The 451,022-nt window shown below is 71.3% G+C and carries 439 protein-coding genes, 6 pseudogenes and 1 riboswitch (2 of these 446 running past the window's edge); of the genes and pseudogenes, 238 read left to right on the forward strand and 207 right to left on the reverse strand.

All coding sequences use genetic code 11. The annotated features are described in order from the left end of the window. On the forward strand, window positions 1-799 hold the 3' portion of the coding sequence (locus ADL03_RS11105) for a right-handed parallel beta-helix repeat-containing protein (RefSeq protein ID WP_157528470.1). The gene continues 179 nt to the left of window position 1, outside the view; 799 of the gene's 978 nt are visible here — the last part of the coding sequence; its start codon lies beyond the left edge, outside the window; the stop codon is at window positions 797-799. Window positions 800-840: 41 nt separating this feature from the next. Here ADL03_RS11105 and ADL03_RS11110 read toward each other — a convergent pair whose 3' ends face one another. Together ADL03_RS11110 and ADL03_RS11115 are read right to left on the reverse strand one after the other, a co-directional pair. Further along, window positions 841-2,217 carry an O-antigen ligase gene (locus ADL03_RS11110; RefSeq protein WP_063798535.1) on the reverse strand — a complete coding sequence of 459 codons (1,377 nt, stop codon included), beginning with the start codon at window positions 2,215-2,217 and terminating at the stop codon, window positions 841-843. Window positions 2,218-2,221: 4 nt separating this feature from the next. Continuing rightward, window positions 2,222-2,998, reverse strand: a complete 777-nt coding sequence (locus tag ADL03_RS11115; protein WP_053733297.1) for a hypothetical protein — start codon at window positions 2,996-2,998, stop codon at window positions 2,222-2,224. Between the two features lie 88 nt (window positions 2,999-3,086). Here ADL03_RS11115 and ADL03_RS11120 point away from each other — a divergent pair, with 88 nt between their 5' ends. From ADL03_RS11120 to ADL03_RS11130, 3 genes are read left to right on the forward strand one after another with little or no spacing between them, the layout of a single operon-like run. Next, a complete protein-coding gene (locus tag ADL03_RS11120) occupies window positions 3,087-4,220 on the forward strand; it encodes a glycosyltransferase family 4 protein (RefSeq protein ID WP_053733298.1) in 1,134 nt (377 codons plus the stop codon). 27 nt (window positions 4,221-4,247) lie between these two features. After that, window positions 4,248-5,510 carry an MFS transporter gene (locus ADL03_RS11125; RefSeq protein WP_053733299.1) on the forward strand — a complete coding sequence of 421 codons (1,263 nt, stop codon included), beginning with the start codon at window positions 4,248-4,250 and terminating at the stop codon, window positions 5,508-5,510. After that, a complete protein-coding gene (locus tag ADL03_RS11130; RefSeq protein ID WP_053733300.1) occupies window positions 5,507-6,487 on the forward strand; it encodes a hypothetical protein in 981 nt (326 codons plus the stop codon). Before ADL03_RS11125 ends, ADL03_RS11130 begins: the two co-directional genes overlap by 4 nt. A 4-nt stretch (window positions 6,488-6,491) precedes the next feature. Here the strand turns inward: ADL03_RS11130 and ADL03_RS11135 are convergent, their stop codons facing one another. Further along, window positions 6,492-7,208, reverse strand: coding sequence for a polysaccharide deacetylase family protein (locus ADL03_RS11135; RefSeq protein ID WP_063798536.1), 717 nt, complete (start codon window positions 7,206-7,208; stop codon window positions 6,492-6,494). A gap of 44 nt (window positions 7,209-7,252) precedes the next feature. On the opposite strand from ADL03_RS11135, the gene ADL03_RS11140 reads away from it, so the two are divergent. From ADL03_RS11140 to ADL03_RS11155, 4 genes are all read left to right on the forward strand, one after another. Further along, the gene (locus tag ADL03_RS11140; protein ID WP_053733302.1) at window positions 7,253-8,203 is read left to right on the forward strand and encodes a glycosyltransferase family 2 protein; all 951 of its coding nucleotides are present in this window, start codon (window positions 7,253-7,255) and stop codon (window positions 8,201-8,203) included. Next, on the forward strand, window positions 8,200-9,027 hold the full coding sequence (locus tag ADL03_RS11145) for a glycosyltransferase (protein WP_053733303.1): 828 nt from the start codon (window positions 8,200-8,202) through the stop codon (window positions 9,025-9,027). Before ADL03_RS11140 ends, ADL03_RS11145 begins: the two co-directional genes overlap by 4 nt. A gap of 65 nt (window positions 9,028-9,092) precedes the next feature. Then, window positions 9,093-10,421 carry a glycosyltransferase family 4 protein gene (locus ADL03_RS11150; protein ID WP_053733304.1) on the forward strand — a complete coding sequence of 443 codons (1,329 nt, stop codon included), beginning with the start codon at window positions 9,093-9,095 and terminating at the stop codon, window positions 10,419-10,421. Further along, a complete protein-coding gene (locus ADL03_RS11155) occupies window positions 10,421-11,716 on the forward strand; it encodes a UDP-glucose/GDP-mannose dehydrogenase family protein (protein WP_053733935.1) in 1,296 nt (431 codons plus the stop codon). The genes ADL03_RS11150 and ADL03_RS11155 overlap by 1 nt, the downstream gene beginning before the upstream one ends. A 322-nt stretch (window positions 11,717-12,038) precedes the next feature. Here ADL03_RS11155 and ADL03_RS11160 read toward each other — a convergent pair whose 3' ends face one another. Both ADL03_RS11160 and ADL03_RS11165 read right to left on the reverse strand, forming a co-directional pair. Next, window positions 12,039-12,806 carry an enoyl-CoA hydratase/isomerase family protein gene (locus ADL03_RS11160; RefSeq protein WP_053733305.1) on the reverse strand — a complete coding sequence of 256 codons (768 nt, stop codon included), beginning with the start codon at window positions 12,804-12,806 and terminating at the stop codon, window positions 12,039-12,041. Window positions 12,807-12,816: 10 nt separating this feature from the next. Continuing rightward, window positions 12,817-13,773 carry a magnesium transporter CorA family protein gene (locus ADL03_RS11165; RefSeq protein WP_197288259.1) on the reverse strand — a complete coding sequence of 319 codons (957 nt, stop codon included), beginning with the start codon at window positions 13,771-13,773 and terminating at the stop codon, window positions 12,817-12,819. Window positions 13,774-13,842: 69 nt separating this feature from the next. Between ADL03_RS11165 and ADL03_RS11170 the strand changes: the two genes are divergently transcribed. Then, on the forward strand, window positions 13,843-15,162 hold the full coding sequence (locus ADL03_RS11170; protein WP_053733306.1) for a serine/threonine-protein kinase: 1,320 nt from the start codon (window positions 13,843-13,845) through the stop codon (window positions 15,160-15,162). Here ADL03_RS11170 and ADL03_RS11175 read toward each other — a convergent pair. Further along, entirely contained in the window at window positions 15,147-16,034 is an 888-nt protein-coding gene (locus ADL03_RS11175) for a hypothetical protein (protein WP_053733307.1), read from the reverse strand. The two genes, ADL03_RS11170 and ADL03_RS11175, sit on opposite strands and share 16 nt — an antisense overlap. Then, window positions 16,027-16,524 (reverse strand): RNA polymerase sigma factor, encoded by a 498-nt coding sequence (locus ADL03_RS11180; RefSeq protein ID WP_082373046.1) that lies wholly within the window; start codon window positions 16,522-16,524, stop codon window positions 16,027-16,029. Before ADL03_RS11180 ends, ADL03_RS11175 begins: the two co-directional genes overlap by 8 nt. Before the next feature lie 91 nt (window positions 16,525-16,615). On the opposite strand from ADL03_RS11180, the gene ADL03_RS11185 reads away from it, so the two are divergent. Continuing rightward, on the forward strand, window positions 16,616-17,080 hold the full coding sequence (locus ADL03_RS11185) for a GNAT family N-acetyltransferase (protein WP_053733309.1): 465 nt from the start codon (window positions 16,616-16,618) through the stop codon (window positions 17,078-17,080). Between the two features lie 2 nt (window positions 17,081-17,082). On the opposite strand, the gene ADL03_RS11190 is transcribed toward ADL03_RS11185, so the two are convergent. Further along, a complete protein-coding gene (locus tag ADL03_RS11190; protein WP_053733310.1) occupies window positions 17,083-17,271 on the reverse strand; it encodes an MbtH family NRPS accessory protein in 189 nt (62 codons plus the stop codon). 132 nt (window positions 17,272-17,403) lie between these two features. On the opposite strand from ADL03_RS11190, the gene idi reads away from it, so the two are divergent. Beyond that, on the forward strand, window positions 17,404-17,979 hold the full coding sequence (idi, locus tag ADL03_RS11195; RefSeq protein WP_053733937.1) for an isopentenyl-diphosphate Delta-isomerase: 576 nt from the start codon (window positions 17,404-17,406) through the stop codon (window positions 17,977-17,979). Between the two features lie 48 nt (window positions 17,980-18,027). On the opposite strand, the gene ADL03_RS11200 is transcribed toward idi, so the two are convergent. Then, window positions 18,028-18,573: a LysE/ArgO family amino acid transporter gene (locus tag ADL03_RS11200; RefSeq protein WP_053733938.1), complete on the reverse strand. Its 546-nt coding sequence runs from the start codon at window positions 18,571-18,573 to the stop codon at window positions 18,028-18,030. Between the two features lie 102 nt (window positions 18,574-18,675). On the opposite strand from ADL03_RS11200, the gene ADL03_RS11205 reads away from it, so the two are divergent. The 7 genes from ADL03_RS11205 to ADL03_RS45250 all read left to right on the forward strand — a co-directional run bounded on the left by ADL03_RS11205 (window position 18,676) and on the right by ADL03_RS45250 (window position 22,158). Beyond that, window positions 18,676-19,533 (forward strand): LysR family transcriptional regulator ArgP, encoded by an 858-nt coding sequence (locus ADL03_RS11205; protein WP_053733939.1) that lies wholly within the window; start codon window positions 18,676-18,678, stop codon window positions 19,531-19,533. Window positions 19,534-19,597: 64 nt separating this feature from the next. Then, entirely contained in the window at window positions 19,598-20,305 is a 708-nt protein-coding gene (locus tag ADL03_RS11210) for a DUF998 domain-containing protein (protein WP_082373048.1), read from the forward strand. Next, window positions 20,230-20,640: a hypothetical protein gene (locus ADL03_RS11215; protein ID WP_053733311.1), complete on the forward strand. Its 411-nt coding sequence runs from the start codon at window positions 20,230-20,232 to the stop codon at window positions 20,638-20,640. Before ADL03_RS11210 ends, ADL03_RS11215 begins: the two co-directional genes overlap by 76 nt. Further along, window positions 20,640-21,206, forward strand: coding sequence for a TIGR03086 family metal-binding protein (locus tag ADL03_RS11220; RefSeq protein WP_053733312.1), 567 nt, complete (start codon window positions 20,640-20,642; stop codon window positions 21,204-21,206). Before ADL03_RS11215 ends, ADL03_RS11220 begins: the two co-directional genes overlap by 1 nt. Before the next feature lie 20 nt (window positions 21,207-21,226). Beyond that, window positions 21,227-21,556, forward strand: coding sequence for a hypothetical protein (locus tag ADL03_RS11225; RefSeq protein WP_053733313.1), 330 nt, complete (start codon window positions 21,227-21,229; stop codon window positions 21,554-21,556). Between the two features lie 222 nt (window positions 21,557-21,778). After that, window positions 21,779-21,973: a transposase gene (locus ADL03_RS50760; protein WP_369808969.1), complete on the forward strand. Its 195-nt coding sequence runs from the start codon at window positions 21,779-21,781 to the stop codon at window positions 21,971-21,973. Beyond that, a complete protein-coding gene (locus ADL03_RS45250) occupies window positions 21,970-22,158 on the forward strand; it encodes a transposase (RefSeq protein WP_082373050.1) in 189 nt (62 codons plus the stop codon). The genes ADL03_RS50760 and ADL03_RS45250 overlap by 4 nt, the downstream gene beginning before the upstream one ends. A 55-nt stretch (window positions 22,159-22,213) precedes the next feature. Here the strand turns inward: ADL03_RS45250 and ADL03_RS11235 are convergent, their stop codons facing one another. From ADL03_RS11235 to ADL03_RS11255, 5 genes are read right to left on the reverse strand one after another with little or no spacing between them, the layout of a single operon-like run. Continuing rightward, window positions 22,214-22,519: a putative quinol monooxygenase gene (locus ADL03_RS11235; RefSeq protein WP_053733314.1), complete on the reverse strand. Its 306-nt coding sequence runs from the start codon at window positions 22,517-22,519 to the stop codon at window positions 22,214-22,216. Between the two features lie 9 nt (window positions 22,520-22,528). Next, entirely contained in the window at window positions 22,529-23,224 is a 696-nt protein-coding gene (locus tag ADL03_RS11240; RefSeq protein WP_053733315.1) for a bifunctional 2-polyprenyl-6-hydroxyphenol methylase/3-demethylubiquinol 3-O-methyltransferase UbiG, read from the reverse strand. Continuing rightward, on the reverse strand, window positions 23,217-23,888 hold the full coding sequence (locus ADL03_RS11245; RefSeq protein ID WP_053733316.1) for a DUF3800 domain-containing protein: 672 nt from the start codon (window positions 23,886-23,888) through the stop codon (window positions 23,217-23,219). Before ADL03_RS11245 ends, ADL03_RS11240 begins: the two co-directional genes overlap by 8 nt. Window positions 23,889-23,892: 4 nt before the next feature. Continuing rightward, on the reverse strand, window positions 23,893-25,503 hold the full coding sequence (locus ADL03_RS11250; RefSeq protein ID WP_053733317.1) for a hypothetical protein: 1,611 nt from the start codon (window positions 25,501-25,503) through the stop codon (window positions 23,893-23,895). Window positions 25,504-25,516: 13 nt separating this feature from the next. Beyond that, window positions 25,517-26,578, reverse strand: a complete 1,062-nt coding sequence (locus ADL03_RS11255; RefSeq protein WP_053733318.1) for an ATP-binding protein — start codon at window positions 26,576-26,578, stop codon at window positions 25,517-25,519. A 156-nt stretch (window positions 26,579-26,734) separates the two neighbouring features. On the opposite strand from ADL03_RS11255, the gene ADL03_RS45255 reads away from it, so the two are divergent. Further along, window positions 26,735-28,423 carry a cellulase family glycosylhydrolase gene (locus tag ADL03_RS45255; protein WP_082373051.1) on the forward strand — a complete coding sequence of 563 codons (1,689 nt, stop codon included), beginning with the start codon at window positions 26,735-26,737 and terminating at the stop codon, window positions 28,421-28,423. 44 nt (window positions 28,424-28,467) lie between these two features. On the opposite strand, the gene ADL03_RS11265 is transcribed toward ADL03_RS45255, so the two are convergent. Both ADL03_RS11265 and ADL03_RS11270 read right to left on the reverse strand, forming a co-directional pair. Beyond that, window positions 28,468-29,949, reverse strand: coding sequence for a glutamate--cysteine ligase (locus ADL03_RS11265; protein WP_053733320.1), 1,482 nt, complete (start codon window positions 29,947-29,949; stop codon window positions 28,468-28,470). 188 nt (window positions 29,950-30,137) lie between these two features. Then, entirely contained in the window at window positions 30,138-30,632 is a 495-nt protein-coding gene (locus tag ADL03_RS11270; RefSeq protein WP_053733321.1) for a hypothetical protein, read from the reverse strand. Between the two features lie 258 nt (window positions 30,633-30,890). Between ADL03_RS11270 and ADL03_RS11275 the strand changes: the two genes are divergently transcribed. Beyond that, window positions 30,891-33,713: a BTAD domain-containing putative transcriptional regulator gene (locus tag ADL03_RS11275; protein WP_053733322.1), complete on the forward strand. Its 2,823-nt coding sequence runs from the start codon at window positions 30,891-30,893 to the stop codon at window positions 33,711-33,713. Here ADL03_RS11275 and ADL03_RS11280 read toward each other — a convergent pair. From ADL03_RS11280 to ADL03_RS11310, 7 genes are read right to left on the reverse strand one after another with little or no spacing between them, the layout of a single operon-like run. Then, the gene (locus ADL03_RS11280; protein WP_082373053.1) at window positions 33,694-34,488 is read right to left on the reverse strand and encodes a carbohydrate ABC transporter permease; all 795 of its coding nucleotides are present in this window, start codon (window positions 34,486-34,488) and stop codon (window positions 33,694-33,696) included. The two genes, ADL03_RS11275 and ADL03_RS11280, sit on opposite strands and share 20 nt — an antisense overlap. Beyond that, window positions 34,488-35,294, reverse strand: a complete 807-nt coding sequence (locus tag ADL03_RS11285) for a carbohydrate ABC transporter permease (RefSeq protein WP_082373054.1) — start codon at window positions 35,292-35,294, stop codon at window positions 34,488-34,490. The genes ADL03_RS11280 and ADL03_RS11285 overlap by 1 nt, the downstream gene beginning before the upstream one ends. Beyond that, the gene (locus ADL03_RS11290; protein WP_053733323.1) at window positions 35,294-36,508 is read right to left on the reverse strand and encodes an ABC transporter substrate-binding protein; all 1,215 of its coding nucleotides are present in this window, start codon (window positions 36,506-36,508) and stop codon (window positions 35,294-35,296) included. The genes ADL03_RS11285 and ADL03_RS11290 overlap by 1 nt, the downstream gene beginning before the upstream one ends. After that, window positions 36,505-37,233, reverse strand: a complete 729-nt coding sequence (locus ADL03_RS11295; protein ID WP_053733324.1) for an amidohydrolase family protein — start codon at window positions 37,231-37,233, stop codon at window positions 36,505-36,507. Before ADL03_RS11295 ends, ADL03_RS11290 begins: the two co-directional genes overlap by 4 nt. After that, the gene (locus ADL03_RS11300) at window positions 37,230-37,973 is read right to left on the reverse strand and encodes an amidohydrolase family protein (protein ID WP_053733325.1); all 744 of its coding nucleotides are present in this window, start codon (window positions 37,971-37,973) and stop codon (window positions 37,230-37,232) included. The genes ADL03_RS11295 and ADL03_RS11300 overlap by 4 nt, the downstream gene beginning before the upstream one ends. 34 nt (window positions 37,974-38,007) lie before the next feature. Continuing rightward, complete coding sequence (locus ADL03_RS11305) at window positions 38,008-38,649, reverse strand: 4'-phosphopantetheinyl transferase (protein WP_053733326.1); 642 nt, start codon at window positions 38,647-38,649, stop codon at window positions 38,008-38,010. Beyond that, window positions 38,650-39,468: a metallophosphoesterase gene (locus tag ADL03_RS11310; protein ID WP_157528477.1), complete on the reverse strand. Its 819-nt coding sequence runs from the start codon at window positions 39,466-39,468 to the stop codon at window positions 38,650-38,652. Window positions 39,469-39,725: 257 nt separating this feature from the next. Here ADL03_RS11310 and ADL03_RS11315 point away from each other — a divergent pair, with 257 nt between their 5' ends. Next, window positions 39,726-40,481: a transposase gene (locus ADL03_RS11315; protein WP_157528479.1), complete on the forward strand. Its 756-nt coding sequence runs from the start codon at window positions 39,726-39,728 to the stop codon at window positions 40,479-40,481. 269 nt (window positions 40,482-40,750) lie between these two features. Here ADL03_RS11315 and ADL03_RS11320 read toward each other — a convergent pair whose 3' ends face one another. The 11 genes from ADL03_RS11320 to ADL03_RS11370 form a co-directional block, all read right to left on the reverse strand. After that, window positions 40,751-41,926 (reverse strand): histidine kinase, encoded by a 1,176-nt coding sequence (locus ADL03_RS11320; protein WP_053733328.1) that lies wholly within the window; start codon window positions 41,924-41,926, stop codon window positions 40,751-40,753. A 14-nt stretch (window positions 41,927-41,940) separates the two neighbouring features. Continuing rightward, window positions 41,941-43,683 carry a cation acetate symporter gene (locus ADL03_RS11325; protein WP_053733329.1) on the reverse strand — a complete coding sequence of 581 codons (1,743 nt, stop codon included), beginning with the start codon at window positions 43,681-43,683 and terminating at the stop codon, window positions 41,941-41,943. Further along, the gene (locus ADL03_RS11330) at window positions 43,680-44,081 is read right to left on the reverse strand and encodes a hypothetical protein (protein WP_053733330.1); all 402 of its coding nucleotides are present in this window, start codon (window positions 44,079-44,081) and stop codon (window positions 43,680-43,682) included. Before ADL03_RS11330 ends, ADL03_RS11325 begins: the two co-directional genes overlap by 4 nt. Next, entirely contained in the window at window positions 44,078-44,995 is a 918-nt protein-coding gene (locus ADL03_RS11335) for a LytTR family DNA-binding domain-containing protein (RefSeq protein ID WP_082373055.1), read from the reverse strand. Before ADL03_RS11335 ends, ADL03_RS11330 begins: the two co-directional genes overlap by 4 nt. Before the next feature lie 313 nt (window positions 44,996-45,308). Next, window positions 45,309-45,596, reverse strand: a complete 288-nt coding sequence (locus ADL03_RS11340; protein ID WP_053733331.1) for a hypothetical protein — start codon at window positions 45,594-45,596, stop codon at window positions 45,309-45,311. Window positions 45,597-45,952: 356 nt separating this feature from the next. Next, on the reverse strand, window positions 45,953-47,164 hold the full coding sequence (locus ADL03_RS11345) for an MFS transporter (RefSeq protein WP_053733332.1): 1,212 nt from the start codon (window positions 47,162-47,164) through the stop codon (window positions 45,953-45,955). After that, on the reverse strand, window positions 47,157-47,834 hold the full coding sequence (locus ADL03_RS11350; RefSeq protein WP_157528481.1) for a hypothetical protein: 678 nt from the start codon (window positions 47,832-47,834) through the stop codon (window positions 47,157-47,159). The genes ADL03_RS11345 and ADL03_RS11350 overlap by 8 nt, the downstream gene beginning before the upstream one ends. After that, on the reverse strand, window positions 47,831-49,009 hold the full coding sequence (locus tag ADL03_RS11355) for a glycosyltransferase family 9 protein (RefSeq protein WP_157528483.1): 1,179 nt from the start codon (window positions 49,007-49,009) through the stop codon (window positions 47,831-47,833). The genes ADL03_RS11350 and ADL03_RS11355 overlap by 4 nt, the downstream gene beginning before the upstream one ends. Next, a complete protein-coding gene (locus ADL03_RS11360; RefSeq protein WP_053733335.1) occupies window positions 48,973-49,506 on the reverse strand; it encodes a DUF4254 domain-containing protein in 534 nt (177 codons plus the stop codon). Before ADL03_RS11360 ends, ADL03_RS11355 begins: the two co-directional genes overlap by 37 nt. A gap of 91 nt (window positions 49,507-49,597) precedes the next feature. Further along, entirely contained in the window at window positions 49,598-52,084 is a 2,487-nt protein-coding gene (locus ADL03_RS11365; RefSeq protein ID WP_053733336.1) for an RNA helicase, read from the reverse strand. Window positions 52,085-52,094: 10 nt separating this feature from the next. Next, on the reverse strand, window positions 52,095-53,444 hold the full coding sequence (locus ADL03_RS11370) for a glutamine synthetase family protein (RefSeq protein ID WP_053733337.1): 1,350 nt from the start codon (window positions 53,442-53,444) through the stop codon (window positions 52,095-52,097). Window positions 53,445-53,755: 311 nt separating this feature from the next. On the opposite strand from ADL03_RS11370, the gene ADL03_RS11375 reads away from it, so the two are divergent. Beyond that, the gene (locus ADL03_RS11375) at window positions 53,756-54,331 is read left to right on the forward strand and encodes a MarR family winged helix-turn-helix transcriptional regulator (protein WP_053733338.1); all 576 of its coding nucleotides are present in this window, start codon (window positions 53,756-53,758) and stop codon (window positions 54,329-54,331) included. A gap of 86 nt (window positions 54,332-54,417) precedes the next feature. Here the strand turns inward: ADL03_RS11375 and ADL03_RS11380 are convergent, their stop codons facing one another. The 4 genes from ADL03_RS11380 to ADL03_RS48325 all read right to left on the reverse strand — a co-directional run bounded on the left by ADL03_RS11380 (window position 54,418) and on the right by ADL03_RS48325 (window position 58,845). Further along, window positions 54,418-55,767, reverse strand: a complete 1,350-nt coding sequence (locus ADL03_RS11380) for an aminotransferase class V-fold PLP-dependent enzyme (protein WP_053733339.1) — start codon at window positions 55,765-55,767, stop codon at window positions 54,418-54,420. 42 nt (window positions 55,768-55,809) lie between these two features. After that, the gene (locus ADL03_RS11385) at window positions 55,810-58,059 is read right to left on the reverse strand and encodes a glycoside hydrolase family 95-like protein (protein ID WP_053733340.1); all 2,250 of its coding nucleotides are present in this window, start codon (window positions 58,057-58,059) and stop codon (window positions 55,810-55,812) included. Window positions 58,060-58,120: 61 nt separating this feature from the next. After that, entirely contained in the window at window positions 58,121-58,639 is a 519-nt protein-coding gene (locus ADL03_RS11390; protein WP_053733341.1) for an extracellular solute-binding protein, read from the reverse strand. After that, window positions 58,636-58,845: a hypothetical protein gene (locus tag ADL03_RS48325; RefSeq protein WP_053733342.1), complete on the reverse strand. Its 210-nt coding sequence runs from the start codon at window positions 58,843-58,845 to the stop codon at window positions 58,636-58,638. The genes ADL03_RS11390 and ADL03_RS48325 overlap by 4 nt, the downstream gene beginning before the upstream one ends. A 106-nt stretch (window positions 58,846-58,951) precedes the next feature. On the opposite strand from ADL03_RS48325, the gene ADL03_RS11400 reads away from it, so the two are divergent. The 4 genes and pseudogenes from ADL03_RS11400 (at window position 58,952) to ADL03_RS49520 (ending at window position 61,328) form a co-directional block, all read left to right on the forward strand. After that, the gene (locus tag ADL03_RS11400) at window positions 58,952-59,638 is read left to right on the forward strand and encodes an energy-coupling factor ABC transporter permease (RefSeq protein ID WP_197288261.1); all 687 of its coding nucleotides are present in this window, start codon (window positions 58,952-58,954) and stop codon (window positions 59,636-59,638) included. After that, complete coding sequence (locus ADL03_RS11405; RefSeq protein WP_053733344.1) at window positions 59,635-59,916, forward strand: PDGLE domain-containing protein; 282 nt, start codon at window positions 59,635-59,637, stop codon at window positions 59,914-59,916. The genes ADL03_RS11400 and ADL03_RS11405 overlap by 4 nt, the downstream gene beginning before the upstream one ends. A 41-nt stretch (window positions 59,917-59,957) precedes the next feature. Continuing rightward, window positions 59,958-60,551, forward strand: a pseudogene (gene cbiQ, locus ADL03_RS49515) (cobalt ECF transporter T component CbiQ); the annotation flags it as partial. Then, window positions 60,540-61,328 carry an energy-coupling factor ABC transporter ATP-binding protein gene (locus ADL03_RS49520; protein ID WP_053733944.1) on the forward strand — a complete coding sequence of 263 codons (789 nt, stop codon included), beginning with the start codon at window positions 60,540-60,542 and terminating at the stop codon, window positions 61,326-61,328. The pseudogene cbiQ and the gene ADL03_RS49520, both read left to right, overlap by 12 nt. Here ADL03_RS49520 and ADL03_RS11415 read toward each other — a convergent pair. Then, the gene (locus ADL03_RS11415) at window positions 61,307-61,822 is read right to left on the reverse strand and encodes a TetR/AcrR family transcriptional regulator (RefSeq protein WP_053733345.1); all 516 of its coding nucleotides are present in this window, start codon (window positions 61,820-61,822) and stop codon (window positions 61,307-61,309) included. The two genes, ADL03_RS49520 and ADL03_RS11415, sit on opposite strands and share 22 nt — an antisense overlap. Window positions 61,823-61,901: 79 nt before the next feature. Between ADL03_RS11415 and ADL03_RS11420 the strand changes: the two genes are divergently transcribed. Next, window positions 61,902-62,318, forward strand: coding sequence for a nuclear transport factor 2 family protein (locus ADL03_RS11420; protein ID WP_053733346.1), 417 nt, complete (start codon window positions 61,902-61,904; stop codon window positions 62,316-62,318). On the opposite strand, the gene ADL03_RS11425 is transcribed toward ADL03_RS11420, so the two are convergent. After that, window positions 62,292-63,041: an RDD family protein gene (locus tag ADL03_RS11425; protein ID WP_231641754.1), complete on the reverse strand. Its 750-nt coding sequence runs from the start codon at window positions 63,039-63,041 to the stop codon at window positions 62,292-62,294. The genes ADL03_RS11420 and ADL03_RS11425 overlap by 27 nt on opposite strands. A 19-nt stretch (window positions 63,042-63,060) precedes the next feature. Here ADL03_RS11425 and ADL03_RS11430 point away from each other — a divergent pair, with 19 nt between their 5' ends. After that, complete coding sequence (locus ADL03_RS11430; protein WP_053733348.1) at window positions 63,061-64,071, forward strand: stage II sporulation protein M; 1,011 nt, start codon at window positions 63,061-63,063, stop codon at window positions 64,069-64,071. Window positions 64,072-64,360: 289 nt separating this feature from the next. Here the strand turns inward: ADL03_RS11430 and ADL03_RS11435 are convergent, their stop codons facing one another. From ADL03_RS11435 to ADL03_RS49525, 6 genes are all read right to left on the reverse strand, one after another. After that, window positions 64,361-65,650: a DUF58 domain-containing protein gene (locus ADL03_RS11435; protein ID WP_053733349.1), complete on the reverse strand. Its 1,290-nt coding sequence runs from the start codon at window positions 65,648-65,650 to the stop codon at window positions 64,361-64,363. Window position 65,651: 1 nt separating this feature from the next. Further along, on the reverse strand, window positions 65,652-66,614 hold the full coding sequence (locus tag ADL03_RS11440; protein WP_053733350.1) for a MoxR family ATPase: 963 nt from the start codon (window positions 66,612-66,614) through the stop codon (window positions 65,652-65,654). Beyond that, complete coding sequence (locus ADL03_RS11445) at window positions 66,611-67,642, reverse strand: DUF4350 domain-containing protein (RefSeq protein WP_053733351.1); 1,032 nt, start codon at window positions 67,640-67,642, stop codon at window positions 66,611-66,613. Before ADL03_RS11445 ends, ADL03_RS11440 begins: the two co-directional genes overlap by 4 nt. Beyond that, a complete protein-coding gene (locus tag ADL03_RS11450) occupies window positions 67,639-68,238 on the reverse strand; it encodes a DUF4129 domain-containing protein (protein WP_053733352.1) in 600 nt (199 codons plus the stop codon). Before ADL03_RS11450 ends, ADL03_RS11445 begins: the two co-directional genes overlap by 4 nt. Continuing rightward, window positions 68,225-69,205 (reverse strand): hypothetical protein, encoded by a 981-nt coding sequence (locus ADL03_RS11455; RefSeq protein WP_063798538.1) that lies wholly within the window; start codon window positions 69,203-69,205, stop codon window positions 68,225-68,227. Before ADL03_RS11455 ends, ADL03_RS11450 begins: the two co-directional genes overlap by 14 nt. An 83-nt stretch (window positions 69,206-69,288) precedes the next feature. Further along, window positions 69,289-69,894 (reverse strand): uridine kinase, encoded by a 606-nt coding sequence (locus ADL03_RS49525; RefSeq protein ID WP_231641756.1) that lies wholly within the window; start codon window positions 69,892-69,894, stop codon window positions 69,289-69,291. Between the two features lie 38 nt (window positions 69,895-69,932). Here ADL03_RS49525 and ADL03_RS11465 point away from each other — a divergent pair, with 38 nt between their 5' ends. Together ADL03_RS11465 and ADL03_RS11470 are read left to right on the forward strand one after the other, a co-directional pair. Continuing rightward, window positions 69,933-71,282, forward strand: a complete 1,350-nt coding sequence (locus tag ADL03_RS11465; RefSeq protein ID WP_053733355.1) for a replication-associated recombination protein A — start codon at window positions 69,933-69,935, stop codon at window positions 71,280-71,282. A 54-nt stretch (window positions 71,283-71,336) separates the two neighbouring features. Then, window positions 71,337-71,972, forward strand: coding sequence for a maleylpyruvate isomerase N-terminal domain-containing protein (locus ADL03_RS11470; protein WP_053733356.1), 636 nt, complete (start codon window positions 71,337-71,339; stop codon window positions 71,970-71,972). A 14-nt stretch (window positions 71,973-71,986) separates the two neighbouring features. Here the strand turns inward: ADL03_RS11470 and ADL03_RS11475 are convergent, their stop codons facing one another. After that, window positions 71,987-72,565, reverse strand: a complete 579-nt coding sequence (locus ADL03_RS11475) for a GNAT family N-acetyltransferase (RefSeq protein ID WP_197288262.1) — start codon at window positions 72,563-72,565, stop codon at window positions 71,987-71,989. Window positions 72,566-72,900: 335 nt separating this feature from the next. Here ADL03_RS11475 and ADL03_RS11480 point away from each other — a divergent pair, with 335 nt between their 5' ends. The 7 genes and pseudogenes from ADL03_RS11480 to ADL03_RS46830 form a co-directional block, all read left to right on the forward strand. Then, a complete protein-coding gene (locus ADL03_RS11480; RefSeq protein ID WP_053733357.1) occupies window positions 72,901-73,305 on the forward strand; it encodes a DUF948 domain-containing protein in 405 nt (134 codons plus the stop codon). Continuing rightward, window positions 73,302-73,571 carry a hypothetical protein gene (locus ADL03_RS11485; protein WP_053733358.1) on the forward strand — a complete coding sequence of 90 codons (270 nt, stop codon included), beginning with the start codon at window positions 73,302-73,304 and terminating at the stop codon, window positions 73,569-73,571. The genes ADL03_RS11480 and ADL03_RS11485 overlap by 4 nt, the downstream gene beginning before the upstream one ends. 58 nt (window positions 73,572-73,629) lie before the next feature. Further along, a complete protein-coding gene (alaS, locus tag ADL03_RS11490; RefSeq protein WP_053733359.1) occupies window positions 73,630-76,299 on the forward strand; it encodes an alanine--tRNA ligase in 2,670 nt (889 codons plus the stop codon). Further along, on the forward strand, window positions 76,286-76,789 hold the full coding sequence (ruvX, locus tag ADL03_RS11495) for a Holliday junction resolvase RuvX (protein WP_053733360.1): 504 nt from the start codon (window positions 76,286-76,288) through the stop codon (window positions 76,787-76,789). The genes alaS and ruvX overlap by 14 nt, the downstream gene beginning before the upstream one ends. Beyond that, complete coding sequence (gene mltG / locus ADL03_RS11500; RefSeq protein ID WP_053733361.1) at window positions 76,786-77,991, forward strand: endolytic transglycosylase MltG; 1,206 nt, start codon at window positions 76,786-76,788, stop codon at window positions 77,989-77,991. The genes ruvX and mltG overlap by 4 nt, the downstream gene beginning before the upstream one ends. Then, window positions 77,991-78,809, forward strand: coding sequence for a shikimate dehydrogenase (locus tag ADL03_RS11505; RefSeq protein ID WP_197288263.1), 819 nt, complete (start codon window positions 77,991-77,993; stop codon window positions 78,807-78,809). The genes mltG and ADL03_RS11505 overlap by 1 nt, the downstream gene beginning before the upstream one ends. Window positions 78,810-78,971: 162 nt before the next feature. Beyond that, window positions 78,972-79,717: pseudogene (locus ADL03_RS46830) on the forward strand (IS5 family transposase); the annotation flags it as partial. Window positions 79,718-79,748: 31 nt separating this feature from the next. Here ADL03_RS46830 and ADL03_RS48335 read toward each other — a convergent pair. Genes ADL03_RS48335 through ADL03_RS11525 form a run of 3 tightly spaced genes read right to left on the reverse strand, consistent with a single transcriptional unit; the run spans window position 79,749 to window position 82,172 of the window. Further along, a complete protein-coding gene (locus ADL03_RS48335; RefSeq protein WP_053733362.1) occupies window positions 79,749-80,141 on the reverse strand; it encodes a hypothetical protein in 393 nt (130 codons plus the stop codon). Beyond that, window positions 80,135-81,478, reverse strand: coding sequence for a HAMP domain-containing sensor histidine kinase (locus ADL03_RS11520; protein ID WP_231641758.1), 1,344 nt, complete (start codon window positions 81,476-81,478; stop codon window positions 80,135-80,137). The genes ADL03_RS48335 and ADL03_RS11520 overlap by 7 nt, the downstream gene beginning before the upstream one ends. Window positions 81,479-81,488: 10 nt before the next feature. Beyond that, window positions 81,489-82,172 (reverse strand): response regulator transcription factor, encoded by a 684-nt coding sequence (locus ADL03_RS11525; protein WP_197288264.1) that lies wholly within the window; start codon window positions 82,170-82,172, stop codon window positions 81,489-81,491. A 93-nt stretch (window positions 82,173-82,265) separates the two neighbouring features. Here ADL03_RS11525 and ADL03_RS49530 point away from each other — a divergent pair. After that, a pseudogene (locus ADL03_RS49530) lies at window positions 82,266-82,757 on the forward strand (phosphatase PAP2 family protein); the annotation flags it as partial. A 222-nt stretch (window positions 82,758-82,979) separates the two neighbouring features. On the opposite strand, the gene ADL03_RS48340 reads toward ADL03_RS49530, so the two are convergent. From ADL03_RS48340 to ADL03_RS11540, 3 genes are read right to left on the reverse strand one after another with little or no spacing between them, the layout of a single operon-like run. Next, entirely contained in the window at window positions 82,980-83,246 is a 267-nt protein-coding gene (locus ADL03_RS48340; RefSeq protein WP_197288325.1) for an HPr family phosphocarrier protein, read from the reverse strand. Between the two features lie 33 nt (window positions 83,247-83,279). Then, on the reverse strand, window positions 83,280-84,626 hold the full coding sequence (locus ADL03_RS11535) for a PTS transporter subunit EIIC (RefSeq protein ID WP_053733364.1): 1,347 nt from the start codon (window positions 84,624-84,626) through the stop codon (window positions 83,280-83,282). Next, entirely contained in the window at window positions 84,623-85,378 is a 756-nt protein-coding gene (locus ADL03_RS11540; RefSeq protein ID WP_053733365.1) for a GntR family transcriptional regulator, read from the reverse strand. Before ADL03_RS11540 ends, ADL03_RS11535 begins: the two co-directional genes overlap by 4 nt. Window positions 85,379-85,489: 111 nt before the next feature. On the opposite strand from ADL03_RS11540, the gene ADL03_RS11545 reads away from it, so the two are divergent. The 7 genes from ADL03_RS11545 (at window position 85,490) to aroQ (ending at window position 90,060) form a co-directional block, all read left to right on the forward strand. Then, window positions 85,490-85,726 (forward strand): glucose PTS transporter subunit EIIB, encoded by a 237-nt coding sequence (locus ADL03_RS11545; protein WP_053733366.1) that lies wholly within the window; start codon window positions 85,490-85,492, stop codon window positions 85,724-85,726. Next, window positions 85,723-86,178 carry a PTS glucose transporter subunit IIA gene (locus ADL03_RS11550; RefSeq protein WP_053733367.1) on the forward strand — a complete coding sequence of 152 codons (456 nt, stop codon included), beginning with the start codon at window positions 85,723-85,725 and terminating at the stop codon, window positions 86,176-86,178. Before ADL03_RS11545 ends, ADL03_RS11550 begins: the two co-directional genes overlap by 4 nt. Window positions 86,179-86,351: 173 nt before the next feature. Then, the gene (locus tag ADL03_RS11555; protein ID WP_053733368.1) at window positions 86,352-86,804 is read left to right on the forward strand and encodes an A24 family peptidase; all 453 of its coding nucleotides are present in this window, start codon (window positions 86,352-86,354) and stop codon (window positions 86,802-86,804) included. Window positions 86,805-86,817: 13 nt separating this feature from the next. Beyond that, entirely contained in the window at window positions 86,818-88,017 is a 1,200-nt protein-coding gene (gene aroC / locus ADL03_RS11560) for a chorismate synthase (RefSeq protein ID WP_053733950.1), read from the forward strand. Next, window positions 88,014-88,520: a shikimate kinase gene (locus tag ADL03_RS11565; RefSeq protein ID WP_053733369.1), complete on the forward strand. Its 507-nt coding sequence runs from the start codon at window positions 88,014-88,016 to the stop codon at window positions 88,518-88,520. Before aroC ends, ADL03_RS11565 begins: the two co-directional genes overlap by 4 nt. Beyond that, window positions 88,517-89,629 (forward strand): 3-dehydroquinate synthase, encoded by a 1,113-nt coding sequence (gene aroB, locus ADL03_RS11570; protein ID WP_053733370.1) that lies wholly within the window; start codon window positions 88,517-88,519, stop codon window positions 89,627-89,629. Before ADL03_RS11565 ends, aroB begins: the two co-directional genes overlap by 4 nt. Continuing rightward, complete coding sequence (aroQ, locus tag ADL03_RS11575; protein ID WP_053733371.1) at window positions 89,626-90,060, forward strand: type II 3-dehydroquinate dehydratase; 435 nt, start codon at window positions 89,626-89,628, stop codon at window positions 90,058-90,060. The genes aroB and aroQ overlap by 4 nt, the downstream gene beginning before the upstream one ends. 3 nt (window positions 90,061-90,063) lie before the next feature. On the opposite strand, the gene ADL03_RS11580 is transcribed toward aroQ, so the two are convergent. Further along, on the reverse strand, window positions 90,064-91,050 hold the full coding sequence (locus ADL03_RS11580; protein WP_157528485.1) for a hypothetical protein: 987 nt from the start codon (window positions 91,048-91,050) through the stop codon (window positions 90,064-90,066). Window positions 91,051-91,127: 77 nt separating this feature from the next. Here ADL03_RS11580 and ADL03_RS11585 point away from each other — a divergent pair, with 77 nt between their 5' ends. Then, window positions 91,128-91,505: a VOC family protein gene (locus ADL03_RS11585; RefSeq protein ID WP_053733373.1), complete on the forward strand. Its 378-nt coding sequence runs from the start codon at window positions 91,128-91,130 to the stop codon at window positions 91,503-91,505. On the opposite strand, the gene ADL03_RS11590 is transcribed toward ADL03_RS11585, so the two are convergent. Further along, on the reverse strand, window positions 91,491-91,895 hold the full coding sequence (locus tag ADL03_RS11590; protein WP_157528487.1) for a B-4DMT family transporter: 405 nt from the start codon (window positions 91,893-91,895) through the stop codon (window positions 91,491-91,493). The genes ADL03_RS11585 and ADL03_RS11590 overlap by 15 nt on opposite strands. 35 nt (window positions 91,896-91,930) lie before the next feature. Between ADL03_RS11590 and ADL03_RS11595 the strand changes: the two genes are divergently transcribed. From ADL03_RS11595 to nusB, 3 genes are read left to right on the forward strand one after another with little or no spacing between them, the layout of a single operon-like run. Next, window positions 91,931-93,007, forward strand: a complete 1,077-nt coding sequence (locus tag ADL03_RS11595) for a Xaa-Pro peptidase family protein (protein WP_053733375.1) — start codon at window positions 91,931-91,933, stop codon at window positions 93,005-93,007. A gap of 30 nt (window positions 93,008-93,037) precedes the next feature. After that, window positions 93,038-93,604 carry an elongation factor P gene (gene efp, locus ADL03_RS11600; RefSeq protein WP_053733376.1) on the forward strand — a complete coding sequence of 189 codons (567 nt, stop codon included), beginning with the start codon at window positions 93,038-93,040 and terminating at the stop codon, window positions 93,602-93,604. Between the two features lie 5 nt (window positions 93,605-93,609). Then, complete coding sequence (gene nusB, locus ADL03_RS11605; protein ID WP_053733377.1) at window positions 93,610-94,029, forward strand: transcription antitermination factor NusB; 420 nt, start codon at window positions 93,610-93,612, stop codon at window positions 94,027-94,029. A gap of 104 nt (window positions 94,030-94,133) precedes the next feature. Here the strand turns inward: nusB and ADL03_RS11610 are convergent, their stop codons facing one another. Further along, complete coding sequence (locus ADL03_RS11610; RefSeq protein WP_053733378.1) at window positions 94,134-94,997, reverse strand: LysR family transcriptional regulator; 864 nt, start codon at window positions 94,995-94,997, stop codon at window positions 94,134-94,136. A 75-nt stretch (window positions 94,998-95,072) separates the two neighbouring features. Here ADL03_RS11610 and ADL03_RS11615 point away from each other — a divergent pair, with 75 nt between their 5' ends. Next, window positions 95,073-95,681: a dihydrofolate reductase family protein gene (locus ADL03_RS11615; protein WP_157528489.1), complete on the forward strand. Its 609-nt coding sequence runs from the start codon at window positions 95,073-95,075 to the stop codon at window positions 95,679-95,681. A 19-nt stretch (window positions 95,682-95,700) separates the two neighbouring features. Here the strand turns inward: ADL03_RS11615 and ADL03_RS11620 are convergent, their stop codons facing one another. Together ADL03_RS11620 and ADL03_RS11625 are read right to left on the reverse strand one after the other, a co-directional pair. Continuing rightward, on the reverse strand, window positions 95,701-96,342 hold the full coding sequence (locus ADL03_RS11620; RefSeq protein WP_053733380.1) for an HD family hydrolase: 642 nt from the start codon (window positions 96,340-96,342) through the stop codon (window positions 95,701-95,703). A gap of 12 nt (window positions 96,343-96,354) precedes the next feature. Beyond that, window positions 96,355-97,083, reverse strand: a complete 729-nt coding sequence (locus ADL03_RS11625; RefSeq protein ID WP_053733381.1) for an SDR family oxidoreductase — start codon at window positions 97,081-97,083, stop codon at window positions 96,355-96,357. A gap of 87 nt (window positions 97,084-97,170) precedes the next feature. Here ADL03_RS11625 and ADL03_RS11630 point away from each other — a divergent pair, with 87 nt between their 5' ends. The 3 genes from ADL03_RS11630 to ADL03_RS11640 all read left to right on the forward strand — a co-directional run bounded on the left by ADL03_RS11630 (window position 97,171) and on the right by ADL03_RS11640 (window position 99,610). Further along, entirely contained in the window at window positions 97,171-97,980 is an 810-nt protein-coding gene (locus tag ADL03_RS11630; RefSeq protein WP_053733382.1) for a sigma-70 family RNA polymerase sigma factor, read from the forward strand. 68 nt (window positions 97,981-98,048) lie between these two features. Continuing rightward, the gene (locus tag ADL03_RS11635) at window positions 98,049-98,882 is read left to right on the forward strand and encodes an alpha/beta hydrolase (RefSeq protein WP_053733383.1); all 834 of its coding nucleotides are present in this window, start codon (window positions 98,049-98,051) and stop codon (window positions 98,880-98,882) included. Continuing rightward, entirely contained in the window at window positions 98,879-99,610 is a 732-nt protein-coding gene (locus ADL03_RS11640; RefSeq protein WP_053733951.1) for a YafY family protein, read from the forward strand. Before ADL03_RS11635 ends, ADL03_RS11640 begins: the two co-directional genes overlap by 4 nt. A gap of 50 nt (window positions 99,611-99,660) precedes the next feature. Here ADL03_RS11640 and ADL03_RS11645 read toward each other — a convergent pair whose 3' ends face one another. Continuing rightward, window positions 99,661-100,149 carry a transcriptional regulator gene (locus tag ADL03_RS11645; RefSeq protein WP_030471611.1) on the reverse strand — a complete coding sequence of 163 codons (489 nt, stop codon included), beginning with the start codon at window positions 100,147-100,149 and terminating at the stop codon, window positions 99,661-99,663. A gap of 257 nt (window positions 100,150-100,406) precedes the next feature. On the opposite strand from ADL03_RS11645, the gene pyrR reads away from it, so the two are divergent. From pyrR to ADL03_RS49535, 14 genes are all read left to right on the forward strand, one after another. Next, window positions 100,407-100,979 (forward strand): bifunctional pyr operon transcriptional regulator/uracil phosphoribosyltransferase PyrR, encoded by a 573-nt coding sequence (gene pyrR, locus ADL03_RS11650; protein ID WP_053733384.1) that lies wholly within the window; start codon window positions 100,407-100,409, stop codon window positions 100,977-100,979. Further along, entirely contained in the window at window positions 100,976-101,908 is a 933-nt protein-coding gene (locus ADL03_RS11655) for an aspartate carbamoyltransferase catalytic subunit (RefSeq protein WP_053733385.1), read from the forward strand. The genes pyrR and ADL03_RS11655 overlap by 4 nt, the downstream gene beginning before the upstream one ends. Next, window positions 101,905-103,203, forward strand: a complete 1,299-nt coding sequence (locus ADL03_RS11660; RefSeq protein ID WP_053733386.1) for a dihydroorotase — start codon at window positions 101,905-101,907, stop codon at window positions 103,201-103,203. The genes ADL03_RS11655 and ADL03_RS11660 overlap by 4 nt, the downstream gene beginning before the upstream one ends. Then, window positions 103,200-103,706, forward strand: coding sequence for a hypothetical protein (locus tag ADL03_RS11665; RefSeq protein ID WP_053733952.1), 507 nt, complete (start codon window positions 103,200-103,202; stop codon window positions 103,704-103,706). The genes ADL03_RS11660 and ADL03_RS11665 overlap by 4 nt, the downstream gene beginning before the upstream one ends. Then, window positions 103,655-104,815 (forward strand): glutamine-hydrolyzing carbamoyl-phosphate synthase small subunit, encoded by a 1,161-nt coding sequence (gene carA / locus ADL03_RS11670; RefSeq protein WP_053733387.1) that lies wholly within the window; start codon window positions 103,655-103,657, stop codon window positions 104,813-104,815. Before ADL03_RS11665 ends, carA begins: the two co-directional genes overlap by 52 nt. Beyond that, window positions 104,815-108,117 carry a carbamoyl-phosphate synthase large subunit gene (carB, locus tag ADL03_RS11675; protein ID WP_053733388.1) on the forward strand — a complete coding sequence of 1,101 codons (3,303 nt, stop codon included), beginning with the start codon at window positions 104,815-104,817 and terminating at the stop codon, window positions 108,115-108,117. The genes carA and carB overlap by 1 nt, the downstream gene beginning before the upstream one ends. After that, window positions 108,114-108,926 carry an orotidine-5'-phosphate decarboxylase gene (gene pyrF / locus ADL03_RS11680; protein ID WP_053733389.1) on the forward strand — a complete coding sequence of 271 codons (813 nt, stop codon included), beginning with the start codon at window positions 108,114-108,116 and terminating at the stop codon, window positions 108,924-108,926. Before carB ends, pyrF begins: the two co-directional genes overlap by 4 nt. A 295-nt stretch (window positions 108,927-109,221) precedes the next feature. Then, the gene (gene mihF, locus ADL03_RS11685; protein ID WP_053733390.1) at window positions 109,222-109,539 is read left to right on the forward strand and encodes an integration host factor, actinobacterial type; all 318 of its coding nucleotides are present in this window, start codon (window positions 109,222-109,224) and stop codon (window positions 109,537-109,539) included. Beyond that, window positions 109,536-110,132 carry a guanylate kinase gene (gene gmk / locus ADL03_RS11690; RefSeq protein WP_053733391.1) on the forward strand — a complete coding sequence of 199 codons (597 nt, stop codon included), beginning with the start codon at window positions 109,536-109,538 and terminating at the stop codon, window positions 110,130-110,132. Before mihF ends, gmk begins: the two co-directional genes overlap by 4 nt. 3 nt (window positions 110,133-110,135) lie before the next feature. Next, window positions 110,136-110,417 carry a DNA-directed RNA polymerase subunit omega gene (rpoZ, locus tag ADL03_RS11695; protein ID WP_053733392.1) on the forward strand — a complete coding sequence of 94 codons (282 nt, stop codon included), beginning with the start codon at window positions 110,136-110,138 and terminating at the stop codon, window positions 110,415-110,417. A gap of 205 nt (window positions 110,418-110,622) precedes the next feature. After that, complete coding sequence (coaBC, locus tag ADL03_RS11700) at window positions 110,623-111,876, forward strand: bifunctional phosphopantothenoylcysteine decarboxylase/phosphopantothenate--cysteine ligase CoaBC (RefSeq protein WP_082373061.1); 1,254 nt, start codon at window positions 110,623-110,625, stop codon at window positions 111,874-111,876. A 40-nt stretch (window positions 111,877-111,916) separates the two neighbouring features. After that, entirely contained in the window at window positions 111,917-113,119 is a 1,203-nt protein-coding gene (metK, locus tag ADL03_RS11705; protein ID WP_053733393.1) for a methionine adenosyltransferase, read from the forward strand. Between the two features lie 275 nt (window positions 113,120-113,394). Then, entirely contained in the window at window positions 113,395-115,341 is a 1,947-nt protein-coding gene (locus tag ADL03_RS11710) for a phosphocholine-specific phospholipase C (RefSeq protein WP_053733394.1), read from the forward strand. A gap of 79 nt (window positions 115,342-115,420) precedes the next feature. Further along, complete coding sequence (locus tag ADL03_RS49535) at window positions 115,421-118,360, forward strand: hypothetical protein (RefSeq protein ID WP_231641779.1); 2,940 nt, start codon at window positions 115,421-115,423, stop codon at window positions 118,358-118,360. Between the two features lie 39 nt (window positions 118,361-118,399). Here ADL03_RS49535 and ADL03_RS11720 read toward each other — a convergent pair whose 3' ends face one another. Beyond that, on the reverse strand, window positions 118,400-118,864 hold the full coding sequence (locus ADL03_RS11720) for a hypothetical protein (protein WP_157528491.1): 465 nt from the start codon (window positions 118,862-118,864) through the stop codon (window positions 118,400-118,402). Between the two features lie 65 nt (window positions 118,865-118,929). On the opposite strand from ADL03_RS11720, the gene ggt reads away from it, so the two are divergent. Then, window positions 118,930-120,708 carry a gamma-glutamyltransferase gene (ggt, locus tag ADL03_RS11725; RefSeq protein WP_053733396.1) on the forward strand — a complete coding sequence of 593 codons (1,779 nt, stop codon included), beginning with the start codon at window positions 118,930-118,932 and terminating at the stop codon, window positions 120,706-120,708. A 43-nt stretch (window positions 120,709-120,751) separates the two neighbouring features. Here the strand turns inward: ggt and ADL03_RS11730 are convergent, their stop codons facing one another. Then, complete coding sequence (locus ADL03_RS11730; RefSeq protein WP_053733397.1) at window positions 120,752-121,270, reverse strand: DinB family protein; 519 nt, start codon at window positions 121,268-121,270, stop codon at window positions 120,752-120,754. Window positions 121,271-121,280: 10 nt separating this feature from the next. Beyond that, window positions 121,281-121,430, reverse strand: coding sequence for a hypothetical protein (locus ADL03_RS46835; RefSeq protein WP_157528493.1), 150 nt, complete (start codon window positions 121,428-121,430; stop codon window positions 121,281-121,283). A gap of 104 nt (window positions 121,431-121,534) precedes the next feature. On the opposite strand from ADL03_RS46835, the gene ADL03_RS11735 reads away from it, so the two are divergent. After that, entirely contained in the window at window positions 121,535-121,726 is a 192-nt protein-coding gene (locus tag ADL03_RS11735) for a hypothetical protein (RefSeq protein WP_053733398.1), read from the forward strand. Between the two features lie 133 nt (window positions 121,727-121,859). On the opposite strand, the gene ADL03_RS50175 is transcribed toward ADL03_RS11735, so the two are convergent. Further along, on the reverse strand, window positions 121,860-121,988 hold the full coding sequence (locus ADL03_RS50175; protein ID WP_255353352.1) for a hypothetical protein: 129 nt from the start codon (window positions 121,986-121,988) through the stop codon (window positions 121,860-121,862). 158 nt (window positions 121,989-122,146) lie between these two features. Here ADL03_RS50175 and ADL03_RS46840 point away from each other — a divergent pair, with 158 nt between their 5' ends. The 12 genes from ADL03_RS46840 (at window position 122,147) to ADL03_RS11790 (ending at window position 131,262) form a co-directional block, all read left to right on the forward strand. After that, window positions 122,147-122,305: a hypothetical protein gene (locus ADL03_RS46840; RefSeq protein ID WP_157528495.1), complete on the forward strand. Its 159-nt coding sequence runs from the start codon at window positions 122,147-122,149 to the stop codon at window positions 122,303-122,305. 47 nt (window positions 122,306-122,352) lie between these two features. Beyond that, on the forward strand, window positions 122,353-122,901 hold the full coding sequence (gene def / locus ADL03_RS11740) for a peptide deformylase (RefSeq protein ID WP_053733399.1): 549 nt from the start codon (window positions 122,353-122,355) through the stop codon (window positions 122,899-122,901). Between the two features lie 2 nt (window positions 122,902-122,903). After that, complete coding sequence (gene fmt, locus ADL03_RS11745; RefSeq protein WP_053733400.1) at window positions 122,904-123,830, forward strand: methionyl-tRNA formyltransferase; 927 nt, start codon at window positions 122,904-122,906, stop codon at window positions 123,828-123,830. A gap of 145 nt (window positions 123,831-123,975) precedes the next feature. Beyond that, on the forward strand, window positions 123,976-125,412 hold the full coding sequence (locus ADL03_RS11750) for an RsmB/NOP family class I SAM-dependent RNA methyltransferase (protein ID WP_082373062.1): 1,437 nt from the start codon (window positions 123,976-123,978) through the stop codon (window positions 125,410-125,412). A 127-nt stretch (window positions 125,413-125,539) separates the two neighbouring features. Continuing rightward, on the forward strand, window positions 125,540-126,037 hold the full coding sequence (locus tag ADL03_RS11755) for a flavoprotein (protein ID WP_053733402.1): 498 nt from the start codon (window positions 125,540-125,542) through the stop codon (window positions 126,035-126,037). Window positions 126,038-126,062: 25 nt separating this feature from the next. Further along, entirely contained in the window at window positions 126,063-126,728 is a 666-nt protein-coding gene (gene rpe, locus ADL03_RS11760; protein ID WP_197288328.1) for a ribulose-phosphate 3-epimerase, read from the forward strand. A gap of 14 nt (window positions 126,729-126,742) precedes the next feature. After that, the gene (gene ribD / locus ADL03_RS11765; RefSeq protein ID WP_053733954.1) at window positions 126,743-127,726 is read left to right on the forward strand and encodes a bifunctional diaminohydroxyphosphoribosylaminopyrimidine deaminase/5-amino-6-(5-phosphoribosylamino)uracil reductase RibD; all 984 of its coding nucleotides are present in this window, start codon (window positions 126,743-126,745) and stop codon (window positions 127,724-127,726) included. 8 nt (window positions 127,727-127,734) lie between these two features. Next, window positions 127,735-128,355 (forward strand): riboflavin synthase, encoded by a 621-nt coding sequence (locus ADL03_RS11770; protein WP_053733404.1) that lies wholly within the window; start codon window positions 127,735-127,737, stop codon window positions 128,353-128,355. Further along, window positions 128,352-129,614 carry a bifunctional 3,4-dihydroxy-2-butanone-4-phosphate synthase/GTP cyclohydrolase II gene (locus ADL03_RS11775; protein ID WP_053733405.1) on the forward strand — a complete coding sequence of 421 codons (1,263 nt, stop codon included), beginning with the start codon at window positions 128,352-128,354 and terminating at the stop codon, window positions 129,612-129,614. Before ADL03_RS11770 ends, ADL03_RS11775 begins: the two co-directional genes overlap by 4 nt. Continuing rightward, window positions 129,611-130,108 (forward strand): 6,7-dimethyl-8-ribityllumazine synthase, encoded by a 498-nt coding sequence (ribH, locus tag ADL03_RS11780; protein WP_053733406.1) that lies wholly within the window; start codon window positions 129,611-129,613, stop codon window positions 130,106-130,108. Before ADL03_RS11775 ends, ribH begins: the two co-directional genes overlap by 4 nt. After that, on the forward strand, window positions 130,105-130,542 hold the full coding sequence (locus ADL03_RS11785; protein ID WP_053733407.1) for a PH domain-containing protein: 438 nt from the start codon (window positions 130,105-130,107) through the stop codon (window positions 130,540-130,542). The genes ribH and ADL03_RS11785 overlap by 4 nt, the downstream gene beginning before the upstream one ends. 69 nt (window positions 130,543-130,611) lie before the next feature. Further along, window positions 130,612-131,262 (forward strand): dihydrofolate reductase family protein, encoded by a 651-nt coding sequence (locus ADL03_RS11790; protein ID WP_053733955.1) that lies wholly within the window; start codon window positions 130,612-130,614, stop codon window positions 131,260-131,262. Here ADL03_RS11790 and ADL03_RS11795 read toward each other — a convergent pair. Continuing rightward, on the reverse strand, window positions 131,259-131,684 hold the full coding sequence (locus ADL03_RS11795; protein WP_053733408.1) for a DUF1761 domain-containing protein: 426 nt from the start codon (window positions 131,682-131,684) through the stop codon (window positions 131,259-131,261). The two genes, ADL03_RS11790 and ADL03_RS11795, sit on opposite strands and share 4 nt — an antisense overlap. A gap of 97 nt (window positions 131,685-131,781) precedes the next feature. Between ADL03_RS11795 and ADL03_RS48345 the strand changes: the two genes are divergently transcribed. Continuing rightward, window positions 131,782-132,117, forward strand: coding sequence for a hypothetical protein (locus ADL03_RS48345; RefSeq protein WP_053733409.1), 336 nt, complete (start codon window positions 131,782-131,784; stop codon window positions 132,115-132,117). Then, the gene (locus ADL03_RS50465) at window positions 132,114-133,889 is read left to right on the forward strand and encodes a caspase family protein (RefSeq protein ID WP_053733410.1); all 1,776 of its coding nucleotides are present in this window, start codon (window positions 132,114-132,116) and stop codon (window positions 133,887-133,889) included. Before ADL03_RS48345 ends, ADL03_RS50465 begins: the two co-directional genes overlap by 4 nt. On the opposite strand, the gene ADL03_RS11810 is transcribed toward ADL03_RS50465, so the two are convergent. From ADL03_RS11810 to ADL03_RS11825, 4 genes are all read right to left on the reverse strand, one after another. Beyond that, window positions 133,886-134,491 (reverse strand): zinc ribbon domain-containing protein, encoded by a 606-nt coding sequence (locus ADL03_RS11810; protein WP_053733411.1) that lies wholly within the window; start codon window positions 134,489-134,491, stop codon window positions 133,886-133,888. The genes ADL03_RS50465 and ADL03_RS11810 overlap by 4 nt on opposite strands. After that, entirely contained in the window at window positions 134,491-135,441 is a 951-nt protein-coding gene (locus tag ADL03_RS11815; RefSeq protein WP_053733412.1) for a M48 family metallopeptidase, read from the reverse strand. Before ADL03_RS11815 ends, ADL03_RS11810 begins: the two co-directional genes overlap by 1 nt. A gap of 110 nt (window positions 135,442-135,551) precedes the next feature. Beyond that, the gene (locus tag ADL03_RS11820; protein WP_053733956.1) at window positions 135,552-138,362 is read right to left on the reverse strand and encodes an aconitate hydratase; all 2,811 of its coding nucleotides are present in this window, start codon (window positions 138,360-138,362) and stop codon (window positions 135,552-135,554) included. Window positions 138,363-138,523: 161 nt separating this feature from the next. Further along, window positions 138,524-138,940 (reverse strand): hypothetical protein, encoded by a 417-nt coding sequence (locus ADL03_RS11825; RefSeq protein WP_053733413.1) that lies wholly within the window; start codon window positions 138,938-138,940, stop codon window positions 138,524-138,526. 41 nt (window positions 138,941-138,981) lie between these two features. Here ADL03_RS11825 and ADL03_RS11830 point away from each other — a divergent pair, with 41 nt between their 5' ends. From ADL03_RS11830 to ADL03_RS50470, 3 genes are read left to right on the forward strand one after another with little or no spacing between them, the layout of a single operon-like run. Beyond that, window positions 138,982-139,692, forward strand: coding sequence for an ATP-binding cassette domain-containing protein (locus ADL03_RS11830; protein WP_063798557.1), 711 nt, complete (start codon window positions 138,982-138,984; stop codon window positions 139,690-139,692). Further along, window positions 139,689-140,321: a hypothetical protein gene (locus ADL03_RS11835; protein WP_053733415.1), complete on the forward strand. Its 633-nt coding sequence runs from the start codon at window positions 139,689-139,691 to the stop codon at window positions 140,319-140,321. The genes ADL03_RS11830 and ADL03_RS11835 overlap by 4 nt, the downstream gene beginning before the upstream one ends. Then, entirely contained in the window at window positions 140,309-143,749 is a 3,441-nt protein-coding gene (locus ADL03_RS50470) for a BTAD domain-containing putative transcriptional regulator (RefSeq protein WP_053733416.1), read from the forward strand. The genes ADL03_RS11835 and ADL03_RS50470 overlap by 13 nt, the downstream gene beginning before the upstream one ends. Here ADL03_RS50470 and ADL03_RS11845 read toward each other — a convergent pair. From ADL03_RS11845 to ADL03_RS11855, 3 genes are all read right to left on the reverse strand, one after another. After that, window positions 143,669-144,973, reverse strand: a complete 1,305-nt coding sequence (locus ADL03_RS11845) for an FAD-dependent monooxygenase (RefSeq protein WP_063798558.1) — start codon at window positions 144,971-144,973, stop codon at window positions 143,669-143,671. The two genes, ADL03_RS50470 and ADL03_RS11845, sit on opposite strands and share 81 nt — an antisense overlap. 83 nt (window positions 144,974-145,056) lie before the next feature. Further along, window positions 145,057-146,622 (reverse strand): hypothetical protein, encoded by a 1,566-nt coding sequence (locus ADL03_RS11850; RefSeq protein WP_053733418.1) that lies wholly within the window; start codon window positions 146,620-146,622, stop codon window positions 145,057-145,059. Beyond that, a complete protein-coding gene (locus tag ADL03_RS11855; RefSeq protein WP_157528499.1) occupies window positions 146,606-147,070 on the reverse strand; it encodes a hypothetical protein in 465 nt (154 codons plus the stop codon). The genes ADL03_RS11850 and ADL03_RS11855 overlap by 17 nt, the downstream gene beginning before the upstream one ends. A gap of 17 nt (window positions 147,071-147,087) precedes the next feature. Between ADL03_RS11855 and ADL03_RS11860 the strand changes: the two genes are divergently transcribed. From ADL03_RS11860 to ADL03_RS11870, 3 genes and pseudogenes are all read left to right on the forward strand, one after another. Next, complete coding sequence (locus ADL03_RS11860; RefSeq protein ID WP_053733420.1) at window positions 147,088-147,897, forward strand: Sir2 family NAD-dependent protein deacetylase; 810 nt, start codon at window positions 147,088-147,090, stop codon at window positions 147,895-147,897. Between the two features lie 9 nt (window positions 147,898-147,906). Continuing rightward, window positions 147,907-149,423: pseudogene (locus tag ADL03_RS11865) on the forward strand (class I adenylate-forming enzyme family protein). Between the two features lie 133 nt (window positions 149,424-149,556). Next, a complete protein-coding gene (locus tag ADL03_RS11870) occupies window positions 149,557-150,870 on the forward strand; it encodes an NlpC/P60 family protein (protein WP_197288266.1) in 1,314 nt (437 codons plus the stop codon). Window positions 150,871-150,882: 12 nt separating this feature from the next. On the opposite strand, the gene ADL03_RS11875 is transcribed toward ADL03_RS11870, so the two are convergent. Next, window positions 150,883-151,728: an alpha/beta fold hydrolase gene (locus ADL03_RS11875; protein ID WP_053733421.1), complete on the reverse strand. Its 846-nt coding sequence runs from the start codon at window positions 151,726-151,728 to the stop codon at window positions 150,883-150,885. Between the two features lie 83 nt (window positions 151,729-151,811). Here ADL03_RS11875 and ADL03_RS11880 point away from each other — a divergent pair, with 83 nt between their 5' ends. Beyond that, window positions 151,812-152,372 (forward strand): TetR/AcrR family transcriptional regulator, encoded by a 561-nt coding sequence (locus tag ADL03_RS11880; RefSeq protein WP_053733422.1) that lies wholly within the window; start codon window positions 151,812-151,814, stop codon window positions 152,370-152,372. On the opposite strand, the gene ADL03_RS49550 is transcribed toward ADL03_RS11880, so the two are convergent. Next, window positions 152,369-152,506: a hypothetical protein gene (locus ADL03_RS49550; protein WP_231641781.1), complete on the reverse strand. Its 138-nt coding sequence runs from the start codon at window positions 152,504-152,506 to the stop codon at window positions 152,369-152,371. The two genes, ADL03_RS11880 and ADL03_RS49550, sit on opposite strands and share 4 nt — an antisense overlap. Next, window positions 152,503-152,682: pseudogene (locus ADL03_RS49555) on the reverse strand (GNAT family N-acetyltransferase); the annotation flags it as partial. The pseudogene ADL03_RS49555 and the gene ADL03_RS49550, both read right to left, overlap by 4 nt. 79 nt (window positions 152,683-152,761) lie before the next feature. Here ADL03_RS49555 and ADL03_RS11885 point away from each other — a divergent pair. Both ADL03_RS11885 and ADL03_RS11890 read left to right on the forward strand, forming a co-directional pair. Next, the gene (locus tag ADL03_RS11885; protein ID WP_053733423.1) at window positions 152,762-153,406 is read left to right on the forward strand and encodes a hypothetical protein; all 645 of its coding nucleotides are present in this window, start codon (window positions 152,762-152,764) and stop codon (window positions 153,404-153,406) included. Next, on the forward strand, window positions 153,403-153,792 hold the full coding sequence (locus ADL03_RS11890) for a hypothetical protein (RefSeq protein ID WP_053733424.1): 390 nt from the start codon (window positions 153,403-153,405) through the stop codon (window positions 153,790-153,792). The genes ADL03_RS11885 and ADL03_RS11890 overlap by 4 nt, the downstream gene beginning before the upstream one ends. On the opposite strand, the gene ADL03_RS11895 is transcribed toward ADL03_RS11890, so the two are convergent. The 3 genes from ADL03_RS11895 to ADL03_RS11905 all read right to left on the reverse strand — a co-directional run bounded on the left by ADL03_RS11895 (window position 153,779) and on the right by ADL03_RS11905 (window position 155,847). After that, complete coding sequence (locus tag ADL03_RS11895; RefSeq protein WP_053733425.1) at window positions 153,779-154,336, reverse strand: cysteine hydrolase family protein; 558 nt, start codon at window positions 154,334-154,336, stop codon at window positions 153,779-153,781. The genes ADL03_RS11890 and ADL03_RS11895 overlap by 14 nt on opposite strands. A 63-nt stretch (window positions 154,337-154,399) precedes the next feature. Further along, window positions 154,400-155,302 carry a GlxA family transcriptional regulator gene (locus ADL03_RS11900; RefSeq protein WP_053733426.1) on the reverse strand — a complete coding sequence of 301 codons (903 nt, stop codon included), beginning with the start codon at window positions 155,300-155,302 and terminating at the stop codon, window positions 154,400-154,402. Continuing rightward, entirely contained in the window at window positions 155,299-155,847 is a 549-nt protein-coding gene (locus ADL03_RS11905) for a cysteine hydrolase family protein (protein ID WP_053733427.1), read from the reverse strand. Before ADL03_RS11905 ends, ADL03_RS11900 begins: the two co-directional genes overlap by 4 nt. Window positions 155,848-155,937: 90 nt before the next feature. Here ADL03_RS11905 and ADL03_RS11910 point away from each other — a divergent pair, with 90 nt between their 5' ends. Beyond that, the gene (locus ADL03_RS11910) at window positions 155,938-156,834 is read left to right on the forward strand and encodes a hypothetical protein (protein ID WP_197288267.1); all 897 of its coding nucleotides are present in this window, start codon (window positions 155,938-155,940) and stop codon (window positions 156,832-156,834) included. Here the strand turns inward: ADL03_RS11910 and ADL03_RS11915 are convergent. Then, window positions 156,831-157,172 (reverse strand): DUF2203 domain-containing protein, encoded by a 342-nt coding sequence (locus ADL03_RS11915; protein ID WP_053733428.1) that lies wholly within the window; start codon window positions 157,170-157,172, stop codon window positions 156,831-156,833. The genes ADL03_RS11910 and ADL03_RS11915 overlap by 4 nt on opposite strands. Window positions 157,173-157,273: 101 nt before the next feature. On the opposite strand from ADL03_RS11915, the gene ADL03_RS11920 reads away from it, so the two are divergent. From ADL03_RS11920 to ADL03_RS11935, 4 genes are read left to right on the forward strand one after another with little or no spacing between them, the layout of a single operon-like run. Continuing rightward, window positions 157,274-157,819 (forward strand): molybdenum cofactor guanylyltransferase, encoded by a 546-nt coding sequence (locus ADL03_RS11920; RefSeq protein ID WP_053733429.1) that lies wholly within the window; start codon window positions 157,274-157,276, stop codon window positions 157,817-157,819. Between the two features lie 47 nt (window positions 157,820-157,866). Further along, entirely contained in the window at window positions 157,867-158,931 is a 1,065-nt protein-coding gene (locus ADL03_RS11925; RefSeq protein ID WP_053733430.1) for a MoxR family ATPase, read from the forward strand. Continuing rightward, window positions 158,928-159,884 (forward strand): DUF58 domain-containing protein, encoded by a 957-nt coding sequence (locus tag ADL03_RS11930; protein ID WP_053733431.1) that lies wholly within the window; start codon window positions 158,928-158,930, stop codon window positions 159,882-159,884. Before ADL03_RS11925 ends, ADL03_RS11930 begins: the two co-directional genes overlap by 4 nt. Continuing rightward, window positions 159,881-160,846, forward strand: coding sequence for a VWA domain-containing protein (locus ADL03_RS11935; RefSeq protein WP_053733432.1), 966 nt, complete (start codon window positions 159,881-159,883; stop codon window positions 160,844-160,846). Before ADL03_RS11930 ends, ADL03_RS11935 begins: the two co-directional genes overlap by 4 nt. Here ADL03_RS11935 and ADL03_RS11940 read toward each other — a convergent pair. From ADL03_RS11940 to ADL03_RS11955, 4 genes are read right to left on the reverse strand one after another with little or no spacing between them, the layout of a single operon-like run. Next, entirely contained in the window at window positions 160,843-161,376 is a 534-nt protein-coding gene (locus tag ADL03_RS11940) for a dihydrofolate reductase family protein (RefSeq protein ID WP_053733433.1), read from the reverse strand. The genes ADL03_RS11935 and ADL03_RS11940 overlap by 4 nt on opposite strands. Continuing rightward, window positions 161,373-162,236, reverse strand: coding sequence for a TAXI family TRAP transporter solute-binding subunit (locus ADL03_RS11945; RefSeq protein ID WP_053733434.1), 864 nt, complete (start codon window positions 162,234-162,236; stop codon window positions 161,373-161,375). The genes ADL03_RS11940 and ADL03_RS11945 overlap by 4 nt, the downstream gene beginning before the upstream one ends. Next, window positions 162,233-163,537 (reverse strand): HAMP domain-containing sensor histidine kinase, encoded by a 1,305-nt coding sequence (locus ADL03_RS11950; RefSeq protein WP_053733435.1) that lies wholly within the window; start codon window positions 163,535-163,537, stop codon window positions 162,233-162,235. The genes ADL03_RS11945 and ADL03_RS11950 overlap by 4 nt, the downstream gene beginning before the upstream one ends. After that, window positions 163,538-164,197, reverse strand: a complete 660-nt coding sequence (locus ADL03_RS11955) for a response regulator transcription factor (protein WP_053733436.1) — start codon at window positions 164,195-164,197, stop codon at window positions 163,538-163,540. Between the two features lie 114 nt (window positions 164,198-164,311). Between ADL03_RS11955 and ADL03_RS11960 the strand changes: the two genes are divergently transcribed. Further along, window positions 164,312-165,601, forward strand: a complete 1,290-nt coding sequence (locus ADL03_RS11960) for an MFS transporter (RefSeq protein ID WP_053733437.1) — start codon at window positions 164,312-164,314, stop codon at window positions 165,599-165,601. 57 nt (window positions 165,602-165,658) lie between these two features. On the opposite strand, the gene ADL03_RS11965 is transcribed toward ADL03_RS11960, so the two are convergent. The 3 genes from ADL03_RS11965 to ADL03_RS11975 are packed head-to-tail and all read right to left on the reverse strand — an operon-like array spanning window position 165,659 to window position 169,136. After that, window positions 165,659-166,090, reverse strand: coding sequence for a hypothetical protein (locus tag ADL03_RS11965; protein WP_053733438.1), 432 nt, complete (start codon window positions 166,088-166,090; stop codon window positions 165,659-165,661). 1 nt (window position 166,091) lies between these two features. Continuing rightward, window positions 166,092-166,514 carry a hypothetical protein gene (locus tag ADL03_RS11970; RefSeq protein WP_053733439.1) on the reverse strand — a complete coding sequence of 141 codons (423 nt, stop codon included), beginning with the start codon at window positions 166,512-166,514 and terminating at the stop codon, window positions 166,092-166,094. A 39-nt stretch (window positions 166,515-166,553) separates the two neighbouring features. Next, window positions 166,554-169,136, reverse strand: coding sequence for an FAD-binding and (Fe-S)-binding domain-containing protein (locus tag ADL03_RS11975; RefSeq protein ID WP_053733440.1), 2,583 nt, complete (start codon window positions 169,134-169,136; stop codon window positions 166,554-166,556). 119 nt (window positions 169,137-169,255) lie between these two features. Here ADL03_RS11975 and fabG point away from each other — a divergent pair, with 119 nt between their 5' ends. Genes fabG through ADL03_RS11990 form a run of 3 tightly spaced genes read left to right on the forward strand, consistent with a single transcriptional unit; the run spans window position 169,256 to window position 171,846 of the window. Beyond that, window positions 169,256-169,960 carry a beta-ketoacyl-ACP reductase gene (fabG, locus tag ADL03_RS11980; RefSeq protein ID WP_053733441.1) on the forward strand — a complete coding sequence of 235 codons (705 nt, stop codon included), beginning with the start codon at window positions 169,256-169,258 and terminating at the stop codon, window positions 169,958-169,960. Between the two features lie 40 nt (window positions 169,961-170,000). Continuing rightward, entirely contained in the window at window positions 170,001-170,768 is a 768-nt protein-coding gene (gene fabI / locus ADL03_RS11985) for an enoyl-ACP reductase FabI (protein WP_053733442.1), read from the forward strand. Window positions 170,769-170,820: 52 nt separating this feature from the next. Then, on the forward strand, window positions 170,821-171,846 hold the full coding sequence (locus ADL03_RS11990; protein WP_053733443.1) for a ferrochelatase: 1,026 nt from the start codon (window positions 170,821-170,823) through the stop codon (window positions 171,844-171,846). Between the two features lie 44 nt (window positions 171,847-171,890). Here the strand turns inward: ADL03_RS11990 and ADL03_RS11995 are convergent, their stop codons facing one another. Then, complete coding sequence (locus ADL03_RS11995; protein WP_157528501.1) at window positions 171,891-173,213, reverse strand: extracellular solute-binding protein; 1,323 nt, start codon at window positions 173,211-173,213, stop codon at window positions 171,891-171,893. Window positions 173,214-173,419: 206 nt separating this feature from the next. On the opposite strand from ADL03_RS11995, the gene ADL03_RS46845 reads away from it, so the two are divergent. Both ADL03_RS46845 and ADL03_RS50185 read left to right on the forward strand, forming a co-directional pair. Next, window positions 173,420-173,569 (forward strand): hypothetical protein, encoded by a 150-nt coding sequence (locus ADL03_RS46845; protein WP_157528503.1) that lies wholly within the window; start codon window positions 173,420-173,422, stop codon window positions 173,567-173,569. A 110-nt stretch (window positions 173,570-173,679) separates the two neighbouring features. Next, window positions 173,680-173,814, forward strand: a complete 135-nt coding sequence (locus ADL03_RS50185) for a hypothetical protein (protein WP_255353353.1) — start codon at window positions 173,680-173,682, stop codon at window positions 173,812-173,814. A gap of 491 nt (window positions 173,815-174,305) precedes the next feature. Here ADL03_RS50185 and ADL03_RS12005 read toward each other — a convergent pair whose 3' ends face one another. The 3 genes from ADL03_RS12005 to ADL03_RS12015 form a co-directional block, all read right to left on the reverse strand. Continuing rightward, window positions 174,306-176,108, reverse strand: coding sequence for a VWA domain-containing protein (locus ADL03_RS12005; RefSeq protein WP_053733446.1), 1,803 nt, complete (start codon window positions 176,106-176,108; stop codon window positions 174,306-174,308). A 137-nt stretch (window positions 176,109-176,245) separates the two neighbouring features. Then, the gene (locus tag ADL03_RS12010) at window positions 176,246-177,043 is read right to left on the reverse strand and encodes a hypothetical protein (protein ID WP_053733447.1); all 798 of its coding nucleotides are present in this window, start codon (window positions 177,041-177,043) and stop codon (window positions 176,246-176,248) included. Window positions 177,044-177,104: 61 nt separating this feature from the next. Then, window positions 177,105-177,530, reverse strand: a complete 426-nt coding sequence (locus ADL03_RS12015; RefSeq protein ID WP_157528505.1) for a YcxB family protein — start codon at window positions 177,528-177,530, stop codon at window positions 177,105-177,107. A gap of 354 nt (window positions 177,531-177,884) precedes the next feature. Here ADL03_RS12015 and ADL03_RS12020 point away from each other — a divergent pair, with 354 nt between their 5' ends. From ADL03_RS12020 to ADL03_RS12035, 4 genes are all read left to right on the forward strand, one after another. Then, window positions 177,885-179,276: a sigma 54-interacting transcriptional regulator gene (locus tag ADL03_RS12020; RefSeq protein ID WP_053733959.1), complete on the forward strand. Its 1,392-nt coding sequence runs from the start codon at window positions 177,885-177,887 to the stop codon at window positions 179,274-179,276. Then, the gene (locus tag ADL03_RS12025; RefSeq protein WP_053733449.1) at window positions 179,273-181,201 is read left to right on the forward strand and encodes a VWA domain-containing protein; all 1,929 of its coding nucleotides are present in this window, start codon (window positions 179,273-179,275) and stop codon (window positions 181,199-181,201) included. The genes ADL03_RS12020 and ADL03_RS12025 overlap by 4 nt, the downstream gene beginning before the upstream one ends. Window positions 181,202-181,262: 61 nt before the next feature. After that, window positions 181,263-181,664, forward strand: a complete 402-nt coding sequence (locus ADL03_RS12030) for a hypothetical protein (RefSeq protein ID WP_053733960.1) — start codon at window positions 181,263-181,265, stop codon at window positions 181,662-181,664. 409 nt (window positions 181,665-182,073) lie between these two features. Continuing rightward, window positions 182,074-182,262 carry a hypothetical protein gene (locus tag ADL03_RS12035; RefSeq protein ID WP_053733450.1) on the forward strand — a complete coding sequence of 63 codons (189 nt, stop codon included), beginning with the start codon at window positions 182,074-182,076 and terminating at the stop codon, window positions 182,260-182,262. Window positions 182,263-182,532: 270 nt separating this feature from the next. Here ADL03_RS12035 and ADL03_RS12040 read toward each other — a convergent pair whose 3' ends face one another. Continuing rightward, a complete protein-coding gene (locus ADL03_RS12040; RefSeq protein ID WP_053733961.1) occupies window positions 182,533-183,069 on the reverse strand; it encodes a DUF4240 domain-containing protein in 537 nt (178 codons plus the stop codon). A 75-nt stretch (window positions 183,070-183,144) separates the two neighbouring features. Here ADL03_RS12040 and ADL03_RS12045 point away from each other — a divergent pair, with 75 nt between their 5' ends. Further along, window positions 183,145-183,957, forward strand: a complete 813-nt coding sequence (locus tag ADL03_RS12045; protein ID WP_053733451.1) for a hypothetical protein — start codon at window positions 183,145-183,147, stop codon at window positions 183,955-183,957. On the opposite strand, the gene ctaD is transcribed toward ADL03_RS12045, so the two are convergent. Genes ctaD through ADL03_RS12065 form a run of 4 tightly spaced genes read right to left on the reverse strand, consistent with a single transcriptional unit; the run spans window position 183,958 to window position 191,836 of the window. Beyond that, window positions 183,958-185,721, reverse strand: coding sequence for a cytochrome c oxidase subunit I (gene ctaD / locus ADL03_RS12050; RefSeq protein WP_053733452.1), 1,764 nt, complete (start codon window positions 185,719-185,721; stop codon window positions 183,958-183,960). A gap of 37 nt (window positions 185,722-185,758) precedes the next feature. After that, window positions 185,759-187,084 (reverse strand): triacylglycerol lipase, encoded by a 1,326-nt coding sequence (locus tag ADL03_RS12055; protein ID WP_053733453.1) that lies wholly within the window; start codon window positions 187,082-187,084, stop codon window positions 185,759-185,761. Continuing rightward, window positions 187,081-190,995, reverse strand: a complete 3,915-nt coding sequence (locus ADL03_RS12060) for a tetratricopeptide repeat protein (protein ID WP_053733454.1) — start codon at window positions 190,993-190,995, stop codon at window positions 187,081-187,083. The genes ADL03_RS12055 and ADL03_RS12060 overlap by 4 nt, the downstream gene beginning before the upstream one ends. Before the next feature lie 58 nt (window positions 190,996-191,053). Beyond that, window positions 191,054-191,836, reverse strand: coding sequence for a slipin family protein (locus ADL03_RS12065; protein ID WP_053733455.1), 783 nt, complete (start codon window positions 191,834-191,836; stop codon window positions 191,054-191,056). Between the two features lie 165 nt (window positions 191,837-192,001). Here ADL03_RS12065 and mshC point away from each other — a divergent pair, with 165 nt between their 5' ends. Continuing rightward, a complete protein-coding gene (gene mshC / locus ADL03_RS12070; RefSeq protein ID WP_053733456.1) occupies window positions 192,002-193,240 on the forward strand; it encodes a cysteine--1-D-myo-inosityl 2-amino-2-deoxy-alpha-D-glucopyranoside ligase in 1,239 nt (412 codons plus the stop codon). An 82-nt stretch (window positions 193,241-193,322) separates the two neighbouring features. Here mshC and ADL03_RS12075 read toward each other — a convergent pair whose 3' ends face one another. After that, the gene (locus tag ADL03_RS12075; RefSeq protein ID WP_053733457.1) at window positions 193,323-195,119 is read right to left on the reverse strand and encodes a S8 family serine peptidase; all 1,797 of its coding nucleotides are present in this window, start codon (window positions 195,117-195,119) and stop codon (window positions 193,323-193,325) included. A 408-nt stretch (window positions 195,120-195,527) separates the two neighbouring features. On the opposite strand from ADL03_RS12075, the gene ADL03_RS12080 reads away from it, so the two are divergent. Continuing rightward, window positions 195,528-196,634 carry a S1 family peptidase gene (locus tag ADL03_RS12080; RefSeq protein ID WP_053733458.1) on the forward strand — a complete coding sequence of 369 codons (1,107 nt, stop codon included), beginning with the start codon at window positions 195,528-195,530 and terminating at the stop codon, window positions 196,632-196,634. 63 nt (window positions 196,635-196,697) lie between these two features. Here ADL03_RS12080 and ADL03_RS12085 read toward each other — a convergent pair whose 3' ends face one another. Continuing rightward, entirely contained in the window at window positions 196,698-197,195 is a 498-nt protein-coding gene (locus ADL03_RS12085; protein ID WP_053733459.1) for a GbsR/MarR family transcriptional regulator, read from the reverse strand. 83 nt (window positions 197,196-197,278) lie between these two features. Between ADL03_RS12085 and ADL03_RS12090 the strand changes: the two genes are divergently transcribed. Both ADL03_RS12090 and ADL03_RS12095 read left to right on the forward strand, forming a co-directional pair. Next, on the forward strand, window positions 197,279-198,166 hold the full coding sequence (locus ADL03_RS12090) for an ABC transporter ATP-binding protein (RefSeq protein ID WP_053733460.1): 888 nt from the start codon (window positions 197,279-197,281) through the stop codon (window positions 198,164-198,166). Further along, window positions 198,163-199,761, forward strand: a complete 1,599-nt coding sequence (locus tag ADL03_RS12095) for an ABC transporter permease (protein WP_053733461.1) — start codon at window positions 198,163-198,165, stop codon at window positions 199,759-199,761. Before ADL03_RS12090 ends, ADL03_RS12095 begins: the two co-directional genes overlap by 4 nt. Here the strand turns inward: ADL03_RS12095 and ADL03_RS12100 are convergent. Together ADL03_RS12100 and ADL03_RS12105 are read right to left on the reverse strand one after the other, a co-directional pair. Continuing rightward, window positions 199,691-200,851 (reverse strand): MFS transporter, encoded by a 1,161-nt coding sequence (locus ADL03_RS12100; protein WP_231641785.1) that lies wholly within the window; start codon window positions 200,849-200,851, stop codon window positions 199,691-199,693. The genes ADL03_RS12095 and ADL03_RS12100 overlap by 71 nt on opposite strands. A gap of 97 nt (window positions 200,852-200,948) precedes the next feature. Next, a complete protein-coding gene (locus tag ADL03_RS12105; RefSeq protein WP_053733962.1) occupies window positions 200,949-201,782 on the reverse strand; it encodes a PAC2 family protein in 834 nt (277 codons plus the stop codon). 114 nt (window positions 201,783-201,896) lie between these two features. Here ADL03_RS12105 and metH (ADL03_RS12110) point away from each other — a divergent pair, with 114 nt between their 5' ends. The 4 genes from metH (ADL03_RS12110) (at window position 201,897) to ADL03_RS12125 (ending at window position 207,789) form a co-directional block, all read left to right on the forward strand. Next, a complete protein-coding gene (metH, locus tag ADL03_RS12110; protein ID WP_053733463.1) occupies window positions 201,897-205,436 on the forward strand; it encodes a methionine synthase in 3,540 nt (1,179 codons plus the stop codon). Continuing rightward, on the forward strand, window positions 205,429-206,094 hold the full coding sequence (locus tag ADL03_RS12115) for an HAD family phosphatase (protein ID WP_053733464.1): 666 nt from the start codon (window positions 205,429-205,431) through the stop codon (window positions 206,092-206,094). The genes metH (ADL03_RS12110) and ADL03_RS12115 overlap by 8 nt, the downstream gene beginning before the upstream one ends. A gap of 417 nt (window positions 206,095-206,511) precedes the next feature. Beyond that, complete coding sequence (locus tag ADL03_RS12120) at window positions 206,512-207,045, forward strand: GntR family transcriptional regulator (RefSeq protein ID WP_053733465.1); 534 nt, start codon at window positions 206,512-206,514, stop codon at window positions 207,043-207,045. Between the two features lie 21 nt (window positions 207,046-207,066). Next, on the forward strand, window positions 207,067-207,789 hold the full coding sequence (locus tag ADL03_RS12125; protein WP_053733466.1) for a GntR family transcriptional regulator: 723 nt from the start codon (window positions 207,067-207,069) through the stop codon (window positions 207,787-207,789). A gap of 75 nt (window positions 207,790-207,864) precedes the next feature. Here the strand turns inward: ADL03_RS12125 and ADL03_RS12130 are convergent, their stop codons facing one another. From ADL03_RS12130 to ADL03_RS12140, 3 genes are all read right to left on the reverse strand, one after another. Continuing rightward, on the reverse strand, window positions 207,865-208,608 hold the full coding sequence (locus ADL03_RS12130; RefSeq protein ID WP_053733467.1) for a CbtA family protein: 744 nt from the start codon (window positions 208,606-208,608) through the stop codon (window positions 207,865-207,867). 23 nt (window positions 208,609-208,631) lie between these two features. Then, a complete protein-coding gene (locus ADL03_RS12135) occupies window positions 208,632-208,820 on the reverse strand; it encodes a CbtB-domain containing protein (protein ID WP_030471496.1) in 189 nt (62 codons plus the stop codon). Between the two features lie 31 nt (window positions 208,821-208,851). Further along, window positions 208,852-209,039: riboswitch (cobalamin riboswitch) on the reverse strand. A gap of 34 nt (window positions 209,040-209,073) precedes the next feature. Then, a complete protein-coding gene (locus ADL03_RS12140; protein WP_053733468.1) occupies window positions 209,074-209,724 on the reverse strand; it encodes a (2Fe-2S)-binding protein in 651 nt (216 codons plus the stop codon). Window positions 209,725-209,812: 88 nt separating this feature from the next. On the opposite strand from ADL03_RS12140, the gene ADL03_RS12145 reads away from it, so the two are divergent. From ADL03_RS12145 to ADL03_RS12155, 3 genes are read left to right on the forward strand one after another with little or no spacing between them, the layout of a single operon-like run. Continuing rightward, window positions 209,813-210,094 carry a phosphoribosyl-ATP diphosphatase gene (locus tag ADL03_RS12145; RefSeq protein WP_197288269.1) on the forward strand — a complete coding sequence of 94 codons (282 nt, stop codon included), beginning with the start codon at window positions 209,813-209,815 and terminating at the stop codon, window positions 210,092-210,094. A 13-nt stretch (window positions 210,095-210,107) separates the two neighbouring features. Then, window positions 210,108-210,968 (forward strand): ATP phosphoribosyltransferase, encoded by an 861-nt coding sequence (gene hisG / locus ADL03_RS12150; protein WP_053733470.1) that lies wholly within the window; start codon window positions 210,108-210,110, stop codon window positions 210,966-210,968. Between the two features lie 2 nt (window positions 210,969-210,970). After that, window positions 210,971-211,258: an antibiotic biosynthesis monooxygenase gene (locus ADL03_RS12155; RefSeq protein ID WP_369808967.1), complete on the forward strand. Its 288-nt coding sequence runs from the start codon at window positions 210,971-210,973 to the stop codon at window positions 211,256-211,258. Here ADL03_RS12155 and ADL03_RS12160 read toward each other — a convergent pair. Continuing rightward, the gene (locus ADL03_RS12160) at window positions 211,214-211,843 is read right to left on the reverse strand and encodes a phosphoribosyltransferase (RefSeq protein ID WP_053733472.1); all 630 of its coding nucleotides are present in this window, start codon (window positions 211,841-211,843) and stop codon (window positions 211,214-211,216) included. The genes ADL03_RS12155 and ADL03_RS12160 overlap by 45 nt on opposite strands. Beyond that, a complete protein-coding gene (locus ADL03_RS12165; protein WP_053733473.1) occupies window positions 211,840-212,235 on the reverse strand; it encodes a DUF4345 domain-containing protein in 396 nt (131 codons plus the stop codon). The genes ADL03_RS12160 and ADL03_RS12165 overlap by 4 nt, the downstream gene beginning before the upstream one ends. Window positions 212,236-212,307: 72 nt before the next feature. On the opposite strand from ADL03_RS12165, the gene ADL03_RS12170 reads away from it, so the two are divergent. The 3 genes from ADL03_RS12170 (at window position 212,308) to ADL03_RS12180 (ending at window position 214,443) form a co-directional block, all read left to right on the forward strand. Continuing rightward, on the forward strand, window positions 212,308-212,853 hold the full coding sequence (locus ADL03_RS12170; RefSeq protein WP_053733474.1) for a TetR/AcrR family transcriptional regulator: 546 nt from the start codon (window positions 212,308-212,310) through the stop codon (window positions 212,851-212,853). A gap of 124 nt (window positions 212,854-212,977) precedes the next feature. Further along, the gene (locus ADL03_RS12175; RefSeq protein ID WP_157528507.1) at window positions 212,978-213,628 is read left to right on the forward strand and encodes a hypothetical protein; all 651 of its coding nucleotides are present in this window, start codon (window positions 212,978-212,980) and stop codon (window positions 213,626-213,628) included. Further along, complete coding sequence (locus ADL03_RS12180; protein ID WP_053733476.1) at window positions 213,625-214,443, forward strand: hypothetical protein; 819 nt, start codon at window positions 213,625-213,627, stop codon at window positions 214,441-214,443. Before ADL03_RS12175 ends, ADL03_RS12180 begins: the two co-directional genes overlap by 4 nt. 11 nt (window positions 214,444-214,454) lie before the next feature. Here the strand turns inward: ADL03_RS12180 and ADL03_RS12185 are convergent, their stop codons facing one another. Further along, window positions 214,455-215,216, reverse strand: a complete 762-nt coding sequence (locus ADL03_RS12185) for a thioesterase family protein (protein ID WP_053733477.1) — start codon at window positions 215,214-215,216, stop codon at window positions 214,455-214,457. After that, window positions 215,216-216,061: a PD-(D/E)XK nuclease family protein gene (locus tag ADL03_RS12190; protein WP_053733478.1), complete on the reverse strand. Its 846-nt coding sequence runs from the start codon at window positions 216,059-216,061 to the stop codon at window positions 215,216-215,218. The genes ADL03_RS12185 and ADL03_RS12190 overlap by 1 nt, the downstream gene beginning before the upstream one ends. Window positions 216,062-216,157: 96 nt before the next feature. On the opposite strand from ADL03_RS12190, the gene ADL03_RS12195 reads away from it, so the two are divergent. Together ADL03_RS12195 and ADL03_RS12200 are read left to right on the forward strand one after the other, a co-directional pair. After that, window positions 216,158-217,276, forward strand: a complete 1,119-nt coding sequence (locus ADL03_RS12195) for a site-2 protease family protein (protein WP_197288270.1) — start codon at window positions 216,158-216,160, stop codon at window positions 217,274-217,276. Window positions 217,277-217,291: 15 nt separating this feature from the next. Beyond that, window positions 217,292-218,116, forward strand: coding sequence for a tRNA (adenine-N1)-methyltransferase (locus tag ADL03_RS12200; protein ID WP_197288332.1), 825 nt, complete (start codon window positions 217,292-217,294; stop codon window positions 218,114-218,116). A 53-nt stretch (window positions 218,117-218,169) separates the two neighbouring features. Here the strand turns inward: ADL03_RS12200 and ADL03_RS48350 are convergent, their stop codons facing one another. Both ADL03_RS48350 and ADL03_RS12210 read right to left on the reverse strand, forming a co-directional pair. Further along, complete coding sequence (locus tag ADL03_RS48350; RefSeq protein ID WP_053733480.1) at window positions 218,170-219,021, reverse strand: hypothetical protein; 852 nt, start codon at window positions 219,019-219,021, stop codon at window positions 218,170-218,172. Between the two features lie 62 nt (window positions 219,022-219,083). Further along, on the reverse strand, window positions 219,084-219,902 hold the full coding sequence (locus ADL03_RS12210; RefSeq protein ID WP_053733481.1) for a hypothetical protein: 819 nt from the start codon (window positions 219,900-219,902) through the stop codon (window positions 219,084-219,086). A 716-nt stretch (window positions 219,903-220,618) separates the two neighbouring features. On the opposite strand from ADL03_RS12210, the gene arc reads away from it, so the two are divergent. Beyond that, the gene (gene arc, locus ADL03_RS12215; RefSeq protein WP_053733482.1) at window positions 220,619-222,415 is read left to right on the forward strand and encodes a proteasome ATPase; all 1,797 of its coding nucleotides are present in this window, start codon (window positions 220,619-220,621) and stop codon (window positions 222,413-222,415) included. Between the two features lie 56 nt (window positions 222,416-222,471). Here the strand turns inward: arc and ADL03_RS12220 are convergent, their stop codons facing one another. Further along, the gene (locus ADL03_RS12220; protein WP_053733483.1) at window positions 222,472-223,098 is read right to left on the reverse strand and encodes a response regulator transcription factor; all 627 of its coding nucleotides are present in this window, start codon (window positions 223,096-223,098) and stop codon (window positions 222,472-222,474) included. Next, window positions 223,095-224,162: a sensor histidine kinase gene (locus ADL03_RS12225; RefSeq protein WP_197288271.1), complete on the reverse strand. Its 1,068-nt coding sequence runs from the start codon at window positions 224,160-224,162 to the stop codon at window positions 223,095-223,097. Before ADL03_RS12225 ends, ADL03_RS12220 begins: the two co-directional genes overlap by 4 nt. Before the next feature lie 111 nt (window positions 224,163-224,273). On the opposite strand from ADL03_RS12225, the pseudogene ADL03_RS12230 reads away from it, so the two are divergent. From ADL03_RS12230 to ADL03_RS12245, 4 genes and pseudogenes are all read left to right on the forward strand, one after another. After that, a pseudogene (locus ADL03_RS12230) lies at window positions 224,274-224,930 on the forward strand (ABC transporter ATP-binding protein); the annotation flags it as partial. Window positions 224,931-224,971: 41 nt separating this feature from the next. Continuing rightward, the gene (locus ADL03_RS46850; protein WP_053733486.1) at window positions 224,972-225,727 is read left to right on the forward strand and encodes an ABC transporter permease; all 756 of its coding nucleotides are present in this window, start codon (window positions 224,972-224,974) and stop codon (window positions 225,725-225,727) included. A 98-nt stretch (window positions 225,728-225,825) separates the two neighbouring features. Then, complete coding sequence (locus ADL03_RS12240; protein ID WP_053733487.1) at window positions 225,826-226,881, forward strand: glycoside hydrolase family 5 protein; 1,056 nt, start codon at window positions 225,826-225,828, stop codon at window positions 226,879-226,881. An 85-nt stretch (window positions 226,882-226,966) separates the two neighbouring features. Then, complete coding sequence (locus ADL03_RS12245) at window positions 226,967-227,845, forward strand: aldo/keto reductase (protein ID WP_053733488.1); 879 nt, start codon at window positions 226,967-226,969, stop codon at window positions 227,843-227,845. On the opposite strand, the gene ADL03_RS12250 is transcribed toward ADL03_RS12245, so the two are convergent. Beyond that, window positions 227,832-228,329 carry an NUDIX hydrolase gene (locus tag ADL03_RS12250; protein WP_053733489.1) on the reverse strand — a complete coding sequence of 166 codons (498 nt, stop codon included), beginning with the start codon at window positions 228,327-228,329 and terminating at the stop codon, window positions 227,832-227,834. The two genes, ADL03_RS12245 and ADL03_RS12250, sit on opposite strands and share 14 nt — an antisense overlap. Window positions 228,330-228,436: 107 nt before the next feature. Here ADL03_RS12250 and ADL03_RS12255 point away from each other — a divergent pair, with 107 nt between their 5' ends. The 5 genes from ADL03_RS12255 (at window position 228,437) to prcA (ending at window position 234,376) form a co-directional block, all read left to right on the forward strand. Next, the gene (locus ADL03_RS12255) at window positions 228,437-230,839 is read left to right on the forward strand and encodes an FtsX-like permease family protein (protein WP_053733490.1); all 2,403 of its coding nucleotides are present in this window, start codon (window positions 228,437-228,439) and stop codon (window positions 230,837-230,839) included. Window positions 230,840-230,912: 73 nt separating this feature from the next. Beyond that, window positions 230,913-232,406 (forward strand): depupylase/deamidase Dop, encoded by a 1,494-nt coding sequence (gene dop / locus ADL03_RS12260; protein ID WP_053733491.1) that lies wholly within the window; start codon window positions 230,913-230,915, stop codon window positions 232,404-232,406. Window positions 232,407-232,485: 79 nt separating this feature from the next. Continuing rightward, window positions 232,486-232,680: a ubiquitin-like protein Pup gene (locus ADL03_RS12265; protein ID WP_053733492.1), complete on the forward strand. Its 195-nt coding sequence runs from the start codon at window positions 232,486-232,488 to the stop codon at window positions 232,678-232,680. Window positions 232,681-232,836: 156 nt separating this feature from the next. Continuing rightward, window positions 232,837-233,577: a proteasome subunit beta gene (gene prcB, locus ADL03_RS12270; RefSeq protein WP_369808970.1), complete on the forward strand. Its 741-nt coding sequence runs from the start codon at window positions 232,837-232,839 to the stop codon at window positions 233,575-233,577. 34 nt (window positions 233,578-233,611) lie between these two features. Further along, window positions 233,612-234,376 carry a proteasome subunit alpha gene (gene prcA / locus ADL03_RS12275; protein WP_053733494.1) on the forward strand — a complete coding sequence of 255 codons (765 nt, stop codon included), beginning with the start codon at window positions 233,612-233,614 and terminating at the stop codon, window positions 234,374-234,376. Window positions 234,377-234,459: 83 nt separating this feature from the next. On the opposite strand, the gene ADL03_RS12280 is transcribed toward prcA, so the two are convergent. The 4 genes from ADL03_RS12280 to ADL03_RS12295 are packed head-to-tail and all read right to left on the reverse strand — an operon-like array spanning window position 234,460 to window position 239,002. Continuing rightward, window positions 234,460-235,104, reverse strand: coding sequence for an alpha/beta fold hydrolase (locus tag ADL03_RS12280; protein WP_053733495.1), 645 nt, complete (start codon window positions 235,102-235,104; stop codon window positions 234,460-234,462). Window positions 235,105-235,113: 9 nt separating this feature from the next. Further along, window positions 235,114-237,759, reverse strand: coding sequence for an FtsX-like permease family protein (locus ADL03_RS12285; protein WP_053733496.1), 2,646 nt, complete (start codon window positions 237,757-237,759; stop codon window positions 235,114-235,116). After that, window positions 237,756-238,460, reverse strand: a complete 705-nt coding sequence (locus tag ADL03_RS12290; RefSeq protein ID WP_053733497.1) for an ABC transporter ATP-binding protein — start codon at window positions 238,458-238,460, stop codon at window positions 237,756-237,758. The genes ADL03_RS12285 and ADL03_RS12290 overlap by 4 nt, the downstream gene beginning before the upstream one ends. Then, on the reverse strand, window positions 238,457-239,002 hold the full coding sequence (locus ADL03_RS12295) for a PadR family transcriptional regulator (protein WP_053733498.1): 546 nt from the start codon (window positions 239,000-239,002) through the stop codon (window positions 238,457-238,459). The genes ADL03_RS12290 and ADL03_RS12295 overlap by 4 nt, the downstream gene beginning before the upstream one ends. Window positions 239,003-239,094: 92 nt before the next feature. On the opposite strand from ADL03_RS12295, the gene ADL03_RS12300 reads away from it, so the two are divergent. Further along, window positions 239,095-239,676, forward strand: a complete 582-nt coding sequence (locus tag ADL03_RS12300; protein ID WP_197288272.1) for a GNAT family N-acetyltransferase — start codon at window positions 239,095-239,097, stop codon at window positions 239,674-239,676. Between the two features lie 4 nt (window positions 239,677-239,680). Here ADL03_RS12300 and ADL03_RS12305 read toward each other — a convergent pair whose 3' ends face one another. Continuing rightward, the gene (locus ADL03_RS12305) at window positions 239,681-240,289 is read right to left on the reverse strand and encodes a maleylpyruvate isomerase family mycothiol-dependent enzyme (RefSeq protein ID WP_053733499.1); all 609 of its coding nucleotides are present in this window, start codon (window positions 240,287-240,289) and stop codon (window positions 239,681-239,683) included. Between the two features lie 130 nt (window positions 240,290-240,419). Between ADL03_RS12305 and ADL03_RS12310 the strand changes: the two genes are divergently transcribed. Beyond that, a complete protein-coding gene (locus tag ADL03_RS12310; protein ID WP_197288333.1) occupies window positions 240,420-240,785 on the forward strand; it encodes a MarR family winged helix-turn-helix transcriptional regulator in 366 nt (121 codons plus the stop codon). Between the two features lie 761 nt (window positions 240,786-241,546). Here the strand turns inward: ADL03_RS12310 and ADL03_RS12315 are convergent. The 4 genes from ADL03_RS12315 to ADL03_RS12330 all read right to left on the reverse strand — a co-directional run bounded on the left by ADL03_RS12315 (window position 241,547) and on the right by ADL03_RS12330 (window position 246,845). Further along, window positions 241,547-243,070, reverse strand: a complete 1,524-nt coding sequence (locus ADL03_RS12315) for a glycerol-3-phosphate dehydrogenase/oxidase (RefSeq protein WP_053733501.1) — start codon at window positions 243,068-243,070, stop codon at window positions 241,547-241,549. After that, window positions 243,063-244,541, reverse strand: coding sequence for a glycerol kinase GlpK (gene glpK, locus ADL03_RS12320; RefSeq protein WP_197288273.1), 1,479 nt, complete (start codon window positions 244,539-244,541; stop codon window positions 243,063-243,065). The genes ADL03_RS12315 and glpK overlap by 8 nt, the downstream gene beginning before the upstream one ends. A gap of 45 nt (window positions 244,542-244,586) precedes the next feature. After that, a complete protein-coding gene (locus tag ADL03_RS12325; protein WP_053733503.1) occupies window positions 244,587-245,342 on the reverse strand; it encodes an IclR family transcriptional regulator in 756 nt (251 codons plus the stop codon). A gap of 102 nt (window positions 245,343-245,444) precedes the next feature. Further along, window positions 245,445-246,845, reverse strand: coding sequence for a bifunctional phosphatase PAP2/diacylglycerol kinase family protein (locus tag ADL03_RS12330; protein WP_231641794.1), 1,401 nt, complete (start codon window positions 246,843-246,845; stop codon window positions 245,445-245,447). A 79-nt stretch (window positions 246,846-246,924) separates the two neighbouring features. On the opposite strand from ADL03_RS12330, the gene pafA reads away from it, so the two are divergent. From pafA to ADL03_RS12395, 13 genes are all read left to right on the forward strand, one after another. Then, on the forward strand, window positions 246,925-248,283 hold the full coding sequence (gene pafA / locus ADL03_RS12335) for a Pup--protein ligase (RefSeq protein WP_053733504.1): 1,359 nt from the start codon (window positions 246,925-246,927) through the stop codon (window positions 248,281-248,283). 20 nt (window positions 248,284-248,303) lie between these two features. Beyond that, window positions 248,304-249,323 (forward strand): oxidoreductase, encoded by a 1,020-nt coding sequence (locus tag ADL03_RS12340; protein ID WP_053733505.1) that lies wholly within the window; start codon window positions 248,304-248,306, stop codon window positions 249,321-249,323. A 35-nt stretch (window positions 249,324-249,358) separates the two neighbouring features. Then, window positions 249,359-250,204, forward strand: coding sequence for an alpha/beta fold hydrolase (locus tag ADL03_RS12345; RefSeq protein ID WP_053733506.1), 846 nt, complete (start codon window positions 249,359-249,361; stop codon window positions 250,202-250,204). Window positions 250,205-250,294: 90 nt separating this feature from the next. Continuing rightward, complete coding sequence (locus ADL03_RS12350; protein WP_053733507.1) at window positions 250,295-251,260, forward strand: YafY family protein; 966 nt, start codon at window positions 250,295-250,297, stop codon at window positions 251,258-251,260. Continuing rightward, window positions 251,257-252,228 (forward strand): YafY family protein, encoded by a 972-nt coding sequence (locus tag ADL03_RS12355; protein WP_053733508.1) that lies wholly within the window; start codon window positions 251,257-251,259, stop codon window positions 252,226-252,228. The genes ADL03_RS12350 and ADL03_RS12355 overlap by 4 nt, the downstream gene beginning before the upstream one ends. Window positions 252,229-252,246: 18 nt before the next feature. Next, on the forward strand, window positions 252,247-252,519 hold the full coding sequence (locus ADL03_RS50765; RefSeq protein WP_053733509.1) for a bacteriophage holin: 273 nt from the start codon (window positions 252,247-252,249) through the stop codon (window positions 252,517-252,519). Next, a complete protein-coding gene (gene tatA / locus ADL03_RS12365) occupies window positions 252,512-252,814 on the forward strand; it encodes a Sec-independent protein translocase subunit TatA (RefSeq protein WP_053733510.1) in 303 nt (100 codons plus the stop codon). Before ADL03_RS50765 ends, tatA begins: the two co-directional genes overlap by 8 nt. A 113-nt stretch (window positions 252,815-252,927) precedes the next feature. Next, window positions 252,928-253,839, forward strand: coding sequence for a twin-arginine translocase subunit TatC (gene tatC / locus ADL03_RS12370; protein ID WP_082373131.1), 912 nt, complete (start codon window positions 252,928-252,930; stop codon window positions 253,837-253,839). Continuing rightward, window positions 253,836-254,696, forward strand: coding sequence for a diacylglycerol kinase family protein (locus ADL03_RS12375; RefSeq protein WP_082373067.1), 861 nt, complete (start codon window positions 253,836-253,838; stop codon window positions 254,694-254,696). Before tatC ends, ADL03_RS12375 begins: the two co-directional genes overlap by 4 nt. Window positions 254,697-254,740: 44 nt before the next feature. Beyond that, window positions 254,741-256,585: a molecular chaperone HtpG gene (htpG, locus tag ADL03_RS12380; RefSeq protein ID WP_053733512.1), complete on the forward strand. Its 1,845-nt coding sequence runs from the start codon at window positions 254,741-254,743 to the stop codon at window positions 256,583-256,585. 144 nt (window positions 256,586-256,729) lie between these two features. Further along, window positions 256,730-259,471 carry a DEAD/DEAH box helicase gene (locus ADL03_RS12385; RefSeq protein WP_053733513.1) on the forward strand — a complete coding sequence of 914 codons (2,742 nt, stop codon included), beginning with the start codon at window positions 256,730-256,732 and terminating at the stop codon, window positions 259,469-259,471. A 96-nt stretch (window positions 259,472-259,567) separates the two neighbouring features. Next, window positions 259,568-260,251, forward strand: coding sequence for a DUF4333 domain-containing protein (locus ADL03_RS50475; protein WP_053733514.1), 684 nt, complete (start codon window positions 259,568-259,570; stop codon window positions 260,249-260,251). A gap of 132 nt (window positions 260,252-260,383) precedes the next feature. Further along, window positions 260,384-261,553: a GNAT family N-acetyltransferase gene (locus ADL03_RS12395; protein WP_082373132.1), complete on the forward strand. Its 1,170-nt coding sequence runs from the start codon at window positions 260,384-260,386 to the stop codon at window positions 261,551-261,553. Between the two features lie 114 nt (window positions 261,554-261,667). On the opposite strand, the gene ADL03_RS12400 is transcribed toward ADL03_RS12395, so the two are convergent. Then, entirely contained in the window at window positions 261,668-262,597 is a 930-nt protein-coding gene (locus tag ADL03_RS12400; RefSeq protein WP_231641855.1) for a 5'-3' exonuclease, read from the reverse strand. A gap of 43 nt (window positions 262,598-262,640) precedes the next feature. Between ADL03_RS12400 and ADL03_RS12405 the strand changes: the two genes are divergently transcribed. Continuing rightward, the gene (locus ADL03_RS12405) at window positions 262,641-263,762 is read left to right on the forward strand and encodes a Xaa-Pro peptidase family protein (protein WP_053733517.1); all 1,122 of its coding nucleotides are present in this window, start codon (window positions 262,641-262,643) and stop codon (window positions 263,760-263,762) included. Further along, a complete protein-coding gene (locus ADL03_RS12410) occupies window positions 263,759-264,205 on the forward strand; it encodes an Lrp/AsnC family transcriptional regulator (RefSeq protein ID WP_053733518.1) in 447 nt (148 codons plus the stop codon). Before ADL03_RS12405 ends, ADL03_RS12410 begins: the two co-directional genes overlap by 4 nt. 3 nt (window positions 264,206-264,208) lie before the next feature. Here ADL03_RS12410 and ADL03_RS12415 read toward each other — a convergent pair whose 3' ends face one another. After that, window positions 264,209-264,853, reverse strand: a complete 645-nt coding sequence (locus tag ADL03_RS12415) for a response regulator transcription factor (protein ID WP_053733519.1) — start codon at window positions 264,851-264,853, stop codon at window positions 264,209-264,211. Continuing rightward, window positions 264,850-265,914 carry a sensor histidine kinase gene (locus tag ADL03_RS12420; RefSeq protein WP_053733520.1) on the reverse strand — a complete coding sequence of 355 codons (1,065 nt, stop codon included), beginning with the start codon at window positions 265,912-265,914 and terminating at the stop codon, window positions 264,850-264,852. Before ADL03_RS12420 ends, ADL03_RS12415 begins: the two co-directional genes overlap by 4 nt. Window positions 265,915-266,012: 98 nt before the next feature. On the opposite strand from ADL03_RS12420, the gene ADL03_RS12425 reads away from it, so the two are divergent. Together ADL03_RS12425 and ADL03_RS12430 are read left to right on the forward strand one after the other, a co-directional pair. Further along, window positions 266,013-266,873 carry an ABC transporter ATP-binding protein gene (locus tag ADL03_RS12425; RefSeq protein ID WP_053733521.1) on the forward strand — a complete coding sequence of 287 codons (861 nt, stop codon included), beginning with the start codon at window positions 266,013-266,015 and terminating at the stop codon, window positions 266,871-266,873. Next, window positions 266,873-267,688 carry an ABC transporter permease gene (locus ADL03_RS12430; RefSeq protein WP_053733522.1) on the forward strand — a complete coding sequence of 272 codons (816 nt, stop codon included), beginning with the start codon at window positions 266,873-266,875 and terminating at the stop codon, window positions 267,686-267,688. The genes ADL03_RS12425 and ADL03_RS12430 overlap by 1 nt, the downstream gene beginning before the upstream one ends. A gap of 326 nt (window positions 267,689-268,014) precedes the next feature. Here the strand turns inward: ADL03_RS12430 and ADL03_RS12435 are convergent, their stop codons facing one another. From ADL03_RS12435 to ADL03_RS12450, 4 genes are all read right to left on the reverse strand, one after another. Then, window positions 268,015-269,061, reverse strand: a complete 1,047-nt coding sequence (locus ADL03_RS12435) for a molybdopterin-dependent oxidoreductase (RefSeq protein WP_053733523.1) — start codon at window positions 269,059-269,061, stop codon at window positions 268,015-268,017. Continuing rightward, complete coding sequence (locus ADL03_RS48360) at window positions 269,058-269,657, reverse strand: methyltransferase domain-containing protein (RefSeq protein ID WP_053733524.1); 600 nt, start codon at window positions 269,655-269,657, stop codon at window positions 269,058-269,060. Before ADL03_RS48360 ends, ADL03_RS12435 begins: the two co-directional genes overlap by 4 nt. Window positions 269,658-270,281: 624 nt before the next feature. Next, window positions 270,282-270,917 carry a DUF2064 domain-containing protein gene (locus ADL03_RS12445; RefSeq protein WP_231641796.1) on the reverse strand — a complete coding sequence of 212 codons (636 nt, stop codon included), beginning with the start codon at window positions 270,915-270,917 and terminating at the stop codon, window positions 270,282-270,284. Then, complete coding sequence (locus tag ADL03_RS12450; RefSeq protein ID WP_197288275.1) at window positions 270,914-271,561, reverse strand: glycosyltransferase family 2 protein; 648 nt, start codon at window positions 271,559-271,561, stop codon at window positions 270,914-270,916. The genes ADL03_RS12445 and ADL03_RS12450 overlap by 4 nt, the downstream gene beginning before the upstream one ends. 113 nt (window positions 271,562-271,674) lie before the next feature. Here ADL03_RS12450 and ADL03_RS12455 point away from each other — a divergent pair, with 113 nt between their 5' ends. Then, on the forward strand, window positions 271,675-272,886 hold the full coding sequence (locus ADL03_RS12455; RefSeq protein WP_157528511.1) for a hypothetical protein: 1,212 nt from the start codon (window positions 271,675-271,677) through the stop codon (window positions 272,884-272,886). Here ADL03_RS12455 and ADL03_RS12460 read toward each other — a convergent pair. The 4 genes from ADL03_RS12460 to ADL03_RS12475 form a co-directional block, all read right to left on the reverse strand. After that, entirely contained in the window at window positions 272,873-273,913 is a 1,041-nt protein-coding gene (locus tag ADL03_RS12460; protein ID WP_053733527.1) for an NAD(P)-dependent oxidoreductase, read from the reverse strand. The genes ADL03_RS12455 and ADL03_RS12460 overlap by 14 nt on opposite strands. A 76-nt stretch (window positions 273,914-273,989) precedes the next feature. Next, window positions 273,990-275,306, reverse strand: a complete 1,317-nt coding sequence (locus ADL03_RS12465) for a HAMP domain-containing sensor histidine kinase (protein WP_053733528.1) — start codon at window positions 275,304-275,306, stop codon at window positions 273,990-273,992. Further along, window positions 275,303-275,974: a response regulator transcription factor gene (locus ADL03_RS12470; RefSeq protein ID WP_053733529.1), complete on the reverse strand. Its 672-nt coding sequence runs from the start codon at window positions 275,972-275,974 to the stop codon at window positions 275,303-275,305. Before ADL03_RS12470 ends, ADL03_RS12465 begins: the two co-directional genes overlap by 4 nt. A gap of 82 nt (window positions 275,975-276,056) precedes the next feature. Then, window positions 276,057-277,223 carry a beta-1,3-glucanase family protein gene (locus tag ADL03_RS12475; RefSeq protein WP_053733530.1) on the reverse strand — a complete coding sequence of 389 codons (1,167 nt, stop codon included), beginning with the start codon at window positions 277,221-277,223 and terminating at the stop codon, window positions 276,057-276,059. Window positions 277,224-277,322: 99 nt separating this feature from the next. Here ADL03_RS12475 and ADL03_RS12480 point away from each other — a divergent pair, with 99 nt between their 5' ends. Beyond that, window positions 277,323-278,297, forward strand: coding sequence for an alcohol dehydrogenase catalytic domain-containing protein (locus ADL03_RS12480; protein WP_053733531.1), 975 nt, complete (start codon window positions 277,323-277,325; stop codon window positions 278,295-278,297). On the opposite strand, the gene ADL03_RS12485 is transcribed toward ADL03_RS12480, so the two are convergent. Next, complete coding sequence (locus ADL03_RS12485; RefSeq protein WP_053733532.1) at window positions 278,256-279,125, reverse strand: alpha/beta hydrolase; 870 nt, start codon at window positions 279,123-279,125, stop codon at window positions 278,256-278,258. The two genes, ADL03_RS12480 and ADL03_RS12485, sit on opposite strands and share 42 nt — an antisense overlap. 102 nt (window positions 279,126-279,227) lie before the next feature. On the opposite strand from ADL03_RS12485, the gene ADL03_RS12490 reads away from it, so the two are divergent. The 3 genes from ADL03_RS12490 (at window position 279,228) to ADL03_RS12500 (ending at window position 281,191) form a co-directional block, all read left to right on the forward strand. Then, the gene (locus tag ADL03_RS12490) at window positions 279,228-280,043 is read left to right on the forward strand and encodes a helix-turn-helix domain-containing protein (RefSeq protein WP_053733968.1); all 816 of its coding nucleotides are present in this window, start codon (window positions 279,228-279,230) and stop codon (window positions 280,041-280,043) included. 109 nt (window positions 280,044-280,152) lie between these two features. Then, entirely contained in the window at window positions 280,153-280,854 is a 702-nt protein-coding gene (locus ADL03_RS12495; protein ID WP_053733533.1) for an SDR family NAD(P)-dependent oxidoreductase, read from the forward strand. Between the two features lie 19 nt (window positions 280,855-280,873). Continuing rightward, entirely contained in the window at window positions 280,874-281,191 is a 318-nt protein-coding gene (locus ADL03_RS12500) for a nuclear transport factor 2 family protein (protein ID WP_255353354.1), read from the forward strand. Here the strand turns inward: ADL03_RS12500 and ADL03_RS12505 are convergent. The 4 genes from ADL03_RS12505 to ADL03_RS12520 are packed head-to-tail and all read right to left on the reverse strand — an operon-like array spanning window position 281,188 to window position 285,169. Then, window positions 281,188-283,536, reverse strand: a complete 2,349-nt coding sequence (locus ADL03_RS12505; RefSeq protein WP_053733535.1) for a glycoside hydrolase family 65 protein — start codon at window positions 283,534-283,536, stop codon at window positions 281,188-281,190. The genes ADL03_RS12500 and ADL03_RS12505 overlap by 4 nt on opposite strands. Next, window positions 283,533-284,210, reverse strand: coding sequence for an HAD family phosphatase (locus ADL03_RS12510; protein WP_053733536.1), 678 nt, complete (start codon window positions 284,208-284,210; stop codon window positions 283,533-283,535). Before ADL03_RS12510 ends, ADL03_RS12505 begins: the two co-directional genes overlap by 4 nt. Window positions 284,211-284,217: 7 nt before the next feature. After that, entirely contained in the window at window positions 284,218-284,442 is a 225-nt protein-coding gene (locus ADL03_RS12515) for a hypothetical protein (protein WP_053733537.1), read from the reverse strand. 25 nt (window positions 284,443-284,467) lie between these two features. Then, window positions 284,468-285,169, reverse strand: coding sequence for a VIT family protein (locus ADL03_RS12520; protein WP_053733538.1), 702 nt, complete (start codon window positions 285,167-285,169; stop codon window positions 284,468-284,470). 143 nt (window positions 285,170-285,312) lie between these two features. On the opposite strand from ADL03_RS12520, the gene ADL03_RS12525 reads away from it, so the two are divergent. Next, window positions 285,313-285,957, forward strand: coding sequence for a hypothetical protein (locus ADL03_RS12525; protein WP_053733539.1), 645 nt, complete (start codon window positions 285,313-285,315; stop codon window positions 285,955-285,957). 456 nt (window positions 285,958-286,413) lie between these two features. After that, entirely contained in the window at window positions 286,414-286,710 is a 297-nt protein-coding gene (locus ADL03_RS12530) for a hypothetical protein (RefSeq protein WP_231641800.1), read from the forward strand. 173 nt (window positions 286,711-286,883) lie between these two features. Here the strand turns inward: ADL03_RS12530 and ADL03_RS12535 are convergent, their stop codons facing one another. From ADL03_RS12535 to ADL03_RS12545, 3 genes are all read right to left on the reverse strand, one after another. Further along, complete coding sequence (locus ADL03_RS12535; protein ID WP_197288276.1) at window positions 286,884-287,825, reverse strand: C40 family peptidase; 942 nt, start codon at window positions 287,823-287,825, stop codon at window positions 286,884-286,886. A gap of 265 nt (window positions 287,826-288,090) precedes the next feature. Further along, window positions 288,091-289,062: a C40 family peptidase gene (locus tag ADL03_RS12540; RefSeq protein ID WP_053733542.1), complete on the reverse strand. Its 972-nt coding sequence runs from the start codon at window positions 289,060-289,062 to the stop codon at window positions 288,091-288,093. Window positions 289,063-289,125: 63 nt separating this feature from the next. Beyond that, on the reverse strand, window positions 289,126-289,392 hold the full coding sequence (locus ADL03_RS12545; RefSeq protein ID WP_157528513.1) for a hypothetical protein: 267 nt from the start codon (window positions 289,390-289,392) through the stop codon (window positions 289,126-289,128). A 141-nt stretch (window positions 289,393-289,533) separates the two neighbouring features. Here ADL03_RS12545 and ADL03_RS12550 point away from each other — a divergent pair, with 141 nt between their 5' ends. The 4 genes from ADL03_RS12550 (at window position 289,534) to ADL03_RS12565 (ending at window position 293,023) form a co-directional block, all read left to right on the forward strand. Next, window positions 289,534-290,523 (forward strand): ABC transporter substrate-binding protein, encoded by a 990-nt coding sequence (locus tag ADL03_RS12550; RefSeq protein WP_053733544.1) that lies wholly within the window; start codon window positions 289,534-289,536, stop codon window positions 290,521-290,523. A 134-nt stretch (window positions 290,524-290,657) separates the two neighbouring features. Next, window positions 290,658-291,665, forward strand: coding sequence for a hypothetical protein (locus tag ADL03_RS12555; protein WP_053733545.1), 1,008 nt, complete (start codon window positions 290,658-290,660; stop codon window positions 291,663-291,665). A gap of 36 nt (window positions 291,666-291,701) precedes the next feature. Continuing rightward, the gene (gene pip, locus ADL03_RS12560) at window positions 291,702-292,622 is read left to right on the forward strand and encodes a prolyl aminopeptidase (RefSeq protein ID WP_053733546.1); all 921 of its coding nucleotides are present in this window, start codon (window positions 291,702-291,704) and stop codon (window positions 292,620-292,622) included. Next, window positions 292,619-293,023: a DUF1992 domain-containing protein gene (locus ADL03_RS12565; protein WP_053733547.1), complete on the forward strand. Its 405-nt coding sequence runs from the start codon at window positions 292,619-292,621 to the stop codon at window positions 293,021-293,023. Before pip ends, ADL03_RS12565 begins: the two co-directional genes overlap by 4 nt. Window position 293,024: 1 nt before the next feature. Here the strand turns inward: ADL03_RS12565 and ADL03_RS12570 are convergent, their stop codons facing one another. Next, entirely contained in the window at window positions 293,025-293,540 is a 516-nt protein-coding gene (locus ADL03_RS12570; protein ID WP_053733548.1) for a lytic polysaccharide monooxygenase auxiliary activity family 9 protein, read from the reverse strand. A gap of 252 nt (window positions 293,541-293,792) precedes the next feature. On the opposite strand from ADL03_RS12570, the gene ADL03_RS12575 reads away from it, so the two are divergent. Beyond that, complete coding sequence (locus tag ADL03_RS12575; protein ID WP_053733549.1) at window positions 293,793-295,778, forward strand: NACHT domain-containing protein; 1,986 nt, start codon at window positions 293,793-293,795, stop codon at window positions 295,776-295,778. Window positions 295,779-295,800: 22 nt separating this feature from the next. Here ADL03_RS12575 and ADL03_RS12580 read toward each other — a convergent pair whose 3' ends face one another. Further along, window positions 295,801-296,544 (reverse strand): class I SAM-dependent methyltransferase, encoded by a 744-nt coding sequence (locus ADL03_RS12580; RefSeq protein ID WP_053733550.1) that lies wholly within the window; start codon window positions 296,542-296,544, stop codon window positions 295,801-295,803. Window positions 296,545-296,609: 65 nt separating this feature from the next. Between ADL03_RS12580 and ADL03_RS12585 the strand changes: the two genes are divergently transcribed. Then, window positions 296,610-297,197 carry a TnsA-like heteromeric transposase endonuclease subunit gene (locus ADL03_RS12585; protein ID WP_157528515.1) on the forward strand — a complete coding sequence of 196 codons (588 nt, stop codon included), beginning with the start codon at window positions 296,610-296,612 and terminating at the stop codon, window positions 297,195-297,197. Window positions 297,198-297,213: 16 nt separating this feature from the next. On the opposite strand, the gene ADL03_RS12590 is transcribed toward ADL03_RS12585, so the two are convergent. Continuing rightward, the gene (locus ADL03_RS12590; RefSeq protein WP_053733552.1) at window positions 297,214-297,975 is read right to left on the reverse strand and encodes a hypothetical protein; all 762 of its coding nucleotides are present in this window, start codon (window positions 297,973-297,975) and stop codon (window positions 297,214-297,216) included. A 202-nt stretch (window positions 297,976-298,177) separates the two neighbouring features. Then, window positions 298,178-298,567 carry a hypothetical protein gene (locus tag ADL03_RS12595; RefSeq protein WP_063798539.1) on the reverse strand — a complete coding sequence of 130 codons (390 nt, stop codon included), beginning with the start codon at window positions 298,565-298,567 and terminating at the stop codon, window positions 298,178-298,180. A 1,026-nt stretch (window positions 298,568-299,593) separates the two neighbouring features. Here ADL03_RS12595 and ADL03_RS46860 point away from each other — a divergent pair. After that, the gene (locus ADL03_RS46860; RefSeq protein WP_157528517.1) at window positions 299,594-299,869 is read left to right on the forward strand and encodes an RICIN domain-containing protein; all 276 of its coding nucleotides are present in this window, start codon (window positions 299,594-299,596) and stop codon (window positions 299,867-299,869) included. Window positions 299,870-300,044: 175 nt separating this feature from the next. After that, window positions 300,045-300,767, forward strand: a complete 723-nt coding sequence (locus ADL03_RS12610; RefSeq protein WP_053733556.1) for a dienelactone hydrolase family protein — start codon at window positions 300,045-300,047, stop codon at window positions 300,765-300,767. A 45-nt stretch (window positions 300,768-300,812) separates the two neighbouring features. Here ADL03_RS12610 and ADL03_RS12615 read toward each other — a convergent pair whose 3' ends face one another. Further along, window positions 300,813-301,466, reverse strand: coding sequence for a DedA family protein (locus tag ADL03_RS12615; protein ID WP_053733557.1), 654 nt, complete (start codon window positions 301,464-301,466; stop codon window positions 300,813-300,815). Window positions 301,467-301,489: 23 nt separating this feature from the next. Between ADL03_RS12615 and ADL03_RS12620 the strand changes: the two genes are divergently transcribed. From ADL03_RS12620 to ADL03_RS12630, 3 genes are all read left to right on the forward strand, one after another. After that, window positions 301,490-302,281 carry a cytochrome c biogenesis CcdA family protein gene (locus ADL03_RS12620; protein ID WP_053733558.1) on the forward strand — a complete coding sequence of 264 codons (792 nt, stop codon included), beginning with the start codon at window positions 301,490-301,492 and terminating at the stop codon, window positions 302,279-302,281. Between the two features lie 5 nt (window positions 302,282-302,286). Further along, on the forward strand, window positions 302,287-302,754 hold the full coding sequence (locus tag ADL03_RS12625; RefSeq protein ID WP_231641802.1) for a redoxin domain-containing protein: 468 nt from the start codon (window positions 302,287-302,289) through the stop codon (window positions 302,752-302,754). Window positions 302,755-302,890: 136 nt separating this feature from the next. Next, window positions 302,891-303,184 carry an HPF/RaiA family ribosome-associated protein gene (locus ADL03_RS12630; RefSeq protein WP_157528519.1) on the forward strand — a complete coding sequence of 98 codons (294 nt, stop codon included), beginning with the start codon at window positions 302,891-302,893 and terminating at the stop codon, window positions 303,182-303,184. 91 nt (window positions 303,185-303,275) lie between these two features. Here the strand turns inward: ADL03_RS12630 and ADL03_RS50480 are convergent, their stop codons facing one another. Continuing rightward, window positions 303,276-305,504 (reverse strand): PEP/pyruvate-binding domain-containing protein, encoded by a 2,229-nt coding sequence (locus ADL03_RS50480; protein WP_197288277.1) that lies wholly within the window; start codon window positions 305,502-305,504, stop codon window positions 303,276-303,278. A 61-nt stretch (window positions 305,505-305,565) separates the two neighbouring features. Here ADL03_RS50480 and ADL03_RS12640 point away from each other — a divergent pair, with 61 nt between their 5' ends. Both ADL03_RS12640 and ADL03_RS12645 read left to right on the forward strand, forming a co-directional pair. Further along, a complete protein-coding gene (locus ADL03_RS12640; protein WP_053733561.1) occupies window positions 305,566-305,916 on the forward strand; it encodes a YciI family protein in 351 nt (116 codons plus the stop codon). Further along, entirely contained in the window at window positions 305,916-307,160 is a 1,245-nt protein-coding gene (locus ADL03_RS12645) for an RNA polymerase sigma factor (RefSeq protein WP_082373070.1), read from the forward strand. Before ADL03_RS12640 ends, ADL03_RS12645 begins: the two co-directional genes overlap by 1 nt. Here the strand turns inward: ADL03_RS12645 and ADL03_RS12650 are convergent. Beyond that, window positions 307,077-307,643, reverse strand: a complete 567-nt coding sequence (locus ADL03_RS12650; RefSeq protein ID WP_053733562.1) for a copper resistance CopC family protein — start codon at window positions 307,641-307,643, stop codon at window positions 307,077-307,079. The two genes, ADL03_RS12645 and ADL03_RS12650, sit on opposite strands and share 84 nt — an antisense overlap. A gap of 108 nt (window positions 307,644-307,751) precedes the next feature. On the opposite strand from ADL03_RS12650, the gene ADL03_RS12655 reads away from it, so the two are divergent. Further along, window positions 307,752-308,150 carry an ATP-binding protein gene (locus tag ADL03_RS12655; protein ID WP_053733563.1) on the forward strand — a complete coding sequence of 133 codons (399 nt, stop codon included), beginning with the start codon at window positions 307,752-307,754 and terminating at the stop codon, window positions 308,148-308,150. 82 nt (window positions 308,151-308,232) lie between these two features. After that, window positions 308,233-308,634 (forward strand): ATP-binding protein, encoded by a 402-nt coding sequence (locus ADL03_RS12660; protein WP_053733564.1) that lies wholly within the window; start codon window positions 308,233-308,235, stop codon window positions 308,632-308,634. A gap of 27 nt (window positions 308,635-308,661) precedes the next feature. Here ADL03_RS12660 and ADL03_RS12665 read toward each other — a convergent pair whose 3' ends face one another. Beyond that, window positions 308,662-309,342, reverse strand: coding sequence for a GntR family transcriptional regulator (locus ADL03_RS12665; RefSeq protein ID WP_053733565.1), 681 nt, complete (start codon window positions 309,340-309,342; stop codon window positions 308,662-308,664). A 34-nt stretch (window positions 309,343-309,376) separates the two neighbouring features. Beyond that, window positions 309,377-312,889 (reverse strand): BTAD domain-containing putative transcriptional regulator, encoded by a 3,513-nt coding sequence (locus ADL03_RS12670; protein WP_053733566.1) that lies wholly within the window; start codon window positions 312,887-312,889, stop codon window positions 309,377-309,379. A 487-nt stretch (window positions 312,890-313,376) separates the two neighbouring features. Between ADL03_RS12670 and ADL03_RS12675 the strand changes: the two genes are divergently transcribed. From ADL03_RS12675 to ADL03_RS12690, 4 genes are read left to right on the forward strand one after another with little or no spacing between them, the layout of a single operon-like run. After that, entirely contained in the window at window positions 313,377-314,108 is a 732-nt protein-coding gene (locus tag ADL03_RS12675; RefSeq protein ID WP_157528523.1) for a phosphotransferase family protein, read from the forward strand. Between the two features lie 2 nt (window positions 314,109-314,110). Further along, window positions 314,111-314,650: a hypothetical protein gene (locus tag ADL03_RS12680; RefSeq protein ID WP_157528525.1), complete on the forward strand. Its 540-nt coding sequence runs from the start codon at window positions 314,111-314,113 to the stop codon at window positions 314,648-314,650. Next, entirely contained in the window at window positions 314,638-315,336 is a 699-nt protein-coding gene (locus tag ADL03_RS12685) for an NTP transferase domain-containing protein (RefSeq protein WP_053733569.1), read from the forward strand. Before ADL03_RS12680 ends, ADL03_RS12685 begins: the two co-directional genes overlap by 13 nt. Window positions 315,337-315,340: 4 nt before the next feature. Further along, window positions 315,341-315,877 carry a DUF4916 domain-containing protein gene (locus ADL03_RS12690; RefSeq protein WP_053733570.1) on the forward strand — a complete coding sequence of 179 codons (537 nt, stop codon included), beginning with the start codon at window positions 315,341-315,343 and terminating at the stop codon, window positions 315,875-315,877. A gap of 117 nt (window positions 315,878-315,994) precedes the next feature. Here ADL03_RS12690 and ADL03_RS12695 read toward each other — a convergent pair whose 3' ends face one another. After that, window positions 315,995-316,741 (reverse strand): mandelate racemase/muconate lactonizing enzyme family protein, encoded by a 747-nt coding sequence (locus ADL03_RS12695; RefSeq protein WP_197288278.1) that lies wholly within the window; start codon window positions 316,739-316,741, stop codon window positions 315,995-315,997. Then, on the reverse strand, window positions 316,686-316,886 hold the full coding sequence (locus tag ADL03_RS48365; protein ID WP_197288279.1) for a hypothetical protein: 201 nt from the start codon (window positions 316,884-316,886) through the stop codon (window positions 316,686-316,688). The genes ADL03_RS12695 and ADL03_RS48365 overlap by 56 nt, the downstream gene beginning before the upstream one ends. Before the next feature lie 74 nt (window positions 316,887-316,960). Between ADL03_RS48365 and ADL03_RS12700 the strand changes: the two genes are divergently transcribed. The 8 genes from ADL03_RS12700 to ADL03_RS12735 all read left to right on the forward strand — a co-directional run bounded on the left by ADL03_RS12700 (window position 316,961) and on the right by ADL03_RS12735 (window position 327,753). Then, window positions 316,961-317,782, forward strand: a complete 822-nt coding sequence (locus ADL03_RS12700) for an ABC transporter permease (RefSeq protein ID WP_053733571.1) — start codon at window positions 316,961-316,963, stop codon at window positions 317,780-317,782. Between the two features lie 3 nt (window positions 317,783-317,785). Beyond that, window positions 317,786-318,790 carry an ABC transporter substrate-binding protein gene (locus ADL03_RS12705; RefSeq protein ID WP_053733572.1) on the forward strand — a complete coding sequence of 335 codons (1,005 nt, stop codon included), beginning with the start codon at window positions 317,786-317,788 and terminating at the stop codon, window positions 318,788-318,790. Window positions 318,791-318,816: 26 nt separating this feature from the next. Beyond that, the gene (locus ADL03_RS12710; protein ID WP_053733971.1) at window positions 318,817-319,620 is read left to right on the forward strand and encodes an ABC transporter ATP-binding protein; all 804 of its coding nucleotides are present in this window, start codon (window positions 318,817-318,819) and stop codon (window positions 319,618-319,620) included. A 177-nt stretch (window positions 319,621-319,797) separates the two neighbouring features. Next, complete coding sequence (locus ADL03_RS48370; RefSeq protein ID WP_053733573.1) at window positions 319,798-322,278, forward strand: PQQ-dependent sugar dehydrogenase; 2,481 nt, start codon at window positions 319,798-319,800, stop codon at window positions 322,276-322,278. A 96-nt stretch (window positions 322,279-322,374) separates the two neighbouring features. Then, on the forward strand, window positions 322,375-324,417 hold the full coding sequence (locus ADL03_RS12720) for a sorbosone dehydrogenase family protein (RefSeq protein WP_197288280.1): 2,043 nt from the start codon (window positions 322,375-322,377) through the stop codon (window positions 324,415-324,417). Beyond that, on the forward strand, window positions 324,414-325,343 hold the full coding sequence (locus tag ADL03_RS12725) for a hypothetical protein (RefSeq protein ID WP_053733972.1): 930 nt from the start codon (window positions 324,414-324,416) through the stop codon (window positions 325,341-325,343). Before ADL03_RS12720 ends, ADL03_RS12725 begins: the two co-directional genes overlap by 4 nt. 223 nt (window positions 325,344-325,566) lie before the next feature. Continuing rightward, window positions 325,567-326,760 (forward strand): S1 family peptidase, encoded by a 1,194-nt coding sequence (locus ADL03_RS12730; RefSeq protein WP_197288281.1) that lies wholly within the window; start codon window positions 325,567-325,569, stop codon window positions 326,758-326,760. Window positions 326,761-326,829: 69 nt separating this feature from the next. Next, window positions 326,830-327,753 (forward strand): helix-turn-helix domain-containing protein, encoded by a 924-nt coding sequence (locus tag ADL03_RS12735; RefSeq protein WP_157528527.1) that lies wholly within the window; start codon window positions 326,830-326,832, stop codon window positions 327,751-327,753. A 12-nt stretch (window positions 327,754-327,765) separates the two neighbouring features. Here the strand turns inward: ADL03_RS12735 and ADL03_RS12740 are convergent, their stop codons facing one another. The 3 genes from ADL03_RS12740 to ADL03_RS12745 are packed head-to-tail and all read right to left on the reverse strand — an operon-like array spanning window position 327,766 to window position 331,203. Beyond that, window positions 327,766-329,835 carry a hypothetical protein gene (locus ADL03_RS12740; protein ID WP_053733577.1) on the reverse strand — a complete coding sequence of 690 codons (2,070 nt, stop codon included), beginning with the start codon at window positions 329,833-329,835 and terminating at the stop codon, window positions 327,766-327,768. A gap of 9 nt (window positions 329,836-329,844) precedes the next feature. Continuing rightward, entirely contained in the window at window positions 329,845-329,970 is a 126-nt protein-coding gene (locus ADL03_RS50190; protein ID WP_255353355.1) for a hypothetical protein, read from the reverse strand. A gap of 57 nt (window positions 329,971-330,027) precedes the next feature. Next, window positions 330,028-331,203 (reverse strand): SGNH/GDSL hydrolase family protein, encoded by a 1,176-nt coding sequence (locus tag ADL03_RS12745; protein ID WP_053733578.1) that lies wholly within the window; start codon window positions 331,201-331,203, stop codon window positions 330,028-330,030. An 89-nt stretch (window positions 331,204-331,292) separates the two neighbouring features. On the opposite strand from ADL03_RS12745, the gene ADL03_RS12750 reads away from it, so the two are divergent. The 7 genes from ADL03_RS12750 (at window position 331,293) to ADL03_RS12780 (ending at window position 337,464) form a co-directional block, all read left to right on the forward strand. Beyond that, complete coding sequence (locus tag ADL03_RS12750) at window positions 331,293-332,123, forward strand: hypothetical protein (RefSeq protein ID WP_053733579.1); 831 nt, start codon at window positions 331,293-331,295, stop codon at window positions 332,121-332,123. Window positions 332,124-332,152: 29 nt separating this feature from the next. Continuing rightward, window positions 332,153-332,698 carry a class I SAM-dependent methyltransferase gene (locus ADL03_RS12755; RefSeq protein ID WP_231641804.1) on the forward strand — a complete coding sequence of 182 codons (546 nt, stop codon included), beginning with the start codon at window positions 332,153-332,155 and terminating at the stop codon, window positions 332,696-332,698. A gap of 61 nt (window positions 332,699-332,759) precedes the next feature. Beyond that, window positions 332,760-333,233, forward strand: a complete 474-nt coding sequence (locus tag ADL03_RS12760; RefSeq protein ID WP_053733974.1) for a MarR family winged helix-turn-helix transcriptional regulator — start codon at window positions 332,760-332,762, stop codon at window positions 333,231-333,233. A 530-nt stretch (window positions 333,234-333,763) separates the two neighbouring features. Continuing rightward, complete coding sequence (locus ADL03_RS12765) at window positions 333,764-336,055, forward strand: nitrate- and nitrite sensing domain-containing protein (protein WP_231641858.1); 2,292 nt, start codon at window positions 333,764-333,766, stop codon at window positions 336,053-336,055. A 38-nt stretch (window positions 336,056-336,093) separates the two neighbouring features. Continuing rightward, the gene (locus tag ADL03_RS12770; RefSeq protein ID WP_053733581.1) at window positions 336,094-336,519 is read left to right on the forward strand and encodes a roadblock/LC7 domain-containing protein; all 426 of its coding nucleotides are present in this window, start codon (window positions 336,094-336,096) and stop codon (window positions 336,517-336,519) included. Beyond that, complete coding sequence (locus tag ADL03_RS12775) at window positions 336,516-336,890, forward strand: DUF742 domain-containing protein (RefSeq protein ID WP_053733582.1); 375 nt, start codon at window positions 336,516-336,518, stop codon at window positions 336,888-336,890. Before ADL03_RS12770 ends, ADL03_RS12775 begins: the two co-directional genes overlap by 4 nt. Next, window positions 336,871-337,464, forward strand: a complete 594-nt coding sequence (locus ADL03_RS12780; RefSeq protein WP_053733583.1) for an ATP/GTP-binding protein — start codon at window positions 336,871-336,873, stop codon at window positions 337,462-337,464. Before ADL03_RS12775 ends, ADL03_RS12780 begins: the two co-directional genes overlap by 20 nt. A 48-nt stretch (window positions 337,465-337,512) precedes the next feature. Here ADL03_RS12780 and ADL03_RS12785 read toward each other — a convergent pair whose 3' ends face one another. From ADL03_RS12785 to ADL03_RS12805, 5 genes are all read right to left on the reverse strand, one after another. Then, complete coding sequence (locus ADL03_RS12785) at window positions 337,513-338,895, reverse strand: tryptophanase (protein WP_197288283.1); 1,383 nt, start codon at window positions 338,893-338,895, stop codon at window positions 337,513-337,515. A 7-nt stretch (window positions 338,896-338,902) separates the two neighbouring features. Then, a complete protein-coding gene (locus ADL03_RS12790) occupies window positions 338,903-339,913 on the reverse strand; it encodes a tryptophan dimethylallyltransferase family protein (protein ID WP_053733975.1) in 1,011 nt (336 codons plus the stop codon). A 448-nt stretch (window positions 339,914-340,361) separates the two neighbouring features. Beyond that, window positions 340,362-341,318 (reverse strand): lysyl oxidase family protein, encoded by a 957-nt coding sequence (locus ADL03_RS12795; protein WP_053733585.1) that lies wholly within the window; start codon window positions 341,316-341,318, stop codon window positions 340,362-340,364. Beyond that, window positions 341,312-342,637: an NAD(P)/FAD-dependent oxidoreductase gene (locus ADL03_RS12800; RefSeq protein WP_053733586.1), complete on the reverse strand. Its 1,326-nt coding sequence runs from the start codon at window positions 342,635-342,637 to the stop codon at window positions 341,312-341,314. The genes ADL03_RS12795 and ADL03_RS12800 overlap by 7 nt, the downstream gene beginning before the upstream one ends. Further along, complete coding sequence (locus ADL03_RS12805; RefSeq protein WP_231641806.1) at window positions 342,637-343,488, reverse strand: glycosyltransferase; 852 nt, start codon at window positions 343,486-343,488, stop codon at window positions 342,637-342,639. The genes ADL03_RS12800 and ADL03_RS12805 overlap by 1 nt, the downstream gene beginning before the upstream one ends. 237 nt (window positions 343,489-343,725) lie before the next feature. Here ADL03_RS12805 and ADL03_RS12810 point away from each other — a divergent pair, with 237 nt between their 5' ends. Both ADL03_RS12810 and ADL03_RS12815 read left to right on the forward strand, forming a co-directional pair. Continuing rightward, window positions 343,726-345,180 carry a sugar transferase gene (locus tag ADL03_RS12810; protein WP_082373074.1) on the forward strand — a complete coding sequence of 485 codons (1,455 nt, stop codon included), beginning with the start codon at window positions 343,726-343,728 and terminating at the stop codon, window positions 345,178-345,180. Next, on the forward strand, window positions 345,180-346,385 hold the full coding sequence (locus tag ADL03_RS12815) for a putative glycoside hydrolase family 15 protein (protein ID WP_063798541.1): 1,206 nt from the start codon (window positions 345,180-345,182) through the stop codon (window positions 346,383-346,385). Before ADL03_RS12810 ends, ADL03_RS12815 begins: the two co-directional genes overlap by 1 nt. Here the strand turns inward: ADL03_RS12815 and ADL03_RS12820 are convergent. Genes ADL03_RS12820 through ADL03_RS12865 form a run of 11 tightly spaced genes read right to left on the reverse strand, consistent with a single transcriptional unit; the run spans window position 346,372 to window position 356,831 of the window. Then, window positions 346,372-347,463, reverse strand: coding sequence for a glycosyltransferase family 4 protein (locus ADL03_RS12820; RefSeq protein WP_053733588.1), 1,092 nt, complete (start codon window positions 347,461-347,463; stop codon window positions 346,372-346,374). The two genes, ADL03_RS12815 and ADL03_RS12820, sit on opposite strands and share 14 nt — an antisense overlap. Continuing rightward, window positions 347,460-348,530, reverse strand: a complete 1,071-nt coding sequence (locus ADL03_RS12825) for a glycosyltransferase family 4 protein (protein WP_053733589.1) — start codon at window positions 348,528-348,530, stop codon at window positions 347,460-347,462. Before ADL03_RS12825 ends, ADL03_RS12820 begins: the two co-directional genes overlap by 4 nt. Beyond that, window positions 348,527-349,933, reverse strand: coding sequence for an oligosaccharide flippase family protein (locus ADL03_RS12830; RefSeq protein ID WP_053733590.1), 1,407 nt, complete (start codon window positions 349,931-349,933; stop codon window positions 348,527-348,529). Before ADL03_RS12830 ends, ADL03_RS12825 begins: the two co-directional genes overlap by 4 nt. Then, window positions 349,930-351,177 (reverse strand): glycosyltransferase family 87 protein, encoded by a 1,248-nt coding sequence (locus ADL03_RS12835; RefSeq protein ID WP_197288284.1) that lies wholly within the window; start codon window positions 351,175-351,177, stop codon window positions 349,930-349,932. The genes ADL03_RS12830 and ADL03_RS12835 overlap by 4 nt, the downstream gene beginning before the upstream one ends. Further along, on the reverse strand, window positions 351,174-351,716 hold the full coding sequence (locus tag ADL03_RS48375) for a hypothetical protein (protein WP_053733591.1): 543 nt from the start codon (window positions 351,714-351,716) through the stop codon (window positions 351,174-351,176). Before ADL03_RS48375 ends, ADL03_RS12835 begins: the two co-directional genes overlap by 4 nt. Continuing rightward, window positions 351,674-352,027 carry a hypothetical protein gene (locus ADL03_RS46865; protein ID WP_157528529.1) on the reverse strand — a complete coding sequence of 118 codons (354 nt, stop codon included), beginning with the start codon at window positions 352,025-352,027 and terminating at the stop codon, window positions 351,674-351,676. The genes ADL03_RS48375 and ADL03_RS46865 overlap by 43 nt, the downstream gene beginning before the upstream one ends. Then, window positions 352,027-352,887 carry a hypothetical protein gene (locus ADL03_RS12845; protein ID WP_053733978.1) on the reverse strand — a complete coding sequence of 287 codons (861 nt, stop codon included), beginning with the start codon at window positions 352,885-352,887 and terminating at the stop codon, window positions 352,027-352,029. The genes ADL03_RS46865 and ADL03_RS12845 overlap by 1 nt, the downstream gene beginning before the upstream one ends. Continuing rightward, on the reverse strand, window positions 352,884-353,930 hold the full coding sequence (locus tag ADL03_RS12850) for a glycosyltransferase (protein WP_082373076.1): 1,047 nt from the start codon (window positions 353,928-353,930) through the stop codon (window positions 352,884-352,886). The genes ADL03_RS12845 and ADL03_RS12850 overlap by 4 nt, the downstream gene beginning before the upstream one ends. Beyond that, entirely contained in the window at window positions 353,912-355,081 is a 1,170-nt protein-coding gene (locus ADL03_RS12855; protein WP_063798542.1) for an O-antigen ligase, read from the reverse strand. Before ADL03_RS12855 ends, ADL03_RS12850 begins: the two co-directional genes overlap by 19 nt. Then, a complete protein-coding gene (locus ADL03_RS12860) occupies window positions 355,075-356,013 on the reverse strand; it encodes a polysaccharide deacetylase family protein (protein ID WP_053733592.1) in 939 nt (312 codons plus the stop codon). Before ADL03_RS12860 ends, ADL03_RS12855 begins: the two co-directional genes overlap by 7 nt. Continuing rightward, window positions 356,010-356,831 carry a hypothetical protein gene (locus ADL03_RS12865; RefSeq protein ID WP_053733980.1) on the reverse strand — a complete coding sequence of 274 codons (822 nt, stop codon included), beginning with the start codon at window positions 356,829-356,831 and terminating at the stop codon, window positions 356,010-356,012. The genes ADL03_RS12860 and ADL03_RS12865 overlap by 4 nt, the downstream gene beginning before the upstream one ends. 160 nt (window positions 356,832-356,991) lie before the next feature. Between ADL03_RS12865 and wecB the strand changes: the two genes are divergently transcribed. The 3 genes from wecB (at window position 356,992) to ADL03_RS12880 (ending at window position 360,226) form a co-directional block, all read left to right on the forward strand. Beyond that, window positions 356,992-358,122, forward strand: coding sequence for a non-hydrolyzing UDP-N-acetylglucosamine 2-epimerase (wecB, locus tag ADL03_RS12870; RefSeq protein ID WP_197288285.1), 1,131 nt, complete (start codon window positions 356,992-356,994; stop codon window positions 358,120-358,122). A gap of 161 nt (window positions 358,123-358,283) precedes the next feature. Next, complete coding sequence (locus ADL03_RS12875) at window positions 358,284-358,604, forward strand: hypothetical protein (protein ID WP_157528530.1); 321 nt, start codon at window positions 358,284-358,286, stop codon at window positions 358,602-358,604. Between the two features lie 146 nt (window positions 358,605-358,750). Next, window positions 358,751-360,226 carry a hypothetical protein gene (locus tag ADL03_RS12880; RefSeq protein WP_157528532.1) on the forward strand — a complete coding sequence of 492 codons (1,476 nt, stop codon included), beginning with the start codon at window positions 358,751-358,753 and terminating at the stop codon, window positions 360,224-360,226. A gap of 3 nt (window positions 360,227-360,229) precedes the next feature. Here ADL03_RS12880 and ADL03_RS48380 read toward each other — a convergent pair whose 3' ends face one another. The 6 genes from ADL03_RS48380 to ADL03_RS12910 form a co-directional block, all read right to left on the reverse strand. Continuing rightward, window positions 360,230-361,177 (reverse strand): zinc-binding alcohol dehydrogenase family protein, encoded by a 948-nt coding sequence (locus ADL03_RS48380; RefSeq protein WP_053733596.1) that lies wholly within the window; start codon window positions 361,175-361,177, stop codon window positions 360,230-360,232. After that, complete coding sequence (locus ADL03_RS12890; RefSeq protein WP_053733597.1) at window positions 361,162-362,028, reverse strand: dioxygenase; 867 nt, start codon at window positions 362,026-362,028, stop codon at window positions 361,162-361,164. Before ADL03_RS12890 ends, ADL03_RS48380 begins: the two co-directional genes overlap by 16 nt. A gap of 3 nt (window positions 362,029-362,031) precedes the next feature. Next, window positions 362,032-362,823, reverse strand: coding sequence for a citryl-CoA lyase (locus ADL03_RS12895; RefSeq protein WP_053733598.1), 792 nt, complete (start codon window positions 362,821-362,823; stop codon window positions 362,032-362,034). After that, complete coding sequence (locus ADL03_RS12900; protein WP_053733599.1) at window positions 362,820-363,947, reverse strand: CaiB/BaiF CoA-transferase family protein; 1,128 nt, start codon at window positions 363,945-363,947, stop codon at window positions 362,820-362,822. Before ADL03_RS12900 ends, ADL03_RS12895 begins: the two co-directional genes overlap by 4 nt. Then, on the reverse strand, window positions 363,947-365,377 hold the full coding sequence (locus ADL03_RS12905; protein WP_053733600.1) for an amidohydrolase family protein: 1,431 nt from the start codon (window positions 365,375-365,377) through the stop codon (window positions 363,947-363,949). Before ADL03_RS12905 ends, ADL03_RS12900 begins: the two co-directional genes overlap by 1 nt. A gap of 133 nt (window positions 365,378-365,510) precedes the next feature. Continuing rightward, window positions 365,511-366,314, reverse strand: a complete 804-nt coding sequence (locus ADL03_RS12910; RefSeq protein WP_053733601.1) for an IclR family transcriptional regulator C-terminal domain-containing protein — start codon at window positions 366,312-366,314, stop codon at window positions 365,511-365,513. A gap of 107 nt (window positions 366,315-366,421) precedes the next feature. On the opposite strand from ADL03_RS12910, the gene ADL03_RS12915 reads away from it, so the two are divergent. The 4 genes from ADL03_RS12915 to ADL03_RS12930 all read left to right on the forward strand — a co-directional run bounded on the left by ADL03_RS12915 (window position 366,422) and on the right by ADL03_RS12930 (window position 370,622). After that, the gene (locus ADL03_RS12915) at window positions 366,422-366,763 is read left to right on the forward strand and encodes an ADP-ribosylation/crystallin J1 (protein ID WP_197288286.1); all 342 of its coding nucleotides are present in this window, start codon (window positions 366,422-366,424) and stop codon (window positions 366,761-366,763) included. A gap of 441 nt (window positions 366,764-367,204) precedes the next feature. Next, window positions 367,205-367,939, forward strand: a complete 735-nt coding sequence (locus ADL03_RS12920; RefSeq protein WP_082373078.1) for a carbonic anhydrase family protein — start codon at window positions 367,205-367,207, stop codon at window positions 367,937-367,939. A gap of 141 nt (window positions 367,940-368,080) precedes the next feature. After that, window positions 368,081-369,280 (forward strand): MFS transporter, encoded by a 1,200-nt coding sequence (locus tag ADL03_RS12925; RefSeq protein ID WP_053733604.1) that lies wholly within the window; start codon window positions 368,081-368,083, stop codon window positions 369,278-369,280. Between the two features lie 115 nt (window positions 369,281-369,395). Then, the gene (locus ADL03_RS12930) at window positions 369,396-370,622 is read left to right on the forward strand and encodes an MFS transporter (protein ID WP_231641808.1); all 1,227 of its coding nucleotides are present in this window, start codon (window positions 369,396-369,398) and stop codon (window positions 370,620-370,622) included. Here ADL03_RS12930 and ADL03_RS12935 read toward each other — a convergent pair. Beyond that, a complete protein-coding gene (locus tag ADL03_RS12935; protein ID WP_053733605.1) occupies window positions 370,529-371,122 on the reverse strand; it encodes a DedA family protein in 594 nt (197 codons plus the stop codon). The genes ADL03_RS12930 and ADL03_RS12935 overlap by 94 nt on opposite strands. 127 nt (window positions 371,123-371,249) lie before the next feature. Between ADL03_RS12935 and ADL03_RS12940 the strand changes: the two genes are divergently transcribed. The 4 genes from ADL03_RS12940 to ADL03_RS12955 all read left to right on the forward strand — a co-directional run bounded on the left by ADL03_RS12940 (window position 371,250) and on the right by ADL03_RS12955 (window position 375,559). Continuing rightward, window positions 371,250-372,602 carry a gamma-glutamyltransferase family protein gene (locus ADL03_RS12940; protein ID WP_053733606.1) on the forward strand — a complete coding sequence of 451 codons (1,353 nt, stop codon included), beginning with the start codon at window positions 371,250-371,252 and terminating at the stop codon, window positions 372,600-372,602. Window positions 372,603-372,667: 65 nt separating this feature from the next. Continuing rightward, complete coding sequence (locus tag ADL03_RS12945) at window positions 372,668-373,855, forward strand: sugar efflux transporter (RefSeq protein WP_053733607.1); 1,188 nt, start codon at window positions 372,668-372,670, stop codon at window positions 373,853-373,855. Window positions 373,856-374,123: 268 nt separating this feature from the next. Further along, window positions 374,124-375,032: a hypothetical protein gene (locus ADL03_RS12950; protein ID WP_157528534.1), complete on the forward strand. Its 909-nt coding sequence runs from the start codon at window positions 374,124-374,126 to the stop codon at window positions 375,030-375,032. Beyond that, window positions 375,029-375,559, forward strand: a complete 531-nt coding sequence (locus ADL03_RS12955; protein WP_197288287.1) for a histidine phosphatase family protein — start codon at window positions 375,029-375,031, stop codon at window positions 375,557-375,559. Before ADL03_RS12950 ends, ADL03_RS12955 begins: the two co-directional genes overlap by 4 nt. Here the strand turns inward: ADL03_RS12955 and ADL03_RS12960 are convergent. Further along, window positions 375,546-376,700, reverse strand: coding sequence for a metallophosphoesterase (locus ADL03_RS12960; RefSeq protein ID WP_053733609.1), 1,155 nt, complete (start codon window positions 376,698-376,700; stop codon window positions 375,546-375,548). The genes ADL03_RS12955 and ADL03_RS12960 overlap by 14 nt on opposite strands. A gap of 206 nt (window positions 376,701-376,906) precedes the next feature. On the opposite strand from ADL03_RS12960, the gene ADL03_RS12965 reads away from it, so the two are divergent. Next, window positions 376,907-377,296, forward strand: a complete 390-nt coding sequence (locus ADL03_RS12965; RefSeq protein ID WP_053733982.1) for a hypothetical protein — start codon at window positions 376,907-376,909, stop codon at window positions 377,294-377,296. A gap of 227 nt (window positions 377,297-377,523) precedes the next feature. Here the strand turns inward: ADL03_RS12965 and ADL03_RS46870 are convergent, their stop codons facing one another. Beyond that, a complete protein-coding gene (locus tag ADL03_RS46870) occupies window positions 377,524-377,685 on the reverse strand; it encodes a hypothetical protein (RefSeq protein WP_157528536.1) in 162 nt (53 codons plus the stop codon). Window positions 377,686-377,889: 204 nt separating this feature from the next. Here ADL03_RS46870 and ADL03_RS12970 point away from each other — a divergent pair, with 204 nt between their 5' ends. The 7 genes from ADL03_RS12970 to ADL03_RS12995 all read left to right on the forward strand — a co-directional run bounded on the left by ADL03_RS12970 (window position 377,890) and on the right by ADL03_RS12995 (window position 384,771). Then, entirely contained in the window at window positions 377,890-378,822 is a 933-nt protein-coding gene (locus tag ADL03_RS12970) for a histidine kinase (protein WP_053733610.1), read from the forward strand. Continuing rightward, window positions 378,819-379,478, forward strand: coding sequence for a response regulator transcription factor (locus ADL03_RS12975; RefSeq protein ID WP_053733611.1), 660 nt, complete (start codon window positions 378,819-378,821; stop codon window positions 379,476-379,478). Before ADL03_RS12970 ends, ADL03_RS12975 begins: the two co-directional genes overlap by 4 nt. Before the next feature lie 20 nt (window positions 379,479-379,498). Further along, window positions 379,499-379,972 (forward strand): cation:proton antiporter regulatory subunit, encoded by a 474-nt coding sequence (locus ADL03_RS12980; RefSeq protein ID WP_053733612.1) that lies wholly within the window; start codon window positions 379,499-379,501, stop codon window positions 379,970-379,972. Window positions 379,973-379,977: 5 nt separating this feature from the next. Continuing rightward, entirely contained in the window at window positions 379,978-381,159 is a 1,182-nt protein-coding gene (locus ADL03_RS12985; RefSeq protein ID WP_053733613.1) for a cation:proton antiporter, read from the forward strand. Then, window positions 381,156-381,449 carry a hypothetical protein gene (locus ADL03_RS12990; RefSeq protein WP_053733614.1) on the forward strand — a complete coding sequence of 98 codons (294 nt, stop codon included), beginning with the start codon at window positions 381,156-381,158 and terminating at the stop codon, window positions 381,447-381,449. The genes ADL03_RS12985 and ADL03_RS12990 overlap by 4 nt, the downstream gene beginning before the upstream one ends. A 30-nt stretch (window positions 381,450-381,479) precedes the next feature. Then, window positions 381,480-381,644, forward strand: coding sequence for a hypothetical protein (locus ADL03_RS46875; RefSeq protein WP_157528538.1), 165 nt, complete (start codon window positions 381,480-381,482; stop codon window positions 381,642-381,644). 124 nt (window positions 381,645-381,768) lie between these two features. Next, window positions 381,769-384,771, forward strand: coding sequence for an amidohydrolase family protein (locus tag ADL03_RS12995; RefSeq protein ID WP_053733615.1), 3,003 nt, complete (start codon window positions 381,769-381,771; stop codon window positions 384,769-384,771). Here the strand turns inward: ADL03_RS12995 and ADL03_RS13000 are convergent. Continuing rightward, window positions 384,765-385,205 (reverse strand): NUDIX domain-containing protein, encoded by a 441-nt coding sequence (locus ADL03_RS13000; protein ID WP_053733616.1) that lies wholly within the window; start codon window positions 385,203-385,205, stop codon window positions 384,765-384,767. The two genes, ADL03_RS12995 and ADL03_RS13000, sit on opposite strands and share 7 nt — an antisense overlap. 63 nt (window positions 385,206-385,268) lie before the next feature. On the opposite strand from ADL03_RS13000, the gene ADL03_RS13005 reads away from it, so the two are divergent. After that, the gene (locus tag ADL03_RS13005) at window positions 385,269-386,204 is read left to right on the forward strand and encodes a phosphotransferase (protein WP_053733617.1); all 936 of its coding nucleotides are present in this window, start codon (window positions 385,269-385,271) and stop codon (window positions 386,202-386,204) included. 68 nt (window positions 386,205-386,272) lie between these two features. Here ADL03_RS13005 and ADL03_RS13010 read toward each other — a convergent pair whose 3' ends face one another. The 3 genes from ADL03_RS13010 to metH (ADL03_RS13020) form a co-directional block, all read right to left on the reverse strand. Beyond that, window positions 386,273-388,195, reverse strand: coding sequence for a bifunctional diguanylate cyclase/phosphodiesterase (locus ADL03_RS13010; protein ID WP_157528540.1), 1,923 nt, complete (start codon window positions 388,193-388,195; stop codon window positions 386,273-386,275). Further along, window positions 388,192-389,250 (reverse strand): sugar ABC transporter substrate-binding protein, encoded by a 1,059-nt coding sequence (locus ADL03_RS13015; RefSeq protein WP_082373079.1) that lies wholly within the window; start codon window positions 389,248-389,250, stop codon window positions 388,192-388,194. The genes ADL03_RS13010 and ADL03_RS13015 overlap by 4 nt, the downstream gene beginning before the upstream one ends. 142 nt (window positions 389,251-389,392) lie before the next feature. Beyond that, window positions 389,393-392,974, reverse strand: coding sequence for a methionine synthase (metH, locus tag ADL03_RS13020; protein ID WP_053733620.1), 3,582 nt, complete (start codon window positions 392,972-392,974; stop codon window positions 389,393-389,395). Between the two features lie 158 nt (window positions 392,975-393,132). On the opposite strand from metH (ADL03_RS13020), the gene ADL03_RS13025 reads away from it, so the two are divergent. Then, entirely contained in the window at window positions 393,133-393,963 is an 831-nt protein-coding gene (locus ADL03_RS13025) for a patatin-like phospholipase family protein (RefSeq protein ID WP_053733621.1), read from the forward strand. A gap of 115 nt (window positions 393,964-394,078) precedes the next feature. Continuing rightward, window positions 394,079-395,770, forward strand: a complete 1,692-nt coding sequence (locus ADL03_RS13030; protein WP_082373138.1) for a glycosyl hydrolase family 8 — start codon at window positions 394,079-394,081, stop codon at window positions 395,768-395,770. Window positions 395,771-395,874: 104 nt separating this feature from the next. Here the strand turns inward: ADL03_RS13030 and ADL03_RS13035 are convergent, their stop codons facing one another. Continuing rightward, a complete protein-coding gene (locus tag ADL03_RS13035) occupies window positions 395,875-396,939 on the reverse strand; it encodes a class I SAM-dependent methyltransferase (RefSeq protein ID WP_053733622.1) in 1,065 nt (354 codons plus the stop codon). A gap of 56 nt (window positions 396,940-396,995) precedes the next feature. Here ADL03_RS13035 and ADL03_RS13040 point away from each other — a divergent pair, with 56 nt between their 5' ends. Both ADL03_RS13040 and ADL03_RS13045 read left to right on the forward strand, forming a co-directional pair. After that, window positions 396,996-397,880 (forward strand): DUF5829 family protein, encoded by an 885-nt coding sequence (locus ADL03_RS13040; RefSeq protein ID WP_231641810.1) that lies wholly within the window; start codon window positions 396,996-396,998, stop codon window positions 397,878-397,880. 12 nt (window positions 397,881-397,892) lie between these two features. Continuing rightward, window positions 397,893-399,875 (forward strand): helix-turn-helix transcriptional regulator, encoded by a 1,983-nt coding sequence (locus ADL03_RS13045; RefSeq protein WP_053733623.1) that lies wholly within the window; start codon window positions 397,893-397,895, stop codon window positions 399,873-399,875. Between the two features lie 48 nt (window positions 399,876-399,923). Here ADL03_RS13045 and ADL03_RS13050 read toward each other — a convergent pair whose 3' ends face one another. The 4 genes from ADL03_RS13050 to ADL03_RS13065 form a co-directional block, all read right to left on the reverse strand. Next, the gene (locus ADL03_RS13050; RefSeq protein WP_197288288.1) at window positions 399,924-402,218 is read right to left on the reverse strand and encodes a hypothetical protein; all 2,295 of its coding nucleotides are present in this window, start codon (window positions 402,216-402,218) and stop codon (window positions 399,924-399,926) included. A 287-nt stretch (window positions 402,219-402,505) separates the two neighbouring features. Beyond that, window positions 402,506-403,684: a cytochrome P450 gene (locus ADL03_RS13055; protein ID WP_053733625.1), complete on the reverse strand. Its 1,179-nt coding sequence runs from the start codon at window positions 403,682-403,684 to the stop codon at window positions 402,506-402,508. Then, window positions 403,681-405,282, reverse strand: coding sequence for an FAD-dependent monooxygenase (locus ADL03_RS13060; protein ID WP_053733626.1), 1,602 nt, complete (start codon window positions 405,280-405,282; stop codon window positions 403,681-403,683). Before ADL03_RS13060 ends, ADL03_RS13055 begins: the two co-directional genes overlap by 4 nt. Next, window positions 405,279-406,784 carry an NAD(P)/FAD-dependent oxidoreductase gene (locus ADL03_RS13065; protein WP_082373080.1) on the reverse strand — a complete coding sequence of 502 codons (1,506 nt, stop codon included), beginning with the start codon at window positions 406,782-406,784 and terminating at the stop codon, window positions 405,279-405,281. Before ADL03_RS13065 ends, ADL03_RS13060 begins: the two co-directional genes overlap by 4 nt. A 192-nt stretch (window positions 406,785-406,976) precedes the next feature. Here ADL03_RS13065 and ADL03_RS13070 point away from each other — a divergent pair, with 192 nt between their 5' ends. Next, on the forward strand, window positions 406,977-407,771 hold the full coding sequence (locus ADL03_RS13070; RefSeq protein ID WP_082373081.1) for an alpha/beta hydrolase: 795 nt from the start codon (window positions 406,977-406,979) through the stop codon (window positions 407,769-407,771). A 65-nt stretch (window positions 407,772-407,836) separates the two neighbouring features. Here the strand turns inward: ADL03_RS13070 and ADL03_RS13075 are convergent, their stop codons facing one another. From ADL03_RS13075 to ADL03_RS13100, 6 genes are read right to left on the reverse strand one after another with little or no spacing between them, the layout of a single operon-like run. Continuing rightward, a complete protein-coding gene (locus tag ADL03_RS13075) occupies window positions 407,837-408,319 on the reverse strand; it encodes a flavin reductase family protein (RefSeq protein ID WP_197288289.1) in 483 nt (160 codons plus the stop codon). Beyond that, window positions 408,316-409,551 (reverse strand): cation:proton antiporter, encoded by a 1,236-nt coding sequence (locus ADL03_RS13080; RefSeq protein WP_063798564.1) that lies wholly within the window; start codon window positions 409,549-409,551, stop codon window positions 408,316-408,318. Before ADL03_RS13080 ends, ADL03_RS13075 begins: the two co-directional genes overlap by 4 nt. Window positions 409,552-409,556: 5 nt before the next feature. Continuing rightward, entirely contained in the window at window positions 409,557-411,104 is a 1,548-nt protein-coding gene (locus tag ADL03_RS13085) for a tryptophan halogenase family protein (protein WP_082373082.1), read from the reverse strand. A gap of 24 nt (window positions 411,105-411,128) precedes the next feature. After that, window positions 411,129-413,447, reverse strand: coding sequence for an FAD-dependent oxidoreductase (locus ADL03_RS44730; protein WP_082373083.1), 2,319 nt, complete (start codon window positions 413,445-413,447; stop codon window positions 411,129-411,131). After that, on the reverse strand, window positions 413,447-416,494 hold the full coding sequence (locus ADL03_RS13095; protein ID WP_053733630.1) for a ferritin-like domain-containing protein: 3,048 nt from the start codon (window positions 416,492-416,494) through the stop codon (window positions 413,447-413,449). Before ADL03_RS13095 ends, ADL03_RS44730 begins: the two co-directional genes overlap by 1 nt. Continuing rightward, complete coding sequence (locus tag ADL03_RS13100) at window positions 416,491-417,183, reverse strand: bifunctional 2-polyprenyl-6-hydroxyphenol methylase/3-demethylubiquinol 3-O-methyltransferase UbiG (protein ID WP_053733631.1); 693 nt, start codon at window positions 417,181-417,183, stop codon at window positions 416,491-416,493. The genes ADL03_RS13095 and ADL03_RS13100 overlap by 4 nt, the downstream gene beginning before the upstream one ends. Before the next feature lie 203 nt (window positions 417,184-417,386). On the opposite strand from ADL03_RS13100, the gene ADL03_RS13105 reads away from it, so the two are divergent. Beyond that, on the forward strand, window positions 417,387-418,991 hold the full coding sequence (locus ADL03_RS13105) for an FAD-dependent monooxygenase (protein WP_053733632.1): 1,605 nt from the start codon (window positions 417,387-417,389) through the stop codon (window positions 418,989-418,991). A gap of 93 nt (window positions 418,992-419,084) precedes the next feature. Beyond that, complete coding sequence (locus tag ADL03_RS13110; protein WP_053733633.1) at window positions 419,085-419,780, forward strand: cyclopropane-fatty-acyl-phospholipid synthase family protein; 696 nt, start codon at window positions 419,085-419,087, stop codon at window positions 419,778-419,780. Window positions 419,781-419,861: 81 nt separating this feature from the next. On the opposite strand, the gene ADL03_RS13115 is transcribed toward ADL03_RS13110, so the two are convergent. The 4 genes from ADL03_RS13115 to ADL03_RS13125 all read right to left on the reverse strand — a co-directional run bounded on the left by ADL03_RS13115 (window position 419,862) and on the right by ADL03_RS13125 (window position 422,832). Further along, a complete protein-coding gene (locus ADL03_RS13115; RefSeq protein ID WP_053733634.1) occupies window positions 419,862-420,791 on the reverse strand; it encodes a PDR/VanB family oxidoreductase in 930 nt (309 codons plus the stop codon). Further along, complete coding sequence (locus ADL03_RS46880; protein WP_157528548.1) at window positions 420,788-420,946, reverse strand: hypothetical protein; 159 nt, start codon at window positions 420,944-420,946, stop codon at window positions 420,788-420,790. The genes ADL03_RS13115 and ADL03_RS46880 overlap by 4 nt, the downstream gene beginning before the upstream one ends. Further along, window positions 420,943-421,977, reverse strand: coding sequence for an aromatic ring-hydroxylating dioxygenase subunit alpha (locus ADL03_RS13120; RefSeq protein WP_053733635.1), 1,035 nt, complete (start codon window positions 421,975-421,977; stop codon window positions 420,943-420,945). Before ADL03_RS13120 ends, ADL03_RS46880 begins: the two co-directional genes overlap by 4 nt. Window positions 421,978-422,064: 87 nt before the next feature. Next, window positions 422,065-422,832: an IclR family transcriptional regulator gene (locus ADL03_RS13125; RefSeq protein ID WP_157528550.1), complete on the reverse strand. Its 768-nt coding sequence runs from the start codon at window positions 422,830-422,832 to the stop codon at window positions 422,065-422,067. Between the two features lie 119 nt (window positions 422,833-422,951). Here ADL03_RS13125 and ADL03_RS13130 point away from each other — a divergent pair, with 119 nt between their 5' ends. After that, window positions 422,952-423,923 carry an alpha/beta fold hydrolase gene (locus ADL03_RS13130; protein WP_053733636.1) on the forward strand — a complete coding sequence of 324 codons (972 nt, stop codon included), beginning with the start codon at window positions 422,952-422,954 and terminating at the stop codon, window positions 423,921-423,923. A gap of 16 nt (window positions 423,924-423,939) precedes the next feature. Here the strand turns inward: ADL03_RS13130 and ADL03_RS13135 are convergent, their stop codons facing one another. Both ADL03_RS13135 and ADL03_RS13140 read right to left on the reverse strand, forming a co-directional pair. Further along, the gene (locus tag ADL03_RS13135) at window positions 423,940-425,361 is read right to left on the reverse strand and encodes an amidohydrolase family protein (protein ID WP_082373086.1); all 1,422 of its coding nucleotides are present in this window, start codon (window positions 425,359-425,361) and stop codon (window positions 423,940-423,942) included. 101 nt (window positions 425,362-425,462) lie between these two features. After that, window positions 425,463-426,518, reverse strand: a complete 1,056-nt coding sequence (locus ADL03_RS13140; RefSeq protein WP_053733637.1) for a sugar ABC transporter substrate-binding protein — start codon at window positions 426,516-426,518, stop codon at window positions 425,463-425,465. Window positions 426,519-426,680: 162 nt separating this feature from the next. On the opposite strand from ADL03_RS13140, the gene ADL03_RS13145 reads away from it, so the two are divergent. Further along, on the forward strand, window positions 426,681-428,645 hold the full coding sequence (locus tag ADL03_RS13145; protein WP_157528552.1) for a bifunctional diguanylate cyclase/phosphodiesterase: 1,965 nt from the start codon (window positions 426,681-426,683) through the stop codon (window positions 428,643-428,645). Window positions 428,646-428,709: 64 nt separating this feature from the next. Here ADL03_RS13145 and ADL03_RS13150 read toward each other — a convergent pair whose 3' ends face one another. The 5 genes from ADL03_RS13150 to ADL03_RS13170 form a co-directional block, all read right to left on the reverse strand. After that, window positions 428,710-430,038 carry a M28 family peptidase gene (locus ADL03_RS13150; protein ID WP_053733639.1) on the reverse strand — a complete coding sequence of 443 codons (1,329 nt, stop codon included), beginning with the start codon at window positions 430,036-430,038 and terminating at the stop codon, window positions 428,710-428,712. Between the two features lie 81 nt (window positions 430,039-430,119). Next, window positions 430,120-431,106, reverse strand: a complete 987-nt coding sequence (locus tag ADL03_RS13155) for a YbaB/EbfC family nucleoid-associated protein (RefSeq protein WP_053733640.1) — start codon at window positions 431,104-431,106, stop codon at window positions 430,120-430,122. A gap of 100 nt (window positions 431,107-431,206) precedes the next feature. Further along, window positions 431,207-432,571, reverse strand: a complete 1,365-nt coding sequence (locus ADL03_RS13160; protein WP_063798544.1) for a PepSY domain-containing protein — start codon at window positions 432,569-432,571, stop codon at window positions 431,207-431,209. 69 nt (window positions 432,572-432,640) lie between these two features. Continuing rightward, window positions 432,641-433,150 carry a hypothetical protein gene (locus tag ADL03_RS13165; RefSeq protein ID WP_157528554.1) on the reverse strand — a complete coding sequence of 170 codons (510 nt, stop codon included), beginning with the start codon at window positions 433,148-433,150 and terminating at the stop codon, window positions 432,641-432,643. Between the two features lie 145 nt (window positions 433,151-433,295). Then, a complete protein-coding gene (locus tag ADL03_RS13170; RefSeq protein ID WP_053733642.1) occupies window positions 433,296-436,148 on the reverse strand; it encodes a LuxR family transcriptional regulator in 2,853 nt (950 codons plus the stop codon). Between the two features lie 398 nt (window positions 436,149-436,546). Between ADL03_RS13170 and ADL03_RS13175 the strand changes: the two genes are divergently transcribed. Then, a complete protein-coding gene (locus ADL03_RS13175; RefSeq protein WP_053733643.1) occupies window positions 436,547-436,942 on the forward strand; it encodes a GNAT family N-acetyltransferase in 396 nt (131 codons plus the stop codon). 50 nt (window positions 436,943-436,992) lie between these two features. On the opposite strand, the gene ADL03_RS13180 is transcribed toward ADL03_RS13175, so the two are convergent. Then, complete coding sequence (locus ADL03_RS13180) at window positions 436,993-437,301, reverse strand: hypothetical protein (RefSeq protein ID WP_053733644.1); 309 nt, start codon at window positions 437,299-437,301, stop codon at window positions 436,993-436,995. Window positions 437,302-437,369: 68 nt separating this feature from the next. On the opposite strand from ADL03_RS13180, the gene ADL03_RS13185 reads away from it, so the two are divergent. Genes ADL03_RS13185 through ADL03_RS13195 form a run of 3 tightly spaced genes read left to right on the forward strand, consistent with a single transcriptional unit; the run spans window position 437,370 to window position 440,061 of the window. Further along, complete coding sequence (locus ADL03_RS13185; RefSeq protein ID WP_053733989.1) at window positions 437,370-437,756, forward strand: nuclear transport factor 2 family protein; 387 nt, start codon at window positions 437,370-437,372, stop codon at window positions 437,754-437,756. Further along, window positions 437,753-438,532, forward strand: coding sequence for a hypothetical protein (locus tag ADL03_RS13190; RefSeq protein ID WP_053733645.1), 780 nt, complete (start codon window positions 437,753-437,755; stop codon window positions 438,530-438,532). Before ADL03_RS13185 ends, ADL03_RS13190 begins: the two co-directional genes overlap by 4 nt. Then, complete coding sequence (locus ADL03_RS13195; RefSeq protein WP_157528556.1) at window positions 438,526-440,061, forward strand: hypothetical protein; 1,536 nt, start codon at window positions 438,526-438,528, stop codon at window positions 440,059-440,061. Before ADL03_RS13190 ends, ADL03_RS13195 begins: the two co-directional genes overlap by 7 nt. On the opposite strand, the gene ADL03_RS13200 is transcribed toward ADL03_RS13195, so the two are convergent. Together ADL03_RS13200 and ADL03_RS13205 are read right to left on the reverse strand one after the other, a co-directional pair. Further along, window positions 440,043-440,765, reverse strand: coding sequence for a class I SAM-dependent methyltransferase (locus tag ADL03_RS13200; RefSeq protein ID WP_053733990.1), 723 nt, complete (start codon window positions 440,763-440,765; stop codon window positions 440,043-440,045). The two genes, ADL03_RS13195 and ADL03_RS13200, sit on opposite strands and share 19 nt — an antisense overlap. Window positions 440,766-440,806: 41 nt before the next feature. Then, window positions 440,807-441,295 (reverse strand): nucleotidyltransferase domain-containing protein, encoded by a 489-nt coding sequence (locus ADL03_RS13205; RefSeq protein WP_053733647.1) that lies wholly within the window; start codon window positions 441,293-441,295, stop codon window positions 440,807-440,809. A gap of 259 nt (window positions 441,296-441,554) precedes the next feature. Here ADL03_RS13205 and ADL03_RS13210 point away from each other — a divergent pair, with 259 nt between their 5' ends. The 4 genes from ADL03_RS13210 to ADL03_RS13225 all read left to right on the forward strand — a co-directional run bounded on the left by ADL03_RS13210 (window position 441,555) and on the right by ADL03_RS13225 (window position 444,763). After that, on the forward strand, window positions 441,555-442,520 hold the full coding sequence (locus ADL03_RS13210) for an AraC family transcriptional regulator (protein ID WP_157528558.1): 966 nt from the start codon (window positions 441,555-441,557) through the stop codon (window positions 442,518-442,520). An 86-nt stretch (window positions 442,521-442,606) separates the two neighbouring features. Next, complete coding sequence (locus ADL03_RS13215) at window positions 442,607-442,981, forward strand: STAS domain-containing protein (RefSeq protein WP_053733649.1); 375 nt, start codon at window positions 442,607-442,609, stop codon at window positions 442,979-442,981. An 11-nt stretch (window positions 442,982-442,992) separates the two neighbouring features. Continuing rightward, window positions 442,993-444,252, forward strand: a complete 1,260-nt coding sequence (locus tag ADL03_RS13220) for a tannase/feruloyl esterase family alpha/beta hydrolase (protein ID WP_053733650.1) — start codon at window positions 442,993-442,995, stop codon at window positions 444,250-444,252. Window positions 444,253-444,259: 7 nt separating this feature from the next. Then, a complete protein-coding gene (locus ADL03_RS13225) occupies window positions 444,260-444,763 on the forward strand; it encodes an O-acetyl-ADP-ribose deacetylase (RefSeq protein WP_053733651.1) in 504 nt (167 codons plus the stop codon). Here ADL03_RS13225 and ADL03_RS13230 read toward each other — a convergent pair. After that, a complete protein-coding gene (locus ADL03_RS13230) occupies window positions 444,758-445,741 on the reverse strand; it encodes a LacI family DNA-binding transcriptional regulator (RefSeq protein ID WP_157528560.1) in 984 nt (327 codons plus the stop codon). The two genes, ADL03_RS13225 and ADL03_RS13230, sit on opposite strands and share 6 nt — an antisense overlap. A 124-nt stretch (window positions 445,742-445,865) precedes the next feature. On the opposite strand from ADL03_RS13230, the gene ADL03_RS13235 reads away from it, so the two are divergent. The 5 genes in view from ADL03_RS13235 to ADL03_RS13255 are tightly spaced (at most 7 nt apart) and all read left to right on the forward strand, a layout consistent with a single transcriptional unit that may run on beyond the window. Then, window positions 445,866-446,909: an ABC transporter substrate-binding protein gene (locus tag ADL03_RS13235; protein ID WP_053733652.1), complete on the forward strand. Its 1,044-nt coding sequence runs from the start codon at window positions 445,866-445,868 to the stop codon at window positions 446,907-446,909. Further along, window positions 446,899-448,398, forward strand: coding sequence for a sugar ABC transporter ATP-binding protein (locus tag ADL03_RS13240; RefSeq protein ID WP_053733653.1), 1,500 nt, complete (start codon window positions 446,899-446,901; stop codon window positions 448,396-448,398). The genes ADL03_RS13235 and ADL03_RS13240 overlap by 11 nt, the downstream gene beginning before the upstream one ends. After that, the gene (locus ADL03_RS13245) at window positions 448,379-449,311 is read left to right on the forward strand and encodes an ABC transporter permease (protein ID WP_053733654.1); all 933 of its coding nucleotides are present in this window, start codon (window positions 448,379-448,381) and stop codon (window positions 449,309-449,311) included. The genes ADL03_RS13240 and ADL03_RS13245 overlap by 20 nt, the downstream gene beginning before the upstream one ends. Beyond that, window positions 449,308-450,258 carry an ABC transporter permease gene (locus tag ADL03_RS13250; protein ID WP_053733655.1) on the forward strand — a complete coding sequence of 317 codons (951 nt, stop codon included), beginning with the start codon at window positions 449,308-449,310 and terminating at the stop codon, window positions 450,256-450,258. The genes ADL03_RS13245 and ADL03_RS13250 overlap by 4 nt, the downstream gene beginning before the upstream one ends. Window positions 450,259-450,265: 7 nt before the next feature. After that, window positions 450,266-451,022, forward strand: partial view of an AbfB domain-containing protein gene (locus tag ADL03_RS13255; RefSeq protein ID WP_053733656.1) — the beginning only. 1,955 nt of this gene lie beyond the right edge of the window; 757 of the gene's 2,712 nt are visible here — the first part of the coding sequence; its start codon is at window positions 450,266-450,268; its stop codon lies off the right edge, out of view.

Genomic DNA, 451,022 nt, shown 5'->3' on the forward strand with positions numbered 1-451,022 from the left:
CAGCAGCACTCAATCGTCGGTCGCGCCGCCGCTGCCGACCACCACCACGCCCAAGCCGCCGTCGATCCCCACGCCGCCCGTCGCGGGCGGCTGGCCCGGTCCCGGCAACACCGGCTGGGCGCACACCGGCGTCAAGCTCGCCCCGGTCGCCTGCAAGGGCGGCGAGTACCTGATCGACAAGGCCGGCACGGTCGTCGACGGCAAGCAGATCCCCTGCTCGGTGCGCGTCACCGCGAACGACGTCAAGATCACCCGCAGCCAGGTCAGGGCGACCGGCCAGTGGGGCGTCTACCTCGTGGACAAGTTCACCCGGCTCACCGTGCAGGACGTCGAGATCACCGGCTCCGACGCCTGCGAGTACGGCGTCGGCTACGGAGGCGTCACCTCGGTGCGCATCAACATCAGCGGCTGCTCGGACGGCGTGAAGATGGACACCGGCGCGAGCTTGATCGACTCCTGGGTCCACGACCTGAGCAAGGGCGACGGCGACCACAACGACGGCGTCCAGATCACCGGTGGCTCCAACATCACCATCCGCCACAGCCGGATCGAGAACCCGAAGAACCAGACCTCGGCGATCCTGGTCGGCGGTGAGTTCGGCTCGCCGTCGAACATCCTGATCGAGAACAGCTTCCTCGACGGCGGCAACTACACGATCTACCTCGACCCCAAGGGCACCAACCGGGTCATCCGCAACAACGTCTTCACCAAGAGCTTCGTCTACGGCCCCGCCCGCCTCGACGGCCAGGTCGAGTGGGTGAACAACACCTTCGAGGACGGGTCGGTGGTGCAGAACTGACGGTCTGGCAAGAACTGGCGGTCTGGCCGGCTCGGCGCTGCTCACGGCGACGTTCCCTCCCGCACGAGCGGGGCGGGGGACGTCGCCGTCCGCTGTGCCACCGGCGCCGCCGCGAGGGCCGCGGCCGCCGACTTCTGCATCCGCAGCAGTGCGCCGGCGCAGCCGATCAGCACGAACATCAGGCCACTGGCGATCTTGAACGCGAACGTGTCGTAGGTGGCGCTGGAGATGCCGAGCATCGCGATGCACGCCAGCAGCGACTGGCACAGGTCGCGCACGTGCGGGTCGGTGCTCAGCCGCCGGGCCGCCGCGGCCGCGTAGATGCCCGCGAGGAACAGGAACAGGAACGCCAGCATGCCGACGAGCCCGTTCTCCACCAGCGAGCCGAGGTACTGGTTGTCGATGGGCCCGTACCTGGTCGGCAGGTAGGTGCCGAACCCGCGGCCCAGCCACAGGTGCTGCGCGATCGTGGCCTCGGTGCTCGCGTAGTCGTCGGTGCGGCCCTGGATGCTCGGGTCGTTGGAGATGTTGCGGAACAGGCTCAGCAGCGTGCCCACCAGACCCGGCACGAACGCGCGCAGCACCGCCAGGAAGCCCAGGGCCGCGACGATCGTGTGCAGCTGCTGCTTGGCCGGCCACGTCGGCAGCAGGATGATGCCCGCGACCAGCAGGCCGAGGATCGCCGAGCGCGACAGCGACACGACCGCGCCCATCGAGAGCATCAGCACGCAGAACCACCAGCGGCGGCTGGGCTGCCTGCGCTTCTTGGAGCGGAACGCGTAGTGCGCCGCCAGCGGCACCGCGAGACCGCACACGACACCGAACTCGATGGGGTGCCCCGCCGTGCCACCGGGACGGCGGAACGCGGAACGGGCCAGCACGGCCTCACCGGTGCCGACCGAGCGCAGGCCCGGCACCATCGCCATGTACTTGGTGAGGTCGAAGCCGGTGAAGAACTGCAGCATCCCGATGACCGCCATGATCGTGCAGGCGATCACCACGAACTTGAGCACCTTGTCGAGCCGGTCGAGGGTGCGGACGCCGTCGATGATCAGCAGCCCGGCCGCCATCAGCGAGACGATCGTGACGAAGCTCAGGTCGGCCGACTTCAGCTCGTCGTACGGCATGTGCCGCAGCGTCACGTACCCGTAGGTCGCGATCTGCGACGAGGCGAAGAGGAAGATCGACGTGCGGACGCCGCTGCGGCCCTTGGCCATGCCGAGCGTGTCGACCATCTGCGCGCACAGCCAGCACATGCCCAGCCCGAAGCCCAGCAGCATCGAGGGCCGGATGTCGAGCGGGATGCCGGCGAACACCAGCCGGGACGGCACCAGCACCAGCACGGCGATGTAGATCACCGAGAGGGTGGCGCCGTCCGTCCGGGTGAGCGTGCGGGGGTACGGGGGCGTTCTCGTCATCGGCTCAGCCCGGCCGGGCGATGCGCACCGTCGGGTTCGCCTCGTTGGAGAGCTTGTGGTGCGGGGGCGCGGCCGGTGTGGCGCGCCGCTCTCCCTGGTCGTCGGCCGGCCACTTCGGCTCGCCGTCCGACTTCTTCGACTCGGGCCTGCGCGCGTCCGGCTTCTTGCGGCGCAACAGGAAGCTCTCGATCATGAACGCCGACGTGAGGCTCGCCGCGAGGCCCAGCGCGAGTGCCGCGCCCGCCGCCCGCAGCTTGCCGCCCACCAGCAGGGTCGCCTCGGTCGGCGCGACGACGGTCTCGACGTTGATGAACGTCGACTCCGGTGCGCCGAGCTTGCGCTGCCGCTCGACGAGCTCCTGGCTCAGCCGCTTGAACGCCGCTTCCACGGTGGCGCGCGCGGCGTCCGGCGTCGGCGCCTTGCAGACCACCTGGACGAACGGGCCGCGCAGGCCGCCGTCGCCCGCCTCGCACTCGATGTCCGGGTTGTTCTGGGTCAGCTGCGCGTAGACGGCCGGGTCGAGCAGGACCTGGGTCAGCAGCTGCGCGGTGGTCGTGAGGCTCGCGTCGAACGCCAGCAACGGGTTGACGATCCCGGCCGGCTTCGACGGATCGAGCGTGGCGCCGGCCTTGGGCACCGTCAGCAGGTCCGTGCCGGTCGACTCGTACTCCGGCGGCACCGATGCGAACACGACCCCCGCACCACCGAGGGACAGCAACAGCACGGGCAGAGCGACGTACCACCGGCGGAGGAGGACCTTGATGGTCTTCCAGAAATCCATGCTCACCTCAAGTCGCGGGGCAGTCGCCTGTACGAAACGGTAATCGCGTGGCCAGGGCTCCCCGTTACCCGCGGCTATCGTGTGCGCCATGCGCCTCGGATTCGCCTGCGCGTGGGACCCGCGTCCGGAAGGGACGTGGTCACACACGCCGTGGAACCTCAGAAACGCCTTGCGTCAGCGTATAGACGTCGTCGACGTCGGGTTGATCTACCCCACGGCGGTCCGCACGGCGCTCAAGGCCGCCAACGCCCGGCGGGTCGACGGCCGGTGGGTGTCGATGTGGAAGCACTCCCGGCTCGCCCGCCGCTACGCCGAGGTGAGCCTCGACCGCGGCCTGCGCGCGAACCCCTGCGACGTGGTGCTGCAGATCCAGGACCTGGCCCCGGTCTCCACGCCGTTCCTCGTCCTGCAGGACCTCAGCTACGACGTGCTGTTCGACCACCTCGACGACAACGGGCGGCTGGTCCACTTCCCGTCGCTCGAACGCGGTGACCTGGAACGGCTCCGCGACCGCCAGCGCGCCGTGTACGAACGCGCCGCCGGTGTGGTGGCGATGAGCCGGTGGTTCGCCGACCACCTGGTGAACGTCTCCGGTGTGCCACGTGAACGGGTGCACGTCGTGCACCCCGGCGCGTCGGCCGCGTGGACCGGTGCCGAGGTGCCCGACGAGGTGCGGCAGCGGCGACTCGACGGCCCGCGCCGGCGGCTTCTGCTGGTCGGCAAGGACTTCTTCACCAAGAACGGCCCCCAGGTCCTCGCCGCGGTCGCGCGGCTGCGCTCCGAGGTCGACCCGGAGATCACGCTCACGGTCGTGGGCCCGGCGGTGTGGCCCGTGCCGGGGGAGGTCCCGCCGGGCGTCACGTTCCTCGGCCGGCAGCCGATCGACGCGATGGCGGGCATCTACGACGACCACGACGTGTTCGTCATGCCGTCGCGCTTCGAGGGTTTCGGCATCGCGCTGGTCGAGGCGCTGGCCAGGGGCTTGCCGTGCGTGGCCCGCAAGGCTTTTGCCATGCCCGAAATCGTCGAGGACGGCCGTAACGGTGCACTTGTGGCAACCGATGACCCATCAGAGCTGGCTGGCGCTATCGCACGCCTGCTCACGGATGACACCGTGTTCGTTCGAACGGCCGCCGACGCGGCTGCCGTTCGCGGGCACTACTCGTGGGAACGCGCAGCTGACGAGGTTGTGGCGGTCGCGGGCGCGGTGGTCCGGCAGTAGGTCCCGGCAGCGGAGGAGAGACTCTCGATGTACCTGGCCTCCGCACGCGTGAAACCGGCCGAGGCGGCCGGGGGGACCGGGGTCACCGGCCGGGTGCCCGCCACGGTGGTGGCGCTGGGCACTGTGAGCCTTCTCACCGACGTCTCCGCGGAGATGGTCACCGCGTTCATGCCGGTTTACGTGCTCTACGTCCTGCAGCTCGGGTATGTCCAGTTCGGACTGTTGGACGGGTTGTACAGCGGCGCCACCGTTCTCCTCCGGTTGGTCGGCGGCCACCTGGGTGACCGGTTGGGCAGGTATCGCGCGGTCGCGCTGGCCGGGTACGGCATCTCGGCACTGTCCAAACTGCTCTTCCCGTTCGCCGGCGCGTCGGCGGCGGCCATCGGTGCCGTCGTGGCCACGGACCGTGCGGGCAAGGGACTGCGCACCGCGCCGCGGGACGCGTTGATCTCGCTGGCCACGCCCGCGTCCTCGCTGGGCCGGGCGTTCGGCCTGCACCGGGCGATGGACACGTTCGGCGCGATGCTCGGCCCGCTGGCGACGTTCCTCATCATGATCCAGCTCGGCGCCGACCCCGGCCTGGTCTTCGGGGTGAGCTTCTGCTTCGCGCTGCTCGGCGTGATCGTGCTGGTGACGTTCGTGCCGGGACCGCCGCGCACGGCCGTGGCCGCACCGCGGCCCGGGATCAGGTGGCGTGATGGTCTGCACCTGTTGCGCGAGCGGCGGTTCCGCGGCGCGACGCTCGCGGCCACCGTGCTCGGGCTGGCCACCATCAGCGACGCGTTCGTGTTCGTCGTGCTGCAGAAGACCGCAGGCGTGCCGACGAGCCTGCTGCCGTTGCTGCCACTGGGCACCGCGCTGGTGTTCCTGCTGGCCGCACTGCCGCTGGGCCGCGTGGCCGACCGGTTCGGCCGCTGGCGGATGTTCGCCGTCGGGCACGTGGCGCTGCTGGGCGTCTACACCGTGCTCGTGCTGGGCGGGCGCGGCATCCCGGTCGTGTGCCTGGTCCTGGTGCTGCACGGCCTCTTCTACGCGGCCACCGACGGTGTGCTGATGGCCCACGGGGCGCAGCTGGTGCCGGAACCGATCAGGGCCGGCGGTCTCGCGATCCTGCAGACCGGCCAGGCCGTCGCACGACTGCTGTCGTCCGTCCTCTTCGGAGTGTTGTTGACCTTCATGGAGATGCGCTGGGCCGTGCTCACCGCCGCCGTCGCGCTCGTCGTCGCACTGGCGTCCGCGCTGGCCCTCACCGTCCGCGGCACCGCTGACACCGAGGAGGTGGCGGCGTGAACGGGATCGGCAGGCACCGCGTGGCGTTCGGGATCGCCGCGATCGTGCTCGTGCTGCTCGGCGGCGGCGGGTTCGTCGCCTGGACGGTGGCCAAGCGCGACTCCGCCGAGGCCACCGCGGCCCCGCCGGCCAAGGGCGGGCTGCTGTTCGTCGACCTGGAGGGCTACCAGGGCCAGGTCGAGCAGGTGGCGCTCGCCGACCCCGGTGGCAGGCGCACGCCGACAACGCTGCACTGCCAACGGGTCTACGTGGCCGCCGGAACGACCGTCTGCCTGCGGCTCGCGGGCATCGGCCCGTCCTACGAAGCCGCGGTGCTGGACGCGAACGACAAGGTGCTGCGCACGGTCGCGTTGCCGGGCACGCCGAGCCGGGCGCGGGTCTCGCAGTCGGGCAAGGTGGTCTCCTGGACGACGTTCGTCACCGGCGACTCGTACTCCGTGCCGGGCGGCTTCTCCACGCGCACCGGGGTGCTGGACCTGAACACCGGCACGCTCATCGAGTCGCTGGAGGCCTTCAGGTCCACGGTCGGCGGTGAGGTCGTCGCCGCGGCGGACATCAACTACTGGGGCGTCACGGTCGCCAAGGACGACCGCACGTTCTACGCGACGATGGCCACGGCCGGGCGCACCTGGCTGATGAAGGGCGATCTGGTCGCACGGACGATGGTCGACGTGCGGCAGACCGCGGAATGCCCGTCGCTCTCACCCGACGGCACCAAGGTGGCCTACAAGAAGCGGACGTCGCGGACCGGGCCGTGGCGGCTCGCCGTGACGAACCTGGGCACCGGCGCCGAAACCGTCATCGAGGGCACGACCGGCATCGACGACCAGGCCGCGTGGCTGGACGACGACACCCTCGTGTACGCCGCGACGAACGGTGACGAGAAGCGCTCGTCGATCTACCGGGTGCCCGCGGACGGGTCGGCGGCGCCACGGGTGCTGATCGCCTCGGCCGCCTCGCCGGTGCCCGTGCACTAGCCGGTCAGGACCGGAACCAGGCCCGTTTCACCGTCTTGCCGCCGGTCAGCGCGTCGCGCAGCGAGACACCCGTCAGCCCGCGCTCGGCCAGGCCCGCGCAGACCAGCCGGGCCAGCTCACCCCGGTCGAACGTCGGCGCGGGCCCGTCGTCGACCCCGTCCTCCGGTCCCGCGTAGCCGTCGTGCATCAGCACCACCGCTCCACTGTGGACCTGTTTCAGCGTCCGCTCGGCGAGCGCGGCCGCCGGGTGGTCCTCCCAGTCGAACGCGGCCACGTCCCACACCACGGAGTCCAGGCCGGTGGCCCGGATCGCCGCGTACGTCGCCGGCTTCTGCGCGCCGTACGGCGGGCGGAACCAGCGCACCTCCGTGCCGATCAGGTCCTCCAGGCGGTGCTTGCCGTCCGCCGTGCGGGTGCGGACCTCGCGCGGCGGCAGTGTGGTGAGGCGCACGTGGTCGACGCCGTGCAGCGCGATCTCGTGACCCGCGGACCGCACCTCGCCGAGCAGGCTCCGGTACTTCTCCGCACGGCCCACCAGCACGAAGAACGTCGCCGTGCATCCGGCGTGTGCCAACGCTTCCAGCACCCGTTCGGTCGCGCCCGGCTGCGGCCCGTCGTCGTAGGTGAGCACCACGTGCGGTTGCGGCGAAGAGACCTGGCGCACTGATCCGATCGGAGCAGTGAGCGGCAGGACGAGGCGCCGGGCCAGGCGACGGGACATGGCGTCACTGTAACGACACCACGGGGGTCCTCGATCCAGTTCACATGACGAGTGGCTCCGACCTGGTGAGTCTGTCGATCTTGATGGTGTCCTACAACGCCGCCGACCACCTCGAAGCCACGTTGCGTTCGCTGCGGGGGTCTGCCGCGCCGTCGGACCCGTTCGAGGTCCTGGTGACGGACAACGGTTCCGCGGACGGCGCGGCCGACGTGGCCGAGCGGTTGCTGGGCACCGGGGCGGTCGAACGCATGCACCGCAACACCGGCTTCGGCTTCGCGGTCAACCGCACGGCGAAGCGCGCCAGGGGCGACTACTTCCTCCTGCTCAACCCGGACGCGCACCCGAAGCCGGGCGCGATCGACGCGGCGCTGGCGGTGCTGCGCGCGCGGCCACGCACCGGGATCGTCGGCGGACGCTGCGTCACGCCGGACGGTGAGCTCGACCCGCGCAGCTGCTTCGGCCGCATCACCGCGTGGAGCCTCACCTGCGGCATGCTCGGCCTGTCGAGCGTCTTCCGCCGCTCCGCGGTGTTCGACCCCGAGTCGCTGGGCGGCTGGCAGCGCGACGACCAGCGGCCGGTCGACGTGATCAGCGGCGGGTTCCTGCTCATCTCCCGCGAGACCTGGGAACGGCTCGGCGGCTTCGACGAGACCTACCTGATCTACGGCGAGGACCAGGACCTGTGCCTGCGCGCGGCCGCACTGGGCTTCTCGCCGTGCATCGCGCCGTCGGCCGAGTTCGAGCACGCCGTCGGCGCCTCCTCGTCCCACCGCGCCGATCGCGACGTGCTGGTGCTCACCGGACGGGCGACGGTCGTCAAGGGCCACCTGAGGCAGCGGCGGTACGGGCTCTTCGCGCTGCGGGCCGGTGTGGCGCTGCGGGCGGTGGCCGAACGGCTGCTGGGCAAGGGGCCGCGGTGGAGCGAGGTGTGGCGCCGGCGCGCGGAGTGGTCCGGTGGCTGGGGTGCCCGTCCCGACTTCCTGCGGTCCGCGTGAGGCCGCCGATCGCCGGTGTCGTGATCCCGGCGCACAACGAGGAACGCGGCATCGCGCGGTCCCTGTCCTTGCTGGGGAACGAGTTCGACGTCGTAGTCGTGGCGAACGCGTGCACTGACGCCACCGCCGACGTGGCGCGTGCCGCGGGCGTGAAGGTCGTGGAGACACCGGTGGCGGGCAAGGTGCACGCGCTCGCGCTGGGTGACGAGGTGTGCGCGACGTTCCCGCGGGTGTACCTCGACGCGGACGTGGACCTGACGGCGGAGTCGTTGCGCGCCATGGTGTCCGAACTCACTGCCGACGACACGGCGCTGGCCTGCGCGCCGGTGCCGGAGCTGGACCTGACCGGCTGCTCGCGGGTCGCCGCGGGTTTCCACCGCACGATCGCGCGGCTGCTCGCGCACCGCCGCGGCCTGTCCGGCACGGGCGCCTACATGGTGACCGAACGCGGGCACGCCCGGATCTTCCCGATGCCGGAGGTCGTGAACGACGACGGCTACGTGCAGCGCCGGTTCTCCTTGGCGGAGAAGAGGATCGTCCGATCGGCACGTGCGGTGGTGCGGCCGGCCAGGACCGTGCCCGCGCTGGTGCGCCGCCGGGCACGGGTGCGCCTGGGCAACCGGCAGCTCGACGCGCTCGGCCTCACCGGCCACGAACCGCCGCTCGCGCTGGGACAGCTGCGCGGACTGGTGTCCTCGGGTGAGGTCGCCCGGCTCGACGCGCTGTGCTTCCTCGCGGTGCTCGCCGTGGAGAAGGTGCTCGCCCGCTGGCGCCGCTTGACCGGTGTGACGGCCGAATGGTCCACCGACCGCACCACGCGGTAACGCACACCCGTTGGTGGAACGACTAATCCAGCGTTGGCCCGGTACCCCGGTGAGAGGTCTTAGTTGTGAGCGCACCGCACGTGTTGATCATCGTGCAGAACCTGCCAGTGCCGCTGGATCGGCGGGTGTGGCTCGAATGCCGTGCGCTGACAGCGGCCGGCTACGAGGTCTCGGTCATCTGCCCCAAGGGACCGGGCGACCCGGCCTACCAGCTCCTCGACGGAGTGCACCTGTACAAGTACGCTCCGCCGCCGCAGGCCGAGGGCGCGCTGGGCTACGCCTGGGAGTTCCTCTACTGCTGGGTGCGCACCGCGGTGCTGAGCGTGAAGGTGCGGACGCGCCGCCGGTTCCACGTGATGCAGGCGTGCAACCCGCCGGACACCTACTGGGCGCTCGCGCTGCTGTGGCGGCTCGGCGGCGTGCAGTTCGTCTTCGACCACCACGACCTCAACCCCGAGGTGTTCCTGTCCCGCTTCGGCGAGCCGGCCGGGTTCGCGGGCAAGCTGCAGTACCGGGTCCTGAAGTGGCTGGAGCGCCGCACGTTCCGCACGGCCGACCGGGTCACCTCGACCAACACCTCGTACCAGAAGATCGCCTGGACCCGCGGTGACGTGCCGCCCGAGCGCACCACCGTCGTGCGTTCCGGCCCGGACACCACGGTGATGCGGCCGGTCGAGGGCGTCGACGAGCTGCGCCGCGGCGGCAAGCACCTGGTGGCCTACCTCGGCATCATGGGCCCGCAGGACGGCGTCGACGGCGTGCTGGAGGTGGCCCGCAGGGTCGTCTTCGACCACGGCCGCAGCGACGTCCGCTTCGCCCTGCTGGGCTTCGGCGACTGCCTGGACGACCTGAGGAAGCAGGCCACGGCCTGGGGCCTGGACCCGTACGTCGAGTTCACCGGCCGGGTCGGGCCCGAGCAGATCACCCGCTACCTGTCGACGGCCGCCGTGGGCCTCGGACCGGACCCGTTGTCGCCGCTGAACGACGTGTCCACCATGAACAAGACCATGGAGTACATGGCCTACGCGTTGCCGGTGCTGTCCTACCGGCTGACCGAGACCGTGGTGTCGGCCAGCGACTGCGCCGTCTACGTCGAACCCGGTGACGTCGAGGCGTTCACCACGTCGCTGCTCGACCTGCTCGACGACGCGGAGCGCCGCGGTCGGCTCGGCTTCGAGGGTCGCCGCCGCTGCGAGGCGGTGCTCGACTGGCGCCCGCAGGCCGAGGCGTACGTCTCGGTGTTCGACGGGCTGACCGGATTTGTGTCGCGCGGACCTTTCCCGGACGGTAGACCTGAACTGGCCGCGGGCACCGACCAGTGGGGCAACAAGATGATCGACGTGAGCGACGACGCCGTTCTCCGCGCGTTCGCCGTGAACCGAACGGGAGAATGATGTTCGTCAGAAGGATCGCGGTCGTCGGCACCGGGTACGTCGGCCTGACCACCGGTGCGTGTCTTGCGTCACTGGGGCACCGCGTGGTGTGCGCGGACGTCGACGAGGCCAAGGTGGACCGGCTCTCGCGCGGCGAGGTCGACATCCTCGAACCGGGCCTCGCCGACCTGGTGAGCGGCGGGCTGGCCTCGGGCCGCCTCTCGTTCGTCGTCGGCGCGTCGGCCGCGGTGGCCGACGCCGAGGTGGTCTTCCTCTGCGTGCCGACCCCGATGGGCGTGGGCGGCATCGCGGACCTGAACGCCGTCGAGTCCGTTGTGGACGAGACCCGCGACCTCCTGCCGTCCGGCTGTGTGATCGTGAACAAGTCGACCGTGCCGGTCGGCACCGCCGTGCGCACCGCGGAGCTGCTGCGCCGCGACGACGTGGCCGTGGTGTCGAACCCGGAGTTCCTGCGCGAGGGCTCCGCCGTGCACGACTTCCTGAACCCGGACCGCATCGTCGTCGGCTGCGACCAGCAGGACGCGGCCGAACGCGTGGCCGCCCTGTACGCCCGGCTGGGCGCGCCGACGGTGCTGACCGACGCGGCCTCGGCCGAGCTGGTCAAGTACGCGGCGAACTGCTTCCTGGCCATGAAGCTCTCCTACGTCAACGCCGTGGCGGAGCTGTGCGAACGGCTCGGCGCGAACATCACCGACGTCACCGAGGGCATGGGCTACGACAAGCGCATCGGCCAGTCGTTCCTCAACCCCGGCCCCGGCTGGGGCGGCTCGTGCCTGCCCAAGGACACGCACGCGATGCTCCAGGTCGCCGACGCGGCCGACTTCGAGTTCCGCCTGCTGCGCGCCACGATCGACACCAACGAGCGGCAGCGCCAGCGGATGGTCGAGAAGGTCCGGCTGGCGGTCACCGGCAAGCGCGGCGGGTCGCTCTCGCACGTCCGGCTCGGCCTGCTGGGGCTCACGTTCAAGGCGGGCACGGACGACCTGCGCGACTCGCCGGCGCTGGCCGTCGCCGCGTTGCTGAAGCAGGCCGGTGCCGAGCTCGTGGGCTACGACCCGGCGCTGGCTGGGGGGACCGATCTCGGGCCGGTGTCCGTTGTGGATGATCCCTACCAGGCGGCGAAGGACGTCGACGCGCTGGTCGTGCTGACGGAGTGGACCGACTTCCGGTCGCTGGACTGGGGGCGGCTGGCGGAGACCGTTCGTCAGCCGGTGGTGGTGGACACCCGGAACATCCTTGATCCGGATGTGATCCGTCGGGCTGGGTTCACGTGTACCTCGCTTGGGCGGCCGTGACTGAGGTGTTCCTGGGGCTCCGCCCCAGACCCCGACACTCCCAAAGAAGCCGCCAGCGCCGTGAGCAGGTAGATGGCACGCCTGTTTGTGTTGGGCGGCTGCCGGTTGGGTTGTTTGGTTGCGTTGCGGTGGGCGTCTGCCCCGTCTAGCTCTCACAGAGCGAGCCAGACCTGAGGGGTGAGGTCAAGTCGACGAAAAGCGTGTCGACTTGACCTCACCCCTCAGGCCCGGCAAACGATCAGAGCGCTAGACGGGGAAGCCACCCACCGCGGAACCGCCCGAGGAAAGGCTGGAACGCCTCGCCTTCGGCTCGATCAGAGGGTCAGCGGCCGGTGAACGTGGCCTTGCCTGGGCCGTCGGTCAGGAAGCTGTGCACGGCCCGGGGCAGGTCCTCGGTGTCGAACAGGGCCGCTGCGATCGTGGTGACGTGTGCGTCAGCTTCCGGTACGCCGCCGTGCTCGAAGTGCGCCAGCACCTGCTTGGTCGCCGCGTGGGCCTGGGTCGGGCCCGTTGCCAGGCCGAGGGCGAACTGTTCGGCGGCTGCCGCGAAGCCCTCGTCGGGCAGGACGCGGTTGACGACGTTCCAGCGTTCCATGACCTCGGCCGGGTAGAGGTCGCCGGTCAGGACGAACTCCTTGGCGCGGGCGACTCCGGCGCGGGCGGCCAGGCGCTGGGTGCCGCCCATCGTCGGGGTCAGGCCGACGACCTTCTCCACCAGGCCGAAGCGGGCGCTGTCGGCGGCGAGGATCAGGTCGCAGGCCACCGCCAGTTCGAACGCCCAGGTCAGGCAGAGGGAGTGGGCGGCGAAGACCGTGGGGATCGGGAGTGCGGCCAGGCGCTGGGGGAGCAGCATCATGCGGTCGAAGAGGGCCTGTGCGTCGGCGCGGTACTCCTGGGCGGCGAACAGGGAGACGTCGACGCCGCCGGACACGACGCGGCCCGCCGCGTTGACCAGCAGGGCGCGGGCGTCGCCCAGGTCGTCGAGGGCGTCGTGGAACTCGGCGTCGAGTTCCAGGGTGTAGAGGTTGAGCGGGGGTGCGTCGATCGTGATGATCGCGAGCTCGTGCTGACGGGTCAGGTGGATCTTCACAGGAGCAGCCTCACAGCCAGTCGCGGCGTTTGAACATCAGGTACAGGAAGTACGACAGCGCCAGGATGCCGAGTGTGGACACCCAGAAGCCCCAACGCTGCTCGAAGCCGGGGTAGGGGACGTTCATGCCGTAGTAGCCGGAGATGGCGGTCGGGACGGCGATGATCGCGGCCCAGCTCGTGACCTTTTTCATGATCGAGTTCAGGCGGTTGCCCTGCACGGCCACCTCGGCCTCGCGCAGGTTCGTGACGAGCTCGCGCAGCGACTCGGTCAGCTCGGCGGTGAAGAGGGTGTGGTCCTTCACGTCGAGGTAGTAGGGCATCAGGTCGTCGGAGATCAGCGACTGGTCGCGGTGGAGCAGGGAGCCGAGGATCTCGCGCATCGGCATTGCCACGCGGCGGAGGTGGACCAGCGCGCGGCGCAGCTTGAGGATCTTGCGGCCCAGGTGGGGTTTCTCCTGGTAGATCTTGTCCTCGACGGCCTCGATGTCGTCGTCCAGCGCCTGCGCGGCGGCGTAGTGGCCGTCGACCACGTCGTCGAGCAGGCCGTGCAGCAGGAAGCTGACACCGCACCTGGACAGCGGGGCACCGGCGTCCCAGCGGCGCAGCACGCCGTCCAGGGAGTAGCGCTCGCTCTCGCGGACGGTGACCAGGACCTGGGGGAGCACGAAGACGTCCACCTCGGTGGTCGCGACCTCGTGGTCGGCGTAGGTCACGGCGTGGATCGCGAGGAACAGGTGGGTGGGGTAGCGGTCGACCTTGGGGCGCTGGCGTTCGCCGAGCGCGTCCTCGATGGCGAGGTCGTGCAGGCCCAGCTCGTCGCGCAGCAGGCCCACGTCGGACTCCGACGGCGCGCACAGGTCGAACCACACCACGGCCGAGGGATCCTCGACCAGGTGCGCGACGTCCGCGACCGGGAAGTCCTCGTCTACCAGTTCGCCGTTGCGGTACAAGCGGGTCCGACCCATGGGTGACAACGATACGTAGATCTACTCAGATGTGAGGTTCCGGCCCGAGTTCCCGCTACCCTCGAACCGGTGAAGGTGGACCAGCCTCAACGCATCGGTGACTACCTGCTGCTCGGCAGGCTCGGTCGTGGTGCCATGGGAACCGTCTACCTGGGGCAGAGCAGCGACGGACGCCAGGTCGCGGTCAAGGTCGCCCGTGCCGAGCTCGCCGACGACCCGCGGTTCCGCGAACGGTTCCGCCGCGAGGTGCAGATGGCCCGCGCCGTCGGCGGGAACGGGACCGCGGCGGTGCTCGACGCCGACACGCGGGCGCCGCGGCCGTGGATGGCGACCGAGTACGTGCCGGGGCCCACGCTGCAGGAGGCCGTCGAACGGCACGGGCCGTTGCCGGAGCACCATCTGAGACGACTCGCCGAGGGACTGGCCGAGGCGCTCACGGCGATCCACGGCGCCGGGCTCGTGCACCGCGACCTCAAGCCGTCGAACGTGCTGCTCGGCGCGGACGGGCCGCGGGTCATCGACTTCGGCATCTCCCGCGCGATGGAGCACACGGCGCTGACCGAGACCGGCATGGTGTTCGGCACGCCGGGGTTCCTCTCGCCGGAGCAGATCACCGGCCAGGACGTCGGCTGCCCCAGCGACGTGTTCGCGCTCGGCGCGGTGCTCGTCTACGCGGCCACCGGCAGGGGACCGTTCGGCGAGGGGCCGACGGCGACGCTGCTGTACCGGGCCGCGCACGGCGAACCGGACCTCGACGGGCTGCCCAAGTCGCTGCGGCCGCTGGTGCAGCGGTGCATGCACCGCGACCCGGCCAAGCGCCCGGACCCCTCCGAGGTCACGCGGCTGCTGGCCCAGTTCGCGAAGCCGCCGACCGCGAAGCTGCCCGCCCCGATGACCCCGGCCGCCGCGACGTTCTCGACGTCGCGGATCGTGCCGTTCACGTGGGGTGTGGTGAACCTGGCCGCCGCCCTGCTCGCCGCGGCGATCGCCGACCCGGCCGCCAAGGCGAACGGGGCGACCCAGCTGCTCGCGCTGGCCGCGTTCTGCGTGCTCGTGGTGCGGGCGGCCCGGTTCTTCGGCGCGTCCGCACGGCGCAAGGTGGTCGTGGAGATCAGCCGCGAGGGCATCGCGACCACCCGCAACGGCAAGTTCCACCAGTACTGGTGGTACGAGCTGGCGCGCGTGCGGGTGGTGCCGCACAAGAAGCGCCCGTGGGTCGTGGTGTGGCTCAAGGACCCGGCACCGCGCCGGTTCTTCGGCGCCCACCACGGCGGGGTGCGGGTGTTCCCGATCGCCCACGAACGCTCGCGCCGCCGCCGTGACCGCGAGGTGGCCGAGCTGCGCGCCGCGCTGGGCTGGTACCTGCCGCGCTCCTACGACGGGCGCTGATCGGTCCACCCGTAGGTGATCGACACGTCCAGCACCGGCGTGCCCGGTGGCAGGCTGCTCACGACCGGGTCGGCCGGGTCGCGCACCTCGAAGCCCGCCACCTCACCGGTCACGGGGTCGACCCGCAGCGTCGTCGTGCCGCCGTCGATCCACACCTTCCCGTCGTCCCAGCGGACCGCGGGGTCACCGGCGAGCCGGCGGTAGAGCTCCGCCTTCTCCCGGTTGGTCGTGTACGGCGAGATCAGCGTCGCCGCGGCGCTGCGCACCTTGAGCGCCGGGTCGGTGGCCAGCGGCGCGGTCACGGTCACCTCGTGGCACGGGGTGTGCGTGCACAGCGTGGTCCACAGCGCCGGCCCCTGCTTGTTGACCTCGCGTTCGAGGAGCTCCACAGGCTGCTGGACCCCGGCGATCGGCCGGTGGTTGCCGGTCAGCCGGGTGTGCGCGACCGTGTTCTCCCCCTTGGCGGAGGGCAGGTACATGTCGGTCTGGTACTCCAGCTGGGTCGCGCCCCAGTTCGACTTGCCGAGCGAGCCGGTGGTGACGGGCACCCACGACACGTACCGGATGTGGCGGTAACGACCGAGCGGTTCCGCGGAGACCTCCAGGATGCCCGCCGCCTCGACCAGCGAGGTCGCGGGCGCGGTCGGCATCGTGGCGGCGGGGGCGTCGTGGTCGCCCGGCCGCACGAACACGACGAGCCCGGCGACCAGCAGCACCGCCACGGCGGCAGCGGCCACGCCCGCCCACGCGGGCACGCGGCGCTTGCGCGGCTGGGCGAACAGCCGCTCGCGCATCCGGGCCAGCCGCAGGTCTTCCTCGGTCTGCCGCAGCGGGTACAGCTCGGCGAGGTCGTCGTCCAGCAGGTCACGCATGGCGCAGCTCCACTTCCTTCAACTTGGCGCGCAGCCGGTGCAGCCGGGACCGGGCGGTGGCGGCGTTCAGGCCGAGCGCCTCCGCCGCCTCCCGCACCTCCAGCCCGGCCAGCGACACCAGCAGGACCAGGTCGCGGTCGGCCTCCGGCATCCTGGCCAGCTCACCGGCGATCAGCCGCAGGTGCGACCGCGCGTCGATGCGGCTGACCACCGTGCTCTCCAGCGACTCGGCGACGGCCAGGGTCACGCCGTAGCGCTCGGCGGTCTTGAGCAGCCTGACCTCGCGCTTGGCGTGGCCGCGCAACAGGTTCGTCGCGATGCCGTAGAGCCAGCCGACGACGCTGCCGCGGCCGGGGTCGTAGCCGTCCTCGCCGCGCATGGCCGTGAGGAAGGTGTCGCTCACCAGGTCGTCGGCCACGTCCACGCCGACCCGGCGCGCCAGGTACCTGTGCAACGGACCGGCGTGCTCGTCGAACAGCTCCGCGAACATCACGCCCCCAGTTGGCTCCCCGCAGTTGCCGTGTTGCAGTGAGCTGCATCACATCGCTGAACTCGGTGGACGGCGTCACGACGATGGTCGCATGACGGGATGGGTCGTGACGGCGGGCGAGAGCGAGGGCTCGGCCCTCGTCCACGAGTACAACGTGGACGTCATCCGCCGGTACTTCGGCCGGCGTGACGTCGCCGCCGACGTCGAGCGGTACGAGCGCGAGGAGATGGACCACGACGTGCCGGTGTTCCTCGTGGTGTCGCGCGACGGCGAGGACGCGGGGTGTCTGGGGATGCGGTTCCTGGCCGACGGCGCCGGTGAGCTGACCCGGATGTTCGTGCGTGAGCGGTTCCGCGGCCAAGGTGCGGCCTCGGTGCTGATAGCCGCCATGGAGGAGGAGGCGGTGCGGCGCGGGATCACGACGATCCGGCTCGACACGCGTGCCGACCTCGTGGAGGCGCGGGCGCTGTACGCCAAGCACGGGTACGTGGAGGTCAAGCGCTACAACGAGGCCGTGTACTCCGACCACTGGTTCGAGAAGGAGCTGGCCGGCTGACGTCAGGCGGCCGTGCGCAGCCCGCCCCTGACCGCGGCGACGTAGTCCGCGCAGGACTGCAGGGCCGCGACGCCGTGGACGACCTGCCAGCCCGCGGGCACGGGCAGCGCCGCCGGCCAGACGGAGCACCGGCCGGCCGGGCTGACCAGCACCAGGAACATGGTGTGAGCCGGAGCGAACGGGGTTGTCATGACCCCAGGGTGACGCGCGGCGCCTGTGCTCCCGCTCGCCGCGCGCTCGAGCCGACCGCCACCGGACACGACAACGATGTCGGTCCCCGGTTCCGGAAGCGTGCACGAGTGTGGTTACGTGTGATCGTGACTGTGGAACAGGTGGTCCTGCTGGCCGAGGACGGTTCGGCCATCGGCGTCGAGGACAAGGCCGTCGTGCACCACGCGGACACCCCGCTGCACCTGGCCTTCTCCAGCTACGTCTTCGACTCGGCCGGCCGGATCGTGCTGACCCGCCGGGCGTTGCACAAGAAGACCTTCCCCGGCGTGTGGACGAACTCGTGCTGCGGCCACCCGCTGCCGGAGGAGGACATGGCCCAGGCCGTGCTGCGCAGGCTGCGGGACGAGCTGGGCATGGAGTGCTCCGAGCCCGAGCTGCTGCTGCCGCGGTTCCGCTACCGCGCCGAGATGGACGGGGTCGTGGAGAACGAGATGTGCCCGGTGTTCCGGGTGCTCTCCGACGACGAACCCACCCCGAACCCCGACGAGGTCGACTCGGCCGAACGCGTGCCGTGGGCCGAGTTCGCCGCCGGTGTCCTGGACGGCACCCGCGTGATCTCGCCGTGGGCCCGCCTGCAGGTCGCCGAGCTGGTGGAGCTGGGCCCCGACCCGCTGGCGTGGCCGGTGGCGGACCGGGCCGGGCTACCCGGCGCCGTCCGCCTCGCCTGACCGGCCCCGACCACCGCGGAACGGCCTGGCGTCAGCGCTGCTGCTCGGTCACCACCCGGCGAGCAGCGCGACGCCGAGACCGGTCATCACGGCGGCGATCACGCCGTCCAGCACCCGCCACGCCCGCGGCTTCGCGAACAGCGGGCTGAGCAGCCGGGCGCCGAAGCCGAGCGCGACGAACCACGTGACGCTCGCCGCCACCGACCCGACCCCGAAGAGCCACCGGCCGGCGGCGATCGACCCGAGCAGCAGCACGGTGTCGAGGTACACGTGCGGGTTGAGCCACGTCAGCGCGATCGCGGTGAGCACCGGCCGGCTGTGCGCGCCGGTCTCGACGTGCATGGCCCGCGGCCGCACCGCGCGCCGCGCCGCCAGGAACCCGTAGCCGAGCAGGAAGAGGCCGCCGACGACGGCCGCGACGGTGACCACCTGCGGCCACCGGCGGACGACCGCCCCGAACCCGGCGACACCCACCGCTACCAGGACCGCGTCCGACACGGCGCAGACCGCGACGACCTTCGCCACGGCCTCGCGGCGCAGTCCCTGGCGCAGCACGAAGGCGTTCTGCGCGCCGATCGCGACGATCAGGGTCATCGTGGTGCCGAAGCCGAGCAGCAGGTCTCTCACGCGCTCCACGCTATGGACGCGTTCTTGATGAGACCAGCTAAAGGTTCTTACGTATCATTAGCGCTCGTGATGGACCTGGACCTGGTGCGCACCCTGCTCGCGGTGGTGGACTCCGGCACGTTCGACGCGGCCGCGACAGCGCTGCACGTCACGCCTTCCGCTGTCTCCCAGCGCATCAAGGCCCTCGAACAGCGCACCGGCCGCGTGCTGCTCGTCCGCGCCCGGCCGGTGCGCCTCACGCCGTCCGGCGAGGCGATCGTCCGCTACGGTCGGCAACTGCTGGCCCTCGACCAGGACCTCGCCTCGGCGCTGGGAACCGGCGCCGTGGTCCGGGTCTCCGTCGCCGTGAACGCCGACTCGCTCGCCACCTGGTTCCTGCCCGCCCTGCAACGGGTCCCGCCCGCGTTGCGGATCTCCTTCGACCTGCACCGCGAGGACCAGGACCACACGACCGCGCTGCTGCGGCAGGGTTCCGTGATGGCCGCCGTGACGTCCTCGCGCGAACCCGTCGCCGGCTGCTCGGTGCGCAAGCTCGGCCACATCCGGTACGCCGCGATGGCCACGCAGTCCTTTGTGGACCGCTTCGCGGCCGGACCGCCGAAGTCGTGGCTCCCGGACGCCCCGGTCGTCGTGTTCGACCGCAACGACGACCTCCAGGACCGCTTCGTCCGCACCCTGACCCGCGGTCGCGGCGCCTCCGAGCACCGCCACTACGTCCCGTCGTCCGAGGTGTACGTGCGCACGATCGCCGCCGGCCTCGGCTGGGGCATGGTGCCGCCGCAGCAGCTCCTCGACGGGCTGGTCGACCTCGTCCCCGGCCGGACGGTGAGCGTGCCGCTGTACTGGCAGCAGTGGAAGCTCGACTCACCCGCGCTGACCGCGGTCGCCGAGGCGGTGGCGGCGGAGGCGGCGGTCGCGCTGCGCTAGCAGTCATCCTGTCGGCTTCCTGAAGCCAGGAACCACGCGGACCCGCCCGCGCGTTGACCGGTTTGTGCTGATTCCTCGCCTTGCCGCCACCGGCGGTTCGCTCGCGGTCGTCGTGACCGTCGCCCTGGTCGGGCTGCTCGACCTGACCGTCGGGTCGTTGCGCCGCACGATCAGCGAGTACGCGCTGGGCGAGCACCGGCCGGTGTTCGACGTGGCGGTGCTGCTGCTGGTGGCGGGCTCGGTCGCGATCCTCACCGCCCTGGTCCACAGAGGACTGACGAGGTGGCGGTCGGCGGGGTCGATCGCGTTGCTGCTGTGGTCGGCGGGCCTGCTGCTCGTGGTGGTGTTCCCGAAGACGAACTGGGCGATGGGCACCAACCAGCTCAGCGGCAGCATCCACCGGTTCGGCAGCATGGTCGCGTTCGTCAGCCTGCCGGTCGCGATCGTCCTGCTGGCCCGGCCGTGGCTGCGTGACCACGTGTGGGGCCGACACGCGAGGTGGACGATGGCGTCCGGTTTGCTGAGCGTTGTCGCTTTCATGCCGCTGCTCTACGCCATTGTGCTGGGGGCGGTCTCCGACGTTCGGTGGTGGCGGGTGTTCCCGTTGGGCTACATCGAGAGGATCTTGCTCGCCGCGGAGGTCGGCGCGGTGCTGGTCGCCGGGCTGTGGGCGGTCGCGGCCAGTAGGGTTGCGCCATGGCGAGTTGGGGAGACCTCGCGGATTACGTCCGCGCCGAGTACGACGTCATCAGCGACGAGCCCGAGGAGCTGAGGATCCTCTTCACCTTCGGGGACGAGGACGAGGGCGACGACGAGCGCACGCAGGTCGTGATCATCGTCAGGGAAGTGCTCGACAAGATGCACGAATGGGTGCAGATCGCCTCGCCGTGCGGCCTGGCCTCGCAGGTGAACCTGCGGGAGGTGCTGGAGGAGGTCGGCCGGTCGACCGTCGCGTGCGGCCTCGCGATCATCGGGGAGCACGTCGTGGTGCGGCACTCGCTGCCGCTGACCGATCTCGACATCCACGAGTTCACCGACCCGCTGCAGCTGCTGGCGGGCACCGCGGACACGCTCGAAGAACAGTTCTGGGGAGGGGACGGCTACTGATGTTCGACCTGTCGCCCGCCACCGAGCAGCTCGCAGGCTTGATGCGCAACGTGACCGACCGCGACCTGAAAGCGCCGACACCGTGTCCGCAGTACGCGGTCGGCGACCTGCTCGACCACGTCAACGGCCTGGCCGTGGCGTTCACCATGGCCGCGGCCAAGACGCCGTTGCAGGGCAGCGGCTCCGGCGACGCCGCACGGCTGCCGCTGGACTTCCGCGAGTCGGTGCCGGCCCGGCTCGCCGAGCTGGCGCAGGCCTGGCGGGCACCCGAGGCCTGGGAGGGCATGACCGCCGCCGGTGGGGTCGACCTGCCGGGTGAGGTCGCCGCCGCGGTGGCGCTGGACGAGGTCGTGCTGCACGGCTGGGACCTCGCTCGTGCCACCGGGCAGCCGTTCGAGGTCGACGAGGGCCTGCTCCAGGTGGTCCACGGCTTCGTGTCGTCCATCGGCCCCGACAACCGCGACGGCTCGCTGTTCGGGCCCGCGGTGGAGGTCGGCCCGGACGCGCCGCTGCTGGACCGTGTCCTGGGACTCAGTGGCCGCGACCCCGCCTGGAAAGTAGGTTAGGGTCACCTAATGTGAGAGCGATGACGGTGCAGGTTCGGGCGGGGCTCGGCGTCGGACGCCTGGCCGCGGCGATGGACTCCCTGGTGGAACTCCACCCCGAACTGTGTCGCTCCGGCTTCGCGCACGTCGAGGTCGCCGACCCCGCCGCCGCCACCCCCGCCGCACTGGCGCGGGCGGAGGCGGGGCTCGACCTCGGTGCCGGGATCCTCATGCAGGCCGTGTGGCTCGACGCCGGACCCGAGCGCTCCGGCCGGATCGTGCTGGTGCTGCACGACATCGTGGCCGACCGGCTGCCGCGCGTCCTGCCGTGGCTCGTGCAGGCGTGGAAGCAGCCCGCCCTGGTCGGCTAGCCCTGCGGATCTTTTGCATGATCGTGTGCAGATGATGGTGTGTGGTCGGACGTGGTGAGCTGACGGACAAGGCCTGGGCAAAGATCGCGCCGTTGCTGCCCGCGCAGAGGAGGACAACGTCGCGTTCGTGGTCAGCGTCGACTCCACCAGCGTCCGGGCCCACCAGCACGCCGCGGGCGCCCGGAAAAAGGCGGCTGCGCGGACTGGATCGAAGACCTCGCCATCGACGGCGAATGCCTCGGACGATCCCGCGGAGGCCTGACCACCAAGCTCCACCTGGCCGTCAACACCGCCGGCCTGCCGCTCGCGGTGATCCTCACCCCCGGCCAGGCCGGCGACAACCCGCAACTGCTGCCACTACTCGACGACATCCGCGACATCGACGTGGACCGGCGGCGAGTGCGGGTCGGGCGGTGATCGCCGACAAGGCCTACACCCACCCGAGCACCCGCACCGCGTTACGACAGCGGCGGATCAAAGCCACCATCCCCGAACGCGTCGACCAGATCGCCCGCCGCAAAACCAAGGGCTCGGCCGGTGGCAGGCCACCGGCTTTCGACCCGGATCTTCACAAGATGCGCAACGTGGTCGAGCGCTGCTGAGCCGAGATCATCTTGGCCTGCATCGCCCATCACCTCTGGTGAAGATCCACAGGGCCTAGCCCTGCACGCCGAGACCGCCGACGACCTCGACGTTCTGGCCGGTGAACTCACCGGTGAGCATCGGCATGGCCTCGGCGATCGCGGCCTTCGTCTCCGGGAGCTGCAACGAGTCGGCGTGGTGCCGGGCGGACTCCCAGATCTCGCTGACCCAGATCTTGTCCTCGTCCTCCGGGTCCAGGCCGACCGCGTACAGCCGGCAGCCGGCCGCGCTCAACCCCTCCTGACCGCGGGTCAGGATCGCCACCACCTCGTCGCGGTGGCCGGGCTTGGTCCTCATTGACGCGATGTAGCCGAAAGCCATGCGGTGATCCTATTTCCGCTCGGCGACGAACACGAACTCGAGCCCCGGACGATCGGGTGCGTCCCGCACGTCCACCACCCGGAAACCGCACGCCACCAGGCTGTCCACGACCTCGTCGGACGACCGGAACCGCAGCGTCGAGTCCGAGGCGAGCTCCGATCCGTCGGGGAACCGGTAGGTGTGCCGGAACGACACGAACGGCAGGCTCACGTCGAGCACCTCCAGCCGTTCGGTCACACCGCCGACCGCGCGCTCGGGCCGCGCCGCCCACGTCACCCAGGCCTCCCGCTCCGGCCGCCGCGTCTCGAACACCAGGTGCCCGCCGGGCCGCAGCGCCGCGTGGACGCCCCGCAGCGTCGCCTCCCAGTCGTCGCCGAGGAACACCTGCGCCACGTTCCCGGTCATCACGGCGAGGTCCACCCGCAACGGCGGCAGGGTCGTCGCGTCGCCGTGGACCCACGTGACGAGCGACGACTTGGCCCGTGCGAGCTCCAGTGAGGCGAGCGCCGGGTCGACACCGACGACCGTGCGGCCGCGCTCGGCCAGCGACACCGCCAGGCACCCGGTGCCGCAGCCGACGTCGAGCACGGACCGAGCCCCGAGCTCGTCCGCGATCCCCAGGTACAGCTCCAGGTCGTCGCGTGGCCCGTCGAACGCGTCGTAGAGCGCGGCCAGGCGCGGGTCGGAGAAGATCGGGTCAGCCATGCCACATCTCTTTTCCGGCGACGAACGGTCGCAACAGGTCGATCACCTCGTGGTCCGGTCGTCCGTTCAGCTCTTCCTCCGCCACCCGCCGGGCGATCCCGGCGAGGAAGTCCGCGACCTGCACCCGTGCGTCGTGCTGCGAGTCGACCAGGGTCAGGCTCTCCAGCCGCGGCGCCAGCTGCTTGAGCTGCCTGATCCGCCCGTCGGTCAGCGACAGCTGCCGGTCGTGCACGATCGACACGCGGCCGTGCCACTGGGCCACGGCCCGCAGGATCGCCGGGAACAACGGGTCCAGCGCCCCGCGCGGCCCACGGGCGCGCAGCAGGTCGTTGTACAGCTCCAGCGGACCGGTGACCGCGCCGAACTCCGCGCGCACGCGCGAGGCCAGGAACTTCCGCTTGTCCACGAGCTGCACCCGCGCCTTGCCCTCCAGGGGGCCCGACGGTCCGAGGAACCACAGCAGCACCCACCGGTTCTTCTGCCGCAGCAGGTGGTTCGCCTTGTACTCCACCGCCGGCGACCTGATCATCGACCGCAGCTCGGCCACGCACGCGTCGGCTTCGTCGTGGGACATCCGCACACCCGCGTGCGCGAAGACCGCGGTGACACCGCCGACGAGCTTCTCGCCCTCGGACCCCGACTCGTCGCACGCGATCTCCGTCATGCCGTCACGACATCCGGAACACGGGGCCGCGGGCGCGGAACGGCAGGAAAGCCCCCGCGGGGATGAGGAACGCGTGCTCGCGCCGGATCCGCAGCACGTCGCAGTATCCGTCGGTGATCACCAGGACCGGCCCGGCTGCGGGGAAGTCGGCGGCCCGTTCGAGCAGGTCGACGCCGGGCTGCAGCACCGTGCCGCCGCGCCCGCGCACCCGCACCCGGCCCGCGATGTCCTCCACGGGCAGGTATCCGGCGTCATAGGCCATCGCGTCGCAGAAAACCACGCGCGCGGCGGGCACGTCACGTGCGGCGGCGTAGGAGGCGATGGCGCCCAGCGCCTTGCCCAGCAGCTTCGGGTCCATCGAACCGGACGTGTCGAGCACGACGCCGAACGTCGGCCGCGACTCCAGCGCCTCCGGTCGCACCCAGCCGGGCCGTGGGATGTCCGGAGTGGACGCCTGTCGGCGCGAGGCCCGCGCGTAGGTGCGCCGTTTCTCCGCGCTCGGAACGAACTCCTCGAACCACCGGGCCAACTGCGCGTCCCACGACAGCGGCGGGTGCTCCAGCGCCCTGATCTCCTCGACCAGCCCGGACGGCAGCAGCCCGCGGGCCGGGGTGTGGTAGCTCAGCCCGGTCAGCAGCGCGCGCCGGTAGAACTCGTCCAGGTCGGTGATGTCGGCCGGTCCGCGCAGTGGTTCGCCGAGCAGGTCACCCTGCTTGCCCCGCAACGTGAGCAGCCTGCGGTACCGGCGCAGGTCGACCGCGATCCGGTCGTACACCGACTCCGCCGACAGCCCCGCCAGCGCCGGGTCGTGCAGCACGCCCTCCGGCGCAGACCCGACGCCCATCTCGACCAGCCACCCGTTGACCACGAAGTCCGCGGCCACGTTCCACAGGTAGGGGTCCCGGCCGCCAACCCGGTCGCAGTGCCGCAGCGCCGCGTGCAGCATCTCGTGCGCCAGCACGAACCGCCACTCCTCGCGCGACAGCCCGGCCAGCGGGTTGACGTAGATCTCCGCCGACGCCGTGGACACCGCCGCGACCGAGATGTCCCAGCCGCGCGCCAGCTCCGCGTCGGCCACGACGGTCATCGCCGTGGCCAGCGCGCCCAGCAGCGGGTAGTGCGACACGAACCAGCTCAGTGCCAGATCCCACTCGGTCTTGAGCGGCCGCTGGTCCGACAGCGACGACCGCGCCCCGCCGGCCACGTCGATCGCGGCCACGGCGGCGTTGGACAGCCCGGCCGCGAACCTCGTCGCCCACCGCTGCGGATCCTTCGCCTCACCGCCGCGCACGCACGTGCCCGCCGCCCAAGACTCCGGCCGCGCGCCGAGCCGGAGCGCGGACTGGAAGTCGAGCACCTCGGTGCAGTCGGCGCTGCCGAAACCCAGGTGCAGCAGGCAGTGCGCGAGCACCCACACCCACTCGTCCTCGCTGGCCCTGCGCGTGGGGTGCGCGCGCAGGTCGCCGTCGAGCGTGACGTCGGCCCACCCGTGCTCCGAGCCGCGGCGCACCCAGACGCGCAGCGCGGCGAACAGCGGGTGCGAGCCGATCCGCCGGTCCGCCGCCGTGAACGCCGCCGCCCCGGGGTCGTTCTTCTTGCGCTGCCGCGAGGTCATCGCAGGGGACCGGTCATGCCCGTGCCGCGACCAGCCGGGGCAGGTCGCGGGTCACCTCGACGAGGAACCACGCGGGCAGCACCGGGTTGCCGTCGTCGTCGGCCGCGATCACCATCTGCGCGATCTCCAGCGACAGCTCGGCGAGCTCCAGCAGCAGCGCCTTGCCGCGGTGCGCGAGCTGCTTGCCCGCGGCCGGCGCGTGCGCCTTGTCGTGCGGCAGCTCCTTCACCAGCCGGGCGCGGAACGCCTCGGCCAGGAAGTAGAGCAGGTCGCGGTCCTGCGGGGCGCTCGGCCAGCGCACGTCACCGCGCAGCACGGCCTCCAGCCCGTACGCGTGCCGCACGGTCTTGACGTACGCCTTGAACATCGACGCGTGGTTCGCGCTGACCGTGCCGAACGCCAGCACGCCGATGATCTCCTCGGAGACGTCGTCGCCGAACGAGTGCAGGGCGTCGGAGAGCATGTGCCAGCCGCGCGGCGTGGAGAACGTCTCCTCGACCTTCGGCGCCGCGCTCCACAGGTGGTCGGGCCGCTGGACGAGGTAGTCGAGCACCCACGGGTGGATGCCGTTCTCCCGCGCCCACACCAGCCAGTCCCTCGCGGACGCGCTGAGGTGCACGTGGACCATGCGGTTCACGAGCGCGGACGCCATCGGCCGCGCCAGGGCGTTGTCGACGGCCCGGTTGCCGGCGCCGATCACGATCGAGCCCTTCGGCAGCTCGTAGGAACCGATGCGGCGGTCGAGGATCAGCGAGTAGAAGGCCTTCTGCACCTCGGGGCTGCTCGCGTTGAGCTCGTCGAGGAACAGGCAGTACGGGTCCTGGCGCGCGATCGACTCCGGCGGCGCGAACCGGGACCGGCCGCCGACCAGCTCCGGCACGCCGATGAGGTCCTCGGGGGCCAGCTGCGTGCCCAGCAACGTCACGCACTCCAGGCCCAGCTCGGCCGCGAAGGCGCGGACGAGCGAGGACTTGCCGATACCCGGTGCTCCCCAGAGGAAGACCGGCCGGACGACGGCGACGTGCAGCAGCACCTCCGGGAGCTGTGCTGGTGTCACGGTGACTGTGGATCGCATCGGTGGTGAGGATGCCCCATCCGGTTGGTTCCGGTCGCCCGAATTTGTTGACACGGGCGGTCGACTGGTGCTGTGATTCAGGACACAACTGACAAGAAAGCTTCCTAACTAAATCGCCGCCGCGCCCTGCAGTCCCCTCTGCACAGGAGGCACCCTGTGGCCAGATCCCTGCTCGTAGTCGTCCCGGCCGCTCTCGCGCTGGCCGTCCCCGCGGTCGCGGTCGCCGCCCCGGTCCAGTACCAGGCGGAGAGCGCGACCATCTCGAACGGGTTGGTGGAGTCCAACCACGCCGGCTACACCGGCTCCGGCTTCGTCAACTACGACAACGAGGTCGGCAGCTCGGTGGAGTTCACCGTGACCGCGGCCGCCGCCGGCCCCGCCACGCTGACGTTCCGCTTCGCGAACGGCCAGACCGCCGACCGGCCCATGGACATCTCGGTGAACGGCTCGCCGGTGGCGAACGGGTTCTCGTTCCCGAGCACCGGTGCGTGGACGTCCTGGGCGACCCGCGGCACCACGGTCACCCTGACCGCGGGCACCAACAAGATCAAGACAGTCGCGACGACGGCCAACGGCGGCCCGAACCTGGACCGCGTCGACGTCGACGCGCAGTCGGGCACCCCGGACACCGCCGCCCCGACGGTCCCCGGCAACCTGCGCTCCACCGCCACGACGGCGTCCTCGGTGTCGCTGGCGTGGGACGCGGCCACCGACAACGTGGGCGTGACCGGCTACGTGCTGTCCAGCGGGCAGACCGCGACCGGCACCACCCACACCGTGAGCGGCCTGACGCCGGACACCTCGTACACCTTCACCGTGCGGGCACGGGACGCGGCGGGCAACCTGTCCGCCACCTCGAACGCCGTCACGGTGCGGACCCAGCCCGGCACCCCCGGCGGGACCCGCCCGGCCGAGATCAACGGCCAGCTGCGGGTGTGCGGCGTGCAGCTGTGCAACCAGTACGGCAAGCCGATCCAGCTGCGCGGCATGAGCACGCACGGCATCCAGTGGTTCAACGGCTGCAACAAGTCCGCGTGGTGGGACGCGCTCGTCAACGACTGGAACGCGGACTTCATCCGCGTCGCCATGTACGTCGCCGCGGGTGAGGACGGTTACGAGACGAACCCGCGCTACTTCACCGATCTCATGCACAGCTACATCGAGGAAGCCACCCGGCGCGGCATCTACGTCCTGATCGACTGGCACCAGCTCGACCCCGGTGACCCGAACGTCTACACCGCGAAGGCGAAGACGTTCTTCCGGGAGATCGCCGAGCGCCACAAGGACAAGACGAACCTGATCTACGACATCGCGAACGAGCCGAACAACGTGTCGTGGTCGCGGGTGAAGACCTACGCCGAGGAGATGATCCCGGTCATCCGCGCGATCGACCCGGACAGCCTGATCGTCGCGGGCACGCACGCCTGGTCGACGTTCGGCTACTCCGATGGAGAGGACCCCTCGGTCGTCCTCGACAACCCGGTCAACGCCTCGAACTTCATGTACTCGTTCCACTTCTACGCGAAGGACCACAGGGACGGGCACCTCGCCGCGCTGGACCGCGTGTCCAGCCGGGTGCCGGTGTTCGTGACCGAGTTCGGCACGCAGGAGGCGAGCGGGGACGGCCCGAACGACTTCACCATGTCGCAGAAGTACGTCGACCTGATGGCCCGCAAGAAGATTTCCTGGGCCAACTGGAACTTCTCCGACGACTTCAGGTCGGGCGCGGTGTTCAAGACCGGAACCTGTTCCGGCAGCTCCTTCAGCGGCACCGGTGTGTTGAAGCCGGCCGGTGTCTGGGTGCGCGACCGGGTCCGCACGCCGGACAACTTCCCGACGAGCTGAACCCGGTGAGGTGAGTGGAAGGGGCGTGGTCGGCCACGCCCCTTTCACGGCGTGATGGGCCAGGTGTGCACGGGTTCGTTGGCGTGCATGAGGTCCACATAGGTCCGCAGCATCGTGCGCAGCGCGTCCGCCCGGTCCAGGTGCGTGTGGTCGTAGTGCCGGTGGAACTCGCGGGCCTGCCAGGTCGCGCCGTTCACGCCGCTCAGGCAGCGCTGCTCGATGATGCCCAGCAGCCGGTCGCGCTCCGCCGAGTCGACGCCCCAGCGGATCAGCCCCTCGTGGGCCAGCGGCAGCAGGCGCCGCAGCACCAGCTCCACCACCGGCACGGTGCCGACGCCGGGCCAGTACATCTGCGCGTCCATGCCGTTGCGGGAGGCGGCGTTGAAGTTCTCCTCCGCGGCCTGGAAGCTCATCTGCGACCACAGTGGACGTTCGTCCTCCGCGAGCGCCCTGACGAGCCCGAAGTACAGCGCGGCGTTGGCCAGCGTGTCCACGATCGTCGGCCCCGCGGGCAGCACCCGGTTCTCCACGCGCAGGTGCGGCCGGTCCCGCACCACGTCGTACACCGGCCGGTTCCACCGGTAGATCGTGCCGTTGTGCAGCTTCAGCTCGCCGAGCGCCGGCGTGTCACCCTTGTCGAGCACCGCCAGCGGGTCCTCGTCGTCGCAGATCGGCAGCAACGCGGGGAAGTAGCGGACGTTCTCCTCGAACAGGTCGAAGATCGAGTTGATCCACCGCTCCCCGAACCACACCCGCGGCCGCACGCCCTGCGCCTTGAGCTCGTCCCCGCGGGTGTCGGTGGCCTGCTGGAACAACGCGATCCGCGTCTCCCGCCACAGCTCCTTGCCCAGGAAGAACGGCGAGTTCGCCCCGACCGCCACCTGCACGCCCGCGATGGCCTGCGCCGCGTTCCAGTAGGCCGGGAACTGCTCGGGGCTCACCTGCAGGTGCAGCTGCGTGCTCGTGCACGCCGCCTCCGGCACGATCGAGCTCGCCGTCAGGTGCAGCCGCTCCACCCCGTCGATCGAGATCTGCAGGTCCTCACCCCGCGCCGCCAGCACCTGCTCGTTGAGCAGCGCGTACCGCGGGTTGCCCGACAGCAGGTCCGGCGCGATGTGCCTGGACCGCAGCGTCGGCAGGATGCCGTTGATGACCATGTGCGCGCCGACCTCGCGCGCCTTCTGCTCCGCGGAGTTCAGGCTGCGCCGCACGGTCTCCTCGAACGAGGTGATCCCGCCCCCGGCCAGCCGCCGCGGCGCCACGTTGATCTCGATGTTCCACTGCCCGAGCTCGGTCACGAAGTCCGGGTCGTCGATGACGTCCAGCGCCTCGTGGTTCTTCATCGCCGGATCACCCTGCTCGTCGATCAGGTTGATCTCGATCTCCAGGCCGGTCATCGGCCTCTCGAAGTCGAACCGCGCCTCGCGCAACATCCGTGCGAACACGTCGAGGCAGCGCCGCACCTTGGTCCGGTACCGCGTGCGGTCCTCACGCGTGAACTCGTGCTTCGCGACGTCCTCGCCCATGGTGGCCTCCCTGCGGTCGAGGGAACACCTCACCACTCTGCACCATGGTTGATCAATCCGACACCCGTGGGAGCTGTTCGGTGCCGGCCGGGACGCCGAACGGCGGGCCGCCCTGGGCGACGACCCGCCGTCCCGCTCCGGCTCAGAACTTCCACAAGCCGGACGTCAGCGATCCCGCCGTCGGGAGATCAGGCCGCGGCCAGGGTGCTCCACCGCGTGGCCGACGCGCAGGCGGCCGGACCGACGGCCTCGCCGTTGCCGCCGTTGTTGTGGGCGCAGATGCCGTAGTTCACGTTCTTGATGTACTTCGGCGACCCGGACGTGGTGGTCCAGTTGGTCCTGGTGTCGGAACACGCGCCCAGGGTGAGCACGGCGCTGCCGGTCGACGCCAGGCAGCGGCCGGTCGCGACGTTCTTGAACTTGCCCAGGGTGGAGTTGTCCCACTGCTGGTTGCGGTTTCCCGACTCGCAGACGCGGGTGTACACGGCGCCCGCGGCGTTGGAGTCCAGACACGTGCGCGCACTCGCGTGCTTGATGTTGAGGTACGTGACCGCGGCCGTGACCTCGCCCGCCCCGGTGTTCGCCGTCGCCGCACCGGACACGCCGCCGAGCAGCATGGCGGCGGTGGCCGCGACCACCGCTCCGGCGCCGGTGATCCGTCGGACGATTCCCCTGATTTCCATTTCGGTTCCCCTCGTGGTGCTGATCACGGATGCATTTCCGCGACCGGGGAGAAAGCTATTGAGCGCGTCTACACCGCATCTACACGCCTTCTACAGCCGGTCCTGGACAACGGGTGGTTGCCAGTTGTCAACTTTTTGGCCTTTTCTTGGTCTGGCGTCCGCCCGTGTGCACGGTGCTACCGTGCGTAGTCAGCGACAAGGGCTGGGTGGGGAGCCTTGGGGAACATCGCTCGTTTCGGAGTTCTGGGACCGCTGTGCGTGACGCGGAACGGCAAGCCCGTGAAGCTGGGCGGGCCGAAGCAGCGCACGCTGCTCGCCGCGCTGCTGGTGCGGGCGAGCAAGCCGGTCAGCCTGCACGGCATCGTCGACGCGTTGTGGGGGGAGAACCCGCCGGCGAGCGCGGTGGCGAACGTGCACACGCACGTCAACCGCCTGCGCAGCGCGCTCGCGGACGTCGGCATGGCGGGGCTGCTCGTCACGGACAGCAGCGGGTACCGGCTGCTGGTGGAGCCGGACCAGCTCGACAGCGCGCGGTTCGAGGCGGCCGTCGAGCAGGCGCGCAGAGCACTCGGCGAGGGGGACGCGCTCAAGGCTGTCGCGTTCTGGCAGGAGGCGTGGCGCTGCCTGCGGGGCGCGGTGCTGGAGGACGTGCCGCGGGCCGGGTGGCTGGAGACCGAGGTCGTGCGGCTGGAGGAGGTGGTCGCCGCCGCGCGGGAGGACTGGGCGGACGCGCGGCTCGCGGCCGGGCAGTACCAGGGGCTCATCACCGAGCTGTCGGCGCTCGTGCGCGAGCAGCCGCTGCGGGAGGGGCTGTGGCGGCGGTTGATGCTCGCCCAGCACCGGACCGGGCGGCGGGCCGAGGCGCTGGAGACCTACCGGGCGCTGCGGGGCGTGCTGGTCGAGGCACTCGGCGTCGAGCCGTGCCGCGAGATCCAGGACCTGCACCAGGAGGTGCTGCGCGGCGAGGCCGGCGCGGTGGTGCGGCCGATGCAGCTGCCCCCGGACGCGGGCAACGTCACCGGGCGTGCCGAGGTGACCGGGCGGTTGTGCCGGATGCTCACGGGGCAGGGTGGAGCCGTCGTCGTGGTCACCGGCAAGGCGGGCGTGGGCAAGACGACGCTGGCGGTGCGGGTCGCGCACGAGGTGGCCGGGCACTTCGGCGGCGGGCAGCTCTACGTGCGGCTGGGCGGGACGCACGCACCGCGCGACCCGGCGACCGTGCTCGCGGAGCTGCTGATCGCGTGCGGCGTGCACCCGCACGCCGTGCCGGAGGACCGGGAGGCCCGCGCCGCGCTCTACCGGTCGCAGCTCGCGGCCAGGCCCGTGCTGATCGTGCTCGACGACGCGGCGAACATGGCGCAGGTGCGGCCGCTGCTGCCGGGCACGGCGGGGTCGGCCGTGCTGATCACGAGCCGGGTGCAGCTGGTCGACGCGCACACCGTGCAGCTGGACGTGCTCGACGCGGCGGACGCGGTGCGGATGCTGGCCTCGATCGCCGGGCAGGCACGGCTGAGCGCGGAGCCCGAGGCGGCGAGGGCGGTGGCCCGCTACTGCGGCAACCTCCCGCTGGCGCTGCGGATCGCGGGTGCCCGGCTCGCCCGCAGGACACATTGGACGGTCGGGCGGCTCGCGGAACGGCTGGCCGACGAGGGCACCCGGCTGAACGAGCTGAGCATCGACGACCTGGAGGCGCGCGCCAGCCTGGCGTTGAGCTACGAGGCGCTCGCGCCCGGCCAGCAGCGGGCGTTCCGGCTGCTCAGCCTGCTCGACGTGCCGGACTTCCCCGGCTGGGTGGCCGGTCCGCTGCTGGACGTCACCGTGCCGGAGGCGGAGGAGCTCGTCGACGGCCTCGCCGACGTGCACCTGCTGGAGCCCGCCGGCCACGGCCGCTACCGGTTCCACGACCTGCTGCGCGTCTTCGGCCGGGAACGCGCGCAGCAGGACGACCCCGACCGCACCACGGCGCTCACCCGCGCCTTCACCGCGTGGCTCGACCTGGCCGTGCGGGCGGAGGCGGGACTGCCGAGCCGCTTCCTCAAGGTGCGGCTGGAGGTCGAGGACGCGGGCCTTCCCGATGCCACCACCGCCCGGCTGCTCGCCGACCCGCTGGCGTTCCTCGAAACCGAACGGGACGCGCTGGTCGCCATCGTCGAACAGGCGCAGGCACTCGGCCTGACCGCGCTCGCCGCGGACACCGCCGGGGTGCTGACCACGTTGTTCGACCTGCGCAGCCACTACGACCTGTGGCGGCACACGCACGAGCTGGTGCTGGCCGCCGCGCACGAGCAGGGGCAGGCCCGGCGCGCGGCGGTGCTGCACCAGGGGCTCGGCGCGCTGGCGTTCTACCGCGACCGCTTCAGCGAGGCGCGCACGCACTTCGAGCAGGCGCAGCGGCTGTTCCACGACATCGGCGAGGCGCTCGGGCAGGCCTACGCCCACCTCGGCCTGGGCAGCGTCGACCTGTTCCACGGCCGCCACGACGAGGCCGCCGTGCAGCTCGACCGCGCCGTGAGCGGGTTCCGGCGCTGCTCCGACGCGTTCGGCGGCGCGTTCGCCCTGCAGGGCCTCGGGGTCGTGCGCCGCAACCAGGGCCGGCTCGACGAGGCGGCGGCGTTCCTCGACCGCGCGCTGGCCGTCTTCAGCGAGCTGGGCTCCGACTACGGGCGGGCGTGCGTGCTGTTCAGCTACGGCCTGCACCACAACGCGCGCGGCGACCTCGCGGCGACCGAGCGCGCCATGATGGAGGCCATCGGCCTGTTCCGCGCGGCGTCCTGCCCGCGTGACGAGGCGCTGGCGCTGCACGTGTTCGCCGCCATCCACGCCCAGCAGGGCGACGCGGAGCGGTCGGCGGCGCTGATGGCCCGGTCGCAGACGGCCTTCTCACCGGAGGACGAGAGCGTCGGCAAGGCCGAGACCCTCTACAGCCTGGGCTGGGTGGCCTACCGCAACCGCCGCTTCGACGAGGCGGGGGAGTGCTTCGCGCGGGCGTCGCGGCTGTTCGAGCGGTTCGACATGCCGCTGCACCTGATGAGGACCAGGGCCGCGCTGCACAGCACCGGGCTCAGCGCCCCTGACCGGTGATGGCGCTGACCAGGTGCCGTTGCAGCAGCCAGAACACCAGCAGGCACGGCAGCGCGGTGACGGTGGCCACGGACATCAGCTCGGCGACGCTCAGCTTCCCCGAGTCCATCGTGGACAGTCCGAGGGTCAGCGTGCGCATGGTCGTGGAGTTCGTGACCACCAACGGCCACAGGAAGTCGTTCCAGTGCCACAGGAACACGAACACCCCGAGCGTCGCGAGCACCGGACGGCACAGCGGCAGCACGACGTGCCAGTACGTCCGCCAGTCACCGGCGCCGTCGACCCGCACGGCGTCGAACACCTCGCCCGGCAACGCCCTGATGAACTGCCGCAGCAGCAGCACCGCCTGCGCGTTGGCCAGCGTCGGCACGACCAGCCCCCAGTAGGTGTCCACCCAGCCCAGCGCCGCGACCAGCAGCAGCAACGGCACCACCACCGCGTGGAACGGCACCATCAGCGTCGACACGATCGTCCACAGCAGCACGTCCCGGCCGGGGAAACGCTTGCGCGCGAACACGTACGCCGCCATCGACGCCGACAGCAGCACGGCCACCACCGACACCGCCGCGTACCCCAGCGTGTTGGCCGTCCAGCGCGCGAAGTCCTCCGCCGCGAGCACCGCCGCGAAGTTCCGCAGCGTCAACGAACTCGGCAGCGCGTGCGGCAGCGTCGGCGCGCCGGGCGGGGACAGCGCGACCACCACCATCACCACGAACGGCGCGAGCGCGACCAGCGTCACGACCGCCAGCAGCACCACCGGCCACCGGGACCGCATCACGTGCCCCGGCCGAACACCCGCCGCTGGGTCAGCGACACCAGCAGCACCACCGCCCAGAGCACGATGCCGGCCGCGGCCGCGTGACCGAGGTCGAACATCCGGAAACCGTAGTCGTACACCGCGTACGCCAGCGTGTAGCTGGCCTGCACCGGGCCGCCGCCGGTCATCACGTAGACCGTGTCGAAGACCTGGAACGCGCCGATCGTCTCGATCACGACGACGAAGGCCAGCGCCGGGCGCAGGAACGGCAGCAGCACGTGCCGCAACCGCTGCCACGCGCTCGCACCGTCCGTCCTGGCCGCGTCCACGCAGTCGGGCGGCACGTCCTGCAGACCCGCGAACAGCACCAGCATCGAGTAGCCGAACCCCTTCCACACGCTCACCACGGCGAGCGCGGGCAGCACCAGCGACGGGTTGCCCAGCACGCCCAGCGGTTCGAACAGCCACCGCCACACCACGGCGGCGAGCACCAGGCTGGTGACGTACGGGGCGAGCAGCGCGGTGCGGAACCAGCTCCGCGCCCACGTGACCCGGTCGAGCAGCAACGCCGTTCCCAGTGCCACAAGCACGGTCAACGGCACGCAGATCGCGACGTAGCCGAGCGTCGTGCGCAGGCTGGTGCGGAAGGTCCGGCTGGCCGCGAGGTCGCGGTAGTTCGCCACGCCGGCGAACGTCCAGCCGCCGCCGGGGTCCTGGTCGGCGAGGCTCAGCGCGGCGGCGCCCGCCATCGGCACGACCCGGAACAGGCCGAACAGCACCAGCACCGGCAGCAGGAAGAGCAGGGTCGTGAACGCGCCGCGCATCAGCCGCCGAGCATCCCGTCGACCTCGGCGGCGGCGTCGGCGAGCGCCTGCTCCGGGGTGGCCCTGCCCAGCAGCGCGGCCTGCAGGTGCGGTGCCAGCAGGCTCATCACCCTGCGCGCCTGGGGATGCGGGTCACCGGCCGACGCGTAGGGCAGCGCGTCGAGGAAGCTCTTCGACACCTCGTCCGCCGGTGCCGCCACGTCGGTCCACGGCGCGAAGAAGTCCGACCGGGCGCAGAGCTCGTCGACCACCTTCGGCGAGGTGAGGTAGGTGAGCACCTCCTTCGCCGCCGCGGCGTTCTTCGTGCCGCGCACCAGCGACAACGCGCCGGGCTGCCCGAACGTCGCCCGCACGCGGCCCTGCAGCGGCAGCCCGATCACCGTGTCGCCGGCCCCGATGCCGGTCATGACGTTGCGGGCCTGCGCGGCGGTCGCGACGTGGCTCATCGCCGCCTGCCCCATGGCCACCGGGTCGTCCTTGATGCTGCTCTGGCGGGTCGTGACGTCGCGGGGCAGCCCGTTCGCCGCCTTCAGGTCGACCAGGAACCGAAGCGCCGCAACGCCTTCCGGTGAGGAGAACGCGCTGCGCCTGCCGTCCGCGCTGAACACCGCGCCGCCGGCCTGCCACAGCAGCGGGTAGAAGGTGAGGTTGAGCGTCTCCTGGGCCGAGCCGGAGTAGGCGAGCACCGGCACGCCCTTCGCAGCGAGCTTCGGTGCCGCCGCCCTGACCTCGTCCCACGTGCGCGGCAGCGTCGTGATGCCCGCCTCGGCGAACAGCCTGCGGTTGTACACGGTGGTCGTGACGGTCTGGTACAGCGGCACCCCGTAGACCTCGTTGCGCACCGTGAGCGCGGTGACCGCCGACGGGCGGAACTCGCGTTCGGCCGCGGTCACGACGTCACCGACCGGGTGCAGCGCCTGCCGCTGCGCGTACTGGGGGATCATGTCCGGTTGCAGCAGCACCACGTCCGGGCCGCTGCCCGACAGCATGGCGGTGCCGATCTTCTCCTCCCGGCCGGCCCACGGCTGGAGCTGGATCCGCAGGTCGATGTCGTGCGTGGCCTCGAACCCGGTCTCCACCTCCCGCCAGAACGCCTTGCCGCGCGCCTCGTCGTCGATGATCGGGTACATCCACACCGTCACCACGTTCGCGGTCACGGGCGCGCCGCAGGCCGTGAGCGCGAACGCCAGCACGGCCGCCGGCCAGCGCCTCATGCCGGGATCCCGAAGAGGTCGGCCGCGTTGCGCCACATCACGTGCTCGTACTCCAGTTCGGTCAGGTCCGCGTCCAGGACCACGCCGAGCGCGATCGCCGGGTCGACCAGGGTGCTGTCGGTGCCGAACAGCATCTGCTCGACGGGCACGCGGTCCAGCGCGTAGCGGAAGCGGTCGCGGTCGGTGATCGAGCAGCAGGGCTCCAGGTAGAGCCGGTCGCTGCGGGTCGCGGCCTCGACCGCCGTCCGCCACGCCGGTCCGCCCATGTGGCCCGCGATGACCCGCAGCGCCGGGTACCGCTCCAGCACGTCCACCAGGCCCAGCACGCTGTCGTCCCAGGTGTGGACCAGCACCGGCAGCCCGGCCGCCGCGGCCATCCCGAGCGCCTCCCGCGTGGCCGTGGACGTCAGCGGCAGCGCCGGGTACGTGGTGTGGATCTTCACGCCCACGAACCGCTTCGCCGGCGCGTACCGCTCCAGCTCCCGTGCCGCCTCGTCGAGCTCGTTCGGGTTGATGACGACGTAGCCGAGCAGACGTGGTTGTTCGGCCAGCGCCTCGGCCATCCACCTGTTGCCGCTCACCATGTCGTAGGTGACCGCCTCGGACGCCGACACGATCTGCCGGTCGATGCCGTAGCGGTCCATGAGCTTGATGTTCACGTCGACGGCGCCGACGTCCGTCGAGAAGAACCACGGCCCCGCGTGCCCGTGCACGTCGATGATCACTGATCGTCCCCCAGCCACGTCCTGGCCGTGCCCCCGGCCACCTGCTGCCACTCCTCGTCGCCCAGACCGGACATCCGCAACCGCAGCGCCGACGGCATCACGTCGTGCATCGGCGCCCGCGACCCGTAGGCCAAGCGGTGCGCCCCGACCTCGCCCGCGATTCGCTCGATCGAGTCAGGCCCGACCAGCATCCGCGTCGAGGCGGTGAACCCCGGTTCCCGGCGGGCCAGCAGGACGAAGTCCGCCACCCGGTAGGCGTGCACGTCCAGGAAGCACACCCGCGTGCCCGTGAACACCGGCCAGTACCGGCTGACGTCGCCGCTCGTCAGCAGCACCAGCCCGTGGGCGGCCGCCGTGCCGACCACGTGCCGCAGCCCCGGCGAGTCCGGTTCCACCCACTGCTCCGGCGGGAACAGCCGCAGCAGCCGCACCCCCTCCGCGGCCAGCCGCGCGATCTCGTCCTCGGCGGTCAGCGCGTCCCGGATGTCCACGGTGCCGACCGCGACGTGACCGGTCTGCTCGGTCGTCTTGCGCATCTCGTCGTTGCCCGAGCGCGCGTCGAACAGCCCGCCGCGCAACGAGCACACCAGCCCGCGCGCGATGCCGTGCCGGGCGAGCTGCTCGCCGACGGCGTCCATCGACGCGTCGACGTCACGGCTGGGCACCGCGCCGAAGAGCACGTCGACGTCGAGCGCGATCTCCTGCCGTGCGCCGGGTATGAGGGGGAGGGGAGCCACCATGACCGGCAGCCTGCTGATCTCCCCTACACGCGCCCTACACGGCGGGAACGGCGATCGAGGTGACCAGGACGTCGCCCTGCACCAGCCAGCGGCCGCGGAAGTCCGCGATCGGGCTGTCGGGCAGCAGGATCCGCGAGTGGAACGTCCCGTCCGGGTCGAGCGTGATGTCCGCGTCCTCGAAGCCCAGCCACCGCCGCGTGACCGGGAACCACGCCTTGTAGGTGGTCTCCTTCGCGCTGAACAGCAGCCGGTCCCAGCAGATCTTCGGGTCGGCCGTCCGCAGTCCCGCCATCCGGGCCAGCTCGGCCGGCACCGCGATCGCCTCCAGCACCCCGTCCGGCGCGGCGGCGTGCGGTTCCGCGTCGATGCCGATGGTCTGGAAGTCGGTCGAGTGCGCCAGCGCGGCCGCGCGGTAGCCCAGGCAGTGCGTGAGGCTGCCGACGACGCCCTCCGGCCACAGCGGCTCGCGCTTGGGCCCCGGCAGCACCGGCGCGGGCGTGACCCCCAGCCGCGTCATCGCCTCGCGGGCACACCAGCGGGCCGTGCCGAACTCGGCGCGGCGCTTCGCCACGGCGTTGGCCACCAGCGCCTCCTCCTCGGGGAAGAGGTCCACGGGCTGCTCGTCGTCGAACCGCTCCACCGCCGCGACCGGCGGTGGGAGGAGTTGTTCCAGCACCTATTCCTCCCGCAGCACGTCGTGCAGCTTGGCCCCGGTCGTGCCGCGCGGCCGCCACTCGCGCGGGTAGCCCAGCGAGACCTCGTCGAAGCGCACGCCGTCGTGGGTCGTCGTGCGCGGGATGTGCAGGTGGCCGTAGACCATCTCGACCGCGTTGAACCGCGTGTGCCAGTCGGCGGTCGCCGTCGTCCCGCACCACAGCGCGAACTCGGGGTAGCGCAGCACGAACGTGGGGTCGCGCACGAGCGGGTAGTGGTTGATCAGCACGGTCGGCCCGCTGACCTGCTCCAGCCGCTGCGCCGTCTCCTCGACCCGAGCCTGGCACCAGGCCTCGCGCGACGGGTACGGGTCGGGGTGCAGGAAGTACTCGTCGGTGCACACGACGCCGGCCTCATGGGCGATGGCGAGCGCGGACTGCACGTCCGTGGCACCCGCTGGCCGAAAGGAGTAGTCGTAGCCGATGAACAGTGGACAGACGGTGACCGGCCCGCCGTCGCCGTCGAACACCACGTACGGGTCCTCCGGCGTGATGACGTCGAGGCTGCGGCACAGCTCCACGAGCTGCTTGTAGCGCATCTCCCCGCGCGACTGGTTCTCGTCGTCCTTGGTGGTCCACAGCTCGTGGTTGCCCGGCGACCAGATGACCCTGCCGAACCGTTGCCGCAGCGTCCGCAGGGTCCACTCGATGTCGGCGAACTTCTCGCCGATGTCCCCGGCGACGATCAGCCAGTCGGCCGGGTCCGGTGCGGCGATCGCCGCCACGACGTCGCGGTTGTCCTGGTAGGAGACGTGCAGATCGCTGGTGGCCAAGAGCTTCACACCCCGAACCGTAACCGCGGCGTCAACGCGAGCGGATCGAGCTGAACCGATAACACCACCCGATCGTGTTTGAGTAGCACGACCGGTTATCCGTTCGTCGCAGACAGTGCGCCACTCGTCTCAACAGGGAGGGCCGTGCGTCGCCGACCTCGGCCCGCTCATCGCTGTTAATGGCCTACGTACTTATCCGTTCAACCGCGGGCTTCCTACTGTGAGCGCTGTCACCTGACGGAAAAGTCCTGGCGGAGGACCACACCATGACCGACTCCCAGTTCGCTCGCACCCCGGACCCGCGCCTCGCGCGCCAGGTCCCGCAGCGTCAGGTGCCCCAGCGGCCCGTGCCCCCGCGCCAGGGGCAGGTACCCGTCCGGTACGGCCAGCCGGTGGACCCGCGCCTGGCCGGCTCACCCTCGTTCCGCCGCACCGTCGGCGCCGAGATCTCCCGCCACGCCCAGCAGCACCCGGCCTACGCCGTCCCCCAGCGCCGCCCCACGGCCGAGGACACCGCACTGGCCACCCTGCTCCGCTCCCGCCAGCGCGCCGAGTCCGCCCGCCAGGACACCCGGCCCGCCGACACCCCCGCCCCGCGCCAGGACTCCTGGATGCGCGCCGGCGTGTGGCCCGACCGCGCCGGCGAACCCGGCCGCGGCGACGTCATCGACCAGCTCTCGTCCCGCCTGGTCAGCCCCGCCCTGTGGGCCGTCGTCGAACCCCTGATCCCGCCCGCCAAGGTCCGCCGCCAGGGCGGTGGCCGCGGCCGCGTGTGCAACCGCGCCGTGTTCACCGCGATCGTCTTCGTGCTCTCCTCCGGCTGCGCGTGGCGCCACCTGCCCGCGTCGTTCGGCGTGACGGTGCCGACCGTGCACCGCCGCTTCCAGGAGTGGACCGACCTCGGCCTGTGGGTGCGACTGCGCCGCGCGGCCGCCGAGGGCGCGTGCGGCACCGACGAGATCGACTGGATCCGCGCGGTGCTGGACGCGGCGGACCGCCGGGCGGCGAAGGCCGCCAGCTGAGCTGACCCGTACTTGCGCCGGGGTCACCCTGAAGAAGGGTGGCTCCGGCGCTTTCGCGTTCGCGTTCGGTCGTGCGTTGCGGACGACGGACCACTCATCGCGCTTCGGACCGCTCATCGCGCCTTCGGCCGCTCATCGCGGCGCGAACGCTCCTCCGGCACCCGCTGACCGCTCACCGCGCCGCGAACGTCCCTGCGGTCCTGCTGCCCGCTGATGCCACGCGGGGCGCTTTCGTACGACAGGAGCGCACGAAAGCGCCCCGCGTGCGCTCACATGCCGTTGATGCCCGCCTGGTACTTCGGCACCCGCACGGTGATCTTCGTGCCCAGCCCGCACGCCGTCTCCACCACGAGCCCGTACTCGTCGCCGTACACCCGCCGCAACCGCTCGTCGATGTTCCCGAGCCCGATCCCCGCCGACTCGTCCACCTGCCCGGCGAGCGTCCGCCGCAGCTTCTCGGGATCCATCCCGATGCCGTCGTCCTCGATGGTGATCTCGGCCTCGGCACCGCTGTCGTTGGCGTAGATCTGGATGTGCCCCGGTTCGACCTTGCCCTCCATCCCGTGCCGCACCGCGTTCTCCACGAGCGGCTGCAGGCACAGGAACGGCACGGTCACCGGCAGCACCTCGGGCGCCACCTGCAGGGTCACCTTCAGCCGCTCGCCGAACCGGGCCCGTTCCAGTGCGAGGTACTGGTCGATCGACCGCAGCTCCTCGGCCAGCGTCGTGAAGTCGCCGTGCCGGCGGAACGAGTAGCGCGTGAAGTCCGCGAAGTCCAGCAGCAACGTACGCGCGCGCTCGGGGTTGGTGCGGACGTAGGAAGCGATGGCGGACAACGAGTTGTAGATGAAGTGCGGCGAGATCTGCGCGCGGAGGGCACGCACCTCCGCCTCCACCAGCCGGGTGCGCGACCGGTCGAGCTCCGCCAGCTCCAGCTGACCCGCCGCCCACCTGGCCACCTGGTTCGTCGCCCGCACCAGGCCCGCGGAGGCCTCGCGGGAGTACGCGGCCAGCGTGCCGACGACCCGGCCCTCGACCGTCAGCGGCGCCACCACCGCGCAGTTGATCGGGCAGTTCGGCTCGGTGCAGCCGATGTCGAACGCCTGGGTGCGGCCGGTGTGGAACACGTCCTCGGCCTGGGCCATGGCCTCCTCGGCGTGATGTTCGGACACGCCCTCCCAGGCCACGACCTCGGTCTCGTCGGTCAGTGCCAGCGCCGGGGTGTCGAGCAGGGTGCGCAGGTGCCGTGCCGACTTCTTCGCCGCATCGGAGACCAGGCCGGCGCGCAGCGGGGGAGCGGCGGACCAGGCGGTGTGCAGGGTCTCGTAGGTGACGCGCTGGGCCTCGGTCGAGAGCGACTGCCTGGTGCGCGTGCCCCGCCACAGCACCAGCACCGCCGCTCCGCCGACGACCAGGATCGCCGCCGCGGTGAGGAAGTCGTGCATCTCAGCCCACCCCCTTAGCTTCGCTCGCCGCCCGACGACGGGCCGGAGCCGTCCAGCCCGAGGTTCTCGGGCGCGTGGAGCTTCACCATCGTCCGCTGCACCCCCGGCGGCAGGTGCCGCGGGGTGAGCAGGGAGACCACGTACATCACCGAGAAGCCGAGCGGCACCGTCCACGCGGCCGGGCGGGACAGCAGCGCCTCGTACCAGGCGTCGCCGGTGTCGGCGAACATCGTGACGAGGCCCGCGGTCAACGCCGGCACGCCGCCCGCGAGCATGCCCGCGACGGCACCGGCGGTGGTGATCCGGGTCGACCAGATCCCCAGCATCAGCAACGGGCACAGCGAGGACGCCGCCACCGCGAACGCCAGGCCGACCATGTCCGCGACCGGCATGCCGGTCGACACGAACGTCATCGCGAGCGGCACGAGACCCGAGAGCACCGTGGAGATCCGGAACCCGCGCACGCCGCCGAGGCGCAGCACGTCCTGCGACAGCACCCCCGCCAGCGACACCACCAGGCCGGACGACGTCGACAGGAACGCCGCGAACGCGCCACCGGCCACCAGTGCGCCCAGCAGCTCGCCGCCGAGACCGCCGATCATCCTGGTCGGCAGCACGAGCACCACGGCGTCGGTCTGCCCGGTCATCAGCAGCTCGGGTGTGTACAGCCGGCCGAGCGCGCCGTACATCGGCGGCATCAGGTAGAACACCGACAGCAGGCCGAGCACGATCAACGTCGTGCGGCGCGCGGCCGGGCCGTTCGGGTTGGTGTAGAAGCGCACGATCACGTGCGGCAGGCCCATGGTGCCGAGGAACGTCGCGATGATGAGCGAATAGGCGCCGTACAACGGGAACTGCTGCCCGCTGGACTCCGGCAGCGACCACGTCTCGTTCGTGTTGTGGTCCATCGTGGACACGTGCGGCACCGGTGCGCCCTGCGGGAACGTGAGCTCCGAGCCCGCGCCGATGCGGTGGTAGCCGGCGGTCAGCACGTGGCCGGCGTTCTCGACGCGCTGCCCGTCGATCTCACCGGTGCCCTTGACGACGATGGACTGCTCGGCGTGGATCGACGTCTGGTTCTGGAACGTGACCTCGGTGTCCTGCCGGAACGCCGGGAACTCCGGCGCGGTCAGCGACTTCGCGCCGTGCACCTGCCACGCGATGACGAGGAACACGATCGGCACGGTGATCGCGGTGAGCTTGAGCCAGTACTGGAAGGCCTGCACGAACGTGATCGACCGCATCCCGCCGGACGTCACGTTGACCGTCACGACCACCGTGACGACCAGCGCGCCCACCCAGTCCGGCGCGCCGGTCACGGTGTTCAGCGTGAGACCGGCGCCTTCCAGCTGCGGCAGCAGGTACAGCCAGCCGATGGCCAGCGCGAGCACCGACGCGACCGCGCGCACGCCGCGGGAGCGGAAGCGGGCCTCGGCGAAGTCGGGCAGCGTGTAGGCGCCGGACCGCCGCAGCGGCGCGGCCACCATCGTCAGCAGCACCAGGTACCCGGCCGTGTAGCCGACCGGGAACCACAGCATGTCCGGCCCGTAGGCGAAGATCAGCCCGGCGATGCCCACGAACGACGCCGCCGACAGGTACTCGCCGCCGATCGCCGAGGCGTTCCACCACGGCGAGACGGTGCGCGAGGCGACGTAGAAGTCCGACGTCGTGCGGGAGACGCGCAGTCCGTAGGTGCCGATCAGGATCGTGCCCAGTGCGACGACCAGCACCGCCACGACGGCGTAACCACTCGTCATGGACGTTCGACCAGCTCCGCGAACTCGCGTTCACTGCGCTCGGCCTGCCGCACGTAGAACCAGCCGGCCAGCAGCAGCATCGGGAACGTCGCCACGCACAGCAGGAACCACGGCAGCCCGAGCCCGAAGACCCGCACCCTGCCGAGCGCCGGCTCGATGGCGAACAGCAGCGGCAGCAGCCCGAGGGTCCCGCACACAACGAAGCACACCGACAGGCCCAGCCGGCGCTGGGCGCGGATCAGCGTGCGCATGTAGACGGCGCCGAGCTCGCTCTGCTCGTTGATCTCGCGGGTGCCCGAGTACGGCCGGCGCGCCCGCGGTGCCCTGGTGCGGGGGCTCGTCACCACCACGCGCTGGGTCGGCCGCTGGGCCGGTCCCCCAGGTGGCGGCGCCGTCACGACGACGACCCCAGCCCGTTCCTCGGCTGCGCGGCACCGGCGGGCGCGGCCTGACCGGACACCGGCGCCGGGCGGGCGCGGCGGACCAGCAGCTGCCGCAGGTGCCGGGCGTGCCTGCGGCTCACCGGCAGCACCACGCCACCGATCGTGACGCTGAGGTGCCCGTCCTCCAGCCGCAGCTCGTCGATGTGGCCCAGCGAGACCAGGTGGCTGCGGTGGATGCGCACGAACCCCGCGCTGCGCCACCGCTCCTCCAGGCCGTTGAGCGCGGCGCGGACCAGGCCGCTGCCGGTCGCGGTGTGCAGCCGGGCGTAGTCGCCGTGCGCCTCCACGTACCGGATGTCGGCGAGCCGGATGAACCGCGTGACGCCGCCGAGCTCGACCGGGATGACCTCGTCACCCACCTCCGGCGGCGTGGTGTTCGCGGGCTGCGCCGGCACGGCCGCGGCGGGTTCGGCGGGGTTCTTGGAGTCCCAGACCTCGTGCACGATCCGGTGCACCGACTCGGCGAGCCGTTCCTGCCGCACCGGCTTGAGCAGGTAGTCGAGTGCCTTGAGCTCGAACGCCTCCACCGCGGGCTGCTGGTGCGCCGTCACGAACACGACGGGCGGCGGCTGCGCGAACCGGGAGAGCACGCGGGCGAGGTCGAGACCGTCCAGGCCGGGCATGCGGATGTCGAGGAACACCGCGTCCAGCGGCTGTCCGGCGTCCATCGCGCGGTGCAGCACCCGCAGCGCCTTGGTGGCGTCGGTGACCGCTTCCACGTGCGCGATGCGCGGATCGGAGCGCAACAGGTAGGTGAGGTCTTCCAGCGCTGGGGCCTCGTCGTCGACGGCGAGCACCCGCAGGGAGCGTTCGAGGCTGCCACGTCGATCCGGTCCCTCGCACAGGGGGCACGGCAGACCTGAGGTCATTCGAGATCGAGTCCAAACTGTGTACGGCCGATCCTCACGTGGCGGCGACTGGACCACGCTCGGTCATCGCGCGCCTGGTGAGCCGAGGGCGTCGGATACGCGATCATGCCCTTTCACGGAGGGTGACCAGCGGCCGGGGTCGGGGTGCGCCTCGTCCGCACGGCAGCCACCCCCTCCACCCCGGAAAGCCCGTTCGGGCGCATCATCCGACAGGGGGAGGAGGTGCCGGAACCCTCCGAACGGGTGCGTCTGGGAACGGAGCGGGACAGTGTCATCACCCAGCGTGCAGATGCCTGGTCACGCCGGTCGGCCGTCAGGGCTGCCGGATCGCTCTCGGGTGGGCCGCGAGCGCGTCACCGAGCGTGATCTCCAGTTCGATGAACGACTCCTCCGCGCGGCGGGCGGCCACGCTCACGGAGGCGGCCGCGGCGGGTCCGACGAGCCTGCGGGTCGGTGCGCGCAACGCCTGGATGGCCTCGGACCACTGGTTCGAGAGCTTGGCCAGACCGCTCAGCGTGTCGACGAGGTCGTCGGTGTTGTCCGGCGGTGACGCGACGATCTCCGCCAGCCGGTCGCGCAGCGCGTCCAGTGCCGGGTCCACTTCAATCCTCCTGTTGTGCTGCGCCAGTGGGCGGCTGCGGCTGTTGAGGACAAGCGCGGACAAATTCCCCCATGGGCGACACCATATCTCGACCGCGGAGGTGTGGCGCAATGATGTTGCCCCGACCGGACCACCCGGTCAATGACCGCCCATTGCGCGTCTCAACAGGGCTGTTGTCTCAACTGGCCAGCGGTTATGCCGATGCGCTGAAATGGACCGGGTTTCGACGTTCAGCGGGAGCGGAATGCGGGTAATCCTGCTCTTCGTGCATTAACCGGCCCGGCCGGCCCGCTCTCGTGGGCGCTGGCCGGAGTCCGTTTGTTCGGGGTCGTACAAGACATTCCGGTAGTCATCCGTCACGGAGCACCGGAGATGCCGTCGCGCTCACCGACCGACGTCTCCAGCCCCCGGTACAGCAGCAGGCAGACCAGCGAGGCGCCCCCCAGCGCCAGCCACAGCGCGTCGGCACTCGCCGTCAGCAGGGTGGCGGCGAGCAATGGCGCCAGCATGTCCGACACCGCCCACGCCAGCTGGTGCATCGCCGCGTAACGCCCGGTGTGCCCGGCCGGGGCGAGCACCGCGGGCAGCGTGTCGGCGGTCGGCACGTACAGCGCTTCGCCGAACCCGATCAATGCCACCGCCACCAGCAGCAGCGCCACAGCCGCGGCCGGGTACCGGACCGCGAGGAGGACGAGTGTGAACGCGACCACCCACGTCGCGCACGAGAGCTGGAGCGTGCGCAACCGGCGCCGGCCGCGGGTGAGCAGGTGGTTGAACGACGTCGCGACCGCCACCACGGCGCTGCCTGCCGCCACCAGCACCCCCGGCAGCCAGGAGCCCACGCGCAGGTGCTGGAGCACGAAGGTGGGCAGAGCCACCAAAGGCGTGATCACCACGAGGTTGCCGACCAGGTTCAACCCTGCCAGCACCACGTTCGCGGAGTCCGTCAGCGCCGTGCGGTACCCGCCGGACTCCGCTGGGCGCCCGGCAGGCGCCCAGCGGTCGTCGCGGGCCTTCACCGCGGCGAACAGGAGCAGCGCGAGCAGGAAGCTGACGGCGTTGAGCCCCAGCAACGTCCTCAGCCCGCCCACCTCGTCCCAGCTCAGCACGACACCGGACAGCGCCCCACCCGCCGCGAAGCCGACGTAGCGCAGCCCGCGGATCCGGCCGAACCACTGCTCCAGCTCGCCGGGACGCGCGACAACGCCGACGAGCGGCGTGAACGCGCCCCAGAACGCCCGGCCGCCGAGGCTGAACACGAACGCGGCGACGCCGAACGGGACCGGCCCGGTGGAGCCGAGCATCGCGACACTGCCCGCGAACAGCAGCGCGTTGCCGCCGATGACGACGCGGATCGCGCCGTACCGGTCGACCGCCGTCCCCACCAGTGGCTGCGCCAGCGTGGCCGCGCCGAACGCCACGGTCAGCACGATGCCGGCTGTGGGCAACGGCATCGGGACGACCTTGTGGGCGTACACCAGCGCGAACGGTGCGAACAGGCCGTTGCCCAGTGCATCGATCACCATCGCGCCGAACAGCGGCAGCCTGCCCGCGTACCGGTCAGTCACGGACGCGCACGTCGGAGGCGACGCGACGGGCCTCCTGCTGTGCCAGCGCGAAGTACCCGTCGGACAACGGGCGGATGACAAGCCGCTCGACCTGGTAGTAGCTCGACAGCTCGGCCAGTGGGAGCCGCCGCAGCAGCCAGGAGCCGTCGAGGTCGCAGCCGATGGTGTTCTTCCGGAACGTACCGGTCAGCCAGCCGTCGACCTCCTTCTCGCAGGTCCACTCGAACCGGAAGAAGTTCCAGATCTTCTTGGCCAGCTCCGGTGCCCGGTCGAGCGCCGACGGTGCCGCGAGCCCGAACCAGCACTCCGGTCCGCCGACGTCGGCCACGAACGCGTCGTCGGTACCCATCCACACCCAGATGAACGCCAGCAGGTTGGTCGCCGCGCCGTTGGCCGCGGGAATCGCCGACGCTTCGGTGTAGAAGCTGCCCAGCCAGGTGGGGAACCAGATGTAGTACGGACACGCGCCCGCCTCCGGCTCACCGGTGTGGCCGTCGCGGCCGGGCAGCCGGTAGGAGTCCACGCTGGAGAACAGCTTGACCCCGTTCACGCTGGTCAGCTTGACCCCGTACTCCCCGCTGGACAGCCGCAGGTCCGCCGTCTCGTAGAACGACCGCACGTCGCGGAAGAAGCCCGACACGGTGTCGTAGCTCGTCCGCACTTGCGTCATCGTCGAGTCCCTGAACATCGTTCCCCCTTCAGCAGGCAGGCGAACTCCGCGATCACGTCCGGAGGTAGCACGCCCAAGGTTGCGTTGGTTCCCCACAGGTCCCCGTCGACGTCGTCCAGCCACAGGTCGCCGTCCGCGAGGGCCAGCATCTGCGCCAGCGGCGCCGAGACCGCGTGGTGCCGTGCCGCGCCTGTCGTCCACTTGCGGTACGAATGCCTGGCGTACAGACCGATCACCTCGGGGCCGCCCCCGTCCGCCCCGGCGGTCAGCGCGGCGAGGTGGGTGAGCCCGGTGTCGTTGCCGATGACCAGCTCCGCGCCGGCGAACACCTCCACGCAGTCCGCGGCGTCGATCCCCGCCAGCACCACCGGCTCGGCCACACCCGCGAACGCGGCGCGCGCTTCGGCCACGTACCGCCGGTCGACGATGACGGTGATCTCCAGGTCGGTGCCGGCTCGCTCGGCGATGGCCGCGCCGATCGCCGCGAACCCCCGGTACCCGTACTGCTTCACGTCGTGGGAACTGGTCGTCGCCACGAACACGACGTGCCGGGGCCGGACGGTGGCGGCAGCCGAGAAGGTGGGCGCGGGCGCGTGGTCGTGCCGCAGCCGGACACCGAGGGCCTGCTCGACCTGCAGGTAGTAGCGCATGGGCAGGGCCGAGTGCACCACCACGTCCTGGTCGTCGTGATCGAGCCACAGCGGCGCGTGCGGGGGCGGTCCGCTCTCGCCCGGCAGGCGCAGCCGCAGCGGAGGTCCCGCGATCACCCGGACCGGATCGCCGGTCCGGGTGGACACCGAGGCGGGGCCGTCGTGGTGGACCACGTCGACAGGCAGTGAACACCGCCGCATGAGCCCGGACCGCCGCCCCCGGTAGACGAGGTCGTGGTCGCCCGTCTCGGCGAGCGCCTGCGCCGCCGCGAGACCGAGGAGGAAGTCGCCGAGGTAGTCCTGCTGCCAGCCGCTGAACTCCAGCGACCACCCCGCGGTGCGGACCTGGTCGAGCAACGGGGTGGGGCCGGGTGGCCCTTCCCCCCGTGCCCGCCGGTACGGCAGCCGACGGCCGAGCGGAGCGGCTTCGCGGGGCAGCCGGACCGGTCCGCCGCGGGAGCAGAGCACCGGCACCACCTGCCAGCCGGTCAGCACGAGTTCCCGTACGCCTTCAGGACCCGCCACGCCGGCACCCGGCGCGTCCCGGCGGCGAGTTCGTGGACGAGGTCGTCGTAGGCGTGCGCCAGCTCGTCGAGCTGCTGCTCGGCGAGGAGCTGGCGGGCGTGGCCCGGCCGGGAAGCGCGGAACACCTCGGCCCTGATGAACGCGATGGTCAGGCGGTCCACCACCGAACCGAGGGTCTCGGTGTGCATCGGCGTGACGTCGGCCGGTGGCGGCACGTGCCCGGCGACCAGGTCGTCGACGTCCTCGACCAGGGGCACCCTGGCGGCGTTCATCGCGTCGATCTTGCGCTTGAGCGCGGCCACCACGCCGTCGTCGCCGTAGCAACGCCGCACCTCGTCCTCGCTGTGCCACTGTTCGCGGTGATGCCGCAGCAACCGGTGCGCGCACTCGAGGAAACGCGAGCTCGTGCTGTCGGCGGGCACCGAGCCCGATCCCAGCGATGCCAGCAGTTCCGCGCCGGTGGGAATGCGCCACCCGCCATCCGTTCCGTCCCGCATCGGGCCTCGACCTCCTCCGCCTCAACGAAGGAGTGTGGTGAGACGCCCTACACGCCGCCTACATAGCAGGCGAATCGAAACGGCGGCCCGCTCAGAGCCGGCCCACGTCCGTGATCGTCAGCGCCGCCTCGCCCCGCTCGTCGGACTCCGCGAGGTCGACCTCGGCGTTGAAGCCCCAGTCCTTGTCGCCGGCCGGGTCCTCGAAGATCTGCCGGCACACCCACCGCTGCGGCTCGACGTTGATGATCAGGAACGCCGGTCCGCGCGCGTTCGGGCCGGTGCCGATGTCCGAGTGGTCCTCGAAGTACGGCTCCAGCGCGTCCATCCACGCCTTGGCGGTCCAGCCCGACTCGTGGTCCAGCTCGCCCAGGGAGTACCAGTCGCGGCGGGCGGCGAGCTCGACGCGGCGGAACAGGGCGTTGCGGACCAGGACGCGGAACGCGCGGGTGTTGCGGGTGACGGCGGGCGGCTGGTCCACGCGGACCTCCTGCACCGAGCCGTCGGGGTTGGTGAGCTTCTCCCACTCGTCGATCAGCGACGAGTCGACCTGGCGCACCAGCTCGCCCAGCCACGAGATCAGGTCCTGCAGCTCCTCGGTCTTCGCCTCTTCCGGCACGGTCTGCGACAGCGCCTTGTAGCCGTCGGCCAGGTACCGCAGGACCAGGCCCTCCGAGCGCGCCAGGCCGTAGAACGAGACGTACTCGGTGAACGTCATCGCGCGTTCGTACATGTCGCGCACGACGGACTTGGGCGACAGGTGGTAGTCGCCGACCCACGGGTGGCCGCGGCGGTAGGTGAAGAACGCCGCCTCCAGCAGCTCCTGCAGCGGCTTGGGGTAGGTGACCTCCTCCAGCAGCTCCATCCGCTCGTCGTACTCGATGCCCTCGGCCTTCATCGCGCCGATGGCCTCGCCGCGGGCCTTGTGCTCCTGCGCGCCCAGGATCTGCCTCGGGTCGTCCAGGGTGGACTCGATCACCGACAGCACGTCCAGCGCGTAGCCGGGGGCCTCGCGGTCGAGCAGCTCGATCGCGGCCAGCGCGAACGGCGACAGCGGCTGGTTCAGCGCGAAGTTGAACTGCAGGTCCACGGTCAGCCGGAAGTCGTCGTCGTCGCGTTCCACGACACCCGCGGCGACCAGCGCGCGGTACATCGCGAGCGCGCGGCGGATGTGCCGCAGCTGCTTGGGACGGTCCTCGTGGTTGTCCTCCAGCAGGTGCCGCATCGCCGCGAACGCGCCGCCGCCGGGGCGGCCGATGACGTTCAGCAGCATCGCGTGCGAGACCTGGAACGACGAGGTCAGCGGCTCGGGCTCGGCGCCGACGAGCCGTTCGAAGGTCGTCTCGCTCCACGACACGAACCCGTCCGGCGCCTTCTTGCGCACGACCTTGCGGCGCTTCTTCGGGTCGTCGCCGGCCTTGAGCAACGCCTTGCGGTTCTCGACCTCGTGCTCGGGCGCCTGCACCACGACGGTGCCGACGGTGTCGTAGCCCGCGCGCCCGGCCCGGCCGGCGATCTGGTGGAACTCCCGCGCCTTGAGGATGCGGGTGCGGGTGCCGTCGTACTTCGACAGGGCGGTGAACACGACGGTGCGGATCGGCACGTTGATGCCGACGCCGAGCGTGTCCGTGCCGCAGATGACCTTGAGCAGACCGGCCTGCGCGAGCTGTTCGACCAGGCGGCGGTACTTGGGCAGCATGCCCGCGTGGTGCACGCCGATGCCGTGCCGCACCAGCCGCGACAGCGTCTTGCCGAAGCCGGAGGAGAAGCGGAAGTTGCCGATCAGGGCGGCGATCGCTTCCTTCTCCTGCTTGGTGGCGACGTTGACGCTCATCAGCGACTGCGCCCGCTCCAGCGCGGCGGCCTGGGTGAAGTGCACGACGTAGATCGGCGCCTCGCGGCCGTGCAGCAGGTCCTCGATCGTCTCGTGCAACGGCGTGAGGACGTACTGGAAGTTCAGCGGCACCGGGCGCTGCGCCGAGCGGACCACGGCGGTCGGGCGGCCGGTGCGGCGGGTCAGGTCCTTCTCGAAGAACGTGACGTCGCCCAGCGTCGCCGACATCAGCAGGAACTGGGCCTGCGGCAGCTCGATCAGCGGCACCTGCCACGCCCAGCCGCGGTCGGGCTCGGAGTAGAAGTGGAACTCGTCCATCACGACCTGGCCGACGTCGGCCTGGACGCCGTCGCGCAGCGCGATGTTGGCGAGGATCTCCGCGGTGCAGCAGATGATCGGCGCCTGGTCGTTCACCGAGGCGTCGCCGGTCATCATGCCGACGTTCTCCGGCCCGAACACCTCGCACAGCGCGAAGAACTTCTCCGAGACCAGGGCCTTGATCGGCGCGGTGTAGAAGCTGCGCTGGTTGCCGGCCATGGCGACCAGGTGGGCCCCGATGGCCACGAGGCTCTTGCCCGACCCGGTCGGTGTGCTCAGGATGACGTTCGCCCCCGAGACGAGCTCGATGACCGCCTCCTCCTGCGCTGGGTACAGCGCGAGGCCGCGTTCGGCGGCCCACCCGGAGAAGGTGTCGAACAGTTCGTCTTCGTCGGCGATCGAGGTGAGCCGGTCGGTGAGTGCAGTCATCGCGGGTGAACTATAGGTGGTACGCGTACTCGGTGAACTCCCAGTCGGTCACGAACCGCTGGAAACGGGCCACCTCCTCCCACTTGAAGTCCACATAGGACCGCACGAAGTCCTTGCCCAGCACCTCGACCATCGCCGTGTCCTCCTCCAGGTAGGCGAGGGCGTCCGGCAGCGTCGCGGGCAGCGTGGGGGCCTTGGACGGGTCGTAGCCGTAGCCCGCCGAGGGCCGCGGCGGGTCGATCCGGTCGCGAATGCCCAGGTAGGTGGCGGCGATGAGACCGGCGATGGCCAGGTACGGGTTCGCGCTCGCGTCACCGAGCCGCAGCTCCAGGCGGGTGGTCTCGCCGCGCTCGGCCGGCACCCGCAGCATCGCGCTGCGGTTGTCCAGGCCCCAGTCGATCAGCCACGGCGCGAGCGAGTCGGGACCGAACCGCTTGTAGGAGTTGACCGTCGGGTTGAGCAGCGCGGCCAGCGCCGGGGCGTGGGTCAGGATGCCGCCGATCGCCCAGCGCGCCTCGTCCGACAGGCCGTGCGAGGTGCCCGCCGCCTGGAACGCGTTGCGGCCGTCCTCCTCGTGGCAGGACAGGTGCAGGTGGAAACCGGAGCCGCCGCCGTCGTTGAACGGTTTGGCCATGAACGTCGCGAGCCGGCCCTCGCGCCGGGCGAGCTCCTTCACCGAGGTCTTGAAGCGGAACGCCCGGTCGGCCGCGTCCATCGCGGGGGAGTGCACCAGGTTGATCTCGAACTGGCCGCCGGCGTACTCGTGGTTGCCGCCGGTGGTCTGCAGACCGGCCGAGCTCAATGTTCGAAGAGTTCTCAACAGATGACCGTCTGAGTCGCCACGCCGCCCGGTCGCGTAGACGTTGCCCGGCTCGTCGCAATATGGCCGCCACCCGTTCGGGCGATCTTCGTCGGGCTCGCACAGAAAATATTCCAACTCGGGTCCGATGACCGGCGACAGCCCGGTGGTGCCGAATACTTCCAACGCCCGCCGGAGCACCTGCCGGGGCGACTCGTCGACGGGTCTTTCGTCGGCCGGGCTCACCGCGTCGCCGATGCACCACGCCACCCCCGGTTCCCAGGGGATCGGCAGCAGCGTGTCGAGGTCGGGCACCACGATCACGTCGGGCAGCCCGGCGTCGAGGACCCCGCCGTTCTCGGTGGTCTTGCCACCGGGGGTGGTGCTGTAAACGGCCCGGCAGAACGACAGGCCGCGCTGCGTCACCGCAGGTAGATGTTCCACGAGGACGTCGCGGCCCCGGTCGGTGCCGAGCAGGTCGGGGAAGACCACGCGCACCACGTCGATGCCGTCCTCGCCGAGTCTCGCCGCGAGCTCCCGTGTCACCTGTTCACCGACCACGTCGAACTACCTTTCCGGCACAGTGTGTCGCTGGAGCGGAGGGGATAACGTTGAGGCACAAACGCTATCTACCGTCCGTGGAGCAAAGACCGTCATTGGTCTCAGCAGGGGGCTCCACACTCATCGTCCACCACGGGGCAACAGTCCGTAACTGGACGGGTGACGACGGTCACGAGATCATGCACGATGTGGCATGGTGATCACAGTGCGAGAAGACTCGCACCGGATCGAAACCACCAGGTCGAAGACATACTTCGGAACCGCAAGTATTGTGCCGGGAACACCTGAGCTCGAGCACGGGAGACTTTCAGTTGTCTGGTCACCACACGATTGCCGAGACCGAGAAGGCCGTCCAGGCCAAGCTCGGTGCGGTGCCGCTGCATCGCGAGCAGATGGCGGCGGTGTCGAACATCCACCGCGCCGCGACCGCGATCCGCCAGCACCTCGAGAACTCGGTGCTGCGCACCAGCGATCTGACCTGGACCGGCTTCGTCGTGCTCTGGGTCGTGTGGATCTGGGGCGAGATGGAGACGCGCTACGTCGCGGAAGAGGCCGGCATCTCCAAGGGCACCCTGACCGGCGTCGCCAAGACGCTGCAGTCGCGGGGCCTGCTGGAGCGCCTCGGCCACCCGACCGACGGGCGCCTCGCGGTCCTGCGTCTCACCCCTGAGGGTGAAGAACTGATGGCGGTCCTCTTCCCCAAGTTCAACGAGGAGGAGGTGTTCGTCTCGGACCCGCTGGAGTCCTCGGAGGCGCAGTCGCTGGCCGAGATGCTGCGCCGCATGGTGACGCACCTCGAGGCCAACGGCGAGCAGCGCCGCCTCGACCTGCGCGGGGACACGCCGCTGCCGCCCCGGCGCTCCGGGCGCCGCGCGAAGCACGGCTGATCCCGACACCGGCGATGGGCGACTCACCGGGGGTGAGTCGCCCATTTCGGCGTTGAACCGCCGTCCGGCCGACCCTGTGACCAGGCCTACAGCAGGCTGAGGACGCGGGCGTGCAGGGTGTCGAGGTACTCCTCGGACTCCGGCTTCATCAGCACGCTGCGCAGCACCCGAGCCCCGTCCGCGTCGGCCGCCACCCCGGGATGACGTGCGGCGAACGCCTCCTTCGACGCCCGTGCCACGCTCAGGAACACCGGGTCGACGGCGGCGTTCATCCCCGTCTGCATCACCCGCTGCGCCGCGCTGTCCACAGCCGACAGCGTCAACGGGTCCGTCCGCGGGAAGTACGTGACGATGTCCAGCTCGGGCTCCTGGTAGAGCTCCAGCCGCTCGGACTCCCTGATCAGCCCCGCCCACCGCACCGCCGCCCGCCGTCCCGCCGCCAGGACCTCTCCCAGACCGGCGCGGGTCAGCGGGAGCAGCTTCAGCGTCAGCCACAGCCCCGCGGCGGCGGCACCGGCTCGTGAGCACTCCAGGCTGATCTCGCCGAGGTGCATCTCGTCCGAGGTGAAGTAGGTGTAGGGCGAGTCGTGCAGGTAGAAGCGGCCCACGGCCGGGTCGCGGAACAGGACCGCGCCGCAGCCGTACGGCTGGAGACCGTGCTTGTGCGGGTCGACCACCACGGAGTCGCACGAGGCGATGGCCTCCCACGGCTCAGGCGCGAGGTCCGTGCCCGCGAGCAACGTGAAGAAGCCGCCGTAGGCACCGTCCACATGCACCCGCACGTCGTAGCGGCGTGCGACGTCCACCACGAGATGCACCGGTTCGATGGCACCCAAAGCGGTGGTTCCCGGCGTCACCACGACCGTTCCGACCTTGCCGCCGCGCAGGAGCCCCTCCAGGGCGTCCGGATCCATGCGCCCGCGACCGTCCACAGGCACCGGAAAACCCTCGACACCGAGCACGCCGCACATCCGCGAGTGCGTGTAGTGCGCCTCGGAGGAGTACGCGATGCCACGGCCGGGATGCAGCGAACGGGCGACGAACAACGCCTCCAGGTTGGCGATCGTGCCGCTGGAGGTGAGGTGGCCCAGGTGCTGCTCGCCGTAGCCGAACATGCCCGCGAGCGCCGAGACGACCTCGCGTTCCATGGCGGCGGTCGCGGGGCCGCCGTCCAGCGCGTGGTTGTTCGGGTTGATCAGCATCGCCGACAGGTAGCCCACGACCGCGGCCGGGTGCGGCGGCTTGAGCATCTGGCCCGCGTAGCGCGGGTGGAAGAACGGGTAGTTGTCGCGCAGCCGGTCCTGCAGCTCCGCCAGCGCCGAGCCGAACAGCGCCGGGTCGACCTGGAGGGACGGGTGGGGTGTGAAGGTGCCGTAGTCGGCGGTCCACTTCTCGTGGTTGGCCAGCGCCTCGTTGAGCCAGTGCTGAAGATCCACCGCACACCCCACCCGTCCGATCTGGTCGTTCGAATTCGGACGTTACGGCAGACCCCAGCGCGAGGACGAGCCGATGGCCGGTACATCACGGGGTGCGACATCCGGACGGGTGCCCTTGCGGCTGACGACGGCCGTCTGACCTCGGCGCAACGGCACGACGACAGCCGTCCCCTGCTGCTTGTGGTCCAACCGCCGGCCCCACTCGTCACGCACGTCGACGTCGCCGGTGATGCCGTGCTCCAGGACGAGCGGCGATCCCGCCTCCGAGTGCACCCGCACCCAGTCGGTCCGCCCGCCCGACCGCGACGCGTCGACCAGGAACGCCCCCTGCGTGCGCAACGACGAGATGGACGCGTCGGCCCACGTCTGCGACACGGACGGGAACACGCGCACGACCCCGTTGTGGGACTGGACCATCATCTCCAGCACCGCCTGGCCGGACATGAGCGGCGACTCGATCGCGAGGTTGCTGCCCTCGCGGTAGAAGCTGTTCTCGGTGAGCACCGCGTTCGTCCCGACCGGCTTGCGGTCCAGGAAGTGGTGCAGGAACGCCAGCGCCTCCTCCGGCCGTCCCATCGCCGAGGCCATCGCGGACGCGGCACCGTAGCTGTAGCCGGCCCACAGCTCGCGGCGTGACACCCAGTGGTCGAACGTCTTCGCGATCAGGTCCCGGTGCTCGGCCATGTCCCAGGTCAGCTCGCGCAACGGGTAGAACCACAGCAGGTGCGAGAAGTGCCGGTGCGAGTCGTTGAGCGGCACGTCCTTGCCGATCAGCACGCCGTCCGGGCCCAGGTGGTAGGGCACGAGCCGGTTGAGCACGTCACGCCAGCGCGCGTTCTCCTCGACGGACAGCAGCGTGCGCACACCCCAGCGGATCAGCGAGAGGTCGTACGTCGTGTCCGTGGCGTTGGCGTACTCCGGTGAGCGGGTCTCCGGCAGGTGGAGCTTGCCGTCGGCCCCTTCGACGAGGAACCGCGCGTAGTAGTTGACCGCCTTGGTGAGGATCGGGAAGAGGACGTCCTTGAGGATCTTCTTGTCCATCGTGTGCCGGTAGCCGAGCCACACGTTGTGGCACGCCCACAGAAGATTGCCCGTGTGGTCATTGGGCGCCACACCGGGCACACCGCAGTAGCGCGGCCCGGAGCGCAGCGTGCGGTCGCCGGGGTGGCAGATCGCGTAGGAGTTGCCGTCGCGGTAGGCCGGGTTCACGTTGCGTTCGAGGTGGTGCTCGTAGCGCTTCAACGTCGTCGTGACCGCGTCGAGCTCGTGGTGGTTCGAGCCGTTGACCAGCGGATACGAGATCTGGACGTTGAGGTTCCACCACACGGCCGTCCAGCTGTTGCCCTGCTCGGGGAACCACGGACCCCACTCGCTGATGACCGGCGCGTCGGCACGGGTGGCGGCGGCCATCTTGTAGAGCTGCAACCAGTAGAACCGCTGCACGAGCTTGTCCGGAACTGAGACCAGCGACTTCACGTAGTACGCGTTCCACCAGCGGCGGTGCTGCAGCAGCAGTACCTCGAACGGGATCGCCAGCGCCGTGCGCACCTCACGGATCGCATCAGACGTGTGCGTGTCCGCCGGGTGCGTGTACGCCACGTGGGCCGCGAAACGGCCCCCACGCGTCGACCAGGCCGTCGTGTAGCCACCACCCGCGTGCAGGGGCTGCGCGGCGTACGAGACGCCGCCGGCCGCGCCCAGCGACGGGTCCGGGTTCGCCGTGTAGTCGGCGGGCCTGCGGACCTGGCGGGTCGTCGCGGACTGCAACGGCTGGAATCCCCAGGTCACGTCGCCGCGCACGGACGCGAGGAACGTGCTGCGCGTGTTGTGCACCAGCATCGTGAAGGTGGCACTGCCCTGGGTGGTGGTCACCGAGCCGGTGAGCTCGGCGTTCCACAGGTCGAGCGTCCAGTCGACGGCGGTGATCGCGCCGGCGAACTGCAGCGTGAGGTACCCGATCGGCAGCCTGGACAGGCCGATCGCGGCCTCCCAGTGCTCGCGCTGGTCCTGCACCTCGGAGTGGCTGAGCATGAGCTTGAGCTCGTTGGGCGTGCGCCCGGCGTAGACCTGCACGCCCAGGAAGCCGTTCGCGAGGAACGGGCTGTCGCCCCAGTTCTGCGGCAGCCGCTTCCACTCCATGCGGGCATCCCGGACGACGTCCCGGTGCACGCTGCTCGATCCGTGGTGACCCGATGTCTCGGGTGCGGCGACGGCCGTGCTCGCACCCAGTGCGGATGCGCCGACGGCCGCGCCCGTGCCGTACAAGAACGTCCTGCGCGACAACTCTGTCAACGTTCGTCCCTCCGTGCCGTGGCGGCGGCGGAAGGGATACTACGCAGAATTCATCCGATGACTAGGGCAGTGAGAACCCGGCGTCGGTCAGGATCTGCTGTGCGGGCGCGCTGAAGAGGTAGTCGTAGAACTGCCGCGCCTCCGGGTCACCGGACACGATGCCGACCGGGAAGTCGATCAGCGCCGGCTCCGGCGCGAACATCTTGGGCCGGTACAGGCCGTTCGCCACCACGTCCGTCTCGTAGACGAACGCCGCGTCGACCTCGCCCGACGTCAGCTTCGCGAGCGTCTCCTTGACGTCCTGGCCACGCACCTTCGGCTCCGGCAGGGCTCCGCCGCGGAAGCTGCCGTCGGCCAGCACCTTCCTGGCCGCCTCGCCGCACGGCGCCTCCTCGACGCACATGGCGAACGTGGCGCGCGGGTTCGACTGCCCGGCGAAGCTCGCGAGCCCCTGGACGTCCTGCGGGTTGCCCTGCGCGGTCGCCAGCGCGATCCGGGTGCGCGCGAAGACCTTCGACGGCACCTTGATGCTGCCGTGGCTCGCGGCGGCGAACACGTCCGCAGCCGGTGGTTTGCTCACCTGCGCCGCCAGCGCGAGCTGGAGCCGAAGGTGAACACCGGGACGACGTGGTAGGTCTCGGTGAAGGACACGGCGATCTTCGTGAACGCCTCGGTCAGCGCCGCGTCCGCGAACACGGTGACGTGCTCGACCTGCGGCGTCTTGTCGTTCAACGGTGCGGAGCAGGCCGTCAGCAAGGCCACGGCCACCAATGCGATGCGCTTCACGCGTGAACCCCCAAGTTCGACCGACACGCTAGCAGCACAGGTGTGAGCCAAATGTTGTTGCACAACTCTGGCCACAACAGGGTTGTGGCAATTAGCGTGACCGCACATGTCAGCCATTGCCATGCACATGAGCGACGGACTGCTGAACGCGCCGACGTCGATCGCGTTCCTGGCCGTCGCGGCGGTGGGCGTCGGGATCGCGTTGGTCAAGGCCCGCGCCGACCTCGACGACCGGACCGCTCCGATGGCGGGCCTCGTCGCCACCTTCGTCTTCGCCGTCCAGATGATCAACTTCCCGATCCTGCCCGGTGCGTCCGGGCACCTGCTCGGCGGGGCGCTCGCGGCGATCCTGGTCGGCCCCTGGGTCGGCGCGCTGTGCGTGACGATCGTGCTGGCGGTGCAGGCGCTGCTGTTCGCCGACGGCGGCCTCACGGCGCTGGGCACCAACGTCACCAACATGGCGCTGATCGGCACCGCGGCCGGGTTCGCCGTCGCCGTGGCGCTGCGGGGGCTCGCGAACCGGGGCAAGGGCGGGCTCGCGGTCGTCGCGTTCGTCTCCGCGCTGGTCAACACCCTGCTGGCCGCGACGGGGTTCGTCGTCGAGTACGCGATCGGCGGGCAGGGCGGGGTGGAGATCGGCAAGGTCGCGCTCCTCATGCTCGGCCTGCACGCGCTGATCGGCATCGGCGAGGGCCTGATCACCGCCGCGACCGTCACGTCGGTCGCCGCGATCCGGCCCGACCTCGTGTTCCTGCTCAAGGGCGGCCGCAAGCCGCTGGAGGTGCGGTCGTGAAGAGGTTCTTCGCCGGGTTCGCGGTGGTCTCGCTGCTGATCGCCGGGGTGCTGTCGTACTTCGCCTCCGGCGACCCGGACGGTCTGGACAAGACGGTCGAGGACACCGGCATCGCCGAGCACGCGCGGGAGCACCCGTTCGCGGGCAGCGCGTTCGCCGACTACGCGCTGGGCGGTGACGACCGGTTCACCGGTGTCGCGGGCGTGCTCGGCGTGGTGGTCGTGCTCGGCCTGTCGTTCGGCCTGTTCTGGTTGCTGCGCAAGAAGAACAACGCGTGAGCGGCAGCCACGGCGTCCTGCACCACGCCGGTGACTCACCGGTGCACCGCCTGCCGCCGCACGTCAAGATCCTGGTGGCGTTCGGGGCGGTGCTGGGCGTCGTGGCCACGCCGCGCACACTGGTCGCGCTCTTCGGCCTCTACCTGCTCGTGCTCGTCGCGGTGTGGGCGGTCGCGCGCGTCTCGCCGTGGTGGTTCCTCAAGCGCGCGGTGATCGAGGTGCCGTTCGTGGTGCTCGCGTTCCTGCTGCCGATCTTCGGCACGGACCCGCGCACCGACGTCCTCGGCGTCCCGGTCTCGGTCGAGGGTGCGCTCGCCGGCTGGAACATCCTGGTCAAGGGCACGCTGGGGGTGCTGATCAGCCTCACGCTGGCCGCCACCACGGCACCCGGCGACCTGCTCAAGGGCCTGCAGCGGTTGCGCGTCCCCGCTGCGATGATCATGATCGCCACGCTGATGCTGCGCTACGCCGAGGTCGTGACGGGCGAGGCGAGGCGGATGCGCGTCGCCCGGATCTCCCGCGGCGACGACCCGCGGTTCCTGTGGCAGGCGGGCGCGCTGGCGCGGTCGGTCGGCACGTTGTTCATCCGGTCCTACGAACGCGGAGAGAGGGTGCACCTCGCGATGGTGTCGCGCGGCTGGACCGGCGGGCCAGCGGGCTCGGCGACGATCGTCCCCGAAACCCCCGCCGCCCCGGCGTTGCACGTCTCGAAGCTCGCCTTCGCCTACCCGGACGGCCACCAGGCACTGTTCGGTGTGGACCTGCGCGTGGAACGCGGTGAACGGGTCGCGGTGCTCGGCCCGAACGGTGCCGGCAAGACCACGTTCGCGTTGCACCTCAACGGGGTCCTCTCCGGCGGCTCCGGCACGATCTCGGTCGCGGGCCTCGACGTGACCAAGCGGAACCTGCGCGAGGTCCGCCGCCGGGTGGGGCTGGTGTTCCAGGACCCGGACGACCAGCTGTTCTGCCCGACCGTCCGCGAGGACGTCGCGTTCGGACCGCGGAACTTCGGCATGTCCGATGTGGACGACCGGGTCATGGCGGCGTTGCGGGCGGTGGGGATGGAGCCGGTCGCCGACCGCTCACCGCTGCACCTGTCCGGCGGTCAGCGCCGCCGCGTCGCACTCGCCTCCGTGCTCGCGTGCGATCCCGAGGTCCTCGTGCTGGACGAGCCGTCCGCGAACCTCGAACCGGTCGCCCGCCGCGAGCTCGCCGAACTGCTCCTCGGTCTGGGCCGGACGATGCTGGTGGTCACGCACGACCTGCCGTTCGCCCTGCAGATCTGCCCGCGCAGCGTGCTGGTCGACGGCGGCGTGGTCGTCGCGGACGGTCCGACCGGGGAGATCCTCGCCGACGCCGACCTGCTCGCCCGGCACCGCCTGGAACTGCCCTACGGCTTCCGCCTCGACTGAAGGCCGCTGACCACGATCCCCAGCAGCACATCGGGGTTCGCGCCCTCGTGCAGGCTGCGCAGCATCCCCTTCATCAACGCCACCAGGTCCTTCGTGGTCACGTCCGGCCGCACCGCGCCGGCCTCCTGAGCTCGCTGCAGCAGGCCGCCCAGCGCCGCGTGCAGCCGGTCGCGCAGCTCCGACGGCACCTCGATCGCGTCCGACAGGTCGCGCTTGGCCGCCGCCTCGTCCGCCATCCGCCCGAGGAACGCGGCCAGTGCCTCGCCCGGATCGCCGGTGGGAGCGGAGGCCGACTCGATCATCGCGGACACGCGCGCGTCCGTGACGGCCTGGAACAGCGCCTGCTTGGTCGGGAAGTGCCGGTAGACCGTGCCGGGGCCCACACCGGCATGCGCGGCGATCTCGTCCAGCGGCACCTCGATGCCCTTGACCGCGAACAGCTCCCGTGCCGCTGCCAGCACCTTCTCGCGATTTCGCGCGGCATCGGCCCTCATCGTTGCCAACCGGGGCGTGCGTTCCGTATCGTCATAACCGGGGTCACCGTTCCGATTCTAGAGTTGTGGGGGCAAGGTCATGACGCGTACACCGGCGGAGATCGTCGAGCACGTCCGCAGGCAGGTCTCGGGGGAGCAGAGCCACGACTCGTTCGCGGACCTGTTCGCCGAGGACGGGGTGATGGCGTACCGGTTCCCGGCGCCGTTCCAGCAGGAGGAGATCAAGGGGCGCGAGGAGATCCGCGCCTACTTCGACCAGATGAGGGGAGCACGGGTCCGCGAGAAGATCGAGATCCAGCACGTCGAGGCGATCACCCGGCTCACCGACGACCCGGACGTGGTCGTCGCGGAGATCACCCACCGCGGGTGGTCGACGGTGAAGCAGGACCACTACACCTTCACCGCCATCGCGATCATCCACCTGCGCGACGGGGAGATCACGCGCTACGACGACTACATGAACCCGTTGCTACTGACCGAGCTGCTGGGCGTCTGACGCGCGGTTGCGGCGTTCGGCCAGCACCGCGGCCAGGTACGGGTAGGGGTGGACGTGCTCGGTGCGCGGCGACCGGACGGCGGTGCCCACGTCGTCCGCGAGCCGCGTCCCGAGCTCGGTCCGCGCCTGCTCGCTCAGCTCGTGGTAGCGGCCGAGGTACTGCCGCGCCGCGAGCACCAGCTCCTCCGGCAGCTGCGACAGGTCGAGCCCGCGAGCCCAGTCCGCCAGCACCGCCGGCATCTCCACCGGCGCCACCACCTGCCCCGGCGCCCGCGTGTGCACCACGACGGTGCCCGCGAGGTAGTCGCCGACCCGCTTGCCCTGCGCGGAGAACAGCGACACGAACAACGCCACGGCGCCACCCAGCCCGAGCGCCCAGAAGTCGACGAAGAACCCGCCGAGCGCGCGCACCAGGGCGTGGCGGAACCGGATCGCGCCACCGTCGTCACGCACCACCCGCAGACCCATCACGAGCTTGCCCAGCGACCGGCCGCGGCTCAGCGACTCGACCGCGGCCGGGTAACCGACCAGCACGGCGATCGTCAGCGACAGCGCCAGCGCCGACTGCAGCGCCCCGTCGAAGTCGACCGGTGACAGCAGGAACACGCCGAGCAGCAACAGGAACTGCACGAGCACGTCGAACGCGAACGCGACCGCCCTGCTGGCCAGCCGCGCCACGCGCAGGTCAAGAACTACCGCTTCACCGGTGACGAGGTCCCCCACGCCGATAGTGTGACCCATCGTGGATCTGGACGTGTTCATCGAGCGCCACCGCGCGTCGTGGCAGCGGCTCGACCAGCTGCTCCAGCGGTCGGGACGGCGGCTCACCGGCCCGGAGGCCGACGAGCTGATCGAGCTCTACCAACGGGTCACGACGCACCTGTCGACCGTGCGCAGCCAGATGCCGGACGTCGCGACCGTGGAACGCCTGTCCGCACTCGTCGCCCGTGCGCGCGCTGTCGTCACGGGCACGCACACGCCCGCATGGCGCGTCTTCACCCGGTTCTTCACGCACCGGTTCCCCGCGGCGGTCTACCTCGGCCGGCGCTGGTGGGTGACGGCCGGAGTGGTGTTCTACCTGCTGACCGGTCTCATGGCGGCGTGGATCGCGGGCAACCCGGACGTGCAGGCGACCATCGCCGCACCGGACGAGCTGCGCGAGATGACCAGGGCCGGCGGCGGCTACGAGGCCTACTACTCCAGCGACCCGGCCGGGTCGTTCGCGGCGAAGGTGTGGACGAACAACGCCTGGGTCGCCGCCGCCTGCCTGCTGCTGGGCGTGCTGTTCGCGCTCCCGCCGATCTACCTGCTCTTCACCAACGCCCTGAACCTCGCCGTGGGCGTCGGCCTCATGTTCGGCGCCGGCCGCGGCGACGTGTTCCTCGGGCTGCTCGCCCCGCACGGCCTGCTGGAGCTGACGGCGGTGTTCGTCGCGGCCGGCATCGGCATGCGGCTGGGCTGGCAGGTGATCGACCCCGGCCCGCGCACCCGTGCCGCCGCACTGGCCGCCGAGGGCCGCTCGGTGGTGGCCGTGGCGCTCGGGCTGGTCGTGGTGCTGCTCGTGTCCGGTGTGCTGGAGGGGTTCGTGACGCCGTCGGGGTGGCCGACGTGGGCGCGGGTCGGCATCGGCGTGGCCGCCGAGGTGCTGTTCCTGCTGTACGTCTTCGTCGTCGGACGGCGGGCGGCGCGGCAGGGCGAGACCGGTGACGTGGCCGCGAGCGAACGCGACGACGTCGTGCCGGTCTCGGTCTAGGCCGCGGAACTGCGTGAGCCGGTTGAAGCAGCGCTCGACCACGTTGCGGAGTTCGTCGAGGCCGGGGTCGAAGGCCGGTGGCCTTGATCCGACGCCTGCGTAACGCGGTCCGGGTGTTCGTAGGCCTTGTCGGCGATGACCCGTCCGGCCCGCACCCGCTGCCCCGTCGGCATCGATGTCGTGGATGTCGTGGATGTCAATCCTCCGCGGGAGCGTCCGAGGCATTCGCCGTCGATGGCGAGGGCTTCGATCCAGTCCGCGCAGGCCCCTTCCTCCGGGCGCCGCCCGTTCAGAGCTTCCCGGCGGCCTTCAGCGACAGGTAGCGGTCCGCGAGCGCGCGCGGCAGGTCGTCCGGCACCGCGTCGACGACCTCGACACCGTGCCGTGCGAGCAAAGCGGTGAGGCGGCGGCGTTCGGCCAGCGTGCGTTCCGCGGCGGCGGCGGAGTACACCGCCTCCAGGTCACCGCGTCCGGCGGCCATCGCGTGCACGGCCGGGTCGGACACCGACGCGATCAGCAGGCGGTGCCGTGCGGTCAGCGCGGGCAGCAGCGGCAGCAGGCCGTGCTCGATCGACGGTTCCAGCGACGTCAGCAGCACGACCAACGACCGCCGCGCGGCGCGCCGCAGCACCTCCGCGACCATGCCGCGCGCGTCGAACTCGACCAGCTCGGCCTCCAGCGGCGCCATGGCGTCGACCAGCAACGGCACCGTCGCGCGCGGCACCGAGGCCCGCACCTTCCCGCTGTGGGCCAGGAAACCGACCTGGTCGCGGGCCTTGATCGCCAGCGCCGACAACAGCAACGCCGCGTCCATGGACGTGTCCAGCCGCGGCAGGCCGCCCAGCGAGCCGTCGACCCGTGCCGCGGCGGTGCGGGCGGTGTCGAGCACGATCAGCACCTGCCGGTCGCGTTCCGGCCGCCACGTGCGCACCACGACGTCCGTCGAACGAGCCGACGCGCGCCAGTCGATCGAGCGCACGTCGTCGCCGATCACGTAGGTCCGCAGCGAGTCGAACTCCGTGCCGGCACCGCGGATCAGCGAGGCCCGGCGGCCGTCGAGCTCCCGCAGGCGTTCCAGCAACGGCGGCAGGTGGCGGCGGCTGTGGAAGGGCGGCAGCGCGCGCACCGTCCACGGCACCTCGTGCGACCCCTGCCGGGCCGCGATCCCCAACGGCCCCACGGACCGCACGGTCACCCGGTCCGCGGCCCGGTCACCCCGCCGCACCGGCCGCAGCTCGAACGTCAGCGTCCGCGACCCGCCGGCGGGCACGTCCACGGCCACCCGGTCGGCCACCACACCGGCCGAGGGCGCCCACGCGTCCCGGAGAACACCGCGCAACCGGCGGCCGGGGTTGTGCACGGTCAGCCGCACCGAGCACGGCTCGCCCGTGCGCACCGACACCGCTCCCGCGCGCGTGAACGTCAGCCGCCGGACACCGGCGGCCAGCGCGAGGTCGACCGCCACGCACAGCACCAGCACGCCGAGCATGACCAGAACCCCTTGCCACGACGGCAAGAGCAGTCCGACGACGAGCACCCCGATGAGCGCGAGCAGCGCCGCGCGGCCCGTGAGCGCCACGTCAGCGCGGCACCTGGACGGAACCGAGCACGCCGTCCAGCACGCCGTCCGCCGTCACGCCTTCGAGCTCGACCTCCGGGCGCAGCTCCAGCCGGTGCCGCAACGCAGGGCGGGCCAGCGCCTTCACGTCGTCGGGCGTCACGTAGTCGCGGCCGGACAGCCACGCCCACGCTCGTGCGGCCGCGAGCAGAGCCGTCGCGCCACGCGGGGAGACACCCAGCCGCACGGCGGGGGACTGGCGGGTCGCCCGGCACACGTCCACGACGTACGCGATGACCTCGGGTGCCACGGTCAACGCGCGCACGGCCGCCGAACCGGCCTCCAGGTGCGCCGCCCCGGCCACCGGCGACAGGTGCGTGAGGTCGCGCGGGTCGAACCCGGACGCGTGCCGGGTCAGCACGTCGATCTCCTGCTCCCGTTCCGGCACCGGCATGGTGACCTTGAGCAGGAACCGGTCCAGCTGCGCCTCGGGCAACGGGTAGGTGCCCTCGTACTCCACCGGGTTCTGCGTGGCCACGACGATGAACGGCGAGGGCAGCGGCCGGGTCCTGCCGTCGGCGGACACCTGCCGTTCCTCCATCGCCTCCAGCAGCGCCGACTGCGTCTTGGGCGGCGTGCGGTTGATCTCGTCTGCCAGCAGCAGGTTCGTGAAGACCGGGCCCTCGCGGAACGAGAACGCGGCGTTGTGCGAGTCGTAGACCAGCGACCCGGTCAGGTCGCCGGGCATCAGGTCCGGCGTGAACTGCACCCGCGTCGTCCCCAGGTCCAGCGCCTTCGCCAGCGCGCGCACCAGCAGCGTCTTCGCCACGCCGGGCACGCCTTCGAGCAGCACGTGCCCCTTGCACAGCAACGCGAGGATCAACGACGTCACCGCGGCGTCGTTGCCCACCACGGCCTTGCCGATCTCCGTGCGCAACGCCACCAGCGCCGTGCGTGCTTCCTCGGTGGTGACCACTGCCGTCATGCCTTGCGCACCTCGTTCTCCAGAGCGTCCAGCTCGTCGGCCAGCGCGACCAGCCCCCGGTCGTCCACCTGGCCCGTGTCGTAGAGCAGCGTTCGCACCTCGGATGCCGAACGCCTCGTCCTGCGGGCGATCTCCTCCGACGGGTCGTCGCCCGGTGGCAGGCCCAGCAGCGGTGCCAGCCGGTCGCGGGCCGCCTGCCGCAGGACCGCCGCCGCATGACCCGCCGCGTGCGCCGAGCGGTACAGCCGCGCCCTGCCCTCGACCGTCTCGGCGGCGCGCACCACGACCGGAAGCTGTTCCGGCACCACCCGGCCGAGCCTGCGGGCTCGCCACAGCGCGACCAGCACGGCCGCGACGCCCAGCTGCAGCGCACCGAACAGCCACCCGGCCGGGACGAGGTCGACCGGCGCCTTCTGCCGCGAGCGGTCCGCGGCGGTCGGCAGGTACCAGACCAGCCGCTCGTGCTGGCCCAGCAACGCCAGCGCGAGCGCGGCGTTGCCCTCCTCGTCGAGGTCGTCGTTGGTGAAGACGCCGCCGAACCCGATGGTGGTCACGGTTCCCGTGCGCACCAGCGTGGAGTCGTAGCAGCTCTGCTCGCCGGTGTAGGTGAGGCCGCCGGTCTTGGCCGCACCGGCCTTCTCCGCGAGCGGGCAGCTGGGCTGCCGGGTCCGCACCTCGACCCGGCCCAGGTCGCCGGGCGGTGCGACGAGCACCGTGGCCGCGGCGGTCCGGCTCAGCCCGGCCAGCCGGTCGGGGTCGATGAGGTTCGAGTGCGTGACGAACAGCGTCGCACCATCCACTCTGGACACATCGTCGGTGAGCTCGACGCTCACCCCGTTCTGGCGCAACAGCTCCGCGACGGCGTGACCGCCTTCCGGGCGGAACGAACGGGGGTCGAGCGCGCCGCCCTCGCCGCTGCCGCGCAGCAGCGTGATCACGATCGCCGCCGCGAGGATGACCGCGCCGATCACCAGCGGCCCCTTGGCCGCGGCCCAGATCCGCCCGGTGCCGGGGGAGACCGCCGTCATCCGCGCACCCGGTCGTCCACGGCGACCAGCTGCCGGTAGCCCTGTGCCGTGGCGGTCCGGCCGCCGTACCAGACGTCGTCGAACTGCACCGCCGCGCCGCGCAGGTCGCCGGCCAGCACCGGGAGTGCCCGGCCCGCTTCGAGGGCGACCTCGTCCACGGTGCGGCCGGCCCGTGCGTCGAGCACGCCGCGTTGTTCCAGTTCCCGCACTATGGCGCGGAACCGTTCGCGCACGGCCTCGGCCAGGTCGCCGGCGGCCGCGGCGCGGTCGGCGGCGGCGCGGTGCCCGTCGGCGGTCAGGACGGTGTCACCGAACACCTCGGCGCCCGAGCGCAGGGTGCGCACAGCGCGCCCGGTGCGCAGCCGGACCACGACCACGACGAGCACCACCACCGCCACGATGATCGCGACGGCGGTGGTGCCGCTCATGCCACCGGATCCGGCGAACAGCTCGCCGAGCCGTTCGAGCACCCAGCGCAGGGCGCGTTCGAGCGGGTTCGGGTCGTCGGAGACGTACGCCGGGTTGCTCAGCTCCCGGGCCGCCGCCTCACGCGCCTCGTCGCGGCCGAGATCGACGGGTACGTCAGAGACCGCCATGTCCCGCGGCCCGCTGGAGTTCGATGTCCATGCCCTCCGCGCGCATCCGCCGGTCGACGTAGACCAGCACCGTCACCGCGGCGGTGAACGGCAGCGTGATCGTCGAGGCGATGATCGCGCCGATGGTGGACAGGACCAGCGAACCGGTGCTCAGCGCGGCCGTGGGGTCGCTGGAGAAGCCGGTCGTGGCCGCACCCAGCAGGCCGAACGGGATGCCGATGATCCAGTTGATGATCGCGCTGATCACCGAGGCGAGCAGCAGGATGCCGAACGTCCGCCACCACGCGCCCCGCACGAGGGTGCGTGACCGGCCAAACGCGGTGCGCACGCCACAACGCTCCAGCACCAACGCCGGCGTGACGAGACCGAACAGCACCGACAGCCAGATGCCGGGGACGATGCACAAGATCACGCCGACGGTGACGACCAGGCCGAAGAGCAACGTCGCGCCCAGCAACGGCAGCAGCCGGGGCTTGAACTCCTCCCAGGCCTCGCCGAACGTGACCGGCTGGCCCAGCACCGCGCGGCCGACGACGACGGTGACGAAACCGGACAGGAAGACCGTGCCGAGCAGGATCAGCAGCGCGCTCAGCAGGGTGCCGGTGAAGAAGCCGGTCAGCCCGCTCGTGAGCCGGTCGACCGCCTCCTCCTGCGTGACGGTGTTCGGGTCGATCGCCGCCACCGACGTGAGGTCGTCCAGGAACGGCAGCTGCACCAGCAGACCCAGGACCTGCGTGACCGCGGCGACCACGGCGGCCGCACCGATGATCAGCTTCGGGTGCCTGCGCATGGTGCCGACGGCACCGTCGACGATCTCGCCGACCGTGAGCGGCCGCAGCGGGATCACACCGGGCTTGATCGTCGGCTGACCTCCCGGCGGCGGCGGCGCGTAGTAACCCGGCGGAGGCTGCTGCGGTTGCTGCTGGTGGGGCTGGTCTGGTGAAGACCAGCCTGGCGTGTCGGTCATCGCGGCTTACCCCCGGTCGTGGTGTTGGCGGAATCCTGCCAGACGCGCGCCTGCGGTTCAGGTCAACCGCAGTTGTGCGCTGATCACGAATTGGCAGAGGTCGTCAGCAGTTCCGCGCGGGCGCGATGAGGACTCATCGCACGCATGCCCGCACCGACACAACGACGCACCACCACCGGTTGTTGACGCATGAGCCGCAACCCGCGCCGCAGCAGCACGGGCACCGGTTTGCGCGACTCGGCCACGTCCCTGGCGAACCGCCGCGCGAACGTCACCGGCGCGCTCGGCGCGAGCACGATCGCGTCCCTGAGCACCCCGGCCTCCGCCGCACCGGCCACCAGCAGGTCCGCGAACAGTCCTTCCGCGACGAACGCGGGCGCGGCACCCAGCTCGATCGTCTGCCAGCCGACCCGGCGGTCCTCGCCGATCGAGTAGACGGGTGCCTCGACCCGGCCGGTGTTCGACAGCTCGACCACGGCCTTCAGCGCGGCCTCGGCGTTCCACGACCCGGCGGCGTCCCAGTCGGCCCTGCCGTGGTCGTCGCGGGGCAGCAGCGGGTCGTCACCGTCGCGGTAGAAGTCGTCGAGGCGCAGCACCGGCCAGCCGAGGTGGGCGGCCAGGGTCGACTTGCCGGAGCCGGACGGGCCGGCCAGCAGGACGGCTCTGGGAGCGGGCACTGGGATGGGCACGAGGGACGATCCTCGCACACCGCGTTAGGCTCGAACGCATGAGCGAAGGTCTGTTCGACGAGGGCCTGTTCGGCGCAACCGACGAGGAGAAGGCCGAGCGCATCGCGGCCAACGCCCCGCTGGCCGTGCGGATGCGCCCGGCCTCGCTCGACGAGGTCGTCGGCCAGGACCACCTGCTCGGCCCCGGCGCCCCGCTGCGCCGCCTGGTCGAGGGCGCCACGCCCGCGTCGGTGATGCTGTACGGCCCGCCCGGCACCGGCAAGACGACGCTGGCCACGCTGGTGTCGAAGGCGACCGGGCGCCGGTTCGTGGCGCTGTCGGCGTTGTCCGCGGGCGTGAAGGAGGTCAGGGCGGTCATCGACGAGGCCCGGCGTCGGCTGGTCCGCTCCCGCGAGTCGACGGTGCTGTTCATCGACGAGGTGCACCGGTTCTCCAAGACCCAGCAGGACGCCCTGCTCGGCGCCGTCGAGGACCGGATCGTGCTCCTGGTCGCGGCCACGACCGAGAACCCGTTCTTCTCCGTCGTCTCGCCGTTGCTGTCGCGCTCGCTCGTGCTGCAGCTCAGGTCGCTGACCGACGAGCACGTGCGCACGGTCGTGCAGCGCGCGGTGTCGGACGAACGCGGCCTGGGCGGGTCGGTCGTCGTGGAACCCGACGCCCTCGACCACCTGGTCCGGCTCGCCGGCGGTGACGCCCGCCGCTCGCTGACCGCGCTGGAGGCCGCGGCGGACTCGGCGCTGGCGTCCAACGACGGCGTGATCACGCTGCCGCTGCTGGAGTCCACTGTGGACAAGGCGGCGGTGCGCTACGACCGCGACGGCGACCAGCACTACGACGTGACGTCGGCGTTCATCAAGTCGATCCGCGGCTCGGACGTCGACGCGGCGCTGCACTACCTGGCCCGCATGATCGAGGCCGGCGAGGACCCGCGCTTCATCGCACGCCGGCTGGTGATCCACGCCAGCGAGGACGTCGGCATGGCCGACCCGACCGCACTGCAGACGTGCGTCGCCGCCGCCCAGGCCGTGCAGCTCATCGGCCTGCCCGAGTGCGCGCTCAACCTCGCCCAGGCCACCATCCACCTCGCGACGGCGCCGAAGTCGAACGCCGTCACCACCGCGATCTACGCCGCCATCGAGGACGTCCGCAAGGGCGCCACCGGTGCCGTGCCGGCCCACCTGCGCGACGGCCACTACGCGGGCGCGGCGAAGCTCGGCAACGCCCAGGGCTACCGCTACCCGCACGACGTCGCCGAGGGCGTGCTGACGCAGCAGTACCCGCCGGACGATCTGGTGGGCCGCGACTACTACACCCCGACCGCCCGCGGCGCCGAACGTGCCGTCGCCGACCGCCTGCCCAAGCTGCGCCGGGTCATCAGGGGTGAGTGAGGAGTACGGGAAAACCGCTGACCGCCAACGGGAAACGGCGGTAGCGTCGGGCGCATGACGATCACGGACGACTTCCTGTCCGCCGCCCGCCTGGCGCTGGCGCTGATGCGGGCACCCCAGGTCACCGACAGCTGGGACAAGCCGAGCGCGCTGCCGGAGTTCGGCGTCAGCGGCCTCGCCGGCCACATCGCCTACCAGGTCCTCCCGCTGCCCGACATGATCGCCGCCGAGCCCGAGGACGTGCCGACCGTCTCGCTGATGGAGCACTACGCGCGCGCCGGCTGGACCGAGCTCGACGTCGACTCCGAGTTCCACACCCGCATCCGCGCCGGCGGCGAGAACATCGCGTCCGGCGGCCCCGCCGACCTGTGCGACCGCGTCGAGCAGACCGTCGACGCCCTCGCCGGCACGCTCGCCACGGCCGGCAACCGCCCCGTCCGGATGCCGCACTGGGGCCCGTGGGCGGTGTCGCTGGACGAGTACCTGCTCAGCCGCGTCATGGAACTGGTCGTGCACTCCGACGACCTGGCCGTGAGCGTCGGCGTGGACACCCCGCAGTTCCCGCGCCACGTGCACGAGACCGTCATCGACCTGTTGTCGAGCATGGCACTCAACCGCCACGACGGCATCGACATCGTGCGCGCGTTCAGCCGCAAGGAACGCGCGCCGAAGGACATCACCGCGTTCTGACGACGGCGTTCCGGTCAGCGCTTGCAGACCATCAGCAACGCGACCTTGTCCGGCAGCATGACCTCGTCGGCGACCACGAACCCGCCGGCCTCGAACGACCTGATGGCCCGCGTGTTGCGCACGTCGGGCTCCACCACGATCCGCGTGCAGTGCGGATCCGCCTCGAACAACGCATCGGTGAGGTGGGGGAGCAGCCCGCGCACCAGCCCGCGGTCGGTCATCGCGAGCTCCCCCACCGCCAGCCGCAACCCGATGTCGTGCGGCCGCGCCCGATAACACACCGCGACCACGTCCCGCGCCGCCCGGTACACCTCCGCGTAGATCACCGGCCGCCCGTGCCACCCGACCAGCACCGGCCGCACGTCGTCCCCGCCGAGCTGGGCGGCCAGCTCCTCCTCCCAGCGCGGCAACGTCCACGCCTTGCGCGAGAACGCCGCCACGTGCGGAGCCTGGTTCCACCGGTGCACCAGGTGCAGGTCGTACCCGTCCGCCCGCACGGCCCGCGCCTCCCACGGCGCCCCGAGCTCCGGCACCGGCGGCGGCCCCGCCGTGGCCTGCCTCCGGTACGAGTCGAGATGAGACACCGGCTTCACAGGGCCTCCAGCGGCGATCGACTCGGTTGGCCTTACGTCATGCGCGCAGGGGTCACTGTGTCACGCCCTGTGTGACCGGTATTTCACAGGCAGTGACCACGCGTAGTCAATGCGGAACCGGAACTTCGTTTGGGTCAGTTAGATCACGTCCCCACGCTGCACCCGCACCCGCCGCCCTTGCCCTGCCGCGCCCACCCGGCTCACTCCGCCTCCACGCCCGCGCCCCACCCCCGCCCGCCTGCGAAGATCAACTGCAGGTGCCGCCCAATCAGGTGTCGGACCCACCCGGTAATCTCCTCCGCAACCAAGCCAAACGCCGGTCACCAGGAGGATCCGTGTCGCCAGGGCAGATCGCAGCGCTGGTCGCCGCCGGTGCGTTCGTGCTGCTCGTGCTCGTGCTGGCGATCGTGGCGGTCAAGGCAGCGCGGTTCTTCGACGAGGCCACGGTCGCGATGCGCAAGGCGCACGAGAACACCGACCCGTTGTTCACCGAGGCCAACACGACGTTGACGCACGTGAACACCCAGCTCGAGCGGGTCGACGGGATCACGGCGAACGCCCGCGCGGTCACCGGCAACGTCTCGGCGCTGACCAGCCTGTTCACCGCCACGCTGGGCGGGCCGCTGGTCAAGGCGGCCGCGCTGTCCTACGGCGTGAGCAAGGCCGTGAAGGCCCGCCGCAAGGCCGCCGAGCAGCCGAACAAGCACTCCAAGCGCCGTGCGAAGCGGGGTGTGCGATGAGCCGCATCTTCTGGTTCGGGCTGGGTGCCGCCGCCGGGCTGTTCGTCGCGCGCAAGGCCGCCGAGGTCACAAAGCAGGCGACTCCGGCCGGTATCGGCGCTAACGTGGGTGAAGGCCTGCGCGAGCTCGCCGGCGCGATCGGTTCCTTCGGGGCCGAGGTGCGCGCGGGCATGGCCGAACGGGAACAGGAGTTGCACGAGACCGTGGAGCGTCAGACGGGATTCACGCCGGGGCGTCGAGCGCCCAGGGCGAACGGCAAGCACTAGTCGTTCGCCTCACACGCGTGCCCTGACAACTCCCAGCAACACACCTGAGGAACCTCCCGTGCAGACCCACGAGATCATCAAGCGTTTCCGCGAGCACTTCGAGAACGCCGGGCACAAGTACATCCCCAGCGCCTCGCTGCTGCTCGACGACCCCAACCTGCTGTTCGTCAACGCCGGCATGGTGCCGTTCAAGCCGTACTTCCTCGGCGAGGCCCCGCCGCCCGCCCCGCGGATGACGAGCATCCAGAAGTGCGTGCGCACCCCCGACATCGACGAGGTCGGCAAGACCACCCGCCACCTCACGTTCTTCCAGATGGCCGGCAACTTCTCGCTCGGCGACTACTTCAAGGAAGACGCCATCCGGCTGGCCTGGGAGCTGATCACCAAGTCGCAGGACGAGGGCGGCTACGGCTTCGACCCCGAGCGCATCTGGGTGACGGTCTACCTGGACGACGACGAGGCCATCGAGCTGTGGCAGAAGGTCGCCGGCATGCCGCTGGAGCGCATCCAGCGCCGCGGCGTCGAGGACAACTTCTGGTCGATGGGCGTGCCCGGCCCGTGCGGCCCGTGCTCGGAGATCTACTACGACCGCGGCCCGGAGTACGGCAAGGAGGGCGGGCCGGTCGTCGACGAGGACAGGTACCTGGAGATCTGGAACCTCGTCTTCATGCAGAACGTCCGCGGCGAGGGTGGTGCCAAGAAGGACTACCCGGTCCTCGGTGAGCTGCCGTCGAAGAACATCGACACCGGCATGGGCGTCGAGCGTGTCGCCTACCTGCTGCAGGGCGTCGACAACGTCTACGAGACCGACCTCGTGCGTGCCGTCATCACCAAGGCCGAGGAGCTGTCCGGCCGCAAGTACGGCGCCAGCGAGGTCGACGACGTGCGGTTCCGCGTCATCGCCGACCACGCCCGCAGCGGTGTGCTGCTCGTGGGCGACGGCGTCACGCCCGGCAACGAGGCCCGCGGCTACGTGCTGCGCCGGCTGCTGCGCCGCATCGTCCGCAGCAGCCGCCTGCTGGGCATTAACGAGCCGGTGCTGCGGCAGTTCGCCGAGGTCGTCCGCGACTCGATGGGCGAGGCCTACCCCGAGCTGGTCAGCGGGTTCGCCCGCATCCAGCAGGTGCTCAAGGCCGAGGAGGACACCTTCCTCCGCACGCTGGACGCCGGTTCACGCATCTTCGAGAACGCCGCCAACGAGGTGAAGTCCGACGGCCGCGCCACGCTGCCCGGCGACAAGGCCTTCCAGCTGCACGACACCTACGGCTTCCCGATCGACCTCACGCTGGAGATGGCCTCCGAGGCCGGCCTGAGCGTGGACGAGGACGGGTTCCGCAAGCTGATGGCCGAGCAGCGCGCCCGCGCCAAGGCCGACGCCGCCGGCAAGAAGACCGGCCACGGCGACCAGTCGGTGTACCGCGAGCTGCTGGAGCAGGGCCCGACCGAGTTCACCGGCTACACCGAGCTCGCCTCTGAGGCCACGCTGCGCGGCATCGTGCTCAACGGCCAGCGGATCAAGTCCGCCAAGGAGGGCGACATCGTCGAGGTCGTCCTCGACCGCACGCCGCTCTACGCCGAGTCCGGTGGCCAGGAGTCCGACGCCGGCACGATCGTCACGGGCAACGCCGAGCTCGAGGTGCTCGACGTGCAGAAGGTCGCCCGCAAGCTGTGGGTACACCAGGTGCGCGTCGTGAACGGCGAGGTCAGCGAGGGCGAGCACGTCGAGGCCCGCGTCGACCCGGAGTGGCGCGTCGGTGCTCGCCAGGGCCACTCGGGCACGCACGTCGTGCACGCCGCCCTGCGCCAGGTGCTCGGCCCGTCGGCCCTGCAGAGCGGTTCGTACAACAAGCCCGGCTACCTGCGCCTCGACTTCGCCTGGACCGGTGGCCTGTCCGCCGAGGCCCGCAGCGAGATCGAGGAGGTCTCGAACCTCGCCGTGCGCAAGGACCTGCCGGTCGCCGTCGTCTACACGGACATGGCCGGTGCCCAGGACATGGGTGCCGTCGCCCTGTTCGGCGAGACCTACGACGAGACCGTGCGCGTCGTCGAGATCGGCGGCCCGTGGTCGCGCGAGCTCTGCGGTGGCACGCACGTCGAGCACTCGTCGCAGATCGGCCCGATCACCCTGCTCGGTGAGTCCTCGGTCGGCTCCGGCGTGCGCCGCCTGGAGGCCTACGTCGGCATCGAGGCCATGCGGTTCCTCGCCAAGGAACGCGCCATCGTGCAGAACCTCGCCGACATGCTGAAGGTCGGCTCCGACGGCCTGCCCGAGCGGATCGAGTCCCTGGTCGAGCGGCTGAAGTCGGCCGAGAAGGAGCTCGAGAAGGTCCGTGCCGCCCAGCTGCTCGGCAACGCCGGCTCGCTGGCCGACAAGGCCCTCGACGTGCGCGGCCTGTCGCTGGTGGCCCTCGGCCTGGAGGGCGTGTCGGGCAACGACCTGCGCACGCTCGGTGGCGAGGTCCGCAACCGGCTGGGCAACCGGCCCGGTGTGGTGGCCCTGTTCTCGGTCGACGGCGACAAGGTGAGCTTCGTGGTCGCCACGACCGCCGCCGCCCGCGACCTGGGGCTGGCCGCCGGCAAGCTCGTCCCGGTGTTCGGCCCGGCCATCGCCGCCCGCGGTGGCGGCAAGCCGGACCTGGCCCAGGGGGGCGGCACGAACCCGGCCGGCGTCCAGGAGGCCATCACGGCCCTCACCGGCGAACTGGACAAGGTGCTTGAACAGCGCTGACGCCGTGCCGCCCGACTCGGCGGGCGTCGACGACCCGGGCCTCGGACGGAGGCTCGGCGTCGACGTCGGATCGGTCAGGGTGGGAGTCTCGCTCAGCGATCCGGGTGCCTTCCTGGCGACTCCGCTGGTTACCCTGCAGCGTGACGAGAAGCGCGGCTCGGACCTCACCGAGCTCGTACGTCTCGTGGCCGAGCATGACGTGGTCGAGGTCGTGGTCGGTCTGCCCAGGACGCTGGCCGGTCGGCACGGCCCCGCGGCCGAGGCGGCGACCGCGTACGCTGCCGCCCTGGCCGCACGCGTGGCGCCGGTGCCGGTGCGGCTCAGTGACGAACGGCTGACGACGGTCGTGGTGAGCCGGGTGCTGGCGCAGCGCGGTGTGAAGGGCAAGAAGCAGCGTGCCGTGGTCGACCAGGCTGCCGCGGTCGAGATCCTGCAGTCTTGGCTGGACGCACGGGCACGAGTGGTGGCCGCCCGAAAGGATGAGGCGTGAGCGACGATCTCGGGTTGTTCGATCGCGACGTCGATGAGCGACGTGCCGCGAAGAAGGACAGCAACGCGGCCCACAAGGCGAAGAAGCGCAAGAAGACCGTGCTGTGGCTGGTCGTCGCGCTGATCCTCGCCGTGGGCATGGGCGGGGCCTACTACGGGTACCGCGAGCTGCGGGGCATCGGCTCGTTCGAGGACTACCCCGGCAGCGGCGAGGCCGACGCCATCGTCGAGGTGAAGGACGGCGACGTCGTCAGCGTCATGGCGACCACCCTGTACGAGAACGGCGTCATCGCGTCACCGCGCGCCTTCATCGAGGCCAGCAAGACCGACGCCCGCGTGACGTCGATCCAGCCCGGCTTCTACCTGATGAAGACGAAGATGTCCGGCGCCACCGCGGTCGCGAAGATGATCGACCCGAAGACCCGCGTGCCGGCCGTGCAGATCGTCGGCGGCGTGAAGCTCGCGGACATCAAGGTCGGCGACAAGATCGTCAAGGGTGTCTTCGCCCAGCTCGCCGACGCGAGCTGCACGGAGAAGGACGGCGTGAAGAAGTGCCTCACGCCCGAGGAGATCCGCCAGGCCGCCGAGACGACCGATCCCGTCGCGCTGGGTGTGCCCGACTGGGCACTGGCCGACGTGAAGCGCGCCGAACCCCAGTTCCGCCTGGAAGGCCTCATCATGCGGGGCGTCTACCAGGTCAAGCCCGGTTCCTCCGCGGTCGAGCTGATCCGCAGCGTCGTCGTCGCCTCGGCCCAGAAGCTGCAGGGCATCGGCATCCCCAGCGGCACGCTGAACACCGGCTTCCGTCCCTACGAGGTGCTCGTCATGGCCTCGTTGATCGAGAAGGAGGCCATCGTGGAGGACTTCACGAAGGTCTCGCAGGTGATCTACAACCGCCTGAAGCAGTCGATGCCGCTGCAGTTCGACTCCACGATCAACTACAAGCTCAACCAGCCGCACATCCGCACCTCGGACGAGAACCGCGCCGCGGCGGGCCCGTACAACACCTACCTGGTGGAGGGGCTGCCGCCGACCCCGATCGGCTCCCCGAGCGTCGAGGCCGTCCAGGCCGCGATCAAGCCGGCGGGCGGCGACATCCTGTTCTTCGTGAAGTGCGACAAGAACGGCACCTCCTGCTTCTCCGTCACCTACGACGAGCACAAGGTGAAGGACGAGAAGGCCCGTCGAGAGGGCGTCTACTAGTGCGCAGGGCCGCGGTGATCGGCTCGCCGATCACCCACTCGCTGTCCCCGGTCCTGCACAACGCCGCGTACACGCACCTGGGCCTCGACCTGGAGTACGGCCGCGTCGAGTGCGACGAGGCCGGTGTGCCCGCGCTGGTCTCGTCGCTGGGACCGGAGTGGGTGGGCCTGTCCTGCACGATGCCGACCAAACGCGCCGCGCTGGCCTTCGCGTCCACGGTGACCGACCGCGCGGTGGCGGTGGGCGCCGCGAACACGCTGGTGCGCACCGAGTCCGGCTGGCACGCCGACTGCACCGACGTGGACGGCGTGGTGGGTGCGTTGCGGGAGAAGGGTTTCTCCGGCGGCGCACGTGGTGTCGTGCTCGGGGCGGGCGGCACGGCGACGGCGGCGCTGGCAGGTCTGGCCGAACTGGGCGTGCGGTCGGTCTCCCTGGTGGTGCGCGATCCCGCACGCGCGGCCGAGGCCCTCGCGTGCGCCGGCCGGGTCGGTGTCCGCGCCGACGTGCTGCGGCTGTCCGAAGTGGACCTGGGCGAGCTGGCGGCGGCCTCCGACGTGCTGGTGTCGACGGTGCCGGCCGAGGCGACCGCGGCGTTGGCGGCACAGCTGGCACGGGCACCGCACGTGCTGGACGTGATCTACCACCCGTGGCCGACGCCGGTCGCGGTGGCCGTCGAACGGGCCGGAACCGTGCTGGCGACCGGCCTGGACATGTTGCTGCACCAGGCTTTCGGTCAGGTGGAGCAGTTCACCGGCCGACCGGCACCGCAGGACGTGATGCGCACGGCCCTGGCCGCCGAGCTCGCCGCTCGCGCGTGACGGTGGCCGGCGTGGAGTCCCCCGGTTCGTGGCGGAGGACGTCGAGGGCCACGACCTGATCGGCGCACCGCTCGGGGCGCTACGGCCGATCCGGCTCGACGGGCACCCGCACTAGGGTCCGTCCTCAAAGCTGGTTGCTCTGACGTGCTTTGATCTTGTGCCGTGGTGCGCAGGCATGAGCTGACTGATGAGCAGTGGCGTGTGGTCGAGCCGTTGTTGCCGGTCTCGGGTGCGAGGGGTCGTCCTCGGGTGGATGACCGGCGTGTGATCAACGGGATGTTGTTCAAGGCCAAGACCGGGGTGTCGTGGCGTGACCTGCCGGAGCGTTATGGGCCGTGGAAGACGGTCTACAACCGGTTCTGGCGCTGGTCACGCGGCACCCTGGCCACGCTGGTGTCGAAGGTGCGGGTGATCGCGGAGGCGATCGACGAGCTGGACCGGGAGGTCTCGGTCGACTCCAGCATCGTGCGCGCCCACCAGCACGCCGCCGGTGCCCGCCGCCGCACGCTTGCGTACACAGGGGGCGAGCGGGTTGTCCGGCGGGCAGACCGAACCAGATGATCATGCTATCGGCCGGTCCCGAGGCGGTCCGTCCACCAAGATCCATCTGGCCTGCGACGGACACGCCCGCCCGCTGACGACGGTGCTGACCGGCGGCAACATCAACGACTGCACCATGTTCGACACTGTGCTGGCGGGTGTGTGGTTTGCGCCGGCCCGACCGGTCGGCTCGCGACGCGGCCGGGCGGGCGGGCGGCCGGCCACCGGCTTTCGATTCGATGATCTACAAGCGCCGCAACGTCGTCGAACGCTGCTTCAACCGGCTCAAGCAGTTCCGCGCGATCGCCACCCGCTACGACAAGACCGCCCTGTCCTACCTGTCCTACCAAGCCATGATCGACCTGGCCACCCCCACCCCTCTGGCTTTGAGGACAGGCACTAGGGGCAGTCGACGCCGCTGGGCAGCCCGTTCACCGCCGCGCCGTTCGCGAGCGCCGTGCAGAACAGCTGGTACGACGCCAGCTTCGACAGCGGCAGCATGTCGGTGGGCAGCAGGATCAGGTTCGACACGGTCAGCACCGGCGTTGACGTCCTCGGCACCTCGGTCCGCAGCCCGAGCCGCTTCTCCTCGTCGGTCAGCCCCTCGATCAACGTGGTGATCGCGGTGGTGTTGTCCACGCTCCCGGTGTGCGACCGCGTGCGCCGCACCAGCGTCGTGCCGTCGGCCGATCCGAAGTAGACCGTCACCTCGTGCACGGACACCGTCGGCGCGGCGGAACCGGGCAGGATCGGCGTCGGCCGCACACCGCAGGCACCGGCCAGCATCACCACGGCAAGCGCAGCGTGAAGACCGCGCCACCGGACGGGGCGTTGGCGGCCTCGATCGTGCCGCCGTGCAGGCGCGCGTTCTCCCATGCGATCGCCAATCCCAGTCCGCTGCCCTCGGAGCGCGAGCGGGCCGTGTCTGCCTTGTAGAAACGGTCGAAGATGTGGGGGAGTGCCTCGTCGGGGATGCCCGGCCCGCTGTCGGCCACCTCGATCACGCCGGGCCGCACGGACACCGTCACCGGTGCGCCGCCGTGCTTCAGCGCGTTGCCGACGAGGTTGGCGACGATCACGTCGAGGCGGCGGCGGTCGACCCTGCCCGTGATCCCGGCGGGCAGCGAGGTCTGCACGGCGGTGGTCCAGCCGCGCGCGGCCAGGCTGTCGCGGACCGCGGTGCCGATGTCCCACTCGTCGAGCTCCAGCACGTTGCGGCCCTCGTCGAAGCGCGAGATCTCCATCAGGTCGTTGACCAGCCGGGTGAGCTTGCGGGTCTCCTCGGACACCAGCCGGGCCGCCAGCGCGGTGTCCTCCGGCAGCGACGCGGCGTCCTCGTCCAGCACGGCCGTCACGGCGTTCATGGCGGTCAACGGTGTGCGCAGCTCGTGCGACACGTCCGCCACGAACCGCCGGGACGCCGCCTGCGCCGCCTCCAGCTGTTCGGCGGCCTGGTTGAAGGTGCGTGCGAGCTCGGTCAGCTCGTCGGACCCGCGTTCCTCGACCCGCGTGTCCAGCCGGCCGTCGCCCAGCGCCCGTGCCGCCGCCCCGAGCCGCCGCACGGGCCGCAGGACGCCCTGAGCGGTCAGCAGGGCCAGCCCGAGCGCCAGCGGCAGCACCAGGCCCACACCGAGCCACGCGGCCTTCGCGAAGCTGTCGATGGCACGCGCCGGGCCGCCCAGCGAGGTGTACGCCCACACCTCGACACCGGTCGGCTCCCCGGACGGTTGCAGCAACGGGATCCCGACGACGACGTACGGCTCGGCGCGGTCCGTGCGCCGTTGCCACTGCACGGTCTTGCTGGTCCTCAGCGCCTCCCGCAGCTCGGCGGACACGAACCCGAGGTCAGGCCCCGACCGCGACCGCATCCCCTCGTACACCACCACGGACGAGCTGCGCAGGTACGTCGCCATGTCGTCGAGGTCCTGCTGCGCCGGCGGCACGGTCACCCGCGGCGTGTAGTCGCGGACCTCCTCGACCAGCGGGTTCATGAACCCGTCCTGCGCGTCGGCGAGCAGCAGGTTGCGGGCGTTGGCGTACGACAGCCCGGCGGCCGCGACCGCACCGAGCAGCGTCAGCAGGGCGAACGCGGCCATCAGGCGCGGTTTCAGGCCGCGGGGGAACCTCACGCGCACGACCTCAGCGGGGGCCGAAGCGGTAGCCGAAGCCGCGGACCGTGTGGATGTAGGTGGGCTCGGAGGGCACGTCCTCGATCTTGGCCCTGACCCGCTGCACGCACGCGTCGACGAGCCGGGAGTCGCCGAGGTAGTCGTGCTCCCAGACCGCTTCGAGGATCTGCTGGCGGGTCAGCACCCGGCCGGGCGTGCGCGACAGCTCCAGCAGCAGCTTCAGCTCGGTGGGCGTCAGCGCGACCTTCGCGTCGTCCTTGCGCACCTCCAACCCTGCCCGATCGATCACCAGCGAACCGTGCCGTTCGGCGCTGGCCGGCTCGGAGACGGTGCGCCGCAGCACGGCGCGGATGCGTGCCTCCAGCACCCGCGGCTCGACCGGTTTCACCACGTAGTCGTCCGCGCCCGCCTCCAGGCCCGCGACCACGTCGAAGTCGTCGCCGCGCGCGGTCAGCATGATGATCGGGATCTCCGCCTGCACCCGCATCCGGCGGCACGTCTCGAAGCCGTCGATGCCCGGCAGCATGATGTCGAGGACCACGATGTCGGGGCGGGTCTCGCGGAGCCGCTCGACGCCTTCCTCGCCCGTTCCCGCCGCCCGCACGTCGTGTCCCTGGCGGCGCAGCGCCAGTCCGAGCCCTTCACGCACCGCGGGGTCGTCCTCGACCAGCAAGACCATCGCCACGGGAGCCATTATCTGCGGGTCACGGGATCCGCGCCGCTTCTGTAGCGCAACCATGACATTGCGCGGACCTTCCCATCGCGCGGCCTGCGCAGCATCGAAGCCATGGCCGGAAGCTTGCTGGGATTCCTCTTCACGTACTTCGCGCTCGTCTGGACGTCCTTCGGGCAGAAGGCGGAGAACGCGGCGTTGCCGGAACTGTCGCTGCAACGGTCGTGGGCGTCCGACGTGGACGTGGTGATCGTCGTGGCCGCCGTGCTGGTGGTGCTCATCGCCCGCAGGAAGGCGTTCCCGCCGTTGCTCGTGCTGGGCGGGTCGGTGCTGCTGGCGCAGCTGCTGAAGCTCTACGTGCTGACCAGGCCGCCGCTCGACGACGACGCGGTGCTGGTGCACAACAGCTTCCCGAGTGGACACACGACGGCTGCAGTGGCGGCCGTGGTCGCGGTCGTGGTGGCGGTGCCCAAGCGGTTCGCGCTGCTCGTGGCGGTGCCGGGAGCGCTGGGCGCGGGTGCGGTGGCCGCGGAGACGGTGTCGCTGGGCTGGCACCGGTTCAGCGACACGCTCGGCGCGGCGTTGCTGGTCACGACCCTGGGGTTCCTGGTGCTGCGCAGGTGGACCGCGGGACTGCTCGTGCCGCCCGCCGTGGCACTGGGCGGGGTGTGGTGGATGGTCACGTACCCGGCGGCCACGCCCTCGACGCTCTCGGCCGTGGTCACCGCGCTCGTGGTGCTGCACTTCGGGTGGACCGCGAGCGGCCTGCCGGTCCTGCCGGCAGGCCGCCCGCGACCCGATCGTCCCGACTCGGTCGACGCGGCCGACTCAGTCGTCGTGATCGGTGGCGATCAGCTCCGCGATGGCGTCGAGAGCAGCGTCCGCTCCGTCGCCATCGGCGCTGAGCACCACCTCGTCACCGTGCATGGCGCCGAGGGTCATGAGTCCCAGCACACTCGACGCCTCCACGGCTTCGCCGCCGTCCTTGCGGATGGTGACCGCCACCGGCTGGTCGGCGGCGGCCTTCGCCAGCAGAGCGGCCGGTCGGGCGTGCAGTCCGACCTTGCTGGCCACGGTGACCCGTCGCTCGGCCATGATGGTTCCTCCCGGTAGAGCTGGTTGTCCTGGTTACTGCTCGCGCTGGGCGCGCTTCTCGCGCACCGCCGTGCTCTCCCGCGCCGCGGCGTTCTCGCGTGCCGCCGCGTTCTCGCGCACCGCGGTGTCGCCGCTGCCGCCGACGATGCTCTCGTCGGCCTCCGGCGACTCGTCATCATCGCGTCCCGGCGTCTTCAGGTTCCACTTGGTGATGACCCACCGGAACAGGAAGTAGTAGATCGCCGCGTACACGAGACCGATCGGGATGATCAGCAACGGCCTCGTCGCGATGTTGAAGTTGAGCAGGTAGTCGATCGCACCGGCGGAGAAGCCGAAGCCGTCCTTGACACCCAGCGCGTTGGTGATCGCGAGCGAGGTTCCCGTGAGGACCGCGTGGATGATGTACAGCGGCCAGGCGACGAACATGAACGCGAACTCGAGCGGCTCGGTGACACCCGTGATGAACGAGGTGAGGGCCGCGGAGCCCATGATGCCGGCGATGATCTTCTTCTGCGACGGCCGGGCGGTGTGGATGATCGCCAGCGCCGCGGCGGGGAGCGCGAACATGAAGATCGGGAAGAAGCCGGACATGAACGTGCCCGCGGTCGGGTCACCGGCGAAGAACCGCTGGATGTCACCGGTCTTGGTGGCGTCACCCACCTTGTACTCGCCGAAGACCTGCCACACGAACGTGTTCGGGATGTGGTGCAGGCCCAGCGGGATCAGCAGGCGGTTGACCGTGCCGTAGATGCCGGCACCGACGATCGTGCTGCCGGAGACGAACTCGCCGATGGCGAGCAGACCCTTGTTGAACCACGGGTAGATGAGGCCCATGACGACCGCGACCGGGATCATGACGCCCGCGACGATGATCGGCACGAACCGGCGGCCACCGAAGAACGCGAGGTACGGGGGCAGTTTGATGCGGTGGTACTTCTGCCACAGCACTGCGGAGATCAGACCGACCACGATGCCGGTCAGCACCGAGTAGTTGATCTGCTGCTGCTTGGCGGGGTCTGCCGCGACCTCCAGCACCAATGGCGACATCGCCTTGAAGACGGCCTGGGTGACCACGAAGCCGACGACGGCGGCGAGCGCGGTCGAACCGTCACCACGACGGGCGAACCCGATGGCGACACCCACCGCGAACAGCAGCGGCAGGTTGGCGAACAGGGCGTCGCCCGCGTTGCCGATGACGGCGGCGACCTGGTTCCAGCCCAGACCCTCCTTGCCGAGCAGGTCGGGCTGGCCGAGACGCAGGAGAAGTGCGGCGGCGGGCAGCGAGGCGATCGGCAGCATGAGGCTGCGACCGAACCGTTGCACACCCGCCAGGCCCTTGATCCCGCGACCGCCGGTCGCCTCTGGGGCGCTGGCGCTCATGTGGTACCTCCCTTGGCGGAGTTCGGTCCGGAACCCGGGACGGTCCGGTCCAGTTGCATGGTCACCTGGTAGAGATCGCCCCGGTACCAGGACGTCACGTCTTCGGTCGGCCGGCCCTGCGAGCTGGCGACCCTGCGGAACACGAGCAGCGGGCTGCCCTTGCGGACCTCGAGCGCCTTCGCGGTCTCCCCGTCGGCGGTCTCGGCCCACACGGTCTGCCGCGCGTGGTCGAGCTGGACCCCGTAGCGCGCCGCAATGATCTCGTAGAGCGACCCGGACAGGTCGCACCGGTCGAGCTCGGGCAGCACGTGCGGGCTGTACCAGCCGCGTTCGAGCGCCAGCGGCGCCCCGTCGGCCCTGCGGAGCCGGACGACGCGGTAAGCGGTCTCGTCGGCGTCGAGCCCGAGCGCCGCCTCACCACCGGGAACGCCCTCACCGCAGCTGATGACCTCGGTGCTCGGCTCCAGCCCGCGCGTGACCATGTCCGAGGTGAACGAGGTCAGGTGCAGCTGCAGGTCGTAGCGCCGCTGAGCGGTGAACGTGCCCCGCCCCTTGGCCCGTGTGAGCAGGCCTTCAGCGACCAGTTGGCCCACTGCGGCCCGCACGGTGATGCGGGAGACGCCGTACCGCTCGGCGAGGTCGCGCTCGGACGGGATGGGCGAGCCCGGCGCGAGGTCGTGCTCGGCGAGGCGGCGCAGGATCTCGCGCAGCTGTGCGTGCTTGGGCTTGGGCCCGTCCACGATCTCGTGCACCCGCTCACCTCCTCGCTAGTGGTACTTTCCGGTCTAGACCAGTTGGTGCGGGAGAATGCTCCGCGCACAGAGTTGGTGTCAACCGCTGTTACGGGAACGAGAGGTACGAACGTGGCTGACAACAGGCCGGAAGCGATCCTTGCCGCACTGGGCGGAGCCGACAACATCATCGAGATCGAGCCCTGCATCACCCGTCTCCGCTGCGAGGTCAAGGACGGCGCCCTCGTCGACGAGGCGGCTCTGAAGGCCACCGGCGCCCACGGCGTGATCAAGTCCGGTGACGTCGTGCAGGTCATCGTCGGCCCCGAGGCGGACACCATCGCGTCGGACATCGAGGACCTCCTGTGAGCGTCCGCGTCGGCAGCCCCGTCGCCGGTCGCGTGGTCGCGCTCTCCGCCGTCCCGGACCCCGTCTTCTCGCAGGCGATGGTCGGCCCCGGCGTGGCCGTCGAGCCGGTCCGCGGTGTCGCGGACGTCGTGTCCCCCCTCGACGGGACCGTCGTGACGCTGCACCCGCACGCGTTCGTCGTCGCCGGTGCGGACGGTGCCGCGGTGCTGGTGCACCTCGGGATCGACACCGTCAAGCGCAAGGGTGAGGGCTTCGAGCTGCACGTCGTCAAGGGCGAGCAGGTGCGGGCCGGCCAGCGGATCGTGACGTGGAACCCGGCGGAGGTCGAGGCCGCCGGGTTCGCGCCGATCTGCCCGGTCATCGCCCTGGACGCGACGGCGGAGTCGCTGGGCGACCCGGCGGTGGACGTCGACGTGGTGGAGAACGACACGCTGTTCGACTGGTCCCGCTGAGCGCGCGCCCCGCCGGCCGGCGGGGCGGTTCGGTCCAACGCCACCACACCGTCCGGTGTGGTGGCGTTGGACTTTCCGGCGCTCGTCCCGCGTCCCGGACAGGTCTGCGTGAATGGACCGTTCACGACAGGTCCGGATTTGGTGCCGGGCCGGGTGGCCGTCACCGTGGACGCATGACCACGTTCCTGCTCGCACTCGCCCTCGGGGCGTTGTGGACGGTCGCGGACCTCTGCGACGCGCCGCCCTCGTCGTACGTGCTGGCGGCGTTCGGCGTCGTGCTCGCGGCGGTCGACCTGCGGTGCCAGCGGCTACCGGACGCGCTCACCCTGCCGCTCGCGGTGACGTTGCTGGCCCTGCAGTTCCACAGGCTGGGAGCAGCGGTGCTCACGGCGGCGGTCTTCGGTGGCGCTCATCTCGCGATCCGGCGGTGGCGACCGGCCGCGATGGGCGGCGGTGACGTCAAGCTCGCCTTCGGGCTCGGCGCGGTGCTGCCGGTCTCGGCGCTCTTACCTGCGGCGACGCTGTCCGGTCTGGTCACGCTCGGCGTCGCGGCCGTGCGCGGGGCGCGGCGGGTGCCGCACGGACCGGGGTTGCTGGCTGCCACCTGGGCCTTGACGACGCTGTGAAAGGATTGTGAACGTGCTGCGCTGGATCACCGCTGGAGAGTCACACGGCCCCGCCCTCGTCGCTGTGCTGGAGGGCATGCCCGCCGGCGTGGAGGTGACCACCGAGGACCTCGTCGCCCAGCTGGGGCGGCGCAGGCTCGGGTTCGGTCGCTCGCCGCGGATGGGGTTCGAGCAGGACGAGGTCGAGATCCTCGGCGGCGTGCGCCACGGGAAGACCCAGGGCGGGCCGATCGCCGTCACCATCGGCAACACCGAGTGGCCGAAGTGGCAGACGGTCATGTCGCCCGACCCGGTCGATCCGAGCCTGTTGAAGCCGACCGGCCGCAACGAGGCGCTGACCCGGCCGCGGCCGGGGCACGCCGACCTGCCCGGCATGCAGAAGTTCGGGTTCGACGAGGCCAGGCCCGTTCTCGAACGCGCGTCGGCGCGGGAGACGGCGGCGCGCACGGCGCTGGGCACCGTGGCGCGGCAGTTCCTGCAGCAGCTGCTGGGCGTGCAGGTCCTCAGCCACGTCGTGTCGATCGGCAAGGCGGAGACGCCCGAGGACGCGGCGCTGCCGACGCCGGACGACCTGACCGCGATCGACGAGTCGCCGACGCGGTGCTTCGACCCGCGCGGCACCGAGGCGATGGTGGCCGAGGTCGAGGCCGTGAAGGAGGCCGGTGACACCGTCGGCGGTGTCATCGAGGTGCTCGTCTACGGGCTGCCGCCGGGTCTCGGGTCGCACGTGCACTGGGACCGGCGCCTCGACGCCCGGCTGGCCGCCGCGCTGATGGGCGTGCAGGCGATGAAGGGCGTGGAGATCGGCGACGGGTTCACCTCGGCCAAGCGCTGGGGGTCGCAGGCGCACGACGAGATCGACCGCGGCAGCGGCCCGGTCGGCGTCACGCGCCGGTCGAACCGCGCGGGCGGCCTCGAAGGCGGCATCACCAACGGCGAGGTCCTGCGTGCGCGCGTGGCGATGAAGCCCATCTCGACCGTCCCGCGCGCACTGTCCACCGTGGACGTCCGCACCGGTGAGGCCGCGGTCGCGATCCACCAGCGGTCGGACGTGTGCGCCGTGCCGCGCGCCGGCGTCGTGCTGGAGTCCGTGGTGGCGCTGGTGCTCGCGGAGGCCGCGCTGGAGAAGTTCGGCGGCGACTCACTGGACGAGACCCGCCGCAACGCGCACGCCTACCTCAAGGCGCTGGAAGCCCGCTGGGAGGGCCTGTGAGCCCGAAGTTCGTCGTGGTCGGGCCGCCCGGAGCGGGCAAGACCACGATCAGCGAGCTGCTGGCCGCCCGGCTCGGGCTGCCGTTCCGCGACGTCGACGCCGACATCGTGGCGCTGGCCGGCAAGCCGATCTCGGACATCTTCACCGACGACGGCGAACCCGTCTTCCGCGCGCTGGAAGAGGAAGCAGTCGCCAAGGCACTGGTCGAACACGAGGGCGTGCTGGCACTGGGCGGGGGAGCGGTGCTGTCCGCCACGACCCGCGAGCGCCTGCGCGACCACACCGTCGTGTTCCTGAACGTGGGCATGGCCGAGGGGGTGCGCCGCACCGGGCTGTCGTCCGCGCGGCCGCTGCTGTCGGGCGTGAACCCGCGCGCGACGTTCAAGGCGCTGCTCGACGCGCGCCTGCCGCTGTACCGCGAGGTCGCGACGATCGAGGTGGCCACCGACGCCCTCGGACCGGAGCAGGTGGCCGACGCGGTGATCAAGGGAGTTGGGGAATGACCGAGCCGCTGACCGTCGAGGTCAACGCCGAGAAGCCGTACCTCGTGGTGATCGGCCGCGGTCTGCTGGGCGAGATCGTCGCGCACCTCGAAGGCACCGCCAAGGTCGCGATCGTGCACCAGCCGACCCTGGCCGCCACGGCCGAGGTGCTGGTCGACGAGCTGAAGGCCACGGGCATCGACGCGCACCGCGTCGAGGTGCCCGACGCCGAGGACGGCAAGGACCTCGCCGTCGCCGGCTTCTGCTGGGACGTGCTCGGCAAGATCGGCCTGTCCCGCTCCGACGTCGTCGTCGGCCTCGGCGGCGGCGCGGTGACCGACCTGGCCGGTTTCGTCGCCTCCACCTGGATGCGCGGCGTGCGCCTGGTGAACATCCCGACCACCCTGCTGGGCATGGTCGACGCCGCGGTCGGCGGCAAGACCGGCATCAACACCGACGCCGGCAAGAACCTCGTGGGCACGTTCTACGAGCCCGAGGTGATCTTCGTCGACCTCGCGACGCTGGAGACGTTGCCGCGCAACGAGCTCATCGCCGGCATGGCGGAGATCGTGAAGGGCGGCTTCATCGCCGACCCGGTCATCCTCGACCTCATCGAGGCCGACCCGCAGGCCGCCCTGGACCCCACCGGCGACGTGCTCGCCGAGCTCATCCGCCGCAAGATCCAGATCAAGGCCGACGTCGTCTCCGCCGACCTGCGCGAGTCCTCCCTGCGCGAGATCCTGAACTACGGCCACACCCTCGGCCACGCCATCGAACGCCGCGAGCGCTACCGCTGGCGCCACGGCGCCGCGATCAGCGTCGGCCTCGTCTTCGCCGCCGAACTGGCCCGCCTCGCCGGCCGCCTGGACGACGCGACCGCCGACCGCCACAAGGCCGTCCTGCAGTCCCTCGGCCTGCCGACCACCTACGACCCCGACGCCCTCCCGCAGCTCATGGAGGGCATGAAGGTCGACAAGAAGAACAAGGCCGGCGTCCTGCGCTTCGTGGTCCTCGACGGCCTGGCCAAACCCGGCCGCCTCGAAGGCCCCGACCCAGCCCTGATCGCCGCCGCCTACTCCGCCGTCGCCGCGGAGCCCCAGCCCAGGTCCGGCGGAACGGTGCTGCTGTGAAGGTCCTCGTCCTCAACGGCCCCAACCTCAACCGCCTCGGCACCCGCGAGCCGCTCATCTACGGCAGCACCACCCACGCCGACCTCGTGGACCTGTGCGTGACCGAGGGCCGCGACCTCGGCCTGGAGGTCGAGGTCCGCCAGACCAACCACGAGGGCGAGATGGTCGACTGGCTGCACGAGGCCGCCGACGCCTCCACCCCGGTCGTCCTGAACGGCGCCGCCTGGACCCACTACTCCATCGCCCTGCGCGACGCCTGCTCCCAGCTCACCGCGCCCCTGGTCGAGGTGCACATCTCGAACATCCATCAGCGCGAGGAGTTCCGGCACCACAGCGTGGTCTCGGCGGTGGCGAACGGCGTCATCGCCGGCCTCGGCGTCGACGGCTACCTGCTGGCCCTGCGCTGGCTGTCGCTCAAACAGCCGAAATAGCGCTCACTTGTGCCGGATGTCGAGCAGCCGCGCGCTGTCTCCCGTACGGACCAGAGTTGCCACATAGGGTCCGTCCTGCGTGTACAAGGGTGCAGAGGCACTGGTACTTCTGCGGAGGCGCAAGCTCGCTGAGTAGTTGGCGGTCAAGCGGACGATGCCGAACGTCGAGTCTTCTTCGATGCGCCAGTTCGTCACGGGATCAGAGTTGAGCCGCCATGTGGCGCCGGTGATTGATGGCGTGGAGGCGGTGCGCGGGCAGCCGGCAGGCATGGGAGCTGATGCGCTGCCGACACACGAGGTGAAGCCGGCTCGGACCGCGTCCACGACGTCGCGCTCGGGCAGTTGGAACCGGCGTTTCGAGATAGTCCCGGTGGACGGGGTGACCCGTGGCCGGTAGATGTCGTCCACACGTGAGGCCGACCCTTGCCAATGCAGTTCAGTCTGGAAGTGGAACGGCTTGGTCTCAGCGCCAGGGCCGATGGCACTGTCATAGGTGAGAGTCATGACCGCGGTACCGCGTGCGAAGAACTTGTCCTTGTGCCACACCACGTGCATGCCGTCAGCGGGATCGCCGACAAGTTCCCAGCGCACGTTGTGCGCGGCGGCGACCGATCCGCTCTGAGGGCAGTTCGCGGGGGAGAGCACCACTTCGGCCGCGCATTGCCGCAGCTTGTCAGCCACCAGCGCCGCGACGGTGCTATCGCCCACGCCTGCGGGTTGGGAGCCTTCTTCGTCGGGGAACGCGACGTCCCGCACGTTCCCCGTGCTCGTGTCGCATGAGTAGAGAAGGCCGGCGATCACCAGCAGAACCAGTAGGAGGCCTCCACCGGACGCCTTCTGCGCATCGGTTATAGCTTCACGCTGTGGCGGAGCGTTGTTACCGGTAGGCGTCGCATGAGTGGTGAGGTTGACCGTGCCGATGTTGTTCGTCTGCAGCACCACACCATGGCCATTGCCCGAGACTTCGTTGCGAGTGATATCGCGTGGCATGACCGAATGCTATGGGTAGACCACCCGATCGGCGGTACTCAAAATTGGTCAATTCGTTGACATGGGAAGGACCACCCGTGCTTCACCACGTCGAGCTCTGGGTCCCCGACCTCGCCCGCGCCGAAGCCACCTTCGGCTGGCTCTTCCCCGCCCTCGGCTGGACCGAGCACCAACGCTGGCCAGCAGGCGTGAGCTGGAAACTCGACCGCACCTACGTCGTGGTCGAGCAGTCCCCGGCCCTCACCGGTCCACACGATCGGATGAAAGCCGGCCTCAACCACCTGGCCCTGCACGCGGGGGCGCGAGAAACCGTCGACCGCCTCACCGCAGAGGCCCAGCGCAACGGCTGGCACCTGATGTTCCAGGACAAGCACCCACATGCGGGCGGCGAAGACCACTACGCCGCGTTCCTCGAAAACGAGGACGGCTTCGAGGTCGAGCTAGTCGCTGACTGACGACTTCCGCGCCAGCAGGCCGCCGAGCAGCATCCCGAGCCCGGCCGGCGCCAGGATCAGCAACGCCGTGAACGCCGCCCCGCCTGTCAGCGCGACCCACAGCGCCTCCTGCCCGGTCTGGTCGACCAGCAGCGCCGAGCCGATCACGCCCAGCGCCCCGGCGAACGGACCGGCGACCAGGGCGGCGATGAACCACTGCATGCCGCGCGAGGGCAGGTCGCGCAGCGTGTCGACCGCGCCCCACAGCACGGCGGCGGCCACCAGGAGGCCCAGCGCGATCGGGCCGACCGAGGTCGCCTCGGGGCTGCGGACCGCGACGGCGGCGACGCCGGTCTGCACGGCTCCGTGCAGGAGCCCCATCCACAACGCACGGGCGAACCAAGGACGCATGCGGACAGCTTAGAACTGGCCGTACGCTGCGAGGCATGTCGTCGTACGCCGCACGCCGAACCGCACTGCGCCGGGAGCTCCAGGCCACGGACCTGGACGCGCTCCTCGTGACGAACCTGCTCAACGTCCGCTACCTGACGGGGTTCACCGGGTCGAACGCCGCCGTCCTGGTCGACGCGAGCGGTGACGACAAGACGGTGTTCTGCACCGATGGGCGTTATCTGACCCAGTCGGCCAGGCAGGTGCCGGACCTGGAGCGGTCGATCGACCGGCCGTGCGACCTCGCGCTGGCCAAGCGGGCGAAGGGCAGGCTCGGGTTCGAGAGCCACCACGTCACGGTCGACGGGCTGGACGCGCTGGGCCGGGCGGCCGAGAAGGCGGAGCTCGTCAGGGCCGGTGGCCTGGTGGAGAAGCTGCGGCTGGTCAAGGACGACGCCGAGGTCGAGGCGCTGCGGATGGCGTGCGCGGCGGCGGACCGGGCGCTGGCGGCGTTGATCGGGCACGGCGGGCTGCGGGCCGGGCGCACCGAACGCGAGGTCGCGCGGGAGCTGGAGAGTCGCATGCTCGACCACGGCGCGGAGGGGCCGTCGTTCTCGTCGATCGTGGCGTTCGGCGCGAACTCGGCGGTGCCGCACCACTCGCCGACGGACGCCACGCTGCACGCGGGCGACTTCATCAAGCTCGACTTCGGCGCGCTCGTCGACGGCTACCACTCGGACATGACCCGCACGCTCGTGCTCGGCAAGCCCGCGGACTGGCAGTGCGACCTGTACGACCTGGTCGCGCGCTCGCAGGCAGCCGGGCGCGGTGCGCTCAAGCCCGGTGTGAAGGTGAGCGAGGTCGACCACGCGTCGCGCGAGGTGATCGAGAAGGCCGGGCACGGGGAGGAGTTCCTGCACGGCCTCGGTCACGGCGTCGGCCTGGAGATCCACGAGGCACCGGCGTTGTCGAAGGTGGGTGCCGGTACACTTTCGGCCGGTATGGCGGTCACCGTCGAGCCTGGCGTCTACTTGTCAGGGAGGGGCGGGGTCCGCATCGAGGACACCCTCGTGGTCCGTGAGAGCGGCCCGGAGCTCCTCACCCTGACCACGAAGGAACTCGTGGTCGTCTGACACCCAGTCCAACACAGGAGAAATCCCACCGTGGCCACCACGAACGACCTGAAGAACGGCCTGGTGCTGAACCTCGACGGCCAGCTCTGGACCGTCACCGCGTTCCAGCACGTCAAGCCCGGCAAGGGTGGCGCCTTCGTGCGCACGACCCTCAAGCACGTGCTGACCGGGAAGGTCGTCGACAAGACCTTCAACGCGGGCACGAAGGTCGACACGGCCACCGTCGACAAGCGCGGCATGACCTACCTGTACAAGGAGGGCACCGACTTCATCTTCATGGACGGTGACACCTACGACCAGATCCCGGTTCCGGCGGAGACGGTGGGCGACGCCGCCAACTTCCTGCTGGAGAACCAGGAGGCGGTCGTGGCCGTCCACGAGGGCGTGCCCCTGTTCATCGAGCTCCCGACCTCGGTCGAGCTCGTCATCGAGCACACCGACCCGGGCCTGCAGGGCGACCGCTCCACCGGCGGCACCAAGCCCGCCCGCCTGGAGACCGGCGCCGAGATCCAGGTCCCGCTCTTCGTCACGACCGGTGAGAAGATCAAGGTCGACACCCGCGACGGCCGTTACCTCGGCCGCATCAGCGACAAGTAAGCCTGATGGGTGCTCGCAGCAAGGCCCGCAAGCGCGCGGTCGACTTCCTCTACGAAGCCGACCTGCTGGGCACCGACCCGGTGACGCTGCTGGCCGAACGCGTCGGCTCGCCGGACGTCCCCCCGGTGAACGACTACACGGTGACGCTCGTCGAGGGCGTCGCCGCCCACCGCGCCCGCATCGACGACCTGATCTCGGAGCACGCCGAGGGCTGGACGTTGCAGCGCATGCCCGCCGTCGACCGCGCGGTGCTGCGGATCGGCCTGTACGAGCTGCTGTGGGCGGCCGACGTGCCGGACGCGGTAGCGATTGACGAGGCCGTGGAGCTGGCCAAGGGTCTGTCCACCGACGACTCGCCGCGGTTCGTGAACGGAGTGCTCGGCCGGATCGCGGTCATCGCGGACCGGCTGCGCGCGGTTCTCTAGCGGTGTGCCGCGCGACGGTGCCGTGACTCATCCGGCAGCGTCCCACGGCACGCCACATGTTCGGCGCACGGCCGCTCGCCCCGCATTCGGGAGCGGGCGGCCGTTCAGCGCACGGCCTCGGTGAGCGCGGCCAGGACGGCGGCGACGCCGGGCGGGTCGGGCGGGTCGCCGTAGGTGACGGCGTGGAGCTGCCGCCGGAAACCGGGGATCTCGCTGGCGTGCACCCCCTCGCGGTGGTGTGCCTGGAGCGCGAGGCCCGGTTGCAACGCGACACCGGCGCCCGCGGCGACGAGCGCCTGCACGACCACGATGTCGTCGCTGTGCGAGGTGATCCTGGGCGTGAAGCCCGCGCGCCGGCAGACGGCCACCAGCTCCTCCTGGCACGCGGCGCAGCCGCCGATCCAGGCGGAGTCGCGGTGGTTCGCGAGGCGGTCGTCCGGTGTGCGGCTGAGCAGGTGGACGGGGTCGTCACCGAGGTGGACCACGCGCAGGTCGTCGTGGTCCACCGGGTCGTCGGGGTGGCGGAAGATCAGGGCGATCTCGACCTCACCGCGCCGCAGCAGCCGCACCGCCTCGACCGGGTGCTGCTCGGTCAGGCCGAGCTCGAGTCCGGGGTGCGCCAGCGCCAGTGCGGCGGCGGCCCGGGGCACGAGCGTGCTCAGCGTGGACGCGTTCGCCGCCAGCCGCACCCGTCCCGACCGCAACCCGGCCTGGGCGGCCAGTTCCGCGGCCGCCGCGTCGACCCGGCCCACGATCTCGGCGGCGCGACCGGCCAGCAGCTGCCCCTCCGGCGTCAACCGGATCCCGCGGCCGACGCGGTGCACGAGCTTGACGCCCGTCGCCGCCTCCAGCCGCGCCAGGTGGTGGCTCACCGACGGCTGCGAGTAGTGCAGCTGCTTCGCGGCTTCGGTCACCGAACCGTACCGGGCCACCGCGGCCAGGACCTTGAGGTGCACCAGGCTGAGCACCCATCAACGTTATCAATGAATTCGCGCCGGTTCTGGCATTGGACGTCATGCGTCAGCGGCGCCATGCTCTTCCGCATGACCAAGGTGACCTGCGACCTCTCCATCTCCCTCGACGGCTTCGCGGCCGGGCACAACCAGACCGAGGAACGCCCGTTCGGCGATGACGGCGGTGACGGCTGGGGCAGCACGTTGCACGCCTGGTACGACGACCCCGCCGAGCAGCGCCTGCAGCTCGACCGGCTCGCGCAGACCGGGGCGTTCATCATGGGCCGCAACATGTTCGGCCCGGTCCGGGGTGAGTGGGACCGGCCGTGGAACGGCTGGTGGGGCGAGGAGCCGCCCTACCACGCACCGGTGTTCGTCCTCACCCACCACCCGCGCGACCCGCAGCCGATGCAGGGTGGCACGACCTTCCACTTCGTCACCGACGGCATCGAGGCGGCCCTCGACCGCGCCCGTGACGCCGCCGGTGACCGCAACATCTCCATCCACGGCGGTGCGACGACCGTCAACCAGTACCTCGCCGCCGGCCTGGTCGACGAGCTGCGCCTGCGGATCGTGCCGGTCACCCTCGGCGCCGGCACCCGGCTGTTCGACGGCGTCCCCGGTCTCACGCTGGAGCAGGTCGAGTCACGCCCCGCCGCCACGTTCACGCACCTGACCTACCGCGTGGTGCGGCCGTGAAGGTGGGGTCCGCAGACCGCTAGCCGCGCGCCCACCCGCGGCGCTCGCCCTCGTCGATCAGGTGCCGTCCGGCGTCCCACAGCGCCGCCGACGCCTCGCCGATGACCGCCTTGCGGGCGCGCACGTCGGCCGCGGTGACGCCGGGCGTGCGCCAGGTGCCGCCCTTGGCCATCCAGTTGAGCAGCAGGGGTTGGAGCCGGTCCATGGCCTTCGCGAACCGGGCCTCCGGCGTGGCGCGCGCCTCGAACTCGTCCCACAACGCCCGCAGCTCGCCCGCCGTGTCGGTGGGCAGCAGGCCGAACAACCGGTCGGCGGCGGCCTCCTCGCGGTCCTGCTGGCCGGTGCCCATCTCGGTGTCGTAGAGCGGGGTGTCGCCCGCGTAGATCTCGACGAGGTCGTGCACGACCACGAGCTTGATCGTGTGGCCGACGTCAACGGGCTCGTCGGCGTACTCGGCGAGGACCAGGACCATGAGCGCGAGGTGCCAGGAGTGCTCGGCGTCGTTCTCCCTGCGGTCGGCCGCGGCGAGCGGGGACTGGCGCAGGACCGTCTTCAGCTTGTCGACCTCGATCAGGAACGTGAGGTGGTCGCGCAGCCGGGCGTCCAGGCCGTCCGGCAGCGGCGTGCGGTCGGTGAGCAGGTGTGTGTCAGCGGATGTCACCCCGCCAGGATGTCACCGGGCCAGAACATCACCGGCTTGGGCGGCCGCCAGGAACTGCGCCCACGTGCGGGTCCCGCGGTCGCCGTCCAGGGTGAGGTTGTGCCCGTCCCGGTACGCCTTCCCCACCTTGCCCGGCAGCCGCACGGGCACGATGGGCCGCCGCTTGCCCGCACTGGTCAGGTAGTCGCGCACCAGCTGCTTGAGCTCGTACTCGGCCGGTCCGGCGAGATCGGCCACGCGACCGGCGGGCGCGCCCAGTGCGAGCTCGGCGATGCGGGCGGCCACGTCCGCGGCGTCGACCGGCTGCAGGCGCAGGCCCGGCACCGGCACGACCGGCAGCTTCGCCATGGCCCGCACCATCGTCAGCGTCAGGTCGTGGAACTGGGCGGCGCGCAGGATCGTGAACGGGATGCCCGACACGGCGACGGCCTGCTCGCAGGCGAGCTTGGTGCGCAGCCACGCCAGCGGCACGGTGTCCGCGCCGATCACCGAGATGTACACGAGGTGGCGCACGCCCGTGCAGGCGGCGAGCAGGTTGCGGGTCGCCACGTCGTCGCCCTTCTGACCGCCGGCGAGGTGCACGACGACGTCGGCGTCGATCGCGGGGACGTCACCGGCGAGCAGGTCGCACACCAGGCCCGAGTGCCTGCTCAGCACCACGACCTCGGCGCCGCGTGCCCGCAGCAGCCCGACGACGTGCCGGCCGAGGGTGCCGGTGCCGCCCGTGACGAGGATCTTCATGATTACCCTCCAAAGTGAGTCGCTGCCCGGTTGACCCGGCGGCGCCGGGGAACGTGACAGCGTGTGCGCCAGGCCACAGGGGGAGCTTTGATCGCGCAGTTCGAGCAGGAGCGCAGCCGGCTGCGCGCCGTCGCCCACCGGATGCTCGGGTCGTTCGCCGAGGCCGATGACGCGCTGCAGGAGGCGTGGCTGCGGGTGCAGCGGGCCGACACCGGCGAGGTGGTGAACCCGCAGGGCTGGCTCACGACGGTCGTCGCCCGCGTGTGCCTGACCATGCTGCGCGACCGGCGCGAGCACGCCTTCGAGATGCCGGACCCGGTGATCGACGCCGCTGAGGAGCCGGAACAGCAGGCGGTCGCCAACGACCAGGTGGGGCTCGCGATGCTGATCGTGCTGGACACCCTCAAGCCCGACGAGCGGCTGGCGTTCGTGCTGCACGACATGTTCGCGGTGCCGTTCGACGACATCGCGCCGTTGATCGACAAGACGCCGGTGGCCACCCGCCAGCTCGCGTCCCGTGCGCGCAAACGCGTGCAGGAACGGCCGCGGTCGAACGTCGACCTGCCGAAGCAGCGGGCGGCGGTGAACGCGTTCCTCAAGGCGTCCCGCGAGGGAGACCTGGAGGGGCTGGTGTCGGTGCTGCACCCCGACGTCGTGCTGCGCGCCGGTGCCCTCGAGGTCATCGGAGCGCGTGCGGTGGCGGGACGCGCCAGCACGTTCCGCCGGTTCGCGACGACGGTGGAGATCCGGTTCGCGCTCATCGGCGGCGAGGCCGGCTTCGTCACGTCGGTCGACGGCGTGCTGTTCTCGGCGATGGCGTTCACCGTCCGGGACGGGCAGATCGCCGCGATCCACGTGATCCAGGACAGGGAGCAGCTCGCGCGCCTCGTGGCTTGAGAACGTGACGCGGCTCACCTCGCAAAGGTGACAGGGCGGTGTCGCGGACGGCTGGGAACGTCCGCGGCATGAAGATCACCGATGAGGACCTCCTCGCCGAGACGCGGGAGCTCACCAGCCGGTTGCGGGCCGTGGAACAGCCGCTGGAGGTCCTGCGGCGCAACCGGCTCGGCGGTGACACGTCACCGGTCAGGCTGCCGCAGGGCCGGGACCGCGTCGTCTCCGGCGTCGGCGTCCGGGTCTTCACGCCGGACCGGGTCGACGGCGTGTACCTGCACGTGCACGGCGGTGGCTGGTCGTTCGGCTCGGCGGACGGGCAGGACGAGCGGCTGTGGCGGCTCGCTCAGGAGGCGCGGCTGGCCGTGGTGAGCGTCGAGTACCGCCTCGCCCCGGAGCACCCCTTCCCGGCCGGCCCCGACGACTGCGCGGCGGCCGCGCGGTGGCTGGCCGGCAGCGCCGTGGCGGAGTTCGGCACGAGCAGGCTGCTGATCGGCGGCGAGTCGGCGGGCGCCCACCTGAGCGTCCTCACGGTGCTGCGCCTGCCCGGTGTCTTCCGCGCGGCCAACCTCGTGTTCGGCGCCTACGACCTGTCGAGGGCCGGCACCGCCCGGCTGGCACGCACCTACGAGCAGTTCACGCCGGGGATGACGGCCGAGCAGCGGCGGTCACCGGACGTCTCGCCCCTGTTCGCCGACCTGACCGGCGTGCCGCCCGCGAGGATCGTCGTCGGCACCGAGGACCCGCTGCTCGACGACTCCCTGGCCCTCGCGCGGCGGTGGCCGGCGCCCGTGCGGCTGACCGTCGTCGCGGGGGCACCGCACGGCTTCACCCTGCACCCGCTGATGATCACCGAACGCGAGCGGCGGCGTGAGCGGGAGTTCTTGGCAGAATCAGGGTGGTGAACCGCACCGCCCGGCTGTACGCGCTGGTGGAGGAGTTGCGCGCGGCGGCGCCGAGACCGGTGACGGTCGCCGTCCTCGCCGCCCGGCTCGAGGTCAGCACGCGGACCGTGCAGCGCGACCTGCAGGCGTTGATGGGGACCGGTGTCCCGGTGCGGACCACGCCGGGACGTGGCGGGGGCTGGTCGATCGACCCGGCGATGACCCTGCCGCCGATCCACCTCACGCCGGACGAGGCGGCGGTGCTGGCCGCCGCACTCGCCGGGGCCGACGGCTCGGCCGCCGCCCGCACGGCGTTCCAGAAGATCGCGGCAGTGCTGAACGGTCCCGCGACGGCCGCGGCCGGTCAGCTCGCCGCCCGCATCGTCGCGGTGCCGTCGCGAACCGATGCACGCGTCCGGGAAGCCGTCCACCAGGCGCTGGCCACGAACGCGGTGCTGTGCCTGACCTACACCGACGGCGCCGGCCGGGAGACCGGCCGCGTCGTGGAACCCGCCGGGCTGCTCACCGCCGACGGCCGGTGGTACCTCATCGCGTGGTGCCGCACCCGCCGGGCCGGTCGGGGCTTCCGGCTGGACCGGATCACGTCGGCGGTGCCCGTCGGCGAGCAGGCGCGGCGGCACGACCTGAACGAGCTGCTGCGCGGCTCGCCGGCCGCCGGCGCCGTGCGGCCCGCGACGCTGGATCCCCTGAATGCAGCAATGGCCCCCTCGACGTCCCAGGGCGACTGACAGGACGTGAGGGAGCCATTGCTCCGAACGGGGAGCCGCGGAGGTGGTGCTCAGTCTTCCTTGGCCGGGCGGGCCTCGGGAGGCAGCACACCCCAGTCGATCAGCTGTTCGGTGAGCTCACCGGGGGTCATGTCGTAGATGATGGCCAGCGAACGGAGGTCCTCGGTGCGGATCGAGAGGACCTTGCCGTTGTAGTCGCCGCGCTGCGACTGGATCGTCGCGGCGTAGCGGGCCAGCGGACCGACCTTCTCAACCGGCAGCTGCTGCAGCCGTTCGAGGTTGATCACGATCTTCGTGGCGGGCTCGGCACCGGACGGCACGCGGCCCTCCGGCAGGAGCTCGGCGACGGGGACCCCGTAGAAGTCGGCCAGCTCGGCGAGCTTCTGCACGGTCACCGCGCGGTCACCACGCTCGTAGGAGCCGACGACCACGGCCTTCCAGCGACCGCCGGACTTCTGCTCGACGCCGTGCAGGGACAGACCCTGCTGCTGGCGGATAGCGCGGAGCTTGGCCCCCAGCGCCTTGGCGTAGTCGCCCATGTGGCGGTTCTCCGTTCATTCGCCCCGTCAGCAGTACGGCCGCGCTGCGGGGAGGCTTAGATCGATACGCAGAGTAATGATTACTCGCCGTGGTCGACAGGTCAAGCTGATCTCAGGGAGAGACGCTCGCCACGCGTGCGACACCACTCGGATGGTTGACCGTCCGTAGGTGATACGGTGCAGGTCAGCCTAGTTGTTCATAGGTGTCCGACGTCCTTTAAGGACCCGTCCAGTGAGGCGGGGAAGGAGGTCCAGCCGTGGCGTCACGTCAACGTGGCGCGACGGATCCGGCCGGGGATCGAGAGATCCTGTCGGCCGGTGATGTCGCGCGCACTGTCGCCCGAATGGCCCATCAGATCATCGAGAAGACCGCTCTCGATGCACCCAGCGCACCCGATGTCGTCTTGATGGGTATTCCCTCCAGGGGAGCCCCTCTCGCCCGCCGACTGGCGGCCAAGATCGCCGAGTTCTGTGGTAAGGCGGTCGGCGAGGGCACCCTCGACATCACCCTCTACCGCGACGACCTCCGCCGCGGACCGACCAGGCCGCTGGAGACCACGAAGCTGCCCGAGGGCGGCATCGACGACAAGCTCGTCGTGCTCGTGGACGACGTCCTGTTCTCCGGCCGCACCATCCGCGCCGCCCTCGACGCCCTGCGCGACCACGGCCGGCCCCGCGCGGTGCAGCTCGCCGTGCTGGTCGACCGCGGCCACCGCGAGCTGCCGATCCGCGCGGACTACGTCGGCAAGAACCTGCCGACGGCCAAGACCGAGGACGTCGTCGTGCTCCTGGAGGAGTTCGACGGCCGCGACGGGGTGGTGCTGAAGTGAAGCACCTGCTCTCCACCGACGGGCTCGGCCGCGACCAGGCGACGGCGATCCTCGACACCGCCGACCGCCTCAAGCAGGCGTTGCTCGGCCGCGAGGTGCGCAAGCTGCCGACGCTGCGCGGCCGCACCGTGATCACCATGTTCTACGAGAACAGCACCCGCACCCGCGTCTCGTTCGAGATCGCCGGCAAGTGGATGTCCGCCGACGTGATCAACGTCAGCAGCTCCGGTTCCAGCGTCGGCAAGGGCGAGTCGCTGCGCGACACCGCTCTGACGCTGCAGGCCGCGGGCGCCGACTGCGTGATCGTGCGGCACCCGGCGTCCGGTGCGGCGCACCGGCTCGCGGGCTGGCTCAAGCACACCGGCACGTCCGTGGTGAACGCGGGCGACGGCATGCACGAGCACCCGACCCAGGCGCTGCTCGACGCCGCCACGTTGCGCGACCGCCTCGGCAGCCTCGACGGCCGCCGGGTCGCGATCGTCGGCGACGTGCTGCACAGCCGGGTGGCGCGGTCGAACGTGCACCTGCTCACCGCGCTCGGCGCCGAGGTCACGCTGGTCGCCCCGCCCACGCTGCTGCCGGTGGGCGTGGAGAACTGGCCGGTCGCCCTCTCGCACGAGATCGACGCCGAGCTGCCCTCGCAGGACGCCGTGATGCTGCTGCGCGTGCAGGCCGAGCGGATGACCGGCGGGTTCTTCCCGAGCTCGCGCGAGTACTCGATCGCCTACGGCCTCAACGAGCGCCGCTTGAAGCTGCTGCCCGAGCACGCCGTCGTGCTGCACCCCGGCCCGATGCTGCGCGGCATGGAGATCGCCTCCGTCGTCGCCGACAGCCCGCAGGCCGCCATCACCGAGCAGGTCCGCAACGGTGTCCACGTGCGCATGGCCGTGCTCTACCACTTGCTCGCCCATGAGGAGGAAACCGCGTGAAACCCTTGCTGCTCAAGGGAGTTCGTCCCTATGGCGAGGGGGAACCGCGTGACATCCTGATCCGTGACGGTGTGATCGCTCGCCTAGACGATTCAAGCCGGCACGGAGATGAGGACGCGGAGGTCATCGAGGGCAACGGCGCGGTTCTGCTGCCGGGCTTCGTGGACCTGCACACCCACCTGCGCGAACCCGGCCGCGAGGACACCGAGACCATCGAGACGGGCTCCAGGGCCGCCGCACTCGGTGGCTACACGGCCGTCTTCGCCATGGCCAACACCGACCCGGTCGCCGACAACGCCGTGATCGTCGAGCACGTCGCCCGCCGCGGGCAGGAGGTCGGCCTGGTCGACGTCCACCCGGTCGGCGCCGTCACCGTCGGGCTCAAGGGCGAGAAGCTCGCCGAGCTCGGCACGATGGCGAAGTCCAAGGCGAACGTCCGGGTCTTCTCCGACGACGGCCACTGCGTGCACGACCCGCTGATCATGCGGCGGGCGCTGGAGTACTCCAAGTCCCTGGGTGCCGTCATCGCCCAGCACGCCGAGGAACCGCGGCTGACCGTCGGCGCCCAGGCGCACGAGGGCGAGAACGCCTCCCGGCTGGGCCTGCAGGGCTGGCCCGCCGCGGCCGAGGAGTCGATCGTGGCCCGCGACTGCATCCTCGCGCGGCAGGTCGGCGCGAAGCTGCACGTCTGCCACGTCAGCACCACCGGCACGGCGGACGTGCTGAGGTGGGCCAAGGCGCGTGGCACGAAGGTCTCCGCCGAGGTCACCCCGCACCACCTGATCCTGACCGACGACCGGCTGAGCACCTACGACCCGGTCAACAAGGTCAACCCCCCGCTGCGCACGCGGACCGACGTCGACGCGCTGCGCCAGGCGCTGGCCGACGGCACCATCGACTGCGTGGCGACGGACCACGCGCCGCACGCCGTCCAGGACAAGGACTGCGAGTGGTCGGCGGCCCGTCCCGGCATGCTCGGCCTGCAGACCGCGCTCGGGATCGTCGTGGAGACGATGGTGAAGACCGGCCTGCTCGACTGGCGCGGTGTCGCGCGGGTGATGAGCGAGAAGCCCGCCGAGATCGCCGGCCTGACCGACCAGGGCCGCCCGATCGAGGTCGGCGAGCCCGCGAACCTCGTGCTGGTCGACCCGGACGCCACGTGGACCGTGAACGGCGCGGAGCTCGCGAGCATCGCGGGCAACACCCCGTTCGAGGGCATGGAGCTGCCCGGCGCGGTGACCGCCACCATCTTGCGTGGCCGGGTCACCGCACTGGCGGGAAGGATTGCCGGATGAGCCGCGTTCTGCTGTCACTGGCCGTTCTCGTCTTCTTCGCTCTGTGCGTCTACGGCATGTGGCACGGCTGGAAGCGCCGCCAGCGCGCACAGGCCGGCCTGCCCGCGTTCCCCGCGACGCCGGAGCACCTCGGCACACCGGCGCTCTCGACCACGGGCGTCTACATCGGAACGACGAACGCGGGCAACTGGCAGGACCGCGTCCAGGTGGGCGACATCGGCCACCGCGCGGAGGCGACGCTGAGCCTGGTGCCCGAGGGCGTCGCCATCGACCGCGTCGGTGCGACACCGATCTTCATCCCCGCCGGGGCCGTCCGGGCCGCCCGCACCGACCGCGGGCTCGCCGGGAAGGTCATGTTCAGCGAGGAAGGCCTGCTGGTGGTCCAGTGGGAGAACCAGGGCCACCTCTTCGACACGGGGTTCCGTGGCGACGACAAGGACGTTTACGACGAATGGGTCGCCGCGCTGAGCGCGCACCCATCGAACACGGAGGGCAAGGCGTGACGAACGCGGCATTGGTGCTGGAAGACGGACGTGTCTTCCGCGGCGAGGCGTACGGAGCGACCGGCGTCTCGCTCGGCGAGGTCGTGTTCTCCACGGCCATGACCGGTTACCAGGAAACCCTGACCGACCCCTCCTACCACCGCCAGATCGTGGTGCAGACCGCGCCGCAGATCGGCAACACCGGCTGGAACGACGAGGACGACGAGTCCAGGAAGATCTGGGTCGCCGGCTACGTGGTCCGCGACCCCGCGCGCACCCCGTCGAACTGGCGCTCCCGGCGCGGTCTCGACGAGGAGCTGGCCAGCCAGGGCGTCGTCGGCATCGCGGGCCTCGACACCCGCACCCTGACCCGCCACATCCGCGAGCAGGGCGCCATGCGCGCCGGTGTGTTCTCCGGCCCCGAGCTGACCGACGACGCGTCGATGGTCGAGCGGGTCAAGGCCTCCGCGCAGATGCTCGGCGCGAACCTCGCCGTCGACGTCACCACGGACCAGCCGTACGTGGTCGAGGCGATCGGCGAGAAGAAGTTCACCGTCGCCGCGCTCGACCTGGGCATCAAGTCCAACACCCCGCGGATGATGGCGGCACGCGGCATCGAGGTGCACGTGCTGCCGCTGACCAGCTCGTTCGAGGACATCCTCAAGGTCAGCCCGGACGGGTTGTTCCTCTCCAACGGCCCCGGCGACCCGGCCACGCAGGACCACGCCATCGCGCTCACCAGGGAAGCTCTGGGCCGCAAGCTGCCGCTGTTCGGCATCTGCTTCGGCAACCAGATCCTGGGCCGCGCGGTCGGCCGCGGCACGTACAAGATGCGCTACGGCCACCGCGGCATCAACATCCCGGTGATCGACGTCGCCACCGGCAAGGTCGCCATCACCTCCCAGAACCACGGGTTCGCGCTGGAGGGCACGCCGGGGGAGGAGTTCTCCTCCGAGTTCGGCCGCGCCGTGCTGTCGCACTACTGCCCCAACGACGGCACCGTCGAGGGCGTCCGGCTGCTCGACGCACCGGCGTTCTCCGTGCAGTACCACCCAGAGGCCGCGGCCGGACCGCACGACGCCGCGCCCCTGTTCGACGAGTTCGTGACGCTGATGAATGAGGCCCGCTGATGCCGAAGAGGACCGATCTCAAGCACATTCTCGTCATCGGCTCCGGCCCGATCGTCATCGGTCAGGCCTGTGAGTTCGACTACTCGGGCACGCAGGCGTGCCGGGTGCTGCGGGAGGAGGGCATCAGGGTCAGCCTGGTGAACTCGAACCCGGCGACGATCATGACCGACCCCGAGTTCGCCGACGCCACCTACATCGAGCCGATCACGGCCGAGTTCGTGGAGAAGGTCATCGCGCAGGAACGCCCGGACGCGATCCTGGCGACGCTGGGCGGCCAGACCGCGCTGAACACGGCCATCGCGCTGCACGAGCGCGGCGTGCTGGAGAAGTACAACGTCGAGCTGATCGGCGCGAACGTCGACGCCATCCAGCGCGGCGAGGACCGGCAGATCTTCAAGGACCTGGTGCGCAGGATCGGCGCCGACGTCCCGCGCTCGGCCGTGTGCAACACGATGGACGAGGTCCGCAAGACCGTCGCGGAGCTGGGCCTGCCCGTGGTCATCCGGCCGTCGTTCACGATGGGCGGCCTGGGCTCCGGCATGGCCTACACCTCCGAGGATCTGGAGCGCCTCGCGGCCATCGGCCTGGAGGAGTCCCCGGTCACCGAGGTGCTCATCGAGGAGAGCGTGCTCGGGTGGAAGGAGTACGAGCTCGAGCTGATGCGCGACCGCAACGACAACGTCGTGGTCATCTGCTCGATCGAGAACATCGACCCGATGGGCGTGCACACCGGCGACTCGGTGACGGTGGCGCCCGCGATGACGCTGACCGACCGCGAGTACCAGCACATGCGCGACGTCGGCATCCAGGTCATCCGCGAGGTCGGCGTCGACACCGGCGGCTGCAACATCCAGTTCGCCATCCACCCCGAGAACGGCCGCATGGTCGTGATCGAGATGAACCCGCGGGTGTCGCGGTCCTCGGCGCTGGCCTCGAAGGCGACCGGCTTCCCGATCGCCAAGATCGCCGCGAAGCTCGCCATCGGCTACACGCTCGACGAGATCACCAACGACATCACCGGTGAGACGCCGGCGTCGTTCGAGCCGACCCTGGACTACGTCGTCGTGAAGGCGCCGCGGTTCGCGTTCGAGAAGTTCCCCGGTGCCGACCCGACGCTGACGACCACGATGAAGTCGGTCGGCGAGGCCATGTCGATCGGCCGGAACTTCGTGGAGGCGCTGGGCAAGGCGCTGCGGTCGCTGGAGACCAAGTCGGTCGGGTTCTGGACCCAGCCCGACCCCGAGGACGCGACGCTGGAGTCCACGCTCAAGCAGCTGGAGCGTGGCCACGACGGGCGGCTCTACACCGTCGAACGCGCGCTGCGGCTCGGTGCGTCCATCGAGGACGTGCACCGGGCGTCGGGCATCGACCCGTGGTTCATCGAGCAGATCGCGTGGCTCGGCACCCTGCGCCAGGAGCTGCTCGACGCTCCCGTGCTCGACGAACCGTTGCTGCGCAAGGCCAAGCGCGCCGGGCTGTCGGACCGGCAGATCTCGACGCTGCGGCCCGAGCTCGCCGGTGAGGACGGTGTGCGCACGCTGCGGCACCGCCTGGGCGTGCGGCCGGTCTACAAGACCGTCGACACGTGCGCGGCCGAGTTCAAGTCGGAGACGCCGTACCACTACTCCGCCTACGAGCTCGACCCGGACGCCGAGTCCGAGGTCGCCGAGCAGCGCGAGAAGCCCAAGGTGCTGATCCTGGGCTCCGGGCCGAACCGCATCGGGCAGGGCATCGAGTTCGACTACTCGTGCGTGCACGCGGCGATGGCGCTGCGCGCGGCCGGGTACGAGACCGTGATGGTCAACTGCAACCCGGAGACGGTGTCGACCGACTACGACACCTCCGACCGCCTGTACTTCGAGCCGCTGACGTTCGAGGACGTGCTGGAGGTCGTGCACTCCGAGCAGCGCTCCGGCGAGGTCGCCGGCGTGATCGTGCAGCTGGGCGGCCAGACGCCGCTGGGTCTCGCGAAGCGCCTGGCCGACGCCGGTGTGCCGGTCGTGGGCACCACGCCGGAGGCGATCCACCTCGCCGAGGACCGCGGCCAGTTCGGCAAGGTGCTCACCGAGGCGGGGCTGCCCGCGCCGAAGTTCGGCACCGCCACGTCGTTCGGCGAGGCCAAGGAGATCGCGGACGAGATCGGCTACCCGGTCCTCGTGCGCCCCTCCTACGTGCTCGGCGGCCGCGGCATGGAGATCGTCTACGACGAGGAGTCGCTGTCGGGCTACATCGCCCGCGCGACCGAGGTGACGCCCGAGCACCCGGTGCTGGTCGACCGGTTCCTCGACGACGCCATCGAGATCGACGTCGACGCGCTGTGCGACGGCGACGAGGTGTTCATCGGCGGCGTGATGGAGCACATCGAGGAAGCCGGTGTGCACTCCGGCGACTCGTCGTGCGCGCTGCCGCCGATCACGCTGGGCGCCTCCGACATCGAGAACGTCCGCCGCTCCACCGAGGCCATCGCGCGCGGCATCGGCGTGCGCGGCCTGCTGAACGTCCAGTACGCGCTCAAGGACGACGTGCTGTACGTCTTGGAGGCAAACCCGCGTGCGTCGCGCACGGTGCCGTTCGTGTCCAAGGCGACGGCCGTGTCGATGGCCAAGGCGGCGTCGCGGGTCATGCTCGGCGCCACGATCGCGGAGCTGCGCGAGGAGGGCATCCTGCCGGCCACCGGTGACGGCGCCCGGCTGCCCGAGCACGCGCCGGTCGCGGTCAAGGAAGCGGTCATGCAGTTCCACCGCTTCCGCACGCCCGAGGGCCACGGCGTGGACTCGTTGCTGGGCCCGGAGATGAAGTCCACCGGCGAAGTCATGGGCATCGACTCCTCGTTCGGCAAGGCGTTCGCGAAGTCGCAGACGGCCTCCTACGGCTCGCTTCCCACCGCGGGCAAGGTGTTCGTGTCGTTCGCGAACCGCGACAAGCGCGCGATGATCTTCCCGGTCAAGCGGCTGGCGGACCTGGGCTTCCAGATCCTCGCCACCGCCGGCACCGCGGAGGTCCTCAAGCGCAACGGGATCGCGTGCACCGAGGTGCGCAAGCACTTCGAGGGCGAGGGCAACGTCGTCGACATGATCCTGGCCGGCGAGATCGACATGATCTTCAACACCCCGTACGGCAACAGCGGCCCGCGCGTGGACGGCTACGAGATCCGCACCGCCGCCGTGGCGAAGGACATCCCCTGCGTCACCACGATCCAGGGCGCTGCCGCGGCCGTGCACGGCATCGAGGCGCTCATCCAGGGTGACATCGGGGTCCAGCCGCTGCAGGCGCTCCAGGCGTCGCTGCGGGGTGGGGCATGACCTTCGGCGAACGGCTCACGAAAGCCGTTGCGGCACACGGGCCGCTGTGCGTCGGGATCGACCCGCACCCGGCGTTGCTGGACTCCTGGGGCCTCTCGCGGTCGGTGGAGGGCCTCGAACGGTTCGCGCTGACGTCGGTCGAGGCGTTCGGCGGCCGGGTCGCGGTGGTCAAGCCGCAGGCGGCGTTCTTCGAGGCCCACGGGTCGCGCGGGGTGGCCGTGCTGGAACGGGTGATCGCGGACCTGCGGGACTCCGGGACGCTCGTGCTGGTCGACGCCAAGCGCGGCGACATCGGCTCCACGATGGCCGCCTACGCCCAGGCGTACCTCGGCGACGGCTCGCCGCTGGCGGGGGACGCCGTGACGGTGTCGCCGTTCCTGGGCTTCGGGTCGCTGCAGCCCGCGCTGGACACGGCGCGGGCGACCGGCCGCGGGGTGTTCGTGCTCGCGCTGACGTCGAACCCGGAGGGTGAGCAGGTCCAGCGGGCCACTGCTCCGGACGGGCGAACCGTCGCACAGACGATCATCGATTTCGCCGCGGCTCGGAATTCCGGCATTTCTCCGTGCGGCGATGTGGGTCTCGTCGTGGGGGCCACGATCGGTGAAACGGACGTGGACCTCTCCGGGTTCAACGGCCCGGTTCTGGCCCCCGGTTTCGGTGCCCAGGGCGGCTCGGTCGCTGATCTAAAACGGCTCTTCGGGGCCGACATGCGCGGAGTTCTGCCGACTTCTTCACGAGATGTTCTCAAACACGGACCGGACGTGTCTGCGCTGGTCAGCGCCGTGCGGAGGGTCCAGCAGAGCCTCTGAGGAGGGGCGCGCCACAGCTTTTGGGGTGTGGCGCGCTCACCTGGGCAAACATGTGTTGGTAGGGTCCAGCCCACCGGCTGCCCCGCTGGTCACCGGCCTCATAGCACACCCTCGGTGTGCGACGAGTTGCCGGTGGCGGTGATCAGGCCGCCGGAGGGTGTTGGTACTACTACCACCCGCCGCATCACAGATGACCGCTGAAGATTTACCTGACTGGGTCACGTTGTCCCCAGGCAATTGCGGTCGGTACGGTCGCGGCACCGATCCGAAAAGAATCCACACCACGGAGGAAATCGTGGCTCTTCCCCAGCTTACCGAGGAGCAGCGGGCCGCAGCGCTGGAGAAGGCTGCTGCCGCTCGTCGCGCTCGGGCTGAGCTCAAGGAGCGCCTCAAGCGCGGCGGCACGACCCTGACGGACGTGCTCAAGGCCGCCGAGAGCGACGAGGTCCTGGGCAAGATGAAGGTGTCCGCCCTGCTGGAGGCCCTGCCGGGCGTCGGCAAGGTGCGTGCGCAGCAGATCATGGAGCGTCTCGAGATCGCTCCGAGCCGTCGTCTGCGTGGCCTGGGCGACCGCCAGCGCAAGGCGCTCCTCACCGAGTTCAGCGGCGAGTGAGTGGGCTCGAGCCGGGGACGGGCGTTGTCCGTCCCCGGCTCACCGTCTTGTCCGGGCCGTCGGGCGTCGGCAAGTCCAGCGTTCTGGCGGAGCTGCGCAGGCAGCAGCCCGACATCTACTTCAGCGTCTCGGTGACCACCAGGAAACCGAGGCCGGGCGAGACCGACGGGGTGCACTACCACTTCGTCGACCGCGAGAAGTTCCAGCAGATGATCGACGCGGGTGAGTTCCTCGAACACGCGGAGTTCGCCGGCAACTGCTACGGAACGCCTCGCAGGCCGGTCGAGGAGGCACTCGCCTCCGGACGACCGGCACTGCTGGAGATCGAGCTGCAGGGCGCCCGGCAGGTCCGGGTGGCCATGCCGCAGGCCCAGCTCGTGATGCTCGCCCCGCCCTCGTGGGAGCACCTGGTGGACCGGCTCACCGGCCGGGGCACCGAGCACCCGGAGGTCGTCGAGCGCAGGCTCGCCATCGCCCGCGAGGAACTGGCGGCCGAAAAAGAGTTCGACGAGGTCGTCGTGAACGCCGACGTGCAATCGGCTGCGGCCGACTTGCTATCCTTGATGGTCGGACCACGAATCTCAGGAGTTTGACGAGTGATCACCCACACCGAGCTCGGTCAGCTGACCGGTTCCCCGGAGGGCATCACCAACCCGCCGATCGACGACCTGCTTGAGCAGGTGAGCTCGAAGTACGCGTTGGTGATCTACGCAGCGAAGCGTGCCCGCCAGATCAACGACTACTACGCGCAGCTCGGCGAGGGCCTGCTCGAGTACGTCGGCCCGCTCGTCGAGCCGGGCCCGCGTGAGAAGCCCCTCTCCATCGCTCTGCGCGAGATCCACGCGGGTCTCCTGGAGCACACCGAGGGCGAAGCGTAGGACGCACCTCGGAGCGGAACGAGTTCGCGGAAAGCGCGAACCGCACTGCTTTCGTGTGTCCTGCGGGGGCCGAGGCCCCACGCCCCAGCCGGGGGCCGCACCCCCGGACCCCCAGCGAGGTCCTCCTCGTGGAGTCGCGGTGTCGAGCGAGGTTCGTTCTCGTGAGAGGCGACCCCTTGGCCCGTCGTTCTTCGCAGGAGAGTTCTTGACTTCCGCTGTTTTTGACGCCGATGCCCCCGTCAAGCCCCGGATCGTTCTCGGGGTCGGCGGGGGCATCGCCGCGTACAAGGCGTGCGAGGTGCTGCGCCGGCTGACCGAGTCGGGGCACTCGGTGCGGGTGGTGCCCACCGAGGGGGCCCTGAAGTTCGTCGGCGCCGCCACGTTCGAGGCGCTGTCCGGGCAGGTCGTGTCCGCGGACCCGTTCGACGACGTGCACGAGGTGCCGCACGTCAAGCTCGGGCAGAACGCCGACCTGGTGGTCGTGGCGCCCGCGACGGCGAACCTGATCGCGAAGGCCGCCCACGGGCTGGCCGACGACCTGCTGACGAACACGCTGCTGACCGCGCGCTGCCCGGTCCTGCTGGTGCCCGCGATGCACACCGAGATGTGGGAGCACCCGGCCACGCGGCACAACGTGGCGTTGCTGCGCTCGCGCGGCGTGGTCGTCGCCGAGCCCGCGAGCGGCCGCCTGACCGGCAAGGACACCGGCAAGGGCCGCCTGCCCGACCCGGCCGAGATCGTCGAGCTCGCCCGGTTGCTGCTGGCCCGCCCCGACGCGCTGCCCCGGTCGCTGGAGGGCGTGCACGTCGCGATCTCCGCCGGTGGCACCCGCGAACCGCTCGACCCGGTGCGCTTCCTGGGCAACCGCTCGTCGGGCAAGCAGGGCTACGCGCTCGCACGGGTTGCCGCACAGCGCGGCGCGAGGGTGACGTTGGTCGCGGGCAACACCGCCGACCTGACCACGCCCGCCGGTGTCGACCTGGTCCGGATCGGCTCGGCGGTCGAGCTGCGCGACGCGATGCACGAGGTCGCCGCCGACGCCGACGTGGTCGTGATGGCCGCCGCGGTGGCCGACTTCCGGCCGTTGTCGCTGACCGGCCACAAGATCAAGAAGACCGACGCGGAGCCCGACCCGATCGCGCTCGCGAAGAACCCCGACATCCTCAGGGAGCTGGTCGCCGCACGTCGCGACGGCCAGCTGGTCGTCGGGTTCGCCGCGGAGACCGGTGACGAGACGACCTCCGTGCTCGACTACGGAAGGGCGAAGCTGCGCCGCAAGGGCTGCGACCTCCTGGTGCTCAACGCCGTGGGCGACGGCAAGGCGTTCGAGCAGGACGACAACGCCGGGTGGCTGTTGTCCGCCGACGGCGACGAGACCGTTATCCCACACGGGTCCAAGGCGCAACTGGCCTCCACCATGTGGGACGCGGTTGCTGATCGCCTGCCCCGTTCTCAGTAGACTTCGACAGCACGTACGACCAGCCTCAGAAGGAGTGTCCGTGAGCCAGCACAGCAGCAGGCTGTTCACCAGCGAGTCGGTGACCGAGGGACACCCGGACAAGATCTGTGACGCGATCAGCGACTCGATCCTGGACGCCCTGCTGTCCAAGGACCCGCGTTCGCGCGTGGCCGTGGAGACGCTCATCACCACCGGCCAGGTCCACGTGGCCGGTGAGGTCACGACCGAGGCGTACGCGGACATCCCCACGATCGTCCGCGAGAAGATCCTCGACATCGGCTACGACTCGTCCGCCAAGGGCTTCGACGGCCACTCGTGCGGCGTCAACGTCGCCATCGGCTCGCAGTCCCCTGACATCGCGCAGGGCGTCGACACCGCGTTCGAGGAGCGCGTCGAGGGTGCTGCCGACGAGATCGACAAGCAGGGCGCGGGCGACCAGGGCCTGATGTTCGGCTACGCGTGCACCGACACGCCCGAGCTCATGCCGCTGCCGATCGCGCTGGCCCACCGCCTGTCCCGCCGCCTGACCGCGGTCCGCAAGGACGGCACCGTCCCGTACCTGCGCCCGGACGGCAAGACCCAGGTCACCATCGAGTACGCCGGCGACCAGCCCGTGCGCCTGGACACCGTCGTCGTGTCCACCCAGCACGCCGACGGCATCGACCTGGAGAAGCTCCTCGGCGTCGACATCCGCAACCACGTGGTGCAGCCGGAGATCGACGCGCTGGGCCTGGACACCACGGACGTCCGCCTGCTGACCAACCCGACCGGCCGCTTCGTCATCGGCGGCCCGATGGGTGACGCGGGCCTGACCGGCCGCAAGATCATCGTCGACACCTACGGCGGCATGGCCCGCCACGGCGGCGGCGCCTTCTCCGGCAAGGACCCGTCGAAGGTCGACCGCTCCGCCGCCTACGCCATGCGCTGGGTCGCGAAGAACACCGTCGCCGCGGGCCTGGCCACCCGCGTCGAGGTCCAGGTCGCCTACGCCATCGGCAAGGCCGCCCCGGTCGGCCTGTTCGTCGAGACCTTCGGCACCGAGACCGTCGACCCGCAGAAGATCCAGCAGGCCATCACCGAGGTGTTCGACCTGCGCCCGGCCGCGATCATCCGCGACCTCGACCTGCTGCGCCCGATCTACGCCCCGACCGCCGCGTACGGCCACTTCGGCCGCACCGACATCGAGCTCCCCTGGGAGTCGACCGACCGCGCGGACGCCCTGCGCGCCGCGGCCGGCGCCTGATCCGGTCCCCTTCGGGCACGGCCCGCTTCCCCTTGGGGAGGCGGGCCGTTTCCCTTTCGGGACACGGAACGTTCCCCTTCGCGCGCACTTTCCGCCTGTGGTGCCAGGGGCCGCTAGCGTTCGCCCGGTGAGCGACGACGTCCCCGCGTGGGTGTGCGACGGCGTCGAAAGCACCCACGGCGGGGGGAGTGGTGTGAAAAAGGCCCTGCTCGTGCCGGACCGTTGTTCATGCGCGGGTCGGTTCCGCGTCATGTCGAAGGGTTAGAAATCGGCTCATGTCGCTCTCTCGTCGTGGGTTCATGGCCGCCGCCGTCGCTGCTGCCTCCGGCACGCTGCTGCCGCCGTCGGTGTACGCCGCGCTCGCTCGCGAACCCCGCGGGGGAGGGTTGCGGGCGATCAAGCACGTGGTGCTGCTGATGCAGGAGAACCGCTCGTTCGACCACTACTTCGGATCGCTGCGGGGCGTGCGCGGGTTCTCCGACCGCAACGCGCTGCGGGGCGTGTTCAACCAGAGCGGGGTGTTGCCGTTCCCGGTCCGCGAAGCCGCCTCGGGACGTGACATCCAGTACATCGGGGACCTCGACCACAGCTGGAACGGCGGCCACTCGGCCCTGCGCGGCGGCTGGAACGACAACTGGGTGCCCGCGAAGACCGCCGCCACCATGGCGCACTACACGCGGCAGGACATCCCGTTCCACTACGAGCTCGCCGACACCTTCACCCTGTGCGACGCCTACCACTGCTCGGTGCCGTCGTCGACCTCGCCGAACCGCAACTACTGGGTGTCCGGCTACACCGGCTTCGAGCCCGACGGCACGCGTGCGACCGGCAACGCCGCCTACAGCGAGGACACGCACGCCGGGTACACCTGGAAGACCTACCCGGAACGCCTGGAGGCGGCCGGGAAGTCGTGGCAGGTCTACCAGGAGTGGGACAACTTCCAGGACAACAACCTGGAGTTCTACGCGCGGTTCAAGGAGATCGCGCGCAAGGTGCTGCCCGCCGGGTTCCGGTCGCTGGACAAGCTCTACGGCACCGGCGACCCCGCGCTGATCGGCGCGATCGACACGTCGAAGCTCACGCCCGCGGAGAAGTCGTTGTACGACAGGGGACTGCGGCGGGTGCGGCCCGGCGGCCTGGGCGAGGCGTTCCGCACGGACGTGAACTCCGGCCGCCTGCCCGCGGTGTCCTACCTCGTTCCGTCCTCTGTGGACTCCGAACACCCCGGCGCGTCGTCGCCCGCCGCGTCGGCCTCGATCACCTACCAGGTGCTGGACGCACTGGCGTCCAACCAGGAGGTGTGGGAGTCGACGGTGCTGTTCATCACCTACGACGAGAACGACGGTTTCTTCGACCACGTGCCGCCGCCGCGCCCGCCGCTGTCGGTCACCGACGAGTACGTCGGCGACAAGCCGCTCGGGCTGGGTGCCCGTGTGCCGATGACCGTCGTCTCGCCGTGGTCGGTCGGCGGGTACGTGTGCTCGCAGGTGTTCGACCACACCTCGATGACGCAGTTCCTGGAGCGCTGGACCGGCGTGCGGTCGGAGGAGATCTCCGCGTGGCGCCGGACCGTGACCGGTGACCTGACCTCGGCGTTCGACTTCGAGCGGCGCAGGACGTGGCCCGAGGTCGGCGAGCCCGGACCGGTGCCGCCCGCGACCCCGCGCTGGCGCCCGGCGCCGCCGGCCGAGCAGAAGATGCCGGAGCAGGAGCCGGGACGACGCCGCGCGCGCCCGCTGCCGTACCAGCCGGACGCGTCGCTGCGTGGCGCCCGGCTGGAGATGTCGAACGCGGGCGCGGAGCCGGTGCACCTCGCGCTGTACCCGTACTCGCGCCAGTTCGCGTTGCCGCAGCACTTCGACGTCACCCGCTCGGAGGCCGTCGACCTGCCGGGCGACCACGACCTGGTGTTGCTGGGACCGAACGGGTTCCGCCGCGAGTTCGCCGGGTCCGCATCCGACAGTGCGCGCGTGTCGTCGTCGGTGCGCGGGTACAGCCGTGTGCTGACGCTCACGTTCGAGAACACCGGGCGCTCACGGCTGACGTTCGTGCTGGGCCACCGCAAGGTCGTGGTCCGCCCCGGCCACCGGCACGTGATCCCGTGGCTGACGGTGCTGAACTCCGGCTGGTACGACCTGACCGTGACGGTGGAGGAGGAGCCGCGGTTCCGCCGCCGGCTGTGCGGCCACATCGAGAACGGCCAGGAGTCGATCTCCGGCTGACCACCTGGATGGGGCGGGTTCCGGCGGTTAGGTCCGCCACGACGCGGGACTGTCGGACCCGTCTGATACACCAGGGGACATGAGCACGAAGACCGGAGCACGCCGCGGGGAGCGCGTCCCCGCCGACACGCTGCCGGTTGCGCGCATCGTCGTGGACGTGCCCCTGGCCCACCTCGACCGCCCCTTCGACTACGCCGTCCCGTCCGATCTGGACACCGCGGCCGTACCCGGCTGCCGCGTCCGCGTGCGGTTCGCGGGCCAGCTCGTCGACGGCTACCTGCTGGAGCGCGTCGCCACCACCGACTACGACAAGAAGCTCACCTTCATCGAGAAGGTCGTCTCACCGGAACCGGTGCTGGTGCCGGAGATCGCCGCCCTGGCCCGCGCCGTCGCCGACCGGTACGCGGGCGGGATGATCGACGTGCTGCGCCTGGCCATCCCACCCCGCCACGCCCGCGCGGAGGCCGCGTCGTCAGGCGAACCGGCACCTCTGCCGCAGGACCCGGCGTGGGTGACGGCGGGCTCGGCGGACCAGGCCGTGGGCCCGGCGGCGGACCGGGCGGTGGGTTCGGCGGCGGACCAGGGGGAGCACTCCGGGTCGGTGCCGCATGGCGAATCCTCGGCCGGAGGGCCGGCGGCTGCGAGCCTGGCAGTCGTGCGGACGGTCGCGGGCCCGGCGATCGCGTCGGCGGGGCCTGCTGCGGCGTCGTCGGGTGAGACGACCGGCGCCGGGACGGCAGGGCCGGAGGAGGCGGCGTCGGGTGAGACGCCTGCCGCCGACCCGAGCCCGGCACCTGCCGGAGCGCCCGGCGAAACGGACGCCGCCTCTTCGCCTGCCGCGACCGCGACGGCACCAGGAACCCCCGCGCAGCCGCACGCCGCTCCTCCACTCGCCACAGCCGCGGTGACACCGGGAGTTCCCACCATCCCGACCACCTCGGCGTCCTCGCCACCCGCGAGCCCCACTGCTGACCCCGCTGCGCCCGCGAGCCCAGCGGCCGACGGCATCGGGTCGGCGAGTCCCACTGCCGACGCCACCGCGTCCGCGAGCCCAGCGGCCGACGGCACTGGGGCCTCAGGCCCCGCAGCCGATGGCACCGCGCCCGCGAGCCCGGCAGCCGATGGCACCGCGCCCGCGAGCCCGGCAGCCGATGGCACCGCGCCCGCGAGCCCGGCAGCCGATGGCACCGCGCCTGGGGCCCCCTCGCCTGCGACCCCCTCGTCCGCGAGTCCTGCGACCGGCGCCACCGCGTCGGCGAGCCCCGCGGCGAGCGGCACCTCACCCGTGAGTCCTGCGACCGGCGCCACCGCGTCGGCGAGCCCCGCGGCGAGCGCCGCCACACCCGTGAGCCCCGCGACCGGCGCCACCGCGTCCGCAAGCCCCGCAGCGAGCGGTACCTCACCCGCGAGCCCTGCGGCCGCCGCCAGCGCGCCCGTGCGGTCCACGTTGCCGCCGGTGCCGGCCGACGCCTGGTCGCGATACCCGCGCGGGCCCAAGTACCTGGAGGCGTTGCGCACCGGGCGGCCGGCGCACGCGGTGTGGCAGGCGTTGCCGTCGGAGGACTGGCCGGCGCGGCTGGCCGAGGCGGCGGCGTCGGTGGCGTCGACCGGGCGTGGCGTGGTGATCGTGGTGCCGGACCACCGGGACGTGGCGCGGGTCTTCGAGGCGTGCAGCGCGCTGATCGAGGGCGTGGTCACGTTGTCGGCGGACCTGGGGCCGTCGGAGCGGTACAAGCGGTGGCTGGCGGTGCGGCGCGGGGTGGCGCGGGTGGTGGTCGGCACGCGGGCCACGGCGTTCGCGCCGGTCGTCGATCCCGGGTTGCTGGTCGTGTGGGACGACGGGGACGACCTGCACGTCGAGCCGCGGTCGCCGTACCCGAACGTGCGGGACGTGCTGGTGCAGCGCGCGCACATGAACGGTGCGGCGTTGCTGATCGGCGGGTTCGCCCGCACGGCCGAGGCGCAGCTGCTGGTGGAGACGGGGTGGGCACACGAGATCGTGGCGTCGCGCGAGACGCTCCGGGCCATCGCGCCGCGGGTGGTGTCGGTGGGCGACAACGAGTGGCAGGACGTGAAGGACCCGGCGGCCCGCACGGCGCGGTTGCCGTCGATCGCGTTCGAGGCGGCGCGGTTCGCGCTGGCCGACTCGCCGGTGCTGATCCAGGTGCCGCGCCGGGGGTACGTGCCGGCGTTGGCGTGCGGGCAGTGCCGGGGACCGGCGCGGTGCCGCAAGTGCGCGGGGCCGTTGGCGTTGCCGGGCGGCACGCAGGACGGGCAGCCCAGGCCCGCGTACTGCCGGTGGTGCGCGGCGACCGAGGCCGGGTTCCGCTGTCCCACGTGCGGGTCGCGCCGGTTGCGGGGGCAGGTCATCGGGGCCAGGCGCACCGCGGAGGAGCTGGGGCGGGCGTTCCCAGGATATCCGGTGCGCACGAGCGGTGCGGACGAGGTGCTGACCAAGGTGCCGGGCAAGCCGTCGCTGGTGGTGGCCACGCCGGGTGCCGAGCCGGTGGCCGAGGGCGGCTACGGCGCGGTGCTGCTGCTCGACGGGTGGGCGTTGCTCGGGCGGGCCGACCTGAGGGCGTCCGAGGAGGCGTTGCGGCGCTGGATGACCGCGGCGGGACTGGTGCGGCCGGGCAACGGGCGGGTCGTGGTGGTCGCGGACTCGACGCTGACGCCCGTGCAGGCGCTGGTGCGGTGGGACCCGGTGTGGCACGCGTCCACCGAGCTGGCCGCGCGCACCGAGCTGGGGTTCCCGCCCGCCGTGCGGATGGCGACCGTCGACGGCACGCCGGACGCGGTGAACGCCCTGCTGGACGAGCTGCGGTTGCCGCCCACCGGCGAGGTCCTCGGGCCGGTGCCGCTGGGCGACGACGAGACGAAGGAACGCGCGCTCGTGCGGGTGGCACGCGCTGAGGGCCGGGCGCTGGCCGCCGTGCTGGCCGAGGCGCAGGCGGTGCGGACGGCCCGCAAGGAGCAGGAGCTGGTGCGGATCAAGCTGGACCCGCTGGAGGTGCTCTGACCGCGCCGTGCGGTCCACAGTGGACCGCACGGCTCCCGGTCAGTTCTCGTAGTAGGAGCGCAGACCGGCGAGGTGCTCGCGGATGTCCTCGTCGGTCAGCTTCTCGTACTCCAGGTACTCGCTCATGTACGCCATCAGGTCGTTGCGCTCGGGGTGCTCGGCCGCGATCACGTGCGCGGTCGTGCCCGCGATGCCCGCCGGGAACAGCAGGAAGCCGTCCAGGCCCGCCATGGTGTCGAAGGAGGCGTTCTTGGCCTCCCACAGCGTCCACACGTCCTCTTCGCGGCCGCACTCGGCGAGCAGCAGCGCGGCCAGGCCCATGGCCTCGCTCAGGCCCCAGCCCTCGCGGTGCGCGGCGGTCTCCTGGGCGAGCAGGTGGCGCAGCAGGTCGGCGTCCTGCGGGCGGCGGTCGCGCAGCAGCAGCTGCAGCGCCTCCTCGCGATCTGCCTCGTCCAGGTCGGCGGTCGCGAAGTCCGTTCGCAAGCGGTCAAGGTCGATCGACACCACCGCACCTTAGGCCTTGCCCAAAAGGTGTTGCCATCCGGCCGGAACGGAGTAGAAGAGTGCGCATGTTGCGAACGGTTGCCGCACTATCGCTCTCCGTCGTACTGGTCGCGCCCGCACCGGCACTCGCCGCGGGCCCGGCGGACCCCGCCCCGCGGGTGCCAGAACAGGTGGGGTGGGGTGGCGCGGTGTCCAGCGTCGACCCGGACGCCTCGCAGATCGGCGTCGACGTGCTGCGCCGCGGCGGCAACGCCGTGGACGCCGCCGTCGCGACCGCCGCCGCGCTCGGCGTGACCGACCCGTTCTCCGCGGGCATCGGCGGCGGTGGCTTCTTCGTCCACTACGACGCGCGCACCGGCCGGGTGTCCACCCTGGACGGCCGGGAGACCGCCCCGCGCGCGGCCACCGACCAGCTCTTCGTCGAGAACGGGGCACCGCTGCCGTTCGCGGAGGCGATGACCAGCGGCCTGTCCGTGGGTGTGCCGGGCACGCCCAGGACGTGGCAGCAGGCGCTGCGCAGGTGGGGCACGATGAACCTGCGCGAGACCATGGCGCCCGCGGAGGCGCTGGCGCGGCGGGGCTTCGTCGTCGACCGCACCTTCAACCAGCAGATCACCTCCAACGCCGCGCGCTTCGCCGACTTCACCTCCACCCGCGACCTCTACCTGCCCGGTGGCCAGCCGCCGGCGATCGGGTCGACGTTCCGCAACCCGCAGCTCGCCGACACCTACCGCGAGCTGGCCCGCACCGACCTCGCCTCCCTCTACGGCGGCGCGGTCGGCCGTGACCTGGTCAAGGCCGTGCGCCAGCCACCGGTCGTGCCCGGCTCGACGCGCAACGTCCGCGCGGGCGCCATGGAGCTCTCCGACCTGGCTCGCTACCGGGTCGAACACCGCGACCCTACCCACTCCCGCTACCGCGGCCTCGACGTCTACGGCATGGCCGCGCCCTCGTCGGGCGGCACGACCGTCGGCGAGGCGCTGAACATCCTGGAGTCGACCGACCTCACGAAGGCCTCCGAGGTCGAGTACCTGCACCGCTTCATCGAGTCGACCAAGCTCTCCTTCGCCGACCGGCTGCGCTGGGTCGGCGACCCGGCCTTCTCCCGCGTGCCGGCCGAGGGCCTGCTCTCGCAGCGGTTCGCCGACTCGCGCGCGTGCCTGATCAAGCCCGACGCCGTGCTGCCCGCACCGCAGCCCGCCGCCGACCCCCGCAACCCCGCCCCGTGCGAGGCCACGGCGGGCCTGGCGAACCTGCGTGACGACGCCGAGCGCACCACGCACCTCACGGTCGCCGACCGCTGGGGCAACGTCGTCGCCTACACCCTGACGATCGAGGCGGAGGGCGGCAGCGGCATCGTCGTGCCCGGCCGCGGTTTCCTGCTCAACAACGAGCTCACCGACTTCGAGTTCGTCGCCCCGACCGCCGGTGTCCCGCACCCGAACCTGCCCGGCCCCGGCAAGCGCCCGCGGTCCTCGATGGCGCCGACGATCGTGCTCGACCACGGCCGCGTCGTCCTCGCCGTCGGCTCTCCCGGCGGCTCGACGATCATCACGACCGTCACGCAGATCCTGACCGGGCGGCTGGACCGCAAGATGTCCCTGCTCGACGCCGTCGCGGCCCCGCGCGCCTCGCAGCGCAACGCGGCCGTGACGCCCGCCGAGGCCGCGTTCATCGCGGCCGCCTCGGCCCAGGGGCTGCAGGCCATCGGTCACCGGTTCAGCCAGAACGCCGAGATCGGCGCGGCCACCGCGGTCGAACGGGCCTCCGACGGCCGCTGGCGGGCCGTCGCCGAACCGACCCGCCGCGGCGGTGGCGCCGCACGGGTGGTGAAGGTGGGCTGACCTCCGGACGACCGCTCGACCGGTCGACGGCAGCACCTCGCAGTCACGCCGAGGTGCTGCCGTCGATGCGTTCGCGCAGCAGGTCCGCGTGGCCGTTGTGCTGCGCGTACTCCTCGACGAGGTGCAGGAGGAGCCAGCGCAGGGACATCTCACCCCGCCGCTCGTGGACGAAGACGTGGTCGAGGTCCTTGCCGGCGACCGCCCGGCGGGCCTGCTCCATCTCCGCGCCGAGCGCCGCGTACTCGGCCTCGGCGCGGGCGGGGTCGAGGTCGTCGAACGGGTTGCCCGGCTCCGGCGGGCCGGCGTACCGGCGCCGGACGTCCTGGCCGTCGGCGCGGACGCGGCACCAGACGCGTTCGACGTCGGCCAGGTGCCGGATCAGCCCCAGCAGGGTGAGGGTCGACGGCGGTGCCGACGCCGTGGCCAGCTCGGTGCCGGTGAGCTCCGCGCACTTCGCGAGGAACGTGGCCCGGTGGCGGTCGAGCAGGGCGTCCAGCATCGGGCGTTCGGCACCGGTGAGCGGTTCGGCCGGGATGTCGACGGCGGGTGCGGTCCAGGTCATGCGCCCATGATCACTTGAGCGGCCCCGAGTGGAGAACCGAGTTGTCCGTTCCCCGCACCACCGCGCTGAGCTCGGCCATGACCACGTGCCCCGAAACGGGGTCGGTGCGGGCCAGCGAGCCGGGCACGGACGCCGAGACGAAGCCGTCGACGACGGTCACGGTCACGGTGGGCGGGCGCGGTCACCTCGATCGTGCGGCCGGCCCGGTGGACACGGCCGGCGACCTGCTGGCGCTCGGCCGTGCCGGAGAGGTTGAGCAGGCCCATGACGTGCGGCTGGCGCAGGAGGGCGCGGGAGGTGCGGGACCGCACGCTCACATCGGCGACCGGCACCTCCACGCAGCCGTGCCTCGTGGTCGAGACCCGACACGACGTCGTCGGCATGGTCGCGCTGCACGTCGTGCCGGGGCACGCGGTGCGGCAGCCGGGCGAACCGCGACTGCCCGCGGAACTCTGACCGCGCCAGGTTGGCCGCGGCCGTGAACAGCCACGGCAGGGCTGTCGCGCACCAGGGCTGGCGCGTACCAGGGTCACCTCGTCGCGGCGGCGCCAGGCCGTCAGGAACGTGGCGGAGGTCAGGTCTTCCGCCGTCAACCAGGACGGGTCAGCCGGTACGCGTGGTTCCACACCGCCTCGGCGTAGCGGTCGTACAGCTCACCGAAGGCGTGTTCGTCACCCCGCTCCCACAGCTCGGCGTCCGGCGGTGGCTCGTCGGGCACCCTGACCGCCCCTCCCGGCGCTGTCGCATCAGCCTCATGACCTGGAGGTGTCCACCTCCCGGCCGAGCGTTGCAGGCGATCTTCCTACCTCGGGCTGAGCCGGGGTCGGCACCGCCGGCTGATGCCCGCTGACCTGCTCGAACCGGATAGTTGACGCCATGACGACAACCACCGTGACGCACCGCCCGACCGCCATCGCGACCGGCGCCGACCTCGGGGCGCTCCTGCGCCCCGTGCTGACGGCGCTGCGGTTCACCGGCCACTTCCTCGTCGCGCTGCTGGGCGTGATCTTCCTCGGCAGCGCCGCCGAGCACTGACCGCGTTGCTCGTAGACTGGCCGCCAGTCCACAACGAGGAGCACCGCGTGACCGTCCAACCCATCCGTCTGTTCGGCGACCCAGTGCTGCGCACCCCCGCCGTCGAGGTCACCGACTTCGACAAGGAACTGCACACCCTGGTCAAGGACCTGTGGGACTCCATGCAGGAGGCGGGCGGAGCAGGCCTCGCCGCGCCGCAGCTCGGAGTGGGACTGCGCGTGTTCACCTACCACTGCGACGGCTTCGCGGGCCACCTCGTCAACCCGACCTGGGAGGTCGTGGGCGAGGAGACGCAGGACGGCCCGGAGGGCTGCCTGTCCATCCCCGGCATGTCGTGGGACTGCAAGCGCCACCTGCACGTCGTGGCCAAGGGCTGGAACATGCACGGTGAGCCCGTCGAGGTCGAGGGGACCGAGACGCTGGCACGCTGCATCCAGCACGAGACCGACCACCTCGACGGTGTGCTGTTCCTGGACCGCCTCGACACCGAGACGCGCAAGAAGGCGATGCGCGAGATCCGGCAGGCCGAGTGGTTCGACGGTGCGGTGCCCACCTTGAAGCAGAGCCCGCACCCGCTCTTCGGCAGGGCCAACTGACCATGCGTCTCGTGTTCGCAGGTACGCCCGAGGTGGCACTTCCCTCGCTGCGCGCCTTCATCGACTCCACCCGCCACGACGTCGTCGCCGTCGTCACCCGCCCGGACGCCCCCGTCGGCCGCGGCCGACGGATCGAACGCTCCCCGGTCGCCGCACTCGCCGACGAGCACGGCATCGAGGTCCTGTCGCCGGCCAAGGCGGGCGACCCCGACTTCCTCGACCGCCTGCGCGCGCTGGAACCCGACCTCTGCCCGGTCGTGGCCTACGGCGCGCTGCTGCCCCAGCGCACGCTCGACATCCCGCGCTTCGGCTGGGTCAACCTCCACTTCTCCGTGCTGCCCGCCTGGCGCGGCGCCGCACCGGTGCAGGCTTCCGTGCGCCACGGCGACGACATCACCGGCGCCACCACCTTCCGCATCGTCAAGGAGCTCGACGCGGGCCCCGTCTTCGGCGTGGTGACCGAGAAGATCCGGCCCCGCGACACCTCCGGCGACCTGCTCGGCCGCCTGTCCGTCTCCGGCGCCGAGCTGCTGCTGTCCACCGTGGACGGCATCGAGGCCGGCACCCTGCGCGCCGTCGAGCAGCCCTCCGACGGCGTCACCTACGCCCCGAAGATCACCGTCGAGGACGCGCGGCTCGACTTCGCCACCCCCGCCGCCGCACTGGACCGCCTCGCCCGCGCGGTCACGCCGGAACCCGGCGCGTGGGCCGAGTTCCGCGGCGAACGCCTCAAGCTCGGCCCCGTCACGCCGGTGGACGACGTGACGCTGCCGGCCGGGGAGGTCGTCGTCGAACGCAAGCGCGTGCTCGTGGGCACGGCGACGACCGCCGTGGCCCTCGGCGAGGTCCAGGCGCAGGGCAAGAAGCGCATGGCCGCCACCGACTGGGCCCGCGGCGTGCGCATCGAAGCCGGGGAGCGCATCGCATGACCGCGTGCGAGAGCACCGTCCCGGCCCCCACCCGCGTCCTCGCGCGTGGGGCTTCCACAGCTGTGTCAACGACCTTCGCGGGTGTCGCCCGTGCCGGAGCAGGGGAACCCGAACCGATGGAGCCAGGACCGATGGAGCACCGCGCATGACCGGCTACTCGCGAGGGGACTCCAAGCCGTCCCGGCCGCGCAGGCCGCACCCGCCCCGGCGCCGCACCGGGCCGTCGCGCCCTCCGGTGGAGGACCCGGCGCGCCTGGCCGCGCTGGAGACGCTGCGCGCGGTCCGCCAGCGGGACGCGTACGCGAACCTGGTGCTGCCGCAGCTCCTGCGGGACCGGCGGATCACCGGCCGCGACGCGGCGCTGGCCACCGAGCTCACCTACGGCGCCTCCCGTGCCCAGGGGCTGCTCGACGCCGTGATCGAGGCGTGCTCGGACCGCCCGCTGTCCGAGGTGGACGGCTCGGCGCTGGACGCGCTGCGGCTGGGCACCTACCAGCTGCTGCGCACCCGCATCCCGTCGCACGCGGCCGTGGCGTCGACCGTGGACCTCGTCCGGGCCGAGCTCGGCTCCGGCGTCGCCGGCTTCGTCAACGCCGTGCTGCGCCGGGTTGCCGAGCAGGACGAACAGGCCTGGGTCGACGAGCTCGCACCCGACCCGGACACCGACCCGATCGGCAACCTGGCGTTCACGCACGCGCATCCGCGGTGGATCGCGCAGGCCTTCGCCGAGGCGCTGGGCAGTCGCGACGACACCCTGCGCCGCGCGCTGGAGGCCGACGACGCCCGGCCCGCCGTGCACCTGGTGGCACGGCCCGGCGAGGTGAGCGCCGACGAGCTCGCCGCCATCACCGGCGGAGACGTGGCGCCCTACTCGCCCTACGGCGTGCACCTGGAGCCGGGGGCGGGAGACCCGGCTGACCTCGAGCCCGTTCGCGAGCGTCTGGCGAACGTGCAGGACGAGGGCAGCCAGCTCTGCGCCCTGGCCATGACGCGCGCACCGCTGGAAGGCACCGACGACCGGTGGCTCGACCTGTGTGCCGGCCCGGGAGGCAAGGCAGCGCTGCTCGCGGCACTGGTCGGCTTGGAAGGCGGCGAGCTCATCGCCGTCGAGAAGGCACCCCACCGCGCCGAGCTCGTGCGCAAGATCACCTCAGGCTTGCCGGTGACCGTGCATGTGGCCGACGGCCGCGAGACCGACTTCGTCGAAGGGGCGTTCGACCGCGTGCTCGTCGACGCGCCCTGCACCGGTCTCGGTGCACTGCGCAGGCGCCCGGAGGCGCGGTGGCGGCGCCAGCCCACCGACGTCGCCCAGCTCACCACGCTGCAGCGTGAGCTCCTCACCGAAGCGTTGCGACTGGTGCGTCCTGGCGGAGTCGTGGCTTATGTTGTGTGCTCACCTCATCTCTCCGAGACCGTAGGGGTGGTGACGGACGTCGCCCGGCGGACCGGAGCCGACGTGCTGGACACCCGGACGCTCTTCCCCGAGATGCCGGACCTCGGGGACGGGCCGCACGTTCAACTCTGGCCACACCTGCACGGAACGGATGCCATGTTCTGCGCGGTGCTGCGACGCCCTGTTTGAGCGCTCGTGGAAGACGCTAGCGACGGGGTCCGACAGTTCCGGCCCCGTCGCCCCGCCGCACGGCCACAACGGTTCCGGGTTCACCGGTTCGAGTGACGGCGGCCGGGCGCGACCTAAGATCGTCCACATGACACGTGGCCTGCTCGGACTCGTCGCAAGCGGCTGCGGCGGCGTGGAGACCTGGTTCCGCACGCAGCTCGCGGAACCGGCGGCGCGACGGGGCTGGCGGCTCGCCATCACCCTCACGCCGACCGTCGTCCCGTGGTTCGAGGAGGCAGGCGAGCTCGACCGGCTCCAGCAGCTCACGGACCTGGAGGTCCGCTGGCACCCGCGGTTGCCGGGCCAGCCCAAGCCCTACCCGACGCCCGACGCGTTCCTCTTCGCCCCCGCCAGCGCGAACTCGGTGGCGAAACTGGCGCTCGGCATCGGTGACAACCAGGCGCTGACCGCGCTGAACGAGGCCATGGGCGTCGAGGGCTGCAGGGTCGTCGTCATGCCCCAGGCCAACGCCGACAAGCGCCGTCACCCGATGTGGGAGACCCACGTCACCACCCTCACCGACGCGGGTGTCGTGGTGGTCACCGACGAGCCTCCCGGCAGGTTGCTCGACCTGCTGGACACCTAGGATCAGCCTCGTGGTCCACACGCCGATGATCGCCCCCAGCATCCTGTCCGCAGACTTCGCGCGCCTCGCCGACGAGCTCGCCGCGGTGCCCACGTCGGACTGGATCCACGTCGACGTCATGGACAACCACTTCGTGCCGAACCTGACCCTGGGCCTGCCGGTGGTCAAGTCGCTGCTGAAGGTCACGGACATCCCGGTCGACTGCCACCTGATGATCGAGGACCCGGACCGCTGGGCCATCGGGTACGCCGAGGCGGGCGCGTACAACGTCACCGTCCACGTCGAGGCCGCGAACGACCCGGTCGCGCTCGCCAAGAACCTCAGGGCCGCAGGCGCGAAGGCCGGCCTGAGCATCAAGCCGGGCACCCCGCTGGAGCCCTACGTCGACGTGCTCAAGCACTACGACACGCTGCTGGTGATGTCGGTCGAGCCGGGCTTCGGCGGCCAGAAGTTCATGGCCGAGGTGCTCGACAAGGTCCGCCAGGCCCGCCACCTCGTCGACACCGGCCACCTGAAGCTGGTCGTGGAGATCGACGGCGGCATCAACGCCGACACCATCGAGCAGGCCGCGGAGGCCGGTGTGGACTGCTTCGTCGCGGGCTCCGCCGTGTACGACGCCACCGACCCCGGCAAGGCCGTCGAGGCACTGCGCGCCCAGGCAGCCGCCGCCCAGAGGACCGGCGGTCGGTGACGCCGCGGGACGCGATGGCGCTCGCCATCGCGGAGAGCGAGCGGGTGCGGGGCACCACCAGCCCCAACCCGCCCGTGGGCTGCGTCGTCCTCGACGCGCACGGCAAGGCGGTCGGGTTCGGCGGCACGCAGCCACCGGGCGGCCCGCACGCCGAGGTGATGGCGCTCAAGGAAGCGGGCGTCCGGGCCAGGGGCGGCACCGCGGTCGTCACGCTCGAACCGTGCGCGCACCACGGGCGCACGCCACCGTGCACCGAAGCGTTGCAGGAAGCCGGCATCAAGCACGTCATCCACGCCGTCAGCGACCCGAACCCCAGGGCCGCGGGCGGTGCGGCACGGCTCAGGGCGGCCGGCATCACCGTCGAGAGCGGTCTGCTGGCCGACGAGGTCAGCAAGGGGCCGTTGCGCGCGTGGCTGCACTATGCGCGCACGGGCCGCCCACACGTCACGTGGAAGTACGCGGCGTCGCTGGACGGCCGGATCGCCGCCCAGGACGGCACCAGCCGGTGGATCAGCTCGGAGACCTCCCGCAAGGAGGTCCACGACCTGCGCGCGAAGCTCGACGCGATCATCGTCGGCACGAACACGGTCCGGCGCGACGACCCGGCGCTGACCGCCCGCGACGCCGACGGAATTCCGCTGCCCCACCAGCCGTTGCCCGTGGTCGTGGGACACGGCGACCTGCCGGCTGGAGCCAGGCTCGAGCACACCGCGCTACACCTGCGCACGCATGACCCGGACGAGGTGCTGACCGCGCTCGCCGGCGAAGGGGTGGTGGACGTGCTGCTGGAGGGTGGCCCGACGGTGGCCGGCGCGTTCCTGCGCGCGGGCCGGGTCGACCGCGTGCTCGCCTACGTCGCGCCCGCACTGCTGGGGGCGGGACCCGCGGCGGTGCTGGACGCGGGCGTGTCAACCATCACGGACGCTGTCCGGCTCGTCGTCGAAGACGTCACCATGAGCGGACCAGACTTGCGGATCAGCGCGGTTCCGCAAACTTAGGAGGAGCGGTGTTCACCGGGATCGTCGAGGAACTCGGCCACGTGGTCGCGGTTCAGGACCTGCCAGACGCGGCGCGGATCCGCGTCCGCGGGCCGATCGTCACCAGCGACGCGAAGCACGGCGACTCCATCGCGGTGAACGGCGTCTGCCTCACCGTCGTGGAGGTCGAGGACAACACCTTCACCGCCGACGTGATGCGCGAGACCCTCGTGCGCAGCAGCCTCGCGAAGGTCGCCGAGGGCGACCGGGTCAACCTGGAGCGCGCGGCCGCGGTCGGCCAGCGCCTCGGCGGCCACATCGTGCAGGGCCACGTGGACGGCACGGGCACGATCCTCGCGCGGGAGAAGGCCGAGCACTGGGAGGTCGTCCACATCGGACTGCCGCCCCAGCTCGCCCGCTACGTCGTGGAGAAGGGCTCGATCACGGTCGACGGCGTGTCGCTGACCGTCGTGACCGTGTCCGAGGACGAGTTCACCGTGAGCCTCATCCCGACGACGCTGGACCTCACCACGCTGGGCCACCGCAAGCCGGGGGACCACGTGAACCTGGAGGTCGACGTGCTGGCGAAGTACGTTGAACGACTGGCCGTCCCGCACCTGCGGGCCATCGTGGGCGAGGAGACCCAGTGAGCACCGATTTCGCTGAGATCGAGCGGGCGATCGCCGACATCGCCGCCGGTCGCCCGGTGGTCGTCGTGGACGACGAGGACCGCGAGAACGAGGGCGACCTGATCTTCGCCGCCGAGAAGGCGACGCCGGAGCTGCTCGCGTTCATGGTCCGCTACACCTCGGGCTACATCTGCGTGCCGCTGACCGAGGAGGACTGCGAGCGCCTCGACCTGCCGCCGATGTTCCACACCAACCAGGACGTGCGCGGCACGGCGTACACGGTCACGGTCGACGCGCGCGAGGGCGTCAGCACCGGCATCTCGGCCGCGGACCGCGCCCGCACGATCCGGCTGCTGGCCGACCCGACCTCGAAGGCCACCGACTTCAACCGGCCCGGCCACGTCGTGCCGCTGCGCGCCAAGGCCGGTGGCGTGCTGCGCCGCCCCGGTCACACCGAGGCCGCCGTCGACCTGTCGCGGCTGGCCGGGTTGTCACCCGCCGGCGTGCTCTGCGAGATCGTGTCGCAGAAGGACGAGGGCGACATGGCCCGCCGCGAGGAGCTGGAGGTCTTCGCCGCCGACCACGACCTCGCGCTGATCACGATCGCCGACCTCATCGCGTACCGCCGCCGGGTCGAGACCCAGGTCGTGCGCGCCGCCGAGGCCCGCATCCCGACCGCGCACGGCGTGTTCACCGCGTTCGGCTACGACAGCCTGCTCGACGGCATCGAGCACGTCGCGATGGTGTACGGCGAGATCGGCGACGGCGAGGACGTGCTGGTGCGCGTGCACTCCGAGTGCCTCACCGGTGACGTGCTCGGCTCGTTGCGCTGCGACTGCGGCCCGCAGCTCGACGCGGCGCTGGAGGCCGTCGCGGCACAGGGCCGTGGCGTGGTGCTGTACATGCGCGGTCACGAGGGCCGCGGCATCGGCCTGATGCACAAGCTGCAGGCCTACCAGCTGCAGGACGAGGGCGCGGACACCGTGGACGCGAACCTGGTGCAGGGCCTGCCCGCCGACGCGCGCGACTACGGCACGGGCGCGCAGATCCTCGTGGAGCTGGGCATCAAGTCCATGCGGCTGCTGACGAACAACCCGGCGAAGCGGGTCGGCCTGGAGGCCGGATACGGTCTGCGGGTGCTCGACCGGGTGCCGCTGCCGATCTCCCCCAACCCGGAGAACCTGCGGTACCTGCGCACCAAGCGCGACCGGATGGGCCACGAACTGACTCAGCTGGAGCAGTACGAGGCCGTTGTTTCCGCTACGGAGGACCAGGAATGAGCGGCGAGGGCCGTCCTGAGCAGACCACGCTCGACGGCAAGGGCCTGAGCGTCGCCATCGCGGCGACGCGCTGGCACACCAAGATCACCGACCAGCTCGTCGAGCGCGCCCTGCGGGCCGCGGAGGACGCGGGCTGTGCTGACACGACCGTCGTGCGCGTCGCGGGGGCCATCGAGCTCCCGGTCGTGGTGCAGGAGCTCGCCCGCCACCACGACGCCGTGGTCGCGCTGGGCGTGGTGATCCGCGGTGGCACCCCGCACTTCGAGTACGTGTGCGACTCGGTGACCGCCGGCCTCACGCGGGTCGCGCTGGACGAGTCGACGCCGGTCGGCAACGGCGTGCTGACGACCGACACCGAGGAGCAGGCACTGGCGCGCGCCGGTCTGCCGGAGTCGGTGGAGGACAAGGGCTACGAGGCGACCGTCGCGGCGATCGACGCGGCGCTGGTGCTGCGCGGGCTGCGCCAGCCGTGGACCGAGCGGGGTTTCGAATGATGACGGCGAACGCGGTGGTGCTGCGCCCCAAGAAGATCCGCAAGGTCGCGTGGGCGTGCGCCGTCGGCCTGGTGGTGGCGTTCACGGTGGTGGGCCTGCTGCTGGGCAACACCCCGACCGGCGTGATCTTCCGGACCTCCGACCAGGTCGCGATGATCCTGCTCGGCTTCCTGCTGGCCGGTGGCGTGCTGCTGCTGACCCGGCCGCGGGTGAGCGCCGACGCCACGGGCATCGAGATCCGCAACGTCGTGACGTCGCACCGCTTCGAGTGGACCGACGTGCTGTCCATCAGCTTTCCCGACGGCGCGTCGTGGGCCCGGCTGGAGCTGCCGGAGGACGAGTACATCTCGATCATGGCCGTGCAGGCCGTGGACCGGGAGTACGCGGTGAAGTCCGTGCGTGCGTTGCGCGAGCTGCACAAGGCGGCGAACTAGCTCCGGAGCGATGAGTTCTGCCCGTGCGGCGGGTCTGCCTCGTCGATGTCGCTGACACAGGAGGAAGACGTGGCACAACTGCTGCGAGTGCAGAACTTCATGGTCTCGAGCGACGGCGTCGCCGCCGGTGAGGACCAGAGCTTCGAGAACCCGTTCGGGCTCCCCGGCGCCGAGCGGTTGTTCTCCTGGGCCGGTGCGACGGCGAGCTGGCCGAACCGCACCGATCCCGGCGGCAGCCGCGGCCTGGACGACTACTTCACGCGCGACTTCACCCAGAACATCGGCGCGGAGATCATGGGCCGCAACAAGTTCGGGTACCAGCGTGGGCCGTGGACCGATCACGAGTGGCAGGGCTGGTGGGGTGACGAACCTCCGTTCCACACGCCGGTGTTCGTCATGACCCACCACGAACGACCGTCGATCACGCTCTCGGACACCACGTTCCACTTCGTCGGCGGTGACCCGGCCGACGTCCTCGACCAGGCACGGGAAGCGGCGCAGGGCAAGGACGTCCGGCTCGGCGGCGGTGTCACCACCGTCCGCCAGTTCCTCGACGCGGACCTGGTGGACACCCTGCACGTCGCCGTCTCACCGGTGCGGTTCGGCGAGGGCCTGCGGCTGTGGGACTCGCCCGACGAGCTGCTCGACCGCTACCACCTCGACGTGGTGCCCAGCCCGAGCGGCGTGGTGCACCACCTGTTCTGGCGCAAGTCCCGCTAACGCCACAGCCCCAGCACCGCTCCCACGAGGCTGAGGCCGATGACGTGGAAGCCCGCCCCGACGGCCACGTGGGTCTTCGGCGCGGGCTTCGTCGTGTCGAACACGCCGCTCACGAACATCACCGGCAACGCGATGCCGACGCCCACGACCAGGCCGAGCAGCAGGCCCTCCATGACGTCGTCGGTGCCCGACGCGGCGGCGATCATCGCGGTCGCCAGGGTGGCGGCGAAACAGGTGGCCAGCGGGATCGTGTAGACCCTGGCGCCGGTGCGCTGCGGCGGGGTGAGCTCCCAGCCGATGGACCGCCGCCAAGCCCGGCCGAAGGCGAACTCGGCGTACCAGATCGCTCCCAGCGCGTAGTACGCGACGGTCGCGACGACGACGGCCAACCAGTTGAGGTCGCCGAGCACGCTCAGGCTCATGACATCTCTCCCGCGGTGATCAGATGTCTTGGCATCGCGTGCTCCGGCGCCACCGTTACCGCTGCGTGATTCGTGGCCAAACCACTACCCTGGCCCGATGCACGAGAAGCCGATGGAGATCTCCGGTTCCGAGGAGGACCTCCGCTCGCTGCACGACTGGCTGCGCGACGAGGACGAGCTGCGCCGCGCCGCCGTGGAGTGGCGTTCGATGCCACCGAAGCCGGACGAGATGGGCAGCGCCGGGGTGCTGACGGTGACGCTCGCCGACGACGCCGACCATGCCGTGCTGGCCAGGTCCATCGCCGTGTGGACCAGGCACCGGGCCGCCGTGGCGCTGACGATCACCGCGGGCGGGCGGGTGGCCGAGGTGGACAGCCGGCCGCTGAGCGACCCGGCCGAACTGGCGGAGATCATCGCGAAGCTGGTCCGGTGACGGGGCTGCCGGACCCGGTGAGCTCCCGCGCGATCCTGATCGGGGTCGACCGGACACCGAAGCACCCCGGGCTGCACCCGTTGCCCGCGGTGCGCAACAACGTCACCGACCTGGCCGCGGCGCTGACCGACCCGGCGATCTGGGGCCTGGCGCGGCAGAACTGCGTGGAGCCGCCGGACGTCTCGGACGCGCGGCAGGTGGCCACGACGGTCGAACGCGTGGCGGCGGAGGCGACCGACACGCTGCTCCTGTACTTCGCCGGGCACGGGGTGCCCGACCCGGACGACGGCGAGCTGATCCTCGCGGTCGGTGACACCACCGAGCAGTCGCCGAAGTTCACCGGGCTGCGGTACGCGTGGCTGCGCGAGGCGGTGCGCCGGGTGAGGGCCGCGCGGCTGGTGGTGGTGCTGGACTGCTGCTTCAGCGGCCGGGCACTGAAACAGCAGCCGCTGTCGGTGATCTCCGGGCAGATCGACATCGGCGGCACCTACGTGATCACGTCCTCACCGCACAACTCCCCGTCGAAGGCACCGGAGCGGGGCAGGCACACCGCGTTCACCGGCGGGTTGCTCAAGGTGCTGAACCAGGGCGTTCCCGGTGGGGCGCAACGGTTGCGGCTCAGCGACCTGTACGACCGGGTGCTGAACGAGATGGTGCTCGGCGGCTTCCCCCGCCCGCAGCAGATGAACACGAACACCGTGGGACAGCTGGAGATCGTCCACAACCGCGCCTGGTCGCTGCCGGTGGAGGTGCCGCGCGTTACACCGTCGCGGGTGCACGCGCCGCTGACCGACGCGATGCGCGCCGAGCTCACCGAGGTGATGCTGCTGCAGTTCGGCGACCCGGCCGGGGTCGACGTGCTGACCGAGTCGCTGCTGGCGCAGGCGGTGCACGAGATCGAGGCCGGAACGGACACCGCGCGGCTGCTCGCTGGCCTGGACCGCTGTGTGGCCGTGCTGCGGTCCCGGCTGGCGGCGCTGGCGCGACCGGCGGAGCTGGAACCGGCGATCGCGGACGCGCTGGGGGACGGCGAGCTGGCGGCGCAGACGGCGGCGGCGTTCGCACGGGCCGGTGCCGGCAACGTCGAGGTCGGCGTCACGACCGGTGCGGCCGTGGAGGTCGAGCTCACCAGCCGGCTCACGTTCGCCACGAAGCTGCTGGCCCCGAACGCGGCGGCCACGCCGGTGGTGCTGGACGCGCCGGTGGTCGTCGTGTCGCGCACGGGCGAGCTCGACGCACGGGTGCTCACCGCCGACCCGGCGTTGAAGGGCAGGCCGCTGCTGGTCGTGGCGCCGAAGCTGGCACCGCACGTGGCCAGGCGGTTGATGTTCGTGACGCCCAAGGTCGTGGTGGTCTACCCGACGGCCGCGGCCGACGACCTGCTGTCCGGCCTGTGCACCCTGACCGGGGCCGACGGCGGCACGGTGCTCGGCCGCGCCTACCGCGTGCTCGTGACGGCGTCGGCGACCACGGTCATGGCCGGTGACGCCCCTGAGCTGGCCGACACCGGGCGTGCGGTCATCCGGGTCGAGGCGTCGGCGCTGCCGCTCGCCCGGCGCGCGCTGGCGATCGCACGGGCGGCGGCCGACGGTGGTGTGGTGGGACGTGGTGCGGCGGCCGACCTCGCCGCCCGGTTGCCGGACGGTCCCGCAGAACGGGTGCTGCGCCGTGCTCTCGTTGGGCCGCAACGAGACGGTGTGGTGCCGGTGGTGACCGTGCAGGGCGCGCTGGGGCACTCGCTCGCGACCGTGGTGCGGCTGCTGACCGCCTAACCGCGCTTCGCGCCGCACTCCGGGCAGAACCTCGCGGTCACGGCCACCCGGCCGCCGCACCCCGGGCAGAACGCGGTGTCCTGCTGCAACGGCTGCGGTGTGACCGCCCACGCCGGCTCACCGGGAGGCGAGGCGAACGAGGGCTGGGCCTGCGGCAGCATCGGGGGCATCTGCGGCGCCGGGCCCGCCCGCAGCGCCGCCTCGGTCACGTACTCCTCCGACACCAGCAACGCGTTGTCGTGCAGCTCGGACTGCTTGATCTCCCGCCACAGCTGGCCCAGCTTGACCGCCCACGTCAGCTGCTCGCTGCCCACCGGCATGCCGAACACCCCCGGTGACACGCGGATCAGCGTGATGCCCGCGTGCGGCACCAGCTCCAGCTTCACCGCGCCGCGGTGCTGGCCGATCTGCCGGAACGACGGTGCGTGCAGGCTGATCTCCCACGCGGGCGGCATCGCGTAACCGGGGTGCTGGGGCGTCGCGCGTGGCTGACCAGCGACGACGTACTGGGCGCCCGCGAAGTGCTGCATGATCCGCTGTGCCACCGGACCGAGGTCGGGGACGGTGTGGTGCACGATCCGCTCGGTCTTGAGCAGGTTCATCACGGGCCTTCCAGTGCGATGGTGCCGGTCGCCCCGACAACCTCGGTGCCGCACGTCTGGCAGAAGCGCCACGTCGGCTGCAGCTGGTTCTGGCAGCGCTCGCAGCGGGTCGGCGCCTGGTCGCGCCGGTGCTCGACGGTGCCGGTGAGGATCCGGAACGCGTCGGTCCGCGCCCAGTCCTGCAGGTACTTGACCCTGGCGATCGGCATCGGGTGCGTCGGCGTGCCGATGCGGACGTCGCGGTCGATCAGCCGGTTCCAGATGGAGTTGAGCTTGAACGCGTCGAACTCGACGGTCTGCGCCTCGAACTCCTCGTAGTTGATCTCACCGGGCAGCCACTTGGGCACACCGACCATGTGGAAGATCGCGCGTTTCATGGCCTCCGGGCCACCGGTGCAGACCGCGGCCACCCGGTCGGCCGACAGCTCGCTCTTGTGCTGCCAGTTGACCAGCGCCTCGCCGAACGCCAGGTCTCCCAGCGTCTTCAGGCCCAGCACGTTCGGCAGGATGCTGACCCCGCCGTGCGCGACGAGGTCACCGATCTGGCGGTAGAGCGAGTGGTCGAAGGCGATGTGGCCGCATTCGTGGGCGATGACCGCGCGGATCTCGTCCTCGTCGAGCGAGTCGAGCAGTCTGCTGTAGAGCACCAGCATCGGCCGTTCGATGCCGACGGCGAAGGCGTTGGGCTGCGCACCCTCCATCAGGTACAGCTCCGGCGGCTCGATGCCGAGCGCGTCGCAGATCGGCGGCAGCATCCGGTAGATCTCCGGCAGCTGCCGCGGGCCGAGGCGCACCCCGTTCGACAGCAGGTAGTGCCGCCACATCCGGTCCGTGTAGACCTTGCCGTAGGCGGTCAGTGCCTTGTCCAGCAACGGCACCGCTTCGAGCTTCGACCGGGCACTGCGGTCGAACGGGTGCATGAGGTCGTGCAGGTTGAACCGGACCGCCATGACGCGACTCCCAGTGCGACGGTGCCGACGGACGGGTCCGAACAATAGCCCAATGGGCCGCCCGCACCGAGGTGTGGACGGCCCATTGGCCTTGATCTGGCAATGATTTCCTAGCTGCGGACCATCTTGCGCAGCACGTACTGCATGATGCCGCCGTTGCGGTAGTAGTCGGCCTCACCGGGGGTGTCGATGCGGACGACCGCGTCGAACTCGACCTTCGCGCCGTCGGTCTTCGTGGCGACCACGTGCACGGTGGACGGGGTGTCACCGTCGTTGAGCTTCGTGATGCCGGTGAAGTCGAACGTCTCGGTGCCGTCGAGGCCCAGCGACGCGGCGTTCTCGCCGGCCGGGAACTGCAGCGGCAGGACGCCCATGCCGATCAGGTTCGAGCGGTGGATGCGCTCGAACGACTCGGCGATGACGGCGCGGACACCGAGCAGCGAGGTGCCCTTGGCCGCCCAGTCGCGCGACGAACCGGAGCCGTACTCCTTGCCGGCCAGCACGACCAGCGGGACACCGGCCTCCGCGTAGGCGACGGACGCGTCGTAGATGGTGGTCTGCGGGGCGTCGGCCTCGAGGAAGTTGCGCGTGAAGCCACCCTGCACGTCGTCGAGCAGCAGGTTGCGCAGGCGGATGTTCGCGAACGTGCCGCGGATCATCACCTCGTGGTTGCCGCGGCGGGAGCCGTAGGAGTTGAAGTCCTTGCGCTCCACGCCGTGCTCGGTCAGGTACTTGCCCGCGGGCGAGTCGGCCTTGATCGAACCGGCGGGGGAGATGTGGTCCGTGGTGACCGAGTCACCCAGCAGCGCCAGCACGCGGGCACCGGAGATCTCGGTGACCGGCTTCGGCTCCATCTCCATGCCCTCGAAGTACGGGGGCTTGCGCACGTAGGTGGACTCGCTGTCCCACTCGAACGTGTTACCGGTCGGCGTGGGCAGCGACTGCCAGCGCTGGTCGCCCGCGAAGACGTCCTTGTAGCCCTTGGAGAAGCCCTCCGGGGAGATCGAGGTCGAGATGACTTCGGCGATCTCCTGCGGCGACGGCCAGATCTCGCTCAGGTAGACCGGCTTGCCCTCGGTGTCGGTGCCGAGCGGCTCGGTGGTGATGTCCTTGTCCATCGAACCGGCCAGCGCGTACGCCACGACGAGCGGCGGCGACGCGAGGTAGTTCATCTTGATGTCCGGGTTGATCCGGCCCTCGAAGTTGCGGTTGCCCGACAGCACCGAGACGACCGCGAGGTCGCCTTCCTGCACGCCCGCCGAGATCTCCTCCTGCAGCGGGCCCGAGTTGCCGATGCAGGTGGTGCAGCCGTAGCCGACCAGGTGGAAGCCGAGCTTCTCCAGGTACGGCATGAGGCCCGCGCGCTCGTAGTAGTCCATGACGACCTTCGAGCCCGGCGCCAGGGTCGTCTTGACCCACGGCTTGCGCTCGAGACCGCGCTCGACGGCCTTCTTCGCGAGAAGGGCCGCGCCGAGCATCACCGACGGGTTCGAGGTGTTGGTGCACGACGTGATCGCGGCGATCGCGACGGCACCGTGGTCCAGCTCGAACTCGTTGCCGTCGAGCGAGACCTTGACCGGGTTGGACGGACGGCCGTCGGCGCCCTCCGCCGCGGTCTGCAGGCGCGGCGCGCCGTCGCCGTTCTCGCCCTCGTGCACGGCGATCGGGTCGGAGGCCGGGAACGTCTCGTCGATCGCCTCGTCCACGTCGGACTTCTCGTCGGCGACGTGCGCGACGTAGTCCTTCAGGGCGGTGCGGAACGACGCCTTGGCGTTCGTCAGCTCGATGCGGTCCTGCGGGCGCTTCGGGCCGGCGATGGACGGGACGACCGTCGCCAGGTCCAGCTCCAGCGTCTCGGAGTAGACGGCCTCGCGGGACGGGTCGTGCCAGAGGCCCTGCTCCTTGGCGTAGGCCTCGACGAGTGCGATCTGCTCCTCGGACCGGCCGGTCAGGCGCAGGTAGTCGATGGTCTCGCCGTCGATCGGGAAGATGCCGACCGTGGAGCCGAACTCCGGCGACATGTTGCCGATGGTGGCGCGGTTCGCCAGCGGCACCGCGCCGACGCCCTCGCCGTAGAACTCGACGAACTTGCCGACGACGCCCTGCTTGCGCAGCATCTCGGTGATCGTGAGCACCAGGTCGGTGGCGGTGGCACCGGGGGGCAGCTCACCGGAGAGCTTGAAGCCCACCACGCGCGGGATCAGCATGGAGACCGGCTGGCCGAGCATCGCGGCCTCGGCCTCGATGCCGCCGACGCCCCAGCCCAGCACGCCGATGCCGTTGACCATCGTGGTGTGCGAGTCGGTGCCGACCAGCGTGTCCGGGTAGGCCTGGCCACCGCGGACCATGACCACGCGGGCCAGGTGCTCGATGTTGACCTGGTGCACGATGCCGGTGCCCGGCGGGACGACCTTGAACTCGTCGAACGCGGTCTGGCCCCAGCGCAGGAACTGGTAGCGCTCCCTGTTGCGCTCGTACTCCAGGTCGACGTTCAGCTCGAACGCGTCCGGGCGGCCGAAGATGTCGGCGATGACCGAGTGGTCGATCACGAGCTCGGCGGGGGCGAGCGGGTTCACCTTCTCGGCGTCGCCGCCCAGCTGGGTGACGGCCTCGCGCATGGTGGCCAGGTCGACGACGCACGGCACACCGGTGAAGTCCTGCATCACGACCCGTGCGGGCGTGAACTGGATCTCCGTGCTGGGCTCTGCGGTCGGGTCCCAGTTGGCGAGAGCGCGCACGTGGTCGGCGGTGATGTTCGCGCCGTCCTCGGTCCGCAGCAGGTTCTCCAGCAGGATCTTCAGGCTGAACGGCAGACGCTCCGCGCCCTCCACGGCGCTCAGCCGGAACACCTCGTACGAGGCGTCGCCGACGTTGAGCGTGCCGCGGGCGCCGAAGCTGTCCTTGCTAGCTGGTGCAGTCACGTGCAACTCCATCTGGTGACAGCGCGGTGGTCAGTTCGGGGTACGGGGAGAGTCTTCCGCACCCGGTCGACCGCTGCCCCTCGACCCAAACAGTACGCTTGTCCTGTAAGCCGCTTCAACCCAGGTTGCCCTAACTCACCCGAGGCGGGCCGGGCGGCGTTTCACCCGGCGAACATGAGAACCGCCGCGAACGCGCCGAGCATCAGCACCTTCGCACCTTCCAGCGCGATGTAGGCGAGGTGGGCCCGTGACCTGGGCGGCGGCTCCCCGTCGATGATCAGCTGGGCCCTGGCCTCCAGCCTGGGGCGCAGCGCGAGCACCTGCACCGCGAGCGTCACGACCAGTACGGTGAGCAGCACGCCCGCCGCGAACGGGCGGTCGCCGGACGCGAACGTCACCGCGGTGACCAGGGCCAGCACGACCTCCGCGCGGTTGAGGGCCCGGAACACGAGCCGCCCGATGCCCAGCCCCAGCGGCAGCGTGATGCCGGGTGCCCGGAACTTGAGCGGTGCCTCGATCGAGATCGCCACGACCATGCCGAGCCAGACGCACGCCGTGGCCAGCGGTAGCAGTGTCATATGTCCTCCGTGTCGTGCCGTGCTGTGGTTATCTTGGCGTGGTGCTCCTCGATCAGGTCTCCAAGCGGTACGGACGCGGGCCCTGGGTGCTGCGCGACCTCACGCTGGAAGTGTCCGAGCTGGTGGTGCTGACCGGCGCGAACGGCACCGGCAAGTCCACCCTGCTCAAGATCGCGGCCGGCGTGTTGCGGCCGACGTCCGGGCGGGTCGTGCGGCCCGCGTCGGTCGGGTACGTGCCGGAGCGGTTCCCCTCGGACGTCAGGATGTCCGCCTCGTCGTACCTCGCGCACCTGGGGCGGATCCGCCGTGCGGCGGCGACGGACGTGCTGGAGCGGCTGGGTTTCGTCGGCTCGCTGACGGCGCCGATGTCCGAGCTGTCGAAGGGCAACGCGCAGAAGGTCGCGCTGGCACAGGCGTTCCTCGCCACGGACCTGCTGGTGCTCGACGAGCCGTGGAGCGGGCTGGACCCGGCGGCGTCGGCGGAGCTGGTGTCGTTGTTGCAGGGGCGCACCGCGCTGGTGTCCGACCACGAGGGCCACCTCGCGGACGCGGCGCGCGTCGACCTCGCCGGCGGTCACGTGACGATCGAGCTGAGCCGGGTCGTCGGACTGGAGGCGCTGGAGGCGCTGGAAGGCGTGCGGTCGGTGCTGTCGCGGGGCACGTCGGCGCGGGTGGTCGTCGCGCCGGAACGCAGTGACTCGGTGCTGGCGGAGGCGTTGCGGCTCGGCTGCTCGGTGCGGAGCGTGCGATGACCTCGCTGGTGCGGTACCTCGTGGCGGACGTGCTGCGGGGGCAGCGGTTCCTGGCTCCGGTGCTGGTGTTCCTCGGCGTGCTGGGGATGCTGTTCTCCTCCGACGCCGGGCAGCCGCTGGAGGCGTACTCGGGGTCGTCGGCGTTGCTGTACCCGATCTGCGCGTGGACGGCGGTCGTCGTGGCGACGTCGGAGGACGTGGTGCGGCGGGAGATCACCGTCGTGTCGGCGGGCGGGTGGCCGCGGGTGCTCGGCGCGGTCGCGATCGTCGCCGTGCTGTTCGCCGTGGCGATGGCGGCGCTCGCGGCGGTGTGGCCGGTGGTGACGAACCCGCACCCGTACACGGCCGGTGACTTCTTCGTGGGCCTCGGGTCGCACACGGCGGTCGCGCTGCTCGGCGTCGGCGTGGGCCTGATGTTCGCGCGGCCGGTGTTCGACGCGATCGGGCGGACCGTGCTGGCGGTGTTCGCCGTGGTCGTGCTGACCTACCCGCTGGGCCGCGTGACACCGCTCGGCTGGGTGCTGGACGCGTTGGGGCACAACCAGTTCTCGCTCTCGGTGCTGTGGGCCGGTGTCGTCGGCGCCGTCCTGGTGGCGGGCGCGGTCGCGTTGGGCGTGTGGCGGACGTGATGCGGGTCGACGTGCTCGGACCGCTCGTCGTCGGCGACGGGTCGGTCGAGGTGCGCGGCAAGCGGTTGCGGTGGCTGCTGATGCGGCTCGCGATGGAACCGGGCCGGGTGGTCGCCGCGGAACGGCTGATCGCGGACCTGTGGCCGGACGACCCACCGGTCGACGGCGCCGCCGCCCTGCAGTCGCTGGCCTCCCGGCTGCGGCGCACGATCGGTGCCGACGCGATCTCCTCGCACGCCACGGGCTACCGGCTCGAAGCCCCCACCGATGTCGAGGAGTTCTGCCGGACCCGTGACGCGTCGCTGTGGCGTGGCGCGGCTTTCGAGGACGCACCGTTCGCGGTCGACGAGGCGGTGCGGCTGGCGTTGCTGCGCGACGACCTGACCGGCCTGGAAGCTCTCGCCGCCGCGCACCCGTTGCGCGAGGACGTGCAGGCGCGGCTGATGCTCGCCCTGCACGCGGCGGGCCGCCGGTCGGACGCGCTGGCGGTGTTCGACCGGGTGCGGACCTCTCTGGCGGAGACGCTGGGGGTGGACCCGGGGGAGGCGCTGGCTGCGGCACATCTCTCCGTGCTGCGCGAACGTTCCGTGCGCGGCAACCTGCCGGCGCCGGTGGGGTCGTTCGTGGGCCGCGCCTCGGACCTGGCCGCGCTGGACGCGTTGCTGGCGTCGAACCGGTTGGTCACGCTGACCGGCTTCGGCGGCGTGGGCAAGACCCGGCTGGCACTGGCGCACGCGGCCACGCGCGACGAAGCGTGGTTCGTGGAGCTGGACTCGGCAGCGGACCCCCTGGCCGCCCTGGACGCGGCCCTGGGCCCGAACCCGCTGGCGATGCCGGTGTTCGCCCGCCTGGGTTCGGCGCTGGTGGTCCTCGACAACTGCGAACACGTGGTGGACGCGGCCGCCGCACTGTGCGCGCGACTGCTGGCCGAGGCGCCGGGGGTGTCCGTGGTGGCGACGTCACGGGAGCCGCTGGGCATCCCCGGCGAGGTCGTGCACCCGGTGGCGCCGCTGGACGTCGAGCACGCGGTCCGCCTGTTCACCGCACGCGTCGGCTCGGCGCTCGACCCCGGGGTGGTGCGGCGGGTCTGCGTCGCGCTCGACGGCATCCCGCTCGCACTGGAGCTGGCGGCGGCACGAGCGCGCTCGCTGTCGGCGCAGCAACTCGAGTCGCGCGTGCAGAGCCGGCTGCGGCTGCTGGACCGCGGCGCGCGCACCGGACCCGCGCGGCACCGGACGCTGCGGGCGGTGATCGACTGGAGCTGGGAGCTGCTGGACTCGGCCGAGCGGACGTTGCTGGCGCGGCTGGCGGTGTTCGTGGGCGGGGCGACGGCCTCGGCGGTGCATGCGGTGTGCTCAGGGCGTGCGGTGGGCACGGCGGGTTCGGTGGGCACGGCGGGTGTCGGGGACGCGGGGCGTGCGGCAGGCGCGGTGAGTGCTGGGGACACGGGCTGTCCGGTGGGCACGGCGGGTGCTGGGAACACGGACCGTTCGGTGGCCACGGCGCGCTCGATGGAAGCGGCTGATGCGGTCGGCGCGGAGCGTTCGGCGGGCATGGCGCGTTCGGTGGGCATGGCGGGTGCCGGCGATACGGAACGTGCAGCGGACACGGCGAGTGCCGGGGACACGCGCCGTTCGCCGGATGTGGTGGTGAGTACGGCCGACGCGGCGAGTGCGGTAGGCACGGCCGATGCGGTGGGCACGGCGGGTGCGGCGTACACGGGCCGTTCGGTGGACACGGCAGGCTCGCGCAGGGGTACCCCCGAATCGGGAACCCCTGCGTTTCAACGTACTCACGACCACCGACAAGATCGGAAGCTCGACGGCGGGCAGGACGGCCCTGACGAGCACAGCCCCGGCGGGCACGACCTCGACGTGCACGACCCCAGCCAGCGCAACACCAGCGAACACCGCCCCAGCGGGCAAAACTCCAGTAGGAACAGCCCCGGCGGTCACAACCCCAGCGGGTACGCCCACGAGGCCCACAACCCCGCCGCACACAACACCCGCGAGCACACCCCAGGCGCCCCCGGCGGCGCCCCCGCCCCAAACGCCCAAAGCAGCGAGCACAACCTCGAACTGCACGACCTCTGGGAAACCGAGGACCTCCTGTCGGCACTGGTCGAGAAGTCGCTCGTCGTCCGCACCGGCGAGCGCTACCGGCTGCTGGAGACGGTCCGCGAGTACGCGCTGGAACAGGGCCGGACAGATCCGGCGGCCCACGCGCGGTACTACGTCGAGCTCGCCGAGCGGATTGAGCCGTTGCTCCGCGGGCCGCGGCAGCTCGAAGCGCTGGAGGTCTTCGAGGCGGAGCGGGCCAACCTCGACGCGGCGCTGGCGTGGGCGGTGCGTCACGAACCGGCGCTTGCCCGGCGGATGATGGCGGCGCGCACGTGGCATTGGCTGGTGATGACCAAGCGGTACGAGGAGATCCGGCGGTGGGCGCCGCTCGTGCCCGGCGATCCGCTGTCGGAGGTGCTGGCGACGCTGGGCACGCCGGAGGCCGTCGCGGCGGCGGAGCGGTTGTGGCAGGAGGACCTGCCGACGGCGTTGTGCGCGTTGATGCTGACCAGTGGTCAGGTGTGGGGTGTCGCGGAGCTCGGTGACCGGATGACGGCGCTCGCCGATCGGCTGGAGCGGTCGGACGACGAGTGGATGCGGGCGTTCTCGGCGCTCATCCGCGGGGTGGTGGCGGGGGAGTTCAGCGAGGGTGCGGCGCCGGAGGCGGAGCTGGCGTACCGGCGGGCGCTCGTGCGGTTCCGGGCCGTCGGGGACCGGTGGGCCGTGGTGTTCGGGCTGTCGTGCCTGGTCATGGTGCTGATCAACCGGGGCGAGTTCGCCGAGGGGTTCAAGGCGGTGTCGGAGGCGCGGCAGGTGGCGGCCGAGCTGGGTGACCCGGAGAACGTGCTGGTGCCGATGCCGGTGCTCGTGCAGACGGCACGGCTGAAGGTGCGCATCGGTGACCTCGCCGGTGCGCGGGAGGACCTGGCGCAGGTCCGCCCGCAGTACAACCTCGACCAGGGGCGGGTCGCGCAGGCGCACGGCGAGGTCGCCTACTTCGGTGGCGACTTCGAGGAGGCCGTGCGGCTCTACCGGCAGGCGCTCGACGCCACGGAGGACTCGCAGGCGTTCCAGTTCCGGGCCGCGGTGCACGCGGGGCTCGGGCTGGCGCTCACCCGCCTGGGGCTGCTGGACCAGGCGGGTGAGCAGCACGCGCGAGCGCTCGACACGGTCAGCCGGAGCACGGACGGGCCGGCGCGGGCGACGGTGCTGGAGGCGTACGCGGGCTGGCTGCTGGCCCAGGGCGACGCGCAGCGTGCCGCGGCCGCCCTGGACGAGGCGGAACGGCTACGCGGCGGCCCGAGCAGCGACCCGGCGGTGGTGCAGCTGCGTGACCGGTGCCGCGCGGAAGTAGGCGTCGATCGCTGACCGGCCGATGGCGGCCACGTACCCGTCCGGCCGCACCAGGACCGGATCGTCGCCCAGGTCGAGCGTCACGAAGTCGGGACCGCGCAGCAGGTCGAAGATCCGGCCCTGGTCGGTCACGCCGTCGGGCATCCGGTCACCCGCCTTCAGGCCGGGCCCCTCCTCGGTGCGGTACGACAACGACAGCTGCAGCGTCTCGTCCTCGCGGCGCTCGAACGGGTTGCCGGACATCATGATCGCGGTCGTCATGCCGAGCAGCCACTCCGCGACCGGCTTGCGCTCGGACTCGTAGGTGTCGAGCAACGTCTCCATCCCGAGCTTCCAGCCCAGGTTGTACGCGTCCTGGATGCCGGTGTTCATGCCCTGCGCGCCGGCGGGGGAGTGCACGTGCGCGGCGTCGCCCGCGAGGAACACCCGGCCGACGCGGAACCGGTCCACCATGCGGATGTTGGTGCGGTACACCGACATCCACGTCGCGTCGTGCAGGACGACGTCGTCCAGCCCGGTGCGCTCGCGCACGATCTCCCGGTACAGCTCCAGCGACGGCTCACCGTCACCGGTGGCCTGGAACTGGTAGAGGTCGGTGTCGGGCAACGGGCACAGGCCCAGCCACCGGTCGGCGCGGCCGCCCCAGCTGTGCCAGTGGTCGCGGTCCAGGCCGGAGACCCGCACGTCGCCCACCAGCATCCGCTGGTCCTCGTGCGTCTCGCCGACGAACGAGACCCCCAGCTGCTTGCGCACGAACGACTTCCCGCCGTCGCAACCGACCAGGTACCGCGCCCGCACGGTCTCGCCGCCGACGACCGCGGTGACACCGGAGTCGTCCTGCGTGAACGCGGTCAGCGGCATGCCGTACTCGACAGTGCCCGCGGGCAGCGCCTCGCGCAGGACCTGCTCCACGCGGAACTGCGCGATCAGCATGGTGCGCGCGTACGGGCGTTCGGGCGTGGGGTGCCGTCCCTCGTGCACGTCCCACTCGCGCAGCACCTCGCGGCCCCGGTAGGCGCGCATGGTCATGTGCAGGCGGCCGGAGGCGAGGATCGGCTCGATGACGCCCAGGTCGTGGAACACCTCCATCGACCGCGGCTGCAGACCCTTGCCGCGGGAGCCCGCGAACGGTGCGGAGGAGGCGTCGACGATGCGGAACGGAACGCCGCGGCGGGCGAGGTCGAGGGCGAGGGTGAGGCCGGTCGGGCCGGCGCCGATGATCAGAACCTGAGTGTCCATGGCGACCACACTCGACCCGTGAACTGCCACGGCCCTGTCACCGCGCTGTTGCGCTGTGACAGGGCCGTGGGGACCGGCTCGGACTACTTCTTCATGAGCGCGATCAGCGCGTCGACGTCCTTGGGCTCGAAGCCGCGCAACAGCGTCAGCAGCACCTCGTAGTACGACCGCACCGGGCTGACGTACCACTTGCCGTCGACCTTGGTGGACACGACGCCGACACCGGTCTTCATGACCGACGTGGCGACCCGCCCGATGACCTCGACCGCCTCGGCCGGGATCTTGCTCTTGCCGCCGCCCTGCTGCTCCAGCAGCTGGGTGACCTCGTCGGCGCACAGCTTCTGCTCGCCCTGCTTGGGCACGTCGACCGAGTAGCAGTCGCCCTCACGCGTGATCGTGAGGGTCTCGCCCTCCGCCGTCACCGAGAGCTTCTTGACGGTGACCTGCTTGCCGCCGGTCACGTCCTTCACGTCGGTCTCCAGCGCGTTGAGCTTCGCGCCGGTCTTGTCCACCGAGCCGATCTCGTCCAGCAGCACCGGGCCCAGGTCCTGCAGCACACCGGCCTCGTCCGGCGGCAGCGTGGCGATGACCTTCTCGATGTCACCGTCGAGCGCCGCGTTGACCAGCTGCTTGGCCGCCTCCTCCGGCGAGCCGGCGCCCTGCGGCGCGAAGCCCTTCTGCGGCCACGTGAGCTTCTCCTCCTCCAGGACCGCGTTGGCGATCGTGTAGAAGGCGCTCGGGTACCACTTGTCGCCGACCTTGATCGACGCGATGCCGATCGGCTTGCCGCGCTTCTTGACCTCGGCGGAGATGTCGTAGGTCTTGGTCTCCGACTTGGTCAGGCTGACCTTGTCGCCGATGGCGTCCATCAGCTTGTCGGTCAGCGGGACCTTGGAGATGTCCGAGGTGATGGTGATCTTGCCCTCGGTCAGCTTGTTGATCGTGAGGTGGTCGTTGACCTTCTCCGCCGCCGCGTCGTCGAACTTGATGTTCTCGCTCTTGAACTCGACGCCCGACATCTTGTTCGGGTCGGCCTCCTGCTTGAGGATCTCGAGACGCTTCATCTCCTTCGTCATCGAGTCCATGTAGTCCTTCGACAACGCGGCCTCTGCGGGCGCGAGCGAGGCCATGATGCCGACGACGTCACCGCTGCCGAGCTGCTCGACGAGGTTCTTCGCCGCGATCTCCGGCGTGTCCTTGCCCGCGTTCGCCGCGGGGTTCGCCTTCTGCAGGGCGAAGAACGTGACACCGCCACCGACGAGGAGCAGCACCGCCACGACGGCCGTGATCACCAGACCGGTGCGCTTCTTCTTCGGCGGCTCACCCCCTGCCGGCGCGTAGCCGTAGGGCTGCTGGTGCTGGTCGAACCCCTGCTGAGGGAAACCCTGCTGGGGAAAGCCCTGCTGCGGGAAGTTCTGCGGGTAACCCTGCTGCGGCACACCCTGCGGGCCGGTCTGCGGGTAACCGCCCGGCTGCTGCGGGTGAGCGCCGCCCTGCTGCGGGAAGCCCTGCGGTCCGGTCTGCGGGAAGCCGCCCTGCTGGGGGTACCCGCCCTGCTGCGGCTGCTGGGGGTAACCGCCCTGGTGGGGCTGTTGCCCTTGCGGGTCGTTCTGCGGCTGCCACTGTCCGCCGCTACCGGGGTAGCTCACGGTTCCCTCCTGGAGTCATCACTGCGCTGCGCCTGGGCGAGGTGAGCACCGTGATCGCCCCCACGATCGCCAGTACGGCACCGGCAAGGGTCACGACGGGTCCGGTCGAGCTGAGTCCGACCAACGCGCCCTTGCTGTCCCCTTGGACCGTGGCAACCAGGGCCACGGTTCCCCCGATCGTGCCAAAGAGGAGAGCCACGCACGCGGCAATTCGACGAAAACGGACCGCGTAGAGGGCGAGCGCCACGACGGCCAGCGGCGTCAGACCCACCCAGACACCCGTCACCACGCCGCCGGCCACCCCGTCCAACCCGGCAAGATCACGCAGCGAGAGCACCTGGTAACTGTCCCTCGTGGTCGATCCCGACCTGAGCCAGGGCAGGAAAGTTCCGGTGATCTGAGTGACCAAGCCCACTGCCGCGATCGCGGCTCCCACAGCGCTGCGCACCCGACTAGTGTGAACGGATGGTCTCCGACGCGTGCACGGCGGCACGGGCGCTGGTCGCGTCCGCCCACCGGATCACGGTGTTGACCGGTGCCGGCGTCTCCACCGACTCGGGCATTCCCGACTACCGCGGCCCCGGCGGCGTGTGGGCGCGGGACGCGGACGCCGGACGTGGCGCCACCCTGTCCACCTACCTGGCCGACGCCGAGGCGCGCAGGCGGACGTGGCGCTCCCGGCTGGACCATCCGGTGTGGACGGCCAAGCCGAACGCCGCGCACCGGGCACTGGTGGAACTGGAACGGTCCGGCCGGTTGCGCACCGTGGTCACGCAGAACATCGACGGCCTGCACCAGAAAGCCGGGTCCGACCCGCACCGCGTGGTGGAGCTGCACGGCACGCTGCACGCGACGGTCTGCCTCGGATGCGGTGCGACCGGTCCGATGCGTGCCGCTTTGCAGCGCGTGGCCGACGGCGAGGAGGAACCGGACTGCCCGCGCTGCGGCGGAATCCTCAAGTCCGCCACCGTCTCGTTCGGCCAGGAGCTCGACGGCGAGGTGCTGCGCAGGGCCCGGCTGGCCGCGCTCGACTGCGACCTCCTGCTGGTGGCCGGCACGTCGTTGTCCGTGCAGCCGGCCGCGGGACTGGTGGCGCTGGCGGCGAAGGCCGGTGCCCAGGTCGTCATCTGCAACAACGAGCCGACGCCGTACGACTCCCTCGCCGCCGTCGTCGTGCACGAACCGGTCGGCGAGGTGCTGCCCGACCTCAGCGCCGTTCCTCCATCCGGGGGAGGCGCTTTTTCGTCCTGGGGAGATCCGAGCACCTGGTCGTAGGGTCGCAGCATGCGCGTACCGCTGATCACGACGGACTTCCTGGACCGGGCGTCGTTCGCGTTCGGGGACACGACCGCCACCGTCGACGAGCCCGACCAGCCGGCCAAGCCGGTCGAGACGACGACGTACGCCCAGATGGCGACGCGTGTGCGCGCGTGGCGGGCGGGGCTCGACGCGCTGGGCGTCGGCGAGGGCGAGCGCGTCGCCGTCGTCAGCCACAACTCGGCGCGGCTGCTGGAGCTGCTGCACGCGGTGCCCGGCAGCGGGCGGATCTGCGTGCCGGTGAACTTCCGCCTGCGCCCGGACGAGGTCAGGTACATCGTCGAGCACAGCGGTGCGTCGGTGCTGTTCGTCGACCCCGAGCTGGAGCTGGACGACGTGGTGGCGCGGCACCGGTTCACGTTCGGCGAGGAGTCGGAGTCGTTGCTGCGGTTCGACACCGAGCCACGGCCGTGGAGCGCGCCCTCGGAGGATGCGACCGCCACGATCAACTACACCTCGGGTACCACCGCACGGCCCAAGGGCGTGCAGCTGACGCACCGCAACATCTGGCTGAACGCCGTCACGTTCGCCATGCACACCCGTGCGTGGGAAGGCGACGTGTACATGCACGTGCTGCCGATGTTCCACTGCAACGGCTGGGGCATGCCGTTCGGCCTGGCCGGTCTGGGCGTGCCTCAGGTGGTGCTGCGCAAGGTCGACGGCGCCGAGATCCTGCGCCGGGTGCGCGACCACGGCGTGACGCTGATGTGCGGTGCCCCGGCGGTGTGGAACGCCGTGCTGGACGCCGCGGCCACGTGGGACGGTGAGATCCCCGGCCGTGACCGCGTGCGGATCGTCTGCGCCGGAGCGCCGCCGCCCTCCCGCACGATCCAGCGCGTGACCGAGGAGCTCGGCTGGGAGTTCCTGCAGATCTACGGCCTGACCGAGACCGCGCCGCTGCTCACCTTCAACCGCTCCCGGCCCGGCCCGGCAGGGGAGGAGAAGGCGAAGAAGCAGTCACGGGCCGGTGCCCCGGCGCTGGGCGCGCAGCTGCGGATCTCCGACACCGCGGTGAGGTGCTCGCGCGGTCCAATGTGGTCATGGAGGGCTACTGGGAGAACCCGGAGGCCACCGCCGCCGCGATCGAGGACGGCTGGTTCCACACCGGCGACGGCGGCCACTTCGACGACGAGGGCCACCTGACCATCTCCGACCGCAAGAAGGACGTGATCATCACCGGCGGTGAGAACGTGTCGTCGATCGAGGTCGAGGACTGCCTGTTCTCCCATCCCGCCGTCGCCGAGGTCGCCGTGATCGGGGTGCCCGACGAGAGGTGGGGTGAAACGATCAAGGCGTTGGTCGTGCGGTCGGCGGACGTCACCGAGGCCGAGCTGATCAAGCACTGCAAGGAGCGGCTGGCCGGTTACAAGGCGCCGACGTCCGTCGAGTTCCGCGACTCGATCCCGCGCACGGCCACCGGCAAGATCCAGAAGTTCAAGCTGCGCGAGCCCTTCTGGGCCGGCCGGGACCGCGGCGTGAACTGACGACACGCCGGTACTCGATCGTCCGAATTGGACCGTCCGCGTGTTCCACTGTGACACGTGTGGCTGACGGTGCGTTAGCTCCGGATGCGCCGTGTGGGTCTGATTGGTCTAATGCGGTGGGAGGTGATGTCCGGTGTTGACACGACTCTCCGCCGCGGCGGTGCTGCTGGCGGTCGTCCTCTCGGGGACGGCGGCCGCTGTGCCGCCGCCCCCGCCGAACCCGAGTGACGCGGAGATCTCGGCATCGCGGGCAGAGGCGGACGCGAAGGCGGCACGGGTCGGCGAGCTGACCGGCCGGCTGACCCAGGCGGAGGCCCGCCTGCAGGAGCTCCTCGACCATGTCTCGTACAAGCGCGAGCTCGCCAACAAGGCCCGCGTCGACTTCGAGACCGCCGTCGCCGAGGCCGAGGCCGCCCGCCGCGAAGCCGCGTCCGCGCGCACCCAGGCCGACGCCGCCTCGCGCGCGGTCGAGGAGAGCCGCAAGGCGCTCGACGAGTTCGTCGCCGCCTCCTACGCCCAGCGCAGCACCGTCGGCTCGATCTCCGCCTACTTCGGCGCCAAGTCGCCGGAGGACCTGCTCGCCCGCGCGCAGATGCTCGAAGCGGTGTCGTCGTCCTCGTTGAACGCGCTGGAGCAGGTCACCCGCGACCAGGGCGCCGCCGCGAACCTCGACTCCGCCGCCCGCGCGGCGCTGAAGAGGGCCGAGGAGAAGCAGACAGCAGCCGACGAGGCCAAGCGCGTCGCCGACGCCGCCCAGCAGGAAGCGGTTGCCGCACACCAGGCCCAGGCCTCCGCCACGGCCGAGCTGGAGTCCACGAAGGACTCCGTCGAACGCGAGCTGGTCGCCGCGCGCGGCGAGGTCACCGGCCTGGAAGCGCAACGCCGCCAGTACGACCAGTGGCTCGACGGCAAGAAGCGCGAGGAGGAGGAGAACGCCCGCCGCGCCGAAGCCGCCGCCGCGGCCGCTGCCGCGGCACCACCCGCCCCCGCCGCACCCGCCCGTCCGGCCGCTGCCGCCGCGCCCGCCGGGTCACGCGTGCAGATCGTCATCAACCGCGCGCTGGCCCAACGCGGCGTCATCTACGCGTGGGGCGGCGGCAACCACTACGGCCCGACCTACGGCGTGCGCGACGGCGGCGTGGCCGACTCGTACGGCGACTACCGCAAGATCGGCTTCGACTGCTCCGGCCTGATGATGTACGCGTTCGCCGGCGCCGGGGTGTTCCTGCCGCACTACAGCGGCTACCAGTACAACGCCGGCCGCAAGGTGCCGCTGTCGCAGATGGCGCCGGGGGACATGATCTTCTGGGGTCCCGGCGGTGGCACGCACGTGGCGTTGTACCTGGGCGGCGGGATGATGGTGGAGGCGCCGCATTCCGGTGCGGTGGTGCGGATCTCGCCCGTGCGGTACGGCGGCATCATGCCGTACGTGACCCGCGTGCTCTGATCCGCCGCCGGGTCAGCGCGCGGTGACCTGCTCGCGCAGGAACCCCGGCTCGACCAGGTCGAGCGTGTGGTGCTCGTCCACGGTCACGACCTCGACGTGCGGTGCCACCCGTGCGAGACGGGCCTCGGTCGCGGCGACGTCCTCCACGGCGCTGCGCCGGGCCAGGACCACACGGGTGGGCACGGAGATCGACGCCACCTCCTCGTCGGTGAGACCGAGTCCGATGTGGATCCTCATCTGGAAGCCGAGGCCCGCCAGCACCATCCTGCGCAGCAGCGGGTCAACGAAGACGCTGTACTTCGAGCCCGGCCGCACGCGGCGGCGGACGGGCTCGGGCAGGAGCATCAGCAGCAGGCCGCTGAAGAGGTAGAGGCGGCCCTTGTTCGGCGCGTCGAAGAACACGCCCGGGTCGAACGCGGTCACCCGCTTCACCCGCTCGGGGGAGTGGACGGCCTGGTTGAGGGCGAGCCAGCCGCCGCGGGACAGGCCCACGAGGTGGTAGCTGTCGTGGCCGAGGCCGGTCAGGGTCTCGGCGAGCCAGGCGGCGGTCTCGTGCGCGTCGGTGATCGGTTTGCTCTGCACCGAGCGGCCGGCCTCGCCGAGCGTGTCGACCGCGTAGAGCAGGTGGTCGCGGCCCAGGTCGGCGATGTACCGCTGCCACATCAGTGAGGTGGCGGCCAGGCCGTGCAGCAGGACGACCGGCTCGCCGTTCTCGTTGCCGCTGCGCCGTGCGTAGACCGAGCCGAACGACGTCTCGACCGTCACGTCGTCGTGGGGCAGCGGCCAGTCGAGCATCTCGTCGTAGACCTCGTGGTAGCGCTGTCTCGCCTTCTCGCTGGCGAACGCACTCAGCTTCATCGGTTCCCCCTGGAGTTTTGTTGTGCACTTGCACTATAACCCAGCGTGAGTGCCGTTGTCATCCGATGTGGCAGAGTTGGCCCGTGCCGAAGCGTGTGGATCATGAGGAACGCCGCCGGGAGATCACCGAGGCGGTGTGGCGGATCGCCATGGCCGAGGGGCTCGCCGCCGTGACGTTGCGCCGGGTCGCCGCCGAGGCCGGCATCTCGATGAACCTGGTGCAGTACTACTTCACCAGCAAGGACCAGATGATCCACTACGGGCTGGAGCGCGTGATCGCGGTCGCGGTGGCGCGGATGTCGGCCGAGCTGGAGGCGGCGAAGGGCGATCCGCGGGCGGTCGTGCGGGCCGCGGTTGTCGGCATGCTGCCGGTGGACGAGGACAGCCGGCGCACGTCCGCCGTTTACTACGCGTATCTGCTGCGGGCCGTCACGGACCCGGAGATCCGGGCCGTCGTGAGTGGTATCCCGAGGCAGCTCGCGGCGCAGCTGGTGCACCTCGTGCCCGGCGACGACGCGCTCGTGGAGCTGGAGAGCCTGGTGGCGCTCGCGTCCGGGCTCGCGGTGGGCGTGCTGACCGGGTCGTACCGGCCGGAGGAGACGGTGGCGTTGGTCGACCACCGGCTGGAGCGGTTGTTCGGTTAGAGCGCGCGCTCCCAGTGCCGGCCGACGACGTCGTGGCCGAAGCTGCGCCGGGGTGTGCTGTCGGCCAGTGCGAAGCCGTGCGCCTCGTAGATCTTCCTGGCGGAGACCAGGCTGTCGACCGTCCACAGTGTCATGCGCCGGTAGCCGGCGGTTTCGCGAAGTCCAGGCACGTCTCGACCAGCCGGTTGCCGACGCCCTCGCCGCGCGCCTTCGGGTGCACGAGCAGCACGCGCAGCTTGGCCGTGGTGTCGTCCGCCCGGACGCAGAACACGCAGCCGACCCGCTCGCCGTGGGCCTGCACGACCCAGCCGAGGTCGCCGGGCCGGGCGGGCGAGGAGCTTCCCGCCCGGTGTGGACGCGTGCGAAGCCGTGGCGGCTAGGTTGGTGGTGTGAAGGTCGTGGTGTTCGGCGGTTCCGGAATGGTCGGTCAGGGCGTGCTGCGGGAGTGCCTGCTCGACCCCGCGGTGCGTGAGGTGGTCACGGTCGGGCGCTCGCCGTTGACCGTGACGTCGCCGAAGCAGCGGCACGTCGTGCACGCGGACTTCGCCGACCTGACGCCGATCGCCGGCGACCTGGCCGACGCCGACGCGTGCTTCTACTGCATGGGCGTCACGTCGGCGGGTCTGAGCGAGGCCGAGTACACGCCCGTGACGCACGACTACGCGCTGGAGGCGGCCCGTGTAGTCGGCGGCACGTATGTGTACGTGTCGGGTGAGGGCGCGAACGCCGACAGCAAGACGATGTGGGCACGGGTGAAGGGCCGCACCGAGAACGAGCTGCTGGCGCTGGACCGGCCCGCGTTCGTGGTGCGGCCGGGGTTCATCCAGCCACGCCACGGCGCGACCTCGCGAACCCGCATCTACCGCTACGTCTACACGTGGTCGTCGTGGTTGTTCCCGCTGCTGCGGCGGATCGCGCCGAGGTACGTGACGTCGACCGAACACCTCGGGCGGGCCGTGGTGGCGCTGGCGAAGGGCGTCCGGCCGGCCACGCGGGTGCTGCGCAGCGACGAGATCAACCGGCTGGCGGCATGACGCTCGACGGGTACGTCCGGGAGTTCGAGGCGGGCGGGTACGAGGTCACGCACGTGGTGGAGTCGGTGTGCGGCGGGTGTGGTGGCCGGGCGTTCGGCGTGCAGCTGACCGACGAGTGCGCGGTGCGGAGGACGTGCCTCGGGTGCGGGGCGGCGGCGTTCATGGCCGACTCGGCGGAGTACTGGGAGGACGACGACGCGGAGGAGTGCGCGTGTCCGTGCGGCGGCGAGGAGTTCGCCGCCGCGCTCGGGGTGTCGTGCCGTCCCGACGGCGAGGTGCGGTGGGTGAGCGTCGGGCTGCGCTGCCTCGCGTGCGGTCAGTGCGGCGTGTACGAGGACTGGAAGATCGACTACAGCCCGAGCTCCCACCTGCTCACCCTTGCGTGAACGCGTCCTGCGTCTTCACCGTGCCCGCCGTGCGGCCCGGCGCGGTGTGGTTCGCCCAGTAGAGGTTCGTGTGGGCGATGACGAGGTCCGGCGTCGGGGCACCCCACTCGGAGAGGTCCTCGGTGGTGTGCGCGTCGCTCACGAGCGTGGCGTCGTAGCCGCGGACCAGGGCGCCGTGCAGGGTGGAGCGGATGCACTCGTCGGTCTGCGCGCCGGAGACGTAGACGTGGCCGACGCCCTTGGCGGCGAGGACCTCTTCGAGGTCGGTGTCCTCGAACGAGTCGGCGTAGGTCTTGTGCACCACCGGTTCGCCGTCGGCGACCTTCAGCTCGGGGACGAACTGCCAGCCGTCGGAGTCCTTCGGCATGTGCTGGGGGTTGCTGTGCTGCACCCACACGACGTCGACGCCGGCGGCGCGGGCCTTGTCGACGAGGGTGGCGACGTTGGCCACCACGGCGTCGCGGTCGTGGGCGTGGCCGACGACGCCGTTCTGGACGTCGATCACGAGCAACGCGGTGCTGGGGCGGTTCGCAAGAGTCGTCACCGCGGCAGCCTATGCCCTGGTGGGGAGGGTGTGTCGACCGTCGGCGGGCCGCACGCGTGCGGCTCAGCGGGAACGCAGGCGGCGCAACATCCGCGCGTCCTCGAAGCCGACCGAGCGTGCGGCGGTCTCCACGGTGGCGCCCTTGCCGATGAGGTGTTCGGCGCGTTCGACGCGCAAGGCTTGCTGGTAGCGCAACGGAGTCATGCCGGTCGCACGGCCGAACAGGCGCGTGACCGTCCGTTCGCTGCACCCCGCCAGCGCCGCGAGCTCCGCCAGCGAGAGCCGGTCGGTCAGGCGTGACTCGATGACGTCCTGGACGCGGTGCACGGTCTCGTTGATGTGGGAACGGTGCCGCAGCAGCACACTGGCCTGGTTGTCGTCGCCGTTCCTGCGCGCGTAGACCACCATCGTGCGTGCGACGGCGGCGGCCACCGTCGGGCCGTTGCGCACGGCGACGAGGTGCAACGCGAGGTCGATGCCGCTCGCGATACCTGCGGACGTCACGACGCGACCGTCCTCGACGAACAGAACATCGCGCACAACCCGTGCGGCGGGGTAGCGGCGTTCGAGCTCGTCTTGCAAGTCGTGGTGTGTGGTGCAACGGCGGCCGTCGAGCAGACCGGCGCGCCCCAGCGCATCGGCTCCGGCGCACACACTCGCGACCATGCCGCCCTCGTCGTGGTGCGCGCGCACCCACGTCAGAGCGCGCGCACTCAACGCCCCCGTGCCCGCCAAGGTCGAAGACCGCCAGCCCGGCACGAGCAGGAGGTCGTCCGGGGTCAGCGAGGGCAGGTCGGTCGACGCGCCGAGCGGCACGCCCTGATGACTGGCCACCGACTCCGAGTCGCCGACGTACGACAGCGCGTAGTCACCGCCGGAGTCGGCAGCGCTGGAGAACACCTGCGCCGGCCCCGCGAGGTCGAGCAGGTGCACTCCAGGAACGAGCAGGAAAACGACTTTGGTCACGATCCGGTCAGCGTAGCGACATCCGAGATCCGCGCGAACCGGCCCGCCAGGACGTACTCCGTGCGCTCGATGATCTCCTCGACCCCGAGCACCACGCCGGTCCGCCAGTGCGGCAGTGGCGTGGTCGCCGTCGCGTCGGTCACGAACGTCATGTCGAACCCGAGGTCGGAGCCGACCCGCGTGGTCGTCTCGCAGCACTGCTCGGTGCGGATGCCGCTGACCAGCAGCTCCCGCACGCCGTGCCGGGTGAGCGTCTGCTGCAGGTTCGTGGTGGTGAACGCGTTGTGCGCCGTCTTGGTCAGCACCGGCTCGTCGTCCAGCGGCTTGAGGCCGTCGATCAGCCGCACGTGCCCGGACGCCGGGTCGAACACGGTGCCGCTGCCGGGCTCCGAGTGCAGCACCCACACCACCAGGTCGCCGGCGTCGCGCGTGAGGTCCACCAGCTGGTTCACCTTGCCCACGACGTCGGGGTTGGACACCCCGGCCCAGTCGGGGCGCTGCCGGAACGACTCCTGCACGTCGATGACGATCAATGCTCGCTTCATGTGCCCAGCCTCGCCGACCTGACGCGCCGGAAACAGGCACGACCCGGCCGTGGTGCGGACCGATCCGGTCACCATGCGAAGATCACGATCATGCGCGTTTTCGCCGGAGACCCGGCAGACCCCGAGTTAGGCGCCGAAGTCACGCTCGTCGACCACGTCGAGGGTGACGCGCTGATGGCGCCGTTCGTGCGGCTGATCGGTGCGCCGGGTGAGCGCAGGATCGTCGTCGGCGCGGCGCACGTGCAGCCGGACAGGATCGCGCTCGTCGTGCAGGGCGCCTGGTACGAGACCGGTGGCTGGCACCAGGAGACGTGGCGGCCCGAGGACCTCGCGCCCGCCCTCTGCCACCCCGCCCACCCGGTCACCGACGGCGCGACCACGATCGCCAAGGCCGTCGCCGAGGGCTCCCGCAACACCGTCGCCGAGCTGCGCGACCTGCGCTACGAGGTGGAACGCCAGGTCGCCGACCTGCTGGCCCAGCGCCGCAGCGCCGCGTTGCGCTCGGTGCTGGCGCAGCTGGTCGAGCTGTCGATGGCGTTCAGCAGGGCCCGTGACCACGCCCGTGAGGCGGTGCGCGAACACCGGGGCAGTGCCGCTGCGCTGCGGCACTGCCAGGCGGTGGACGCGGAGCTGGGCGAGGAGGTCACGCGGCTGCAGTCGTTGCTGGGCAGCGTGTCCACGTTCGCCGTGGCGCAGGAGGGGGAGGTGCAGCAGCGGTTCAACACCCTCGCCGCCGGGGCCGCCGCCGGACTGGGCCTGCCCGCGCTGGTCCTGTCGCTCTACGGCGCGGACGACTACCTGCCGTTCACGTGGGACAGGGCCTGGCGGGCGCTGGCCCCGATCGCGGTGGCGCTGGCGCTGGCGGGTGTCGTGATCGTGCGCCGCATGCCGGGCAGGGCGACCGCCGGGCAGTACCTGGCGGCGTTCGGCCTGATCGCCGGCCTGCTCGCGATGCTGCTCGTGGCGGGCCTGCTGGCGCCGGGCTAGAGCCGGCGGCGACCGGCGAACCCGAGGTCGGCGCGGTGGTACCAGTCCAGCGCCCGGTCGCCCTCCAGCCAGCACAGCAGCACCGGCACGCCGTCGAGCTCGGACGGGAAGTCGACGAGCAGCGGCGCGAAGCCCTTCAGCTCGGCGCCGGTCTGCTGCACCGACTCCAGCAGCTCGTCCAGCCGCGCCTGGGCGCCCTTGAACTCCGGCAGCCCGCCCAGCGCTGACTGTCCGGCGGCGAGCTCGGCCGCGTCGGCGCGCAGGCGGACGATCTCGTCGAGCACCGGCAGCAGCCGCGCGAGCTCGGCGCGGGCCTCGTCGAGCGTGAACAGTTCCACGGGGACCAAGGCTGGCACAGCGCCCGTGGCGGTGCGGCGGCCGGGTGCACCGGCTCGGCTTCTCGCGGCCGTCGCGCACGTGCGTCTGGTTGACTGGGGGCATGGAACGGGGGCGCACGACCTACGCGGCGATCGTCCTCACCGGAGGCAAGGGTGAACGGCTCGGCGGCGTCGACAAGGCCGCGCTGTCCTACCGGGACGCCACGCTACTCGACCACGTGCTGTCCGTTGTGGACGATGCGGTGCAGGTCGTCGTTGTGGGGCCCGAGAAAGACCGGCCCGGCGTCGTCTGGGCCAGGGAGGACCCGCCCGGCGGCGGACCGCTGGCCGGGCTCGCCGCGGGACTCGCGCACGTCACCCAGGAGTGGGTCGCCGTCCTCGCCGTCGACCAGCCGGGGCTCACCAGGGACACGATCGCGCGGCTGCGGGACGCGCGCGCCAACGCCGTGCTCGCCGACGACCGCCCGCAGTGGCTGATCGGCTTCTGGAACGTCGCCGACCTGCGCAAAGCCCTGCCGGACGACCCGCGCGACCAGCCGCTGCGCCGCACGCTGCTCCAGCTCGCCCCGGTCGAGGTGTCCGCTTTGCCCGGTGAGGCGCGGGACGTCGACACCCCGGCCGACCTGGGGACCCTTCACACCCCCTGAACAGCCGGTGAGCAAGACTGTTCCACGATCGGAAAACCCTGTTTCGCATGGAGGCCCGCACCGTGACCGAGCCCGCCGCCGAGGCAACGCCGAACGCATCGGCGCCCGTCACCCCGGCTCGTGACGCCCAGCTGCTCGAACGCACCGTGTTCGAGGTGAAGCGGGTCATCGTCGGCCAGGACCGGCTCGTCGAGCGGATGCTCGTGGGTCTGCTGGCCAAGGGCCACCTGCTGCTCGAAGGTGTGCCGGGTGTCGCGAAGACGCTCGCCGTCGAGACCTTCGCCCGCGTGGTCGGCGGCTCGTTCAGCCGCGTGCAGTTCACGCCCGACCTGGTGCCCGCCGACATCCTCGGCACCCGCATCTACCGCCAGTCCAGCGAGGCGTTCGACGTCGAGCTCGGCCCCGTGGTCGCCAACTTCGTGCTGGCCGACGAGATCAACCGCGCGCCCGCCAAGGTGCAGTCGGCGATGCTGGAGGTCATGGCCGAGCGGCACGTGTCCATCGGCGGCAGGACGTTCCCGATGCCGAACCCGTTCCTGGTGCTGGCGACGCAGAACCCGATCGAGAACGAGGGCGTGTACCCGCTGCCGGAGGCGCAGCGCGACCGGTTCCTGTTCAAGATCCAGGTCGAGTACCCGACGGCCGAGGAAGAGCGCGAGATCGTCTACCGCATGGGCGTCGAGGCGCCCATGCCGAACCAGGTCCTCTCGCCGGAGGAGCTCGTCCGGCTGCAGGGCGTGGCCTCGCGCGTGTTCGTCCACCACGCGCTGGTCGACTACGTGGTGCGGCTGGTGATCGCGACCCGTGCGCCCGCCGAGCACGGCCTGACCGACGTCGCGGGCTGGGTCGCCTACGGTGCCTCGCCGCGTGCGTCGCTGGGCATCATCGCCGCCGCGCGTGGCCTGGCGCTCGTGCGCGGCCGTGACTACGTGCTGCCGCAGGACGTCGTGGACGTGGTGCCGGACGTGCTGCGCCACCGCCTTGTGCTGTCCTACGACGCGCTGGCCGACGGCGTGCCGATCGACCACATCATCACCCGCGTGCTGCAGATCGTGCCGCTGCCGCAGGTGTCCGCGCGCCCGCAGCAGCCGGTTCCGGCTGGTAGGCCGTGAGCGCGGACAAGGCCACCGCGAACCAGGCCGAGCGCCCGTCATGGGCGCCACCCGTGCTGCACGGCGGCCGCATGGAGGCCGCGCTGCGCATGCTGGAGCTCGACGTGCGGCGCCGCCTGGACGGCCTGCTGCAGGGCAACCACCTCGGCCTGGTGCCGGGGCCGGGTAGCGAACCGGGCGAGGCGCGGACCTACCAGCCCGGCGACGACGTGCGGCGGATGGACTGGGCGGTCACCGCCCGCACCACCGTGCCGCACATCCGCGAGACGGTGGCCGACCGCGAGCTGGAGACGTGGCTGGCGATCGACCTGTCGCCCTCGCTCGACTTCGGCACGGCGGCCTGCGAGAAGCGCGACCTGGTGATCGCCGCGACCGCCGCCGTCGCGCACCTGACCCGCGGTGGCGGCAACCGGATCGGTGCCGCCGTGTCGACGGGTGCCGACAGCGTGCGCATCCCGGCGCGCGGCGGCCTGGCGCACGCCCGCGGCATGATCCGCAAGATCGCCGAGACGCCCCGCGCCGCCGAGGGCACGCGGGGTGACCTGGCGGCGTTGCTGGAGCAGCTGCGCCGCCCACCCCGCAGACGCGGGCTGATCGTGGTGATCTCGGACTTCCTGGGTGGCATGGAGTGGCAACGTCCGCTGCGCGCGTTGTCGGCACGGCACGAGCTGGTGGCCATCGAGGTCGTCGACCCGCGTGACGTCGACCTGCCCGAGGTCGGCACCGTGGTGCTGTCCGACCCGGAGACCGGCCGGCAGCGCGAGGTGACCGCGTCGGCGTTGCTGCGCAAGGAGTTCAACGCCGCGGCCGCCGAGCACCGGGCCGAGGTCGCCGCCGGGCTGCGCCGCGCGGGCGCCGGGCACCTGGTGCTGCGGACCGACTCGGACTGGATCGCGGACACGGTCCGTTTCGTGGTGGCGCGCAAACGCCGCTGGTCCGGGGGTGTCGCATGAGCTTCTCCAACTTCGTCGCCCCGTGGTGGTTCCTGCTGCTGGTCGCCGTCGGCGCGCTCGTGGCCGGCTACGTGGTCGCGCAGCGCATGCGCCGCAAGCGCGTGCTGCGGTTCACGAACCTGGAGCTGCTGGAGAAGGTCGCGCCCAAGCGGGACCGCTGGTCGCGCCACGTCCCGGCGGCGTTCCTGCTGGCCGCCTTGGCTTTGCTGACGGTGGCGCTGGCCGGGCCGACGTCCGAGCAGCGGGTGCCGCGCAACCGGGCGACCGTCATGCTCGTGGTCGACGTGTCGCTGTCGATGAAGGCCACCGACGTGAAGCCGTCGCGGCTGGAGGCCGCCCAGGTGGCCGCCAAGTCGTTCGCCGAGGGCCTCACGCCGGGCATCAACCTGGGCCTGATCTCGTTCGCCGGCTCCGCGACGGTGCTGGTGGCGCCGACGACGGACCGTGCGGCCGTCACGCAGTCGATCGACGGGCTCAAGCTCGCCCAGTCGACCGCGACCGGTGACGCGCTGGTGGCCGCGATGGCGTCGATCGACTCGTTCGGCAAGGTCGTCGGCGGCGCCGAGGGGCCCCCTCCGGCCCGCATCGTGCTGATGACGGACGGCAAGGAGACCGTCGGCACCCGCAAGGCGTTCGACGCGGCCGACGACGCGAAGAAGGCCGGGATCCCGATCTCCACGATCTCGTTCGGCACAGAGGACGGCGTGGTCGACATCGAGGGCCGCCAGCAGGCCGTGCCGGTCGACGACGAGTCGATGAAGGAGATCGCGAAGATCTCCGGCGGCGAGTTCTTCAAGGCGGCCTCCGCCGAGGAGCTGCGCCGGGTGTACGACACGCTCGGCGAGCAGATCGGCTACGAGAAGAAGCAGGCCGACGCGTCGAAGCCGTGGCTGGTGCTCGGCACGCTGACGGCGATGCTCGCGGCCGCGATGGCGCTGGTCCTGGGCCAGCGGCTGCCCTAGCGGCGGCCGTAGGTCAGCAGCACGACCCCGACCCCGAACGCCCTGGTGCCCTTGAGCGCCAGGGCGTTCGGCTTGCGGAAGAACGGCGTGCCGCTGCCGATCGCGACCGGGTTCACGTAGAGGCGGACCTCGTCGACCAGGTCGAGCTCGAAGAACGTCTGGAGCAGGTCCGCGCCACCGACCATGTTGTCGCCGGGCAGCGCCCTGACCTCGTCGGGGTCGACCTCGCGGCGGGTCTCGCTGTTCCACTCGGTGAACTCGCGCGTGCGGGAGTACACGATCTTGCGCACGTCCCGCCAGATGGGCGCGAAGTCGCGTTGCTTCTGCGGCCAGTCGGTGTTCTCGTCGCCGTGCGGCCACACCTGGAGCATCAGCTCGTGCGTGCGGCGGCCGTCGAGGAACGCGCTCATGGTTGCCAGCTCGGTGTTGATGTGGTCGTGCAGCTCGTCGTCCATGTGGTGCCAGCTGATGTCGTGGCCGGGTCCCTCGAAGAACCCGTCCAGCGAGACCGACGCCATCGTGATGATCATCCGTGCAGCCTCCGGTACTCCGCCGCCGCGCCTGGGTGCAGTGGCACTCTGCCCGTGTCGATGAGACTGCGCACGTCGAGGTACTGCGTGCCGAGCGCCTGTTGAGGCACCAGCTCCGCCGCCCTGGCCACGAGCAGCCGCACGACGGCGCCCGCGAGCTCGGCGCTGAGACCGGGCCGGCACACCAGCAGGTTCGGCGTGCCGATCGTCGGGACGTCCACGGGTGAGCCGTACACGCCCGTGCGCACGTCCGCGCGTTCGTAGACCTTGCCGTGCTCCTGGCGCAGCCTCGGCAGGAAGCCGTCGAGCGGCAGCAGCCTGATGCCGCTCGCCCGGTCGAGCTCCGGCGTCGGCACGCCGCCGGACCACAGCAGCGCCGCGATCTCACCGGCTTTCAGGGCGTCGACGGCGTTGCGCAGCGGGTAGTGCTCCTCCCGCACGCCCAGCGCGAGCCGTTCACCCTGCAGTGCCGCGCCGGACCCCGTGGCACCCAGCGACACCGGCTTGCCGACGAGGTCGGCCGCCGTGCGGTACGGCGAGTCCTTGAGCACGACGAGCTGCAGGTAGTTCTCGTAGACGCGGCCGATCGCGACCAGGCCCGGTTCCAGGTGGGCGCTGTCGCTCAGGGTCAGCGCCAGGTCGGCGGTGCCGTCGCGCAGGTGCCGCAGGTTGTCGGCGCTGCCGCCGGTCTCGACCGGGGTGATGGTCAGCGGGCTGGGGGCCAAGCGGGAGAGCAGGACGGCGAAGTCGTTGTAGAAGCCGCCGGGCTCACCGCCGGCGATCCGGATCGTGCCGCTGGGCTCGCTCGCCCCGCACGCGGTCAGCAGCAGGGTGCCCAGCAGGAAGGCGCGGCGTCTCACAGCAGCGGCTCCTTCGGCAGTTCCACGGTCGCGACCAGGCCGCCGTCAGTGTGCAGCCTCAGTCTGCCGCCGTGCGCGGTCACGATGCGTTCGGCGATGGCCAGCCCGAGCCCGGTGCCGCGCTGCGGGCCTTCGCCACGCCAGAACCGTTCGGTGGCGTGCTCGATGTCCTCCTCGGACAGACCCGGCCCGTTGTCCCGCACGGTCAGCGTCGACCGGTCGCACACCACCGCGACCTCGGAGCCGCCGTACTTGATGGCGTTGTCCAGCAGCACGTCTAGCACCTGGGCCAGGTCCGAGACGGCACACCGCACGAGTCCCGGCGCCCGGTCGTCGACGGTGATCGTCACCCCCGCCGACCCGGCCGCCGCCCGCCACGCGTCCACCCGGTCGTGCGCCACGACCCGCAGGTCCGCGAGCTCGGGTTCGACGCCGCCCGCCGCGCGTTCGGTCGCGGTGCTCTCCGCCGACGCGAGCGCGAGCAGCCCGTCGAGCAGCGACTCCAGCCGTTCGACCTCGGTGAGCAGGGAACCGTTGCGCGGCAACATGTCCACCCGCAGTCGGAGCGCGGCCATCGGGTTGCGCAGCTGGTGCGAGGCGTCGGCGATCAACCGGCGCTGCTGGTCTGCGGCCTCGGCCACGGCGTCGGACATGCGGTTGAACGACTCCGCCAACGCCCGCAGCTCGGCCGGTCCCGCGGTGTCGGCCACGTGCGTGCGCCGCTGACCCTCTGCGACCGCCCGCACACCCCGGTCGAGCTCCTTCAACGGCCGCAACAGCCACCGCGCGACCACCAGCACCAGCAGCACGCACGCGCAGGCCGCCAGCAGCGCCCCGGCCAGCACCAACGCCCACCGCCGCGCGACGTCGGCCGCCGCGACCCCGGTGGACGCCCGCATCACCACCGCGCCCGCCACCTTCGTGCCGGTGCCGACCGGCCGGGCGAACAGCACGTCGCCGCCGTTCCACGGCAGCACGGTCGGCACCGGCGCGGCCGGCTGGTTGCGCAGGGCGGCGTCGATCTGCGCGGACACGTCGGCGACCGTCATGCCGGACTCGACGAGCGGCTGGCCCGCGGCGTCCACGACCACCACCTCCTCGCCGTAGACCTCGGTGTAGCGCAACGCCTCCGCGACCACCAGGTCACCCGGCAGGGTCGCGAACCGGTCGAGGTCGGCGGTCCGGCTGATCACGAACTGCTGCGTGCGTTCGGAGGCCGTGCTCAGCAGCAGGGGCGCGGCGAACGCGGTGACCGCCGTGAGCGAGAAGAGCAGCAGCACCACCAGCAGCCGTTGCCGCATCTACTCACCGAGCCGGTAGCCGAAACCGCGGATGGTGTGCAGCAGCCCCGGCCGGTCGAGCTTGGCGCGCAGCTGCGTGAGGTGCACGTCCAGCGTCCGCGACACCGCCACGAACGCGTTGCCCCACACCTCGTCCATCAGCTGCTGGCGGCTCACCGCCGTGCCCGGCCGCCGCGCCAGCACCGCCAGCACCTCGAACTCCTTGGTGGTCAGCGAGATCTCCCGCCCGCCGACCACGACCTGACGGCTCTGCAGGTCGATCTCCACATCGGACACCCGCACCAGGTCGCCCTGCTCCTGCGACCGCGCCGCACTGCGCCGCGCCACCGCGTCGATGCGGGCCAGCAGCTCGGCCAGCCGCACCGGCTTGACCAGGTAGTCGTCCGCCCCCAGCCGCAGCCCGCGCACCACCGTGCGCTCGTCACCGCGCGCGGTCAGCACCAGCACCGGCACCGGGTCGATCCTGCGGAGCTTGCGCAGCACCTCCAGCCCGTCCTGGTCGGGCAGCCCGAGGTCGAGCAGCACCACGTCCGCGTCCCGGTGCGCGATCAGCGCGTCGGCTCCCCGGCGCACGCGGACGGGCCGGTGGCCGTTCGCCCGCAGCGCCTCCACCAGGGCGTCGGCGACCCCGTCGTCGTCCTCGACCAGCAGCACCCGCATTCGAGCAGTATCGCCCCCGATGGTCGTTTCCTGCGCGTGGCGACGCGCTTAAGCGACTGTAAAGAAGCCGCCGCCCAGGTTGTGACGGGTGCGGGGCGCCGAGATCGTGTCGGCATGACAGTCGTCCAGCAGAAGAGCAGCGAGCGCCGCGTGGTGGCGAACGTCCTGCGCGGGTCAGTCGGAAACTTGATCGAGTGGTACGACTGGTACGCCTACACCGCGTTCAGCATCTACTTCGCGTCCGCGTTCTTCCCCAAGGGCGACCAGACCGCGCAGTGGCTCAACACCGCCGCCGTGTTCGCGGTCGGCTTCCTGATGCGCCCGCTCGGCGGCTGGTTGCTGGGCCGCTACGCCGACCGCCACGGCCGCCGGGCCGCGCTGACCCTCTCGGTCACGTTGATGGCATTCGGCTCGTTGCTGATCGCTCTGACGCCGTCGTACGGCACGATCGGGGTCGCGGCACCGGTGCTGCTGGTCCTCGCCCGGTTGTTGCAGGGGTTGTCCGTCGGCGGCGAGTACTCGACCTCCGCGACCTATCTGTCCGAAGTGGCCTCGCCGCGCAAGCGCGGGTTCTACTCCAGCTTCCAGTACGTGACGCTCACAGCCGGCCAGCTGATCGCGCTCGGTGTGCAGATCGTGCTGCAGCAGTTCCTGTCCAAGGCCGAGATGACGTCGTGGGGCTGGCGGATCGCGTTCGTCATCGGCGCGACCGGCGCGATCATCGTGATGTGGCTGCGGCGCGGCATGGACGAGTCGGAGAACTTCGAGCGGCAGAAGGAGAACGCGCCGAAGGGCACGTTGCGCGCGTTGCTGCGCCACCCCAGGGAGTGCCTGCTGGTCGTGGGGCTGACGCTCGGCGGCACGGTCGCGTTCTACACCTTCACGACCTACCTGCAGAAGTTCATGGTCAACACCAGCAAGATCGACGCGGCCACCGTGAGCTGGATCAACTTCGCCGCACTGCTCGTCTTCGTGGTGCTGCAACCGGTCGCGGGCGCGTTGTCCGACCGGATCGGCCGCCGGCCGTTGCTGCTCGGCTTCGGTGTGCTCGGCACGCTGGCGACGGTGCCGTTGCTGACGGTGCTCGGGAAGACGTCGGCGCCGTTCCCGGCGTTCCTGCTGATGCTCGGCGGCCTGGTGATCGTCACCGGCTACACGTCGATCAACGCGATCGTGAAGGCCGAGCTGTTCCCGACCAACATCCGCGCGCTCGGCGTCGGCCTGCCCTACGCGCTGACCGTCGCGATCTTCGGTGGCACGGCCGAGTTCGTGGCGCTGTGGTTCAAGCAGGCGGGCATGGAGTCGGTGTTCTTCTACTACGTGGCGGGCTGCGTGCTGATCTCGTTGCTGGTCTACGGGTTCATGCGGGAGACCTCGAAGGACTCGGTCCTCGACCGCCACTGACGAGCCACGCGGAGGGTGGTCATGCGCGACCACCCTCCGCCTCCCCCCTGGCTTTTCTCAGCAGCGCAGGCTGGTGGTGGCGTCCTCCCAGTAGTCGCCGGCCACCGACTGCACGGCACCCCTGGCGAACGTGCACTCGGTCAGCGTGTTCGCGCCGGTGGACCACGCCTCCTGCGCGCCCGTGCGGCTGCTGAACGAGTCACGCGCCTGCTGGCCGTCCTTCGTCCAGACGCCCACGAAGATCGTCCAGTCGCGCGGGTGCGCGGCGACCCACGAGTCCCACACGTAGGTGTAGGCCCAGTTCTTGTTGCAGCCCTTGAACTGCTTGACCGACGCGATGGTCGTCGTGCCGAGCTTGACGTACGCGGTCGAGCCGATCTGGGTGACTCCGCTCGGGCAGGCCGGGTTGCGTTCGGCCTGTGCCGTGCCGGTAAAGGTCATGGCGAGGGCGGCGGCCGCGAGCACGGCGGCACCGATCTTCTTCAGCACGTCAGCAGCGCTCCTCGGTCGAACCGTGCGCGTCATAGCCCGAACCGAAGACATCACCGGCGGCGTACGTGCAGACGTTCAGCGTGTTCGCGCCGCGCGACCACAGCTCCTGCGACCTGCCGTCGTGGCCGTTGTAGTCGACCGCGCCGTCGCTGGAGCGGGTCCAGATGCCCGCGCGGATGTGGTTGGTCGGGTGCTTGGCGTGCCACGCGTCCCAGATGTAGACGTACGCCCAGTTCTTGTCGCAGCCCTTGAACTGCTTGAGCGAGGCCACGGTCTCCGAGCCGTGCTTGAGCAGCTTCGTCGCGCCGATCTGCGTGACGCCGCTCGGGCAGGCCGGGTTGCGCTCGGCGTGCGCCGTGCCGGTGAAGGTCATCGCGAGGGCGGCAGCCGCCAGCACGGCGGCACCGATCTTCTTCTGCATGGCCAGGACACTCGGGCACACCGGTTATGCGGCGGTAAATCACACCGGGCTGAGGCCCAGCGACGCCGCGAGGGCGGTGGCCAGGTGCACGGGTGCGCGGTCGGTCGTGTGGCGGATCTGGGTGCGGCAGCTGAACCCGTCGGCGAGCACGAGCGCGGTCTCGTCGTCCCGCAGCGCCGGCAGCAGCTCCTGCTCGGCGCACGCGATCGACACGTCGTAATGGCCCTGTTCGAACCCGAAGTTGCCGGCCAGGCCGCAGCAGCCCTCGACGACCCTGGGCCGCAGCCCGGCCTTCGCCAGCGCGGCGCGGTCCGGTTCGAAGCCCAGCTCCGCGTACTGGTGGCAGTGGGTCTGCACGACGGCCGCGCGGTCGCCGGGCAGGTCCGGCAGCCGCGGTGCGACGTGCTCGGCGAACGTGCGCGTGGCGTCGGCGAGCGCGCGCACCTCCCTGGTGGTCGAGAGCTTGGGGGCTTCGGCCCTGAGGAACGCCGTGCAGCTCGGTTCCAGGCCGATCACCGGGACGCCCCGGCTCGTCCACGGGTACAGCGCGCGTGCGGTGCGTTCCACGACCCGGCGCGCCTTCGGCAGCTGGCCGGTCGAGTGCCACGTCAGTCCACAGCAGACGTTCGCGTTCGGCAGCTCGACCCGGTTTCCCAGGTGTGCCAGCACGTTCGCCGCGTCGATGCCGATGCCGGGCTCGAAGAAGTTCGTGAACGTGTCGGGGAACAGCAGCACCGGCTCGCCCTCGCCGAGCGGGCGCAGCCGACGGACCAGGGGAGTGGTGGGCGTGGGCAGCTCGCGTTCCGGGGTGAGACCCGCGAACCGGCCGAACCGCGCGGTGAACCGGTTGACCAGGCCGAACCTCAGCCACGTCGGCAGCCAGCCCATGGCGTAGTGCGACCGCGGGCGGAGCCGGCCCCGGTAGTGCTCGTGCAGGAACTCGGCCTTGTAGCTCGCCATGTCGACGTCGACCGGGCAGTCGCGTTTGCAGCCCTTGCAGCCCAGGCAGAGGTCCAGCGCCTCGGCGACCTCGGGCGAGCGCCAGCCGCCCTTGACCACGTCACCGTTGAGCATCTCGAACAGCAGGTGCGCGCGGCCGCGGGTGGAGTGCTTCTCCTCCCTGGTGACGCGGTAGCTCGGGCACATCACGCCGCCCCTGGTGTTCAGGCACTTGCCGACACCGACACAGCGGCGGGTGTCGCTCGCGAACTCCGCGCGGGTGGGGATGCGCGGTGGTGCGACGAGGATCCTGAGGTCGTCGTCGAGCTTGCGCGGCTGCACGATCCGGCCGGGGTTGAGCAGGTTCGACGGGTCGAACGCGTGCTTGAACTCCTGGAACGCCCTGATCGCCGCCGGCGGGTACATGCGGCTGAGCAGCTCGGACCGCGCCTGGCCGTCGCCGTGCTCGCCGGACAGGCTGCCGCCGTGGCTGACGACCAGGTCGGCGGCGTCCTCCAGGAACTCGCGGTAGCCGCGCGCGAGGTCGAAGTCGATGCGGACGTGCAGACAGCCCTCGCCGAAGTGGCCGTAGGTGATGCCACGACGGCCATGGCGAGCCAGCAGCCGGTCGAACTCGCGCAGGTAGGCGCCGAGCCGTTCGGGCGGCACGGCGGCGTCCTCCCAGCCCGACCACGCCTCGCCGCCGTCGGGCATGCGGGTGGCGAGCCCGGCGCCGTCCTCGCGGATCCGCCACAGCGCCCGCTGCTGCGCCGGGTCGTGGACGATCATCGAGTTCTTGACGGTCCTTGCGACGCGTTCGGGGTGGTCCTCGACCTCGACGAACAGCCAGCTGCGGCCCTCCGGCAGGTCGGGACGGGTGCGGACGCTGCGCGCGAGCGCATCGTCGATGCCCTCGACGGCGAGCGCGCCCTCGATCTGGGTGACGTGGTCGGCGGCGGCGTAGGTGTCCGCGAACCCGAGCACGACGAGGACACGCCGTTCCGGGCGCCGGACCAGCTTCAGCTCCGCACCCAGCAGCACCACGCAGGTGCCCTCGGTGCCGACGAGCTGCTGGGTGAGCGTCGGGGCGTCCAGCGCGTAGCCGCTGACCCGGCGGCTGAGCGCCGGGAACCACGCCGGGTCGTGGGTGGGCAGCCGCAGCTCCGGCGGGCAGGTCGTGCCGAACCTGCGGCCGTCGACCGTGAGCACGTCGAGGTTCGTGACGTTCTCGCTGGTCTTGCCCCATTTCACCGAGTGCGCGCCGCACGCGTTGTTGCCGATCATCCCGCCGATCGTGCAGCGCGAGTGCGTCGACGGGTCGGGGCCGAAGAGGTACGCGCCGGCCCGCGCGTTGACCTCGTCCAGCACGGCACCCGGCTGCACGAGCGCGCGGTCGCCGGAGACCTCGACGGCGGTCAGGTAGCGGCTGAAGTCGAGCACCAGGCCGGTGCCGCACGCGTTGCCCGCGACGGACGTTCCCGCGCCGCGGCTCGTGATCGGGACGCGGTGCTCCGCGGCCAGCCCGACGGCGGCGACGACGGCGTCCGTCGTGCGTGGACGGACGACCACCCGCGGCACGTGCCGGTAGTTCGACGCGTCCGCCGAGTACAGGGCGCGGCTCGCGGGGTCGTCGAGCACGTCGCCGTCGACGTGGCGGCGGAGTTGATCGAGGAAGGCCCGCATGACCCGATCATGCCCCGATCTCGGCCGCCGGGGTGTGAGGTTGCCCCGCCGATGCCGGGCTACCTGTGGGTAGCCGATAGCCTCACCCGGTCAACCAGCAGCGATTCTCAGGAGAGCTAGTGAGTCGGTCCGTTCTGGTCACCGGAGGCAATCGCGGCATCGGCCTCGCCATCGCGCAGGCGTTCGCGGCGCAGGGCGACAAGGTCGCCGTCACGCACCGCGGCTCCGGCGCTCCCGAGGGTCTGCTCGGTGTGAAGTGCGACGTGACCAACGCCGAGGAGATCGACGCGGCGTTCACCGAGGTCGAGGCCGCGCACGGTCCGGTCGAGGTGCTCGTCTGCAACGCCGGCATCACCCAGGACACGCTGCTGCTGCGCATGAGCGAGGAGCAGTTCACCGGCGTCCTCGACGCGAACCTCACCGGCGCGTTCCGCTTCGCCCAGCGCGCCTCGCGCGGCATGCTGCGCAAGAAGTTCGGCCGCATCGTCTTCATCTCCTCGGTCGTCGGCCTCACCGGTGGCGCCGGCCAGGTCAACTACGCCGCGTCCAAGGCGGGCATGGTCGGCATGGCGCGCTCGATCGCGCTGGAGCTCGGGTCGCGCAACATCACCGCGAACGTCGTCTCGCCCGGCTTCATCACCACCGACATGACCGCCGAGCTGCCCGAGGCGGTCCGCGAGGCCGCGCTGAAGCAGATCCCGGCCGGCCGCTACGGCGCCGCCGACGAGATCGCGCGCGCGGTGACGTTCCTCGCGGCGGACGAGGCCGGCTACATCAACGGTGCCGTGCTGCCGGTCGACGGCGGCCTCGGCATGGGCCACTGACGTTCTTCGTTCTCTTCTTTCTGCGAAAGGGTTGGATCAAGTGACCGGACTGCTCGAAGGCAAGCGGCTGCTGATCACCGGTGTGATCACCGACGCGTCGATCGCCTTCCACGTCGCACGCGTCGCCCAGGAACAGGGCGCCGAGGTCGTGCTGACCGGGTTCGGCCGGATGAGCCTCGTGCAGCGCATCGCCCAGCGCCTGCCCAAGCCCGCGCCCGTGGTCGAGCTCGACGTGCAGAACCAGGAGCACCTCGACACGCTGGCCGACCGCGTGCGTGAGCACGTCGACGGCCTCGACGGCGTCGTGCACGCCATCGGCTTCGCCCCGCAGAGCTGCCTCGGCGCGCCGTTCATGGACGCGCCGTGGGAGGACGTCTCCGTCGCGATGCACGTCTCGGCGTACTCGTACAAGGCGCTCGTGCAGGCCGTCCGCCCGATGCTGTCGCACGGCTCGTCGGTCGTCGGCCTCGACTTCGACGCCCGTCAGGCGTGGCCCGCCTACAACTGGATGGGTGCCGCGAAGGCGGCGTTCGAGTCGATCAACCGCTACATGGCGCGCGACCTCGGCCCGGACGGCATCCGCGTGAACCTGATCTCCGCGGGCCCGGTGCGCACCATGGCCGCGAAGTCCATCCCCGGCTTCTCCGAGCTCGAGAAGATGTGGGGCGAGAAGGCTCCGCTGTCGTGGGACGTGGACGACCCGACGCCGGTCGCGAAGTCCGTCTGCGGCCTGCTGTCGGACTGGTTCCCGGCCACCACGGGATCGATGGTGTTCGTCGACGGCGGCGTGCACTTCCTCGGTCTCTGACGTCACAGGTGTTCGTCATGTGAGGCGATCGGGCGTCTGATTGGATGGAGCGGTGAGTTTCGATGCGCTGCTCTGGCTGTCGTTCGGCGGCCCAGAAGGTCCACAGGACGTCCGTCCCTTCCTGGAGAACGTGGTGCGCGGACGTGGCGTGCCGCCGGAGCGGCTGGACGAGGTCGAGGCCCACTACCAGCACTTCGGCGGCGTGTCGCCGATCAACCGCCTGAACCTCGAAGCCATCGAGGCCGTGCGCGCCACGGGCTTCGAGCTGCCGATCTACTTCGGCAACCGCAACTGGCACCCGATGGTCGAGGACACCGTCGCGCAGATGAAGGCCGACGGCGTGCGCCGGGCGCTGGTGTTCCCGACGAGCGCCTACGGCGGCTACTCCGCCTGCCGTCAGTACGACGAGGACATCCTGCGCGCGCTGGCGGCCGTGCCGGACGGCCCCGAACTGGTGAAGCTGCGCCAGTTCTTCGACCACCCGCTGTTCATCTCGGCGTTCGCCGACGGCGTTCGTGCCGCTGCCGCCTCCCTGACCGGTCCGCACCGGCTGGTGTTCACCGCGCACTCGGTGCCGGTGTCCGCCGACAAGGCCGCCGGACCGCCGTCCGAGGGCGGCCACCGGTACTCCCGCCAGGTCGTCGAGGCGTCCCGGCTGGTCGCCGCCGAGCTGGGCGTCACCGAGTACGACGTGGTGTGGCAGTCGCGGTCCGGCCCTCCGCAGATCCCGTGGCTGGAGCCGGACATCGTCGACCACGTCGACGCGCTGCACGCCAAGGGCGTGACCGGCGTGGTGGTGTGCCCGATCGGGTTCGTCTCCGACCACCTCGAGGTCGTGTGGGACCTCGACACCGAGGCCCGCGACCGCGCCACCGAGCTGGGCATGGAGTTCGCCCGCGCGGCCACCCCGAACGGCGACCCGCGCTTCGCCGAGCTCGTGGTGGAGCTGGTGGCCGAGCACACGTCCGGCGCACCGGCCCGCAAGCTGTCGTCCTTCACGGCAGCCGGCTGCACGGTGAACGGCGCCCCGTGCGCGCCGTTGTGCTGCGAACCGGCGAAGAGGCCGGCCAGGGCCTAGACAGGGTTTTCGGCGGGCGCGAGACCAACCTCGCGCCCGCTCCCTCAGCGCCCTTGGAGTGCCGCCGTCAGCCGTTCCTCGGCGTCGGACGGCAGCGCGCCGTCGTGGTCGATGGCGTACTGGACCACGCCGCGGAACTCGTCGCTGAACCGCGAGTAGTACGGCGTGATCGGACGTAATCGCGCGTTCTCGATGGCTTTCAGCAACGTGCGCGCGTACGGGTGCTCGGTCGCGATGCGGCTGTCTTGGTAGACGATGCCTCTCGTGGCCGCCAGCCCGCCGCGCTCGAACAGCAGCTGCTGGCTGCGCGGCCCGGTCAGGAACTCGATCAACGCCTGCGCGGCCCGCGGCTTGCTGGACTTGCTGGAGATCGCGAGGTTCTGCCCGCCCAGCACACTCGGTCCCGGCAGCTGCGCCACCGTGAAGTCCAGCCGCGGCCGCCCCTCCGACTCCGCCTGGTTGCCCGTCAGCACCCGGTGCGCGAGCGGCCAGTTGCGCATGAACACGACCTTCCCGTCCCGGAACGCCTGCGTGCTCAACGGCTCGTTCTCCACCCGCGCGTCCTGCAGCACGATCGGCTTGTCACCCTTGAGCCCGTCCGCGAGCCACCGGAGCGCACGCCGGGTGCGGTCGTTGTCGATGACGACCTTGCCGTTCTCGTCGACCACGTTGCCCTTCTCGGCCCAGATCAGCTCCAGCGCGTTGACCGTCATCCCCTCGTAGTCGGCGAACTGCCCCGTGTAGCCGGCCTGCAACCGCGCGTCCTGCGCCGCCCGCAACGTCCTGGTCGCCGTGGTCGTGATGTCCTCCAGCTCCAGCGGCGCCTCCTGGACGAGGTCCTTGCGGTAGAACAGCAACCCGGCGTCGGTGTTGAACGGCAACGCCCACAGCACGTTCTGGTACCGGCAGCTCTCCAGCGGCTGCTTCAGGAACCCGCTGGTGTCCACACCGGACAACGGCCGCAGATACCCCGACTGCGCGAACTCCGCCGTCCACATCACGTCGAGGTTGTAAACGTCCGCGTTCTCACTCTTCTCCTTCGCCCGCGCCACCATCTCGCTGCGCTGCCCGTCGGCCTCCGTCGACAGCTCGACGATCTCCGCCGGGTGCTCGGGGTGCTCGGCGTTCCACTGGTTGATGAGCGCCCGCCGCTGCCCGTCGCTCTGGTCCCGGCCGGACAGCACGACCAGCTTGCCCTTCTCCCACGCCGTCGACTCGCGGAACAGGGGCTGCACGCCGTTGGTGAACAGGATGGTCAGCACGATGCCGACCGCCATGCCCATCGCGAGCCAGGAACGGTTCGCCCAGACCACACCGGGCGGACCCAGGCGGGGTAGTGCGGTCCAGACCCGTCTCGGCCAGTTCACCTGGGACCTCCTCGGTGGGTGGGGGACGGTGCGGTTCGGGTGCGGGACGACGCGCCTCGGGCGTGGCGGCCCAGGGTGGTCGGCGCGGTGGTGATGCGGGTGGGGCGGTGGCCGCTGGTGCCCGCCGACGTGCCGGTGCCCGCCGACGCGCCGGTGGTGGCGGCTGCGGTGGTGCGGTCGCCGAGTGTCGTGACCGCACTGGTGTGGTGCCAACAGCGTTGGCTGTGGCGGAGTGGTGGCCGAGGGCGTTCGCCGCGTCAGCGGACCGGCCGAGCGTCGTGACAGCGGTGGTGTGGCTGCCGCCGGCGGTGACCGCGGCGGTGTCGCTGCCGAGCGCCGTGACTGCGGCGGTGTAGGCCGTGGCCGCGTGGTGGGGGAGGGCGTTGACTGCGGCAGCAGGGCGAGCGAGCGCCGTGACCGCGCCAGCGGCGTGCCTGAGCGCTGTGACTGCGTCAGCGGGGTGCCTGTGGGCGCCGACTGCGTCAGCGGGGCGACCGAACGCCGTGAGCGCGTCAGCGGGATGGCCGAGGCCGGTGACTGCGTGGCGGCCAGGCGCCGTGACCGCGCCAGCAGGGCGGCCGAGGGCGCCGGGTCGGCCTGAAGCGGCCCCCACGTCGGTGCGGCGGCTGCCGGGGCGTGCACCCGCCGAGGTCCGGCAGGTGCCGCTGGCCGACAGGGATCCGGCCCGGTCGCCAGACAAGCGTGCCACCGGCACCGGTCCCAGCGTCCGGCCCCGAGCGGGCGTCGCGACCTCGCGCCCCGACCGCTGCCCCAGAGCATCCCCCGAGAAGGCGAAAACCCTTCGGCGACAACGTTTGCGGCCCTGCGTGAGCGTCCCTCGACAGCATCGTTCGGGAGCGCGGCCGAGTACTTTCGGGCGACAACGTTTGCGTGCCTGAGAAAACGTCCGACCGCAGCGCTGGCAGGCGCGGCCGAGCACTCCCTGGCGACAACGTTTGCGTGACTGGGCGAACCTCCGTTCGCAGGCGTGGGCGGGCGTCCCTGGCCCACAGCGTTCGCGGGCGGGCGGGGCGGCGGGCACCCGCCGCCGACAACGTTTGCGCGGCCGCGCGGGAGTGGAGCGCGTGGGTGTCATGAGGTGTCGCCCCAGACCTTGCGGAAGAGGGCGGCCAGGTCGTCGCCGAGTGTGTCCATAGTGGAGTCGTGGCATTCGCCGCCGGATGCGTCGGTGATCGTGGTGAGGGCGTGGGCGGCGCAGCTGGCGTCGCCGACCGCGACGATGAAGACGCGGACCGGGTGGTCGTGCAGGGCGGCGGCCACGTCGGCGCGGGTCTGGGGGCTGGTGGTGTCCTCGCCGTCGGTGAGGGCGATGACCGCGCTGATGTGCTCGGCGTCGTCGGCGCCGATGCGGGTGGCGCTGTCGAGGATGGCCTGGTGCAGTGGGGTGCCGCCGTTCGGGGTGACGGTGCCCAGGGCGGTGGTGGCGGCGTCGCGGTCGCGGCGGCCCAGCGGGATCAGGGGGCGGACCTCGGTGCCGCTGAAGACGGAGAGGCCGTAGGTGTCGCGGGCGCCCATCTGGGTCAGGGCCTTGCGGACGCCGTCGACGGCCACGGTGAAGCGGGACTCGCCGGTCGCGGTCTGCTCGGTCATGGAGCCGGACGCGTCGAGGGTGAGCCAGATGCGACCGTCGCGTTTGGCCTGGTCGTACTTCCGCTCGAACGCCGACCACTCGGTGGCGGCGGGTGCGGCCTCCTCGTGGTCGAGGATGGCGGCGGCCTGAACGCCGTACTCCTCGCGGAACTCCGAGCCCGCCGTCTGTTTCGAGGGACGCAGGCCGGCCGCGTTGAGCGCGGTCATGCCCTCCTGCGTCGCGAGCCACGACTGGAACTCCCGCGCCGGTGCGCGCGCGGCGTGGTTGGACGCGTCCGGGGTGTCCCACTCGACCAGGTTCAGCGGGTAGTCGGCGCGGTAGGTGTCCGACGGGTACAGAGCGGTCAGGCACGGCTTTTGCGTGCACGCCGTCTTGTTGTACCGCAGCAGGACCTGCTCGGTCGTGATCAGCGCCGCGCCCGGCCGCAGCTGCGTGCTCTCCTCCAGCTGGCGTTCGACCACCGCCGGGGCCAGCGCCGAGTACAGCGCGTAGGTGGCGAGCCGGCCCTCCACCGCGGTCAGCGGGTTCGGGCGGCCGATCGCCACACCGGTGCCGTGCACCTTCACCAGCAGCTCGCCCCACGGCTCCGCCGAGCTCGACACGACGTCGCGGGCCGTGTCGACCGGCACCGCCAGCACGACCGGCGACCACGCGACGGACTCGCCCTGCCGCACCCGCACCGCCGAGCCGATGCCGTCCGTGCGGCGCACCACCTCCTCGGTCTCGGTCGTGGAGTCGGGCAGCCACACGTCCGGGTGCGGGCCGACCTCCCGCAGGGCCTGCGACGACCACGACGAGCGCAACGCGATCGCACCCCTGTTGCCCGGCGCCGCGTACACGTACAGCCGCGCCGTGCGGCAGCCGTGGTGCGCACCGGCCGTGTGCTGCTCGAACCGCCGCGCCACGTCCTGGATCGCCGGCAGGGCGGCCTGCGAGGTGAGCACGCGCACCTCGGTCGGCTGGGGGCACCCGAGCAGCAGCACCCGGCCGTAGGCGACCACCGGCGGCGCGGCCAGCGCCACCACCACACCGGCGACCGCCAGCACCGCGGTGAACACCACCCAGCGCAACCGGATCCGCTTGACCAGCGCGTACAGCCCGTCGATGGCGGTCGCGGACCCGACGAGCAGGCCGGTGCCGATGGCGTAGAGCACCCACGACTGCCAGGTCGCGAGCGATCCGGTCGCCGCCTCGGCCAGCAGGTGCCCGGCGACCGCCGCCAGCATGACCGCACCGGCGTACCTCGGTGCCGGGCTCGACCGTCGTTGGTCGACATCGTCCATGCGGTTTCCCTCCCCGTCCGAACTGTAGGAGGGGGTACCGACAGTTCCGGGGGAGTTGCCGGTTCAGGCCGCGTTACCGGGCCAGAACCACTCGTTTGGGTCAGTGCACGCGGCAGAACCGCAGTTCACGACCGCTTTCAGTGCCGCCCGGCACCCGAGTCCGCGAGCACGCGCACCGCTTCGTCCACCGCGGCGCACCGCGCGCGCCGCACCGCTTCGGACACCGGTCGCAACGCCTCGGTCCGCGCTGCCATCGCCGACGCCGACACCGCGCCACCCGGCGAGTCCGACCGGGCGACGGACACGATCGCGTCCACCTCGGCGGCCCGCTGCAGCACCCGCAGCGAGCGCGGCGGCATCGCGTCCGGCCAGGGCAGCACCGAGTTCGCGGCGGCCAGGTCCGCGATCTCCTTGCGCACGTTCGGCCGGTGCTTGGCCACGTCCAGCGCAGCCAGTGCCGCGGTCGCCTCGCGCAGCGCCGCACCCAGTCCCTGCTCGGCCTCGCCGATCGGGATGTGCTCCAGGCCGTTGGACGAGGCCAGGTCGAACACGGTCCAGCGCATCACGCCGTCCGCGACGATCTTCGGCACCAGCCCCACGTGCACGGACGGGATCACGAGCGCCTCACCGGAGCGCAGCGCGCACGTCGCGAGCGGGCCCTTGCCGCCCAGCCCGCGCACGTCGCCGGGCACCGGCAGGACCAGCCGCGCCGAGGTCGCACCCGCGCGCCGCAACGCGGCCAGCAGCAGGGCGGGCCCCACGGGGGCCTCGTCGGGACCGGGGAGGTCGAGCGCCGTGGCGGTGCCGTCGTCGTCGGCCACCACCTCGTGCTGCTCGGCCCACGTGTGCAGGGCGTCGAGGACGTCGTCGGAGGCGGCCAGACCGTGCAGCCATCCCGACGTCCACACGACCAGCGTGGCACTCGCACAGGACACGCCGACGAGATTACGTGGCCCGGCGCCCGCCGCCCCACCCGGTGTCTCGGATCGGGCACACCTACTTCGCGGGCCCGATGTGCTGTTCGAGCAGCGCCCGGAACGACTCGGTGTCCTGCGTGGACGCGAACGCCCGGTGCGGCACCGACAGCGACGCCGAACCCTCGTCCAGCGTCTCCAGCACGAACCCCTGCCGCGTCTCGGTCCAGCCGGGCAGCTCGGCCCAGTCGAGCTCCTCGCGCACGGCGTTGCCGACGGCCATCCGGAACGACTGGTCGTCCGCGCTGCCGACCACGGTCCGGCTGATCATCTCGTCCGACGAGAAGCGCCACCACACCGCGACCGGCTCCATGAAACCGATCACCAGCGCGCACACCAGGCCGAAGACCGCCGCGGGCACCATGTCGTCGTAGAAGAACAGCAAGACCAGCGAGAGGCCGCCGAGCGCGACCGCGAACCACGGCGCCCACCGGAACATCGGCACCATCGTGCGCAGGCTGGCCCGCCAGTCCGCGGGCGACGGGGCCCACCTGAAATCGACACAGTTGCTCATATCGCCCCGCATTCTCCTGCACGGAGGGCGGCTGGATCCGGGGGATCGGGAAAACAGCGGGTCCGCCTGGACGCCATGCGTTCGCTCATGGCTGACAAGACCCCGGTCACGTGGCCGATCCCGCTCGTGCTGCCGGCCGGAGGGTGTCCAACCTGGGTTCCTTGTGTCGCAACGGGGACTTCGCCCTTCGATCCGGTGTTCCGCCGGGCGTCGTGGCGGTGGCCGCGGGATGGCGGCTGGAGTCGCTCCACGTCGAAATTGTCGGTGGTCCTGCGTAGCGTCGTCGGTGTGACCCAGAACCTGGCCCGCACGGCGGGCGAACTGCGCGCCGCCGGGCACCGGCCGCGCGGCGTCAAGGCCGAGATCCGCGAGAACCTCCTCGCCGCTCTGCGCGAGGGACGCAACCCGTGGCCCGGCATCGTCGGTTTCGACCGCACGGTGCTCCCGCAGCTCGAACGGGCGTTGCTCGCCGGGCACGACGTGGTCCTGCTCGGCGAGCGCGGGCAGGGCAAGACCCGCCTGCTGCGCACGATCGTGTCGCTGCTGGACGAGTGGACGCCCGTGATCGAGGGCTCCGAGCTGGGCGAACACCCGCTCGACCCGATCACGCCCGAGTCACGGCGGCGGGCCGCCGAGCTCGGCGACGACCTGCCGGTGGTGTGGCGGCACCGCGACGAGCGCTACGCGGAGAAGCTCGCGACGCCGGACACCTCCGTCGGCGACCTGGTCGGCGACGTCGACCCGGTGAAGGTCGCCCAGGGCCGTTCGCTCGGCGACCCGGAGACGATCCACTACGGCATGCTGCCCCGCGCCCACCGCGGCATCATCGCCATCAACGAGCTCCCCGACCTGGCCGAACGCATCCAGGTCGCGCTGCTGAACGTCATGGAGGAGCGCGACATCCAGGTCCGCGGCTACACGCTGCGGCTGCCGCTGGACGTGCTGCTCGTCGCCACCGCGAACCCCGAGGACTACACCAACCGCGGCCGCATCATCACGCCGCTGAAGGACCGCTTCGGCGCCGAGGTGCGCACGCACTACCCGCTGGAGATCGACGCCGAGGTGGACCTGGTCCGCCAGGAGGCCGAGCTCGTGGCGGAGGTCGGCGACCACCTGCTGGAGATCATCGCGCGGTTCGTGCGCCACCTGCGCGAGTCGTCGTCGATCGACCAGCGTTCCGGTGTGTCGGCGCGGTTCGCGGTCGCGGCGGCCGAGACCGTCGCGGCGTCGGCCCTGCGCCGGTCCGCGCTGATCGGCGAGACGCCGGCCATCGCGCGGCCTGTCGACCTGGAGTCGGTGCCGGACGTGCTGCGCGGCAAGCTGGAATTTGAGGCGGGGGAGGAGGGCCGCGAGGACGAGGTGCTGGTGCACCTGCTGCGCCGCTCGATCGCCGACACCGCGCGCGCCCGCCTGGCCGGGCTGAACCTGAAGACGCTGGCCGAAGCCGTCTCGGACGGCCACCCGGTCGCGACCGGTGACCGGGTGCACGCCGGCGACCTGCTGGCGGCGCTGCCCGAGCTGCCGGTCCTGCACGAGGTGGCCGCCCGCCTGGGCGCCGGCCCGAAGGACCCGGTCGGCCGCATCGCCTCCGCCGTCGAGCTCGCGCTCGAGTCGCTGTACCTGACGCGACACCTCTCCAAGGACACCTCTTCCGACGACGACCGATCGGTGTACGGATGAGATACCGCTACGGACGCTGGGGCGGCGGCGCCGATCCGCTGGCGCCGCCCGTCGACCTGCGTGCGGCCGTGGACGAGCTCGGCCGCGAGATCATGGAGGGCGCCTCGCCCAACGCGGCCCTGCGCGAGCTGCTGCGGCGTGGCGTCGACGGCACCCGCGGCCTGGACGACCTGACGTCGCGGCTGTGGCAGCGGCGTTCCTCGATCCAGCGCCGCCACCGCCTGGACGGCACGCTGCAGGAGGTCCGGCGGCTGCTGGACGAGGCGCTGGAGGCGGAGCGGCGGGCCTTGTTCCCCGACCCGTCCGACGACGCCCGCTTCCGCGAGGCCCAGCTGGACGCGCTGCCGCAGGGCACCGCGGCGGCGGTGCAGGAGCTGTCGAACTACTCGTGGCGCTCCGACGAGGCGCGCCAGGCGTTCGAGCAGATCCGCGACCTGCTCGGCCGCGAGCTGCTGGACCAGCGCTTCCAGGGCATGAAGGAGGCGCTGTCCAACGTCGACTCCGAGGACGTGCGCCGCATCCAGCGCATGCTGCGCGACCTGAACGAGCTGCTGACCGCACACGCCGCGGCCTCACCGGACACGCCGCGCATGTTCGCCGAGTTCATGCGCAAGCACGGCGACTTCTTCCCGGAGAAGCCGCAGAACGTCGACGAGCTGATCGACGCGCTCGCCGCCCGTTCGGCCGCCGCGCAACGCATGATGAACTCGATGACCGAGGAGCAGCGCGCCGAGCTGTCCGCGTTGTCCCAGCAGGCCTTCGGCGGCATCGGCTCCCAGCTGTCCACGTTGGACTCGCTGCTGCAGCGCCTGCGTCCCGGCGAGGACTGGACCTCCTCGGCCCGGTTCCGCGGCCAGGACCCGCTCGGCCTCGGTGAGGGCGCGCAGGCGATGGCGGACCTGGCCGAGCTCGACGCACTGGCCGAGCAGCTGGCCCAGTCCTACCCCGGTGCCCGCCTGGAGGACATCGACCTGGAGGCGCTGGAACGGCAGCTGGGCCCCGAGGCCACCGTGGATGCCCGCCGGCTCGCCGAGCTGGAGAAGGCGTTGCGCCAGCAGAACATCCTCGAACGCGCACCGGACGGTTCACTGCGCCTGACCCCGAAGGCGTTGCGCCGCCTCGGCGAGACCGCGCTGCGCGGCGTCGTCGACCAGCTGCGCTCGTCGCAGGGCTCCCGCGAGACCGTGTCCGCCGGTGCCGCGGGCGAGCTGATCGGCTCGACCCGCCCGTGGCAGTTCGGCGACACCGAACCGTGGGACGTGCCCCGCACCCTGCGCAACTCCGTGCTGCGCTCGGGTTCCATGTCGCTCGACGTGGTCGACCTCGAAGTCGCCGAGACCGAACACCGCTCGCGCGCGGCGGTGGCGCTGTGCGTGGACACATCGTGGTCGATGGTGCAGGACGGCCGCTGGGTGCCCATGAAGCGCACGGCACTGGCCCTGCACCACCTGATCCAGACCCGGTTCCGCACCGACGCGCTGCAGCTGGTGACCTTCGGCCGTTACGCGGAGGCCGTCGACATCGGCCAGCTCACCGCACTGGAAGGCGTCTGGGAACAGGGCACCAACCTGCACCACGCCCTGCTGCTGGCCGGCCGCCACGTCCGCCGCCACCCCGACGCCCAGCCCGTCATCCTGGTCGTCACCGACGGCGAACCCACCGCGCACCTCGAACCCGAGGGCGACGCCGAGTTCAACTACCCGCCCCTGCCCCGCACCCTGACGAAAACCCTCAACGAGGTCGACTCCCTGGCCCGCCTGGGCGCCACGATCTCGGTCTTCAAACTGGGCGACGACCCCCGCCTGGCCGCTTTCGTGGACATCGTGGCCCGCCGCGGCGGCGGCCGCGTGGTGGCCGCCGACGAGGACGGCCTGGGCGCCGCCGTGGTCAGCGACTACCTGACCTCCCGCCGCCGGCGCCGCTGACCGGCCGATGCCGCCGACCGCGGTGCGACGCGGGTACCCCGGCCCACCGGGGTACCCCTGCGTGAGCCCGCGCCGCTTCCTGCTGGCAGCGGTGGCGAGCGGCCTGCCGTCGACGCTCCACGCCCTCGCGACGGGCGCAGACCCGTTGCAGGCGACGAAAGCCGCAGCCTCGCTGGCACCCCTGGCCAGGCAGCGGCCAGGCTCGGCCACGCTCGCCGGAACGCCGCTGCGCGGCGCGATCGTCCACGTCGCGGTGTCGGCGTGGTGGTCGTTCGTGCTGACGCGCCTGCGGGTGCGTGGCGTGCTCGGCGGCGCGGTGGCCGGGCTGTTGATCGCCGCGCTCGACCTGGAGGTCATCGGGCGGCGTTACCCGGAGGTGCGGGCGCTGCCTCGGGTGCCGCAGTGGCTGGACCACGTGGCGTTCGGGGTGCTCGTCGTTCCTCGATCGAGCCGAGGAACTTGAGCGCGCCCGCCCGGTGGGGCGCCGATTCCGGCGTGAGAACAGGGGCGGGGGCGGCGCGGGCAAGAGAGCGGTGGCGCTCGCCGGTTTCCGTCCCGTGGGCACGCGCTCGGCTGGTGCTGCTCTGTCGCGTGGGCACGCGCCTGGGCGGTGCTGCTCTGTCGCGTGGGCACGCGCTCGGCTGGTGCTGCTCTGTCGCGTGGGCACGCGCCCGGCCGGTGCTGCTCGTCGCGTGAGCACGCACCCAGCCGGTGCCGCTCAGTCGCGTGGCACACGGCTGGCCGGCGCTGCTCGGTCCGTTGGCCGCACCGCTCGCGAGGCCAGCGGCGGTGCCGCGTGCGAGCCGCCGCCGGAACCCCGGTTGCCCGGGTTGTGATCCTCGTAGCGGATCGGCTGGCACCTGGGAGGACGGTTGGCGAGGCGGCAGTACGTGGCGAGGGGCGTGCCCGGCGGGTACCGGATCTGGAACAACAGGTCGCGGCGGTGGTGGGGCGACCACTACGAGGTCTGCCCCGACGACCTGCTCACCGAGATGAACGGCGCCGCGGACCCCGCGCGGATCACCGCCCTGCTCCAGCGCTACCGGGCGCTCCGACGCTGAGTGAGCGCGGCCGAGCCCGCGTTGACTCGACCATCGCGTGTGGACCGCCGTGTGCGAGCGGCCGCGGGCTGGCAACTGGGTGTGGGAAGCCGCATGCGGGCCGCTGGGTGCGCACCCCGCGTGTGGCGTCGGATATGAGCGGCCGGGTGGTGGGCGCCGGGTGCTGGCCGCCGGGTGGTGGCCGGGCGGGAGTAGCCGGGCGCAGGCAGCCGCGAGCGAGCCACCAGGTCCAACCCGAGCGGCCCCGCCAGGCCAGGCAGGGCGGGAGCGTCAGTAGCTGTACAGGCTCGCCAGGCGGGGCAGGCGGCGGGCCATCTCGGATTCGTCGTCGAAGTCGAAGGACCAGTCGGGGTCGAGGTCGGGGTAGCGGATGGTGAAGGCGTCCTGGGGCAGGCGCATGCCGGTGGCGGTGAGGTGGGCGTCCCAGGCGATGGTCAGGGCCTCCTGGCACTCGAACTCGTCGCCGGACTCGGCCGCGGCGACGACGGCGGGGAGGTCGGCCAGCGAGTCGGGGGAGGCGACGGCGGTGGTGTAGACGGCTTCGCCCTGGGTGAGCAGCCAGCCGCGGAAGTAGTCGAAGCCGTCGTCGGAGCAGCCGCCGTTGATCACGTAGGCCGCCGCCCACAGCGGGTTGCTGTAGGAGAACGCCATGACGTCCCAGAGGACCTGCTGGGCGGAGACGATCTCGCCGGGCGGCAGGGGCGCCAGGAGGGACTTGGTGGCGGCGACCACGGCGCAGCAGTCCGACGGGTCGGGGACGGTGGCGCGGGCGTCGGCGATCAGCTTCCAGAAGGTGTTCGAGTCCACGTCAGCGAGCATGGCAGAGGGGACCGACAATTTTCGGCTGCTGACGAACCGGGCGGCAGCGCATAGGTTGGGAACATGATCAGGACTCTGTGGCGTTCGCTCGAAGCTGTGCACGCGATGATCTACTTCGCACCCCAGGCGGACAGCCGGTACGCGCAGGCCGGGCTCGACCGGCCGGGCGGGTACTTCGCGTCACGGGCCGCCGCGCTCGGGCCCGTGCCGGCGGAGGTCGTGATCGCCACCTTCTACAACTTCAGCCCCGAGCTCGTGAAGGCATGCATTCCCGCGGCGTGGGAGAAGGTCACGCCCGCGCAGATGATCGAGCTGCGGATGGCCGCGGCGGACGAGGCGTTGCGGCCGGTGCTGCCCGGCGACCTCACGGAGATCACCGAGCTGGCCAGGCGGGCCGCCGAGCGGTCGAAGGAGATGGCCTTCGGGCGGACCCTGTTCGCCGCGCACGCGGCTCTGCCGTGGCCGGAGGACACGGTGTTGCAGCTGTGGCACGCGCAGACGTTGCTGCGCGAGTTCCGCGGCGACGGCCACCTCGCGGCGCTGCTGCAGGAAGCGCTCACCGGCATCGAGGCGCTCGTGCTGCACGCGGCGTCGGGCGAGGTGCCGGCCGAGACGTTGCGCAAGACCCGCGGCTGGTCGCAGGAGCAGTGGGCGGAGGCCGCCGAGGGGCTTCAGCGGCGTGGGCTCGTCACGGCGGAGCAGACGCTGACCGAGGCGGGACGGGAGCTGCGCCAGCGTGTCGAGGACAACACCGACCGCATGAACGCGCCGGCCTACGACGTGCTGAGCGAGGCCGAGCAGCAGCGCTACGTCGAGCTCGGCGCGCCGTTGAGCAAGGCCGTCCTCGACGCCGGTCTGCTGCCCGGTCGGCGCTGACTACTCCGTCTCGTCCTCGCGGTGCGTGGAGGCGAGCGCTTTCTCGGTCACGCCGTCCTTGCCCGGCCGGCGTTTCTCCGGGTTGACCAGCGAGAAGTGCGCTTCCTCCCGCATCCGCTCGACCATGTGCGGGTAGTGCAGCTCGAACGCGGGCCGCTCCGACCGGATGCGGGGCAGCTCGTGGAAGTTGTGCCGCGGCGGCGGGGACGACGTCGCCCACTCCAGTGAGTTGCCGTAGCCCCACGGGTCGTCCTGCGGGGCCGGGTCGCCGTAGCGGTAGGAGCGGAAGACGTTCCACACGAACGGGAGCACGGACGCGCCGAGCACGAACGAGCTGATCGTGGAGATCATGTTCAGCGTCGTGAACCCGTCGCCTGGCAGGTAGTCGGCGTATCGGCGCGGCATGCCCTCGTTGCCGAGCCAGTGCTGCACCAGGAACGTGCCGTGGAACCCGAGGAACGTCGTCCAGAAGTGCAGCCTGCCCAGCGGTTCGTTGAGCATCCGCCCGGTCATCTTCGGGAACCAGAAGTAGATGCCCGCGTAGGTGGCGAACACGATCGTGCCGAACAGCACGTAGTGGAAGTGCGCCACCACGAAGTACGTGTCCGACACGTGGAAGTCGAGCGCCGGGGAGGCCAGCAGGATGCCGGTCAGGCCGCCGAACAGGAACGTCACGAGGAAGCCGATCGAGAACAGCATCGGTGTCTCGAACGTCAGCTGCCCCTTCCACATCGTGCCGATCCAGTTGAAGAACTTGATGCCGGTCGGCACCGCGATCAGGAACGTCATCAGCGCGAAGAACGGCAGCAGCACCGCGCCCGTCGCGTACATGTGGTGCGCCCACACGGCCACGGACAGCATCGCGATCGCCAGGGTCGCGAACACCAGGCCCTTGTAGCCGAACAACGGCTTGCGGCTGAACACCGGCAGGACCTCGGTCACGATCCCGAAGAACGGCAACGCGACGATGTACACCTCGGGGTGGCCGAAGAACCAGAACAGGTGCTGCCAGAGGATCACGCCGCCGTTGGCCGGGTCGAACACGTGCGCGCCGAGGTGGCGGTCGGCGGCCAGGCCCATCAGCGCGGCGGTGAGGATCGGGAACGCCAGCAGGATCAGCACGGACGTCACCAGGATGTTCCAGGTGAAGATCGGCATCCGGAACATCGTCATGCCGGGTGCCCGCAGGCAGATCACCGTCGTGGTCATGTTGACCGCGCCCAGGATCGTGCCCAGGCCGGACACGGCGAGACCCATGATCCACATGTCCGCGCCGACACCGGGGGAGTGCACGGCGGAGGACAGCGGCGTGTAGGCGAACCAGCCGAAGTCCGCCGCGCCGCCCGGCGTGACGAACCCGAGCACGGTGATGATGGCGCCGAAGAGGTACAGCCAGTACGAGAAGGCGTTCAGGCGCGGGAACGCCACGTCCGGCGAGCCGATCTGCAGCGGCAGCACGAAGTTCGCGAACCCGAAGAGGATCGGCGTCGCGTACAGCAGCAGCATGACCGTGCCGTGCATGGTGAACAGCTGGTTGTACTGCTCGTTCGACAGGAACTGCAGCCCCGGCCGCCCCAGCTCCGCACGCATCAGCAGCGCCATCAGGCCGCCGATCATGAAGAACACGAACGACGTGGTCAGGTACATGATCCCGATCTGCTTGGGATCGGTGGTCCGGAAGAGCGACAGCAGGTAGGACCCCTTCGGCCGGGCGCGGGCCGCGCCGGGATGGGGTACCACCGGTGTTGGCTTGATCGTCGTCATCGCGCCTCCTCCGTGACCTGAGTCATCGTCCTCCCGGTCAGACCGCGGGGCAATCCGCGACGAGCACCGCCGAGGTCACCGGGACCACCGGAGCGCCCACCGCGGTGCCGCTGACCTGCACGTAGTAGGCGCCGGGGGCCAATTCACCGAATTTGACCGACATGGCCTCGGAGATCGCCGGAACACGTGCTTCGACCTGTTTGCCGTTCTCGTCGAGCAACGCCACCTTCACCGCGCGGGCCGTCGTGTCGCGCAGCTCCACGGTGACCTCCAGGTCCTCGCCCACCAGCACCAGGTCGGGCACGCTGACCTGCGGTTCCGTCATCGTCACGTTCCTCGGCACGATCGGCTTGGAGGTCAGGAACGACTCGACCATGTCGAGCACCGCGGCGTTGTCCTGCAACGACGTGTGCTGCTCGGTGACCCGGTGCAGGGTGTTCGACGACAGCGCGAGGCCCTTGCGCGCGGCTCCGACCATCGGCACGGTCGCGTCGCCGTACAGCTCGTCGCCCTCGAAGGTCCGGGAGCAGGTCACCTTGCCGTCGGCGATCTTCGCCGTGGTCGCCGTGGGTTGTTTTCCGCCGAGGATCGCGTACGTCCGGTCGGCGAACGAGTCGCTCAACGCGCCGTGGAACGTCATAGCGTCCGCGACCATCTTCGTGTCGACCTCGGGCAACGTCGTCTCCGTCGTCTTGACCAGGCCGTTCGGTGACTCGATGCACGCGTACTCGGGCAGCAGCTGGTGCAGCGACGGCAGCGACCGGGCGAACCCGGTCAGGTCGACCGCCAACGGCCCCAGGCCCTTGCGCACGCCGTTGACCAGCTGTTCCAACGCCGTCGCCGCGCCGCGGTAGGGCGTGCCCATGGTGATCAGCTTCGCCGTGCGCTCGGCCATCCCGCACTGCTCGATGCACCACCGCGCGACCAGCCCGCCCATCGAGTGACACACGAAGGTGACCTTCGCGTCCGGGCCGAGGCGGTCCAGCGCCTCGTCCACACGACGGGCCAGCAGCGCGCCGTTGTACCGGTTCGACAGCCGCCAGTCGTAGGCGAAGAGCAGCAGGTTGCCCTTCTCGACGGTGTAGCCGAGCGAGTTCAGCCGCTTGGTGACCCGGTCGTAGCCCTTCAGCGGCGTCCAGATGCCCGGGACGACGTGCAGGTCGGCCATCAGCCCCACGGGTTCGATGCCGTCTCCCGGGTGCTCGTCGCCGATGCCCTGGGGCAGCGTCAGCCGCCGCAGGCTGCGTCCCAGCGACAGCACCGCCCGCAGCGCGGCCCTGCCGGAGACCTCCCAGACCATGCCGTCCCGGTCGCGCAACGTGCTGCCGAGGATGCCGGGCAGGACGACGACGAGATCGCTCATGGGGACTCCTCGGCGAGCTTGCGGATGAGGGTGAGCAGCTTCGGGTTCGCGGGCACCAGGTAGGTCAGCTCGTGGATCCAGCCCAGGCGCAGCTCCGCCGTCGGCAGCGCCAGCCGCTCGTCGCCCGCCTCCACACGCGCGACCACCTTGTACAGCGGGGCCAGCGGGTGCGGTTCCAGTGCGACGACGGCTTGGGTGAGCGCCTGCGGTGCCGCGGACGAGGCCAGTCGGCGCAGGACCGCCGTCGCGCGCTCCGGGTGTTCCAGCGCGTCCAGCACGAGGTCGAGCACGTCGGCGTCCTCGTCGGCGAGCAGCAGCAACGCGTGCACCGGCCGGTTGTCCCGGACGGTGCGCAGCACTTCCTTGTCGAGCAGGTCTTCCCGCCGCGTCGCGAGCAGCTCGCGGCGGCGTGCGGGGGAGGCGTCGACGAACTCGTCGGCGAGGCTCGCGAGCAGCCACGGCCGGTACGCCGCCGCCACGCCCTGCGCCCGCGCGGTCGTCCGCCGCGACTGGATCACCTGCGCCTCGATCAGGCTCGTGCCGTACAACGCCTCGGTGACCGCGACATCCGCCCCGGCCGACAACAGCTCGGGGTGCCCGAGCAGGACCGCGCGCTCCTCTGCGTAGGACCGCGCGAACACCCACGCGCGGGCGGTCCTGAGCAGCTCCCGGTCCACCGTCAGCCAGTCCGGCTCGGTGTCCCACGGCCACGGCCGGCCGGACGCGCGGAAGAAGTCGTGGTGACGGCGGGCGATGTCGTGCACGTCGTGCAGCGCCTGCCGGGACTGGCCGACGTGCGTGAGCGCCTGGCACAGCCACCTCACGGCGGCCGGGTCACCCGCCGTGGCCGCCGCCGCCCGCAGCATCAGCAGCGTGGCCAGGTGCGGTCCGGTGAACCGCGCGGCGACCCGGTCCCAGGCCTCCTCGACGATCTCCGGCTGCGCCAGCCGTGCGCAGACCACGTCGAGCGTGAACAACGCCGCCGCGAGCGTCGACAGCCGGTGCTCGTGCTCGGGCAGCAGGCACACCTCGACCGTCCGCAGCCCGGTCACCAGCGCCTCGCGCGGTTTCTCGGCGTCGCGCTGGCGGCGCATCAGGTTGTGCAGCGCCAGGCCGTGGTTGCGCAGCCCTTCGGCGAGGTCGGCGGCCTGGCGGGCGGAGTTCAGCGCCTCCTCGGTGCGCCCGACCATGCTGTAGGCGACGCTCAGCGCGAGCGCGGCGTCGACGAGCTGCGGGCGGAACGCGGCGTGCCGGCCCAGCGTGCCGCTGATGTCCGCGGCCTGCCCGGTGGTGCGGTCGGTGTCGGACAACCGCCCGAGCGCCAGATTGTCGCGGCTGAGCTCCACCAGCGCGGTCACCAGGTCCGCCAGGTGCAACGGGTTCGTCTGCGCCAGCGAGTAGTACAGCTCGACGGCCTGCTTCGACCGCTGCATCGCCTCGTAACGCCGCCCGGTCTCGCCGCACCGGGCCGCCAGGCACCGCATCGCACGGGCCCGCGGGGCGTCCGTCTCCACCGCCGCGACCGCGTCCCGTGCCGTCGCCAGCGCCTCCTGGCGGCGGCCGAGCATCGCGTAGAGCTCGCTCAGGTCCACCAGCGCGCCGCTGAGGTGCGCCACGTACGTCTGGTCCTCACCGGGCTGCGTGGTCGTCTTCGCGATGCGTTGCGCGAGTCGTTTGTGCGTCATGCTCTCCGCGGTCGTCGGGGTCGCCGCGACGAGCTCCCGGTAGCGCACCACGGCTTCCTCGGCGGGTGCCACGGCCTGTTGCAGCCGCCCGGCCTCGCGGAACCGGGTGCCCAGCCGGTTCAGCACGAAGGCGAGGTCCGCCAGGTACATCCGCAACGTCGGCACCAGCGCGCGGAAGTGCGCCGCGGCCTCCTCCAGCGGCTCGATCGCCTCGTCACCGCGACCCCAGTGCGCCAGCTCGTTCGCCGCCGCCGTGGCCGCGAGTGCGATGTCCGGCAACAACCTCCGGTTCATCGCCGCCAGCTCGCGCAGGCCGCTCAACGCCGCCGTGCCCGCGTGCCCGCAGTGCCGCCACGCGTACTTCCACAGGTAACCCGGCACGTCCGGCGGCACACCGGCCTCCAGCCGCTGCCGGTACAACCGGATCAGCGCGCACGCCACCGTCTCCGCACCCGGCGCGAACACCGCGTCCCGGCTGGGCGCCACCTGCGGCCGCAGGTGGTCGGCGAACGTCTGGTGCGTCAGCTTGAAGACGGCGGTGCCCTCCTCACCGTCCTGCACGACGTGACGGCCGAGCTCGGTCAGCACCGCCGTGATGTCGTCACGGCTGAACCGCTCGCCCGACAGGGCCTCCGCGACCGCGCGCCACTCCTCCTCGGGGAACCCGGCGCCGTAGCTCCAGGTCAGCGCCGTCAGCAACGGCCGCGCGGCCGGGACCTCCGCGAGCTCCCGGTCGAACGCGGCGTCGAGCGACAGCTTCAGGTCCGCGCCGCCGTCGGAGAGCAGCTGGTCGGTGATCATCCACGCGGTCAGGAACGGCAGCCCCGCCAGTTCGTCCACAGTGGACTGCGGCACGCCGGTGCCCAGCCTGGCCACCACGTAGTCGCGGACGTCGGCCTCGCTGCCCGCGTCATCGAGGTCCAGCACCTCCACCGGCGACAGCTCGGTGAGCAGCGGCGCGCCGCCCACGACCCGGTGCACCTGCCGCGTCGACACGATCACGACGGCGTGGTTCGCGAGCTTGGTCAGCAGCGACGTGGCGATCGAGAACGACTCCCCGCGCGCCTCGTCCAGGCCGTCGACGACGAGCACCGGCGGCGTGGCGAGCGTGCCGACCACGCCGACCAGCTCGGCGGCACCGCGGCGCGGCCCCTCCGGCGGCGGCACCAGCCCGGCGGCGACCAGCTGGCGGCTGAGCAGGTCCGCGACCCGGTCGGCGTCCATCGCGCGGGCGTGCACGGCCGCGTCGACCGAGCAGGGGCCGGGGTCGGCGTGCCGGAACGCCGGGCCGGTCGAGAGCAGCAGGTCGCGCTCGGCCTCGTTCGACAGGCTCACGACCCGGCCGAGCACCGCGGACTTGCCGGTGCCCGGCGACCCGGTGACGACCCGCAGCCCCGCGGTGCCGGACCTGACCCAGCCGACGACCTGGTCGACCTGCTCGGTGCGGCCGGTGAACCACGACCGGTGGTCGGCGGAGTCACCGCCGCGCGCGGCCAGCAGCAGGTGCTTGACCACGGTGTTCGCCGCGTAGAGCGGGTTGGGCAACATCGGCTGCGCCGATCCGTACTGCATGAACCGCGGCCGTTGCACGTCGCTGTCCCACGCGTTCAGCAGCGCCGTGCCCACCGAGCCGCCGTCCACGAGCGACGTGCGGTCGCTCCAGCGCAGCACGTCCACCTCGGCGCTCGGGCCACCGCGCAGCAGCCTGCGCAGCCGGCCACCGAACAGCCCGTCGCGGGCCGTCTCGACGCTGGAGCACGACACCAGCACACCCGCCCAGTGCAGCTGCCCGGTGAGCAGCTGCTCCTGCATGTCCGCGATCGTGCCCAGCGCCTCGTCCAGCTGCGTGCCCGAGTAGCAGGCGTCCACGATGACCAGCACCTGGTGCGCGCCGGACGCCGCGCACCACAGCACGAAGTCCTCGACCGCGATGCCGTCGGCGCCGCCGTCGTTGTCCCTGGCCAGCAGCCGGAGCTTGCCCGCGACCGGCACCGCGTGGCCGCTGAACAACGCCACCAGCGCGCCACCGTTCTGCGGGCTGCGCCGCAGCGCCTGCATGTGGGTGCGGACCTCGGCCTCGGTCGGGTCCGGCAACGGGTCGCCGTCGTAGCCCTTGAGCAGCGCACGCAGCTCCAGCACGTCGCTCGCGGCGTGCTGCAACGGCTGCAACAGCTCGTAGGAGCTGACACCGATGCCGACGAACCTGTCCCTGGCCTTCTCCCGCATTGCGTCTTACCCCCTGACCGATCCTCGCGCGGGGGCCGGAGGCGTTACGCCGGTTAACTCACTCGGACGAATCACCCTTGCGCAGCTCGCCGGTGTTCCTCTCCAGGAAGCGCAGCAGCTCGACGGGGAACGGCAGCACGAGCGTCGAGTTCTTCTCCGCCGCCACCTCGACGATGGTCTGCAGGAGCCGCAGCTGCAGCGCCGCCGGCGTCTCCTCCATCCGCCCCGCGGCCTCGGACAGCTTCTTCGACGCCTGCAGCTCGCCGTCCGCGGTGATGACGCGGGCGCGGCGTTCGCGTTCGGCCTCCGCCTGCCGCGACATCGAACGCTTCATGCTCTCCGGCAGCGCCACGTCCTTGATCTCGACCCGGTCGATGTCGATGCCCCACGACAGCGCGGGCGTGTCGATCATCAGCTCCAGGCCCTGGTTGAGGTTCTCGCGGTTGGACAGCAGGTCGTCCAGCTCGCTCTTGCCGATGATCGAGCGCAGCGACGTCTGGGCGACCTGCAGCATCGCGAACCGGTAGTCCTCGACGTTGATGACGGCCTTGGCCGGGTCGGCCACCTTGAAGTAGACAACGGCGTCCACGCGCACGGTGACGTTGTCGCGGGTGATGCCGTCCTGGGCGGGCACCGGCAGGGTGACGATCTGCATGTTGACCTTGCGCAGCTGGTCCACGCCGGGTACCAGCATCGTCAGCCCCGGTCCGCGCACGCCCTCCTGGAGCCTGCCGAACCGGAAGACCAGCCCCTGCTCGAACTGCTTGATCACCCTGGCGCTCATGGCGAGGCCGATGGCACCGAACGTGACGAGACCGCCGAGGACTTCGAGGACGACCATGAGACCCGCCTTTGCTCATCGGCGAACTCCCTGATCTCCCACGGTACGCCTCAGCGGCGCACCAGGAAGGGGTTTGCCCGGTCCGCGGGTTCCCGGGGTCCGGCGTGGCCGTCCCAACACCCGGAAAGTGCGCTGCACCCGGCGGCACGCGTTAGTGTCGGATGCATGCAGACCTGGTCATCCATTCCTGTGCCGCGGGTTCCGGGGGACCCCCGCCCGCTGCGGCTGTACGACACGGCTACGGGCGAAGTGCGTCCGACGGCGCCAGGAGACACCGCCAGGTTGTACGTCTGCGGGATCACGCCGTACGACGCGACGCACCTCGGCCACGCCGCCACCTACCTCGCCTTCGACCTCGTGCACCGCATCTGGCTCGACAACGGCCACAACGTGCACTACGTCCAGAACGTCACCGACGTGGACGACCCGCTGCTGGAGCGGGCGCTGCGCGACCAGGACGACTGGGTCGTGCTCGCCATGCGCGAGACGGCCCTGTTCCGCGAGGACATGGAGGCCCTGCGCGTCCTCCCGCCGCAGGACTACGTCGGCATCGTCGAGGCGATCCCCGAGATCGTCGAGGTGGTCGCGAAGCTCGTGGCCGACGGTCACGCCTACCGCGTGGACGACGACGAGTACCCGGACATCTACTTCGAGCACAACGCCACCGGCCGGTTCGGCTACGAGTCGAACTACTCCGAGGAGACGATGCGGGCGCTCTTCGCCGAACGCGGCGGCGACCCCGACCGCCCCGGCAAGAAGCACCCCCTCGACGCCCTGCTGTGGCGCATGAAGCGCCCCGGCGAGCCCGCGTGGCCGTCCGAACTGGGCGAGGGCCGCCCCGGCTGGCACATCGAGTGCAGCGCCATCGCCCACAACCGCCTCGGCATGGGCATCGACGTCCAGGGCGGCGGCTCCGACCTGATCTACCCGCACCACGAGTACTCCGCCGCGCACGCGGAGGCCCAGACCGGCCAGCACCCGTTCGCCCGCCACTACGTGCACGCGGGCATGATCGGCCTCGACGGCGAGAAGATGTCGAAGTCGCGCGGCAACCTGGTCTTCGTCTCGAAGCTGCGCGCCGAGAAGGTCGACCCGAACGCCATCCGCCTGGCCCTGCTCGCCGGCCACTACCGCGCCGACCGCCCGTGGACCCAGTCGCTGCTCGACGAGGCACTGACCCGCCTCGACAAGTGGCGCCGTGCCGCGGGCCTCGACACCGGACCGTCCGCTGTGGACACCGTGACGCGGCTGCGCGACCACCTGGGCAACGACCTCGACACCCCGAAGGCGCTGGCCGCGGTCGACGCGTGGGCCGACGAGGCGCTGGCGCACGGCGGTTCGGACAAGCACGGTCCGTCGCAGATCCGCACGGCCGTGGACGCGCTGCTGGGCGTGGAGCTCTAGCAGGCTCGCGAACCAGCTCTCCGCAACGACGAACCGCTCCCGGCACGAGTGCCGGGAGCGGTTCTGTTCAGCGGTGGTGCGCTCAGACGTCGAGCGTCCAGCTGTTCAACGTACCGGTGTCCAGGAACGCGGCGTCACGCACACGCAGCGTCCAGGTGCCGTTGGCGGCCTCACCGGAGAGGTCCTTGGTGTAGGTCTCGTTGATGTTGTCGGCCGAGCCGCCGGACCGGTTGTGCAGGTTGACGACGGTGCCGTCGGGCGCGACGAGGTCGACCACGAGGTCGCCCTTGTAGGTGTGCGTGATGGACACCTTGATCGTCGAGGTGGCCGAGGCGTTGCCCGCGCAGCCGGAGACCACGATGGTGCTGGTCACGGTCTGCTGGTCCGGGATGGCGACCGGGGTGGAGTTGGTGCGGGCGTCACAGCTGCCGCCCACGGCGTTGACGGTCCACGAGAACGTGGCCGTGCCGGTCTTGCCGGCGGAGTCGGTCACCGTGGCGGTCACCGAGTAGGTGCCGGCGGTGGTCGGCGTGCCGGAGATGGCGCCGGAGGAGGACGCGGTCAGGCCGGCCGGGAGGCCGCTCACGGTCCAGGAGTACGGCGGGGTGCCGCCGGTGGCCGAGAGCTGCAGCGAGACCGGGGTGCCGACCGTGGAGGTCTGGGCGCCGGGGTTGGCCACCGACGGGCTGCCCGGCTGGCCGCCGCCCCACAGGGTGTAGAGCAGCTTGTTCGGCGTGTTCGCGCCGACGTTGGTGATCTTGTTGGGCGTGGAGGCGGCGTTCAGGCCGTTCCACACCGCGGCGGGGGAGTCGGTCGGGTGCGTGGCGAGCCACAGGGCCGCCGCGCCCGCGACGTGCGGGGTGGCCATCGAGGTGCCGGAGATATTGTTCGTCGCGGTGTCGTTGGTGTTCCACGACGACACGATGTTCTGGCCCGGCGCGTAGATGTCCGTGCAGGAGCCGTAGTTCGAGAACGAGGCACGCGCGTCGGTGTTGGTCGACGCGTTGACCGTGATCGCCTCGGTCACGCGGGCCGGCGAGGTCGAGCACGCGTCGGTGTTCGAGTTGCCGGACGCGATCGCGTAGGTCACGCCGGCCGCGATGGAACGGCGCACGGCCGCGTCCAGCGTGGCGTCGGCGCCGCCGCCGAGCGACATGTTCGCGACCGCGGGCTTCACCGCGTTCGCCGTCACCCAGTCGATGCCGCTGACGACGCCGGCGGTGGTGCCGGAGCCCTGGCAGTTCAGCACCTTGACCGCGACGATCTTGGCGGCCTTCGCGAGGCCGTACTCGGCGCCCGCGATGGTGCCCGCCACGTGCGTGCCGTGGCCGTTGCAGTCGCTGTTGTTGCCGTCACCGGAGGTGTTGGTGCCCCAGGTCGCACGGCCGCCGAACGTCTGGTGCGTGGTGCGCACACCGGTGTCGATGACGTACGCCGTCACGTTCGACGCGGTGGTGTCGTACTGGTAGCTGTTGCTGAGTGGCAGGTCCCGCTGGTCGACGCGGTCGAGACCCCACGACGGCGGGTTCTGCTGGACGTCCAGCATGCGCACCTGGGCGTCCTGCTGCACGTAGTCCACGCGCGGGTCGGCGGCCAGGCGTGCCGCCTGCTTCGCGGACATGGTCACCGAGAAGCCGTTGAGCGCGTGCTGCCAGACGTCGCGCACCTTGCCGCCGTAGCGGCTGGCCAGGTCCGGAGCGGCGGCCCTCGACGCCGTGCCGGCCTTGAGCGAGACGATGTAGCTGTCCTGCACGACGTCGGCGCGGTCGGCGCCGAGAATCGTGCCGGTGGTTTCCTGAGCGGAAGCGGCGGGGACCACGGCGGCTGCCAGACAAGCGGCAGCGGCGGCGGCGAGTCCCGCACCCAAGACTCTTCGCATTGCAGGGTTCTCCCTCGTGCAGGGAACAGGGTGTCCTGCACGCTAGACCAAACCCGCAGGTCAGAGGGATAGACCGGGACGACGCAACTGTTGACACATTTTTCGGTTCAAGTCAACAGGAATCGCTCACCGGCAGTCACGGAAATAGGCTGAGAGAGCGCATTTGATTTCCTTATACCAACCCGAACGCCGATGTCCAACCCGTCGATCGGCCCTACCGACCGGTAGGCACGCCGACATAGCGTCACCCGGACGGAGGAACGAACTGATCGGGCAGTTCGGCCGCCTGGGGACGCCGTGCATCCGGTGTCGTGCGGGCTGTGTCGCAGCACAGTCATCCCCTCATCGCCGTTGCCCGGTCCGGTGTTACTCCGGCTCTGCGAAACCGAAGATGAGGAGAAAGTGCCTATGAAGCGCATTGCCTTCGCGGCGGTGGCCGTCCTGGCGGGTGCGTTCGCGACGACGGCCTCCCCTGCCGCCGTCGCCGCGCCGCAACCGCCGGCCGACCTGCTCGCCGCGATGCAGCGCGACCTCGGCCTCACCACCCAGCAGGCGGCGGATCGGCTGCGTCAGGAGCACGCGGCCGCGGCCCTGCAGCACGTCGCGAGGGGTCTCGCCGGCGAGGAGTTCGGTGGCGCGTGGTTCGACGCGTCGCTGGGCAAGCTCGTCGTGGGTGTGACCGGCGGTGCCGAGGCCAAGGCCGACCGGCTGCGCGGGCTCGGTGCCGAACCGAGGACCGTGGCCCACAGCGCCGGCGACCTCGCCGCGGCCAAGGCCAGGCTCGACGCCGAGCAGGCGCCCGCGGCGGTCAGCGGCTGGTTCGTTGACCCCCGGGCCAACGTCGTCACGGTGACCGTGCGGCGCGGCCAGGCCGAGGCGGCCAAGGCGTTCGCGCAGAAGGCCGGTGCCCTCGCCCGGGTCGTCGAGACCGACGAGGCGCCGCGGTTGCTCAAGGACGTCCGCGGCGGTGACGCGTACTACATCAACAACGCGGGCCGTTGCTCCATCGGGTTCGCGGTGCGGGGCGGCTTCGTCTCCGCCGGGCACTGCGGATCGGCCGGTGATGCGGTGACCGGCGCTGACCGCTCGGCGATGGGCACGTTCGAAAAATCGTCGTTCCCCGGCAACGACTACTCGTTCGTCCGCACCGGCTCGGCGTGGACGCCGACGGCCAAGGTGAACCACTACGGCGGCGCGGACGTCGTCGTCACCGGTCACACCGAGGCCGCGGTGGGCGCGTCGATCTGCCGTTCCGGCTCGACCACGGGCTGGCACTGCGGCACCGTCTCCGCGAAGGACCAGACGGTGAACTACCAGGAGGGGTCGGTCAGCGGCCTCACGCGCACGAACGTGTGCGCGGAGCCCGGTGACTCGGGTGGCTCGTGGGTCAGCGGCACGCAGGCGCAGGGCGTCACCTCGGGTGGCTCCGGCAACTGCACCAGCGGCGGCACGACCTACTACCAGCCGGTCAACGAGATCCTCTCCGCATACGGCCTGACGCTCGTCACGGGCTGACAGCCGCACACGGAACGCCCACGGGTACCTGGCCCGTGGGCGTTCCGTGTCCAGTCGTACGGGTCACGCCTCGCGTTCGGCGATCCACTTCTCCCGGTGCACCTGCCAGCGCTGGAGCATCGACCCGAGTTCGCCGTGGCAGAACCGGAAGAACTCCCTGGTCTCGTCCAGGCGGCTGCCCGCCTCCGTGCCGGGCCCGAGCGCCTCGACGCCCTCCGACAGCACCTCGTCGATCATCCCGAGCATCTGGTCCTTGCGGAACGTCGCCTCGTACCAGACGTCGTCACGCATCCGGTACACGTCCCGGCGCGATCCCGGTTCCCGCTCGCGGCTCACGATCCGGACCTGGGTCAGGTAGCGCACCGCGCCCGACACCGCCGCCGGGCTGATCTGCAGCAGGTCGGCGATCTCGGCCGAGGTGAGCTTCCCGGAGTCCGTCGTGAGCAACGCCGCGAGGATGCGGGCCGGCATGCGGGCCATGCCGGTGTCCGACAAGATCGCGCCGAACCGCTCGACGAACTGGCTCACCGCCTGCTGGTCACGCTCGGTCACCCTGGTCACCGCGGCATCATCCCCTTTCGTCAGCCGATCGGGCAAAATTTACGTGCTTCACGAAGTTGTGAAAGAAGTGTAGCTTACCGCCCATGACATCTGCGATATCCGTGTCGGGCCTGGTGAAGACCTTCGGCCCGACGCGTGCACTGGACGATCTCGACCTGGACGTCCAGACCGGTGAGGTGCACGGCTTCCTGGGGCCCAACGGCTCCGGCAAGTCGACGACGATCCGGATCCTCCTCGGCCTGCTGCGTGCCGACTCCGGCACCGCGCGGCTGCTCGGCGGCGACCCGTGGAAGGACACCGCGTCCCTGCACCGCCGCCTCGCCTACGTCCCCGGCGACGTCAACCTCTGGCCCAACCTGACCGGTGGCGAGGTCATCGACCTGCTCGGACGCCTGCGCGGCGGCCTGGACACCCAGCGCCGCGCCGAGCTCCTCGAGCGCTTCGAGCTGGACCCGCGCAAGAAGGGCCGCACCTACTCCAAGGGCAACCGGCAGAAGGTCGCGCTCGTCGCCGCCCTGTCGTCCGACGTGGAGCTGCTGATCCTGGACGAGCCGACCTCCGGGCTCGACCCGTTGATGGAGGCCGTCTTCCAGGACTGCATCAACGAGGAACGCCGCCGCGGCCGCACCGTGCTGCTGTCCAGTCACATCCTGGCCGAGGTCGAGGCGCTCTGCGACCGGGTGAGCATCATCCGCAACGGCCGCTGCGTCGAGACCGGGACGCTCGCCGACCTGCGCCACCTCACGCGCACCTCGATCGCCGCCGAGCTGGCCGGCCCGCCCAACGGCCTCGCCGCCCTCGACGGCGTGCACGACCTGGTCGCGCAGGGCAACCGGGTCCGCTTCGAGGTCGACTCGGACAAGCTCGACCTGGTCCTCAAACAGCTCGTGTCCACCGGCGTGCGCACGCTGACCTCACAGCCGCCGACCCTGGAGGAGCTGTTCCTGCGCCACTACGAGGACGCGAGATGACCGGCACCGCACTCGTCGGCACCGGCCAGCTGGTCCGGCTGGCGTTGCGCCGCGACCGGGTCCTGCTGCCCGTCTGGGTGCTGTTCCTGGTGCTCACGACGCTGTCCACGACGACGGCGCTGGAGGAGCTGTACGGCACGGCCGAGTCGCGGGCGCTGCTCGGGGCCACCGCGAACGCCAACTCCGCGTTCCTCGCGATGCTCGGCCCGCTGCACGACTGGTCGTCGCTGGGCGGTCTGGTCGTCTGGCGCTGGGGTGTGTTCGCCGGCCTGTTCATCGCGATCATGGCGTTGCTGGTCGTCACCCGGCACACGCGCGCCGAAGAAGAAGAGGGCCGCACCGAGCTGATCAGCGCCACGGTCGTCGGACGGCACGCGTCGCTGGCCGCCGCGGTCGTCGTGGCCGGCGGCACCAGCCTGCTGATCGGGCTGCTCCAGGCGGTCGTGCTGATCGGCAAGGACCTCGACGTGGCCGGCTCGTTCGCGTTCGGCCTGTCCACGGCCTCGGTCGGGCTCGTCTTCACCGGCGTCAGCGCGTTCACCGCCCAGCTGTCGGAGAACTCCCGCGTGTCGAACGCGCTCGCGGGCGGGTTCCTCGGCCTCACCTACCTGTTCCGCGCCGCCGGTGACGCCGCGGGGTCCTCCGGCCCGGAGTGGCTGACGTGGCTCTCGCCGATCGGCTGGACCGAGCACGTCCGGTCGTTCGCGGACAACCGCTTCTGGGTGCTCGGCATCTCGCTGGCCGCCTTCGTGGTGCTGGTCGGCGCCGCGGCGTACGTCGTCGCGCACCGGGACGTGGGTCTCGGGCTCCTGCCCAGCCGCCCCGGTCCGGCGCACGGCACGATCGGCTCGCCGTTCGGACTGGCGTGGCGGCTGCAGAAGGGGTCGCTGATCGGCTGGTCGCTGGCGTTGTTCGCGGTCGGCGTGATCTACGGCAGCGTCGCGCAGGCGGTCGGGCAGATGGTGCAGGACAACCCGGCCCTCGGCCAGATCGTGTCGAAGATCGGCGGGGCGGACGCCATGGTCGACGCGTTCTTCGCGACCGTCACCCAGCTGCTCGGCCTGATCACGTCGATCTACCTGGTGCAGGCCGTGCTGCGGCTGCGCTCGGAGGAGACCTCGCTGCGCGCGGAGCCGGTCCTCGCCACCCCCGTCACGCGCTGGGGCTGGATCGCCTCGCACGTGGTGTTCGCGGTGGTCGGCGGCGCGGTCGTGCTCGCGTGCGCCGGTCTGGGCCTGGGTCTCGTCCACGGCCTGCGCACCGGCGACCTCGGCGCGGTGCTGCCGCGGCTGCTCGGCGCGGCGCTGGTGCAGGCACCGGCCGCGTGGGTGGTCGCGGGCGTGGCGCTGGCGTTGTTCGGGCTGTTCCCGCAGCTCACCGGCGTGAGCTGGGCGGTGGTGTCGGTGTCGCTGGTGCTCACACTGCTCGGCCCGGCCCTGCAGCTCGACCAGTGGGTCATCGACATCGCGCCGTTCTCGCACGTCCCGAAGTACCCGGACATCACGGCCGGGCCGCTGCTGTGGCTCAGCGCGGTGGCGGTGGTGCTCCTGGCTGCGGGGTTCGCCGGCTTCCGGCGCCGCGACCTGACCACGTGACGATCGCCGGCACGGTGACGAGCAACGCGGCGGGCACGAGGAAGCCCGCGAGCGGATGTGCCTGGTAGAGCGGGACGAACGCCAGTGGGGCCGCGGCGGCGCCCATGAAGCGCAGTGACTGCACGACACTGACGCTGCCGCCCCTGTTGGCGTTCTCGCTCTGCAGCACCAGCGCGTTGACGCTCACCAGCATCCCCTGCGCCGCGGCACCGGTCAGCGCCCACGCGAGGACCGCGACCGCCGCGAGAGGGGCCGTGCCCACCGCCGCGACGAGACCACCGCCCAACGCCGCCGCGACGACGACCGTGGTGGTCGCGCCGAACCGGTCGATGGCCTTGCCGATGTGCCGCGCGGTCAGGAACCCGACGATGCCGAACCCGGTGAGCAGCAGCCCGCGTTCCCCGGCGCCGAGGCCGAACACGTCGTCCAGCCGGAACGCCACGAGGAACGACAACCCGCCCAGGCAGCCCCAGCCGATGAACGCGACGAGCGCGGGCCGCAGGGTGCTCGGCACGAACGCGCTGCGCAGGCTCGCGTCCCGGTCCGGCTCGGCGTCGGTCTGCGGCACACCCAGCACCGCGAGCCCCATGGCCACCACCGCGATCACCACGAACGCCAGCCGCCAGTCGACCTCCGCGGTGAGCCCGCCCACGAGCGGCGCGGACGTCTGCCCGGCCGCCTGCATCGACCCGAACAGGCCCAGCGCGCGGCCGAGCTTGTCCTTCGGCGTCGAGGCGGCGATCACGGCCAGCAGCACCGGCGTGGTGAACGAGTTCGCCGCGCCCTGCAACGCGCGCGAGACCAGCAGCACGTCGAACGTCCACGCGCACGCGGCCAGCACGGACGCGGCGGCATAGGCGATGTAGGCGATCCGGACGGTCCGCTGTGGACCCCAGCGCTGCGCGAACGTGCCGGACGCCAGCATGAGCACCGCGAACGGCACGAGGTAGTACGTCAGCGTCGAGGCCGCCGCACCGGGCGAGCGGCCGAAGCTGCCGCCGATCTCGGGCAGGATCGACGTGGTGACGGCGCCGCCGAACGGCCCGATCAATGCGCCCGCGTACAACCCGGCGCGTGCCAACCGTCCCACGAACACCTCCGCCGCCCACCCTAAACGGGCCGGCGGCGGAGATGCTTGCCGGGTGCTAACTTCTTTGGCTGCTCACCTCAGGGGCGCCCGCGGGACGTCAGCGGGGACCGGGCGACGGCCAGCCGGGACCGCGGCCGCGCCGGCGCAGGTACCGCTCGAACTCCGCCGCGATGTCGTCGCCGGAGGCCTCGGTGATCTGGATGGCCGCGTCGCCGCGTTCCTCCAGCGCGCGCACGTAGTTGCGCACGTCCTCGTCCTCGTCGGCCATCTCGGAGACGGTGCGCTCCCACTCCTCTGCCTGTTCGGGCAGCGCGCCGAGCGGGACCTCGATGTCGAGGACCTCCTCCACCCGGTGCAGCAGCGCGAGCGTGGCCTTGGGGGAGGGCGGCTGCGACACGTAGTGCGGCACGGCGGCCCAGAAGGAGATCGCCGGGATGCCGGCCTGCACGCACGCGTTCTGGAACACGCCGACGATGCCGGTCGGGCCCTCGTACTTCGAGTGCTCCAGGCCGAACCGCGCGGCGGCGTCCGGGTCGTAGGCGGTGCCGGTGACCGGGACCGGACGGGTGTGCGGCGTGTCCATGAGCAGCGCGCCGAGCGTCACCACGGTCGTCACCCCGAGTGCCTCGATGTGGCCGAGGAGCTCGTCCGCGAACTTGCGCCACCTCATGTTCGGCTCGATGCCGTGCACGAGGACCACGTCGGCGGAGGAGCCGGGAGGCCGGCACACCGAGAGCCGCGTCGTCGGCCAGTCGACCCTCCTGGTGACACCGTCCACCATGCGGACCGTGGGCCGCGTCACCTGGAAGTCGTAGTAGTCGTCCGGGTCGATCTCGGCGAGCGGGGTGGCGTCCCAGGTGAGTTGCAGGTGCTCGATGGCGGTGCTCGCGGCATCGCCCGCGTCGTTCCACCCTTCGAACGCGCAGACCATGATCGGACTCGTGAGCGGTGTGCGCGGGTTCGACGGGGTCGGGGATTCCTGGGACGGATCGTTCACGGCGCCAGACTACGGCCTCCCCCATCCATCGCATCGTAGGCTTGGCCCATGCCTGATCGCGGATCCTCGCCGTTGCTGGAAGCGCTGGTGAACCGGGTTGTGGTCGCGGACGGCGCCATGGGCACGATGCTCCAGGCCGCCGACCTCTCCCTCGACGACTTCACCGGTCTGGAGGGCTGCAACGAGATCCTCAACGTCACCCGGCCGGACGTGGTGAAGGCCGTCCACCGCGGCTACCTCGAGGCCGGCGTGGACGCCGTCGAGACCAACACGTTCGGCGCGAACCTCGCGAACCTCGCCGAGTACGACATCGCCGGCGAGATCTTCCGCCTGTCCGAACGCGGTGCCGCGCTCGCCCGCGAGGTCGCCGACGAGTTCAGCACACCCGGCCAGCCGCGGTTCGTGCTCGGCTCGGTCGGCCCCGGCACCAAGCTGCCGACGCTGGGCCACGCCCCGTACGCCACGCTGCGCGATGCCTACGAGGAGCAGTGCAAGGGCCTGCTGGTCGGCGGTGTGGACGCGATCATCGTCGAGACCTCGCAGGACCTGCTGCAGACCAAGGCCTCGGTCATCGGCGCCAAGCGCGCGATGACCGCGGAGGGCCGCCAGGTCCCGATCATCGCCCAGGTCACCGTCGAGACCACCGGGACGATGCTGCTGGGCACCGAGATCGGCGCCGCCCTGACCGCGCTGGAACCGCTCGGCATCGACCTCATCGGACTCAACTGCGCCACCGGCCCCGCCGAGATGAGCGAGCACCTGCGCACGCTGGCCAAGCACGCCCGCGTCCCGCTGTCGGTGATGCCGAACGCCGGACTGCCCGAGCTGGGTCCCGACGGCGCCGTCTACCCGCTCTCGCCGGAGGAGCTGGCCCAGGCGCTGGCCGGGTTCGTGCGGGAGTTCGGCGCACGCCTGGTCGGCGGCTGCTGCGGCACGACCGCCGAGCACCTGCGCCAGGTCGCCGCCGCGGTCCGCGACCTCGGCCCGTCCACGCGCAGGCCGCGGCCGGAGCCCGGGGTGTCCTCCCTGTACCAGGCCGTCCCGTTCAAGCAGGACGCCTCGGTGCTGATGATCGGCGAGCGCACGAACGCGAACGGCTCCAAGGCGTTCCGCGAGGCCATGCTGGCCGGGAAGTGGGACGACTGCATCGAGATCGCGCGCGACCAGACCCGTGAGGGCGCGCACCTGGTCGACCTCTGCATCGACTACGTGGGCCGCGACGGCGAGGCGGACATGCGCGCGCTCGCGTCCCGGCTGGCCACCGCGTCCACGCTGCCGGTCATGCTCGACTCGACCGAGCCCGGTGTGCTCCAGGCGGGCCTGGAGTGCCTGGGTGGCCGGTGCGCGGTCAACTCGGTGAACTACGAGGACGGCGACGGCCCGGACTCGCGCTTCCAGAAGATCATGCGGCTGGTCTCCGAGCACGGCGCGGCGGTCGTGGCGCTGTGCATCGACGAGGAGGGCCAGGCCCGCACGGCCGAGTGGAAGGTCCGCGTCGCCACCCGGCTGATCGAGGACCTGACGACGAACTGGGGCATGCGCCGGTCCGACATCATCGTCGACTGCCTGACGTTCCCGATCTCCACCGGCCAGGAGGAGGTCCGCCGCGACGCCGTGGAGACGATCGAGGCGATCCGCGAGCTCAAGCGCCGTTACCCGGACGTGCAGACCACGCTGGGACTGTCGAACGTCTCGTTCGGACTCAACCCGGCCGCGCGCCAGGTGCTGAACTCGGTGTTCCTGCACGAGTGCGTGCAGGCGGGCCTGGACACCGCGATCGTGCACGCCTCGAAGATCGTGCCGATGGCCCGCATCCCCAACGAGCAGCGCGCCGTGGCGCTGGACCTGGTCTACGACCGCCGCCGCGAGGGCTACGACCCGCTGCAGAAGCTCATGGAGCTGTTCGAGGGCGTCACCACGAAGTCCAACTCGGCCTCCCGCGCGGAGGAGCTGGCCGCCCTGCCGTTGTTCGAACGGCTGGAGCGCCGGATCGTCGACGGCGAGCGCAACGGCCTGGAGGCCGACCTGGACGCCGCGCTGGAGCAGCGCCCGGCGTTGCAGATCATCAACGACACCCTGCTGGCGGGCATGAAGACCGTCGGCGAGCTGTTCGGCTCCGGCCAGATGCAGCTGCCGTTCGTGCTGCAGTCCGCCGAGGTGATGAAGACCGCCGTCGCACATCTCGAACCGCACATGGAACGGTCGGACGACGGCGGCAAGGGCCGGATCGTGCTCGCCACCGTCAAGGGCGACGTGCACGACATCGGCAAGAACCTCGTGGACATCATCCTGTCCAACAACGGCTACGAGGTCGTGAACATCGGCATCAAGCAGCCGATCACCACGATCCTGGAGGCCGCCGAGGAACACCGCGCGGACGCGATCGGCATGTCCGGCCTGCTGGTCAAGTCGACCGTGATCATGAAGGAGAACCTGGAGGAGATGAACTCCAGGGGCGTGGCCGCGCGCTGGCCCGTGCTGCTCGGCGGCGCCGCGCTGACCCGCGCGTACGTCGAGAACGACCTGACCGAGATGTACCTGGGCGACGTCCGCTACGCCCGCGACGCCTTCGAGGGCCTGCGCCTGATGGACGCGATCATGGCGGCCAAACGCGGCGAGGCCCCGGTGGCGGACCCCGAGGCGGAGGCGAAGGCCGCCGAACGCAAGGCGCGCCGCGAGCGCTCCCTGCGCATCGCCGCCGCCCGCAAAGCCGCCGCGGCCGAGGAAGAACCGGCGACCGGCCGCTCGGACGTGGCCACCGACAACCCGGTCCCGGCACCGCCGTTCTGGGGCAGCCGCGTGGTGAAGGGCATCCCGGTCGCGGACTACGCGGCACTGCTGGACGAGCGCGCGACGTTCATGGGCCAGTGGGGCCTCAAGGGCACGCGCGGCGGCGGCCCGACCTACGAGGAGCTGGTCGAGACCGAGGGCCGCCCCCGCCTGCGCTACTGGATGGAACGCCTTGCCACCGAAGGCGTTCTCGCCCACGCCGCCGTCGTCTATGGCTACTTCCCGTGCGTGTCCGAGGACAACGACCTGGTCATCCTGCGCGAGCCGTCACCCGACTCGCCGGAACGCTTCCGGTTCACCTTCCCCCGCCAGAAGCGCGACCGCAGGCTCTGCCTGGCCGACTTCTGGCGCCCCCGCTCGTCCGGCGAGGTCGACGTGGTCGCGTTCCACCTCGTGACCATGGGCCAGCCGATCGCCGACTACGCCAACGAGCTGTTCGGCAAGAACGCGTATCGTGAGTACCTGGAGGTCCACGGACTGGGGGTCCAGCTCACCGAAGCGCTGGCCGAGTACTGGCACAGGCGGGTCCGCGAGGAGCTCGTGTGGCCGTCCGGTGAGTCCGTCGCCGCCGAGGACCCGGCCGACGTGCGGGAGTACTTCACCCTCGGCTACCGCGGCGCGCGCTACTCGTTCGGCTACGGCGCCTGCCCGGAGATGGAAGACCGCAGGCGCGTCGTCGACCTGCTCGACCCCGCGCGCATCGGCGTGTCCCTGTCCGAGGAGCTCCAGCTCCACCCCGAACAGTCCACCGACGCCTTCGTGGCGCACCACCCGGAGGCGAAGTACTTCAATGTCTGACTTGCAGGCTGTCCTGTGGGACATGGACGGCACGCTGCTGGACTCCGAGAAGCTGTGGGACATCCCGCTCTACGAGTACGCGGAGAAGCTCGGCGGCGTGCTGTCCCTGGAAACCCGCGAACGCATGGTCGGCAGCAACGTGCCCACCACCATGCGCCTGCTCTTCGCCGACGTGGGCATCGACCCCACGGAAGCCGACATGGCCGACGGCGCCGCCTGGATTTCCCGCCGCACCGAGGAGGTCTTCCGCGCGGGCCTGCCCTGGCGCCCCGGTGCCGCCGAGGCGTTGCGCGCCGTGCGTGCGTCGGGGGTGCCGATGGCGTTGGTGACGTCCACCGAGCGCTCGCTGACCGAGGTGGCGCTGGACACGATCGGCCGTGACCTGTTCGACGTCACCGTGTGCGGGGACGAGGTGGACGGGTTGAACAAGCCGTTGCCGGAGCCGTACCTGAAGGCGGCGCGGTTGCTCGGTGTCGATCCGGTGCGGTGTGTGGCGATCGAGGACTCGCCGACCGGGGTTGCGGCGGCGGTGGCTGCCGGGTGCACGGTGTTGGTGGTGCCGTGCGATGTGGAGGTGCCGACGGGGGAGCGGCGGGTGTTCCGCGACTCGTTGGTCGGGGTGGATGTGGACGTGTTGAGGGCGTTGCGGGTGTCGTAGGACAGTGCTGGCTCACTCGATCGGGTGGGCGTTGTCCGGATCTCGCCGCCGTGTCGTCTGGTTCATGTCCGGATGACACGGGTGGCCGCGTCCCGCATATGAGGAACGCGCGGCCGGGGAGGGGGCTGAGATCGCAGTTGCTGCTGTTGCGCTCTCAGCGTCGCTGCGCCGCAGCACGAGACAGAGCCGCCGTGGGAAGGTGGCGCAAGGCGGACAGACATGTCGCCGGTACGTGCTATGTCGGTACGTTGGCGCAGAACGCCGCGTGATCCTTGTCGAACGGGAGCCCACCGGCGTACCCGGTGCTGCGGCGGGCGCTGCGCGTCGATTCGAGCATGCTGACTGCTGCATCCGAGGCTGACAGGATGAGCAGTCCGCCTGGCTTCGATCAGGGACCAAGGCCGAGGAGGGTGAGCGATGTCCGACGCCCGCTCGTGGACGAGCGTGTCGATGCCGTACGTGAGCGGTCAGCGCGGCGATGCCTGGGGAGCCGAAGCTGCGGCGCACGGCGGCGTCGGAACCCAGAGGTTGCTCGGCGTCGAAGAGGTGCCCGCCACCGAGACAGTCGCCGGCATGCTCGGACTGCAGCAAGGCGAGCCGGTGGTTCTTCGGCGTCGTCTCATGCTCTTCGACGGCCGCCCGGTCGAACTCGTCGAGTCGTACTACCCGGCTGCCATCGCCCGCGACACCCGGCTGGCCGAGCCGCGCAAGATCCCCGGCGGCGCCGTTGCGCTGCTGGCCGACCTCGGCCACCCGCCGCGGTGGGTGCGGGAGGACGTCAGCGCTCGTCTGGCCACAGTGGACGAACGGAGCGTGCTCCGGATCGAGGCAGTGTCCTGTGTGTTGCTGCTCGCGCGTTCGCTGATCAGCGACAACGACCTGCCCGTGGAGGCCACCGTGATGACGATGGTGGCCGACGGACGACGGCTGCGGTACGAGCTGACGCCGTGATCGTCCACAGAAGGAGCCGTTTTGCCTCGCGCACGTGACGTCAGACCAAGACACCAGCAGATCGCCGCGGAACTGCGCGACCTCATCATGCGCGGGGATCTGGCCCCTGGCGAGCAGCTGCCGTCGACCGCGCGGCTTGTGGCGAAGTACGACGCGGCGAACGCGACGATCCAGCACGCGTTGAAAGCTCTGAAGGACGAGGGTCTTCTCGACAGCCGTGCCGGCAAGGGCGTCTACGTTCGTGACCGGCAGCCGCTCGTCATCGACGCCGCCGCCTACATCGCACCCGCGCCAGGCCGGTTCCGCTACGAGCTGCTGGCCGTCGACACGGTCGTGCCGCCGAGGGACATCATCGACGGACTGCGGCTGGCTCCGGACGCGAGGGCGGTCGTCCGCACCAGGATCCTGTACCACGATGATCAACCGGTCGAGCTGTCCGCGTCGTACTACCCCGCCGACATCGCGGCAGGCAGCGCACTCGACAAGACGACGAGGATCCGCGGTGGCGCGCCCGGAATGCTCGCTCGGCTCGGCTTCGCCCAGCGCACCTTTGTCGACCGGATCTCGGCTCGCTCCCCGACCGTGGCGGAGGTCGAAGCGCTCGACCTGCCCGACGGGACACCGGTGATCCGGCAGCTGCGAGTCGTCTACAGCGACAACGACCGTCCGGTGGAGGCGTCAGTGCTCATCAAGGGCGCACATCTGCACGAACTGCGCTATCAGCAGGCCGTGCTGCCCGAGTAGGGCGCTGATGACCCTGGTGCGTGCGACTCGACCGGAACCGGCAGGGGTGGCCGCCCAAGCGACCACCCCGCCAGATCAAGCCACAACAACCTTTCGGCCGGTCCGCGCCTTCCGCGTGGCCGGGTCGATCAACAGCCCGAACACCACACCCAGCCCGACGTACAGCGTCGCCAGCTGGGCGAGCGAGCTGAGCCGGAACTGCCAGAGCACGTTCACCGGCATGTCCGCCGGGATCGTGTCCGGCGGCGCGGGGAACGCGACCAGCACCACCGCGACCGCCGCGACCACGGCGAGCAGCACCGCGGTCACCCGCAACGGCTGCGGCCACGCGGCCAGGCGGGCGGCGAGCCAGCTCGCGGCCCAGACGATCACCAGGCCGGCCGCCACCACGCCCAGGTACAGCGCGGTGCGGTAGTCGACCGTGTCCGGGTCGCCCACCGCGGGTGGGTTGGCCGGGTACTTCAGCCACGGCAGCAGTGCGACCGCGCCGAAGACGGCCACGCCGAGCGCGGTGCTGCGGCTGAACGGGGTGCGGGTGGTGAACCAGCGCTTCGACAGCGCGTAGGCCGTGGCGAACACCAGGCCGACCGCGATGCCGACGATCACCACGCCGAGCATGCCGCCCACGACCTGGGCGCCGCGGCTGACCACCGCCTCCTCGCCGCCGTGGGAGTGGCCGCCGGGTTCGCGGGCCTCCTCGACGGCGAGTGCGGCGCGGATGGGGATCTCGGTGACCAGCAGTTGCACGAGTGCGGAGGCGACACCGGCGATGCCGCCCGCCGCCAGCCCCCGCAGTGCGAGGGATTTGTACGTCGTCATGTGCGTGTGATCAGTGGGGCTGATCAGTGGCACGGGACGCCGAGCGCGTGCCGGCCGTCGTGGAAGAACTCGTGCAGCAGCTCCGAGCTCGCACCGAGCGCGAGGCCGTTCTCCTGCAGGACCAGGTAGGTGACGATGAGGCCGAGCAGTGCGGCGGCGAAGGCCCATTTGGGCACGCGGACGGCGGACAGGTGTGCTGCGGGGCTCGTCATGACGGGCTCCTCCATACCTCGTGGAAGGTGAAACTCCTTACGGCGCCGCAGCCGGTCTCCTGACTCCCGGATCAACGCTGCCCCCGCGTCTTCCCAGCCCAGCGGGGCCAGTGACGTGCTCGGCGGGGATCGCTTCCCGGTCACAGTGGCGAGGACCGCGCCGGATTCTCACCGGCTTCCCGTCACTGCGGCGCGAGCACCGTAAGTTGAGCGGCGGTTCAAGCACAACCGGCCATAAGAGTTGTCGTGAGAATCACTTCACGAGCGGGCAGTCACCGCACTTCCCACCTGCGGCGACGCGGTAGTAGAGGCAGCACGACCGGCGCAGGAACGTGACCTCGCCGGGGAAGGGGATGAATTCCCCGGCACCTTCGAACGGCGGCACGGTCATGAGCTGGTTGCCGCGTTCTTCCGCTTCTTCCGCGCTCAACGCGCCCGCGCGCACCACCATTTTCAGCGCGCCCGCGATGTTCGACATCGCGTTGCCCCACAGCAGTCCGCGTGCGACCGGCACGACCGCGTGGACCGCCTCCACCACCGGTGCGAGCGCCTCCGCCGGTCGCGGGCCCAGCCGCGGGGTGTCGATGCGCACGCTCAGGCCGTTGGCGCGGTCGTGGTGCCACCACAGGTTCTCCGGGCGGACGTCGATCGGCAGGTTCGTCGCGGTGAGCGGGCTGAGCAGCCGCGCGGTGTAGCTGAGGAAGAACAGGCTGGCCGCGACGCGGGGTTCCGAGGCGTTGTAGCGGGTCGCGATCGCGTCGATCGTGTCCCTGAGGGCGGGGCCTTCGAGCAGCGCCGTCCCCGGCAGCCAGGACTCGTCGGGACGGCCCACGTCCAGCGCGAAGAACGGGTTGATGCCACGCACCTGGCGCAGCGCTGCGAGCACTTCGGCGAACTCCGACACAGATTCACGCTACTGGGTGTCCATGCAGGACAGATCACGTCCACGGGCTGAAACAGATGCGACCGCGGTGTGGACGGGTCGCCGGGAGATGGGAGGATGCCTACCCGTGAAGACCTTCGACTCGCTGTTCGCCGAACTGACCGAACGAGCCCGCGCCAAGCCGGAGGGTTCCGGCACCGTGGCTGCGCTCGAGGCCGGCGTCCATGCGCAGGGCAAGAAGGTCCTGGAGGAAGCGGGCGAGGTCTGGATCGCCGCCGAGTACGAGTCCGACGAGAAGCTCGCCGAAGAGATCTCGCAGCTGCTGTACCGCCTCCAGGTGATCATGCTGGGCCGCGGCCTGACCCTCGACGACGTCTACAAGTACCTCTGACGGAGACCTCCTGATGCTGCGCGTAGCAGTCCCGAACAAGGGCGCGCTCGCCGAACGCGCCTCCGCCATGCTGACCGAGGCCGGCTACCGGCAGCGGCACGAGCCGCGCGACCTGACCGTGCTCGACCCGAGCAACGACGTCGAGTTCTTCTTCCTGCGCCCCAAGGACATCGCGATCTACGTGGCGTCCGGTGACCTCGACCTGGGCATCACCGGCCGCGACCTCGCCGCCGACTCCGGCGCCGACGACAACGGCTCCTCGGTCGAGGAGCTGCTGGCGCTGGGCTTCGGCGGCTCGACGTTCCGCTACGCCGGGCCCAGCGGCACCGACTGGAAGGTCGAGGACATCGAGGGCAAGCGCCTCGCCACGGCCTACCCGAAGCTCGTCGGCCGCGACCTGCGGCGCAGGGGCATCAACGCCACGGTGATCCGCCTCGACGGCGCGGTCGAGATCTCGATCCAGCTCGGCGTGGCCGACCTGATCGCCGACGTCGTGGGCTCCGGCCGCACGCTGCGCCAGCACGACCTGGTGGCGTTCGGCGAGCCGATCTGCGAGTCGGAGGCGGTCCTGGTGCACCGCTCCGGCTCCGAGCTGACGGCGGCGAAGAAGCAGCTGCAGGCCCGCCTGCAGGGTGTCGTGTTCGCCCAGCAGTACCTGATGCTCGACTACGACTGCCCACGCACGCTGCTGGACGAGGCGATCAGCCTCACGCCGGGCCTGGAGTCGCCGACGGTCGCGCCGCTGGCCGACGACGACTGGGTGGCGGTGCGGGCGATGGTGCGCCGCCGCGACGCGAACCGGGTGATGGACGAGCTGGCCGCGGTCGGCGCCAAGGCGATCCTGGCCTCGGACATCCGGTTCTGCCGCCTGTGATCGTGGAGCACGCTCTGCTGGACGTCCTGCCGGGGCGTGCGGCGGAGTTCGAGGAGGCCTTCGGCGAGGCGCGGGCGTTGATCTCCGCCTCGCCGGGCTTCCTCGGCCTGCGGCTGCTGCGGTGCCTGGAGAACGCCGACCGGTACCTGCTGCTGGTGCGGTGGGAGTCGGTCGAGGCGCACACCACCGGGTTCCGCCAGGGTCCGTCGTACGCACGGTGGTCCGAGCTGCTGCACCGGTTCTACTCACCGTTCCCGGTGGTCGAGCACTTCGAGGACCTCGGCGTCTGAGAGCTGCTCGAAGCGGTCGTACCAGCGGCTCACCGCGCCGAAGCCGCGCGGCACCAGCACCGTGACGACCGGGGTGCCGAACGTCGCCAGCGACTCCCGCGCCGCGACCGGCACCGCCAGCACGACCCGGTGCGGGCCGAGCTGCTCCAGCCGGTGCAACGCCGCCCTGGCGGTCACGCCGGTGGCCAGGCCGTCGTCCACCACGACCACGTCACGCCCCTCGACCGCCAGCGGCGGCCGGCCCCGGCGGTAGAGGGCGGTCCGGCGCGCGGCCTCGTCCCGTTCGCGCTCGCACGTGCCGGTCAGCTGTTCCTCGGTGAGCCCGAGCGCCCTGAGCACGGCCGGGTCGTAGATCGGCGGGCTGTCCGCGGTGACCGCGCCGACGCCGTACTCGGGGTGGTCCGGTGCGCCGATCTTGCGCGCCACCACGACGTCCAGCTCGGCGCCGAGCACCTCGGCGATCTCGGCCGCCACCGGCACACCGCCGCGCGGCAGCCCCAGGACGAGCGGATCGTGCCAGGTCTGCTCCGCGAGCCGCGCGGCCAGGGCGCGGCCCGCCTCCCGCCGGTTCGCGAACCTCTTCACAGTCTCGTCGACGCTACGCGTTTCTCGTCGGACGCGGCCAGCCAGAAGAACACCGGTGGAAGCACCACTTCGAGTGCGATCAGCGGGAGCTGGAACCAGTGCGGCTGCCCGTGCACCGCGAGCGACAGCAACCGCCCGACCGCCGACAGGGCGAACACGCCGGCCAGCCGGCGGACGGCGGTGGCCGGGACCGGCCTCTGCCGGGCCACCCAGACCCAGGCCAGCCCGTACCCGAGGAAGATCGCGTTGTAGAAGCGCTCGCGGCTGTCGACCGTCGCCCCTGCGTCCTCCGCGCCCGGTACCGAGGCGACACCCAGCACGACGTGATATGCCCCGATCAGCACGCATGCCACGCCCATCGTCCAAGCGAGAGCCCTCAGCGCTACGGCCATCCCGATCCCCCTGGTTGACAGCTGTCTACTACTCTTGGTGGACACGTGTCAACTAACCTGGCGGCTGTGAGGATGACCCCGGAAGCACGCCGCTCGCAGCTGATCGACACCGGCGCGGCCCTGTTCGCGGCAAAGCCCTACGACGACGTGGCGATGGAGGAGGTCGCCACCCGGGCGGGCATCTCCCGCGCCCTGCTGTACCGGCACTTCTCCAGCAAGCGCGACCTCTTCGCCGCCGTGCACCAGCGCGCCACCGAGCAGCTGCTGACCGAGGTCGAGGACCTGGGTGACGGCACGCTCGCCGAGCAGGTCGCCGTCGCCCTCGACACGCACTTCGACTACTTCCAGGCCAACCGCAACCTGGTGCTGGCCGCGAACCGCGTGCTGGCCACCGACCCGGTGGTGCGCGCGGTGATCACGGGCGGGTTCGCCGCCCTGCAACGCCGGCTGCTCGCCGCGGCCGGGGTGGACGGTCCACTCGCGTCCGCGGCGGTGCTGGCCTGGTTGGAGCTCGTGCGGGTGATGTGCGTGGAGTGGTTGGCGCATCAGCGTTTCGACCGGGTGGAGCTGCGTGACCTCTGCGTTCGCGCGTTGCTCGGGGCCCTCGACCTGGAATAGGTCCACGGCACGACGGCAGCATCCGGTCGGCGCGATCCCTCTTCCGGCGTAACGGGTTGGTGTATCAGCAGGGCGCCCTGGTGCCTCCTAGCTTGCGCTACCCGACGAAAAGGCGGTGGTCGTGATGCCCGGCGGCCCCAGGTACATCTCGGTCGCACTCGTGCTGGCCCTCGCCGGCTGCGGCAGCGGCGCCCTGACCGCGCCCACCGACGCCGTCGTCACGACGACCACCGGCACGGCTGCGCACGACACGACAACGGCTCACGAGAAGACGACCACCACGACGAAACGGCAGTACGGCTGGTTCCTGCCAGAAGGCCCGACTTCGCCGACGACGAACGAGGACGCGCTCTACCGGCGCCTGCTCGCCAAGGCGTGCGGCGAGGCGCAGCAGGAGCTGGACCGGACGTGGAGCGGCCTGCTGACCCCGCGCAACGCCCCGCTCTACCAGGCGGCCGTCGACCTCTGCCGTGGTGACGTGAGCGGGGCACGGGTGATGCTCGCCAAGGCGACGGCGCTGGGCCTGCAGATGCGCCAGGGCGCCGGCGGTTCCGCGGCGGTCGACTGCGCGGTGCTGAAGGCCGTGCGCAGCGTGGTCGACCAGGTCGCGCAGGAGTCCGTGCGGTGCACGCCCGGCACACCGCCGAAGTGGCCGACCGACGACCCGTTCGCGAAAGACGACCCACGCACGGACGTCGTCGAAGGCACCACCACGACGACCACGACAACGCGTACGACCACGCGTACGACGACCACCACGGTGCCGTCGACGTGAGGAAGCCGAAACTGCTGCCGCGCAGGCAGAAGCGGCCCGCCCCGGCCGACCAGAACGACGCGCTGCGCCGGATCGGGGCGGTGCTCGCGAACGTCACGGTGATCACCGGACTGCTCGTCGCGTTCGGCTGGAAGCGCTGTGAGACGCAGGCCCGCGCGCTGGGCATCGAGAGCAACGTCCTGGGCATGTCCACAGCGGACTACCTGCTGCGCAGCATCAACCCGGTGTTCCGGCTGCTGGCCGTGGTCGTGGTGGTCGCTCTGGTCTGGCTGTGGCTCGAACCCGTTGTCTCCCAGCGCAAGCAGCGGTGGCTGGTGTGGTCGTGGCTGCTGTTCCCGTTGCCGGTCTTCGCCCTCGGCTACCTGTGGCCGGTGGTGAGCTTCTACGTCTTCCCGCTGACCGTCGGCGCCGGCGTCATGCTGTCCTGCTACGTGGTCCACCTGCGCGGCCGCCGCGCGTGGGACTGGCCGAAGGTGCGGCTGTTCGCGGTGGCGGCGGGGGTGCTGAGCCTGTTCTGGAGCGCGCTGAACTACGCGCAGGTCGACGGGTTGCGGCTGGCCGAGGAGTTCGAGCCGCTGCGGGCACCCGCCGTGGCGGTGTACAGCCAGGAACGGATGCACATCACGGCGCCGGGCGTGCGAGAGGAAGGGCTCGACGGGGACAAGTCGAGGTACCGGTACCGCTACGTCGGGTTGCGGTTGCTGGAGAACACCGGCGGCAAGTACTTCCTCGTGTCCGGCGAGTGGACGCGGGGCAACGGCGTCGTCGTGGTGCTGCGGGATGACGCCACTACCCGGCTGGAGTTCTCGCGTTGAGGTGCCCGTCCTCAGCGTTCGCGCACGAAGAGGGCCTGCGCCGTCGTGCCCACCGGGCCGTCCACGTCGTGCACCGTGCTGGTCGCCACGCCCACGCCGTCCGGCCCGATCGTCGTCCGCGCGTCCAGGCCCACCCAGTCGCCGACCGGCTGCCGGTGCAGGTGCACGGTCAGGTCGGTGTTGATGGCGTACCACTTGCGGATGTCCACACGGGACGAGACGCCGCTCGCGGAGTCGACCACGGAGAAGAGGCGCTCCAGCGGTGAGGTCTCGGAGCCCTCGACCACGTCGACGCGCGGGCGGGCCCAGACGCGGGCGTCGCCGGGGGTGAAGATGCCGCCGGACAACGAGAGCCATTCGACGGCGGAGAGGTAGCCGCCGCCCCAGTGGCCGGGGATCTCCATCGGCACCGCGGAGGACGGTGGGGGGAGAGGCTCGCCGGAGCCGCCGGCGACCGGGGTGGTGTCGGAGGCGACGATGCGCCACGCGCGGGCCACCAGGACCGGGCGGCCCTCGTGCGACAGCGTGGCGGAGGCCAGCTCCACCGAACGGCCCGGGCGGTCGAGTGCGGTGGACACCGTCAGATCGGCGACCGGGACCGGGCCGAGGACCTCGAACGTCACGCGGGCCAGCACGCGGTCGGTGTCCAGCAGGGAACGGACCAGCAGGGCCGAGGGCGGGCCCAGGTGCTGGCTGTCGGGGCCCCACGGGCCCACGGTGTGCGGCGTCGAGCGGTAGGTGTGCTCGTCCAGAGGCTCGTAGAAGGCGGGCATCAGTCGCGGTCCTGGAGGGGCTCGGTGTCGTCGGGCTCCGGCCAGCCGGGGTAGGGCGGCGGGGTGCCGTCGAACGCGGGGCAGAAGGCCTTGTGGTCGCAGTAGTCGCACAGGCGGCTGGGCGACGGGCGGAAGTCGCCGGTCGGTGCGGCGCGCATGATGGCCTGCCAGATGGCTTCCAGGGTGCGTTCGAAGCGCGCGAGCTCCGACTCGTCCGGGGTGTAGGCCAGCGCCTGGCGGTCGGCGAGGTACATCAGGCGCAGCTGGCGGGGGACCACGCCGCGCAGCCGCCACAGCACGAGCGCGTAGAACTTCATCTGGAACAACGCCTTGGCCTCGCCGATCTCGCGCGGCGCGGCACCGGTCTTGTAGTCCACGACCCGGATCTCGCCCGTCGGCGCCACGTCCACCCGGTCGATGTAGCCGCGCAGCAGCACACCGGAGGGCAGCTCGGACTCGACCAGCAGCTCGCGCGACTCCGGCTCCAGCCGCCGCGGGTCCTCCAGGCCGAAGTAGCCGTCCAGCAGCTTGGTCGCGGACGCCAGCCACTCCGCCTCCTCCTCGCTGCCCGGCGTCTCGAAGAGCGTGGCGAACTCCGGGCGCTCGGCGCGGACCCGCTCCCAGGCGGGCGCGATCATCGAACGGGCGCGGTCGGGCACCCGCTCGGCGGCGGGCAGCGCGAACAGGTCCTCCAGCACCGCGTGCACGACTGTGCCGCGCACCTGCGCCTTCGTCGGCCGCTCCGGCAGGCGGTCGACGGCGCGGAAGCGGTAGAGCAGCGGGCACTGCTTGAAGTCCCCTGCCCGCGACGGCGACAACGCGGGCCTGCGCAACGTGGTGCTCATACTCCGACCCTAGGACAGGGGTCTGACAATTCCGGGACACCCCCTGGTCCGGCGCGGTACACCGCGAGATCACACACCTCCCTCTACAGTGCACCCGTGGCCGCGCGGATCAGCGAGAAGGAGGGCGGCCTGCTGCTGTTCCGGGTGGCGGGCATCCCGGTGCTGCTCGCGCCGTCGTGGTGGATCGGGTCGGCGATCGTCGTGGCGTTCTACGCACCGCTGGTCGACGACCTCGCGCCCGGAACGCCCCCGGCGGTCGGCCTGGTGCTCGCGGCGCTCTTCGCGGTCTTCCTCGGCCTGAGCGTGCTCGCGCACGAGCTCGGGCACTGCGTCGCGGCCCTGCGCCTGGGCCTGCCGGTGAGAAGACTGCGCCTGTACCTGCTGGGCGGGCTGTCGGAGATCATGCGCACCCCCGGCAAACCCAGCCACGAGGGCGCGGTCGCCGCAGCGGGACCCGCCGTCTCGGTCGTGCTGGCCGTGCTCTTCGGCCTCGGCGCGTTCGTCATGGAGTCCAGCAACGTCGTCTGGCTGCTGGTCGCCCAGATCGCCGCCGCCAACGTCGCGGTGGCCGTGTTCAACCTGCTGCCCGGTCTTCCGCTGGACGGCGGCCGGATCGTCAGGGCCGGTGTGTGGGCCGCGACCGGGCACCGCTCGACCGGCACGCGGGTCGCCGTGGTCGGCGGGTTCCTGGTGGCCTTCGCGCTGGTCGTGTGGGCCCTCTACGGCATCGCCGAAGGCGCGGAGGACCGGTGGCTGCGCTTCGGTGTGTGCGCGCTCACGGCGTGGGTCGTCGTCGCCGGCGCACGTGGCGAGCTCGCGAGCGAACGGCGCCGCACCTGGCCCGCCGGCGTGACGCTCGACGACCTGATCCTCCCGGTGCTCCAGCTGCCCGCCGAAAGTCCCGTGGCGGACGCGCTGAGCACCAGTGCGGGACGCGGGGTGGTGCTGGTGCGGGCCGACGGCGTCGCGGCCGGGCTGCTCGACACCGAGGCCGCGCGCGAGCTGGCCGCGACGAGCCCGTTCGCCCCCGCCGAGCAGGCGGCGGAACCGATCCTGCCGGAGACGGTGCTGCTGGCCGACGAGCCGGGCGAGGAGATCGTGGAACGCGTCCGGGGCACCGCCGCGTGGCAGTTCCTCGTCGTCGACCTTGAGGGCCGTCCGGCCGGTGTGCTGCGCAGGGAGGACCTGCGTGCGGCCATTGAGAAGGGCGTTTGACACCATTGCGCGGTGATTAGCGCAAGTGGACCGTTCCAACCGGGCGACCGGGTTCAGCTGACCGACCCCAAGGGGCGGCACTACACCGTTGTCCTCGAACCCGGCAAGGAGTACCACACCCACCGCGGCGCCATCCCGCACGACGCGCTCATCGGGCAGCCGGAGGGCTCGGTCGTGGCGTCCGTGGGCGGCACGAACTTCCTGGCGCTGCGCCCGCTGCTGCCCGACTACGTGCTGTCGATGCCGCGGGGCGCGCAGGTGATCTACCCGAAGGACGCCGCGCAGATCGTCATGTACGGCGACATCTTCCCCGGCGCGCGCGTGCTGGAGGCGGGGGCGGGCTCCGGCGCGTTGTCGTGCTCGCTGCTGCGCGCGGTGGGGGAGAAGGGCAGCGTCCAGTCCTACGAGGTGCGCGACGACCACGCGGTCCACGCGATCCGCAACGTGGAGACGTTCTTCGGCGAGCGGCCGGGCAACTGGTCGATCACCGTCGACGACGTGAAGAACCACGAGGGCGAGGTCGACCGGGTCATCCTCGACATGCTCTCACCGTGGGAGGTCCTGCCCACGATCGCGAAGAACCTCATCCCCGGCGGCGTCCTGGTCGTCTACGTCGCGACGACCACGCAGCTGTCCGTGGTCACCGAGGCGCTGCGGGAGATGACGTGCTGGACCGAGCCGCACGCGTGGGAGACGCTCGTGCGCCCGTGGCACGTCGTCGGTCTCGCGGTGCGCCCGGAGCACCGGATGATCGCGCACACCGCGTTCCTGCTGACCACGCGCAAGCTCGCGGACGGCGTGACGGCGCCGAGGCCGCAGCGCCGCCCCAGCAAGGGCTGAGAGCAGCGAAAAGGGGGTCCCTCCGGCCGGAGGGACCCCCTTTGCTCACGACGTCACCTGGTCGGCGTGGGGAGCTTCAGGTCCTTGACGAGCTGGCAGTACTTCCACTTGCCAGACTCCTTCTTGAACGTGTAGTCGATGTCGAGCGACTGGGACTTCCCGCCGAGCTCCGAGACGCTGTTGATCTTGACCTTCGCCTCGTCACCGGAGATCGTGGCGCCCTTGTAGCTGAGCTTGGGCGACGGCATGTCCTTGAACTGCTCCGCCAGCTTCCGCTGCTCGGGGGTGAGGTTCTTCTCGATCTCCGCCGCCTCGTCGAGGACCGGCTTGCAGGTCATCGACTTGGCCTTGCTCTCGTTCTTCGCGACGGCCGCGGCGATGTACTCCTCGGCGACCTTCTTGACGTCGGCCTCGTCGTTGCCGCCCGACTTGCCGTCGGAGCTGCCGGGGTCGGACGCGGTGGTGCTGGAGTCGCTCGACCCGTTGCCGGAGAGCATGACGGCGGCCGTGACGCCACCGCCGACCAGCACGAGCACACCGACGACCACGCCGATGATCAGGCCGGTCTTGCTCTTCTTCGGCGGCGGGCCACCGAAACCGGGGCCGCCGTAACCGGGCTGCTGGCCGTACGGGCCGGGCTGCTGGCCGTAGGGACCCTGCTGGAACCCGCCGGTGGGCGGGCCCTGCTGGCCGAACGGGTCCTGCTGCGGCTGGCCGTAGCCAGGCTGGGGCTGGCCGTAACCAGGCTGCGGGGGCTGCTGCCCGTAGCCCGGCTGCTGGGGCTGGCCGTATCCGGGCTGCGGCTGCTGGCCGTAACCCGGCTGCTGCGGCGGCTGCTGCCCGTACGGACCACCGGGCTGCGGCTGCTGCCCGTAGGGACCGGGCTGCTGCGGCGGGTAGGTCATGTGGAACTCCCCCGAACTGGATGAGGTTGTGGTGCTTGCCGTGAGCTTTCAGGTGTGACGCGTCAGCCGGTGGAGCGGCTTTCCTTCACCGAGGACTTGCCGCAGACGAGCCAGCCGGAGTCCTTCTTCTGCAGCGTCATGCTGTACAGGATGAAGCCCTTCTCGCCCTTGGCGTTCACCAGGTCGTCCATCCGCAGGTCGAACGTACCGGTGTCACCCGAGACCGACACCTTGCTCACGTTCACCCTGGGGGCGGTCTGCGGTGGCTGCTTCGCGCCCTCGCCCTCCTTGATGAAGCCGGGACAGGCCACCTCGGAGAACTTCGCGGCCGTCATCGAGCCCTCTTTCAGCGACGCGAGCATGATGTCGCCGAACTTCTTGGCGGTCGTTTCCGCGGCCTTGTCCTGACCACCTGGGTTCTTGCCGTCGGTCGTGGAGGTCTTCGGGCTGCTCGTGGTGCTCGTGTCGCTACCGGAGGTGGGGCCGGGGGTGACGTCCGGCGCCGCGGACTTGCCGTCGTCGCCGCTGAGCAGCACGGCGGCCGTGATGCCGCCGCCGAGGACGACGACCACGGCCGCGATCACGCCGATGACCAGGCCGGTCTTCTTCTTGGGCGGCGGACCGCCGGGGCCGCCGTAACCCGGCTGCTGGCCGTACTGACCCGGCTGCCCGTAGGGCCCCTGCTGCCGGCCGTGCGGAGGCTGCTGCGGGTACCCGCCGCCCGGCTGGCCGAACGGCGCCTGCTGCGGCTGGCCGTACGGGCCGGGCTGCTGTCCGTAGCCGGGCTGCTGCGGCTGGCCCCAGCCGGGCTGCGGCTGCTGGCCGTACCCGTGTTGCGGCTGCGGGCCGTGCGGACCGCCTGGTTGCGGCGGGTAGGTCATCGAAACTCCCCCGATGCGAATGCAGTGATCTTTCCGCTGCACATTGTGGTGCCTGGCGCCGGAGCGCGTGGTCGAACGGCCGTCATCGGCGCGCGCGAGTGGCCGGGCACACCACGTGGGGTGGCCGGCCCGCGTTGCGAAGGCCCTGCCCGATAACGATTGCGGCAACTCCACCGGGAATCGAGGGCGATGCGCTGCGCTGTCGGGGTGGTGCGCCCCTTGCGCCGGCAAAACCACCCGGTTGGCCGCACGCCGGCCGGAGGTGTCGGAGATCCGTCTCGGCGGGTCCTCCGACGAGCGAGAACGAGGTGGGTAGCGGTGCGTGACCGCCGAACGGAGCACCAGATCGTCCACCTGGTGGGACGGCGGCACGAACACGCCCGTCGCCGGGCCGAGAACCGTACCAGGTGTGTCCGGGGTCGTCGGAGGGGTGGTCGCGGAGCGTGGGAACGGGTCACCCGAACCGGTGCTCCCATGACCCTCTCCTCCGACTTCTCGCAGGTCGGGCCGCGTGCCGTGGCACGAGGCGCCGACCGCGGTTTCCGGGACGCACGGTAGCGGGTAAGCGGGCGAACCGGACACCGAGATGGAGCAGTTGACCTCTGTTGGAGGCGGAGCCGTTGCGTCACACGAGCGAAGATGATGTTGTGGGTACCCCATTTTGTCGGTGATCGCCGGTACCGTAATCGGTACGTACACGGGAGGAGGGTGCCGACATGCAGCACGGTCATCCCGGCAGCCAACCCGATGAGGGTGGCGAGCTGAACCAGGGCAACAATTCCGCTGAGCTGACTGCGCAGATCAGGTTCCTCGAGGACGAGATCGCGTCGTTGCGTCGCAAGCTGACCGAGTCGCCGCGGCACACGCGGTTGCTCGAGCAGCGCTTGGCTGAGGCGACTGAGCGCGTCAGCCAGCTGACCGAGCGAAACACGAAGCTCATAGACACCCTCCGCGAAGCACGAAGCCAGCTGCTCGCGCTGCGTGAGGAGGTCGACCGGCTGGCCCAACCGCCCAGCGGGTACGGCGTCTTCATGGCGCGGTTCGACGACGGGACGGTGGACGTCTTCACCTCCGGCCGCAGGATGCGGGTCGCCGTGTCCCCGGCGGTCGAGCCGGAGAAGCTGTCCTTCGGCCAGTCCGTCCGCCTCAACGAGGCGCTGACCGTCGTCGAGGCCGGTGGGTTCGAGCGATCGGGTGAGGTCTGCGCGCTGCGGGAGGTGCTCTCCGAGGAAGGGGAGGACCAGATCGCCCGCGCGCTGGTCGTCGGCCACGCGGACGAGGAGAGGGTGGTCTGGCTCGCCCAGCCGCTGCTCGACTCGCCGCTCAAGCCCGGCGACTCGCTGCTCGTCGACTCGAAGGCCGGCTTCGCCTACGAGCGCGTGCCCAAGGCCGAGGTCGAGGACCTCGTGCTCGAAGAGGTCCCGGACATCGACTACTCCGACATCGGCGGTCTGTCCCGGCAGATCGAGCAGATCCGCGATGCCGTGGAGCTGCCGTTCCTGCACGCGGACCTGTTCCGCGAGTACGAGCTGCGCCCGCCCAAGGGCGTGCTGCTCTACGGCCCTCCCGGCTGCGGCAAGACGCTCATCGCCAAGGCCGTCGCCAACTCGCTCGCCAAGAAGGTGCGCGAGATCCGCGGGGAGACCGACAAGCAGGCCAAGTCGTACTTCCTCAACATCAAGGGTCCCGAGCTCCTCAACAAGTTCGTCGGCGAGACCGAGCGGCACATCCGCCTGATCTTTCAGCGAGCTCGTGAGAAGGCGTCCGAGGGCACCCCGGTGATCGTGTTCTTCGACGAGATGGACTCGATCTTCCGCACCCGCGGTTCCGGTGTGTCGTCCGACGTCGAGACGACGATCGTGCCCCAGCTGCTCTCGGAGATCGACGGCGTCGAGGGCCTGGAGAACGTCATCGTCATCGGCGCCTCCAACCGCGAGGACATGATCGACCCGGCGATCCTGCGGCCCGGCCGCCTCGACGTGAAGATCAAGATCGAGCGGCCGGACGCCGAGGGCGCGAAGGACATCTTCAACAAGTACCTGACGCCGAACCTCCCGCTGCACGCCGACGACCTCGCCGAGTTCGGCGGGGACCCGAAGGCCTGCATCGAGGGCATGGTGCAGCACACCGTCGAGCGCATGTACGAGGAGTCGGAGGACAACCGGTTCCTGGAGGTCACCTACGCCAACGGTGACAAGGAAGTCCTGTACTTCCGGGACTTCAACTCCGGCGCCATGATCCAGAACATCGTCGACAGGGCCAAGAAGGCGGCGATCAAGTCGCTGCTCGACACCAAGCAGCCCGGCCTCTCGGTCCGGCACCTGCAGGCGGCCATCATCGACGAGTTCGCCGAGAACGAGGACCTGCCGAACACCACGAACCCCGACGACTGGGCACGCATCTCGGGCAAGAAGGGCGAGCGGATCGTCTACATCCGCACGCTCGTCACCGGGAAGAACCAGGAGGCGGGCCGGGCGATCGACACGGCCACGAACACCGGCACCTACCTGTAGGACAGCACACCCGAACCGCCCCGGTCGCTCCTCGCGGCCGGGGCGGTTCGGCGTTGTCAGACCAGGCCCGACTCGTAGGCCGCGATCACCAGCTGCGCCCGGTCGCGTGCGTGCAGCTTCGCCAGCAGGTTCCCGATGTGCGTCTTCACCGTGCCCGTGCTGACGTGCAGCGCCGCCATGATCTCCGCGTTGGACAGCCCGCGGGCGATCAGCAGCAGCACCTCCTTCTCCCGCTCGGTCAGCCGCTCCAGCCCCCGCACCGCCGGTGACGAGGGGCGGCGCACGAACTCCGCGATCAGCTGCCGCGTGACCGACGGCGACAGCAGCGACTCGCCGGACGCCACCACCCGGATCGCGGTCAGCAGCTCGGCCGGCGGCGTGTCCTTGAGCAGGAACCCGGAGGCACCGGCGCGCAACGCCCCGAACACGTACTCGTCGAGGCCGAACGTGGTCAGCACCAGCACCTTGGGGCCGTTCAGCCGCCGGGTTGCCTCGATGCCGTCCACCTCCGGCATGCGGATGTCCATCAGCACGACGTCGGGCTCCAGCGACGCGGCCAGCGCGACCGCCTCGGCACCGGTGCCGGCCTCGCCCACCACGGTCAGGTCCGGTTCGTTGTCCACCAGCAGGCGGAAGCTGGCGCGCAGCAACGCCTGGTCGTCGACGATCAGCACGCGGGTCATCGGTGCGGCAGCTCCGCCACGACCCGGAAGCCACCGCCGGTGCCCGGTCCGGCGCTGAACTCGCCGCCGTACACCGCCACCCGTTCCCGCATCCCGATCAACCCGTGTCCCACACCGAGCTCCTTCACCCCAGGTCCGTCGTCGGTCACCTCGACCCGCACCGACGACGGCGTCACGTCCACCACCACCGTGCACGAGGCCGGTGCCGCGTGCTTCACGACGTTCGTCAGCGCCTCCTGCACGATCCGGTACGCCGACAGCCCGACGCCCTCCGGCACGGCGGCGTCACCCCGCACGTCCAACGTGACGCGCACGCCGGCCAGTGACGCGCGGTCGGCCAGCTCGGCCAGCCCGTCGAGGCCGGGGGAGGGGGCCAGCGCGGCGTCGGAGCGCAGCACGCCGAGCAGCCCGCGCATCTCGGTCAGCGCGGCCCGGCTGGTCTCGGAGATGACGGTCAGGGCCGCGTAGGCATGTTCGGGTGAGCGCACATGTGCGGCGTTGCCCGCCTGCACCGCGATCAGGGAGAGGTTGTGCGCCACCACGTCGTGCAGCTCGCGGGCGATGCGCATGCGTTCGTCGGTCAGCGCCTGCTCGGACCGCTGGGAGAGCTCCCGCTCCAGCATCGACCGCCGCAGCCGGGTCGTGTAGCCGATGGCCCACACGGCGCCCAGCGAGGCGATGACGACCAGCACGTTCTCCGGTTCCCCTCCGGAGACGCCGGAGATCGCGACCACGGCGACCGCGCACCCGGCGAGCGACCACGTCCGTGAGCACTGCACGGCGACGGTGTACAGCGCGAAGCACACCGCCCCCACCGGGGCGCCGAGCGCTTCTGTCGGCAGCACCTGGCCGATCACCACCGCCACCGTGGCCGCCGTGGTGACCGCCAGCGCGGGCACCGGCCAGATCCGCCGCACCGCGACCGGCAGCGCGACGAGTGCGGTGGAGGGCAGGACGAGCCACCACGGCTTCTCCTGGTGCTCCACCATGGCGTAGCCCACCAGGACGCCGATCACCACCGCGGCGGTGAGGTCGACCAGGTAGAGGTGCAGTCTCGCGATCACGGTCCCGACCGTAACGAGCACCCGGCCGCGACGCCTCGGACCACGGTCCGATTCCCTGGTTCGGACCTCGGGCCGATCCGCCGCACGTGCGCACAGCCGACGCTGTTGCGCATGATCGAGGTGCGGAACCTGACCAAGAGATACGACGGCACGACAGCGGTCGACGGGCTGTCGTTCACCGTCCGGCCCGGAGTGGTGACGGGCTTCCTCGGCCCCAACGGCGCCGGCAAGTCCACGACGATGCGCATGATCGTCGGCCTGGACCGGCCCACCGGGGGCGAGGCGCTCGTCGGCGGCCGGCGGTACGCGGACCTGGACCACCCGCTGCGCCACGTCGGCGTGCTGCTGGACCCGTCGGCCGTGCACCACGGGCGCAGCGCGCTGGACCACCTGCGCTGGCTCGCGGCGAGCAACGGCATCAGCCGTGCGCGTGCGGTCGAGCTGGTGGAACGGGTCGGGCTGGGCGGCGTGCGCGACCGGCGGATCAAGGCGTTGTCGCTGGGCATGAAGCAACGGCTCGGCGTCGCGGCGGCGCTGCTGGGCGACCCGCAGGTGCTGATGTTCGACGAACCGGTCAACGGCCTGGACCCCGAGGGCGTGCGGTGGATCCGCGACCTGATGCGGTCGCTCGCGCGGGAGGGCCGCACGGTCTTCGTCTCCAGTCACCTGATGAGCGAGATGGCGCTGACCGCCGACCACGTCGTGATCGTCGCAAGAGGACGGCTGATCCAGGAGACGCCGATGGAGGCGTTGACCCGCAACGGTTCCCTGGAGGACGCCTACCTCGACCTGACCTCGGGGAGGGGACTGTGAGGAACGCACTCGCCGCGGAGTGGCTCAAGCTGCGGACCGTCCGCGCGCCGTACGGGCTGGTCGCCGTCATCGGGCTGGTGCTGGTCTCGGGCGCGTTGCTGTCGTGGCTGATGGTCCAGGACTACGACACCTCGGCGGCCGCGGAACAGGCCAGGTTCGCCTCCGCGGACAGCAGCGTGGTGATCACGCCCGTGGTCCAGTTCCTCGTCGCCGCGCTCGGCGCGCTGGTCGCGACGTCCGACCCGAGGCTCGCCGCACTGACCGCCGTGCCGGACCGGAAGCGCTTGCTGGCCGCCAAAACCGTGCTCGTCGCGGCCCTGGCCGTGGTCCTCGGCGCGGCCGCCCTCGCGGTGAGCACCGGCTCCAGCTGGTTGATCATGGGGGACCGGCCGCCGCCGATCGCGCCCTGGGACGGCCTGGGGGACGTGCTGCCGTGGACCGGTGCGGCGGTGCTGTCGATCCTCGTGACGGGTCTGGCAGGCCTGGGGATCGGGCTCGCCGTGCGGTCGACCGCCGTCACGATCGTTGTGGTGGGCCTGCTGCTGTGGGGTCTGCCCGCGATCACGCCGATGCTGCCGCCTCCGTGGCACATCGACGCCTCGGCGGTGATGGTGCCGTACCTGGTGTGGGAGGTGGCCGGCGTGGTGGAGGACCCGCCGCTGGGCCCGGTGGCCGCCGTCGCCTGTTTGCTGGCGTACGTGATGGTGACGCTGAGTACCGGAACTGTCGCCTTTCTACGACGAGATGCTTGACGTTCTCTTGGGACGGCCTTTAAGGTCGTCTCTACCTTTAATCCGTAAGGAAACTTACTTATCTAATCCGCCGCCGACAGTTCGAGAGGAGACGCTCAATGGCTTGGCAGAGGTCTGTGGTCGCGCTCGCCGCGGCACTCGTGCTCCCCCTGACCGGTGTGATGGCGGGCAGCTCGGTCGCCGCCGCGCCCGTGGGTGACGTCTCCGCGGCCGCGCTGCCGGCGGGTTCGCCCGCGGCGGTCAACGGTCAGCTGAAGGTGTGCGGCGTCAAGCTGTGCAACAAGAACGGCAAGCAGATCCAGCTGCGCGGCATGAGCACGCACGGCATCCAGTGGTACTCCCAGTGCGTCAAGACCGCGTCGCTCGACGCGCTCGCGAACGACTGGAAGGCCGACGTCCTGCGCATCTCGCTGTACGTCCAGGAGGGTGGCTACGAGTCCAACCCCCGCAAGTTCACCGACATGGTGCACGGCTACATCGAGGAAGCCACCAAGCGCGGCCTGTACGCCCTCGTCGACTGGCACCAGCTCTCGCCGGGCGACCCGAACCACAACACCACGCGCGCCAAGACGTTCTTCAAGGAGATCGCGCAGCGCCACAAGGACAAGACGAACATCATCTACGACATCGCCAACGAGCCGAACGGCGTGTCGTGGGCGAAGGTCAAGTCCTACGCGGAGGCCGTCATCCCGACCATCCGCGCGGAGGACCCGGACAGCCTCGTGCTCGTCGGCACGCACGGCTGGTCGACCTTCGGCCTGTCCGACGGCAAGGACGTCAACGAGGTCAGCCGCAACAAGGTCAACGCCTCGAACCTGATGTACACGTTCCACTTCTACGCCAAGGACCACCGCGACTCGTACCTGAACGCGTTGCGCACGGTGTCGAGCCAGGTGCCGGTCTTCGTCACCGAGTTCGGCTCGCAGGAGGCCTCCGGTGACGGTCCCAACGACTTCACCATGGCGAACAGGTTCATCACGTTCATGAAGGAGGCCAAGATCTCCTGGACGAACTGGAACTTCTCCGACGACCACCGCACCGGCGCGGTGTTCAAGAGCGGCACGTGCTCGGGCAGCGGCTTCACCGGTGAGGGGCCGCTCAAGGACGCCGGCAAGTGGGTGCGCAACCACATCCGCACCGCCGACGACTTCTGACGAACCCCGGCCCGGCGGGTCACCTGAACGGCGGTCCCACGGGGCCGCCGTTCGGCGTCGGCGGCGCCGTTTTACGGTAGTCGGCATGGCACAACTCGCTCTGGGTCTCGCGTCGCTCGGTCGTCCCGCCTACATCAACCTCGGCCGTGAGGACGCGTTGCCACGGGTGCGCGACGTCGACGCCATGCGCGCGCAGTGCCACCTCGTGCTCGACGAGGCGTACGAGATGGGCATCAGGTGGGTCGACGCGGCACGGTCGTACGGCCTCGCGGAGCAGTTCCTGTCCGAGTGGCTGCCGGGCCACGAGGACGTGACCGTGTCCAGCAAGTGGGGCTACGCCTACACCGCGGACTGGCGGCCCGACGCCGAGGTGCACGAGGTCAAGGAGCACTCGCTGGCCCGTTTCACCCGGCAGTGGGCCGAAACCTCCGCATTGCTGCCGAAGGTCGGCCTCTACCAGGTGCACTCGCTGACCGCCGACAGCCCGCTGTTCACCGACCGGGCGCTGCAGGAGGCGATGGTCGCGACCGGCGTCCCGCTCGGGTTCTCCACCTCGGGCCCGAACCAGGCCGACGCCATCCGCAAGGCCCTCGACCTCGGCATCTTCGGGTCCGTCCAGTCCACCTGGAACGTGCTGGAGACCTCCGCGGCCGCGGCACTCGGCGAGGCGCACGCCGCCGGGCTGACCGTGATCATCAAGGAGGGCATGGCGAACGGCCGGCTCGCCGTGCGGGCGCCGGAACCCGTTGTCGCGCAAGCGAAGGAGCTGGGCGTCGGCACGGACGCCGTGGCGCTGGCCGCCGTCGCCCAGCAGCCGTGGGTGGACGTCGTGCTGTCCGGTGCGGCGAGCCCGGAGCAGCTGCGGTCCAACGCGGCGGGCCTGACCGTCGAGGTCGTGCTGCCCGACCTCTCCGAACCGGCCGAGCAGTACTGGGCGACGCGGTCAGCGCTCAGCTGGAACTAGTGCGGCGCAACCACTCGCGGCCGATGGCACGCCCGTCCGGCACCAGCGGCCAGCCGGGGTCCTCGATCTTGCCGCGCAGCTCGTCCGCGGCCATCCACCCGCCCCAGGCGACCTCCTCGGGCTGGTGGGTGAACGGCCCGTCGTAGTGCGTCTCGTAGACCCACGCGTGGTAGCGGGTCAGGTCGTCGACGTAGGTGGTCTGGAACAGCGGGGTGAGCGGCGCCACGACGCCGAGCTCCTCGCGCAGCTCGCGGGCCGCCGCCTCGTCCGGGGTCTCGCCGGCGTCGATCACGCCGCCCGCCGCGTAGTCGTAGAGGCCGGGGAAGACGTCCTTGGTGTCGGTGCGGCGGTGGACGTAGACGCGTTCTCCGTCCACCGAGAACACCACGGTGAGGACGCAGCCGTGCCAGAGGTTCTCGGCCCGCATCCGTTCGCGCGTCACCTCGCCGATCACGTTCGCGTCCTCGTCGTAGAGGTTGATCATCTCCGTGTCCTCCTGTGGTCGTACGCGAGCTTGCTACCCCAGTCCGACGCCCGCTGATCACCTCCCTTCCTACCTTCGGGACCGTCAGACGTCACCGAGGAGGATTCGTGTCCACTTCCCTGCGGCTCGGCGTCGCCGAGTTCCGCGCCCGGCCGGGCCGCGCGCTGCTGCCCGGCGTCGCGCTCGTCGTCGGCGTGGCCTGCCTGCTGGCCGCCCTGGTGCTGAGCGACGCGCTCACCCGGTCGGTCGACGAGGGGGCACCGGTCACACCGTCCTCCGTGGGGCACGTGGTCGAGGTCAAGCCGCAGCCGTACGACCCCTCCGAGAGCAGCGGGGCGCAACGCACCACCGTGAAGCTGGACGACGCGCTGCTCGCGAAGCTCTCCGCCGTCGGCAGGGCGGTACCCGTGCAGGTGGCGGAGGCGGACCTGCTGGACGCGAACGGCCGCGCCGGGCAGCACCGGGCGGAGGTGCACGTCCAGCAGCCGGACCTGGTGCGCTGGCCGCTGGCGGAGGGCAGGCAGCCCGCCGCCGACAACGAGGTCGCCGTCGACAAGATCACCGCCTACGAGCGCGGGCTCAGGCCCGGTGACGGGGTCTCGCTGGCCGCCGCGGACGGGAAACCGTTCAGCGTCACCGTCAGCGGCGTCCTGAAGAAGGGCGGGATCGACTCGCGACCCGTGCTCGTCGCCGGTCCCGACCTCGCGCGCAAGCTCGACCCGCAGCCGCTCACCAAGCAGGTGTGGGTGATCGGCGGGGCACGTGACGCCGTCAAGACCGCCGCCGGTGCCTCCTACGTCGTGTGGGACCCGGAGCCGGACGCCGACAAGATCGGCAACGACCTGACGTTCATCCTGCTGCCCTTCAGCGTGCTCGCGCTGGCCACCGCCGTGTTCGTCGCCGCCGCCACGTTCCGCGCGGTCTACGCGCAACGCCAGCGGCAGACGGCGTTGCTGCGGTGCATCGGCGCCCAGCGCGGGCCGTTGGTGCGCAGGAGCCTGTTCGAGGCGCTGCTGACGGGTGTGGTGGCCGGCGTCGGTGGCGCGCTGCTCGGCGGGCCGATGGCGTGGATCCTCGCGAGGACGTTCGACGTCACCGGCATCTCCGTGCTGTTCGGCGCGGTCGAGCTCAGCCCCGAGCTGCTGCCGTCGCTGGGGTACGTGGTCCTCGGAGTCGTCGTCGCCGCGGTGCTGTCGGTCGTTGCCGCCGTTCGTCCCGCGGTCAACGCCGCGCGCGTGTCGCCCCTCGCCGCGTTGCGCGAGGCTGACAACGAGGTGCCGACGCGGTCCGTGCGCCGCCTTCGGCTCGTGTTCGGTCTTCTGTTCATCGGTGGTGCCGCGGTCCTCGCCCTGGGAGCCGTCGCCGCCAAGGGCACGGCGGCGGCGCCGCTCGCCGTCACGTTCTCCGCGATCGCCGCGGTCACGGGCCTGTTCTGGATCCTCGGCCCGGTCACGGTGCCGTTCATCGCGCGGCTGTTCGGCAAGATCGGCGGCACGCACTGGAAGCTCGCCGGCGCCGAGGTCCGCAGGATGCCGCAGCGCTCGGCGTCGGTCGCGCTGCCGTTGCTGCTGGCCAGCTCGATGGTGACGTTCTTCCTGGTCCTTCTGGGCACCGCGCAGGAGATGACCCACTCGTTCGCGAACGAGGAACGCCCGGACGCCACCGTGGTCGACGCGGGGGAGCGGCCGCTGCCCGCCATCCCCGCGCAGGACGGCGTGGCCGCCAGCGTCGCGCTGCACCGGGCCGAGAACGGGGCGGGCGCCGACCCGGAGGAGTTCAAGGCCTGGCTCAAGGCGCAGAACGTGCCCGGCGCCGAGCGGTTCACCTCCGGGACCGCGATCGTGCCGCCGCACTGGGAGGACCGGCCGTTCGTCGAGGTCGGCGGCAAGCGCTACGACGTCGTCGGGACCGTGCCCGGCACGCTCACCGGCTACACGCCGATCATCGGCGGCCTCACGTCGGGACCGACGGAGAAGGTGCTGGTCGCGCTGCAACCGGGGACCGACCCGGCGAAGTTCCGCGCGGGGCTGCAGGCCGCGCTGCCGGACCACCCGACCGTCGTCGTGCAGACCGACGCCGACGAACGCGCGGAGGCCGACCGGTACATGCACCTCGGCACCGTGCTGATGATGGTGCTGCTCGGGCTGTCCGTGGCGGTCGCCGTGACGGGCATCGGCACCGCGCTCACGATCTCCGTCCAGGAGCGCCGCAAGGAGCTCGCGCTCCGGCGCGCCTTGGGCGTCACTCGCGGCGGGCTGCAGGGCGGGGTCATCGCCGAAGCGGTCATGCTGGCCCTCGTCGGGGTCATCGGCGGTGGCGTGCTCGGGTTCGGGTACGCGGTGATCGCGATCCTGTCCCTCGGCATCCCGCTGGTGCTTCCGGCCGCATCGGTGGTGTTTCCGCTGGTCATCGGCGCGGTGGCGGTCGTGGTCCTCGCCGTGGTCGCCGCGTTCGGGCCTTCCCGCGGCGCTTCGAGGATCCGTCCTGCCGCCGGACTGGCGTCCGGGTGAATAGGGTGGTGGGGAGCTTCACCGTGAAGCTCCCCTCACGCCTTTGTCGGGGTCAGGTCCTAAGGTGTTGCGTATGCGGCGGATCATGGGAACCGAGGTCGAGTACGGCATCTCTGTGCCGGGCGACGCGACCGCGAACCCGGTGCTCACTTCGACACAGGTGGTGCTCGCCTACGCGGCGGCGGCGGACATACCGCGCGCCCGGCGGGCGCGGTGGGACTACGAGGTGGAGTCGCCGCTGCGCGACGCCCGCGGGTTCGACCTGGGCTCGCCCGGAGGGCACCCCGCCGACTCCGACGTCGAGGACCTGGGCGCGGCGAACGTCATCCTCACCAACGGCGCGCGGCTCTACGTCGACCACGCGCACCCCGAGTACTCCGCTCCCGAGGTCACCAACGCGCGTGACGCGGTGATCTGGGACAAGGCGGGGGAGCGGGTGATGGAGGAGGCCGCGCTGCGCGCCGCCACCGTGCCCGGCCAGCCCCGCCTGCAGCTCTACAAGAACAACGTCGACGGCAAGGGCGCGTCGTACGGCACGCACGAGAACTACCTGATGCAGCGCTCGACGCCGTTCACGGCCGTCATCGCGGGCCTCACGCCGTTCTTCGTGTCGCGCCAGGTCGTGACCGGGTCCGGGCGCGTCGGCATCGGTGCCGCCGGTGAGGAAGCCGGCTTCCAGCTCTCGCAGCGCGCCGACTACATCGAGGTCGAGGTCGGCCTGGAGACCACGCTCAAGCGCGGCATCATCAACACCCGCGACGAACCGCACGCCGACGCGGACAAGTACCGGCGCCTGCACGTCATCATCGGCGACGCGAACCTGGCCGAGTACTCGACGTACCTCAAGGTCGGCACCACCTCGCTGGTGCTCGACATGATCGAGGCCGGGCAGCGGTTCGACGACCTGCGGATGGTCGACCCGGTGCGCGCGGTGCACCAGATCAGCCACGACCCGACGCTCAAGACGAAGGTCGAGCTGACCGGCGGCCGCAAGTTCACCGGCCTGGACATCCAGTTCGCCTACCACGAGCGCGCCACCGCCTTCGTCGAGAAGGAGGGCGTCGGCGACCGCGACGTGCTGCGGGTGTGGGGCGAGGTGCTCGACGCGCTGGCCCGCGACCCCGCGGAGTGCGCCGACCGGCTCGACTGGGTGGCCAAGCTGCGGCTGCTGGAGGGCTACCGGCAGCGCGACGGCCTCGCGTGGGGCTCGGCCCGGCTCAACCTGGTCGACCTGCAGTACTCGGACGTGCGCCTGGACAAGGGCCTCTACAACCGCCTGGTCGCGCGCGGCTCGATGAAGCGCCTGGTGAGCGAGGAGGAGGTGCGCGCGGCCATCACGACTCCGCCGGAGGACACGCGTGCGTACTTCCGCGGCCGGTGCCTGGAGCGCTACCCGACCTCGGTCGCGGCCGCGTCGTGGGACTCGGTGATCTTCGACCTCGGTCGCGAGTCACTCGTGCGGATTCCGACGCTGGAGCCGCTGCGCGGGACGAAAGCGCACGTCGGAGCCCTCTTGGAGGCTTCGGACACCGCCGAGCAGCTGGTCGATGCACTGACTCGCGGGTGATCGTCTACCCGAGTGGCTCAGGATTTTTGTCGGTGCCGCTGGGTAGTGTTCTTGTCAGGCGAGTCAGTGGGAGGCCGAGATGTCCCAGGAACAGAAGCAGCACCAGGGCGGTGGCGACGGAGACGACGGCGCCGAGGGTGCCGCCGGAGCCGGCCAGGAGCGTCGCGAGAAGCTCGGCGAGGACGTGGACGCGATCCTCGACGAGATCGACGACGTGCTGGAGGAGAACGCGGAGGACTTCGTCCGCGCATACGTGCAGAAGGGTGGTCAGTAGGCCGTCCTGGCCTGTTGACCACTTCGGGGACGGGAGAACAACCAACACATGGACCACAGCTCGACCGGGCGTTACCCGGCCGCGGCGTTGCCTTCGGCGTACCTGACGCCGGGCTCGTCGTCGTTCACGGACTTCTTGCGGGCACAGGCACCGGACATGTTGCCGTCGGCCCGGAAGCTCCCGGAGGGGACCGTCCAGGCCCCGCACGGGACGACGATCGTCGCTGTCACCTACAAGGGTGGCGTCGTGATCGCCGGTGACCGGCGCGCGACGATGGGCAACGTCATCGCCCAGCGCGACATGAAGAAGGTCTTCGTGACCGACGACCACTCGGCCGTCGGCATCGCGGGCACGGCGGGCATCGCGATCGAGATCGTGCGGCTGTACGCGGTCGAACTGCGGCACTACGAGAAGATCGAGGGCGTTCCGCTGTCGCTCGACGGCAAGGCGAACCGCCTCTCAGCGATGATCAGGGGCAACCTCGACGCGGCCATGGCCGGCCTCGCCGTGGTGCCCCTGTTCGCCGGGTACGACACGTCGGCCGCCGACGCGGACCGCGCGGGCCGCATCGTGTCCTACGACGTCACCGGCGGCCGCTACGAGGAGTCGCAGGGCTACCAGGCCGTCGGTTCCGGCTCGCTGTTCGCGAAGTCGGCGCTGAAGAAGCTCTACGACCCGGACGCGGACGTCGACGGCGCGATCCGCTCGGTCATCGAGGCGCTGTACGACGCGGCGGACGACGACTCGGCCACCGGCGGCCCCGACCCGGTCCGCCGCCTCTACCCGATCGTGGTCACGATCAACGGCGCCGACGGCGCCGTCGAGGTACCGGAGTCCCAGATCCAGACGATCGCCGACGCGGTCGTCGAAGGCCGCCGGTCCCGCCCAGCAGGCTGAGTCCCCATCAGGTTCGACGTCAGGAGCACCACCCATGACGATGCCGTTGTACGCATCGGCAGAGCAGGTGATGCGCGACCGCTCCGAGTACGCCCGCAAGGGCATCGCCAGGGGTCGCAGCGTCATCGTGCTGAAGTACGCGGACGGCATTCTGTTCGTCGCGGAGAACCCCTCCAGCACGCTGCACAAGGTCTCGGAGATCTACGACCGCATCGGTTTCGCGGCCGTCGGCCGGTACAGCGAGTTCGAGAACCTCCGCCAGGCGGGCATCCGGTTCGCGGACGTGCGTGGCTACCAGAACGACCCGCGCGACGTGACCTCCCGGTCGCTCGCGAACGTGTACGCCACCACGCTGGGCACCTACTTCACCGAGCAGATCAAGCCGTTCGAGGTGGAGATCTGCGTGGCCGAGGTCGGCGACTCGGCCGCCTCCGACACGCTGTACCGGCTGACGTACGACGGGTCCATCGTGGACGAACCGCAGTACATCGTGATGGGTGGCACCGTCGACGCCGCCAACACGGCGCTGAAGGAGTCGTTCGCGGACGGCCTCACGCTGGCCGAGGCGGTTCCGGTGGCGGTGAAGGCGTTGTCCGCCGGGTCGTCGTCGACCGGGAACGGTGCCGCGGAGATCCTTCCCGCCGCGAAGCTGGAGGTCGCCGTGCTGGAGCGGGCTCGGCCTCGGCGGGCGTTCCGGCGGATCGCCGGGGCGGCGCTGGACCAGCTGCTGCCGGCGGCCACCAAGGACGGCAAGGACGTGACGGAGGTGGAGCTGCCTTCGGAGGACGAGCCGAAGTAGCTCCGGCTGGGAATGACGAGGGAGGTCCCCGGCGCCTGGGAATCAGGCGCCGGGGGCCTTTTGCGGTTCCGTGGTCTGGCGCGCTATTGGGTGAGGTTTGTGAGCAGGGCTGCCAGTTCTTCCGGCTTGGCCAGTGGGGCGTAGTGGCCCGCTGCCAGTTCTGTCGGGTCGGTTCCCAGGCGGTCTGCGACCACCTTGCGCATGAAATCCGGTGTGAAGAGCCGGTCTTCGGTGCACAGGATGAAGTGCGTGGGGATGTCCGGCCACGCGGGCAGGGGCCAGGGCTTCGTCATGGCGGTTTGGGTCATGCCGCGTCCCCGGCGTTGGGCCTCCTCGGCGAGGTGGGCGGGGACGTCGTGCCAGAACTTGTCCTCCAGGCCGCTGTCCGTGTAGCCGGTGTTGGTCCACCAGTCGCCGGGTGCCTCGCCTGGCTTCGGCACCATCGCCGTCACGAGGACCATCGCCGAGGCGTTGAGGCGGGCGGCCACCAGGGGTGCGACGAGGCCGCCGAAGGAGTGGCCCACGACCACCACGTCCGGAGTGGACCGCGGGTGGGCGGCCACCGCGTCGACCACGGTGGTCGCCCAGTCCGTCAGGTCCTTCGACTCGTCCTCGATCGGGAGGTCGGGGGCGACGACGGTGTGGCCGTTGGCGGACAGGGTTTCCGCCACCAGGTGCCACGACCAGCCGACGTCGCCTGCCCCGTGGACGATCGCGAAGGTTGTCATGGGTGCAGGTTAGGCGCGGCGTTCGACGGGGAGGCGGGAACGGGTGAACAGGGCGGCTCCCAGCATTGCGGCCAAGGGAACCACGAACAGCGCGATGGCGATGTTCGGCCAGGGGACGGTCAGCGGGTTCGGGGGTGGGGAGGGCCAGGTCCGGGCGTAGCCCACGTTGAGCGCGGCCAGGACGGCCAGGGAGCAGGCGACGCCCGCCGTGGTGCCCAGGAGGCTGCCCAGGCCCGCGATCACCCCCGTCTGGCTCAGGGTCAGGAGTTTGCGCAGGGACGGGGCGGCGCCCACCGCGGCCAGGGTGGTGAGGTCGCGGCGGCCCTCCGCTGCTGCCAGGCCGGTGGCCAGTGCGGCCGCCGCCAGGGTGATGAAGGCGGAGATCAGGGCCAGGACGGTCAGGGCGCCCTGGGTCTCGGTGGTGGACGGGCGGGTGACGGTCACCGTGTACTTCGGGCCCACCGCGGCTTGCAGGGCTTCCTGTTCGGCTTCGGTGGGGGTGCGGGTGGTGGTGGCGAACTGGGCCAGCGGGACCACCTCGAAGCCCAGGGAGCGCGCGGTGTCCTCGCTCAGCACGGAAAGCGGTGCGGGTGGGCTGTGCGGGGCCGCCATGCCGGGGACCTCGCCGGGGTCACCGCTGGTGGGTGAGCCTGCGGCGAGGCGGACCTTGCCGTTCCTGACCAGGGTGGCGGAGTGGACGACGACCTTGCCCTCGCGCAGGGCCGCGATGACGGCGGGCTCGTCCTCCTTCGGCAGGTGCAGGACGGCGGTGGCAGCTTCGGGGGCGATCACCGCCACGAAGCCCACCGAGGAGCCGTAGGTGCCGAAGAAGCTCGTGGCCGAGGCGGCGCCCTGGCAGCGGGGGTCGGCTTTGGCCTGCTGCTGTTCGGTGTCCGTCACGTCGCGACCGAGGTTGAACGGCAGGTACGGGCACTCCTGGTCGGCCGGTGGGCGGATGTGCGCGAGGCTCGGCAGACCCCTCCAGGCAAGGGCTTTCACCGGATGCGTCTCCGCGACCGGGAGGGTGGCGCGCATGGCGTCGGCGAAGGTCGTGGGGAAGTCGGCGGACCTGGACTGGTCGGGCAGTCCCGCTCGGGTGATCGAGACGTCGCCCTCGCGGCCCGCGGCCTTGCCGGCTTCCAGGCTGGCCTGGGAGCTCAGGATCACGCTCACCGCCACCGTGCCGATGACCGCCGCCATCACCGCCGAGATGGCCGGGGCCGCGGCCGTGCGGTTGCGGGAGGCGTCGCGCAGGGCCATGCGCAGCGGAACGGGGAGCCGGTGGCCCGCCTTGGCCAGCGCGCCGAGCAGGGACGGCGTGCAGAGCACCAGGCCCAGCTCGGTCAGGATCAGGGCGACGAGGATGCCGGGCATCACCATCGTGATCGCGGCGGTGACACCGACGGCCACGCCTGCCGTCACCAGGGTCAGGCCCAGTGCCAGCCAGCGGCGGCGGGAACGGGTCACGCCGCGGCGGCCGGCCAGTGCGGTCACCACGTCCTGGCGGGACGAGACCCAGGCCGGGACCAGCGCGGCCAGCAGGCCGGTCACGACGGCGAGCGCCGCCAGGGTGAGCAGGGCGGTGGGGTAGAAGCGTTGCGCGCCGAAGCGTTCCTCCAGGGCCCACTCCACGACCGGGCGGCCCAGTGCGGCGGTGGTGGCGCCGAGGAGAACGCCGCCCGCGGCGGCCAGGACGCCCACCACGACGCCGTCGGCCAGCACGATGCGGCGGATGTGGGACGGGGCGCCGCCGATCGCGCCGACCAGGGCCAGGTCCCGCTTGCGCCTGCGGGTGCCGACGGCCAGCGCCGCACCGGCCAGCAGGGACGTCTGCAGCACGGCCAGACCGGCGATCAGGACGAGGACGGCGTCCTCGACCTCGTGCTTGCTGCTGCCGGCGTCGTAGAGCTGGTCGGCCGGGGGCGGTGAGCGCAGCACCGCGCGGGACAGCGCGGCGATGCCGAGCTTGTTGAGGTCCTTGACCTCCGCCCAGTCGAGCACGGTCGTGGTGAGCCAGGACCGGGTCGCGCCCGAGACCGCGCCGGGCACGCTGACCAGGGCGATGTCGGTGATGTCGTCGGGGTCCTCGAAGGTGCCGACGACGGTGAAGGTGCGGTTGTCCGCGGTGCTGACGGTGCCGTCGAGGTGGGCGCCGGTGCGTTCTGCCGCCCTGGCCGACAGCGCCACCTCCGACGTCGTGGCGGGGGCGCGGCCGCTGGTCAGCGCGTACAGGCCGGTGGTCCTGGGGTTGGTCAGGTCGAGCAGGTGGACGGTGGCGTCGGCGACACCGGCGGTGGTGCGCAGGCCGGTGGTGGCCTCCTCGACCGGCAGCAGGGCGGCGTCGGCGAGCAGGGTGCCGAGCCGGGCGTCGGAGCGTTCCTGCCGGACGTCCTCGCCGGGCGTGGGCACGGCCAGGACCTCGTCCGGCTCCTGCGTCACCGGGCGGGAGTACGGCCAGGACACGAGCGCCTGGGCCGAACCCATGCTGCGGGTCGCCGTCTCGTCCGGGGTGAGCTCGTAGGAGTCGTAGGTGACCGCGGCGAACGACAGCGCGGCCACCGGGACCGCGATCAGGGTGGCCACGAGTGCGGTGCGGCCCTTGGACCTGCGGGCTTCGCGGTGGGCGATGCGCAGTGCTGCGCGCCAGCTCGTCACGGGGTCCTCAGCAGTTCTTCCGGCCGGTCGCGCTGCGAGACGTCGACCACGACCCCGTCCTTGAGGAACACGACCCGGTCGGCCCAGGCGGCGTGACGGGCGTCGTGCGTCACCAGGACCATGGCGGCACCGGCGTCCACCTTGGCGCGCAACAACCGCAGGACCGCCTCACCGGTCTGCGAGTCCAGCGCACCCGTCGGCTCGTCGGCGAGGACCAGGCGGCGGTCGCCGATCAACGCCCTGGCGATCGCGACCCGTTGCTGCTGCCCGCCGGACATCTCGTCGGGGAACCGGTCCGCGTACCCGTCGAGGTCCACCTCGGACAACGCCTCCTCCGCCTGCCGCCTGGTCCTGCGGCCACCGTCGAGGTCCAGCGGCAGCGCCACGTTCTCGGCGGCGGTGAGGCTGGCGATCAGGTTGAGGTCCTGGAACACGTACCCGATCCGCTTGCGCCGCCACGCGGCCAGCTGCTTGCGCGTGCACGACCGCAGCGACGTGCCGTCGACCAGCACCTCCCCGCTGGTGGGGCTGTCGAGACCGCCGGCGAGGTTGAGCAGCGTGGACTTGCCGGAACCGGACGGCCCCATCACGGCCACCAGCTCACCGGGCGCGACGCTGAGCGACACGCCCCTGAGCGCGTTCACGGTCGTCTCACCGCTGCCGTGCACGCGGTGGACGTCGCGCAGTTCGAGGACACTCATCGCGGCACCTCGACGTCCGTCGGAGCGGGAACGGCCGGCGGGGAGTAGCGCACCAGGCTCGCCTCGCAGTGGTCGAGCCAGCGCAGCTCCGCCTCCGCCTGGAAGATCATCGCGTCGAGCACCAGCAGCCACGGCAGCTCACCCGGCTCGGTCTTGAGCCGCGTGTACTCCTGCAGCGTGCGCATGGTCGCGGTGCGCTGGGTCATGACCACCCCGGCCACGTCGACACCGGGCGTCGTGATCGCGAGCGCGAGCTTGATCGCCATCTCGTCCCGCGGCCGGTCACCCTGCCGCACCGGCGTGCTGAACCACTTCCGCACCTCGTCGCGACCCTGCGCGGTGATCTCGTAGGGCCGCTGCCCGTCGTTCTCCGGCAGCGCCGCGACCAGGTCGTCGCGTTCGAGGCGGGACAGGGTCGTGTAGACCTGCCCGATGTTGAGGGGCCACGTGCCACCGGTGGCGGAGTCGAACGCCGCCCGGAGCTGGTAGCCGTACATGGGTCCGCGTTCGAGGAGCGCGAGCAGACCGTGTTTGACCGACATACCTACCGAGTATGCATACCGAGTATGTTCCTGGCAAACGGTGACCCCGAAACTCACGTGCGGGCGGGCCGCGCATCAGGAACCCTGGAGGGGTGAGGTTGCTGGGGGCACCAATCAGGCCCGCGCCCGAACCGGGCCTGCGGGTGCGGGACTACGAACCGGCCGACGAGGTGTCGTGGCTGCGCTGCCGGGTCCTGGGGCTGCTGGACACGAGCTGCTACGACGACGTGTGGCCGGTGAAGCGCCGCGCCGACCTGGAGCTGGTCGTGTGCGACGACAACGTCGTCATCGGGCTGTTCGACGTCTCCGTGCCGGGGGTGACGGCGACGATCGAGACGGTCGTGACGCACCCGGACCACCGCGGGCGGGGCATCTGCTCCGCACTGCTGGACGAGGCCCTGGCGCGGCTGAGGCGGTGCGGCGTGCGCGAGGTCGACGCCTGGGCACGTGACGACGCGGCCGTGGAGTGGTATCTGCGCAACGGTTTCGTGGAGGCGGAGCGCTACCTGCACGTGTACGCGTCGGTGGACGAGGTCGGCACCGTGGTGAGCGTGCGGCACGGACTGGTGGCGGCCGGTGCGTTCCTGCACGCCAGGATCGAGCGGGAAGCCGAGCTGCGGCAACGCTTCGAGCGCGTGTACGTGTCTCGCAGGATGGTGCGCGCGCTCCCGTGACGTTTCAGGCCGTGATGCCGGTGAGCCGCGGGATCGTCGCGGTGCGCCCGGCAAGCAGCATCACGAGCGCCTCGACCGGGCCGCTGATCTCGGTGCCCTCGCCCACTGCCCAGTCGGCGTCGGTGGCGATCAGCCTGTGCCCGGCGAACCTCCGCCTTGCGTGGAAGGGGAAACCCATCCGCCACAGGTGTTCCGCGGCGACGACGGCGGCGTCGACCGGCATGGGGTGATCGATGCCGAGCGGCAGCGCGATGTCCTGCGTGTGCACCATGAGGTCCATCAACGCGTCCTTGAGCTTCTGCCCCGGCGCGAGCTTGTGGGTACCGGCGATGCCACGCAGGTCCGCGACGATCTCGGCGTGCGGTCTGCCGGCGGAACGCCTCGCTGTCTGGTCGATCATGCGGTTGAAGCTCCCGCGCGCCCTGGCGAGGTCCCGGATCGCCGCGCCGATGGTGGTGTGCGGCGCGAGCGTCAGGTGGGCGGCGACCTCGCGCACCGTCCAGCCCGCGCACAGCGACGGGTGCGCCCACTGCGCGTCCGTCAGTCCGGCGAGCAGATCTGCCGTGCGCGTGCGTTCGAGGTCGATCGTCTGCCAGATCTGGGTGTCGTCCATCCTGGACTCCTCTTGATTTAGTTCGAGAGGCTGACTACTTTAATCAGGGAGACTGACTAAAACAAGGGGGTCTTGGGTGAACATAGGGCTGCTGCTGTACATCCCGTACCGGGAGCTGGAGAACCGGATCATGGCGGCGGTCACCGCGGCCGGCTACGACGTCACCCTGGCCCAAGCCCGTGTGCTGCAACGCATCGGCCCTTCCGGCACGCGACTGACCGAGCTGGCGGAAGCGGCGCAGGTGACCAAGCAGACGGCCGGGTTCCTGGTCGACCAACTGGAGAAGGCCGGGTACGTGGAGCGCGTGCCCGATCCGACCGACGGGCGGGCCCGGTTGGTGCGGGTCACCGAGAAGGCGCAGGGGGCGATGCCCGTGGCGGACGAGGAGATGGCCAGGATCGAGGCGGAGTGGGAACGGCACATCGGGAAGCGGCGGATGGGGCAGTTGCGGGAGGCTTTGGAGCAGTTGGGCGAGATCACCGATCCGTACCGCTGAGCCGGGTGGTGCCGACGGGCACGGCTTGCCGGTCAATCGGTTGGTTGTGCCGGATGGTGCCGTGGGCGAGCTTGCCGGTGGGCAGGGTGGTGCCGGGTGACTCCGGGGGACCGGGTCGCTCCGGCTCACCGGCACGCCGGTGAGCCGAGTGGTGCCGATGGGCGGTCATGTCGGTCGGCCGGGTGGCGCGGGTTGGCGATGACGCCGGTGAGTGGGGCTGTCGGGGAGAGCGGCGCCGGGCTGGATAGGGCTGTCGCTGGAGAGCGGGTCCTGGCAGATTGCCTCACGAGCTCGCGTCCGGCTCTCGGGTACGCCGGGCCGTGGTCTCGCGCGCACGTTCTGCTGGCCCTCGGGCGCACCGACCGTGGTCTCGCGCTACGGGTCCCGCTGGCCGTCGGATGCGCCGGGTTCTGGTTTCCCGCCACCGGTTGCGCCGACCTTCGAAGCCATCAGACCTTGGTCTCGCGCCGCAAGCCCCACTCACCCGCGAACGCGCCAAGCCCGCCCGCGGTCCGCAGGTTCCGGACCTCTGACCTGCCCGAACATCCGTCACCACCCGGCGCAGCGCCCAGCCCGCCCACCGCGTCCGTCACTCGAACAGGTGAACCCTGTCCGTACTCACGCCCGCCCTCGTCTATCTGATGTCCCGAAAACATGGTCATCTTCACCGCGCAGAGAAAGGAACGCGGGGGCCGCCACCAACCCGGCACGACGGATCCGCCCAGGGTGGCCGTACCGCACCGACCACCCGGCGAACCGCATTAGGAGGCGAGCAACGAGGACACGCGAGCGCGGACCTCGGGGGAGTCCAGCCCCCGCACCATGACGGTGGTGCGGCGGCGCAGGACGTCGTCGACCTCGGTGGCCCACTCGGTGCGGCGGGCGTGCTCGACCTGGGCCCAGATGTCCGGGCCGTCGGGGTGCACGCGCTCCAGCAGTGCCGGGTTCTCCAGGCCCAGGGCGACGACCTCGTGGGACGTGGTGCCGTAGTGGGTGGCGAGGTGGCGCACCACGTCGTCGGGCAGGGCGTCCCAGGCGGTGTGCAGGACGTGGCCGACGGTGTCGGGCAGGGCGGAGCCGGGGAGGGCGACGCCGTCCAGCGGGCCGTCGAAGGTGCGGCCCAGCTCGGAGTTCACGCGGGCCAGGACGGTGGCGCCGATCTTGCGGAACGTCGTCCACTTGCCGCCGGCCACGCTGATCATGCCGCCGGTGCCCGCGGTGATCACGGTCTCGCGCTTGGCGTGGGAGGTGTCGCCGGGGCCGCCGGGCAGGACGCGCAGGCCCGCGAAGGTGTAGGCGATGCGGGAGCGGTCCAGGCCGGACACCGCGGTGCCGGCCTCGTCGAGGATCTGGTCGACGTCGGCGTCGGTGCACGCGACGGCGGCCGGGTCGCCCTCGTAGGCCTCGTCGGTGGTGCCGAGCAGGAGGTGGCCCTCCCACGGGATCGCGAACGACACGCGCACGTCGTCGACCGGGATGGTCAGCGCGGCCTTCCACTCGGAGGTCTTGCGCAGCACCAGGTGCGAGCCCTTGGAGAGGCGGATCGACGGGGGTGCCGCGGGGTCTTCCATGCGGCGCAGCGTGTCCAGCCACGGGCCGGTGGCGTTCACGACGACCGTGGCGTCGACGCCGAACTCGCCCAGGGAGTCGCGCAGTTCGACGCCGGTGACGCGGGCACCGGTTTTGCGCAGGCCCACGACCGAGATGTGGTTGAGCAGCACGGCGCCGGCCTCGGCGGCGGCGCGGGCGGCGGTGATCGCCACGCGGCTGTCGTTCATCTGGTGGTCGTAGTACATCGCGGCACCGCGCAGACCGTCGGCGCGCAGGTCAGGCACCCACTCCTCAGCCCTGCGCGCCGACAGGACCTTCCCCATGCCGTCGCCGAAGCCCGACAGCGCGGAGTACAACGTGACGCCCGCGCCCAGCACGAACCGGCTGTGCGGTCCGCCCTTGTAGACGGGGACGAGGAAAGGCAAGGGGCGCACCAGGTGTGGCGCCAGGTGGTCGCCGAGCGCGCGGCGTTCCACGTGGTTCTCGCGGACCATCGGCACGGCCGACGGGCCCATCGCGAGGTAGCGCAGGCCGCCGTGCACGAGCTTCGAGGAGGCTGAGGACGTCGCGCCCGCGAAGTCGCCGCTCTCCACCAGGGCCACGCGCAGGCCGGACCGGGCCGCGGCCCACGTCGTCGCGATGCCCAGGATGCCGCCGCCGATCACGACGACGTCGAACTTGCCGTGCTGCAGCTCTTCGCGGGCACGGGCCCGTTGTGCGGAAAAGTCAGTCATCGTCCTCGTCCATCCACCCGACGGTCCGCTCGACCGCCTTCTTCCACTTCCGGTAGCCGCGATCGCGTGCAGCCGGTTCCATCGACGGCTCCCATTCGGCCGCCTTGTGCCAGTTCTCGCGCAACGCGTCGACGGACGGCCAGTAGCCAACGGCCAGACCGGCCGCGTACGCCGCGCCGAGGCACGTCGTCTCCGCGACGATCGGGCGCACCACCGGTACGTCCAGCACGTCCGCCAGGAACTGCATGAGCAGGTTGTTCGCCGTCATGCCGCCGTCGACCCGCAACGTCGTGAGGTCCACACCGGAGTCGGCGTTCATCGCGTCCACGACCTCACGGGTCTGCCACGCCGATGCTTCGAGCACGGCGCGTGCGAGGTGCCCGCGCGAGATGTAGCCCGTCAGGCCTGCGATGACACCGCGCGCGTCGGAACGCCAATGCGGTGCGAACAGACCGGAGAACGCGGGCACGAAGTACGCGCCGCCGTTGTCCTCCACGGTGCGTGCCAGCGTCTCGATCTCCGCCGCCGACGAGATCAGCCCGACCTTGTCGCGGAACCACTGCACCAGCGCGCCGGTCACCCCGATCGCGCCCTCCAGGGCGTACGCGGCGGGTTCGGAGCCGATCCGGTAACCCACGGTGGTCAGCAGGCCGTGCTGCGAGCGGACCGGTTCCGAGCCGGTGTTGACCAGCAGGAACGCGCCGGTGCCGTACGTGCACTTGCCCTCGCCGGGCGCGAAGCAGGTCTGGCCGAACAACGCCGCCTGCTGGTCACCGAGCGCCGACGCGACCGGCACGCCCTCGTGGGTGCCGTAGACCTCCGAGGAGGACCGGATCTCCGGCAGCATCGACAGCGGAACGCCCATCGCGGACACCAGCTCGGGGTCCCAGTCCAGGGTCTCCAGATTCATCAGCATGGTGCGCGACGCGTTCGTCACGTCGGTGACGTGGCGGCCGGTCAGGTTCCAGATCAACCAGGTGTCCATGGTGCCGAACAGGACCTCGCCGCGGTCGGCGCGTTCACGCAGGCCGGCGACGTTGTCGAGCAGCCAGCGCAGCTTCGGGCCGGAGAAGTAGGTGGCGAGCGGCAGGCCGGACCGTTCGCGGAACCGGTCCTGGTCGCCCAAAGACCTGATCAACGCGTCGGTGCGCGTGTCCTGCCACACGATCGCGTTGTGCACGGGCTCGCCGGTCTCGCGGTCCCACACCACGGTCGTCTCGCGCTGGTTCGTGATGCCGAACGCGGCGATGTCGGCGTGGGTCAGCGAGGCGTTCGCCAGCGCGTCGCGCACCACGGACTGCACGTTCGCCCAGATCTCGGTCGCGTCGTGCTCCACCCAGCCGGGCCTCGGGAAGATCTGCCGGTGTTCGCGCTGGGCGACCGACACGATCCCGCCGGACTGGTCGAACACGATGCACCGGGACGACGTCGTGCCCTGGTCGATCGCCGCGATGTAGGCCACCGTGCACACTCCTCTGTGTGAACCATTCGACAATGTCGAACGCTGTCCACATTACTACCAGGAGAGGCCACCCAGCTCCCTGGACACGCTGCGAGCTGCCTCACGTACGTAGGACACGAGCTCCAGGCGCGGCGGCTGGTCAGGGGCCTCGCACAACCGCTCGACCGGCCCGGACACGCCGACCGCGCCCACGACGACACCGCGCCGGTCGCGGATCGGCGCCGCGATCGACGCCTCGCCCTCGACGAGCTCGTGCAGGTCGTAGCCCCAGTCGCGGTCGCGGATCACGTCGAGCGCGGCTTCCAGCTCGGCCTCGGCGAGGGTGTGCCGGGTGAACCGCCGCAGCTCGCCTTCGGGCCACTCGCCGAACGCCACCAGCACCTTGCCCAGGGCGGTCGCGTGCCACGGCAGCAGCGCGCCGGTGTCGAGCGCCTGCCGGCTGTTGTCCGGCCGGAACACGTGGTGCACCACTAAGACGTGCCTGCCGTGCATGACGCCGATGCGCACCGCCTCGCGTGCCCGCATCGCGAGCGTGTCCGACCAGTTCAACGCCTTGGCGCGCAGCTCGTTGCCGTCGAGGTAGGACGTGCCGATCTGGAACAGCGCGGCCCCCAGGCGGTACTTGCCGCCCTCGACCTCCTGCTCGACGAAGCCGACCTCGTGCAACGTCCGCAGGATCCCGTGCACCGTCGGTTTCGCCAGGTCCAGGGCGCGGGAGATCTCGGCGACGCTCAGCTGGTGCGCGCCGCCGTGGGCGAGCAGCTTGAGGACCTCCGCCGCGCGCTGGATGGACTGAATGGGACCGGGCACGCACCCCACTCTAGCTGCGCGCGTTCGACAATGTCGAACACTGAATGCCACGCGGGGAGCTTTCGTACGACAAGAGCGGACGAAGGGTCCCCGCGTGACCGGTCAGGGGCGGTAGATGCCGAGAGCGGCGGGCCGGGCGCGGAACCGGAACCGCGTCGCCTGGCCGCGCACCTCGCCGTCCGTCGCGATGGAGATGGGCGAGCCGTGCACCGTGACGTCCAGGGACGCGACCTCCAGGTGCCGGTAGGTGCGTGAGTGCTCCAACGCCCCCAACAGGGCGCCCACGAAGAACCTCAGCCGCGAGTAACGCCGGTCCGCGCGCACGTACCGGACGTCGAGCAGCCCGTCGTCCAGCCGCGGCCGCATCGTCGGCGCGAAGCCCTTCGGCCGGTACGGGCCGTTGCCCACGAACAGCATCCACACCAGGTGCCGGTCGCCGTCGATGGTCATCTCCAGCGGCCTGGCACGTTGCAGCACGCGGGCCAGCGCGATCGCCGCCGCCGGCCACTTGCCCCAGCGCCTCTGCAGCTTCTCCCGGATCCGCACCATGTCCGGGTAGCCGCCCAGCGACGCCGTGTTGACGAACCACTGGTCGTTGACCTGCGCGAGGTCCACCCGCACGCCGACGCCGTCCGCGACCGCCTGCGCCGTGTCGTGCAGGCCGGTGATGCCGACGTCGCGGGCGAAGTGGTTCAGCGTGCCGGACGGGATGAGCACCATCGGCAGGTCGTGCTCCGCGGCCAGCGAGGCCACCGCGGCCACCGTGCCGTCACCGCCGGCCACGCCCAGCGCCTTCGCGTCCGGCAGCGCGTCGAGCTCGTCGACGCCCACGACCCGCGCCTTCGGCCACTCCTCGACGATCTGCGGCGTCGGGTCGGGGCCGATGCCCGAGTGCGGGTTGACCACCACGACCAGGCCTTCGCCCTCTTGCAACGGCGTCAGGTCGGCGTGCTCGTAGGCCGAGGCGGGCTCGTGCCTGCCCACGGGCCACCATCGGCGCGTGAGGTATGCGGCACCCACGCCGACCGCCGCGCCCGCCGCGACATCCGTCGGCCAATGAACGCCCGTGTGGACGCGTGAGTACGCCACGGCGGCCGCGATCGGCGCCACGACCACGCCCGCCGAGGGCGACTCCAGCGCCACCGCGGTGGCGAAGGCGGCGGCCGACGCGGAGTGCCCGGACGGGAACGACGACGACGTCGGGCGGCGCGCCAGGCGGCGGTCGAGCGCGAGCAGGTCCGCGGCGGGTCTGCGCCGCGGGAACAGCGACTTGCCGACGAGGTTAGCGCTGGCAGAGGCCATGCCGATGGCCGCGAGGCCCCTCAGCGCCCCCCGCCGGAACGGCGCTTTGCCCGTTGCCAGAATGGCCGCGATGACGAACCACAGCACGCTGTGGTTGGCGGCTTTCGAGAGCCGCTTGAAAGCCCTGTCGAACCTGCTCGGAGGCAGTCCGGCGGAGGAGCTCATGAGCGACTTGTCGAGCGCGCTGACCCGTTTCCACACGCCCCGACACTAAACCGCAACCGGCGTGCCGCCCGAACGGATCACCCTCGTGCGGCCGTAAGTCGCCTACTGTTGGGGTATGCAGCGGCGGATCTTCGGCATTGAGACAGAATTCGGGGTGACCTGCACCTTCCACGGGCAGCGTCGTCTGTCCCCGGACGAGGTCGCGCGGTACCTGTTCCGCCGGGTCGTCTCCTGGGGACGCTCTTCCAACGTCTTCCTGCGCAACGGCTCGCGGCTCTACCTGGACGTCGGCTCGCACCCGGAGTACGCCACGGCCGAGTGCGACGACCTGGCCCAGCTGGTCACGCACGACAAGGCCGGCGAGCGGATCCTCGAGGACCTGCTCGTCGACGCCGAACGCAGACTGGCCGACGAGGGCATCGGCGGCGACATCTTCCTGTTCAAGAACAACACCGACTCGGCGGGCAACTCCTACGGCTGCCACGAGAACTACCTGGTCGCACGGGCCGGTGAGTTCTCGCGCATCGCGGACGTCCTGCTGCCGTTCCTGGTGACGCGCCAGCTCATCTGCGGTGCGGGCAAGGTCCTGCAGACCCCGCGCGGCGCCGTCTACTGCCTCTCGCAGCGCGCCGAGCACATCTGGGAGGGCGTGTCGTCCGCGACCACCCGGTCCCGCCCGATCATCAACACCCGCGACGAGCCGCACGCCGACGCGGAGCGCTACCGGCGCCTGCACGTCATCGTCGGCGACTCGAACATGTCCGAGGTCACCACGCTGCTCAAGGTCGGCAGCGCGAACCTGGTGCTGGAGATGATCGAGCAGGGCGTCCAGTTCCGCGACTTCTCCCTGGACAACCCGATCCGCGCCATCCGCGAGATCTCGCACGACCTGACCGGCCGCCGCACCGTCCGGCTGGCAGGCGGCAAGGAGGCGTCCGCGCTGGACATCCAGCGCGAGTACTACGAGAAGGCCGTCGAGCACGTGGCCAAGCGCTCGCCGGACCCGATGGCGCAGCGCGTCCTCGAACTGTGGGGCCGCACGCTCGACGCCGTCGAGGCGCAGGACCTGTCGAAGATCGACCGCGAGATCGACTGGGCCATCAAGCACCGCCTCATGGAGCGGTACATGGTCAAGCACGACATGGACCTCTCCAACCCCCGCATCGCCCAGCTCGACCTCGCCTACCACGACATCCGGCGCGGCCGCGGCGTGTTCGACCTGCTCCAGCGCAAGGGCCAGGTCGAACGGGTCACCGACGACGGCGAGATCGAGGCCGCGAAGGACACCCCGCCGCAGACCACGCGGGCCAAGCTGCGCGGTGACTTCATCGCCGCCGCCCAGGCCGCCGGCCGCGACTTCACCGTCGACTGGGTGCACCTGAAGCTGAACGACCAGGCCCAGCGCACGGTGCTGTGCAAGGACCCGTTCCGCGCGGTGGACGAGCGCGTCGAGAGGCTTATCTCCTCGCTGTAGGGCTGGCAGAGTGCCGTCGCATGAGGATCATCGCGGCGGCACTCGCCGCTCTTGTGCTCCTCCCAGGGGTCGCCTCCGCGGACGACGACCAGTACTGGGAGCTCAAACCGACCGGAACGGACGCACGGCTGCGTGGCCTGTCCGCGGTCAACGGCCAGGTCGCGTGGGTCAGCGGCTCGAAGGGCACCGTCCTGCGCACGACGAACGGCGGCCGGTCGTGGGAGGTCGTGGCGCCGCCGGACACCGCCACGCTCGACTTCCGCGACATCCAGGCGTTCGACGCGCGCAACGCCGTCGTCCTGTCGATCGGTGAGGGCGAGTCGTCGCGGCTCTACCGCACCTCCGACGGCGGCAGGACCTGGCAGGAGTCGTTCCGCAACACCGACCCGAAGGCGTTCTACGACTGCATGGCGTTCTTCGACCGGTTCCGCGGGCTGGCGCTGAGCGACCCCGTCGACGGCAAGTTCCGCGTGCTCCGGACGTGGGACGGCGGCCGGTCGTGGCACGTCAACGACCCGAAGGGCATGCCCGACGCGTTGCCGGGCGAGTTCGCGTTCGCGGCGTCCGGGCAGTGCGTGGCGACCCCGGAGATCGATCTGGCCGGCAACCACGCGTGGATCGCGACCGGCGGCGGCGCGAAGGCACGGGTGTTCCAGTCGGCGGATGGCGGGCGGACGTGGCGGGCCTCCGAGGTGCCGATGCCCTCGGGCGAGGCGGCCGGGGTGTTCGCGGTGGCGTTCAAGACGCCGTGGCGCGGTGTGGCGATCGGCGGCGACTACCTGAAGCCGACGGACCCGACACCGGCGTTCGCCACGAACGACGGGCGTGGCTGGAAGGCCGGGACGCAGGCGCCCATCGGGTACCGGTCCGGCATCGCCTACCGGGGCAGCGGGCTCGTCGCGGTGGGACCGTCGGGAACGGACACCAGCCGGGACGGCAGGACGTGGCGGGTCGCCGGCACGGGCAGCTTCGACACGGTCGACTGCACCGGCCTGACCTGCTGGGCGGCAGGGGAAAAAGGACGGGTTGGCCGCCACTAGTTTCCGATCACGGTCCACCGGGGTAGCCAGGGCGGGTGTTCGACGGATTCTCGTTGCGCCGCATCGATGTCGGTGAGGCAGTGCTGCGGGTGAGGACCGGTGGTGCAGGGCCACCGGTCCTCCTGCTGCACGGCCACCCCCGCACGCACACGACCTGGCACCGCGTCGCCCCGCTGCTCGCCACCGACCACACCGTGGTGTGCCCGGACCTGCGCGGCTACGGCGAGTCCAGCAAGCCCGGCGACTACTCGAAGCGGGCCATGGCGCGGGACTTCGTGCGGCTCATGCGCGAGCTCGGCCACGAGCGGTTCGCCGTCGTCGGCCACGACCGGGGCGCCGCGGCCGCCATCAGGCTCGCCCTCGACCACCCGGACCGCGTCACGCGGCTGGCCGTGCTGGACGGGCTGCCGATCGGCGCCCACCTCGCGCGGTGCGACGCCCGGTTCGCGCAGGCCTGGTACCACTGGTTCTTCCTCGCCCAGCAGGACCTCGCGGCCGCCATGATCAGCCAGGACCCCGGACGCTGGTACGGCGGCCGGTACCGCGACACGCCCGCGGAGATGGGCGTGCAGAACTGGGCGGACTACCAGCGGGCGATCAACGACCCGGAGACCGTCCACGCGATGTGCGGCGACTACCGGGCCGGCCTGGAGGTCGACCGCGCGCACGACGACGAGGACCGGGCCAACGGGCGCAGGATCACGTGCCCCGTGCTGGCCCTGTGGTCGACGAAGGACGACCTGGGCGAGCTCTACGACGACCTGCCCGGCATCTGGCGGGAATGGGCCGAGGACGTCCGTGTGCGGCCCATCGACTCCGGGCACCACGTGGCCGAGGAAGCGCCCGAGGAGCTCGTCAAGGAGCTGCGCACGCTGCTCTGAGTGGCGGTACAACGCGCGCATTGAGCTGAACGGACCGTTGACGACAGGTGGTGATGAGGTTTCAGTGCGCGCGAGGTTAGGGTTACCGCCGTGGCCATCGCACGCGCCGAACGCCTCGTCAACCTGGTGTTGTGCCTGCTGTCGACCCGCCAGTACCTGACAGCGGAGCGCATCCGCGCCATCGTCCCCGGCTATCACGAAGCGCCGACGGACGAGGCGTTCTTCCGCATGTTCGAACGCGACAAGTCCGAGCTGCGGGACCTGGGCGTGCCGCTGGAGGTCGGCAGGCAGTCCAACGTCGAGGGCGCGGAGGACGGGTACCGCATCGCCCGCCGCGACTACGAGCTCGGCGACATCGACCTCGAACCGGACGAGGCCGCCGCGGTCGCGCTGGCGGCCCGGCTGTGGGACTCACCGCAGCTCACGGGCGCCGTGCACGGCGCGCTGATCAAGCTGCGGGCCGCGGGCGTGGACGTCGACCAGGACGCGCCCGCCGCCGTGGAACCCAAGGTCAGGGCCAACGAACCGGCGTTCCCGCCGCTGCTGCAGGCGGTCCAGGCGGGGCAGGCGGTCGCGTTCGACTACCGCAAGCCGCCGCCGGGCGGGCTGAAGGAACGCACGGTCGAGCCGTGGGGCGTGGTCGCCTGGCGCGGCCGGTGGTACCTCGTCGGCTGGGACCGCGAGCGCCGCGACACCCGCTGCTTCCGGCTGTCGCGGGTGGTCGGGCAGGTCAGGCCGGTCGGCAAGCCGAACGCGTTCACGGTGCCCGAGGGCACCGACCTGATGAGCCTGATCGCGCGCACCCAGCCCGACCCGCACCAGACGGCGCCCGCCAGGATCTGGGTCGCCAAGAACCGGGCGCAGGGCGTGCGCAGGCACGCGAAGGTCGTGGAGGAGCGCGACGGCGGCGACGTCGTCGAGATCGACCTGAAGTTCCCCGACTCGGCGGCCAAGTGGCTGGCCGGGTTCGGTCCCGACGTCGTCGTGCTGGAGCCCGAGGTGCTCGCCAAGAGCGTGCGGGACCGTCTGCAGGGTGCACTGGAAGGAGCGCGGTGACCGCGTCCAACGAACGGCTGCCGCGGCTGCTCGCACTCGTGCCGTACCTGCTCAACCGGCCGGCCATCACGGTCAAGGAGGCCGCCGCCGACTTCGGCATCACGCCGAAGCAGCTGCGCAAGGACCTCGAACTGCTGTGGATGTGCGGGCTGCCCGGCTACGGGCCCGGCGACCTGATCGACCTGAGCTTCGAGGGCGAGACGATCACCGTCAGCTTCGACGCGGGCATGAACCGGCCGCTGCGGCTCACCGCGGCGGAGGCGTCGTCGCTGCTCGTGGCGTTGCGCGCGCTCGCGGACACACCCGGTGTGGTCGACACCGACGCGGTGCAGCGGGCGCTGGCCAAGATCGAGTCGGCGGTCGGCAAGGCGCAGCCGGCGGGCATGGTCGTCGGCCTCGGCGCGTTCGAGCGCGAGGAGACCGCGGAGATCCGTGCGGCCGTGCAGGACGCCGTGAAGCGCGAACGGGCCGTGCGCATCCGCTACTACTCGCAGTCGCACGACGCGATGAGCGATCGGGTCGTCGACCCGATGCGGCTGCTGCTCCTGGAGGGCCGCGGCTACCTCGAAGCGTGGTGCCGTTCGGCGCTCGGGGTGCGGTTGTTCCGGCTCGACCGGATCGACCACGTCGAGGTGCTCGACGAGGCGAGCGTGCCGCCGCCGCACGCCAAGCTCACCGACACGTCGGAGGGGTTGTTCCAGCCACGGGACGATCAGAAGATCGCGGTCCTTCTTCTCGAACCGGACGCGCACTGGGTCGCGGAGTACTACCCGGTCGACCACGTGGCCGAGCTGTCCGACGGCCGCACCCGTGTCCTCATGCGCTACGACGACTCGTCGTGGATGGTCCGGTTGCTCCTCGGACTGGGCGGTGACGTGCACGTGGAGCAGCCGGCGGAGCTCGCGGCGGAGGTGGTCCGGCGGGCAGAGGAGGCATTGCGCCGGGCAGATCACCTGCTGTCCACCTAAGCCGTATAACGTGGGATCGTGCCGTACACACCGACCCTGGCGCTGATGGCGCTCGGTCTCCTCGTGCTGGTCCTGATCGGGGTTCGAGTCATCCGATCCTTGCGCCGATTCGCCAGCACCCGCACTCTGGTGGGGGACAGGGTCGGCGACGGAGTGGGCATGCTGAAGGCGCGATCTGCAGCGCTGAAGGTGGCCCTCGCCGAGCGGCGGCGCACGGAACAGGTCCCTGCCAGGGGCAACCCCGCGTACGATCGTCGTGCCGGGGGAGACAGGAGGATCACCAATGGGTAACATCGGCGCACCCGAGCTGATCATCATCGCTGTGGTGATCATTCTGTTGTTCGGTGCGAAGAAGCTGCCCGACATGGCTCGTTCGATCGGCCGGTCGGCGAAGATCTTCAAGGCGGAGACCAAGGGCCTGCGCGACGGCGACGGTGACGAGACGCCGGTCCAGCAGCAGCCGGTGGCCCAGCAGCCCGTGCAGCAGCTGCCGCCCGCTCAGCCGCAGGTCCAGCAGCCCGCGCAGCCGCAGGTCGCGCCCCCGATCGAGCAGACCTCGCAGAACAAGGCCAACAACACCCACTGACCTTCCTCGGTCTCCGACTTGTAAGGACGGTCACGGCGGTGGCAAGTCCGTTCCGGTGGTTCGCTGAGCGCCGGGAACGCGCCAAGCGCCGTCGGGGCAACCCCGACGGCACCATGTCGCTCAAGGATCACCTGTACGAGCTGCGGCACCGGCTCGGCATGGCGATGTTGATCATCGCGATCGGTGCCGTCTTCGGCTGGATCTGGTTCGCGGTGCGGCTGGGGCCGATCCCGTCGCTCGGCGAGATCATGACCGGCCCCTACTGCCAGCCCGAGCTCGCGCCCTACCGGGTCCAGTTCCCCGGTGAAGAGGGCTGCAAGCTGCTGCAGACCGAGCCGTTCGAGGTCTTCATGATCCGGCTCAAGGTCGGTACCGCGGCGGGTGCGGTGCTGCTCAGCCCGTTCTGGCTGTACCAGTTCTGGGCCTTCATCACTCCCGGCCTGTACGCGAAGGAACGCAACTTCGCGCGCACCTTCGTCTCGTTCGCCGCTGTGCTGTTCGCGGCGGGCGCGGTGCTGGCCTACTGGGTGGTGCCGCAGGGCCTGCAGGTGCTGATCAGCTTCGGTGGCGACAACTTCATCACGGCGCTGACCGGTGAGAAGTACATCTCGTTCATCATCACGATGCTGTTCATCTTCGGCGTCAGCTTCGAGCTGCCGCTGGTCGTCGTGATGCTGAACCGGGCGGGCGTGATCACCTACGAGGCGCTGGCGAAGTGGCGGCGCGGCCTGCTGATGGGCCTGTTCGTGTTCGCCGCGGTCGCGACACCGGGTACCGACCCGATCTCGATGGTCGCGCTCGCGATCGCGCTGTCGATCCTGTTCGAGCTGGCCATCCAGATCACGAGGGTGCACGACCGGCGCCAGGCCAAGGTGCGCGCGGCCGAGGGCTGGGACGCGCTCGACGACGACGAGGCCGCCCCGTTCGACTACACGCCGTCCGGCGTCGACGGCGGCACGGCCGACGAGAAGAAGGCGGTCGCTTCCGAACCCGAGAAGCGCGTGAACTACGACGACGCCACGTGACGCGGGCGGCTCTGCTCGTCTGCCCCGCGTCGGGCAAGGGGCGGGCGGCCCGCATGGCCGGGTCGACCGCCGCGGCGTTGCGGCCACACGTGTCCGAGCTGCGGCAGCTCGTCGCCCACGACGCCGCGGGCACACTCGCGATGGCGCGCGAGGCGGTCGCCGACGGCGTCGAGCTGCTCGTCGTCCTCGGCGGTGACGGTGCCGCGCACCTGGCCGTCCAGGCGTGCGCGGGCACCTCGACGGCACTGGGCGTCGTGCCCGCCGGAACCGGCAACGACCTGGCCAACGCCATCGGGTCGGCCACCGTGGACGACGTCGTCCACGGCACGAAGAAGACCCTCGACCTCGGACAGCTCTCCACCGGCCAATGGTTCGCCACGGTCCTGTGCGCCGGGTTCGACTCCGCGGTGAACGAACGGGCGAACGCGATGCGCTGGCCGGCCGGTCCGCGCCGCTACGACCTGGCGATCCTGGCCGAGCTCGCGTCGCTGCGGTCGGCGCCGCTGCTGGTCACGACCGAGTCCGAGACGTTCTCGCTGGACGCGACCCTGGTGGCGGTCGGCAACACGCCCCACTACGGCGGCGGCATCCCGGTGTGCCCGGACGCCGACGCCGGTGACGGCCTGTTCGACGTGACGGTCGTGGAACGCGCGAGCCGCTCGATGCTGGCGCGGATGCTGCCGACGTTGCGCACGGGCACGCACACCGACCATCCGGCCGTGCGCACGTTCCGCGCGCGTGAAGTGTCGTTGTCCGGGGGCAACGGCTGGGTCGCGTACGCCGACGGCGAGCGCCAGGAGGCGTTACCCGTGTCCGTTCGGACGGTTCCTGGCGCCCTCACGGTCGTGGGTCGCTAGATTAGAGGGCTGTTCGATCCGGTTTGATCTTTCGGTGGGGAGTCATGGAGACGCTCGAGTTTCAGTCCGAGGCGCGTCAGCTGCTGCAGCTGATGATCCACTCGATCTACTCGAACAAGGACACGTTCCTGCGCGAGCTGGTGTCGAACGCCTCGGACGCGCTGGACAAGCTGCGCCTGGAGTCGTTCCGCGACAAGGACATGGTCGTCGACACCGACGACCTGCACATCGTCATCGAGTCCGATCCGGCGCAGCGCACGCTGACCGTGCGCGACAACGGCATCGGCATGACCCGCGAGGACGTCGTCCGCCTGATCGGCACGATCGCGAAGTCCGGCACCGCCGAGTTCCTGCGCAAGGCCAAGGAACAGCAGGCCGGCGCCGGCTCGGACCTGATCGGCCAGTTCGGCATCGGCTTCTACTCGTCGTTCATGGTCGCCGACAAGGTGACGCTGCTGACGAAGTACCCGCACGCCGAGAAGGGCGTGCGCTGGGAGTCGACCGGCGAGAGCACCTACACGATCGAGGACGTCGACGACGCGCCGCAGGGCACGTCGGTGACGCTGCACCTCAAGCCGTCCGACGACGAGGACCAGCTGCCGGACTACACCGAGCCGGCCAAGATCCGCGAGATCGTCAAGCGCTACTCCGACTTCATCACCTGGCCGGTGCGCCTGGGCGGCGAGGAGATCAACTCCCGCAAGGCGCTGTGGGCGCGCCCGGCCTCCGAGGTGACCGAGGAGGAGTACGCCGAGTTCTACCGGCACATCAGCCACGACTGGAACGCGCCGCTCGAGACCATCCGCATGCAGGCGGAGGGCACGTTCGAGTACCAGGCGCTGCTGTTCCTGCCCGCGCAGGCGCCGCTGGACCTGTTCATGCGCGACGGCAAGCGCGGCGTGCAGCTCTACGTGAAGCGCGTCTTCATCATGGACGACTGCGCCGAGCTCATGCCCGAGTACCTGCGGTTCGTCAAGGGTGTCGTCGACGCGGCGGACCTCTCGCTCAACGTCTCCCGCGAGATCCTGCAGCAGGACCGGCAGATCCAGCTGATGCGCCGCCGGCTCGTGAAGAAGGTGCTGTCCTCGATCAAGGCGCTGATGGGGTCGCGCCCCGACGACTACGCGAAGCTGTGGCGCGAGGTCGGCGCGGCGCTCAAGGAGGGCCTGCTCTCCGACGCCGACAACCGCGACGCGATCCTGGAGATCTGCTCGTTCGCGTCCACGCACTCGGCCGAGGCGCCGACGACGCTGGCCGACTACGTGTCGCGGATGAAGGACGGCCAGGAGCACATCTACTACATGACCGGCGACTCGCGGACCTCCGTCGAGCACTCGCCGCACATGGAAGCGTTGCGCGCCAAAGGTTACGAGGTGCTGATCCTCACCGACCCGATCGACGAGATGTGGGTCGACGCGGTGCCGGCGTTCGACGGCAGGCAGTTCCAGTCCGTCGCCAAGGGACAGGTGGACCTGGAGACGGAGGAGGAGAAGTCGGCGGCCAAGGCCAAGGCCGAGGAGTTCGGCGACCTGCTCACGTGGCTGCAGGGCCTGCTGGAGGAGAACGTCAAGGAGGTCCGGCTGTCCTCGCGCCTGACGACCTCGCCGGCGTGCGTGGTCGGTGACGCGCACGACATCACGCCCACGCTGGAGAAGATGTACAAGGCGATGGGGCAGGAGCTGCCGAAGATCAAGCGGATCCTGGAGCTCAACCCGTCCCACCCGCTGGTCGAGGGCCTGCACAAGGCGTTCGCCGCCGGTGAACGCGACGCGCTGGCCGACACCGCCGAGCTCGTCTACGGCCTCGCGCTGCTTGCCGAGGGCGGCGAGCTGGCCGACCCGTCGAAGTTCGTGAAGCTGGTGGCCGACCGCGTGCAGCGCACGTTCTGAGCGCACGCGGGGAGCCTTCGCGCTCTCCTGGCGCACGTGGGGACCTCGCGTGCGCCAGGAGGCAGTGCGTTCTATTGCTTCAGTGTTGACTGAAGTTAATCTATCTCGGCGGCAATTGTCGGTGGTGTGTGACAGCCTGAAGGGGTGTCACGTGCTTCGCGGTCCCCGGCCGAGGCCTACGCCCAGTCACGGCGTAACGCTCAGCGGCCCAAGCTGACCGACTTCGGCTCCGTCATCTCCTTCGAGCTGGACCCGTTCCAGCGCCAGGCCTGCGAGGCCCTCGAGGACGGTCACGGAGTGCTCGTCTGCGCCCCGACCGGTGCCGGCAAGACCGTCGTGGGCGAGTTCGCGGTGCACCTCGCGCTGACCGAGGGCCGCAAGTGCTTCTACACCACGCCGATCAAGGCGTTGTCGAACCAGAAGTTCGCCGACCTGACCGCGCGCTACGGCGCGCAGAGCATCGGCCTGCTGACGGGCGACACGAGCATCAACGGCGGTGCGCCGGTCGTGGTGATGACCACGGAGGTGCTGCGGAACATGCTGTACTCGGGTTCGTCCACTCTGGACGGACTCGCGTACGTGGTCATGGACGAGGTGCACTACCTCGCCGACCGGTTCCGCGGCCCGGTGTGGGAGGAGGTCATCCTGCACCTGCCCGAGCACGTGCAGGTGGTCGGCCTGTCCGCGACGGTCAGCAACGCCGAGGAGTTCGGCGAGTGGCTGGTCGAGGTGCGCGGCGACACCACCGTGGTCGTCGACGAGCACCGGCCGGTGCCGCTGTGGCAGCACATGCTGGTGGGCAACCAGATGCTGGACCTGTTCGAGGGCGACGAGACGCACGCGCGGATCAACTCGCAGGTGCTGCGCAAGACCGAGGAGCTGGTGCGCTACCACGTGCCGTTCAGCCGCGGCCGCACCCGCGGTGGCGGCCCCGGCCGGCCGGCGCGCAACAGCGGCTTCAAGCCGACCTCGCGCATCGACATGATCCAGCGGCTGGACAACGCGAGCCTGCTGCCGGCGATCGTGTTCGTGTTCAGCCGGGCCGGGTGCGACGCGGCGGTCGCGCAGACCGCGCGGGCCGGGCTGCGGCTCAACACACCGGAGGAGACCGACCAGGTCCGCCGGATCATCGACGAGAAGACCCGCGACCTGCCCGAGGCCGACCTGATGGTGCTCGGCTTCTGGGAGTGGCGGGAGGCGCTGGAACGCGGCATCGCCTCGCACCACGCCGGGTTGCTGCCGGCGTTCAAGGAGACGGTCGAGGAGCTGTTCGTCCGCGGGCTCGTCAAGGTCGTGTTCGCGACCGAGACGCTGGCGCTGGGCATCAACATGCCCGCGCGCACGGTCGTGCTGGAGAAGCTGGTCAAGTACAACGGCGAGGCGCACGTCGACCTCACGCCGGGCGAGTACACGCAGCTGACCGGCCGCGCGGGCCGCCGCGGCATCGACGTCGAGGGCCACGCGGTCGTCGTCTGGCAGCCGGGCATCGACCCCAAGGCGGTCGGCGGCCTGGCCTCCACCCGCACCTACCCGCTGCGCTCGTCGTTCCGGCCCGGCTACAACATGGCCGTCAACCTCGTCGCGCAGCTGGGCGCCTCGGCCGCGCGCGAGATCCTGGAGCAGTCGTTCGCGCAGTTCCAGGCCGACCGCTCGGTGGTCGGCCTGGCCCGCCGGATCGACCGCAACAAGGAGGCGCTCGCCGGCTACTCCGAGTCGATGACCTGCCACCTGGGCGACTTCGCGGAGTACGCGGGGCTGCGCAGGCGGGTCGCCGACCGGGAGAAGCAGCTCGCGAAGCAGAACACCAACGCGCGCCGGATCGACACGGCCAAGTCGCTGGAGACGCTGCGCAAGGGCGACGTGATCGCGGTGCCGTCCGGGCGCAGGTCCGGTCTCGCCGTCGTCATCGACCCCGGCCTCGAACCGCTCGGCGAGGCACGCCCGCTGGTCGTCACCGAGGACCGCTGGTCGGGCCGGCTGACGTCGGCCGACTTCCCCGCGCCGGTCGAGGTGCTGGGCCACATCCGGCTGCCCAGGCAGGTGGACGTGCGCTCGCCCAAGTCGCGCCGCGACCTGGCGGCGACGATCCGCAACACCGGCATCACCGTGCCCTCGCGGGGCCGCCGCAAGACCACCGCGGACGACGACCCCGAGCTCGCGACGCTGCGCCGGGCCCTGCGCGCGCACCCGTGCCACGGCTGCGACCAGCGCGAGGACCACGCCCGGTGGGGCGAGCGCTACCACCGGCTGCTGGCCGAGACCGAGCAGCTGGAGCGCAAGGTCGCGGCGACCACGCACTCGCTGGCCCGCCAGTTCGACCGCATCCGGGCGTTGCTGCGCGAACGCGGCTACCTCAGCGAGGCTGACGAGGTGACCTCCGACGGCAAGCGGCTGACCAGGCTCTACAGCGAGTCCGACCTGCTCGCCGCCGAGTGCCTGCGCCACGGCGTGTGGAAGGGCCTCAAGCCGGAGGAGCTGGCGGCGGTGGTGTCGTCGCTGGTCTACGAGGCGCGCAGGGACGGCCCGGTCGAGGCGCGGCTGCCGCAGGGCGCGGTGTCGGACGCGATGCTCGCGACCGTGCGGCTGTGGGCGGAGCTGGAGGACGACGAGCGCCGCCTGAAGCTGGAGCGGATCACCCGCCAGCCCGATCCCGGGTTCGCCTGGGCGGTGTACCGGTGGGCGCGCGGGGAGTCGCTGGAGAAGGTGCTGAGCGCCGCCGAGGCGGGTGGCAACGAGCTCGGCGCCGGTGACTTCGTGCGCTGGTGCCGCCAGGTCATCGACCTGCTCGACCAGATCCGTGACGTGTCCGGTCGCGGCGACGGCGTCGGTGGCGCCGCCTCGAAGGCGGTCGACGCCCTGCGGCGCGGTGTCGTGGCGATGATGTGACATGCGCCTGACAAAGGTTTTGCGAGTCGGAGTAAAGACTGACCACAACGGTGTGGTTGGATCGCGCCGCAACGTCGTACACACGGAGGTCGACAGATGAGCAGCCCGTACGGACCGTCCGGAGGGAACGATCCGCAGCAGCCCTGGGGCCAGCCGCAGCAGCCGCAGCAGCCCTACGGTGGCGGTTTCCCTCCCGGCACACCGTCCGGCGGCTTCCCGGCTCAGAACCCCTACGGCCAGCCGCAGCAGCCCCAGCCGGGCCAGCAGCAGCCGTACCCCGGGTTCGACCCGTCGCAGCAGCAGACGCAGCAGTACGGCGTGCCGCAGGGTGCTCCGCAGTCGAACCCCTACGGCAACCCGGCGCAGGACCCGTACGGCCAGCAGACGCAGCAGTACGGCCAGCAGCCCAACCCGTACGGCCAGCAGCCGGGCTACGGCCCGCCGGTGCCCCCGAAGAAGAAGTCCAGCGCGGCCATCTGGGTCGCCGCTGTCGTCGTGGTGCTGATCGTCGGTGGCGTGCTGTTCACCGGGTTCGTGTCGCCGGCGTTCTTCAAGAAGAAGATCTTCGACAACACCGCCGTGCAGAACGGCGTCGTCCAGATCCTCAAGGACGAGTACAAGATCTCCGACGTCGGCAGCGCGACCTGCACCGGTGAGAACGAGGTCAAGCCCAACACCTCGTTCGAGTGCAAGGTGCAGGTCGGCGGCAAGGACAAGAAGGTCAAGATCGTCGTCAAGACCGAGGACGGCGAGTACGAGGTCGGCCAGCCCACCGGCTGACCCGCGCGAGTCCGCAGGAGGACCTTCCCCCGGGATGTTGCCGGGGGAAGGTCTTCTTTCTTGTGCCGTCGGGTGGTGTGGCGTGCCGAAACTCAGGTGCGGTCGGTGCCGGGCTGGGTCACGATCGCGGGCGTGACCGAGATCCGTGTGCTCACCGACGAAGCGCAGTACCGTGCCCACACCACCGTGTTCCGCCGCGCCATGCACTGGGGCCCGCCCTCCGACGAGCAGTGGCCGGTGGTCCTGCCGTCCTACGAGGCCGGCCGGGTGCTCGCGGCGTTCGACGGCGAGGACATGGTCGGCACGACCCAGTCGTACGGCTCCTCTCTCGTGGTGCCCGGTGGCGCCGTCGTGCCGCACGCCGCTATCTCACGCGTGGGCGTGCGCGCCGATCACACGCGCCGTGGCGTGCTGACCGCCCTGATGCGCGAACAGCTCTCCACACTGGCCGACCCGGTCGCGAGCCTGCGTGCTTCCGAGGGACGTATCTACGGCCGGTTCGGCTACGGACTCGCGAGCCGCGTCCGCGAGGTGGAGATCGACGCCCACCGCGCGGTCGTCCCCGGCGCCCCGACCGGCCGGGTGCGGATGCTCGACCAGGACACCGCCGACGAGCTGCTGCCGGTGCTGCACGACGCCATCGGCCTCACCCGGCCCGGTCAGATCACCCGCTGGCCCGGCTGGTGGGCCCGCGCCCGTGACCGCAAGACCAGCGCGGAGAACTCGGTCACCGTCGTCCACAGCGGACCCGGCGGCGACGACGGCTTCCTCACCTACGTGGTGAAGGAGGAGAAGGAGTTCAAGCACCGCCTGTCCATCGAGGACCTCGTGGTGGCCACCACCGACGCGTGGCGCGACCTGTGGGCGTACGTGACACGGCTGGACCTCGTCGACCACGTCGAGGGCGAGGTCGCGCTGGACGACCCGGTCACGTGGCTGTTCGAGGACCCGCGGGTCGTCCGCACCAAGGACGTGTTCGACGAGGTCTGGCTGCGGCTGGTCGACGTGCCGCGCATGCTGTCCGCGCGCACGTACGGGCAGGCCGACCCGGTCGTCATCGAGGTTCAGGACCGGCTGCTGCCCGCCAACGACGGCTGCTACCGGGTGTCGCCCGACGGTGCGGAGCGCACCGACGCGGCACCGGACGTGACGATCCCGGTCGACCTGCTCGGCGCGTGCTACTTCGGTGACACGACGTTCTCCCAGCTCGCCGCCACGAAGCGGATCACCGGCACGAACCTGGCGGCGGCCGACGCGCTGTTCGCCGTCCCGCAGGCACCACACTGCGGCACCTTCTTCTGACTCGCGGCGTTCACCCTCAGGAGTCCCAGGGCCACATTTGAGCGCACGCGGGGAGCTTTCGTACGACAGGAGCGGACGAAAGGACCCCGCGTGCGTCGAAGTGAGGCAGGAGGGTTACGGGCGGCGTTCCATCGCGTTCACCAGGCGTGGCACCGAGCTGCCCAGGCCCCAGCGTTGCGTGAGCTCGCGCAGCCGCTCGGGGTCGGCCGGCACGCGCGGCACCTCGTCGGAGCGGTCCAGCACGACCGGCGCGTCCAGGGCCGTGCGCACGACCGTCGGTGCGGCCGCCAGGTACTCCTCGGCGGCGATCAGGGCGTTGCGGGCCTTGGTGGTGAGCTTGCGGTCCATCGGGTCGGAGACGGCCTTCAGCACCGCGTCCAGCGAGCCGAACTCGGTGATGAGCTTGGCCGCGGTCTTCTCGCCGATGCCCGCCACGCCCGGCAGGCCGTCGGAGGGGTCGCCGCGCAGCACGGCCATGTCGGCGTAGGCGGAGCCGGCGTTCTCGACCGGCAGCGCGTACTTCGCGGCCAGCTCGGCCGGGCCGAGGATCTCGACCTTGTTCCAGCCGCGGCCCACGTACAGGACGTGCACGGGCGTCGGTTCGGAGCGCACGACCTGGAACATGTCGCGGTCGCCGGTGACCACCTCGACGGGTGACTTCTCCTCGTGGTGGGCCAGTGCGCCGATCACGTCGTCGGCCTCGTAGCCCGCCGCCTCGCCGGTGCAGATGCCGGCGGCGTCCAGCACGTCGAGGATGATCGGGATCTGCGGCGTGAGGATGTCCGGCACCTCCTCGGAACCGTCGTCCGCACCGGAAGCGACGCGGTGCGCCTTGTAGGAGGGCAGCGCCTTCACCCGGAACTCGGGGCGCCAGTCGGCGTCGAGGCACGCCACGAGGCGGGCGGCGTTGCGGTCGGTGATGACACGGGCGATCGTGTCGACGAAGCCGCGCACGGCGTTCACGGGCGTGCCGTCGGGCGCCGTCATCGAGTCCGGCAGCGCGTAGAACGACCGGAAGTAGAGGCTCGCGGAGTCGAGCAGCACCAGGGGAGAGCTCACAGTCCGACAAGCTACTAGGCTTCTCGCCATGGCAACGATCACCGGGCCCATCGACGTGTCCGCGCTGCGTGCGCGGCTCGACCGCGCTTCCGCCGCCGCGCAGCAGGCGGGCGTCGACGCCCTCCTCATCTCGCCCGGCTCGGACCTGCGGTACCTGATCGGGGCCGGTGGCGACTCGTTCGAGCGGCTCACCTGCCTCGCGCTGCCGGTCGGCGGCACGCCCACGCTCGTGGTGCCGAAGCTGGAGCAGCCCGGCTACGCGGGCATCCCGACCGACGAGCTCGGCGTCGAGGTCGTCACCTGGGTCGACGGCGAGGACCCGTACGCGCTGGTCAAGGCCGCCATCAAGGGTGACCGGACCGCGGTGGCGGACATGATGCCCGCGCTGCACACCATCAACCTCGGCAAGGCCATCGGCGGACCGCAGAGCCTCGCCGGACCGATCATCCGCGAGCTGCGCATGCGCAAGGACGCGAGCGAGATCGCCGCGCTGCGCAAGGCCGGGCAGGCGATCGACCGGGTCCACGCGCGCATGGGCGAGTTCCTGCGGGTCGGCCGCACGGAACGTGAGGTCGCCAAGGACATCGCCGCCGCCATCGTGGAGGAGGGCCACACGGTCGCGGACTTCGTGATCGTCGGCTCCGGCCCGAACGGCGCGTCGCCGCACCACCGCGACTCCGACCGCGTGATCGAGGCGGGCGAGGTCGTGGTCATCGACATCGGCGGCCCGGTCGCCGAGGGCTACAACTCCGACTCGACCCGCACGTACGTGATGGGCGAGCCGAAGCACGACGACGTGTGGGACACCTACGCCGTCCTGCAGGCCGCGCAGCAGGCCGCCGTCGAGGCGGTCCGGCCGGGCGTGACCTGCGAGCAGGTCGACGAGGTGGCCCGCAAGGTCATCACCGACGCGGGCTTCGGCGAGTACTTCGTGCACCGCACCGGCCACGGCATCGGCCTGGACGTGCACGAGGAGCCCTACATCGTCAGCGGCAACGCGCTGCCGCTCGAGGCCGGCATGGCCTTCAGCGTCGAGCCCGGCATCTACCTGCCCGGCCGCTGGGGCGCGCGCATCGAGGACATCGTCGTCGCGACGGAGGACGGCGTGGAGTCCTTCAACAACCGACCTCACGAGCTGGTGGTGCTTTGACCCTCGAGCAGATCGACAGAGCGATACTGAAGGAGCTCGCGGCCGACGGCCGCTGCAGCTTCACCGACCTCGCCGAACGCGTCGGACTGAGCGTGTCGGCGGTGCACCAGCGGGTGAAGCGGCTGGAGCAGCGCGGCATCGTGAAGGGGTACGCGGCACGGCTGGACGGCGCGGAGGTCGGCCTGCCGATGTCGGCGTTCATCTCGCTCTTCCCGATCAACCCCGCCGAGCCGGACGACTACCCGAAGCGGCTGGAGCACCTGCCGGAGATCGAGGCCTGCTACTCGGTCGCGGGGGACGCCTCGTACGTCCTGCGCGTCCGGGTGGCCTCGCCGGTCGCGCTGGAGGAGCTGCTGCAGAAGATCCGCGAGTCGGCGAACGTGTCAACGCGGACGACGGTCGTGCTGTCCACGCCCTACGAGGACCGCCCTCCGGCCGTGTAGGCGTCAGGTCAGGCCGGACTGCACGGCGAAGACGACGAGCTGGGCCCGGTCACGGGCCCCCAGCTTCACCATCGCCCGCGACACGTGCGTGCGCACGGTCGCGGGCGAGATCACCAGCGTCGCGGCGATCTCGTCGTTGGACGCGCCGGACGCGACGTGCCGCATGATCTCCCGCTCGCGTTCGGTGAGCTTGTCCAGGTGCGGCACCGGCCGGGCGGCCGCGCCCGAGGCGAACCGGTCGATCACGCGCCGGGTGACGCCGGGCGAGAGCAACGACCCGCCGTCGGCGACCACGTGCACGGCCCGCAGCAGGTCGGCGGGGTCGGAGTCCTTCACCAGGAACCCGGACGCGCCGGTGCGCAGCGCCTCGAACACGTACTCGTCCAGGTCGAACGTGGTCAGCATGACGATCCTGACCTCGCTCAGCGCCGGGTCGGCCGACACCCGGCGGAGCACCTCCAGGCCGTCCATCACCGGCATGCGGATGTCGAGGAACACCACGTCCGGCTTGACCGACTGGATCAGCCCGAGCGCCTCGCGCCCGTCGGCGGCCTCCCCGGCGAACCGGACGCCGTCCTCGGTCTCGATCAACGTCCGCAGCCCCATGCGGACCAGGGCCTGGTCGTCCGCCACCACCACGCGAATCATGACGGCAACGGTATCCGGGCGACCACCACGAAGCCCTGGGCCGTGCGGACCTCCAGGGTGCCGCCCAGTGCCTCGGCCCGCGAGCGCATGCCGGTGATGCCGTGGCCCTCGGTGAACGGCCGCGGCGTGCCGGTGTCGCTCACCTCGACGACCAGCTCGCCGCGCACCTCGTAGACCTTCACCGCGGCCGTGACACCGGGGGAGGCGTGCCGCAGCACGTTCGTCAGCGACTCCTGCACGATCCGGTACGCGGCCAGCCCGTGGTTGTCCGGCACCACGACCCCGTCGGCCTCGACCGTCACCTCCAGGCCCGCCTCACCCATCCGCGCGGCGAGCGCGGGCAGGTCGGCGAGAGAGGTGCTGGGGCGCAACGGTGCCGAGCCGCGCAGGGTGTCCAGTTCAGACCGCAGCCCGTCCAGCGCCTCCTTCGCGGTGTCCCTGATCGCCTCCAGCGACGTGCGGGCCTTCGCGGGGTCCCGGTCCAGCACGTACAGCGCGACACCGGCCTGCATCGCGATCACCGACAGGCCGTGGCCCACGACGTCGTGCACCTCCTGCGCGAGGTGCAGCCGCTCGGCGATGACGGCCCGCTCGCGAACGTCCACAGCGGACCGGCGGCGCAGCCGCATCAGCACGCCGGCCGCCGCGGGCAACAGGATCCAGCCCGCGGACCAGGTGATCCACGACGTCACCGAGTCGTTCCACCACGGCAGGATCACCAGCGCGTAGACCAGCGCGGACGCCGCCGCCAGCTCGATGCGCGCGTACACCGCCACCGCGTACATCGCCGCGACACCGCTCATCAGGATCGGCCCGAACGGGTACCCCTGCGCGAGGTAGACCGCGATGGCCGCCGTCGTGACCACTACCGTCCACAGCGGACGCACCGACCGGAACAGCAGGCCCGCCGCCGCCACGGCGACGAGCAGGTAGCCGAACGCGTCGAGGGCCTCGGCACCCTGCAGCCGCGCGGCGAACCGCGTGCCGCCCAGCCCGAAGACGAGCAGCGCCACCGTGAGCGCGATGTCCTGCCACCTGATCCTGCCCGGCTCGAACCGCATGGTGCCGACGATACGACCGGGGACGTACGCAGATGTGCGTATCTTCATGACGCTCCGGAGCGGACGACCGGCACGCTCGTGCGGCCCAGGCTTGAGCCATGATCGTGACGACGGAGAAGCTGACGAAGCGCTACGGCGACCGCGCCGTGGTGGACGAGGTCAGTCTGTCCGTGCGGCGGGGCGAGGTCTACGGGTTCCTCGGTCCCAACGGCGCGGGCAAGACGACCACGATCCGCATGCTGCTGGGCCTGGTGCGGCCCACGAGCGGCACGGCGACCGTGCTCGGGCAGGCACCGGGCAGCCCGAAGGCGTTGCTGAAGGTGGGGTCCCTGATCGAGGGACCCGGTTTCTACCCGTACCTGTCCGGCCGCGACAACCTGCGGGTGCACGCCGCCCGCAGGGGACTGGCCAGGACGCACGTGGAGACCGCGCTCGACCAGGTCGACCTCACCGGTGCCGCGGACGAGAAGTTCCGCCGGTACTCGCTGGGCATGAAGCAACGGCTCGGCGTCGCCGCCGCCCTGCTCGGCCGGCCGGAGCTGCTGGTCCTGGACGAGCCGACCAACGGCCTCGACCCGGCGGGCATGGCCGACATGCGCGACCTGGTGCGCGCACTGGCCGCGCAGGGCCAGACGGTGCTGCTGTCGAGCCACCTGCTCGGCGAGGTCGAGGAGATCTGCGACCGGGTCGGGGTGATCGCGAACGGCAAGCTCGTCGCCGAGAGCACCGTCGAACAGCTGCGCGGCGACAGCGTGCTGCTGATCAAGGCGGACCCGATCGAGAAGGCGCACGTGCTGATCGAGGGCAGCGAGCTGCGCGGTGACGTGCTGCACGTGCGCCAGGACGACGCGGGAGCGCTGGTGCGCACGCTCGTGCACGCCGACGTGGACGTGCAGGAGGTCCGGCCGCTGCGCCGGACGCTGGAAGAGGTCTTCTTCGAGATGACGGGAGCGGCGTGATGGGCAGTGTCAAGGCAGAGCTGCTGCGGCTGTGGAAGTGGCCGGCCACGTGGGTGCTGATCGGCATCTGGCTGGTGCTGACGCTGACGTTCGGCTACGTGTTCAACTACCTCGCCCTCAACGGCGGCTCCAACACCCGTGACCTCACGCAGCAGCAGCTGATCAGCGCGCTGCAACCGGAGAACGTCGGCGCGGCCGTCGTGCGCGGCCTGCCCATGTTCGGTGGGGCGATCATCCTCGTGCTGGCGGCCTTGGCCGTCGGGTCCGGCTACGGCTGGGGCACCTGGAAGACCACGCTGACCGCCGGCCCGCGCCGGGTGTCCGCGATGGGCGGCACGCTGGGCGCGCTGGCGGTCATCGTGGTCGTGCTGGTGGCGCTGACGTTCGTCGTCGACCTCGGTGCGGCGGTGACGGTGGCCTCGGTCGAGGGCTGGGACTGGACCCTGCCCGGCACCGCCGCACTGGAGTCGCTCGGCGCGTCACTGCTGATCGCCGCGATGTGGACCGGGTTCGGGGTGTTCCTCGGCGTCGTCACCAAGGGGCCCGCGCTGGCCGTCGGCCTGGGTCTGATGTGGGCGATCGTCGTCGAGAACCTGCTGCGCGGCGTCGGGTCGCTGCTCGGCCCGGTCGAGGACCTCACGAAGGTCCTGCCCGGCGGCTCGGCCGGCAACATGGCCGGTGCCGTGGGCGGCAACGGCGCTCCCGGCGTGCTGACCGACCTCAGCGGGACGACGGCCGCGTTGTTCCTCGTCGGCTACATCGTGTTCTTCGTGGGCACGGCGACGCTGCTGAAGGTGCGCCGCGACCTCGTGTAGGGCCACCGCGGCCCAGACCAGGCCCAGCACGACCGCGACTCCGGCGGGGTAGTCGCGGTCGTGCAGACCCGGGTTCTGCGGTCCGCTGTGTTCGCGCCACAGCAACGGGACCGCGAGCAGCAGCACCACCCCGGAGACCGTCAGGCCGACACCGACCGACGCCCGCCGGACGACCAGGCCGGACGCCCCGACCAGCGGGGCGATCAGGAGGTCGTGCAGCACCACCCCGCCGCCGAGCCACACCAGCAGCTCGACGGTGACCTGGGGGAGCAGCAGCCACGCGCCCCACGCGCCGAGCCCGACACCGATCAGGCCGATCACGACCCTCATGCGAGCACCTCCAGCGACGTGACCCACTTGGTCTGCAGCACCCCCGGCCGGTTCGGGGCGATGAGCCGGCACGGGAAACCGTGGTCGGGACTGAGCTCCTCGCCGTTCAGCCGCAGGGCGAGCAGCGTCAGCGGGTCGCGTGCGAACGCCTCCGGCAACGTGGTCGCCCGGTACAGCCCGTCCTTCTCCAGCGACTCCACCCGCACGTCCCCGCCGCTGACGAGCTCGGACACGCGGACGCCGGTCCAGGTCGCGTTCTGGCTCCAGCCCTCGACGCACGCGATGGGCAGCTCGACGGTGGTCTGCGGCATGGCCCGCAGCTCCGCCAGCGAGAAGCTCCGCTGCCCGGCCCGCAGCCGCCAGTCCGGTGGCACGACCACCTTCGCGGCCTGCGCTGTCCGGTTCACCGGCAGGTCGCCGTCCGAGCGCCACGCCAGCACCGAGACCTTGCGCAGCCACGGCACCGTGACACCGGCCGTCGCGACCACGGCGACACCGGTCGTGAGCGCGGTGGTGCGCAGGAACGCCCTGCGGGACAGGACGGTCTTCTCCTCCGAGGCGGGTTCGAGGGAGCGCCGGATCAGCGGGATCTTCACCGCGATGTGCACGAGCAGCGCGCCGATCGCGATCCACGCCACCGCGTAGTGCGCCGTCGGGAAGTAGAACGACCACGGGTAGTTCTGCGCCGCGTTGAACAGCCCGGTCACGAGCTCGAAGAACGACGCCGCGATCAGCACGAACACCGAGCCGCGCTCCAGGGCGTGCGGGACGGACCTGACCAGCGGCCGTTCGAACAGCTTCGGGTAGACGCTCCACAGCTTGGCCAGCAGCAACGGGACCGACGCCACGCCGGAGAGCACGTGCGCGCCCTGGGTGACCCGGTACAGGTCGACCGGGCGGGTCGGCCACGGCCAGTCGTGCTGCACGCCGTGGCTGAGCAGGCCGGTGACGAAGCACAGCCCGAAGGTGATGCCGAGCCACGTGCCGACCCGGCTGGTGACGCCCGTGTGGTGGGCGGGCGAGCGGAACCGGGGCGGTTTCACACCCGCTCCCAGCAGGCGAACCAGCGACCGGCCTTCTCCTTCTGCCACAGCAGGAAGAACCCGTCCGCGGGTACCGACGCGGCGTCGCTCCAGGCCCACGGGAACCACTGGCCGAGCTCACCGCCGGTCCGCACCCGCGCCTGGCCGACGCTGAGACCCGAGCCGGGCACCTCGACCTCCACGACCACGGTTCCGCTGGGGAGCAACAACTCCCGCACGCGGCGCAGGAGCGCGGCCGGGTCGCCGCCGATGCCGATGTTGCCGTCGGCGAGCAGCACGTGCTGCCAGCGGCCCTCGCCGGGCAGCGGGTCGAACACGCTGCGCCGGATCGCGATGCCGCCGCGGTCGGTGGTGCGCCGGACCGCCACGGGCGACACGTCGACGCCGAGCGCCTGGACACGGCGGCCCAGCAGCGCCGCGACGAGCCGCCCGGGCCCGCAGCCGACGTCGAGGGTGGGTCCGGAGCAGGCGTCGAGCAGCACGTCGTCACCGTCGTCGGCGTCGGCGTGCCAGCGGGCGACGGACAGCTCGCGCGGGGTGGTGCCGGGCAGGTCGAGCCAGCTGGGGTGGTCGTCGAGGGCCAGGTCGAACATCATCGCGTCACCGCCGCGCGGCCGGTGGCCGGGAACTGTCGGTGGTGTCTGGGAGAATGGAACCAGGGGACCCCTCCGGAGGGGACGCCTGCGTGAGCGTGTCGTCGGGGGTTCATGGCGCCACCGCGATCCCGGCGAGTGCGGCTGTGGAGCGTGAGCCGGGTGCCTGGGCGTGCTGCGGTGGGTTCATGGCGCCATTGCCGCGATCTGGGTGGGTGCGGCTGTGAAGCGCGAGTCCGGCGCGTGGGCGTGCTGTCGGCGGCCTCATCGCGACTTGGGCGGGCGCGGCTGTGAAGCGTGGGCCAGGCGCCTGGGCGTGCTGTCGGGGGCTCATGGCGCCATCGCCGCGATCTGGGTGGGTGCGGCTGTGAAGCGCGAGTCCGGCGCCTGAGCGTGCTGCCGGGGGCTTCATCGCGCTCCGGGTGAGCGCGCTCGCAGAGCGTGGGCTGGGTGCCTGGGCGTGTCGTCGGGGGTTCATCGCGCCATCACCGCGATCCCGGCGAGCGCGGTCGCAGAGCGCGGGCCGGGTGCCTGGGCGTGCCAACGGGGGCTCATGGCGCCATCACCGCCGTCCGTCGGGTGCGGCTGCGAAGCGCGAGCCCGACACCTGAGCGTCCTGCCGGGGACTCATCGCGCCATCACCGCGATCCCGGCGAGTGCGGCCGCGAAGCGTGAGCCGGGCACCTGGGCGGCCACCGCGCGGGCGTCCGCCATGGTGTCCACATCGGACAGGATGGGGAGTGCGTCCACGTGGAGGCCGTGCAACGCGTCCAGCGTTCGCGCGCCGGTGTCGGCACGGGACATCGGCACGTCCAGCAGCACCGAGGCGCGCAGCGGGTCCCGCAGGCCCAGCGCCCACCAGCCGCCGTCGAGTGCGAACCCGAGCGCCGCCTCCTCGAACCGCGCGGCCGACTCCAGCAGCGCGGGTGTGACCTGCGGTGTGTCCATCCCGATCTGCAGCACCGGCAGCCGGAACCGGGCGATGTCCGCGTGCGCGTGCACGAGCCGTTCGTTGAAGTTCCGGCCGCGCTGCGGGATCACCACGCACTCGGCGAGCGCGTCGCGGACGTCCTCGCGCCGCACGACCCCCGCCAGCGCCACCACCGGCACCGCGCCCGGTGTCGACAGCGCCGCGTCGATCGTGTCGAGCAGCGACGCCGCCGCCACGTCCGCGGCCTCCTCGGGCGTCAGCGGCGGGCACAGGCGGGTCTTGACCTGGCCGGGCACCGGTGACTTCGCCATGACCAGCAGGCAGAAACTCACCGCAGCACCCCCGCCATGTCCCGCGCCGCACGCAGCGTGCCGCGCACCGACCCCGACACCTTCGACCGCGTCCCGGCGGCCCGCGGGCCGTAGGTCACGTCGACCTCGCGCACCCGCCACCCGGCGGCGGCCGCGCGCACCAGCAGTTCCAGCGGATAGCCGAACGCGCGGTCCTGCAGGTCCAGCTCCAGCAACGCTTCGCGCCGGCACACCCGCAAAGGCGCGATGTCGTGCACGGCGAGACCGCGGCGGCGCAACAGGGAGGCGATCACGGCGTTGCCCGCCCGTGCGTGCCACGGCCACACGCCCGCCGTCACCGGCACCCGGCGGCCGACCACGAGGTCGCAGGAGGGCAGCAGCGCGGCCATCGCGGGCAGCTCGGCCAGGTCCAGGGAGCCGTCGCAGTCGGCGAACGCGACGACGTCGGACGTGGCGGCGAGCAGACCGGTGTGCACGGCGGCGCCGTAACCGCGGCGGGTCTCGTGCACGACCAGCGCGCCGTGGGCGCGGGCGACGGTGGGAGATCCGTCACCCGAGCCGTTGTCGACGACGATCGCGCGGTATCCAGGAGGCAGGGAGCTCAGCACCGCGGGCAGCGCGGCGGCCTCGTCCAGGCAAGGCAAGACGACATCCATGCCGTCCATCCTGGACCGTCGGAAAGTGTTGTGGTGCTTACGGAATTGTGACGCACGGCAGAGTTCTTACGGTTGTCTTGCGTGGTCGGCGGACCACGCCCGCACCCCCTAGGTTGGGAGCGGTGCGCCTACTCGTCGCCGGGTTGCTCGTCGTCGCCGCCGTCATCGTCGGCCTGGTCGTCAACCTCCACCACCCCGGCCTGCTGTTCGCCTCCGCCGCGCCGCTGTTCGGCGACTGGCGGCCCCACGTCGGGCCGGGCACGCCCGCGGCCGTGCTCATCGCGTTCCTGGTCGTGGCCAAGGGACCCGAGCTGGCCCGGCACCGGTTCGCCCTGCCCATCGCCTACGCGACGTCGGTGGCGTTCACGCTCTCGCTGGCGCTGGTCGACGGCTGGGGCCGGTTCACGACCAGGCTCACCACCGAGGACGAGTACCTGCACGAGGTCCCCGGCGTCACGGACGTCCCGGCGATGCTGCGGGAGTTCGCCCAGCGCATCCCGGACTTCCAGCCCGACTCGTGGACCACCCACGTCTCCGGCCACCCGCCGGGCGCGCTGCTGACGTTCGTCGCACTGGACCGCGCCGGGCTCGGCGGGGGAGCGGCCGCGTCCCTCTTCTGCGTCCTCGTCGGCTCGCTCGCCGTCGTCGCGATTCCCAGGGCCCTCAACGACAACGCCGTGCTGCCGTTCCTGGTGCTGTTCCCCGGCGCGGTGTGGGTCGGCGCGTCGGCGGACGGCATGTTCATGGGGGTCGCGGCCGTCGGCATCTACCTGCTCACCCGGTGGCCGCTGCTCGGCGGGATCGTGCTGGGCTGGTGCCTGTTCCTGTCCTACGGCCTGGTGCTGCTCGCCCCGCTGGCCCTGGTCGCCGTGACCGGCCGGGTCGACTGGAGGAGCGCGGGCGCGCGGGCGGTCGCGGGCACACGTCTCGCCTGGGCCGTCGCGGGCGCGCTCGCGGTCGTGGGGGCGTTCGCGCTGGCCGGCTTCTGGTGGCTCGACGGCTACGAGCTCGTCAAGATCCGCTATTACCAGGGCATCGGCGACATCCGGCCCTACTGGTACTGGGTGTGGGCGAACCTGGCCGCGCTCGCGCTCGTGCTCGGTCCCGCCGGCATCCAGGGGCTGCGCAAGGACAGGTGGGTCCTGGCGGCGGGGGTCGCGGTGCTGGCCGCGGACCTCTCCGGCCTGAGCAAGGCCGAGACCGAACGCATCTGGCTGCCGTTCGCGGTCTGGCTCGTCGTCGGCGCGGCCCGGCTCGACCACCGCAGGAGGTGGCTCACCGCGCAGGCCCTGACGGCACTGGCGGTGAACCACCTCGTGCTCACGAACTGGTGACCGCCGCCCGCAACGGGTCGGTCGCGAACGCCCGCACCCCGTCCTCGAACCGCACCGAGGCCTCGAACCCGAGCACGTCGAGCGCCTTCGCGGGCGAGGCGACGACGTGCCGCACGTCGCCCGGCCGTGCGCCGCCGACGATCTGCGGCGCCGGTCCGTCACACGCGTCGGCCAGCGCGAACGCCAGGTCGCCGATCGTGTGCATGACACCGGAGCAGACGTTGACCGCCTCGAACCCCGGCCGTGCCGAGGTCAGCGCCAGCACGTTCGCCCGCGCCACGTCGGTGACGTGCACGAAGTCCCTGCGCTGCCGGCCGTCCTCCATGACCCGCGGCGCCTGGCCGTTCTGCAGCGCGGACCGGAAGATCGACGCGACCCCGGCGTAGGGCGTGTCACGGGGCATCCGCGGCCCGTAGACGTTGTGGTAGCGCAACGCCCACACGCTCCCGCCGGTCTGCCGCGCCCACGCCGCCGCCAGGTGCTCCTGCGCCAGCTTCGTGGCCGCGTACGTGCTGCGCGGGTCCAGCGGCGCGTCCTCCGGCACCAGCTCGGGCACCAGGAAGTCGCCGCACGCGCAGCGCGGCTCGTACAAACCCTGCGCCAGGTCGGTCCGTGACCGCTCGCCGCGCACGATCCCGTGCGTGAGGCACCGGTACCGCCCCTCGCCGTACACGACCATCGACGACGCCAGCACCAGCCGCGACACCCCGGCCCGGTGCATCTCGGCGAGCAGCACCGCCGTGCCGAGGTCGTTGTGCCGGGCGTAGGAGGGCGCGTCGAACGGGTCGACGCCGTGGCCGACCATCGCCGCCTGGTGGCACACCGCGTCCACTCTGGACAGCAACGGCCGCAGCGCCTCGGGATCGGTCACGTCACCGATGACGAGCTCGTGGTCCAGCAACGGGATCGCGCCGTGCGCTTCGGGCAGCAGGGCGTCGAGCACCACGCAGTCGTGGCCCTGGGCGGTCAGTTCGTCGGCCACGTGCGACCCGATGAACCCGGCCCCACCGGTGATCAGTACTCGCATGTGTCGACGGTAGGGCCGCCGGGCACCGCCGGTGCCGCCACGGCCGCCGCCGTCAGAACTCCGTAACCTCTCCGGCTCACCCGGCGGGCAGCTCCACCACGAACCGCGCCCCGCACGGCACCCGGTCCTCCACCCACACCCGCCCGCGCAACCGGCGGACGTGCTCGCGCACCAGCGCCAGCCCGAGCCCGCTGCCGGTGTCGGCACCCCGGCTGCCGGGCCTGCCGCGCGCGAACCGCTCGAAGATCTGCTCCCGCAACGCTTCCGGCACCCCCGGCCCGGCGTCCTCCACCTCCACGCGCGCCACGGCCCCCTCCCGGCGCACCGCGACCCGCACGGCGCCACCGGCGTGCCGGTCGGCGTTCTCCAGCAGGTTCGCGAGCACCCGGTCCAGCCGCCGCCGGTCGCCGCGCACCGGGACCGGTTCGGCCGACACCGGCACGGCCGCCCAGTGCGTGCCGACCACATTGCGCACCAATGCACCCAGGTCGAGCTCCTCGCAGGAGCAGTCGTCGGTCTGGTCGGCCCGCGAGATCTCCAGCAGGTCCACCACCATCCGCGCGAACCGGTCGACCTCCGAGGTCAGCAGCTCCAGCGCCGTTCCCGCCGTGCCCGGCAGGTGCTCGCGCCGCCGCCGCAGCACGGCCCCGGCGTTGACCATCGTCGTCAGCGGCGAGCGCAGCTCGTGCGACACGTCGGAGGCGAACCGGGCGTCGCGCAACGCCCGCTGCTCCAGCGCGCTGGCCGTCGAGTTGAACTTCGCCGCCAGCGCGGCCAGATCCGGGTCGTCCTGGTCGGGCAGCCGGGCACCGAGGTCACCGCCGGCGATCCGGCCCGCCGCCGAGCTCAGCTCCGCCAGCGGCCGGAGCGCCCGCTTCGAGGCCCACGACCCCAGCGCGGCACCCAGCAGTGCGGACGCGACCGTGCCGCCGATCAGCAACGCGCTGAGGAACCGCGACGCGCGGTCCAGCTGCTGCAACCCGAACAGCTCCACGTACACGGCGTTGCCCGCGACCGGCCGGGTCACGGCGAGCATCGGCTGACCGTCCACGGTGATCCGCTCGCTGCCCGGCGGGTGCCGCACCAGCGCCGCCGGCAACCGGCCGGGGTCGACCGGACGACCGGCCGCGACCATCCCGCCCGGCGTGAGCACCAGGATCGACGAGTCGGTGCCGGTGGTGAGGCCGGTCAGCAGCTCGTCGAGACCGGAGGAGGACAGCGTCCGCTCGACCAGCCGCACGTTCATCTCGGCCTGGCGGGTCGCGCTCGCCTCGCGCTGGCGCAGCATGTAGCCGCAGGCGAGGTTCCAGGTGGCGAGGGCGAGCACGCTCGTGACGGCCAGCAGGCCGAAGCCGAACGCCAGCGTCACCCGCCACCGCAGCGTGAGCCTCACGAACGGATCCGGTACCCGGTGCCGCGCACCGTCAGCACCAGCGCCGGGTCGTCCGGATTCGTCTCGACCTTGCGGCGCAGTCTTCTTATGTGCACGTCCAGCAGGCGCGTGTCACCGAAGTAGTCATATCCCCAAACCCTTTGCAGCAACTGTTCCCTGGTGACGATTCGACCGGCCGCACCAGCGAGTTCCAGCAGCAGCCGGAATTCGGTCCTGGTGAGGTGAACGCGTTCGCCCGCACGGTGCACGACGCCTTCCTGCGGACGGATTTCCAGGTCGCCCACCCGAACGGTGTCTCGGCCGGGTCCGCGACGCCGCAACAACGCGCGGATGCGGGCCGCGAGAACGCTTCCCACCAACGGTTTCGTCACGTAGTCGTCGGCACCCGCCTCCAGCCCGGCCACCACGTCACGGGCGTCGGTGCGCGCCGTCACCACGATGATCGGCACGTCCCCGCGCGATCTCAGCGCGCGCACGACCTCCAGCCCGTCGACACCGGGCAGGGTGAGGTCGACCAGCACCACGTCGAACGGCTCCGACCCCAGGCGGCGCAGCGCCACCTCGCCGGAAGCCGCCTCCTCGACGGCGAACCCCTCGTCTCCCAATGCGAGGCACAAAGCCCGGCGGATTCGCTCGTCATCGTCGACCAGCAAGACCCGTGTGCACACAACGACTCCACTGTGTGAGAGCCGCGGCGACGGCGCCTCACACAGTGGAGTGAAAGTCGATCAAAAGCAAGAAACCTTCGGATCAGAATGCTGTCAGCGTGATTTTCGCCGATCGCGGGTTCGGTTCGTGAACGAGCGACTCGAACGCGCCGACGTCGTCGAAGGCGAACCCGTACGCCTTCCCGTCCACCATGTTCTGGTGCACGATGCGGGAGAAGTGGTTCGCGGTCGCGCGGGTGTAGAACTCACCGGCGTTGTAGGTCGGCTGGGTGTGCAGGAAGCCGAGCGTCGACCGGTTGAGCGCGGCGCACAGCGACCGGGAGATCGCGCCGACGTCGTTGTTCGGCGCGGCGAGCCGGCCGTCGCAGTTGAGCACGTCCCGCGTCGACGGCTGCTCGAACGCCGCCACCTGCTGGCCGGCGGTGTTCGTGAAGCGCAGCACCCCGCCGCTGGTGCGGCCGGTGAACCTGCGGTTCGGCTCGTTCTGGTACGGCACGACGGTCAGCGGCGTGTTCTGGTAGGTCGCCCAGGCGCTGCTGACGTAGTTCGCGAAGTACGAGCCGGAGAACAGGCCCGCGTCGAGGCCCTTGCTCGGGTTGAGCACCCGCAGGCGGGTGCCGTCCGACCGCGTGTGGATCAACCGCGACCAGTCGCCGCCCAGCTGCTGGTGCTGGTCGAAGACCCGGTTGCGGCCGCCGCTCACCAGCACGCCGGTGCGCTTGGTCGCGCCGGCCTGCGAGGTCGCCTCGACCGCGTGCGGGACGCTGAACATGTCCACCTGCGAGCTGTTGAGCCACAGCCCGCCGCCGTTGTAGGTGAACTCGCTCCAGTCGAACAGGATGTCGCGGTTGGGGTCACCGGCCGCCCACGGCGCCGGCTGCACCAGGCCGCCCGGTACCAGCGAGAACTTCAGCTTGTCCCGGAAGGACATGTAGAGCCGGCCGCCGGCGAGGTTGATCGGGATCTGCAGGGTCCGGCTCGCCCCGTTGGCAGGACCGGGGATCGAGACGTCGGGAGCGGGCACGGGCGGGATCGCCCCACCCGACCACGGGGTGAACTGGCCGCTCGCGTTCACGTACCCGAGCCGGCCACCCATCTCGCCGAACACGTACAGGTGCACCGCGTCGCCGCGGCCGGAGGTGTTCTGGACGGTGAGCGGCAGGAGGCTCGGTGGAGCTGCTTGCACAGGTGCGGACAACGTTGTCAGCCCGGCTAGGGCCGATGCCGCCAGCAGCAGGAGCTTGCGCATCGACTATCTCCTCACTGAGACAGACTGCGCCTGACTTCAGGGCAGTGAGAGCGCTCCCATGGTCAGCGCGATCGTGTCGATGTGTCAAGAATGGTTCTCATGCGCGCACTGACGGTCGATCCCGCACGAGCCGGTTCCCTGGCGTTGACCGAACTGCCCGACCCGGTGCCGGGACCGGACGAGCTGCTGGTGGAGGGCCTCGCGATCGGGATCTGCGGCACCGACCGCGAGATCGTGCGCGGCGAGTTCGGCACCGGCGGGACACTCGTGATCGGACACGAGTCGCTGGGCAGGGTGATCAGCGGGCCGGGCTTCACGCCGGGCGACCTGGTCGTGGGCGTGGTGCGCAGACCGGACCCGGTGCCGTGCGCGGCCTGCGCGCGCGGCGACTTCGACATGTGCCTCAACGGGAGGTACACCGAGCGCGGGATCACCGGGATCGACGGGTACGGCGCTACCTTGTGGACGGTCCCGGCGCACTACGCGGTGCGGGTCGGCTCGCCGGCCGGTGTGCTGCTCGAACCCGCGTCGGTGGTGGTGAAGGCGTGGGAACGGCTGGACCGGTTCGCGTTCTTCGACTTCGACAGCGTGCTGATCACCGGCGCCGGTCCGATCGGGCTGCTGGCGGCGTTGGCCGGGGTGCGGCGCGGGCTCGACGTGCACGTGTTCGACGTCGCCGGCAGCGGCCCGAAACCGGACCTCGTGGAGGCGCTGGGCGCCACCTACCACCGCACGCTGCCCGAGCACGAGGTCGTGATCGAGGCGACCGGGGCCCCGGCGCTGGTGGCCCGGCTGCTCGGGCGGCGGCTGGTGTGCCTGACCGGCGTGCCCTCCGCCGAGGTGGTGCCCGTGGACCTCGGGCAGGCGAACCGGGACCTGGTGCTGCGCAACGGCATCGTGTTCGGCACGGTCAACTCGAACGTGCGGCACTACCGGGAGGCCGCCGCCGTGCTGGACGCCGCGGACGACGCCTGGCTCTCGTCGCTGATCACCCGGCGGGTGCCGCTGTCGTCCTACGCGGAGGCCTTCGAGTCACGCCCCGGCGACGTGAAGGTGGTGCTGGAGCTGGCCTGAGAAGAATTCCGCCACCTTCGCGGCCGCCTCCGGTGCGCGGCGGTCGTAGAGGTCGACATGCGTGGCGGCCTCCACCCGGTGCAGTTCCTTGGGGCCCTGGGCCTTCTGGAACGCGTCGATCGCCATCCACGACGTGACGGCGTGCTCACCGACGACCAGCAGCAGCGGCCGCGTGTACAGGCCGAGTGCCGCGTGGGCGTCGAACATCGCGATGCGGCCGATGCTGCTCCACGTCAGCTCCTTCGCCGACCGCTCGTGCTCGCCGCGCGCGGTCCGGTAGTACTCCCAGCCCTCGTAGTCGTGCCCGGTGGCGTGGGCCGGCTCGGCGGGGAACAGCGGGAACGAGCCGGTGCTCCTGGCCGCGGCCGCGAGCACGCCCTGGAACACCGCCGGGTCCTGGGCGCCGTCGGCGCCGTGGCGGAACTGGCGGGCGATGTCGACGCCGCTGACCGTGGCCAGCGCCTTGACCCGCTGGTCGGTCGAGGCGGCGGCCAGGCCGTAGCCACCCGAGGCGCAGATGCCGAGCACGCCGACGTCGCCCGCGTCCTGGGCCGCGAGGAACGTCACGGCGGCCCGGATGTCCTCGACGCGCTGGGCCGGGTCCTCCAGGCCGCGCGGCAGGCCCTCGCTCTCGCCCTGGTGGGCGGCGTCGAACGCCAGGGCCAGGAAGCCCTGCTCGGCCAGCAGCCGGGCGTAGAGGCCCGCCGCCTGCTCCTTCACGCCGGTGCCGGGGTGGCCGACGACGACCGCGCCCCTCGGCGTCCCGTTCGGACGGTGGAGGTGGCCCGCGATGGTCAGTCCGTTGCTGGGGAAGGTCACGTTGTCCATGGCCCCGACACTGCGCCGCGGCTGTGGACGCAGCCAGGGAGAGCTCTGCCTATGCAACCCGGTACCAGGCACGGCCGGGTGTCCACCGGCGACACTGGTGGCATGGATGGCGAACTGGGCGAGTTCCTGCGGGCCCGTCGTGCCGCGCTCGACCCGGCCGCGGCGGGGTTCCCCGACGACGGCCGGCTGCGCCGGGTGCCCGGCCTGCGCCGCGAGGAGCTGGCCCAGCTCGCGCACGTGAGCGTCGACTACGTCGTGCGCCTGGAGCAGGGCAGGACGAACCGGGTCTCGCGGCCGGTGCTCGACGCGCTGGCCGACGCGTTGCGGCTCGCGGCGGACGAGCGGGCCTACCTGTTCACGGTGGCCGACGTCGCTCCCGCGCCCGCACCCCGCCCGGCCCGCCCCGAGGTCGCCCGGCAGCTGCGGCAGTTGCTGGACTCGATGTCCGACGTGCCCGCGCTGGTGCTCAACCGGCGGCTGGACGTGCTGGCGTGGAACGCGGGCGCGGTGGCGTTGCTGACCGACTTCGGCGCGCTGCCGCCCGCCGAGCGCAACCTGGTCCGGCTGACGTTCCTCGACCCGGACTACCGCGCGCTGTACGGGGACTGGGCCCGTTCCGCGCGGGAATGCGTCGCGGTGCTGCGGATGGAGGCCGGCCGGCACCCCGGCGACCAGGCGCTCAGCGCACTGGTGGGGGAGCTGAGCGTGCGGGACGCGGACTTCCGCACGTGGTGGGCGAGCCACCGGGTGCGCGGGCCGCGCCAGCTCGTGAAGACCTACCACCACCCGGTCGTGGGCACGCTGGAGCTGGACGTGCAGCAGTTCTCCGTCGACACGCACCCCGACCAGGAGCTCGTCGTCTACACCGCGGCCGCCGGCAGCCCGTCCGAAAAAGCGCTGCGCACGCTCATAGGCTGAGCCTCCCACAAGGGAGAGAACAGGTCGCACCGACCCGAAATGACTTCCGCGAACCCGCTGTTGTGCCAGTCAGCTCCACTTCCACATCCGCTTCGAAAGGGCGAGGAAAATGACCGGCAAGGTAGCAGTCGTCACGGGCGCTTCCCAGGGAATCGGTGCGGCTCTCGTGCCCGCGTACCGCAAGCTCGGCTATTCGGTGGTCGCGGTGTCGCGGTCCATCGAGGCCTCGGACGACCCCGAGGTGCTCGCCGTCCGCGCCGACCTGTCGGTGCCCGGTGAGGGTGCGCGGGTCGTCGCCGAGGCGCTGACGCGGTTCGGCCGGATCGACACGCTCGTGAACAACGCGGGCATCTTCGTGGCCAAGCCGTTCACCGAGTACACCGACGAGGACTACGACGCCGTGCTCGGCACGAACCTGCGCGGGTTCTTCGACATCACGCGCAGCGCCGTGGCCGCCATGGAGACCGGCGGCGGGCACGTGGTCAACGTGTCGACCAGCCTGGTCGACCACGCGCTTTCCGCTGTGCCGTCGGCACTCGCGTCGCTGACCAAGGGCGGTGTCAACGCCGTCACGAGGTCGCTCGCCGTCGAGTACGCGACCCGCGGCATCCGCTTCAACGCCATCGCGCTCGGCATCATCCGCACGCCGATGCACGCCCCGGAGACCCACGAGGCATTGGCCTCGCTGCACCCGGTCAAGCGGCTCGGCGAGATCTCCGAGGTCGTGGACGCGGTCCTCTTCCTCGAACAGGCCGGCTTCGTGACGGGCGAGGTCCTGCACGTCGACGGCGGCCAGAGCGCGGGGCACTGACATGGGCGTCCAGGACGTCATGGGCCGGTGGAAGGCCGCCGTGGACGCGCACGAACCCGAGCGCGTGGCGGCACTGTTCACCGAGGACGCGATTTTCCAGGGGCTCAAGCCCTACGGTGTCGGCAGAGAGGCGATCGCCGCCTACTACGATTCTCAGCCCACCGGGTTGAAAGCGGAGTACGAGGTGCTCGAAACCCGGAAATTGGCCGATGATCTGGAGCTCGGCTATTTCACCGTCGACTTCTCGTTCACCGACCGGCCGACGATCACCGTCACCCTGGCCGTGCTGGTGCAGGGAGACCTGATCACGCACTACCAGGTCTCCCTGCTGCCCTAACGCCGCAGCCCCGGCTGTCCGGGAGCCGCCCTGCGCGGCTCCCGGCCGTACGGGGCCGGCGGCCGTTCCAGCTCCGGGACCGGCGGGAGCGGCATGGTCACCGGGCTGCCCGCGGTGATCGTGATCGTCTCCCCGTGGTGCTTCGTCGTGAGCTCGGTGCCGTCGACGATCCGGTAGGTGGCCTCGGTCTCGCACACCTCGACGCCGATCCTGGTGCCCCGGAACGACATCCGGAACGAGTACCGGCTCAGCGCGCTGGGCATCCGCGGCGCGAACGTCAGCTCGCCGCCGTGGTCGCGCATGCCGCCGAACCCGGCCACCAGCGCCGTCCACGCACCGGCCAGCGAGGCCATGTGCAGTCCGTTGTGGACGTTGTCGTGCAGGTCGTGCAGGTCGGTGAACGCGGCCTCGACCAGGTAGTCGAACGCCAGGTCCAGGTGCCCGACCTCGGCCGCCAGCACCGCCTGCGTGCCCGCCGACAGCGACGAGTCCCGCACCGTCCGCGCCTCGTAGTAGGCGAAGTTGCGGGCCTTCTCCTGCGCGGTGAACGCGTCACCGCGCAGGTGCATCGCCAGCACCAGGTCCGCCTGCTTCACCACCTGCTTGCGGTACAGGTCGAAGTACGGGTAGTGCAGCAGCAGCGGGTACTTCTCCTCCGGCGTGTGCTCGAAGTCCCACTCCGCGTGCTTGGTGAAGTTGTCCGCCTGCGGGTGGACCTGGAGCATCTCGTCGTAGGGGATGGCCATCTTGTCGGCGGCCCTGCGCCACTCGGCGATCTCCTCGTCGCTCGCCCCCGCCTTGCCGGGGTGGCGTTCGGCGGCGTCGGCGGCGGCCCGCAGGTTCTGCTGGGCGATCAGGTTGGTGTAGACGTTGTTGTCCACGATCGCCGAGTACTCGTCAGGCCCGGTGACGCCGTCGATGCGGAACCCGTCGTGCGGGTCGTGGTGGCCCAGCGAGCACCACAGCCGTGCGGTCTCGGTGAGGATCTCCACGGCCTCGTCGCGGTCGAAGTCCTCGTCACCGGTGGCGTTGAGGTACTGCTGGGTGGCGTAGGCGACGTCGCCGGACACGTGGAACGCGGCCGTGCCCGCCGGCCAGTACGCGCTGCACTCGGCACCGTTGATCGAACGCCACGGGAACGCGGCGCCCTCGAGCCCCAGCACCTTCGCCCGGTCGCGGGCCTTGTCCAGGGTGGAGTGCCGCCACCGCAGCGCGTCGCGGGCCGCGTCGGGCACCGTGTAGGTGAGCACCGGCAGCACGAACGTCTCGGTGTCCCAGAACGCGTGACCGTCGTAGCCGGGACCGGTCAGGCCCTTGCCGGGGATCGCGCGGGTCTCCCCGCGGGCACCGGCCTGCAGGATGTGGAACAGCGAGAACCTGATCGCCTGCTGGAGCTCGTCGTCACCGTCGAGCTCGATGTCGGCGACCTCCCAGAAGTCGTCCAGGAACGCCTTCTGCTCGGCCATCAGCCCGTCCCAGCCGGTCTGCAGCGCCCCCGCCAGCGCCGCCTCGACCTGCGCGCGCAGCGAGGGCGTGGACCGTTGCGCCGACCAGCCGTAGCCCAGGTACTTCGTGAGCTTGAGGCTGCTGCCGCCCGCCACGTCGGCCGCGACCGTGAACCGCGCGAGGTCGGCCTCTGCGCGGATGTCGGTGCGCGGCTCGGCACCACCCGCGTCGACCTCGTGGTCCATCGCCGCGGCCATCCGCAGCCCGGACACCCTGGTGTGGTGGCACAGCACGGCCCTGGCCTTCTCGGCCATCGTGAAGTCGCTGACCAGCGGCGAGTTCAGCGCGGCGGCGACCCGCGGGTCGTTGGTGCGCTTCTCGATCGGCTCGTTGGCGAGCAGGTCGGACTGGACGACGAGCTGCACGTCGTCCATCGGCTCGACCTCGTAGCGGATCGCGGCCACCGCGCGCTGTGTGAACGACACGAGCCGTTCGCTGCGCACCAGCACCCGGCGTCCGGTCGGCGACTCCCACAGCGTGCGGCGGCGCAGCGTGCCCGTGCGGAAGTCCAGCGTGCGGTCGTGCTCGACGGCGTTGCCGTAGCGCATGTCCAGCGGCTCGTCCTCGACCAGCAACCGGATGATCTTGCCGTCGGTGACGTTGACGACCGTCTGACCCGCCTCGGGGTAGCCGTAGCCGCCCTCGCCGTAGGGCAGCGGGTGCTCTTCGTAGAAACCGTTGAGGTACGTGCCGGGCAGGCCGCGTGGCTCGCCCTCGTCCAGCGAGCCGCGGAAGCCGATGTGGCCGTTGGCGAGGGCGAACGTCGACTCGGTCCGCTGCAGCTGGTCGACCGCGAGGCCCTGCCAGCGCAACTGCCACGGCTCGATCGCGTAGCTCATGACAGCAGCTCGTCGAGCTCGTCGACCACCTGGTCGGCGCCGCCGGCCCGCAACGCCTCGCGCTGGTTGCCGCGGTCGACACCGACGACGAACCCGAACCCGCCCTTGCGCCCGGCCGCGACGCCCGCGAGCGCGTCCTCGAACACGGCAGCGTGCTCCGGCGGTGTCTTCAGCCTGCGCGCGCCCTCGATGAACGAGTCCGGCTCCGGTTTGCCGTGCAGGTTGTCGGCCGCGATGACGTTGCCGTCCACCAGCGCGTCCACGTAGTCCAGCAGGTTGCCCGCGCGCAGCACGCGCATGGCGTTGGCCGACGACGTGACGACGCCGATGGGCATGCCCGCCTCCCGCGCGGCCTGCAGGTAGCGGACCGAGGCGGGGTAGGGCGTGATGCCCTCCTCGTCGATGATGTGGTTCACCAGGTCGTTCTTGCGGTCGCCGATGCGGCGGACCTCCTCCTCCGGCGGCGTGAGCCCGCGCGAGGCGAGGAAGCTCCGGACGCCGTCGTAGCGCGGTTTGCCGTCCACGTAGGACAGGTAGTCCTGCTCGCTGAACGGTTGACCCATGTCCTCGAAGGTCTGCCGCCACGCCTTGCGGTGCAGGACCGCGGTGCTCGTGAGCACGCCGTCGAGGTCGAACAGCAACGCCGTGATCTTCTCCGGGATGCCGAGGCTCATGCTGCGATCATGCACCCGTCTCGTCGTTCTCGCGCCGTTCTTCCTTGAGCCGTTCCTCGAGGGGACGCGGGTGGGCCTGCTCGTACTCGGTCATCCCGTACTTGTCCGCCCCGGCCCAGTCCTCCGGCGGGTCCATGCCCTCCTCGAGCGGGTCCTTCTTGAGGTTGTCCTCGTCGAGGGCCTCGAAGTCGTCGTTGTCCGCCGGCGCGTAACCGCCCCTGTCTTCACTCATGCCGGTCCTTGTACCCGCATTCGGCTCATCCGATGCTTTGCCCGACGAGCGATCCGATGGCGTAGGTGACACCCATCGCGATCAGGCCGCCCACGACGTTGCGCAGGACGGCTCGTTGCTTCGGCGCGTTGCTGAGCCGTGCGCTGAAGTACCCGGTCAGGGCGAGGGTCACTATCGCGGCGACGACCGTGACGGGCACGCGCAGGGACGGCGGGGTGGTCGCGATGGCGATGAGGGGCAGCAGCGCGCCGATCGTGAAGCTCACGAAGCTGGCGATGGCGGCGCCCCACGGGTTGGTGAGCTCGTCCGGGTCGAGCTTGAGCTCGGCCTCGGCGTGGGCGGCCAGCGCGTCGTGCTCGGTGAGCTGCACGGCCACCTCCCGCGCCGTCTCGGCGTCCAGCCCCTTGCCCTGGTAGATGTCGGCGAGCTCCTTGAGCTCCTCGTCGGGCATCTCCCTGAGCTCGCGCTTCTCCTGCGCGATCAACGCCCGTTCGGCGTCGCGCTGGCTGCTGACCGACACGTACTCGCCGCTGGCCATCGACATCGCACCGGCGAAGAGCCCCGCCAGGCCCGCGACCAGGATCTGCACCCGGTCCGTGGTCGCACCGGCGACACCCACCACGAGGCTGGCGGTGGACACGATGCCGTCGTTCGCACCCAGGACCCCCGCACGCAGCCAGTTGATCCGGTCGCCGCTGACCTCGTCGTGAGGCTCGTGATGCGTCATCCCGGCAGGCTATCGCGCACTGTTCAGGCGTGCTAAGCCCGGTGTTTACCCAGGTCAGCCGGTTGGACGTCGTTTTTTGTCAGACCCCGGTGGCACACTGTCGAACAGATGTTCGTCACGGTGCTTTCAGGAGGTCAGTCCAGATGCAGATCGAGCCCCGCCGCTGGCCCGGCCGCGTGGTCCCCGCCACCGACGCCGACGTGGCCACCGCCGTCGAGTCGCTGTGCGTGCGCGCCTCCTGGCCCGACGCGAACCGGCACTGGATCCGCCGCACCCTCGAACCCTGGTTCGCCGCCGGCTGGTCCGTCGACGCCGTGCTGACCGCCATCGACACCCACCCCGACGGCACCCGCCAGGGCCGCCCCCGCTCCCGCTCGCAGGTCGCGCACGAGTTCCTGCGCGCCCGCCTGCGCTCCTGGACAGCCGACGGCACCCTGGCCCGCCCCCCGTTACCCGGCATGACGCTCGGCGAGTGGTTCCGGGTGAACCGCCGCAACGCGGTGCTGAACACCCCGCGCCGCTCCGCGGGCCTGGGCTCGGAGGGCGAACGCGCCCGCGCCGCCTCCCGCGCACTGGCCCACCGGCGTGACCCGGTCGAACGCAGCCGGGAGAAGGGCCGCCGCCGGCAGGAGTCGCTGGACAGCCTGCTCGTGCCGGGGGTGCAGGCGCCGAGCTTCGCCGACTCGTGGCGGCTGGTCGCCGACCTGGTGCCGGTGCAGCGGGTGTGTTCGGCGTGCGGTCACGTGCGGAAGGAGGCGCAGCGCCCGGCGGCTGAGCGGGTGGCTTAGGGGGCAGCGGGGCGTTCGGTGACCGGGGCGCCTGGTTCGGGACGCGTGGTTCGGATGTCTGGTTCGGGATGTCTGGTTCGGGCGGTGGTGAGGCCCAGGCGGTGGTGAGGCCTTGGCGGTGAGCGAACCGGCGGTGGTAAGGCCGGGCGGTGGCGAACCGGCGGTAGGCGAACCGGCGGCGGATGACGGTCTGGCCGATGCGACTCGGTGAGCGGGCCGGCCCCGGACCCTTTGATGGTGCGGCAGGTCGGCCGATGTGTCCCACGCGTCCGGCTCACGTCGATCGACTCGCGGAGGTTCCGGCCGTGCCGTGCGTCACCTGGCCTTTCTCAAGGCTTCTACCTGCGCTTTTCCGCCGTCACCCGGTCGGTGAGGGTTGAGACCGGCACCCATCGGGAACACGGGGCGCGTTCGTTGTTTCCAGACAGAGGGGCCGAGATGCTCGAAGTGACGCCGGTGGCTGCGGAAGTCATCAACGAGCTGACTGCACAGTCCAGCACCAACGACGACGTCGGCCTGAGGTTCGCGCTCGCCACCGAGGACAACAGTCAGGCCGCGCTGGAGCTCTCCCTCGCCGAGCCCGTCGACGGCGACCAGGTCGTCACCGCGGACGCGGGTGCCAAGGTCATCATGGAGCCGGCCGCGGCCGAGTTCCTGGACGACAAGGTCCTCGACGTGCGGCAGGACGAGGAGGGCAACCCGGCCTTCGCGATCGCCCGTCAGGCACCCGAGGACGGGGTCGCCGGCGAGTGACCGGCCGACTGCGCGAACGGGCCGGGCCTCCAGGAGCGGCCCGGCCCGTTCGACCAGACCCGCGGCACAGGCCCAGGAGAAGACGAAACGCCCCTGTCCCCGAAGTGCGGGGGGCAGGGGCGTTGCGACGAGCGGTACAAACCCAGCCGGACGGTGCCGCCGACCGGACGGGGTCAGCCCTCGATGCGGCGGATCACGGAGATCGGGCCGATCGAGTTGATGTCGGCGATCTTCACCGGCACACCCTCGGTCGAGGCGTGGACGGCGCGTACGTTGTCCACCGCCATGGCCACGTGGGACTGGCTGGAGTAGTAGACGATGATGTCGCCGGCCTTGACCTCGGAACGCGAGACCGGGCGGCCCGCAGCGGCCTGGGCGTAGCTGGTGCGGCCGATGGACACACCCGCGTACGCGTAAGCCTTCTGGATCAGCGACGAGCAGTCCCAGGAGTCCGGGCCGTTGGAGCCGTAGACGTAGGGCTCGCCGCGCTGGGCCAGTGCGAACTCCAGGGCCTTTCCGGCGGTGCCGGCCGGGACCAGGATGGTCGACATGTCGCCCTTGTTGCGCAGGGCGGTCTGGGTGGCGGCGTTGAGCTGGTTGTACTGGGCGCGGACCTCGTCGAGCTGCTTCGCGAGCTCGGTCTTCTTGGCCTCGATCTCGCCGAGCAGCTTCTTCGACGCCTCCGTGGCCTCGTTGGCCTTGCGGGTGGCGGCGTCAGCGGCGTCGACGGCGTCGGTGAGCTTCTTGAGGGCTTCCGCGTTGTCCGTGGCCAGGATGTTGATGGCCGTCATGCGGTTGAGGAAGTCCTGCTGCGAGTTGCTGACGAGCAGCGCGGAGAGCTGGTTGAAGCGAGCGCCGCCGAACGAGGCCTCGGTCAGGAGGTCGACCTGGCCGCGAAGGGCTTCTTCTGCCTGCTTGGCGACGGTGAGGTCGCTCTTCGCCTTGTCCAGCTCACCCTGGCGGGCCTTCAGGTCGTCCTGAGCCTTGAGGTGGTCCTGGTTGAGGCGGGAGGCCTGCTCGGACAGCTCGTTGTACTTCTTGAGAGCGTCGGCGGCCGAAGGCTGTGCGTTGGCCGGGGCCGTGGGAAGAGCGGCGGCGACGACTGCTGCCGCCACGATCGCTCCACGCACGGTACGGCGTGAGGGTTGCGACACCACGTCGCGGGTCCTCCTTTGTCCTGGCAGCCACCACACTGAGAACTACTGCGTGTGAGGCGGCAACCTTGGCGTGTGCCCCGAGTGGGTTAACTGCTGGGCCGAAGGTCTCGGACAGGTTACGGAATGACCTTGTTCACGTCTACCACCGGAGCCCCACCAGTTCACCGATCAGCACGCTCTCACAGCCGTCTACGTCGGTTTATCGCGGGGTGGGAGAGACGCGTCACCCGACCACCCGGCGAATCACCGAAATAGGACCGATCGAGTCGATGTCGGCGATTTTGACTGGGACGCCCTCGGTCGACGCGTGCACCGCCCGGACGCCGTCCACGGCCATCGCCACGTGCGACTGACCCGAGTAGTAGATGATGAGGTCGCCCGGCGCGATGCTCGCGCGGGTCACCGCACGGCCCACCTTCGCCTGGTCGTAGGTCACGCGGGGGATGCTCACGCCGGCGGCCCGGTAGGCGGCCTGCACCAGCGAGGAGCAGTCCCACGAGTCGGGGCCGTTCGAGCCGAACACGTACGGTTCGCCGCGTTGCGCCAGCGCGAAGTTCAGCGCCGCGCCGGCCGCGCCCGCGGGCACCGGCACCGAGGACGTGTCGCCCTTCGCGGCGAGCGTGGCCTGCTGCGGAGCAGACAACGACCGGTACTTGGCCCGTGCGGTCGCCACCTGCTCGTCCATCGCCGCCTTGCGCTGCGCCACGTCCGAGAGCAGCTTGGTCGCCGCCTCGGCCGCTGAGGCCGCGCTCGACCTCGCCCGCGCGGCCGTGGTCAGCGTGGCGTCCAGCCGGGCCAGCGCCTCGTTGTTGTCCGCGGCGAGGATGGTGAGCGCCTGCATGCGTTGCAGGAAGTCCTGCTGGGAGCTGCTCGTCAGCAGTGCGGACAGGTTGGTGAACCGGGCGCCCTGGAACGAGGCCTCGGTCAGCAGGTCCACCTGGCCGCGGAACCGCTCGGACGCGGCGAGCGCCTGCTTCTCGGTCTCCGTCGCGGTGCTGAGCTGCGTGTTCGCCGCGGCGAGGTCGCTCTGCGCCTTGAGGTGGTCCTGGGTGAGCTTCTCCGCGTGGTGGGTGAGCTCGGTGTAGGCCTTCAGCGCGTCCGCGGCGGGCTGGGCGTGCGCGGATGGCATCGACACCACCGTCGCGGCGACCACGGCGGCGAAAGCGGTTGTCCTGGCAGCACGTCGGCCGGGCACGCGGCCTCCTCAGGAGTCGGGAACAACTTCTGAGGAGGCCTACGGCCGGTGGGCCGGCCCGGTTCAGCCCTGGACGTGGTGGACCATCTCGTGGACGACCTTGCCGTCGGCGCAGTGGTTCAGCACCTGTCCGAGCGAGGCGCCGCTCACCGGAGCGGTCAGGACGTCCGTCGCGCACACGGCCACGGCGCTGTGGTTCCAGGGGTTGTCGGGCACGTGCGCGTCCATGCCGAAGCCCGAACCGGGGTCGGCCAGCGCGGGCGACGCGGCGGCGAGTGCGGCACCGGCGGCCGCCAGAACAGAGGTTGCGATACGTGAGTAGTTGAACACGACGCGCAACCTAGAGGCGGGCGCACCGCCGCTGCGGCACCACTCGCCGAGCCGAGATCGATAACACCCGATCAGGCACCCCTGCGGGGGTTCCATCGCCGCTTGATAGGTTAGGCAAGCCTAAACTCAGGAGGTGGACAGGTGCGCAGGACAGTCGCCGCGGTTCTGCTGCTCGGCCTGGTGGCCGGGTGTGGTGGAAACGCTCCTGCGGAGCAGCAGGGACAGTGGTCGTTCAAGGACGACCGGGGCAAGGAGGTCACCGCAGAGAAGCGGCCCGAACGCGTGGTCGCGCAGGTGTCCGCCGCCGGCGCCCTCAAGGACTACGGCGTCAACGTGGTCGGCACGTTCGGCCCGCTCAAGCGCGCCGACGGCAGCACCGACCCCGAGGCCGGCAGCATCGACCCGAGCCAGGTCACCGACATCACCGGTCCCGGCTACGGCGAGATCGACGTCGAGAAGTTCGCCGCGCTGAACGCCGACCTCGTCGTCGCCGGCTACTACCCGGAGGTCACCGGGCTCTGGCACCTCACCGCCGAGTTCGAGGAGAAGGTCGCCAAGATCGCTCCCACGGTCGGCATCGGCCAGTCGAAGATCCAGCTGCCGGACGGCATCAAGCGCTTCCGCGAGCTCGCGAAGTCCCTCGGCGCCGACGTCGACTCGGCGAAGGTGAAGGCCGACGAGGAGGCGTTCACCAAGGCCGCGGACCGGCTCAAGGCCATCGGCGCCAAGATGACAGCGGCGAACCAGAAGATCCAGGTGGTCGGCGCGGACCCGAAGCTGTTCTACGTCGCGGTGCCCGCCCGCAACCCCGACCTCGACTGGTACTCGAAGGAGCTCGGCCTGCCGCTGCTCACGCCGACGACGCCCGACGCCGAGGGCGGCGGCTACTTCCAGTCGCTGTCGTGGGAGAACTCCGGCACCTACAAGGAACACGTGATCATGTGGGACACCCGCCAGCACGTGCTCGACCCGGAGAAGATGAAGGAGGGCCACCCGGTCTTCCAGGCGTTGCCCGCGGTGCAGGCGAACCGGTTCGTGGAGTGGAACGCGGTGGCCCCGCTGAGCTACTCCTCCTACGCCAAGATCATGAACAAGCTCGCCGACCAGCTGGACGCGGCACTGGCACGATGACCGATTGCTGAGTCCTCACAAGAAAAACGGCCCGTTGCGCGTGCTCGGCACCGCACGGGCCGTGGCGTCTCTTGGTTGCCGCTTCACCCGAAAGGGGTGTTGAGTGGGAACCAGCCTCTTGAGGGGAGAAGGCGATGTGGGGGAAGCGTGTTGCCGTCCTTGCCATTTCACTGCTGCTGACCGGGTTGACCACGTCCGCCGCCCACGCCGGGACCGGGGTCACGCCCGCGTCGACGTCGTGGGTGTCGGGTGAGCACGGCTGGGTGCTCGGCGTCGACACCCTGTGCCAGACGCAGAACTGCGTGCGGCTGATCCGCACGCTCGACGGGGGAACGTCCTGGACGCGGGTGCCGACACCGCCGCTGGCGGTTCCCGAGACCGGCCGGTTGCGCGTGCTGTTCGCGAGCGACGCGGCGGGCATGGTGACCGACGGCGAGCAGCTGTTCGTCACGAGCAACGGCGGCACCCGCTGGGAACCGCTGGGGTTCAAGGGAACCGTCGGCGCACTCGGGTTCGACGACGCCGGGTTCCTCGCGGTGGTCCACGACGGCACGTCGTCGCGGCTCTACCACCGCGACCTGTGGTTCAGCAGCTGGCAGCCGGTGCCCGGCGTGGAGGTCAAGGGGCAGGCGTTCGGTGCTCTCGCTCCGGGCCAGGTCTCGTTGTCGGTGCCGTTCCAGGAGAACCGGTACTGGACGCGGTCGCCGGCGGGCTGGCTGGAGGAGCCGGCGCCGTGCACGGTCGAGTCTGCGACGAGGCTCGGCACCGTCGGCGCCGACCGCTACGCGTTGTGCAGCTTCGACCCCGGTTTCGGGAACATGACGAAGGAACTGCGCAGGTCCACCGGCGGAGGACCGTTCACGACCGTCAGCGTGCCGCCGCGCGAGGGCATCACGACGGGCTTCGCGATCTCGCCGGAGGCGGCGCTGGTGGCGGCGACCGGCCGTGACTGGTCGTTCGTGCACCGCGGTACCGGCGAGAAGTGGGCCACGCCGCTGACGCTGGGCGGGCCGTCGTTCGAGGACCTGGCGTTCTCGGACGCGCGCCACGCCACGCTGGTGCGCGGCGGCCCCGGTCAGGAGTTCGCCGAGGTCTACCGCTCCGACGACGCCGGGCTGAGCTGGAAGCCGGTCGCGGTGTAGCGGCGGCGGCCGGGATGGCTCGGTAGCCTGGCGATCATGGACCTCCTCGACCAGGGCATGCTCGACGTGGGCGACGGCAACCAGATCTACTGGGAGGTCGTCGGCGATCCGGACGCCAAGCCCGCCGTGTACGTGCACGGCGGGCCCGGTTCCGGTTGCTCGGTCAACGCGCGCAAGGCGTTGCGCGGCGGCAACTACAAGCTGGTGCTGTTCGACCAGCGGGGCTGCGGCCGCAGCACGCCGCACGCCAGCGACCCGGCCGCGGACATGAGCGTCAACACCACCGACCACCTGATCGCCGACATGGAGCGGTTGCGCGAGCACCTCGGCATCGAGAAGTGGCTGGTGTTCGGCGGTTCCTGGGGCGTGACGCTGTCCGTGGCCTACGCCCAGCGCCACCCCGGCCGGGTCAGCGAGCTGATCCTCGTCGCGGTCAGCCTCGCGTCGGCCCGCGAGCTGGACTGGCTCTACCGGGGCGTCTCCCGGTTCTTCCCGGAGGCGTGGGACCGCTTCAGCGCCCACGCCGGCCACGCGCCGGACCTCAGGCGCGCCTACGCGGACCTGATGGAGAGCGCCGACCACGCCGTGCGCGAGCAGGCCGCCGTGGAGTGGATGCGCTGGGAGGACACGGTTCTCTCGCTGGAGAGCTTCGGCAAACCGCACCTGTTCAGCGACCGCCCCTCCAGCGACATGATCGCGTTCGTGCGGATCTGCGCGCACTACTACGCGAACACCGGGTTCGTCGGCGACCTGGTGGGCGACGCGGACAAGCTCGCCGGCATCCCCGGCGAGATCATCCACGGCCGCCGCGACATGAGCTGCCCGCCGGACACGGCCTGGCGGTTGGCGCGGGCGTGGCCGGATGCGACGCTGACCGTCGTGGACGACAGCGGTCACAAGGGCAGCGCCGCGTTCGCCGCGGCGATCGACGCCGCAGCGAGGAGGTTCTCCCCATGACGCAACGGAAACCGCACGGCATGGACTTCGAGTCGTGGATCGACCGGCAGATCCGCGAAGCCCAGGAACGCGGCGAGTTCGACAACCTGCCGAGCGCGGGCAAACCGTTGCCCGGCGCGGGCGAGACGCTCGACGAGGACTGGTGGCTCAAGAAGAAGGTGCGCGAGGAGGAGGGGACCGGCCTGCCTCCTTCCCTGCTGCTGCGCAAGGAAGCCGAGAGCGCCAAGGCCCGCGCGCTCGCGGCTCCCACCGACGAGGACGCGCGCGCGATCGCCGAAGCGATCAACGCACGCATCCTCGACGCACTGCGCAAACCGTTGTCCGGTCCACCGTTGAACCTCATGCCGTTCGACGTGGACGCGCTGGTACGTGAGCGGAAGGGGAGCTCACCTACCGGCTGACTCAGCTCGCGTTGACGTCAACGCAGGAGTAGAACGCGTTGGAGGTGTCGGCGATGTTCCACACGGCCAGGATCTTGTGCCGACCGGCCGAGCCCACGTTGACGGTGTGCTGCACGTTCGCCGGCGGCTGCTGGTTGTTGCCGCTGAACGTGGCCACCTTGCGCCCGTCGACGTAGTAGTAGTAATCCCGCGTGCTGTGCCGCGCGGTGAACGTCCAGTTGAACGTCACCGACCGGCCGGTGTTGGCCACCCGCCACCCCTTGCTGTCGTTGCTCAGTTCCGCGAACTGCGACAGGTTGGCGTGACAGCTCTGCAGGCCCTTGGGCCCCTCCACCGACTGCGGCTCGTACTTGATGGAGCCGCAGGAAACGACGCCGCTGGCGCACTGCGCCTGACGGCTGGCAGGCGACGACACGTAGCCATGCGCGAACGCCGTGCCGGTGGGGAGAGCCACGACGAGCAACGGTGCGGCGACCACCCCGGCCACTGCGGCCGCGACCCTGCGTCGGATATCCATGTGACTTCCTTTGCCTTGATGTTGCTGGTGTTCGTGACATCGCGGCGGCGGTTGAAGGTCTAGACCATACCGCGAGTGACGAAGGAGCCACAAGGTGTGCCTGTCGGACTTGTCTCGTCTTGGCTGTCCTGTCCGCATGACGTTGGCGGTGTTCGGGCCTGGTTGGCGGAGGTTGTGGCGGAGTTTGGGGTACATAGCAGGCTTGAGTGCGAACGGCGTCTGTGAGGCGCGTCGTGCGGCAAGATTGCGCGCATGCGCCGAACGCTGTGGGCTGCCGTCGGGCTGACCTCCCTCGCGGCCGGGGTGACGCTGTGGTTGTTGGCCCGTACCAACCTCGCCGACGGCCCAGACGTGGCCAACGTCCTCGCCTTGCCGGTGGGGATGCTCGGATTCGGCGTGTCCGTGTGGGCGCTGCAGCCTCGGCCGCGTTACGACGACCAAGCTGTACTGCACGCCGCCGCGACCCGTCTGCTCGGCGCCGTCACCAGCGCCGAAGCCCGCACTCTGGCCAGGCTCCTCGGCGACAACGGCGACCCTCGCCCCGCCGACCTGGCGTTTCTCCAGCCGCGGTTCCGCCCGTGGCGCGTGGACGGCGGGGCGGACTCGGGCTCGTTGGCGACCATCGCCGCCTACTACCGCTCGCTCCAACGCGGCAGGCTGGTGGTCATCGGGGAGCCGGGGTCAGGCAAGACCGTGGCCGCCCTGCGGCTGCTGCTCGACCTGGCGGCCGAGGCGCCGGGGCGTTTCCGGGTGCCCGTCCGGCTAACGCTCGCCACCTACGACGCGGAGCAGATCACCCGGGCCACGCTCGACGCCTGGATTGCGACGTGGCTGACGCACACCTACAGCGTGAAGGCTGAAGCAGCGGCCCGGCTGGTGGCGGACGGCTGGGTCCTCCCCGTACTCGATGGCCTGGACGAGATGCCTGCCCGACGCGCGAAACAGGTCGTACAGGTGCTCAACGAACCGATGGGCCCGACTGGCGACCCCGTGGTCCTGACCTGCCGCACCGCTGACTACTCGACGGCGCTGCAGGACGCGACCGTCATCGAGCTGGAACCGTTGACCGTGGACCAGATCGCCGCGTGGCTGGCCCACCGGTTCCCAGGAACGGTGAAGCCCAGATGGACGCCGGTGATCGCGACGATGCGCAAGTATCCCGGCGGGCGGTTGGCCAAGGCGCTCGCCTCGCCCCTGCGGCTCTACCTCGCGGTGACGGTCTACGCGGACGAGGCCTCCATGCCGCGCGAACTGATCGGCCTCAAGCCCGGCCAACTGGAGCACCACCTTGCGGCAGGCCTCGTCGCGGCCCTCCTGGCGCACTCGCCGCTCCCCTGGGGCGTGCGGGGGGACGAGGGCGCAGTCACGAGGTGGCTGCGCACGGTGGCGGCAGGCGACGTCATCGACGTGACCGCCCTGTGGACCGTTCTACGCCTGCGCGGGAGCGCGTTCAGCTGGGTCGCGGGCTGCGCTGTCGGCCTGCTGTCCGCAGCGCCACTCATCTTCGTCGCCGAGATGGTGCTGCTACCTGGGGAGGAGGAGATGGCGTCGGGGTTGATGCTCGTCAGCATCGTCATTTTCGTGGTCGTCGCCGCAGTCACCATGATCGCGCCGCCCGCCACCCCGCAACTGTGGTCCCCGGAGTACCTGCTGCGCAGAGGCCCGTTGGCGATCGGCACAGCGGTCGTCGCCGTGGGCGTCGCTGTGGTCGTCAGCTCCAGGCAGACAACCCTCCTACTGCCCGCAGTGCCCGCGCTGGCCCTGAGCGCGATGCTGGCGATGAGCTCGTCGAGCCGCGAGGTCTGCGTCCGGCCGAGCGACCCACTGCGCTGGGCGAAGACCCGCGCGGCGATGCAGATCCTGGCTTCGGTCGCCGGGATGGGCTCCCTGATAGGCTCGCTGGCCTCGTCCGCTGAACAAGTTGGAACTTCAGTAGACGTGATCGTCGGTTCGGTTATCGGCACGTTGGCCTATGGGCTGACGATTGGATTCGCCTTCGCCCTTCCCCGCTCGCCTCTCGCCCGCTACCCCGCTGTGGTCGCGATCGGCCGGTGGGGTGACCGGCTCCCGTTGCGCACGGCACGGTTCCTGGACTGGGCGCACGAGGTCGGGCTGTTGCGTATGGCGGGCACCGCTGCTGAGTTCCGCCACGAGCGCCTGCGCGCTCACTTTCGCGAGACATGGACCCCGGCAAGCGGACCGAGCGATCACGCGCGCCCCGGGCCGGGATCAATGTGATGTTGCGGCCAGGCCGGTCCAGTCAGGCGGCCTCCAGGACGAAGAACACGAAGCTCAGGAAGGCCCCGGAGGGGAACCTCGCCATCTCGTCGGGAAAGAGTTCGTGGGCTTCCGGCGCCGGAGGCGGCTCGCTGATGACGGCGGTGCGGAAGCCTGCTGCGGTGAAGGCATCGGTCATCGCGTGCAGCGGCCGGTGCCAGTAGGTGAGCACGGCCTTCTGGCCGTTGAAGTCGTACTCGTCGGACCACTTGGTGGTCGCGAAGTAGTCAGTCTCGCGATGCACCATCTTGAGGAGGATGGGGTGGTTGACGACCACGATCAGCCGGCCACCGGGCTTCAGCACCCGCCGCAGCTCAGCCAGTGGTGCGGTCCAGTCCTCCAGGTAGTGCAGCACCAAAGCGGCGACGGCGTCGTCGAACGCGCCGTCGGTGTACGGCAGCGGGCCCGTTATGTCGGCGACCCGCAGGTCCACGTCGTCGCCGAGCCGCTGCCGGGCCAGCTCCACCATCTTGGCGCTGCGGTCGAAGCCGCTCACGACGGCTCCCCGATCACGTAGCGCGACGGACACAGGACCAGCACCGCAGCCGGCGTCGAGAATTCGTCGACCGGCCACGTCGCCGGCCAGGTCCACGATCGCGGGCCGGACGTAGTAGGCGTTGAGGAGGCTGGTCTCGTTCTCGGCCGTGTACGCCTCGGCGAAGCCGTCGTAGTCGTTCTCCACGGCCACATCGGCGATGACGGCGGAGCTCTCGGGAATGGCAGGCATGTTTCCCATACTGCCCAGTGATCAACCAGGGTGCCAGGAGATCCTCTCCCTCGCCAATCGCCCGCTTGGGCGGCGCGCTCCCATCAGACCAGGTCAACGCCGAGTCCACTGGATACTCTGTGGAGTTCGAGGTCGCGTTTGCGACCGAGGCCGGCGAGCAGCGGTTGTCCCTGGTCGGCTTCGAGTCCTGGTTGGAACGGGATCGGCTGATGCTGCTCGACTTCGATCCGGACACCGTCGGTCTCGCCTCGCAGCCGTACTGGCTGTTCTGGACCACGGCGGAAGCCCGGTCGCGGTCGCACGCGCCTGACTACTTCGCGCGGCTCGCGGACGGAACCGCGATCGTTTTGGACTGCCGCCCGCTGGACCGGATCAAGCCCAAGGACGAGGTCGCCTTCGAGGCCACCCGAGCGGCTTGCGAACTGCTGGGCTGGCGCTACGAGATCGTCGGCACGCCACCTGAGGTGCTGCTGGCGAATGTCCGGTGGCTGGCCGGATACCGGCACCCGCGTCACGACCTGCACGTGGTGGCGCAGACCCTGCGCGCGGTGTTCTCGCGGCCGATGCCGCTGTGGCGCAGCCCGGCTCACTCACGAGCGGTCAAGATCGCAGCGGATCGCCCGCTGCGCCGCCGCTCGAGCCCTCGTCCGTGAGCGTCCGGACGTGGGCTCAGTCGGCCTGCGGTGCCGATGCCGAGTTCGGTTCCGGCGCCACTCCCGGCGGTGTCACGTCCAGGAACTCCGCCTCCGGCCACGACTCCGGTGCCGGGCCGAACGCGCGCCGGGCGGCGCGGACGGCCAGGGCGGCGACGGTGGCGTTGGCGCCGCCGCCGATCACCGCGCCGATGCCGAACGGGGCCACCCGGCCGAGCACGATGATCCCCTGCTTGGTGCCGTACTTGGTGATGAAGTTCTTGCCCAGCACCTTGTTGATCCTGAGCAGCGTCGCCGCGGGCACCTTGCCGACGAGCTGGCGGCCCCAGTGCTGGCCGGTGCGCTCGGCGATCTTGCCGATGGTGGTGGAGCCGGACTCGCCGAGCAGGATGCCCATGACGAGCGTGCGGCGGCGTTCGATCTCGTCGAGCCGGATGCCGTGGACCTCGGCGACCGAGAGCGCGAAGAGGGTGCTCAGTTCGAGCGAGGAGAAGAACTCGCCCGCCGACAGGGCCAGCGCGATGCCGGTGCCGACGGCGGGTGCGGCCGCGGCGCCTCCGACCGCGGCGCCTGTACCGGCCAGGGCGCTGACGTACATCCGTTCCAGGGTGCGGATGACCTCCGCCGGTGTCGCGTCCGGGTTGCGCTGGCGGGCCCTGGCGATGTTCTTGCGCACCAGCGGTGTCTGCAGGCCGATCGCCTTGTCCAGCAGGTCGAGGATCGGCTGACCCCGTCCGCTGGACGCCGGAACCGGTCCGTCGAGGGCGTCAGAGGGCACCCGAGCTCCTTCGAGTCGTCGCGAGAGGTCACGCACCCGAGCGGCTGGAGCCCAGTCTGCGCACAGGGACGTCGTCACTTGGTGACGGCCTCGATGTCGGGCCATCGGGCCCGCGCGTTACGCACGACCTCCACGACAACAGCGGACAGAGGGCTGCCGACCTGGTGGTGCCTCCGCCGTGACGGAGACACCACCCCGGCTGTCAGCAGCGCACGGCGGAACCGTTGTACTTCAGGTTGCTGTCCCAGACCCAGCCGGCGATGTCCTGGCCCACGACCCGCACCCAGGTCCAGGTGTTGCCCGAGTCGTTGGTGACGTAGCAGTGGTAGTGCAGCCTTGTGCTGCTGTCGATGTAGCCGTCGATCGAGCAGTCCGCGTAGGGGCCCTCCGAGCGGACCGGCACGCTCGACTTGGACGGGTAGCCCTCGTTGAACGTGTCCTTCGCCGAGTGGCTGTGCGAACGGCAGGCGGCCGACGTGGCCGGTTGGCCCTCGGTGGCCGGACTGGCCATCGAGGCGGACGGGGCCACGACGACGAGGCCGGCGATGAGGCCGGCCACGGCCGCATGGCTGCGCAATGTTATGAGTTTCACGGTGATTCCTTCCAGGTGTGCCGAACGCCTCGAATCCAGCGAACGGAACGGGTGAATGTGGTAGCGCGCGACGGAATGCCCCCGCTTGATTCGCGTTCGCCGCAATGGCGCGCGATTCGAACTTTGCCCCCAAAGGCGTCGCGGGAGTGCAGCGATTCCGGTGACGCGATGTCAGCTTGGCAAGGCGGTGCACGGGCGCCAAGCGGTTCGGTGCGTCCCGGACGGGCTGTGCGGGCTCTGACCTGGTCAGGAGGCGTCTGTCCGGTGAGCCGGACAAAGGTCACCTGACCAGCCGACGTCCGGGGACCGGGAGATCCGCCAGGATGGGATGGTGACTCGCAACCGCGTCCAGCCGGATTCAGCGCGAGATGTCGCCGAGTTCTCCGCCCTGCTGCGGGCGTTGAAGCGAGAATCGGGACGGACTTTGCGGCAATTGGAGGAAGAAGCTGCTGAGCACGGCGCCACGTTGCCGCGCAGCACCGTCGCCGACATGTTGCGCCGGGAGGCGCTGCCCCGGCCGGAGTTGCTGGCGGTGTTCGTGCGCGCGTGCGGCGACGGGTCGCATCTGGCGGAGTGGCTGAGCGCCCGCGAACGTCTGGCCGTGGGCCCGCCTCTCGGCGTGGAGCCGGCAGAAGGGGTGGAGCCGGTGGAAGAGGTGGAGCCGGAGGATCAGGCCGCGCGGTCACCGAGTGCTGGAACGGTCGCAAAGCGACCGAAGCGATGGCTCACCGGCGCGGCGGTGCTGGGCGTGGTGACGATCGCCGTGGTCGTCACGGTTCTGCTCAACCGGTCCCCCGATCTGCCGGCGTTGCCCGCCGACGGCTGGTACCTGCTCCGTCCGGGCCTCACCGCCGGACGCGACCTCTGCGTGGGGGAGGGGCGTGAGCGCAACAAGCGCACCGACCGTCCGCTGGCCGTGCAACGGCCGTGTGAGGGGCTGGTGCCGGACACCTACCTCGAAGCCGTCGGCAACGGGGTGTACCTGATCAAGTGGCGCCACCCGCGGGAGGGCTGGGGTGTCTGTCCGTGGACGAGGCGTTGCTCGACGACGGCACGTTGCTGGCGCCCAGGAACTGCACCTCGGCGGCCGATCAGCGGTTCCTGTTCCAGCCGGTGTCGGTCCCCGTGCTGAACGGGTTCGTGCTGCGGCCGGTGCACAGCGGCAAGTGCGTGGGGCTGCTGGGTGGTGTGGCCGAGGTCGATGCCGGAGCGGAGCTGTCCCAGGCCGCCTGTTCCGGGCAGGCCGACCAGGTGTTCCTCCTGGAACGGGTCGAGCGCGCGCCGCTCACCCCCGCCGGGTGAGACCGAAACCCGTTGGCGCGGCGCGACAACGCCTGCTACCTTTCCCGCGGCCGTGCGAGAGACAGAGGAGGTGGTACCCGTGAACGTTTCGACATGGGTGCTTCCCTCCGGGGTCACGGTCGGGCGATAGGTCGTCCGGGAGCGCCGTTCACGAGCACTCCCGAAAGGCACGACCATGCGTTTCACCACTGAAAAGCGCCTCGAAGACGACGTCGTCGAGCGCGAGTTCGTCCTCGATGACATCCCCGGAGTCCTGTGGACGTCCGGATCGCAGCCGGCGCCACTGGTCCTGCTCGGCCACCCCGGCGGGCTGCGCGCCATGTACCCGCGGCTGCTGCCACGGGCCAAGGACTGCGTCGCGCACGGGTTCGCCGCCGCCACCATCGAGCTGCCCGGCGGTGGTGACCGGCCTCGTTCCGCCGCAGCGGAGGAGGCGCGCGCCGACCTGCGGCGGGCGATCGGCGCCGGTGAGCCGGTGGACGAGATCGTCGACCGGCTCGTGCTCCCGCTGGTGGACAAGGCGGTGCCGGAGTGGCAGGCCGCTCTGGACGCCCTGCTCGCCGTGCCCGGCATCAGCGGGCCGGTCGGGTTCTCGGGCGGCGTGCTGGCCGTGGCCATCCGGCTGGCGGCCGTCGAGCCGCGCATCGCGGCCGCGCTCCTGTTCGCCGGGAGCTACGTGCCGCGCAGCATGTTCGAGGAAGCCCGGCGGGTCACGATTCCGCTGCACGTGCTGCTGCAGTGGGACGACGAGGGCAACGACCGGCAGCTGGCCCTCGACGTGTTCGACGCCTTCGGAAGCAAGGAGAAGACGTTGCACGCCAACATGGGCGGGCACACCGGCGTGCCCGCGTTCGAGGCGGACTACGCGAACCGGTTCTTCGTGCGGCACCTGAGGTAGGTCCCGGTGGACGGGCCGCTCACCGGGACCCGGTGAGCGGCTCCACTAGGCGGGCGTGGTCTCTTCGGTGCGCTCGCCGGGGTCGTCGGAGGAGGCGGCCGCGCGGGCCAGGCGGCGTTTGATCACGAGCGTGCCGACCACACCGGCGACCACGGCGATCGCCAGGCCCGCGTAGGAGAAGCCCTTCAGCCACTTCTCGGCCACCACGCCGAGGTAGTACACCGCCGCCGTGGTGCCGCCCGCCCACACGACGCCGCCCAGGGCGTTCGCCACCAGGAACTTGCCGTAGGGCATGTGCATCGACCCGGCCAGCGGGCCCGCGAGAATGCGCAGCAGCGCCACGAACCGGCCGAAGAACACCGCCCACGCGCCGCGTTTCTGGAACACCCGCCGCGCGTGCGCGAGCTGCGTCTCGCCGAAGTGCTTCGGGAACTTCCGGCTCATCCACGCGAACAGCCGCGGTCCGCCGCGCCGGCCGATGAGGTAGCCGAAGTTGTCGCCGATGATCGCGCCCGCGCTCGCCCACACGCCGATCCACAACGGGCTCAGCTCGTCGTGCTGCGAGGCCAGCAGCGAGGCCGTGACCAGCACGATCTCGCCGGGCAGCGGGATGCCGAGCGACTCGAAACCGATCACCAGGCCCACGATCACGTACACGAGCAGGGGAGGGATGGCTTCGAGCCACTGTTCGACGAGCACCCCGCAACTCTAGCCTCGACGTCGTGAACGAGGTCGCCTTAGCCGTCCTGGCCGGAATGCTCGCCACCGTCAACCCGTGCGGTTTCGCGATGCTCCCCGCCTATCTGGGACTGGTCGCACGGGACAACGCGGGCCGCGCCATCTCGTCCGGTTTGATGATGACAGCCGGGTTCGTCACCTTCTTCGGTCTGTTCAGCCTCGTCGTCGCCCCGGTCGCCACCACCCTCAAGCGCTACCTGCCGTTCGTGACGGTCGTGATCGGCCTCGCGATGCTCGCGGTCGGGGTCCTGCTCGTCGCCGGGAGGTCGGTCTACCTGAGGCTGCCCCAGCTCCGGGCGGCGCCGAAGAGCCTCTGGTCGATGTACGGGTACGGCATCGCGTTCGCCATCGCGTCGCTGTCGTGCGCGATCGGCCCGTTCCTCGCGCTGGTCGGCACGAGCCTGCGGACCGGCCCGATCGCGTTCCTCGCCTACGCCCTCGGCATGGGCCTGGTCGTCACCACCCTCGCGGCGGCCGGGTCCGTGCTGGCCCCGCGCGTGCGCACGCTCCTGCCGCACGTCAACCGGATCGGCGGCGTGGTCCTCGTCGTGGTCGGCGCGTACGTCACCTACTACGGCGTCTTCGAGCTGCGGTTGTTCCTGGCCGGCGGCAGCGCGGCCGACCCGGTGGTGCGCGGTGCCGGGCGGGTGCAGAACGTGCTGACCCAGCTCGTCGCCGCGCTGGGGCCGTGGCCGTTCGTCGTGGCGTTGGTGCTCGCCGGGGCGTGGTGGCTGAACCGCAGGAGGCGGCGGGCCGTACGCCCGGTCAGGAGGTGAGGACCGTGCGCGTCCTTGGAGTCCTGCTCGCGGTGCTGCTGATCGCGGGGTGCGGGCAGCCGCCGCCCGCGCCGGAGAAGTTCCGGTTCACGGCGAAGACGCTCGACGGCGCCGAGTTCCGCGGCGAGAAGGTGGTCGGGAACCCGGCGGTGCTGTGGTTCTGGACGCCGTGGTGCCCGTCCTGCAACGCCGAGGCGGAGACCGTCGCGAAGATCGCCGACCGGCACCGTGAGGTGCAGTTCGTCGGTGTCGCGGCCGAGGACCAGCTGGAGGCGATGAAGAAGTTCGTCGCCGACCACCGGATGGACGGGTTCCCGCACCTGGCCGACCTCGACGGGTCGGTGTGGAAGCGGTTCGGCGTGACCGCCCAGCCGACCTTCGCGTTCGTCCGCGTCGACGGCGCGGTGGAGCTCCTCACCGGCGCGCCCACCGAGGAACAGCTCGACCAGCGGGTCACCGCGCTGGTGCCGTGAGAGCGGGCGGCACGACCTCCGGGACAAAGACCCTGCGTTCTCGGGACCAACGCCCGGTTCGGCGGTGCGAGCGGCTTCGTAGGGTCGGACCGGCCGGGTGGCGCTGCCGCGCGGCTGCAGGAGGAGGCGGGTGTCGATGGACTACATCCAGGTCTCGGTCGCGGACGCCATTCCCGAGCAGGCCAGGGACTACGCGTCGGCGCGGATCGGCTCGCTGGACCGGTACGCCCCGGACCGGGTCGACTTCGCCTGGGTCGGCCTGACCTCGGACCAGGCCGTGATCCACGCGCACGCCCGGCTCGACCTCAAGTGGGTCGAGGTGCGGGCGTACGCCGAAGGCGGGACGGTCACCGAGGTGATCGACCTGCTGCGGGAACGCGTGCGCCGCCAGCTCGTCTCGATGCGGAGCTGCGCGCCCGTGTCCCACTGACCCGCGCCGCGAGACGCACGGCCCGGCCGACGGTTGCGGAGCTGCGCGCCCGTGCCCCACTGACCCGCGACGCACGGTCCGGCCGGACGGTTCACGGCACCTTCCGCACGGTGCCGCGTGCGCCGTCGACCACGATCCGGTCACCGGTCGCGATCCGGGTGGTGGCGTTCCCGCACCCCACCACCGCCGGGATCCCCAGCTCCCGCGCCACGATCGCGGCGTGCGACAGCGGCGCGCCGACGTCGGTCACGACCGCGGCGGCACGGGTGAACAACGGCGTCCAGCCGATGTTCGTCACCGTCGTCACCAGGATCTCGCCCTGCCGCAACGCCACGCCGTCCGCGACGCGGGCGAGCACCCGTGCGGTGCCCTCCACCACGCCCGCCGAGCCGGGGAAGCCGGTGACGTCCGCGGGCATCGGCACGTCCACCGTCGCGTCGTAGAGGTCGGACCGCCGGTGCGGGTCCGCGGCCCACGACTCCGGGTCGAACCGGCCGCGGATCACCGCCGGGTAGGGCGGCAACGCCCGGTAACGCTCGTACGCGGCCCGTTGCGCGGGCACCCGGTCCAGCACCGAGGTCTCGCCGGCGAGCACGCGCAGCACGTCGTCGATCGGCAGGAAGAACACCGCGTCACCGGTCGCGGTCAGCTCACCGGCGCGCAGCACGAAGGCCCGCAGCACCCAGAACGCCCGCACCATCTCCGATCGGGCCCGCTCCCGTGCCCGCGCACCCGCCCCGATCCGGGCGAGCCGCCTGCGCACCGCCGCCGCGCGGCCCGGATGCGCCGCCACCAACCGGTCCCAGGCAGCCGCCCTGGCCGTGGCCTGCCGTGTCAGCAGCTCCTCCGGCTCGGCCACCACCGCCAGCTGCCGGGTGATCCACTCCGGGTCCTCCGCCGGGCGTGGCGCGGAGATCTCGAACTCGTCGGCGCACCGGTGCCCCCACTCCCTGGCGAAGGTGTCGCGGTCGATCTCCCCCGACCGCAGCCGCGCGAGTCCCACCAGCGGGCCCAGGCTCGCGAGCCCCGTGCCGTCGTGGAAGCCGGTGAGGAGCGTGGCCGCGTCCTGCGGGCCGACCAGCGCGACGAGCGCGCGCCGCACGGCCGCCGGTCCGCCCGCGATCATCCGCGCGCCGGCGTCGAGGACCGGGCAGACGAACCGCAGCAGCCGGTCGACGTCCTCGTGCCACAGCCGCAGCAGGGCGGCGGGCGTGTCGCACGCGGCGATCGCCCGGTGGGCGGCGGCGCAGCGGGCCGGGTTGCCGCGGACGAGCCGGGGGAGCCGCGTGCGGTAGTGGAGCTGCTGCCTGATCGGCCCGCCCGCGCCGCGCAGCACCGCGCCGATGATCGCGAGCCGGGACATCGGCAGCGGCGGCACCGTCACGCCGTCCGGAATCCGCCCGAACGTCTCCTCGCCGGCCTTGCGCATCTGCTCGGCCTTGCCGATCACGGTGCCGACCGCGCTGTAGGTGCTGATGTTGAGGTAGAAGCGGCCGCCGATGTTGCCCGAGATCGGGTGCGGGCCGATCCGCACGTTCGACAGCACCCGCACCAGCGACCACGTCACCGGCGTCATCACCTCGGGGATCGCCTCGCCGACGTTGCCGTTGGACCACAGGTAGTCGCCGCCGAGCGTGTCGTTCCACTCGACCCGCGACAACGTGATCGGCCGCGCCTGCAGGACGTGGAACCTCCCGCCGGCCCACGCCCACTCGACGTCCACCGGCCCGCCGCGGAGCGCCTCGATGCGCCGTCCCAGCGCCGTGAGCTCGGCTTTCTGCGCCGCGGTGAGCAGGTCGGCGGTGTCCGCCTCGCCGCCCACGAGCGCCTCGCCGAGCCCGCGCACGGCGTTGACCACCGGCTCCGCTCGCCCGCTGACCGGGTCGGCGGTGAACAGCACCCCGGACACCTCGGCGGGCACCATCCGCTGCACGACCACCGCCATCTCGGCCGCCCCGACGCCGTTGCGCTCGCGGTAGGCGACCGCGCGTTTGCCGTGCAGCGAGTCCCAGCACCGCCGGACCGCGTCGAGGAGCCCGTCCTCGGTCACGCCGAGCACCGTGTCGTGCTGGCCGGCGAACGACAGGCCCGGCAGGTCCTCCGCCGTCGCCGACGACCGCACCGCCACCGGCCCGCCGAGGTCGCGGAACGCCGCCAGCACCCCGTCGAGCGACCGCTCCCGGTACGCGCGGGTCGTGACGTGGAACCCGGCCGGCACCGGCAGCCCGGCCCTGGCGAGCTCCGCCAGCGCCGACCCCTTGCCGCCGGCGGTGGCCAGGTCGGCGCGCGGGTCGTCGAGCGGCAGGATCAACGGGATCATCTGGCCCATGGTCGTCGAAACGGGCCGGCCTCGTTCGTACAACGGGGGAAAGGAGTCCACCATGACCCAGCAGCAGTACCTGCTCAGCATCTACCAGCCCGACGGTGACGCCCCGCCGCCCGAGGTGCTCGACCCGATCATGCGCGACCTGGCCGCCCTCAACGAGGAGATGCGCGCGAGCGGCGCCTGGGTGTTCGCCGTCGGCCTGCACCCGCCGTCGACCGCCACCGTCCTGCGCGCGGAGGACGGCGACGTGCTGATGACCGACGGGCCGTTCACCGAGGGCAAGGAGCACATCGGCGGGTTCACCGTCATCAGGGCCGCAGACCTGGACGAGGCGCTGGAGTGGGGCCGCCGGCTCGCGACCGTGCTGCGCCCGCTCTCGGTCGAGGTGCGGCCCGTCGCTGTCTGATGATCGAGGAGATCTTCCGGTCGGAGTACGGCAGGGCCGTCTCCGTGCTGACCCGCGTCCTCGGCGACCTCGACCTCGCCGAGGACGCGGTGCAGGACGCCTTCGCCACGGCCGCGCGGCGCTGGCCGGTCGACGGCGTCCCGCCCTCCCCGGCCGGCTGGATCATCACGACCGCCCGCAACCGCGCGGTCGACCGGCTGCGCCGCGAGACCAGGGGCCGGGAGAAGCAGGCGTTGCTGGCGGCGGGGGAGCACGCCGGGTGCGTGCCGGGCCCCGAGGAGGAGCTGGTCGCCGAGGAGGAGGTGGGTGCCGTGCCCGACGACCGGCTGCGGCTCGTCTTCACCTGCTGCCACCCGGCGCTGGCGCTGCCCGCACGGGTGGCGCTGACGTTGACACTGCTCGGCGGCCTGTCGACCAGGGAGATCGCCAGGGCGTTCCTGGTGCCGGAACCCACGATGGCGCAGCGGATCGTGCGGGCGAAGGGCAAGATCCGCGCCGCCCGCATCCCCTACCGCGTGCCCCGTGACGCTGACCTGCCGCAACGGCTCGCGGCGGTGCTCGCGGTGCTCTACCTGATCTTCAACGAGGGCTACCTCGGCGAGCCCGCGCTGGCACGGGAGGCGATCCGGCTCTGCCGGGTGCTGGCGGCGCTGATGCCGGACGAGCCGGAGGTGTGGGGCCTGCTCGCGTTGATGCTGCTGGTCGAGTCCCGCCGCGCGGCCCGGTCGGTGGGGGGCCGGCTGGTGCTGCTGGCCGACCAGGACCGCGCGCTGTGGGACCCGGCCCTGGTCGCCGAGGGCCAGGACGTCGTGCGGCGGTGCCTGCGCTGGAACCGGCCGGGTCCCTACCAGCTCCAGGCCGCGATCAACGCCGTGCACAGCGACCCGCCGACCGACTGGACCCAGGTGCTGGCCCTCTACGACCGGCTGATGGCCGTCGCGCCCAGCCCGGTGGTGGCGCTGCACCGCGCGGTCGCGGTGGCCGAGGTCTCCGGGCCCGTCGCGGCGCTGCGGCTGGTCGACCGGCTGGAGCTGGACCGGTACCACCTGTTCCACGCCGTGCGCGCCGACCTGCTCAGCCGCCTGGGGCAGGACCCGCGGGCGGCGCTGGCGGCCGCGCTCGACCTGGCCACGAACCCGGCCGAGCGCGACCTCCTGCGCTCACGCCTGCTTGCGGCGGCGGACCAGCAGGATCACGCCGACCAGCACGACCAGGCCGAGCACGACCCACACCCAGGCGGGTAGCCCGCCTGAGTCCCGCGTGGCCGAGGCCGGCGGGGCGGCGTTCGGCGCCTGCGTGCTCGCCGCCGTGCTGGTCGCCGTGCTCGACGCCGGGGCCTGCGCCGACGAGGTGGCCGCGGCGGCGCTCAGCGTGAAGGTGACCGTTCCCTTGATGATGTCGCCATCGTCGGCCTGCGCGGTCCACGCGAGCGTGTGCGCCCCCGGCTTCGCCGCCGCCGGATCGACCGCCGCCGTGATCGTGCTGTTGACCGCGTGCGCCTGCGTGACCGGCCACCTGGCCCCGTCCGGGCCGGTGATGACGACAGCCTCGCCCTCCGGCAGGCTCACCGCGTCGCTGAAGACGAGCTCGACCTGCTTCGGCGCGGTGTCGAGGGTGGCTCCGGACGCCGGGGTGCTGCTCTTGAGCTCGGCGTGGGCGGACGCGGGGACGGTGGTGCTCGTCGCGGCGAGCAGCGCCAGCACGAGCGCGATGAGGTAACGGGTCACTCGCGCACAGTAACGGTGTGGCGGGCTCGGCTGAAGCCACTGGTTTGGTGCCCTATGCACCTGGGTAACCCGCCCGCAACCTGATCAACGCGACCCTTGAGGAGCGGTTTGGCGCACGACCAGGCAGCACGGGCGGACGACGTGTCGCACCTGCCGCTGGGCAGGCAGCGGCCCTCGCTCGCGACCGTCCGGCGCTGGGTGCGGCTGGAGCTGATGGCCGAGGACCAGGACTGCGTCGCGGACGTGCTCCTGGTGGTGAACGAGCTGGTCAGCAACGCCTACCGGTACACGTCGGAGCCGACGCTCCTGCGCGTGGTGGTCGCTCCCGGCAAGATCCGCGTGGAGATCGCCCACGACGCCCACACCCGCCCGCCGTTGCGGAAGGTCAGCCGGCCGCAGCGCGGGTACGGCCTGGTGCTGGTGGCCCGGCTGTCCGACCGGTGGGGCGTGGACCGCGCCCAGGGCGGCACCGTCGTGTGGGCCGATCTCCCCAGGGAAGTGCAGTGATTCCAGTTCGGTGGGTTTCGATCAACGCGCCTGTGGGTATGGAACCTGCTGCCTTGAAAAAGCAGGGCGCGGGGAGAGGCTGATGGGTGTCATCGGACGGTCCAGCGAGCATGTGGACCTCGTCCTTCCGGAGGGGATGTTGCCGCTCGCGGACGTGCGCGCGCAGGTACGTCGTCTCCTGCTGGGAATGCACGAGAACGTGGTGGTCGACGTGATGGTCGTGGCCACCGAGCTCGTCAGCAACGCCTACCACCACGCCGCGCCACCGCGCCGTGTGCGGGTCATGTCCCTGCCTGAACGCGAGGTCGTGCGGGTCGAGGTCGACGACAGCACTCCCGGCCGGTTCCCGCAGCTGGGGCGGATGGGGTTCCTGGGGCGTCGGCAGCGAGGGTTGTTGCTGGTCAACGGCTTGGCGCAGGTGTGGGGCCACAACCGGTTCCCCGACCTGAAGACCGTGTGGGCGGACATCTCGACGGTGCGCTGACGCTGACCCGAGAGGGCGCCGGTCGCCTCAGGCGGTCGACTCGCGCACGACGTGGTCGGTTCGCGGCAGGTGCATCGTGAGCTGCGCGCGATCGCTGCGCAGCACCACCCACGACCGTTCGACCGCTCTGCCGTGGACGTCGTGCGCCAGCCACGCGATCGACAGCAATGGCGTGGCGGGCCGCACGCCGAGCAGCCCGGCGACGCGCGGTGTCGCGAGGGCGGTGGTGCACCACGGGTGCAGGTCACCGAACCGGACCCCGTACCGGCCGGCGAGGAACCTCCGCAGCGGCACGTCGTGGTCGTAGGTCTCGGCGAGGCCGGGGAACTGCGAGGCGCGCAGGTACGTCGAGCGCACCCCGATCGGTTCGTCGCCGCGGACCAGCACGGACTCGACGTTGACCACGTCCTGGCCGCCGAGCGTCCGCACCACGACCGACTCGCGGGTCGCGAGGTCACCGACCAGCGCGTCCAGGCTCACCCGGTGCAGCTGCCCGCGGGGAGCGACCGTCGTGCCCTGGCGGCCGACCCTGCGGATGAGCTTGCCCTCCAGCACCAGTTCGTCCAGCGCCTTGCGGATCGTCGTGCGCGACATGCCGAAGAGCTCCGCGAGCTCGCGTTCCGGCTGGAACGGCGTGTTGTCGGGCAGTTCGGCGAGCAGGTCGAGCAGCCGGGTCTTGGCCTGGTAGTAGCGCGGTGTGACGGGCACACCCGGACGCTATTTCCGTGCGATAACTGGCGGCTCATCGCACTTCACGGGCGTCCGGCACCGAGCCGATCTCCCGGTACGCGCGCAGCGCGGCACCCCGGTCGCCGGCCAGGAACGCGACGGCCGCGTCCCGCCACCGCGACCACGACACCCCGGCCAGGCTGTCCGGCCCGTGCCCGGTGGCCGCCAGCACGATCGGCAGGCCCGCCCCGATCGGGCCGGTGATCTGGTTGCCGGGCAGCACGTCGAGCAGTTCGTCCACCCACCGCCCGGCCGGCTCCCCGTCGAGCAACGCGATCCGCGCGGCCAGCACGAGCGGGTGCTGCAGCTCGCCGGGGTGGTTCTTGCGGCGGGCGAGCTCGAGTGCGCGGGCGGCGTCGGCGCGGGCGTTGCCGAGATCGCCGGTCAGCAACCGGATCCGGCCGCGGATGGCGTGGTAGAACGGTTCCGCAGGCCCGGCCGCGATCGATGCGTCGAGGTTCGCGAGCGCCGCGGTGTAGTCGCCCTCCCAGAACAGCTCGACGTAGCGCGACGATTCGAGCCGGGACAGCGTGTACTGGTCGCCGTGCCGTTGCGCCGCCACCCGTGCCTCGGCGCGCACAGCCCGACGCGCGCGGGCGTCGCCGAGCATCGCGTACGCCGTGCCCATGTCGAACAGGCACAGGCTCGTGGAGACACCGGCCGCGCGCCGTTCGGTCACGGCCTGGCGCATGTCGTCGATCCCCGCGGCCTCACCCTTCTTCACGCGGGACAGCCCCAGCGTCTGCAACGCAACTGCCCGGTCCGTGCCGGTCGCACCGGTCAGTGCCGCCCGTGCCGTGGTGACCGCCTCGTCGGTCCGGCCGACCAGCGTGAGCGCGTGCGCGGTGTGCGCCAGCACGGCGAACACCCGCTCGTCCGGTTCGGCCACCGCCAGGAACCCCAGCGTCTGTTCCAGGTGCCGCACTGCTTCGGCGTGCTCGCCGCGGTGCCAGCAGGACCGCCACGCCGCCATCGCCGCGTCGGCGGCACCGGCGAAGTCCCGTGCGGCCACGTGCAGCTCCACCGCCTCGGCGAGCTCCCGCGTGCCACCGCCCGTCCACGACAGGCTCGCGCCCAGCAACGTCAGCAGCCCGGCGCGGTCGCCGTGACCGGGTGGGCAGACGGCGAGCGCGGCCTCGTAGCAGCGCGTCGCCGTGGCACGTGCCGCGAGCGCCGTCGCCTTGCGGCCGGTCTCGGTCAACGCCTCGCGCGCGTGCCTGCCCAGGATGTCGCACGGCCGTCCGGTGGCCTCGGCCAGCCACACCGCCTCCTGGAAGTGGTGTGCCAGCAGCGGAACGTGCTCCAGCGGCAACGCCCGCACCCACTGCGCCGCGTGGAAGTGCTTCATCGCCTTGCTCGTGCGCGGCACGCGGTCGTAGGCCACGTCGCGCACCAGCACGTGGCTGAACGCGTACTCGGTCTCGCCGACGACGTTGCTGGTCGGCCTGCGTTGCAGGAAGTCGCGCTGCCGCAACACCTCCAGCGATCGGGCGACCTCGGCGACGTCCCGTTCGGCGACGGCGGCGACCGCTCCCGGCCACACCGTCGCACCGAGGACGGCCGCGTCCTGCAGCACCACCTTCTCCAGCGGTGGCAACGAGTCCAGCCGCGCGCCGATCACCGTCTGCACGGTGTCCGGCAGCTCGTCGCGCACCCCGTCGCGGAGCATGCGCACGTACTCGCCCGCGAACAACGGGTTGCCCGCCGACCGGCGCAGCAACGTGCCCAGGTCGGCCGCCACGTCGTGCCGCGTCATCAGCACCTTCAGCAGCAGTGCCGTGTCCTCTTCGGACAGTGGGGCGAGCTCGATGGTCTCGCCCCGGGCCGGACGGCGGGCCACCAGCTCGGGCCGTGCGGTCACGAGCACCAGCAACGGCACGTCCTCCGCCGTGTCCGCGAGCCCGTGCAGGAAGTCCAGCACCAGGTCGTCCGCCCAGTGCGCGTCCTCGACGACCACCACGAGCGGTTCGGCCGCGAGCTGCTCGACGAGCCTGCGCCACGCCATCAGCACGTCGCTGCCCTGCGCGCCCACACCGACCAGCGCGGACAGCTGCGCCACGAGCCACGGGTCGGTGCTGATCGCCTTGATCTTCGCGGTGACCACCGCCGCGTCGTCGGTGTCGAACACCTCGGCGTGGCCGCGCACGATCTCCGCGAGCGGCGCCAGCGGGTCGTTGTGGCTGAACGGCGGCGTCCGGCCGGTCAGCGCGTGCCGCCCGGCGGTGAACTCGCGCACCAGCCGGGACTTGCCCGCTCCCGGCTCGCCGACCAGCGTCACGAGCCGCGGCCGCCGGGTGCGCGAGACCTCCTCGAACGTCTCGCGCAGCTGCTCCAGCTCCGCCGCCCTGCCGACGAACGGCGCGTCGTCGCCGGCGGGCGTGAGTGCGCGATCGGTCGCGGGGCAGGTCCTGACCTCGCCGACGGCGGCCCGCGCGAGCAGCGCGAGCCCCGCGTCGAGCAGCGTTCCGCTCACCTCCACCCGGTCGCCGGAGGTGACCAGCGCCGGACCGGTGCGCACGGCGGCGGCCGCGGGGTGCCGGCTGACGACCTCGAAAGCCGCGCGCACCGCCCGTGCCGCGTCGTCCTCCCGGCTGACCGGGGCACCGAAGGTCGCGCACACCGTCGAGCCGAGCGTGGTCACGACGGCACCACCCAGCGCCTCGATCCGGGCGCGGACGTCGGCGACACCGGCCTCCAGCCGTTCGTCGGCCGACTCGTCGCTGCCCAGCTCCAGCCGCGTCACCAGCACGCTGACCTTCTTGCGCTCCAGCAGCACCGGGAGGGCCGGCGGGGGCAGCGCGAGTGCCGGGTCCTGCGTCAGCACCGCCTGTTCCAGCGCCACCAGCTCGCGGCCGGGGTCGATGCCCAGCTCCGCGGCGAGCCGGTCGCGCGCCCGCCGGAACACCGCGAGCGCGTCGGCCTGCCGGCCGGACCGGTAGAGGGCGAGCATCAGCTGGCCCTGCACGCGTTCGCGCACCGGGTGGTCACGCGCGAACGCCTCGAGCTCGGCGAGCACCTCGCGGTGCCGCCCGCAGGCGATCTCCGCGTCGAACCGGTCCTCCACGGCGGCGTCACGCAGCCGCGCGACCTCCACCAGCGCCGGCCACGTCACGCCGTCGGCCACCAGGTCCGCGAGCACCGGCCCCCGCCACAACGCCAGCGCGTCACGCAGCAGGGCCGCCGCCTGCTCCGGTGTCGCGGCGGTGGCCGCACGGGCCAGCAGAGCCCGGAACCGGTGCAGGTCGACCCGATCCGGATCCGCGCGCAGCAGGTAGCCGGGCTTGCGCGTCACGATGTCCAAGCCCGCCTTGCGCAACGCCGACACGACGTTCAGCAGGATCCCGCGCGCGGTCGGCGGGTGCCCGCCCGGCCACAGCGCCTCGGTCAGCTCGCTGATCGACACCACCCGGCCGGGGTCGAGCAGCAGGAAGCCCAGCACCGCCCGGCGGGTGAACCCGCCCAGCGCCAGCTCCCTGCCGTTGACCCGGACGAGCAGCGGACCGAGGACGTTGAACTCGACAGCCATCGGTCTGGACCATACCGCCGTAGCGGATGCCGTGCGGCCGGGAAAGCGGGCGGATGCCTGGGTACCGCGGTCGGTCGAACGGCGTGGTGGCGCGGTGTCCCATCGGCGATCCGAGTAAGAAGGGCAACGCAACGAGCACAGAGGGGTAGCAAGACAAGACTTCGCTGGCGACCGCCCGGAACTTTGAAATAGTCGAAAGGCAGACACCGGGCAGCAGGCTGGAACCAGGACCAAACCCCGGTGACTCGGGATGCGCAAGCCGACCTGCTCACCCGCGACCGAACAGGAAGTCCTCGGCGAATCCCGGACAGCTACTTCCGCAGGCACGGAGCCGTAATTGAACACCGCAGCACACGAGCCGGCATCAGTACTCAGGATCATGGAGACTTACGGGTCAGCAAGCTCGCCAGGATCGGAGCCGGGTTGCCGTGTGCCGGGCCAACGGGGCCGATCGGGCGCGGGCATCGCACCGAAATCCCGAGATCAGGTGGTCAAGTACGGCCCGCCGAACACCGCGCTCGGCAGCCGCGTTGCCGCTCAAGGTGAATGGATTCTGCGACACAGCAACCAAGCCCTGCCGACGGTCCGCAGTGTTTTCCGGAACGACTCGCGGTGGGGATACACCATGGACCGGCTCGACACGATCCCTCTCGAACTGCTCGACAGCCGGAAGTTCGCGCCGTCCATCGTCCGGCTGCTGCAAGCCAGTTTGTGGCACCAGGCGCCCGAGGTCGAGTTCGACGAATCGGCACATGCCGATCGGCTGGCCCCCATCACGGCACCGTTGACCGGGCGCAGGAGAGACGTGTTCAACCAACTTCGCGACCGGATCGAATGGGATCGACTTTCCCGGGGCCTCACCCACGGGGATCCGATATTCGACAACGTCCTCTTCGCTCGCGACGGTGCGATGGTCTTGATCGATCCGATCCCGTCGACCCCGGGCCTTCCCGACGTGATCGCCCTGGACATCGGCCGAATCTTCCAGTCCTGCGTGGGATACGAGCGGGTGACCTACGAACTACCGGCGCCTGACGACGTCCCGCTCGACATCGTCATCTCGATGACAGGACTGGAGCACGACGACCTGACAGCCGCTTTGTACTTCGGAATCGTGCACCTCCTCCGTTCGATGGTGTACGTCTCGGCCCGGAAGGCGAAGCACCTCCTGGAGGAATGCGTGGACAGCTTGATCGGAGCGGCGACATGTCGGCTGTAGTGGTGTTCGACATCGACGGGGTGCTGGTCGACACCCGAGAGATCGTACGGCGGGCCTATGCCGAGGTCGGTGTCGAGTTGCCCGACCACCTCTGGGGTACCACGTGGCGCAATTGGCTTCCCCCGCTCTGCGGGGGAGACCTCCTGCGCGCCCAGGTCGTCCACGATCGGAAAACCCGGTCTCACCTCGACTTGCTCAGCAGGACCAGGGTCACCACACTCGCGGGCGCTGAAGCCGCCCGCGAGCTGCACTCCCGCGGATGGACCGTCAAGTTCATCACCTCCGGCACACGCGAAGTCGTGCAGAGAACGCTTCACTCCGCTGATCCGTCATTGAACGGGTTCCTGGCCGGAACCGATCTGGACAGCACGGGCAAACGGAAAGCGCTTGAGGAGATTTCTCCTGCGGGTGGCGTGTACGTCGACGACAACTACGACCTGGGCGTCAAGGTCACCGGAGGAAGCACCTGGAAACTGGTGCATTTCCACGGCCAGGCCGAGACGGAGTTGATCAAGGAGATCGGCGCGGTATGGATGTCGTGATCCTTGCCGCCGGACGCGGTAGCAGACTCGAGGACATCACACCGCCCTATTTCAAGCCGTTGATCATCGTCGATGGCGAACCTCTCATCCGCCGGCTCGTCCGGACGGCGTTGCGCATCTCAAGTGGGCGGATCGTGGTCGTCGCCGCCCCGGAGAACGCGCTGCCCCTCTGCCAAGTGCTGGGCGACCTCCCGGCGGAGATCGTCCTCCAGCGTCAGCCGAACGGACCAGGAGCCGCGCTCCTCACGGGTCTTCAGCTCGTCACCTCGCCCGAGGTCCAGGTCCTCCTCGGCGACAACGTGGTGTCCGTCCGGGACGCGGAGAAGATCGCGCAGGCCGTCGTTCCGGCAGTCGGCGTCGTGCTGATGCACCCTGCCGAAGCCGAGCGGTACACGTACCTGACGCCGAGCGGCCGCTGGGTCGAGAAGATTCCTTGCGACGAAGCCAAGGCCGAGCAGCGCCTGCCCTGCTGGGTCGGCCCGCTGAAGCTGAGGACTGACGAGATCAAAGCCGCCATCGAGCGCCGGATCCGGAGCACGCGAACCGAGACGGACACGGTGGAGCGGGAAGTCCCCATCGGGCCACTGCTCAACGAGCAGGGTCCGGCCACCCTCGTTCCGGTGTCCTCTGTGGACATCGGCGTTCCCGCTGCCTGGCTCCCGGCAGGAAAACTCATCGAGGAATGATGTCATGAGCAGCAGTTCTTCGGCCAAGGGGAAGTGGGTTCCCGAGGCCGAGTACGACGAGATCACCAAGAAGATCCCGATCCTGTGCATCGACGTGCTGCCGGTCCACCCGGGGCCGGAGCCACTGGTGGGACTGATCCTCCGCGACACCTTCTGGGGCCGCCGTCGATGGTGCCTCGTCGGCGGCGGAGTCCACCACGGCGAACCACTGACGAACGCCGTCGAGAGGGTCTTCGACTGGGCGCTGGGTGACCGGGTCTCACTCGACCTCGACACCCTGGACCTGAAGGAAGTCGTGGAGTACTTCCCCGATCCTGACACCGGCGAGTTCTTCGACCCCCGCAAGCATGCCGTCGCCCTCACCTACACCTGCGTCATGTCGGGTGACCCGCGTCCTCGTGGGAAGGCCTTCGATTTCCGCTGGTTCTCGCCCGACGCGCTTCCCGAGCGTGACTCCCTCGGTTTCGGGCAGGATCGTCTTGTACCGCGCCTCCTGGCTGCTCACGCCTCGACCAACCACCGAGCCGATCCGGCAACATGACGGTTTCGGCGGCTGCGGGCGGCACAGCGGGGCGCTGGCACGGGCGGTCGCGGCGTCGGGGGAGGTGCTGCTGACCGAACGACTGTCCACTCTGGACGGCGTCGAGGCCGGCCGCGATCACCCACTCGGGTCAACGCTGTGCCAGCACGTCGACGGCCAGCTCGCGGACCGTCTTCTCGTCCACCTCGACACCGAGCCCCGGGCCGTCCTGCACCACCGCCCTGCCGTTCCGCACGGTGATACCCGACGCGTGCGGCGAGGCGATGAACTGGCGGCCCTGAGCCGCCGCTGGCCCGCGATGTCGTTGGCGGGCAGCGGTTGCTCGAACGCGAACACCCCGAGCTTGGCGAGACCGCGGGCCGGCCGCAGTGCCTCGTCGCGCGTGTAGGCCTGGTTCGCGTCCACCCACAGCGGCGCGTCCGGCGCTGCCTCCCTGACCGCGCGCACCACGGCGAGGTCCGTGCGCTCGTCGTGCAGGCCGACCTTCACCTTGACCGCCCGGTAGCCCTCGGCCAGGCCTTCGGCGACGCACTCGGCGGCCTCCGCGGGCGTCTGGCCGGACACGACCCACGCCAGCTCCACCTCGTCGTGCCGCCGCTGCCCCCACAGCGCGCCCAGCGGGACGCCGAGCGCCCGCCCGGCGAGGTCGTGCAGCGCCACGTCGACGGCGGCCTTCGCCAGCGGCGCGCCGATCGAGAAGCCGCGGTTGATCGTGCGCTCGAAGATGCGGCCGATGCCGTCGAGCTGCCAGACCGGCTGCCCGATGATCGCGGGCGCCAGGCAGCGGCTGATGGTCGTGAAGATCGATTCAGTCGTCTCGTAGGTCCACGCGGGGATCGGGGTCGCCTCGCCCCACCCGTGCACGCCACCCGGACACCTTGACCAGCACGCGGATGCTCGGACGGCCGGCCACCGCGACCGGTCCGCCGGACATGCCGAACGACCGGGTGGTGGGCAGTGCGACGGCGAACGTCTCGACCCGTTCGACCGTCAAGCCGCTCAGCTTCATCGATCCTCCACCTTGACCGGTCCGTGAGCCGGACATAGCGTACTGGAAAGCGCTTTCCGACCTCAGGGAGCTTCGTGGACAAGGTTTCGGCGGACCGCAGGCGGGGCGGCGTCGTCGAGCGGGCGTGGCGCCCGGTCGCGCTGATCTTCGCCTTCATCCTGGTGTGGCAGCTCGTCACCGCCACCGAGCTGGTCGAGCCCTACCTCGTGCCGTCGCCGGGCAAGACGGCCGACGTGCTGATCGGCAGGTGGTCGTACCTGTGGCCGCACACCCTGACGACCACCTGGGAGACGGTCCTCGGCTTCGTCATCGCCGCGGCCGTCGGCGTCCTGGTCGCCGTCGCGATGGTGTACTCGCGGGCGGTCGAGAGCACGGTCTACCCGGTCCTGCTGTTCGCGCAGGTCATTCCGAAGATCGCGATCGCACCGCTGTTCGTGGTGTGGCTCGGGTTCGGCTTCGAGCCCAAGGTCATCGTGGCCGTGCTGATGGCGTTCTTCCCGGTCGTGATCTCGATGGTCACCGGGCTGAAGTCCGTCGACAGCGAGATGCTGGAGCTGGCCGCGACGATGGGCGGCGGGCCGCTGAAGACGTTCGCGAAGATCCGCTTCCCGGCGGCGCTGCCGCACCTGTTCGCCGGCCTGAAGGTCGCTATCACGCTGGCCGTCACCGGTGCCGTGGTCGGCGAGTTCGTCGGCGCCAACGAAGGCCTCGGCTACGTGATCCTGCAGGCCAACGGCAACCTGGACACGCCGATGCTCTTCGCCGGCCTGATCGTGATGTCGGTCGTCGGCGTGCTGCTGTTCGCGCTGCTCGACCTCGCCGAGAAGCTGATGCTGCCCTGGCACGCCAGCAGGCGCGGTTCCGCCGTCACCACAACCCTTCTCGCGAAAGGCTGACCGATGAGGAAAGTGCTCGCAGGCCTGCTCCCCGCGGTGCTGCTGGTCGCCGCCTGCGGTGGTGGCGGAGGCGGTGCGGCCGGCTCCGGTGGCGCCCAGGAGGCCACGCTCACCCTCAACTGGTACCCGTACGGCGAGCACGCGCCGTTCTACTACGGGCTCAAGCAGGGCATCTTCGAGAAGCACGGCATCAAGCTCAAGATCCAGGCGGGCCAGGGCTCCGGCAAGACCGTCCAGGCGACCGGCGCCGGCCAGACGGACTTCGGCTGGGCGGACACCTCGGCGCTGGCCACCGCGGTCGAGAACGGCGTGCCGGTCAAGAGCATCGGCGTGTACCTGCAGACCACACCGGCGTCGGTGCAGTTCTTCACCGAGAAGAACATCAGCACACCCGCCGACCTCAGGGGCAGGTCCGTCGCGACGACCGCCGGTGACGCGCTCACCAAGACGTTCCCCGCGTTCCTCAAGCGCAACGGCATGCAGGAGTCGGACGTCTCCATCCAGAACATCGACCCGGCCGGCAAGATGGCCGCGGTCATCTCCGGCCGCACCGACGTGCTGCTCGGCTTCGCCTCCGACCAGGGGCCGACGATCAAGGAGAAGGCCGGCAAGGACGTCTCCTACCTGCGGTTCTCCGAGTTCGGGTTGAACTACTTCAGCAACGGCCTGCTCGCGGGCAGGTCCCTGCTGCAGAAGGACCCCGAGCTGGTCAAGAAGATGGTCCAGGCCACCCAGGAGGCGTGGACCGCCGCGGAGCAGGACCCGCAGGCCGCCGCCGACGCGATGAAGGGCGCCGCCGAGCAGCTGCCCTCGCCGACCGTGGTGCTGGAGCAGTTCAAGACGACGCTGACGCTGCTGCACACCGACGCCACGAAGGGCAAGGCGCCGGGCGTCAACAGCGCGGACGACTGGAAGAAGACCATCGACACCTTCCAGCAGACCGGCATCATCGGCAAGGCGGCCGAGCCCTCCGCGTACTGGGAGGAAAGCGTTGCCCCGAAGGGATGAGCGCGTGGAAGGGCAGGCCGGAACCGATGAGCGCTGAACCGATGACCACCACCGCGGCCACGAGTGCCGTCGCCATCACCGGCGTCTCCGTGCGCTTCCACTCGAAACGCGCCGAGACCACCGCGATCGACCAGGTCTCGCTCGACGTCGCACCGGGCGAGTTCGTGTCCATCGTCGGTCCGTCCGGCTGCGGCAAGTCGACACTGCTGAAGCTCGTCTCCGGTCTGCTGCGGCCCTCCTCTGGCTCGGTGCGGCTGCTGGGCGAGGAGGTGCGCGGGCCCCGGCACGACATCGGGTTCGTCTTCCAGCGCGCGGCACTGCTGGAGTGGCGGTCCGCGCGCAGGAACATCCTGCTGCAGGCCGAGATGCGCGGCATGGACGCGGCCGAGGCGGGCCGGCGCGCCGACGAGCTCATCGAGATGACCGGGCTCACCGGCTTCGAGAACGCACTGCCGCACGAGCTGTCCGGCGGCATGCAGCAGCGCGTGGCGCTGTGCCGCGCCCTGCTGCACCGGCCGCGGGTGCTGCTGATGGACGAACCGTTCGGCGCGCTGGACGCGCTGACCCGCGAGCAGATGAACGTCGAGCTGCACCGGGTGTGGCACGAGACCGGCACGACCGTCCTGCTCGTGACGCACTCGATCGCGGAGTCGGTGTACCTGGCGAACCGGGTGGTCGTGCTGACGCGGCGCCCGGCCGTGGTCAAGGAGGTGATCGACGTCGACCTGCCGCAGCAGCGGGAGTACTCGGCGACGATGGCCCGGCCGGAGTTCGCGGCGGCGGCCGCGCACATCCGGGACCTGCTGGGGGCCGGGACCGAGCGCGAGTGAGTCCGGCGGGGGCGCGGCCCGACGCGGGTGGTGTGGGGCTGCGGCCGGGTGCGCACTGATTCGGTGAGAGCGTGGCCGGGTGCGTGCCCTTGTCCGGCCCGGCGGCGGTGAGTAGAGTTTGGCCAGCCGCCGCGTGGTAAGCGCTTTCCAAGCAGCCGACCCACGAGGTGGTGGAACGTGTCCAGACGATCGTTCTCGGTCCTGTTCGCGACGTTCGCGCTCGTCGCGACCTCCCTGGCGCCACCGGCAACGGCGCAGCCAAGCCCCGCCGCGGTCCAGGTGGGCCCGGTCGCCGATCCACTCCCGACACCCGCCCCGTCCGGCATCGGGTTGCGGCTGCGGGAGATCGCGCGCCTGCCGCAGTCCTCGACCACGCCCGCCGCGGGCGACAGCCGCCTCAACCAGTACAACCGCGTCAACCACCTCGGCGAGGTTCCGGACGGTTCGGGCCGCCTGTTCGTCCCCGACATGAACGGCAAGCTCTACACGCTCAAGCACGACGGCACCGGGCAGCGCACCTACCTCGACGTCCGGGCGGCGATCGGCGCGAACTTCCACAACCACCAGGGGCTCGGGTCCGGGTTCGGTTTCGTCGCGTTCCACCCGGAGTTCGCGACGAACGGCAAGTTCTACACCGCGCACACCGAGGTCAAGGACGCGTTGAAGAAGCCGACGGACCTGCCGTCGCCGAACTCGGTGGTGCACGGCGTGATCACCGAGTGGACCGCGGCGAACCCGGCAGCGGCGACGTTCGCGGGGACGCGCAGGGAGCTGCTGCGCATCGGGTTCGAGATGTACCTGCACGGGTTCCAGGAGATCGGCTTCAACCCGACGGCGGCGCCCGGCACGCCCGACCACGGCCTGCTGTACCCGGCAGTCGGCGACGGTGGTGTCGGCTACCGCTCGGACGTGCCGCAGGACTTGGCGGTGCCGCAGGGCAAGATCCTGCGCATCGACCCCGCGGGGACCGGCAGCGGCAACGGGAAGTACGGCATTCCCGCGTCGAACCCGTTCCTGGGGCGGCCGGGAGCGCTGCGCGAGCTGTTCGCGATCGGGGTGCGCGACCCGTACCGGTTCAGCTGGGACGCCGGTGGCACGCACAAGATGTTCCTCGGGCACATCGGCGAGAAGGTCGTCGAGTCGGTCTACGAGGTCAGGCCCGGCGCCAACCTCGGCTGGGGGCAGCGCGAAGGGCACCTGACCTACCGGCGCGACGACCCGAAGTGCCAGCTGTACCCGTTGCCCGCCGACGACGCGAAGTACGGCTACACCTACCCGGTCGCCGGGTTCGACCACAACCGGCCCGGCGGCGGGTGCGGTGACAGCGGCACCGCGCTGATCGGCGGGTTCGTCTACCGCGGCAGCGCGATCCCGGCGTTGCGGGGTAAGTACGTCTACGGCGAGGGCGTCAAGGGGCTGCTGTACTACGCAGACGAGCAGGACATGCGGGCCGGTGCGCCGATCGCGAAGACCTTCGAGCTCGCGGTGCACGACGCGGCCGGCCGGCGCACGACGTTGCGGACGCTGACCGGCAAGAGCCGCGTGGACCTGCGGTTCGGCGCGGACGCGGCGGGGGAGCTGTACGTGCTGGCCAAGGCGAACGGCAAGGTCTGGAAGGTCACCGGCACCGTCCAGACGGCCGAGGCGTTCGGCAACGCCGGCGGGATCAACGACCTGCGGATCACCGGCACCGCCGCACCGGCGGCCCCGGCCACCCTGTCCGGACCCACCGCCCTGTCCGCACCCACCGCCTCGGCCGGGTCCGGCGACGTCTCACCCGCCATCGCCGCGTCCGTCGTGCACCACTACGACTTCGAGCACCCGGTGACCGGCGACGCGGCCAAGGAGCAGGACATCGGCCGTGCGGGCGCCTCAACGCCGCTGTCGCTGGTCAACGGCGGTGCGGCGATGCGGACGGCCGACGGCGCGTTCCCCGGCTCCCGGACGTCGGTCCAGCTGAAGCAGGTGCGCCCGGACAGCAGGGGCAACGACGACTGGAAAGCCGGCGTGCACGGCTCCGGCGGCGTGGCGTCGATGAGGGCGTTCACCAACGTCCGCGGCATCTCCATCATGACGTGGGTCAAGGTCACCGGTGAGGCGCCCGCGCGCAACTCCGGCACCTCGGACCCGTCGGACCTCTACGGCGCCATCGGGTTCGCCGGGATCCTCAGCGGCGACTCCGACGGGCACGCCGCCCGCGCGTTGCTGGAGGCCGAGAACCACGACGGCGCCATGCGGCTGATCGCGCTGGCCCGCAGGCTGGACAGCGGCGAGAAGCAGTACTGGGTCTCGGAAGCCGGGTGGCGGACGCTGATCCCGCCCGGCAGGTGGGTGTTCCTGGCCGGGACGTTCGACTTCGACACCGGCGCGATCGGTCTCTACGTCGACGGCCGGCCGGTCGAGGGTTCCTACGCGGTCAAGGGTGACCCGTGGCAGCTCGCCGGGCCGCCGGAGCCGGACCTGTCGTCGGCGACCGACCCGCGCGGGATCAAGGTCGGCGGGAGCTACCCGCGCAACGACCGCGAGGCCAACGCCTGCAACTGCCGGGTGGACGGGCTGATGTTCCTGGACCGCGCGGTCACCGCCGACGAGGTGCGCGCGCAGCACGAGTGGGTGACCAGGCCGACGAGGGTTGTATCACCATTATCAGCTGGGTAGATTCCCGGTGGCCGCCGCGTTGGAAAGCGCTTTCCGCTGCCGTGCTGCCACGGCCAGACCCACAGGGTGGTGGGGATGTACCAACGGTTGACCCGTTTGGCAGTAACAACTCTGGTCCTGTCGGCGTTGTTCGTGCCGGCCGCGGCCGCGCAGGCCGACCTGCCCGTCGCCGACCCGTTGCCCACTCCCGGCCAGTCCGGGATCGGCCTGGAGCTGACCGAGGTGGCGCAGCTGCCCGCCTCGCAGCCGGTGCCGCCGCCGACCGACGCGCGGTTGCGCCGCTACAACCGGATCAACTACCTCGGCGAGGTGCCGGACGGCTCCGGGCGCCTGTTCGTACCGGACATGAACGGCCGGCTGTACCTGCTCGACGGCGGCACCCAGCACGTCTACCTGGACCTGGGTGCCGCGATCGGGCCGGACTTCCACAACCACCGCGGGCTGGGCAGCGGCTTCGGGTTCGCCGCGTTCCACCCGGACTTCCGGCGCAACGGCAAGTTCTACACCGTGCACACCGAGACCGGCTCCGCGCTGACCGGCAAGAAGCCGGACCTGCCCTCGCCCGCCGACACGCAGGTGCACGGCGTGATCACCGAGTGGACGGCCGCCGACCCGCGCGCCGACGCGTTCACCGGTACCCGCCGCGAGGTCCTGCGCGTCGGCTACGCGTCGTTCATCCACGGCTTCCAGGAGATCGGCTTCAACCCGACGGCGCACTGGTGGGACGAGGACCACGGGCTGCTCTACGTCGCCTCCGGCGACGGCGGGATCGGTGTGTCCACGACGGTGCCGCAGGACCTGGCGCTGCCGCAGGGCAAGATCCTGCGCATCGACCCGGCCGGCACGAACGGCGTGAACGGTCGCTACGGCATCCCGCGCTCGAACCCGTTCGCGCGCAAGGCGGGCGCGCTGGGCGAGATCTACGCGTACGGCATGCGCGACCCGTACCGGTTCAGCTGGGACTCCGGCGGCTCGCACCGGATGTTCATGGGCCACATCGGGGAGAAGGCCGTCGACGCCGTCTACGAGATCCGCAAGGGCGCCAACCTCGGCTGGAGCGAACGCGAGGCGCAGTGGGAGTACCGCCGCGGCGACCCGTCGTGCGGCGTGTTCCCGCTGCCGGCCGACGACGCGAAGTACGGCTACACCTACCCGGTCACCGGGTTCGACCACAACCGGCAGGCCTCGGTGCGGCCCTGCGCGGACAGCGGCACCGCGTTGATGGGCGGGTTCGTCTACCGCGGCGCGAAGATCCCGTCGTTGCGCGGCAGGTACATCTACGGCGAGGGCGTGAAGGGGCTGCTCTACACCGCCGACGAACGTTCGCTGCGCGCCGGCCGCCCGTTCGTCGAGTCGCGTGAGCTGATGGTGTACTCCGGCGGTGCGCTGACCACGATGAAGGCGCTCGTCGGCGACCCGAACCGGGTCGACCTGCGGTTCGGGCAGGACGCGGCCGGTGAGCTGTACGTGCTGGCGAAGGCCAACGGCAAGGTGTGGAAGGTGACCGGTGCGCGCACCTTCGCCTCCTGCTCCACCGGCTACGACCAGGTGTCCGGTGCGACCTCGGCCCGGTCGTGGGAGCCGGTGACGCCCGCGCTGTGGCAGTTCCCCGGCCGTGAGGTCGTGCTGGCCCAGCCGGGCGTCGCGCGGCCGGGTCCGCGGCGGCCGTTCGAGTACGCGGTGCTGCGCAAGGGACCCGCGTTCGGGTCGGTGCAGTTCGACGCCTCGGTGCGGCTCGACACGCCCGTGGCCGAGTCGAACCGGGACGTGGTCATCGTGTTCGGGTACCGCTCGGACACCGAGTTCTACTACGTCCACCTCTCGTCGGACAACAGCATCTACCCGCACAACGGGATCTTCGTCGTGAACAACGCCGACCGGCTGCGGCTCGACCACCAGTGGGACGCGGCACGTTCGGTCGGTGCGGCTCCCGCGGTCACCGACACCGGCTGGCACCGCGTCCGGGTCCGGCACTGCGCCGACACGGGGGAGATCGCGGTGTACCTGGACGGTTCCCGCCATCCGCTGATGACCGCCGTGGACCGGACGTTCCCGTCCGGCCGGGTCGGGTTCGGCTCGTTCGACAACGTCGGCCGGCTGCGCGACCTGCGGGTGCGCGGCGAAGGGGTGCAGTGGTGAGGCGGGCGCTCGTTCTCGGTCTGGTGGCGGCGTTCTCGGCAGGCCTGGCCGCGCCCGCGTCGGCGGTTTCACCCGCCGTCCTGCCCACGCTGGCACGCAACCTGGTGGCCTACTACGACTTCGAGCACCCGGTGCGCGGCGACCGGACGCTCGAACAGGACCGCGGCCGGTCGGGCACCGCGCTGTCGCTGGTCAACGGCGGCGCGGACATGCGGGTGCGCGACGGCGCGTTCCGCGGCTCGCGGAACTCGTTGCAGCTCAAGCAGGTCAACCCGGCCGTCGCCGGCAACGACGACTGGAAGGCCGGCCTGTACAGCGAGTCCGGGGTGCCGTCGCTGCGGGCGTTCAACGGCGCCCGCCAGGCGTCGATCATGGGCTGGGTGAAGATGACGGGCCAGAACCCGGCGCCGAACTCCAACTCCGCCAACCCGGACGACCTCTACGGCGCCATCGGCCTGGCCGGTGTGCTGTCCGGTGACTCCAACGGCCACGCCGTGCGGGCGTTGCTGGAGCTCATCGCCGTCGACGGTGAGCTGAAGCTGGTCGCACTGGGCCGGCGCCTCGACGGTGGTGAGTCGCAGACGTTCGCGGCCACCGAGGACTGGCGGACGCTGCTGCCGCAGGGCGAATGGGTCTTCCTGTCGGCGACGTTCGACTTCGACACCGGCGCGATGGCGTTGTACCGCAACGGAAAGGCGCTGGCGGGCAGATACGTCGCCGCGGGTGACCCGTGGCGGCTGGTGGGCGAGCCCGAACCCGACGTGGCGTCGGCGACGGACCCGCGTGGCTTCAAGATCGGGGGCAGCTACCCGCAGAACACCCGCGAGGGCAACGCGTGCAACTGCCGGATGGACAGCCTGATGTTCCTCGACCGGGCCGTCCGGCCGTGGGAGGTGGCCCTGCAGTACCGCTGGATGCGCCGGTGACCGGCCCGGTGTGAGCGGCGGGTGACGACCGGTTCCGGCGTTTTCACAATCTCGGACGCCGTCCCTGAAATACCGGTCGTTGCCCGCCCCGGACGCGGCGGGGCAGAGTGCGATGTGCGGCGGGAAACCGCCGACCGGAGACGGGCCATCTGAGCGAACTCGTCATTTTCACGATTTCGCCCTCCTCCCTGCGGTGGCCGCTCCGGGAATGGGAGGTTCCATCGTGTTCCGAAATCGATTGTCGGGTGCCGCGACCCTCGCCTGTCTCATTCCGCTGACCGTTCTCTCCGGTGCCGGAACGGCCGCGGCGAGCGGCTCCGACTACCAGCCGGAGATGGTGGCGGCACTCGCGAGGACGCTCGGCACCAGCGACGCCGCCGCCGTGCAGCGGCTGGACGGCGAAGCCGCCGCCCAGCGGGCGCTGACCGGGATCGTGCGCGACGGTGTGCGCGTCGACGGCGCGTTCTTCGACGGCAAGGGCGCGCTGACGGTCAACACCGACCAGGCGGGCGTGGCGAAGGTCCGCGCGGCCGGGCTGACCGCCCGCACGCCGGCCAGGGGTGAGGCGGCGCTGGCCGCCATCCAGTCCAAGCTCGACGCGCTCGCCTCCGGACAGGCGCCCTCGGGTGTGGCCGCGTGGGGCGTGGACGTGGCGGCGGACGTCGTCACGATCAAGGTCGCCGACCCCGGCAAGCCGCAGGCCAAGGCGTTCCTCGCCGAGGCGGCCGCGTTCGGGTCCGCCGTCCGGGTCGAGCGGGTGGACCGGCAGCTCAGCGCGCAGGCCACGATCTACCCCGGCAGCAAGATGACGATCAACGCCACGTCCGGCTGGTGCTCGGTGGGCTTCGGCGCCCGGTCGTCGAGCGGCACGCAGTACCTCGTCACCGCCGGTCACTGCGTGGACGGCCTGCCGGAGCTGCGCTTCGACGGCACGCGCTTCGCCAAGGGCACCAGCACCCGCTACGCGCTGGGCCGCGACAGCGTGGACATGGGCATCGCCAGGGTCGACGCGGGCAACTCGATCGCGACGCAGGTCGGGACGTGGGGCGCGGCCGGCCTGGTCTCGGTCAAGGGCAGCACGCGGGCTGCGGTCGGCTCGTCGATCTGCAAGTCCGGCGCCACGACCGGGTGGACCTGCGGTTCGATCACCGGCTACAACCAGACCGTCACCTACATCGACCGCAACGGCGGCCCGGACACCGTGATCCGCGGGCTGGGCGCGTCCACCGTCTGCACCATGGGCGGCGACAGCGGCGGTGCGTACATCTCGGGCAGCCAGGCCCAGGGCATGACCTCCGGTGGCCCGACCGACCAGCAGTGCACCTGGAACGGCGGCAACGAGCGCGGGAAGTCGTCGTACTTCCAGCCGCTCGGTGACGCCCTGTCGTACTACGGGCTGACCCTCAACGTGGGGTGACGACCGCGAATGCCGATACCTTCGGAAGGAGGTATCGGCATTCACCTTTTCGGGGCATCATCGCTACCCGTGGCAGCTCCTCATGAACTACCCGGACCCGAGTCGGTCCTGGGGCAGGAGCGGTTCGCGGACGCTCTCCGCACCGCCATCGGCCGCCGGGCACTGACCCTCGACCGGCTCCGCGTGCGGCTCGCGGAGCGGGGCGTGAACATCAGCCTGGCCACGCTCAGCTACTGGCAGCAGGGCCGCAGCAGGCCGGAACGGCCCAAGTCGCTGCGGGCGCTGCGCGAGCTGGAGGCCATCCTCGACCTCCCCCAGGGCACCCTGTTCGAGTTCCTCGAACCACCCAGGCCGCGCGGGCGCTGCCAGTCCAGGCAGGCCGTCAGCATCCGGGCCCTCTACGGGGACGACTCGCCGTTCCTGGCCGTGGCCGGAGCGGAGACCGGCGACCCTAACCCGTTCGTGTCAGTGCTCGACACGAACGAGACCTGCCACGTCGGTGCGTGCCGCACCATGCGGCGCCTCAGCACCACCCAGGTCCTGCGCTGCGTGGCCGACCGCGCCGACCGGTTCACGGTCGTGCACGGCGCGGACGAGGGCGACGCCATGCCGTGCGACCTGCACGTCCGCGGTGGCGAGGTCACCGAGCTGCGCAGTGACCCGGCCAGCGGCTACACGGCGGCCGTGATCACCCTGGCCCGCCCGCTGGCGAGGGGCGAAACGGCGGTCCTGGAGCACGAGTGGGTGCTCGGTGAGAACGACGGCCCGTCCATCTCGCACGAACGCCGGGTGCGGTACACCGAAACCTATCTCCTGCGGGTCAGTTTCGACCCGGTGGCACCTCCGCGCCGTTGTTACGAATACCGGCGCGTGAAGGTGGACGCACCTCAGCTGGACCGCAGACGCCTGCACGTGAACACCACTCCGGAAGCGCACCTCTACCTGCCGAAGTGCGCGCCGGGAATTCACGGAATCTGCTGGGAATGGGATTAGGGCGATGAGCGCCTAAGCCTCCAGCAGTGCGGTGGCCGCCACGAACGCGGCTGCCGCCATCGGCCCGTCCCCGGCCGCGAGCACCCGGTACTCCCGCACCGCGGCCGGGTGGTCGCCGAGCAGCTGGTAGCACTGCGCCACCAGGAACCGGGTCTCGTCCGCGGCCTGCTCCCAGCTCGCGTCCTCGGTCTTGAGGTGGTCCAGCCACGCCACGGCCTTGAGCCCGGCGTCGACCGCGTCCTCGTACCGGCGGGCCGCGTAGTTGGCGTGCGTGAGGTGGAACCACTGCTCCACTGTCGCGTTGTTGCGGCGCTGCGCCTGGCCCACGGCCTCGTTCAGGTCGTCCAGCGCGAGCTCCGGCGTGCCGGCGTTGATCGTCCGCAGCGCCCTCAGGTACCGCAGGTGCCCGGCCACGCGCGGATGCTCCGGTGCGGTGCGCGTGATGTCCTCCGGCAGCAGGTACAACGCCTCCAAGGCCTTCTCCGGCACGTCGTTGCGGACGAAGGTCTCGTAGGCCTCCACGGGCGGCTGCCCGGTGAGCTGTGCTTCGAGCGCCAGGAGCGTGCCCGTCGCCAGTGCGTCAGGGGCGTGCCGCTTGCCGCGGGCGATCGCGTCGAGCGCCTGCTCGTGCCGGTTCTGGCCCGCCAGCACGTATGCGAGCCAGTACTCGCCCCACGCCTGGCCCTCGCCGATCTCGTACAGCCGCTCGACCGCGTCCTGAACCGCCGCGATGCCACCCTCGACATCGCCCTCGTGCACGATCCACAACCCGATCCAGCACCGCGTCAGCTCCGCGCGCCGGCGGTCGCCGTGCTGCTCGTACGTCCGTGCGGCGCGACGCAGGACCGCCCCGGTTTCGGGGCTCTGGAAGAACTTCGCGGTGAGCTCGTCGCGTTGTGCCCGCAGCGGCTCGGGTAAGTCCTCGCTCACCCGCGACAGGCACACGCGCGCCTCGTCCGGTTCGCACCGCAGGTCGTGCAGCTCCGCGCGGTCGAGCAGCTCGGCGTCGGTGAGGTCCGGTGGTGGCGCGGGAACCGGCGGCCGGCTCGTCGGGTACAGCGCCAGGAAGTCGACGAGCTGCTCGGCCGTCAGCTTCCGCCGGATCCGGTCGCCGCACGCCGTGGTGCCGTTGCGCCGGTCGAACTGCGCGGCCAAATCCTGGGCGAGCGCGCGCAGCGTCCGTTCGGTGTCGATCCACCCGAGCTGCCGGGTGAGCGGCGTGGCGCAGGCGGCGTACTCCATTGTGGCCAGTGGGCGCTTGCGGCGCTGCAGGTCGTCCACCGCGCGCAGCCAGATCGTGCCCTCGCTGAGGTTTCCGGTGAGCGCGCAGAACAACGCCATGCCACCGTGGTCCTCCAGCCGCGAGTACTCGCCGGACATCCCGCGCGTGAGCCGCCGGAACGTCATCGCCGCGTCCTCCCACCGGCCGGCCCTGACGAGTGGCAGGAGAACCAGGTGCCGCACCCGCGTCGTCAGCTCGTCGGACACGCCCGGCTCGCGCAGGAACGGTTCCGCCAGCTCGAGTGCCCGCTCCTCGTCGCCGAGCGCCAGGAGGTGGTCGATCCGGTGCACGTCGAGCCACGGGTCCCGCGGCTCGCTCGCCGCGACCTGCTGGGCGAACGCCTCCTCCGCCCACGCCAGATCACCGATGTGCACCGCGATCCCGTGGTGCGCCCGGTACACCTCGCCCAGCGGCAGATCCCGTTGCCGGTAGCGGCGTTCCAGGTCCGCGGCCGCGGTGTGGACCTCGGCGAGCGTGCGGTCCGGGAAGTCCACCATGGCCTCGACCAGCCACGCGTACCACTCCAGCAGCTCCGCCTCGTCGTCGCGCTCGAACCGCCACGGCCGCTGCTCGTGCTCCCGCAAACACTGCTCCAGCAACGGGTAGACCAGGTCCCAGCGCCCGTCGGTCTGGTGCGCTGCGGCCAGCTCCCGGCGCGCCAGGAACGTGATGCGCGGTGCGTCGGCGACGTCCGCGCGCCACACGACCTCTTCGAGCGCCGCCGTGCGTTCGTCGCCGTGGTCGCGGGCGACGACCTCGTTCAGGTCGACCCACAGCTCACGACCCCCAGGTGTGATCACACAGCGAGCTTAGGCCGTGCCGGGCGGGTGCGGGCGATGAGAGCCGAAGATCAGCAGGCCCCGGGTGACCGGTGGCAGCTCCGCGGTCATCTCGTTGACGGCGAACGAGTTCACGCCGTCCACGTCGAACCGCACGCTCGTGAACGCGGCCAGCCCTGGACCGTGACCGGCGCGGAGTGTCCGAGCACCGCGTTAGAGCGTGGCGACCTGCACCGCCCGTGCCATCGCCGTGAACCCCTTGTCGCCGGGGTGCAGGTGGTCGCCCTGGTCGTAGTCCGGCCGGATCCGCTGCGGGTCGGCCGGATCCCTGATCACCGCGTCGAAGTCCACCACCGCGTCGAACTCCGCGCTGCCGCGGATGAACGCGTTGACCGCCTGCCGCACCTGCTCCAGCTCCGGCGTGTAGCTGTACCAGCCCTTGAACGGCGTGATCGTCGCGCCGACCACGCGCAGCCCGCGGTCGTGCGCACGGCCGGCGATCTGCCGCAGCGCCGCGATGATCTTCTGCGGGTCGGTCTCGTGCGGCGTCTGCTGGATGTCGTTGATGCCCTCGAAGACGATCACCGTCCGCACCCCGGACTGGGTCAGGACGTCCCTGTTCAACCGGGCCAGCGCGTTCGGGCCGGCCGAGGTGCCGTCGAGCAGCAGCCGGTTGCCGCTGATGCCCGCGTTCAGCACCCCGAGCCGGGTGTTGACGCGGTCGGCGAGCTGGTCGGGCCAGCGCAGGTTGGCGCCCCACGTGGAGTTCGCGCCGTCGGTGATCGAGTCGCCCAGCGCCACGACGCTGCCGCGCAGGGTCGTGGACCGCACGTCGACGCCGGAGACGTAGTGCCAGGCGGTGGTGCGTTCGCCGTAGGCGGCGCCGGACTCGGCGGCCGTGTGGTTGCCGTCGCGGGTGAAGTAGGAGTTCTGCATGGTCAGCTGGTGGTGCGTGACCGGGCCGCCGGGCTCGGGCGTGAACACCGAGATCAGCAGGTCGGAGTCGGCGGGCACGGTCAGCGCCACGCCGTCGCTCACCACGTCCGCGCCGGGGGGAGCCGTGATCGACACGGCGCCGCCGAACGTCAGCGTGCGCATGGTGCCGGGCAGGGCGGTCGGCGTGTCCGGGCCGGCCGCGAGCGCGACGGTGACCTGGCCGAAGAGCACGGGTGTGCGGCCGTAGGCGTTGGACAGGCGCACGCGGATCTCCCGGCCGCCCGCGCTGACGTGGACGATGTTGCGGATCGAGAAGTTCACGTAGCCGTTCTCGGTGCCGGGGACGGCGGAGGACGGTGCGGCGGCCCAGGTCCCGACCCAGCGGGCGGGGGCGGCGTGGGCGGGGGAGGCCGCGGCCACGACCAGCGCCACCGCCAGCAGCAAGCGCGTCATGCACTCGACCTTGGCAGCGCTCCCACCCGCGCGGTATCCGCCGTTCTGCGGGTTTGGGCGGGGGCTTGTCCGGTAGCGGACACTGAGGCGTGGCCGGAGCGCGGTGCAGCGGTGGTGTCCTGGTGGTGCTGATGGGCGTCGCCGGGCTGGTGGTCGCGCTCACCTCGGCCGGCCGCGCGAACCCGCTGTGGCAGGTGTGGGCGGCACTCGCGGTCAGCCTGTGCTGCGCGGCCGGGCTCGTCGCGCTGCACGGCAGGGCGCAGTGGCGCGAGCTGGCGGCGATCCGGCCGTTGGACAGGCGCTCGGTGGTCCTGCCCACGGCGGTGCTCGTCGCCGGGGTGGTGGCGGTGGTCGTCCTCGGCGAGGTCCTCGCCGCACGGCCCGGCGCCGGCTGGCGCGGGGACGTGCTGGTGCTGCTGGCCGTGTCCGGTGGTGCGTGGGCCGGTGCCGCGATGTTCGGGGTGCGTCACCTCGCGCTGACCCAGCCGTCCACAACGGAGCTCGCCGGGCTGGAGGCGTCCGTCGTGGAGCTGGTCGGGCTGCGGCGCAGGCTGCAGCGGCTGGCGTCCGGGCTGGGGGCACTGGTGGCGCTGTCCACGCTCGCCCTCGGCGCCGGCCTGCTGATGAGCAAGAACGCGCCGCGCGAGCTGGTGGTCGTGTTCGGCGGCGGCGGGTCGGCGACGGTCGGGCTGCTCTACGCGCCCGCGGCCGCCGCGATCCGCACCCGTGGAGAACAGCTCGTCGGCGCGGTGTTCTCCGGTCAGCCCGCCGACCGCGCCGACCTGGTGGACCGCGCCGAGCAGCGCGCGAAGCTGGAGCAGGCGATCGGCGTCGACCGGACGTTGTTCGGGGAGCTGCAGGTGGCGCTGCCCGTGCTCGGGCCGCTGATCGCGGCCGCCGCCGTCTTCCTGCCCCGCTGACGCGACCGGGACGGCCTAGGCTCCACGGCGTGTGGAACGGAGCGGAGTACCAGGCCAGGTTCGACGAGCTCGCCGCCTCGGGGATGGACGTGCACGGCGAGGCGACGTTCGTGCGGGCCTATGGACCGAAGACCGTGCTCGACGCCGGGTGCGGCACCGGGCGCGTGGGGATCGAGCTGGCCAAGCACGGCATTGAGGTCGTGGGCGTCGACGTGGACGCCTCGATGCTCGCCACCGCGCGGACCAGGGCGCCGGATGTCGAATGGGTCGAGTCCGATCTGGCCGCGCTCGATCTGGGGAAAAGGTTCGACGTGGTGGTAATGGCGGGGAACGTGCCGCTGTTCACACCGCCCGGCACGCAGAACGCTCTGGTCGCCGGAGTCGCAAAGCACGTGGGCGAAGTCCTCGTCGCGGGATTCGGCCTGGACCGCGGATACACCGTCGACGAATACGACGAGCATTGCGCGAATGCGGGTCTGCGGCTCGTGGAGCGGTATGCGACCTGGGATCGGGCGGAGTTCCGCGGCGGTGATTACGCGGTCTCGGTGCACAGCCGGAACCGGCCCGGAGAATGAGCTCGTCCAATGGTTGAGAACCGGATGGTTTCACAATCAACTACCTGGCATGCTGGCGGGCATGACCGCACGGACCGCCGGTGACCTCCTGGTGCAGCTCCAGCTGCTGAGCAGGGACATCGAGCTCGTGGCCGCGCAGCGGCTGGAGCGGGTGGGCACCTCGCTGCGCGCCGTCAGCGTGCTGAGGTGCGCGGACCGGGAGGAACGGACCCAGGGCGAGCTCGCGGAGCTCACCTGCCTGGACAAGTCGACCATGGTCCACACCATCGACGCGCTGGAACGCGCCGGTCTGGCCACCCGCCGACCGTCGCGGGAGGACCGCAGGGCGCGGGTGGTCTTCGTGACCGACGCGGGGCGTGCGCTCGTCGCGGCCACCGAACCCGTCCTCTCCGGACTGCACGACTCGGTGCTCGCACGCCTTCCGGAGGCCGATCGCGAGCAGTTCCTCCGCTCGCTGGCGGTGCTCGTCGCCGGGCGTTCGCCCGAGCCGGTGTCCACCGCGGAGCGTGCGCCGCGGCGGCGGTCGGCGCGGTGAGCGCTGTCTTCGGCGCCGGCGTGCGCGGTTTCCCGGTACGAACGGGCACGGCCGCGCCCGTTCGGGCAGGCCCTTGCCGTTGTTCGGTTATCACAAATTCGCGCGGCAGTCGAGATGTGTCCTGATAATTTCAGAAACAACCTGCGGTCCGTCTTGTGATACGTTTCACATTGTCCGCCCGCGTAAAGCGGTCAACCGCCTGTCACGTGGTGCGGCAATTGCTGTCGTTCGGTGTGCTCGGCCGGTGTTGACGTGGTCCTGATGGGTCGGTCGTGCACTCCTCCATGTGCTGAGATGCGCACGTGGGGCTGGGTGTTGCGGTGGTCAGTTGACTGAGTACCCTGATCGGCAACCGCAATGCATGATCATCTAGTGTTGGTCGTGCCGTTCTCGCGGTGCTATCTTTCCGTCGCCAATTCAGGTGGTCGTGGAGCGTTGTGAAGCTGAAGAACGTGCCTGACACAAATTACAAGACAATTCGGTCCAGGCTCACCGGCGTTGTCGTTGTTCCCAGCATCGTGCTTCTGGTGATGTGGGTGCTGTTCTCGTCGTACACCGTGTTCGACGGGATCTACCTGCGGCTCGTCGCCTCGGGTGTGCGGGACGCGTCGATTCCGGCTGTGCAGTCGTTCGCTTCGCTGCAGAAGGAACGCGAGCTCAGCATGACGAGCCTGAGCCGGCCGGGGTCGGGCACCTCCGCGCTGCAGAAGCAGTGGCTGGAGACCGACTCCGACCTGAGCACGATGAAGACCGCGTTCGCCGACCTCGCCACCCAGGCGCCGCAGGAGGTCGTCGACAGCATCGGCAAGCTCAACGGGTTGCTCGACCAGCTGCCGCAGCAGCGCGCGGTGCTGGAGGCCGGCACCGCGTCCAAGGCCGAGGTCTACCGCTACTACAACAGCGTGCTCGACGCGGGCGCCGCGCTCTACAACACCCAGGCCCGCATCGTGCCCGACGCGCCGACCGTGCAGGGCGCACTGGCCGCCGTCCAGTACTTCCAGGCCGCCGACGCGATGTCGCGCGCGGGTTCCATCGCCGCGGGCGCGCTCGCGGCCGGCCGGTTCACGCCGGAGGACCACCGCGAGTTCGTCTACCTCGTCGGTGCCTACCGCTCCTCGCTGAGCTCGATCGAGCCCTACGCGCTGAAGGACGTGCGCGAGCACTACCAGCGCATGGTCTCCAGCCCGTCGTGGCAGCAGCTCGTCGCGCTGGAGAACCGCCTGCTGCAGACCGCGGAACGACCCATCGGCAACTCCGTCGGGCTCTCCGACTGGGAGTCCGCGAGCCGTGGCGTGTCCGGCGAGCTCACAGCGCTGGTGCAGGAGCAGTCCAACGGCGCGGTCAACGTCGCGCTGGAGAACGGCGAGACCAAGTTCAACACCGTCCTCATCGGCAGCCTCGTCGCGCTGCTCGCGGTCATCGTCGGCATCTTCGTCGCGGTCCGCATCTCCAACCGCCTGGTCAACAAGGCGTTGATCGTCCGCCTGACGAACCTGAAGAGCGACTCGCTCAAGCTCGCCCACGAACGCCTGCCCGACATCGTCGAGCGGCTGCGCGAGGGCAAGCACGTCGACGTCGCCGCCGAGGTGCCCTCGCTCGACTACGGCAACGACGAGATCGGCCAGGTGGCCGACGCGTTCAACGCCGCCCAGTACACCGCTGTCGCCGCCGCGGTGAAGGAAAGCCAGACCCGTGAAGGCGTCAACCGGGTCTTCCTCGACATCGCGCGCCGCAACCAGGGCCTGGTGCACCGCCAGCTCAAGATCCTGGACCGGCTGCAGCACGAGGAGGAGAACCCCGAGCAGCTCGACGCGTTCTTCCAGCTCGACCACCTCGCCACCCGCGCGCGCCGCAACGCGGAGAACCTGATCATCCTCACCGGCGAGCAGCCGGGCCGGCAGTGGCGCAAGCCCGTGCGCATGCTCGACGTGGTGCGCGCCGCGGTCGCCGAGACCGAGCAGTACGCGCGGGTCAAGGTGCACCCGGTGCCCGAGGTGGCGCTCGCCGGTGCCGCCGTCGCCGACACCATCCACCTGATCGCCGAGCTCGTCGACAACGCGACCTCGTTCTCCCCGCCGCGCTCGCAGGTCGAGGTGCACACCAGCGAGGTGCCGCAGGGCATCGTCATCGAGATCGAGGACCAGGGCCTGGGCATCAAGCCCGAGGACCGCGAGCTGCACAACCAGATGCTGGCCGCGCCGCCCGACTTCGAGGCGATGCGCCTGCGCGGCGAGTCGCGCCTGGGCCTGTTCGTCGTCGCCCGGCTCGCGGCCCGCCGCGGCATCCGGGTCGAGCTGCGCGAGTGCTCCTCCGGCGGCACGATCGCGCTGGTGCTCATCCCGGCCGACCTGCTCGCGGGCGACGCGAACTCGGCCGACCCCGCGGACGCCCCGCAGCTGCCCAGGCCCTCCTACCGGCAGCAGGCGCAGCAGGTCCGCCCGGAGACCCACGTCCCGCAGGCGCGTCCGTCCACCGAGTCCGGGTCCGAGCTGGACCAGTTCTGGGCGGGAGCGTCGACGCAGGGCCAGGTCACGGTCACCGGCGGCGACGGCACGGAGCTGTCCCGCGCCCACACCGAGGGCTGGCCCTCCGAGACCGCCGCCGAAGGTGGGGAGATGCGTCGAGACGAACGACCGCAGTTGCCACGCCGGCAGCGGCAGCAGCACCTCGTACCTCAGCTTGCGAACGACGACCCGCGTCCCGACCCCGACCTCACCGAGTTCGACGCCGAGGAACGGGCCGAGCGCGCTCGCCACGGCCTGTCCGCGTTCCAGCGCGGCGCTCGTGACGCGCGGGCCGCGGACGACGACCTCGAACCGTGATGCGCACTGGGACACCGGAAACCGAAAGGCGATTTCCCATGGAAGAGATGACCGGCGGGCAGGCCAAGCTGAACTGGCTGCTGGACGACCTCGTGAGCAGAGTGGTCGGTGCTCGGCACGCGGTGGTGCTCTCCGCGGACGGTCTGCTGCTGGCCCGTTCTCCCGAACTGTCCAAGGACGACTCCGACCACCTCTCCGCGATGGCGTCGGCGTTCCAGTCGCTCGCCCGCGGCACCGGCCGGCACTTCGGCGGCGGCCAGGTCCGGCAGACCATCGTCGAGATGGAGCGCGCCTACCTGTTCGTCACCGCGGCCGGTCAGGGCGCCTGCCTCGCGGTCGTCGGTGACGAGGACGCGGACATGGGCATGATCGCCTACGAGATGAACATGCTCGTGAAGCGCGTCGGCAGCTACCTGTCCACCGCGCCGCGCACGCCGCTGCCCACGGCTCTCGGGCTGTCATGACCATCCACTCCGGAGACTGGTGGTACGACGAGGCGGCGGGCCCGCTGGTCCGCCCGTACGCACTGGTGAGCGGCCGCACCCGGCCGGTGTGGGGCGATCTGCACCTCACGACCCAGGTGCGGGCGATCCGCACCTCGAACGACCCCGCCGCGCTCTCGGTGGAGCACACCGAGATCATCAAGCTGTGCCGCAAGCCGCTGTCGGTCGCGGAGGTCGCCGCCTACCTGCACGCGCCGCTGGTCGTGGTGAAGGTGCTGCTCAGCGACCTGATCCAGCGCGGGGACGTCATCACCCGCGACCCGTCGCGGATGGCGACCGCGATGGACATGAACCTACTGCAGAAGGTGCTGGATGGTGTCCGTGCAATCTGACCAGCGCGCCGAGGACCTCGCCGTCCCCGTCGCCGTCAAGATCGTCGTCGCCGGCGGTTTCGGCGCGGGCAAGACCACGATGGTCGGCTCGGTCAGCGAGATCACGCCGCTGCGCACGGAGGAGCTCCTCACCGCCGCGGGCGAGGAGATCGACGACATCGTGGGCGTGGAGGGCAAGAACACCACGACGGTCGCGCTGGACTTCGGCCGCATCACGATCAACCCCGAGCTGGTGCTGTACCTGTTCGGCACACCGGGCCAGGACCGGTTCTGGTTCATGTGGGACGAGCTGGCGTCGGGTGCGATCGGCGCGGTGGTCCTCGTGGACACCCGCAGACTGGAGACCGGGTTCGCGGCGATCGACTTCTTCGAACGCCGCGAGATCCCGTTCGTGGTCGCCGTGAACTGCTTCGACGGCAGCTACTCCTACACCGAGGCCGAGGTGCGGCACGCCCTCGACGTCGGTGACGCGGTGCCGTTGATGCTGTGCGACGCGCGCGACCGCGAGTCGTCGAAGGCGGTGCTGGTGCGGGTCATCGAGCACGCGATGAGCCGCATCGGCGTGCCCGCCTAGGACCTTGCTGCGGAGAAGGGCCCCTCGTCGTGAGGGGCCCTTCTGCGTTCAGCGGACCTGTTCGAGCCGGGCGCGGAACGGGCGCAGCACCGCCGGGGCCTCGGTCAGGCGGTAACCGGGCACCCGCTCGGGGTCCTTCGCGATCTCCGCGAGCGTCTCGGCCACGTACTCCAGGTGGCTGCGGGTGTAGACGCGGCGCGGGATCGCCAGCCGTACCAGCTCGAACGGCGCCGGCGTGAGCAGCTGACCGGAGGAGTCGATCTCACCGAGGTAGAGCGAACCGAGCTCGGCGCACCGCACACCGCCCGCGAGGTACAGCTCCGAGGCGAGCGCGTGACCGGTGAACCGCTGCGGAGGGATGTGCGGCAGCAACCGGCCTGCGTTGAGGTACACCGCGTGCACGCCGGCGGGCCGCACGCTCTCCACACCGGCCTGGCGCGCGCACTCGGCGAGGTACGCGGTGGCCTCGGCCCGTTCACGCAGGTACGCCGGGTGCGTGACCTCCATCAGGCCCTGCGCGCACATGTCCAGGTCACGCCCGGAAAGCCCGCCGTAGGTGCGGAAGCCCTCCGTGGCGATCAGCAGCAGCTCGCACTGCTTGGCCAGGTCGGCGTCGTTGAGCGCCAGCATCCCTCCGATGTGGACGATGCCGTCCTTCTTCAGGCTCGCCACGCAGCCGTCGGCCAGCCGGAACGCCAGCTTCGCGACGTCACGCGGGCTGTGGTTGCGGTACTTCTCCTCCCGCTGCGTCACCAGCCACGCGTTCTCGGCGAAGCGGGCCGCGTCGAGGAAGAACGGCACCCCGTAGCGGCGGCACAGGACGCTCACGGCCTCCAGGTTCGCCATCGACACCGGCTGCCCGCCACCGCCGTTGTTCGTGATCGTCATCAGCACCAGGCCGACGTCCTCCGGCCCGGCCAGCACCGCCTCCAGCGCGACGAGGTCGATGTCGCCCTTGAACGGCGCGTCGCTGTCGAGGTCGGCGGCCGCGGGGCACGGCAGGTCGCGCACGACGGCACCGACCAGCTCGACGTTCGCGCGGGTGGTGTCGAAGTGCGTGTTGCCGACCGAGAGCTGGCCGGGCTTGAGCAGTGCGGAGAACAGGATCCGCTCGGCGGCCCTGCCCTGGTGCACCGGGAAGATGTGCCGGTAGCCGGTGAGTTCCTCGGCCACCTCGCGGAACCGGAAGAACGACCGCGCGCCCGCGTACGTCTCGTCGCCGCGCATGCCCGCCGCCTGCTGCTCCGCGGACAGCGCCCCGGTGCCGGAGTCGCTCAGCAGGTCGATCGTGACGTCGTCGGCGGTCAGGTTGAACTGGTTGTACCCGGCCTCGGCGTAGCGGCGCTCGCGGTAGTCGCGGGTGGTGATGGGGATCGGCTCGACGACCTTGATGCGGTACGGCTCCACGACACTGCCTTCTTTCCTGGACACTGCGGCACTACAACGACATGGCTGTGGTTCGGGGCGGTGTCACGTCGTAGGCCTCCGACGACAGGTACACCGTGACGCCGGGACGGGGCCGGCCCAGGCGCAGCGAGATGTGGGCGATCAGCCCGACGCCGTCGCCCAGCGGCCGGCGCACGATGCTCGTCAGCGCCAGCACGAACGGCGTCGAGTCGAGCCCGCACCTGGCCATGACCGCCAGGACGCGTTCGCACGCCTCCAGGTCGTCCTGCACGTAGTCCCTGACCGGGATGTAGACCGAGTAGCCGCCCGGCCGGTCGGTGTCTCCGGCCAGGAAGTTGTAGGCCGACATCAGCGGGCGCCGGGTGAACGGGCCGGAGCCCGCACCGGCGATCGCGCAGACGTCCGCCAGCAGCTCCAGGTCCGCCTCGGGCACCGCGGCGGCCGCGGCGGTCACGTCGGAGATCTCGGCGCAGTCGTGCGACACGTAGGTCTTCACCCGCGCGCGGTGGTCGTCCATCAGGTCGAGCGCGAAGAAGGAGAACCGGTCCAGCCCCTCGCGCCGCAGCGCGTGGCCGGCGATCGTCGGGAACGCGCCGCCCAGGCCGAGCCGGTCCAGCGCCGCGCTGACGAGCTCGGTGCCGCGTTCGCGGCCGCGCACCTCGGGGTTGAGGTAGACCTTGATCGCGGGCGCCGCGTGGGCCCCGACGATCAGCGAGTACCAGAACGCGAACGCGCCCTGCGGGTCTTCCGGCAGGAACAGGTCGCGGATGCGGTCGAACTGGCGCAGGTCCAGGCTGTGCTGCGCCGCGAGCCGGTCGAGGACGCCGAGGGCGGCGGTGAGGTTGGCCTGCCGGCCGGGCTGTTCGGCGATCGACTCCACGATCATGCGCACCGCGGGCGGTTCGTTTCGGGCCAAAGCCACGGAGAATTCAACGGGCGTGTGGTCGTCGGCGACGAATGAGGGCCATAACGGAACGGCGGACAGCGGCCGCAGGGCGCCGGGGCCCAATGCCTCACCCAGCAGTGTCGTCGAACTGCCCATCGCATCCGACAATCCGACAGCGCGCAACAGGTTCTGCAGTTGCCCGACGGCGAAATCGCGCAGGGTGAAGTCTGCCGTGCTCAAGACAGGGTCTCCTGATCGGCCGGGGAATCAGGGCAGGGCACAGTCCGGTCGGAGTGGAATGGCTGGAGCGAATTCTCTCAAGTGGACACATGGGCAGGTCAAGGTCCAACGGGGTTGCATGCGGCACTCTGCGCTGTGATCAAGATTGCACTGCTCGGCCTATTGACGCGGGGCCGAATTCACTTCTCGAACAGTGTTCGGTTGCGCGAACTGGCGAATTGTGTCCGATCGGGCCGTGTGCTAGTGGGCAACCGCGGTTTCCTGCGTAGTAGTTTGCGCAGCTAACTGGTTTTGTGGTAAAGCACGCGAAACAAAACAGAGCGCCCGCCGAGGCGGACGCTCTGTTTCGGTACCCGTTCCGGAACTACTTGTCGCGCTTCGCGCACCGGACCTTGCCGGGGCAGCTGCGCAGCAGCCGCACGGCCGGAGCCGAGTCGATCACCGCCGGGGGCCGCGTGGCACCACCCGGCCACTGGACCGAGATCGAGATGGACGACGCGTTGTTGCTGTAGTCCTTCTCCAGCAACGCGTGGTCGGAGTTGGCGACGTTCACTACGTCGTACACCCCCGACGGCACGCGGGTGATGTCGAGCCACTGGAAGTCGACCCGGTGCTTGTAGTCGTCGCCGGAGCCGACGGAGATCCCGAACATCACGTCCAGCGCGGCCGGGTTGTGGTGCTCGCACATGTGGCCGTTGAGCTTCGCGGCCAGCTTGCCCGCCGGCGTCGTCGGGTCCAGCGGCCGTTGCGGCAGGTCGTCCACGACGTCGTAGCGGTCGCCGATGCAGAAACCGTTCTTGCGGTCGGTCACGACCACGCTGCCGTCCGGGGTGCGCAGCTGGAAGTACTCGAAGTTGAGCAGGTGCCAGTGCTCGTGCGACTCGGCCGGCTCGTAGTAGGCGCTGGACAACGTCTCGCGCTTGGCCTCGGTGTAGGAACCGGCGATCGAACGGTCCACACCGGACTGCACGGCCTGCCGCACCTTCATCGTCGGCACGCCGGTGCTGTCGCGGTGCGCGTAGAGCAGCAGCGGGCCGTCGCCGACGTTGTCGACCGCGGTGGTGAACCGCAGCCGGACCGACTCGATCCGGCCGCCGCCGGTCACGCACCGGCCGCGTGGCTGCGAGGCGTCCCTGACGAGGCACACGTCCCAGTCCTGGCAGGTGGACGGGTCACCGCTGAAGCCGCCGGGGCACCCGACCGGCGCCTGCCGCAGGTCGGGCAGCAGCGGCGCCGAGTCGGCGTGGACCTGCTGGGACGACACGAGCGTGGCCGCAGTGACCGTGAGGGCGCCGAGCACCGCGCCGAACCTGCTCACCATGCGTCGATCTCCTGGGGCGTGGGTCTCCTCGCGTCGAGCAGGAGACGGTCGGTCACGGAGTTCGCGAGCTCGACGCTCGAGTTCCAGCTCGTGACGTTCGGGTAGACGTGCGCCGTGGTGGCCAGCAGCAGCCGGGTGCCCGCGACCTCGACGGCCGGTCGGTCGGTCAGGTAACCCAGCGGGTACACCGGTTCCACGAACGGCGCCTTGAACGTGCGGACCTCGTCCACGTCGTCCGGCGTGAGACCGGGGTACAGGCTCAGCAGCTGACCCGTCCACCGGTCGGCGATGCCCGCCTCGTCCTCGCGGTACAGCGCGGACTCGCGGTCGGTGTAGCGCATCACGTACACCAGGTGCCGGCCGTCGTACGGCTCGGTGCCCGACAGCGCGGACATCTCGATCACGCCGTCGAAGTCGGTGCCCGAGCGCAGCACCGGCGCCCAGTAGTGGCCCGTCAACGGCTTGCGCAGGAAGAACAGCGTGTTGACGACACCCTGGTAGCGCAACCGCACCTCGGGCAGCCGCCGGGCCAGGGCGGGGTCGGCGATGCCGCGCAACGCGGGCAGCGGGACCGTGGAGACCGCGTGATCCGCCTCGACCGTCTCGCCGTCGGCCAGCGTCACGAGCACCCGGTCCTCAGTGGACTCCAGGCGTGCCACCGGAGCCGACGTGCGCACGACGCCGCCACCGTCCTCGATGGACTGGCGCAGCGCGTCGATCACGCTCTTGTAGCCACCGGCCGGGTAGCCGCGCACCGAGTCGTTGCTCTCGCGGCCCAGGCGCTGCCACAGGTACAGCGCGGGCACGTCACCGAACGCGGAGCCGAACTTGGCGCCGAACATCGGGGCCAGCAGCGTGGTCCACACCGCGTCGCCGTACAGGCCGCGCAGCCAGTCCTCGGTGCGCGTGCGGTCGAGGTCCCTGCCCTTGCCCAACCGCCGCAGCAGCAGCGACACCACACCGAACCGCAGCCGGTTCGGCAGGCTGAGCGCCGGGAACCGCAGCAGGTCCAGCGCGGAGTTGAACGGGTGGTGGACGCCGCCGACGACCATGCCCATGGTGGTCCGCCGCCACCCGATGCTCTCGCGCAGGCCGACCTCGTCCAGCAGGCCGAGCAACGCGTCGTCGGTCGGCATCACGCAGTGGTAGAAGCGTTCCACCCACCGGCCGCGCGACGGGAAGAACGTGCCGAGCCCGCCGAGCTGGTCGCTGCTCTCCAGCAACGTCACCGGCAGACCGGCCCGGACGAGCCGATGTGCGGTGGCGAGGCCGCAGATGCCCCCGCCGATCACGACCACACGGCGCACAGGCGCGGCCATCAGAGCTTCCGGTACGGCACGGGCGCGAGCCGGTCGCGCGTGAGCAACACCAGGTACTGCCGCAGCGTCCGGCCCAGCCGCAGCTTGCTCGCGCCGGGCTTGCGGTCGTAGCGCAGCCGGAACGGGATCTCGCTGACCACCGGGCCGCAGTGGCGCAGCTTCAGCAGCAGCTCGACCATGCAGGCGAACCCGCGTTCCTCGACCAGCCGCTCGCCCCAGTGCGCGGCGGCGCGGCGCAGCAGGCTCACCCGGTAGGCGCGGTAGCCGCAGGTGAAGTCCTGGATGCCGTCGAAGTGCAGGACGCGGCCGAACACGACGCGGGCGCCGCGGGAGAGCATCCGGCGCCAGCGCGGCGCGGTCGAGTCGTCCCCGCCGTCGACGAAGCGCGAGCAGATCACCACGTCCGCACCGGCGGCGACCTCCTCCAGCAGCGCGGAGATCAGGCCGGGGTCGTGCGTGTCGTCGGCGTCCATCACGATCAGGACGTCGTCGTCGCCCGCGGCGTCGAGCACCGCCCGCAGTCCTGACTGGACGGCCTGGCCGAGCCCGAGGTTCACCGGGTGGCGCACCAGCCGGACGTCGATCCCGCCCACACCGGCCACGCAGTCGCCGGTGCCGTCGGAGGAACCGTCGTCCACCACCCACACCGTGATCCGGTCGGCGAGCTCGACGCCGGCGATGCGCCGCAGCAGCGACGGGAGTGCGGCGGCCTCGTTGTAGGCGGGCAGCACCACGTGCACGTCACCGCACGGCCGGGTGTCGTCCTGCACGGCTTGGACCGTCTGCACGGCCTGCGCGGTCGTGGTCGGTCGCCCGGCCGGTTGCCGGACGCCGTTTTCGCCGACTCTCACTCAATGCCCCCACTTCGGTGGCTCGCGGTTGGTGGCGTGAATTATTGACACGGCGTGCTAAAGCTTTTGAGACGCCCCTGGCGTAGATCACGGCAGTAGTACGCCGAAAGCTCACGAACTGCATTCGTCCGGCACACCAAAGAGGGAAATTTGATACCTGATGAGCTGATAAAAGACCGCTCGTTAACTCTTTCGTGTCGCTGTGCTGGCCCAACTCCTTCGATCGGATGATCTTCAATGAGGCGACTCTCGGCGGTGGCCGTTCCCGCCGCACCACCGCAGGCGGACGAGGTCGGGCAGGCTGAACGCAGACGACCGCTCCGGACCCGCGCCGGCACGTCCCGCCGCGAGGCGCGCGACCTGCTCAGCCGGGTGAACGCGGTCGCGGTGCTGCTCGTGCTGGCCGACAGCGCGACGCTGGCGGCGGTGTGCCTGAACCGCGGCGTCACCTGGGGCTGGGCGGCCGCGATCGCGGTCACCGTGCTCGGCATCAGGGCGGCCTGGCGGCTCTACCGCAGGCGGCTGTGGCTGTCGTGGCTGCAGGACCTGCCCCGCTCCGCCGCGAGCACCGCGCTGGCCTTCGCGCTGCTCACCGGCGCCGGTCTGGTCAGTGCCGCACCGCACGCCGACGTGGTCGCCGCGCAGTGGGCGATGATGGTGTTCGCCCTGGTCATCGAGCCCGTGCGGTGGTGCGTGTTCGCGTTCGGCCGATGGTGCCGGCGGCGGTTCGACCGCTGCGACCGCACCATCGTCGTCGGCGCGGGTCAGGTCGGCGTGAACCTCGCGCGGACGATGCTGGAGCACCCCCAGTTCGGGCTGCGGCCGGTCGCGTTCGCCGACTCCGGGCCCGACCCCGACCAGCAGCTGCCCCCGCTGGAGGTGGTCGACGGCGACCTGGCCGAGGCGATCGTGCGGCTGCGCGCGGGCACCGTGGTGCTCGCGTTCTCGCACACCCGCGACTCCCGGCTGGTCGAGGCGGCCATCACCGCGCACCGGCTGGGCTGCTCCACGCTGGTCGTGCCGCGGATGTACGAGCTGCACCCCGACGGCCCCGGCATCGAACGGCTGCGCAGCTACCCGCTGATGCGGCTGGGCACCGCGCCCACCAGGCGCCCGACCTGGTGGGTCAAGCGCGCCGCCGACCTCGTGCTCGCGGCGGTCGCGCTGGTCGTGCTGTCGCCGGTGATCGGCCTGTGCGCGCTCGCGGTGCTGGTCGAGAGCGGCCGCCCGTTGTTCTTCCGGCAGGTCAGGGTGGGGATGGACGACCGCACGTTCGTCCTCTACAAGATCCGCAGCGTCCGCCAGTCGGGCGAGGACGACTCGCAGGTGCGGTGGTCGGTCGAGGGCGACGCGCGGGTCGGGCCGGTCGGCCGGTTCCTGCGCCGCACCTCGCTCGACGAGCTGCCCCAGCTGTGGAACGTCCTGCGCGGAGACATGTGCGTCGTGGGGCCACGCCCGGAGCGTCCCGGTTTCGTTCGCGAGTTCTCCGCCATTCACGAGCTATATTGGGCGCGTCACCGAGTTCCGACCGGACTCACCGGTCTCGCTCAGGTGCACGGGTTGAGGGGAGACACCTCGATCGCCGACAGGTCTCGGTACGACAACTACTACATCGCGAATTGGTCGCTCTGGCTCGACCTGAGGATTCTACTGATGACGGCGGGTGAGTTGTGTTGCCGCAGAAATCGCTGATGCGCAGATTCGCCGGTGTCGCTCTCGTGCTCTTCACGACCGCCTGTTCGGTCAGTGCGGCGAGCGACCCCGTCATCACCGGCCCGCCGCCGAAACCGCTCGCGCCGTGCGCGTGGTGGTACGGCATCGGCGACTCGCCGGCGGCGTGGGAGATCCGCGAGGCGGCCAAGCACTACGACGTGGTGGTGCTCAACGCGTGGGAGACGTCGGCCATGCGCCGGCTGCACGACCTGAACCCCAAGGTGAAGGTGCTGGTGTACAAGGACTTCTCCAGCACCCGCAACTACGCGGGCGCGGTCGAGGGCGACCGCGACGCCCGGTACCTGCCGACCGGCATCGGCTACCACGCCGCGCAGCAGCACGCCGACTGGTTCGCGACCGACACGGCGGGCAAGCGCATCGAGTGGGCCGGCTACCCGAAGCACTGGCAGATGGCGGTGTGGAACAAGGGTTACCAGGAGGCCTGGACGAAGGCCGTCGTCGGCGAGGTCGTCCGCGAGGGCTGGGACGGGGTGCTGGCCGACAACGACTTCAGCTCGCTGCGGTACTACTCCCCGGCGGTGCTCGCGGGCACGACCGACACCGCGGACACCGACCGGCTGCTGCGCGAGGGCCTCGACGGCCTGCTCGCGCTCTCCGGTGACACGCTGGAGAAGGCCGGGAAGATGCTGGTGCCCAACGTGTCGGAGTCGCAGCTGACACCGGGGCGCTGGTCGGCGCACTCCCGGTACGCGGGTGCCATGGAGGAGAACTTCGGCCTGCGCGGCGACAACGGTGCCGGTGAGCTGATCACGTTCAAGGGCAACCAGTTCAAGGAGCAGCGCGCCCAGGCCGCGCTCGGTGAGTCGTGGCTGCTGCTGATCACGCACACGAAGTCGGACCAGGAGGAACGCGTCGGGTACGCCTCCGCCGCGTTGCTCGCGGGCCCGCACACCTGCTGGACCCAGGCCGACCCCAGCTACAAGAGCCCGTACTGGTCGATCTACCAGGACGCGCGGCTGGGGGAGGCGGTCGAGGCGGCCAACCGGCTGCCCAGCGGGACGTGGACCCGCCGCTTCAGCAACGGCTGGGTGGCGGTGAACCCGACGAAGGCCGCGGTGCGGCTGACCCCGCCGCCGGGTCTCGTGACGGTGCGGGGCGGGCCCGTGCCGCCGGAGCTCGACCTGGCTCCGGCGGACGCGGTGGTCTACGTCAACGCTCGGTGAGCCCGCGGTAGAGGTCGAGGTGGCGGCGGGCGCAGACGTCGGCGGTGAACCGCTCGCGCGCCCGCGCAGCCAGGGCCGCACCGGTGCGGCCGGGCTCCGGGTCGGCGAACAGCGCGCTCAACCGCGCCGCGAGCGCGGCCACGTCACCGGGCCGCGGGCACTGGGCGGCGGGAACGCCCAGCATGTCCGCCACGCCGCCGGTGTCCGTGGCGACCACGGGCTTGCCCGCGGCCATGGCCTCGGCCACGACGAGCGGCTGCTGTTCCATCGTCGACGGCAGCACCAGCGCGTCGTGCTCGCGCAGCAGGTCCCCGACGTCGGTGCGGAAACCCAGGAACCGCACCCGGCCCTGCAGACCGCAGCGGACCACCCGGCCCTCCGCCTGGGTCCGTTGTGGACCGTCGCCGACGACCGTGAGCGTCGCGTCGGCCGGCATCGTCGTCTCCAGGGCGTCCAGCAGGTTCAGCAGGCCCTTGCGTTCCACGAGCAGCCCCACGAACACGAGCTTGCGCACCGGCGCCGTGGGCGGGTGGGCTTCGCCGACGTCCACGCAGTTGTCGATGTGGGTCATGCGGTGCGGCGGCACGTACAGGCGTTCGCGCAGGAACCGGCCCATCTCCCTCGCCGGGACCACGGTCCGGTGCACGACACGGGCGACCGCGGCGTCACCGGCGAGCACCGCGCGGGTGTAGGCCGACGGCGGCGTCGAGCCCCGCACACACCGGAACCACGACTCGTCCACGTCGTCGGGCACGCCGTGGTAGGTGTGCACGACCTTCGTGCCCGCGGTCGCGAGGCCCGCGCTCACCAGCCCGGACCGCCGGTCCTGGGCGTGCACGACGTCCGGCCGCCACGCCTTGACCGCGGCGCGCGCCTGGCGTGCGGCACGCATGTCACCCTTGGAGGGGACCAGGATCTCCTCGAAGTACGGGTCGACCAGCTCGGCGCCACGCCGTGGCCGCGGGCCGAACACCCTGACCTCGGCCTCGTCGGACTTGGCCAGCGCCGCGGCCAGCCGCACCGTCACGTCCACCGGGCCACCGCTGTCCTGGGTGAGCAGGTAGGCGATCCGTGTCATCGTCGTCCTCTCTGGGACAGCAGCCTCTCGGTGAGCGCCACGATCCGGTCGGTCATGCGCTCGCGGTCGAACAGGTTCTCGGCGCGGACGCGTCCGCGTTTCCCCTCCGCCGCGGCGAGCTCGCGGTCGGCCAGGCGCAGGGCAATCGCTTGCGCCAGCGCGTGAACGTCCCCGGCCGCCACGACCTCACCGGCGTCACCGATGCTCTGCCGCACGCCTTCGACGTCGAACGCGACGACCGCGCGCCCGCAGGCCATGGCCTCCAACGGCACCAACGCCATGCCCTCGGCGCGGGACGGCAGCACCACGACGTCCGCCTGGCCGTAGAACTCGGCGACCGCGGAGCTGTGGCCGTGCCAGTGGACCGACGGGTGCCGGTGCTGTGCTCGCAGGGAGGCGGCCATCGGGCCGTCGCCGACGAGCAGGAGCCGGGCGTCCGGGACGGACCGCAGCACCTCCGGCCAGGCCCGCAGCAGCAGGTCCTGACCCTTCTGGTGCGCGATCCTGCCCACGCACACCGCGGTGGGGGTCTCGTGGTCGTGCTCCCGTGGCCGCAGCCGCCGGGTGTCGACGCCGTTGCACACGACCTCGGCCCGCGCGCTCACCCCTGCCGCGCGACCGGCCGCGAGCTCGTCGTCACTGACGCAGACGAGGAGGTCGGTCCAGCGTGCCGCGTGCCTCTCCCAGCGCCGGCACGCGGTGCGCAGCAGCGCGCCGGCGACCTGGAACGACCACAGGTGCGGCTGGAACAGCGTCGGCACGCGGCCGCGCAACACCAGCCTGGCCAGCCCTGCCTTGGAGCTGTGCAGGTGGACGAGGTCCGGTCGGAGGGCGGTGAGCGTCCGGCGCAGGGAGAGGAGCTCTCCCGCGGTGCGCGGGCCCGGGGTGCGGGTCGCCTGCCAGTGGTGGACCGGGATGCCGTGAGCACGGGCCTGCTCGGCCAGCCAACCGCTTGCGGGACAGGCGATGCGGACGTCCCAGCCACGGCGTTGCTGGGCGCGGGCCAGCTCCAGCACCACGACGGCGACCCCGGCCTCGACCGGCTGCGTCACGTGGACGACCTTCACACGCGCTCCTTGAGTCCGATGAGGACAGTGCGGTTGAGCGGCAGGACCACGGCGCAGTAGGCGGCGAGCAGGACGACCGCGGTGACCGCGAGGCTCACGACGCCGGTGGCGTCCGGGAGGACCGTGCTCAGCGCGAAGCTCGCGAGGGCACCGGCGGCGACCGCGGCGGTCGTGCGGGCGAGGCGGGGGAGCGGCACCGCGAGGCCGTTGCGGTCGAGCACCAGCCAGGTCACCGGCACCAGCAGCCAGACCGTCGCGGTCTGGGTGACCGCGACCGCCGCCGGGCCGTGCGGGGTGGTGAAGGCCAGCGCGGTCACGAGCGTGACGAGGTGCGCGGCTTCGAGGGCGAGGTACTGGCGGGCGTGCCCGGCGGCCCTGATCACCTGGTACCACACGTGCAGCAGACCCAGCCCGAGCCCGTAGCCGCACAGCAGGACGAGGATCCGCGCGGCGTCCGCCCACTGCGCGCCGAGCAGCAGGATCCCGTCCGCACGCAGCGCCACCGTGACGTACAGGCCGCCGGTGACCACCAGCGTCGCCGTCGTGAACCGGTGCAGCGCCTCCGGCAGCTCCTGTCGCTGTCCACTTCGGACCTTCGCCGCGCAGATCGGGAACAGCACACCGCCCAGCACGACCGCGACCATGATGTAGGGCACCCAGGCGATCCGGAACGCGAGCGAGTAGCCGCCGACCGCCTCCGGCCCGAGCACGTGGCCGATCGCGAGGTAGTCGACGTTGACCAGCAGCACCGCGATCAACGCGCCGGGCCCCACCACGGCCATCCAGCCCGCGGCCTCCACCGCGGCCGCCCGGTCCCAGCCCGGCCGGATCCGCGCCCCCGCGACCGCCGCGAGCACCGGCTGCGCCACCGCCGTGCAGAGCAGGCCGACGACGAACGCGACCGGCCCGGTGCCCTGCGCGGCCAGCGTGACGGTCACGGCGGCCCCGAGCAGCATGCCGCCCGCGTCCGGCAGCATCCGCCGCCGGAAGTCCAGATCGCGGTGCATCAACGCCATCTGCACGCCACCCGCCGCCGTGAACGGCAACGTGAGCGCCGCGAGCCGCAACATCCCGGCGGCGTCCGGGGCACCGAGCACCGCCGCGACGGGCCCGGCAGCGGCGATGACCGCGACGGCGAGCCCGGCCCCGGCCGTGACGCTCATGGTGAGCACCGTGCCGGCGGTCGTCCGCGGGTCCTGCCGGGTGCGGCTGATGATGTCGTAGACACCCATCGCCTGGACGACCTGGCCGACGTTGACGATCGACACGACCAGCGCCACCGCCCCGAGGTCGGCCTCGGTGAGGAAGAGCGCCAGCGCCAGCGTGACGACGATCTGGCTGCTCTTGCTCACCAGGTTGACCGCGAAGAGCCACAGCGAGCCCCGCACCGCCACGTCGGTCATGCCGCGCGCCGGGTGTGCCTGACCGCGAACACCACGAGCACCACCCACGCCACGACCACCGCGAGCCCGTCGAGCGTGACACTCGCCCGTGCCCCGAGGGCCGTCTTCACCGCGGTGTCGACGAAGTACAGGTGCGCGAACGGAACGGCGAGCAGCAACATGGCCACACCGGCCCACCGCCAGTGCCTCTCCTGCCTGCGCCGCCAGCACACGACCGCCAGCGCGCACATCGCCGGAACCGCGATCAACACGTCACCCGGCTGGTGCACCAACGCGACCACCACACCCAGGCACGTCAGCACGTCCGCCGCCTCGCCCCCGCCCTCCTGCCGGTCGAGCCTGCGGGCCAGCAGCGCCGTGACGGCCAGGACCGCGATGAGGGCCACCAGCTCCGCCGCCGGCGGCAACCAGCCCGTCGTCCGGAAGAACACCGCGGGCAGGTCCACCCGTTGCGCCGTCATGGAGTCGACCGCGCCGTACCCGGTGCTGCTGGCCCAGGCGAGGTTGCGCTCGATGACGTCGAGGAACCCGCCCAGCCCGTCCCTGCTGATCAGCACCGCCGCCACCGGCAGACTCGCGACCGCGGCGACCAGCGTGCCCAGGAGCGCCACCAACCGGTCACCGCGCGCGAACACAAGCACCGCCAAGGGAAGCCCGAACTGCGGCTTCAACCACGCCAGCGCGAGCGCCGCCCCCGCCCACCCCGGATGCGTCCGGCGCAACAGCAACGCACCGGCCGCACCGACCGCGATCAACGGGTTGACCTGCCCCACGTACAGCTGCGCCTTGCCGACCTGGCTCGTCACCAGCAGCGTGGCGATCACCGTGCCCCCGGCGACCAGCGGCAGCCGCGCCCGGTGCGCGGCCATCACGGCCAACGCGACGAGCAGCACCAGGCCGGCCACCGCGAACGCCACCGCGCCGACCCGGTAGCCCGGCAACGCGAACGGCAGGTGCAGCACGAGGTGGTAGGGCTGGTAGAGGTTGAAGTTCTGCCGCACCGGCCAGTGCGCGAACATCACCGCCGGGTCGTAGGGGTTGCCGCCGGCCAGGAACTCGCGGATCGGGAAGTACAGCGCGTCGCGGAAGTCCTGCATGCGCTCTTCCGGCAGGTTCGCCTCCGTGGGCAGCGGGACCTCCCACGCCGGTTTGAGGGCGCGGACGGCGCTCGCGGTGCCGGCGAGGGCGATCAGGGCGAGGAGGATGGTCCTGGCTAGAGCGCGGCGGTTGGTGGTGGTGATCACGGGGTCACCGCCTTGGGTGGCGTGACGGGCTGGTGGGGTGTGGGGTCGGGCTCGTCGGCTGCGCATGGCCGGGTGGCGTGCGCGAGGTGCCCGGTGGGTGCGATGGAGGTTGCCGGGGCGGCGTCACCGCTATTCCCGGCCGGCGGGGCGCTCGGGCGTGGGTCGATCGGCGCGGCGTGGTGGGCTGCGCTCGGCTGGGTGGCGTGCCCGGTGGGCTGAGAAGCGGCGGACGTTGCCACGTCGGTGCCGCTGAGGACGCCGTCCGGCTGGGCGGTCCGATGTGGGGCGGCTGACGCCGTCTGGTCGGCCGCGCTCGGCTGGGCGGCTGCGAGGTGCCCGGTGGGCTCGGTGGGCTCGGTGGGCTCGGGCGCGGCGGGTGTCGTCGGCTCGGTGCCGCTGCGGGCCTCACCCAGCTTGCAGGTCCGGTGTGGGGCGGCCGGAGTCTGGTCGGCCGCGCTCGGCTGGTCGGCCGCCGTCGTCGTCGGGTCGACTCCGCTCAGCCGGGTGGCCTGCGCGAAGCGCCCGGTGGGCTGGGACACCGCAGGCGCCACCAGTTCGGCACCACCGCCAGCCCGGCCTGCGCCGCCAGCCCGGCCTGCGCCGCCAGCCCGGCCTGCGCCGCCAGCCCGGCCTGCGCCGCCAGCCCGGCCTGCGCCGCCAGCCCCCGGCCTGCGCCGCCAGCCCGGCCTGCGCCGCCAGCCCGGCCTGGACCGCCAGCGCCGCACCGCTCAGCCGCGCTCGCCACCCGTGCGCCCGCTGCCCGCACAGCGGGCAGCTTCGCCACAGCACCACCGTCGGCCGTCACCGACGTGCCGAGCGGCAGTGTGGGGCCCGTGCGGGGAGTCGTCATCACGCCAGCACCACCGCCACCACGACCGCCGACGGCGGCAGCACGGCGAGTGCGGTGGCGAGGTCGTCGCGGCGCAGGCGGTCGTTCGCCGCCACCGCGATCACCGCGGTGCCGTCGCCGGGTTCGGAGGCCTTGTCCGGCAACGCCCGCGCCAGTTCCTCCGCCTTGGCGGCCAGGTCCGGGCCCACCGGCAGCACGCGCACCGGTCGTGCGGCCGCCGCGCACAGGGCCGCCAGGCGGTTGGTCAAGCCGGGGTCGTCGTTGTGCGCCACGACCACCGGGTGCCGGACGCCGGCCGTGGTGAGCACCGAGCGCACCACGCTGCCCGCGCCGCGCAACCGGCGTGCCGCCGCGGCTGCGACGCCCGCGACCACCGCGGCCACCAGGGCGAGGCCGGTGGCCAGGCGCAGGTCGGGGGTGACCGCGGTGGTCTCCGGGCGCGGGTCGAGCAGCCGGAACCGGGCCGCGGGGGCCAGCAGGTCGGCGTCGACCACGGCCTTCGCCACCGCCGACACCGCCGCCGACGCCTGCTCCGCCGAGGGTGCGCGCACCGAGATCCGGGCGACGCCGGAGGCGGGCACCAGTTCGACGGCGATGGCGTCGGCCAGTTGGTGCGCGGGCATGCCCGCTGCGCGCCCGGCGGCGTCCAGGACGGACGGGCTGCGGACCAGTTGGACGACCGCCGGGGTGGCGAGCGAGGTGACCTCGCCGAACTGGGCGCTGTCCGGTGTGGACGGTGTGGCGAGCAGGGCGAGCCGGCCTTCGCTCTGGCCGTCGCGCAGTGCGACGGCCAGGAGCACGAGCGTGCCGACCACGACCGCGGCCAGCAGGCCTTCCACAACAGCTCGGGGAACTCTCATCTTCTTCGTGCCTCCAGCACGGTACGAAGCAGTTCGTCGTAGGACTTCATCAACGTGTGCGCGTCGGCCGAGCCGTCGCGCGCGGTGGCGACGGAGCGGGCGACGGGGGAGTAGAGCAGGCTGTGCAGCGCCTTCGCGGTCTCGACCGGGCTGCGGCGGGGCACCAGGATTCCTCCGCCGCCGGACAGCACCTCCCGCACACCGTCCACATCGGACGCGACCACCGGGCGTTCCGCGGCCAGCGACTCCAGCAGGGCGATCGGCATGCCCTCCCAGTCGCTGGTGAGCACGGTGACGTCGGCGGCTTCCAGCAGGTCGCGCACGTCCGTGCGGGTGCCGAGGAACCGCACCCGGCCACGGATGCGGCGCGCCTGGTCCTCCAGCGCACCGCGCAGGCTGCCGTCGCCGGCCAGCCAGAGCTCGGCCGGGCCGCCCACCAGCGCCCACGCGTCGAGCAGCACGTCGTGCCGCTTCTGCGGTTCGAGCCGGGCCGGGCACAACGCGACCGGCGCGTCGGCCGGTGTGCCGAGGGCGGCGCGCACGGTCGCGCGGTCGATGCCGGGAGCCGACGGGAACACCGCGTTGGGGATCACCACGGCCTCCAGCCCGGCCGCGCGCAACCGGTCGGCGGACGCCGACGCCACCGCCACGACCCGGTTCGACACGCGCCGCAGCACCCGCACGGCACCGGGGACGTCCGCCTCGGCCACGCCGTGGAACACCGTCACCACCGGCAGCCGGACCGCACCCAGCCGCGCCACGAGACTCGCGGACACGTTGTGCGCCAGCACGATGTCCGGCCGGAACCGCCGCACCGCCGCCGACACCGCCCACGCCGCCCGCGCCACGCCACGAGCTGACCGGCGCGCCGGCGGCACGTCGAACACCGGCACCCCGGCCTCCCGCAGCGCCGCCACCCGGAAGCCGCCCGCGGTGGCCACCGCCGACTCCCAGTCGACGTCCGGACCGGCGCAGGCCATCCCGGCCACGACCGCCTCCGCGCCGCCCGCACCCATCTCGCTGATCACGTGGAGAACGCGCATCGCCGCTCCTTCCGCGCCCGCTGTTCCAGCGCCACCGCGATCGCGACGAGCGACCACAGCGGCAGGTAGTACTGCTCGGACAGGAAGATCGACGCGACCAGCACGGCGATCAGCGCCGCCTGCACCGCCACGACCTGCCGCCGGTCGGCGCCGAGCCGCAACGCCCGTTCCGAGGCGACGAAACCGACCGCCACCACCGCGATCAGCAGCGCGAAGCCGGGCAACCCGAGCTCCGCCGCGACCTCGATGAACAGGTTGTGCGCCACCGGGGTCTGCTCGTCGACCTCCGCGTTGTGCGAGGCCGCCGCGTACTGCTGGCGGAACCCGCCGGGCCCCACCCCGAGCACCGGGTCGTCGGCCAGCATCCGGGCGGCCGCCTGCCAGCGCAGCATCCGCGTGTCGGCGTTCGTGCCCGCGATGTGGCTCTTCTCCTGCAGCGCCCGTTCCAGCTCCGCGTGCGCCACCTGGGAGAACACCAGCGCCGCCAAGCCGGTCACCGCAGCGGTGACCACCACCGCGCGCACCGGCAGCGCACGCCGCAGGATCAGCCACGCCAGCGCGCACGCCAGCGCGATTCCGCCGCCGCGGGAGAACGTCGCCAGCGACCCGGCCACCAGCACCGCGCCCAGCACCAGCGGCACGATCCGGGACCGGCCGCTCACCGGCAGTGCCACCAGCAACGGCAACGCCGCCACGAGGAAGAACGCCAGGTCGTTGGGATCCTCCAGCGGTCCGGTCGCCCGCAGCTCGCCGCCGGCCACGCTGAGCAGCCCACCGGCCGCCGCCGCCACGGCACCGGCCACGACCGCCGCGAGCAGCGCCCGCACCGGCACCTCCCGCGCCGCGACGTCGGCCAGCACCACCGTGACCACCAGGAAAGGCGCCCACCGCACCAGGTACTCGAACGTGAACGGCTCGGCCGCGTGCACCGCCGAGGTCGCCAGGAGCACCGCCGCCAGCAACGCGAGTAACAGGTGCAGCGGGTGCGGTGCGGGCAACCGGCGGTTCCGCAGCAGCGAGAACAGCCAGACGGCGATCAGCGTGGCGGGCACCACCTTGGCCGACTGGCCGTGCAGCCGCAGCAGGTAGCCCTCCACCGGCGCCAGCGCGACCGTCGCACAGGCCAGTACCCGCACCAGGGACGTCAGCATGTGACCGGATCACGTTCCCGCAGCACGGAACCCGCCACGCGGTCCACGTGCGCGCCCGTGCCGACCACGTCGAAGTGCCTGCGCAGCAACGACAACACCCACTCCAGCAACGCGACCTTCTCGCTGCCGGGCACCGCCATGCCGGGGAAGAACTCCATTCCCGGCGCCTCCGCGGCCGTCAGCACGTCGGTCGGGTGCAGCAGCAACGACGGGGAAACGTTGCGCGCACGGCACAACCGCAGCGCCGTGCGGAAGTACCCGCGCGCGAGCCGTGGCGAGATCCGGTGCAGCTGCAACAGGTACGCGCCGTGGATCGGCACGCGCAGCAACGGCATCGTGGTCACCGGCAGCTCGACCAGCCCGTCACGCCACCGGTACGCCGTGTTGGGCGCCTTCACCCGGCCGAACCCGCCGAACAGGTCGGCGCCGCCGTCGGTCGAGCCGGCCGTCCGGTTGTGGTAGGCCCGTGCCAGCGGCCCGATCCAGGTGGGCAGCACGCTCGCGTCGTACCGGTACCCGCGCCGCGCAAGGACGTCGAGCAGCTGCGGTGTCACGCTGTAGCCAGGGCCGCGGAACCCCACCGGCCGCGGCGCACCGGCGGCGGTGATCGCGTCCTCCGCGCGCACGACCTCGGCCTCCTGTTCGGCCGCGGAGTAGCGGTGCAGCCACGGCTCGTGCCCGAAGGAGTGGTTGGCCACCTCGTGCCCGGCCGCCGTGATCGCCGCGACCGCCGCCGCGCCGTCGTCGCGTTCCGCGTCGGCGCCGACCACGAACACCGTGGTGGTCAGGTCTTGCTCGCCGAAGACGTCGAGCAGCCGCGGCACCGCCGACGTCAGGAAGCTCGGCCGCTGCTCCCAGGTCGGGTCGCCGTGCGTTTTCAGGTACGCCCAGAGGTTGTCGAGGTCCAGCGACACGCTGGCGACGGGCTTCACGGCTGCGCCCCGACCAGTTCGCGAGCCGGCCGCGACACGGACCCGAGCACCAGCACACCGGTCACCACCAGCAGCACGCCGAGCCCGACCCACCACTCGCGGCCCGGCGCGATCCGGTCGCCCATCAGCGCCAGACCGGCGACCGAGCCGAGCACCACGGTCGTCGCGTCCATCGACGCCACCGCCGAGGTGGCCGAACCGCGTTGCAACGCCGTCGCCAGGCACGCCTGCCCGACGAACGCCGCGAGCACCATCACCCACGTCAACGGGTGCAGCACCACGTCCAGCAACGGTTTGTCGGCCACCGTCCGCGCCGCCACCGCGACCACGGCGAACGCGAGCCCGGCCAGCACCGGCGTCGCGCCCCTCAGCACCCGTGCCAGCGGCAGCACCGCCAGCGCCAGCAGCCCCAGCACGATCACGCTGGGCAGCAGGGGAAGCGCGCGTGCCGACGATGGTGCGGCCGCGCCCGTGAGCAGCAGCAGGCCGCACGCCATCACCACCAGCACGGCGATCTCCACGGCCCGGATCCGCCACCGCAGCGCCAGCACGCCGATCAGCGTCGCCAGCCCGACCGCGCACGACGACCCGGCCTGCACCAGGTACAGCGGCAGCTCCGCGCGAGCCAGGAACGCGAACAGGAAACCGCCTACCTGGCCGGTGAAACCCAGCAGGTACAACCGGTCCGCGGCCAGCCGCGCGAGCAGCCCGACGCCGCTGCCGGCCCGCTGGTCCGCCCTGCGCGCCGCGACGGTCTGCGCGACTATCCCGAGCCCGTACAGCACAGTCGACACCGCAAGGGCCAGATGACCGGACACGAAGGACTCTCCGTTGGTTTTGGCGAACACGCTCCACGGCGCGCCTAAGACGGGCCGACAATAGACACCCCTGGGGCGCAACACTTTCGAGCGATACGCCAAGCAACGCTTTCGGGTGAAGAAGGCGGGCGCGTCAAGATCGATGAAGTACTTTGCCGCGGTGCGGGAAACGAACACCGTGACGATCGTCTGCGGCACCAGGCCAGAACTGATCAAGCTGGCACCTCTGGTCGACCACCTCGGCGGCGCGTGCACCATGATCTACACCGGTCAGCACTACGACCGCTCGATGTACGCGCAGATCCGCAGGGAGGTACCGGATCCCGGTGCCTTCCACGAGCTGTGCCTCGGCGGCCTGCGCCGCGGCGACCAGCTCGGCCGCGCGGTCTCCGGCGTCGACGAGGTGCTCGCCGCCGAGCGCCCGTCGGCGGTGGTCGTCCAGGGCGACACGACCTCGGCCCTGGCGGGCGCGCTGGCCGCCAACGCCTGCGACGTCCCGGTGGTGCACGTCGAGGCGGGCCTGCGCAGCTACGACCGCGCGATGCCGGAGGAGCACAACCGCGTGCTCATCGACCACCTCTCCGACCTCTGCTGCGCGCCGACGCCGTTGAACCGCCACAACCTGCTCGCCGAGGGCGTGGCCGACAGCCGGATCGTGGTCACCGGCAACACGGTGGTCGAGGCGCTCGCGCACGCGTTGCCGTCGCCGGAGGAGGAACGCGCGGCGCTGGCCGGTGCGGGCCTGACGCGCGACCGGTACGTCCTGGCCACGATCCACCGCCCGGAGAACGTCGACGACGCCGGGAACCTGGAGACCATCCTGCGCGAGCTCGGCCGCCTCCCGCTGCCGGTCGTGCTGCCGCTGCACCCGCGCACCGCGCACCGGATCGCGGCGTTCGGCCTGGACGGGCTGCTGCGCGGCGTGCGGGTGCTCGAACCGCAGCCGTACCGCACGTTCCTGGCCCTGGCGCACGGCGCGGCCGTGGTCGTGTCCGACTCCGGCGGGATCCAGGAGGAGGTCAGCGTGCTGAAGCGGCCGGTGGTCGTGGTGCGGCGCAGCACGGAGCGGCCGGAGATCGAGGGCACGTTCGGCACGCTCGTCCCCCCGGGGCCGCGGGTCGGTGCCGCGGTGCTGGCGTGGCTGGAGGACGTGCCGGGGCAGCGGGCGGCGTTGCGGGAGATCCCGTCGCCGTACGGGTCCGGGTCGCCGTCGGCGCTGATCGCGGCCGCTGTCGGGAAGCTGCTCGGCAGCCGGCTCGGCGAACCGGTGGCCGCGGGGATGCTCGGTTAGCGCGACAGTTCTCCGCGGTTGTAAAAGAGGACGTCCCTTTTCTGTCCTTTCTTTGTCTTTTTGCTGTTGCACGGCGAAATTGCCGTGCAACAGCACGCCCCGCTATCGCCGGGTCTTCCTAACTTGGTGCCGGGCGGAAAAGCCCGGACGAGGGAGGACACATGATCGGCAGAACAATGGGCGCGGCGCTGCTGGCGACGGCCCTGCTCGGTGGGACGGCGGGGGTCGCGGCGGCCGCGCCGGAGGTGGGCACGCAGGCCGCACGCGGCTACGTCACCCAGGGGAACCTGCGCAAGGACCCGAACCTCAGTGCCGCCATCATCGTCACGATCTACAACCAGTGGGTGGACATCAACTGCTGGATCGACGCCGGCCCCAACGGTTTCGGGTCCAACAGGTGGTTCAAGGCGACCTACTACGGGCAGACCGGCTACCTCAGCTCGGGTGTGGTGTCGAGCCAGCCGTCGGTCGGCCACTGCTGACCCGCGCGGGACCGGCGCCTGCCCCGGGTGCCGGTCCCGGTGCGGCGGCGAGCTCCGCTGGAATTCATCACGACCGGCAATGTTGCCGAAATGATTGCCGGATTGCTCGATATCGTGCGGTGAAGCTCTCGTGCGACACTGCCGGAATGAGCGGCCGGCGCACCCGTCGAAGACAGGCGTGGTTGTTGCGCGCGAACCGAGTTCTCGGTCACGACGACGAGTTCCGGTCCGCGCGGAACTTCGCCAGAGCATTTCGGACCGACGGGGACCGCGCGCTCGCGCCGTCGCAGATCACCCGCTGGGAGAAGGCCGAGTCGGCCGCCGACGGCTCGGTGCTCAGCCGGTACGAGGTCCTCCTGCGGCTGCCCGGCCAGTCGCTGACCGCGTCGTACGAGGCAGCGCGCCGGTTCCTGAACGAGGAGAGGCCGGCCGACGGTCTCGCGGCGGTGCCGGACGCCGAGCTGCACGAGCTGATCGACCGGGCGTGCACGCCGGGCGCGATGTGCGGGGCGGACTGGCGGGTCTTCACCCGTGCGGTCGCCGGACGCCCGGACCTGCTGCTGCACCCACCGGGCACCTGGCGCGTGATCGCGGAGAACCTGCTGGGCGAGCTGGTGGTCGCCGAGCGGACGGCGTGGCTCGTTCGCCAGGAGGCCATGAGCAGGCTGCTCGAACACCGGGCCAGTGCCCGACACGCCTTCGAAGCGTGCGTCGGCATGGCGGACGACCGGGCGAACCCCGTCTGCATCGAGCCGATCTCGCTGCTCGACGCGAGCACGTTGCCGGAAGCGAGCGGGTACGTGCTCGCGCAGCTCCGCAACCCCGACAGCGTCCGCGCGCTGCACGGCGCTCTGCTGGCAGCGGTGGCCAAGGTCCGCCGCGGTCACTTCACGGCAGCCGCGACCGCGGAGCTCAAGCACCTGGCCGCGGCGTTGCCGCTCGGCGTGGACGACCACCCGCTGGTCGGTCCGATGGCCGCCGAGCTCGCTCACGTCCTGCGCCTGCCGGGGACGTCCGCTCCCGCTGCGCAGAGCCAGGTCTGCGTCCGTCTCGCGCTCACCGCGCAGGCCCGGCTGCCGTCCGCCGGACCGGGCGTGGACGAGGTGCTGGTCGAGCTGGTCTCGGAGGCGATGTTCAGCCGCAACCCCGACGAGCGGCTCTACGCGGCGGCGCTCATCACCGCCACGCCGTACGGGCACCCGCTCGCGGTCGCGGTCACCGAGTGGCTCGCCGCGGGCGACCTGCGCGACGAGCTGCTGCTCGAACGAGGTCTCGGGCTGCTCAACAAGCTGGGCGCACCCACCCACCGCGTGCTGGTCCGCTCCCTGCTGCTCGATCCGGCGCTGTCCGCCCGCAACCGGCACGCCGCCGCCTGGGCCGCCACGCACAGCCCCGGCAGGATCGGGGCGGACGAATGGCGCGCGGTCGTCGGCACCCAGACCGCGCTGGTCCGCACGCGGCCGTCGCCGCTGGACGACGACATCCTGCGCGGCCTCGTCCACAGCATCGGCACGGACGCCCACCCGGAGCTGCTCCGCGAGCTGCACGCGGATTCCCGCCTCCCGGCACAGGTGCGCGACCTGGCCGCGTGGTGGCTGAGGAGGGAGCCGAGGCAGGTGTAGCGGTCAGGGCACGAGCACGATCCGGCTCTGGGCGCTGCCCGCGGCCTGCCGCTGCCAGGCGGTGGTGACGTCCCGCAGCGGCACGGTCTCGTGGTCCACCGCGAGCACGCCCTGCGCCGACCACCGTGCGACGGCCGTGATGGCGTCAGCCCGTTGCGGTCGGGTCAGCTCGTTGTTGGTGTAACCGGACAGCCGCAACGACCGCCCGCGCAACGTGGACGAGCTGACCGGGCACGTCTCGGAGGCCGACCCGCCGAGGTTGACCCACCGGCCACCCGGCCGGAGTGCCTGGGTGGCCGCCGCGGCAGGGGCGCCGAACAGCGGGTCGAGCAGCAGGGCGGCGTCCGGTGCGGCGGCGGTGAAGCGGGCGGCCAGTTCGGCGAAGTCGGTGGTGTCCAACGAGACCACCGCGTCGGCGCCCGCGGCCAGCCCGCGGGCGTGGCCGGTCGCGGACCGGGCGGCGGCGACCACGCGGACGGCGCCGGCGATGCGGGCCAGCTGGATCGCGGCCTGGCCGACCGCGCCGGTGCCGAGCACGATCACGCACTCGCCGGGCGTCAGCTCCCCGCGCCACGTCAGGGCCTGGTGTGCGGCGACGGCGGACAGGCCGAGTGCGGCGAGGGCGACCGGGTCGACGTCGTCCGGCAGCGGGACGAGGTCCTCCTCGAACGCCGGTGCCTTCCCGGCCATGCTGCCGTCGCCCGGCGCCATGCCCGCGGTCGTCGGGAACCAGACCGTGCGGCCGTCGACCGTCCCGACACCCTGCACGCCGGGCACGTACGGCACCGCGGGAACACCGAAGTACGAGGTTCCGCTGGCGCACAACAGGTCCAGCGGTGTGATCGGCGCGGCGAGCACGTCGACGAGCACCTGACCGGGTGCCGGGGACGGCTCGTCGCGCTCGGCGAGCGACGGCGGCTGACCGGGACGGCCGACTACCGCGGCGCGCACGGTTGCAGCACGAAGTCGTAGCGGGCCTCGGTCCACGGCACCGCGCACGTGCCGCCGTCGGGGGTGGGGCCGGGCTCGCGCGGTGTGAAGGCGACGACGAGCTCCTGCTTGGTGCCGAAGACGACGTCGCTGTCGAGGTACTCGGCGCCCTCCTGGAACAGGTGCGTGATCAGCGGCTCGAAACCGTCGGCGGTGAGCAGGAAGTGGACGTGGGCCGGGCGGAAGTGGCTGATCCCGGTCTGCCCGACCAGCGAGCCGACCGGGCCGTCCATCGGGATCGAGTACCCCTTCGGCGCGATGGTGCGCACGCAGTACGCGCCGTCCTCGCGCGCACGGTACTTGGCGCGCAGACGGGCCTCGTCCACGTCGAGCTGCGCCTCGTACGCGCCGTCGGCGTCGGCCTGCCAGACGTCGAGCACGGCACCGGCGACCGGTGTGCCGTCGAGCGAGCGCACGGTTCCGGTGAGGTAGAGCGGAGTTCCGGCGACGCCGTCGGACATGTCGCCGCCGAAACCGAGCTCGGGGGAGCCGTCGACGTGGAACGGGCCGAGCACCGTGGCCGGGGTCGCGCCGGGGGAGAAGCGGTGGTTCAGCTGCACCACCAGCATGCTCAGGCCGAGCACGTCGGAGGCGAGGATGAACTCCTCGCGCTTGGCGTCGCTGATCTGGCCAGTGGCCGTGAGCCATCCGATGGCGGCCGTCCACTCGGCCTCGGTGAGCCGGACCTCGCGGGCGAAGTCGTGCAGGTGGCGGACGAGCGCGGTCATCAGCTCCGCGGTGCGCGGGTCCTTCGCGGTGGCCCAGCGCTGCTGGGCGAGAGCGGTGATGTTGTCCTCGGTGACGAGCTGCATTGCTCACTCCTCGACGGGCGCGACGGACCTGGTGTTCGTGTCGACGGACAGGAAGATGGCGTTGGCAACGGGGTTGCGCAGCTCCTCGGCGAGCTGCCCGATCAACCCGGCGGTGCGGGCCAGCAACGCGAAGCCGCGCAGCAGCTCCAGCGGCAGGCCGAGGTCGGCGAGCACGGCGCCGCACGTGCCGGCTCCGTTGAGCGGCAGGCTCTTGCCGAGCACCTGCGGGTGAACACGGCCGATGGCGGCGAACAACGACAGGTGCGGGCCGGTCAGACCCTCCTCCGCGGCGATCTCGAACAGCCGGGGTGTGCGCGGGTCGCCGTTCTTGTGCACGTGGTGGCCCAGGCCGGGGATGCGGGCTTTCCCCTGTGCGCGCAGCGTTTCCAACGCCAGCGCGTCCCACCCGGCATCGTCGTCCGGTGGCTCGTGCGCGCTCACGACGGCGTTGAGGAACCGGCCGCAGTCCTCGGTGACGCCGAGGAACCGGGAACCGCCGCCGAGCAGCCCGGCCGCGAGCGCGCCCTGCACGGAGTCGGGCGCGGACAGGAACGTGAGGCGGCTGACGATCGCGGTAGGCGTGAACCCGTGGTCGGCCAGCGCGGCGAGCACGGCCTCGAACAGCCGCGTCTCGCCGCGGCTCGGCCGCCGCTGGGTGGCGAGCCAGAACGCCAGCTCGCCGAACCCGACGGTGCCCATCACGTCCTGCGCGAGGTCGTTGCCCAGCAACGTGATCGTGTCGGGCGTCGACGCGCCGAGCGCGGTCTCGTAGGTCGGCCGCTCGTCGTCCGTCACCGCTCCTCCTCCAGCCACGCGCGCAGCTCCGCGCCGTGCTCGTCCAGCTGCGGCGGCGGCAGCTCGTACACCGCGGGCGTCCGCGAGAACCGGATCGGGTGCCGGGTCGTCGGCACGTCCCCGACCACGACGACCGGGTCGAGCCCGAACCGCTCGGCCATCGCGAAGCCGCCGTCGATGGTGTTGATCGGCCCGCACGGCACCCCGGCCGCGACGAGCAGGTCGAACCACTCGACCGCGCCACGGGTGCGCAACCGCTCCACCAGCACCGGCCGCAGCTCCTCGCGGTTGCGGGTGCGGTCGGCGTTGCGCGCGTACCGCGGGTCGTCGGGCACCTCCCGCAGGCCGAGGACCTCGCACAGCCTGCGGAACTGGCCGTCGTTCGCCGCCGCGACGATCAGGTCGTTGTCGGCGGTGGGCAGCGGCTCGTAGGGGAACACGCTGGGGTGCGCGTTGCCCATCCGGAACGGCACCACGCCACCGGCGACGTACGCGGAGCTGTGGTTCACCAGGCCCGTCAGCGCCGACGACAGCAGGTTCACCTCCACGAGCTGACCCTGCCCGGTGGCGTCGCGGTGCCGCAACGCCGCGAGGATGCCGATCACGGCGTGGTTTCCGGCCATCACGTCGAACACCGAGATCCCGGCGCGGTAGGGCGGCCCGTCCTGGTCGCCGGTGAGGCTCATCAGGCCGGAGATCGCCTGCACCATCAGGTCGTAGCCGGGAACGTGCTTCCCCTCGCCGGAGCCGAAACCGGTGATCGACGCGTAGACCACCCGCGGGTTCGCCGCGCTGACGCTGGCGTGGTCGAGCCCGTACTTCGCGAGACCGCCCGGCTTGAAGTTCTCGATCACCACGTCCGCGCGGCGGGCGAGCTCGCGGCCGAGCGCGGCGTCCCCGGCGTCGCGCAGGTCCAGCGCGATGGACCGCTTGCCGCGGTTGATCCCCAGGTAGTAGGTCGAGACGTCCTCGCGCACGGGCGGCATCCACGTCCGCGTCTCGTCGCCGGCGGGGCCTTCCACCTTGACGACGGTCGCGCCCAGGTCGGCCAGCAGCATGGTCGCGTACGGCCCGGCGAGCACGCGGGAGAAGTCGGCGACGAGCAGCCCGTCCAGCGGCGCCATCAGACGGACGTCCTGGTGTCGCCGCGGTACTCGGTGTAGGTGTAGGGGTTGTCCAGCACCTTCGCGGTGGGGATGTCCGGGTTCATGCCCTTCTGCCACGCCTCCTCGCCCATCGTCGCCCGCAGGTGCTCGACGGTCCGCTCGACCTGGGAGCGGATCGCGGGCAGGTCCACGCCGACGAGCCGGTGGTCGCGCTTCACGACCCGGCCGTCGACGAGCACAGCCTCCACATCGGACCGTTGCGCCTGGAACGCCACGTGCCCGTGCGGGTTGAGCAGCGGGAACATCGCGGGGGAGTGCTCGTTGCGCAGCAGCACCAGATCGGCCTTCTTGCCGACCTCGACGCTGCCGAGGTCGTCACGTCCCAACGCGCGCGCTCCGCCCATGGTCGCCCATTCGACGACGTGCTCGGCTCGCAGCGACGAGTGCGTCACGGTGTCGTTCCGCGCGTGCGCCGCCATGTGCTCACGCGCCCGGTCGGCACCCAGCGTCGCGCGCATCGCGGAGAACAGGTCACCGCTCCACCACACCGATGTGTCCATCGACAGCGACACCGGGATGCCGTGCGCGCGGATCGCCCAGGTGGGCGGGTAGCCCTGCCCGGCGCTCTGCTCGCTCTCGGTCGACACGGAGATCGACCCGCCGGTGGCCGCGATGCGGTGGTAGGAGTCGGCGGACAACGTCGCGGCGTGCACGTAGATCGACTGCGGCGTCATGAAACCGTTGTCGTGCATCAGTCTGATGCCGTCGTCGTTCGTCGCACCCCACACGCCCGCATGCGTCGTCACGGGGACACCGAGCTCGCGTGCCACCTCGAACGCGGACCTTTCCGGGAACTCCGGGTCGCCGGTGACGTCGAACGCGAGCTGGAAGCCCAGCATGTCGTCGCCGGTGATGCGCCGCGAGACGAAGTCGCGGAACTCCGGCCTGGCGGTCCAGGAGGCGGGGCTGTCCTGGATGTTGCCGTAGGCCAGCACGAACCGGCCGGGAACGGCCCGCAACGCGTCCACGGCGGCGTCCGCGTGGTCGGTCGTCCGCAACCCGTGCGACCAGTCGACGGTCGTGGTGACGCCCGCGTCGAGGGCCTCCGCGGCACCGAGCAGGTTGCCGGCGTGGACGTCCTGCGGCCGGAAGGCCTTGCCCCACTCCAGGTAGTACCAGACGAAGTACTGCGTGAGCGTCCAGTCGGCGCCGTAGCCGCGCATCGCGGTCTGCCACAGGTGCCGGTGGGTGTCGATCATGCCCGGCATGACGACGCCGTTCGAGGCGTCGATCTCGTCGGTGCCGTCCGGGACCTGCAGCCCCGGCCCGATCGCGGCGATCCGGTCGCCGATGACGAGGACGTCGTGGCCGGCGAGCACCCGGCGTTGCCCGTCGATGGTGAGGACCGTGCCGTTCCGCAGGACAACAGGACGTCGTTCGCCGACCATGGGGCCTCCTCGACCGGCATGCGGACAACCGTCCGTTGAATCGTCAACCTTCGCCCGGCGCCGCGTCAACCCCCGGCTCGGGCCGCTGCGATCAGGCCGTTGCGATCAGGCCGCTGCGATCAGGCCGTTGCGATCAAGCCACGACGACGTGCGGAACCGTGTCCAGCCGCGCGAAGTCCGCGCTGATCTCGCCCGCGGTCTGCAGCAACAGTGGCAGGTGGTGCTCCAGCAGGTGGTCGAGCGACGTCTCGGCGGCGTGGCAGTTCACGTTGAGCCCGGCGACGACCCTGCCGTCGCCGTCCCGCAACGGCGCCGCGACAGACCTGATCCCCGGCGCCAGCTGCTGGTCGGTCAGCGCCCACCCGCGCGCCCGCACGTCCCGCAGCTCCGCGTCGCGCTCGGCGGCGTCGGGCTGCCAGCGCGCGGTGAGCCCCGACCGGGTCGGTTGCGCCAGCACGGCCTCCAGCTCGTCCGGCGGGAGCGCGGCGAGCTGCACCTTGCCCAGCGACGTCGGCAGCGCCGGGAACCGCGTCCCGATCTGCACCGACAACGTGACGATCTTCGGCACGGCAACCCGCGCCACGTAGACGATGTCCGACCCGTCGAGCTGCGCGATCGAGCACGACTCGCCGGTCCGCGCGACCAGCCGTTCCAGGTGCGGGCGGGCCACGTCCCACAGCCCCGTCGACCGCACGTAGGCGACGCCCAGCTCCAGCACCCTGGGCGTGAGCGCGAACCCGTTCTCGCCCTGCCGCGCGTACCCCAGCTCGACCAGGGTGAGCAGGATCCGCCGCGCCGTCGGCCGCGCGAGCCCGGTGGCGGCGGCGACCTCGCTGAGCGCCATGACCGGGCGCGCCGGCTGGAACGACCGGATCACGTCCAGCCCGCGGGCGAGCGCCTCGATGAAGTCGGGGCCGGTGTCGGGACGGGCTGGCATGGCGCACCTCTCGCGGTCCACGGTCGTCGGCCCACGATATCGGACACCTGTCCGTCTGCCGAAAACGCAGTTGGTCCCGCATGGGGCGCTGGGTAAGGTCCGCCGGCGTGAACACGACTGTGCTGTGGCGGCCGACCGGACCGGAGGAGCTGGAGCTCGTCCGCGCGTCCGGCTGGCGTGCCTGGCCGCCGCGCCTGCCCGATCAGCCGATCTTCTACCCGGTGCTGAACGAGGAGTACGCGGTCAAGATCGCCCGCGAGTGGAACGTGCCGCACAGCGGAGCCGGGTACGTGACGCGGTTCCACGTCGAGACGGAGTTCGTGCGGCGCTACCCGGTGCGGCAGGCCGGTGGTCGCACGATCCTGGAGCTGTGGGTGCCGGCGGAGGAGCTGGAGGAGCTCAACCAGCACATCGTCGGTGAGATCGAGGTGGTGCACGAGTTCCGGTGACCCCGGCCGGCCCGATCTCCGGCCGGGCTGCGGCCCGGCACCTCGATGACAGTGTGTCCAATAGCTTCAGTGTTGACTAAACCCAAGTCTCACCGAGGTGGGCGCGGATGACCCGCGGAACTTCACGCGGTCCCGGATTAGGTACTCGATGGTGCGCGGCAATGACCGCGCCACGGCGCGGACATCGGAAACGGTGACCATTGCATTCTCCCCATTCGGACGAATCGGGCGGTTGAATTCGAGAACTCCAAGGTTCCCGAATTGAATGCTCGACGATGGTGCGCCGACTCCGCGCGACATCGGTTCTGAAGCGGTTCACCTGCGGTTATGGTGTTGAATTGGGAGAATAGTCCGATTCTTGTACCGGGACGAATCGCCTTTCGATGAGAGCGCGACCACAGTCACTTCCGCATTTCACTCGATCGGGTGAATTGTGGCGCGATGAACCTGAAACGGTCCCTTCCGGCTCTTCTGCCACTGGTGCTCGCCACGTCGTTCTTCGCGGCTGGACCGGCTGAGTCGGGGACACCGAAGCAGAGTCCCGTCAACGTCACGCCCGGCGCGTTCCGGTTCGACCCGCACGCGCCCAAGCTCGACGTGACCTACGGGAGCTCCGCGCTGGAGTTGAGGTACGTCCGCAAGGACGCGGACGCGGCGGACGGCTGCGCAGTCCGCCACCACGAGGAGACAGAGGAGGCGGCGGTCGAGCCCGGGGCCGGGCACGTCACCGTCGCCGGCACCCGGTACGACCTGGTGCAGTTCCACTTCCACACGCCGTCGGAGCACCAGTTCTCCGGTCACGGCTACCCGCTGGAGATGCACCTGGTGCACCGCAGCGCCGAGGGCAAGCTGCTCGTCGTCGGTGTCCCGCTGCGGGTGGGCGCGCACTCGGTCGTGGACGACGTGCTGGCGAAGCTCGCGCCCGAGTGCGGCGCTCCGGTGGACGTCGAGCCGATCAACCTGAACAGGTTGCTGCCGGTCAGCCACCACACGCTGCACTACACCGGCTCGCTCACCACGGCGCCGTTCACCGAGGGCGTCGAGTGGTACCTCACGGCCGAGCAGACCGTGTCGGCCGCGACGATCGCCCGGTTCCAGGGGGTGTTCACGGCGGGCAACGCCCGTGCGACGCAGCCGCTGAACGGCCGGACGCTCATCGAGGTCCCGCGCATCTGATCCACCCGCTGACGAGGCCGGTCCCCGCTGGGGCCGGCCTCGTCGCGTGACGGGCTTCACCGGTTCAGAAGTCGCCTGCAATTGCCCGCGTATGCAACTATTGCTCACGCTGACAACCTACGACTTCAAGGACTGTGTGACATGCCTGTCGCTCTGCTCGCACTCGCGATCAGCGCCTTCGCCATCGGCACCACCGAGTTCGTCATCATGGGGCTGCTCCCCGAGGTGGCGGGTGACCTGGGCGTCTCGATCCCGTCCGCGGGCCTGCTGATCTCCGGTTACGCGCTCGGCGTCGTGGTCGGTGCCCCGCTGCTGACCGTGCTGGGCGGCCGGTTGCCGCGCAAGAAGATGCTGCTGGGCTTGATGGTGCTGTTCATCGCGGGCAACCTGCTCTCCGCGGTGGCCGGGAGCTACGGCGTGCTGATGAGCGGCCGGGTGGTGGCGGCCCTGGCGCACGGCGCGTTCTTCGGCGTCGGTTCCGTGGTCGCCGCGGACCTCGTCGCGCCGCACCGCAGGGCGAGCGCCATCGCGTTGATGTTCACCGGTCTGACCATGGCGAACGTCCTGGGTGTGCCGCTCGGCACCGCGCTCGGTCAGGAGCTGGGCTGGCGCTCCACCTTCTGGGCGGTCACCGGGCTCGGCGTGATCGGGCTGCTCGGGATCGTGTTCCTGGTGCCGCGGCAGGAGGCGCGGGAGAGCGACCTGCGCGGTGAGCTCGCCGTGTTCCGCAACCCGCAGGTGTGGCTGGCGCTGGCGATGACCGCGCTCGGGTTCGCGGGTGTCTTCGCGTCGTTCACCTACATCGCGCCGATGATGACCTCGGTCGCCGGGTTCTCCTCCGGTGCCGTGACGTGGCTGCTGGTGCTGTTCGGTGTCGGACTGTTCGCGGGCAACCTGCTCGGCGGCAAGGCGGCGGACCGGTCGGTGCTGAGGAGCCTGGTGGTCATCCTGGTCGCGCTGGCCGCGGTGCTGACGGCGTTCGTGTTCACCGCGCACTCGCAGTGGGCCGCCGCGATCACCATCGTGCTGTTCGGTGCCGCCGGGTTCGCCACCGTGCCGCCGCTGCAGATGCGGGTGATGCAGACCGCGGAAGGCGCGCCCGCGCTGGCGTCGGCGGCCAACATCGCGGCCTTCAACCTGGGCAACGCCGGTGGCGCGTGGATGGGTGGTCTCGCGATCGAGCGCGGCCTCGGCTACACCGCGCCGAACTGGATCGGCGCGCTGCTGGCCGTCGCCGGTCTCGCGGTCGCCGTCACCTCGATCGTGCTGGAACGGCGCAGCGCACGCACGTCCGTCGATGAGGGTGCAGGTGTGGTCGCGCCGCAGCGGCAGCACGTGTGAGCAGAGGCACCGGCGCGCGGCCTCTGAAGCGCGTCAGAAGAACCGTAGGATGGTTCCCGGAGCTAACTATTTCGTCCTGCGTCAGCGTCGACGGGACACCTGATCAGGAGCGACTGTGAACACCACCCGCGCCATGACCGCTCTCGCGCTCGGCGGGTTCGGCATCGGCACCACCGAGTTCGCGACGATGGGCCTGCTGCCGCAGATCGCCGCGACGTTCGAGATCCCCGACTACGAGGCCGGTCACGCCATCAGCCTGTACGCGGCCGGTGTCGTGGTCGGCGCGCCGCTGATCGCGGTGCTCGGCGCGAAGCTGCCGCGCAAGGGCATGCTGATCGGCCTGATGCTCGCCGTGGCGCTGGGCAACGGCCTGTCCGCGCTCGCGCAGGACAAGTCGATGCTGCTGGTGTCCCGGTTCGTCGCGGGGCTGCCGCACGGCGCGTTCTTCGGCATCGCGGCGGTCGTCGCCGCGACGCTCGTGGCACCGGAACGCCGTGGCACCGCCGTGGCCCGTGTGATGGTCGGGCTGACCATCGCGAACCTCGTCGGCGTGCCGCTCGCCACCGCCGCAGGCCAGGAGATCGGCTGGCGCAGCGCGTACCTGGCGGTCGCCGTGACCGGTGTGGTGACCGCGCTCGCGATCGCCGCCTGGGTGCCGCGCATGCCGCTGGTCGCGGGCGCGTCGATGACGGGCGAGGTCAGGGCGTTCCGGCGGCCCGCGGTGTGGTTCGCGATCTTCACCGGCATGATCGGCTTCGGCGGCATGTTCGCCGTCTACTCCTACGTGGCGCCGCTGACCACCGAGGTCGCGGGGCTGCCGGCGAGCGTGGTGCCGTGGATGCTCGCGGTGTTCGGCCTGGGCATGACGCTCGGAGCGACCTTCGGCGGCCGCTTCGTGGACCGCTCCTCGATGGGCTCGGTGTTCGGCGGACTGGTCGCGGTCTGCGTGATCCTGGTGCTGTTCGGGCTCACCGCGACGGTTCCGGCGGCGGTGTTCGTGCTGCTGTTCCTGCTCGGGTTCGTCGTGCAGATCCTGGCCGCCGCGTTGCAGATCCGGCTGATGGACGCCTCCCCGGACGCGCCGTCGCTGGCGTCGTCGTCGAACCACTCGTCGCTCAACGTCGCCAACGGCGCGGGCGCGTGGCTCGGCGGCCTCGCGATCGCGGCGGGCTGGGGTTACGTCTCGACCGCGTGGGTCGGTGTCGCGCTGTCGCTGGCGGGCTTGGCGATCGCGGTGGCGTCGGTGCTCTACGAGCGGCGGGCCTTGGAGCGCGTGACCACGAACCAGACGATGGCGATGGCCAGCGCGGCGAGCACGACCATGGAGACCCAGCCCAGGTAGCGGTCCACGAGCTGGTAGTTCTCGCCCAGCGCGTACCCGGCGAGGATGAGCGCGGTGTTCCACAGCAGGCTGCCCGCCGCGGTGTAGACCGTGAACTTGAGGATCGGCATCCCGGACACGCCGGCCGGGATGGAGATCAGGCTCCGCACGACCGGGACCATGCGGCCGATGAACACCGCCTTGTTGCCGTGCTTGTCGAACCACGCGTCGGACTTGTCCACATCGGACACGGTGACGAACGGGATCTTGTCGGCGACCTTGCGCAACCGCTCCAGGCCGAGCCACGCGCCCAGGCCGTAGAGGACGAGCGCGCCGACGACGGAACCCGCGGTGGTCCACAGGATCGCGGCGACCAGCGAGATCTTGCCCTGGCCCGCGGTGAACCCGGCCAGCGGCAGGATCACCTCGCTGGGCACGGGCGGGAAGACGTTCTCCAGCGCGACCGCGAGGCCCGCGCCGGGGGAGCCCAGTGCCTCCATCAGCTTCGTGATCCACTCCATGGCAGTCGATTTACCCGTTTTGCACGGAGTTCAGACATCGTCACCCCCTGTGGGGGAACCGCGGGCCGGGTGGCTCGCTGATCACGGCCAGGACTACCGTTGACGGTCTCTTCAGTGGAGGTCAACGGTGCGTGGAGCGATCGCGGCGGGCCACCCGCTCACCGCAGAGGCGGGCGCTGCCGTGCTGCGCGCCGGCGGGAACGCCGTGGACGCGGCGGTGGCGGCGATGCTCACGTCGTGCGTGACGGAGCCGTTGCTCACCGGTCTCGGCGCCGCCGGGTACATGATGATCGCGCGCGCCGGCGAAACCCCGGTGCTGCTGGACTTCTCGGCACAGGCGCCGGGTCACGGTGCCGGTGCCACGCGGGCTCCGCTGGATCCGATCACCGTCCACTTCGGTGACGCGCAGCAGGAGTTCCACGTCGGACCGTCGTCGGTGGCCGGGTTCGGGATGCCCGCCGGAGCGGCGGCAGCGACTCGCTACGGCACCGCGCCGTTGGCCGAACTCGTCGCCACGGCGGTGAAGCACGCACGCGAAGGTCACCGCGTGAACCGCTATCAGGCCTATGTCACGGCGATACTGCTGCCGCTCGCCCGCAGCGCGGGCCTCACCGCGTTCGAGGAAGGTGAGCTGCTCGTCCAGCCCGAGCTCGCCGAGTCCCTGCTGCGCCTCGGCCAGGACGGCGCCGAACCGTTCTACACCGGTGACATCGGCACCACGATCGCCGACACCATCAGCTCGTGGGGCGGCGACCTGACGAGAGCGGACCTCGCGGCGTACGAGGTCGTCATGCGCGAGCCGTTGCACGTGCGGCACCGCGGCCGTGACATCCACACGAACCCGCCACCCGCAGCGGGCGGTGCGTTGCTCACGCAGATGCTGGAGTCGTTGCCGGACAACCCGTCCCAGGCCGACCTGATCCGCGCGATGGCCGCGCCGAAGACCCACCTCAACCGGCTCGGCTCGACCACGCACCTGTCCGTGCTCGACGCCGACGGCACCGCGTGCTCGGTGACGTCCTCGAACGGCGCCGGCTCGGGCATCTCGATCGCCGGCGTGCACCTGAACAACATGATGGGCGAGGAGGAGCTCTCGCCCGACGGCTTCTTCAGCCACGCGCCCGGCGACCGGCTGCCGTCGATGATGGCGCCGACCGTCGTGACCGGGCGGGACGGCGTGGAGCTCGTGCTCGGCAGCGCCGGTTCCAGCCGGATCAGCGGCGCGGTCATGCAGGTGGTCGTGAACGTCCTCGACCGCGGCATGACCGCGCAGGAAGCCGTCGACGCACCCCGGATGCACCTCGGCGACGACCATCTCCACGTCGAACCGGGAATTGAACCGGAAAGTGAACTCCCGGTTACCCGTTTCCGCGCGCCGAACATGTTCTTCGGCGGTTGCCAGGTCGTCGAACGCACCGGATCGGGCCTGCTCAGGGGTGGTGCAGATCACCGTCGCGACGGTGCCGTCACCATGGTGTGAGATGTTGCCCGCATAATGGGAAAAAAGGTTTCCTGATTCGCCGGTCGCGGGTGCAGTATTCGTTTGTGACGGCACTCAGCGAGAAAACCACCTCGCCGCTCCTGTCCCGGTCCTTCTTCCAGCTGGCGGTCATCAGCGTCGTCACCGGTGTGTCGATGGCGTTCGCGTTGCCGTTCGGCTCGCTGTTCCTGACCTCCGAGGTCAAGGTCACGCCGTTCCAGCTCGGCTTCTTCCTGCTGGCCTCGCCGATCGCCTCGGTGGTCGCCAGCACGGTCATGGGCAAGCTCTCCGACGGCCGCGTGCAGCGCCGCTACATGCTGGTCGCGGGCGGCGTCGCCGGTGCGGTCGGCTACAGCCTGTTCGCCGTCTCACGCGACTACTGGTTCCTGCTCGGCACGTCGGTGCTGTTCATCGCGATCACCTCGTCCCTGCTGCCGCAGCTCTTCGCCTACGGCCGCGCGGTCTCGCAGGGCCCGTCGATGGTCGTCAGCGTCCTGCGCACCCTGCTGTCCGTGGCCTGGGTGGCCGGCCCGCCGGTGGCCGCGCTGCTCGTGTCGGAGGTCGGCTGGGTCGGCCTGTTCGCCTCCACCGCCGCCCTGCAGCTCGGCGTGGCGGTGATCGCCTGGTTCCTGCCGGTGCCCGTGGAGGCGTCCCAGGAGAAGGGTGCCCAGGAGGAGGTCGTCGAGCAGGGGGCGCCCGCCGGTCCGTCGCGTGGCCGGATCTCGGTCGTGTCCGTGGCGTTCACGTTCCTGCAGGGCTCGGTCGCGCTGGCGGTCAGCGGTCTGCCGCTGTTCATCACGACCAACCTGGAGGGCACGGCGGGTGACGCGGGCCTCGTGATGGGCCTGTGCGCGGCGCTCGAGATCCCGATGATGCTCTGGTTCGGTGCCCTGGCGAACCGCAAGTCGTTGCACATGCTCGTTGTCGTGGGCGCCGCGATCTCGTTGGGCTACCACGGCTTGATGCTCGTCACCGACGCCGTCTGGCAGGTGATGGCCGCGCAGCTGCTGCACGCCACCGTCATCTCGCTGGTCATGGGCGTCGGCATCAACTACTTCCAGAGCCTCGACCCCGGCCGGCCCGGTCACACCACGACGATGTTCAGCAACACCCAGATCGTGGGCACCATGATCGCCGGACCGCTGCTCGGGGTGGCGCAGGGGATCGGGTTCCGCTGGGTCTACGGGTTCACGCTCACGATGTGCGTCATCGGCCTGGTCCTGCTGCTGGTCGCCGGGCGGATGAAGAAGTAGTGAGATCAAGGTGTTCCCGGAACGTGACCGGGAGCTCAACCCATGATCACGTCCGCGTGCGCGGCAGGGGAATGGCCGCACGTGAGAGCCACTGCGGGTTGACTCGCGAGTCAGAAATGGGTCTCCGAGCCCGGGAACGCTCCCGGCACGCGCTGTGCGCCGAACCGCCGAGCCGCGACTACGGCGTGTGGTGGATTGGCTGCGAATGACCCGTTCGTGAAAGAACCACACGTTCGAGTGGTGTTGCTCTGCTGGCACACTGCGGACCGTGCCGACCCAGTTGCCCGACGACCCGGCCGAGCGCCACCTGGCGCCGGACCCCGCGTTGATGGCCGCTGCCCGTGCCAGGGGGCAGAGTCGCTGGGCAGCCGCGGGAGAAGCGCCGGCGCCGGAGGAGAAACCGCCGGTGAAACCGCTCGACCGCCGGGTCGCGGTGATCGCCGCCGTGGCCGCGTTGCTGGTGGTCGCGGGCATCACCGTCGTCAGCCTGAGCGGGTCGGACGAGAGCGGGCAGACCGAGACCATGCCCACTCACAGTTACATCCCCGGCGTGATCACGCCGCCGGAGGACCTGTCGGAGGAGCCCTCGGCGAGCGTGGACCCGACGCTGGCGTCCTCGGCGCTCGGCCTGGTCCCGTCGGCCACGCCGCCGCCTCCACCGCCGCCGCCCGCCGGTGACGGCAACCGCCCGCCCAGCGGTGTCACCACGGTGACGTCCGGGCCGGGGTGCGGCAGCTACAGCAGCGTCGGGTCGTACCGCGACGGGCGCAAGGGCTGGGTCGACCACGGCGACGGCAAGTGCGGGTCGACGTTCGTGTCCGTGCCGATGTCCGGGGATGCGCGCCGTGACGATCCATCGGCCTACGGCGTGTGGACGTTCTCCGCGGCCGGCATGTGCGACATCTCGGTGCATGTGCCCGACGGCGACCTGACCGCCGTCGGGGGTAACCCGACCGTGTACTTCGTGTACGACCGCAGCGGGGTCGGAGGCACGCCGATGGCCTCGTTCGCGGTGAAGCAGGTCGACAAGCGCGGCCAGTGGGTGAGCGCCGGCAGGTTCCGGAGCAGCGGAACCCTGACCGTGCAGCTGCTCACCCGAGGTCAGGACTGGGATCGCAACGGACCGACCTACGCCCATCACGCCGCAAGTGCCATCAAGGCAAACTGCACCCCGTGACGAGAGATCTCCACCTGGTCCGGCACGGCGAGGCGACGAAGGACGAGAGCAGGCTGACCGCGCGCGGGCGCAGGCAGTCCGAGCTGCTCGCGGAACGGCTGCGCGGCACCGGGTTCGCCGCCGTGCACCACGGGCCGCTGCCCCGTGCCGCCGAAACCGCGACGATCATCGCCGACGTGCTGAAGGTGCCCTGCCGGGCCGAGGCCGCCGCCGACGACTTCGTGCCGCACTTCGTCCCCGACCACGACGAGTTCTTCGGCCAGTTCCCCGAGTCCGAGCGCACCCGCGGCCCGGCCCTCGCGCACGAGGCCGAGACCCGGTTCGCGCGGCCGGGCGACGGGCCGGTGCTCGTGGTGACGCACGCGTTCCTGATCAGCTGGCTGGTCCGCGACGCGCTCGACGCCGCGCCCGAGCAGTGGCTGACGCTGAACAACGACCACGCCGCGCTGACCGTCATCCGCTACACGACGGGCCGGTCACCCCGGCTGGTCCGGTTCAACGACACCGGGCACCTCATGCGGCTTTGAGCGTGAGCAGCGTGATCTCGCTGGGTGCGAACACCCGCATCGGCGGACCCCAGAACCCGGCGCCGCGGCTGGTGTAGAGCTGGGTGCGGTCACCGTGCCGGCTCAGGCCCGCGACCACGGGCTGCTGCAGGCGCACCAGGTAGTGGAACGGCCAGATCTGCCCGCCGTGCGTGTGGCCGGACAGCTGGAGGTCCACGCCCGCCTCGACGGCCTTGCGGACCTCCGAGGGCTGGTGGGCCAGCAGCACCACCGGGTCGGCCGGCTCGGTGCCGCGCAACGCCAGCGCGAGGTCGGCGGCGTGGCCGGGCTCGCCGGAGTGGTTGGCGGTGATGTCGTCGATGCCCGCGAACACCAGCCGCGCCCCGCCGCGTTCGAGCACCGCGTGCTCGTTGTGCAGCGCCTTCCAGCCCAGCCGGGTCATCAGGTCGATCCAGCCCTGGGCGTTGGAGTAGTACTCGTGGTTGCCGGTGATGTAGAACCGGTGCGCGGCGTTCACGTCACCCAGCGGGCTCGCCTGCTCCCGCCGCTGCTCGGCGGTGCCGTCGGCGATGTCACCCACGTGCACCGCGACGTCCGCGTTGAGGCCGTTGACCGCGTCGACCATGCCGCGCGACCACTTCGCGCGGTCGATCGCGCCGTAGTGGGTGTCGGTGATGACCGCGACGGTCAGGCCGTCGAACGCGGGGTCGAGGCGGGGGATCGTGACGTCCTGGCGCTTGATCCGCGGCACCCGCATGGCCTCGTGCACGCCATAGGCCGTGACCGCCGCGATCAGCACGGCCAGCAGCACCGCGACGACCCGTGAGCGCAGCGGGTTGTCCACACCGGACACCGCGAGCACCAGCCGCAGCACGTCGGCGATCAGCGTCCAGACGAACGCGATCCACACGAACCCGAGCAGGAAGTGGGAGACGCGTGCCGCCCGGTCGGAGTTGCGGCGGGTGAACAGCACGATCATCGAGACGGCCGCGGCGGCGAACACCACCGCGGCGACCGGGCGCACCGGGTCCGGCCACTGCGCGCTCGCCGCGAAGAGGCCCTCGAACGGCACCCAGAACAGCGCCGTCGTGACGGTGAGGAGGACGAGCGTGAACACCACCCGCCGTACCGTGATGCGGGGTCGGGCCACGGTGGTCGTCATCGTTCTCCTCCTGGGTGGGACTGTCCGAACATGTCAACGCGCGACGGGTCGTTTGTACGCCCGTACCGCCCAGGTTTCGCGCTGAGCAGAACAGCCCGGTCACGGGGCATGAGCGACGTCGCACTTTCGCCTGGGGAGGCAACCGCCGGCGTGACGACGAGTCCTGCTATCAATACCGCCGAACCACATGACACGGAGTGGACGCCATGATCTTCTTCACCGACGAGGAGAGCCGCACGCTGCGCACCGCCGTGTACGGCGCGATGCTGCTGGTCTCCCACGCGGACCCCGGCCCCGTGCTGGAGGAGCGGTTCGCCGGCCTGCGCGCGCTGACGCACCTCTCGCCCGACCTGCGCCTCGTCATGGGCGCCGCCCGCCCGTCCGTGCCGACCGGCACCGACGAGGAGATCGAGCCCGTCATCCTCGACGCCCTGCGCGCCGCGATGAAGATCCTCTCCGCGCGCTCGCCGGAGGACGCCGCCACGTTCCCGAGCGCGGTGCTCACCATCGCGCGTGAGGTCGCGGCGGCCGACGGCGTCGTCGTCGACGCCGAGGACGCGATGGTCGCCCGCATCGAGGACGCCCTCGCGCACTGACGCCCTCGCGCACTGACGCCCTCGCGCACTGACACACCAGGCCGCCGCCGTCAGCGTCTTCCTGACGGCGGCGGCCTCTCGCCGGCGTGGTCCGTGGTGGCCGCGCCCGGCCCGCTCACCGGGGCACAGCCGTCGTCGGGACGTGCGGGTCGCGGGTTCGTCCACGGCGACACCGCGCACGAGTCCTGATCGGGGTGCGCGTCGCCACGGCGTTCCTCGTGATCGCCCTAGGGCAGCGCGACGCAGCCGGCCAGCAGCAGCCCGGCCGCGATCAGCAGCGCGTGCGGCAGCGCCAGCCCCGCCGCCACCGACGCGAACGCCACCGCCAGCAGCGTCCACCTCGGCGCCCGGTTCAGGGCGGGCTTCCGCCGCCGTCGCGTGGTCTCCATCACTGCCTCCCGTCACCGTGCGGTCGAGACGTCTCCACGATCTCCCGCGCCCACGGGAAAAACGATCCGGGCGGGCACGCACATCCGGCCTGCGGTGACACCCACGCGGCCCGAACATGGGTGTTGCCACGGATGGACGCGTGGCGGGTGCGACCGTCAGCCTCGCAGGGCGTGGCGGGAAGCGGATGCGGAGAGGCGGCGCGCGTGTCGTTGTTCGGGCGGATCTTCCTGCTCAACGCCCTGGTCCTGGTCGTCGCGGCGGCGTTGCTGGTGTTCAGCCCGGTCACGGTGTCGACGCCGGCGCTGCTCGGCGAGATCGTCGTGGTCGCGGCCGGGCTGGTGGCGATGCTGGTCGCCAACGCCGTGCTGATCAGGGTCGGGCTGGCGCCGCTGGACCGGCTCACCAGGGCCATGACGACGATCGACCTGCTCAAGCCGGGGCCCCGGCTCACGGCCAAGGGACACGGGGAGATCGCGGAGCTGATCACGACGTTCAACGCGATGATCGACCGGCTGGAGGCGGAACGCGGGTTCAGCTCGGCGCGGGCGCTGAGCGCGCAGGAGGCGGAACGCAGGCGGGTGGCGCAGGAGCTGCACGACGAGGTGGGGCAGTCGTTGACGGTGGTGTTGCTGGAGCTCAAGCGGGTGGCCGACCAGGCACCGGCGCACATGCGCGCGGAGCTCAGGCAGGTGCAGGAGACGACCCGCGGCACGCTCGACGAGATCCGCCGGATCGCGCGCAGGCTGCGGCCCGGTGTGCTGGAGGAGCTGGGGCTGGTCAGCGCGCTCAAGGCGTTGACGGCCGAGATCACCACCGGCCTGACCGTCACGAAGCGGTTCGCGAAGGACCTGCCCGAGCTCGACGCCGAGACCGAGCTGGTGGTCTACCGGGTGGCGCAGGAAGGCCTCACCAACACCGTCCGCCACGCCGACGCGTCCACAGTGGACCTCGCGCTGAGCAGGCACCCCAACGGTGTCGAGCTGCGCATCCGCGACGACGGCCGCGGCATCGGCGACGCGGAGGAGGGCGCCGGCATCCGGGGCATGCGGGAACGCGCGCTGCTGGTCGGCGCGGAGGTCGGCGTGACCGCGCTGGCCAGGGGCACCGAGGTGCGACTGGTGGTGCCGAGCCGGTGAAGACCCGCATCCTGCTCGCCGACGACCACGCGCTCGTGCGCCGCGGCGTCCGGCTGATCCTGGACAACGAACCGGACCTCACCGTCGTGGCCGAGGCCGGTGACGGCGCGGAGGCGGTCGCCAAGGCCCGTGCCGAGCAGCCCGACCTCGCCATCCTCGACATCGCGATGCCGCGGCTGACCGGACTGCAGGCGGCGCGCGAGCTGTCGAAGCTCCTGCCGGACCTGCGGATCCTGATCCTCACGATGTACGACAACGAGCAGTACTTCTTCGAGGCGCTCAAGTCCGGCGCGTCGGGGTACGTGCTCAAGTCGGTGGCCGACCGCGACCTCGTGGAAGCCTGCCGGGCAGCGATGCGCGGCGAGCCGTTCCTCTACCCCGGCGCGGTGAACTCGTTGATCCGCAACTACCTCGACCACGCGAAGGACGCCAGGGGCGGGCAGAGCGGCGTCCCGGCGCGGGCGATCACCGACCGCGAGGAGGAGATCCTCAAGCTGGTCGCGGAGGGCCACTCCTCCAAGGAGATCGCCGACATGCTCTTCATCAGCATCAAGACGGTCGAACGGCACCGCGCCAACCTGCTGCAGAAGCTGGGCCTCAAGGACCGCCTCGAACTCACCCGGTACGCGATCCGCGCCGGGCTCATCGAACCCTAGAAGACACGGGAAGCACGCCAGTGAACGTCGAAGTGACGCCCCTGCCCGGCATCGGGGTCAGGCAGGACTTCAGTCTCCGCTCTGGCCGCCGGGTCGGCGTGATCTCCTACCGCGACGGCAGGTTCGAGCTCATACTGTCCAAACAGGACGACCCGGACGCCACGGCGGCCTCGATCCCGCTGGCACCGGAGGAGGCCGGCACGCTGGCCGGGCTGCTCGGCGCGCCGCAGCTGGTGACCCAGCTGAGCAACCAGCACCGCGACATCACCGGCATCACCACGCGCCAGCTGCCGGTCACGGCGTTCGCGCACCGCACGCTCGGCGACACCGCGCTGCGCACCCGCACCGGCGCGTCGGTCGTCGCCGTGGTGCGCGCCGGCACCGCACACCCCTCGCCGGGCCCGGAGTTCCTGTTCGAGAACGGCGACCTCGCCGTCGTCGTGGGCACCACGGCCGGCCTCGACTCCGCCGCCGAGATCCTGACGGGCGGCTGAGCGCAGTGCACGACACCACGATCGCGCTGATCGAACTGGGTGCGGTCTTCTTCGGGCTGGGCCTGCTCGGGCGGCTGGCCTGGCGGTTCGGCATCTCACCCATCCCGCTCTACCTGATCGGCGGCCTCGCGTTCGGCGCGGGCGGCATCGTCCCGCTGCACGGCATCGAGGAGTTCGCGCACCTGGCCAGCGAGATCGGCGTGGTGCTGCTGTTGTTGTTCCTGGGCCTCGAGTACTCGGCCGCCGAGCTCACCACCGGGCTCAAGAAGTCGTGGACCGCGGGCCTGCTCGACATCGTCCTCAACGCCACGCCCGGCGCGGTCGTGGCGTTGCTGCTGGGCTGGGGACCCGTCGGCGCGCTGGCGATGGCCGGCGTCACCTACATCTCGTCGTCCGGCATCATCGCGAAGGTCCTCGGCGACCTCGGCCGGCTCGGCAACCGCGAGACACCGGTGGTCCTGTCGGTGCTGGTGTTCGAGGACCTCGCGATGGCGGTCTACCTGCCGGTGCTCACGGCACTGCTGGCCGGCGTCAGCTTCCTCGGCGGGCTCACCTCCGTCGGCATCTCCCTGCTCGCCATCACCGTCGTGCTCGTCGTGGCGTTGCGCTACGGCCGCATCATCTCGGCCGTCGTGGACAGTCCCGACCACGAGGTGTTCCTGCTCAAGCTGCTCGGCTCCGCGCTGCTCGTCGCCGGTGTCGCGGCACAGCTCCAGGTCTCGGCGGCGGTCGGCGCGTTCCTGCTCGGCATCGCGATCTCCGGTTCCACCGCGGAGAACGCCGCACGGCTGCTGGAACCGTTGCGCGACCTGTTCGCCGCCATGTTCTTCGTGGTGTTCGGCCTCAACACCGACCCGCGCTCGATCCCGCCGGTGCTCGGTGTTGCCGTGGCGCTCGCCGTGGTGACCACGCTGACGAAGGTCGCGACCGGCTGGTGGGCGGCCCGCAGGCAGGGCGTCGGACCGATGGGCCGGGCCCGCGCGGGTGCCGCACTGGTGGCACGCGGGGAGTTCTCCATCGTGATCGCGGGCCTCGCCGTCGCGTCCGGGATGGTCAGCGCGCAGCTCGCGGCGCTGGCCACCGCGTACGTGCTGCTGATGGCGGTCATCGGCCCGATCGCGGCCCGGTACGTCGAACCGGTCGCCGAGTTCCTCGCACGCAGGCGGGCAGGGGCCACGGCACCGTGAACCGCGCCGCGCCGGCACTGCTGCTCGTCCTGCTGCTGGCGCTGCTGCCCGGCCACCGGGAGCACGACGACCTCGGCGACCGGCACCTGTCCGGCACCGCGTCGGTCTCGGCCGGAGCCGCCGCCACCACCGCCACGCCGGACACCGGCTGGGCGGTGCGGCCCGCCGCGGACACCTCCACGACCACGGCGACGGCGCCGTGCCACGAGATCGGCGGCGGCGCGACGACGTCGACCGCACCGGGCACGCCTTCGTGCCGGGCACCGCCGCACGCACCCGCGTGCCCGTGACCCGGACTCTCGTTGCGAAGGAAAGAAGACATGTCTTACGTGGTACTGGTGTTGCTGCTCGCCTCGGTGCTGGCCGGAATCGGCGGGCTGGCCGCGATGGTCGTCAAGAAGGAGCCGTTCTACGGCGCGGCGGGGCTCTTCGTCATCTGCTGCCCGAGCGCGGTCCTCGCGGTCGCGTACGTCGCGGTGGCCTGACGCAAGGGGACGCGGCCCGGCGTTCACATCGTGGACGCTGGGCCGAATGGTGGATAGTGGTCGCCCTGGGCGGTGGCAGGGTGGATCTCCCAGGGGGAGACCACACGTTGGGGGAGTACCGCTCATGGACCTGTCTCGTCGTGAACTGCTGACCCGCACCGGCCAGGCCGCCGCCGTCGCCACCGCCGCGTCCACGCTCACCACCGGCGCCGCGGAGGCGAAACCGGGCGACGACACCGTCACGCTGACCCAGGGCACCAACATCTCCGTCACCCGGTCGCGCGACGGCCGGTGGCTCGCGATCGACCTGGTGACGGCGATCTGGGTGCTGCCGTCGAGCGGTGGCACCGCGCGCAAGCTGACCGACGAGCTGCAGGACGCGTCACTGCCGTCGTTCGGGCCGGACGGCCGGATCGCCTTCCAGTCCTATCGGGACGGCAACTACCACCTCTACGTCACGGACCTGGCCGGTCGCGCCCTCACCCAGCTCACCAGCGGGAAGTACGACCACCGCGAGCCCGCGTTCTCGCCGGACGGCACGAAGATCGCCTTCACCAGCGACCGGGGCGGCAGCTACGGCGTCCACGTGCTGGAGGTGGCCACCCGTGCGATCACCCAGCTCACCGGCGTGCCGGACGAGGCGGCCGCACCGCAGTGGTCGCCCGACGGCAGGCGGCTGATCTTCACCGTCGGCAACGCCGCCGTCGACGTGGTCACGCTCGACGGCACCCGCGAACGCCTGGTCACCGCACCGGCGGGCGCGCAGCTGTTCGGCGCGAGCTTCGGGCCGGGCGGACAGCCCAGCTACACCCTGATGCGGCCGGGCCAGGCCGACCTCGTCCTCGGCGACCGGACCGTCGTCACCGGGCAGGACGTGTTCGGGTTCGCGCCGCTGTGGGACGGCGACACCGTGCTCTACACCGCCGACGGCAAGATCAGGACCTTCGACGGCAGGACCACCAGGAACATCCCGTTCGCCGCCACCGTCCCCGTGCGCACACCCCGTCAGCACCGCGCCCGCACCCTCACCGGCGGCCAGGTCAAGGGCATCGCGAGCCCGGTGGTGTCCCGCGACGGCACCAAGATCGCGTTCCGCGCGTTGAACGCCCTGCACCTGCTCAGCGGCGGCCGGACGACGAAGCTGACCGACGGCGCGTACTTCGACTCCGACCCGGACTTCTCACCCGACGGCACGAAACTGCTCTACGCCAGCGACCGCGACGGCATCGCGCAGCTGCGGGTGCGCGACCTCACCACCGGCGACGACCGGCCCTACGCGCCGGCGCCGCACGCGCAGACCACACCGCGGTTCTCCCCGGACGGCAGCAAGGTCGCCTACGTCGACCAGGACGGCCAGGTGTGGGTGGCCGACGCCGCCGGTCGCCGCCAGGTCACGCCGACGCTGTTCCAGCCCGGCCGCCCGACCTGGTCCGCCGACGGCACGGTCGTCGCGCTGGCCGCGGTGAAGCCGTTCTCCCGCCGGTTCCGCGAGGGCACCAGCCAGGTCCTGACCGTGGACCTCGTGAGCGGCGAGCTCCGGTACACCGAGCCGATGCCGTTCCGCTCGATCGCCACCCGCGGCGACGACGGCCCGGTGTGGTCGCCCGACGGCAAGCACCTCGCGTTCGTCGTGGAGAGCGTGGCGTGGGTCGTCGCCGTCGACGGCAAGGGCCGCTTCCTCGGCGCGCCACGGCAGGTCACCCGCGAGGTCACCGACTCGCTGGCGTGGAGCGGCGACGACGCGGTGGTGTACCTCAACAACGGCCGCCTCAGGAAGTCCACACTGGACGGACGGACCAGCACGGTCCGGGTCGGCCTCACGTGGCGCAGGCCGAAGGCGCCCGACCGCGAGGTGGTCCACGTCAAGGCCTACTGGGACGGCGAGTCCGAGCGGCTGCGCGAGAACGTCGACATCGTCGTGGAGAACGGCCGGGTGCAGGACGTCCGCCCGCACCGCGGCCGTGCCGACGTGGACGCGAGCACCCTGACCGCCATCCCCGGCCTGATCGACGCCCACAACCACTGGCACCTGCGCGGCCGGGCGTGGGGCGCGCGGCAGGGCAACGTCTGGCTCGCCTACGGCATCACCACGGTCCGCTCACCCGGCGACCCCGTCTACCAGATGGTCGAGACCCGCGAGGCCCTCGCCGCCGGCACCCTCACCGGACCCCGCTTCTACGCCACCGGCGAGGCCGTCGACGGTTCCCGCGTCTACTACAACTTCATGCGCCCGACGCTTTCGCGCGCCCAGCTCGACCTCGAACTGCGCCGCGCCCACGAGCTCGACTACGACATGCTCAAGACCTACGTCCGCCTGCCCGTCGAGCTGCAACGCGCTGCGGTGCAACGATCCCGCGTGCCGTTGTCGTCGCACTACCTCTACCCGGCCGCGAACATCGGCATGAACGGCATGGAGCACGTCGGCGCCACCAACCGCCTCGGCTACTCCCACACCGTCTCCCGCCAGGGCCGCGCCTACTCCGACGTCGTCACGCTGTTCACCCGCAGCGGCATGTCCATGACGCCGACGCTGTTCCACAACCGCGCCCTGTTCGCCGAGGACACGTCGCTGGTGCACGACGAACGCACCCGCGTGCTCTTCCCGCCGTGGGAGTACGAGCGCTACCTCGCCGACGCCAACACCGGCGGCGCCACGTCGTCGTTGCACGTCCTGCGCGGCTGGGTCGAGTTCGCCCTGGCCGTGCACCGCGGCGGCGGCCTGGTCATCTGCGGCACCGACGCCCCGCTGGACGCACCCGCCACCGCCACACACATGAACCTGCGTGCGATGGTCAAGTTCGGCTTCACGCCCCGCGAGGCGCTGATCACCGCCACCCGCAACCCGGCGAAGTGGCTCGGCCTGCCGATCGGCTCGCTCAAGCCCGGTGCTCCCGCCGACATCGCGTTCGTGTCCGGCAACCCGCTGGCCGACATCAGGGCGGCGGCCGACGTGCGCCAGGTGATGGTCGGCGGGCGCCGGCACACCGTGGCCGACCTGCTCAAGCCCTACCAGGGCCGGCAGTCGCGGGTGACGGTGCAGGAGGAGCTGCCGCCGTTGCCGTCAGCCGAGAACAGACACTGGTGGCACGAACCGGAGTGGGCCGACCACGCCTGCTGCGGTCACTGATCCCAGCCGAGCACGCTGAACGGCGTGCCCGTCAGGTACCCGCGCAGCCCGGCGGCCGGATAGTCGATCAGGTCGCCGGGCAGCGCGCCGAGCCCGAACCACCGCACCGCCGAACACTTGTCGGGCTCGCGGTTGACCGGCTCGCCCGCCCACCGCCCGGCCGTGAAGAACAGGCCGAGCCGAGGCTCCGAGCCGGACCCGTTGACGTGCGAGGTGTGCACGTGCCGCAGCTCGCCGGGCTCGATCAGCACGCCGACCTCCTCCTCGGCCTCCCTGGCAGCGGCGCGCAGCACGGACTCGCCGCGGTCGAGCTTGCCCGACGGCAGGTGCCAGCGGCCGTCGAACCGCGCGTCGGCGTCACGGCGGCGGGTGAGCAGGACCTGGTCGCCGCGCAGCAGCAGGACGTGGACGTCGATCAGGTGGCGGTCGGGCATCGGTCCTCGCAGGGGGCGGAAAATGATCTGCGGCCTCGCCGCGGGTCGTGACACGATCGTGCCATGACAGCGATCGCGACCCCGGACGACATCACCCGCCGCACCGCGGCGGCGAGGGACGCGGCGGTCGCGGCAGCCCGTGACCTCGGCCTCACCGTCACCGCCCCGGTGGTGCTCTACGAGCTCTTCTCGGTGGTCGTGCACCTGGCGCCGAGCCCCGTCGTGGCCCGCGTGCCGGTGGTCCTGCCGCACACCGAGGACCTCGACGCCACCAGCGCCCGGCAACGCCGCGAACTCGACGTGGCCCGCTGGCTGGCCGGCCGGGGCGTGCCGGTGATCCCGCCCAGCGACCTCGTGCCGCTCGAGCCCGTGCAACGCGACGGGTTCTCCATCACGTTCTGGCCGTTCGTGGCGCAGGACCACAGCGCGGAACCCGACTACGCGGCGAACTCGCGGAAATCGGCGGAACTGCACGCGGCACTGAAGGAATATCCGGGCGAACTGGGATTCCTCGACACCGCCGATCCGCGGTTCATCACCGACGCGCTCGGCATCTTGGCAAACCACCCGGAACTGGTCGATCCCGCCGATCTCGGCCGCGCCCGGCGCGAATGGATCGAACTCGAACCCCTCGTCTCGTCGCAGGCCGAATTCTCGAAGCGGTTTCCCGGAATCGAGCTGCAACCCGTGCACGGCGACTCGCCGCCCGCCAACATCTTCGCGAGCACGAACGGGTTGCTGTTCTCCGATTTCGAACTCGTGACGCGCGGGCCGGTGGAGTGGGACCTCGCCTCGCTCGGGCCGGACCTCGAAGCCGCGTACAACGAGGGCGCGCGCGAGAACGGCCTCCGCGAGCTCGACCCGGACGTGCTGACGTTCGTCAACGCCGTCGCCGCCGTGCGGATCATCGCCTGCCTGGCGCTCGCCCCGCAGCTGCCGCAGCTGCCCGGGTTCCTGAAGCCGATGATCGACCTCTGGCGCACCCGTCCCTCGTTCTGAACCACCACGCGGGGAGCTTTCGTACAGTAGGAGCGTACGAAAGGTCCCCGCGTGCGATGAAAAGCGGGTCAGGCGTGCGCGGCAGCGCGGTCGCCGAGCCAGGCCACGACGTCCTCGGCGGGCAACGGCTCGCTGAGGAAGTAGCCCTGCACGACGTCACAGCCGGCCTCGGCCAGCGCGGTCCACGTGTCCTGGTCCTCCACGCCCTCCGCCACGGCCTGGAGGCCGAAGTTGCGGGCCAGCGCCACCAGGGCGTGCACGATCGCGCTGTCACCGGCGTCGGTGCACATGTGCGTGACGAACGAGCGGTCGAGCTTCATCTCGTGCACCCGCATGCTGCGCAGGTACGAGATCGACGAGTAGCCGGTGCCGAAGTCGTCGATCGACAGCCGCACGCCCAGCTCGGTCAGCCGGCGCAGCACGTCCACCGCGCGGTCCGGGTCGGAGATGATGGCCGACTCGGTGATCTCCAGCGTGAGCAGGCGGGCGGGCAGGCCGTGGCGTTTGATCAGGTCGGCCACGTCGCCGGGGAACTCGGTGTGGTGCAGGCAGGCGGCGCCCACGTTCACCGACACCGGCACCTCCCAGCCCGCGTCCGACCAGGTGCGGCACTGCCGCAGCGCCGCGTCGATCACGTACCGGGTCAGCGGCTCGATCAGGCCGTTCTCCTCGGCGATCGGGATGAACTCGTCCGGCCGCACCAGGCCGCGCGTCGGGTGCTGCCAGCGCGCCAGCGCCTCCACGCCGCACACGGCACCCGTGTCGGCCAGCGCCTTGGGCTGGTAGTGCAGGAACAGCTCACCGCGGTCGATCGCGTGCCGCAGCTCCGTCACGGCCGTCAGCTGCGAGGCGCCGCGCTCGTGCAGGCGTGCGTCGTACACGGCCACACCGGACTTGTCCCGCTTGGCGGCGTACATCGCGATGTCGGCGTGCCGCAGCAGCTCGTGTCCGTCCAGGGAGTCGTTGGGGCACAGCGCCACGCCGACGCTGCCCGCGATCTCCAGCTCCAGGCCCTCCAGCGTCACCGGCATCGCCAGCGCCGTGAGGATCTTCTCCGCGACCATCCGCGCGTTGTCCGCCGACCCGACACCGGGCAGCAGCACCGCGAACTCGTCACCGCCCAGCCGGGCCACCAGGTCGGTGTCGCGCACCGCCCACGACAGCCGGTTGGCCACCTGGCGCAGCAGCAGGTCACCGCAGTGGTGCCCGAGCGAGTCGTTGACCTCCTTGAACCGGTCGAGGTCCACGATCAGCAACGCCAGCGGCTCGTTCTTCTTGTGCGCCTTGGCCACGACCAGTTCCATCCGCCGCGCGAGCAGCGTCCGGTTCGCCAGGCCCGTCAACGCGTCGTGGTGCGCCTCGTGCTCGTTCTTCGCGGCCTGGCGCAGGATCTTGCGGCGGTAGCCGAGCAGCACCATGCCGAACAGGCCCACCAGGAACGCGTCCAGCACGAACGCCACGAGCTGCGCGACCCGCAGCCGGTTGTTCTTCTCATCGGCGGCACGCAGGTACTCGGTCGTGTCGAGCTGCTTGGCGCCGATCGCCGCGGAGATCTGGCGGCGCAGCGACGAGTGCGCGAACCCGGCCTGGTCGACCTGCGCGGGGTCCTCGCCGGCGAGCACCTTGCGCAGCGTGTCCGTCGTCGTGTCGTAGAGCGGCAACAGGCGCGTGGCCACCGCCACGTCCGACGGGTCGCCGTTCGCCCGCAGCCACTCCAGCTCGCCGCGGGCCGCGCCGACCGAGTGCCGCAACGGCTCGACGGTCTGCTCGGTGCGCTTGAGCTGCAGGTCGCGCAGCGCGTTGTCGGCGATGGTGATGTGTTCGAGCACCCGGCTCCAGCGCTCGCTGGTCTCGTTGAGCTCACGCACGTGCGCGGTCGTGGCCTGCGCGCTGATGCTGCTCCACAACGCCAGCCCCGCCAGCGCCAGCAGCCCGGCCGTCAGCCCCGCCGTCGCCACCCGTGCGGTGGCGCGGCCCTCCCAAAGCCTCACCGTGCCTGCTCCAACGGTCGCAACCAGCTCGCGGGGTCCTCGACGAAGGCGTCGATGCGGGGACGGAACCACTCCTTGCGCGCCTGCTCCGACTCCTGCCGGTGCAGGACCTCGTCGAGGTTCGCCGTCGTGATCGCGAGGCCAGGGGTGAGCACCCACCCCTCGGGTAACCGCGCGCCGCCTCTGGCCTGCCGGGCGAGCAGCCACCCGGCGACCGCGCCCTTGAGGTAGTGCTCCGGCGAGACCGACGCCACCATCGCTCCGTCCCGCACCGCCTGCAACGTCCGAGGGTCGACCCCGAACCCGCCCACCAGCCACCTCGCCGACTTCTCGGTCTTGATCGCGGCGAGGTTGAACCCGTCGCAGTCTCCGGTTCCCACGAAAGCCAGTGCGTCGGGGTTGGCCGCCACGAGCCGTCGCCACGCGTCGAGGTTGGCCTCGTCGTCGCGCTGCGTGTCGAACGGCCCCAGCACCCGCACTCCCGGTAGTTTTTCGGCGAATCGCCCTCGAACGCCATCGGCCCGGTCGTCGAACCCGGTGAGTCCGGGAGTGGCGTTTCCGAGCACCACGGTTCCGGCCGCGTCCGAGGGCAGTCGGCGCGTCAACTCGTCAGCCAGCTTTTCGCCGAGCTCGTAGTTGTCGTTACCGATGTGCAGTTCTACCCCGGAACTCGCGGTGAGTCGCATGTCCACGCCGACAACGGCGACCCGGTCGCGCAACGCCTCTCCGATGGAGGGTGCGATCAGCGCGGGTTCGGACGTGGCGACGGCGACACCGCTTTTCGCGGTCCGCGACAACTCCCGGAACAACTCGACTTCCCTGTGCCCGTCGTGACCGGACGGCCCGGTCACGGTCGCGCTCACCGCGCCGACCCGGCCGACTCCCTCGTGGAACCCGCTCGTCATCTCCTGCGCGAACGAACCGCCCGTGCGCTTCACCACGAACCCGACGTGCGGCAACGCCGCCGAGCCCACAGCGGAACCGCAGCCGGTGGTGGCGACGGTGGTGCCGGCGAGAAGGCCCAACAGACCCAGCACCAGCCCCGCTGTTCGCATGGCAGACCTCGGACTCGCTCGACCGACGGGCGGTTGATCTCCAGAGCGGCCGATGCTACATCGCTTGGTGCCAAATCGGGATAACGCACCCACGTACGGGAAGCGCTTTCACATTACCGGAACCGCCGACGCCACCGACCGCTCAGGACGGGTCGTAACCGAGGTTCGGCCGCAGCCACTGCTCGACCTCGGCCAGCGGCTTCCCGCGCCGCAGCGCGTAGTCCTCGACCTGGTCACGGCCCAGCCTGCCGACGGTGAAGTACTTCGCCTCCGGGTGCTGGAAGATCATGCCGCTCACGCTCGCGGCGGGGTTCATGGCGAACGACTCGGTGAGCTCCACGCCGATCCGCCCGGCGTCGAGCACGTCGAACAGCTCCCGCTTGACCGTGTGGTCGGGGCAGGCCGGGTAGCCCAGCGCCGGCCGGATGCCGCGGAACTTCTCCGCGTGCAGGTCCGCGAGCTCCGGCTGGGCGTCCGGCTCGAACCAGTCGCGCCGCGCCCGCAGGTGGATCCACTCGGCGAACGCCTCGGCGAGCCGGTCGGCCAGCGCCTTCACCATGATCGCGCGGTAGTCGTCCTGCTTGGCCTCGTACTGCGCGGCCAGCTTCTCCGCACCGAGCACGGTCACGGCGAAGCCGCCGATGTGGTCGCCCTGCGGCGCCACGTAGTCGGCCAGGCAGCGGTTCGGGCGCGACAGCGGCTTCTTCGTCTGCTGGCGCAGCATCGGCCACTTCACCGTCTCCGTGCCGTCGACCAGCACGATGTCGTCGCCCTCGGAGTGCGCGGGCCAGAAGCCGTAGACACCGCGCGGCTCGAACGAGTCGTTGGCGATGATCTCGTCGAGCAGCGTCGTCGCGTCGTCGTAGAGCTCACGGGCGACGGGCTGCTCCAGGATCGCCGGGAACTTGCCCTTGAGCTCCCAGGCCAGGAACAGGAACGTCCAGTCGATGAACTCGCGCAGCTCCGCCACCGGCGGGGTCAGCACGCGGGTGCCGGTGAACGCGGGCGCCGGCAGGTCGGAGAAGTCGACCCGCTCGGCGTTGGCGCGGGCGGCCGAGACCTCCAGCAGCGGCACCTGCCTGCGGTTCTCGTGCTGCTCGCGCAACCGGGCCTGCTCGGCGCGGTTGGTCAGGTTCAGCTCGTGGCCGCGGCGGTCGTCGCGCAGGTCGGACACCACGCCCACGACCCTGGACGCGTCGAGCACGTGCACGACCGGCTCGTCGTAGACCGGGGCGATCTTCACGGCCGTGTGCTGCCTGGAGGTGGTGGCGCCGCCGATCAGCAGAGGCAGCTTCATGCCGCGCCGCTGCATCTCCTCCGCGACGGAGACCATCTCGTCCAGCGACGGCGTGATCAGGCCGGACAGGCCGATGACGTCGGCGTGCTCGCGGATCGCGGTGTCGAGGATCTTCGCGGCCGGGACCATCACGCCGAGGTCGATCACCTCGTAGTTGTTGCAGCCCAGCACGACGCCGACGATGTTCTTGCCGATGTCGTGCACGTCGCCCTTGACCGTGGCGAGCACGACCTTGCCGTTGCCGCCGGCCGTCGACTTCGGCTCGGCGTCCATGAACGGCTCCAGGTAGGCGACCGCGCGCTTCATCACGCGGGCGCTCTTCACGACCTGGGGCAGGAACATCTTGCCCGCGCCGAACAGGTCGCCGACGACCTTCATGCCGTCCATCAGCGGGCCCTCGATGACGTCGAGGGGCCGCGGCAGCGCCTGGCGGGCCTCCTCGGTGTCCTCCTCGATGAAGTCGACGACGCCGTGCAGGATCGCGTGCTCCAGCCGCTTGGCGACCGGTGCCTCGCGCCAGGTCAGGTCGGTGACGCGCTTCTTGCCGGGGCCCTTCACGGTGTCGGCGTGCGCGACGAGCCGGTCCGTGGCGTCCTCGCGGCGGTCGAAGATCACGTCCTCGACCAGTTCCAGCAGGTCGGCGGGGATGTCCTCGTAGACCACGAGCTGGCCGGCGTTGACGATGCCCATGTCGAGGCCCGCCTTGACGGCGTGGAACAGGAACGCGGAGTGCATCGCCTCGCGGACGACGTCGTTGCCGCGGAACGAGAACGACAGGTTCGAGATGCCACCGCTGGTCCGCGCGCCCGGACAGCGCTGCTTGATCAGCGGCAACGCGTCGATGAACGCCTTGGCGTAGCCGTTGTGCTCCTCGATGCCGGTCGCGACGGCGAGCACGTTCGGGTCGAAGATGATGTCCTCGGCCGGGAAGCCGATCTTCTGGGTGAGCAGGTCGTAGGCGCGAGCGCAGATGTCGACCTTGCGCTGGGTCGTGTCCGCCTGGCCCTGCTCGTCGAACGCCATCACCACGACGCCGGCGCCGAAGTCGCGGATGACGCGGGCCTGCTCCAGGAACGGCTCCTCGCCCTCCTTGAGGCTGATCGAGTTGACCACGCCCTTGCCCTGCACGCAGCGCAGACCGGCCTGCAGCACGCCCCAGCGGGAGCTGTCGATCATCACCGGGATCCGCGCGATCTCCGGCTCGGTGGCGATGAGGTTCAGGAACGTGGTCATCGCCTGCTCGCCGTCGAGCAGGTCGGCGTCCATGTTGACGTCGAGCAGGTTCGCGCCGCCGCGCACCTGGTCCAGCGCCACCGCGAGCGCCGACTGGTGGTCGTCGGCCTCGATCAGCCTGCGGAACTTCGCGGAGCCGGTGACGTTGGTGCGCTCGCCGATCATCACGAACCCGGTGTCGGCGCCGATCTCGAACGTCTCCAGGCCGCTGTACCTGGTGGTGCCGCGCGCGTCCGCGACCTGGCGCGGGGCCTCGTCGCGGACGGCCTCGGCGATCGCCTTGATGTGCGCGGGGGAGGTGCCGCAGCAGCCGCCGACGACGTTGACGATGCCGGCCTGCGCGAACTCCTTGAGCAGGGCCGCGGTCTGGTCGGGGGTCTCGTCGTAGCCGCCGAACGCGTTGGGCAGCCCGGCGTTGGGGTGCGAGGCGACGAACGTGTCGGCCTTCCGCGCGAGCTCGGCCACGTGCGGGCGCATCTCGGCGGCGCCCAGCGAGCAGTTGACGCCCACGACCAGCGGTTTCGCGTGTTCGACCGAGTTCCAGAACGCGTCGACCGTCTGGCCGGACAGCGTGCGGCCGCTCAGGTCGACGATCGTCACGGAGATCCACAGCGGCAGCTCGGGCGCGACCTTGCGGGCCGCGGTGATGGCGGCCTTGCAGTTGAGCGTGTCGAAGATCGTCTCGATCAGCAGCAGGTCGACGCCGCCGTCCCGCAGCGCCGCGATCTGCTCGGCGTAGGAGTCCTCGACCTGCTGGTAGCTGACGGCGCGGTACGCGGGGTCCTCGACCTTGGGCGACAGGCTCAGGGTGACGTTGAGCGGCCCGACCGACCCGGCCACGAACCTCCCGCCGAACTCCTCGGCGGCCTGGCGGGCGATCCGGGCGCCGGCCAGGTTCATGTCGCGCACCCGGTCCTGCAGCCCGTAGTCGGCCTGCCCGATCGAGGTGGCGGTGAACGTGTTCGTCGTCGTGATGTCCGCGCCCGCCGCGAGGTACTGCCGGTGCACGTCGAGCACCAGGTCGGGGCGGGTGAGGTTGAGCAGGTCCGGGTCGCCGGTGACGTCCATGTGGTGGTCGCCGAACTCGGTGCCCCGGTAGTCCTGCGGCGTGAGCTCGGCCTGCTGGAACATCGTGCCCCACGCGCCGTCGAGGATGGCGATGCGCTGGTTCAGCAGGGCCTTGAGATCACTCACGCGCGCTCCCGAATAGTCGGAAGCGCCCTTGTTGCGTGGTGACTCGACGCCGAGCGTGGCAGGCGCGAGGGCCTGTTGCAGCGCTTCTCGACATCGTTTGGAAGTCTAGCGTGATCGACCATGGGTCAGGAAACCGTCTCAAGAAATAGGATGGTCCGATGACTGGCGGACGCGCGTTGGTGCTGGGTGGCGGCGGTGTCACCGGGATCGCCTGGGAGACAGGGCTTCTCCACGGGCTCGCGGAACGCGGGATCGACCTCGCGCAGGCCGACCTGTTCGTCGGCACGTCGGCCGGTTCGGTGGTCGCGACGCAGGTGGCGGGCGGTGTGCCGCTGAGCGAGCTGTACGCGGGCCAGCTGCTGCCGCCGGACGGGGAGCTCCCGGCCCGGCTCACCGGCTGGATGGTGGTGCGGTATGCGCTTTCCTTCGCCTTGCCGGGCTCCGGTGCCGCCAAGCGGGCGCGGCTGGGACGGGCGGCGCTGCGCGCGTCCACGCCCTCGGAGGCCTCGCGGCGTGCGGTGTTCGAGAGCCGGCTGTCCATCAGGGACTGGCCTTCGCGGCCGTTGCAGGTGACCGCGGTGGACGCCGCCGACGGGCGGTTCGTGTCGTTCTCCCGGTACAGCGACGTCCCGCTGGTGGACGCGGTGGCCGCGTCGTGCGCGGTGCCGCTGGTGTGGCCGCCGGTGACCATCGGCGGGCGCCGGTACATGGACGGCGGGATGCGGTCGGTGGCGAACGTCGACATCGCGGCCGGCTCCTCGCGGGTGGTCGTCGTGGCACCGCTGACGCGGGCCATGAGCAAGGAGGCGACCCCGCAGGCGCAGGCCGACCGGCTCGGGGTGCCGTCGATCGTGGTCAGCCCGGACGCCGCGGCGCTGGCGGCGATCGGGAAGAACCTGCTGGACCCGGCCCGGCGCAAGCCGGCGGCGGAGGCGGGGTACGCGCAGGCCGCGTCGGTCGCCGACGCCGTTCGCGCGGTCTGGAGTTGATCACTGTCCGAATGCGCAACAACTGGTCCGCACCTCTTGTGATAGGCCTCTGACCTGCATACCGTCGCCAACCACTCGCATTGACAGCTTTGTTAACTAATTGCTGGAGGCGGTCGTGGGCGGCAGAACGACGGCAATCGGGGCGGTCGGGCTCGTGCTCGGTCTCCTCGTCGCAGGGGTGACCAGTGCGTCGGCGGCGGATCCGCTGGTCTCGCAGGGCAAGGCGGTGACGGCCTCCTCGACCGAGGGGACCGGTTTCGAGGCGTCCAGGGCGGTCGACGGCAGCGCGTCGACCCGCTGGGCCTCGGCGGAGGGGCACGATCCGGAGTGGCTGCGGGTCGACCTCGGCTCGGCGCACGCGATCAGCCGCGTGAAGCTGACCTGGGAGGCCGCCTACGCCAAGGCCTACCGGGTGCAGACCTCGGCGGACGGCACGGCGTGGACCGACGTCTACTCGACCACCACCGGTGACGGCGGCACCGACGACCTGACGCTGTCGGGCTCCGGCCAGTACGTGCGGGTCTACGGCACGGCCCGCGCGACGGCGTACGGCTACTCGTTGTGGGAGCTGGAGGTCTACGGCGTGGCCGGCGGCACGAACCCGCCGACGACCACCACGACGCCACCCACGACCACGCCACCGCCCTCGGGTCTCGGCTACCCGTTCGGCAGCAGGCAGACCCCGTACGCGGCGGGCATGCTCCGCCCGTCGGGCAGCACCTCGGCGCTGGACGCGAAGATCGTCGACTACTACCAGCGGTGGAAGGCCGCGTTCGTGAAGCAGAACTGCGGCAACGGCTGGTACCAGGTCATCTCCCCGGACGCGGCGTTCCCGTACGTGGCCGAGGCGCAGGGCTACGGCATGGTGATCACCGCGACGATGGCGGGCGCCGACCCGGACGCGAAGAAGATCTTCGACGGCCTGCTGAAGTACAAGCTCGCCCACCCCTCGGCGAACAACCCCGACCTGCTCGCCTCCGAGCAGGACACCGCCTGCCGCAGCGTCAACGGCAGCGACAGCGCGACCGACGGCGACATGGACACCGCCTACGGCCTGCTGCTGGCCGACCGCCAGTGGGGCAGCGCGGGCACCTACAACTACAGGCAGATCGCGGTCAAGAACATCAACGCGATCAAGAAGAGCCTGATCAACCCCAACACGAACCTGCTGCTCATGGGCGACTGGTCCGGGCCGGACAACAGCCGCCAGTACTACGGTTCCCGCTCCTCGGACTGGATGGCCGACCACTTCCGCGCGTTCCGCACGGCGACCGGCGACTCGGCGTGGGACACGATCCGCGCCAAGCACCAGGACCTCATCGCCACGCTGCAGTCGAAGTACGCGTCGGGCACCGGCCTGCTGCCGGACTTCGTGCAGGACACCAACACCACCGCCAAGCCGGCGGTCGGCAAGATGCTGGAGGAGACCGCCACCGACGGCAAGTACTGGTACAACGCGTGCCGCGACCCGTGGCGCATCGGCGCGGACGCGGCCCTGACCGGCGACGCCAAGTCGCTGGCGGCGGCGCGCAAGCTCAACTCGTGGATCAAGGGCAAGACCGGCGGTGACCCGAACAAGATCGCCGTCGGCTACCAGCTCAACGGGACGCAGATCAACAGCGGCAGCGACTCGGCGTTCGTGGCGCCGTTCGCGGTCGCGGCCACGACGGACCCCGGCAGCCAGGCGTGGCTGGACGCGTTGTGGAACAAGATGGTGAACACGCCGATCAACACGGACACGTACTTCGGTGCGAGCATCCAGCTGCAGGTGATGATCACGGTGAGCGGCAACCACTGGATCCCGTGACCCGAGCGGTGGTCTGAGCGAACGGGGTGCTGTCCCGGGCCGGTGCCTGGGGCAGCACCCCGTTCGCTACGCTCGGCCACATCTTCCGGCGGACACCACCCGCGTCAGAGCGTCCGCAGGAACACCGGTCCGCCCTCCTCGGCGTTGCGCCCCTTCTCGACGAACGCGATGTTGTGGTGGAACGAGATCCCGCTGATGTTGCGCTGCACGTACCCGCCGTCGACGCGCGGATCGGCCACCTCGGAGAGGTTCAGTCCGTCCACAAAGGACTTCAGCATCCCCATCGACGTACCGGCTCCGCCGTCGGGCGCACCACCCCAGCTCGGCCAGTACGCGGTCTGCAGGTCCTCCACCACGTACACCCCGCCCAGCCGGACGTGCGGGAACAGCGCGTGGAACGACGTCCGCACGTGGTCGTTGCGGTGACTGCCGTCGTCGATGACCACGTCGAACGGGCCGAGTCGCGCTCCCAGGTCGTCCAGGAACCCCGCGTCGGACTGGTCGCCCCGGACGGTCGTGATCCGCGGTCCGGTCACGCCGGTCTTCTCGGCGATGTCCAGGCCGTGGATCAGGCCGCGCCGGAAGTAGTGCTGCCACATCCGCAACGAGGCGCCGCCGCTCGCCGGGTCGTCGTAGCCGCCGATGCCGATCTCCAGCAGCTTCACCGGTTCGGTGCGCAGGCGGGCGAGGTGGCGTTCGTAGTGCTGGGTGTACCAGTGCAGGTCGCCCCACTTGTCCGAGCCGTACCGCACGGCCAGCGTGCCGAGGTCCTGCTGCCGCGGGCGCAGGGCACTCAGCACCGCGTCGACCGCCTCGGGATAGCCCTTCCTGCGGTGGAACCACGCGCCCATGCCGGCCTCGTCCAGCTCGGCGGCGGGGGAGCGGACCGCGAGGCTCGGCCAGGTCGTGGCGGTGCCGTAGAGGGTGCGCACGGCGTCGGCGAGGTCGAGTGAGACGACGTGCTCCGACGTCGTGGCCAGGCAGGACGTGACCGTGCCCGCGAAGGACAGGTCGAGGCGGACGTCGTGCTCGACGTCGCCGATCTCGGCGAGCACGGCCTCGATGACCGCGCCGGGGCCGAGCCTGCCGACCACGTCGTCGAGCAGGTCGTGGCCGGCGGTCGCGGCCTGCAGCAGCGGGGCGAGAACCGGCCAGCGGGCGTCGAGCACTGTCGCACCTCGTTTGACTTGAGTCCGGGTCGAGCGGGTTCTCCTACGATCCCATCATGGGGAATCGGCGCACGGTGAGCATGATCTTGGCCCTCCTACTCGTGCTGGTGTCCGGCGGGACCGCTGAGGCCGGGAGGCGGCAGTTGTTGTTCTTCAACCACGCGTGGGGCGCCTACGACCGCGTGACCGCCGACGCGGTCGAGCACTCCGCCTACCTCAGGGCGTTCGCGGACTTCGAGGTGCGCACCACGACCGGTGCGGGCGGCGAGGTGTGGACGGGGCGCTACCTGCGCGGCCGCGAGACCTACCTGGAGGTGTTCGGCGTCGGTGACGTGCCCGGCCAGGACGGCGAGCTCGGCTCGGCGGGGCTGGGCCTGTCGACCGAACGCGACGGCGACATCGAGACGGTGCGGGCCCGGCTGGCCGCGGCCGGCGTGAAGCCGACCGAGTTCCTGCAGACCCGCGACTTCGGTGACCACGTGCCGGTGCCGTGGTTCGACGCGGTCTTCGCCTTCGAGCAGTACGACCGGTTCGGCGCGTGGGCCATGGAGTACCGCGACGAGTACTTCGCCGACCCGCGCGGCAAGACCCAGCCCGCGCGCTACCCCGGTGACGTCGGCCGCGAGCGGTACCTGCCCGACGACTACCGCGACCACCTGATGCGCGACATCACCTCGATCGAGCTCGCGGTCACCGAACGGGACTTCGCCAGCACGGTGCCGTTGCTGCGCGCGGGCGGGTTCGTGCTCAAGACCGACGCCCGCGGCGTCACGGCGCTGCGCGGTGGCACCACGATGCGGTTCGACAAGGTGCCGCTCGGGCAGACCGGGCTCAAGCGGGTCGAGTTCGTGCTCAACCGGGGCGTGGCACGGCACGAGGAGCGCATCGGCAACTCCACGCTGGTCGTGGGGCCGGGCAGGCAGGCGGTCTGGACTTTCTGACACAGTTGGGCCATGTCGCTGGCCGGGCGGGAACGCGAACAGCTGGCCGCGCTGGCCGGCTCCACGGGCGGCGCGGTGCAGCTCGCGGGAGTCGGCCGGACGGCGTTGCTGAGCACGCTCTTGCCCGCCCTGTCGGTCGTGTGCGTCGCGGCCGAGCAACACATGCCCTACGCGGCGCTGCACCAGGTCCTGCTGCCGTTGCTCGGTGAGCTGTCCGCGTTGCCCGCTCCACGCCGGGCCGCGCTGGAGGCCGCTTTCGGGCTCGCCGACGGGACCACGTCCCCGCGGCTGGCCGGGCTCGCGGCGCTGGACCTGCTGGCCGGGCGCGGGGTCGTGGTGGTCGAGGACGCGCAGTGGCTCGACCGGGAGAGCCGCGAGGTGCTCGGGTTCGTGGCCAGGCGGCTGGCCGGGTCCGGTGCCGTGCTGGTCGTGGCCGCCGACGTGCCGGTGCTCGACGGGGTACCGGCGCTGTGCTCGGCCGACGACCTGCTGGACGCGGCGGAACGGGCCGCGGCCGCCGGACGGCCCGCCGAGGTCGAGCGGATCCTGGACCGGCTGCGCGGCCGGGAGCTGACCGTGCGGCAACGGGCGCTGGCGACGTGGCTGCCGACCTCCTTCGACGACGGCGTGGGCCAGGGGGCGGGCCCGGCCGAGCTGATCGGGCTGGCCGAGGCGGTGGTGGCCGACGGTGACACCGGGCTGGGGCTGCGGATCTTCTGGAGCGTCGCGATGCGGTGCTTCTGGACCGAACCGGGACCGGCGGTGCGCGAGCGGATCATGGCGGTCGCCCGCAGCCTCGCCCTCGACCCGCGCGACCCGCACGTGCTGGCCATGACCGCGTACGTGGCGCCGATCGAGCAGGGCGACGCGGTGATCGCCGGTCTGCGGGCCGCGCTGGACCCGGACGGCGGTGCCGGCGCGGACTCGTTCGTCCCCGGCGACGACCCGGCCACCGCGCGGCTGCTCGGCAGCGCCGCACTCCAGGTCGGCGCGTTCGCCGAGTCCGTGCGGTTCTCCGCCGCCGCCCAGCGCGGGTTCCGCGCCACCGGCCAGCTCGGCCTGCTGACCCGCGCGCTGGCGGTGGAGGCGTGGAGCCGCACGCGGCTGGGCGACCTCGCCAACGCCGAACCCGCCGCCGCCGAGGCCCTCCGCCTCGCCGAACAGACCCGGCAGCCCTACATGCGCGGTCTCGCCGCCGCCGTCCAGGCCGAGATCGCCGCCCTGCGCGGTGACCACGCCGCGGCGGCCGAGCACGCCGCCCTCGCCGAACGCGTCGGCCTCGCCGCGGGGGCCCGGCCGGTGCTGGCCACCGTGCAGCTGGCACGTGCGCTGGCCGCGCTGGGCGAGGGCCGCCACGCCGACGCGTTCGCCGCCGTCCGCCGCGTCCACGACCCCGCTGACCCGGCCTACCAGCTCGCACTGCGCCGGTACGTGCTGCCCGAACTGGTCGAGGCGGCCGTGCGCAGCGGCCACGCCGACGAGGCGGCGAAACTCGTCGAGGGGCTCGACGGTGCCACCACCTCGCCCGCGCTGGCCGGTGGGCTGCGGTACGCGCGGGCGTTGCTGGCCGGCGACGAAGACGCCGAGTCCCTGTTCACGGCCGCCCTCGACGCGGAGACCACCGGCTGGCACCGCGCCCGCGTGCAGCTCGCGTTCGGTGCCTGGCTGCGCCGCCGGCGCCGGGCCGCGCACGCCCGCCCGCACCTGAAGGCGGCGGCCGAGGCGTTCGAGGCGTTCGGCACCGCGGCCTGGGCGCAGCGGGCGCGGGAGGAGCTGCGCGCGTCCGGCGAGACCCGCGGTGGCACCGGCGAGCTGACCGAGCACGAGCTCACGATCGCCCGGCTCGCGGCCGACGGGCTCACCAACAGGGAGATCGGCGAGCGGATGCACCTCTCGCACCGCACGGTCAGCACCCACCTGCACCGGATCTTCCCGAAGCTGGGCGTGACGGCCCGCGCCGAGCTCGGACCGGCGCTGGCCGGGCACCCGCGGTGAACGTGGCGAGGCCGCCCACCGGGGTGGACGGCCTCACCGGCTGACCGGTCAGCCCAGCACGCAGAGCAGCGAACACGCCTTGGCCGACGACCAGGCGCTGTACGCCCGGTCCCCGTTCACCGGCGTGTACTTCGCCTTCGCGCTGTTGGTCAACGGGAACAGCGACAGCAGCGCGTACGTCGAGCAGTGCACCTGCTTCGACTCACCCGGCTGCAACGTGAACGGCCCGGTCTGGCAGGACGGTTCCACGTCGTCGACCACGTAGGCGTCCGACACCGCGATCGGGCCGTTGTTGGTCACCGTGATGCGCCAGTACGCGGTGGCGTTCAGCAGGCCCAGGACGCCCACGGGTGCCTCCTTCACCCACGGTCCGGCGCCGCCCGCCTTGCAGTTCGCGGGTGTGTGCGAGGCGCAGATCTCCTTGTTCACCACCACGTTCGGCAGGCACGCCGAACCGGGCGCGACCCGCCGGGTCACGGTGTTGGACGTGAACGTGCCGGTCGCGTCGGTGCCGCCCGCGGTGTTGGCGATCGACGTGACGGTGCAGTCCGCGGCGATCGTGGTGCGGAAGCACATCTGCGGTGCGTCACCGGTGAACTCCACGACCAGCGCCGGCTGGTTGCCGCCGGTGAAGTCGGACGCGTTGTTCAGCACGAGCGAGGCCGTGACGGTCAGCGAGGTGGCGGACACACCGGTCAGGTCCACCGTGCCGTCGGGAGCGAAACCCGGTGTGGCGACCGGGTTCCCGTTCTGGTCGACGACCTTCGCGGTGGACGCGCCGAAGTTGACGTTCGCCGGCGTCACCCCCGTCAGGCGCGCCCTGGTGTAGGCGACCGGGTGTGCCGCGCCGTCGCAGTAGAACTGCGCCGGGGTGAGCGACACGGAGGCGCCGCTGCGCACGCAGGGCGACGCCCCCGTGTCAGGATCCACCGAGAACAGCACGCCCGCGTCACCCAGTGCGATCAGGCAACCGGTGGGGGAGTCGTAGGCGTAGCCGTAGTCCCTCGTGTAGCCGCCGTTGACGTTGGGGTGGGGGGCCGGGGACGGCAGGCCGGCGCAGGACGTTCCCGTGCTCCAGTCGTGGCACACCGTCGCGCCCAGGTGCGGCGGGCTGCCCCACACGCCGAGGTAGCTGCGCACGCGGTTACCGGTGCGGACCACCTCCGGGTTGAACACGTACAGGTAGTCGGCCAGCCCGGCCGGGCCAGGGGGAGCGGCCAGCGCCGACCCGTCGAGCGCGTAGCAGGTCGTGACGTTCGGGGCGCCGGTCGTGCTGGAACACGCACCGACCTCCGCGCCCGTCGTGCTGTAGGCGGTGTAGGCGTTGTAGGTGACGTTGCCGCTCGGGCCGACCGGCTTCGGGGACGCCCAGCCCGCGCAGGCGCTCGTGGTGGCCGGGTCGAAGCAGCCGAGCACCGGGACGCCGCCGCCGTACGGTGACGACGAGGCGAACACCTTGCCCGCGACCACGGTCAGCGCGCCGAGGTAGTAGCCGTTGGAGTTCGTGAACGGCACGATCGGCGCGTACGGCTGACCGGCGCACGCGCTCTGCGTGGCGATCGTCCAGCACACCACGTTGCCGGAGGTCGCGACGCCGTAGAGGTTCCCGCCGGCCTGGACGAGCCCGCCGAGCTCGACGACCTGCCCGGCGCGGGTCGCGAGCGGCCAGTACCCGCAGTTGCCGGGCGCGGCGAGGTCGAGGCAGCCGACACCGATCGAGGTGGCGGTGGTGGCGGAGTAGTACACCCGAGCCGGGTCCGCCGGATCGCGGACGTACTGCGGCTCCAGCGGACTGGCGATGTCACCGGTGGCGCCCGTGCCGAACGGGCCGGGGGTCGTGTTGAGCGGCCGCGGCCACGGGCCACCCGGACAGGGCGCGCTGGTCGCGAGGTCGGTGCACACCAGCTTCGGGTTGGCGGCCGGCACGTGGTGGTAGACGTTCCAGGACTGCAGGCGCCCGTCCGGCGTGCGGTGCAGGATCGGCGTGAAGCCGTCACCGCCGGTGGTGGCGGCGCTCGTCTGCACGGGCGGCGTGAGCAGGCTGGACAGCGCCGTTCCACCGTTGCGCACGGCCGGGTTCGATGCGCTGACCGGGTTGCCCTCGGTGCCGGTCCAGCCCGGCGGCACCCGCAGCGAGCCGGGCACGTAGCTCTGTCCGGCACCGATGGTGTCGGTGATGGTGGCAGCGCCGTTCGCGCCGCTGGCGTACGACACCACCCAGGTGGCGGTGTCGCCGTGCCCGGCGGGGTCGGACACGCCCTGCACGGACTTGGTGAGCGTGGACACGGGCGGTGCGGCGGCCGCGGGGGCAGCGGCGGCGGTGAGCGCGCTACCAGCGAGCACGACCGCTACCAGCGTTGCCGGTGAACGTCTTCGCACGAGCGGATCCCTTCAGCGGTGGGGCCGGGAACTGACCGCCGACCCTAGAGAGACCGCTCGCCCCGTCACGCACCGTCACCCGCGTGCGTGGGATTTCTGCCCCATCAGATCAGTGCGAAAACCCGAAGCATGTGATCCGGCATGAGTTTCCACATCGGTGACGAATGGAGTTTCACCTGAACGCCGCTGGAAACCGCCCATAGGAAAACCTGATGGGCAGTTTCCGGCGGCGTTCGGGCCGCGGGGTGTGCTCACCCCGTGCGGGTCACGACCACGCTGTGCGGACCGTGGAACACGATGTCGTGCGGGAACTTCACACTGTCCACAGTGAACTCACCGAGCGCCGGGAGGAGCAGGCCGAGCCCGATCTCCAGCTCGGCACGGGCGAGGGTGGCGCCGAGGCAGTAGTGGATGCCGAGGCCGAAGCCGGTGTTGCGGCCACCGGCGCGGTGCAGGTCCAGCTCGTCGGGTGCGGTGAACCGGGCGGGATCCCGGTTGGCCGCACCGAGCATCACCATGACCCTCGTGCCGGCCGGGACCGGCACGCCCGCGACGACGGCATCCTGGTGCGCCCACCGCCCGACCGCCTGCACGGGCGGGTCGAACCGCACCAGCTCCTCGACGGCGGCCGGGGTCACGCCGCGCCGCAGCTCCGCCAGCGGCTCCGGGCGTGCGGCCAGCGCCAGCACCGACTTGCTCAGCACGTTGGTCGTCGTCTCGTGCCCCGCGGTCATCAGGTGCACGCAGGTGCCGACGATCTCGTCCGACGACAGCGGTTCGCCGCGCGTCTGGGCGGACACCAGCAACGACACCAGGTCGGCGCCGGGGCTGAGTCGCCGCTGCTGCATCAGCGCGAGGAAGTAGTCGCGCAGCTCCTGTGCCGCGCGGTCGGCGATCCGGTGCGCGTCCGGGTTCGCCGCCGCCCTGACGCTGCTCGCCTGCTGGAGGTCGACCGCCATCTCCCGCAGCCACTCCCAGTCCGCGCGCGGCACGCCGAGCAGCTCGGAGATCACCAGGATCGGCAGCGGCGCGGAGAACCGCTCCACCAGGTCGAAGGTCACCGGCAGATCGGCCAGCAGCTCCTGTGCGATCGCGGTGATCCGCGGCCGCAGGTTCGTCACGACGGACGGCGAGAACTCCTTGTTCACCACGGACCGCAGCTCGGTGTGCCGGGGCGGGTCGAGGAAGACCAGCCAGTTCTCCACGAGCGTGCGCAGCGCCGACGTCACCGACACCGGGCTGCCACCGCCCGACGGTGACCGGCGGCCGAACGCGGCGGAGGTCAGCACCTCGACCGCCGCGTCGTGACCGAACACGTAGCAGGTGCCGTCCGCGAAGTGCACTGGTCCGGCCGCGAGGTAGCGGGCGAACACCGGGAACGGGTCGCGCAGGTCCTCGTCCGACCAGTCCTTCAACGAGAACGGTTTCACCGCGCACCTCCGCGCACCGTGTCGGCGAGAGCGCCCGCGTCCGCCGGCAGCTCGGTGCCCCGCCACGCCACGTGCCCGTCCGGCCGGACCAGCACGAACGGCCGCTCGTACGCCTGCGCGATCTCCGGCTGGTCCAGCCGCACCGCGCTGAACGGGATCCCGCGCGACTCGAACGCCTCCGTGAACCCCGCGAGCCGCGCGGAGTCCTCGAAGTGCACCAGGACGAACCCGTCACCGAAGAGGTCCAATGTGGACATGGAGTCCTTCACCCACGCGTGCGGCGCGCGGGAACCCGGCCGGGTGTTGGGCCTGCGGTCCTCCCGGTTCTCCGCCGTCGGGTCGTCGACGACCAGCGGGGAACCGGCGTAGGTGAAGCCGAGGTGGATCTCCGGGGCGTCGAACTCGCGGGCCACCCCACCGCGAAGCAACCCCTCGCTGATCTTCGCCCGCATCGCCGCGCCCTGCGGGGTGTCGTCGTTCAACGCGGGCGGCACCTCGCGGCGCATGGCCCGTTCCAGGTTGCGGTTCGCCTCCTCCAGGCCCTCGAACGCCACCGGCTGCCGTTCCAGCGTGTAGCTGTCCAGCAGGTCCGGCCCGGCCCAGCCGCGCAGTTCCGCGGCGAGCTTCCAGCCGAGGTCGGCGGCACCGCAGATCCCGGTGTTCATGCCGAACCCGCCCGACGGCGACAACGTGTGCGCCGAGTCGCCGACGAGGAACACCCGGCCGGAGCGGAAGCTCTCGGCGACCCGGTGCACGAGGTGCCATTCGTTGTCCGACAGCACCTGTACGGGCGTGTCGAACGCGATCGCCTTGCGCACCAGCGTCTCCGCGTCCTGCGTCGACTCCGGCGAGCCCTGCAGGCCGACGGTCATCCGGTACAGCCCGCGGCCGTCCAGCGCGCGGACCGGGAAGCGCAGCGCGGAGGAGATCATCAGGTAGTAGAAGTTCGCGACCCTGTCACCGAGCCGCTCGCGCAGTTCGGGCGCCTGGAACAGGATGTTGCGGAAGACGAGCGTGTCGTGCACGGCGGGAGCGGCGATGCCGAGCTGCTTGCGGATCGGCGACCCGGCGCCGTCACAGGCGATGAGATACTGAGCCCGCACCGAGGTGCCGTCGCTCAGCTGCGCGGACACGCCGGTGTCGTCCTGCGTGAACGACTCCAGCCGCGTGGACATCCGCACCGGCCCGTCGGGGTGCACGCCCACCGCCTCGCGCAGCAGCGGGCCGAGCCAGTGCTGCGGGCAGATCGCGTCCGGTTCCGGCGTGTGCCGGAAGTCCGGGCGGGTGGCCATGGTGTGGCGGGGCAGGCGGAACAGCTCGTGCCCGCCGATCCGGGTGGTCCACACGCAGTCCAGCGGGTGGTCGTCCGGCCAGCCCGAGTGGCGGATGTCGTCGGCGACACCCCAGCGGCGGAAGAACTCCATGGACCGCGGCCCGATGCTGGAGACCTTGGGGTGGCCGACCGTGCCGTCACCGGCCTCGACCAGGACGAAGCCCACGCCGCGCGAGCGCAGCTCCAGTGCCGTGGCCATGCCGGTCGGCCCGCCGCCGACAATGATCACTTCCGTGTCGAGCACGTCGTTCTCCCGGTTGTTCATGCCGCGCCACCGCGCATGCGGCGGTACCCGGACGCCACGAGCGGGCGTTCGACCGGTGCGCAGCCGTGGATCTCCTGTGCCGCGGCCAGACCCGACTCGATCGCACCCTCGATCCACGCCGGGTACGTCGAGCAGTGCTCGCCGGCGAAGAACAGCGTGCCCTGCGGTTTGGCCGCCAGCGCCCGTTCCTCCTCGGCGGTCGCCACGTCCTTGCTCCACCGCACCGACGCCGCGCCCATGCTGGAGAAGTCCTCGCCCCAGGCCTGGGTCACCACGTCGAGCACCATGCCGGGCTTCTTGAGCTCCGGGTGGATGCGGCTCAGCTCGTCCAGCACGACGCGTTCCCGCTTCTCCGGCGACACCTGCGCCAGCGCGTCCGCGTCCGGGCCGATGGTGTAGCTGGCGAGCAGTGCGGCACCGAGCCGCGGATCGCTCTCGACCGGCGGGTAGTAGGTCTGGCGCACCAGGCCGCCGGTGAACGAGCCACCGCCGCTGATGCCGTCCTCCTCCCAGAAAGCCCGCTCGCAGTGCACTGCGATCTTCGTGGCCGGCCAGTACTGCATGTCGTGCACGGTCGCGAGCTTGTCGTCGTCCAGCCCGCTCAGGTTCATCCGCCTGACCACCGAGAACGGCACGGTGCACAGCACGTAGTCGCAGTGGCTCGCCACGACGTCCAGGCCGCGCCGCGTCTCCACCACCACGCCGTCCGGCCGCACGTGCAGCCCGACCACCTCGCGGCCGCGGTGCACGGGACCGCGCAGGCCCTCCGCCAGGCGCACGGGGATCTGGTCCATCCCGCCTTCGAGGCGGAACAGCGCGGACGACGTCTCGACGGTGATGTCGTCGAAGAAGTGCGCGAGGCGGCTGCGCGCGGCGAACCGGGGGTTGCCCGCGAAGAACCGGTTGAGGTCGACCCGCTCGACACCGCCGTTGCTCGCCAGGTACGGCCGCACGTCGATGCCGTCGAGCAGGTCCAGCAGCTCCAGGTTGAGGTCGCTGTGCACGGTGGTGCGGAAGGCACCGGGCGCCACGGCGTTCACGCTCGCGGTCAGCCACGCCGCCGCGAGCACGGACTCCTCGCGGTAGTCACCGGGTGGCAGGCCGCGGCGGAACTCCTCGACGAGCACGGCCGTCGCCTCGCGCACCCGCAGGTGCCCGGCGGGCGTTTCCAGGTAGCTGGCGTCGTCGGAGAACAGCGTGCGGAACTGCCGCACCCGGTCGCTGAGCCCCAGCAGGTCGATCCACTGCATGGTCCGGTGGTGCGAGGCGGGGATGCGCATGGCACCGAGCTCGGCGAGCGGGCCCCTGCCCACGAACCCGTGCGTGCGGATGCGGCCGCCGACCGCCGGCCGGGCCTCCAGCACCTGGACGTTGTGGCCCAGGCGCTCCAGCTCGTGCGCCGCGACCAGCCCCGCGACCCCCGCGCCGAGCACGGTGACCCGTTTCGGCTGCTGCGGCCAGTGGGGTACGCCCGACAGTACGTTCGTGTGCACCGGACTCATGGCTGAATGGTCCCGTCGCGGCGGAGTGCCCCACATCCCTCAGCCCGCAGGCGGCCCGCGTGGGTCGGTGTGCCGAACACACCGGCCGCCTCCGTTCATACCGCGCGACACAACGGTTTCTGCGTGCCACGCGGGCGCGGCACCCCGTCCGCCACGACACTCTGCACCAAACTCTCTCGTGAGGAGCCTGTCATGCCAGTGCGCACCGCCGACGTCGGCCAGCGAACGACCACCGTGCGCGGACACGACGGCCTGCGGCTGGCCGCGACCGTGGTCCGGCCCGCGGGCGACCTGCGCTGCACGGCCCTGCTGCTGCACGGCGAGGGGTCCGACCGCGAGCAGGGCGGGTTCTACCTGCGGCTGGCCACCGAACTGGCCCAGCTCGGCGTCGCGAGCCTGCGCGTCGACCTGCCGGGGCACGGCGAGAGCGAGGGCACGCAGGAGGAGCTGAGCCTGTCCGGTCTGCTCAACGTCATCAGCGCCGCCACGGCCCACCTGCGCGAGCACGTGGACGCCGGACCGGCGGTGCTCCTCGCGACTGGCCTGACCGGTGGCGTCGCCGCGGGGTACGCCGCGCGGCGGGGCGACGAGGTGGCGAAGGTGGTGCTGTACAACCCGCTGATCGACTACCAGGAGCACTTCGTCGACGCGAACCCGCGGTGGTCCGGTGGCTTCATCGGTGCCGAGGCGGGACGCGCGCTGCTCAGCGACGGGCACCTGCGGCTCTCCGACACCTTCGTGGTCGGGCGGCCCATGCTGAACGAGGTGTTCTGGCTCCAGCCGCGCGGGGTGCTGCCGGTGATCACCGCGCCGACCCTGGTCGTGCACGGCACCGGCCCGACCGGGGTGCCGGTGGCCTCGTCGCGCAGCGCGGTGGAGGCGCTCACGTGCCCGAGCAGGCTGGTCGAGATCGTCCCGCCGGTCGACGCGCACTGGCAGGCACCGGCGATCCGGGTGACCACGGAGTGGCTGCTCAGCTCGCACTGAACACCCCGCTGATCAACGCGAGAAGGCCCTTCACCGTCGACGGTGAAGGGCCTTCTTGTTGTGAGTCAAGCGATCTGCGGCCAGGAGGCGTACTGGCGCAACCCGTAGAGCAGTGGTTGCGAGGCGGACCGGTGCACGACCCGTGCGACCCGGCCGAACACGACCACGTGCGTGCCGGTGCGGTGCATGTGGTCGACCTCGCAGTCCGCCGCGGCGTGCGCGGCGTCCACGAGGTGCGGTCCGCCGACCGACTCCGGGCGGGCCCAGGCCACCTGCCGGAACCGGTCGGGGTCGCCGGACGAGAACAGCTCGGCGGCCGCGCGAGCCTCGTGGTGCAGCAGGTTCACCGTGAAGGAACCGTTGCGCACCACCGCGTCCAGCGTGGGGCTGGTGTCGCGCAGGCACACGAGCAACGTCGGCGGGTCCAGCGACACGCTCGACAACGACGACACCGTCATGCCCCACGGCGTGTCGTCCAGGTCGAAGGCGGTCACCACCGCGACACCGGTTGGGAACGCCGCCATCAGCGAACGGAACTGGGTGCTCACAGCGGAACCTCCTCTCGTGCCGCGCCGGCCCTCCTGGTGATCAGGTCCAGCAGCGGGCCGGTGAGCGCGGTCGTCGTCAACGCCATCACCAGCAGTGCGACGAACAGCCCCGGCGTGAGCAGCCCGGCGGCGAACCCGATCTGCAGCACCACGATCTCGGTGAGCCCGCGCGTGTTCACCAGGACGCCGACCCGCAGCGACGTGACCGCGTCCTCGCCACCCCAGCGCGCACCGGCGTAACCGCCGCCGACCTTGCCCAGGACACCGAGCACCGTCGCCAGCGCCACGGCGGCCCACGGGAAACCGGAGACCCCGCTCGTGGACAGCGTCGCACCGGCCACGACGAAGAACACCGGCACGAACGCCCGGCCCACCCGGCTGACCAGCGTGACGATCCGGGACCACGCCTCGGTCCTCGGCACCATCACACCGACCAGGAACGCGCCGAAGATGGCCGTGAGCCCGAGGGAGTGCACCGCCGTTCCCGCGGCCAGCGTCACCGCGGCGAGCAGCAGGGCGGTCGTGCGCGGCCGGCCGGAGGCGAACCCCGTGACCGGCGCCGAGCCGAGCAGCCTGTGGCCGGCCAGGGCGATCAGCCCGCCGGCACCGATGGTGGCGAACGCCAGCCACACACCGCCCAGGCCACCGGCGGCGAGCCCGAGCGCCACGGTCAGCAGCAACCAGGCCGGCGTGTCGATCAGCACCGACGCCATCATCGACAGCCCGGAGGCGCGGCCCAGGTCGGACCGCTCCTCCAGGATGCGCGCGAGCACCGGCACCGCCGTGACGGACATCGCGACCGCGAGCATCAGCACCAGCGCGACGGCGGGCGCGGTGCCGCGCACGTCGGCCGGTGCCAGCCAGAGCACCCAGCCGGCGAAGGCGAGGCCGGTCAGCAGCGGCACCACGAACGCGCCGGCGCTGATCCGGCCGAGCGCCCTGCCCCGCCACCCGCCCGCACCCCGGTCGAGGTGGTGCACGACGCCGACGAGGAACAGCACGAGCCCCGCCTCGCCGACCTGCTTCAGCACGCCGGTGACGTCCGGGGGCAGCACCGCCGTGAACAGGCTCCTGCCGAGCCCGGCCAGCAGCACCGGCCCGAGCAGGATGCTCAGCGCGATCTCGCCGATCACGGTGGGCATCCGCAGCGCCCGTGCGAGCACCCGGCCCAGCGCCGCGACCGCGAGCACCGCGCCCAGCAGTGCGACGAGGTGGATCCCGTTCTGCACCACCGAGGTCACCTCGCCCGGTGCAGTTGAGCGAAGTAGTCGTACTGGGTGGGCAGGGTGCGCGCGAGCTCCGCGGCCTGCTCCTCGACGAGCTTGAACTCGTGCTGGGCCGACGCCGGGTCCATCAGGTTGAGCGCGGGCGAGGACTTGAGCTCCAGGCCACCGAGGCCGAGCAGCATGCACACGTAGGAGTAGGACTCGAACCCGTGGTAGTGCGGGAACACCGACTCGTTGTCCGGCAACCGGGTCTGCCAGCGCTCCAGCCGCTCGGCCAGGCCGTCGGGCAGCGGACGGGACTTGGTGTCCTTCCAGTACTGGTTGTCCTGGCGCTTGGCGGCGTAGTAGTGCACGACGAGGAACTCGCGCACGCCGTCCATCACGTTGTTGACCAGCCTGTTGTACGACTCGCGCAGGCCGTCGTCCCAGCGCGCGTCCGGGAAGTGCTTCACCAGCTGCTCGATGCCGTGCTGGATGAAGAAGATGCCGGTGGACTCCAGCGGCTCGACGAACCCGCTCGACAGGCCGATGGCGACGCAGTTGTTCACCCAGTGCCTGCGGCTGCGGCCGATGCGCATCTTGATGTGGTTGGCCTCGGCGTGCTCGGCGGCCGGGCCGACGAACGCGCGCAGCGTCCGTTCCGCCTCCTCCGGCGTGGTGTAGTCGCCGGCGTAGACGTACCCGGTGCCGATGCGGTCGAACAGCGGAATCGTCCAGATCCAGCCGGCCTCCTGCGCCGTGGCGGTCGTGCACGGCCGCAGGCCGCGGTTCTCCATGTCCTGCGGCACGCGCAACGCCACCGCGCTGTCGTTGGGCAGCGACGACTGGTACGACTCGAACGGTTCGGCGAGCGCCTTGCCGAGCAGCAGGCTGCGGAACCCGGTGCAGTCGATGAACAGGTCACCGGTGAGGTCGCCGTGCTCCTTCGTGACGACGTGGCTGATCCAGCCGCGCTCGTCGAGCGCCACGTCCTGCACGTCGTCCAGCACGTGCGTGACACCCCGCGCGACCGCGTAGTCCCGCAGGTAGTTCGCGACCAGCGTGGCGTCGAAGTGGTAGGCGTACGGGAACTGCGTGGTCTGCTCGGCGAGCGTGGTCCGGTAGCTGCTGCGCTCGCCCAGGTCCCGCTCGAACAGCGTGCCGTCGAGGCGGCGCGGCGACTTCAGGTCGTCGCACAGCGTGCCGACCAGGAAGCACTCCTTGTCGAAGCGGTCCGACCGCGGCTCGCGCAGCCACCAGTCCGTGAGCGGGAAGCCGTCCACGACGCGCTGCCGCTCGAACGGGTGGTAGAAGTGGTGCCCCGGCTCACGCCAGTTCTCGAAGCGGATGGCGAGCTTGTAGGTCGCGTTGCACGCGGGCATCCACTCCTTCTCCTCCAGGCCGAGGTAGTCGAAGAAGTGCCGGACCGTGCTGAACGTCGCCTCGCCCACGCCGATCGCGCCAACGCGTGCCGACTCGACGAGCGTCACGTTGACCCGGTCGCCGAACGCGGCCGTGAGGTAGGACGCGGTCATCCAGCCGGCCGTGCCGCCGCCGACCACCACTACGTTCTTCAACATCTTGGGACACCTTCCGGTTCGTGGTTACTCGGCAACGGCGTGGATCAGGCTCTGCGGTGACGAGGTCGGCGTGACCTCGGTGCGGCGCAGGCCTGATTTCCGCAGCAGTGCGTCGTAGTGGTCGAGGTCGCGCTCACGGCCCGCGTTGACGGCGAGCATTCCGAGGTCGAGCAGCGGGGCGAAGCCCGGTTCGCCGATCGGCCCGAGCGGCATCTCGACGATGACCACCCGTCCGCCCGGCCGCAGTGCCTTGCGGCAGTTGGCGAGGATCTTGACGCACGACTCGTCGTCCCAGTTGTGCATGACCGCCTTCAGCAGGAACAGGTCGCCTTCCGGAACCGAGTCGAAGAAGGAGCCGCCGGCGAACGTGCAGCGGTCGCGCAGCCCCGCCTTCTCCGCCTCGGCCACCGCGGTCGGCTCCACCGTCGGCAGGTCGAACACCACCCCCCGCAGACGGGGGTTCGCCCGCAGCAGCGAGTGCAGCAATGCGCCGTTCGCGCCGCCGACGTCCACCGCGGTCGTGACAGCGGTCGTGTCGAGCAGCTCGCCGATCTCCCGCGACAGGCCGTCGGTCAGCTCGGTCATCGAGCTGGAGAACCGTTCCCACTCCAGCGGGTTCGCCTGGAAGTAGGTCCAGATGTCACTGCCCAGCGCGGCCCCGGTCTGCGGCTCACCGGCGCGCACGGCGTCCGGGAACCTGCCCCACGACAGCCAGTGCCCCGGCGAGCCGTGCACGATCGCGATGTCGCGCAACGAACCTGGCGTGCCCTCGGTCAGCGTCGCCAGCAACGGCGTGCCGGCGAACCGGCCGTCGGCGTAGGCCACCAGCCCCTGGGCCGCGCAGGCGCGCAGCAGCCGGGTCGTCGTGTCGACGTCGACGTCCGTCAGCGCCGCGATCTCCTCGGCGGTCAGCGGGGCGTCGGCGAGGTGGTCGGCGAGCTTGAGGTCGGCGACGGCGTGCACGATCTGGGTGATCCAGTACCCCGTGATCATCTGCATCATCCGTGCCTGCGGTGGCATTCCCGGTGCGGTCATGGGTGGGTCTCCTCCGGCGCCTCGGCCTGAGTGCCGACGTGTTCTGGGGGTGCTGACGTGGTTCGGGGTGCTGGCGTGTTCTGGGGTGCTGACCTGTTCTGGGGTGCGGACGTGCTCCGGCCGGAAGCCGAGCCCGATGACGCGGCTCATCAGCCACTGGGCGACACCGAGCTTCTCGAACACCTTGGGCGCGGGTGGCTGGCCGGACCCGCCGAGCGCCTCGTCGATGCCGAACCGCTGGGTGGCGCGCTGGAGTCCCTGCGACAGCGCGACAGCGCGTTTCCTGCGCTTGCGCACCCGTGCGAGCAGCTCGTGGTCGAACGGGCCGCCGTCCTGGGCCCGCAGCAGCGCGGCGGTCAGGATGTTCGCGGTGGCCACGGCGTCCTGGACGGCGAGGTTGACGCCGAACCCCGCGACCGGCGACATGGCGTGCGCGGCGTCACCGATGAACAGCAGGCCGGGCTCGTGCCACCGCTCCAGCCGGTCGATCCGCGCCTCCAGCGGGCTCAGCTGGTCCACGGAGGACACCTCGTGCACGCGGTCGGCGAGGAACGGCACCAGTTCGGCGAGGTCGGCGCGGAACCTGTCGAGCCCCTCCCGGCGCACCCGGTCCATGCCGCCGGTCGACGTCTCGTACGACATCTGCCAGTAGGTGCGGCGGTCGGTCGCGCCGAAGATCTTGCCGTTGCCGATCCGCACGCAGATGCCCTCGTCCGGATCGGTGTCCCTGCGCGAGATCCGGAAGAAGATCACGTCGAGCGACCGGCCGATCAGCGTCGGAGTGAAGCCCGCGTCCTGCCTGATGACCGAGTGCCGGCCGTCGGCGGCGACCACGAGCGTGCAGCGGATCTCGCGCTCGCCCTCGGGTCCCCGGACGCGCACGCCGGCAACTCGCCCGTTCTCCCGCACGACCCCCAGCGCCTCGGTCTTCATCAGCAGCCGGAACCCCGGGTACCTCTTCGCCTCCGCGGTGATGAGGTCGAGGAAGTCCCACTGCGGCACGAACGCCATGTACGGGTAGCGGACCCTGAGCCGGCGGAAGTCGGCGATGTCGATCCGCTTGCCGTCCTGCACCACGCCGATCGTGCTGACCTTCTGGTGCGGCAGCGCGTGGAACCGGTCGATCAGCCCCAGCTCGTCGAGGATCTGCAGCGTCGCCGGGTGCACGGTGTCGCCGCGGAAGTCGCGGTGGAAGTCGGCGTGCTTCTCCAGCACCACGACGTCCACACCGGACCGGGCCAGCAGCAGTCCGAGCACGGCACCGGCGGGGCCGCCGCCCACGATGCACACTGTCGTCGTCTCAGCCATCACAGGTCTTTCAGGTCCATGGTGCGCAACGAGTCACCGATGAAGGCGAGCAGGTCGCCCACGGTCGGGGTGAGGCCGAACCCGGTGCACTTGCGGGCGAGGTCGGCGACCTCGTGGAACTCGCGGGCCATCCACTCGACCGCGACGTCGGGCCGGGAGATGTACTCCGGTGCGGAGTCGAGCTCGAACGACGGACCGGCGGTGCGGCCGGGACGCCCGGACGGCAGCGTGACGATCAGCTCGCCCAGCGGCCGCAGCACACCGGTCATGATGTCCAGCGACCAGTTCATCAGCCGGGAGCGGCGCAGCGACTTGTCCGGGCTGTACCCGAAGTGCTGCACCATCAGCTGCATCGCGAGGAAGTACGACCGGTTGAACGCCTTCATGGCGATGCGGGCCGGCTCGTGGGTGACGTGGTCCAGCGCCGGGTTGCCCGGTGTCAGCGTGGGGTTGCGCATCACCGGGTAGGCCGGGTTCCACGGGATCCTGCGGTCGTTCGGGCCCTTGGCGCGTTCCGCGATCAGCAGCTCGGAGATGCGCAGGAACGTGTCGAAGTGCGACTCCTCCTCCGGCAGCGTCGAGGGGATCTGACCGCCCTCGCCGTGCTCGGTGACGAAGTCGATGGCGAACACGGCGCTCGCCACGTCGTCGACTTCCAGCTGGTAGTCGGGGTGCACCGCGTTGACCGACTCGCGCATGAACAGGTGGTGCGCGCCGCCGCCACGGCCCTTCTTCACCAGGAACACGCCCGGCACGGCCTGGATGCCCTCGCGGATCGCCGCGTACAGCTCGCTCAGCGACCCGTACTGGTACGGCTCGCCGTCCGCGCGCAGGACCGTGGAGTCGTTGCCCTCGATGTCGTCGATCAGGTCGTGCGGTTGTTCCAGCGCCACGAACCGTTGCACGCTCGCGAGGTTCAGCGCCTCCAGCGAGAACTCCAGCGGGACGCAGACCTGGCTGTTGAACGTGCCGAAGTCCAGCCTGGGCAGGTGGAACGGCCGGCCCATCGCCATCAGGATGTTGTTGATCGCGAGGAAGTGCATCATCTCCTCGCGGGCGACGGACATCAGGCTGCCGCGGATGCCGTTGCTCCACGTCTCGGTGCCCTCGCCGCACGCGGTGAGCAGCTGCTCCTCGGTCCACTCACCGCGCTCGACCAGCTTCTTGCCCGCGCCGTGCGTCGGCACGCTGTACGCCGCGTAGAGGTACTGCACCATGGTGGCCAGCTCGATCGACGCCGCCTGGTACAGCGCGTGCAGCAACTGGTCCTTCGTGGTGATGGTGCCGAGTTTGCGCTGCTGCGGCACGAAAGTCGGCGGGGTCTGCCGCTGGGCGTCGTCGGCGAGCAGGTAGCGCAGCATCAGCCGGATCTGCGGGGCGCTCATGTCGCGCGTCGGCGGCATGTAGAACGTCTTCGCCTTGTGCTCGGGTGCCGACACGTGCCAGATCAGCCGGGCATAGGGCTCGACCTTGAACTCGTCGGCGAGGCTCAGCACCTCCGACCGCATGAACGAGTACTGCAGCTCGTAGTAGGCGAGTGCCTCGCGGTACAGCGTGGGGAAGGTGATCTCCTCGTCCGGCAGTGCGTCGAGGTGCCAGTGGTCGGGCAGCACCCGCACCGCCACGGACCCGACCGCCGACCAGTAGCCCTGCGCGTCGTCGTTGTCGTAGCGCTCGGCCGCCGTGGCACCCGCCGGCTCCGGTGTGGTCTCCGGTCGCAGCAGGAGCCTCGTCGCACCGCCGCGCACGCCCTTGAGGGTGATCGTGCCGCGGCCGTGCTCGTCGGTCGCCAGCACCTGCGTGGGCCGGTACTCGGACTGCCCGGCCGGCAGGAAGGCGACGAGCCGCGCGGTGTCGCGGTCCTGCGCCAGCGGCAGTCCGGCGGGGTTGACGTACTGCCCGACGTGGATGCGGTCGACGCGCGCGGGCACACCGCGCACGTACGAGCGGACCGGGATCTCGACGGCGTGGTCCTCGCCGGTCCCGGTGTTCTCGTGCTCCAGGAACAACGCGGCCTCGTCGGACTCGACCACGACCTCCTCCTCGCGCGACAGCACGGTGCCGGCGGGGTCGGTGATCACCAGCGCCTCGGCGGGGTCGCCGGTGCCACCGTCCACACGGGACGCCACGACGATGCCGGACGTGGGGGCGTCCGGTGCGGGCGTGATGGTGGCGAGCAGCGTGCCCGACGCCGTGCGCACCTCCAGGTCGGTCCGCGGCTGGGCGGTGACCAGGTTCGCGGTGACGTGGGAGTCGCTGACGTGCACGGACACGTTGTGCAGCGCCGATCCGGTGGTGCGCGGGGTGAGCAGCCGCCCGGCCGGGTAGCTGCGCAGCTCGTGGCGGTGCCAGGCCGCGATGGTCCCGCGCAGCCGCCAGACGTCCGGCTGGCCCTCGCCGGTGTGCTTCTGGTCGGTGAGCGCGAACTGGACCACCAGGCCGTCCGCGTCGTCCTCGACCACCTCGGCCAGCCGCGCGAGGGCGGGGGAGTCCGCGAACCCGTCGAGCCAGTGCAGTCCCTCGGTCTTGTCCACGGCGAACTGGTGCAGCACGGTGTGGAACTGGTTCCAGCGCGGCGGGCACATGCCGTTCACGTCACCGGTCACGAGGTACGGGACGTCGTGCGAGCGGCCGGAGCGCCCGAGCGCGAGCTGGCCGACCATCAGCGTTGTGGTCCAGTTCGAGGCCGGGTCGACGTCGAACACGCGGCACCGGTTGGCCGTGCCCGCGGTGTAGTCGCAGAAGTGGCCCCAGAAGTCGAGCTGGCGGCCCACGAGCAGGTCGCCGGTGCTCACCTCGCCCGCGGCGAGCTCGGTGCCGACGATCCGCGCGTCGACCCAGAAGTGGCCGTTGCCCTCGAAGTTGTGGCCCTTGGACTCGCCCAGGAAGTCGTAGTACTCCTGCACCGGGCGGTCGGTGTCGAACACGCCGTTGTCGTCGATGGCCCGGTTGGTCTCCAGGTCCAGCCAGCCCGCCCGCGGCCCGGTCGGCAGCCGGGTGATCGCGGCGCCGGCGAAGTGCAGCCGGGGCAGGTCGAAGACGCTCATGCGTTGTCCCAGACGGCCGCGCTCATGGTGGGGATGAGGTCCTTGGTGATGCGCACGCCGGGCAGCGCCTTCTCGTACTGCAGCCGGAACTCCGTGTCGGTGAGCGGCATCGCCGCCGCGCTCATCTCCAGCCAGCGCGGGTGCAGCATCATCCGGACCGAGTCGCAGGCGGCCTCGACGTCGCCGGAGACGTCGTAGATGATCTTGCCGGTCTGGAACGCGTAGGCGCTCTGCTCGGCCGGTGCGGCCGCACCGTCGGGCTGGGTGACGTCGACGACGACCAGCCGCCCGCCGGGTGCGACGAGGGCGCGCAGCACGGGCAGCACCTCGTCCGCGGGGCCCATGTGGAACACCGCGTTCACCGACATGACGAGGTCGAACCGGCCGTCGTGCTCCGGCGTCAGGTCGACGGCGTTGCGGCACTCGTAGCGCACCGGGACGCGGGTCGGTTTCGTGGCCGCGATGTCGAGCATCTTCTGCGAGACGTCGACACCGACCACCTCGTCGTACCGGTCGGCGAGCATGCCGCAGTTGTTGCCGCTGCCGCAGCCCACGTCGAGCGCGCGGGTGCCGGCGGGCAGCTGCTCGATGAGCCACGACCGCACCGGGCTCGTGGCGGCGTCACGGATCACCGTGAACCGCTCGTAGAGCTCGGCCAGGTCATCAAAGTACGCTTCCGGGGCGCTCATTGAGGTTCCTCGACTTCCGGCAGTCCCACGACTGGATCGCCTCCACCATCGAGCGTCCGGCAGTCGGCTGAAAGGACGGCGCGGAGAACCTGCGCGCTCGCGCAGGGTGGCCCGCCGATCACGCCGCGGCGCGGGCGATGTGGTGTGTCCGCGCACGTCGCGATACTGCATTCGCACATTCGCCGACGTGAATGAGGAAGCCGATGCGCGACGAACGCGACTGCGACGTCCTGGTGGTGGGTGCGGGGCCGACCGGCCTGTGCGCGGCGTTGATGCTGGCGCAGCACGGTGTGCGCGTGCGGGTGGTCGACCTCAAGTCCGGTCCGGTCGAGCAGGCGCGCGCCGCGATCGTGCACGCGCGCACGCTGGAGTACTTCGACCGGCTGGGGGTCGCCGAGGCGGCGGTCGCCCGCGGCCTGCCGATCACCGACGTCGCCATCCACGAGGCCGGCCGGCACGTGGGGGACATGCCGCTGGCCGGGGAGGGCACCGCCGACCGGACCCGGTTCCCCTACGCGCTCGCGCTGGAGCAGTTCGAGACCGAGCGGGTGCTGGTGGAGGCGTTGAAGGAGCACCACGTCGACGTCGAGTGGAACACGGCGGTGGCCGGCCTGACCGACTCCGGGGAGGTCGTCACCGCGACCACGGACGACGGGCGGTCGATCACGGCGCGCTGGCTGGTCGGTGCCGACGGGGCGAGCAGCGTGGTGCGCGGGTTCGTCGGCCAGTCGTTCGACGGCGAGACCTACGACCAGGCCGGCATGCTCGCGGACGTCACGCTGGACGTCGACCTGGGCGTGCGGGGCATGCGCCTGAACCTGACCCGCGGCGGTTTCGTCGGCATCCTGCCACTGGCGTCCGGGCGGTGCCGGCTCTTCGGGGTGGTGCCACCACAGCTGGAGCGGGCGCCGTCACAGCACAAGCCGTCGCACGAGGCCTACGCGCCGCTGGCCGCAGAAGACCTCCAGCAGTGGTTCGAGAACTACTTCAAGGTCGACGCCCGGCTGAAGGAGATCGTCTGGGCGTCGATGTTCCGGTTCCACAGCCGGATCGCGTCCCGGTTCCGCGTGGGCAACGTCTTCCTCGCCGGCGACGCGGCGCACATCCACAACCCGGCGGGCGGCCAGGGACTCAACCTCGGCGTCGGGGACGCGGTCAACCTCGCCTGGAAGCTCGCGCAGGTCGTGAACGGCGAGGCACCCGAGTGGCTGCTCGACACCTACGAGTCGGAACGCCGCCCGATCGCCAGGACCGTGCTCAAGCGCACCGACCTCGGGTTCAAGCTGGAGACCGGGAACAGCGCGGTGGCGGTGTGGATGCGCACGCACGTGGCGACCCGCGTGGTCGGCGTGGTGTCCCGGCTGGCGCCGATCCGGCGGATGTTCTTCCACATGTTCTCCCAGCTGTGGATCAGCTACCGCAACTCGCCCGCGGTCGGCCCCGGCACCGGACCGCTGCGGCCGGGCGACCGGGCGCCGTACGCGGAGATCAGGCCCACCCGGGACGGGGCGAGCAGCGTGCTGGACCTGACGCACGGCGCCGGGTACCACGTCCTGCTGTTCGGGGCGCAGTCGCTCGACACCGACCGGCTGGCGGCGAGCCTGGACGACCGGTACACCGTGGCGATCACCACCCACGTGCTCCCGCCGGAGGAGGAGGCCGCCTACCGCGTGTACCAGGCGAACGGTCCGCTGCTCGTGCTCATCCGGCCGGACGGGCACATCGCGGCGGTCGCGGAACCGCAGTCGGTGCAGAACGTCGTGGACCACCTCGACACCGTGCTCACGCGGGTGAAGTCACCCGTCTGAACGGCGTCACCCACACGGCCCCATGCCACGCATCCGCGTGGGATCGATCCCGCGCGGTGTTCGGAGTCCGGTCCGTTCTCCCACACTGGGCCCATGACACAGACCGGCAAGACCGACGAGTCCCGCGGGTTCTCCGACCCGGAGTACTGGAACTTCATGTACGACGAGGGAACCGCGCCGTGGCTCATCGGCGGACCGCAGCCCGCGGTCGTCGCACTGGAGGAGCAGGGACTGATCCGCGGCCGGGTGCTCGAACCCGGCTGCGGCTCCGGCGAGCACACCATCCTGTTCACCAAGCTCGGCTACGACTCCCTCGGCGTCGACCTGTCGCCGAGCGCGATCGCCTACGCCCGACGCACGGCGGTCGAACGCGGTGTGCCCGGGGCCCGGTTCGAGGTGGCGAACATGCTCCACCCCGAGGAGCACCCGTTCCTCTCCGGCGGGTTCGACACCGTCGTCGACGTGGCGCTGTTCCACGGCTTCGGTGCCTACGGCGACGGCCCGGAGGCCTCGAAGGCGTACGCGGCGGTGCTGCACTCGCTCACCAACCCCGGCGCGCTGGTGCACATCCTCGCCCACTCCGACGCCGCGCCGGGGCTGAGCTCCAGCATCAGCGACGACGTCATCCGCGCGACGTTCCAGGACGGCTGGGAGGTCGAGAGCATCGAGGCGTCCAGCTACCAGGGGTTCATCACCGAGCAGATCTCCGAGGTCGCCGTGCAGCGCGGGCTGCCCGCGCACGGGCACGTCGAGCTCGCCGCGTGGCTCGGCCGCATCCGCCGGCTCTGAGCGGCGCCGCCGGGTCGTGCGGGACAGCGGGCACGGGTCGCCGAACGTCATCGGGGCGGTGCACCCGGCGACCCGTGCCGCTCACAGGTCGAGCACCAGCCGGGGTGAGCGCGACCGTGACACGCAGATCATCATCGCGTCACCGCACTCCTGCTCCGCCGCGGTGAGCACGGAGTCGCGGTGCTCCGGTGTGCCGCCCAGCACGATCGTCTCGCAGGTGCCGCACGTGCCCTCCCGGCAGGACGACAGCACGGACACGCCCGCCTGTTCCACCACGTCGAGCACGGACCGGCCGGCCGGGACGCGCAGCACGGTGCCGGTCTGCGCCAGCTCGACCTCGAACTCCTGCCGTGACGGCGGTGCCACACCGGTCTTCGGCGCGAACCGTTCGACGTGGAGGCTCCCCTCCGGCCACGCCGCGCAGTGCTGCTCGACCGCCGTCAGCAACGCCTCCGGCCCGCAGCAGTAGACGGCGGTGCCCTCCTCCGGTTCACCGAGCAGCGCCGCCAGGTCCAGCAGGCCGTCCTCGTCCTGGGGACGGATCTCGGTGCCGGCGAGGCGTTCCAGCTCGGCGCGGAACGCCATGGAGGACCGCGTCCGGCCGCCGTAGACCAGCCGCCAGTCGTGCCCGGCCGCCTCGACCCGCGCGACCATCGGCAGGATCGGCGTGATGCCGATGCCGCCCGCGATGAACAGGTAGCGCTTCGCCTCGACGAGCTCGAAGTGGTTGCGCGGCCCGCGGACCTCGACCTGCTGACCCGCGGCGAGCACGTCGTGCACGTGCCGCGACCCGCCGCGCCCGCCCGGTTCGAGCAGGACGGCGACCGTCATGGTCGCGGTGTCGGACGGGTCGCCGCACAGCGAGTACTGGCGGACGAGGCCGTCGGCGAGCACCAGGTCCACGTGCGCACCCGGCGTCCACGCCGGCAACGGGTCGCCGTCCGGGTGCCGCAACGTCAGCAGCACCACGCCGTCCGCGATCACATCTTTCTTCTCCAGCACGAGTTTCACGGCGCGTGCCCCTCGGGGTGGGCGAGCAGCCACTCCCACAGCTCGACCGGGTCCTCGAACCCGCGCTCCGCGGCGCAGTGGCACACCGCGCGGAGCCGGTCGGTGCCGGGCACCCAGTGGACGCGCACCACGCGGTCGCCGGTGAGCGCGTTCACGCGTTGTCCCGCAGGCGCTTGAGCATCCGCCGCGCGGCGAGCCCACCGGTGTCGATGTTGATCGACAGCTCCTGGTAGCCCTCCGGTTCTCCCGCGATGACCTGCTCCAGCACGTTCAGCGCCACCACGTCCTGCATGACGACGGTGCGGTTGCTCTCGGCGAGGAACGCGGAGACCTCCTCGTCGCCGAGCGCGAAGTCCCGTGCCACGGCCCAGAAGTCGTGCGTCGAGGTCTCGGTCTCCGGCGTGATCGCGTACACGACCTCGACGTGGAACGCGTCCGGGTCGCTCCCGTCGGGTGCGGGCGTGGAACCGACGGGCGCGATGCGGCTGTGCAGCTTGTACAGGCACGGCGGGGTGTACTCGATGTCCTGCCAGCGCGCGATCCGGCCCTCCAGCCCGGTCGACTTCGAGTAGAACGGCGGGCATTCCGCGTCGTCCATGTGCCGTGAGACGTAGACGATGCCCGCGTCCTCGTCCACCTCGGTCGTGACCGGCGTGGCGGCGACCTCCGGCGTGCCGATGTAACCGCCGTGCAGGTACGTCTCGTGCGAGAGGTCCAGCAGGTTGTCGACCAGCAGCTCGTACCTGGCGTTCAACGGTTCCATGCCGCAGACCGTCGTGTAGTCCGGCGAGACGAGCCACGGCGCGCGCGGAATCTTCCGGGTGTCGGCCTTCTCCGGGTCGCCGATGAACACCCACACGAACGAGTCCTGCTCGACGACCGGGTAGGGCAGCAGCCGCGCGGTGCGGGGGATGCGGGTCTGCCCCGGCACGGCGACGCACCTGCCACCGGAGTCGTAGGTGAAACCGTGGTAGCCGCACACCACCTGGTCGTCGACGAGCCGCGAGGGCGGCTGGGACAGCGGGAACCGGCGGTGCACGCAGCGGTCCGGCACGGCCGTCACGACTCCGGCGCGGGTGCGCCAGAACAGGACCGGTTCGCCGCAGACGGTGCGGCTGAACAGGTCGTGCTCGATCTCGGACCCGTAGGCGGCGACGTACCACTGGTCACGTGGGAAGCCGGTCATCGGTGCTCCTCCTCGGTGGTGGGAAGGCCACAGCGTGGCGGAGACCACTACCGGATAAGCAGCACCATTTCCGGAAAATGGAAGCCCTTAGGCCGACAGGGCGCGGGAGATCGCCTGAGCGCTGGTGCGCACGAGCGGCGCCAAGGCGTGCGGCGTGCTGCTCCGGTGCCGCACGACGAGCGACACCGCGGCGATGACCGCACCGTTCCGGTCGCGGATCGGCGCGCCGACCGACAGGGCGTCCATCGTGACCTGGCGGTCGCTGATCGAGAACCCGTTCGACCGGACGGCGGCCAGCATCCGGCGCAGCTGGACCGGATCGGTGACGGTCCTGGCGGTGTACCGCTCGATCGGGCGGTCCAGCACCTCCTCCTGCACCTCGACGGGCGCGTGCGCGAGCAGGACGAGGCCGACACCGGTGGCGGTGAGCGCGAACCGGCTGCCCACGCGGGTGAGCACCGGGACCGCGCCGGAGCCCGCTATCCGTTCGACGAAGACGAGCTCCACGCCCTCCCTGACGGCGAGCTGCACGTTCTCCCTGGTGATCTGGGAGAGGTCCTCCAGGAACGGCAGCGCGGCCTCGCGCAGTCCGGGGCCACGTGGCGCGAGCGAGCCGAGCTCCCACAGCCGCAGCCCGACGCGGAACAGCCCGTCGTCACCGCGTTCCACGGCGCCCCACGCGCACAGCTCCCGCAGCAGCCGGTGCGCGGTCGACAACGGCACCTCCGCGCGCCGGGACAGCTCGCTGAGCGTCAGCTCGCGGTGCTCGGCGTCGAACGCGTCGAGCAACCGGAGCGCGCGGCCGATCACCGGACCGGTGGGACCGGCGGGCCGTCCTCGCCTCGGTGCGCTCATCCCGCCATCTTCCCAAGCCCCGGACCGGTAGTCCGGCACCACGCGGGTCGCCATGACGTACACCGCCACCGTCACCTGACGCTCGCGACCCTCCCACCGCCACCCCTACCGTCGAACGCATGATCAGCAGGCGGCAGTTCTCCCAGGCCATCGCCCTCACCGCGGCCGCGGTCCCGCTGACCCGCGCGGTCGCGCACGCGAGCACCCCGGCGTGGGGCCCGGTCAAGCAGGTCCGTGCGGGCCTGCTGGACGTCGGGTACGCCGAGCTGGGCCCCGCCGACGGCCCGGTGACGATCCTGCTGCACGGCTGGCCCTACGACATCCACAGCTACGTCGACGTGGCACCGGCGCTGGCCGCGAAAGGCCACCGGGTGCTCGTCCCGTACCTGCGCGGGTACGGCTCCACCCGCTTCCTGCACGCCCGCACGTTCCGCAACGGCCAGCAGTCGGCCCTCGCCGCGGACGTGATCGCGTTCATGGACGCCCTCAAGATCCGCGAGGCGACGCTCGCCGGCTTCGACTGGGGCGCCAGGACGGCCTGCGTCACGGCGGCGCTGTGGCCGCAGCGGGTCAGGGCGCTGGTGTCGGTCAGCGGCTACCTGGTCGTGAACCTGACCCAGAACCAGGAGCCGCTGAGCCCGCAGGCCGAGCTGGGCTGGTGGTACCAGTACTACTTCGCGACCGAGCGCGGTGTGAAGGGCTACACGCAGAACACCGCCGAGTTCAACAAGCTGATCTGGAAGCTCGCCTCGCCGAAGTGGGACTTCGACGACGCCACCTACGGCCGGAGCGCCACGGCGTGGCACAACCCCGACCACGTGGCGATCGTCATCCACAACTACCGCTGGCGGCTGCGGCTGGCCGAGGGCGAGCACCGCTACGACGGCTACGAGCGCGAGCTCGCCGCCAAGCCGGTGATCGGCGTGCCGACGATCACCATCGCCAGCGACTTCGACGGCGCCAACGCGGACGGCACGGGCTACCGCAAGCAGTTCAGCGGCCCTTACGAGCACCGCGTCCTCACCGGCATCGGCCACAACGTGCCGCAGGAGGCCCCGGAGGCGTTCACCCGCGCCGTGCTCGACGTGTGAACGCCTCCGTGCCCACTCAGGCGAGCGGTGTGAGAAGGCCGCCCGCCGCGGTGCGGATGCGCAGCGAGGAAAGTCTGGCGTCGCGCACGATCCGTTCCACGTCGTAGCCGACCAGCCGGCCACCACGCTTCACGACCCGGCCGTCGACGAGCACGGTGTCGACGTTGGCCGGTGTCGCCGACTGCACCAGCGTCGTCTCGATCAGGCCGCCCGGTGCGATGTTGACGTCGTTCGTGCGCACCAGGACCAGGTCGGCGCGCTTGCCGACGGTGATCGACCCGGTGACGTCGCCGAGGCCCAGCGCGCGGGCACCGTTGATCGTCGCCATCTCCAGCACGGCCCGGAACCCGATCTCCGGCAGCGCGGCGGTCGGCGTTCCCTGCCACGGGATCCCGGTCGTCCAGGCCAGGCGCATCGTCTCGAACATGTCCGACGGCGCGATCGACGTGGCGTCCGACGACAGCGACACCGGGAGACCGGCGGCCCTCATCCGCAGCAACGTCGCCCGCGGGTCACCGGCCGTGCCGAGGCGGAACTCCGAGTGCGGCGCCCAGCTCAGCGGTGTGCCGGTGCGGACCAGGACCTCGATGTCGCTGTCGAGCGCCGTGACGTAGTGGCACAGCAACGTCTTCGGGCCCAGCCAGCCGCGCCGTTCGTAGTCGGCGGCGTCCACGGTCCGCGGCGGTGCCTGGCCCGCGTGGATCGCGACCGGCAGGCCACGGCCCAGCGCGGCCTCCATGTCCGCGACGAACGCCGGTTCCGTGCTCTGCGACAACCCGCGCAGGCTGACGCCGAGGTGCACCAGCCCGCCGAACGCGGTGCCGCCGCCGAAGTACTGCTGCCGCACCCGGTCGACGTCGGTCATGTCCACCGGCACGTCGCGTGGCATCTGGTCGACGTGGCCGTAGGAGAACCGGGTGCGCAGCAGACCGTCGCGGTGCGCCCGCAGCTCGGCGTCGGCGTGCGCGGGCGTGCGGGTGTTGTTGCACCAGTTGTGCACGGTGGTCACGCCCGCGTTCGCCAGCTCCGCCAGCCCGAGCAGCACGCTGCGGTAGTGGTCGACCGGCTCGTACAACGCCGACGTGGCCCGCTTCGCCGCGAAGTACGGGAAGCCGTCGGCCACGAAGTTGCGGCCCAGCGCGCTCCACAGGTGGTGGTGGGTGTTGACGAACCCCGGCATGACGATCATGTCGGTCGCGTCGATGACGTCCGCGTCGCGGGCGTCCAGGTCACGCCCGACGGCCGCGATCCTGCCGTCGTCGACGAGCACGTCACCGCGTGGCAGCACCCCGAGCACGGGGTCGACGGTGACGACCGACCCGCCCCTGACCAGCAGGCGTCTTCCGTGCGGCGCTGCGCCCGCGGTGAGTGAGGAGCCCGTGGCGGACGCGGCCAGTGCGGCGCCGAGGGTGGTGGTGAGCGTCCTTCTGCTGATCATGCGGCCTCCAGTGCGGGGAGAGTCGGACCAGCCATGCTCACCCGCCGCCACCCGCCTGTCACCGCCGTGCGGAAACCGGTGGGCCACCTGGTGGAATGCGCTTACCGCGCCTGGTCCAGCGGCCGGATGTGCCGTTCGGGGTGCGCGGTCAGCGCGTCGACCTGGGGCCGGGCCGCGTCGAGCCGGCTCTGCTCGCTGGACTGGCGGTTGATGATCTGGTCCACGTTGGCGGAGGTCACCAGCAGCCCCGGCGCGACGAACCAGCCCTCCGGCAGCGCGCGGCCGTGCCTGGCGTGCTCGGCCAGCAGCCGCCCGGCCACCGCGCCCTTGACGAAGTGCTCCGCGGACACCGAAGCGAACAGGTGCCCCTCCTTCACGCCCCGCAACGCCTTCGGGTCGACGCTGAACGCACCGGCCAGCCACCGCGCGCCCCTCGCCGCGCGCACGGCGGCGAGGTTGACCGCGTCGACGTCACCGGCACCCAGGAACGCCAGCGCGCCGGGGTTCGCGTCGACGACCCGCTGCCAGGTCGCGAGGTTCGCCTGCGCGTCGCGCCCGGTGTCGAGCGGCCCCATCACCTTGAGCTTCGGCAGCCGCTCGGTCAGCCGGGCCCGCATGCCGGCCGACCGCTGGTCCAGCGCGGGCATCGCGGGGGAGTTGCTGCCGATCACCACGGTGCCCGCGGCGTCGGGCGGGAGCCGGTCGGCCGCGGCGTCGGCGAGCAGCCGGCCCATCTCGTAGCTGTCGTTCTCGATCAGCAACTCCACCTTCGCGCCGGGCGCGATCTGGCCGCCCGCGACCGCGATCACCGGGACGCCCTGCTCGACCACCCGCGCCATCGGCTCCGCGACCAGCTCTGGTGCCACCGCGGACACCCCGATGCCGCCCTTCGCCCGCGTGGCGAGGTCCTTGAGCAGCTCGACCTGCCGCAGCCCGTCGTGCGTGGCCGGTCCGGTGGCCTCCGTCCGCACACCACCGACCATCCGCGCGCCGGCGTTGAAGCCGTCGGTCATCTCGCGGGAGAAGTCGCGCGAGGTGTTCTGCGACAGGAAGCCGATCGTCGGCGGGTCATCTGACGTCTGCGCCGCCGTGCACCCACTCACCACCAGCACGAGCGTGAGAACCGCGGCCGGCAGGGCATGAGCACGCAGGAACATCGGTGAACCCCATCGTCGGGTGAAGCGCAGCGCCAGACGGTAGTGGGTCGGCCGCCGTCCCCGCCACCGGCGCGGAAACCACCGTCCGCCGGGTTGCGTGCCATCCTTTGGGTGCGTACCAATGAGCACTTCGCACGGGGTCGTCTAACGTGAGGCGCGTTGATGCTGTCCACCTGGGTCGAGGCTCGCACGACCGCGCACACCACGGTCGTCAGCCTGGTGATCGGCCTCGTCACGCTCGCGGGCATCGCGCTGTGGATGAGCCTGAGCGCCCAGCGCGCGGCCACGCACCTGCACGAGCTCAACCAGCTCAGCGACCGGTGGGGCCAGGTCGTGCAGAACGTCGACGTCGCCGACCACGCCATGTCGGACTACCTGCGCTCCGGCACCCCGGTCATGCGCCGGCCGCTGGTCAGCGCCGCCGGTGCGGCGGAGGAGAGCCTGCGGTGGCTGGGCGACAACGGGGGACCGGCCGACGTCCGGGCCGCCGCGCTGGTCGGTGACCTCTACGGCGACTACACGACGTTGCTGCGCGAGGTCGTGGCACTGGGTGACGGCGGTGACGCCACCGGGTCCGCCCTGAAGGCCGACCAGGCCGAGCTGACCGTCGTGTCGCTGCGCAAACAGCTCTCGACCGTCGTGCAGCTCAAACGCCTGGAGACCACCGAGTACCTGCGCAACGCCGAACGCCACAACGAACAGCTCCGGGTCGCGGCCGTCGTCGCGTTCGTCGTCGACCTCGGCCTGGTCGCGCTCTGCGCCGTCGTGCTGCTGGGCCACCGCCGCAAGATCCTGCGCCAGGCCGCGAAGAGCGAGCACGAGGCGTCGCACGACGCCCTGACCGGCCTGGCCAACCGCACGCTGCTGACCCAGCGCACCGGTCAGGCGATCGAACGCGCACAGGTCACCGGTGAGCCGCTCGGGCTGTTCCTCATCGACCTCAACCGCTTCAAACCGATCAACGACACCCTCGGCCACGCGTTCGGCGACCGGCTGCTGCAACACGTGGCGGACCGGCTGACGAGCGCGGTGCGCGGCGACGACACCGTGGCCAGGCTGGGCGGCGACGAGTTCGCGGTCCTGCTGCCCGCGGTCGGCAGCGCCGCGAACGCGCTGGCCGTGGCGGGCAAGGTGCACCGGGCGCTGGAGGAGGCCGTGGACCTCGACGGCCTCTCGGTCGAGGTCGGCTGCAGCATCGGCGTGGCGATGTACCCGGGCGACTCGACCGACGCGCACGAGCTGTTGAAGCACGCCGACATCGCCATGTACTCGGCCAAGCGCAGCCGGCTCGGCACCGCCGCCTACGAACCGGGCCTGGACCGGCACAGCGCCGCCCAGCTCACCGTGATCAGCGACCTGCGCAGGGCGATCGACCAGCGCGAGCTCGTCCTGCACTACCAGCCCAAGGCCGACGTCCGCAGCGGCACGGTCTGCGGCGCCGAGGTGCTGTGCCGCTGGCAGCACCCGAAGCTGGGCCTGCTCGGCCCCGACCGGTTCATCCCGGCCGCCGAGGAGACCGGCCTGATCGAGCCGCTCACCCGCTACGTGCTCGACCACGCCCTCGCGCAGTGCCGGCAGTGGCACACGGCCGGCTGGGACGTGCCGATCTCGGTCAACGTCGGCGCCCAGTGCCTGCACGACCTCACGTTCCCCGAGCAGGTGTCCGGCCTGCTCGACCAGCACGGCCGTCCGCCGGACGTGCTGACGCTGGAGATCACCGAGAGCGCCATCATCGCCGACCCGCACCGCGCCACCGAGGTGCTGAGCCGCCTGCGCGAGCTCGGTGTCCGGCTGTCGATCGACGACTTCGGCACCGGCTACTCGTCCATCGCCTACCTGCGCACGATGCCGGTGCACGAGATGAAGATCGACCGCTCGTTCACCACGAACATGCGCTCGGACTCCAGCAGCGGGGCGATCACCCGCTCGTTGCTCGGCCTCGCGCACAACCTGGAGCTGGAGGTCGTGGCCGAGGGCGTGGAGGACGAGGAGACGTGGACGGCACTGGCCGCGCTCGGGTGCGACGTCGTGCAGGGCTACTGCCTGAGCAAACCGCTGCCCGCGGACGAGTTCGCGAGCTGGTTGCGCGACCGGATGCTCACCGGGCTGACCGCGCCGGCCGGGTGACCGGGACGCACCTCGGCCTGAGGTGCGCCCGCAGCCCCTCGGTGCGACGGGCAGAGCACCGCGGCTACCGCAGGGTGGCCAGCCGGTACGCCGCGGCACCGATCAGCTCGATCGACACCTGGAGCCGGTCGAGGCTCACGTTGGCCGCGATCGTGTCCTCCGGCGTGTGGTAGATCGGCTCCAGCAGCTGCGGCCCGCCCTCACCACGCCAGCTGAAGTTCGCCGACGCCATGCCCTTCTCGTGGAACGGCACGTGGTCGCTCGACCCGCGTGCCACCGGGCCGTGCACGCGCGGGTCGTAGCCGAGCCGTTGGGCGGCGGCACGGACTTCGCGCGTGGTGTTGTTGTCCGCGCCGTCGACGGACAACAGCCAGTACGCGGTCGCGGGGTCGTGGCTCGTGGCGACCATGTCGTTCTGGAACACGCCCTTGATGCGTGCGATCTCCTCCGGGATGAGCTGTGAGACGTAGTGCCGGGAGCCGAGCAGGCCCTGTTCTTCCGAGCCCCACAACGCGAAGCGGATCGTCTTGTTCGTCGGCAGGTGGCGCAGCACGCGCGCGAGCTCCAGGCACAGCACCGTGCCGCTGCCGTCGTCGTTGGCGCCCGGTGAGCCCGGAACGCTGTCGTAGTGCGCGGTGATCATGACGACGCCGTTGTCACGCCACGGGAACGTGGGCGGGCGTTCCGCGATCACGTTGTGGGAGGTGAGGTTCGCGTGGTGGGTCGTGGTGATCGTCAGCTCGGTCGTGGTGCCGCGCAACCGCTCGGTGTGCACCTGAGCGAGGCCGACCACCGGGACGGCGACGTTCTGGGTGAGGGTGGGGGAGAACGCGCTGAGCTTGCTCGCGGTTGCCGAGATGCGGCCGAGCACGACGGCCACGGCGCCCTTCTCGATCGCGGCCAGGGTCGGCGCGGAACCGGTGGGGGCGTTGACGAACAGCGCGATCTTGCCGGTGAGGTCGGGCAGCGCGCTGCCGTCGCCGACGTCGACGACCGGTGCCTTGACCGTGACGCCCAGCGCGCCGAACCGCGACGCTCCCGCCTGCCAGCGGGTGCGGTCCACGACGAGGTCGGCGAGGTACTTGTCCGGCACCGCGAACGGCTGCGTGGTCACCTGGTAGCGCAGCTGCCGGAGCACCCGCACGAGGTAGTCGCGCGCCTGGTGCTCGGAGTCGGTGCCGCCGATGCGCGGGCCGATCCGGTCGCTCAGCACCCTGAGGTGCTCCAGCGCCCGCCGCGCCCGGACCTGGGCCACCACGGGGAAGTCGCCGAGGTGGAGGTCCGGCGCGTGCGCGGCGCCCGGTCGTTGCCGGGTGGCGGCCAGCGCACTCGCCGGGCTCGCCGCCACGACCGCGGCACCGGCTGCCGCTGCGAGGAAGTCACGTCTGCGCATGGTGTCGCCCCCAGGTCCAGTTGCGCCGTCGACGTGAACGTACGGAGCAGCCACCGTGCGGGACAACCGACTTCCGGTGGGTCACGCGGCGTGGTCGAGCACCAGGTCCTGCACCCGTTTGCGGGCATCCGCGCGTGCCTTGCCGATGCACGACATGAGCAACGCCGACAGCGTCTCGGGGTTGTGGTCGCGTGCGGCCGGGTCGAGTGCGATGCCGGTCGTCACGCCATTCGCGTCCACCGTGACGCTGACCGGTCCCACCGACGCACGTCCGATGATCGCACTCAGCTCACGCAGCAGTTCATGGTAACGCTCGCGTTCCTGCTGCGCGGCCGCGTCGGCCTGTTCGCGCCACCAGGCGATCCGGCGTTGCAGCAGGTCACGCGCCGCGACGGCGTCGGCCACCGGCACGGTCCACGCCCCGGACGCCGTGTGCAGCACCAAAGCGTTGTCCCGCGCCGTGACCCGTTGCACGCGCGCGAACGCGATCCCCGCCTCAAGACCGTCCGCACGCCAGTCGATCCGGTCGGTGCCGATCACCACCCGCGTGCCGTCGCCCGCCAGCACGAGCGGGAACGCCGTCGCCCCCAGCTCCACGACCGGCGTCGCCAGCAGCGACCGTTGCGCCAACCGTGCCAGCCAGCCCGCCGACCCCGCGCCCAGCAGTCCCACCGCGCACAACGCCTTGACCGCGACGGCCGCACCGGGGCTGAGCCGCAACGCGATGCCCGACCCCGGCAGCACACCGAGCACGAGCTGCGCGCCGGTCATCAGGGTGGTCGCGGGCAGCCACGAGTGCGGATCGCTCAACCCGTTGCGCCGCAACCAGGTGAGCAACGCCCACGCGCACGCGGCCGCCGCCACCGCCGGGATCGCGGACCACCACGGCATGATCCGGTGCCCGGCCGAGGTCATCCCGGCCAGCACCACGCACACGAGACCGATCGCGCCGGGCAGCACGCCCGCCGCCAGGAGCAGCAACGTCCGGGTGCGCCGCCACCGCGTGGCGAGCGCGCGCACGACCTGGGGATCGTGGGTGAGCGGTATGGCGTGCGGGATCAGTGTCATCGGGCACCCCTCGTCAGCTCTCCGCCGTCACGCGGTGTGACGTGCGGGCCGACCAGGCTTCCCGGCGCACCTGCCCGTAAATATGCCGCAAATGCCCAGCTCAGGCAAGCCTTGTCCAGTGTGGACGGTGTGGCGGGAGGGGCCCCCCCACCCCCCCCCGGGCAGCTCGCGTCCGCCTTCCCCCCCGCGCGCACCACCAGCAGCGCGGCGGCCACCAGGAACACAGGCTGATGCCGAACAACGGGGCGAACCACCCGGCCACGACCGCACCCACGCCGAGCGCGACCACCGCGACCGGCGGGGCCTTGCGCCACTGCCCGCGCGGCGCCGGACGGCCGAACCTGCGGGTGGGCCTGCGCTTCCACCACATCCGGTAGCCCAGCACGACCAGCGTCACCAGACCGCCGCCGACCAGCAGCAGGAGCAGCTGGTTGGGCCACCCGAACAGCACGCCTATGTGCGCGTCGATGCCCCAGCGGGTCATCTTCGCCATGAACGGGAAGTCGGCGAACCGCACCGAGCCGACCACCTCGCCGTCCCGCACGGCGACCGCGTCACCGTGACCGCCCAGCCCGCGCTCGATCTCCGTGACCTTCCAGACGCCGGACGCCGGCAGCGCGATCTCGACCTTGTGCGCGTCGACGCCCCACGTCCGTGCGACGGCCATGACGTCGTCGATGTCGGTGGGGTCGGACGCGGGTACTTCGGTGTGCTCGCCGTGCCCGGAGTGCTCGCCACCGCCGGGGACCTGGAGCGCGGGCGTGGACCAGCCGAACGCCTCGCGCAGCGTGCCGATGTTCTCGCCGGCGTAGGCCGACCACGTCAGGCCGGTCGCCGACAGGAACAGCGCACCCGCCAGCACCCACACGCCGAGCAGGCCGTGCCCGCGGATCCGCCTGCTGCCCCTGGCCCGCGTGAGCCACAGGACCAGGCCGCCCAGCGCGACCACCCACAGCCAGGACGCGGCGAGCTCGCTGTAGAGGCGGCCGGGCTCACCGAGCATCAGGTTGCGGTGCAACTGGTCGAGGGTCGTGCGCAGCGGCAGCACGCCGCTGGTCCCGTAGACCACGAGGTCCCCGGTCACCTCGCCGGTGCCGGGGTCGACGAACACGGCCCGGCGCTCGGACTCGCCGAGACCCCTCTCCGCGAACAGGACGCGGGTGGTGTCACCGGGTTCGGGGGCCGGCCGGACCGCGACCAGCTCGCCCCCGGGAGCGGTCGCCGTCGCCGCGCGGACCTGCTCGGACAGCGGAAGCTGTTGTGCCGAAACGGGAACGCGCAGCTGGTCGGCGTAGACCCACGACTCCAGCTGCGGCGTCAGCGCGTACAGCACACCGGTCAGCGCGGCGACCAGGACGAACGGGCCGACGAGCACACCGGCGTAGAAGTGCAGCCGCAGGAACAGCCCGCGCCAGGCGAACGAGGTCCGCGTGCCGGGTGCCGGCGGGGATTGCGTGGTGGACATGGCAAAGCTCCAATGGGCGTGAACAGGCGTGGACCGGCGCACACCGCGCCGGCCTCGGGTGAGGTGGGATCAGGCCTGTCCAGCCGGGGGACCGCGCCACGACAGCACGTCCAGCACCACCGCGGCGGCCGGGAGGTGCCGGTACACGGGCACGGTCAGGGGAGCCGTCGCGACGAACGGCGTCAGCTTGCGCGGCAGCAGCGAGGCGAGCACCCGCGCCAGCCCGAGCACCGACCGTTCCGCGACCGCCAGCACGCCGACGACCACGGCCGTGGCCAGGACGTGGGCGGCGGTCATCCGTTCGACGCTCACGTGGTCGTGCCGGGCCGACGCGAGCACCAGCATCGAGTGCATCGCCAGCTGCCCACCGCCGACCAGCACCAGCAACCGCGCCGGGGTGAGCTCGTGGCGGGCCAGCCCCGACACCGCCCACGTCAGCAGCGCGACGAGCGAGAACACCAGCCCCGCGTCGGGCAGGTGGCCGTCGGCGCCGGAGTGCGCGAGCACGGCCAATGCGCCCGTGGTCGTGCCGACGGCACCGCAGCGCACACGGCGCAGGGGCGCTGAGGGCAGGGGCACGCGGGCAGAATAGTGGCGGAACCGGCCGGGATGGCCGGCCTGCGTGAGAACCCGCACACGGGGTGAACCGTGCGACCGCCGCGTCCGTATCCACCTGCGGCGGTACTCGTCCCTCGGCGCCTCCTCCTGCCGTGGCGCGGTGCTGTCAGGGCGCGATGCGGGCCAGGTCGACGCGCGACTGGATGGAGAGCTTGCGGTAGATCTGCCGCAGGTGGAAGCCGACGGTGTGCGGTGACACGAACATCTCGCTGGCCACCTGGCGGTTCGTCAGCCCCTGCGCCACCAGCCGCGCGACCTTCGCCTCCGTGCTGGTGAGGCTGTCCCAGCCGGTCTCCGGCCGGGCCTCGTGGTTCCAGTGCCGCCTGCGCACGCCGAGCCTGCGCAGCTTGCGGCGCACACGGGCCGAGTCCCACTCCGCGCCGAGCGCGTCGTAGGCGGCCATCGCCCGGTTCAGCTCGGTGATCGCCCGGTCGCGGTCCTGCTCGCGCAGCAGCGTCCCGGTGTCCTCGACGACCGAGGCCGCCGCCCACGGGTCGCCGTAGCCGCTCTCCAGACCGTGCAACGCCGTGACATCGTTGTCCAGCAACGCACGCCCGTGCCGTGCCGCCGCGGCGACCGTGTCGAAGGACGGGTTGGCCGCCGCGATCTCCTCCGCCGCGGCGACGACGTTCCCGGCGCTGTCCCGCTCACCGGCGGACAGCGCGGTGCGGACCGCCCACGCCGCCATCGACGGGTCCTCCAGCAGGAGTTGGCGGCACTGCTCGGAATCCGCGAGCGACTCGCGCAGCTCGTCCATCGCCGCGTGCGCGCCACGCCGTGCCGACACGACCACGGCGGCGAGCACGCGGACCAGCGCCGACCACGGCTGCGCGCGTTCGGCCGGTGCGCACTCCTCCAGCCTGCGCAGGCTGTCGGCCGCCAGGGCGAGATCGCCGCGGCGCAGCGCCGAGATCACCAGCACCGCGCGCAACTGCGGTTCGTACAACGGCATCTCCGCGCGTTCGGAGGCCGTCAGCCCGGCCCGCGCGTCCGACTCCGCCGCCACCAGCTCGCCCTTGGCCAGCAGGACCGTGGCACGCAGCGCGAGCGGAACCGGGCTGAGCACGCCGTTGTGCTCGGTGTCGATGGCCGCGCGGGCGGTCTCGGCGGCGGCGAGCGCCTCGTCCAGCCTGCGGACCTTGGTGAACAGCCACGCGCGTGTCCACAGTGGATCGCACTGCCACGCGCGGGTGAGCCGGCCGCGCAGCCGCACGGCCTCGTCGACGGTGTCGATCGCCGCCTCCAACCGGCCCTCCCGCCAGTGCGACATGGCCCGCACGTTGAGCGCGGCCGCACGGACGTCGTCGCTGTGCCGTCCCGGCTGGTCCAGCACCCGCTCCGCGATGAGGGCGACCTTGCCCTGGTCGTTGTGCGACAAGGCGTTGAGCAGCAGCAGCTCGGGACACGGTTCCGGGCACGGCTCGGCACCGGGGCCCGCCTGCCCCGTGGCGGCGACGGCGTGGTTCGAGACGTCGAACGCGGCCGAGGTGTCACCGCGCAGCATCAACGCCGTCGCGAGCCACGTCCGCAACGGCCGGGCGAGCTCGGGCTCGGCGTCGGCGTGCGCCGCCAGCTGTTCCTGCGCGAGGTCGACCGCGTCGCTCAGGCAGCCGAGCCGCACGAGGGCCGCGGTGGCGGTCGTCGCCAGCGCCACGTGGTCGCCGCTGTCCGGTGCCGCGATCCGCAGCCCGCGCGTGGCGAGGGCCGACGCGGCCTGTGGTGACGTGGCGAGCAGGCGGTGCGCCGCCTCTCGGATCGTGCCGACCGCCGCGGTGTCGCCCGGTCCCGCGCAGTGCACGAGGTGGACGGCGGCGGCCTCGGCCCGGTGGCGCGGGCGGCCCAGCAGCATCGTGGCGGCCTGCCGGTGCAGCATCGAGCGCAGCAGTTCGGGCACCGTGCCGAGCACCGCGCGCCACACCGGTTCGCGGTGGAACACGAACTCGTCGGCGTCGCTGCCGATCAGCCCGGCGGCCAGCGCCTCTTGCAACGGCCCGAGCAGCTGCGCGGGGCGTTGTCCGAGCATCTCGGCCAGGTCCTGTGGCGCGAAGCTGTGCCCGAGCACGGCGGCGACCTGCAGCACCTCCTGCGCGCGGGTGGAGAGCTCGCGCAGCCGCGCCTGCATCCGCAGGGTGAACGGACGCGGCAGCGGCGCACCGGGATCGGGCTCGACGGCCGCGGAGATCCCCGTCGCCAACGGCCCGCCCACGAGCCGCGCGACCTGGTCCGCCACCGTCAGGCAGCCGTCCCTGCGCAGGTCGAGCACCAGGTCCACGACCGCCTGCGGGGTGCCGCCGACGCTGTCGCACAACGCCACCAGGTCGTCGCTGGGCGCCGCGTCGAGCAGGTCGCCCGCGATGCCCGCGACCGCCGCGCCGGTCAACGGCTCCAGCGGCCCCAGCCACTCGGTGCGGTGCTTGCGCGCCAGTGTGCGCAACGCACTGCCGCTGGGCGAGTCGGCGTGGTCGGCGTGCACCGCGAACAACCACAGCACCGGTGCTTTGTCCAGTTTGGACATCACGGCGCCGAGCGCGTGCAGGAGCGTCAGATCGGCCCACTGCGCGTCGTCCACGGCCACCAGCACCGGCCTGCGGCGCAGGTGGCTCGTCAGCTGCGCCTCGAACCGCCCGGCGGCCACACCGACCCGCTCGTCCTCCTGCCGGCCGCCGCGCGGGGTCACCAGCGAGACCGCCCGCGCGAGGCCGGGCGGCTCCGCCGCACCGTTGACGACGGCGAACCCCCGCCTGGCCGCGACCGACATCAGCTCCAGGAGCAGCCTGGTCTTGCCGGTGCCCGCGCCGGACTCGAGCACGACCACGTGCGCCCGCTGGTGCTCGGCGCCGTCGCGCATCAGCTGCTCGACGCGGCCGACCTGTGCCGTCCGGCCGTGCAGCGCCCACTGCGGGCCGGAGATCTCCGGTGCCGCCGCGTCGGTGAGTTCTTCGAGAACCTGACGTTCCACACTATTCCCTCCCGCCCAGCCTCGCGTGCGGTTCGTGCAAATCGCAGGATAGGGACAGCAAATGTCTCGGGCTAGGTGTGTGTCTCAGTACGGTGGCGGCACCGGATTCCGCCGTACGGGTGGTTGTTGCGTCCATTTCTGGAACATCACCGCTGGTGGAGGGGGTGTAAAGAAAAGTGTCAAAGAACCGGACCGGCGAACTGTGACCATAACGACCAGAAGTCCGTGGTAATCGCCTGGTCTGCCGCCAGCCGTTCTCAGTGCCGGTCGCGTGGACTGGCCAATCAAGACGGGCGGCACATTTTCCGTGTTCGGGCAAACTTCGCCCGGTATTTGTGCGCGGGTCATCGCCGGGTGCGCGGCGATCTCGCTGCGGTGCGCGGTGGCATGCTGCCGCCGTGATCACCTACACCTCCGACGTCACCGGCCTCACCGAGGCCGACCTGGCCGGGTTCTTCGTCGACTGGCCGCGGCCGCCCAGCGCCGCACAGCACCTCGCCGTGCTGCGCGGCAGCTACCGGGCCGTGGTCGCGCGCGCGGACGGCCGCGTGGCCGGGTTCGTGAACATGATCAGCGACGGCGTGCTGACCGGGTTCGTCCCGTGGCTGGAGGTGCTGCCGGAGTACCAGGGGCAGGGCATCGGCTCCGAGCTGGTGCGCCGGATCCTGGCCGAGGGCGCGCACCTGTACTCGATCGACCTCGTGTGCGACGAGCCGCTGCGGCCGTACTACGAACGGTTCGGCATGGTCGCGCTGACCGCGATGGGGGCGCGCAACCGCGACGCGTGCGGCTAGTGGTGTGGCGCGGAACGCCGCTTGTCGACGTTCCGCGCCAGGGCTTGGCCCTAGATCCCTTCGAGGTCCAGCACCTGCTGGTGCGGCCCGCCGGTGAACGAGCTGCTGAGCAGCCCGGCCGACCGGCAGCGCCCGCACGTCACCGGCGAGGTGGTGGGCTTGAACCGGGTGAAGTCCCAGCTGCCGGTGCCCACGTGACAACCGGGGCCGGGCACCTCGAGCCCCAGCCAGCCCTGCAACCGCACCGCGTGCACGACGTCGGACCCGTCGAGGTAGCCGTTGAGCCGTCCCGCGAACCGGTCGCGCGCCTGCGCCGCGGGCGCTGCCAGTGCTTCCTGCAACGCGGACATCCCGTTCATGCGTTCGATTCAACCCCACTCGCCCGTGTGCGCCCGTGAACCACGCCGTCCGGGGTACGGTGCCGTTCATGAAGGCTTTCCGAGCGGCCGTCGAGGCCCGCGACAGCGACGCGATGGCGGCCTGCCTCGCCGACGACGTGGTGTTCACGAGCCCTGTCGCGTTCTCCCCGTACCCCGGCAAGGCACTCACCGCAGCGATCCTGCGCGCCGTGCTGCGGGTCTTCGAGAACTTCCGCTACGAGCGCGAGATCGTCGACGGCGAGAACTCCGCGCTGGTCTTCCGTGCCGAGGTGAACGGCAAGGAGGTGCAGGGCTGCGACTTCCTGCACCTCAACGCAGACGGCCTGATCGCCGAGTTCACCGTCATGGTGCGGCCGCTGTCCGGCGCCCGGGCGTTGTCCGAGGCGATGGCCGCGCAGTTCGAGCAGATCAAGGCGGAAGCCCTGTCCGCGTGAGCCAGGAGCAGGACGACGACCTCACCATGAGGGTGCGCGACGTCAGCGGCAACGTCGTGCAGGGTCAGAAGATCGACAACGTCACGGTGCACGAGCGCGACCGCCGCACGGTGGTCCTGCTCGCCGTGGTCCTCGTCGTGGTGCTGGCGGCGGCCGCCGTGATCGTGTGGCTGGTCCGCAAGCCCGAAGAGCCCGGCAAGCCCGCACTGGCCGCCGCCGTCGCGTTCGGCGACTCCCAGTGCCGCGCCGGACACGTCGTGCCCGCGCAGGGGCAGACGTCGATCCCCTACGCGCGGCGCCCGGCCGGTGGCGTCACGGTCACCGGCGCGGAGCTCACCGCCACCCTGCAGGGCCTGTCGGAGGCGTCGGTGGTGCTGCAGTCCGTGCGGGCCGAGGTCCTCAGCCGCAAACCCGCCATGCCGGGCCTGTTCCTGCAGGGTCGCTGTGCCAGCGAGGTGACGCGGCGGTTCTTCGCGATCGACCTGTCCGCCCAGGCGCCCGTCGCCACACCGGTCCAGGACGAGCGCGCCGGGCAGCGGGGTGCGCCGGCGGACTTCCCGCTCAAGGTCAACCTCAACGACGTCGAGCAACTGGTCATCCGGGTGGACTCGCCGCGCGAGGACGTGGAATGGGTGCTGGTGGTGGGGTGGACCTCCGGCGGCGACTCGGGCGAGCTCCGCATCGACGACAACGGCAAACCCTTCCGCTCCACGGCGGTCACCGCCGCCCAGCCCTGGTGCGTCGACGAGGCGCAGAACGTGTGGAAACCGTGCTGAGACTGGTCCTGGCCGCCGTCCTGCTACTCGCCGGCTGCTCGTCGGCACCGCCGGCGCCCTCGTTCACGCCGCCGACCTGGACCCAGCAGACCGCGCCGACGCTGACGCGGGAACGGCTGCAGACCGTCCACGGCGCCGTCGGGTTCAGCGGCGGCTTCGTGCTCGCGGGCGACTACCTCGTCCCGGCCGAGCCGGGCAACGTCGAGGGCCGGACCAACGACGTCCACCCGGTGCTGCACATGTCGGTGGACGGTCAGACGTGGCGTGAGGTGACGCCGCCGGAGATCGGCGAGCTGGCGTGGGGCGATGCCGCTGCCGCGTACGGCGACAACGCCTACGTGCTGGGCGGCAACGGCGCCCAGCCGGTGCTGCTGACCTCGGAGGGCGGTGTCTGGACCAGGCTCGCGCTGCCGGGAGGGCTCTTCACCGACAAGCCGTCAGCGGTCGCGGCCGGACCGCGCGGTGTGGTGGTCGTGGCGTTCGCCGAGAACAAGGTGAGCGACCGCGTGAAGGGCCTGCGGCTTTGGTTCTCGCCGGACGGCAAGAAGTTCGGTGATCCGGTCGAGCTGACGAACCGGCAGCTCTACACCGGCTACCAGCCGCGCGTGCTCGCCACCGAGCGCGGCTTCCTGGTCTACGGCGCGATGCCCGCGACCGGCCGGCCGCAGCGGCGGGCCGAGATGCTGTTCGAGTCGGCGGACGGCCGCGACTGGAAGGCGGTGGGCGACCGGCTGCCCGACCCGCCGCAGGGGCAGCACTACAGCGCGCTCACCGCCGCGCAGCACAACAACGGCGTCACCGTGCTGTTCGGCACGCTGGGCAACGCGGACAACCCCGACGACTCCAAGGCCGGCCTGACCGGCTGGTACCGGCGTGACGGCGAGACCGCGTGGACCCAGCTCGCCGACCTCGACCCCGGCAAGCTGCCCGACGCGGGCGTGGCGCCCAGACCGCAACGCCGGGTCACCGACGTGGCCCGGTGGCAGACCGGCTTCCTGGCGGTCGGCTCCACCCCCGGTGCCGGGGCGGTGTGGACGTCGCCGGACGGGCTGGCGTGGACGAAGATGCCGGTGCGGGACAACGGTTTCGAAGGCGCCGGAGTGCTCGACCACCTCGGCGACGGCGGCCTCGGCCTGTTGCTGGACCTGCCGGAGGTCAAGGGGCCCGCGCGGTTCTGGCGCACCGGGTCGCCCTCCGCGCGGCCGGCCACGAACCACCCGGTGCCCAAGGGTGGTGCGTGGCAGGGGATTTCCGGCACCTCGATCGCGCTGGACGACACCGGCGGCGGTGAGATCCGCTACTCCGACTTCAAGGTGAGGGACGCGAAGCAGTTCGCGGTGAAGTTCCGCCACGTCGGCATCACCGCCGGGGGAACGAGGACCATGGAGGTCACGTCGTCCACCGATCCCGCGGTACCGGTCGGCGGCACGCTGTCGGCGAAGGTCCAGGACCACGGCGCCACCGTGCTGTTCCCGGACGGCACCCAGCGCGAGTTCTGCGGCGCTGATCGTTACGCGGAGTGCTCGTAGACGCTGACGTGCCGGGTGCTGGCGGCGACGAACGGCTCGCCGTTCCAGCCACCCCGGCGCTCGCGCAGCCGCAACCCGGCGATGCGGGCCATCAGGTCGAACTCCGACGGGTAGCTCAGCCGCTGCCGGATCGGGCCGAACCGGACGCCGTCCACGCCGATGTGCACGTGGTTCTCGTCGAGGATCTGGGTGACCGGGTCGTACCGGTTGACGTCGATCTCGACGTGGTCGACCTCGACCGCCTCGACGTCGATGTACTGGTTGAGCTGCCGCGCCGACCAGCTCGGCACCCCGCACTCGACCACGAACACGCCGCCGGGGTCGAGGTGGCGTGCCGCGTTGGAGAAGCAGCGCACCTGGTCGTCCTGGGTGAGCAGGTTCGTGATCGTGTTGTAGACCAGGTACACCAACGGGTACGTGCGCCCGGTGCCGACGGTGGACATGTCGCCCATGGTCACCTCGACCCGGTCACCGCCGGGTTTCTCCCGCATCCGCGCGACCATGTCGGGGGAGAGCTCGATGCCGTCGACGACCACACCGGCCTCCTGCAAAGGCAACGCGATGCGGCCGGTGCCGACGGCGAGCTCCAGCGCTCTGGAGCCGAACCCGGCGAGGAAGCGGACCGTCTCGTCCTCGTCGCCGCGGGGCGAGTCGTCGTAGGTGCGGGCGATCTCCGGACCGAAGCTCGGGTTGAATCCCTTCACCCGTCCCACGCTAGCCACGCCCGGCAACCGGTTTTCCGTTCTCAGCGGAAGTGCGTCTCGATCCCGAACGCGGCGCGCAGCTGTGCCATGTCGTGCAGGTCCTGTGCGCGTGGCGGATATCCCCGGTGGAAGTAGACCTGTTGCGCCGCCGACAGGCACGGCACCGCGCGGCCTCCGATCGTCCCGGTGACGAAGCAGTCCGCCGGGTAGCGGAACGGCTCGCCCGGCGTCAGCGAGGCCTGCGTGGCGCTGCCGTCCGCGGCGAACCGCAACGGGTGCAGATCGATCTCCCGGCCGCGCGGGTCCCGCACGACGAACCGCACCGGCCGCCACGACACGGTCTCCGCGAACCCGGCCGCCGCCAGCGCCTCGACTACCGCGGGCTCCTGCTCCTCGCGGTGCATCAGGTCCAGGTCGCCGTGCGGCCGCGTCTGCCGGCCGACCAGCGCGTCGACGCCCCAGCCACCACCGACCCACACGTCGAAGGCGCGCAGGAGGTCGAGGACGTCGAGCACGTCCGTGGTGTTCACGCCCGCAAGGGTGGCAGCCGTTCGTGCCACGGGTCCAGCGCATTCCACCGGGGCACCGGCAAAGCCCGCGACCGGAGGGCCGGGCAGATCGGGTCCTGAACCGCGTCCACAATGGACCTCGTGCACTCCGGAGGCCGTGTCCGCCGAAAACGCCGGACCGGCTCGGCCCAGCTCGCCTCGTTAGGACCAGGTCTGCCCGCCACCGGCATCGAGCCGGTGCAACGCGGTCACCCCCGGATGGCGGTCCGGGCGTGGGCCGGTGGCACGAGCACCGGCGTCCGTGCTGGTCATGGACACGATCGGCGAGGGCGAGCATCCTCAGGTCGTGGAACAGGTCGTCGAGCTGACAGATCTGGACGAGGTCCGGGACGGCCTCAGTGCGGCCTACGGCACCATGCGGATCCGCGGCGCCGGTGAGCGGCCGTGGCTGCGGCTGCGGAAGCGGCAGTTCGGTTCGCTCCGGTTCGACTACCTGGACAGCTCCATGTGCTTCGAGGCCAGCAGCGGACCGCAGGACAGCTACATCTTCACGCACCTGGACGCCGGGCGGGTCCGCTACCGGGTGAGCGGTGACGAGCAGTACGTGCGGCCGGGCCAGGTGCTCCTGACCGGGCAGCCCGAGGTGGCGTACGCGGTGGCGATCGAGGATCCGCGGGCCACGCTCGTCGTGGTCGACCAGTCGGTGGTCAGCGGGTTCACGGGTGGTGTGCGGTTCACCGGCGGCCGGGCGGTGCCGGCCAGGGCGGCGGCCGCGTGGCGGTCGACGTGCGTGCACCTGCGTGACGAGCTGCTGCCGGCGTTCGCGGACGAACCGCTGGTCGTGGCGAATGCGACGCGTCTGCTCATGGCCACGACGCTGGCGACGTTCCCGAACGTCCCCCTCGTGGACTACTCGCCGGGTCATGTGCGCCCGCACGCCCTCAAGCGGGCCATCGCGTTCATCGAGTCCGAGGCCGCGCGGGACATCACCGCCGCCGACATCGCGCGTGCTGCCCGCGTGTCGGTGCGGGCGATCCAGCTCGCGTTCCGGCGGCACCTCGACACCACCCCGACGGCGTACGTGCGGCGCGTGCGGCTCGCACAGGCCCACGTCGATCTGCGCCGGGGTCGTGGCACGGTCACCGAGATCGCCGCCAGGTGGGGGTACGCCCGTCCGAGCGTCTTCGCGGCCCACTACCGGACCGCCTACGGGGTGTGCCCGTCGACGACGCTGAGGTCGGGCTGACGCGTTTCGTTTTCGCGGCGGTGCCTTCGTTTCCGCTGCTATCGCCGGACGACGGGGTGCGGTCTGCTGGTGCCGGAGGTGCACCGATGTCCGCAGAAGCGTGTGATCCCAGCCCCTTCGCCATCCGCACCAGCCGGTCGGGCACGCGGTTCGTCGTGACGTGCCGCGGCGAGGTCGACGTGACCACCTGTGACGCGTTCTTCGCCGCGGTGCTGCCCGGCATCGCCGACAGCGGCACCCGCCGCGTGGCGATCGACCTGGGCGGGGTGACGTTCCTGTCCGCGAGCGGCCTGCGCATCCTGCTGCTGTTGTTGTGCGCGTGCCACTACAACGGCAAGGAGTTCGACCTGTGCAACGTCCCGCCGCGGGTGCGCCGGGTGCTGGACCTGTTCGGCTTCACCACTTTCAAAGCAGGTCTTGTGTGGGAGGCGACCATGTCGCCGGTGAGCCGCCGTCACTAGCTTGACCAGCTATGTTGCTGCCTCTGGTCCTCGTGGCGTCCCTGCTCACCCCGGCTCCGGCGCCGCACGCGCCGCACGTCCCCGGCGCGGAACACCAGGAGCTCACCCGGCTGGCCGACCTCACCACGGCCGGCGGCATCACCGACCCCGCCGACTGGGCCGGTCTGACCAGTACCGCGCTGCCCCTGCCCGGCCCCGTCGCCGGCGTCCAGATCGACGGCTACTTCCCCGACACCTCGCACACGAACACCAACCACGGCTGGAACCACGACAGCCAGTTCGTCGTGCGCCTGCCCGACCGCTGGAACGGCGGCCTCGTCGTCAGCGGCTCACCCGGCGTCCGCGAGCAGTACGCCAACGACCGCGCGATCTCCGACTGGGTGCTCGCCCGCGGCTACGCGTTCGCCGCCACCGACAAGGGCAACACCGGCGTCCAGTTCTACCGCGACGGCATGGCCGAGTGGAACCACCGGCTCACCCAGCTCACGATCGCCACGAAGTCCGTTGTCGCGCAACGCTACGGCCGCCCCGCCAAGCGCACCATCGCCACCGGCATCTCCAACGGCGGCTACCTCGTGCGCTGGCAGCTGGAGAACCACCCGCACCTCTACGACGGCGGCGTCGACTGGGAAGGTACGTTGTGGACGGTCAAGGGGCCGAACCCGCTGACGTTCCTGCCGCCCGCGCTGAGGGCCTACCCGTCCTACCTCGCCGGTGACCCGCAGGCCCACGCCGCGATGGTCGCCGCAGGCTTCCCGGCCGGCACGGAGTTCCTCTGGGACTACCACTACCGCTACTACTGGGACCTGACCCAGCGCATCTACCGCGAGGACTTCGACCCCGGCTTCGACGGCGCGGCAGAGGCCGGGTTCCCGTTCTGCGCCTCCGGCACCCCGCTCTGCGACGCCGACTACGACTACTCCGCCCGCCGCCGCGTCGCCGGTCCCGCCATCGCCCCGGTCGCGCTGACCGGCAGGATCCACCGCCCGCTCATCACCGTGCACGGCACCCACGACGTCCTGCTGCCCATCTCCCAGGACTCCGACGTCTACGCCGCCATGACACCCGACCGCCTGCACCGCTACTACCGCGTCGAGCAGGGCACCCACGTCGACGGCCTCGTCGACGCCCACCCCGACCTCCTGCGCCCGCTGGCCCCGTGCCACCGCTCCGCCTTCGTGGCGCTGGAACGCTGGCTCGACGGCACCACCCCGCCGCCGTCCGCGACACTGCCGCGGCCGGCCGACGTCTCGACGTGCCCGCTGTCATGATCTGGGGGTGACCACCATCGAGCTCGTCCTGGGTGACATCACCGAACAGCACGTCGACGTCGTCGTGAACGCCGCCAACTCCTCCCTGCTGGGCGGTTCGGGGGTCGACGGCGCGATCCACCGCAGGGGAGGCCCGGAGATCCTCGCAGCGTGTCGCGAGCTGCGTGCCGGGCACTACGGCGGTGGTCTGCCGACGGGCCAGGCCGTGGCGACGACGGCGGGCCGGCTGCCGGCGCGGTGGGTCGTGCACACGGTCGGGCCGGTGTGGTCGGACACCGAGGACCGCTCGCAGCTGCTCGCCGACTGCCACCTGAACTCGCTGCGGGTGGCGGCGGAGCTCGGGGCGGCCAGCGTGGCGTTCCCGGCGATCTCGACCGGGATCTACCGGTGGCCGGTCGCCTCGGCCGCGCGGATCGCCCTGGCGGCGGTCAGGGACGCGCCGGTCGAGCTGGTGCGGTTCGTGCTGTTCAGCCAGGAGACCTACGACGCCTACGAGCGGGCCCGGTCATGACGCCGTGCTCTCCCTGACCTGCAACGAGAACGGCGTCTGCACGTTCTCCACCGCCACCTCGCCCGCCCCGACCCGCCGGTGCAGCAGGTCGACGGCGGCACGGGCGATGGCGCCCTTGTCCGGCGCCACCGACGTCAGCGAGGGCGAGCTGTAGGCGCTTTCCTCGTTGTTGTCGAACCCGACCACGGCCAGGTCGTGCGGCACCCGCACGAACCGTTCTGCGGCCGCCCGCATCGCGCCGACGGCCAGCAGGTCGTTGAAGCAGAACACCGCGTCCGGCGGGGTGTGCATGTCCAGCAACGCGTTCATCGCGGCCGCGCCGTCGGCCCGGTGGTAGTTCAGCGCCGGAACGACCAGCGCCGGGTCGAACTCGATCCCCTCCAGCTCCAGCGCGGCCCGGTAGCCCTCCAGGCGCAACGCGGCCGTACCGCGTTGCGGGTGGGCGCCGATCGCCGCGATCCGCCTGCGCCCCAACGAGATCAGGTGCCGCACGGCGGTGGTGGCGGCCAGCACGTTGTCGATGCCCACCCGCGAGATCGGCACGTCCACCTCGTGCTCGCCGAGCAGCACGGACGGGACCTCCAGCTGGAAGTCGCTCACCGCCTCCGGGCTGATGATCGCGGCGTCCACGAGGTGCGGGCCCAGTGACGCGAGCGCCGAGCGTTCACCGGACAGGGTGCCGAAGGTCTGCTCGATGAGCACGTTCCACTCGTGCTCCTGCGCCGCCGCGATCACCAGGCCCGCGAGCTCGGCGAAGTAGGGGATGGAGAGCTCGGGCAGCACCAGCGCGATGGAGCCGGTGCGGCCGCGGCGCAGGTTGCGGGCGCCGAGGTTGGGGCGGTACCCGGTGGCGGCCAGCGCCTCCTCGACGCGGCGGCGGTTGTCGGGCTTGACGAACGAGTAGCCGTTGACCACGTTCGAGACCGTCTTCACCGAGACGCCGGCCAGGCGAGCGACGTCCTTGAGCGTGGCCAACACAGCCTCCAGATGCGTACCGGGAAAAGTACCGGGAAGTCCCCAGTCTTTACATCGTTGGAACAACGATGCAAATCTAGCCGGTGAGAGCGCGACCACGCACCATGCACGCGTAGGAGAGCCAACGATGTCCCTCAGTCGCACCCTGCCGATCGTCCTCGCCGCGGTGCTCGTCGCGGGCTGCACGGCCAGGGAAGGCCAGCAGACGACCACCAGCGGCGGACCGGCCGCGAGCGCCGCCCAGAACCAGAGCGGCGGACCCGGCTGCGGACGTGAGCAGCTCGGGTACCCGCAGGTCGGCATCAAGGGCGCCACCGTCGGCTTCTCGCAGTCGGAGAAGGAGGCGAACCCCTTCCGCACGGCCGAGACCAGGTCGATCGAGGACGAGGCGGCCAAGCGCGGGGTCAACCTGCTGACCACCAACGCGCAGGGCGACCTGAACAAGCAGATCAGCGACATCAAGTCGTTGCTCGACCGCGGCGCGCAGCTGCTGGTCGTCGCGCCGCTCAACTCCGACGGGCTGCAGCCGGCGCTCGACGCGGCGAAGGCCAAGAAGGTGCCGGTCGTGACGATCGACCGCAGGGTCACCTCGCAGCCCTGCACCGACTACCTCACGTTCATCGGCTCCAACTTCGTCGAGCAGGGCAAGCGCGCCGCCCAGGCGATGATCAAGGCGACCGGCGGCAACGGCAAGGTCGCGATCCTGCTCGGCGCGTCGGGCAACAACGTCACGGTCGACCGCACCAAGGGCTTCAAGGACGCCATCGCCGGCACCGGGCTGAGCGTGGTGGCCGAGCAGACCGGCGAGTTCGACCGGTCCAAGGGCCAGGCCGTGATGGAGCAGCTCATCCAGAGCAACCCCGACATCACCGCCGTCTACGCGGAGAACGACGAGATGGGCGTCGGTGCCGTCACCGCGCTGCGGGCCGCGGGCAAGCAGCCCGGCAAGGACGTGAAGATCGTGTCGGTGGACGGCACGCGCACCGCGGTGCAGCTCGTGGCGGACGGCAGCTACACCGCGGTCGTCGAGTCCAACCCGCGCTTCGGGCCGCTCGCGTTCGACACGCTGGAGAAGTTCGCCGCGGGCCAGGAGATCCCGCAGACGATCGTGATCTCCGACGACGAGTACGACACCACCAACGCCGCGCAGAAGCTCGCCAATGCCTACTGAACCCGTCATCGAGGTCGCGGGCGTCACCAAGACGTTCGCGGGCGTGAAGGCGCTCGACGGCGTCGACTTCACCCTGCACCCCGGCGAGGTCCACGCCCTGGTCGGTGAGAACGGCGCCGGCAAGTCGACGCTCATCAAGGTGCTGACCGGCATCCACCGGCCCGACGGGGGCGAGGTCCGGCGTGCCGGTCGCATCTCCACGATCTACCAGGAGGTCAACCTCATCCCGCTGATGAGCGTGGCCGCCAACCTGTACCTCGGCCGGGAGCCGCGCAACCGGCTCGGCCTGATCGACCGGGCCGCGGCGAACGCCGGCGCGCGGCGGATCCTGGCGGGCTACGGCATCACCGCCGACGTCAGCCGGCCGCTCGGCACGCTGTCCGTCGGCGAGCAGCAGATGGTCGCGCTGGCCCGCGCGGTCGAGGCCGAGGCGGACGTCGTGATCATGGACGAACCCACCTCGTCGCTCGAACCGCGCGAGGTGGAGACGCTGTTCGAGGTCGTGGAACGGTTGCACGGCCAGGGCATCGCCATCGTGTACGTCAGCCACCGCATGGACGAGCTGTACCGGATCTGCGACACCGTCACGGTGCTGCGCGACGGCCGCAAGGTCCACAGTGGACCGCTGCGTGACCTGCCGAGGATCGAGCTGGTCTCGTTGATGCTCGGCCGGTCGGTGAGCGACATCAGGGCCGGTGGCACCACGGCGTTCGGCGAGGACCACCACGCAGGCAAGGAACCGGTGCTGCGCGCGGAGGACCTGACCAGCAGGCCCAGGCTCAACGGGGTGGGCCTGACCATCCGGCCGGGGGAGGTGGTGGGCCTGGCCGGCCTGCTCGGCTCCGGCCGCACGGAGACCGCGAAGGCGATCATCGGCGCCCTCCCGACCCAGCACGGCACGGTGCTCGTCGGCGGCCGGGCCGTGCCGCGCGGCAACGTGAAGGCCGCGATGCGCGCGGGCATCAGCATGCTCGCCGAGGACCGCAAGGCGGAGGGCATCATCCCGCACCTGTCCGTGCGGGAGAACATCGTCCTGGCCGCGCTGCCGCGGCTGAGCCGGTTCGGCCTCGTCAGCCGTGCGCGGCAGGACCGGATCGTGGACCTGTTCGTGACCAGGCTGCGCATCAAGGTCTCCAGCCCCGAGCAGCGGGTCGCCGAACTCTCCGGCGGCAACCAGCAGAAGGTGCTGCTGGCGCGCTGGTTGTGCGCCGAGCCCAAGGTGCTGCTGCTGGACGAACCCACCCGTGGCATCGACGTCGGCGCCAAGGCCGAGGTGCAGGCGCTGATCGACGAGCTCGCGCAGGAGGGCCTGGCGGTGCTGCTGATCAGCTCCGAGCTGGACGAGCTGCTCGACGGCGCCGACCGGCTGGTCGTCCTGCGCGACGGCCACGTCGCGGGTGAGCTGACCGGCGCCGAGCTCACCCGCGAGCACGTGCTCAGGGCGATCGCGGCCGAGACGGGGGTGGCGGATGACGTTGACAGCCACTAGGACGCGCTGGTTGCGGGACAACGGCGTCTACCTCGCCGTCGCCGCCCTGCTGCTGTTCAACGTCCTGTTCACCACGAACTTCCTGACCGTGGGCAACTTCCGCACCCAGCTGGTCCAGGCCGCACCCGTGCTGATCGTCGCGCTCGGCATGGCGCTGGTGATCGGCACCGAGGGCGTGGACCTGTCCGTCGGCGCGGTCATGGCCCTGGCCGCCGCCCTCATCCCGCTCTACCTCGGCTACGGCCCGCTGCCCGCGGTCCTGGTCGCACTCGCGGTCGGGCTGGTGGCGGGCGCGTTCAACGGGTTCCTGGTGGCACGGGTGGGCATCCAGCCGATCGTCGCGACCCTCGCGCTCCTGGTCGCCGGACGCGGCCTGGCGCTGGTGATCGCGGACGGTCAGCTGGTGCAGCTGCACGACCCGGCGTTCCTGGCGCTGGGCACCGGCGACGCGTTCGGCCTGCCGATCAGCGTGCTGGTCGCGGGCGTCCTCGCGATCGCGGTGGCCGGTCTGGTCAACCGCACCACGTTCGGCCGTCAGCTCGTCGCCGTCGGCGGCAACCGCAGGGCCGCGCACCTGGCCGGCCTGCCGGTGGGCCGGGTGCTGGTCGGCGTCTACGCGATCTGCGGCGTGCTCGCGGCGGTGGCGGGTGTGCTCGCCACGGCACGGCTCGGCGCGAGCGACCCCGCCGACACCGGCCTGCTCATGGAGCTGTCCGCGATCACCGCGGTCGTCGTCGGCGGAACCCCGCTGACCGGCGGCAGGGTGCGCGTCCTGGGCACGGTCATGGGCGTCGTGCTGATGCAGCTCGTCAGGGCCACGCTGATCAAGCACAACCTGCCCGACTCCATCGCGCAGATGATCCAGGCCGCGATCATCGTGGCCGCCGTCTACGTCGCGAGGGAGCGCCGATGACCACGACCCTCGCCTCCGCCCGCACGAAGGTCCTGCAGCGCCAGGGAGCAGCGGTCGCGCTGGTCCTCATGGTCACGGTGGCGTGGCTGGTGTTCCCGCGCTTCGGCAGTCTCGACAACGTCCGCGACCTCGCCCTGCAGGGGTCGTTCCTGGCCGTGATCGCGATCGGCATGACGTTCGTGATCATCACCGGCGGCATCGACCTGTCCGTCGGGTCGCTCTACGCACTGGGCGGTGTGCTCGCGGCGTACGGCTCGCAGTGGGGGTTCTTCGCCGCACTGCTGTTCCCGCTCGTGGTGTGCGGGCTCATCGGCGTGGTCAACGGCCTGCTGATCGCCCGCACGAGCATGGCGCCGTTCATCGTCACGCTCGCCTCGCTCCTGTTCGCCCGCGGGCTGCTGCTGGTGATCACCGACGAGGGCGCCACCACGTACCAGATCGCACCGGACTCGGCGTTCGTCGAACTGGGCCGCGGCACGGTGTTCGGCTTCGGCCACCCGGTGTTCGTCGCGCTCGTGCTGGCCGTGCTCGGCGGACTGCTGCTCCACCGCACCACCTTCGGCCAGAACGTGTTCGCCACCGGCGGCGCGGAGTCCTCGGCGGTCCTGATGGGCGTCCCCGTCGCGCGCACCAAGGTCCTCGTCTACACCATGAGCGGCACGCTGGCGGGTCTCGCCGGCGCGCTCACCGCCGCCTACCTCCAGTCCGGTGTGACGGTGATCGGCGTCGGCACCGAGCTGGACGCGATCTCCGTGGTCGTCATCGGCGGCACGCTGCTGACCGGCGGCGCGGGCACCGTGCTGGGCACCATGATCGGCGTCGGCCTGCGCACGGTGATCCAGAACGTGATCAACCAGATCGGCACCCTCGACAGCAACCTCCAGTCCGTGGTGAGCGGCGTCTTCCTGCTCATCGTCGTCGTCCTGCAACGCACACTCCGGAGATAGGAGCACCATGACCAGACGCGTCCTGGGCGTACTGGCCGGAATCCTCATCGCGACCACAACCCTGACCCCGACGGCCGCGCACGCCGCCGAGTGGCAGCCCAAACCCGCACCCCTCACGACACCGTGGACCAGCCAGGTGTCGCCGTCCAACGCCCTGCCCGAGTACCCGCGACCGCAGCTCGTCCGGCAGGAGTGGCAGAACCTCAACGGTGTCTGGGAGTTCACGGGTGCTCCCGACCTGACCTCGCCTCCCTTCGGCAGGCCGCTGGCCGAAGGGGTCCTCGTGCCGTACCCGGTCGAGTCCGCTCTGTCGGGTGTCAAACGGCACGAGGACAACATGTTCTACCGCCGCACGTTCACCGTTCCGTCCTCCTGGGACGGTCGCAGGGTCAAGCTCAACTTCGGCGCGGTCACCTGGGAGACCAGGGTGTGGGTCAACGGCACCCAGGTCGGCACGCACACCGGTGGCTTCGACGCGTTCTCGTTCGACATCACGCCCGCGCTGCGGACGGGCGGCAACGAGATCATCGTCGGCGTCCACTCGCCGGTCGACGGCAGCCGCTACCCGATCGGCAAGCAGCGCCGCAACCCGGACGGCATCTTCTACACCGCCGCGTCCGGGATCTGGCAGACCGTCTGGCTGGAACCCGTGCGGGCGCAGCACATCACCCGCCTCGACACCACCCCGGACGTGCCCGCGGGCGTGCTCGACCTGGTTGTCCAGGGCAGCGCCGGCCAGACCGTCACCGCGCAGGTGCTCAGCG

The sequence above is a fragment of the Nocardia sp. NRRL S-836 genome, assembly GCF_001279525.1.
Classification (GTDB): Bacteria; Actinomycetota; Actinomycetes; order Mycobacteriales; family Pseudonocardiaceae; genus Lentzea.

Excerpts from the sequence above, each read along its gene's own strand:
- ADL03_RS11110 (WP_063798535.1), bottom strand. The coding sequence starts at position 2,217 with ATGACGAGAACGCCCCCGTACCCCCGCACGCTCACCCGGACGGACGGC.
- ADL03_RS11115 (WP_053733297.1), bottom strand. The coding sequence starts at position 2,998 with ATGGATTTCTGGAAGACCATCAAGGTCCTCCTCCGCCGGTGGTACGTC.
- ADL03_RS11120 (WP_053733298.1), top strand. The coding sequence starts at position 3,087 with ATGCGCCTCGGATTCGCCTGCGCGTGGGACCCGCGTCCGGAAGGGACG.
- ADL03_RS11125 (WP_053733299.1), top strand. The coding sequence starts at position 4,248 with ATGTACCTGGCCTCCGCACGCGTGAAACCGGCCGAGGCGGCCGGGGGG.
- ADL03_RS11135 (WP_063798536.1), bottom strand. The coding sequence starts at position 7,208 with ATGTCCCGTCGCCTGGCCCGGCGCCTCGTCCTGCCGCTCACTGCTCCG.
- ADL03_RS11140 (WP_053733302.1), top strand. The coding sequence starts at position 7,253 with ATGACGAGTGGCTCCGACCTGGTGAGTCTGTCGATCTTGATGGTGTCC.
- ADL03_RS11155 (WP_053733935.1), top strand. The coding sequence starts at position 10,421 with ATGTTCGTCAGAAGGATCGCGGTCGTCGGCACCGGGTACGTCGGCCTG.
- ADL03_RS11165 (WP_197288259.1), bottom strand. The coding sequence starts at position 13,773 with ATGGGTCGGACCCGCTTGTACCGCAACGGCGAACTGGTAGACGAGGAC.
- ADL03_RS11175 (WP_053733307.1), bottom strand. The coding sequence starts at position 16,034 with ATGCGTGACCTGCTGGACGACGACCTCGCCGAGCTGTACCCGCTGCGG.
- ADL03_RS11180 (WP_082373046.1), bottom strand. The coding sequence starts at position 16,524 with ATGTTCGCGGAGCTGTTCGACGAGCACGCCGGTCCGTTGCACAGGTAC.
- ADL03_RS11185 (WP_053733309.1), top strand. The coding sequence starts at position 16,616 with ATGACGGGATGGGTCGTGACGGCGGGCGAGAGCGAGGGCTCGGCCCTC.
- ADL03_RS11190 (WP_053733310.1), bottom strand. The coding sequence starts at position 17,271 with ATGACAACCCCGTTCGCTCCGGCTCACACCATGTTCCTGGTGCTGGTC.
- ADL03_RS11200 (WP_053733938.1), bottom strand. The coding sequence starts at position 18,573 with ATGACCCTGATCGTCGCGATCGGCGCGCAGAACGCCTTCGTGCTGCGC.
- ADL03_RS11205 (WP_053733939.1), top strand. The coding sequence starts at position 18,676 with ATGGACCTGGACCTGGTGCGCACCCTGCTCGCGGTGGTGGACTCCGGC.
- ADL03_RS11215 (WP_053733311.1), top strand. The coding sequence starts at position 20,230 with ATGGCGAGTTGGGGAGACCTCGCGGATTACGTCCGCGCCGAGTACGAC.
- ADL03_RS11220 (WP_053733312.1), top strand. The coding sequence starts at position 20,640 with ATGTTCGACCTGTCGCCCGCCACCGAGCAGCTCGCAGGCTTGATGCGC.
- ADL03_RS11225 (WP_053733313.1), top strand. The coding sequence starts at position 21,227 with ATGACGGTGCAGGTTCGGGCGGGGCTCGGCGTCGGACGCCTGGCCGCG.
- ADL03_RS11235 (WP_053733314.1), bottom strand. The coding sequence starts at position 22,519 with ATGGCTTTCGGCTACATCGCGTCAATGAGGACCAAGCCCGGCCACCGC.
- ADL03_RS11240 (WP_053733315.1), bottom strand. The coding sequence starts at position 23,224 with ATGGCTGACCCGATCTTCTCCGACCCGCGCCTGGCCGCGCTCTACGAC.
- ADL03_RS11245 (WP_053733316.1), bottom strand. The coding sequence starts at position 23,888 with ATGACGGAGATCGCGTGCGACGAGTCGGGGTCCGAGGGCGAGAAGCTC.
- ADL03_RS11250 (WP_053733317.1), bottom strand. The coding sequence starts at position 25,503 with ATGACCTCGCGGCAGCGCAAGAAGAACGACCCCGGGGCGGCGGCGTTC.
- ADL03_RS11255 (WP_053733318.1), bottom strand. The coding sequence starts at position 26,578 with ATGCGATCCACAGTCACCGTGACACCAGCACAGCTCCCGGAGGTGCTG.
- ADL03_RS11265 (WP_053733320.1), bottom strand. The coding sequence starts at position 29,949 with ATGGGCGAGGACGTCGCGAAGCACGAGTTCACGCGTGAGGACCGCACG.
- ADL03_RS11270 (WP_053733321.1), bottom strand. The coding sequence starts at position 30,632 with ATGGAAATCAGGGGAATCGTCCGACGGATCACCGGCGCCGGAGCGGTG.
- ADL03_RS11280 (WP_082373053.1), bottom strand. The coding sequence starts at position 34,488 with ATGCGGTCCCGGTGGCCGGTGGTGCTGCTGGCGGTCGTGACGCTGGTC.
- ADL03_RS11285 (WP_082373054.1), bottom strand. The coding sequence starts at position 35,294 with ATGCGCGGCGCGTTCACGACCCTGCTCTTCCTGCTGCCGGTGCTGGTG.
- ADL03_RS11290 (WP_053733323.1), bottom strand. The coding sequence starts at position 36,508 with ATGAGGCGCTGGCCGGCGGCCGTGCTGGCGTTCGCGCTCACGGCCTGC.
- ADL03_RS11300 (WP_053733325.1), bottom strand. The coding sequence starts at position 37,973 with ATGGTGGCTCCCCTCCCCCTCATACCCGGCGCACGGCAGGAGATCGCG.
- ADL03_RS11315 (WP_157528479.1), top strand. The coding sequence starts at position 39,726 with ATGACCGACTCCCAGTTCGCTCGCACCCCGGACCCGCGCCTCGCGCGC.
- ADL03_RS11320 (WP_053733328.1), bottom strand. The coding sequence starts at position 41,926 with ATGCACGACTTCCTCACCGCGGCGGCGATCCTGGTCGTCGGCGGAGCG.
- ADL03_RS11325 (WP_053733329.1), bottom strand. The coding sequence starts at position 43,683 with ATGACGAGTGGTTACGCCGTCGTGGCGGTGCTGGTCGTCGCACTGGGC.
- ADL03_RS11335 (WP_082373055.1), bottom strand. The coding sequence starts at position 44,995 with ATGACCTCAGGTCTGCCGTGCCCCCTGTGCGAGGGACCGGATCGACGT.
- ADL03_RS11350 (WP_157528481.1), bottom strand. The coding sequence starts at position 47,834 with ATGACGCAAGTGCGGACGAGCTACGACACCGTGTCGGGCTTCTTCCGC.
- ADL03_RS11360 (WP_053733335.1), bottom strand. The coding sequence starts at position 49,506 with ATGCGGGACGGAACGGATGGCGGGTGGCGCATTCCCACCGGCGCGGAA.
- ADL03_RS11365 (WP_053733336.1), bottom strand. The coding sequence starts at position 52,084 with ATGACTGCACTCACCGACCGGCTCACCTCGATCGCCGACGAAGACGAA.
- ADL03_RS11400 (WP_197288261.1), top strand. The coding sequence starts at position 58,952 with ATGTCAGCCATTGCCATGCACATGAGCGACGGACTGCTGAACGCGCCG.
- ADL03_RS49520 (WP_053733944.1), top strand. The coding sequence starts at position 60,540 with ATGGTGTCGCGCGGCTGGACCGGCGGGCCAGCGGGCTCGGCGACGATC.
- ADL03_RS11415 (WP_053733345.1), bottom strand. The coding sequence starts at position 61,822 with ATGAGGGCCGATGCCGCGCGAAATCGCGAGAAGGTGCTGGCAGCGGCA.
- ADL03_RS11420 (WP_053733346.1), top strand. The coding sequence starts at position 61,902 with ATGACGCGTACACCGGCGGAGATCGTCGAGCACGTCCGCAGGCAGGTC.
- ADL03_RS11440 (WP_053733350.1), bottom strand. The coding sequence starts at position 66,614 with ATGACGGCAGTGGTCACCACCGAGGAAGCACGCACGGCGCTGGTGGCG.
- ADL03_RS11445 (WP_053733351.1), bottom strand. The coding sequence starts at position 67,642 with ATGACGGCGGTCTCCCCCGGCACCGGGCGGATCTGGGCCGCGGCCAAG.
- ADL03_RS11450 (WP_053733352.1), bottom strand. The coding sequence starts at position 68,238 with ATGGCGGTCTCTGACGTACCCGTCGATCTCGGCCGCGACGAGGCGCGT.
- ADL03_RS11455 (WP_063798538.1), bottom strand. The coding sequence starts at position 69,205 with ATGACCGACACGCCAGGCTGGTCTTCACCAGACCAGCCCCACCAGCAG.
- ADL03_RS11465 (WP_053733355.1), top strand. The coding sequence starts at position 69,933 with ATGAGCGAAGGTCTGTTCGACGAGGGCCTGTTCGGCGCAACCGACGAG.
- ADL03_RS11470 (WP_053733356.1), top strand. The coding sequence starts at position 71,337 with ATGACGATCACGGACGACTTCCTGTCCGCCGCCCGCCTGGCGCTGGCG.
- ADL03_RS11485 (WP_053733358.1), top strand. The coding sequence starts at position 73,302 with ATGAGCCGCATCTTCTGGTTCGGGCTGGGTGCCGCCGCCGGGCTGTTC.
- ADL03_RS11525 (WP_197288264.1), bottom strand. The coding sequence starts at position 82,172 with ATGGCTCCCGTGGCGATGGTCTTGCTGGTCGAGGACGACCCCGCGGTG.
- ADL03_RS48340 (WP_197288325.1), bottom strand. The coding sequence starts at position 83,246 with ATGGCCGAGCGACGGGTCACCGTGGCCAGCAAGGTCGGACTGCACGCC.
- ADL03_RS11535 (WP_053733364.1), bottom strand. The coding sequence starts at position 84,626 with ATGAGCGCCAGCGCCCCAGAGGCGACCGGCGGTCGCGGGATCAAGGGC.
- ADL03_RS11555 (WP_053733368.1), top strand. The coding sequence starts at position 86,352 with ATGACCACGTTCCTGCTCGCACTCGCCCTCGGGGCGTTGTGGACGGTC.
- aroB (WP_053733370.1), top strand. The coding sequence starts at position 88,517 with ATGACCGAGCCGCTGACCGTCGAGGTCAACGCCGAGAAGCCGTACCTC.
- ADL03_RS11580 (WP_157528485.1), bottom strand. The coding sequence starts at position 91,050 with ATGCCACGCGATATCACTCGCAACGAAGTCTCGGGCAATGGCCATGGT.
- ADL03_RS11590 (WP_157528487.1), bottom strand. The coding sequence starts at position 91,895 with ATGCGTCCTTGGTTCGCCCGTGCGTTGTGGATGGGGCTCCTGCACGGA.
- ADL03_RS11595 (WP_053733375.1), top strand. The coding sequence starts at position 91,931 with ATGTCGTCGTACGCCGCACGCCGAACCGCACTGCGCCGGGAGCTCCAG.
- nusB (WP_053733377.1), top strand. The coding sequence starts at position 93,610 with ATGGGTGCTCGCAGCAAGGCCCGCAAGCGCGCGGTCGACTTCCTCTAC.
- ADL03_RS11615 (WP_157528489.1), top strand. The coding sequence starts at position 95,073 with ATGACCAAGGTGACCTGCGACCTCTCCATCTCCCTCGACGGCTTCGCG.
- ADL03_RS11625 (WP_053733381.1), bottom strand. The coding sequence starts at position 97,083 with ATGAAGATCCTCGTCACGGGCGGCACCGGCACCCTCGGCCGGCACGTC.
- ADL03_RS11635 (WP_053733383.1), top strand. The coding sequence starts at position 98,049 with ATGAAGATCACCGATGAGGACCTCCTCGCCGAGACGCGGGAGCTCACC.
- ADL03_RS11645 (WP_030471611.1), bottom strand. The coding sequence starts at position 100,149 with ATGGGCGACTACGCCAAGGCGCTGGGGGCCAAGCTCCGCGCTATCCGC.
- ADL03_RS11665 (WP_053733952.1), top strand. The coding sequence starts at position 103,200 with ATGAGCCGCGTTCTGCTGTCACTGGCCGTTCTCGTCTTCTTCGCTCTG.
- carA (WP_053733387.1), top strand. The coding sequence starts at position 103,655 with ATGGGTCGCCGCGCTGAGCGCGCACCCATCGAACACGGAGGGCAAGGC.
- carB (WP_053733388.1), top strand. The coding sequence starts at position 104,815 with ATGCCGAAGAGGACCGATCTCAAGCACATTCTCGTCATCGGCTCCGGC.
- pyrF (WP_053733389.1), top strand. The coding sequence starts at position 108,114 with ATGACCTTCGGCGAACGGCTCACGAAAGCCGTTGCGGCACACGGGCCG.
- ADL03_RS11710 (WP_053733394.1), top strand. The coding sequence starts at position 113,395 with ATGTCGCTCTCTCGTCGTGGGTTCATGGCCGCCGCCGTCGCTGCTGCC.
- ADL03_RS49535 (WP_231641779.1), top strand. The coding sequence starts at position 115,421 with ATGAGCACGAAGACCGGAGCACGCCGCGGGGAGCGCGTCCCCGCCGAC.
- ggt (WP_053733396.1), top strand. The coding sequence starts at position 118,930 with ATGTTGCGAACGGTTGCCGCACTATCGCTCTCCGTCGTACTGGTCGCG.
- ADL03_RS11730 (WP_053733397.1), bottom strand. The coding sequence starts at position 121,270 with ATGACCTGGACCGCACCCGCCGTCGACATCCCGGCCGAACCGCTCACC.
- ADL03_RS11735 (WP_053733398.1), top strand. The coding sequence starts at position 121,535 with ATGACGTGCGGCTGGCGCAGGAGGGCGCGGGAGGTGCGGGACCGCACG.
- ADL03_RS46840 (WP_157528495.1), top strand. The coding sequence starts at position 122,147 with ATGACGACAACCACCGTGACGCACCGCCCGACCGCCATCGCGACCGGC.
- fmt (WP_053733400.1), top strand. The coding sequence starts at position 122,904 with ATGCGTCTCGTGTTCGCAGGTACGCCCGAGGTGGCACTTCCCTCGCTG.
- ADL03_RS11750 (WP_082373062.1), top strand. The coding sequence starts at position 123,976 with ATGACCGGCTACTCGCGAGGGGACTCCAAGCCGTCCCGGCCGCGCAGG.
- ADL03_RS11755 (WP_053733402.1), top strand. The coding sequence starts at position 125,540 with ATGACACGTGGCCTGCTCGGACTCGTCGCAAGCGGCTGCGGCGGCGTG.
- rpe (WP_197288328.1), top strand. The coding sequence starts at position 126,063 with ATGATCGCCCCCAGCATCCTGTCCGCAGACTTCGCGCGCCTCGCCGAC.
- ribD (WP_053733954.1), top strand. The coding sequence starts at position 126,743 with ATGGCGCTCGCCATCGCGGAGAGCGAGCGGGTGCGGGGCACCACCAGC.
- ribH (WP_053733406.1), top strand. The coding sequence starts at position 129,611 with ATGAGCGGCGAGGGCCGTCCTGAGCAGACCACGCTCGACGGCAAGGGC.
- ADL03_RS11785 (WP_053733407.1), top strand. The coding sequence starts at position 130,105 with ATGATGACGGCGAACGCGGTGGTGCTGCGCCCCAAGAAGATCCGCAAG.
- ADL03_RS11795 (WP_053733408.1), bottom strand. The coding sequence starts at position 131,684 with ATGAGCCTGAGCGTGCTCGGCGACCTCAACTGGTTGGCCGTCGTCGTC.
- ADL03_RS48345 (WP_053733409.1), top strand. The coding sequence starts at position 131,782 with ATGCACGAGAAGCCGATGGAGATCTCCGGTTCCGAGGAGGACCTCCGC.
- ADL03_RS11810 (WP_053733411.1), bottom strand. The coding sequence starts at position 134,491 with ATGAACCTGCTCAAGACCGAGCGGATCGTGCACCACACCGTCCCCGAC.
- ADL03_RS11815 (WP_053733412.1), bottom strand. The coding sequence starts at position 135,441 with ATGGCGGTCCGGTTCAACCTGCACGACCTCATGCACCCGTTCGACCGC.
- ADL03_RS11825 (WP_053733413.1), bottom strand. The coding sequence starts at position 138,940 with ATGACACTGCTACCGCTGGCCACGGCGTGCGTCTGGCTCGGCATGGTC.
- ADL03_RS11835 (WP_053733415.1), top strand. The coding sequence starts at position 139,689 with ATGACCTCGCTGGTGCGGTACCTCGTGGCGGACGTGCTGCGGGGGCAG.
- ADL03_RS11845 (WP_063798558.1), bottom strand. The coding sequence starts at position 144,973 with ATGGACACTCAGGTTCTGATCATCGGCGCCGGCCCGACCGGCCTCACC.
- ADL03_RS11860 (WP_053733420.1), top strand. The coding sequence starts at position 147,088 with ATGGTCTCCGACGCGTGCACGGCGGCACGGGCGCTGGTCGCGTCCGCC.
- ADL03_RS11875 (WP_053733421.1), bottom strand. The coding sequence starts at position 151,728 with ATGAAGCTGAGTGCGTTCGCCAGCGAGAAGGCGAGACAGCGCTACCAC.
- ADL03_RS49550 (WP_231641781.1), bottom strand. The coding sequence starts at position 152,506 with ATGACACTGTGGACGGTCGACAGCCTGGTCTCCGCCAGGAAGATCTAC.
- ADL03_RS11890 (WP_053733424.1), top strand. The coding sequence starts at position 153,403 with ATGACGCTCGACGGGTACGTCCGGGAGTTCGAGGCGGGCGGGTACGAG.
- ADL03_RS11905 (WP_053733427.1), bottom strand. The coding sequence starts at position 155,847 with ATGAAGCGAGCATTGATCGTCATCGACGTGCAGGAGTCGTTCCGGCAG.
- ADL03_RS11910 (WP_197288267.1), top strand. The coding sequence starts at position 155,938 with ATGCGCGTTTTCGCCGGAGACCCGGCAGACCCCGAGTTAGGCGCCGAA.
- ADL03_RS11920 (WP_053733429.1), top strand. The coding sequence starts at position 157,274 with ATGGAACGGGGGCGCACGACCTACGCGGCGATCGTCCTCACCGGAGGC.
- ADL03_RS11925 (WP_053733430.1), top strand. The coding sequence starts at position 157,867 with ATGGAGGCCCGCACCGTGACCGAGCCCGCCGCCGAGGCAACGCCGAAC.
- ADL03_RS11935 (WP_053733432.1), top strand. The coding sequence starts at position 159,881 with ATGAGCTTCTCCAACTTCGTCGCCCCGTGGTGGTTCCTGCTGCTGGTC.
- ADL03_RS11940 (WP_053733433.1), bottom strand. The coding sequence starts at position 161,376 with ATGATCATCACGATGGCGTCGGTCTCGCTGGACGGGTTCTTCGAGGGA.
- ADL03_RS11950 (WP_053733435.1), bottom strand. The coding sequence starts at position 163,537 with ATGCGGCAACGGCTGCTGGTGGTGCTGCTGCTCTTCTCGCTCACGGCG.
- ADL03_RS11955 (WP_053733436.1), bottom strand. The coding sequence starts at position 164,197 with ATGCGGGTGCTGCTGGTCGAGGACGACGACGGGGTCGCCGACGCCCTG.
- ADL03_RS11960 (WP_053733437.1), top strand. The coding sequence starts at position 164,312 with ATGACAGTCGTCCAGCAGAAGAGCAGCGAGCGCCGCGTGGTGGCGAAC.
- ADL03_RS11970 (WP_053733439.1), bottom strand. The coding sequence starts at position 166,514 with ATGCAGAAGAAGATCGGTGCCGCCGTGCTGGCGGCTGCCGCCCTCGCG.
- ADL03_RS11975 (WP_053733440.1), bottom strand. The coding sequence starts at position 169,136 with ATGCGGGCCTTCCTCGATCAACTCCGCCGCCACGTCGACGGCGACGTG.
- ADL03_RS12005 (WP_053733446.1), bottom strand. The coding sequence starts at position 176,108 with ATGGACGATGTCGACCAACGACGGTCGAGCCCGGCACCGAGGTACGCC.
- ADL03_RS12015 (WP_157528505.1), bottom strand. The coding sequence starts at position 177,530 with ATGGTGCCGATGTTCCGGTGGGCGCCGTGGTTCGCGGTCGCGCTCGGC.
- ADL03_RS12025 (WP_053733449.1), top strand. The coding sequence starts at position 179,273 with ATGAGATACCGCTACGGACGCTGGGGCGGCGGCGCCGATCCGCTGGCG.
- ADL03_RS12045 (WP_053733451.1), top strand. The coding sequence starts at position 183,145 with ATGATCAGGACTCTGTGGCGTTCGCTCGAAGCTGTGCACGCGATGATC.
- ctaD (WP_053733452.1), bottom strand. The coding sequence starts at position 185,721 with ATGACGACGATCAAGCCAACACCGGTGGTACCCCATCCCGGCGCGGCC.
- ADL03_RS12055 (WP_053733453.1), bottom strand. The coding sequence starts at position 187,084 with ATGAGCGATCTCGTCGTCGTCCTGCCCGGCATCCTCGGCAGCACGTTG.
- ADL03_RS12060 (WP_053733454.1), bottom strand. The coding sequence starts at position 190,995 with ATGCGGGAGAAGGCCAGGGACAGGTTCGTCGGCATCGGTGTCAGCTCC.
- ADL03_RS12065 (WP_053733455.1), bottom strand. The coding sequence starts at position 191,836 with ATGGTCGTCCTCGAAGTCCTCGGCGGTCTCGTCACGTTCGGTGCCATC.
- mshC (WP_053733456.1), top strand. The coding sequence starts at position 192,002 with ATGCAGACCTGGTCATCCATTCCTGTGCCGCGGGTTCCGGGGGACCCC.
- ADL03_RS12075 (WP_053733457.1), bottom strand. The coding sequence starts at position 195,119 with ATGCGAAGAGTCTTGGGTGCGGGACTCGCCGCCGCCGCTGCCGCTTGT.
- ADL03_RS12080 (WP_053733458.1), top strand. The coding sequence starts at position 195,528 with ATGAAGCGCATTGCCTTCGCGGCGGTGGCCGTCCTGGCGGGTGCGTTC.
- ADL03_RS12090 (WP_053733460.1), top strand. The coding sequence starts at position 197,279 with ATGACATCTGCGATATCCGTGTCGGGCCTGGTGAAGACCTTCGGCCCG.
- ADL03_RS12095 (WP_053733461.1), top strand. The coding sequence starts at position 198,163 with ATGACCGGCACCGCACTCGTCGGCACCGGCCAGCTGGTCCGGCTGGCG.
- ADL03_RS12105 (WP_053733962.1), bottom strand. The coding sequence starts at position 201,782 with ATGGTCTGCGCGTTCGAAGGGTGGAACGACGCGGGCGATGCCGCGAGC.
- metH (WP_053733463.1), top strand. The coding sequence starts at position 201,897 with ATGCCTGATCGCGGATCCTCGCCGTTGCTGGAAGCGCTGGTGAACCGG.
- ADL03_RS12115 (WP_053733464.1), top strand. The coding sequence starts at position 205,429 with ATGTCTGACTTGCAGGCTGTCCTGTGGGACATGGACGGCACGCTGCTG.
- ADL03_RS12120 (WP_053733465.1), top strand. The coding sequence starts at position 206,512 with ATGTCCGACGCCCGCTCGTGGACGAGCGTGTCGATGCCGTACGTGAGC.
- ADL03_RS12130 (WP_053733467.1), bottom strand. The coding sequence starts at position 208,608 with ATGACGACGTACAAATCCCTCGCACTGCGGGGGCTGGCGGCGGGCGGC.
- ADL03_RS12135 (WP_030471496.1), bottom strand. The coding sequence starts at position 208,820 with ATGACGAGCCCCGCAGCACACCTGTCCGCCGTCCGCGTGCCCAAATGG.
- ADL03_RS12145 (WP_197288269.1), top strand. The coding sequence starts at position 209,813 with ATGGGAGGATGCCTACCCGTGAAGACCTTCGACTCGCTGTTCGCCGAA.
- hisG (WP_053733470.1), top strand. The coding sequence starts at position 210,108 with ATGCTGCGCGTAGCAGTCCCGAACAAGGGCGCGCTCGCCGAACGCGCC.
- ADL03_RS12165 (WP_053733473.1), bottom strand. The coding sequence starts at position 212,235 with ATGGCCGTAGCGCTGAGGGCTCTCGCTTGGACGATGGGCGTGGCATGC.
- ADL03_RS12170 (WP_053733474.1), top strand. The coding sequence starts at position 212,308 with ATGACCCCGGAAGCACGCCGCTCGCAGCTGATCGACACCGGCGCGGCC.
- ADL03_RS12175 (WP_157528507.1), top strand. The coding sequence starts at position 212,978 with ATGCCCGGCGGCCCCAGGTACATCTCGGTCGCACTCGTGCTGGCCCTC.
- ADL03_RS12185 (WP_053733477.1), bottom strand. The coding sequence starts at position 215,216 with ATGCCCGCCTTCTACGAGCCTCTGGACGAGCACACCTACCGCTCGACG.
- ADL03_RS12190 (WP_053733478.1), bottom strand. The coding sequence starts at position 216,061 with ATGAGCACCACGTTGCGCAGGCCCGCGTTGTCGCCGTCGCGGGCAGGG.
- ADL03_RS48350 (WP_053733480.1), bottom strand. The coding sequence starts at position 219,021 with ATGACCTACCCGCCGCAGCAGCCCGGTCCCTACGGGCAGCAGCCGCAG.
- ADL03_RS12210 (WP_053733481.1), bottom strand. The coding sequence starts at position 219,902 with ATGACCTACCCGCCGCAACCAGGCGGTCCGCACGGCCCGCAGCCGCAA.
- arc (WP_053733482.1), top strand. The coding sequence starts at position 220,619 with ATGCAGCACGGTCATCCCGGCAGCCAACCCGATGAGGGTGGCGAGCTG.
- ADL03_RS12220 (WP_053733483.1), bottom strand. The coding sequence starts at position 223,098 with ATGACCCGCGTGCTGATCGTCGACGACCAGGCGTTGCTGCGCGCCAGC.
- ADL03_RS12240 (WP_053733487.1), top strand. The coding sequence starts at position 225,826 with ATGGCTTGGCAGAGGTCTGTGGTCGCGCTCGCCGCGGCACTCGTGCTC.
- ADL03_RS12245 (WP_053733488.1), top strand. The coding sequence starts at position 226,967 with ATGGCACAACTCGCTCTGGGTCTCGCGTCGCTCGGTCGTCCCGCCTAC.
- ADL03_RS12250 (WP_053733489.1), bottom strand. The coding sequence starts at position 228,329 with ATGATCAACCTCTACGACGAGGACGCGAACGTGATCGGCGAGGTGACG.
- dop (WP_053733491.1), top strand. The coding sequence starts at position 230,913 with ATGCGGCGGATCATGGGAACCGAGGTCGAGTACGGCATCTCTGTGCCG.
- ADL03_RS12265 (WP_053733492.1), top strand. The coding sequence starts at position 232,486 with ATGTCCCAGGAACAGAAGCAGCACCAGGGCGGTGGCGACGGAGACGAC.
- prcB (WP_369808970.1), top strand. The coding sequence starts at position 232,837 with ATGTTGCCGTCGGCCCGGAAGCTCCCGGAGGGGACCGTCCAGGCCCCG.
- prcA (WP_053733494.1), top strand. The coding sequence starts at position 233,612 with ATGACGATGCCGTTGTACGCATCGGCAGAGCAGGTGATGCGCGACCGC.
- ADL03_RS12280 (WP_053733495.1), bottom strand. The coding sequence starts at position 235,104 with ATGACAACCTTCGCGATCGTCCACGGGGCAGGCGACGTCGGCTGGTCG.
- ADL03_RS12290 (WP_053733497.1), bottom strand. The coding sequence starts at position 238,460 with ATGAGTGTCCTCGAACTGCGCGACGTCCACCGCGTGCACGGCAGCGGT.
- ADL03_RS12295 (WP_053733498.1), bottom strand. The coding sequence starts at position 239,002 with ATGTCGGTCAAACACGGTCTGCTCGCGCTCCTCGAACGCGGACCCATG.
- ADL03_RS12305 (WP_053733499.1), bottom strand. The coding sequence starts at position 240,289 with ATGGACGACACCCAGATCTGGCAGACGATCGACCTCGAACGCACGCGC.
- ADL03_RS12310 (WP_197288333.1), top strand. The coding sequence starts at position 240,420 with ATGGCGGCGGTCACCGCGGCCGGCTACGACGTCACCCTGGCCCAAGCC.
- ADL03_RS12315 (WP_053733501.1), bottom strand. The coding sequence starts at position 243,070 with ATGACTGACTTTTCCGCACAACGGGCCCGTGCCCGCGAAGAGCTGCAG.
- pafA (WP_053733504.1), top strand. The coding sequence starts at position 246,925 with ATGCAGCGGCGGATCTTCGGCATTGAGACAGAATTCGGGGTGACCTGC.
- ADL03_RS12340 (WP_053733505.1), top strand. The coding sequence starts at position 248,304 with ATGAGGATCATCGCGGCGGCACTCGCCGCTCTTGTGCTCCTCCCAGGG.
- tatA (WP_053733510.1), top strand. The coding sequence starts at position 252,512 with ATGGGTAACATCGGCGCACCCGAGCTGATCATCATCGCTGTGGTGATC.
- tatC (WP_082373131.1), top strand. The coding sequence starts at position 252,928 with ATGTCGCTCAAGGATCACCTGTACGAGCTGCGGCACCGGCTCGGCATG.
- htpG (WP_053733512.1), top strand. The coding sequence starts at position 254,741 with ATGGAGACGCTCGAGTTTCAGTCCGAGGCGCGTCAGCTGCTGCAGCTG.
- ADL03_RS50475 (WP_053733514.1), top strand. The coding sequence starts at position 259,568 with ATGAGCAGCCCGTACGGACCGTCCGGAGGGAACGATCCGCAGCAGCCC.
- ADL03_RS12405 (WP_053733517.1), top strand. The coding sequence starts at position 262,641 with ATGGCAACGATCACCGGGCCCATCGACGTGTCCGCGCTGCGTGCGCGG.
- ADL03_RS12415 (WP_053733519.1), bottom strand. The coding sequence starts at position 264,853 with ATGATTCGCGTGGTGGTGGCGGACGACCAGGCCCTGGTCCGCATGGGG.
- ADL03_RS12420 (WP_053733520.1), bottom strand. The coding sequence starts at position 265,914 with ATGCGGTTCGAGCCGGGCAGGATCAGGTGGCAGGACATCGCGCTCACG.
- ADL03_RS12425 (WP_053733521.1), top strand. The coding sequence starts at position 266,013 with ATGATCGTGACGACGGAGAAGCTGACGAAGCGCTACGGCGACCGCGCC.
- ADL03_RS12430 (WP_053733522.1), top strand. The coding sequence starts at position 266,873 with ATGGGCAGTGTCAAGGCAGAGCTGCTGCGGCTGTGGAAGTGGCCGGCC.
- ADL03_RS48360 (WP_053733524.1), bottom strand. The coding sequence starts at position 269,657 with ATGATGTTCGACCTGGCCCTCGACGACCACCCCAGCTGGCTCGACCTG.
- ADL03_RS12450 (WP_197288275.1), bottom strand. The coding sequence starts at position 271,561 with ATGGACGGCATGGATGTCGTCTTGCCTTGCCTGGACGAGGCCGCCGCG.
- ADL03_RS12460 (WP_053733527.1), bottom strand. The coding sequence starts at position 273,913 with ATGCGAGTACTGATCACCGGTGGGGCCGGGTTCATCGGGTCGCACGTG.
- ADL03_RS12475 (WP_053733530.1), bottom strand. The coding sequence starts at position 277,223 with ATGCGCAAGCTCCTGCTGCTGGCGGCATCGGCCCTAGCCGGGCTGACA.
- ADL03_RS12480 (WP_053733531.1), top strand. The coding sequence starts at position 277,323 with ATGCGCGCACTGACGGTCGATCCCGCACGAGCCGGTTCCCTGGCGTTG.
- ADL03_RS12485 (WP_053733532.1), bottom strand. The coding sequence starts at position 279,125 with ATGGACAACGTGACCTTCCCCAGCAACGGACTGACCATCGCGGGCCAC.
- ADL03_RS12490 (WP_053733968.1), top strand. The coding sequence starts at position 279,228 with ATGGATGGCGAACTGGGCGAGTTCCTGCGGGCCCGTCGTGCCGCGCTC.
- ADL03_RS12495 (WP_053733533.1), top strand. The coding sequence starts at position 280,153 with ATGACCGGCAAGGTAGCAGTCGTCACGGGCGCTTCCCAGGGAATCGGT.
- ADL03_RS12500 (WP_255353354.1), top strand. The coding sequence starts at position 280,874 with ATGGGCCGGTGGAAGGCCGCCGTGGACGCGCACGAACCCGAGCGCGTG.
- ADL03_RS12505 (WP_053733535.1), bottom strand. The coding sequence starts at position 283,536 with ATGAGCTACGCGATCGAGCCGTGGCAGTTGCGCTGGCAGGGCCTCGCG.
- ADL03_RS12510 (WP_053733536.1), bottom strand. The coding sequence starts at position 284,210 with ATGAGCCTCGGCATCCCGGAGAAGATCACGGCGTTGCTGTTCGACCTC.
- ADL03_RS12515 (WP_053733537.1), bottom strand. The coding sequence starts at position 284,442 with ATGAGTGAAGACAGGGGCGGTTACGCGCCGGCGGACAACGACGACTTC.
- ADL03_RS12520 (WP_053733538.1), bottom strand. The coding sequence starts at position 285,169 with ATGACGCATCACGAGCCTCACGACGAGGTCAGCGGCGACCGGATCAAC.
- ADL03_RS12525 (WP_053733539.1), top strand. The coding sequence starts at position 285,313 with ATGCAGATCGAGCCCCGCCGCTGGCCCGGCCGCGTGGTCCCCGCCACC.
- ADL03_RS12555 (WP_053733545.1), top strand. The coding sequence starts at position 290,658 with ATGTGGGGGAAGCGTGTTGCCGTCCTTGCCATTTCACTGCTGCTGACC.
- pip (WP_053733546.1), top strand. The coding sequence starts at position 291,702 with ATGGACCTCCTCGACCAGGGCATGCTCGACGTGGGCGACGGCAACCAG.
- ADL03_RS12565 (WP_053733547.1), top strand. The coding sequence starts at position 292,619 with ATGACGCAACGGAAACCGCACGGCATGGACTTCGAGTCGTGGATCGAC.
- ADL03_RS12570 (WP_053733548.1), bottom strand. The coding sequence starts at position 293,540 with ATGGATATCCGACGCAGGGTCGCGGCCGCAGTGGCCGGGGTGGTCGCC.
- ADL03_RS12575 (WP_053733549.1), top strand. The coding sequence starts at position 293,793 with ATGCGCCGAACGCTGTGGGCTGCCGTCGGGCTGACCTCCCTCGCGGCC.
- ADL03_RS12580 (WP_053733550.1), bottom strand. The coding sequence starts at position 296,544 with ATGCCTGCCATTCCCGAGAGCTCCGCCGTCATCGCCGATGTGGCCGTG.
- ADL03_RS12610 (WP_053733556.1), top strand. The coding sequence starts at position 300,045 with ATGCGTTTCACCACTGAAAAGCGCCTCGAAGACGACGTCGTCGAGCGC.
- ADL03_RS12630 (WP_157528519.1), top strand. The coding sequence starts at position 302,891 with ATGGACTACATCCAGGTCTCGGTCGCGGACGCCATTCCCGAGCAGGCC.
- ADL03_RS50480 (WP_197288277.1), bottom strand. The coding sequence starts at position 305,504 with ATGATCCCGTTGATCCTGCCGCTCGACGACCCGCGCGCCGACCTGGCC.
- ADL03_RS12640 (WP_053733561.1), top strand. The coding sequence starts at position 305,566 with ATGACCCAGCAGCAGTACCTGCTCAGCATCTACCAGCCCGACGGTGAC.
- ADL03_RS12645 (WP_082373070.1), top strand. The coding sequence starts at position 305,916 with ATGATCGAGGAGATCTTCCGGTCGGAGTACGGCAGGGCCGTCTCCGTG.
- ADL03_RS12660 (WP_053733564.1), top strand. The coding sequence starts at position 308,233 with ATGGGTGTCATCGGACGGTCCAGCGAGCATGTGGACCTCGTCCTTCCG.
- ADL03_RS12670 (WP_053733566.1), bottom strand. The coding sequence starts at position 312,889 with ATGGCTGTCGAGTTCAACGTCCTCGGTCCGCTGCTCGTCCGGGTCAAC.
- ADL03_RS12685 (WP_053733569.1), top strand. The coding sequence starts at position 314,638 with ATGGATGTCGTGATCCTTGCCGCCGGACGCGGTAGCAGACTCGAGGAC.
- ADL03_RS12690 (WP_053733570.1), top strand. The coding sequence starts at position 315,341 with ATGAGCAGCAGTTCTTCGGCCAAGGGGAAGTGGGTTCCCGAGGCCGAG.
- ADL03_RS48365 (WP_197288279.1), bottom strand. The coding sequence starts at position 316,886 with ATGAAGCTGAGCGGCTTGACGGTCGAACGGGTCGAGACGTTCGCCGTC.
- ADL03_RS12705 (WP_053733572.1), top strand. The coding sequence starts at position 317,786 with ATGAGGAAAGTGCTCGCAGGCCTGCTCCCCGCGGTGCTGCTGGTCGCC.
- ADL03_RS12710 (WP_053733971.1), top strand. The coding sequence starts at position 318,817 with ATGAGCGCTGAACCGATGACCACCACCGCGGCCACGAGTGCCGTCGCC.
- ADL03_RS12745 (WP_053733578.1), bottom strand. The coding sequence starts at position 331,203 with ATGACGCGCTTGCTGCTGGCGGTGGCGCTGGTCGTGGCCGCGGCCTCC.
- ADL03_RS12760 (WP_053733974.1), top strand. The coding sequence starts at position 332,760 with ATGACCGCACGGACCGCCGGTGACCTCCTGGTGCAGCTCCAGCTGCTG.
- ADL03_RS12765 (WP_231641858.1), top strand. The coding sequence starts at position 333,764 with ATGTGGGTGCTGTTCTCGTCGTACACCGTGTTCGACGGGATCTACCTG.
- ADL03_RS12770 (WP_053733581.1), top strand. The coding sequence starts at position 336,094 with ATGGAAGAGATGACCGGCGGGCAGGCCAAGCTGAACTGGCTGCTGGAC.
- ADL03_RS12775 (WP_053733582.1), top strand. The coding sequence starts at position 336,516 with ATGACCATCCACTCCGGAGACTGGTGGTACGACGAGGCGGCGGGCCCG.
- ADL03_RS12780 (WP_053733583.1), top strand. The coding sequence starts at position 336,871 with ATGGTGTCCGTGCAATCTGACCAGCGCGCCGAGGACCTCGCCGTCCCC.
- ADL03_RS12790 (WP_053733975.1), bottom strand. The coding sequence starts at position 339,913 with ATGGGCAGTTCGACGACACTGCTGGGTGAGGCATTGGGCCCCGGCGCC.
- ADL03_RS12795 (WP_053733585.1), bottom strand. The coding sequence starts at position 341,318 with ATGGTGAGCAGGTTCGGCGCGGTGCTCGGCGCCCTCACGGTCACTGCG.
- ADL03_RS12800 (WP_053733586.1), bottom strand. The coding sequence starts at position 342,637 with ATGGCCGCGCCTGTGCGCCGTGTGGTCGTGATCGGCGGGGGCATCTGC.
- ADL03_RS12810 (WP_082373074.1), top strand. The coding sequence starts at position 343,726 with ATGAGGCGACTCTCGGCGGTGGCCGTTCCCGCCGCACCACCGCAGGCG.
- ADL03_RS12815 (WP_063798541.1), top strand. The coding sequence starts at position 345,180 with ATGCGCAGATTCGCCGGTGTCGCTCTCGTGCTCTTCACGACCGCCTGT.
- ADL03_RS12820 (WP_053733588.1), bottom strand. The coding sequence starts at position 347,463 with ATGACACGGATCGCCTACCTGCTCACCCAGGACAGCGGTGGCCCGGTG.
- ADL03_RS12830 (WP_053733590.1), bottom strand. The coding sequence starts at position 349,933 with ATGACCGACGTGGCGGTGCGGGGCTCGCTGTGGCTCTTCGCGGTCAAC.
- ADL03_RS46865 (WP_157528529.1), bottom strand. The coding sequence starts at position 352,027 with ATGACGACTCCCCGCACGGGCCCCACACTGCCGCTCGGCACGTCGGTG.
- ADL03_RS12845 (WP_053733978.1), bottom strand. The coding sequence starts at position 352,887 with ATGAGAGTTCCCCGAGCTGTTGTGGAAGGCCTGCTGGCCGCGGTCGTG.
- ADL03_RS12850 (WP_082373076.1), bottom strand. The coding sequence starts at position 353,930 with ATGCGCGTTCTCCACGTGATCAGCGAGATGGGTGCGGGCGGCGCGGAG.
- ADL03_RS12855 (WP_063798542.1), bottom strand. The coding sequence starts at position 355,081 with ATGCTGACGTCCCTGGTGCGGGTACTGGCCTGTGCGACGGTCGCGCTG.
- ADL03_RS12875 (WP_157528530.1), top strand. The coding sequence starts at position 358,284 with ATGATCGGCAGAACAATGGGCGCGGCGCTGCTGGCGACGGCCCTGCTC.
- ADL03_RS12880 (WP_157528532.1), top strand. The coding sequence starts at position 358,751 with ATGAGCGGCCGGCGCACCCGTCGAAGACAGGCGTGGTTGTTGCGCGCG.
- ADL03_RS12890 (WP_053733597.1), bottom strand. The coding sequence starts at position 362,028 with ATGCAGCTCGTCACCGAGGACAACATCACCGCTCTCGCCCAGCAGCGC.
- ADL03_RS12900 (WP_053733599.1), bottom strand. The coding sequence starts at position 363,947 with ATGGCGCCGCTGGACGGGCTGCTCGTCGCCGACTTCTCCCGCGTGCTC.
- ADL03_RS12905 (WP_053733600.1), bottom strand. The coding sequence starts at position 365,377 with ATGGTCGGCGAACGACGTCCTGTTGTCCTGCGGAACGGCACGGTCCTC.
- ADL03_RS12910 (WP_053733601.1), bottom strand. The coding sequence starts at position 366,314 with ATGCCAGCCCGTCCCGACACCGGCCCCGACTTCATCGAGGCGCTCGCC.
- ADL03_RS12920 (WP_082373078.1), top strand. The coding sequence starts at position 367,205 with ATGAACCTGAAACGGTCCCTTCCGGCTCTTCTGCCACTGGTGCTCGCC.
- ADL03_RS12925 (WP_053733604.1), top strand. The coding sequence starts at position 368,081 with ATGCCTGTCGCTCTGCTCGCACTCGCGATCAGCGCCTTCGCCATCGGC.
- ADL03_RS12935 (WP_053733605.1), bottom strand. The coding sequence starts at position 371,122 with ATGGAGTGGATCACGAAGCTGATGGAGGCACTGGGCTCCCCCGGCGCG.
- ADL03_RS12960 (WP_053733609.1), bottom strand. The coding sequence starts at position 376,700 with ATGACGACCACCGTGGCCCGACCCCGCATCACGGTACGGCGGGTGGTG.
- ADL03_RS12965 (WP_053733982.1), top strand. The coding sequence starts at position 376,907 with ATGATCTTCTTCACCGACGAGGAGAGCCGCACGCTGCGCACCGCCGTG.
- ADL03_RS46870 (WP_157528536.1), bottom strand. The coding sequence starts at position 377,685 with ATGGAGACCACGCGACGGCGGCGGAAGCCCGCCCTGAACCGGGCGCCG.
- ADL03_RS46875 (WP_157528538.1), top strand. The coding sequence starts at position 381,480 with ATGTCTTACGTGGTACTGGTGTTGCTGCTCGCCTCGGTGCTGGCCGGA.
- ADL03_RS12995 (WP_053733615.1), top strand. The coding sequence starts at position 381,769 with ATGGACCTGTCTCGTCGTGAACTGCTGACCCGCACCGGCCAGGCCGCC.
- ADL03_RS13000 (WP_053733616.1), bottom strand. The coding sequence starts at position 385,205 with ATGCCCGACCGCCACCTGATCGACGTCCACGTCCTGCTGCTGCGCGGC.
- ADL03_RS13005 (WP_053733617.1), top strand. The coding sequence starts at position 385,269 with ATGACAGCGATCGCGACCCCGGACGACATCACCCGCCGCACCGCGGCG.
- ADL03_RS13015 (WP_082373079.1), bottom strand. The coding sequence starts at position 389,250 with ATGCGAACAGCGGGGCTGGTGCTGGGTCTGTTGGGCCTTCTCGCCGGC.
- ADL03_RS13025 (WP_053733621.1), top strand. The coding sequence starts at position 393,133 with ATGACTGGCGGACGCGCGTTGGTGCTGGGTGGCGGCGGTGTCACCGGG.
- ADL03_RS13040 (WP_231641810.1), top strand. The coding sequence starts at position 396,996 with ATGGGGAATCGGCGCACGGTGAGCATGATCTTGGCCCTCCTACTCGTG.
- ADL03_RS13045 (WP_053733623.1), top strand. The coding sequence starts at position 397,893 with ATGTCGCTGGCCGGGCGGGAACGCGAACAGCTGGCCGCGCTGGCCGGC.
- ADL03_RS13060 (WP_053733626.1), bottom strand. The coding sequence starts at position 405,282 with ATGAACAACCGGGAGAACGACGTGCTCGACACGGAAGTGATCATTGTC.
- ADL03_RS13065 (WP_082373080.1), bottom strand. The coding sequence starts at position 406,784 with ATGAGTCCGGTGCACACGAACGTACTGTCGGGCGTACCCCACTGGCCG.
- ADL03_RS13070 (WP_082373081.1), top strand. The coding sequence starts at position 406,977 with ATGCCAGTGCGCACCGCCGACGTCGGCCAGCGAACGACCACCGTGCGC.
- ADL03_RS13085 (WP_082373082.1), bottom strand. The coding sequence starts at position 411,104 with ATGTTGAAGAACGTAGTGGTGGTCGGCGGCGGCACGGCCGGCTGGATG.
- ADL03_RS44730 (WP_082373083.1), bottom strand. The coding sequence starts at position 413,447 with ATGGCTGAGACGACGACAGTGTGCATCGTGGGCGGCGGCCCCGCCGGT.
- ADL03_RS13095 (WP_053733630.1), bottom strand. The coding sequence starts at position 416,494 with ATGAGCGTCTTCGACCTGCCCCGGCTGCACTTCGCCGGCGCCGCGATC.
- ADL03_RS13100 (WP_053733631.1), bottom strand. The coding sequence starts at position 417,183 with ATGAGCGCCCCGGAAGCGTACTTTGATGACCTGGCCGAGCTCTACGAG.
- ADL03_RS13105 (WP_053733632.1), top strand. The coding sequence starts at position 417,387 with ATGCGCGACGAACGCGACTGCGACGTCCTGGTGGTGGGTGCGGGGCCG.
- ADL03_RS13110 (WP_053733633.1), top strand. The coding sequence starts at position 419,085 with ATGACACAGACCGGCAAGACCGACGAGTCCCGCGGGTTCTCCGACCCG.
- ADL03_RS13120 (WP_053733635.1), bottom strand. The coding sequence starts at position 421,977 with ATGACCGGCTTCCCACGTGACCAGTGGTACGTCGCCGCCTACGGGTCC.
- ADL03_RS13125 (WP_157528550.1), bottom strand. The coding sequence starts at position 422,832 with ATGAGCGCACCGAGGCGAGGACGGCCCGCCGGTCCCACCGGTCCGGTG.
- ADL03_RS13130 (WP_053733636.1), top strand. The coding sequence starts at position 422,952 with ATGATCAGCAGGCGGCAGTTCTCCCAGGCCATCGCCCTCACCGCGGCC.
- ADL03_RS13135 (WP_082373086.1), bottom strand. The coding sequence starts at position 425,361 with ATGATCAGCAGAAGGACGCTCACCACCACCCTCGGCGCCGCACTGGCC.
- ADL03_RS13140 (WP_053733637.1), bottom strand. The coding sequence starts at position 426,518 with ATGTTCCTGCGTGCTCATGCCCTGCCGGCCGCGGTTCTCACGCTCGTG.
- ADL03_RS13145 (WP_157528552.1), top strand. The coding sequence starts at position 426,681 with ATGCTGTCCACCTGGGTCGAGGCTCGCACGACCGCGCACACCACGGTC.
- ADL03_RS13150 (WP_053733639.1), bottom strand. The coding sequence starts at position 430,038 with ATGCGCAGACGTGACTTCCTCGCAGCGGCAGCCGGTGCCGCGGTCGTG.
- ADL03_RS13155 (WP_053733640.1), bottom strand. The coding sequence starts at position 431,106 with ATGACACTGATCCCGCACGCCATACCGCTCACCCACGATCCCCAGGTC.
- ADL03_RS13160 (WP_063798544.1), bottom strand. The coding sequence starts at position 432,571 with ATGTCCACCACGCAATCCCCGCCGGCACCCGGCACGCGGACCTCGTTC.
- ADL03_RS13180 (WP_053733644.1), bottom strand. The coding sequence starts at position 437,301 with ATGAACGGGATGTCCGCGTTGCAGGAAGCACTGGCAGCGCCCGCGGCG.
- ADL03_RS13185 (WP_053733989.1), top strand. The coding sequence starts at position 437,370 with ATGAAGGCTTTCCGAGCGGCCGTCGAGGCCCGCGACAGCGACGCGATG.
- ADL03_RS13215 (WP_053733649.1), top strand. The coding sequence starts at position 442,607 with ATGTCCGCAGAAGCGTGTGATCCCAGCCCCTTCGCCATCCGCACCAGC.
- ADL03_RS13220 (WP_053733650.1), top strand. The coding sequence starts at position 442,993 with ATGTTGCTGCCTCTGGTCCTCGTGGCGTCCCTGCTCACCCCGGCTCCG.
- ADL03_RS13235 (WP_053733652.1), top strand. The coding sequence starts at position 445,866 with ATGTCCCTCAGTCGCACCCTGCCGATCGTCCTCGCCGCGGTGCTCGTC.
- ADL03_RS13240 (WP_053733653.1), top strand. The coding sequence starts at position 446,899 with ATGCCTACTGAACCCGTCATCGAGGTCGCGGGCGTCACCAAGACGTTC.
- ADL03_RS13245 (WP_053733654.1), top strand. The coding sequence starts at position 448,379 with ATGACGTTGACAGCCACTAGGACGCGCTGGTTGCGGGACAACGGCGTC.
- ADL03_RS13250 (WP_053733655.1), top strand. The coding sequence starts at position 449,308 with ATGACCACGACCCTCGCCTCCGCCCGCACGAAGGTCCTGCAGCGCCAG.